Below are 447,803 nucleotides of genomic sequence, written 5' to 3' on the forward strand. Positions count from 1 at the left end.
TCCGACCTCTCCCTGCGGGAGAGGTGACTCGAGTTCTTGGCGCGCATCGATTCATCCCAATCGCATCGCGCTTTAGCCGTCACGAACGTCTTGCGGCAGATCAGTTACAGACCTCGGCATTGGCATCATTGTGAGGGCCGCCGCCGCCGCGATAGACGAGATGGCAGCCGGGCCTGACCGGACGGCAGAGCAGATCGTTGCAAAAGATCTGACCGCCACCGCCCGTAGCGCGACCGGCGCCAGCCGCAGCGACGCCGCCGGCACCGCCGGACTGACGGCGCTGCCGTGCGGGACGATCATCGCTGTCGTCGCGCTTTGCGGTTGCAGGCTTGTCAGTTGCAGGCTTGCCGGGCTTGGCGGCGCGCTGCTTCTCGCATTGATTGTCGTCATTCAGCACATAGCCATCGTCGCAGACGATCTTGGTGCATTTCTCGCCATCGGCCTTGAAGCCGTGATCGCAGACCAGCGGGCAGACGCGCGACTGCTTTGACTTGACCGTATCGAGCGCATCGGTGCTCGCCACCTTCACGTCGAGCTTGGTGCCGGCATAGCGGTTGAACTGCGACAGCGACCGCTGCGAGGACGGATTCCAGACGCCGTCAGCCTGTCCGGAGAAACAGCCGACGCGGCCGAGCTCGGTCTGCACCGAGCGGCTGAGATCGGCAGGCGTCAGCGAAGCGACATTGGTCCCGGCAGGGCTTGCGGTGCTGGCCGGCGCAGCGCCCGGCGTCGCAGCGGCGAGATTGACGCGCTGCTGCTCGGCGGCCGCGGCCTGCTGCTGCGCCTGCTCCTTCGCCTTCTGCGCAACGAGCTGGGCCTGCTCGGCCGCCTTCGCGTCAGCCGCCGCCTTGGCTTGCGCGTCCGTCTGCGCGCCAATCGCGGCGAGACGGTCACGCTCGGCCTCGGCCTGCTTCGCCTTCTCGATTGCGGCAGCATGAACCTGCTCGGCCTGGATCTTGTCGATCTGAAGCTTGGCAAGGTTCGCGTAGAAGCCGTCCGGGTGCTGGGCCAGGAAGGCCTCCCATGCCGGCTTGTTACCGACCTGGAGCGCAAGCTCATAGTCGCGGCGCATGTCGGCCTGCGGATTGATCGCGGGCGCGGATGCGGCTGCCGGCGCGGCCTTGACCGGCACCAGCGGCACGTCCTCGCCGCCGAGCGAGCCGTAGACGAACGGCTCCTGCTTGTTGCCGGTCGCCTTGAGCACATCGTCGCGCACGAAGCCGAAGGCGCGGCGGACGTCGAGGCCCGGCGTCGTCAGATGCTTCGACAAGGCGATGGTGAAGGGGCTGTTGGCACCGTCGCCATCCTGTGCGGTGAAGCCGGCCTTGGCCGAATAGGCGATCAGCGTGTTGGTGCTGGCCGGCTCGACCTGGGCCAGACCTCGGCCGATGCCGCGCGAGGCCAGGGTGCGCTTCATGGTCTTGCCAAACGGATTGTCGCGGCAGGCATCGAGGATCACCAAACGAAGCTGCTTCGCCGGCTCGACCGCGACCAGCACGCGATCGAGCGACAGCGCCTCGTCATAGACGTCGGTGTCGCGCTCAAGCTTGGCATCGACAGGAATCAGATAGTTGGAGCCGTCGACCTCGATGCCATGGCCGGCATAGTAGACTACGGCGATGTCGGCATTGCGGGTCGCATCGGCGAAGTCGCGCAGCACGCGCCGCGTATCGAGCGCGGTCAGGTCGTGGCGGGAATCGACGACATCGAAGCCGGCATCCTTCAGCGTCTTGGCCATCACCGCACCGTCGTTGACGGGATTGGCGAGCGAGGGCGCGTTCTGATAGGCCGAGTTGGCCAGCACCAGCGCGACACGCTTTCCGGCAAAGGCAGGATCGGCGCCGAACAGCAGCACGGCGGCAAGGAGCAATGGGCAAAGCCTGAACAAATTGCGCATGACACCACTTCCAAAAAATTCGGGGTAGCTCACACCCCCGAGACAGACTTAGCAAGATCCGCCGCCTGCGCTTGTGATGGAGGTCACCAAGCCGGCGCGAGCAACCGGCCGAGGCGCCCCTTTCGTTAGTCGCGCCAGTGCGTTGGCGGTTCGCCGCCATATCCGCATAAGCCGGTATCCACTTCGCTCGAAAACGCTTTAGCCATCCCCGACGTGCCCCCGATACTGCGGCAGATTGTCCGTGATCTCGTGCCACGGCGCCTTGGAGCCCACGAAAATATGGGCACTCGGACGGATCGAGGGGGTATCGACCAGGGTTCCCATGGCGACATGGGCCCATTTTCCTTCGCGGACGCGAGAATAAAGCAACGAGCCGCAGCGGGCACAGTGCGCGTCATGGGTGGTGTCGTCGCCGTAGATGATCCTGAGGTCCTCGCCCCTGACCAGGCGGAGCTGGCCGTATTCGATGCCGGCGAACGGCTTGAAGGCGGAACCGGTGGTGCGGCGGCAGTTCGAGCAATGACAAATCAGCGCGTAGGAGAACGCATCCGCCACCTCGTAGCGCACCGCGCGGCAATAGCATTCGCCAGCAAGGATCCGAGCGTTCCGATATTGCGATCCCGTCACGATGGCGCCCTCGTGCAAATGGCAGAAGACAGCCATAGCGCAATTTGACGTGTACGACTAAATTCGTGCCCAACCATCATTCAAGGGGATGACCCATGAGCCCAAATCGGTCGAGCGTCGAAACGGTCGTGCAATCCTATTTCGACGCGCTTTACGAGGGGGATGCCGACAAGCTCGGCGATGTCTTCCACCCCTCAGCCGATCTGCGCTGGGTGGAAAAGGGCGAGCTGAAGATCCTGACCGTGCCTGACTGGCTCGCCCGGGTGCGCAAGCGCCCCTCCGCCAAGGCGGAAGGCAAGCCGCGCGAGGACTTCATCATCACCATCGACCGCTCGGACGACAAGACCGCCTTCATCAAGGTCAAATGCCAGCTGCCGCCACGGTTCTTCACGGACTATCTGGTGGCGATGAAGCTCGCCGACGGCTGGCAGATCGTATCGAAATCGTACAGGTATGATCTGAAGGAGTGAGGCGTTCGCCGGCCGTCGGATAGAAGCCGCCGTCATTACGAGCCCAACTCTCGCCACACGTCATTGCGAGCGTAGCGAAGCAATCCAGAATCCCTCCACGGAGACGCTCTGGATTGCTTCGCTACACTCGCAATGACGGCGCGGATAGCACATACGCTAAGTCGCTCCTCTCCCCACCTGCCCCGAAAGTCCCCCATGCTTCTCGATCGCCGTTCCCTGCTCGCCTCGCTGTGCTGGATGGCCGCTGCGCCCGCCTTTGCCGCCGACGCACCGCCTGAACTCGAATCCTATGAGCGCGAGAGCGGCGGAAAGATCGGGGTCTATGCGGAGAACCTTGCAACCGGCGCAAAGCTCGCCTGGCGGGCAGACGAGCGCTTCGTGATGTGCTCGACATTCAAGGCCTCGCTCGCCGCCTGCGTGCTGGCGCGGGTCGATCGCGGCGAGGAGAAGCTCGCCACCGTGATCCCTTACGGCAAGGCCGATCTCCTGGACTACGCGCCGGTCGCAAAACAGAATCTCTCGGCCGGCGCGATGTCGGTCGCCGACATGTGCAAGGCGGCCGTCGAGCTCAGCGACAACACCTGCGCCAATCTGCTGCTCGCGCGCATCGGCGGACCAGCCGCGCTCACGGCTTTCTGGCGCTCGATCGGCGACACCACTTCGCGGCTCGACCACAACGAACCCGAGCTCAACCGCTCCCCGCCCGGCGATCCCCATGACACCACGACGCCGGCGGCGATGGCGGGCAATCTCAAACGGCTGGTCACGGGCGAGGCACTTTCGCCCGCTTCACGCGCCCAGCTCACCGAGTGGCTGGTCGGTTGCAAGACCGGCGCGAACCGCCTGCGCGGCGGCCTGCCGGCAGCCTGGAAGATCGGCGACAAGACCGGCAACAATGGCAAGGACGCATCGGGCGATATCGCCGTCGCCTGGCCGAAAGGCGATGCGCCGATCCTGATCGCGGCCTACACCCAGGGCGGCACACCAAATGCGGCCCAGCTCGAGGCGGTGTTCGCCAGCATCGGGCGCAGAGTGGCCGAACGACTAGCGTAGACCACCCTGCATTGACCTGCTGGCCGCTTCCGGCCAAGACAGGTCATGATCGCAGCGAAATTCCAGACCTTTCTCATCCTGCTCGCGGTGCTGGCCGGCACCGCGCTGGTGGCACGGCGCTTCAACCTGGCGCCTGCCATCCTGTTGATGCTGTCGGGCGTCGGGCTTGCTTTCGTGCCGGGCATGCCGCCGGTGGAACTGCCGCCGGAACTGGTGCTGCTGATGGTGCTGCCGCCGCTGATCTACTCGGCGAGCGTGGCGATGAGCTGGCGCGAGTTCAGGACCAATCTGCGACCGATCGTGCTGCTCGCGGTCGGCGCCGTGATCTTCACCGCGGCGCTTGTTGCAGCCGCCACCCATTACGTGATCGGCCTGCCCTGGAGCATCGGCTTCCTGCTGGGCGCCATCGTTGCGCCGCCGGACGTGGTGGCGCCGCTCGCGATCGCCCGCCGCCTCAACATGCCGCGCCGGCTGCTTGTCATCCTCGAGGGCGAAGGGCTCGCCAACGACGCCACCGCGCTGATCCTGTACCGCTTCGCGCTCGCCGCGATCATGGTCGGGCAATTCTCGCTGCCGATGGCGGCGGGCGAATTCGTCCTGATCGTCGCCGGCGAGATTGCCTTCGGCATCGGCGTCGGCTGGCTTTCGCTGCGCTTCCGCAAATGGTCGTGCGAGCCGCGGGTCGAGCTGACGCTGTCGCTGATCACGCCTTACGTCTCCTATTGGCTGCCGGAGCATGTCGGCGGCTCCGGCGTGATCGCCACGGTGGCCTGCGGCCTTTATGTCAGTTGGAACGGACCGTTGCTGATTTCGGCGTCGACGCGCCTGCAGGGCATCTTCTTCTGGGACCTCATCATCTACCTGATCGAGGGCCTGCTGTTCCTGCTCACCGGCTTCCAGATGCGCGCGCTCTATGAAAAGTCGAAGGCGTTCCCGCTCGACGACATCATGATCGCGACCGCGGTGGTCATGGCCATCATCGTTCTGGCGCGCTTTGCCTGGCTCTACCCCGCGACCTATCTGCCGCGGATGCTGAGCAAGTCGCTGCGGGCGCGCGATCCGTCGCCGCCCTGGCAATGGCCGTTCGCGCTCGCCTTCACCGGCGTGCGCGGCGCGGTGTCGCTGGCCGCCGCGCTGGCGCTGCCGTTCACGCTGCCCGGCGGCGAGGCCTTCCCCTATCGCGACCTGATCCTGTTCGTCGCCTTCGGTGTCATCTTCATCACGCTGATCGGCGTCGGCCTGACGCTGCCGCCGGTGGTGCGCTGGCTCGGCATCGCCGAAGCCGGCCGCGTCGAGCATGTCGCCGAGCACGAGGCCGAGATCTCGGCGCGGCGCCAGGCGCTCGACGCCGCGCTGAAATCGCTGGATGCATTGACCGAGGAGAAAGAGGTGTCGGACGAGGTGATGCGGCTGTTGCGCGCCCGCCACGAGATCCGCGTCAACCAGCTGCCTGACTCGCTCGATCCCGCCCATCACGACGTCTCCGCCGCCGGCACAGCGCTCACGCGCGACCTGATCGAAGCCGAGCGCAAATTCATCCATGATCTCTTGCGCGACGGGCAGATCACCGACGAGACGCGGCGCAGGATCGAGCGCGATCTGGATCTGGAAGAGGCAAGCCTGGCGAACCGGGAATATCGGGGCGCGCCGCTGTAGATTCCCGCGCGCTACCGCTTCTCGCAATACGACCGCATCGCCCTCGTCACCGCCGCTGCAATCAGCTCCCGTCGCTCCGGCGAGTTCATCGCCATCTCCTCGTCGCGGTTGATGATGGAACCGGCCTCCAGCAAGACCGCGGCGCTTCGGGTCTGCGACAGCACGACGAGCCCGTCATAGCGATAGACGCCGACATCCTTGTCGAGCAACGGATGCCGGTAATGCCCCATCAGCGGCAGGGTGTATTGGGTGGCGTATTGCAGGCCTTTCTCCTTCAACTCCCGTCCCAGCAGCTTGGCGAAGGCGAGGCTGGCGGAGAAATGCGGGTTGCGCTCCGACACGAACAGCGAATGGCCGCTGAAACGGTCGCTGAAATAGCTCTTGGCGCCGTCGAATTCCCATTCCTCGAGCATCTTGTCCGGCACGGAATCGTGGTGGACCGACAGGAAAAAATCCGCATGCGCGTCGTTCGCCGTGCCGACGCGCTTGAGCAGGCTGGCCCGCGCCTTGCCGTCGGTCACGAGCACGCGGGTTGCAGCGAAACCCGCCGACTTCAATCTCTCGCCGATCAGCTTCGTTAGCTGCAGGTTGAAGCCGAATTCGACGTCGTTGCGCGCGCTGGTCGCGCCTTGCGATTCGGAGGTGTGTCCGACATCGAGAATGAGCCGGAATTTGTGGGGATCGCATGTCTCGGGCGTTGCAGGCTTGATCTTCGCTCGCGCGGCCGCCTCGCCATGATCAGCCGGCACGGCCACAAGCGGGATCAGCGCAACAGCAATAGCGGCGGTGATGCGCCACGAGATTTTCACACCGGCCGCTCCCCCTTCACCGTCACGCGCGTGCCCGAGCGCGTATGCGGCCAGTAGTCCCACATGGCGCGATGCTGGGTGCAGCGATTGTCCCAGAAGGCGATGGCGTTCTCGGTCCAGCGGAAGCGGCACTGGAACAGGGGGTTCTCGGCGTGCTGGTAGAGATAGGCGAGCATCGCATCGCTCTCGTCGCGCGGAATGCCGTTGATGTGCCTGGTGAAGCCGCGATTGACGTAAAGCGCCTTCCTGCCCGTCACCGGATGCGTGCGCACCACCGGATGCTCGGCGTTTGGATAGGACGGGCGATCGGCGACGCCGTAGTTCGCATAGAGGCCGCGATAGATCGGCTCGCCGTCATGCAGCGCGGTGAGGCCGTCGAGATAGGCCTTCATGCGATCGGACAGGGCTTCATAGGCGGCATACATGTTGGCGAACAGCGTGTCGCCGCCGAGCGGCGGGCACTGCTTGATGTAGAGGATCGAGCCCATCGGCGGCTCGAGGTCGCAGGACACGTCGGAGTGCCAGCCCTCGCCGTTGGCGCGGGGCGAGTTCTTGTCGGCGTAGATCTTCATCAGCGCCGGGTCTTCATCCTCGTGTGGGGCTGCGGGATGAAAATGCAGCTCGCCGAACTTGCGGCCGAAGGCGAGATGCTGTTTCGGCGTGATGGTCTGGTCGCGGAAGAAGATGACGAGGTTTTCGGCAAGCGCGCGATGGATCTCGTCCATCTGCTGGTTGGAGCCGCTGTCGCCTTCGACCAGCTTGCCGATATCGACGCCGGAGATTTCCGCACCGATGATGGGGGTGAGCTTTTCGACCGCGATGGTCTCGTACGGCGCGCCGTCGTCAGCCGTGTGGCGGTAACGCGGACCTTGCTTGCCGGCGAGTGAGCTCATGGGTGTTGCTCCCAATCATTGTTGATTGGGAGGCATCGTAGCCCGGATGGAGCGAAGCGCAATCCGGGCTAAACGCGGGTCACATCTAGCGGAGTGGAATCACTCCGCCGCCGGCGCCTTGGCGCCCTGGCCGTAGCGCTGGTCGATATAGTCGATCACCAGCGCCTTGAAGTCGGCGGAGATGGTCGGACCGCGCAGCGTGCGGAACTTCTTGCCGTCGACGAAGACCGGCGCGGCCGGCGCTTCGCCGGTGCCGGGCAAGGAGATGCCGATATTGGCGTGCTTGGATTCGCCGGGGCCGTTGACGATGCAGCCCATCACCGCGACGTTGAGCTCCTCGACGCCGGGATATTTGCTCTTCCAGCTCGGCATCTCGTCGCGGATGAAGTCCTGGATCGAGCGTGCCAGCTCCTGGAACGTGGTCGAGGTGGTGCGGCCGCAGCCGGGGCACGCGGCGACCAGCGGCACGAAGGTGCGGAAGCCCATGGTCTGGAGCAGCTCCTGGCCCACCTGCACCTCGCGGGTGCGGTCGCCGCCGGGCTCCGGCGTCAGCGAGATGCGGATGGTGTCGCCGATGCCCTGCTGCAAGAGGATGCCGAGCGCGGCGGACGAGGCCACGATGCCCTTCGAGCCCATACCGGCTTCGGTGAGGCCGAGATGGATGGCGTAGTCGGACCGGCTGGCGAGATCCTGATAGACCGCGATCAGGTCCTGCACCGCCGAAACCTTGGCGGAGAGGATGATGCGATCCTTGGGCATGCCGAGCTCTTCGGCGCGCGCGGCCGAGAGCAGCGCCGACTGCACCATCGCCTCGCGCGTCACCGCGCGCACGTCGCGCGGATTGGCGGAGGCGGCGTTCTCGTCCATCAGCTTGGTCAAGAGCTCCTGGTCGAGCGAGCCCCAATTGGCGCCGATGCGGACCGGCTTGTTGTTCTTGTTCGCGATCTCGATGATGTCGGCGAACTGCGTGTCGCGCTTGTCCTTGAAGCCGACATTGCCGGGATTGATGCGATACTTCGCCAGCGCCTCGGCGCAGGCCGGATAGGCCGCGAGCAGCTTGTGGCCGATATAATGGAAGTCGCCGATCAGCGGCGTGGTGATGCCGCGCTTGGCGAGACCATCGCGGATGTGCGGGACGGCGGCAGCGGCCTCCTCGCGGTCCACGGTGATGCGGACCATTTCGGAGCCGGCGCGCGCGAGCGCTGCGACCTGGGCGATGGTGCCGTCGATGTCGGCGGTGTCGGTGTTGGTCATCGACTGCACGACGATCGGCGCGCCGCCGCCGACGGCGACGTTGCCCACCTTCACCTGGGTGGTCTTGTGCCGGGGCGCGGGGCCCGCGAGGTCGGAATCGAGGGGGTTTTCGAGCTTGTTCATGGGGTCCAAATATCAGGTTTTGGTGACATTCAGCAATGCATCAGCTGGCGCCGCAGCGGATTGGCTGGGACGGTTAACCAGGAAAAGTCCAGCGATTACAAGGACGGCTGCCGCCCCAAAGGCCAGACTCAGGGTGTCGTGCATGATGAAATAGCTACCCACCACGCCAAACAAAGGGGTGATGAAGGTAAAAGCCGACAATTTGCTGGCCGAATAGGTCTTCACCAGCGCGAACCAAAGCGTGAACGTGGTTCCCACCACCCAGACCGCCTGGAACACCATCAGCCCGATCGAGAGCGGGCTCGGGGTGTGGGGGATGGTCTCCCCGAACAGATAGGCGGCGAGCCCCAGAATCGGGATCGACATCGCGACCTGGTAGCCGAGCGCCTTCTCCGGCGGGGCAAAGCGCAGCCGCGTCGCCTTGGCGACCAGCGTGGTCGCGGCCCAAAGCGCGCCACCGCCGACGATCATGAGATCGCCGAGCAGCACTTTGGCGTCGACATCCGGCTGCGGCACGCCGATCGCGAGCGCGACGCCGGCAAAGCTCAAGGCCAGCCCCAACCATTGCGAGCCCATCAGCCGCTCCCCCAGCACCTGATACGAACCGAGCGCGACAAAGAACGGCGCGGTGTAGAGGAACACGACCGCGCGCGACGCCGGCGTGAAGCGCAGACCTTCATAGATCAGCACGAATTCGACGCCGAACATCAAGCCGGCAAACAGACCTGCCGCGAGCGTGCCGTCGCGCTCGAAGAACCTTACCCCGCGCAAGCTGCCGATGATGAACAGCACCGGCAGCGCCCCCATCGAGCGGATGGTCGCCTGCAACATCGGCGGGATGTCGGGGATGACGAGCTTCACCGCGATCTGGTTGAAACCCCAGGTCAGGCACAGCATCAGCATCAGGGCGATGGCGCCGGCACTGAGAGGGCGGCCGGCGGACGGGATGGCTTGAGGTGAGGACATGTCTTCCTGGAATCCGGCTTTGCGCCGTTGTTGCTTTAGGACGTTTTCTGACAATGGGTGCAGACGCCCGCGATCTCCACCACAGACAGTTTTGGTGCAAAGCCTGACGCGCGCGCCGCGGCGTTGAGCTCCCTGGCGAACGACCCTGACGGGATCTCGCCGACCAGACCGCAGCGCTCGCAGATCAGGAACGCCACCGCCGAGGTCGCGTCATGATCGTGCGCGGCGCAGGCGAGATAGGCGTTGCGGCTCTCGATGCGGTGCACGAGGCCGTTCGCCATCAGGAAATCGAGAGCGCGGTAGACCGTGATCGGCGCCGGCCGCGGCATCGATTTGGCGAGCTCGTCGATCACTTCATAGGCGCCGAGCGGGCGATGGCTGGAGAGCAAGGCCCCCAGCACCTGGCGGCGGATCGGCGTGAATTTCTGCGCGCGCTGCTCGCAAACCGCTTCCGCATGCGCCAGCGCATCCGCGGTGCAGCGTCCGTGATCATGGTCGGGCGTCGGAAAGGTGGGCTTTGCGAGGGTCATTCGGCCCGCTTCTAGCATTTCGGCCGGGGAACCCAAAGCACGACCGGCGCAGCGGCGGTCAGCCATGCTTTTGCTGCGGGACAGCACCGCGTTAACCCGCCATGAAATAATCATAAGCTTGCTTATTATATCCAAGCTTATTGGAGACCAAGCTCATGACCCGCGGGTCGTCTGTCGACCAGAATTTCCTGTTCACGCTCGGCGAGCTGTACCGGCTGTTGCGCGTCTATGCCGACAAGGAGGCCTCGCGCTTCGGCATCACCCGCGCGCAATGGGCTGTCTTGGCCAAGGTCGAGCGCAGCGAGGGCATGAAGCAGTCGGAACTCGCCGAGCTGCTGGAGATGCAGCCGATCACGCTGACGCGGCTGATCGACAAGCTCTGCGACAGCGACTGGATCGAGCGCCGCAGCGACGCCAGCGACCGCCGCGTCAAGCGCCTCTATCTCAAGAAGGCCGGCCGTGCACTGCTCGGCAAGATGAGCGGCCTGAAATCGGAGCTCACGGCGAACGCGCTCGACGGCATCAGCCCGGCGGACGCCCACCGCCTCCTCACCCAACTCGAAACCATCAAAGAAAACGTGCGAACTGCGATTCAGACGTCTGGCGCGGAACAAGCACGTAAGGAGCAGCGCTATGGCTGATCAGGTTCTCAAATTCCAGCCGGAGCAAAAGATCGACAGCGGCAAGCCGACCAAGAAGGCCGGCACCGACCCGCGCCGCCGCTTCGTCGCGGGCTTGCGCCGCTATCGCCGCTTCCTGCTGATGGTGGTGCTGCCGATCGTGGCCGTCATCGCCGGCCTGACCTTCTATCTCAATGGCGGCCGCTACGTCGGCACCGACGACGCCTATGTCGGCGCCCAGAAAGTGCTGGTGACGCCCGACATCTCCGGCAAGATCCAGAAGGTCGTCGTGAAGGAGGGACAGTCGGTCAAGAAGGGCGACGAGCTGTTCGAGATCGATCCCGTGCCGTTCCGCCTCGCAGCTGAAGAAGCCAAGGCGCAACTCGCCCAGGCGCAGACGACCTATGACAATCTCATCGCCAACATCAAGATCTACGGCGACATGCTCGATCTCGCCCAGCAGGGCGTCGACCTGAAAAAGCGCGATGTCGAACGCAAGCAGGCGCTGGTGAAGAACAGCTTCGGCTCCCAGCTCGACCTCGACAACGCCTCGAACGCGATGGTCACCGCAGGCGCGCAGGCGCAGTTCATCAAGCAGCAGCTCTCCAACGCCAAGACGCAATTGCTCGGCAATCCCAAACTGCCGCTGGAAGAATTCCCGCCTTACGTCCAGGCCAAGGCCAAGCTCGAAGACGCCCAGCGCAATCTCGATCACACCGTGCTGCGCGCGCCGATGGATGGCATCGCGACCCAGGTCGAGCAGATCCAGCTTGGCCGCTATGTCGCCGCCGGAACGGCGGTGTTCTCCATCGTCGACATCGCCCATCCCTGGGTCGATGCCAACCCGAAGGAGAGCGACCTCACCTACGTCACCGAGGGACAGCCCGTCACGCTCGAGGTCGACGCGTTCCCGAACCACGTCTTCAAGGGCAAGATCGGCTCGCTGTCGCCCGGCACCGGCGCGCAATTCGCGATCCTGCCGCCGCAGAACGCCACCGGCAATTTCGTCAAGGTGGTGCAGCGCGTGCCTGTCAGGATCTATTTCGACGAGAGCGACAAATACGTGAAGAAGCTGAAGGCCGGCATGAGCGTCTATGCCACCATCGACACCGGTCATCAGCGCTCGCTCGCCGGCCTGCTTGGTCTGTCGGCGACCGCAAGCCAAGATAAAGACCAGGACAAGGACTGATCCGATGGCGGAGTCCAATCCCGCCCTGATGGTCCCCGGCCTGCGCCGGAACATGGTGACGATCTGCGCCATGACGGCGACCATCATGCAGGCGCTGGACACCACCATTGCCAACGTCGCCCTGCCCTACATGCAGGGCACGCTGTCGGCCTCGCAGGACCAGATCAACTGGGTGCTGACCTCCTACATCGTCGCCGCCGCGATCATGACGGCACCGGTGGGCTGGATCTCGAACCGCTTCGGCCGCAAGCGCATCTTCATCATCTGCGCGGCTGGCTTCACCTTTGCTTCCGTGCTCTGCGGCCTTGCACAGGACATCAACCAGATGGTGCTGTTCCGCCTGCTGCAGGGCGTGTTTGGCGCCGCACTGGTGCCGCTGTCGCAGTCGGTCATGCTCGACTATTACACGCTCCAGGAACGCGCCAAGGCGATGTCGATCTGGGGCATGGGCGTGATGATGGGGCCGATCATGGGCCCGTCGCTCGGTGCCTGGTTGACCGAAACCTATTCCTGGCACTGGGTGTTCTTCGTCAATCTGCCGTTCGGTGCAATCACCGTGTTCGGACTGATGGTCTTCATGGATGAGACCAAGAAGGACCTCGGCCTTAAATTCGACTGGTTCGGCTTCGGCGCGCTGGCGATCGCGATCGGCGCGCTTCAGCTCGCGCTCGACCGCGGCGAACAGCTCGACTGGTTCGAATCGGTCGAGATCGTGACCGAGTTCGTCATCTCGGGCGTCGCGTTCTATTACTTCTTCGCCCACTCCTTCACGACCTCGCGTCCGTTCATCCAGTTCGCGCTGTTCAAGGACCGCAACTTCCTCACTGGCTGCATCTTCATGACGGTGATGGGCCTGGTGCTGTATTCGACCATGGCGCTGGCCTCGCCGTACCTCCAAAACGTCATCGGCTATCCCATCATGACCGCCGGCGGTCTCTTGGCGAGCCGCGGCTTCGGCACCTTCTTCGCCATGATGATGGTCGGCCGCATCATGAAGTACATCGAGGCGCGCACGCTGATCATCTGCGGCCTGACGCTGACGGCGGCCTCGCTGTTCCAGATGACCGGCTGGACCGACCAGACCCAGGTGCCGGAGATCGTCATCGTCAGCGTGATGCAGGGCTTCGGCTTCGGCCTCGTCTTCGTGCCGCTCTCGACGGTGTCGTTCCTGACGCTGCCGAACCATTTGCGCACCGACGGCACCTCGATGCTGACGCTCTTGCGCAACGTCGCAAGCTCGGTCGGCATCTCCATCGTCATCGCGCAGCTGACGCAGGGCACGCGCAGGACCTATGCGATCCTCTCGGAGCATATCAACCCGTTCAACCACGCGCTCCAGATGCCCGACGTGCGCGGCCTGATCAACCTCTCCACCGACGCCGGCCGCGCCATGGCCGACCGCATGGTCAGCGTGCAGGCGCAGATCATCGCCTTTTCGCACGACTATATGCTGGTGATGGTCTTCATCCTCTGCACCATCCCGCTGGCGCTGATGATCGGCTCAACCAAGGCCACGCTGCGCAAGCAGGCGGCCGGGCCGGAACATGCGGTGATGGAGTAGGAGCATCTGTCATGCCCCGGCCTGCCGCCTTCGCTGAAGCTTCGGCGTGCCGAGCGCCCGTGTGGGCCTCGGCGTAGCCTTGGCGGAGACGGAACCGGGGCATCCGGTACGCCGCGGCTTTTCCGCATCCCACAGACGTCTCTGGAATACTGGGTCGCCCGGTCAAGCCGGGCGACGACAGCGAGTGCGTAGCGCGCTCCCTACAACAACTCCTCACACCCCAGATCCTCGACCGCCATCATGATCCGCTCCAGATGATGCCACCAGATCCCTGGCGGGATGTTGATGGCCCATTGCCAGACCGGCTTGGTGATGTGCCAGAGCACCGACAGGCGGTAGTCACGATCGAGCGCGCCGCGCGTGTAGCCGGTGATGCCGCTTGCGAGCAGTGTCTCGTGATAGAGATTGAGGAGCGGACGCTCCAGGGCCTGCCGGCGCTCCGGAAACCAATGCAGCGCCATCATGTAGGCAAGGTCGTTGGTCGGGACATTGACGCCCCACAGGTCGAAATCGAAGATGCGCACGGTGTCAGCGACGCCGGCGCGCGGCAGGAAGAAATTCCAGGTGTGGGCGTCGCCGTGGGTGATGCTGAGGTTACGACGCGAATGGTAACGGTCGGATAGCCGGGCCGACTGATCGATCAGGCGACGATAAAGGAGCCGGCGCTCCTCACTGAGGCGATCGCCGAGCATATCGGCGAAACGGTCGTAATGACCGGCAAAGGTCTCCAAATGCTGCGCGCTGTCGTCCGGGCTCGCCCAGGTGCCGATGGAGTGGCCGAGATCGGGATGGTCCCACCAGGCCGCATGCCAGCGTGCAAGCGTAGCGACGATCGCGAATGTCTGCTCGCGCGACGGTGGCAGCGGCCATTGGGTCACGATCTCGTGGCTGTCGGTGAGATCTTCGAGCAGGAGATGCCAGGTCTCGCCCAGCTCGTCGAAACGTCCGTCGAAGCAGCGCGGCACCAGCCCTCGCGGCATGTTCGGTGCGAGCTTGGTGTAGAAGGCCACCTCATGCCGGCCGCCATCGGCGAGCGTCTTGGCAAAATCGGCATGTGGCGTCTTCAGGATCAGGGATTGCGGCGCGCCGGCTGATTCGCCGACATAGCGCAGGTCGATCCGGGCGATGTGCGACACCACGGTGTCGCGCTCATGCAGCACCGTCACCTCGCGCACGGCGCCGGCGTCCAGCGCGCCGGCCTTGCGCAATGCGGCCGTGAGGTAACCGGGTTCAGCGACCGCCGGCAGTTGTGGAGGTGTCATAGCCCTGATGCCCCTGCCCCGTGCCATACTGCACGATCACGCCCCCACGCGCCAGCGGCCGAGTTGGTGTCGGACGTTAAGCCGCTGCGGTCGAGTCTCGCACGGTGCGGACCACAACCGATCGCAGCGATTCCAGATTGGCCGCCATGCCCGCGATGGCCTGCCTGACCTCCGTGGCGCGGTCGTTCACGGACGCGGCGTCGCGGCTGACATTGGCGATCTTGGCAGAGACCTCCTTCGCGGCAGACGCCGATTCGGAGATCGAACGGGCGATCTCTCGCGTCGCGGCATCCTGCTCTTCCATCGCGGCGGCGACCGAGGTCGCCACGCCGTCGATCTCGACGATGTGGCCACCCATGGTCTCGACGGCATCGACCGCGGCCTGCGTCGAGGTCTGGATCTCCGCGATCAGGCGCCCGATCTCCTCGGTGGATTTCGCAGTCTGGTCGGACAGGGATTTCACTTCGGCCGCGACGACCGCAAAACCGCGGCCTGCCTCGCCGGCACGCGCCGCCTCGATCGTGGCGTTGAGCGCGAGCAGATTGGTCTGGCCGGCGATGCCGCCGATCAGGTCGGAGACCTCGGCGATCTTTTTCACTGCGCCCGCCAGCGCCTGGATGGTCGAGCGCGCCTGCTCGCGGCCTGCGACCGCCGACTTGGTGACAGTCGAGGTGCGTCCGACCTGCGTTGCGATCTCCCGGATCGAGGCACTCAGCTCTTCGGCGGCGGCCGAAACGGTCTGCGAACTGCCGAGGGCCTGGGTGGAGGCGGCGGCGACCGCCTGCGATTCCGAAGACAGGGATCGCGCGATCTCGGAAAGGCTCACGGCAGCCCGCTCCACGCCCTGCGTCGCAGAGCTCGCGGTATCGACGGAACGGCCGGTCTCGCGCTCGACGGTCTCGGCCATCTGGTGCAGGGCACTGCGCTTGGCCAGCGCCGCTTCCTGTTCCTTCTGCAATTGCTCCTCGCGCAGGCGCGAATTCTCGATCGCTCCCTGCTTGAACACCTGGAGTGCGCCGGCCATCGAGCCGACCTCGTCCTGACGTTGCGCGAAAGGGATGTCGGCGGCGAGATCTCCGGTCGCAAGCTTCTGCATCGTGTCCGTCATGCGCACGATCGGACGCACCACGCCGAACGCGACGCCGAGCAGACCGGCGGCAATGAAGGCGAGCACGGCCGCGGAGACGCCAAGCAGAATATAGAGCATCGCGCTGTCGCGCTCGGCGGCCAGCTTCTCCATGTCGGCGTTCTGCTTGTTGGCGCTGTCGACGATGCTGTCGATGACGGCGCGATGCGCGGTGTAGGCGGCCTTGAGCTGCGCATAGGCGCGTTCGGACGCAGCCGCGTCCTTGGCCTTGAGCGCCGGCAGGAGCTGATCGGACAACAGCTTCCAGAATTTCTGCACCTCGGCGTCGGACTTGGACACCAGGGCCGTCTTCAGGTCAGCCGCGAGGCTGGACGCGGTCCAATAGGCCTTGCGCTCGTCATAATCCTTGCGGAGCTGGACCAGACGTTCGCCATGGGCTGCCAGTTGGTCCGGCTCACGCATGGCGAGCGTGGCTTCGAGATAGGCCTCGATGACATATTCCGGCGGCGGCAGGATGTCGGCGATCAAATCGTTGCCGAGCTTGATGTCGGAGTAGAGCGGACCACCGACCTTGAGCTCGCGTAGCGCATAGAGGCTGGTGGAGACGACCGCCGTGAAGCCGATGGCCAGAACAATGCCAAATGCAATGATTGCTGAAGACAGCGAAAGACGAATTTTCATGAAACAATCCGATAGCCAGCGCCAAATCAACGCGAAGCCTAAAGGATTGCGGTAAACACGGACTTTCTTCGCGCGGAAATTGCGTCGCGATCACCCCGGGAAAATACGGGGAATGCGATACGGCAATCGATCCTTTGACGTCTGCCGGCGACCTGATGTCGCCGGCATGCGCTTGGCTTCACACGTCGAAGAACACCGTCTCGTTGTCGCCCTGCAGGCGCAGGTCGAGCTTGTAGACCGCCTTGCCCGCGTCACGCACCGCAATCAGCGTGGCGCGGCGGTCGGCTGGAACCAGCGCCAGCACGGGATCGGCTGTATTACCGGCCTCGTCGCCGAAATAGATGCGGGTATAGAGATGCCGCAGCATGCCGCGCGCGAACACCGCCAGGACGAGATGTGGTGCCTGCGGCTTGCCGTCGGCATCGGGCACCGTGCCCGGCCTGATGGTGTCGAAGGAATAATTGCCGTCCTTGTCGGTGCCGCAGCGGGCGAAGCCGCGGAAGCTGGCGTTCGGCAGCGCGCGCTTGTCCTGCGGATCGGCGTAGCGCCCCTGCGCATCCGCCTGCCAGATCTCCAGCATGGCGTCGGGCACGGTGGCGCCGTCGCCGTCGAGCACCCGGCCCTCGATGCGGACGCGATCGCCGGAGACGTCAGGCGTCAGCGTCGAATTGGTGAAGGCGTCGTTCCAGGCGTAATCGCCTGTCGGCGTCAGGCCGTATTTGAAGAACGGGCCGACGGTCTGCGACGGCGTGATCCCATCGGGCTTCACAGAATCCTGCACGTTAGTGGTTCTCCATGGGGGTGGCGTTCTTGCCGCGCAGCACGATGTCGAAGCGGTAGCACAGCGCCCATTCGGGCTTGGTATTCTCGAGGTCAAACGACGAGACCATGCGCATCCGCGCCTTCTCATCCGGCACCGAATTGAAGATCGGATCGAACGGGAACAGCGGATCTCCCGGAAAATACATCTGCGTCACCAGGCGGCTGACGAAGGAATGACCGAACACCGAAAGATGAATGTGCGCGGGGCGCCAGGCATTGTGATGATTGCCCCAGGGGTAAGCGCCGGGCTTGATGCTGACGAAGCGATAATAGCCGGCGGCATCGCTCACGGTGCGGCCCGCGCCGGTGAAATTGGGATCGAGCGGCGCCGGATGCTGATCGCGGACATGGACGTAGCGGCCGCAGGCGTTGGCCTGCCAGATCTCGACCAGCGTGTTGGGCACGCCGCGGCCATCCTCGTCGCGGACATGACCATGCACGATGATGCGCTCGCCGAGCGGCTCGCCCTTGTGCTGGGTGGTGAGATCGTTGTCGCCCTCGCGCACGGTCTCGTGGCCATAGACCGGGCCGGTCAGCTCCGACAGCGTGTGGCGCATCGGGATCAAGGGCTTGTTCGGTGCGCGCTTGATCGAGCTCTTGTACTCGGGCGACAGCGGCAGCGGATGCGCCGTGTTGCTGCCTGTGGGATAGATGAATGTCATTGGCGAACTCCTCCCCGGCCATTTCGGCTCGGCCGGACCACATTTGCGCCAATCATTATAGAATATAACTAATCTAGGGAAGCAGCTTTCGCACCCCTTTCGCGCCCGGCATTCGGCACGAGCGCCCTATTTGATCGGCGCACGCGGCAGCACGGCCTCCCCGGCCTCGAGCCGGTAGGTGTGATCGAGCGAATACCAAGGGGTCGAAACGCCACGCGCGGTCGGATGCGACGTCTCGTGGCGCACGAACTTGCCGATCAGCGCTTGTGTCACGCCGAACTGCACGTCGCTGTCGATATGGGGATCGTTGGGATCGTAGACCTGCGAGATCAGCACCTTGAACCCGGGCTTGAGAATCAGGGCGTGCAGATGCGCCGGACGATAGGGGTGCCGGCTCTGTGCTTCCAGGAGGCGACCGACCACGCCATTGGTCGGAATGGGATAGCCTGTCATCATCACCGAGCGAAAGGCGAAGCGCCCGTCTGCATCTGTCGTGAACTTGCCGCGCAGGTTCATGTCGGCTTGCTCGGGGTCCTGGTTCTCGTACAGCCCAACCGGCGAGGCGTGCCAGACATCGACTTCCGCGCCGGCGACGGGGCGACCGTCCTTGTCGACGACACGGCCATTGACGAACAGCGGCGCGCCCGGAGTCTCGGAGCGGACGATCGATCCGCCATTCTCCACCCGTGGCGAGTTCAGCCGCCAGAACGGCCCGAGCAGCGACTGATCGGTTTCCGTATTGCCTTGATCGCCATTATTGAGCAGGCAGACCAGCGGCGAGACCCCGAGCGAGCCCGCCATCAGCACGACTTCGTTATGCGTGTCGGTGGTCAGCTTGCCGAGTTCGGCGATGATTGCGGTCGCGTCGCGAAATTCCTTCTCGGTCAAGCGCACGTCACGGACAAAGCCGTGCAGATGCTTGACCAGCGAGACCATGATCTGCCGCATCCGCGGATCGGACGTTCGCTCCATCACCGCCAGTGCGGCGGCCGTGACGTCCTGCTCGCGCTCGATGATCATGGAACGATCCTCTCATCTCCCGAGGACTCTTCGCCTCTCCCCGCTTGCGGGGAGAGGGAGAGGACAGAGTCTTAGTTCACCTTCTCGATCGCGACGGCCACGCCCTGGCCGACGCCGACGCACATGGTGGCGAGCGCGAGCTTGCCGCCGCGCTTTTCCATGCCGTGCACGGCGGTGAGCGCGAGGCGCGCGCCGCTCATGCCGAGGGGATGGCCGAGCGCGATGGCGCCGCCATGCGGATTGACGTAGTCGGCATCGTCGGCGACGCCGAGCTGGCGCATGCAGGCGATGCCCTGCGAGGCGAAAGCCTCGTTCAGCTCGATCAGGTCGAAATCGGTGATCTTCTTGCCGAGCCGCTCCATCAGCTTGCGGGTCGCCGGCACCGGGCCGATGCCCATGATGCGCGGCGGCACGCCGGCCGAGGCAAGGCCGAGGATGCGCGCGCGGGGCGTCAGGCCGTGCTTCTTCACAGCGGCTTCGGACGCAAGGATCATCGCGGCGGCGCCGTCATTGACGCCGGAGGCATTGCCGGCGGTCACCGTGCCGGGGTTGCGCACGATCGGCTTCAGTTTTGCCAAACCTTCCAGCGTGGTCTCGGGCCGCGGATGCTCGTCCTTGTCGACCGTGATCGGACCGGCTTTGCCGCCAGGAATGGTGATGGGCGTGATTTCTTCCGCAAAATAGCCGGCGGCGATCGCTTTGCCGGCGCGCTGCTGCGAGCGGATGGCGAAGGCATCCTGGTCGGCGCGCGAGACCTGGAATTCCTCGGCGACGTTCTCGCCGGTCTCCGGCATCGCATCGACGCCATACTGCGCCTTGAGCAGCGGGTTGATGAAGCGCCAGCCGATGGTGGTGTCGAAGATCTCGGCCGAACGCGAGAACGCTTCCTGCGCCTTGCCCATCACGAAGGGCGCGCGGGTCATGGATTCGACGCCGCCGGCAATGGCAAGCTCGATCTCACCGGAGCGGATGGCACGGCCGGCCGCACCGACCGCATCGAGGCCGGAGGCGCAGAGCCGGTTCAGGGTCTGGCCGGGAACCGAGTCGGGGAGCCCCGCCAGCAGCAGCGCCATGCGCGCGACGTTGCGGTTGTCCTCGCCGGCCTGGTTGGCGCAGCCAAAGAAGACTTCGTCCACCTGCGCCCAGTCGAGATTGGGGTGCTTGGCCATCAGCGCCTTGATGGGAGCGGCGGCGAGGTCGTCAGTACGCACCTTGGCCAGCGAGCCGCCGAAACGGCCGATCGGGGTCCGCACGGCATCGCAGATAAAGACGTCACGCATCGTTGTTCTCCCTGAATGCCGCGGTTCGGCGGAAATTCTTCAATGTCGGCGGAGTTTTAGGAGGGCGCCCGCGGCAGGTCAATTGACGGTTGCTTGCGTGTTCCGAGGGACCAGCACGCCGCCGGCGCATGCCGCGGTGCGGACAACGTGGAAAACCCCCGCTGTCGGGCCAAAGCGATAGGAGCAGGAGGCGAAATTTTGTAGGTTGCGCCGCCCATGACAATGCAACAGCCCATACAAGCGCCAGAGCCTGAAACGACCCCCGCACCGCCGGCGGAAGCCGCCGCGCGCGTCACGCCGATGATGGAACAGTATCTGGAGATCAAGGCGGCGCATCAGGGCTTGCTGCTGTTCTACCGGATGGGCGATTTCTACGAGCTGTTCTTCGAGGACGCCGAGATCGCCTCCAGGACGCTCGGCATCGTGTTGACCAAGCGCGGCAAGCATCAGGGCAACGATATCCCGATGTGCGGCGTGCCGGTCGAGCGCTCCGAGGATTATCTGCACCGCCTGATCAGCGCCGGCCACCGGGTCGCCGTGTGCGAGCAGACCGAGGATCCCGCGGCGGCGAAAGCGCGCGGCAACAAGAGCGTCGTGCGCCGCGGCGTGGTGCGGCTGGTGACGCCGGGCACGCTGACGGAAGACACGCTGCTCGATGCGCGCGCGAACAATTATTTGCTGGCGATCGCGCGGGCGCGCTCGTCCGCCGGCGGCGACCGTTTCGGGCTTGCCTGGATCGACATCTCGACCGCCGAATTCACGGTGACGGAAGTCTCGGGCGGCGAGCTCGCCGCGACGCTGGCGCGCATCAACCCGAACGAGGCCATCGTCACCGACGCGCTTTATGGCGATAACGAACTCGGGCAGACCTTGCGCGAGCTGCCGGCGGTGACGCCGGTGACCCGCGATGTCTTCGACGGCGCCACCGCCGAGAAACGCCTTTGCGACTACTTTGCCGTCGCGACCATGGACGGGCTGGCGCAGCTGTCGCGGCTGGAAGCCACCGCTGCTGCCGCCGCCGTCACCTATGTCGACCGCACCCAGGTCGGCAAGCATCCGCCGCTGTCGCCGCCCGCGCGCGAAGCCTCCGGCGCGACCATGGCGATCGATCCCGCCACCCGCGCCAATCTCGAGCTGACGCGGACGCTCGCCGGCGAACGCCGCGGCTCGCTGCTCGATGCCATCGACTGCACGGTCACCTCGGCCGGCTCGCGCCTGCTGGCGCAGCGGCTGGCCGCGCCCTTGACCGACGCGCCGGCGATCGCGCGGCGGCTCGATGCCGTCAGTGCCTTCGTCGCGGATTCGGCGACGCGCGAGGACATCCGCAGCATCTTGCGCGGCGCGCCCGACATGTCGCGCGCGCTGGCCCGCCTCTCCGTCGGCCGCGGCGGACCGCGCGACCTTGCGGGCTTGCGCGACGGCATCATCGCCGCAGACCAGGTTTTGGCGCGGCTTGGCGAGCTCGACCAGCCGCCGCAGGAGATCACGGCAGTGATGGCGGCGCTGAAGCGTCCCTCGCGCGAGCTCGCCGCCGAATTCGCGCGCGCGCTCGACGAGCAATTGCCGCTGATCAAGCGCGATGGCGGCTTCGTTCGTGCCGGCTATGAGCCGGCGCTCGACGAAGCGCGAAACCTACGCGACGCTTCGCGCCTGGTCGTGGCCTCGATGCAGGCGCGCTACGCCGACGTGACCTCCGTCAAGGCGCTCAAGATCCGCCACAACAATGTGCTCGGCTATTTCGTCGAGGTCACCGCGCAGCACGGCGACAAGCTGATGTCGGCGCCGCTGAATGCGACCTTCATCCATCGCCAGACGCTGGCGGGCCAGGTGCGGTTCACGACGTCGGAGCTCGGCGAGATCGAAGCAAAGATCGCCAATGCCGGCGACCGCGCGCTCGGCCTCGAGCTCGAGATCTTCGAGCGGCTCTGCGCCAGGGCGATCGAGATCAGCGACGATCTGCGTGCGGCCGCGCAAGGCTTTGCGCTGCTCGATGTCGCGACGTCGCTGGCCAAGCTCGCGGTCGACGAGAACTATGTGCGACCCGAGGTCGATGGCTCGCTCGGCTTTGCGATCGAAGCCGGCCGCCATCCGGTGGTCGAGCAGGCCTTGAAGCGCAACGGCGAGCCGTTCATTGCGAACGCCTGCGATCTCTCGCCGAGCCCGGCGCAAAAATCCGGCCAGCTCTGGCTGCTGACCGGCCCGAACATGGCGGGTAAGTCGACCTTCCTGCGCCAGAACGCGCTGATTGCGCTTCTTGCTCAAATCGGCAGTTTCGTGCCGGCGACGCGCGCGCGGATCGGCATCGTCGACCGTCTGTTCTCGCGCGTCGGCGCCGCCGACGATCTCGCCCGCGGCCGCTCGACCTTCATGGTGGAGATGGTGGAGACGGCGGCGATCCTCAACCAGGCCGGCGAGCGCGCGCTTGTGATCCTCGATGAGATCGGCCGCGGCACCGCGACCTTCGATGGTCTGTCGATCGCCTGGGCCGCGATCGAGCATCTGCACGAGAGCAACCGCTGCCGCACGCTGTTCGCGACGCATTATCACGAGCTGACCGCGCTCTCGGCCAAGCTGCCGCGCATGTTCAATGCGACGGTGCGGGTGAAGGAATGGCAGGGCAATGTCGTGTTCCTGCACGAGGTGCTGCCGGGCTCGGCCGATCGCTCCTACGGCATCCAGGTCGCCAAGCTCGCCGGCCTGCCGCCCGCTGTGATCACGCGCGCCAAATCGGTGCTGGCAAAGCTCGAAGCGCAGGATCGCGGCCAGACCGCCCGTGCGCTCGCCGACGATCTGCCGTTGTTCGCCGTCCCCTCGCGCGCCGCCGCGGAAGCCGCACCGCCGACCGAGGCTGAACTGCTGATGGACGCCGTGAAGGCGCTCCATCCCGACGAGATGTCGCCGCGCGAGGCGTTGGATGCGCTGTATGCGCTGAAGGCCAAGCTGCCGAAGCAGTGACGATGCCGTTTAAGCCCTCGCCGCGATCGCCGCAGCTTCCGCGGCGGCGCGTTGCATGCTGGTCGACATTTCGTTCGTGACCGTGCTCTGCTCCTCGATTGCGGCGGCCGTCGACGTGACATATTCGCTGACGTTGTTGATGGCCGTCTTGATCGAAGCCAGAGCGGTGACGACGTCACCGGAGATGCCGTTGAGGCTGCCGATCTCCGCGCCAATCTTGTCCGTGGCCTGCTTGGCCTGGTTGGCGAGGCTCTTGACCTCCGAGGCGACCACGGCGAAGCCGCGACCGGCTTCGCCAGCGCGCGCCGATTCGATCGTGGCGTTGAGCGCGAGCAGGTTGATCTGCCCGGTGATGTTGTTGATGAGCTCGACGATGCCGCTCATTGCCTGCGCGGCTTCGGTGAGGCGCTGGGCCTGCGCGTCGGCGGTAGCGACCTGATCCACCGCGCTCATCGCCGTCTCGCGCGACTTTGTCATGGCCTCCGAGATCTCCCGCACCGAGGCATTCAGCTCCTCTGATCCGGCGGCGACCGATTCCATCATGCCGCGAACGCGTTCGTTGCCCATGCGTACCAGCACCTGCTTCGTGACATCGGTGGCGTATTTCACGACCTTGTAGGGCCTGCCGTTGAGATCGAAGATCGGGTTGTAGGAGGCCTGGATGTAGACTTCCTTGCCGCCCTTGCCGATGCGCTTGTATTCCCCTGCCTGGTACTGACCGCGGTTGAGCGCGGCCCAGAATTCGCGATAGGCGGCGCCGTCGCGCTCACCGGGCTCGACGAACATGCTGTGATGCTTGCCCTTGATCTCGGCCAGCGAATAGCCGAGGGCTGCGAGGAAGTTCGAGTTCGCTGTGATGATCGTGCCGTCCATGTTGAACTCGATCACGGCCTGCGCCTTGTCGATGGCTTCGAGCTGGCCGGCGCGGTCGGCGTTCTTCAGCTTTTCCGCGGTGACGTCTGTTGCGTATTTGACTACGCCGAACGGCTTGCCGCTCTCGTCGAGCAGCGGGTTGTAAGAGGCGAGAATCCAGACCTCTCGGCCACCCTTGCCGATACGCTTGAACTCGCCGGCCTGGTACTCACCGCGATTGAGCTTCGCCCAGAATTCGCGATAGGCCGCGCCATCGCGCTCGGCGGGCGCCACGAACATGCTGTGATGCTTGCCCTGGATCTCGGCCAGCGAATAGCCGAGCGCATTGCAGAAATTCTCGTTGGCGGCGACAATGGTGCCGTCGAGCTTGAACTCGATCACCGCCTGGGCACGACTGCTGGCGGCGATCTTCGAAGCGTCCGTCATGCTCCGGATCTTCTTCTCGGTGATGTCGGTCGCAATCTTGGCGACCATCACCGCCTTGCCGTTGCCGTCGAGCACCGGATTGTAGGATGCTTCGATCCAGATCTCGTGGCCGTCCTTCGCGATTCGCTTGAACTCGCGCGCCTGATACTCGCCACGATTCAGTGCGGCCCAGAACGCCTTGTACTCAGCGGTTTCGCGCTGGTCGGCCGGCACGAACATGGAATGATGCTTGCCCTGGATATCGTCGAGCCTATAACCGAGGGCATCGAGAAAATTCTTGTTGGCCGTGATGATCGTCCCATCAAGATTGAATTCGATCATCGCCTGGGAACGGCCGATGGCATCGAGCCGCGCCTGGGCGTCAGAATGGGACTTGCGACCGAACATTAAAGCATCTCCTCGATGAGAAATCGTTTGCATGACGCAGGCAGCATCGCCCGCGCGCTCGAAAATTTTCGGCTCGCTCGTCACTCGGGTGTAGTGGAACTGCAGGCCCGCACTTAACGTCGGTCGCCTCAACAACTGACGAGTACATTTACGGGCAAGGCACAAAGATTAAATTAACGACGCTATCGAAATCGGGCGGCCGAATACCGGAGAAATACGAGGAGGATCACCGCAAAATATCCGTACGCAACGCTTACGTTCCAATGCGTCGCGCTCTACGCCCATTCCACCACAGCGTCAGGTTCCACGTCACGCAGGTTGCAAGCGCGAGGCAAAGGCCAACCGCTGATCCAAGTTTCTCCACCGCAACGTGCATGACGGCGATCGCCATGCCGAAACCGAGCAGGCCCCACGCGGAATTGGCGAGCACGGCGGCGGTCGGCGGGCCGCCAATGCGGGGATGCAGGATCACCATCATGCTGGAGAACACCACGGGGAACAGCGCAATGATGCCGCTGATGCGAGGGCCGACCCAATTCGACGTCGAGACGACGATGGCGACGAGAGTCGCGACCAGCGCGGCCCGCATCGGGATGTCGTACCAGCGGCGCGTCACCAGCGGCATCTTCACGTGGCGATAGCCTGAGAGCAGCGGAATGCAGATGCCGAACGCGATGAAGTTCGCGGTGAGGCCCGCGGTGAGTGTCCAGTCGAACATGCGGATGACCGATGCGATCGCGATCCAGACCGCGAACGCGCTGCCGCAGCTCACCGCCATGCTGTGCCGCTGCGCCAGCACGACATAGGTGAGGCCCATGAAGATCGTTGCGGCGTTGACCGGCAAGCTCGACAACGCGCCCTGCGCGATGAAGGCGGCGTCATGGTCGATCGCGAGGAAGACGTAGGAGGGGCCGGCGGAAACCGGCAGCGTCGCAACCAGCGCTCCGATCGCCGGCCCCGAGCGCTCGGTGATCACAGACGCCGACACGACGAACGCCGCCGCGATCGCCATGCGCAGGAGGAGGAAGACGATGAAATGGAGGTCGGGGGACATTTTGTCTGTCATTCCGGGGCGCGCGAAGCGCGAGCCCCGGGACGACACCAATTGCTGCGGTTACGACCTGCGCCTCACACCCGCTGCATCGACACCGAAACCTTCGGGCCGTTCTTGATGGTCTGATAGACCACGCAATAGCGCTCGGTGAGCTTGAGCAGGAGATCGAGCTTGTCTTGCGGTGCCGGCGTGTCGACCTCGAAGCGGAGGCGTATCTCGGCGAAGCCGACCGGGGTCTCCTTGTCGATGCCGAGTGTGCCGCGGAAATCGAGATCGCCCTCGGCGTAGACATTGCCGCTTCTGAGCGGCACTTCGATCGCGGTCGCAACCGACTTCAGTGTGACACCGGCGCAGGCAACGAGCGCTTCCAGCAGCATGTCACCGGAGCAGAGCTCGAGCCCTGAACCGCCGGTGGCCGGATGCAGGCCAGCCGTCGCGATGGCGCGGCCGGTCTCAACCTTGCAGGCGATGCCTTCGCTCTCGGTCGAGCCCTTGGCCTTCAGCGTGATCATCGCGGTCTTGGGATCGGACTTGTAGCGTTCCTTGATAGGGGCCTGCATCTGGCGCAGCTCTGCGGCATCCATCTTGTTCTCTCCCGGGAAAATTGTCTCTCGATGTACCGGCTCGGGGCGAAAATGTCACCACCACATGGCCTGACCGGGACCCTGGGTTGCGTCACGGTCGGGCACGTTGCGGTCGAGCGAACGGTCGAGTGACGTCAGCACACTTCGCTTGAAATTCTCGAACAGCGGCGAATTGCGGTCGCGCGGACGGGTCAGATTGATCTCGATCTGGTCGAACAGCCGACCGGGCCGCGGCCGCATCACCAGCACGCGATCGGCCAGCACGACGGCCTCGTCGACGTCATGTGTGACGAGGATCAAGGTCGGCCGCGTGTCGGCCCAGAGGTCGAGCAGATGATCCTGCAGGTCCCGACGGGTGAAGGCATCGAGCGCGGAGAACGGCTCGTCGAGCAGGAGCACTTCGGGTTGCGGCACCAGCGCACGCGCAATCGCGACCCGCTGCGCCTGTCCGCCCGAGAGCTCGCGCGGCCAGGCCTGCGCCTTGTCGGCGAGGCCAACGCGTGCCAGCGCTCGCGCCACCTTGTCGCGCCGCTCGGCCGCCGGCAACTCGGCGATACCGAAGCCGATATTGTCGGCAACGCTGAGCCAGGGCAGCAGCCGCGGCTCCTGAAAGATGATGCCGATCTTGGCGTGCGGCGAGGCGATCGCCTCGCTGTCGAGCGTCACCGTGCCGGAACTGGCGCGGTCAAGACCCGCGATGGCGCGGAGCAATGTGGATTTGCCGCAGCCGGAACCCCCGATGATTGCGATGATCTCGCCCTGCCTGATCTCGGCGGAAAAGCGCGCCAGCGCCTCGACGCCGTTGGGATAGGTCTTGCTGACCCGGTCGAGCGCCAGCATCGCCTCAAGCTCCCTTCGCGCGGCCGAAGGCGTCCTGCCAGCGCAGGAACGGTGCCGCGGCGACCTCGATCAGCCAGTCCGTCAGCTTGCCGAGAATGGCGAAGATCACGATGGCGGCGAGGATTTGCGCCGGCTTGCCGAGTTGCTGGCCGTCGAGCAGGAGATAGCCGAGGCCTTCGGAGGCGCCGATCAATTCGGCGGCGACCACGAACATCCAGCCGAGACCAAGGCCAACGCGCAAGGATACGACATAGGCCGGCAGCACGGCGGGCAGCAGGATGCGGCGGATCATCGCGAAGCCTGAGAGGCGGAAGGTGCGGCCGACCTCGACGATCTTGCGATCGACCGAGAGGATCGCGCCCATCACGCCGAGATAGACCGGGAAGAACACGCCGACCGCGATCAGCGCGATCTTCGATGTCTCGAAAATGCCGAGCCAGAGGATGAACAGGGGCACCCAGGCGAGCGACGGGATCGCGCGCAACGCTTGTACAGTGGGATCAAGAAGCCGCCGCGCCAGCGACCAATAGCCCGAAATGGCGCCAAGCACCGTGCCAGCGACGACGCCGAAGGCGAAGCCGAGCCCGACCCGCCACAACGTCGCGGCGATGTGGCGGAGCAGCTCGCCGGAGCGGGCGAGATCAGCGATGGTGGCGAAGACGCGCGAGGGCGGCGGCACCAGGCGGCCATTGGACCAGCCGGACCAGACCACCAGCTCCCAGCCGAGCGCGAGGATCACCGGCAGCAGCAGCCCCAGCACCGGCCGCGCATGGCGCGACAACCGCGAGGCCGCGCCGGCGCTCTCGGCTGGTTCCGATGATTGTTGCAGCACTGGTGCGTCGGAGATCATGGCCGGTAGGAAACGCGTCTGGCGAGGGATTGCAACATGACTCTTGCCGCGCTCTCCGCTGTCGTTCCCGGGGCGCGCGCGGCGCGAGCCCGGGACGACGCAGTGTGTGTGGCGCCGCTCTGCCTCTTACTAATTCGCCGGCAGCGGGACCTGGTCGTCGATCAGCGCATCCAGCGTCGCCTTCACGTCGACCTTGGCATCGACGACGCCGGCCTGTTGCAGCGCGAGGCCGGCAGCGAGGATCGACTCGCGCTGGGGCGCGCCGATACGGCTGTGGGTGAGCTCGGTGCGCTCCTTGAGCTGCTTGTCGACGACGGCCTCGGGCAGTTTTGTCACCGCAATGAAGGTCTTCTTCAGATCATCGTAGTTGGCGAGCGAATATTTCCGCGCCTCTTCGTAGGTTGCGAGCACGCGGCGGGCGGCGTCCGGATAGTCCTTCAAGAACTGCTCGCGCACATTGAGGATGCCCCAGGTGTTGGCGTCGGCCTTGCGATAGAACAGCTTCGCGCCCTCCTCGATCTCGGCCTGCGCCATCATCGGATCGAGACCGGCCCAGGCATCGACGTCGCCACGGATCAGCGCGGTCTTGCCGTCGGCATGCTGCAGCAGCACCGACGTGATGTCCTTCTCGGTGAGCCCCGCGCCCAGCAGCGCACGCACCAGGAAGATGTGCGGATCGGTGCCGCGCGTCACCGCGACGCGCCTACCCTTGAGATCAGCGACATCAGCGATCTTGGAATCCTTGCCCGTGACAAGCGCGGTCCACTCAGGGCGTGAGTAGACGTAAATCGACTTGATCGGATTGCCGTTGATGCGCGCGACCAGCGCCGCCGAGCCGGCGGTCGAGCCGAAATCGATCGAGCCGGCGTTGAGGAATTCGAGCGCCTTGTTGGAGCCCGCCGACTGCACCCAGGTGATGGTGATGCCGTCCTTGGCGAACTCCTTCTCCAGGAGCCCCTTCTGCTTCAGGACCAGCGACACCGGATTGTAAGTCGCCCAGTCGATGCGGATTTCCTTCAGCGGATCGGCCGCCCGCGCCGCGGGAGCCATGGCGAGCGCAACGGCTCCCGCCAGCAGAATACGTCGTGTGATGTCAGCCATGCCCAGCCTCCTCAAAAACTTCATTGTTTTTCAATGAGTTATGCCTAGAGCTCAACGAGAAAATCCCGCCCTTGAAAGCGCGTGGCCTGAGAACAATTTTGCTTCCAGCCGGCGATTTCCAGCATGGAACGACTATTGCTGGCGAATGGCTGATGACAGCGCCTGCCGCCTCTTATATCCGGTGAGACATGGATAGCGTTGCGACCGAGCATAAGCCACAGGTGGATGATCGTTTCGACACTGCGCGGATCACCGCCGCGGTCGATGCGCTTGCCGAGAAGCATCAGGGGCGTGAGGACACGTTCCGCACCGCAGTTGCTCAATTGCTCAAGGCGGAACTCATCGCCGCGCGGGCCGCCGCGCAGGCGATCCTGCTGAAGGACCGCCACGGCCGCCGCTGCGCCGAGCGCTTGTGCCACGTGCAGGACGAGATCATCCGCATTCTCTACTCGGCCGCGACCCGCCATCTCTATCGTTCACCGATCCCGAGCGGCGCCGAACGCATGGCGGTGGTTGCGACCGGCGGCTACGGCCGCGGCCTGATGGCGCCCGAGTCCGACATCGATCTCTTGTTCATCCTCCCCTACAAGCAGACCGCCTGGGGCGAGCAGGTGGCTGAGGCCATTCTCTATTGCCTCTGGGATATGGGTCTGAAGGTCGGTCACGCCACGCGCTCGGTCGACGAGTCGATCCGGCAGGCGCGTGGCGACATGACCATCCGCACCGCCATTCTGGAGACGCGCTTCCTCACCGGCGACCAGCCGCTCTATGACGAGCTTGTCGCGCGCTTCGACAAGGAAGTGGTGCAGGGCACTGCCTCCGAATTCGTCACCGCCAAGCTCGCCGAGCGCGAAGAGCGCCATCGCCGCGGCGGCCAGTCGCGCTATCTGGTCGAGCCCAACGTCAAGGACGGCAAGGGCGCCTTGCGCGACCTGCACACGCTGTTCTGGATCGCCAAATACGTCTATCGCGTCCGCGACACCGACGAGCTGGTCGAACGCGGCGTGTTCGACGCGCAGGAATATCGCAGCTTCCGCCGTTGCGCCGACTTCCTCTGGTCGGTGCGCTGCAATCTGCATTTCTACTGCGGGCGGCCGGAGGAGCGCCTGTCCTTCGACCTCCAGCGCGAGATCGCTGTCAGGCTCGGCTACACCTCGCATCCCGGCATGCAGGACGTCGAGCGCTTCATGAAGCACTACTTCCTGGTCGCCAAGGAAGTCGGCAATCTCACCGCCATCCTCTGCGCCAAGCTCGAGGACCAGCAGGCCAAGCCCGCCCCGGTGCTGAGCCGGATGATGGCGCGGCTGCGCCCGACGCCAGCGAAGCGGCGCGTGCCCGAGAGCGACGATTTCATTGTCGACAACAACCGCATCAACGTCGCCGCGCCCGACGTTTTCAAGCACGATCCGGTCAATTTGATCCGCATCTTCCGCCTGGCGCAGAAGAACAACCTTGCCTTCCATCCGGACGCGATGCGCGACGTGACGCGCTCGCTCGGCCTGATCAACGCGCAGATGCGCGAGAATCCCGAGGCCAACCGGCTGTTCATGGAGATTCTCACCTCCGACAACGCCGAGATCGTGCTGCGGCGGATGAACGAAACAGGCGTGCTCGGCCACTTCATCCGCGCCTTCGGCAAGATCGTCTCGATGATGCAGTTCAACATGTATCATCACTACACCGTGGACGAGCACCTGATCCGCTGCGTCGGCTTCCTCCAGGACATCGAGCGCGGCGGCATCGAGGAATTCACTCTCGCCAGCGATTTGATGCGCAAAATCCGTCCCGAGCACCGTGCGGTGATCTACATCACGACGCTGTTGCACGACATCGCCAAGGGTCGGCCGGAAGACCACTCCATCGCAGGGGCCAAGGTGGCGCGGCGGCTGTGCCCGCGGCTCGGCTTCAGCGCGTCCGACACCGAGCTCGTGGCCTGGTTGATCGAGGAACATCTGACGATGTCGACGGTCGCGCAGTCGCGCGATCTCTCCGACCGCAAGACCATCGAGAACTTCGCCGCCGTCGTGCAATCGGTCGAGCAGATGAAGCTCTTGACCATCCTGACCACTGCCGACATTCGCGGCGTCGGTCCGGGCGTGTGGAACGGCTGGAAGGCGCAGCTATTGCGCTCGCTGTATTACGAGACCGAGCCGGTGCTGACCGGCGGCTTCTCGGAGGTCGACCGCGGCAAGCGCCTCACGGCCGCCTACGCCGAATTCCGTCACGCCTTCGCCGAATGGCCGGCCGACGAGCTGGACGCCTATGTCGGCCGGCACTATCCGGCCTACTGGCTCAAGGTCGAGCTGCCGCGAAAAATTCGCCACGCACGCTTCGTGCGATCGAGCGAACAGGCCGGCCACAAGCTCGCGATCAATGTCGGCTTCGACGAGGTGCGCGGCGTCACCGAACTCACGATCTTCGCCGCCGACCATCCCTGGCTGCTCTCGATCATCGCGGGCGCCTGTGCTTCGGCCGGCGCCAACATCGTCGACGCCCAGATCTACACCACGACCGACGGCCGCGCGCTCGACACCATCTCGATCTCGCGTGAATACGATCGTGACGAGGACGAAGGCCGCAGAGCCACCCGCATCGGCGAGATGATCGAGGACGTGCTGGAAGGCAAGCTGCGCCTGCCCGAGGTGGTGGCGCGGCGCACCGTGCGCAGCAAGGCAAGGCCGTTCGTGATCGAGCCGGAAGTGACCATCAACAACCAATGGTCCGACCGCTACACCGTGATCGAGGTCTCCGGCCTCGACCGCCCCGGCCTGCTCTACGAGCTGACCACCGCGATCTCGAAGCTCAACCTCAACATCGCCTCGGCCCATGTCGCAACCTTCGGCGAGCGCGCCCGCGACGTGTTCTACGTCACCGATCTCCTCGGCGCGCAGATCAACGCGCCGACGCGGCAGTCCGCGATCAAGAGCGCGCTGACCCATGTGATGGCCGGCGACAAGGCGGTTCAGCCGGCGGCGTGATCTTCTTCCGTCATTCCGGGGCGATGCGCAGCATCGAACTATGGTGCGCAATTGCGCACCTGAGAATCTCGAAGTTCCGGGTTCGCCCTATGGGCGCCCCGGAACGACCGAGGCTTCAAACCTCCACGCCCTCATGCCTGAGCAGCCACTTCTTCCGCTCCAGCCCGCCGCCGTATTTCACCAGCGAACCGTCCGCGCCGATCAGGCGGTGGCACGGCAGCACCACGCTGATCGGGTTGGAGCCGTTGGCATGGCCGACGGCGCGGATGGCCCTGGGCATGTCGATCCTTGCGGCCATCGCGCCATAGCTCATCGTCGTGCCTGCCGGGATTTGCGCCAGCGCGGTCCAGACCTTTTGCTGGAACGGCGTGCCGGCGATGCGCCATGCGACACGCGAGAGCTGATCGAGATCGCCCTCGAAATATGCCGACAGCGCGGTCTTCATCGCCGTCGGCGCTAACTGATCGCAGAGCTCCACCGCGCCGTAATGCAGGCGCAACAACTCGCGCATCCGATGCTCGTAGTCGTCCCAATCGAGCGCGCGCAAATGGCCTTCGGCGTCGGTGACGAGCAGCGCGGTCCCGATCGGCGTCGCCAGCCGATCGAGGCCGAAGCGTTCAGGTATCCTGCTTGATCGCTCGGGCATGGCAGCACCATTGCATCGAAACACGGCATCGCACTTGCCATGCCGGCCGTGCTAACGTCCACCCGAAAGCTGACGCTTTTGGGGGAGCTCAACTTGATTCTTGTCGCCAATGTCCTGGTGGCGCTGGTCGCCGCACTGCACGCCTATTTCCTGATCCTGGAAATGTTTCTCTGGGACAAGCCGCTCGGCTTGAAGACATTCCGCAACACGCCTGAGAAGGCCGAGATCACGAAAGTGCTGGCGGCCAATCAGGGGCTCTACAACGGCTTCCTCGTCGCCGGCCTGATCTGGGGGCTGCTGCATGGCAATCCGGCCTTCGCGTTCGAGATCAAGGTGTTCTTCCTGCTCTGCGTGATCGTGGCCGGCGCTTATGGCGCGGCCACCGTCAGCACGCGCATCCTGATCGTGCAGGCGCTGCCGGCCGCGATCGCGCTGGTTGCGTTGTTCCTGGCGTAAGACGCTGCCGGCGAAAGACTCTGGCCTAGCCTGAGACGCTTCAGCGCGACGCCGCGATCCTTGCGCGGCGTCCGCCGTTCCTCCACACTCGCCAGCAGCGATGGCGACCGTTGCAAGCAACGGGAAAAGACCGTCGGCCGGAAAATTCCGTCAGGAGGAACAACCCAACATGAGCACTCGCAGAGCCTTGATAGCTGCCACGGCGGCGCTCGCCTTCGCGTTGTCCGCCAACCAGGCCCTCGCCCAGAAAAAATACGACACCGGCGCGAGCGACACCGAGATCAAGATCGGCCAGACCGTGCCGTTCTCCGGCGCCTACTCCGTCTACGCCAATATCGGCAAGACCCAGGCGGCCTACTTCAAGATGATCAACGACCAGGGCGGCATCAACGGCCGCAAGATCAACCTGATCCAGTATGACGATGCCTATTCGCCACCGAAGACCGTCGAGCAGGTGCGCAAGCTCGTCGAAGGCGACGAAGTGCTGTTCACCTTCCAGATCATCGGCACGGCCGCCAACGCCGCCGTGCAAAAATATCTCAACGGCAAGAAGGTCCCGCAGCTGCTCGCCTCCACCGGGGCGGCGCGCTTCAACGATCCGCAGAACTATCCCTGGACCATCGCCTATAATCCCAACTACATCTCCGAAGGGCGGATCTACGCGAAATACATTCTCAAGGAACACCCGAACGCCAAGATCGGCGTGCTCTACCAGAACGACGACATGGGCCGCGACTATCTCGCCGGCCTCAAGAGCGGGCTCGGCGACAAGGCCGCCGGCATGATCGTCGGCGAGGTCTCCTACGAGGTCACCGACCCGACGGTGGACTCGCAGGTGGTGAAGCTGAAGTCGATGGGCGCCGATCTGTTCTATGACGCGTCCACGCCAAAGTTCGCGGCGCAGGCGATCAAGAAGCTTGCCGACCTCGGCTGGACGCCGGTGCACATCCTCGACATCAATGCGAGCCCGATCTCGGCGACATTGAAGCCGGCCGGCCTCGATATCTCCAAGGGCATCATCTCGACGCAGTACGGCAAGGAGCCCGGCGATCCCCAGTGGAAGGACGATCCCGGCGTGAAGGCCTTCTTCGCCTTCATGGACAAGTATTTTCCGGAGGGTGACAAGCTCAACACGGTCAATACCTACGGGTATTCGGTGGCCGAGCTGCTGGTGCAGGTCTTGAAGCAATGCGGTGACGACCTGACGCGCGAGAACGTCATGAAGCAGGTCGCCAACATCAAGGATTTCACCCCGAGCTTCGCGCTACCCGGCATCAAGATCAACACCGGGCCGAACGACTACCGGGTCAACAAGCAGATGCAGATGATGAAGTTCAACGGCGAACGCTGGGAGCTGTTCGGACCCATCATCGAGGACTCGGGTCCGGCAGGTTAGTTAACGGCGTAGGGTGGTTTACGCCCCGCATGGCTAACCCACCCTACGAACTGCCAGCGCCCCCCGCCTTGCGTTGCAACAACGGTTCCTTCACACTCGCGCCTAGCGATGGCGTCGGGTGCGCGGCAGTGCCGTCCGGCAAGACCATCTGCAAATAACAAACCGAGGAAATTGCGAATGAGGAACGGACTTTTGCATCTGGTCACGGCGACGGCGCTCACCCTTGCGCTCTCGGCCTCTGCGGCCAATGCCCAGAAGAAATATGATCCCGGCGCCAGCGACACCGAAATCAAGATCGGCCAGACCAATCCGTTCAGCGGACCGGCCTCGGCCTATGCCACGATCGGCAAGACGCAGGCCGCCTATATGAAGATGATAAATGATCAGGGCGGCGTGAACGGCCGCAAGATCAACCTGATCCAGTACGACGACGCCTATTCGCCGCCGAAGGCGGTCGAGCAGGTGCGCAAGCTCGTCGAGAGCGACGAGGTGCTGCTCACGTTCCAGCTTCTCGGCACCCCCTCGAACGCGGCGGTGCAGAAATATCTCAACTCCAAGAAGGTGCCACAACTTTTCGCGGCCACCGGCGCCTCCAAGTTCACCGACCCGAAGAACTTCCCGTGGACGATGGGCTTCAATCCGAACTACTTCGTCGAGGGCCGCATCTACGGCCAATACATCATCAAGAACCATCCGAACGCCAAGATCGGCATCCTCTATCAGAACGACGATCTCGGTAAGGACTATCTGAACGGCATCAAGGCCGGCCTCGGCGACAAGGCGGCTGGCATGATCGTCGCGGAAACGTCCTACGAGGTTTCCGATCCCACGGTCGATTCGCAGATCCTCAAGATCAAGGACGCCGGTGCCGACCTGTTCTTCAGCGCGACGACGCCGAAACAGGCCGCGCAGGCGATCAAGAAGATCGCCGAGCTCGGCTGGCACCCGGTGCAGATCCTCGACATCAACGCCACTTCGGTCGGTGCGGTGATGAAGCCCGCAGGGCTCGAGGCGTCCAAGGGGGTGATCAGCGTCAACTACGGCAAGGATCCGCTGGACCCGACCTGGAAGGACGACCCCGGCATGAAGAAGTATTTCGAGTTCATGGCGAAGTACTATCCCGAAGGCGACAAGGACTCGAGCTTCAACAGCTACGGATACTCAACCTCGCAATTGATGATCTACGTGCTTCAGAAGTGCGGTGACAACCTGACCCGCGAGAACGTCATGAAGGTTGCCACCAGCCTGAAGGACGTGCAGCTCGACCTCTCGCTGCCGGGCATCGTTGCCAACACATCGCCGACCGACTATCGCGTCAACAAGCAGCTTCAGATGATGAAGTTCAACGGCGAGCGTTGGGAGCTGTTTGGCCCGATCCTCGAGGACGCGGGCCCGGCGGGCTAGTGATCGAACTTTGGAATGCGATCGGCGGCCCAAGGGCCGCCGATTTTCTTTGCGAGCGTCTATTCCGGTATCTCGCCAAAATTCTTCCCCACCGGCAGCACCGCGTGGCGGATCAGGCGCGAATCCTCCACCGCCGCCTGCCGGTGCTTCACCGCTTCGCGATAGACGGGGTCCCGGATCATCTCGACGAAGGCGGCGACGCTCGGGTATTCGGCGATGAAGCAATGGTCCCAGCGTTCGTCCTGCGGGCCGATCAGCATCAGCTCGAACCGGCCTTGCCAGACGATGCGGCCGCCGAGGCGCTCGAACACCGGGCCGCTCTCGCGGCCATAGGCCGCATAGGCCTCGGCGCCGCTGGCCTTGCGGCCGTCGGGATAGGCGGCTTCTTTGCGTAAGCGCACCAGATTGAGCATGTGGATCGGGCCGGGGCGGTCGTTGTCCCGGAATTGCGCGAAGATCTCCTTGGTCGGATCGATGTGGCCCATAGCCGTTTCCTCTTCTTATGCGTTCGATCCTACTGCCCGCGCGCCGGAAGCGGAACTGCGGCGGGCGAATGCCGCACCTCCTAATCACGCGTTAACCTCAGGGTAACCGGGCCTTAAACAGCGACCGCTAGCGTGCGGCGGGGCGGGGTGACCGGGCGTTTTGCGTATGGGGTCGGCAAAGAAAAAGGGTGGGCGGAAGGAGCCGTTGTTCGGCTTGCCCGCGGCGCTCGCCGATCTGCGCCTGACGGCGGCGGATCGCATTCCCGGCGGCGGCGACCACAAGCCGAAGAAATCGGCCAGCAAGCGCAAGGCCGAACCCTCCGACGACGAGCCCCCGCGCGAGCGCAAGGCCCCGGCCAAGAGCAGCGGCGCCAAGCGCCGGTCGCGATCATCCGTCAGCGTCGGCCTCGGCCGCCTCGTCTATTGGGGCGCCGTACTCAGCCTGTGGGGCGTCATCGCCGTGATCGGCGTCGTGATCTGGGTCGGCGCCCATCTGCCACCGATCCAGTCGCTGGAGATTCCAAAACGCCCGCCAACGATCCAGATCGTGGGCATCGACGGCACCCTGCTGGCGCAGCGCGGCGAGATGGCCGGCGCCAACGTGTCGCTGAAGGATCTGCCGCCGTACTTGCCGAAGGCGTTCATCGCGATCGAGGACCGCCGCTTCTATTCGCATTTCGGCATCGATCCCGTCGGCATCCTGCGCGCGCTCGTCACCAATGTGCTTCATCACGGCGTGTCGCAGGGCGGCTCGACGCTGACGCAGCAGCTCGCCAAAAACCTGTTCCTGACCCAGGAACGCACCATGGCGCGCAAGCTGCAGGAGGCGGAGCTCGCGATCTGGCTGGAGCGCAAGCATTCCAAGAACGAGATCCTGGAGCTCTATCTCAACCGGGTCTATTTCGGCTCCGGCGCCTACGGCGTCGAGGCCGCCGCGCAAAAGTATTTCGGCAAGCCGGCCAAGAACGTGACGATCGCGGAAGCCGCGATGCTGGCGGGCCTGGTCAAATCGCCCTCGCGGCTTGCGCCCAACCGCAATCCGGAAGGCGCGGAAGCGCGCGCGCAGGTCGTGCTCGCGGCGATGGCGGATGCCAAGTTCATCACCGAAGCCCAGGCGCAGGCCTCGATCGGCCACCCCTCCTACAATGTGAAGCCGGTCGGCGCCGGCACCGTGAACTACGTCGCCGACTGGATCGGCGAGGTGCTGGATGATCTCGTCGGCCAGATCGACGACAGCATCAAGGTCGAGACCACGATCGATCCGAAGCTCCAGGCGCTGGCGGAAGCCGCCATCATCGACGAGCTCGCGGCCAAAAGCGTGAAATTCAATGTCAGCCAGGGCGCGCTGGTGGCGATGACGCCTGACGGCGCCGTGCGCGCCATGGTCGGCGGGCGGAACTATTCCGAGAGCCAGTACAATCGCGCGGTGACCGCAAAACGCCAGCCGGGCTCATCCTTCAAGCCGTTCGTCTATCTGACGGCGATGGAGCAGGGGCTGACGCCCGACACCATCCGCCAGGACGCGCCGATCGAGGTCAAGGGCTGGAAGCCCGAGAACTACACCCATGAGTACTTCGGCCCGGTGACGCTGACGCAGGCGCTGGCGATGTCGCTCAACACCGTCGCCATCCGCCTCGGCCTCGAGGTCGGACCGAAGAACGTGGTGCGCACCGCGCACCGGCTCGGCATCTCCTCCAAACTCGAGCCCAACGCCTCGATCGCGCTTGGCACCTCGGAAGTCTCCGTCGTCGAGCTGGTCGGCGCCTATGCGCCGTTCGCCAATGGCGGTTTCGCGGCCACGCCGCATGTGGTGACGCGGATCAAGACGCTCGACGGCAAGCTGCTCTACATGCGCCAGCCCGACGAGCACAACCAGGTGGTCGAGCCGCGCTATGTCGGCATGATGAACAGCATGATGCGGGAGACGTTGATCTCGGGCACCGCGAAGAAGGCCGATATCCCCGGCTGGCAGGCGGCCGGCAAGACCGGCACCAGCCAGGATTATCGCGACGCCTGGTTCATCGGCTACACGTCGAACCTCGTCACCGGCGTCTGGCTCGGCAACGACGACAACTCGCCGACCAAGAAGGCGACCGGCGGCGGCCTGCCGGTGGAGGTCTGGACCCGCTTCATGCGCGCGGCGCACGAGGGCGTGCAGGTCGCGGCCCTGCCGAACCTGCAAGGCAATTGGGGGCCGTCGAACCTGGTGCAGATCTCATCGCAGATATCGCCGCCGACCCAGGCGGCACCCGGAGCTTCACCTGCGCCGGTCAGCAATGGCGGCTATCGCGCCCCGCCGCCGACGCGCACCAATGTGCGGCCGGAGCCGGCTGCAGGGCTTGATGGCTGGCTGATGGACCGGCTGTTTGGCGGAAATCGGTAGCGACCAAGCAAGATCGCGAAAACAACCCCATGCACAGTAGACCGCATGTCGCGGCGTGATGTGCGGTGGGAGTGGCGACATCGTTGATATGGCTCGCAGATCAACGACTATGGCGCGAGGCACGCTATGTTCGCCCCAAACATCACTGGATTCCCCGCGAAGGCGGGGAATCCAGTACGCCGCAGCCTCTCGGTTCAACAATGACCGCCTCTGGAATACTGGATCGCCCGCCTTCGCGGGCGATGACAGCGTCAGTTGAGGCAACAGCGCGGCCTAATCCTCGACCCCGTACCGGTGCAGGTCGTTGCCACAGGTGTCGAGCCACTTCTTGGCGCGCTCCATGGACGGGCAGATCTTGCCGCAGACGCGCCAGAACCTCGCCGAGTGGTTCATCTCGACGAGATGGGCCACCTCATGCGCGGCGAGATAGTCCAGCACATAGGGCGGCGCGAGGATCAGGCGCCAGGAGAATGACAGCGAGCCGGCCGAGGTGCAGGAGCCCCAGCGGCTGGACTGATCGCGGATCGACAGCCGCTTCACCTTGACGCCGAGCTCGGCGGCGTGGATCTCCGCCGAACGCTGCAGATCCTTGCGCGCCTCGCGCTTGAGGAAGTCGTTGACGCGGCGATCGACATGCTCGTGGCCACCGGCGACACAGAGAATGCGTTCACCGCTGTCGCGAGTTTCCGCCCACACCGTGCCGCGGCTGCCTGCGCGATGCACGATGCGATGGGGAACGCCGCGGAGCGGTATCACTGTGCCAGGCTGGAACGGCGCAGCCTTCGGCAGACGACCGAGACGTGCCGCGATCCACGCGCCATGACGCTGCGCGAAGTCCTTGGCTTCGGCGAGCGTGCCGCGCGGCGGCATCGTGAGGATGGCTTCACGATCACTCGGATGGATTCGCAGCGTGTAACGACGCGCCCGCCGGTGTCTGCGCAGCCGGATCGCAAAGAATTGCGATCCATGGCTGATGACAAGGGTCTTCGGTTCGTGGGGCCGCCGATAAAGGAGTGCGCGTGTGGCCATGTCTGTCAGTCCGGGGAGCAGGAGATCGCCCGGATTCTGCCATAACCGCCGCCAGGGAAAGCGCTCGGCGCAAAAACAAATCATTTGCCCAATATACAGGGGTCTGGCTTCCGGGAGACCCTACAGACTGGGGTTGGAACCCGCTTTTTTCGCCCCCGCTGGACGCATGCGGCACCCCCAAGGGGTGAGGGGTGACTCACTCCTAGAAGACTACCTAAATACCCCGAATCTGATGGGAACCAGACCCTCCCGGAAGGTCTGGGAGAGCCCGAAATTTCGACGGGAAAGCCGAAATTCGGGATTATTCGGCTGCAAGCGCCTGCAACGAGCTCGGATTCGCAGCCGAGACCATGAAATCGTGGATACGCGGCACGATTTCCGACTTGAAGCGCGAGCCATTGAACACGCCGTAATGTCCAACGCCCTTCTGGACGTAATGAACGCGGCGATGATCCGGGATCGAGCTGCACAATGCGTGTGTTGCTTCGGTCTGGCCGAGACCCGAGATGTCGTCGTTCTCGCCTTCGACCGTCATCAACGCAACGCGCGTCACCTTGGAGGGATCGACGCGCGTTCCACGATGGGTCATCTCGCCCTTCGGCAGCGAATGTTTCACGAACACGGTGTCGACCGTTTGCAGGTAATACTCGGCCGAGAGGTCCATCACCGCGAGATATTCGTCATAGAACTCGCGATGCTTGTCGACGAGGTCGCCGTCGCCCTTCACCAGATGGGCGAAGAGCTGCTTGTGGGCGTCCATGTGGCGGTCGAGGTTCATGCTGATGAACCCGTTGAGCTGGAGAAAGCCCGGATAGACGTCGCGCATCATGCCCGGATGCGGGAATGGCACCTTGGTGATGACGTGGTTGCGGAACCAGTCGATGCCGCGCTCCTGTGCCAGATTATTCACGGCGGTCGGATTGCGGCGCGTGTCGATCGGACCGCCCATCAGCGTCATCGAAGTCGGCACGAATGGATCGCGCCGCGCTTCCATGATCGAGACCGCGGCGACGACAGGCACGGAAGGCTGGCACACCGCCATCACATGGGTGTTGCCACCCAGCACATGCAGCATCTCGATGACGTAGTCGATGTAATCGTCGAGGTCGAAGCGGCCTTCGCTGAGCGGCACCATGCGCGCGTCGGCCCAATCGGTGATGTAGACCTCATGCGCCGGCAGCAAGGCCTCGACCGTGCCGCGCAGCAGCGTCGCGTAGTGGCCGGACATCGGCGCCACGATCAGCACACGCGGCTGCGGGCTGCGCAGCGGGCGCGCGAATTTGCGATCGAAGTAAAGCAGGCTGCAGAACGGCTTTTCCCAGACCGAGCGGACCTCGACAGGGACGCGGATGCCGTTGACCTCGGTGTCGTTGAGGCCCCATTCCGGCTTGCCGTAGCGGCGCGTGGTGCGCTCGAACAATTCGCAGGCCGCGGCGACCGACTTGCCGACTTCGGTGCGCGCCCAGGGATTCAGCGGATTCTGAAACAGCAGCTTGGTCGCATCGGTGACTGCGCGCGCCGGATTGAGAGAGGCGTGGGCCATCTCATACATCCAGTACATCGGCGTGGTCAGGACCGGGCTGCCTTCTGCCGCCAGCGGCGGCGCGCCGCCAAACTCACCAATAGGCATGATCAAATTCCTCTTCGCATCGCAGCATACTGCCGAATGCGTAATATTGCGTCAATGCATGGTTCCGTACATCTACGTGGCCAGACCGGCCAAACCAGCCTGAATCCACGATAAAGTGACGTTATTCGCCGCCCGAGAGCAGCGAGCCGTGCTTCCGGGCGCTGCGCAAAAGGGCAAGGAATGCCCCAAATGAAGCCAGCAGAAGCCCAGCGTTGATGGCTAACGCGTCCAGCATCAAATCGGTTCGGAAGGTGTTCTCGATCAGGAGCGCGCGCATCCCCTCGAACACGTAAGTCGGCGGCAGCGACCAGGCGATGGCTTGCAGCCAGTGCGGCAAGACACTGACCGGATAATAGACGCAGGCGAGCGGCATGATCCCGAACATCAAGGTCCAGACGATGCTCTCGGCGCCAAGGCCGTTCCGCAGCACCAGCCCCGACACGAAGATGCCGACCGACCAGCTGGTGAAGATCAGATTGCAGAAGAAGGCGATCAGCGGCAGGCCAAGGCTGTAGACATTGAAGTGAAAGAACGCGATCGCGAGCAGCGTCATCGGGATCACGCCAATCGCGAGCCGGATCAGGCTCATCGCCATCAACGAGAGCAGAAACTCGATCGGCCTCAAGGGGCTCATCATGAGGTTGCCGAGGTTGCGCGCCCACATCTCTTCCAGAAAGGAGATGGAGAAACCGAGCTGGCCGCGGAACAGGATGTCCCAGAGAATGACAGCGCCGATCAGCGTGCCGCCGGCGCGCGCAAAGAAATTGGCGTTCTGGGCGATGTAGAGCTGAAGAAAGCCCCAGGTGATGATCTGGAGCGCCGGCCAGTACAACAGCTCGAGCAGCCGCGGCCAGGACGACATCAGCAGATACCAATAGCGCAGGATCATCGCGCCGATGCGTTGCACGGAGATGCCGCGGTGGAGGGCGAGCTCGCTCATCGCGTCCCCTCCTTCGCACCATTCACCCGTCCGCGCGCGACGTCCAAAAACACCTCTTCCAGCGTGCTGCGGTTGTAGCGGGCCATGATGGCATCGGGCGTGTCGTCGTCCTCGACGCGGCCGCGCTTCATGATGATGACGCGGTCGCAGAGCCGCTCGACCTCGAGCATGTTGTGCGACGCAAGCAGGATGGTGGCGTTGTTGTCCTTCCGATAGCGCTCCAGATGGCTCCGCACCCAGTCGGCCGTATCAGGGTCGAGCGAGGCGGTCGGCTCGTCCAGCAGCAACAGCTCGGGCTGGTTGATCAGCGCTTTCGCCAGCGCAACACGGGTCTTCTGCCCGGCCGAGAGCTTGCCGTTGGCGCGGTCGATGAAATCGTTGAGATCGAGGTCGTCAGCCAGCTTTGCGATGCGGTCCGCGAGATGCCTGACTGCATAGAGCTTGCCGAAAATCGTGAGGTTCTGCCGCACCGTCAGCCGCATCGGCATGTCGACATAGGGGCTTTCGAAATTCATCCGCCCCAGCACCTCGGCACTCTCCTCCGGCATTCGATGACCGAGCACGCGGACACGGCCGGAGGTCGGCAGCACCAGCCCCATGATCATGGCGATGGTGGTGGTCTTGCCGGCGCCGTTGCCGCCGAGCAGCCCGGTGATGCTGCCGCGGGGAAGCGAAAAGGAGATGCCGTCGACCGCGCGGGTCTGCTTGTAGACCTTGACGAGACGATCGACCTCGATGGCCGCGGACGAAATGCCCTCCGCGACAGTCGGCCAGCTTGAAGCCTTGGAGTTCTCAGTCATGCTGGAGGCGTTCTTCCGCCATTGCGCGGTGGAGTGCAAGACTTGTAACTCGTTGGAATCGTGGGCCAGCGTGTTTGTGATAGGACACGCGCACCGCTAGATTGGCCTGTCATGACCGAGACCGCCGCTTCCGACTTCCGCCCGTCGCAACGACATATCCGCCTGGACACCATCCTGCGGCTGCGCTGGCTTGCGGTGCTGGGCCAGTTAGCTGCGATCTTCATCGTGGCGCAGGGGCTCGAGTTCGATGTCGCCATTGTTCCCTGCGTCAGCATCATCGGCCTGTCGGCCATGCTCAATCTGGTGCTCCAGACTGCGGTCAATCCGATGCAGCGGCTGGAGCCGATCCACGCAGCCGCGCTGCTGGCGCTCAACATCGTGGAACTGGCCGGGCTGTTGTTCTTCACCGGCGGATTGCAGAACCCGTTCTCGTTCCTGTTTCTCGCGCCTGTCCTGATTTCGGCCACCGCCTTGCCGGCCCGGCTGACCTTTGGCCTGGGCATTCTGGCGGTCGCCTGCGCCTCGATCCTGTTCTTCGTTCATTTCCCGCTGCCATGGGACTCGGAAGATCCGGTGGTGCTGCCGCCGATCTATCTCGTCGGCGTCTGGCTTTCGATCGTGCTCGCGATCGGCGTCACCAGCCTCTACTCGTTTCAGGTGACCGAGGAGGCGCGCAAGCTGGCGGACGCGCTCGCCGCGACCGAGCTGGTGCTGACGCGCGAGCAGCATCTGACCCAGCTCGACGGCCTCGCCGCCGCGGCCGCGCACGAGCTCGGCACGCCGCTGGCGACCATCTTCCTGATCTCGCGCGAGCTGGAGAAGACGGTGAAGGATCCGGTGTTTGCCGCCGACCTGAAGACCCTGCGCGAGCAGACGCAGCGTTGCCGCGACATCCTGAGCAAGATCACCCAGCTCTCCTCCACCGGCGCGCCGTTCGACCGCATGAAACTGTCCGAGCTGATCGAGGAAGTGGTGGCGCCGCATCGCGATTTCGGAGTCGACATCAAGGTGCGGATTGCCGTGGCCGCGACAGCCGAGCCGGTCGGATCGCGCAATCCGGCGGTGCTCTACGGCGTCGGCAACATCATCGAGAACGCGGTCGATTTCGCCAACTCCGCGGTGGAAGTGAACGCCTGGTGGAACAACGACACGATCGAGATCGTGATCTCCGACGACGGCCCGGGCATTCCGCCCGATCTCATGAACCGGATCGGCGAACCCTATCTGTCGCGGCGGCGCAGCCACGATGCCGGCGGCGGCCTCGGGCTTGGCGTGTTCATCGCCCGCACGCTGCTCGAACGCACCGGCGCCAAGGTCTCGTTTACCAACCGGACCTTTCCGGAACACGGCGCGGTGGTGCAGATTGCGTGGCCGCGCGAGCGTTTTGAGGCTATCGAGAGCTTCGAGGAAACAATAGGATAGGCCGCGACCTTGCGTCGCACATGAGGCCGGATCGACTATTGGCGGCCTTGGCACCGCCTGATTGCGACGCCATATGTAGATGTGCAGAGAGAGGACAAAACCTTGAACGCCATCGCCGAACTGAATGAACAGGCCGACCGCTCGCTTCTCATCGTTGAGGACGACAAGCCGTTCCTGGAGCGTCTGTCGCGCGCCATGGAGACACGCGGCTTTGCGGTGACGTCATGTGACACGGTCTCGGATGGTCTTGCACAAATCGGCAAGTCCGCCCCGGCCTTCGCTGTGGTTGATCTGCGTCTCGGTGACGGCAACGGTCTCGACGTCGTCTCCGCGCTGAAGAAGAAGCGCCCCGAAGCCCGCGCCATCGTATTGACCGGCTATGGCAACATCGCCACCGCCGTCACCGCGGTGAAGATGGGCGCGATCGATTATCTCTCGAAGCCCGCGGATGCCGACGACGTCGTCGCCGCGCTGCTCTCGACCAGCGCTGAAAAATCCGAGCTGCCGGCGAACCCGATGTCGGCAGACCGCGTGCGCTGGGAGCACATCCAGCGCATCTACGAGATGTGCAATCGCAACGTCTCTGAAACGGCGCGAAGGCTCAACATGCACCGGCGCACCTTGCAGCGGATCCTGGCGAAGCGCGCGCCGAGATAGTTCCGGCAATCGATACTCTACCACCGTCACCCTGAGGTGGCCGCTTCTTCAGCGGCCCTCGAAGGGCGACGGCCCGGCTGCATCTCGGCCGTACATCCTTCGAGGCTCGCTGCGCTCGCACCTCCAGCGACAACGGCTTCGCCGTTGCGCGGGGATGGCGGGAAAATAGGTCTCGTAGGGTGGGCAAAGGCGCGAAGCGCCGTGCCCACGACTTCTTTCCGAATTTCATCGATAGGTTTGGTGGGCACGCTTTCGCTTTGCCCACCCTACGGCACCTTTATTGGGGCGCCGCTACTCCCAAAAATCTGCGTGGCCCTGCGGATCGACCAGGCGGTTGATCCGCAACGCGGCGGCCATGCCAAACCGCACCGTCATCTGCTTGCGCGTGGCCGCGGCGATTCTGTGCTCGGGCGCTTCGCAATGCATGTGCGCGCCATAGGCATCGGCGATGATCAGGCCGGTGTCCTGCGGAAAGATATCGCAAGGCAAATCCTGCGTGAAGGCAAAGAACAGCCGGTCGCAATGGGCGCGGTATTCGTGCCATTTCTGATCGGCGCGCAAATCCTCGACTGACGACTTGATTTCGACAATCCAGATCTCGCCGCGCTCGTTCAGCGCCACCAGATCGGCGCGCCGGCCCGACGGCAGCGGCAATTCGCTGATGCAGGAAAAGCCGAGCGAACGCAGCAGCCGCGCGGTGCCGCGCGCGATCGCGAGCGCTGTCTCCGACTGACGGCGGTCAGGCGGTGGAACAAGCGCGATGTTGCGGGCGGGGTTGTCCATGGTGGGAGAGTAGCCGATTCCACTCTGCCCGTCATTCCGGGGCGCGCCACTTGGCGCGCCCCGGGACGGCAGCGAGCGTGACGCGAGAGCAGGAACCTCCCCCTCCCTACGCACTTATCACGCAGCCGCCGACGGTTGCGGGCGGAGCGAACGAGGCTGCGCGCGCATGATCGACGATCTCTGGTACAAAAACGGCGTGATCTATTGCCTCTCGGTCGGCACCTATATGGATGCCAACGGCGACGGCATCGGCGACTTCAAGGGCCTCTTGCGCCGGCTCGATTATCTGCACGGGCTCGGCATCACCACGATCTGGCTGATGCCGTTCCAGACCTCGCCCGGCCGCGACGATGGTTACGATGTCGCCGACTATTACAGCGTCGATTCCCGTTACGGCACGCTCGGCGATTTCGTCGAGTTCACCCATGGCTGCAAGCAGCGCGGCATCCGAGTCATCATCGACCTCGTCGTCAACCACACCTCGGACCAGCATCAATGGTTCAAGGAAGCGCGGCGCGACAAGAACTCGCCCTACCGAGACTGGTATGTGTGGTCCGACAAGAAGCCGGCCAACGCCAACACCGGTATGGTGTTTCCCGGTGTCCAGAAGTCGACATGGACCCGCGACAAGGAAGCCGGCGCCTGGTTCTTCCACCGCTTCTACGATTTCCAGCCCGATCTCAACACCTCGAATCCGCATGTGCAGGCCGAGATTTTGAAGATCATGGGCTTCTGGATCCAGCTCGGCGTCTCCGGCTTCCGCATGGACGCCGTGCCCTTCGTGATCGCCACCAAGGGCGCGAAGGTCAGGAAGCCCGTCGAGCAATACGACATGCTGCGCACCTTCCGCGAATTCCTGCAATGGCGGCAGGGCGACGCCATCATCCTCGCCGAAGCCAACGTGAAGCCGGAAACCGACATGGACTATTTCGGCCGCGATGGCGACCGCATGCACATGATGTTCAACTTCCAGGCCAACCAGAACTTGTTCTATGCGCTAGCGTCCGGCGATTCGCGTCCGCTGGCGAAGGCGCTGAAGGCGACCAAGCCGCGGCCGGCCGCGGCGCAATGGGGCCTGTTCCTGCGCAATCACGACGAGCTCGATCTCGGCCGGTTGACCAAGGCGCAACGCGACCTGGTCTTCAAGCGCTTTGGTCCGGACAAGGACATGCAGCTCTACGACCGTGGCATCCGCCGCCGGCTCGCGCCGATGCTGGGCGGCGACCGACGGCGGCTCGAGCTCGCCTACAGCCTGATGTGCACACTGCCGGGAACGCCTGTGATCCGCTACGGCGACGAGATCGCCATGGGCGACGATCTCTCGCTGCCGGAGCGCAATTGCGCGCGCACACCGATGCAATGGTCGACCGAGCCGCAGGGCGGCTTCACCAAGAGCAGCAAGCCGGCGAGCCCCGTCATCGATAAGGGGCCCTACGGCTTCGAGCACCTCAATGTCGCAAAACAGCGGCGCGATCCGAATTCGATGCTGAACTGGACCGAGCGTATCGTGCGCATGCGCAAGGAAGTGCCGGAGATCGGCTGGGGCGATTTCGCCATCATCGCGACGCGCGATCCCGCCGTCTTCATCATGCGTTACGACTGGCGCAACAATTCCGTGCTGTTCGTGCACAATCTGGATGAGAAGCCGCGGGAGACCACGTTCTCGGCGGGACTGCCCGGCGATGCCGGTGAGCACCTGATCAATTTGCTGGCGGAAGACCACAGCCACGCCGACAAGCGCGGCCAGCACCGCGTCGTGCTGGAGCCGTATGGCTATCGCTGGTATCGCGTTGGCGGGCTGGACTATCTGTTGAAACGGAGCGATATCGACGAGAGCAACGCTGGGAACAAGCATCCGGGGTAGTGTCACAGCGTCGTCCTGGCGAAAGCCAGGACCCATCACCCCAAGGGTTCGTCGTCGCCCGAGCTAGTAACCACCGGCCTTCGCCAAACTCATCCCTGGGGTAATGGATCCTGGATCTGCGCTTCGCTGTTCCAGGACGACGGCTAGGTATGAGGCGGCGCCACCACGACGCCCTCATTGCCACGCAGATCCAGCACGCCCTCAAGCCTCTCCCCCTCGCGATCCAGGAACGTCGACAGCAATATCTCGCTGCCAAAGCGGATCGAACTGGTGGTCACCGCAATCGGCTCGGGGCCGAGATTGAGCACCACGATGAGCGCCCTGCCCTCGGCCTCACGGCGATAGATCAGCAGGTCGCCTTGCGCGGCGATCGGATGATAGTCGCCGGCGACAAGCGCGGGCGAACTCTTCCGCAGCGCGATCAGACGCTTGTACAGGCTGAGGATCGAGCGCGCGTCGGCTTCGAGATTGACGACGTTCTCATGGATATGGTCGTCGGGCAGCGGCAACCATGGTCTGACGTCCGAGAAGCCGCCGAACTGCGACGAATCCCATTGCATCGGCGTACGGCAGCCGTCGCGTCCGACGCCGATGCCGGGCACGTTCTTCTCGAAGGGATCGCGAACGTCCTCCGGCGCGATCGCGAGCTGATGCATGCCGATCTCGTCGCCGTAATAGAGCGTCGGCGTGCCGCGCAGTGTCAGCAGCAGCATGGCGGCGATGCGGGCCTGCTCGGGACCGACACGGCTCGCAACGCGCGGGCGATCGTGATTGCCGAGCACCCAGTTCGGCCAGGCGCCTGTGGGCAGCGCCTTCTCGTAATCCTCGATGATCTTCTCGATCGAGCGCGCGCTCCAGAAGGTCGAGAGCAGCGCGAAATTAAACGGCATTTGCGCGCCGGTGAGATCGTTGCCGTAATAGGCCATCAGGCGGTGCAGCGGCAGATAGACCTCGCCGATCAAGACGCGCGCGGAATAGGCATCTGTGACGCGCCGCATCTCGGCGATGACGTCGAACACCTCCGGCTGGTCGGTGGAGTATTGCGTCAGGATCTTCTCGTTCGGCGGCCGGCCCTCGACATAGCGCGGGTTCGGCGGGTTGTCGCGAAACGCCGCATCCTTGATCAGGTGCCAGATCACGTCGACACGGAAGCCGTCGACGCCTTTCTCGAGCCAGAACCGCATCACGTCGTACATCGCCGCGCGGACATCGGGGTTGCGCCAGTTGAGGTCCGGCTGCTGGGCGAGGAAGGCGTGGTAGTAATATTGGCCGGTGGCCTCGTCGAATTGCCACGCGCTGCCGCCGAACTCGGACAGCCAGTTGTTCGGGACGCCGCCATCGGGCGCCGGATCGCGCCAGATGTACCAGTCGCGCCTGGGGTTATCGCGCGAGGCGCGGCTCTCGACGAACCAGGGATGCTGGTCGGAGGTGTGGTTCGGGACGAGATCGAGGATCAGCTTCAATCCGTTGTCGTGCGCGGCGGCGAGCAGCGCGTCGAAATCCGTCATGGTGCCGAACAGCGGATCAATACCGGTATAGTCGGAGATGTCGTAGCCGAAATCGGCCATCGGCGAGGGGAAGATCGGCGACAGCCAGATCGCATCGACGCCGAGCGATTTCACATAAGGCAGTCGTCGCAAAATGCCGGCGAGATCGCCGACGCCGTCACCGTCCGAGTCCTGAAAGGAGCGCGGATAGATCTGATAGAAGATGCCGTCGCGCCACCAAAAGTCGCCGCCCTGTGCCATCTCGGACATCCGCCTGGAAATCTGCTTCGCGCGAGAGAACGCGGAAGCAACGCCCCCGGTTCAAACAGCCACACCAATTGGGACGACCGTGTGACATCAGCCTGTTCCGCAGGCCGACCACGACTATTTTGCTTGGCGGCGCAGCAAAAATCGGCATTGTGAGGCCATGAGCGAGCAAACCGACACCCAACAAGCCAAAGCCGGCGCGATCATCGTGCCCGTGACGCTGTTCGAGCAGAACTGCACCATCATCTGGGACGAGCCTTCCAAGAAGGCCGTGGTGATCGATCCCGGCGGGGACGTGCCGAAGATCCTGGACGCGATCAAGCAGACCGGCGTCACCGTGGAGAAGATCTGGCTGACCCACGGCCATATCGACCATGTCGGCGGCGCGGCCGACTTGCGCGATGCACTGAAAGTGCCGATCGAGGGCCCGCATGTCGCGGACAAATATCTGCTCGACAACGTGGTCGAGAGCGGCGCGCGCTTCGGCATGACTGATGTGCGCAATTTCGAGCCGGACCGCTGGCTCGACGAAGGCGACAGCGTATCGATCGGCGACTTGACGTTCGACATCCTGCACTGCCCCGGTCACTCACCGGGCAGCGTGGTGTTCTTCAACGGGGATTTGCGCTTTGCCCATGTCGGCGACGTCTTGTTCGCCGGCTCGGTCGGCCGTACCGATTTGCCTGGCGGCAGCCACGCCACGCTGATCAACTCGATCATGACGAAGCTGCTGCCGCTCGGCGACGACGTCGGCTTCATCTGCGGCCACGGCGCCGGCTCGAGCATCGGCCAGGAGCGGATGACCAATCCGTTCATCACCGGCGAGATGTGAGCGCGCCGCGCGCTACTTCATCAATCCCGCCGCCGTCAGGGCGCGGGTGATGATCTGGCCGAGATCGAAGCGGCTAGCCTGCTCGCGCTTCGGCTCGGCCTTCTCCTCGGCCACCTTCACACGGATCGTGCGGGCGAGATGCGGCGCCGGCGAACGCACGGGGGCTGCCTTTGCCGGAGCGACGGGCTTCGCCTCATCCTTCTTCGCCTCCTGAATCCAGCCGGTGAGGCCGAAGAATTTTGCGATGTGATAAGACGAGGAAATGCCGGCCTCGATCAGGAACGCGCCTTCGACGCCGTAGCGCTGATCGTTGTCGGCAAGCCCGAGCGGCGTGCCGTGCGCCATGCCTGTGATGGCGTAGGACTCGACCAGCGTTTCGCCGTCCCTGTTCCACCAGGCCTGACGCGGATAGCCGTCGACGACGGTCTCGGCCATCGGGATCATCGGCAGGTCGTGCAGATCGAGCCACTGCTTGACGATTTCGTTGGCATTGCCGGGATTGACGGTGCGGTCGGCGCTGCCGTGCCACACCGACACTTTCGGCCAGGATCCGCGATGGTTGGACGCCCGCCGCACGAAATCGCCGAGCTCGCGCTCGGGCCGCTCAGGCGAGTGAAACATGCCGTCGAGCGCTTCGCGCAAGTTCGACGCGATGCCGTAGGGAAGACCCGCGATGATCGCGCCGGCCGCGAACACCTCCGGATAGGTCGCAAGCATCACCGAGGTCATGCCGCCGCCGGCGGAAAGACCGGTGATGTAGATGCGCCTGGGATCGACGCGATGCGCCCCGACCATATGCGCGATCATCTCGCGGATCGAACGCGCCTCGCCAGAGTCGCGCGCGGTGTCGTCAGGGTTGAACCAGTTGAAGCAGGTGTTGCCATTGTTGATGCGCTGCTGCTCGGGCATGACGAGCGCAAAGCCATAGTGACGCGCGAGCGTCGACCAGCCCGCACCGAGGTCGTAAGCCGCGGCCGTCTGGCCGCAGCCGTGCAGCACGACGACGAGCGCGCGCGGCTTCTGCAACTGCGCCGGCACGAAGGCGAACATGCGCAAGGCGCCGGGATTGTCGCCAAAGCCGGTGACCTCCTGCAGCGGGCTGGACGAGTCAGCGCTTGCGCCGAAGTCGGGCAGGCGCAGACCGTCCATCCTTGGCAAACGTCTCAACAGATCGACATTTCGGGCTAACGACACGGCAAGTTCCTGGTGGGCGACTCTCAACGTTTACCCAGACCAGATAGTTGCTGCAGTGCAAAATGAAAAGGCCGTGTGCTGCCGATCCCTGCGGAATCACGCCAAATCCCGGGAAAAACCGCATGTATTAACCGCAATGCCTCAACTTCGTGCAGATGCGCGGCGCATCCACGTCAGGAATGCGGCTGACATCATGATTAATGTCACAAACAGCGCGAGCGAGACGAGAAAACCTGCGCGCGCTGATTGCAACGATTCGATTGCGAAGAACACCGCGCCGATCGCGGCCACTCCGGCCGCATTTCCGATCTGCGCTGTCGTGCCGTACATGCCCGACGCCGAGCCCGCCGCGACAGGCTTGACGGTCGAGAGCACGGCGCCCGACAGCGGCGCCATGACCAGGCCCTGGCCGTAGCCGAAGATGAGCATGACGAGCGCGAGCGCGACCGGCGTCGGCGCGTCGAGCGCGTCTACGACAAGCGCGAGCGCGGCGAGGCCGGCGATCTGCAACGCGCAGCCTTCGAGCAAAACCCTGGTCCCCCGATGCCTTGCCCGCGCGCCGCTATGGCGCGAGGCGACGACGAAGGCCAGCGCGAGCGGAATAAAGGCGAGGCCGGCCGCGAGCGGCGGGATCTTCAGGCCGCGCTGCATGAACAGCGTCATCACCAGATAGAACGAGAGATTGGCGGCAAAGAAAAAGAAGGCGGCGCCAAGCCCGCGCAGGAACGCGGCATCCGCCAGCAGCGCCAGATCGATCAGCGGCATGCCGGCGCGCGCGACCGCGTGTTCGAGCTTGACGAATGCAAAGAGGATCATGCCGCCGCCTGCCATCACCGCCCACAACCACGGCGCCCAGCCGACATCGTGGCCGAACAGCAACGGGCCGATCAGGCACAACAGCCCAGCGAACAACACCACGCTGCCCTTGATGTCGAGCCTTGTGCCCGCTCGCCGCGGCACCGTCGGCATGATCAGCCAGGCAGCAGCGGCGATGACGAGGCCGCAAGGCACGTTGACGAAGAACACCGAGCGCCAGCCGGTATGGGCAATGTCGATCGTGACCAGCAGACCACCAAGCAGAAAGCCGGCGGCACCCGCGAGCCCAAGCACGATGCCATAGATGCCGAATGCGCGGCTGCGCGACTCGTCCGTGAACAGCAGATGCAGGGTCGCCAGCACCTGCGGCACCATCAGTGCTGCGGTGGCACCCTGCGCCAGCCGGGCGATGATCAGCTCCATGCCTGAATGTGCGAGCCCGCACCACAGCGACGTCGCGGTGAAGCCGAGCACGCCGACGAGAAACACATTCCTGGTGCCGTGGATATCGCCGAGCCGGCCGCCGGTGACGACCAGCGTCGCATAGGCGATCAGATAGATCGCGATGACGGATTCGATCTGCGCCGGGCTCGCGTGCAGATCGACCGCGATGGTGGGGATGGCGACGTTCACGATGAAGGCGTCGACGCCGAACATGAATTGCGCGGCGACGACGATCGCCAGCACCCACCAGCGCCGGGTCGAATCGACGGGCTTTGTGACGGTTTGATGCATCGGCGCGGGCCCCTTCGAACTGCCGGACTGATGATTTCAGCCCTCAGGTCTCTCCGCCATTACCTCGGAGGTCAGATTTGCGGGCCCCTTGCCTTCTCCCCGCAAGCGGGGAGAGGGAGATGATGAGCGCATGCCTGCATTCCGCGGCGCGGGACATCGCGTGATTGCGTTCGTGCCGTCGGACACGTAGCCTCTCGCCACCAACAAACAAAAAACTCAGCCGGAGAGAACGCCATGGCGCGCTTGAAGTTTGGAGCCTTTCTTGCCCCGCATCACCCGATCGGGGAGCATCCGATGCTCCAGTTTCGGCGCGATCTCGATCTGGTCGAGCAGCTCGACGCGCTCGGCTATGACGAGTTCTGGTGCGGCGAGCACCACTCCTCCGGCTGGGAGATGATCGCCTCGCCCGAGATGTTCCTGGCCGCGGCCGGCGAGCGCACCAAGCGGATCAGGCTCGGCACCGGCGTGATCTCGCTGCCCTATCACCACCCCTTCAACGTCGCCCAGCGCATGGTGCAGCTCGACCACATGACCGGCGGCCGCGCCATCTTCGGCTCCGGCCCCGGCGCGCTGGCCTCGGACGCACATACGCTCGGCATCGACCCGATGACGCAGCGCGATCGCCAGGATGAGGCGATCGACGTGATCCGTCGCCTCTTCAATGGCGAGCGTGTCACCGCCAAGACCGAGTGATTCACCATGAACGACGCCGCGCTCCAGCTTCTGCCGTTGCAGGAGGAGATGCCGTTTGTCGTCGCCTCGCAGATCTCGCCGTCGGGCATGACCCTCGCCGGCAAATATGGCATCGGCATCATCTCGCTGGGCTCGATGACGACGCAGGGGCTGATGTCGCTGCAACAGCAATGGCAATTCGCCGAGGATGCCGCCAAGAAGCACGGCACGAAGGTCGACCGCGCCGACTGGCGCGTGCTGCTGACCTTCCACATCGCCGAAAGCCGCGAACAGGCCCGCAAGGAGGCCGGCGCCGGGCTGATGCGCTGGCACAACGAATATAATGTCGGCACGCTGCAGCGGCCGGGCCTCACCGCCTTCTCCTCGCCTGACGAGGCCGTGGACAAGACCGCCTTCGTCGAAGGTGCCGCGTCCACCATCGGCACGCCCGACGATCTCGTCAAAACCATCAAGAACGTGATGGAGGTATCAGGCGGCGTCGGTGCCATCATCGGCTTCGTGCACGATTGGGCCAATCCGGAAGCCACGCGCCGGAGCTGGGACATGGTGGCGCGCTATGTCGTGCCGGAAATCAACGGCTATATCGACGGCCTGCGCAGGTCGCAAAAATTCGTGATCGAGAACCGCGCGATTTTCGAGCGCGCCGGTCAGGCCGTGATGGCCAAGATCATGCAGAACGAGAAGGCCGCCGAGGCATTGAAGGTCACCGGCCCCGGCCGGGTCGCGATTCCCGCCGTCAACGCGCCGGATTTGCAGAAGGAAGCGGCGAAGCGGTAGGGGACATTCGTCGTCCCGGCGAAGGTGTGTGTTGACTTGCGCGCCAAACAACCCTCGCGTCACCGTGCCGGTTTTGTGCTATGTCGTCGGGGTCAGCCATCCGGAGCAATCGTCATGTCGATGCAGAATGTGGCCACATCCGCGCTTCAGTACACCGCGCCGAAACGCAATGAGCTGACGCACATCCCCGGCGACGAAGGCTGGCCGGTCATCGGCAAGACGTTTCAGGTGCTCGCCGATCCCAAGGGGCATATCGAGCGAAACGGCGCGAAATACGGCCCGGTCTACCGCACCCATATTTTCGGCGAGACCAACATCGTGCTGCTCGGCCCCGAGGCCAACGAGCTCGTGCTGTTCGACCAGCAAAAGCTGTTCTCGTCGACCCATGGCTGGAACAACGTGCTTGGCCTGTTGTTTCCGCGCGGGCTGATGCTGCTCGATTTCGACGAGCACAGGCTGCATCGCAAGGCGTTGTCGGTCGCGTTCAAGTCCGGGCCGATGAAGTCCTATCTCAGCGATCTCGACCGCGGCATCTCCGCGCGCGTCGCGCAATGGAAGGCCAAGCCGGGCGAGATGCGGCTTTATCCGGCGATGAAGCAGCTCACGCTCGATCTCGCCGCGACGTCCTTTCTCGGCGCCGACATCGGACCGGAGGTCGACGAGATCAACCGCGCCTTCGTCGACATGGTGGCGGCTGCGGTCGCCCCGATCCGCCGTCCCCTTCCCGGCACGCAGATGGCGGCAGGCGTGAGGGGGCGCAAGCGCATCATCGCCTATTTCCGCGAGCAGATTCCGCTGCGACGTGGCAATCACGGCGGCGATGATCTGTTCTCGCATCTCTGCCGCGCCACCCATGAGGATGGCGCGCTGCTGTCCGACCAGGACATCATCGACCATATGAGCTTCCTGATGATGGCCGCGCACGACACGCTGACCTCGTCGCTGACGTCTTTCATCGGTGAGCTCGCCGCCAATCCCGACTGGCAGAGCCGGCTGCGCAGCGAAGTTCTCGCGCTGGGGCTCGCGCCGCATGCAGCCAGCAGCTTCGATGATCTCGAAAAAATGGCGCTGTCGGAAATGGCCTTCAAGGAAGCGCTGCGGATCAAGCCGCCGGTGCCCTCGATGCCGCGGCGCGCGATGCGCGATTTCACCTTCAAGGGCTATGCGATTCCCGCCGGAACCGCTGTCGGCGTCAATCCACTCTACACGCACCACATGAAGGATATCTGGCCGGAGCCTGATCGCTTCGATCCCTTGCGCTTTACCGAGGAAGCCCAGCGCAATCGCCATCGCTTCGCCTGGATTCCGTTCGGCGGCGGCGCCCATATGTGCCTCGGCCTGCACTTCGCCTACATGCAGGCGAAATGCTTCGCGCGGCACTTCCTGCAGAACATCGAGGTGTCGCTGGAGCCTGGCTACAAGCCGGAGTGGCAGATGTGGCCGATTCCGAAGCCGCGGGATGGATTGAGGGTGAGGATGAAGGCGGTGTAGCCGCCGCTCTCGTAGCGTGGGCAAAGGCACAGAGCGCCGAGCCCACCATTTCTCAATGAGAGGAAGTTGGTGGGCACGGCGCGCGAGGGGCGCGCCTTTGCCCACCCGACGGCACCTCGCGCGCCGCTACACTCCCCGATCAAACGCCTTACGCACAGCACCGCCTCGCTCTCCGGTAGACGCCGGCCCGCGATCACAATTTTGGCACCTTCGGCAACCAAGACTTGCGCGGTACTTAATCCGATCCCGCTCGTCGCACCCGTGATCACCGTAACCACGCCGTCAAGCCAGGCCCTGGAATGGGCCTGTTTTCGAATGATTTGATGCCAAATGGCGGACACCGATCGATGACATCGCTGCGACATCAAGCGCCGCAACCATCGCTGTTCCAGCCTGATAGCGACAAGGCAAGCTTTGCTTGCGCATCCGAGATGCGTAACATCGTGGCCCGCCTCTCGATTTTCGGACGGAGATCGCAACCGGGCCGCGCATGGGGAAGCTAATCGACGAATTCCGCAAGGGCTGGCGGGGCGTGGCAACGCCGTCGCTGGGCCTGAGCCTTGCGTTCGCGCTGGCCTGCCTGCTGCTTTCGACTTTGGCGCGCTGGGGACTCGCGCATGTGCGCCCCGACGTCTATTTCACGCCGTACTTCCCCGCCGTGTTCTTTGCAGCGGCCTTCGGAGGATTTCGGGTCGGTATCGTGACCGCGCTGGTCGGCGGCGTGCTCGGTGTCGTCCTGAATTTCGACGATGTGTCTGCCGATCGTGCGCGCTTCGCGCTGTTGACGCTCTATTGGGGCGTCTGCGCCCTGACCATCTGGGGCGTCGAGCACTATCGAACGATGCTTGCCGAGCAGCGCCGGATCTCCAGGCGGCTGATCGAAGAGGAAGAGTATCGCAAGCTGCTGGTCGACGAGCTGCAGCACCGGCTGAAGAACAAGCTGTCGACCGTGCACGCCGTGCTGCATCAGGTGCTGCACGACCAGCCGCAGGTCTGGGCCCGGATCGACCCGCGGCTGCGTTCGCTGGCCGCGACCGACGATCTGATCTCGCGGATCGACAAGGGCGGTTGCGACATCCGCGATCTCCTGATCTCCGAGCTCGGCCCGTACGGCCATGTCCGCTTCACCCTCAACGGAGAGCGGCTGTTCCTGCCGCCGAAGCTCGCGGTGACACTGTCATTGATGTTTCACGAGCTTGCCACCAACGCCGGCAAATACGGCGCGTTCTCCGCACCGCGCGGATTGTTGCAGGTGTCATGGACCCTCAATGACGATCGTCTGACCATCACGTGGGACGAAACCGAGGGGCCGACCGTTGGCGAAATCTCCACGCCGGGCTTCGGTACCAAGCTCTTGAAGTCCGCGCTGTCAGCCTTCGACGGCAAGACCGAGATCTCATATTTGAAGACTGGGCTGCACTGCATCATGCAGTGTCGCATTCCCAAGAGCGAATAGAGCTTGGTCACCTCTCCCCGGCGGGGAGAGGTGGACCGCCCCCGGAGCTCACATCGGATTCAATCAGCGCTCGTGACGCCTCTCACCTCGCCGCAAACGAAAGACAAGCGCGCGCTTCGCCCGCGCTTTCGCAAGTGCCGTTGACGTTCTGTTAATGACGATCGACGGCGCGCCTCGCGGCACGACCTTTCTCCCCGGAACACCCCCGTATTTCAGCGGACTCCTTAACCAAACCTAAGAGGGAACTGCGCATGATCGCGCTCATTGCAAAGGCGCTGAAACAACAAGATTCATGACTTCTATGAACGACAATACACATAACGGCGCCAACGAAGCCGAACTCGGATTTCTCAAGGAAATCGTTAGAATGCTGCCTGCCGGCCTCACCGTGCAGGACGCGCAAGGCAAGCTTCTCCTGGTTAACGATGTCGCCGCCGCCCAGCTCGGCATGGACGGCAGCCGTCCGTCGCCGGATCTCGCGCAGCGTCGCGAGGCCTGTGAGCGCGCGCTCCGGGCCGGGCAGCCTGTCGTCTCCGAAGAAGCGCTTCAGGACGGTCCTGCGCGCCAGGTGTTGTTGACCACCCACCGACCGGTGCAGCTCGCCGGCCGCGAACTCTTGATCTCGGCGTCCGCCGACATCACCGAGCAGAAAAATTTCGAGGACCAGCTGTTTCGCTCGGCCTATTTCGACGAGTTGACCGGACTGCCCTCGCGGCGCGTCATCGAGCATCGCGCCAACAGCCTGCTCGGCCGCGATCGCAGCGGCGAGCGCTTCGCGCTGGCCTTTCTCGACGTCGACAATTTCAAGCACATCAACGACTATTACGGCCACGCCGTCGGCGACGCGCTGCTGGTCGAGCTTTCGAAACGGCTCGGGCGCGACTTGCGCGAGTCCGATATGCTGTCGCGCATCTCCGGCGACGAATTCCTGCTGCTGCTCTCGCCTATCCGGAGCCAGGAGGAAGTCGCCGAATTCATGACCTCGACATTGGAGCGGCTGACGGCTCCCTTCTTCATCGACAATTCGGAAGTGTTCGCCTCGACCTCGGTCGGTATCAGCCTGTATCCCGACCATGGAAGCAGCTTCGAGACGCTGCGCCAGAACGCCGACATCGCGATGTACCGCATCAAGAACAACGGCAAGGGATCCGCCGCCTTCTTCGATACCGGCATGGAGCGCGAGGCGCTGGCGCGGATGAAGATCGAGCAGTCGCTGCGGATGGCCATCCTCGAGAAGCGCTTCTGCTGCGCCTTCCAGTCCAAGGTCGACATCCGCACGCAAGCCGTGAAAGGCATCGAAGCGCTGGTGCGCCTGCGCGACGACGAGGGCGTCATCCAGGCACCGGGCTCCTTCATCAATCTCGCCGGCGAGCTCGGTCTGATCGACGAGCTCACTCATCTCGTGCTCGCCGAGATCGTCAAGTCGATCGACCTGATCAACGAGACCTTTGGCGCGGAAGCGACCATCAGCATCAATGTCGCCGCCAAGCAGGCCGGCAACCCCGAATTCATGCGCAATTTCGCCCAGGCGCTCGATGACACCGGCTTTCCCCGGCGATTCATGATCGAGGTGACGGAAGATGCCTTCGTCGCCAAGAACCACTTCCAGGCCGAGATCCTGCCGATGTTCCGCAAGCTCGGCGTCGGCATCTCCATCGACGATTTCGGCACCGGCTATTCGTCGCTGTCGGCGCTCGCCGACATCACCGCCGACGAGATCAAGATCGACCGCTCCTTCATCACCGACATCCATAAGCGGCCGCGCAGCCAGGGCATTTTGCGCGCGATCGAATCCTTGAGCGAAGCGCTCGGCATGACGGTCATTGCCGAAGGCATCGAATCCTATGAGGAGCTCGCCTATCTCCAGGCCGCGACCAAGATCCGCTACGCGCAGGGCTATTATTTCGCGCGGCCCATCTTCCTGGAGGAGCTGAAGCTCGCCACCCCCGCGTCCAGCGAATCGCGCGGCAGCGTCTCCGCCCGCCCGATGCAGCAGAACCGCCAGGGCTATTCGCGGGCGAGCGGGTATCGGCGGTAGGGGCGCAAGACTGATCCGTCATCCTGAGGTGCGAGCCGTGCGGCGCAACGCGGCGCATGGGGAGCCTCGAAGGATGTACGGCCGAACTGCCAGCCGGGCCGTCGCCCTTCGAGGCCGCTGAAGAAGCGGCCACCTCAGGGTGACGGTGGACAGACTTTGCGAGCTGGCTAGACCCCGTTTTCGCTCTTTGAAATTACAGCCTTTTTGGTAATACACAGGCAGACCTCCCCGAGGTACGCCATGTCTGGTCCCTCTTCCGTCGTCAGTGACCCCGCCTATATCCGCGCCCGCGCGATGGAGACGCTGTTCGAGCGGCTGGAGCATCTGTGCGAGGGCGCCATCGCGATCGATCGCAGCGGGCGCGTGGTCTATGTCAACGAGAAATACGTGACCGCGATCGGCCTCTCGCATGAATCCGAGGCGCTTGGCCGTCCGATCGAGGAGGTCATCCCCAACAGCCTGATGCGCAGGGTCGTGGAGACGGGCGAGCCGATCATCCTCGACATCATGGAGCTTGGGGGAGAGCAGCTCGTCGTCACCCGCATGCCGATCGAGGACGAGAAGGGCAACATCATCGGTGCGATCGGCTTCGTGCTCTACGATCGCCTCGAAGGCCTGAAGCCGCTGCTCGGTCGCGTCGCCCAGCTCGAGAACGACCTGCGGCTGGCGCGACGACAATTGTCGCACGCGCGCGCTGCACGCTTCACCTTCGAGGACTACGTCGGCAGCACCGCAGGCATCGCGCAGGCCAAGAAGCTCGCAGGCCGTGCAGCGCGCCAAAGCGTCACCGTCCTGCTCACGGGCGAGACCGGCACCGGCAAGGAAATGCTGGCGCAGGCAATCCACAATGCGTCCGCGCGCGCCGAAAAGCCTTTCGTGAGCGTCAACGTCGCGGCGATCCCGGATACGCTGATCGAATCGGAGTTCTTCGGGGCGGCGCCGGGCGCCTACACCGGTGCGGACCGCAAGGGCCGCGACGGCAAATTCCGGGTCGCCCACGGCGGTACGCTGTTTCTCGACGAGATCGGCGAGATGCCGCTGCAATTGCAGGCCAAGCTGCTGCGCGTTCTGCAGGAGCGGGAGATCGAACCGCTCGGCTCCGACAAGGTCACCAAGGTCGATGTGCGCGTAATTGCTGCCACCAATGTCGACCTGCACAAGCGGGTCAGCGAGGGGACATTCCGGGCCGATCTCTACTACCGGCTCAACGTGCTCTCGATCGTGCTGCCGCCGCTGCGTCATTGCCTGGACGACTTGCCAGAGATCTGCGGCCGGCTGCTGGAAGACATCAGCGCATCCGGCGACTATCTCAATGCCAGGATCACGCCGAGCGGTCTGACTGCGCTGGCGCGGTACGGCTGGCCCGGCAATGTCCGCGAGCTGCGCAACATCCTGGAACGCGCGTTGATCCTGAGCGATTCGGGACGCCTCACCAGCGACGATTTCGATCGCATTCTCCCCGTGAGCGCGGAGATGATACAAGCGGCACCAATGCGGCCGACCGGTCTCGTCCTGCCCTATGCGGAAGCCGAAGCCGAGTTCGAGAAGCACACGCTGGAACAGGCGCTTGCCGCCAGCAACGGCCAGATCTCGGAAGCGGCCAAGATGCTCCAGATCTCGCGCGCGACCTTCTACAAGAAGCTCGCGAAGTTCGGCCTCGCATCGGGCGCCGCCTCGATCTGAGATTCGAGACAGCGCGTGTCCGGAGTCTCGGATTCCGGACACGGCGCGTTGCGCCTCTTTCCCGACGCTTGCACTGAATCTGCTGGATTTTCCGCCATTTTGCGTAAAGCGACAGCATCTGGCGCGGACCTTGCTCTTCGCTTTGCACAATGACGCATGCTGCACATGCGCATTTGCAACCAGGGAGGACGCCAGATGAGTGAAGCGATCTCAGTCCGTCAGCTTCAGACCAGACAGCCGTCGCACGTCACGGTCGCCACTGCGAGCCTGATCGGCACGGCCATCGAATGGTACGACTTCTTCCTCTACGGCACCGCCGCGGCGCTGATCTTCAACAAGCTGTTCTTTCCGACCTTCGATCCGATGATCGGCACGCTGCTGGCGTTCGCGACCTATGCGCTCGGCTTCATCGCGCGTCCGCTCGGCGGGGTCGTGTTCGGTCACTACGGCGACAAGATCGGCCGCAAAACCATGCTCTATCTCACCCTGCTGATCATGGGTGCGGCCACCGCCGCGATTGGATTCCTTCCGACCTACGAGACCGCCGGCGTCTGGGCCGCGGTGCTGCTCGTCACCTGCCGTCTGGTTCAGGGTTTTGGTCTTGGCGGCGAATGGGGCGGCGCGGTGCTGATGGCGGTCGAGCATGCGCCTGCGGACAAGAAGGGCTTTTACGGCAGCTGGCCACAACTCGGCGCGCCGCTCGGCCTCGTGCTCGGCACGCTGGTGTTCACGGTGGTGTCCTCGACGCTATCAGACGCGCAGCTCTATGCCTGGGGCTGGCGCATCCCGTTCCTGTTCTCGATCGCGCTGGTGCTGGTCGGCCTCTGGATCCGCTTCACCATCGCGGAATCGCCGGAGTTCCAGAAGGTAAAGGACACCAAGCAGGAAGTGAAGATGCCGATCCTCGAGGCGATCAGGATGTATCCCAAGAACATCCTGCTGGCGATGGGCGCGCGCTTCGCGGAGAACGGCTTCTTTTACATCTACGCCACTTTCGTGCTCGCCTATGCGACGCAATCGCTCGGCATGAACAAGCAGGACATGCTGAACGGCGTGCTGATCGCGGCCGCCATCGAGACCTTCACCATTCCGGCCTTCGGTGCGCTCTCCGACAAGGTTGGGCGCCGGCCGATCTATATTTTCGGCGCGGTGTTCTCCGCACTGATGTCGTTCCCGCTGTTCATGCTGCTGGCGACCAAGAACCCGCACCTTGCCTGGATCGCGATCGCGCTCGGCCTCGCGATCGGGCATGCCGCAATGTACGGGCCGCAGGCTAGCTTCCTGTCGGAGCTATTCGGCACCAAGGTGCGCTACAGCGGCGTCTCGCTCGGCTACAACCTCGCCTCGATCTTCGCTGGCGCGCTGTCGCCGCTGATCGCGACCGGGCTGATGACGGCTTACGCGCCGGCGACCTGGCCGATCTCGCTCTACATGGTCGCGCTCGCGATCATCACGGTGGTCTCGGTCTATTTCGCCACTGAAACGCGCAAGGTCGGCTAGCCCTGAATGCTTACGGCACGGGAGCGGCGCGCCGCTCCCGTGATGCAGATCAAACAAAGCAAGAAGAGCGGACCATAGGATCCGCAAAAACATGGGAGGGAATGCGATGAGCCAGCATCCTGCCTTGGCTTACCTGCCCAATTCCGAGAAGGGCAAGATCGTCACGGCCGCTGAAGCCGTCATGCTGATCCGTGACGGCGACACGGTCGCCACCGGCGGCTTCGTCGGCATCGGCTTTGCCGAGGAGATCGCGATCGCGCTGGAGGAGCTTTATCTGGCGAACGAGGACGATGCACCCTACACGCAAGGCAAGCCGCGCAACCTCACGCTGGTCTATGCCGCGGGCCAGGGCGACGGCAAGCATCGCGGCCTCAACCACTTCGCGCATGAGGGCCTGGTCCGCCGCGTCATCGGCGGGCACTGGGGCCTTGCGCCAAAGCTCCAGCAGCTCGCGATCGCAAACCAGATCGAGGCTTATAATCTGCCGCAGGGCGTGATCACGCACCTGTTTCGCGACATCGCCGCCCATCGCCCGGCTCACATCACCCGCGTCGGCATCGGCACTTTCGTCGACCCCAGGCATGGCGGCGGCAAGCTGAATGCGCGCACCACCGAGGACATGGTGGAGCTGATCACGCTGCGCGGCGAGGAATGCCTGCTGTATCGGACGTTCCCGATCAATATCGGGATCATCCGCGCCACCACCGGCGATCCCGACGGCAACCTCACCATGGAGAAGGAGGCGCTGACACTGGAAGCGCTGGCGATTGCCATGGCCGCGCACAATTCCGGCGGCATCGTCATCGCCCAAGTGGAACGCGTCGCCGAGAGCGGCAGCCTCAATCCGCGTCAGGTCAAGATCCCCGGCGTGCTGGTTGATTGCGTGGTCGTGGCCAAGCCCGAACATCACTGGCAGACGTTTGGCACGCAATACAATCCCGCCTTCTCGAGCGAGATCAAGGTGCGCACGACCTCGCTGCCCGAGATGCCGATGAGCGAGCGCAAGATCATCGCCCGCCGCGCGGCCTTCGAGCTGAAGGCCAACAGCGTCGTCAATCTCGGCATCGGCATGCCCGAGGGCATAGCCTCCGTCGCCAATGAAGAGCGCATCATCGACTTGATCACGTTGACTGCGGAGCCCGGCGTGATCGGCGGCATCCCCGCAAGCGGCATCGATTTCGGCGCGGCGATCAATACCCAGGCGGTGATCGACCAGCCCTATCAGTTCGACTTCTATGATGGCGGCGGGCTGGACGCCGCCTTCCTCGGGCTTGCGCAGGTCGATCGCACCGGCAATCTCAACGTCAGCAAGTTCGGGCCGAAGCTGGCCGGCGCCGGCGGCTTCATCAACATCAGCCAGAATGCCAAGGAGGTCGTGTTCGTCGGCACTTTTGCCGCCGGCAGGCAACGCATCGCGGTCAACGACGGCAAGCTCGCCGTCGTCGAGGAAGCGAAATCCCGCAAATTCGTCGATCACGTCGAGCACGTGACGTTCAGCGGCCCCTTCGCCGCGACGCGCGGGCAACGCGTGCTCTATGTCACCGAGCGCTGCGTCTTCGCGCTGAGGCCCGACGGACTTGAGCTCACCGAGGTCGCACCCGGCATTGACATCGAACGCGACATCCTGCGCCTGATGGACTTCAAGCCGCTGATCCCGCGCGAGCCAACCCTGATGGATGCGCGCATCTTCCGCGACGGTCCCATGGATCTGCGCGAGCGGCTGCTCACCATTCCGCTCGACCAGCGCTTTGCGCTGGACGAGCAGCAGAACCTGTTCTTCATCAACCTGGAGCGCTATCCGCTACGCAGCAAGGCCGATATCGACGCGATCGCGCGCATCGTCGAAGCCAGGCTCGCGCCGCTCGGCCGCAAGGTCTACGCCATCGTCAATTATGACAACTTCTCGATTCTGCCGGAGCTGCTGGACGATTACTCGGCCATGGTGCGCAGCCTGGTCGATCGCTTCTATACCGGCGTGTCGCGCTACACGACTTCGGGCTTCCTGCGCATCAAGCTCGGCGAAGCGCTCGAAAAGCGCGGCGTCGCGCCGCACATCTTCGAGAGTGCCGAAGAGGCGCGGACGAACTGGCAGATCGAGGCCGGCGGCGCGAATGGCGGCACGCGGCTCGCGGCACGACAAGGCTAAAAACAATGCAGAGCAGCCTCAGCCGTAACGTCGAATTGCAATGTCCATCAGGCTATGCAAATCGCTATTGCCCAACACATTAAGTCAGGAGGGACCATCGTGCGTCGATCACTCATCATAACAACAACTATTCTCAGTCTCGCCGCGGTCGCCTCCGCGCACGCCGACGACCTCAAGGTCGCGCTGATCTACGGCAAGACCGGCCCGCTCGAAGCCTATGCCAAGCAGACCGAGACCGGCCTGCAGATGGGCTTCGAATACGCCACCAAGGGCACCATGACGCTCGACGGCCGCAAGATCGTCATCATCACCAAGGACGACCAGGGCAAGCCGGACCTCTCGAAGGCCGCGCTCGCCGAAGCCTATCAGGACGACAAGGCGGATATCGCAATCGGCACCACCTCCTCGGCCGCCGCGCTCGCCATTCTCCCCGTTGCGGAAGAGAACAAGAAGATTCTGATCGTCGAGCCCGCGGTCGCGGATCAGATTACCGGCGAGAAATGGAACCGCTACATCTTCCGCACCGCGCGCAATTCGTCGCAGGACGCGATCTCGAACGCGGTCGCGATCGGCAAGCAAGGCGTCACTGTCGCGACGCTGGCGCAGGACTACGCCTTCGGCCGCGACGGCGTCGCCGCCTTCAAGGAAGCGCTGGCCAAGACCGGCGCGACGCTCGGAGCTGAAGAATATGCTCCGACCAGCACCACCGACTTCACCGCCGTCGGCCAGCGCCTGTTCGATGCGCTGAAGGATAAGCCTGGCCGCAAGGTGATCTGGGTGATCTGGGCCGGCGCCGGCAATCCGCTGGCAAAGCTCCAGGACATGGATCCGAAGCGCTACGGCATCGAGCTCTCCACCGGCGGCAACATCCTGCCAGCGCTCGCCGCCTATAAGAGCCTGCCCGGCATGGAAGGCGCGACCTATTATTACTACGACATCCCGAAGAACCCGGTGAACGACTGGCTGGTCGCCGAGCACCAGAAGCGCTTCAACTCGCCGCCGGATTTCTTCACCGCGGGCGGCTTTGCCGCTGCGATGTCGGTCGTGACTGCCGTCACCAAGGCGAAGTCGACCGACACCGAGAAGCTGATCACGGCGATGGAAGGCATGGAGTTCGACACGCCGAAGGGCAAGATGGTGTTCCGCAAGGAAGACCATCAGGCGCTGCAGAGCATGTATCACTTCAAGGTCAAGGTTGATCCGAACGTCGCCTGGGCCGTACTCGAGCCGGTGCGCGAGCTGAAGATCGAGGACATGGACGTTCCGATCAGGAACAAGCGCTGAGCTTTCTTGCTTCACCTCTCCCGCTTGCGGGAGAGGTCTCACAACCGGCGACGAATTTGGCTTCAATGTCCCTCTCTCTCGAAACCCGCGACCTCACCATCCGCTTCGGCGGGCATGTCGCCGTCAACAACGTCAGCTGCACGTTCCGCCCGGGCGAGCTCACCGCCATCGTCGGGCCGAACGGTGCCGGCAAGACCACCTATTTCAACCTCATCTCGGGCCAGCTGCGCGCCTCCAGCGGCAGCATCCTGTTCGACGGTGCCGACATCACCCATCACTCCGCACCGCTGCGGACCCGTGCGGGACTGGGGCGCGCCTTCCAGCTCACCAATCTTTTTCCGAACCTGACGGTCGAAGAGAACGTCCGCCTCGCGGTGCAGGCAACCAACGGCACCCATTACGACATGCTGCGGCCCTGGATGGTCCGCCGCGATCTGATCGCGCGCGCTGACGCCATCCTCGACCAGGTCGCGCTCGGCAATCGCCGCAGCGTCGCCGCAACCGTGCTGTCGCATGGCGACCAGCGCAAGCTCGAAGTCGCGCTGATGATTGCACTGGAGCCAAAGGTGTTCATGTTCGATGAGCCGACGGCCGGCATGAGCATCGATGAGGTGCCGGTCGTGCTGAACCTGATCGCGCAGCTCAAGCAGGACAAGAGCAAGATCATCCTGCTGGTCGAGCACAAGATGGACGTGGTGCGTTCGCTCGCCGACCGCATCATCGTGCTGCATAACGGCCAGCTCGTCGCCGACGGCCTACCGGCCGAAGTGATCGCCTCGCCAATCGTGCAGGAAGCCTATCTCGGCGTTGCTCCCAAGAACGCTGCAGGGAGTGCCGCATGACCGACCTCCTGAAACTCTCCGGCGTGCACACCCATATCAGCCGCTACCACATCCTCCAGGGCATCGACCTCGCCGTCCCGCAAGGGCAGGTCACGATGCTGCTCGGCCGCAATGGCGCCGGCAAGACCACGACGCTGCGCACTATCATGGGCCTGTGGCAGGCCTCCTCCGGCGAGATTACGCTCAGTGGCGAACGCATCGAGCGCCTCGCCACGCCCGACATCGCGCGGCTCGGCGTCGGCTATGTGCCCGAGAGCATGGCGGTGTTCTCCGATCTCACGGTGAAGGACAATCTCGTTCTGGCGGCTCGCGATGCGGCGATGGACGACAGACAGCTGGAGTGGATATTCGGCTTCTTCCCGGCGCTGCGCCGGTTCTGGCTGTCGCGCGCCGGGAGCCTCTCGGGCGGACAGAAGCAGATGTTGTCGATCGCGCGCGCCATCATCGAGCCGCGCAAGCTGCTCTTGATCGACGAGCCCACCAAGGGTCTGGCGCCCGCCATCGTGATGGCGCTGATCGAATGCCTGAAGGAGATCAAGCGCAAGGGCGCGACCATTCTCCTCGTCGAGCAGAATTTCTTTGCAGCCCGCGAACTCGGCGACAGCGTGCTGGTGATGGACAACGGCACCATCGTCCATCGCGGTGAGATGGCGGCGCTGGCCGCCGACGTGCCGCTGCAGGAACGGTTGCTCGGCCTGAGCCTGGAGGCACATCAGTGACAGACCTTGCCGCGTCAGATCCGCTGCCGAAGCCGAAGCGCGACCTTGCGCCGATCCTGCTGCCGATCGCGCTCGCGCTGATCATGATTCCGCTGGTCGGCTCGCCCTCGACCTGGCTGACGCTGACCGCGGCAAGCCTCGCCATGGGCATGATGATCTTCATCATGGCCTCGGGCCTGACGCTGGTGTTCGGCCTGATGGACGTGCTCAATTTCGGCCATGGCGCCTTCATCGCGGTCGGCGCCTATGTCGCAACCCTTGTGTTCGCGCCGTTCGCGGCCTCCGTGCAGGCGGATTCGCTCTGGGTCAACCTCGCAGTGCTGGCCCCGGCGGCGCTGCTGTCGATGGCGGTATCAGGTGCGCTCGGCCTGGTCGTCGAGCGCGTGTTGATCCTTCCTGTGTACGGTCAGCATCTGAAGCAGATCCTGATGACGACGGGCGGCCTCATCGTTGCCGAGCAGACGCTTTATGCGCTGTGGGGACCGCAGATCATTCCGATGCCGCTGCCGGCCTCTTTACGCGGCTCCTTCATCCTCGGCGACGTTGCGATCGCCAAATACCGCGTGCTGGCGATGCTGATTGGCCTGGCCGTCTTCATCGCGATCCAGCTCGTGCTCAACCGCACCAAGCTCGGGCTCCTGATCCGCGCCGGCGTCGAGAACCGCGAGATGGTCGAGGCGCTCGGCTATCGCATCCGCCGCCTGTTCCTCGGCGTGTTTATGACGGGATCGGCGCTCGCCGGCCTCGGCGGCGTGATGTGGGCGCTCTATCGCGAGCAGGTCCATGCCTCGATGAGCGACGAGCTCACCGTCCTGATTTTCGTCGTCGTCATCATCGGCGGCCTCGGCTCGATCGGCGGCTGCTTCATCGGCGCGCTCCTGGTGGCGATGGTCGCCAACTACGGCGGCTTCCTGGTGCCAAAACTCGCCCTCGTCTCCAACATCCTGCTGATGGTCGCCGTTCTGATGTGGCGGCCGCGCGGCCTCTATGCGGTGACCAGCCGATGATGCTTCTCTCGGGCGATCCGCCGCGGAGCCGCGTGCTCACGCTCATTCTCGTCGTCATCATCCTGGCGCTGGCGGCGACGCCGTTCCTGTTTCCGGGAGCAAAGGCGCTGAACGTCGCGGCCAAGATCTGCGTCTTTGCCGCCTTGGTGGCGTCCTACGATTTGCTGCTCGGCTACACCGGCACGGTGTCGTTCGCGCACACCATGTTCTACGGCATCGGCAGCTACGCGATCGCGATCGCGCTGTATGGCATAGGTCCGAACTGGGCTGCGGTTGCAACCGGCATAGTCGTCGGACTGCCGCTGGCCGCGCTGCTTGCGCTTGCGATCGGCCTGTTCTCGTTGCGGGTGGCCGCGATTTTCTTTGCGATGATCACACTCGCTGTCGCCTCCGCCTTCCAGGTCCTGGCCTCGCAATTGTCATGGCTCACGGGCGGTGAGGACGGGCGCAGCTTCCAGCTGCCGGAGCTGCTGCGCCCCGGCACGGTGCTGATCTCCAAAAACCTGTTCGGCTTCGAGGTCAACGGCCGCATCCTGACCTTCTATCTGGTGTTCGCGATCTCGGCCCTGATGATCCTCGCTTTGCTGCGCGTGGTGAACTCCCCGTTCGGCCGCGTGCTGCAGGCGATCCGCGAGAACCGATTCCGCGCCGAGGCGCTGGGCTTCCGCACCGTGTTCCATCTGACCTACGCCAACTGCCTTGCGGCCCTCGTCGCCGCCAGCGCCGGCATCCTGAACGCGCTATGGCTGCGCTATGCCGGCCCGGACACCTCGCTCAGTTTCTCCATCATGCTGGACATTCTCCTGATGGTGGTGATCGGCGGCATGGGCACGATCTACGGCGCGATCATCGGCGCCACGATCTTCATCCTCGCCCAGAATTATCTGCAATCCCTCATGGGCGTCGCCTCCAAGGCCGCGGGCGAAGCCGGCCTGCCACTGCTGCCGGGGCTGCTGCACCCGGACCGCTGGCTGCTCTGGCTCGGGCTGCTCTTCATTGCCAGCGTGTATTTCTTCCCGACCGGCGTGGTCGGACGGCTGCGTAACGGCCGTGGCGAGAAGAATGCGGGCGCCTCGCATTAGGCTTCCGGTAACGATGCGGCGCAGCGTCCTTCGCAGACGCGGCGCAACCGGGGCAACGCTAAGCGGTTCGCCTCTGCTGGATATCCGTAGAAATCCGCAACCGGTTTAAGCCATGGGTAACCGGCTTTCCTAAGCATTGCGCCATCTGTCGATGGTATTTCTGCTCCTCCAGGGGAGAGGGATGCGCCAGTTTTTGTCAGGGATGGCAGCTGCAATGTTCCGGGCCGCGAAAGGCGGCTGGGACGCCGCCATGCGGCGCGGCCCCGTGCTGTGGTTGACACTCTCAGGCATGCTGCTGGTCGCCGGCATCTTCGCCGTGACCGCGATGGCCGTCGGCGAGTTTCGCGAGCGCACGCTGGCCAACCGCGAGCGCGAGCTGGAAAACACCGTGCAGCTGATTGCGCGGCACTTCGATCAGCAGTTTGAAGATTCCGACGTCGTCGCAGCCGATTTGATCGGGCAGATGCATCTACCTGAGATCACTTCGCCGCAGACGTTCCGCGAGCGCATGTCCGGACCCGAAGCGAACAGGATGCTGCGGAGCAAGATTGGCGCCGTCTCCTATCTCGGCGACATCGCGATCTACGACGCTGACGGAGAGATCATCTCCTGGTCACGTGCGCAGCCGCTGCCCAAGATCAACATCTCCTCGCGCGCCTACTTCCAGACCTTCAAGACCAATCCGATGTCGGAGCCGGTGCTGCTGGAATCCGTGCGCAGCTTTCTGATCGGCAAATGGACGACGGTCGTGGCGCGGCGGCTGAGCCTGCCGGACGGCACTTTCGTCGGCGCGCTGGTGAGGCGGATCGATCCCGACAGCTATCAACGCTATTTCGCCTCGGTCGCGCTGGCCGAGGGCGCCGCCATCTCGCTGTTCGACCGCGAAGGCGTGATGCTGGCGCGCTACCCCAACGTCGAATCGATGATCGGCAGAAGCTACAAGAGCGCGCCTCTGATGCAGAAGGTGCTGACCTTCGGCGGTCAGCACACACTTCGCGTCAAGAGCCCGGTCGACGGCACCGATAAACTCGGTTCCGCGGCATCGCTGACCCATTTTCCGCTTGTCATCGTCGCCACCAACACGATGTCGTCCGCGCTGGCCGACTGGCGACAGCAGACCGGCTTCATGGTCACCACCGCGACGCTGTCGGCGGCGGTGATCGCGCTGATCCTGTTCATGATCATCCGCCAGATCATCAGGCAGAACCGCGAGGCTCAGAAGCGGCTGGAAGCGGAACGGCTGCGGCTCGACACCGCCCTCAACAACATGTCGCAAGGGCTGATCCTGTACGACGCTGACGGCTATATCGTCACCTGCAATCGCCGCTATGCCGACATGTTCGGTCTCTCCCACGACGTCATCAAGCCCGGCTGCCACATCCACCAGGCGATGTACCACCGCAAGGAGCGCAACGCGTTCAGCGGCAACGTCGAAGAGTTCTGCGCCGAGGTCTTCAGGGGCGTCGCCGAAGGCAAGGTCGCCACCAAACAGCATCAATTGCCCAACGGGCGCGCTTTCCAGGTCATCAACACGCCGCTCGCGCAAGGCGGATGGGTTGCCACGATCGAGGAGATCACCGAGCGTCGCAATCTGGAGCAGGAGCGCGACCGCAACTACACCTTTCTCCGCGAGATCATCGACCACATTCCCTCGCAGATCACGGTGAAAGACGCCCACACGCGGCGCTACCTCCTGGTCAACCGGATAGCCGAGGACATTTTCGGGGAAGGCGGCAAGACGATCGTCGGCAAGACGGCGGCCGATATTTTGCCCGAAGCGGACGCCGACGTCGTCACGCGCGACGATGACGCCGTGCTGCAATCACCGGAACGGCTGCTGCAAAGAGAGCAGAGCTGGAAAACTCCGACCGACGGCCAGCGCCATACCATTTCGAAGCGCATCGGCATCTGCGACAAGGCCGGTGACCCGCGCTACATCATCAACGTCATCGAGGATGTCACCGAACAGCGCAACGCCGCCGAGAAGATCGCGCATATGGCGCATTATGACGCGCTGACCGGCCTGCCCAACCGCGCGCTGTTCCGCGAGCAGATCGAGCGCGAGCTGGAGAAGGTCGCCGGCGGCGCCCAGTTCGCGCTGCTCTATATCGACGTCGACGAATTCAAGGGCATCAACGATTCGCTCGGCCACCATGTCGGCGACGAGCTGTTGATGGCGATCGCGGGCCGCATCCGCGCCTGTCTGAGGCCAGGCGATCTGATCGCGCGGCTCGGGGGCGACGAGTTCGCCGTGATCCAGACGGGTATCGAATCCTCTACCGACGTACTGGCCTTCGTGACTGAGATCCACGAAGCGATCCGCCGCCCCTATCATTGCCTCGGCCACCAGCTCTCCACGGACGCCAGCATCGGCATCGCGCTGGCACCGCAGGACGGTGCCGATCTCGACCAGCTCATCAAGAACGCGGACCTTGCGATGTATGGCGCCAAGGCGGAAGGGCGGCGCACTTACCGCTTCTTCGTGCCGGAGATGGATGCGAGCGCCAAGGCCCGCCTCTCGCTGGAGCAGGATCTGCGGCAGGCGCTGGTCAATGGCGGCTTCGAGATCCACTACCAGCCGCTGGTCAATCTGCACTCGGGCAAGGTCTCCGGCTGCGAGGCGCTGCTGCGTTGGCGCCATCCCGAACGCGGCATGGTCTCGCCCGCCGAATTCATTCCGATCGCCGAGGATACCGGCCTGATCAACGAGCTGGGCGACTGGGTGCTGCGCACGGCCTGCAACGAGGCCGCGACCTGGCCCGCCCATATCCGCCTCGCCGTCAACGTCTCGCCCGTGCAGCTCAAATGCGATACGCTGGCGCTGCGGATTGCCGGCGCACTTGCCGCCTCCGGGCTGGAGCCGCGCCGGCTGGAGCTCGAGATCACCGAGGCTGTGCTGATCCGCGACGACGAGGCGGCGCTCTCGATCCTTCATCAGCTCCGCTCGATCGGCGTGCGCATCGCGCTCGACGATTTCGGCACGGGCTATTCCTCGCTGAGCTATCTGAAGCGATTCCCGTTCGACAAGATCAAGATCGACCGCTGCTTCGTCGCCGACATCGCCGACGCCGGCGGCGCGCCTGTTATCGTGCAGGCGGTGGTGAACATCGCCTCCGCCAGCGACATGACCACGGTCGCCGAAGGCGTCGAGACCGAGGCCCAGCGTGAGATGCTGCGTGCCCTCGGCTGCACGGAGATGCAGGGCTATTTGTTCAGCAGACCGAAGCCGGCGGCCGAGGTCCGCGAGCTGTTCGGCCCTGGCGATGCCATTCCTGTAGCGGCGGTGGCCTGAGATGGCAAAGCTCGGCAATACTCCCGCGAAGACCGTCGATGTCGCCGATTCCTACGCAGTGCGGCTGATGCAGCATCTGGTGGTGCCGACCTTCGTGATCGATCCGAAACGACGTGTCGTGATCTGGAACAAGGCCTGCGAACGGCTGACCGGCGTTGCCGCCTCCGAGGTGATCGGCACCAACAAGCATTGGCAGGCCTTCTACGAGGCCAAGCGCCCTTGCCTTGCCGATCTGGTTGCGCTCGACCAGCCCGAGCAGCTGCCGGAGTTCTATTCGGAATATGCCGCGCGCGGCCATAACGGGCTTGGCTTTTCCGCGGAAAACTGGTGCGTGATGCCGAAGCTCGGTAGCCAGCTCTATCTCGCGATCGACGCCGGTCCGATCCATGACGAGGCGGGCAATCTGATCGCCGTGGTGGAGACGCTGCGCGACCTCACCGACCAGAAGCGCGCCGAAATGGCGCTGAAGGAGCTCGCCACCAAGGACGGGCTGACGGGCCTGTCGAACCGTCGCTCGTTCGACCAGATGCTGATGAGCGAATGGGCGCGCGCGCAGCGGACGCAGAAGCCGCTGGCGCTACTGTTCGTCGACGTCGATCATTTCAAGCTGTTCAATGACGAGCACGGCCACCAGACCGGCGACGAGTGCCTGCGCGCGATCGCGCGCGTGGTCAGCCGCCACGCGGTGCGTCCGCTCGACCTCGCCGGCCGGTACGGTGGCGAGGAATTTGCGCTGATCCTGCCGGAAATGAGCCGCGACGATGCCTGCGCCATCGCCGAGGAGATTCGCCGGGCCGTGATGGCCTTGCAGATCGCCCATGGCGCCCATGGCGCCGGCGACCATGTGACCCTCAGTGTCGGCGTCGCCTGCCATATCCCCGGCGAGGCCGATGACGCCCCCAACGGCCTGCTCGGTGCGGCCGATCAAGCCCTCTATGCCGCCAAGCGACTCGGCCGCAACCGTGTGGTCTGCTCCGAGCGGGTGCTGGCCGAATTTGCGGCTCTCGGCAGCGATAATGGGCCAGTTAGCGGTCAAGTTCCTGCCGCCGCTCCACGCAAATCGGCCTAAAGCGCTGATATTGCCGCGGTGGACCGGTTGCCCGCCCCTCGCCATTAGGCTAAATGAGGCCTCGCTGCACCCGTAGCTCAGCTGGATAGAGCGTTGCCCTCCGAAGGCAAAGGTCACACGTTCGAATCGTGTCGGGTGCGCCATCTCGGTGGAAGACCGTCTACTCCAGAACCCGCCGCCTTGCGCCAGATGCGGTAGCCAGAATGCGCGCGAACGGGGCTACTGCCGCCCGGCGGGCGCCTACAGCTTGTCCCGTTGTCCGATGTAGCGCACGAACTCGACGTGGCCATAGGGATAGCCCGGCTGATCGGGTGGCGTCAGACGCGTCAGCTTGAAACGATCGATTTGCGCAAGGATCTGAAAATGCTCGGCAGCTCTCACGCGTTTGAGATTCTCGACCGCGTAGGCCCCGCCCAATTGCAGCGCAGGAAAGAAGCCGTAGACCTCGCCCGGTTCGAGGGCGCCGTACCGGGCTGCGGCAGCAGCAAGAAGTTCGAGGTCGTCCCGATCAGATTCCGATTTCCTGGTACTCGCAAAAGCGGACACGCTGTAGTCCTCGGAGAACGGCTGACCTGTGACACGGTCGTGCCACGAACTCGCTGGCGGGTTGAACACCGAGGAGAGCAGGAGTGAAACACTCATCTGGCGCCGACGCCGGTGCCATACTTTCAGATAACCAAATGCCGTATAGGCAATCACCGTCATATCCGACGGGTTGAACTCGTCATCATCCCTGAAGATGAGGTCGAGCACGGCGTCGAACGGCGCGGGATCGCAGAGCCAGTACAATCCGTCAAAATAGGCCCCACGCCCATGCTCGAGCCAGAAGCGGATCAAGGCCTGCGGCACGCGGTCCGCATAGCGCGCGGCCTCCTCGGGGCTGATCCTGCTTGCGTGCTCCGGCTCTCCAAGCTTCTGGACCATCGACGCCAGTAGATCCACCTCCCCCGGAGCTTTCGGCGGATCCTGAGCCAATACCGGCCGCGAGAATGTCAGCATAGCGGCGGATGCCGCCCAGCCAAGCACGGCGCGACGTGAGGCAAAATGCCTCGTGCCTTCGATCTCGCCGGCTGAGCCGCTAAAGGTCATCCCGTGCCGTTCTGGCTGACGCCAACTCAGTCAAAACATCGCGGCGGCGCATTTATTCCGACTGCAACACCCGCGCGGGACTTGATCTCACGACGTTCCGTTCCGCTGATTTCAGCGTCTGGCCTTTCGGCCGTGATACGCCAATGGCCGACAAGGCCGCAGGCATCCGCGGCCCCCGGCCTTCATTACCGCCGTTTTGCGGTGACGTCTTTACGGCCGGTTAATTGCGTCGCTTCAATCTGACATTGGCGACATCGGGCACTCCATGTTCGCGCGGTGCAAGTAAGTATTACTTAAACAGCCAGCCTTCAAAGTTCCCCCTGCCGAGAGACAGGCGGAGGCTTTTCGATCCGCCCGCTTCCGGCAAGCGATACCTGAACTGACGGGGAATTGCCTGTGCCGTGGTTAACGGCGATTAGGATGAAGGTCATGCTGCGCGCCTCGCTTTGTCGTTTTATCAGGGATCGCAAGGCCAACGTTGCCGTCATATTCGCGATCCTGCTGTTCCCGACCGTCTATCTACTGGGCATGACGCTCGATTACACGCAGGCCCAGCGCCGGCAATCGCAGCTGGACGCCGCAGCCGATGCCGCCGCGATCGCGGCGGTGACGCCGTCGATGATGGCGCAGAGCACGACGGTCGCGCAGACGACCGCCACGAACATCTTCAATGCGACGGCAAACGCGATCGCCGGCGGCCTGTCAGGGAGTCCCGCGCTGACGGTCAATGTCGGCAATACCGGCCTGGTGCGCACCGCGACCGTCACTTACACCGCAAACTCCAGCAACGCCTTCCCGACCCTGCTCGGCGCCCCCGTGTGGCCGATCAAGGGCTCAGCGACGGCCAGCGCTTCGGGCGCGCCCAACATCAACTTCTATCTTCTGCTGGACGACTCGCCGTCGATGGGCATCGCAGCGACGTCGACCGATATTACCAACATGATCACCGCGACCGCTAGCCAGCCCTCCGGCTCGAGGAACTGCGCGTTCGCCTGTCACGAGTCGCATCCCGAGAAGGACTCCGGCGCGAACGCGTCGACCAAGGACAACCTCAGCATCGCACGCACCAAGAACATCACGCTGCGTATCGACCTCGTGGCCCAGGCGACCGCAAGCCTGATGACCACGGCGCAACAGACCGAGGCGACGCAGAACAACACCTACAAGGCCGCGATCTACACGTTCGACTACGGCTTCAACACGATCTATGCGCCGTCGGGGCTGCCATCCTCCGACCTGTCGACGGCCGCGACCCAGGCCGCCAACAATATTTCGCTTGTCACCGTCGACCATCAGAACTGCGTGGTCTCGGGATGCGCCATCAGCACCGACTATGGCACCGACATCGAGAACGCGCTCTCAAGCGTCAATGCGATCATGCCCGCACCCGGCGGGGGATCCAACCAGACCGGAGACACGCCTCAGGAAGTGGTGTTCCTCGTGACCGACGGCGTTGACGACAAGATCGTATCGATGAGCTCGTCCTGTAGCGGAACGCCGATTGCCACCGGCTCCAATTTTCGGTGTCAGCAACCGGTCAACACCACGAACTGCACGACGATCAAGAACCGGGGAATTCGTATCGCGGTGCTCTATACCGAGTACCTGCCGCTCACGAGCAATGGCTGGTACAATTCCTATATCGCGACATTCAATAATCCTTCCTCGTCAGCCGGACAGATCGCGCAGAACCTGAAATCCTGCGCATCGCCCGGCTTGTTCTACGACGTACAGTCGGGCGGCGACATTTCCGCGGCGCTCAGGCAATTGTTCCTGTTGGTCGTGGAAACGGCCCCTCACCTGACCAACTGAGCGAGCGTCATGCCCGAGCTGCGAGCGGTATCCGGAAAGCGACGCCTTCACAGGACGCTCGCGGCGTTCCGCAACGACGAGAACGGCGCGAACGCCGTCGAGTTCGCCTTGGTCGCGCCGATATTCATCGCGTTGCTGGTCGGAATTATCCAGATCTTCCTGGTTTTCTTCGGCCAGCAATTGCTTCAGCAGGTCGTGCAGCAGTCCGCCCGGCAGGTCATGACCGGACAAGTGCAGACGGCCGGGATGACGCAGACGCAGTTTTCGACCCTGGTCTGCTCGCAGGTCCGCATCATCTTCAACTGCAGCAATCTGATGATCAGCCTCCAGTCCGGGAGCAGCTGGTCGGCGATGAGCGCGGCTTCACCGACATTGACGTTCAATGCCGACGGCACTGTCTCCAACAACTGGCCCTACAGTCCGGGCGGTCCTTCAGACAAGGTCGTCCTGGAGGTAATCTACCAATGGCCGGTCTTCGGGGGGCCGCTCGGCTTCACCCTGGCAAACCTGCCGAACGGCAATCGTCAGATCACGGCGACCGCCGCTTTCCAGAATGAGCCCTATCAATGACCCGCTTGCCCGTGCGCCTGAGGCGGTTTCGAGCCAACGAAGATGCCGTGGCAGCCATCGAGTTTGCCATCGTGCTGCCGTTCATGCTGCTGCTGTGCATGGGCGGCGTCGAACTCGGCAACGCCCTCTCGATCAACGTCAAGGTCACGGCCACAGTACACACCATTGCCGACATCCTGTCGCAGAATAAGTGCGTGACCACCAGCGATGTCACCGGCATTCTCAGCGCCTCGTCGAAAGTCCTCTCCCCGTACGACATCACCAAGGCGGTCGTGACCCTCACGGAGGTGCAGCCGACCGGCGACCACGTTACGGCCAAAGTGATCTGGAGCCAGTCGCTTAACGGCACCGCAAGAACCGCCGGGACCACCGTCAACCTGCCGACATCCCTGACCGGAGTGCCGACCAACAGCGGGCTCATCCTCGGTGAGGCAACTTATGCCTACACGCCGAATCTCGGCTACACGATCAGCGGCACCGTCATGCTCAGCGACAGCTACTATCTGTACCCGCGCCAGACGAACTTCGTCCCGACCATCACGAGCGGGTCGACGCCGCCCGTCCCGGCAGCGTCCTGTCCGACGTCGTGATGACGGCGACCGGATCTATCAGCGATAAATCATACGCCTGATCCAACCACCCGTCTCCAACCACCCTTCGGCACCGCGAAGGGTGGCTGCTTGTGTGTCCCGTGTCAGTGCCTCACATGCTCGAACACGACGATCACGCCGGTCGGCTCGGGCTCGTGCGCCATCAGCCGCGTCAGATCGGCATCGCTCCAGTCGGCGAGGCTGACGACTTCACCTGTCTGTCGTTCCGCATTGAGCGACGGCGTCGGCTCGAGGACCTTCAAGCCCATCTCGTCGACGAAGAACGTGTGTTCGCCGAACATGCTGTTGAGCTGGGGCATGGCGGGATGCTCGTCGGGCAGCACCTGGGCGCCGAGCTGGTTGATGGTCTGCTTCACCTGTTCGGACGTGAGCTTCATGAGCTGCTCCGTTCTATCGTTCGAGTTTCGTGGCTTGAACCAGGTTTTGGCCGGAGCGCGTGTTCCCGTGTATCGCCTGGCTCAAGCTTCCGAACGGGTGCTGCGCACAAATGTTCCTGCACGATGCATTTCGTGATCGCGCGTTGCATCTGCCGCACCAATGGCGCGGGATCGCCACACGGTGTCCACGGTTCGAGGCGGCAGGACGCCAACCGCCTGCTACTCGCTTCTATTCTCGCCGACCGAAAGCGCGCAGATGCGCGACAGATGGGTGTAGGGCAGGCCCGTCTCCTCCGCCCAGGCATTGAACTGCGCCTGCACCTTGGCGAGATCGCCCTTGGACTTGACCTCTTCGGCGATGTCGAGGCCGGCATCGCGCAGGCAGGCGACCACGTCCTTCGATGTGACGAAACCGTCCCAGCCGACGAAGCGCAGCAGCATCTGGCCGGTGTTGCCGCCTAACCGGCTGCCGCGCTTGGCCAGGAGATCGAGCAAGCCGATCTCGTTGGACGGCGGCCATTTCGCCAGAAACTTGCCGAAGCTGCCGTGCTCCTTGGCAATCTCCTGGACGAAAGCGGCATTGTCGCGCACCGACATGATCTTGGCGCCGTTGCGCACGATCCGCGCATCACGCAGCAGGCCTTCCCAAAAATCTTCCGGCTGAAAGCTGAGCTTGGCCGGCTGGAAGCGCAGAAAGGCGTCTTCAAAGCCGTCCCATTTCGCGTCGATCACGCTCCAGGCAAAGCCGGCGCAAAACACTCGCTTCGTCATCTCGGCAAGGATGCGGTCGTCGCCGAGTTTTGCCAGACGCTTCAAGTCCGGCTTGTCGGGCATCAGCTTTTCGAGCGCCTTGGGCCCACCTTTGCGCTTCTCGGCGCGGGCGCGAATGGACTTGAAGGAGGGCATGCGATCACCCGGGGTTGAAGGCACGCCACGACAGCAGAATTCCGCGATCCGGTCCAGACCCGCAAACCGGACCTGCGCTTGCGCGCCGCCGGCCGCCGCAGCATGCTTCCTGCTTGCCTGGATCGGCGACAGCGATGCTGGTCTACTTCTTGCTTCACAAGATTTTGGAATTCGCGGATATTTTCATTCTCTTACCGACGGACTCTCAATGCGCTGCCTGGTCGTGGCCGATCTGCACTACTCGCTGCCGCAGCTCGACTGGCTGGTCAGCGCCGCGCCGCAATTCGATCTGGTGATCTTCGCGGGCGATGCGCTGGACATCGGCTCGATGGTGGATTTCCGCGCGCAGATCGTGGTGGTGAAGAAGTACCTCGCACTGATCGCGGCGCAGACTCGCGTGATCCTTTGCTCCGGCAATCACGATCTCGACGAGCGCAATGCGGAGGGCGAGAAGATCTCGCGCTGGATCTCTGAGGTGCGCGAACTTGGCATCGCTTGCGACGGCGACAATCTGACCATCGGCGACACGCTCTTCACGGTGTGCCCATGGTGGGACGGGCCGCTGGTCAAGCAGCGCATCGCCGACCAGCTGCGCGACGCCTCGCTCAACCATCCACGACGCTGGATCTGGGCGCATCACGCGCCGCCGGCCAATTCGCCGACAAGCTGGGGCGGCAAGCGCTTCTTCGGTGATGTCGAGTTGGTGCAGTGGGTCATGCAGTATCAGCCATCGATGGTCATTTCCGGCCATGTGCATCAATCGCCCTTCATCAGGGACGGCTCCTGGTTCGATCGGCTGGGCCAGACCTGGGTGTTCAACGCAGGAAAACAACCGGGACGACCGCCGACGCATATCGTGCTGGATCTCGATGCCGACAAGGCGTTCTGGCTGGCGGCAGGTGAGACGCAATGGATCGATCTCGACGCGCCGCTGAAACGGCCCGCGTCTTACATCGAGGAGCCGCCGGACTGGCTCACATCCTTGGGTCGGATTGCCGATCCGAGCCTGGCGAGACCTCGAGCGGCGGCAGGTTGATCATGCTCTGGAGCACCTCACCGACCATGGCGAGATGGGTGCCGTGGCCGGCATATTGCCGCTTGAGATCGGCGAGATAAGTGTTGGCGACGTTGAGCCGCTGCGCCAGCGTGCGCGCGAGCATCAGCGCCACCTCCGGCCGCTGGACGAGGAACGACGCTGCATCTTCGAACTCGTAAATCACCGAATCCGAGCTGGCGCGCACCGTTGCCGTATGTGGCAACCCGAGCAGCACGGACATCTCGCCGAACACCGCGCCGGGCTCGGCGATGGTGGCGACCACCATGTCGCTCTTGAGCACATCGAGCCTGCCCTGCATCAAGACGTAAAGGTGACCGCTGCTGGCGCCGCCCTCGCTGATGACAGTCGTGCCGGCCGGAACCTGCCGCTCGGTGCCGCCGGTGCAATGATCCAGAACTGCGCGCATCGCCAAAAGCTCCCATTGCTGGGGATGTCAGGCGATACTAGAGCACGATCCGTGCCACCCGGCAACGCGCGGAAGGCTATCGCGCCAGGCGCTTGGCGAGGTGGACCGACTGCCAGTCGCCGCGCCCGGTATCCTCGAAGCCGGCCTTTTTTGCGAGGCCGCGCATCTCGGCGTTCGCCCGCGCAGTCTCCGCCGCGATCATCTCGTGACCTCGATCGCTCGCATGCCGTTCCATCGCATTCATCATTTGCAGGCCGACGCCTTTGCGCTGAAACACGTCGGCAACGGAGATGGCGAAATCACCGTACCGCGCAGCCGCATCGTAGGCGTATCGCGTTTCGCCGATGATCGTGCTCTGGCCCTCCTCCTGCCTGAGTTCGGCGAGCAGGGTGAAGTGATCGGGATGGCTGACCTTGGCGACGCATTCAGCCGCAAGCAATGCGACGTCTGCTCGCGCGCCCATGAAGCGCTTGTTACGGCTTGTCGCGGAAAGACCCGTGAAATAGATCGAGAGACTTTCCACGTCACACGCATTGGCGGCTCTGATGCAGACAGTGCCCTTCGTTTGGTTCGACCCGACAACGGTATCTGAAAATAGCTGTGACATGCGCGAGGCCTCGGCAGGTTGCAATGACCGAACACTTAACCGAGGCCGCGCTCCTGCCGCTTGGACACGACCGCCAATCTTGCGGTCGGAAACGAACTGCCGTTGCCCTGTGCCAGGCGTCACACACGGGCCGCTGTCATGCGACCTAGCCAGCCTTACGCCCGCGAGAGCGACGGCACCTCCTCGGGCATGATGGCCTGGAGGCCACCGAAGCGGCGTTCGCGGCCGTGGAAGGAGGCCAACGCCGCGGCGAGATCGCCCGCGTCGAATTCGGGCCACATCCGCTCTGTGAAATGCAGCTCGGCATAGGCGCCCTCCCAGAGCAGGAAGTCCGACAACCGCTTTTCGCCAGAGGTGCGGATGATGAGATCGACGTCGCGCAAGCCGGCCTCGCCGGTGACGAGTTGCGAGAAGGCTTCGCGGGTGAGGCTGGTCAGCGCGGCCGCCTTGGCCGCGGCGTTGAGGATGGCCTCGCGCGCCGAATAGTCGACCGCGATCCGCAGATGCAGCGTGCTGCCGTTTGCGGTGGCGTCCTCAGCGCGCGCGATGGCGCTGGCGATACCATCAGGCAGGCGATCGCGACGGCCGATCACGTTGAGCCGCACGCCGTTTTTCACCAGGCTCTGCACTTCATTGGCGAGATAGAAGCGCAGCAGCGTCATCAGTGCTGCGACCTCGGCCTTGGGCCGGCGCCAATTGTCGGTCGAGAACGCATAGAGCGTCAGCGTGCCGATGCCCTGCTTGGGCGCGGCCTCGACGATGCGGCGGATCGTCTCGACGCCGGCCTCGTGGCCGCGGACGCGCGACAGGCCGCGCCGGGTCGCCCATCGCCCGTTGCCGTCCATGATGATGCCGACATGAAGCTTCTCGTTGTGGGACGTGACGTCACTTTGCATCGCAAAGTCTCCAGTCAAAAAAGGGGGACGATCAGGTCGGGAGAATGCCGAGACGGCCGAGCGGCGGCGCCTCGCGGCCGGCGGCCTTGGCGGCGTCGCGCACGAGGCGTTCGAGCACGGCGAGATAATCGAGGAAGCGCCGGCGGCCGCTCTTGGTCAGACGGCAGGTCGTGTGCGGGCGATTGCCTTCATAACCCTTGGTCACCTCGACGAGGCCGGCGTCCTGGAGCACGGCGAGGTGCCGGCTGAGATTGCCGTCGGTGAGACCGCAGAGCTGCTTCAGATCGGCGAACGCAAGTCCCTTCGGGTGAGCCATCAGCGACGTCAGCAGCCCGAGTCTCGCCTTCTCGTGGATCACACGGTCGAGGCCTTCGTAAGAAAAAGGCGCGCTGTCAGTCTTCGACATCATTGTCTCCGGACGCGAAATACAGAATGGCCGCCATCACCGACTGGCCGATCACGAAAGGCAGCCCCATCGTCCAGGGCGACAACATGTGAGTCCGGCTCGCCAGCACGACCACGGCGAAGCCGGACATGAAGTACCAGGCTCCGGCGAACGCCACGCTGCGCGGCAGCGAGCGAACGGAGGCGAAAATGCCGAGCGACACCAGGATCTGCCACAGCCCCGGCAGCAGCCACAGCGCCTCGGAAGCGAACTTCCACATCACGACCGCAAGCAGGACGCCGGCGACGCCCGCGGGCAGGAACTGCTCGATCGCCTGATGAATCATCGCGTCGGCGAGGCCGGAATGATGACGACGCGAACGCGCACGCATCTCGGTCCAGATCATCAGGCCGGACAGCGTCGCCGCCGCGAACCAGCCGAGAAAGAAGCCGAGCGGCTCGCTCGTGGGATCGCCGATCAACCAGAATTGCAGGATGGCGGTGACAAGCGCGACGGCGCCGGTCGCAGCCATCGTCGCCGGGCCGTAACCGCGGAACGCCGTACCGGCCGCAATCTGGCTGCGGATCGCCACGATGTCGGCCAGTGCCTTGTCGAGATCGCGCATCGGCAATGCCAAAACTCCGCTCCACCCACGCTCACGGACCGGCTTGCCCAGTCACTTTGTATTGCAAAGTATACCGCGTTACAAAGTAAAGGCAAGCCGGAAGTCGACCGCCCGGGGCGTGGCGCCCGCGGACAACTGCCGGTTGCGTCTCGGCCGTCGGCCCAGCTAAGATGCCGCCAAGGTGCCCTGGGGGAAGTCATGAGGTTAAGGTCGTTCGTCGCTGCAGCTCTGCTGCAGGTGTGTCTTGTTGGGACAGCGCACGCGAAGGGACCATTTGGCACCGCCAATGTCGGCGGCTGGGTCGGCGGCGCCTTCAGCAACGACGAGACGGGCGCCTTCTCCCATTGCGCGGCGACGGCGCCTTATGCGAACGGCGTCATCCTCGTCGTGAGCCAGAATGCCGCCGGCATATGGTCGCTCGCCTTTGCAAGTCCCAGCTATCACTTCAACAAGGGCGAGAACGCCGCAATCGACGTGACCTTTGACGGTAAGGACCAAGCCAGGCTGTTCGCCACGGCGTACCGGCCCGACATGCTCACGGCCGTCATGCCGCTCAACGTCGTGCGTACATTTCAGAAGGCGAGCTTGATGGTAGCGACAGCCGGCCACGCTGTCCTGAACTTTGACCTAAGGTCGACCGGGCCGGTGATCGCCGCATTGGCCAATTGCGTGACCAGGGTGAAAGCCGATGGGCTCGACAAGGCCGGTGACTTCACCAAAGGCGCGGCGAAGCCGGCAGCCACGGCAGAGAAGCAAGGTCAGCCGCCAGCCAGCAAATCGGGCAAAGGGACCAGGACTAGCGGCGGCTTTGGCACCGGCTTTGTGGTGAGCGCCAGCGGGCACATCGTCACCAACAACCACGTGATCGACGGTTGCACAGAGCTCAAGGGCAATCTCACCGGTGAAGCCGCGATGGTGTTGCGCGTCGTGTCTGCCGATGCGAACAACGATCTGGCTTTGTTGCAGCCCACGTCGACGGCGACATTCAAGGACTTTGCCCGGATTCGCGATCGCTCCTTCCACTCCGGCGATTCCGTCGTGGCCATCGGCTTTCCCTATCATGGCCTGCTGACGTCGGACTTCACCGTGACGACCGGGATCGTGGGCTCGCTCAGCGGCATGCGCAACGACACGCGTTTCCTGCAAATCAGCGCTCCGGTGCAGCCCGGCAACAGCGGCGGCCCGTTGTTCGACACCAGCGGCCAGATCGTGGGCGTTGTCACCGGAAAGATCCCCGGATTGCGCATTGCAGCGCTGACCGGCGATATTCCTGAGAACATCAACTTCGCCATCAAGACCGGCGCGCTGCGCGACTTCCTCGATAATTCGGTGGTGCCGTACCAGACGGCCGAACCGAAGAGCGAGCTCAAGACCCCCGAGATCGCCGGCAACGCGCGGGCTTACACGATGTTGATCTCGTGCAAAGGTGCGGAAGAGGCCGACGCGAAGAAGTAGCTAGGACGGATTGAAGCACACCGCCACGCCGCCCTTCGCTGTCATTCCCCGCGAAAGCGGGGAATCCAGTACGCCGCGGCTTCTCGTTTTCAGTCACTCCCGTCTCGGTGTACTGGATCGCCCGGTCGAGCCGGGCGATGACACCTTTGGTGTAGACCGAATAGCCCCCTCACCCGTGACAGCACGCGCCTTTCGCCTGCGGCTCATACTGGTCGCGCAAACGCACCCAGTCCATCGGATAGGGCAGGCCTTCCTCGTGACGCCCGAGCGGAGTGAGGTCGAGATATTGGTAAGCCGCGTTCATCATGTCGAGGCCGCGGGCAAAGCAGGAATAGGTGTGAAAGATCTCGCCGGCCTCGTTGCGAAAGAACACGCTGATGCCGGGCAGCTCCGGGCCATAGAACGGCGTGGTGCCGAAATTGTATTTCGGCACGCCCTGGTCGATCTGCTCGCGCGTGAACGAGACCTCGTAATCGTAATTGAAGTCGCTGTTGCCTGATGAGACCCAGTCGAAGGTCCAGCCCATGCGCTTCTTGAAGGCCTCGAGTTTTGCGCTAGGTGCCAGCGAGATAGCGACCATGGTGGTGTCGCGCGCCACCAAATGCGGCACCATGCGCTCGAAGCCATCCACCCAGAACGAACAGCTCTTGCAAGCGGCCTCCCAATCCGGCGCAAACATCACGTGCTGGACCACGAGCTGCGGACGCCCCTTGAAGAGATCGCCAAGCGTCACCTTGCCGTTCGGCCCGTCGAATACATAACTCTTGTCGACCTTCACCCAGGGCAAGGCCCGGCGCTCCTCGGCCAGACGTTCGCGGGCCTGCGAAAATTCCTTCTCATGCGTCAGATGGGCTTTGCGGGCTGCGACCCATTGCTCGCGCGAGACGATCTGATGTTGCTGCATAATATCCTCCTCTGACAGGGATCAGGCGACGAAGCTATCGAGCTTATTAAAGAATGAACTCCAGCCGCGCTGGTGGTTGTCGCGCGCGGCCTCGTCGAAGAACTGGGCATGATGGAAGATCATCAACGTGCCGATGTTGTCGGGCTTCAACGTGATCGTCACCAGCGATTCGCGCTCCGGCGTCGAGTGCCAGGCCCAGGTGAAAACCAGCCGCTCATGCGGCACGACCTCGCGATAGATCCCCCCGGCTTCGAAATATTCACCGTCGTCGCGGGTGAACGAGATGCGGTAGCGACCGCCGGCGCGAACGTCGAGCTCGGCGTTCAGCGTCGCCGGCTTCATGTTCGGCGGCCCGAACCATTGAACTAGTTGTTCGGCTTGCGTCCAGGCGGCGAAGACTTTTTCCGGCCGCGCGCGGAGCCGGCGCGTGAGCGTGAGGCTTGGACCTTCATCTGCCCGTTCGGCTGCATTGGCGACTGCGTTGACCATGGTTTGTCCTCCACAAAGGCGGCAAGTCGGTCGAAGCTCTCGGACCAGAACTGTGCGTAGCGATTGAGCCAGTTCATCGCCTGCTCCATCGGCTGCGCGGTGAGCCGGCAGGACACGGTGCGCCCGGTCTTTTCGCGCACGATCAGGCCCGCGTCGGTGAGCACGTCGAGATGCTTCATGATCGCCGGCAGCGAGACCGGAAACGGCGCCGCCAGCTCGCTTACCGACAGATTTTCGTTCTCGACAAGCCGCGCCAGCAACGCCCGCCGCGTCGGATCGGACAGCGCCGCAAAGGTGCGATCGAGTGCCTCGTCTTTATACTTAACCATAAGGTTTAGTATAGGCGCGGAGGCCCTCCTGTCAATCGGGAACCACGCAAGAAAAAAGCCCCGCCTTTCGGCGGGGCTTCATTCGTGGTGTCGATCACGAGACTGCTACTCGACCTTGAGGCCGGCGAACTCGACGACCTTTTTCCACTTGGCGGTCTCGGCCTCGATGTCCTTGCCGAACGCCTCTGGCGCCTCCACCAGCGGATCGCCGCCGAGCTCGACCAGGCGCTTGGTCATCTCGGGCTCCTTCATGAGCGTGTTGACCTCGTTGTTGAGCTTGGCGATCAGGTCCTTGGGCATGTTCTTCGGTGCGCCCATGCCGAACAGCGCGCTCGCCTCGTAGTCCTTCACGGTCTCGCCGATCGCAGGCACATCAGGCAGTTGCGGCGAGCGCTGCGCCGTGGTCACGCCGAGCGCCCGCAGCGAGCCGGAGCGGATATGCTGGATGATCGAGGGCATGTTGTCGAAGATCACCTGCACCTGGCCGCCGAGCATGTCGGTGATCGCGGGCGCGGCGCCGCGATAGGGCACGTGCTGCATCTTGCAGCCGGTCATCGCCATGAACATCTCGCCCGACAGATGCACCGAGGTGCCATTGCCTGACGAAGCCATGTTCACCTTGCCGGGATTAGCCTTCACATACTCGATGAACTCGGCAACGGTTTTGGCCGGCACATCCTTGTTGACGGTCATCACGTTCGGCACGCGCTGGAACGCGGCGATCGGCGCGATGTCACGAATGAAGTTGAATTTGAGATTGGCGTAGAGCGTCGCGTTGATGTAATTCGCCGGATTGACCAGCAGCACCGTGTAGCCGTCGGGTTCGGCGTTCACGACGGATTCGGTTCCGATATTGTTGCCGGCACCCGGCTTGTTCTCGACCACGAATTGCTGGCCGAGCCGCTCCGACAGGCGCTGGCCGATCAGCCGCGCCAAAATGTCGGTGGCGCCGCCGGGCGGATAACCCACCACGAACTTCACCGGTCGGGACGGATAATCCGCTGCAAGAGCCTTCGACAGCGGGCTGGCCGCAAGCGGAGTCGCGGCGAGCAGGCCCAACGCGGTACGGCGAGTGATCATCTCAAGGGTTCTCCCAGTGTTGTTCTTGAAGCCTGATATCTTGAAAGCTGCGTCGGCGGCGTTGTAACAAAGCCCATCTGCTGCGGAAAGTCCGCAAGGTCCTCGGTGACGAAAGGATAAGGCATGCCGGTGAAGGTTCAGGCCCTCGATCACCTCGTCATCAACGTTGTCGACGTCGCTGCGACCGCCGAGTGGTATCGCAAGATCCTCGGGATGGAAGTCAAGGTATTCGACCCCGGTGGCGGCAAAGCGCCGCGGACCTCGCTTCAATTTGGCCAGCAGAAGATCAACGTGCGGCCGCGTGACGCCGACAAGGTGGAGTGGTTCACGGCCGACCACCAGACTGCCGGCAGCGAGGACCTATGCTTTCTCACCTCCTCAACGCCCGACGAGGTGGTGGCGCATCTAAAGGCCCACGGCGTCGCAATCGAGGAAGGCCCCGTTCCAAGGCAGGGCGCCCGCGGCACGCTGCGCTCGGTCTATTGCCGGGATCCGGATGGCAGCCTGATCGAAATTTCGTCGTACGAGGATTGACGCCTCCATTTGCGCCCCGCGCCGTCCAATGGCAGGAAGACGCAATAATCCATAAGCGGCCGCCATCAGGATGCAGGCTGCACGGGAGGACACATGGCTATCCAACAAACCGCAGCCGGTATCGTGGGCCCGTTCGACGGGCTCGACGTACCCTGGCTGCTGAGGATGCGCGCCGAAGTGCGGCGTGACCACCCGTTCCTGATCTGGGCGCCGTTCGATGCGCCGGCGCGACACTGGAGCTATGGCGAGTTTCACGAGCGGGTCGGCGCACTCGCCGCGGGGCTCGCGAGGCGGGGCGTAAAGCCGGGCGAGTACGTGCTCATTCACCTGGACAATTGCATCGAAGCGCTGCTGGCCTGGTTTGCCTGCGTTGAACTCGGGGCCATCGCCGTTACCACCAACACGCGTTCGGCGCCGGCGGAGATGGAGTATTTCTCCGATCATTGCGGCGCGGTCGCCGCGATCACGCAGCCGGCCTATGCGGAAGTCGTCGCGCAGAACTGCCGCAACCTCAGCTGGATGGCGGTGATTTCGCACGATGCGGGCGCCGCGCCGGCACAGGTCGTCTCGCGCGGCGACAGTTTCAAGTCACTTTTCGCGGACAGCGCCGATCGGCCGAAGCGCGAGACCGATCCGCTCGCGCCATGCAGCGTGCAGTACACCTCCGGCACGACGTCGCGGCCGAAGGCCGTGCTGTGGACCCACGCCAACGCGCTGTGGGGCGCCAAGATCAATGCTGCGCATGAGGACCTTCACGCAAGCGACGTGCACCAGACCTATCTGCCGCTGTTCCACACCAACGCGCTGGCCTATTCCATGCTGGCGACGCTGTGGGTCGGGGCGACCTGCGTGATCCAGCCGCGCTTCTCCGCAAGCCGGTTCTGGAACGTTGCGCGCGAGCACGGCTCGACCTGGACCTCGACCATTCCGTTCTGCATGAAGGCGCTGCTCGAGCAGGAGATCCCGCGGGATCACAAATTCCGCCTGTGGGGCACGGCGGTGAACGAGCCCCCGCCGTTTGCCGCGTTCGGCGTCAAGATCATCGGCTGGTGGGGCATGACCGAGACCATCACCCACGGCATCATCGGCGAGGTCGATCAGCCCAACATCCCGATGTCGATCGGCCGTGCCGCGCCCGAGTATCAGATCCGCGTCACCGACGATGACGGCCGGCGGACCGCGGTCGGCGACACCGGCAATCTCGCGATCAAGGGAATCCCGGGCCTGTCGCTGTTCGCCGAATATCTTCACAACGAGAAGGCGACGCGCGAGAGCTTTGACGAGCACGGCTTCTTCCTCACCGGCGATCGCGTCACGCGGCTGGACAACGGCTTCATCAAGTTCGGCGACCGCGCCAAGGACATGCTGAAGGTCGGCGGCGAGAACGTCGCGGCCTCCGAGATCGAGCAGGTCATCGCAATTGTATCGGGCGTGCGCGAGGCCGCGGTGGTGGCGAAGAAGCATCCGATGCTGGATGAGGTGCCCGTCGTCTTCATCATCCCGCATGGCGGCGTCGCGGGTGCGCCGCCTGATCTGCAGGACCGCGTGATGGCGGCCTGCCGCAAGGGCCTTGCCGACTTCAAGGTGCCGCGCGAGATCAGGCTCGTCGACGACATGCCGCGCTCGACCCTGGAGAAGGTGGCGAAGGCGGAGCTGCGGAAGATGGTGGAGTGACGCGGCGGACCGCCGCCTCAGAACGATCCCAGCGCCACCGGGCGGAACGCCTGCAGCAGTTGCTGGTCGAGCTTGCCGCCCATGCCTTCCATCATCGTGAAGGCGCGGGAGTGGGTGAACGGCATGCGGTAGGCGCGCTTCTCGACGAGCGCTGCATAGATGTCGACGATCGTCGTCAGGCGCACGATATCGCTGATCTGGTTCGACGACAGGCCATTCGGATATCCGCTTCCGTCGAGGAATTCGTGGTGATGCAGCACGACGTCAAGCATCTCCGGTGGGAAGCCGCCTTGCGCCGCGAGCGCGTCATAGCCGCGGCGGGGATGCTGGCGGACTTCGGCCATTTCCTCGTCGGTGAGCTTGCCCGCCTTGTCGAGCAGCGCGGACGGAACGAAGGCCTTGCCGACATCGTGCAGCAGCGCCGCGCGTGTCAGGCGACGCTGGTCGTCCTCGCGCATGCCGAGATGCTGGGCGAAGGACACCGCAAAGCCGGTGACGAACAGGCAGTGCCTGTAGCTGCCGACATGGTGGCAGCCGACGGTGGTGAGCCACTCGCGCAGCGAGGAATGCTTGATCGCCTTCAGGATCTTGTTCTCGGCGGCGATGATGTCGTCGAAGGTCAAGGGAATGCCGAGCGGCAGCTTCTCGAACATCTTCTTCAGCACCGCGTGCGCCGCCTCGACGCCGCGGTTGAGCGTCTTGCCGCGATCGGTCGCGTCATAGACGGCTGTGTCCGGGAAGGCGGCGCGGATGCGCTGCAGGATCGCCTCGGCCTGCAGCGGCCGCGAGATGGTGTCGGTGGCGCCGAGCGCCCAGGCCTGCATGGTGCCGTGATGCAGCGCATCGGCCAGCACGAACAGCCGCGGCATCGAACGGTAGGCCTCGCCGCGCAGCTTGTTGCGCACGCGCTGCACGCTTTCGGGCGAACGGAGGTTGATGTCGACGACGAGGCCGCAGAGATCGCGCGAGGGCTGCTCGGGAATCTCCTGCGTGGTCACCGTCGAGACCTCACCAACCGCCTTCAGGATGCTGGCGAGCTCGGTGCTCGCATCGCTCCGGTCGGAGGCAAGCAGAAGCCGGCGTTTGTTGGCGGATTTGGCTGGCGCGTTCATGGCTTCCCCAAAAGCACGGGAGTGTATTTGGCATCAGCCTAAGCCGGATCAGGTTCTCCGGCTCTTAAGAGGCGTGCTCAACGGAACCTGCCAAAATTGCACGCAATTTTACGGATCGGGTTCCCACGAGGGCGAAAACAACCCCATGCACCGTAGAACGGCCATTGAAAACACTGGCTTTTTGGCAAAGAAAAATCCGCCGGAGGTGGCCCTCCGGCGGATCATCTCAGCTCACAACTGCAAGCAGCAGCCTACGCCTTCATCGCCCCCTTCACGGCTTCCGCCGTGATCGGCAGCGCCCGGACGCGGGCGCCGGAGGCGTTGAAGATGGCGTTGCCGATGGCAGGCGCCACGACCGTCACCGCGGGCTCGCCGACACCAGTGGCCTTCTCGCCATTGGCGATCACGGCGACCGCGACCTCCGGCATCTGGCTCATGCGCAAGGGCCTGTAGCTATCGAAATTGGTCTGCTCGATGCCACCGTCCTTCAGCGTCGCCTTCTCGTGCATCGCAAGTGACAGGCCCCACAGTGCCGCGCCCTCGACCTGGGCGCGGATGTTGTCGGGATGCACCTGCGTGCCGACGTCGGTTGCGACCGTGAGCTTCTTCACGGTCACCTCACCCGAGGGGGCCACCGCAACATGCGCGACGCAAGCGGTCCAGCTTGCGGTCGCACGTTCCTGCGACGACACGCAGGCGACGCCCATGCCTTCACCCTTCGGCAGCTTCTTGGTGCCGTAGCCGGCGAGGCCCATCGCGGCGAGCAGCGTGTTGCGCAGCCGCTGCGCGCCGCCGTCGTTCTTGCCGGCGCCGTCGAGCAGCGAGATGCGGAATTGCGCCGGATCCTTGCCGGTCGCCGCCGCGATCTCGTCGATCATGCTTTCGACCGCCCAGAAGGTCCAACCCGGCGCCACCGAGCGGAGCTGGCCCGACGGGGTGGCGTTGTGCGCCATCTCGTTCTTGATCGCGCGCACGTTATGGTTCGGCACCGTGTAGAAGAAGTCCGAACCGTTCACCGTGAACGCGTCGAGCGGGCCCTTCTTGTCGACCGAGGGCGACAGGAAGTCGGGGATGCCCCAGCGCTGGGTCGGCCAGGCCGAGACCACGTCGTGGCTGAGCGCGACGAGCTTGCCGTCGCCGTCCACGCCGGCCTTTACTTTTTGGTAGGTGAGCGGACGCGAGAAATCCATCGTCATGTCGTTCTCGCGCGTGTAGATCACCTTCACCGGCTTGCCCACGGCCTTCGCCGCCTGCACTGCCGGCACCATCATGTCGGCGTCGAGCCTGCGGCCGAAACCGCCGCCGAGCCACATCTGGTGCATCACCACGAACTTCGGATCGATCCCGGCGGCGCCCGCCGCAATCGCGCCGGAGCGCGTCGCGAACTGGTTTCCGGAATAGATGTGCAGGATGTCGCCCTTGAACTCCGCGGTGGCGTTCATCGGCTCCATCGGCGCGTGGATGTTGATGCTGGTGGTGTATTCCGCCTCCAGCACCTTGGCCGCCGAGCCCAGCGCGGCTGACACGTCGCCGTCCTTGACGAAGAACTGACCGGAATCGTCGAGCCCCTGAAGCCGCTTGGCTTCGTCAAGCAACGACTGGCTCGACAGCTTCGCATTCGGCCCGCCGTCGTAGGCGATCTTCAGCGCCGCCGCGGCCTTCTTGGCGTTGGCGTAGGTGCTCGCGACCGCGACCACCCAGCCCGTTGTCGTCTGGGTCTTGTCGTCGAGGGTGACGGCCTTGATGAAGCCCGGCACCTTCTTTGCGTCGCTGTCGTCGACCGATTTCACCGTGGCGCCGTAGCGCACCGGCGGGGTGACCACCGCGCCATAGGCCATACCCGGAATCATCACGTCGATGCCGTATTTGGCCGTGCCGTTGGTCTTGGAGGGGATGTCGATCTGCGGCACCGACACGCCGATCATGGTGTATTGATCAGGCGTCTTCAGCTTGATCGCCTTCAGCTCGTCGGGCGTGAAGGTCTTCGTTGCCTTGCCGCTCTTGACGATGTCGGCGAAGCTCATCGACTTCTTGGACTTCGGATGCGTGACCATGGAGTCGCGCACGACCAGCTCGTCCTTGAAGTAGGGCGGCAGGCCCATGGCGGCGGCAGCGCCTTCTGTCAGCGCCATGCGCCCGGCGGCACCCGCCCGGCTCATCGCTTCGAAGTTCATCATGGTCGACCAGCTGCCGCCGGTGATCTGCGCACCGAGGACCGGATCGTTGAACTTCGGATCGTTGGAGGCGAGGTTGACCCGCATGTCGCTCCATTTCGCGCCCAGCTCTTCGCAGACGATCTGCGCCATGGTGGAGGCGATGTGTTGGCCCATGTCGGCCTTGCCGCAGGTCACGGTGACGAGACCCTCCGGCGAGATCGAGTACCAGACGCTCGGCTCGAAATTAGCAGGCGCGGCAGCAAGCGCCTCGCCAACACCGGGCACGCCGGCGTAGCCGAGCACGAGGCCGGTTGCGGCCGTGCCGACCAGGAAGGAGCGGCGGCTGAAATCAGTGGTCTCAGGTGTGACGTTCTTCACGTGCTTGTTCATGTGGGCCTCCGCTCGTTGCCGGCGGCGGATGCAGTACGCATCTCGGTGGCGGCGCGCATGATCGCCTTCTGGATCCGCGAATAGGTCATGCAACGGCAGAGATTGCCGTCCATATGCGCCACGACCTCTTCCTTGGTCGGATTGGAATTCTTCGCCAGCAGCGAAGCCGCCTGCATGATCTGCCCCGACTGGCAGTAACCGCATTGCGGCACCTGCTCGGCGATCCATGCCTTCTGCAAGGGATGATCGCCCTTGGCGGAAAGACCTTCGATGGTGGTGATCTTCTTGCCGGCGACATCGCCGACCATGGTCTGGCACGAGCGTACGGCTTCGCCGTTGACGTGCACGGTGCAGGCACCGCACAGGCCGGCACCGCAGCCGAATTTCGTGCCGGTCATCTGCAATTGTTCGCGGATGGCCCAAAGGAGCGGCGTGTCGTTTGCCGCATCCACGGACATACTCCGCCCGTTGATCGTGAGCGTTGGCATAGGCGTCTTCCCCTGCCGGTGCATGAAGCCGCTTACGGCGGCGACTTGAGTGACGGACGCCCACCGGGCTGGCCTCCGCCTTGTGCGCAAGAATGATCGTGTTCGCGCACAGAGGCAAATGCAATTTGGAACCGATCGAGACAAACTCGGAAATCACGTGTTGTGCGTTGCGACAACGGCGCTGACGTTAGCGACTGGACACAACAAGATGGCGCGGCGAGGAATGCATCCATCGCAATCGCGACGGTTTCCTCCGAGTAACCGCACAGGCTAGGATGTGAGGTCAGCCAACGCTGACCTCGCGGCGACAGTTCTCGACAATAGAAAGAAGAGGCGGAAGCAATGCCAAGGATCGATCGGGACGGCGTCGGCATCTACTACGAGATTCATGGCGATGGGCCGCCGCTGTTGCTCACCCATGGCTATTCCTCGACCTCGGCGATGTGGAATGGGCAGATCGACGCGCTGGCGAAAGACCACAAGCTCGTGCTGTGGGACATGCGCGGTCACGGCCAGTCCGACTATCCCGATGATCCCAAAGCCTACAGCGAAGCGCTCACGGTCGGCGACATGGCGGCGATCCTCGATGCCGTCGGCGCCGAGCGCGCCATCATCGGCGGGCTGTCGCTCGGCGGCTACATGTCGCTCGCGTTCTATCGCGCCCATCCCGCACGCACGCGCGCATTGCTGATCATCGACACTGGTCCGGGCTTCAAGAAGGACGACGCACGCGAGGCCTGGAATGCGCGGGCGCTCGCCACCGCCGACAAGCTCGACCAGGAAGGTCTCGCTGTGCTGAAGGCGGCGACCCGCGAGCGCGCCACCGCCAGCCACCGCAACGCCAAGGGGCTGGCGCTCGCCGCGCGCGGTATGCTGACCCAGCGCGATGCCGCGGTGATGGAGCTGCTGCCTGATATAAAGGTGCCGTCGCTGATCGTGGTCGGCGCCGACGACACGCCGTTCCTGGCGGCGTCGGATTACATGGCGGCCAAGATCCCCGGCGCACAAAAGGTCGTGATCCCCGCGGCCGGACACGCCGTCAACATCGACCAGCCCAAGGCTTTTGTTGACGCCGTGGTGCCTTTCCTGAAGAACTTGCCGGCATAGGCGGCGAGACGAGGATTCACGACCATGAAGCGGGCAATCTTGGCTGCGGGCGCGGCGCTTCTCTCAATGGCGGCGTCGGCGCAGGCGGAGCCGTTCGGCACGGTGCCGTTGCGCCGTCCCTTCGTCGACACCTTGTCGAACAACATGCCCCTGGCGTTCGGGATGGACGCGGACCAAACCGCGCATGCGCTCGGCCAGCCCCTGCAATACGTCAAGGGACGGCCCGGCAACGAGATCTATCTCGCTCTTCGCGACCTCGGTGGCAGCGGACTGGTGCCGTCCCGTCACCGCCTGTTCCTGCAATTCCGTCATGGACGGCTGGCAGGATGGAAAGAGGACTACGGCGACAACTGGATGTGGGAGTGACTGATAACTGCGAACCCCGCATCAACGATCAACCAAGAAGGACAACCCGCGTGGGACAAGACATCAAACTGACGGCGTCGGACAATTTCCAGCTTGGCGCCTATCGCGCCGATCCGACCAGCGCGCCGAAGGGCGCGGTGGTGGTGATCCAGGAGATTTTTGGCGTCAATCATCACATCCGCTCGGTCTGCGACCGCCTCGCAGGCGAGGGCTATGTCGCGATCGCGCCGTCGATCTTCGACCGGACGTCGCCAGGCTTCCAGTCGGGCTACACGCCCGATGAGATCGCGGAAGCTCGCAAGTTCGTCGCCAATCCGGATTGGGCGGCGATGCTGCGAGACACGCAAGCCGCGATCGATGCGGTAAAGGGTGTCGGCCCGGTCGGCATCATCGGCTTTTGCCTCGGCGGCAGCGTCGCCTTTGTCGCGGCGACGCGACTGACGGGCCTGAAGGCCGCGATCGGCTATTATGGCGGCGCCGTCGTGCGCTTTGCCGACGAGACGCCGAAGGTGCCGACGCAATTGCATTTCGGCGAGAAGGATGCCGGCATTCCTCTCACCGACGTCGAGACCGTCAAGGCAAAGCGGCCTGACGTCGAGGTCTTCATCTATCCCGGCGCCCAGCACGGCTTCCATTGCGACGAGCGGCCGAGCTACGACAAGGCCAGCTCCGAGATCGCCTGGCCGCGCAGCATGGCCTTTTTCGCGAAGCATCTGACGAAGTAGCGCGCGTAACTCTCTCCTCCGTCATTCCGGGATGCGCCGCGAAGCGGTGCAGGCCCGGAATCCATCAGGCCTCGGAGTCGGTGGCGCGATGGATTCCGGGCCCGCGACTTCGTCGCGCCCCGGAATGACGAGAGGAGAGAGCGGAAATCGGGTGGCTGCACCACGCCGCCCGGCGATAGAGCTGGCTGATCAAGCCAGGTCACGCCGGGAGAGCGTCATGCAACAGGCCAACACCAATATCGTCATTCGCAACCCGTTCGGCACCATGGATGTGCCTGCGCCCGGCGACGCTGAAGTCATGCACTACGCGATATCAGTTGCGCTTGCCGGCGATGCCGCGGACGTCAACGCGGCGCAATGGGCCTCCATTCCCGCACCTTCCGATCCACTCGAAGGCGCCTGGGCGAGCCGCTGGAACGGCGGTGCTGACCCGACCATATCGGGCGATACACCGGAGCTTTGGAAACAGGGGCGCGCAGAGGTGCGCATCGTGCGCGAGCGGATCTATCTGCGGTTCGATTGGGACAATGGCCGACGGCACGGGCTGATCGATGCTATCAGCGAGAGCGGCAATGGGCTGATCGGGAAATACATCAACCTGACCAATCCCGCGATCGTCAGGCCATGGATCGGGCTGGTGGTTGACACCAACAGGATCGACGGATGCTTTCCGAACGGGCGGCTTAATTTCAGGCGGTGAACGACGCGAGGCGCGCGACTAGAACCAGCGCTCGCCGACGAACACGGTGTCGCCGGGGCTGACGGGCGTGCCGAGCGGCACGACGGCGCGCATGGCGCCGCCGGCTTCGGTGTGGGTCACGGTGACCATGTCGCGCTTGGCGCGCGGCGAGAAGCCGCCGGCGATCGCGACCGCGCTCTCGACCGTCATGTTGGGCACGTAAGGATATTGGCCGGGGGCTGCGACTTCGCCGAGGATGAAGAACGGGCGGTAGGACTCGATCTCCACGGCGACAGACGGTTCGCGGATAAAGCCGTTGCGCAGGCGCGCAGCGATCTCTCCGGCAAGGCCCGCCGGGGTGCGGCCACGCGCCGGCACCGATCCGATCAGCGGCATGGTGATGGAGCCACCGGCATCGATGGCGTAACTGTTGGTGAGACCTTCCTGGCCGTAGACCACGACACGCAGCTTGTCGCCGGCATCGAGATGATACGAAGCGTCGTAGCGGACGGGGGCGGCCACCATCGGCGCGGCATAGGCGACCGGAACGGGCGCGGGACCCGAGGCAAAGGAATTGGTGAGCGCATCGATGGCGCCACCGCCATTGGCGACGACGACCGGCGGCGGCGCGCTGTAGGGCTGGCCATAGGCCATGGTGTCGAGATCGGGGCGGGGCTGCACATAAGCGACGGGGCCTGTGGTCTGCATGCAGCCGCCCAGGGTCAGCGCGGCGGACGCTGCCATGATCGACCATCGAAACGCGCGCAGAACCCGCACCGGACCATCCCTACAACCGAGACAGCTCCAGTCTTGCACCCGTTATGGTTAACAAAGGGTTGAGGGGGGCCTCGGCGCCAGCCGCTTGGTGTCATTCCGGGGCGACGCGTCAGCGTCGAACCCGGAATCTCGCGCTGCAATTTCTGGATTCCGGGTTCGCGCTGGCGCGCGCCCCCGGAATGACGGGTGGATGCCTTACGCGCTCACACCAACACCGATCGGGCACGACACGCCGGTGCCGCCCAGGCCGCAATAGCCGGCGGGGTTCTTCGCCAGATATTGCTGATGATAGTCCTCGGCAAAATAGAACGCGCCGGCAGGCCCGATCTCGGTGGTGATGGCGCCGAGACCCTTGGCCTTGAGCGCCTTCTGATAGAGCGCCTTCGACTCGTCTGCGGCCTGCTTCTGCGCATCGGAGGAGGTATAGATCGCACTCCGATATTGTGTGCCGACATCGTTGCCCTGGCGCATGCCCTGCGTCGGGTTGTGGTTCTCCCAGAACGTCTTCAGCAGCTTCTCGTAGGAGATCTTCTCGGGATCGAACACGACCAGCACCACTTCGGTGTGGCCGGTGCGGCCAGAGCAGGTCTCTTCATAAGTCGGGTTCGGCGTGTGACCGCCTGCATAGCCGACGGCAGTGGTGTAGATGCCCTCGCCAAGCTCCCAGAATTTCCGCTCGGCGCCCCAGAAGCAGCCGAGCCCGAATAAGGCTTGCTCGAGGCCCGCAGGATAGGGCGGCTTCAACTTGCTGCCGTTGACGAAATGGATGCTCGCGGTGGGGATCGGTTGCGCACGACCGGGCAGCGCGTCAGCTGCGCTCGGCAATGCGGTGGACTTGCGCATGAACAGCATGATGGATCTCCGAGAAACGAGCTGGCGCGCGCCTGAACTCGTTGCTCTGGCGGCGGGCTCGCGATCAGGTGGGAATATAGGTCTCTACGCAGGAAGCGGCAGTCTTGTTACGCCGCCCGCTCGCTGCTCAGTCCCGGCGGGAATTGAAGCTCAATCCCGGCGGGAATTGAAAGATCAATCCCGGCGGGAATTGAAAGATCAATCCCGGGTATAGCCGATCAGCGGCTTGCGCGGGCGGAACAGGATCATCAGCAAAATGCCGAGCAGGCCGAGGACGGCGAAAACCGGCTGGTCCAGCACCAGGCGGATCACCGAGGTCCACAGCCAGGGCGCCTTGGCCTCGATCCAGGCCCGGAAGGCGGACTGGCTGGCCTGGTTGATGTCATTCCAGAACTGGCCGAACCGGGTGAAACGGAGGGTCTGGTCGGCCACCCAGCGGGCACCGTCATAGACCATGAAGAAGAATCCGCCGGCCAGCAGCAGCAAGCCAATCAGTCGGAAAAAGCCGCGGATCATGCCCCACCCAATATGGTCACCCGATCGGACGACCCCTATAAACGCCGTCAGCCAATAGCCAAGAGACGGCAGAAATTCAACCTCATCAGGGCGTTACGGCCCTCCTTGGCGGCACCTCGGGCCCGCTTTTCCAGCCCCTAAAGCGTTGACGGTGCCAAAGACCCCCTCTATAAGGGCGCCAACTGGCGGCGGGCGCAATCCTGCCGCCGCTGTTCTTTGAGCAGTTGCAGGCTCTTTTGGGGCCTCAGAGATGGCCGCAAGGCTCATCGCTCATGTTCCGGGAACGGCCCAGCAACCGAACACCCTAAATCCGAGCGTCGATTCCGCGGTCAAGCTGCCGGCGCTACCCGACCAAGACGCGACCGGTACCCGCAAAGGACATTGAGACCATGGCCAACACTACCTCCGCCAAGAAAGCGACGCGCAAGATCGCCCGCCGCACCGCCGTCAACAAGTCGCGCCGCACCCAGATGCGCGGCGCCGTGCGTAACGTCGAAGAAGCCATCAAGACCGGCGACCGCGCCGCCGCCGCCAAGGCGCTGGCCGCCGCCGAGCCCGCGCTGATGCGCGCCGCCCAGCGCAACATCATTCACAAGAACAACGCCAGCCGCAAAGTCTCGCGCCTCACCGCGCAGATCGCCAAGCTCGCCAAGTAAGTTCGAGACGCTAGCTCGCGACGTCGGTTTGTCGCGCGAAGCCGATCGCTTCGTTCGATCTGTTGAAGCCAACATCGCAAGCCTCAATCAGCCCGGCTTTCACGCCGGGCTTTTTGTTGGCCGCCACAATTCACGCTTGCGGTCTCTTCACGCTTGCAGTCTTTGACGCGCGCCATCTTCCGTTGGAAGAGTCTCGTCGTCTTCGCTATGCTGTGTCCGTAGTTTTACCTGCCGTTGTTTTTGCAACAGCTGAAACCTTGGTTTGCGCTGCGGTGCGGTGCGAAAAACCACTGCGGCGCGGGCCTAAGTTGAATTCGCGCGAAGCAAAGTTCTGCACACCGTAGTTTCACCGGAACCTGTTTTCTGCTCGGGTTACCCTGTGAAACGAGACTCAAAAAACGGTGTCTCGCTAATCACTTATCGACATAGCGGCGACAAGCATTTGGAAAATTCGCTCGCACGTCGCGTGCGTGACGATTTTGTAAAAATTTTTTGGCGGTGGCGGAGTCGTTGTCACATGACACGCGCGATTTTCGAATCTGTGCACGAATCCAAAAACTTGGTCTCAAGGCTGTGAACAACTCGTGCGCGGCGTTAACGCTGGTCAAGTTTTTTGATGCCTCAAGTGTGAATCAATTTCGTTGCGAGTCTTTCCGCTTAGTGTATTCCTTAAGTCGTTCGCGGCGCCCACGATCTTGAGACCAGCGCGGTTTAAGAAACGGGGCGAGCGTGCAAATCGGCGGCGGTGTGCACGTAGGCGACGCTTCAACAAGCGATAGTCGGATCAAAACCCATAGCAATATGGGAACGGTAGCTCTTTGTCTTGACGTCTCCAAGCGAGATCTTCGCGATCACGCTCGCACCAAGCGCATGTGCAAGATACATGTGAGAGACATCTTGAGACTACCCCGATACGCATGATGGCGTGGCCGAGCGGACGACACGAGCAGACGGGCAGGACATCCGCGACTTGAGTACAGCGCGGAGGTTCTTTTACGCAGGACCTTGCCGTGAGCAATCACGGCAGGACGGGGAGGTATCATGTCCTACGGATTCAACGCGGTATTGACTTTAGCTTCATCCTCCAACGATGCCGTTTCCAATCCGTCCTGTGCGCAGCCCCCCTGTGACGGGGCGTCGAGTACGCGCTGACCTCGCGAACCCTCCATCTCCGACATCGCTGATCTGACCGCGGCGCTATCCGCCGAACGGTCGAGCTGTGCCCAAAAGATGGACTCGCTCGAGGTCGCGCCGTGCATGGCAGGAACTCTGCATGGCGCCCACCACGCAACCTTATCTCTCAAGAAAAGTTTTCAAATGATGACGACATCGGAACAGGATCGCTGGTCACGCGTGAAGAGCAGGTTGCGCTCGAACGTCGGCGAGGACATCTATACAAGCTGGTTTGCGCGCATGGATCTCGAAGGCGTGCAGGACGAGAGCGTGCGGCTCTCGGTCCCGACGCGCTTCCTGAAGAGCTGGATCCAGGCCCATTATGCCGAGCGCGTGCTGTCGTGCTGGCAGGCGGAGATGCCGGAAGTGCATCGCATCGATCTCACCGTCCGTTCCGCTGTGCGCCCCGTGGTGCAGCCGAAGGAAGCGCCTGCGCCGGTCGAAGCCCGCCGCACCCCTGCGCCGGAGCTGCGCTCGACCGCGACCGCGCCGGTTTCCGCCAACCATGACGCGCTCGGCGGCTCGCCGCTCGATCCGCGCCTGACCTTTGCGAGCTTCGTCGTCGGCCGCTCCAACACGCTGGCCCATGCCGCCGCGCGTCAGGTCGCAGAAGGCCGCCGCGGCGACCCTGTGATGTTCAACCCGCTCTACATCCATGCCGGCGTCGGCCTCGGCAAGACGCATCTGCTCCAGGCTGTGACCTGGGCGGGCAATTCGGGCAATGAGCGCAAGGTGCTCTATCTCACCGCCGAGAAATTCATGTACGGCTTCGTCGCCGCGCTGAAGACGCAGACGGCGCTGGCCTTCAAGGAAGCGCTGCGCGGCATCGACGTGCTCGTCATCGACGATCTCCAGTTCCTGCAGGGCAAGTCGACGCAGGCCGAGTTCTGTCACACGCTGAACGCGCTGATCGATGCCGGCCGTCAGGTCGTGATCGCGGCCGACCGTCCGCCGTCCGATCTGGAAAGCCTGGACGATCGCGTCCGCTCGCGCCTCGCCGGCGGTCTCGTGGTCGAAATGGGCTCGCTCGGTGAGGAGCTGCGGCATGGCATTCTCAAGTCGCGCGTCGCAGCTGCCCGCACCCATCATGCGACTTTCGACGTACCGGAAGAGGTGCTGCATTATCTGGCGCGCGCCATCACCCACAACGGCCGCGACCTCGAGGGCGCGATCAACCGGCTTCTTGCTCACTCGAAACTCAATAACCAGCCGGTGACGCTGGAGATGGCCGAGCGCGAGGTGCGCGACCTGATCCGCCCCTCGGAGCCGAAGCGGATCAAGATCGAGGACATCCAGCGCGTGGTGGCACGGCAGTATAATGTCAGCCGCTCCGACCTGCTGTCTTCGCGCCGGACCGCCAATGTGGTGCGTCCGCGCCAGGTGGCGATGTACCTCGCCAAGACGCTGACCCTGCGCTCCCTGCCCGAGATCGGACGCCGCTTCGGTGGCCGCGACCACACCACGGTGCTGCACGCCGTGCGCAAGATCGAGGCTCTGGTGTCCAAGGACAATGCGCTGTCCGAGGAGGTCGAGTCGCTCAAGCGCCAGCTGCAGGAATAAACGCCCAAGGAATAAACGCCTAAAGCTTTCCTCCCCCCACCTCCCGCCGACCCGGGCATGCCCGGGCGGCGGGTTTCGTTTGCCCGGACGGCCGCCTTCATTTCTGCCTGTAAATGTCGGGGAACTGCTCCCCAATCCCTTGAAACGGATGGCTTTCCGCGCCACCTTGCGCGACCCTGACGGCTTTGGTCATATCGGCTGAACGATCCGGCTTTCAGGGATCTTCGGTGCCGTGGTGCGCGTCCTGCCGCCCGGCTTCTCCAACGCTTTAGTTTTCTCGGGGATCGGGCGAGTAGTGCAATGAAGGTTACGGTCGAACGCGCGCAACTCCTGAAATCGCTGGGCCATGTCCACCGCGTGGTCGAGCGCCGCAACACGATTCCGATCCTGGGCAACGTGCTGGTGCGCGCCGAGAACGCGAAATTGTCGCTGAAGGCGACCGACCTCGACCTCGAGGTGACCGAGACGCTGCCGGCGGAAACCGCAACCGCCGGCTCGACCACCGTGCCGGCGCACATGTTCTACGACATCGTGCGCAAGCTGCCCGACGGCTCGCAGATCGTGCTGGAGGCCGACGGCGACCGCGCGGTGCTGGCGATCCGCGCCGGCCGCTCGCGCTTCACGCTGCAAACCCTCCCCGAGAATGACTTCCCGGACCTTGCCGCCGGCGACCTCTCGCATTCGTTCAATCTCGCCGCCAAGGACGTCAAGCGGCTGATCGACCGCACACAGTTCGCGATCTCGACCGAGGAGACGCGCTATTATCTCAACGGCATCTATCTGCATGCCGCCGGCACCGCGAAGGCCGCCACCTTGCGCGGCGTTGCCACTGACGGCCACCGCCTCGCCCAGCTCGACTTGGTGCAGCCCAAGGGCGCCGAGGGCATGCCGGGCGTGATTGTGCCGCGCAAGACCGTCGGCGAGGTGCAGCGCCTGATCGAGGACACCGAGGCCGAGATGACGATCGAGCTGTCGCAGGCCAAGATCCGCTTCACCATCGGCAACGTCGTGCTGACCTCGAAACTGATCGACGGCACCTTCCCCGACTACGGCCGCGTCATCCCGCAGGGCAACGACAAGGAGCTCGTGGTCGACAAGAAGGACTTTGAGAACGCGGTCGACCGTGTCTCGACGATCTCCAGCGAGCGCGGCCGCGCGGTGAAATTGTCGCTCTCGCCCGGCAAGCTGGTGCTGTCGGTGACCAATCCGGATTCGGGGAGCGCCACCGAAGAGCTCGAGGTCGAATATGCCTCCGACGCGCTCGATATCGGCTTCAACTCCCGCTACCTGCTCGACATCGCCGCCCAGATCGAAGGCGACGTCGCAGTGCTCCGCCTCGCCGACCCCGGCTCGCCGACGCTGGTGCAGGACAAGGACGACAAGAGCGCGCTGTACGTCCTGATGCCGATGCGGGTGTGAGGCCTACCTTCACGCCACACATTGACTACATTCGTCATGGCCGGGCCAAAGCGCGAAGCGCGTCTTCGCGAGATGTCCCGGCCATCCACGTCTTGAGAGCCTGAGAACGTGGGTGACGGCAATGACGAGCTAACATGACCCCCTCCCGCATCCATCGCCTGACGCTGACGCATTTTCGGAACTATCGGGCGGCGGGGCTCGAGACGGCGGCTGACATGGTGGCGCTGGTCGGGCCAAACGGAGCGGGCAAGACCAATTGCATCGAGGCGATCTCATTCCTGTCGCCCGGACGCGGCCTGCGACGCGCCACGCTGGAGGATGTCGCCGACAACCAGGGCGACGGCTCCTGGGCGGTGTCCGCGCAGGTCGAGGGTGCATTGGGGCTGGCTACGCTCGGCACCGGTATTGACCCGCCGCGTGCAGATGCCGCGGTGAACCGGCGCGTCCGCATCGACCGCGAGCCGGTGAATTCGGCGACCGCCTTCGGCGATCATATCCGCATGGTCTGGCTCACGCCGGCGATGGACGGGCTGTTCATGGGCGCGGCGTCCGAGCGGCGGCGCTTCTTCGACCGCCTGGTGCTGGCGATCGACAGCGAGCATTCCAGCCGCATCAACGCGCTGGAACGCTCGCTGCGTTCGCGCAACCGCCTGCTCGAGACGCGCAATTACGACGACCATTGGTGTGACGCGATCGAGCGCGAGACCGCCGAGCTTGCGGTCGCGGTCGCCGCAACGCGCGGCCAGACCGCGGCACGCCTCACCGGCATGCTGAACACGCGCGCACGGCAATCGGCGTTTCCCTCCGCTCAAATCGCGCTCGACGGCTGGATGGAGAACGCGCTGCTGACCGAAACGGCGACCTCGGTCGAGGACCGCTACCGCCAGATCCTGCGCGACAACCGCCCGCGCGACGCCATCGCCGGCCGCACCACCGACGGCCCGCATTTGACCGATCTGCAGGTCATCTACGCACCGAAGAGCATGCCGGCGCGCGATGCCTCCACCGGCGAACAGAAGGCGCTGCTGATCGGCCTCGTGCTGGCGCATGCGACGCTGGTGGCCGAGATGACCGCCATCGTGCCGCTGCTGCTGCTCGACGAGGTCGTCGCCCATCTCGATCCCAACAGGCGCGCCGCGCTGTTCGACGAGCTGCGCAAGCTCGGCGCGCAGGTCTGGCTGACCGGCGCGGACCCGGCCGCGTTTGCCGAGATCGGCGCGGGCGGCGAAGTCTTTGACGTCGAGAGCGGACGCGTTTCCGCCCGGCGCTAGCCCGTTTTGTTGAACCCGGCTTATTCGGATCGCGACTAGGACTGTGAGGCCGCGCAGGCGGTGTCGCAGCCGTTGCAATCGCGCGATCGACACGCGCGATATCCCTGGAGAGAAAGACCATGACGACGGTAAGGCGCGGGACGAAAGTCCCGGCACGATGGCGGCTGTTCGTGTGCGGCCTCGCTCTGCTCGCAAGCGGCGTGGCCGCGGCAAGCGCGAGCGGATGGACGCCGCATCTGTTCTCGTCCGCGCTCACGCCGGATCCCGACGCCGTGCTGCCCGCGCCGACCCGGGCCAGCTATCGCGAGATCGGCACCACGAAAATGCTTGGCATCGACGCGCCGCTGCGGACCAGGCTCACGGCACGCATTCCCGCCGAGCTCGGCGACGTGCTCGCCTTCTACCGCACCGAGCTCGGCAAGCTGGGCTGGAAGGAGCAGCACGATGGCGCGGTCATCGCCAGCGATCACGTCCGGCTCACCTACACGACGGCGCTGGGGCCGGCGGCGCTGGCGCTCGACCGCAAGGGCGCGAGCACCTCGGTCAACCTGGTGCAGCGAAACAAGGAGGCCGCGACCATGGCGCATGTGATGCCGAGGCCCGGCCGCGCGGCGCTGATGTTCACCAATCTCGGCGACAAGGAAGCCGTGGTGACGCTCGACAACCACATCGTCATGCTTCCTGCCCGCGCCGGCAAGGAACGTCCCGAGGCGCCGTTGTTCAACATGCCGCCGGGCAAATACGCCTACGCCTTGAAGATCGACGGCGGAGCGGACCGCGACACGACGATCGAGCTCGCGGCCGGCGATGCCTGGGAGGTCACGGTCGGCCCAGAAGGCGACCTGTGGTCGCCGCTCCAGCTCTATTGAGCTCGGCGCCGCCGGATACCGCTGTTGAACCTGTCAGGTTCCCGCCGCGACTAGCTGACTGGGCCGCGCCAATTCTCGCGAAATCCAGGAGCTTTGCCGATGTCGATGATCAAACGCGGGACGCGAGCCCCGGCACGTGGGCTGCTGCTGGCCTGCAGCCTTCTGCTGATGGCGAGCGCCGCACGCGCCGCGCAATTCGACGCCGGCTATATCGACCCTCACACGGTGCCGATGCTGCCCGGCGCAATCGAGGACACCTCGCGTCCCGACCCTTCCCGGGTGCAATATGTCGTGCCGACCGTGGTCGCGGTGACATCGGCTGCCGTGAAGAAGATGCTCATCACCGAGGGCTGGGTGCCCTATGTCCGCCCGCTCGACAAGACCAACACCAGCCTCGCTTTCAAGAAGGGAGGCCAGGGACTGTCCGTTTCCTTCACGCAGGGGCTCGGCCGACCCGACCAATCCGCAGTCACCTACTCCCCGAACCGCATCTATTCGAACGTCCCCTTCCCCGAGGGCGCTGTCGATCTCGTGTTCGACGAGACCCGACCCTATCTCGGCTGCATCGCGCCGGCCACGCTCGAGGCCGCACAGGCTTTCTACGCGAAGGAAATGGCTGCGATCGGCTGGCGCAAGCTGACGCCCGAGACGGCTGGAAGCTGGCCGAATGCGGACCTGAGCGCATCAGTCCCGAACGGCGTGCGCGCGTACTACGACCATCCCGATGGCGACTCGACGCAGTTCTACAAGCAGAAGCCGGTGATGCTGACCCTGACCCGCCGTGACGACGGACGCACCAATGTCGACATCAGGATCGCACCGTTCGCGCTGCCCACCGATCTCGAGGCCGGCGATACGGCCGGCCTACCGGAGCCGAAGCCATACAAATCGTCCTCGGGCCGAGGCAACGCCCGAACATCAACGCGCGAACTGATCGTTGCAGCCCTTGCCGACCTGCCCGCCGTAGAAGCCTTCTACCATCGCGAATTTGCAGCGCGGGGCTGGACGGAAGAGGGAAATGCACCTCTTGCGCCAGGCGACGAGGTCGCGCTGAAATTCTCCTCGCCGGAGGAAAACGGCGTGCTGCATCTCGGCCGCAAATACGATTTCACGATGGTTCATCTGACCGCGCAGGTGAAGGAGAGCGTGCTCGCCGCCCGCGCCAAGGCGAAGAAGGACGCAGACGACCAATTCATGAGGGATGCCGAGGCGATGACGAAGCAGGTCCTCGCCGACGACGCTATCAGGCGCAAGGCGCAGGCCGCCACGCTGTCGGATGCGCCGTTGCAGGCGCTCGCAGGCAGCAACACGCCGCTGCCGGTGCCCGAGAACGCGCAGGAGGTGGAGTTCGGCGACGGCCGGCTCGAATTCAACTCGACCTCGAGTGTGAAGGCGCTGGCCGCGTTCTACCGCGCCTCAATGAAGCCCGCTGGCTGGAAGGAGCAGCCCTCCGTCATCAACCAGCCCAACATGGCGGTGCTGGAATTTTCCAAGGCCGGCAAGTCGATCTCAATGACCTTGATGCAGATGGGCCCGAAGGTGAATGTCAGCGCCAACGGATCCGGCCTGAGAATGGCTGCCGCCAAGCCTGCCGCCACCAGCCAAGCGGCGAGCAACGATTCCGCAGGCGCGCCAGCCAAAGCCTCCGCCCCGCTGGAAGCAGATCCGGACTCTGCGCTGCCGGTGCCGAAGCAGCACACATCGACCTCGCTTGGCACGGCAAAACTGCCGGGCATCGAGGTGCCGTTCCGCCGCGAGCTCGAGGCCAGCGTTCCGGCAGAGCTCGGCGATGTGCTCGTCTTCTATCGCAGCGAGCTGAAAAAGCTCGGCTGGCAGGAGAAGCCGGAAGGCGCGATCACGACCGCCGATCGTGTCCAGCTCGCCTTCGCCTCGCCGCAGGGGCCGGCGACGTTGAAGCTCGGCCGCGCCAACGGCGAGACCTCGGTCAACCTCGTGCAGAAGAACCCGGATGCCGCGACCAAGGCGGACATCATGCCGAGGCCAGGTCAGGCCAAGCTGCTGCTTGGCAATATGGGTAACCAGGAAGCCGTGCTCACCATCAACAAGCAGACCGTCAAGGTCGCGGCCGGCGCCGGTGGCCCTCAATCGCCGAAAGGGCCGATGCTCGATCTGCCGCCGGGCAAGTATCAATACGCGCTGAAGGTCGCAGGGCAGCCCGGCTGGAACGCCACGATCGAACTCGTCGCCGGCGATGCCTGGGGCCTGATGGTGGGCCCGACCGGCGAGGTGCTGCCGCTGCAGATGTATTGATCCCGCCGCCTTCGCCTGTAACGGCCGGGTTGAACCCGTCAGGTTCGTGGGGCGACTAGTTGTCTGGAGACGGCGGCGACTATGTCGCAGCCGCGCCGGCGCGAAAATCACAACCGCAACGTCCCTGGAGAGTGGGCATGACGAGGTTGAGGCGCGGGACGAAGGTCCCGGCACCATGGCGGCTGTTGCTGTGCGGCCTTATTCTGCTTGCCAGCTGCTCGCGGGAGCCGCTGACCGCAGCAGATGCGCACGCCGACATGCCCGTGCCGACGCGAGCCAGTCACTCAAGTTTCAGCACCACGCACGCGTCCGGCATCGAAGTCCCGCTCCGGATCGAGCTCAAAGCCCAGGTGCCCGCGGAGCTCAGCGACGTGCTCGCCTTCTACCGCGCAGAGCTCGGAAAGCGCGGCTGGCAGGAAAAACCTGGTGGCACGATGGTCGCCGCCGATCGCGCCCTGCTCGTCTTCGCCTCCCCGAAGGGGCCGGGCATGCTGACGCTCGACCGCGCCAAGGGCGAAACCACGGTTGACCTGGTGCAGCGGAATACAGAGACCGCGGCCAAGGCCAACTTCCTGCCGATATCTGGACAAGCGCGGCTGATATTCGGCTATCTCAGGCCAAACGTGGCTTCGCTTGTCATCAACGATCAAACCATTGAGATCGCTGGTGGCGAAAATCATCCACAAGCGCTGGATCTGCCGCCAGGCAGCTATCCCTACGAGCTGCGCGCGTTTGGCCTTCTGCTGCGCGCCGATACCGTCACCCTGGCGGCAGGCGAGACCTGGGACCTCAGCGACGACAAGAAGCCGTCCCAGATCTACTGAACCCCTGGCCTGTTCCAGGGCACCACGACACCGCGGAACGAGCGTCTGCACCCCCGCAAAATCCACGCCTTTGAGGCTCGAAAACAGCCCCTCGAATCGGGCTTTTCGAGCCCCCCGGAATCGGCCTTCGTACGCCTTGAAATCAGGCCCAAAAATCCTATCTGATCAAAGGGTTGCCGGGAGATACTTTGCGCTAGGCGCAAACCCTCTTTCATGGCACAAATAGCTCCTTAATCAGCGCCTTTTGCGCGGCTGATTCGGGCGACATCTCGAAGGCCTCTCATGACAGAACCTGCTCGGCAGCAAGCTGCCGAAAACGAGCCCTCCACCGCGAGCGAATACGGCGCGGAATCGATCCGCGTGCTCAAGGGGCTCGATGCCGTTCGCAAGCGCCCCGGCATGTATATCGGCGACACCGATGACGGCTCGGGCCTGCACCACATGGTCTACGAAGTCGTCGACAACGCGATCGACGAAGCGCTGGCGGGCCACGCCACGCGCGTCGACGTCGTGCTCAATGCCGACAATTCCGTCACCGTGCGCGACGACGGCCGCGGCATTCCCGTCGACATCCACAAGGGTGAAGGCATCTCGGCGGCCGAGGTCATCATGACCCAGCTGCACGCCGGCGGTAAGTTCGACCAGAATTCCTACAAGGTCTCCGGCGGTCTGCACGGCGTCGGCGTCTCCGTCGTCAACGCGCTGTCGAGCAAGCTGGGCTTGCGCATCTGGCGCGACGACAAGGAACACTACATCGAGTTCGCCCATGGCGATGCGGTCGCACCGCTCAAGGTGGTCGGCGATGCGCCGGGCAAGCGCGGCACCGAGGTCACGTTCCTGGCCTCGGGCGAGACCTTCAAGAACATCGAGTATGATTTCGCGACGCTCGAGCACCGCCTGCGCGAGCTCGCCTTCCTCAATTCCGGCGTCAACATCGCACTGTCAGACATGCGTCACGCAGTCGAGAAGCGCGAGGAGATGTACTATTCCGGCGGTGTCGAGGAGTTCGTCAAATATCTCGACCGCAACAAGAAGGCCCTGGTGCCGGCACCGATCATGGTGCGTGCAGAAGCCAACGGCATCGGCGTCGAGGCCGCTTTGTGGTGGAACGACAGCTACCATGAGAACGTGCTGTGCTTCACCAACAACATCCCGCAGCGTGACGGCGGCACCCATCTGGCCGGTTTCCGCGGCGCGCTGACGCGTCAGGTCAACGGCTATGCCGAGGCCAATGCGAAGAAGGAAAAGATCGCGCTGACCGGCGACGACTGCCGCGAAGGCCTCACCGCCGTGCTGTCGGTGAAGGTGCCGGACCCGAAGTTTTCGTCGCAGACCAAGGACAAGCTGGTGTCCTCGGAAGTGCGCCCCGTGGTCGAGAACGTCCTCAACGAGGCGCTCCAGGCCTGGTTCGAGGAGCACCCGTCCGAGGCCAAGATGATCGTCGGCAAGGTGATCCAGGCCGCCGCCGCCCGCGAAGCCGCGCGCAAGGCGCGCGAGCTGACGCGCAAGAGCCCGCTCTCGGTGTCCTCGCTGCCCGGCAAGCTCGCCGACTGCCAGGAAAAGGATCCGGCCAAATCAGAACTCTTCATCGTCGAGGGTGACTCGGCAGGCGGCAGCGCCAAGCAGGGCCGCAACCGCGAATTCCAGGCCGTGCTGCCGCTGCGCGGCAAGATCCTCAACGTCGAGCGCGTCCGTCCCGACAAGATGCTGGGCAGCGAGCAGATCGGCACGCTGATCACCGCGCTCGGAACGAGCATCGGCGACGAGTTCTCGGTCGAGAAGCTGCGCTATCACAAGATCATCGTGATGACGGACGCCGACGTCGACGGCGCTCACATCCGTACGCTGCTACTGACCTTCTTCTATCGCCAGATGCGCGACATCATCGACGGCGGCTATCTCTACATCGCCCAGCCGCCGCTCTATAAGGTTTCACGCGGCAAGTCCGAGCAGTACCTGAAGGACGAGCGGGCGCTGGAAGACTATCTGATCGACACAGGTCTCGATGATTGCGTGTTCGTCCCCGGTGCCGGCGGCGACCGCACCGGCCGCGACCTGCGTTCGCTGGTCGATGACGCCCGCGTGGTTCGCAGCATTCTGCGCAACCTGCACAGCCGCTACAACCGCAAGGTGATCGAGCAGGCCGCGATCACCGGCGTGCTGAACAAGGCGATTTACGGCGATCCCGAGAAGGCTGCCGCGGCGGCGCAATACATCGCCGGCCGCCTCGACAATCAGTCCGAAGAGGTCGAACGCGGCTGGCTCGGCCAATACGTGGAAGGCCATGGTTTCCAGTTCGAGCGCACGGTGCGCGGCGTCAAGGAAGCCGCCTTCATCGACGACGCTTTCTTGGGGTCGGCCGAGGCCCGCAAGCTCGACGAATACACCGTGAAGCTCCAGGACGTTTATGCCCGCCCCGGCAGGCTGCGGCGCAAGGACATCGAGCACATGGTCTACGGTCCGGTCGACCTGTTCGAAGCGGTCACCGACGCCGGCCGCAAGGGCGTCACGCTGCAGCGCTACAAAGGTCTGGGCGAGATGAACCCAGAGCAGCTCTGGGAAACGACGCTGGATGTCAATGCGCGCTCGCTGCTGCAGGTGAAGGTCAAGGAGGTCGACGAGGCCGACGACATCTTCACCAAGCTGATGGGCGACGTGGTCGAGCCGCGCCGCGACTTCATCCAGGAACATTCGCTCAGCGCGACGATCGATATCTGAGGCTTTGTCGCCTGTGACGCTCGGTGTGAGCTCCGGGCACAGATCACCTCTCCCGTAGGGAAAGGAGCGCATCGACAGATGCGATCCGGGTGAGGGATTCTGGCGTCACTGGATGCCGCGCTCCGTCACCCGGATTCTCAGGCGCGCAATTACGCGCCAAAGCAATCCGACCTCTCCCCGCTGGGGAGAGGTGAAGCAAGCCCCCGCCCCCTGAACCTCACCCCCGCCAATCGCGACAAAATGGCGTAGGTCCATCGGACGACTGCGGCGTTGCCGACGCGAATTTCACTCAGCACGCGGGACGAGAGCGCCGGAGCCGCAGTGAGAGCCGGCGCGATGGCTTGAAGGCAAATCCTGGAAGAGGTTCGAACGAATGTTGCCGACGTTAGCTGGACAGAGCCGAATGTACGTGCAGCAGGTCTTCGAAATGGCCGAACTCTTCGGTTTCGAAACCCGCAACAAGTACCGCATTCGCGATGAAAATGGCCGCGATCTGCTCTATGCGGCTGAACAGCAAAAGGGACTTCTCGGCTTCCTGGGGCGGCAGGCATTCGGGCATTGGCGCTCCTTCGAGGTGCATTTTTTCGACAGCGCGCGACAGCCAGTCATGCGCGGGATCCATCCTTTCCGCTGGTTCTTTCAGTGCCTGGAGCTGCGTTCGCGCGACGGCCGCCTCATGGGAACCATCGAGCGTCAGTTTTCGATTCTCACCAAGAGCTTCCACGTGCACGATGCGCAGGGCAGAGTGGTGCTCGAAGTCAGCTCGCCATTCTGGCGCGTCTGGACCTTTCCATTCATGCGCGGCGGGCAGGAGCGAGCGCGGGTTGCGAAAAAATGGTCTGGCCTCGGCTCGGAACTGTTCACCGATCGCGACAATTTCCTGGTGGAATATCTGGAACGCAGTCTGACAGAAGATGAGCGAGCGCTGGTTCTCGCAGCTGCGATCTACATCGATCTCATGTATTTCGAAGTCAAAGGCGAGGGCGGCGTGATCAATTTGCTCCGCAGTTGACGCGGCCGCCTCAAGCTCAGGTCCTCATCCTGAGGAGCCCGCGACGGGCGTCTCGAAGGATGGCCGCGGGGAAAGCCGGGCCTTTCATGGTCCGAGACGCGCGTTCCGCGCTCCTCACCATGAGGGGCGAATAACGAATTCGGAGCTGGCCTGCACAATTGCTACCGCGCTCAATTCCCTATAGTTTCCGCCTCCAAAGCAGCCCGCCCCACCGCAACAGGACGGAGAGATCCACGTGGCGCCCATTCAGTATATCGTCGAGGGCGGTCACCGGCTCTCAGGCTCGATCGAGCCGGCCGGCAACAAGAATTCGGCGCTGCCGATCATCGCCGCCGCCCTGCTCACCGAGCATCCGGTGACGCTGGAGAACGTGCCGCGGATCCGCGACACCGAGACGCTGGTCGAGCTGGTCCGCTCGGTCGGCGCATCCGCGGAATGGACCGAGCGCAACACGCTTCACATCCATGCCAAGAGCATCCGCGCCGCCGATCTCGATCCCGAGCTCTGCGTCCGCATCCGCGCCTCGATCCTGCTGGCAGGCCCCCTGCTCGCGCGCTGCGGCGAGGTGATGCTGCCGCCGCCGGGCGGCGACGTCATCGGCCGGCGGCGGCTCGACACCCATGTGCTGGCGCTGGAGCAGCTCGGGGCCAAAGTCACCGCGACCGACCGGCTGGAATTCCGCTGCCCCAAGCTCACCGGCGCCGACGTGTTCCTGGACGAGCCGAGCGTGACCGCGACCGAGAACGCGCTGGTTGCCGCCGTCTCGGCTGACGGCGTCACCTATTTGCGCAACGCGGCCTCCGAACCGCATGTGCAGGATCTCGCCAATTTCCTGGTCGCGCTCGGTGCGAAGATCGAGGGCATCGGCACCAACACCATGGTGATCCATGGTCCGGCGACGCTGGGTTCTGCGACTTATCGGATCCAGCCGGACCATATCGAGGTCGGCTCGCTGATCGGGCTTGCCGCCGTGACGCGCTCGCCGCTGCGGATCGTGCGTGCGGGTGTCGAGCATCTGCGCTCGATCCGCATGGGCTTTGAGCGGCTCGGCATCGTCTGTCGCGTCGAGGGCGACGACCTGATCGTGCCGTCGAACCAGACGCTGAAGATCCAGGACGATTTCGGCGGCCACGTGCCGAAGCTGGAAGACCAGCCCTGGCCGGCCTTCCCGGCCGATTTGATGTCGATCGCGATCGTCACCGCCACGCAATGCGAAGGCGTGATCCTGATGTTCGAGAAGATGTTCGAGTCCAGGATGTTCTTCGTCGACAAGCTGATCGGGATGGGTGCGCGCATCGTGCTGTGCGATCCGCATCGCGCGATCATCGCCGGCCCCAGCCGGCTGCACGGCGCGACGCTGAGCTCGCCCGACATCCGCGCCGGCATGGCGATGCTGCTCGCCGCCATCTGTGGCGAGGGTACCTCCACCATCAACAACGCCGACCAGATCGAGCGCGGCTATGAGCGCATCGACGAGCGGCTGAACGCGCTGGGCGCGAAGATCCGGCGCGTGCCGGAGCGGAAGGGGTGAGTCTTCACCTGGGTGTGGGAGAGCTCTCCCCGACAACAGTATCGTAGGGTGGGCAAAGCGCAGCGTGCCCACCATCTCTTTTGAAGTCATTGATAGGTCGTGGGCACGGCGCAAGTGCGCCTTTGCCCACCCTACGATTCCGAGCTAGCGGATCGAGTCCCTCACCGGAGCCATGTTTTCGACGTGCGGCTGTGCTATTGACGCGGCCATGCTCGACACCGTCCAACCACAACAGCCGCCGCAAACAGGCGTGCAAAGCCATCTCACGCAGGAATTCGTCGAGACGCTGCGGCTCGCTGTGCCGATGATGCTGACACAGCTCGGGCAGATCGCGATGATCACGAGCGATCTCGCGCTGATCGGGCGGCTCGGCGAAGATTCGGTCGCGGCTGCGGCACTTGCGCACACCGTCTATTTCGTCAGCTTCACCTTCGGGCTCGGCCTGATGGCCGCGGTGTCGCCGCTGGCAGCCCAGGCGTTCGGGGCCGGCGACGTCAGGCGCGTCCGCCTCTCCCTGCGCGTCGGCCTGTGGGTCGCGCTGCTGATCTCGCTGCCGATGATGGCTTCGCCGCTGTATGGCGAGCACATCCTGATCGCGCTCGGACAGGCGCCGCATTCGGCCGCGCTTGCGCAGCGCTATCTGAATGGCCTTGCCTGGGGCATCGCGCCCGCGCTCGGCTTCATCGCGATCCGCAGCATGATGAGCGCGGTGAACCGGCCGCAGCCGCCGCTATGGATTACGCTGGCGGCGATCCCTGCGAATTTCGCGCTGGTCTATTGCCTGATCCATGGCCTGTTCGGCTTGCCGGAGCTCGGCCTGTTCGGCGCGGGGCTTGGGACCACGCTGGTCAATCTCGGCACCTTTATCGCCGCGCTTGCCGTTGCGGCATGGCGCAAGCCGTTCGCCGACTACCATCCGCTCACGCGTCTCTGGCGGATCGACTGGCCGTTGATGCGCCAGCTGATCGCGATCGGCGCGCCGATCTCGTTCTCGCTGTTGCTGGAATACGGTCTGTTCTCTTCGGCTGCGCTGTTGATGGGCCTGATCTCGACCACCGCGCTCGCCGCGCACCAGATCGCGCTCCAGGTCACCGCCGTGCTGTTCATGGTCCCGCTCGGCATCGGCATGGCCGCGACGGTGCGGGTCGGTCACGCCTTCGGCCGCGACGACCCGGCCGGCGTGCGGCGCGCGGGCCTCGTCGCCGCGGTGCTCGGGATTGCATTTGTCTCGGCCCTGACCGTCGCCATTATCCTTGGGCGCTATGAGCTGGGGCGGCTGTTCTTCGGCAGCGACGCGGCCAGCGCGCCGACGATCGAGCTCACTGCGAGACTTCTCCTGGTCGGCGCGACCTTCTTCATCGCCGATGCGCTCCAGACCATCATGGGCGGCGCCCTGCGCGGCATCAATGACACCAGGATGACGCTGGTGTTCGCAGCCATTGGCTATTGGTGCGTCGGCTTTCCGATCGCCTGGATGCTCGCCTTCCACGCCGATCTCGGCGCGGTCGGGGTCTGGACCGGGCTGTCGGTCGGATCGTTCGTCTATGCCGGACTCTTGATCTTGCGATTCCGGATGCTGACGCGCAAAATCGCGGGATGACAGGATCCGTTCGCGAAATCACCCCCGAGGTCGATGCCGGCGCCTTGCTCTCAGGCGCCCAGTTCATCGATGCCTTTCGTGTCGAGGTCGGCGCGAGGCCATTGAGCGCCCGCGAGGCCTGCACAAGAATGGTGGTGCACGGGCCGCGCTGGGTCGATGTGCTGACCCGCTTGCGCAACATCCTGGTGAAACCCCTTGGACTGAAGACGTCGGGCGAGGGCTCTCCGGCTCCGCACGGCATGATCGGCCTGTTTCCCGTGCTGAGCGAAACGCCGGAGCGTCTGATCGCCGGCTTTGACGACTACCATCTCGATTTCCGCGTCGTGGTCGACGTCGCCGGCGATGCGGCGGACCGGCAGGTGACGTTGACCACCCTGGTGCGGACCAACAACCTGCTCGGGCGCACCTACCTCGCGCTGATCGTACCGTTCCACAAGCTCGTGGCCCGCGGCATGATGGGAGACATCGCGGAGCCGGCGCGATGACGCTGTCCGTCGATCTGTTCTTTTCCTTTCGCAGCCCGTTCAGCTATCTGGCGCTGCCGAAGACGCTAAAGCTGGTCGAAGAGTACGACCTCGCGGTGAACCTGCGGCCGGTCTATCCGATCGCGGTGCGCATACCCGGCTTCTTCAAGAAGGCCAGCCCGAACTTCATCCGCTATGTGGTGCTGGACAGCACGCGCGTGGCGCAGCACGAGGGCATTCCGTTTCGCTTTCCGCGGCCCGACCCGGTCGTGCAGGACAAGACGACGTTCGATGTCGCGGCCGAGCAGCCCTACATCCACCGGCTGACCCGGTTAGGTGCGATGGCGCAGCTCGAAGGCCGGGCACTCGCGTTCACGGATGCGATCGCGCGCGTGCTGTGGGATGGCTCGGTCGCGGGCTGGAACGAGGGCGATCACCTCGCGCGCGCCGCGGAGAAGGCCGGGTTCGATCTCGCCGCGATGGATGCGGCGATCAGCGCCGATCCCGATCGCTACGAGCAGGTGATCACGGAGAATGAAAAGGATCACGCGGCGTCAGGCCATTGGGGCGTGCCGACCTTCGTGTTCGAGAACGAGCCGTTCTTCGGGCAGGACCGCATCGACCTGCTGCTCTGGCGCTTGCAGAGCAAGGGGCTCGCGAAGAGGTAACTCACTCCGCGACCTTCACCGGCCCATCGACTGCCGCCTCCGACCATTCGCCGACGACGCGGTCGAGGTCGCAGAGATTCTGGTGCATCTGCTCCAGCGAGAAGCCGAGCGCAAAGAAGCGCTCGGCGGTGTCGCTCGCATGGCCGCGGATCAATCCGTCCTGGCGCACCGCCGCCACCGCCTCGGAATAATGCGCAAGCGCGACGTGAACCGGGTGGATCGGCGGCGCGCCGGCACCCTCGCGCAGGGCTTCGGCTGCCGACTTCAGGAAGCGCAGGATCGCCGTGCTCACCTCTGCCAGGGGACCTGCAAGCCTCACCTGCACCTCGGCCGGCAGCGGCACCACGGTGGCGCGGCCGATCATCACGACGTCGTGGCGCAGCCGCAGGATCGTGCGCAACAAGGGGCCGGTGTCCGGACCGCTCGACAGCCGCGCCGAACGCTCGCGCTCGGCCTCGGCGCCGATGGTGTTCATACCGACCATGGCGGTGCCGATGCCGTCCTGAATCCGATGCAGCGCATCGTTGTCGCGGCCGCGCGTGAGGCCGGCGAGCAGTTCGTTGAAGGCCTCCGCAATCAGCTCCAGCAGTTTCGCCGCACTGGCGCGAATCTGCCGCACCGCGCGCGAGGGCAGCACCAGGAAGGAGACGAGCAGTCCCGTCACCGCGCCGACCGAAACCTCGCAGACGCGGTCGATCGCCGAAGCCATGGGATCGGCATGATGCATCGACGGCAGCACCAGCACGATCACCGCCGTCACCGTCGCGGAGCTCAGATTCGGATAGAGCGCTGCGAGAAAGGAAAGCGGCGCCACGGCCAGCATCAGCAAGCCCAGCAGGCCGAGTTCACTGGAATACGGAATCAGGATGGCGATCGCGCCGCCATAGATCGCGCCGCCGATGGTGCCGAGCATGTAGTCGCGCGTCGCCTTCAGCGAGCGGCCGACGCTCATCTGGGTCACGATGATCGACGTCAGCACGGCCCAGAGCGGCAACAACAGATGCAGCGCGGTGGCGAGCGCATAGGCGCCGGTGGCCGCGACGGTGACCCGGACCGCCAGCCCCAATTGCGTCCTGCGCGACCAGACGCGGTCGAACAGCTCTCTTGCTGAAATCATCATCTGAAGTCCCGGTCCGATCCCATCGCGCCAACCAAAAGCATAGCTGATGCCCGCGGCCCCAAGGCCGCTTGAAAGGCAAAATCAGCCCGCCTAACTTGCCGGCCAAAACGAGGAAACACGATGGCCCACGAAACCGCAACGCTCGCCGCCTATGTCGCCAAGCTGAAATTCGCCGATATTCCGGCGGAGGTGCTGGATCGCGCCAAGGTGCTGACGCTGGACTTTCTGGGCAGCGCCATCCGGGCGCGGCGCGAGGCCGAATCCACCCCGTCGCTGCTGAAGATGCTGGAAGCGCTGTCGCTCGACACCAAGGGCGATTCCACCGTGTTCGGCGACAGCAAGACCTGGACCCCGGCCGTGGCGGCGCTGCTGAACGGCGCCCTCGGTCATTCCCTCGATTTCGACGATACGCATGCGGATTCCTCGCTGCATCCGAGCGCGCCGGTGGTTCCGGCCGCCTTTGCCGTCGGTGAGATGGTCGGTGCCTCGGGGCGCGACGTGCTGACCGCGATCGTCGCGGGCTATGAGGTCTGCTGCCGGCTCGGCAATGCGCTCGACCCGACCTCGCATTATGCGCGCGGCTTCCACCCGACCGCGACCGCCGGTACCTATGGCGCGGCAGCTGCGGCGGCGAAGCTGTTCGGGCTCTCCGAGCAACAGATCATCGCCGCCTTCGGCGTCGCCGGCAGCCAGGCCGCGGGCTCGCTGCAATTTTTGATGAACGGCGCCTGGAACAAGCGCTACCAGGTCGGCGCCGCCGCGATGAACGGCGTGATCGCCGCGACGCTGGCGCGCAACGATTTCGTCGGCGCGACGGAATCGGTCGAAGGCAAGCACGGCCTGCTCGCCGGCTACACCGACGATGCGCATCCCGACAAGGCGGTCGCCGGGCTCGGCAGGACCTACGAGACCATGAAGATCGGCGTGAAACCCTATCCGAGCTGCCGCTACACTCATGCCGCGATCGACGCGCTGATCGCGATGCGGCGCGAGCACAATCTGACGCCCGACCAGGTCAAGCGCGTCGAGATCGGCCTGCATCGCAACGGCATCACACTGACCGGCGATGCCGCCACCAAACGGCATCCGACCTCGATCGTCGGCGGCCAATTCTCGATGTTCTTCACCGGCGCGCTCGCGCTTGATCAAGGCTCGTTCGGCTGGGACGACTACGCCAGGCTGGGCGATGCCGCGATCGACGCACTCGCCGACAAGTTCGACGTGGTGCAGGATGACCGGTTAGAGGTCGGCCGCACCCATCCCTTCGGCGCCCGCGTCAGCATCACGACTGAAGATGGCGTGCATGAGCGGCTCTATGCCGATCCGTCCGGCGAGCCGAATTCATTCCCGGATGCACAGGCGATGCAGCAGAAGTTTCTGACGCTGGCGCGGCCCGTGCTCAATGCACGGGCCGACAAGTTCGCCGATGCGATCATGACGCTGGAGCGGTTCGATCGCGTGGCGACGGCGACGGAGCTGGGACGGCAGTAGCGGCCTAATTCGCACCCGCCAACTTCCCCTGCTCGCGCGTGACAGCCACGACATCGCGCACGAGATCGAACACGCCATCCACTTCGGGCGGCCAATTCTGCGAGCGGCCCATTCGCACGATCACCAGACGTTCCGATGGAATGATGATCGCGTACTGCCCGATCGTGCCCTTGGCGAAGAAGGCATCGCGCGGCCAGCCGTGCTTGATGCGAAAATTTGCGCCAAAGCTGTCGCCCTGGTTGGTCCAGAAGCCCGCGCCGATGCCGACCCAGGCATTTGGCGTGGCGGACGCCGAGTAGTTCACCCAGCCCTCCGGCAGGATACGCTTGCCGCCGACGACGCCGTCATCGAGATAAAGCTGGCCGAACCGCGCCCAGTCGCGCGCGGACGCCATCATCTCGCCGGAGCCCTCGATCGTGCCCGAAGCGTCGAGCTGCAGCGTGACGTGATGCATGCCGAGCGGCGCGAACAACTCGTGGCGCGCGAAGGCGAGCGCATCGGCGGGCTTGCCGCCGGCGGCGTTGCGGATCAACTGCGCGAGGATGAGGTAGTTGCCGTCGTGATAGTTCCACGCCGTCCCCGGCGCTGTCGCGAGCGGCGCGCGCTCGGCAAAGCTCGCCATATCGTCCTCGGCATATTTCATGGTGTTGACCGGTTCGAGCACGGAGCCAAGCTTGGCCTCCAACGAGCTTCCGAGCGCAATGCCGGCGGTGTGACGCAACAACTGATCGACGGTGATGGCATGGCGCGGATCGTCAGGACTTTGCCAGGCGGCGACAGGCGCGGGCCCGGCGAGCTTCAGCTTGCCCTGGCGCACGAGGATGCCCGTCAGCGCCGACATCACCGACTTCGTCATGGAGAAGCCGAGCAGTTGCGTCTCCGGCCCGACGCCGTCGGCGTAGCGCTCGGCGATGATGCGGCCGGCCTTCATGACGACGATCGCGCGGGTGCGGCGATAAGGCGGCTGCGCGGGCTCAGTGAAGGCGCGGTCGAGCGCGGCTGCCAGGCCCTCGCTTTGCGGGGCGACAAGTCCCGGACCAGCGATCTCGGGCAACAAGGCAGGCTGCTTGTCGTCGGACGGCAATGCGACATTGGCAATCCCCTGCCCGTGCTCGAGTGTGCAGCCGAGCCCCTCGCGATAGACAGCATGGCTGCGGCCGATGCCGAACAGGGACACCGTGACATCCTTGCGCGTGCGATCGACCTGAAGATCCATCGCCCAGGTCAGCAGATCCGTGCCCGGCATCGCGCCGGTGGTGTCCGTGAGGTCGCGCCTGACATCGAGGCCGGAGACGAAAAATTCCGAGCAGAGCGTGTGGGCGATGAAGCCGGTGGCAACCTTCGGCACATCGCGGGCCCGCGCCGCGCCGAGCGCGAGGCCAGCACAGGCAATGGCGCTGGTGAGGAGGAGTATCTTGCGGCGGCGGGTCACGGGCTTTCTCCGGCTATGGGGCGAATGCGAAGAGCAGGCCGGATGCGGGCGAACCACGCTCGCCGGATTTGGAAATCGGCCTCGCCGAAACTGATCGGGGCTGATTGATTTCGGAATTCTTATGTAATTTCAAAGGCCTGAAATCTAGGCCGCGTCGGCCTTGAGCCGCCGGTACTCCGTCGGCGTCACGCCGGTCACCGACTTGAAGGCGCGGTTGAACGGGCCGAGGGACTGGAAGCCGGCGTCCATCGCGATGGTGATGACGGGAACCTCGGCCTGGGTGGGATCGGCCAGCGCCGCCTTGGCTTCCTCGATGCGGTGGTTGTTCAGGAACACATTGAAGTTGCGATAGCCGAGCCGTTGGTTGATCAGCCGGCGCAGCCGGTATTCCGGGATCTTCAGCCGGCCCGCCAGCACGCCGATGGTGATGTTCTCCTGGCGATAGATCCGCTCGTCCGCCATCAGCCGCATCAGGGCGTCGATGAGCTTTTGATCGGCGGCGTCATCGGCCGCAGGCTGACTGAAAACAATTGGCGGCGCCGCCTCCACTGCTGCCGGAAACAGATCCGCCCCGTCAACGCGCATCATGGCATAGACGATCGCAGCGACGGTGCAGGTCAGCGCGCCGGCATTGATGGTTTCGGCGACAGCACCGACGTGGTCGCCGGCGGCGGCAATCTGGAGCACCGCGTTCAGCCCGCCATAGAGCGCGATCGCGCAGACGATGAAGACGCGAACGCGGCGGCGGCGTTCGACCAGGTCGGCCGGCCAGGAGGCGATCATCTGCCCGACCGCAAGCGCGATGAAACCGAGCACGATCAGATTGACCATCGTCACCGAGAACCGCACATGGCCGCTGGGTGCAATCCAGACGCAGCCCGCGAAGCTGTAGGCCATCACCAGCGCCCAGATCAAACCGTGCCACCAGCGCAGGCGAAACTCGTCGTCGAACAGGGCACGCGTGAACAACCAGAACACCACGATGGTGCCGGTCGACAACGCGATCAGCGGTGCGTGCCAGAGCGGAACCCGCGACGTGACGTCCAGCGAATAGCTCACCGCATGCGCGACCGAGCCGAGCACAAAGGCCGCACCAAGGCGGGCAGCCAGCACATTGCGATAATCATGCAGCAGCGACGCCGCCAGCATCAGCAGCAGCGCGACGCTGGCGGCGCGAAAGGCGAGGTCGAGGGTGGCAAGGGTCATTGGACGCTGCGATCAGTCGCGGTTGCGGTCGGTCGAACATCGTTTGTTGGGCGCCTTTTTTCAAGGACCATCCGCGCACCACTGCTGGAGCGGCATCCACCGCTGTCATCGCCCGGCTCAAGCCGGGGCATGACAGCAGAGGATGTGGAGCTATTGCCCGCGAAGTCCGACGCAGGCTTTGTCGCGACGGCTATACGAAATTCTGCTACGATTAAGCGCAAGAAAGTCAAAAGGAGCCCGTCATGAGCTGGATGCCTGATAACGATCCCGTGCTCGGCGATCCCAAAACATGCGATGCGCTCGATCTCGTCATCGTGCCGCGCACCCGCGATCTCGGCGACGGATTCGAGGTGCGGCGGGCGCTGCCGCATGGCAAGCGGCAGATGGTCGGGCCCTTCATCTTCTTCGATCATTTCGGCCCCGTGCAGTTCGTCTCCGGCAAGGGCATGGACGTGCGGCCGCATCCGCATATCGGCCTTGCCACCGTGACCTATCTGTTCGACGGCTCCATCATGCATCGCGACAGCGAAGGCAATGTGCAGGAGATCGCGCCCGGCGCAATGAATCTCATGACCGCCGGGCGCGGCATCGCCCATTCCGAGCGCACGCCGGATGTGCAGCGCGCCTCGGGGCAGAAGATGCTCGGCCTGCAAAGCTGGATCGCGCTGCCTGAAGGCTCCGAGGAGATCGAGCCCTCGTTCCAGCATTATGCGGCGGGCGATCTGCCGATGATCTCCGAGCGCGATTTTACCGCGCGGGTGATCGCCGGATCCGCCTTCGGCATCGCCTCGCCGGTGAAGATGGTCTCGCCCTGGTTCTACACCGAGGTCACGGCCACCGCCGGCGCGACAGTACCGCTCGACCCCGATCACGAGGAGCGCGCGATCTATGTCGTCGACGGCGAGGTCGAGATCGCCAATGAGCGCTATGAAGGGCCCCGGCTGCTGATCTTCCGCCCCGGCGACCGCATCACAGTGAAGGCGCTCAAGGCGACGCGAATGATGTTTCTCGGCGGCGATGCATTGGAAGGCCCGCGCCACATCTGGTGGAATTTCGTCTCGTCCAGCAAGGAGCGGATCGAGCAGGCCAAGCAGGACTGGAAAACCGGTCGCTTCGCCGCAGTTCCGCAGGAACATGAGTTCATTCCGCTACCGGAATAGGCTAATCCGGTGCCCGGCCGCACCATCAGGCGCGGCCGGACTTATTTCCTGAAGGCCAAATCTACGAAAGCCTTGCGATGACCACCATGCTCTCCAGCGACCTGCCCCTGACCAAGATCGGCCGTGGCAAGGTGCGCGATATCTACGCCGTCGACGACGACCGCCTGCTGCTCCTCACCACCGACCGCATCAGCGCCTTCGACGTCGTGATGGGCGAGACCATCCCGATGAAGGGCGCGGTGCTGACCCAGATCAGCGCGTACTGGTTCAACAAGCTCGAAGGCATCGTGCCGCATCATATGATCAGCGCCGACACCGACGAGATCATCGCGGCCGTACCGGCGTTAAAGCCGCATCGTGCCGAGATCCTCGGCCGCGCCATGCTGTCCCGCCGCACTACCGTGTTTCCGATCGAATGCGTGATCCGCGGCTATCTCTCCGGCTCGGCCTGGAAGGAATATGCGGCGAGCGGCACGCTGGCGGGCGAGAAGCTGAAACCCGGCCTCGTCGAGAGCGAGAAGCTCGAGCCTTCAATCTTCAGCCCCGCGACCAAGGCCGAGACCGGTCATGACGAGAACATCACCATCGCGAAGATGCGCGAGGTCGTCGGCGACGAGGTGGCCTACACGCTCGAAAGCATGACGCGCGCGATCTACACGCTCGGCGAGGAGCTGGCGCGCGAGCAGGGCATCATCATCGCCGATACCAAGTTCGAGTTCGGCCGCGACAAGAACGGCCGCATCATCCTGATCGACGAAGTCATGACGCCGGACTCATCGCGCTTCTGGGCGGTCGATGCCTACAAGCCCGGCCAGTCGCAGGCGAGTTTCGACAAGCAGCCCTTGCGCGATTATCTCGACGCCGAGCGCCGCGCCGGCCGCTGGAACGGCGACGCCCCGCCGCCACCACTGCCGGCGAGTGTGGTGGATGCAACGAGCAAGCGGTACCTGGAAGCATATCGGCGGGTGACGGGCGAAGAGCTGAAGATTTAGCTCGGCTATATACTCTCGCTCCGTCATTGCGAGGAGCTCTTGCGGCGAAGCAATCCAGACTGTCTCAGTGGAAAGTTTCTGGATTGCTTCGCTTCCGCCTACGCTCTTCGAGCTACAGCGGACAAGTCGCTCGCAATGACGTGGAGGGACTCATGCGAGGCCTCACACCCCCGCCATCATCACGTATTTGATCTCGACATATTCCTCCATGCCGTGACGTGAGCCTTCGCGGCCGAGGCCGCTTTCCTTGACGCCGCCGAAGGGCGCGACCTCTGTCGTGATCAGGCCGGTGTTGACGCCCACCATGCCCGACTCCAGCGCTTCGGCGACGCGCCAAACGCGACCGATATCGCGGGAGTAGAAGTACGAGGCGAGGCCGAACGGCGAGGCGTTGCACATCGCGATGACGTCGGCTTCGTCCTTGAAGCGGATCACCGGCGCGAGCGGACCAAAAGTCTCCTCCTGGGAGACCAGCGAGTCCGGCTTCACATCAGCGAGCACCGTCGGCTCGAAGAAGGAGCGTCCGAGCTCGCTGCGCTTGCCGCCGGTGACGATTTTGGCGCCGCGCTTGACGGCATCCGCGATGTGACGCTCGACCTTGTCGACCGCCTTCATGTTGATCAGCGGGCCTTGCGTGACTCCACTCTCGGTGCCGTCGCCGATCTTCATCGCCGCGACCTTCGCCGACAGCTTCTTGACGAACTCGTCGTAGATCTTGTCCTGGGCGTAGAGGCGATTGGCGCAGACGCAGGTCTGGCCCATGTTGCGGTATTTCGAGACGATCGCGCCTTCAACCGCCGCGTCGATGTCGGCGTCGTCGAACACCACGAACGGCGCGTTGCCGCCGAGCTCGAGGCCGAGCCGCTTCACGCCGACCGAGGCCTGCTGGTAGAGGATCTTGCCGACGGCGGTCGAGCCGGTGAAGCCGACGAAGCGCACCGCCGGATGCTCGCACAACACCTTGCCGATCGGCGGCGCATCACCAGTGATGATGTTGAGCACGCCCTTGGGGATGCCGGCCTTCTCGGCGAGCACGGCCAGCGCGAGGGCCGAAAGCGGCGTCTCGTTGGCGGGCTTGAGGACCACGGTACAGCCCGCGGCCAGCGCCGGCGAGACCTTTCGCGTGATCATCGAGTTGGGGAAGTTCCACGGGGTGATGGCACCGCAGACGCCGATCGGCTGCTTGATCGCGAGCAGCCGCGCATCCGGCCGCTGCGTCGGAATGGTCTCGCCATAGACGCGGCGGGCTTCTTCCGCAAAGAACTCGATATAGGCGGCGCCGATATCGACCTCGCCAAGCGCTTCCGACAGCGGCTTGCCCTGTTCGGAGGTCAGGATCAGCGCGAGGTCCTCGCGGTTGGCGATGATCAGCTCGAACCATTTGCGCAAAATGTTGGAGCGCTGCTTGGCGGTGTGCTTGGCCCAGGCTGGAAACGCGCGCTGCGCGGCTTCGACCGCTTTAGTGGTATCATCAGCGCCGAGCTGCGGGACCTTTGCAATCTCGACACCGGTCGCGGGATTGTTCACGGCAAAAACCGGCGTGCCGACCCAGGCGCCGTCGATGTAGCAGGCCTCCTTCAGCAGCGACGGGTCCTTCAACCGGTCACGCAGGGTGGCGGTGGCGAGCTGGGCGCGTGCAGCGGCGGTCGGGGTCATGGCGTTACTCCTCGGACGATCATTTGGGGCGATCGGATCGGCCGGAATATAGGGACATCAGGCGCACAATGCACCGTCCCGCAACGCACATCTGCCGGGAGCTAAACTCGGAGCGGGATGTTACGCCGCGCCGCTCATATAGGTCTCGCGCCGGCCGATCATGCGTTCGGCCGCGGCCTTGGCGCTGGCCTTCGAGGAGGTCGCGCAGGTCCGGTATTCGAGATCGGGCGCATCCGAGGTATCGCGGCGGCCGAACCAGGACTTTGAGCCGACCGGCAGCAGCGCCAGCGCCTGGGCCAGATTGTCGACCGCGCCGAACGAATAGAGCGCGCCCGATCCGGCGATCCGCACCTCGTAAATGCCGGGCGAGATCGGCGCTTCCAGATTGTCGCCGCGTCCGGGACGGGGATAGCGCTTCCATTCGCTCCAGGTCGAAATCATTTTAAAGTCCCCTCGCGACCGATGGCGGTCGCCAATTTGTATCAAGTACCAACGTCAGCCGCCGATCGGGCCACGAGCTGAACGCCGCAACGCACAAAATGTTTCAAGTGCTTCAAACACCGGAAACATACTGCCTGAGCCTATCCAAGGTCACGGCCGGTTGCGGCCATCCACCGCAGATTGCGAAGAAGTGTTGCAGATCAGTCGTCCCGCGCGGAGCGCAGAGCGTCAAGTCACGACATCGCGACCACAGGGTGCATATCGCCACGCTTGCCGCGCGCGCCTTGCGGGAGGACAATCCGAACACTTCCAACAATAATCAAACCGGAGGAAACGCTGATGCAAAGCAAAGCCCAGATCGACGAGATTCTGCGCAAGATGAGCGATGCCAAGGACATTCCCGGCGTTGTTGCGATCGCCGCCAGCGGCAGCGACATTCTTTATCACGGCGCGTTCGGCAAGCGCGACCTGTCCAAGCCCGATGCGATGACAGCAGATAGCGTGTTCTGGATCGCCTCGATGACGAAGGCGGTGACATCAGCGGGCGCGATGCAGCTGGTCGAGCAAGGCAAGCTGTCGCTCGATGCGCCGATGGGATCGCTGCTGCCCGACCTCGCCAACCCGCAAGTGCTGGAAGGCTTTGACACCAAGGGCGAGCCAAAACTGCGGCCGGCGAAGCGTGCGATCACGCTGCGCCAGCTCATGACCCACACCGCAGGCTTCTGCTACGATATGTGGAACGGCGAATTCGCGCGCTATATGGAAAAGACCGGCACGCCGGGAATCATCACCTGTCAGAACGCCGCGCTGAAGACACCTGTGATGACCGATCCCGGCACACGCTGGGAATACGGCACCAACATCGATTTCGTCGGCAAGGCGGTGGAAGCCGTCAGCGGCAAGCGGCTCGATGCTTATCTGCGCGACAATCTGTTTGCGCCGCTCGGCATGAGCGACACCGGCTTCAAGATCAGCGACGGCATGCGCAAGCGCCTCGTCGGCATGCACGCCCGCGGCGAGGACGGCCAGCTTGCCGCGATGCCGTTCGAGCTCGAGCAGAATCCGGAATTCCACATGGGTGGCGGCGGCCTCTATTCGACCGCGGCCGACTACATCAAGTTCACCCAGATGATCCTGAACAAGGGCCGCGGCAACGGCAATCAGGTGCTGAAACCCGAGACGGTCGCCATGATGGGACAGAACCAGATGGGCGATCTCAACATGACCAAGATGACGACGGCAGCACCGCCCTACACCAACGACGTCGATCTCTATCCGGATCAGGCGAAGAAATGGGGCCTCAGCTTCATGATCAACACCGCCAAGACCGCTGAGGGACGCAGCGCCGGCAGCCTCGCCTGGGCGGGCCTCGCCAACACCTATTACTGGATCGACCCGGCGCGCGACGTCACCGGCGTGATCCTGATGCAGCTGCTGCCGTTCGCGGATGCGAAATGCCTGCAGGCCTTCGCCGGCTTCGAGCGCGGCGTCTATGCCGGGCTCGATGCCGGAAGCGGGCAAAAGGCCGCGTAACCCCTTAGTATGAGGCGCGCGGCGTCGCGCGCCTCATCAGCAACGGATAACCTCGTGCCCAAACGCCAACGGCTTCAGGGCACGAGGCAATGATTTCGAGGAGACGACCTTGGCGAACGATCTTGCAGGCAAAGCCGACAGTTATGTGTGCGGCATCTCGGACGCGCCGCTGCTCGGCGACACCATCGGCCGCAGCCTCGACCACGCGGTGCGGCGCTGGGGCGGCCGCGAGGCGCTGGTCTCACCGAGCCACGGCGTGCGATGGACCTGGAAGGATTTCGCCGAACGGGTCGATGCGCTCGCCGCGGGCTTTCTCGCGCTTGGCCTCGAGCGCGGTGAGCGGATCGGCATCTGGTCGCTGAACCGGCCGGAATGGACGCTGACCCAGTTCGCCGCCGCCAAGGCCGGCTTGATCCTGGTGACGATCAATCCCGCCTATCGATTGAGCGAACTTGAATTCGCCCTGAAGAAGGTCGGCTGCGCTGCGATCGTCACCGCGACGGCGTTCAAGACCAGCCAATACATGGAGATGCTCAACACGCTGCTGCCGGAGCTGGCGAGCGCCGCGCCGGGGAAGCTCCAGGCAGCGCGGCTGCCGGCGCTGCGGATCGTGATCCAGATTGGCGGCCCTTCAGCATCGGGGACCATCCCGTTCGAGGACGTCGCCCGCATGGGCGGGCCTGCGCATCGCGAGCAGCTTGCTGCTCTCGGCGCCGCGCTTCAGTTCGACGATCCCGTCAATATCCAGTTCACCAGCGGCACCACGGGCTCGCCCAAGGGCGTGACGTTGACCCACCACAATATTCTCAACAACGGCTATTTCACGGGGCGCGCGATGCGGCTGACGGAAGCGGATCGCATCTGCATTCCCGTCCCGCTCTACCACTGCTTCGGCATGGTGATGGGCAACCTCGCCTCCGTCACACTGGGTGCGACCATGGTCTATCCCGGCGAGGGGTTTGATCCGCTGGCGACGTTGCGCGCGATCGAGCAGGAGAAATGCACGACGCTCTACGGCGTGCCGACCATGTTCATCGCGGAGCTCGATCATCCTGAATTCAAGAATTTCAATCTGAAATCGTTGCGCACCGGCATCATGGCCGGCGCGCCCTGCCCGATTGAGGTGATGAAGCGCGTCAACACCGAGATGAACATGCGCGAGGTCACAATCGCCTATGGCATGACCGAGACCAGTCCGGTCAGCTTCCAGAGCGCGACGGACGACCCGCTGGAGCGGCGCGTTTCCACCGTCGGGCGGATTCATCCGCATGTCGAGGTGAAGGTCGTCGATCTCGAAGGCAAGATCGTCAAGCGCGGCGAGCGTGGCGAGCTCTGCACTCGCGGCTACAGCGTCATGCTGGGCTATTGGGAGGAGAAGGAAAAGACCGGCGACGTGCTCGACGCCGCCGGCTGGATGCACACCGGCGACCTCGCCACCATCGACGACGAGGGCTATTGCAACATCGTCGGACGCATCAAGGATCTGGTGATCCGCGGCGGCGAGAACCTGTATCCGCGCGAGATCGAGGAATTCTTGTACCGTCATCCCAAGATCCAGGACGTGCAGATCTTTGGCGTCGCCGATACGCGCTATGGCGAGGAGCTCTGCGCCTGGATCCGCGTGAGATCAGGCGAAACGCTGACCGCCGAAGAAGTCCGCGGCTTCTGCGACGGCCAGATCGCCCACAACAAGATCCCGCGCTACGTCGAGTTCGTTGACGAATTCCCGATGACCGTGACCGGCAAGATCCAGAAATTCGTGATGCGGGATGCCGTGGAGCAGCGGCTGGGGCTAAAGGCGACGAAGACGGCGTGAGGCGACGGCGTCATTGCGAGCGCAGCGAAGCAATCCAGAATCTCTCCGCGGTGGCAGTCTGGATTGCTTCGTCGCTACGCTCCTCGCAATGAGGGGGAGAGAACGGAGCTAAACCGTCAGCCCGCGCTGCTGGGCCAGCTCCTTCAGCGACACTTGCGGACGCGCGCCGATGTGCTGGATCACTTCGGCGGCCGCAAGCGCGCCGAGCTCACCGCACTGCTTGTGCGACAGATCGCGCGAGAGACCATAGAGGAAACCGGCGGCGAACAGATCGCCGGCGCCGGTGGTATCGACCAGTTGCGTGATCGGCGAGGCAGGCGCGGCGACAGCGTCCGTCGGCGTCACCACCACGCAGCCCTTCTCGCTGCGGGTGACCACGCCGAGCTTGACGTCGCTGCGCAGCAGCTTCAGCGCGGTGTCGAAATCGGAGGTCTCATAGAGCGAGTGCAATTCGGACTCGTTGGCGAACACGATGTCGGCGGTGCCGTTACGCATCAGCCCCAGAAATTCGTCGCGATAGCGGCCGACGCAGAAGGAGTCCGACAGCGTCAGCGCCACCTTACGGCCGGCCTCGTGGGCGATCTTGGAGGCCTTGAGGAAGGCCTCCTTGGCGCCCGGCGGGTCCCAGAGATAGCCTTCGAGATAGACGATCTTGGCAGCGGCGATCTCGGCCGGATCGATGTCGGCCGGCGACAGATCCTGCGCCGCGCCGAGATAGGTGTTCATGGTGCGCTCGCCGTCGCCCGTCACCAGGATGTAGGAGCAGCCGGTGGCGGGACCGTCCTTCGCGGGCGGTGTGTTGAAAGCAACGCCGGCGGCGCGGATGTCGTGGACGTAGAGCTTGCCGATCTGGTCGTCCTTGACCTTGCCGACATAAGCGGCGCGCGCGCCCAGGCTGCCGATGCCGACAATGGTGTTGGCGGCAGACCCCCCCGAGACTTCCGTCGCCGGGCCCATGTCATTGTAAATGGCGGCGGCCCGTGCCTCGTCAATCAGCGACATGCTGCCCTTGGTCATGCCGTGCTTCGCGAGAAAACCCTCATCGGTTCGGACCAGCACGTCGAACAACGCATTGCCGATGCCGAGAACGTCATATTTCACGTCAGCCATTCACTTTGATCCTGTTTGCCGGATTGCGGAGTTGCGGAAAATCCGCTTCCTGTCGGTCTGAAAATGTAGCTGGCGGCCTATCACGTTCGGCCGGGCCCGAGCAAGCAACGGTATTATAACAACCGATGATCCGCTCCTTCCTGACCGTCTCCACGGGAACATTGGCCTCGCGGCTGCTGGGCTTTGCGCGCGATTCCCTGATCGCGGCGCTGCTCGGCACCGGCACTGTCGCGGATGCGTTTCTGGCCGCCTTCCAGCTCGTCAACGTGGTGCGGCGGCTGCTCAGCGAAGGGGCACTCAATGCCGCCCTGATCCCGGCCTGGCTGCGCGTCCGTGAGCGCGATGGCGAGGAAGCGGCGTCGGCCTTTGCGGGGCGGGTGCTCGGCACGGTGAGCGCATCCCTGATCGTGATCTCGATCGGCATTGCGCTCATGATGCCGCTGATCATCATGATCATCGCACCGGGTTTCGTCGGCAGCGCCACGCTCGACCTCGCCGTCGAGAATGCGCGGCTGATGCTGCCTTATCTCGCCTTTGCGGGCCCGGTTACAGTGCTGATGGGTCTATTGAACGCGCAGGGGCGATTTGCACTCACGGCGTTCTCGCCCCTGCTGTTCAACATCGCGCTGATTGCCGCCATCGCCGTGCTGCTGCTTTGGCACGCCGATGCGGCTCTTTCTGCATGGATGCTGGCTGCTACCGTCGGCATCGCCGGCCTGCTGCAACTTGTGATGCTGGGCTCGCAGCGAAGCGCGCGCCTGGCGACGCCGTTGCGTGCAAGCTTCGACAAGGAGATGCGCGGATTCTTCGCCAAGGCCATTCCCGGCATGATCGCAAGCTCTGGCCCGCAATGGCTGATGGTATCAGGCGCGATCATCGCCTCCACGACGCCATCGGCCGTGTCCTGGCTCTATTTCGCCAACCGCCTGATCGAGCTGCCGCTCGGCATTGTCGGCGTCGCCATGGGCACGGTGCTGGTGCCGGAATTGACCCGTGCGGTCGGCAGCGGCGATCGCGACGCGGTGGCGCATGCCGAATCGCGCGCGCTGGAGCTGGCGACCGGGCTCGCGCTGCCGGCCACGCTGGGCCTTGCCATTCTGGCAGAACCAATCGTGCGGCTGCTGTTCGAACATGGCGCCTTCGGCGCGGAGGACAGCACCGCAACGGCACACGCGTTGATGTGGCTGGCGCTGGGCCTGCCGGCGCATGTGCTGATCAAGGCGCTGTCGCCGGCCTTTTTCGCACGCAGCGACACGATGACGCCGCTGCTGGCGACGGCCAAGGGCCTTGTGGTCGCAATGGCCCTCGCCGTCCTGCTCGGGCATTTCTTCGGCGCAAGCGGAATCGCCGCCAGCATCGCGGCCGGCGCCTGGAGCAGCGCCGTCTCGCTGCTCCGGAAAGGCACCAGCGAATTCGGCTTCTCGGTGGACACATCAGCCCGCAAGCGGCTGCCGCGGATCGTGCTTGCCGCGACCGCCATGGGCGCCCTGCTCTGGCTGACCACAAGTCTGATGCCGGCTGAGGCCCATGGCCTCATTCGCTTTATTGTGCTGGGCCTTCAGATTGCGGCCGGGATCGCCGTCTACGGCCTGCTCCTGCAAATCCTCGGCGCGGCCTCCTGGCGCGAGGCGGCGGCCGCCCTGAAGCGGCCCGGCTGAATAGGTCCCGCTGCGAAATGCCCTTGACGGGGCAGCCCCGCTGTTGGAAACGACGGCCGACCACCTAAGAGAAGGCGTGCCATGCCATTCGTTGAACGGGTTTTTTCGGGCGTCCAGCCGACGGGCAATCTGCACCTCGGCAACTACCTCGGCGCGATCGTCAACTTCGTGAAGATGCAGGAAACCCACAACTGCATCTATTGCGTCGTCGACATGCACGCGATCACCCAAGGCCTGGATGTCTGGGGCGGACCGGTCGAGCTCGCGCGCAACACCCGCGAGGTGACCGCGGCGTTCATCGCCGCCGGCATCGATCCGAAGAAGCACATCGTGTTCAACCAGAGCCAGGTCTCCGGCCATGCCGAGCTTGCCTGGATCTTCAACTGCGTCGCGCGCATGGGCTGGCTCGGCCGCATGACCCAGTTCAAGGAGAAGGCCGGCAAGGACCGCGAGAACGCCTCGGTCGGGCTGTTCGATTATCCCGTGTTGATGGCCGCCGACATCCTGCTCTACCGCGCCACCCATGTTCCCGTGGGCGAGGACCAAAAGCAGCATCTCGAGCTCTCGCGCGACATCGCGCAGAAGTTCAACAATGATTTCGGCGATTCCATTCGCGCCCAGGGCACCAATGACGGCCTGTTCTTCCCGCTGCCGGAACCCTTCATCACCGGCCCGGCGACGCGCGTGATGAGCTTGCGCGACGGTACCAAGAAGATGTCGAAGTCGGATGCGTCGGACAATTCGCGCATCAACCTGACCGACGACGCCGACACTATCGCGCAGAAGATCCGCAAGGCGAAGACCGACCCGGAGCCGTTGCCGAGTGAAGAGAAGGGCCTGGAAGCGCGCCCCGAGGCGGACAATCTCGTCGGCATTTTCGCGGCCCTCTCCGATCGCTCCAAGGCCGACGTGCTCCGCGAGTTCGGCGGCGGGCAGTTCTCCAGCTTCAAGAACGCGCTGGCCGAGCTGTGCGTCAGCAAGCTCGCACCGATCGCCGGCGAGATGAAGCGCCTGGTTGCGGACCCCGGCCACATCGACGCCATCCTGAACGATGGTTCCGACCGGGCTCGCGCCATCGCCGAGGAGACCATGAAGCTCTCCAAGGACATCGTCGGCTTCATCCGCCGGCGCTGACCCTGGCTTACCCTCCCCCTCCAGGCCCCTTGTGGGGGAGGGTAAGCTGGCACCTAACCCGTTGATATGGCGGCGGAACTCCCTCACCGCCCCTTGATCGTGCGTTCTCCGTCGCCATCTGCTAGGGAAGAGGCCACGCGCCGGCCTTGAACCGGCGACGTCTGGAGAAAACCATGTTCATTCAAACCGAAGCCACCCCCAATCCCGCCACGCTGAAGTTCATTCCCGGCCGCGTCGTTTCCGACGGCAACCCGATGGAGTTTGCGAGCCGCGAAGCCGCAACCCGTTCGCCGCTCGCGGAAAAGTTGTTCGAAGTGCCCGGCGTTACCGGCGTGTTCTACGGATCGGATTTCATCACCGTCACCAAGGCGAACGGTGAATGGCAGCAGCTCAAGCCCGCGATCCTGGGTGCCATCATGGAGCACTACATGTCCGGCGCGCCGCTGCTCGCCGACGGCGCGGCTGCGAGCGATGTCGATCTCGACGACGAGGACGAGTTCTTCGACGAGGCCGATGCCGAGACGGTCGACATGATCAAGGATTTGATCGAGACGCGGGTGCGGCCGGCGGTCGCCAATGACGGCGGCGACATCACCTTCCGCGGTTTCAAGGACGGGATCGTCTATCTCAACATGAAGGGCGCCTGCTCGGGCTGCCCGTCATCAACCGCAACGCTCCAGCACGGCATCCAGAATTTGCTGAAGCACTTCGTGCCTGACGTGGTCGAAGTCCGGCCGATGTGACGACGTCGTCGTCATTTCGGGGCGGTCCGTAGGACCGAACCCGGAATCTCGAGTTTCCGGGTCTGGTGCTAACGCACCATCCCGGAATGACGGCTCTTGTAACCGGTGGGCGGATGGTGAGTAGCGAATGGCGAATGGCATTCCGATCGGATAGACTGCCCACCATTCGCCACCTACCATTCGCTTTTTCATGCTGATCCTTGCCATCGATACCGCGCTGGAGGCGTGCGCGGCCGCCGTGCTCGATACCGACGCCGGCGAGCTCCTTGCGCAGGAGCAATCGCTCATGAAGCGCGGCCACGCCGAGGCGCTGATGCCGATGATCGCGCGCGTCATGCAATCGGCCGGTCTCGCGTTCACGGCGCTCGACCGCATCGCTGTGACGGTCGGTCCCGGGAGCTTCACCGGCTTGCGCGTCGGCATTTCAGCAGCACGCGGTCTTGCGCTCGCAGCCAAGCGGCCGGCGGTGGGCCTCACGACACTCTCCGCGTATGCGGCCCCCATCGTTGGCCGGAGCGGTTCGGCGCCGGTGATCTCGGCGATCGATGCGCGGCACGACCACGTCTATTTCCAGATCGTCGCCGGCGACGGCAGTCAGCTGGTGCAGCCAGGCATCGCCCCCATCGACGAGGCGATCGCAGCTTCGCAGTTCGGCGCGCCGCATCTGGTCGGCAATGCCGCCAGGATTCTTGCCGAGCGCTGGCCGAAGGATGTGCCACAACCTGTTACTTTCGACGCACTGCCCGCACCCGACATCAGCTGGGTCGCATGGCTCGGCGCCGCGGCCAATCCCGACACCAATCCGGCGCGGCCATTCTATTTAAAGGCGCCCGATGCAAAGCCGGCCGCATTGCCGCCGCTCGCACACGCCGCAAGCTCATCATGAGCTGGTTTTCGGATTGGTGGCGCGGCGGCACGGCCGCCGTCGAGCCGGTGTCGGCGCGCGACGCGGCACGGCTGGCGCAGCTTCACGGCACTTCTTTCGCGCATGGCTGGGGCGAGAGCGAGTTCGAGACCATGCTCAGCGAGCGCAACACGCTCGTCCACCGCTTGCGCCTCGGCCGCAAAATCATCGGCTTCGCGGTGTCGCGGATCGGCGCGGACGAGGCCGAGATCCTCTCGGTCGCGGTCGATCTGTCCTACCGCGGCCGCGGCCTCTCCCGCGCGCTGCTGATGACCCATCTCGGTCACCTCGCAGGGCGTGGCGTGCGCACAATCTTTCTGGAGGTCGAGGAGAACAACCAGCCCGCACGACGGCTCTATGACCGGGCCGGATTCGTGGTGGTCGGACGCCGCGAACGCTACTATAAGCAGGCCAACGGGGAACAATTGAACGCACTTCTGATGCGACGTGACTTGTCGTAACATTGATGGCAGAAAGCGCCCCGTCAGGCGGATACGATATGACCGGACTCAAACCTTCTTCGGCATCCAAGACAACCGGCATCGAGGCGCGCTGTGCCGCCACCGGCATGCGCATGACCGAGCAGCGCCGCGTGATCGCGCGCGTCCTTGCGGAAGCGGTCGATCACCCCGACGTCGAGGAATTGTACCGGCGCTGTGTCGCCGTCGACGACAAGATTTCGATCTCGACCGTCTATCGCACCGTCAAGCTGTTCGAGGATGCCGGCATCATCGAGCGCCACGATTTCCGCGAGGGCCGCGCGCGCTACGAGACGATGCGCGACAGCCATCACGACCATCTCATCAACCTGCGCGACGGCAAAGTGATCGAGTTCACCTCCGAAGAGATCGAGAAGCTGCAGGCGGAGATCGCCCGCAAGCTCGGCTACAAGCTGGTCGATCACAGGCTCGAGCTCTATTGCGTCCCGCTCGACGACGACAAACCGACGTCCTAGGTCTCGTGCCAATAGATCTCATCATTTTCGATTGCGACGGCGTCCTCGTGGACAGCGAGTTGATCTCCTGTCGCGCGCATGCGGATGTGCTGACCCGGCACGGCTATCCGATCACGTCGGAGCAGGTGTCCGCACGCTTCCTCGGCCGCTCGACAAAACAGGCCAATCTCGAGATCGAAAGTGAGCTCGGCCGCAAGCTGCCCGAGGCCTATCACGGCGATCTCCAGGACGAGCTGTTTCGCGCCTTCGAAGCCGACCTCGAAGCGATCCGCGGCATCCACGACGTCCTCGATGTCGTGACGCAACGTGTCTGCGTTGCCTCGAGCGGTACGCATCCGCGCATGCAAGTGAGTCTCGGAAGCACGGGACTCTATGAACGCTTCGCGCCGAATATCTTCTCGTCCTCGCAGGTGGCGAACGGCAAGCCGGCACCGGACCTGTTCCTGTTCGCAGCCAAGCAGATGGGCGTGCCGCCGGAGCGCTGCATCGTGATCGAGGACAGCCTTGCCGGCATTGCCGGCGCGCGAGCGGCCGGGATGAAAGTGTTCGGCTTTTACGGTGGCAGCCATTGCGCCGACGGCCATGCCGAGACCCTGCGCCAGGCCGGCGCCGACCTGACCTTTGCCGACATGCATCAATTACCGGAGCTGGTCCGGCGGGTCGCGGCTGACGCCCTGGCGGGCTAAATCCGGCGCCAAAACTCGCGATTCCGCACGTCACCGCCCGGAATGGCTCCTTTCGTCCCTCAATCGCTGGATTTTCGGCCCCTCAGCCTATATCTGAGGGCCGTCCTCCACCGCCATTTTCGGGTTCCATGACGCCGCCGCGCAAGCTGCACATCAAATCATATGGCTGCCAGATGAACGTCTACGATGCCCAGCGCATGGTGGACACGCTGGCTCCGGAAGGATTCGTGGAGACTGAGAGCGCCGAGGACGCGGACCTCGTCATCCTCAACACCTGCCACATCCGCGAGAAGGCCTCTGAAAAGGTCTATTCCGAGCTCGGCCGACTGCGCGTCGCCAAGGACGAGGCCGCGCGCGAGGGTCGCGCCATGCAGATCGCCGTTGCAGGCTGCGTCGCGCAGGCCGAAGGCGAGGAGATCGTGCGCCGCGCGCCAACGGTCGACGTCGTGGTGGGACCGCAGAGCTATCATCATCTGCCCGAGTTGTTGAAGCGCGCCGGCAACGAAGGCCGCGCGATCGAGACCGAGTTTCCCGCCGCCGACAAGTTCGGCTTCCTGGCCCAGCCCAAGCCCGACGCGATCCGCGCACGCGGCATTTCGGCCTTTGTCACGGTGCAGGAAGGCTGCGACAAGTTCTGCACCTTCTGCGTCGTGCCCTATACGCGCGGCTCGGAAGTCTCGCGCCCCGTGGCGAAGATTGTCGACGACGTGAAGCGGCTCGCCGACAATGGCGTGCGCGAGCTGACGCTGATCGGACAGAACGTCAACGCCTATCATGGCGAGGGACCGGACGGGAAAACCTGGGGTCTTGGCCGATTGCTCGAACATTTGGCGACCGTTCCAGGCATCGCCCGGCTGCGCTATTCGACCAGCCATCCCCGCGATGTCGATGACAGTTTGATTGCAGCCCATCGCGATCTCGATGCCTTGATGCCGTTCGTGCATCTGCCGGTGCAGTCGGGCTCGGACCGGATTCTCGCCGCCATGAACCGGAAACATACCGCCGATGATTATCGACGAGTCATCGACCGTTTCCGCGCCGCGCGCCAAGACATTGCTTTTTCATCAGATTTTATCGTCGGCTTCCCCGGCGAGAGCGAGCAAGATTTTCTCGCCACCCTCGCGCTTGTCACGCAAATCGGCTACGCTGCGGCGTATTCGTTCAAATACTCCGCCCGGCCGGGAACGCCGGCCGCGGATATGCAGGAGACGGTGTCCCCCGCCGAGATGGACCAGCGATTGGAGCGGCTCCAGGAATTGATCGACAGCCAGCAATCGGCCTTCAACAAGGCTGCGGTTGGCTCAACGGTCGACGTGCTGTTCGAACGTCCGGCGCGCAAGGACGGCCAGATCGTCGGCCGCACCGCCTTCCTCCAGCCCGCGCATGTGATGGCCTCGCCTGACATCATCGGACAAATCCTGCCGGTCAGGATCGACAGCCTCGAGCGCTACAGCTTCCTCGGCGAGCTCACCACGCCACGCAATGTGCGCGCGCCCGCTTTATCATCCATCGCCAGTGGAGCCTGAACCCTTGCCAAAAAGCGCATCGGATTCGTCTTCTATCGCTCCCAGCCGCAAATTTGACCGCGACATGCAAGTTCCGCCCGAGACCCAGGTCGTCATCGACTTCGACGACAACCGCGCCGCATCCGCGCTCGTCGGCCCCTACGGCCAGAACCTGGCGCAGATCGAGCGCCGGCTCGGCGTCGTCGTGGACTCCAAGGGCAACCACATCACCATTGGCGGCACGCGCGACGGCTGCGATGCGGCGCGCCGCGTACTGGAGACGCTCTATGCCCACGCGGTGAAGGGGCAGGACGTCGACCAGGGCGAAGTCGAAGGCGCAATCCGTGCGGTCATCGCGCAAGGCTCCCTGTTCGAGTTCGACGCCAAGTCGGCCAAGTCGACCTTCGACAGCATCAATTTGCGCAAGCGCCCGGTGCGCGCGCGCACGGCTGCGCAGGACTCCTACATCCGCGCGCTGAAGCGCCATGAACTGGTGTTCGGCATCGGCCCCGCCGGCACGGGCAAGACCTGGCTCGCGGTCGCGCATGCCGCGCAATTGTTCGAGCGCAAGGAGGTCGACAAGATCATCCTGTCGCGTCCGGCGGTCGAAGCCGGCGAGCGGCTCGGGTTCTTGCCCGGCGATCTCCGCGAGAAGGTCGATCCGTATCTGCGTCCGATCTACGACGCGCTCTATGACCTCATGGACGCGCGCATCGTCGAGCGCGCGCTGCAAACCGGTGAGATCGAGATCGCGCCGCTCGCCTTCATGCGCGGCCGCACGCTGACCAACGCCGCGATCATCCTGGACGAGGCGCAGAACACTACATCGATGCAGATGAAGATGTTCCTCACGCGTTTGGGCGAGAACAGCCGCATGATCGTCACGGGCGATCCCTCGCAGATCGATTTGCCGAACGGCCAGACCTCGGGTCTTGCCGAGGCGACGCGTCTGCTTGATGGCGTCGAAGGCATCGCGCAAGTTCATTTCAAGGCCGAGGACGTGATCCGCCACGAGCTCGTGGCACGAATCGTCGCTGCCTATGAAGGCTCGCCGCAGCGGCCGCCCGCCGGCAACAAATCCTGACGAGACAACAGCGGGACCAAGCGGGCGCGCTGACGCAGCGCCTTATCGTTCCGAACAAAGCCATGTCACATCCCAACCTTCCCATTACCGAGGTCCTCGTCGTCGCCGATTGCTGGCAGAGCGAGCCTGACGCCGAAGCGGTGATTCAGCGTGCCGTTGCGGCTGCCGCCGAATCCGTCGACGAAGACGTCGCGGACGCAGAAGTCGCCGTGATGCTGACCGATGATGCCGGCATCCGCACGCTCAACAGCAACTGGCGCGGCATGGACAAGCCGACCAATGTGCTGTCGTTTCCCGCGCTCCAGCCCGAAGGCGAGTGGAAACGGGGCGATGCGCCGCGCATGCTCGGCGACATCGCGATCGCCTTTGAGACCATGCGGCGCGAGGCGGACGAGGAACACAAGCCGTTCGAACATCATTTGAGCCATCTCGCCGTGCATGGATTCCTGCACCTGATCGGCTACGATCACGAGAACGACGGCGACGCGGAAGAAATGGAAGCGCTCGAAACCGAGATCCTGGCTCATCTCGGCATCCCCGACCCCTATGCAGACCGCGCGGGGACGCATTGAGATGCCTGATTCAGAGCCTATTCACGACAATCCGCGCAACACGACCAATCTGCCGGCCGTGGTGACGCCGGGCGAGGTCATGCGCCCGACGGCGGAAGGCTGGCTGCTGCGTGCCATTCGCACGCTGTTCGGCTGGAAGGCCGGATCGGTGCGCGACGATCTCCAGGTCGTGCTCAATGCAACGACACCCGACGACACCGGCTTCTCCGCGGTCGAGCGCACCATGCTGCGCAACATCCTCGGCCTGCACGAGCGCCGCATCGCAGACGTCATGGTGCATCGTGCCGACATCATCGCGGTGAAGCGCGACATCCCGCTTGGCGAATTGATGGACCGGTTCGAGCGCGCCGGCCATTCGCGTCTCGTCGTCTACAACGAGACGCTCGACGACCCCGTCGGCATCGTCCATATCCGCGATCTGCTCGCCTTCATGACCGCGCGGGCGCGCGTGTCGGAGGCCACCAAGACCAAGCGCAAAAAGCCGCTGCCGGCCGGGCTCGATCTGAAGGCCGTGGATCTGGCGCTGCCGCTGCAGGATGCGCGCATCATCCGCAAGCTGCTCTACGTGCCACCGTCGATGCGCGCGATCGATCTGCTGGCGCAGATGCAGGCGACGCGCATTCATCTGGCCCTCGTCGTCGACGAATATGGCGGCAGCGACGGGCTGGTTTCGCTCGAGGACATCGTCGAGCAGATCGTCGGCGAGATCGACGACGAGCACGACAGCGACGAGCCGCCGTCGATCGTACGGCTGCCCGACAACGCCTTCATCGCCGACGCCCGCGCCAGCCTCGACGACGTGCGCACCGTCATCGGCGAGGACTTCGTCACCGGCGAGGCCGGCGAGGAAGTGGAGACGCTGGGCGGCTATCTCGTCAGCTTCGTCGGGCGCCTGCCGGTGCGCGGCGAGGTGATCTCGGGTCCCGGCAATTACGAGGTCGAGGTGCTCGACGCCGATCCGCGCCGCGTCAAGCGGCTGCGCATCTCGACCCGGAAAGAACGCCCCGCACCGCGTACCCAGCGCGAGAGAAGCCGCCGCGAGGCCGCACCCGAGAGCGGCCAGCCGCCTTCCGGCGACACCCCGACCCCGCCGCCTGCCGACGGGACCGGCCCGCAGTGACCGCGTTCCAGCGCTTCAGACAGATTGCACTTGCCATCATCCTGACTTGGGGATGGAAGCGCGCACTCCTTGCCATGGCATGCGGCGCGCTCTCCGTGCTTGCGCTTGCGCCGTTTAACTTCTTTCCGGTGCTGTTCATCACCTTCCCCGTGATGGTCTGGCTGATCGACGGCGCCGGTGCCGGACGCTATGGCGGCGTCCCCGCGGCAGCACTGACCGGCTACTGGTTCGGGCTCGGCTATTTCGTCCCCGGTCTCTACTGGATCGGCATCGCCTTCTTTGTCGACGCCGACGTGTTCGCCTGGCTGACGCCGTTCGCCGTGCTGGGATTGCCGGCCTATCTCTCCATCTTCACGGCGATCGGCTTCGCGCTGGCCCGTTTGCTCTGGACCAAGGATGCCACCCGCATTCTCGCGCTCGCCGCAAGCCTCACGATCGGCGAATGGCTGCGCGGGCACGCGCTCACGGGCTTTCCCTGGAACGCGTTCGGCTATGCGCTGTCAGAGCCGCTGGCGCTGGCGCAGACGTCATCCCTGATCGGCCAGTGGGGCATGACGTTCCTCGCGGTTGCGATCTTCGCAAGCCCCGCAGTGCTGATCGACCGCACGCGCGACCGCAGCCTGGCGTGGCGCGTGCCGGCCGCGGCGCTCGCGCTGCTGATCGTCATGGGCATGTTCGGCGCGATCCGCATGTCGCTGCATCCGACCACGATGGTTGCGGGTGCCAAGCTGCGCCTGATGCAGCCGAACCTGCAGCAGGACCTGAAATTCAACTACTCCGCCAAGGCGGAGGTGATGAAGAAATACCTGGCGTTGTCGGACCGCGCATCCGGACCACGATCGACCGGCGTGAGCGCTGCGACCATCCTGATCTGGCCGGAATCAGCCTTTCCGTTCTTCCTGACCCGCGAAGCCGATGTGATGGCGCAAATCGCCGAGCTGCTGCCCAAGGGCACGGTGCTGATCACCGGCTCGGTCCGCGCGCCCGATCTGCCGCCGGGCACGCCGATCACGCGGGCCTACAATTCGATCTATGTGATCGACCACGACGGCAGCGTGCTCGCGGTCTATGACAAGCTGCATCTGGTTCCGTTCGGCGAATATCTTCCGTACCAGAACATCATGGAGAAGCTCGGCTTCGAGCAACTGACGCGCATGCGCGGCGGCTTCATTCCCGGCACGGTGCGGCACGTACTGCCGGTGCCGAGTGCCCCGCCCGCGTTGCCGCTGATCTGCTATGAGGCGATCTTCCCCGGCGAAATCGGCACGCACGACGAGCGCCCGGGCTGGATGGTGAACCTCACCAATGACGGCTGGTTCGGCATTTCGACCGGTCCGTACCAGCATCTGGAGCAGGCGCGGATGCGCGCCATCGAGCTTGGACTGCCGCTGGTCCGCTCGGCCAATACCGGCATCTCGGCCGTGATCGATCCGGTGGGACGCACGGTGGCCAGCCTCGGCCTCGGGATCGAAGGAATTTTGGATGCAAGTCTGCCGACCGCGATCCCGCCCACGATCTATGCGAGAGTCGGTGACATCCCCGCAGCCATGCTCGTCGCACTGGCTGTGATTTTGGCGGTGCGGCGGCGCGTTGCCAAACGGCGCCCCTGATTGCCGCCGTTAGCGATTTCCGGCAGAGCGGCCGGAATCCTTTGACAACCGCAGTCCCACGGTTGACAGACTGCACGCGGGCTCCCCATTCTGCACCCGGCTGCAAAAGACAGCGGTGCATTGCTAAATTTCTCCGCAATGTTTCCCCAATCAGAGTGAAGTTTTGACGTCGCTGTCACCTGAGGCAATGGCTCATTGCGCCGACGGTGGTGTTTGGAGGGCTGAGGAAATGTCGAAAGCGCCCAACCCTGTTGACAAGTATGTCGGCAGTCGCGTGCGCATGCGCCGCATCATGTTGGGCATGAGTCAGGAAAAGCTCGGTGAAGCTTTGGGCCTGACTTTCCAGCAGATCCAGAAATACGAGAAGGGCACGAACCGGGTCGGCGCCAGCCGCATCCAGCAAATTGCAGAGATTCTGCAGGTGCCGGTGTCGTTCCTGTTCGAAGGCGGACCGAGCGGCGTAGCCGGCCCCAACGGCTTCGCCGAAGGCGCATCGCCCTCTTATGTCTCGGACTTCCTCGCGACATCAGAAGGGCTCGCCCTGACCAGGGCGTTCACCCGAATCACCGATTCGAAGCTGCGCCGTTCGATCGTCGATCTCGTCGAGCAGATCGCCGCCCGCGAAGGCCCGGACAAGCGCTGAGGCGCTTTTCATTCCGATTTGAGACTGCGCCAAATCTGGCCTATGTCGTCATTTGCGGACCGCACCTAGCGCTGCCTCCGCTCAAATGATGCGATTCGAAGGCACAGATACGTCCATGGCGAACTCCAATTCGTTCGATTCCCAAACTATCCTCGCTGGTATCCGCCGCTGGGTAGAAATCGAGACGCCGACGGAAGTACCTGAGCAGGTCAACAAGCTGACCTCGATGGTTGCCGATCATTATGGCGATCTGCCCGTCACGCTCGAGCGTGTCGCCGGCGTCGATGGCTGCGGTGATCATCTCGCGGTGCGTTCGACCTGGGGCCAGGACCGGCCCGGTATCCTGGTGCTCAGTCATCTCGACACCGTTCATCCCATGGGCTTCATCGCGCGGCTGCCGTTCAAGGTCGAAGGCGACAGCGCGTTCGGTCCTGGCATCTACGACATGAAGGGCGGCGCCTACATCGCCTATCACGCCTTTCGCGAGCTTTGCGCTGCACCCACCCGTCCGCCGCTCGGCATCACCCATCTGTTCACCTCCGACGAGGAGATCGGCAGCCCGACCTCGCGCGCCCTCATCGAGCAGGAAGGACGCAAGGCCAAATACGTGCTGGTGACGGAACCGGCGCGCGACGGCGGCAAGATCGTCACGGGACGCAAGGGCGTCGGACGCTTCCAGGTGTTCATCAAGGGCGTGCCCGCGCATGCCGGCTCGCGGCCCGAAGACGGTCGCAGCGCGGTGCGCGAGCTCGCCAACGTCATCCAGACGCTGGAGGGGATGACCGATCTGCAGCGCGGCGTCACCGTCAATGTCGGCGTGGTGCGCGGCGGCACGCGTCCCAACGTCACGCCGGAAGAGGCGTATGCCGAAGTTGATCTGCGCGTGCCGAGCGCCAACGACGCAGACGAATTCGTCGGCAAGATCCTCGGACTGACCTCGAAGACGGAAGGCGTGACCGTGACCGTCACCGGCGAGCTCAACCGTCCGCCCTACGAGAAAGGCAATGCCGGCGCCTCGCTGTACGAGCATGCCAAGACGCTCGCTGCCGAACTTGGCTTCGAGCTGATCGATACCCACACCGGCGGCGGCTCGGATGGCAATTTCACGGCGCCACACACCGGCACGCTCGACGGGCTCGGCGTCGACGGCAAGGGTGCGCACACCCATTATGAGCAGCTCTACGTCTCCTCGCTCGAGCCGCGCGCGCGCCTGCTCTATCGCCTGTACCAGACGCTGCGATGAGCGAACGCAAATCAGATCCCAATCACGCGGATGGCGAGCGCGCCTTCTTCGGACGGCGCAAGGGTCACAAGCTCAGGCAGCACCAGGCCGATCTCGTCGATCATCTGCTGCCGCATCTGTCGCTCGACATCACCGCGGAGAGACCGGCGAACGCTCACGAGATCTTCGATCCCGCGGCGGAGGATGTGCGGCTCGAGATCGGCTTCGGCGGCGGCGAGCATCTCGCCGCGGAAGCGCAGAACTTTCCGACGACCGGCTTCATCGGCTGCGAGCCTTACGTCAATGGCATGGCCAAGATCCTCGCGCAGATCGAAGCCGCCAACATCGGCAACATCCGCCTTTTCGCAGGCGATGCCGCCGAGCTGCTTGCCTGGCTGCCTGATGCCTCGCTGTCGCGGATCGATCTGATCCATCCCGATCCCTGGCCGAAGCGAAGGCACTGGAAGCGGCGCTTCGTGCAGGACAGGACCATCGCTGCAATGGCGCGCGTTCTCAAGGCAGGCGGTGAATTCCGCTTCGTCTGCGACATCGACGATTACTGCGCCTGGACGCTGTCGCATCTGTCGCGCGCGCCGGATTTCAAATGGCTCGCCGAGCGCGCCGATGACTTCCGTCAGCCCTGGGCCGGCTACACCATGACGCGCTATGGACGAAAAGCCGCGCGCGAGGGACGCAAGGCGGCGTATTTGCGATTTCGCAGAAACTAGATCGTCTGTCGGTTGCGCCAGAAATTCACGACGCGCTCGGCGGTCGACGGCATCAGGCGGGTGAAATTCATCCGCGCCTGCTCGAGATCGGCATCACCAGGCGTGCGATGCGGACCGTACCACATCAGGATCAGCGCGCGCACCGTCGGCCAGCCCAAATTCAGCACGCGGCCGACGACCAGAATCGGATCGTAACGGTCGCCCGAGATCAAGCGATCGAGCACCGACAGCCTGACGCCTGACATGGCCGAGAGCGTGGCGACCGATTCCTCGTATTTATGTGCCTTGGCGAAACCGAGCAGCGCGCTCTCGCCGAGATGGCCGCCGCGATGCAGACCGAGCACGGTGCGTTGCGCGGCGGAGAAGTCGCGCCGCGGCCCCGGCGGCAGCGAGGCTTCCTCGATCGCGGCTATCGCGCGCTTGATCTCGACCTGACGCGCCGGATTGACCACAGTGGACAGGCGGCGCCTGATGACATCGAGCGTGCCGTCCAGAAGCTCCTTGAGATGCTCGCCCGAGAGATCCTCGCGCTGGCCGATCTTGAGCGTCAGCACGCCGTCCTGGCTCGCGCGCTTGATCAGCTCCGAATAGCCGCCCGGCGAGAAATGCGCGCCGGCATTGCCCGCGGCGCGGCGCACCACGTCGCGATCGCCGCGCTCGACCATCACGTCGGTGATCTCGGTCGACAAAGTCGGCCGCTCCGTCATCGCCAGCAGATGGCCCTGGCCTTTCAGCCGCGCGATCTCGAGGAGAGCGGCTTCATCGAGCACGGGCGAGCGACGCAGCACAGGGGCCGCGACCATGATCTCGTTTTCGCGGGCAAGCTGGCCGACCAGATGAGGCGGCGCATTGTCCAACCGCGAGAAGCGCTCGGCGAGATCGACCCGCGCGGCAAGCTCGGCATGCGGGACGAGATCGATCAGGAGATTGTCGAAGAGGTCGACGAGCTCGGGACGAAGATTTGAAGCGTCCTGGAAAAAGAGCGCGGCAATGGCGCTCGCGATCTCGCCACGACGCCGGGGATCGCCGCGTTTGACGATATCGTCCAGTCCGGGAATGAGCGACGTGGCAACGGTCATGAAACGCAACTCGAATCTGGCACGCCGTGGGCGCGCCATGGCTCAAGCCGCTCCACAATCGGGGAATTTAGACCCCCTTCGTGAAAGAAGCGTTGCTCCCCGGGGCGCCTGTCGGCGCTCCCGGGGGGGCGCCGGCCAGAGGCGCAAAAAGCCCGCATCCGCCTGCGATGGGCCTTGTCCGGGCCGGAGGAAAGGGCTATATCACCGCCAATTCATCTTCTCATACGATCCGCGTAGTGAGAGTGGGCCCGAAAGGACCCGCTCTTTTTTATTACCTGAACGCGGCTCGGCGGAAGATTGCGGCCCGACGCTGTCGGGAAAGTTCCGAAGCGGGCTTTGACCTCTTAGCCAAGCGTTAACCATCGAGCGCCTTGACCCCTGATATGACCGAACCGACCACTGGTTCCACCGACGCCGAGTTGCTGGCCGAGCCGAGGCTCGTGGTCGAGCCGGGCGTGGCAGCACGAGTGTCCGCGGTCGCAGGTCCCGTGCTCGAGGGCATGGGCTACCGCTTGGTGCGGATCCGCATTTCGGGCGACGCCGGCTGCACCGTGCAGATCATGGCCGAGCGGCCCGATGGTTCGATGCAGCTCGAGGATTGCGAGGCGATCTCGCGGGCGCTATCGCCCGTGCTCGATGTCGCCGATCCCATCGACCGCGCCTATCGGCTGGAGATTTCCTCGCCGGGGATCGACCGTCCGCTGGTGCGCCGCTCCGATTTCGAGCGCTATTCCGGCCACCTGGTGAAGGTCGAGATGGCCGTCGCCCATGAAGGCCGCAAGCGGTTCCGTGGCACGCTCGGTGCCGTCGAAGGCGACCGCGTACACCTGCATCGCGACGACGCCAAGACCAGCGACGATGCCGACGTGCTGCTGACGATGGAAGATATCGGCGAGGCGCGGCTGGTGCTGACCGATGAGCTGATCGCCGAATCGATGCGCCGCGGCAAGGCCGAGGAGCGCCAGATGCGCAGGAATCTCGGCATCGAGCCGCCGCAGGCGCCGCACGCTGAGATCAGCGCGAAAACCACCAAGAACACCAAGCCGCAAAAGCAAAAGAAGCCGGCACCGACCAATACGAAGAAACATCGCCTTGCCGCCGAACGTGCGCGGCGTGGCGAGATCGAGCCTGACGAAGGAGACTAGCCATGGCAGTCAGCGCCAATCGACTTGAATTGCTCCAGATCGCAGACGCCGTCGCCCGTGAGAAATCGATCGACCGCGGCATCGTCATCGCGGCGATGGAAGATGCCATCGCCAAGGCCGCGCGCGCCCGTTACGGCAGCGAGACTGACGTTCACGCCGAGATCGACCCGAAGAAGGGCGAGCTGCGGCTGTCGCGCCACATGCTGGTGGTCGACAAGGTCGAAAACCATTCCAACCAGATTTCGCTGATCGACGCGCAGCGCGCCAATCCGGGCGCCCAGGTCGGCGACACCATCGCAGACACGCTGCCGCCGCTGGAATATGGCCGCATCGCCGCGCAGTCAGCCAAGCAGGTGATCGTGCAGAAGGTGCGCGAAGCCGAGCGCGACCGGCAATATCAGGAATTCAAGGACCGCATCGGCGACATCGTCAACGGCGTCGTCAAGCGCGTCGAATATGGCAGCGTGATCGTCGATCTCGGCCGCGGCGAAGCCATCATCCGCCGCGACGAGATGCTGCCGCGTGAAGTGTTCCGCAACGGCGACCGCGTCCGCGCCTACATCTTCGACGTCCGTCGCGAAACCCGCGGTCCGCAGATCTTCCTGTCCCGCACCCATCCGCAGTTCATGGCGAAGCTGTTCGCGCAGGAAGTGCCGGAAATCTATGACGGCATCGTCGAGATCAAGGCGGTGGCCCGCGATCCGGGCTCGCGCGCGAAAATCGGCGTGATTTCCCGCGATTCCTCGGTCGATCCGGTCGGCGCCTGCGTCGGTATGCGCGGCTCGCGCGTGCAGGCGGTGGTGAACGAATTGCAGGGCGAGAAGATCGACATCATTCCGTGGTCGCCCGACATCGCGACCTTCGTAGTCAACGCGCTGGCGCCGGCCGAAGTGTCCAAGGTCGTCATCGACGAAGACCGCGAGCGCATCGAGGTCGTGGTCCCCGACACCAACAACCAGCTCTCGCTGGCGATCGGCCGCCGCGGCCAGAACGTGCGCCTCGCCTCGCAGCTCACCGGCTGGGACATCGACATCCTGACCGAGCAGGAGGAATCGGAGCGCCGCCAGGCCGACTTCGAGAACTCCACCCGCGTCTTCATGGAATCGCTCAATGTCGACGAGGTGGTCGGCCAGCTGCTGGCGTCCGAAGGCTTCACCTCGGTCGAGGAACTCGCGATGGTGGACCTCAAGGAACTCGCCGGCATCGAGGGTTTCGACGAGGAGACCGCGCAGGAGCTCCAGAGCCGCGCCCGCGAATATCTCGATCAGCAGGAAGCCGAGATCGAAGCCCGCCGCAAGGAACTGGGCGTCGAGGACGCCGTGAAGGACGTGCCCGGCGTGACCTCGAAGATGCTGGTGAAGTTCGGCGAGAACGACATCAAGACGGTCGAGGACCTCGCCGGCTGCGCCACCGACGATCTGGTCGGCTGGACCGAGCGCAAGGAAGGCGGCGAGCAGACCAAGTTCGCCGGTGCGCTCGACGGCCTCGGTATCTCCCGCGACGATGCGGAAGCCATGATCATGCAGGCCCGCGTCAAGGCCGGCTGGATCACCGAGGCCGATCTCGCCAAGCCGGCCGAAGAGGCTGACGCGGCCGAAGATCAGCCGGCTTAAGGGCGAAGGAGAATGTCGCCCGGATGCTTGCCAGCACTGACAGCGAACTTGACCATGGACCGCGGGCCGAAAGGTCCGCGACCATGCGCATGTGCGCGGTCAGCCGCGAGGTCCGGCCGATCGACGAGCTGATCCGCTTCGTCGTGTCGCCCACCGGCGATATAGTTCCCGATCTCAAGCGCAAGCTGCCCGGGCGCGGCATGTGGGTGACCGCTTCGCGCGAGGTGGTTGCGGAAGCCGTGCGGCGTCACCAATTTAGCAAAGCCTTCAAGCGCGAGCTGCGCACTCCCCCGACGCTTCCCGCCGACATCGAGGCGCTCCTGGTCCGGAGCGTGGCCGAAGCCCTTGGAATTGCCGCCAAGGCGGGCCAGATCGTCGCCGGCTTCGGCAAGGTCGAGAGCGCCCTTAGGGAGGGCACGGTCGAGGTCCTGATCCACGCCAGCGACGGGGCCGCGGACGGAATCCGCAAATTGGACGTGCTGGCACGGCAAAATGCCGGAAATCGCGGTAACAGGCCGCAGATTCCCGTCATCAGCGCCCTGAAATCGGTAGAATTGGATTTGGCACTTACCCGGTCAAATGTGATACATGCTGCCCTGCTCGCGGGCCCGGCGAGCAAGTCATTCCTGTCACGTAGCCAGATGCTGGTCCGATACCGGATGGCGGACGCTGACAAGACTGCCGAAAAGCCCGGCCAGGATTTCTGAGAGACACGACGACCCGATAGGATGGTGCGGAAACGCACAACACTGAATAAATCAGGATTAGGACTGCTGAATGGTTGATACCAAGACCCCTGACGACAAGAAGCTGAGCGTTCCGAGCAAGACGCTATCGCTCAAGCCGCGCGTCGAAACGGGCACTGTGCGCCAGAGCTTCAGCCATGGCCGCAGCAAGCAGGTCGTGGTCGAGAAGCGCGGCAAGCGCCGTATCGACGGCACCCCTGAGCCGCAGGCCCCGACGGTTGTTGCAAAGCCGGCGCCGGCTGCGCCCACGCCCGCCCCGTCACGCCCGGCGCCGCCGCGCAACTCTGGCTCCGGCGTCGTGCTCCGCACGTTGACCGAGGACGAACGCTCCGCTCGCGCCAGCGCGCTCGCCGACGCCAAGGTTCGCGAAGTCGAAGAGCGCCGCCAGGCCGAGGAAGAGGCCCAGCGCCGCGCCGTCCGCGAGGCCGCCGAGCGCGCCGAGCGCGAAGCCGCCGAATCCCGCCGCAAGGCCGAGGAAGAGCGTCATCGTCACGAGGACGAAGCCAAGCGCAAGGCCGAGACCGAAGCCAAGAAGCGTTTTGGCGAAGGCGAGCAGCCGGCAGCCGGCGCGCGTCCCGCCGCAGCAACTTCAGCCCCGGCGACCAGCGCGCCGCGCCCCGCGCCGACCGTGACGCGACCGGGAGCGACGACCACCGCTCGCCCGGCCGCCACCACAACCTCGCGGCCGGGCGGCCCCGTGGGTCGCGCTCCCGCCGTTGCTGCCGGACCGGACGAGGACGATGGTCCGCGTCAGATCCGTCGCGGCCCCGGTGGCGCCGCGCGTCCTGTGGTCGCGCCCAAACCCACCCATAAGCCTGGCCCGCAGAAAGAGCGCGGCCGCCTGACCGTCGTCACCGCGCTCAATGCCGACGAAGTGCGCGAGCGTTCGATCGCCTCGTTCCGCCGCCGCACCCAGCGCCTGAAGGGCCACGTCTCGAATGAGCCGAAGGAAAAGCTGATCCGCGAAGTGATCATTCCGGAAGCGATCACCATCCAGGAGCTCGCCAACCGCATGGCCGAGCGCGCGGTCGACGTCATTCGCATGCTTATGAAGCAGGGCGCGATGCACAAGATCACCGACGTGATCGACGCCGACACCGCGCAGCTGATCGCGGAAGAGCTCGGCCACACCGTCAAGCGCGTTGCCGCGTCGGACGTTGAAGAGGGCCTGTTCGACCAGGTCGACGATTCCACCGACACCGAGACGCGCTCGCCTGTGGTGACCGTGATGGGTCACGTCGACCACGGCAAGACCTCGCTGCTCGACGCGCTTCGTCATGCCAACGTGGTCTCCGGCGAAGCCGGCGGCATCACCCAGCATATCGGCGCCTACCAGGTTCTCTCGCCCGAGAGCGGCAAGAAGATCACCTTCATCGACACGCCGGGCCACGCCGCGTTCACCGCGATGCGCGCCCGCGGTGCCAAGGTCACCGACATCGTCGTTCTGGTGGTCGCGGCCGATGACGGCGTGATGCCGCAGACGGTCGAAGCCATCAATCACGCCAAGGCGGCACGCGTGCCGATCATCGTTGCCATCAACAAGATCGACAAGCCCGACGCCAAGCCGGAGCGCGTCCGCACCGAGCTGCTTCAGCACGAGGTGCAGGTGGAATCGTTCGGCGGTGAAGTCGTCGACGTCGAAGTGTCCGCCAAGAACAAGACCAATCTCGACAAGCTGCTCGAGATGATCGCGCTCCAGGCCGACATCCTCGACCTCAAGACCAATTCGGAGCGTCCGGCCGAAGGCACCGTGATCGAAGCCAAGCTCGATCGCGGCCGAGGTCCGGTCGCGACCGTGCTGGTCCAGCGCGGCACGCTGCGTGTCGGTGACATCATCGTTGCCGGCGCCGAAATGGGCCGTGTCCGCGCGCTGATCTCGGATCAGGGCGAGACGGTGCAGGAAGCCGGTCCGTCGGTACCGGTCGAGGTGCTCGGCTTCAATGGTCCGCCGGAAGCCGGCGATCGTCTCGCGGTGGTCGAGAACGAAGCCCGCGCCCGTCAGGTCACCAGCTACCGCGCGCACCAGAAGCGTGAGAACGCGGCTGCCTCGATCTCAGGCATGCGCGGCTCGCTCGAGCAGATGATGTCGCAGTTGAAGACGGCGGGCCGCAAGGAATTCCCGCTGATCATCAAGGCCGACGTGCAGGGCTCGCTGGAAGCGATCCTCGGCTCGCTGGAGAAGCTCGGCACCGACGAAGTCGCCGCTCGCATCCTGCATGCCGGCGTCGGCGGCATCTCTGAATCCGACGTGACGCTCGCGGAAGGTTTTAACGCCGCGATCATCGGCTTCTCGGTTCGTGCGAACAAGGAAGCTGCTGCCGCCGCCAAGCGCAACGGCATCGAGATCCGCTACTACAACATCATCTACGACCTCGTGGACGACGTGAAGAAGGCGATGAGCGGCCTGCTCGCGCCGACCTTGCGCGAAACCATGCTGGGCAATGCCTCGATCCTGGAGATCTTCAACATCTCCAAGGTCGGCAAGGTTGCCGGCTGCCGCGTCACCGACGGCACCGTGGAACGCGGCGCCAATGTGCGCCTGATCCGCGACAACGTCGTCGTGCACGAAGGCAAGCTGTCGACGCTGAAGCGCTTCAAGGACGAAGTGAAGGAAGTCCAGGCCGGTCAGGAATGCGGCATGGCCTTCGAGAACTATCACGACATGCGTGCGGGTGACGTGATCGAGTGTTACCGCGTGGAGACGATCCAGCGCTCCCTGTAAGTCCAAATCTTACCGAAGCGCCCGGATCTTTTTGAGCTGAAATTGCGGGAGTGCGATGGCCGGATTTTTTCCGGCCATCCACGCTCCATTCGTTTCAACAGGACAAATGACAATGCTCGTGTCCCAAACGCGGGCACGATGAGGTGATTTTCGACCATGCCGCGCCATCATCAGAAAAAGAGTTCCGCGCCCGGCGGCTCGCAGCGCCAGCTGCGCGTCGGCGAGCAGGTTCGCCACGCGATAGCCGATATTCTGGCGCAAGGCAGTGTGCATGATGCGGATCTCGAAGGTCACATCATCACCGTGCCGGAGGTGCGGATGTCTCCCGATCTGAAGCTCGCGACAATCTACGTGATGCCGCTTGGTGGACGCGATACCGAGCTCGTCATCACTGCGCTCGATCGCAACAAGAAATTCCTGCGCGGCGAAGTCGCGCGGCGCGTTAACCTGAAATTTGCACCTGACCTTCGCTTTCGCGTCGACGAACGATTCGACGAAGCGGAACGGATCGAGAAGCTTTTGCGAACACCTGCGGTGCAGAAGGACTTGGACAAGGATCTGGACAAGGATCTGGAACAGAATCCGGATTCGGATCGGGAAGAAGAACAATGATCATGGACCCCGCACACGGCACGATCGCCAGCGAAGAGCCCGATACGCGCGACGTGCAGAATAATTTTGCTGATGTCGGCGGCAACGCCCAACCGCATCAGGAGGCGCGTCGCGTCAACAACGATCCGCGCGCGAACAAGCAGAAGGGCAATCAGGTGCGCCGCGATCGGCGCGACGTGCACGGCTGGGTCGTGCTCGACAAGCCGATCGGCATGACCTCGACGCAAGCTGTTGCCGTGCTCAAGCGCCTATTCAATGCCAAGCGCGCCGGCCACGCCGGCACGCTCGATCCGCTCGCCTCCGGCGGCCTGCCCATTGCACTTGGAGAGGCCACCAAGACGGTTCCCTTCGTCATGGACGGCCGCAAGCGCTACCGCTTCACCGTGTGCTGGGGTGAGGAGCGCGACACCGACGACATCGAGGGACAGGTCACTGCAACGTCGGACCAGCGCCCGACCCGTGAGGCCATCCTGGCCCTGCTGCCGCGATTCACCGGGGTGATCGAGCAGGTTCCGCCGCGCTATTCCGCGATCAAGGTCCAGGGCGAGCGCGCCTATGACCTCGCCCGCGACGGCGAGGTCGTGGAACTGGCGCCCCGCCCGGTCGAGATTCATCATTTAACCCTTGTAGATCAACCGGATAACGACCGGGCTGTGTTCGAGGCCGAGTGCGGCAAGGGAACCTATGTCCGGGCGCTCGCCCGCGATATGGGCCGGATTCTCGGCACTTACGGCCATATTTGCGCGCTTCGGCGGACCCTGGTCGGCCCATTCAGCGAAAATGACATGATTCCGCTGGATCAGCTGGAGGCTTTGTGCGATAGAGCCGCGTCCGGCGAGGGAAGCCTCGCCGACGCGCTGATGCCCGTTGAGACCGCGCTGGACGACATCCCGGCACTGGCCGTCACTCGGGCTGATGCGGCAAGGCTCCATCGGGGCCAAGCCGTTTTGTTGCGCGGACGGGATGCGCCCACAAGTAGCGGCACAGTCTATGTCACGGTGGCAGGCCGTCTTTTGGCGCTTGCTGAAGTTGGCAATGGCGAAGTCATCCCCAAGCGTGTGTTCAACCTGACCGGCTTGACTGCCTCAACCGGTCGCAACGAGAGAAATTGACGATGTCGATTGCCGCAGAACGCAAAGCGGAAGTCATCAAGACGAATGCCACCAAGGCCGGTGATACCGGTTCGCCCGAGGTTCAGGTCGCGATCCTGTCGGAACGCATCAACAACCTGACCAGCCATTTCAAGACCCACGTGAAGGACAACCATTCGCGTCGTGGCCTCTTGAAGCTGGTTTCGACCCGCCGCTCGCTCCTCGACTATCTGAAGAAGAAGGACGAGGCGCGGTACAAGGCGCTGCTCGAGAAGCACAACATTCGTCGCTAAGAGTTCTTGCGCGCGCCACTGGCGCGCGTTTTAGCGTGGTTTCGAGCGAAAGCGCTTATTTCAGGGTTTTTGATCGAGGCTCACGCGTACCGTCCGGTGCGGGCCAATGGTGCTTCGCATCCGGGAGCACGATCAGCGAAGACCGCGATTCGGTGTTCGCAGTCGTGCCGACTGACAGTCCAGCAGCAATCCGGCGGCTGGGCGCAACGGGCAAGGTGCCCGTATGACCCGAAAGGATGGACGCCATCCGACATCCAAAGACCATGGCAGGATCGCAGGACGCTGATCACCCGCTCCGATCAGCGTCCTGCAATCTTGACATGGTTTTTGTTTTTCGAGCCGTCCCTTCTTTCGAGAACCCATGAAAGAAGACCTCTATGTTCAATAAGCATTCAGTCGAAATCGACTGGGGCGGACGCCCTCTCAAGCTCGAAACCGGCAAGATCGCACGCCAGGCCGACGGCGCTGTGCTCGCCACCTATGGCGAGACCGTGGTGCTCGCCACCGTCGTCGCGGCGAAGGCGCCGCGTGAAGGCGTCGACTTCCTGCCGCTGACCGTCGACTACCAGGAAAAGACCTACGCAGCTGGCCGCATTCCCGGCGGCTATTTCAAGCGCGAAGGTCGTCCGACCGAGAAGGAGACGCTGGTCTCCCGCCTGATCGACCGTCCGATCCGTCCGCTGTTCGTCGACGGCTGGCGCAACGAAACCCAGGTGATCGCCACCGTGCTGTCGCACGACATGGAGAACGATCCTGACATCGTCGCGCTCGTGGCCTCCTCCGCCGCGCTGACCCTGTCCGGCGCGCCCTTCAAGGGCCCGATCGGCGCCGCCCGCGTCGGCTTCGCCAATGACGAATTCATCCTCAACCCGACGCTCGACGAGATGGTCGACACCCAGCTCGACCTCGTCGTTGCCGGTACCGCCGACGCCGTGCTGATGGTGGAATCGGAGGCCAAGGAGCTGAACGAAGACATCATGCTCGGCGCCGTGATGTTCGGTCACCGCCACTTTCAGCCGGTCATCAACGCGATCATCGAACTCGCCGAGAAGGCCGCCAAGGAGCCGCGCGAAGTCACCGTCATCGACAACGCCGCGCTCGAGAAGGAAATGCTCGGCCTCGTCGAGGCGGAGCTGCGCACCGCCTACGCCATCCCGGTCAAGCAGGATCGCTACGCCGCGGTCGGCAAGGTCAAGGAAAAGGTGATCGCCCACTATTTCCCCGAAGGGCAGGAGCCAAAGTACGACAAGCTGCGCATCAGCGCCGTGTTCAAGGAGCTCGAAGCGAAGATCGTTCGCTGGAACATCCTCGACACCGGCAAGCGCATCGACGGCCGTGACAGCAAGACCGTGCGCAACATCATCGCCGAAGTCGGCGTGCTTCCGCGCGCGCACGGCTCGGCGCTGTTCACCCGCGGTGAGACCCAGGGCCTGGTCGTGACCACGCTCGGCACCGGCGAGGACGAGCAGTACATCGACGCGTTGTCGGGAACGTACAAAGAGACGTTCCTGCTGCACTACAACTTCCCTCCCTACTCGGTCGGTGAGACCGGTCGCCTCGGCGGCACCAAGCGCCGCGAGATCGGCCACGGCAAGCTGGCCTGGCGCGCGATCCACCCGGTGCTGCCGCCGCATCACGAGTTCCCGTACACGATCCGCGTGGTCTCCGAGATCACCGAGTCCAACGGCTCCTCGTCGATGGCTTCGGTCTGCGGCGCCTCGCTCGCGCTGATGGACGCTGGCGTGCCGTTGAAGCGGCCGACCGCGGGCATCGCGATGGGCCTGATCCTCGAAGACAAGCGCTATGCGGTTCTCTCCGACATCCTCGGCGACGAGGATCATCTCGGCGACATGGACTTCAAGGTGGCGGGTACCGAACAGGGTATCACCTCGCTCCAGATGGACATCAAGATCGAGGGCATCACCGAGGAGATCATGAAGGTCGCCCTCGGCCAGGCCAAGGAAGGTCGTATCCACATCCTCGGCGAGATGGCGAAGGCGCTCACCAACGCGCGCGCCGAACTCGGCGAATACGCGCCGCGCATCGAGACCTTCAAGATCGCCACCGACAAGATCCGCGAAGTGATCGGCACCGGCGGCAAGGTGATCCGCGAGATCGTCGAGAAGACCGGCGCCAAGGTCAACATCGAGGACGACGGCACCGTGAAGGTCGCCTCCTCCGATGGCGAAGCGATGAAGGCCGCGATCAAGTGGATCAAGTCGATCGCATCCGATCCGGAAGTTGGCCAGATCTATGACGGCACCGTCGTCAAGGTGATGGAGTTCGGCGCCTTCGTGAACTTCTTCGGTTCGAAGGACGGTCTCGTTCACATCAGCCAGCTCGCGGCCAACCGCGTGCAGAAGACCTCCGACGTCGTCAAGGAAGGCGACAAGGTCAAGGTCAAGCTGCTCGGCTTCGACGATCGCGGCAAGACCCGCCTCTCGATGAAGGTCGTCGACCAGACCACCGGCGAAGACCTCGAAGGCAAGGGCGGCGAGGGCGAGAAGGCCCCGCGCGAAGCGGCCGGCGAGTAATCGCTCCAAGTCAACGTCAGAAACACGAAGGGCGGCCTTTCGGCCGCCCTTTTTGTTTGTCGCTTGCTGTGTTGTTGGCGTCACGCCGCGATGTCGAACCGGTCGAGGTTCATCACCTTGGTCCAGGCCTTGGCGAAATCCTTCACGAACTGCTCCTTGGAGTCGGACGTGGCATAGACCTCGGCGTAGGCGCGGAGTTGCGAGTGCGCGCCGAAGATGAGATCGACGCGCGTGCCGCTCCACTTCACCGCATTGGTCTTGCGGTCGCGCCCTTCGTAGGTGCCGTCGGCCGCCGGCGTCCATTGCGTGCTCATGTCGAGCAGGTTGACGAAGAAGTCGTTCGTCAGCGTTCCCACCTTGGAGGTGAAGACGCCGTTCTTCGACCCGTTCGCATTGGCGCCGAGCACGCGCAGACCGCCGACGAGCGCCGTCATTTCAGGTCCAGTGAGCCGCAGAAGCTGCGCGCGGTCGACGAGCGCCTCCTCCTGTTGCATGAACTGCTGACGCTTGCCGATGAAGTTGCGGAAACCGTCGGCCCGCGGCTCCAGCGGAGCAAACGAAGCTACATCAGTCTGCTCCTGCGACGCGTCCATGCGGCCCGGCGTGAAACCGACCTTGACGTCAACGCCGGCATCCTTGGCGGCCTTCTCGACCGCAGCAGTGCCGCCGAGAACGATCAGGTCGGCAAGCGAGACCTTCTTCGCACCAACGCTGAACTCCTTCTGGATCGCTTCGAGCTTGCCGAGCACCTTGGAAAGCTGGGCCGGCTGGTTGACCTCCCAGTCCTTCTGCGGAGCAAGACGGATGCGCGCGCCATTGGCGCCGCCGCGCTTGTCCGAGCCGCGGAACGTCGAGGCCGAGGCCCAGGCAGTTGAGACCAGCTCGGAGACCGACAGACCCGAAGCCAGGATCTTGGACTTCAGCGCCGCGATGTCCTGATCAGACACCAGCTCGTGGTTCACGGCCGGGATCGGATCCTGCCAGATCAGCGTCTCCTTCGGCACCAGCGGGCCGAGGTAGCGCTGGATCGGCCCCATGTCGCGATGAGTCAGCTTGAACCAGGCGCGGGCGAAGGCGTCGGCGAACTGATCGGGATGCTCGAGGAAGCGCCGCGAGATCTTCTCATAGGCCGGATCCATGCGCAGCGAGAGGTCGGTCGTCAGCATTGTCGGCCGATGCTTCTTCGACTTGTCGAAGGCATCAGGAATGATCGCGTCAGCACCCTTGGCCGTCCACTGGTTCGCACCACCAGGGCTCTTCGTCAGCTCCCATTCGTACTTGAACAGGTTCTCGAAGAAGTTGTTGCTCCACTTCGTCGGCGTCGTGGTCCAGGTCACTTCGAGGCCGCTGGTGATGGAATCACCGGCGAGGCCCGAGGCGTGCTTGCTCTTCCAGCCGAGGCCCTGATCTTCCAGCGCGCCCGCTTCCGGCTCGGGACCAACCAGCGACGGATCGCCCGCGCCATGGGTCTTGCCGAAGGTGTGGCCGCCGGCGATCAGCGCGACGGTCTCTTCGTCGTTCATCGCCATCCGGAAGAAGGTCTCGCGGATGTCCTTGGCCGCGGCGACCGGATCCGGCTTGCCGTTCGGGCCTTCCGGATTGACGTAGATGAGACCCATCTGCACCGCGCCGAGCGGCTCGGCGAGCTGGCGTTCGCCGCTGTAACGCTCATCGCCCAGCCAGGTGCCTTCCGGACCCCAATAGAGCTCTTCCGGCTCCCAGACGTCGGCGCGACCACCGGCAAACCCGAACGTCTTGAAGCCCATCGACTCCAGCGCGACGTTGCCGGCGAGCACCATCAGATCGGCCCAGGAAATCTTGCGGCCGTATTTCTGCTTGATCGGCCAGAGCAGCCGGCGCGCCTTGTCGAGGTTGGCGTTGTCAGGCCAGGAGTTGAGCGGAGCGAAACGCTGCTGACCGGCACCGGCGCCGCCACGGCCATCGGTGATGCGATAGGTACCCGCGCTGTGCCAGGCCATGCGGATCATGAGACCGCCATAGTGGCCGAAATCGGCGGGCCACCATTCCTGCGAATCCGTCATCAAAACGGTGAGGTCCTTGATCACCGCGTTCAGGTCGAGCGTCTTGAATTCCTTGGCGTAGTCGAACGCCTCGCCCATCGGATCGGACAGGCTGGAATTCTTGTGCAGCATGTCGATGCTGAGATTGGTGGGCCACCAGTCGCGGTTCGCTGGCACGCGTTTGCCGCCCGAAAACGGGCACTTCGAAGTGTCGTCCATGAATACCTCCTCTGGTGGCGTCCGACTGCGCCATTGACCAGGTCAGACCACTGTAAGCGTCGCGAACGATCAGGGGAAGTTGACTTTAATGATCGCTGCGATAGGATTTTCTGATGATCAACCTGACGCTGCGCCAGCTGCGATATTTCGACGCATTGGCGCGCCACGGTCATTTCGGCCGCGCCGCGGAGTCCTGTTCCATCTCGCAGCCGGCGCTGTCGATGCAGATCAAGGAACTCGAGGAGGCGCTCGGCGGGCTGCTGCTGGAGCGCAGCGCCCGGCAGGTCGCGCTGACCCGGTTCGGCGAGGAGCTCGCACAGCGCGTTCGCGACATCCTGCGCTCGGTCGATGAGCTCGGCGATTTCGCCCGCGCCTCGCAGGACCGTTTTGCGGGTCGGTTGCGGATCGGCATGATCCCGACGATCGCGCCGTATCTCCTGCCCAAGATCACCAAGAACCTGACGCGCATGCATCCGGAACTCGACATCCGTGTGCGCGAGACGATGACGCCGCGGCTGATCCAGGAGCTGGTCGAAGGCCGGCTCGACACCGCGATCGTGGCCCTGCCGGTCTCCGAGCCCTCGCTCACCGAGGTCGCGCTGTTCGAGGAAAAATTCCTGCTGGTGCGGCCGGGCACGGATGCGGGCACTCCAGCGCCGTCGCGAGAGATGATGCGCGAGATGCGGCTGTTGCTGCTCGAGGAGGGCCATTGCTTCCGCGACCAGGCGCTGTCGTTCTGCAACATGCAGTCGGCGCCGCCGCGCGAGATGCTGGATGCGAATTCGCTGTCGACGCTGGTGCAGATGGTCAGCGCCGGCATCGGCGTCACCCTGATTCCGGAGATGGCGGTGTCAGTGGAGACGCGATCGGCGTCGGTCTCGCTGTCGCGCTTCCGCGACCCCGAGCCCTCACGCACCATCGGCATGGTCTGGCGTAAAACGAGCCCGCTGGCGCGGCAACTGCTGCAAATCTCCGAAGTGGTGTGCCTGTCCGCCGGCAAGGCACGCCCGCGGCAGGCCGCGCGCAGCCAGAAGGCCTGAGACCGGAATATTCCGAGACAGCCCATATCATTGTAATGACGTCCCCCGCGGCGGAGAGATCGAACCGAGAGCGCCAATGCCTGATCTAATCATCCGCCCCGCCCGTGCCGAGGAATATGACGAGATCGGCCGCGTCTGGATGGAGAGCTGGGTCTCGACCGGACTTGGCGAAGCGAGCGAATTCCTGCTGGCTAATTTGCGGGCGCGCATCCGGCGCGAGATCGAGAACGGCTGGAGCCTGTTCGTTGCCGACGACCATGGCACGATCGCCGCGATGCTCGCACTGCATCTGGCAAAGCTCTATCTCGACATGCTGTTCGTCGGACCCGCCTATCAGGGGCAATCGCTCGGCCGAAAGCTGCTCGCCTTCACGCGCACGCAAATGCCGGACGAGATGTATCTGCGTTGCGTCCGCGAGAACGAAAAGGCCTGGCGCTGGTACGAGCGCGAAGGCTTTGTGTTCGAGAAGGAGGAGATCGAGCCATCGAATGGGTTTATGATGAAGTATTATCGATGGAAGAAAACCGGAGGCCCGCCATGATCAGGCTCTATTGGTCGCCCCGCTCGCGTTCGTTCTCGACGCTCTGGCTGATGGAAGAGAGCGGGCTGCCCTATGAGCGCGTGCTGACCGACATTTCGACGGGCGCGCAGAAAGCGCCGGACTATCTGAAGATCAATCCGATGGGCAAGGTGCCGGCACTCAGCGACGGCGATGCCGCGCTCGGCGAAGCAGCTGCGATTTGCGCCTATATTGCCGACCGCTATCCGGAAACGAAGCTGGCGCCCGCGACCACCGACCCACGCCGCGCGCGCTATCTGCAATGGCTGTTCTTCTCGCCCAGCTGCATCGAGCCGGCGATCATCCAGATCTTCACCAAGATCGAGGTGCCGACCTCGACCGCCGCCTGGGGCAGCGCGACGCAGGTCTTCGACGTACTGGAAGCGGCGCTCGAAAAGGGGCCGTGGATTCTCGGCGAGGAATTTTCCGCCGCCGACATCACGATCGGCGCGGGGCTGAATTTCGCGGTGCGCCTGTTCAAGATGGTGCCGTCGCGCCCGGCCTTCGACGCCTACATCGCGCGCTGCATGGCGCGTCCGGCGTTTCAGCGCGCGGAGAAGATCGCGGCGGGTTAGCCTTCGGCCTTCAAATCATCCGGCCGCGGCATCAGCACGATGTTGTAGCCGGAATCGACATAGTGGATCTCGCCGGTCACACCGCCCGAGAGATCAGACAGCAGATACAGCGCCGAGCCGCCGAGCTCGTCGAGCGTGACGCCGCGGCGGAGCGGCGAATGCTTCTGCATGAAGGCGAACATCGCGCGCGCCTCGCCGATGCCGGAGCCGGCCAGCGTGCGGATGGGGCCGGCCGAGATCGCATTGACGCGGATACCGCGCGGCCCGAAGTCGGAGGCGAGATAGCGCACCGAGGCTTCCAGCGCCGCCTTGGCCACGCCCATCACATTGTAATTGGGCATCGAGCGCTCCGAGGCGCCGAAGGTCAGCGTGATCATGCTGCCGCCGTCCGTCATCAGCTCGGCCGCACGTTTTGCAACCTCCGTGAACGAGAAGCAGGAGATCACCATGGTGCGCGAAAAATTCTCGCGGCTGGTGTCGGCGTAGCGGCCCTTCAGCTCGTTCTTGTCGGCGAAGCCGATCGCGTGGATGACGAAATCGAGCTTGCCCCATTTTTCGCGAAGCACGGCGAAGGTCGCATCGACGCTGGCGATGTCCTCGACGTCGCAAGGCAGCACCAATTCCACGCCGAGCGATTCCGCCAGCGGCTTGACGCGTTTGCCGAGGGCTTCGCCCTGGAAGGTGAAGGCAAGCTCGGCGCCGTGGGCATGCAACGTCTTCGCCATGCCCCAGGCGATCGAATGATCATTGGCGATGCCCATGATCAGACCGCGCTTGCCTTTCATCAAACCTTCCATGGCCCGGCGGCTCCTTATCATTCCGACGTCATCGTCCGCGCAGGCGGGCGATCCAATATTCCAGAGACAGCAATTATGGGCCGAAATGCCGCGGCGTACTGGCTGCCCCGCTTTCGCGGGGCATGACAGTGTGCTGGCCTCACACGTCCATCCGGCTGAACACCAGCGTGGCGTTGGTGCCGCCGAAGCCGAACGAGTTCGACAGCACGGTGCCGATCTTGACGTTGTCGATGCGCTTGCGCACGATCGGCATGTCGGCGAAGACAGGATCGAGCTCCTGGATGTGCGCGCTCTCGCAGATGAAGCCGTTGTTCATCATCAGCAGCGAGTAGATCGCCTCCTGCACGCCGGTCGCGCCGAGCGAGTGGCCGGTCAGCGCCTTGGTCGCCGAGATCGGCGGGCACTTTTCGCCGGCGCCGAACACGCGACGAAGCGCATCGATTTCCGGCGGGTCGCCGGCCGGCGTCGAAGTGGCGTGCGGGTTGATGTAGTCGACCTTGGTCTTCACCGTCGACATCGCCATGCGCATGCAGCGCTCGGCACCTTCACCTGACGGCGCGACCATGTCGTAGCCGTCGGAGGTCGCGCCATAGCCGACGATCTCGCCGTAGATCCGCGCGCCGCGCGCCCTGGCATGCTCAAGCTCTTCCAGCACCAGCACACCGGCGCCGCCGGCGATGACAAAGCCGTCGCGGTTGACGTCGTAGGGGCGCGAGGCGGTGGCGGGCGTGTCGTTATATTTGGAGGACATCGCGCCCATGGCGTCGAACAGCACCGACAGCGACCAGTCGAGCTCCTCGCAGCCGCCGGCGAAGATGACGTCCTGCTTGCCGATCTGGATCGTCTCATAGGCATTGCCGACGCAGTGGTTCGACGTCGCGCAGGCCGAGGAGATCGAATAGTTCACGCCCTTGATCTTGAACCAGGTCGCAAGCGTCGCCGACGCCGTGGACGACATCGCCTTCGGCACCGCAAACGGACCGACGCGCTTCGGTCCCTTGGTGCGGGTGATGTCGGCGGCTTCGACGATGGTGCGAGCGGACGGACCACCGGAGCCCATGATGATACCGGTGCGAATGTTGGAGACTTCGTCAGGCGACAGACCGGAGTCCTGGATCGCCTGTTCCATCGCGATGTGATTCCACGCAGCGCCCTGTCCGAGGAAACGCATCGCCCGGCGGTCGACCACTGTCGAAGGATCGAGCGTCGGTGCACCTTGCACCTGCGAACGGAAGCCGAGCTCGGCATATTTCTCCGCCCGCGAAATGCCCGACTTCGCCTCGTGAAGGCTCGCAAGCACTTCCTGGGTGTTGTTTCCGATCGACGAGACGATACCCATCCCGGTGACCACAACCCGCCTCATGACAGCCTCGCCTAAATCGTTGTCTTCTTGGTAATGCGCGTTAGCCCAGGTTCACGCCCTGCTTGAACAGGCCGACTTTCAGATCCTTGGCGCGATAAATAATCTGGTCATCGACCGAAAGCCATCCATCGGCAATGCCGAGCACGAGCTTTGAACGCATCACGCGCTTGATATCGACGTTGTACACAACCTTGCGGGCCTCGGGCAGCACCTGGCCGCTGAACTTCAATTCGTTCAAGCCAAGTGCACGGCCACGACCTTCGCCGCCGGTCCAGCCCAGATAAAAGCCGACCATTTGCCACAGCGCGTCGAGGCCTAGGCAACCCGGCATCACGGGATCGTTCTTGAAGTGGCAGCCGAAGAACCAGAGGTCAGGCTTCACGTCGAGCTCGGCGCGCACCAGGCCCTTGCCGAACTCGCCACCATTGTCGTTAATTTCCGTGATGCGGTCGAACATCAGCATCGGCGGCAGCGGCAATTGTGCATTGCCGGGGCCGAACATCTCACCGCGGGCACATGCCAGCAAATCTTCGTACTCGTAACCGTTACGCCTGTTCAGCATGCGGAAGCCTCTGTTTGAACCCCGATTGAGCGGCGTTTCTGGCAAAAATGGGCCCCATCCTGCTCGGAAGGCAACACCAATTGCCGTCCTCAGGCGCCAATACCGAGAGCCGGATCGGCCGCGGGCCGGGCCCCAATGCCTGGCCGCGCCAAAAATCGGTTGGACGGAACCGCGCGCTCTCTAACACAGGCCTTTTCGGGTAGCAAAGCCGTCCCATGAAGGTAAATGACGGAGCTCCAGGCCGGTTCCTCAGCTGATTAGAACCAGTCTAGTTGCGAGAAACTTGCATCTGCATCTATCTGTCCATATATTGCAGATAGAGAGTGTTCACGCGTGCCCGAATTCTGGAAATGAACGAAAACAACGCGATCCGTCACGACGAAGATGCCCATGCGGCCCTTCTGTCCGGCCGCCAGCCGGCCCTCACCGGCTGCCCCTGGCACGACGTCAACGAGATGCTCCAATCTGCCGGTCTGCGGCCGACGCGCCAGCGTATGGCGCTCGGCTGGCTGCTGTTCGGCAAGGGCGCGCGCCACCTCACGGCTGAAATGCTCTATGAGGAAGCGACGCTGGCCAAGGTCCCGGTCTCGCTCGCGACCGTCTACAACACGCTGAACCAGCTGACCGATGCCGGCCTGCTGCGCCAGGTCAGCGTCGACGGCACCAAGACCTATTTCGACACCAACGTCACCACCCACCACCATTACTATCTCGAGAACAGCCACGAGCTGGTCGATATCGAGGATCCGCATCTGGCGCTGTCCAAGATGCCGGAGGTGCCGGAGGGGTACGAGATCGCGCGCATCGACATGGTCGTGCGGCTGCGTAAGAAGCGCTGAGACTCACGCTCTGGCGTCGTCCCGGCGAAGCCAGCGCGTCAATTCACCTGCTCGTCCGCGTAGACGCCCCAGAGGCGCTCCTGCTGGATCCAGCCGTCAAAGCCGTTGCCGGTGACGTGGCACCAGCTGGTGGTGCATTTTTTCACTGTCGTCACGACACCGGCCTGGAGCTTTGCGGCCACCGCGCTGTCGGGATCGGCGTGGTCATAGATCGGCGCGAGGTCGTCCTTGTTTTTCATGGTGACGACCGCAGTGCGGCGGCCCGACAGCAGCGAGTGATAGACCCACCCCTCGGCGCCTTCGGAATCGCGCACCCGGCGCCAGTTCTCGAACTCGGCGGTGATTTCGACCGGCAGGCCGGCGCGGGTGTAGACCCAGGCCACGTCATTGTCCTTGGTCGGGCCGGCGCGGACGTTCACGTGATCCGATTTGAGGCTGACATAGCGCGGCACCGGCAGGCCGCTGGCGGTCTGAGGCGTGGTGTCCTTGGCCGAGTGCGAGGGGCCGACAGAGGCGCTCCACCAGGTGCAAACGAGCGCCATCACCGAACAAAAACGCCCCAACGCCATCAACCCGTCTCCTGTCGAAGACCCGGCTCAACCGGGCCCTCACCCCAAAATTCCAAACCCTGCCGCGCAACGCCCCTCTCCCGCCCCACGCGGGTGTTCCCGAAGCGCCAGCCCTGGTTCTTGTCTTGGCCCGGCCTTCTGCTAGAGAGGACGGACATCTGAACAACCAGTTTGCCCCGATTTTCCGGTCGGAAAGCGGGGCGATAGCTTGAAGGAAACGCCGGGGACGACACGGCAAAGGCAGTGTCGAACAACCGGGTTAATGAGGCCTCAACAGCCGGCCCTTGGCGACAAAGGCCGCCTGCAACGCCTCATGAGGGCAGGACATGTCGGTGAAGAAAAAGCCCCTCGTCGTCGTGACGCGCAAGCTGCCGGACTCGATCGAGACCCGGATGCGCGAGCTGTTCGACGCACGCATCAATCTCGACGACACGCCGATGTCGGCCGAACAGCTCGCCGAAGCCGCACGCACCGCCGACATCCTGGTTCCGACGGTCACCGACCACATCAGCGCCGACATCGTCAATCAGCCCGACTGCAAGCTGAAGCTGATCGCCAATTTCGGCAACGGCGTCGACAATATCGATGTCGAGGCCGCACATGCCCGCGGCATCACCGTCACCAACACGCCGAAAGTCCTCACCGAAGACACCGCCGACATGACCATGGCGCTGATCCTGGCCGTGCCGCGCCGGATGATCGAAGGCGCCTCGGTGCTGACGGAAGGAAAACCCTGGGCCGGCTGGTCGCCGACCTGGATGCTGGGCCACCGCATCGGCGGCAAGCGCCTCGGCATCATCGGCATGGGCCGCATCGGCCAGGCGGTCGCGCGCCGTGCCCGCGCCTTCGGCCTGCAGATCCACTATCATAACCGCCGTCCCGTCGCCCCGAAGATCGCCGAAGAGCTTGGCGCGACCTATTGGGAAAGCCTCGACCAGATGCTGGCGCGGATGGACATCATCTCGGTGAACTGTCCGCATACGCCGGCGACCTACCATCTGCTGTCCGCGCGGCGACTGAAGCTGATCCGGAAAGACGCCTACATCGTCAACACCGCGCGTGGCGAAGTGACTGACGAGGACACGCTGATCAAGCTGATCGAAGGCGGCGAGATCGGCGGCGCCGCCCTCGACGTTTATGAGCACGAGCCGGCGGTCAATCCGAAGCTGGTGCGGCTTGCGAAGGCCGGCAAGGTGATCTTGATGCCGCATATGGGCTCGGCCACGATCGAGGGCCGCGTCGAGATGGGCGAGAAGGTCATCATCAACATCCGCACCTTCCTCGACGCCCACAAGCCGCCGGATCGCGTGCTGCCGAGCATGCTCTGAGGGCGCCGCGGTCCTCCCGTTGAAGAAGGGTTGCCGCATGGGCGCAGGGGACACGGAGCTGTCATCGCGCGTGACCCCTTCGCCGCAGCGAGACCATGTCCTCACCGTGTTGGCCGCCGGGCTTCTGGCGGCAACTCTTGCGGCGATCTGTCATGAAACGGTTGGGCACGGCCTGGGCTGCATTGCCGCAGGCGGTGACATCCAGTTGCTGACATCCATCTGGTTCCGCTGTCACGGAGCGACGTCGCTGACCGATGCAGGCGGCGCCATATCCGGCTTGGTGCTTGGCGGGCTGGTCCTCGCGCTGCCGATACGCGGCGTCCGCAACTCCGCGCTGAGGATGACGCTGTTCATGTTCGGCGCAATCAGCTTGCTGTGGGTAGCGGCCCAGCTCATCGCTCATCCTGCTCTTGATCGGGATGATTGGCACTTCATCGCAATGCGCTGGCACTGGCCCTTGGTCTGGCGTCCGTTGCTCGCCACTGTTGGCGTACTCTCCTACGTGGCAATCATGCGCTGGATCTCCTTGCTTCTTCGTGATCCAGCGGCGCCGAGCGCGCGTGCGATCTTTCTGGCCTATGTTGCGGCGACGATCTCAGCCGTGCTGGCCGGATGGATGTGGGCGCCCCTGCCCGCCCGCAGCGCCCTGGAAGGTCTTCTGACACTGGGCGTGGCGCCCATCGGCCTGCTAGTCGCGGCGGCACGCATCAACACAGACCATTCCGGTGGCGCCCCCATCGCAAAGTCGTGGCTCTTCATCGCCACGAGTTTGTTGGTGTTCGCAGCGTTCGCCCTGGTCCAGGGAAGGGGACTGGGGCCGCTCGCCGATTGTTCCGGGAGCCGGTCCGCACCGACGGAGAGGTGCGTGCTCTGAGTGTCACCCTCCGACGCGGTGGGCGCTGAGATCTGACATCACAGGCCCATCGCCATTGAGCGGATTGGCGGGATCGCGCCCATAGCGCAGCGTTTCGAAGCGCATCGCACGCGCATCGATCATCAGGAGGCGGCCGACCAGGCCCTCGCCGAACCCGACGATCTCGCGGATCGCCTCCAGCGCCATCATCGAGCCCATCACGCCCGCGAGCGCGCCCATGACGCCGGCCTCCGCGCAGGCCGGCACGGTACCCGGCGGCGGCGCTTCCGGAAACAGGCAGCGATAGGTCGGATTGAATTCGCCCTGCTCGTTGGTCTCATGCGCGCGGATGGTGGTGAGCGAGCCGTCGAAGGTGCCGAGCGCCGCAGTGATCAGCGGCCGCTTCGCGAAGAAGCAGGCATCCGACGCCAGATAGCGCGTTGAGAAATTGTCGGAACCATCGAGCACGAGATCGTAATCGCTGATCAGTGCGAGCGCGTTGTCGGCATTGAGCCAGGTGGCATGGCCGACGAAGGAGACATGCGGATTGAGTGCTGCGATCCGCTCGGCCGCGCTCTCGACCTTGTGCCGGCCGATATCGGGCGTGGTGTGGATCACCTGGCGCTGCAGGTTCGACAGCGACACCACGTCGTCATCGACCACGCCGAGCGTGCCGACGCCGGCGGCCGCCAGATACATCAGAGCGGGCGCGCCCAGTCCGCCGGCGCCGATCACCAGCACCGAGGCTCGCTTCAGCGCAGCCTGGCCCGGTCCGCCGACGTCGCGCAGCACGATATGGCGGGCATAGCGTTCGAGTTCGTCCGGGCTGAGCAAGCTTTGACTCCTGAACCAGCGCAACATTGTTCGCGACCAACGAGATGTGCTTCAATGGCAGCGCGTTCAATGGGCTGGCTGGATTTGTCATGAGATCGATGCTTGCGGCAACACTGATGTTGGCGTCCGCCACAGGCGCCAGCGCCCAGATGACGACGCCACCGCTGCCCGGCGCCAAGCCGAAAGTGGTCCAGACTGTTCCGATCAAGCCGCCCGCGCTGCAAACCCCGTCGGAAACGGCCGACGCAATGGCGCAAGCCGAGCGGCTGTCGCTCCAGTCCGATCTCGCCTGGGTCGGCGAATATAACGGCGCTATCACCGGTGACGTCAGTTCGCGCATGGTCGATGCCATCAAGGAATACCAGAAGGCCAAGGGCGGCAAGCCGACCGGCGTGCTCAATCCGCAGGAACGCGCCGCGCTCGCCGAGACCGCACGGCGCAAGCAGGACAGCGTCGGCTGGAAAATCGTGACGGAAATGACCAGCGGCGCGCGGCTTGGCATTCCCGCAAAGCTGGTGCCGCAGCAGGCGACCGACGCCAACGGCTCCAAATGGACTTCGCCGACCGGAACCGTGCAGGTGCTGCTGAGCCGCCGCAAGGAGGCGAACCCGACCACAGCAAAACTCGCTGAAGCCGAGAAGAAGGAGCCTGCGGGGCGCAAGGTCGACTATACCGTGGTGAAGCCCGATTTCTTCGTGCTTTCAGGGCTCCAGGGCCTGAAGAAGTTTTACGTGCGCGGCACCTTCAAGGGCGACGAAGTCCGCATCATGACGATCCTGTATGACCAGGCCATGGAGAACACGGTCGAACCGGTCGTGATCGCGATGTCGAGCGCGTTCAGTGCGTTTCCGTCGGGACCACAAGCCGGACCGCCGCCGCGCAAGACCGTCGAATACGGCACCGGCATCGTCGTCAGCGACGACGGCGCGATTCTGGCGGATCGTCTCGTCACCGATTCCTGCCTTGCCATCACCATCGGCGGCTACGGCAGCGCCGACCGCCTCGCCGAGGACAAGGAGCACGACCTCGCGCTGCTGCACATCTATGGCGCGCGCGGCCTGAAGCCGCTCAGCCTCGCTGGCGGTGCGGCGAAGACGAGCGTCGATGTCGTCGGCATCGCCGATCCGCAGAACCAGGGCGGCGCAGCCGGCGTGTCGAGCGTCAAGGGCGCGCTGGCGCCGGCCACATCAAGCGATTCCGCGTTGTCGCCGCCTCCTGCCGTCGGCTTCTCCGGTGGCCCGGCGATCGACGGCGACGGCAAGTTCGCGGGTATCGCGCTGCTGAAGCCAGCGGTGGTCGCAGGGCCTGCGGCATCCATGCCAGCGTCACAGGCGGTGATGGTATCCGCGGAAGCGGTGCGCGACTTCCTGAAGGCGCACGCCATCACGGCGAACGGCACGTCGACGGACGCCAAAGCCGCCGTCGTTCGCGTGATCTGCGTGCGGAAGTAGCATGTTGTGGCGTCCAGTCCTCCTCTGCGCTGCAGTTTCGACCGGGCTGCTGAGCTTTCCGGCCTGGGCGCAGTCGCCGGCACTGCCGACGCCGAAGGTGGAGGAGGTGATGGTGAAGGTGGCGCTGCTGACGCTCAACGACGCCAATCTCACCGGCAACTACAACGTCCTCTACGCGAAAATGGCAGAACCGTTTCGGGAACGCTTCTCCGCTGACACGTTGAAGCGGGCGTTCAAGGCTTTCGCCGGACATCATATCGACGCCATCGCCGGCATGCCGATCGTGGCGACGGAAGATCCCCGGATCGCCGATAGCGGCGCGCTGTTGCTGCGTGGTTATTTCGATACGACGCCTTCGCGACTGAGCTACGAGCTGGACTACGCCATGTCGGAAGGCGAATGGAAGTTGATCACGATCGACGTCAAGGTGCGCTCGACACAGACCAATGCGAGCGCAACCGATCTGATTGCGCGCGCCGCCGCCGACCTCGAAGGTAGCGGCACACAAAAATAGCGACCGTCAGGCGAGCCTGAACCGCACCCCGCCTCGCGCAAGCCCGCCCGATATCCCGATCGGCGTGCCGTCCGCGCGCCAGCAGGCGGCGCCGGTCATGGTGCCGTCGTCGTGGAAGGCGATGCCGTTCATGCCGCCGGCGACGGTCGCAACAGGCTGGACCTTGTGGCCGAGCGCCGTAAGTTTTGCGCACACAGCCTCCGGCACCTGCTGCTCGACCTCGAGCGCATTGCCTTCGGTCCAGACGCGGGGTGCCTCGACGGCTTCCTGCAAGGTCATGCCGTGATCGATCAGGTTGACGAGCGCCTGCATCGCGCTCGGGAAGATGCGTTTTCCACCGGGCAGGCCCAGCGCATAGCGCAGTTTTCCATCACGCAAAGCCATCATCGGTGACATCGAGGTTGTCACGCGCTTGCCTGGCGCCAGTGACAACGCGTGACCGGGCCGCGGATCGAACAGGTTCATGTAATTGTTGGCGATCGCGCCCAGACCCGGGATCATGATCTTGGCGCCGAACAGATTGTTGATGGTCTGCGTGGTCGCGACCACATTGCCGAAGCTATCCGCTGCCGTCATATGCGTGGTGTGCGCGCTTTCGAGTTGCGTCACACCGGCGCCAAAAGCCTGCGCACGCGACGGATCGATCATGCGGCGGCGCTCCTCGGCATAGGCCTTCGAGGTCAGCTTCTCCACGGGCACGCCGACATAATCAGGATCGCCGCTGGCCGCGGCGCGATCGGCGAAGGCGATCTTCAGGACCTCGGCAAGATAGTGGATGGTCTCTGACGTACCGAAGCCGAGGCCGCCGATGTCGTAACCCTCGAGAATGTTCAGCATCTGCGCGATGTGCACGCCGGAGGCCGCGGGCGGCGGCGGGCCGAAAATGCTCCAGCCGCGATAATCGGCGCGGATCGGCTGCCGCTCGACCGTTTTGTAATTGGTCAGATCATTGCGGCGGATGAAGCCGCCTGATTTCTCCATGTAGTCGACCAGGATGTCGCCGAGCGGCCCCTCGTAGAGAGCCTTCTCGCCGTGATCGGCGATAGTGCGCAGGGTCTCGGCATATTCTGATTGCACCACGCGCGCGCCGACCTTGAGCGGCTCGCCACCAAGCAGGAAGACCGCCGCGATCGGCTTGTCCTTGCGCATCGTGGCGGCGCTCTCGCTGATGCATTCGTGCAAATAGGGCGTTACCGCATAGCCGCGCGCGGCGTGCTTGATCGCGGGCTGCATGACGTCGGCAAGCGACATGGTGCCGAATCTTTGTAGCGTCTCACACCAGGCTTTCAGTGAGCCCGGCGTCGCGACCGCTTTCGGCCCGTTCAAATTCTCGTTGCCGACGGTGTCGAACACGTCGTGAGCCGAACCCGGCTTCGACGTGTAGGTGGTGTCGCGCACCGAAGCGGGCACGGTGCTCTGGCCGTCGATGACGCGATGGCTGCCGTCGGCGAGGCGGATATGCGCCATGCCGCCGCCGATGATGCCGACCATCATCGGCTCGACAACGGTCAGCGTGAACAGTGTGGCGATCGCAGCATCGACAGCGTTGCCGCCGGCCGCCAGCATCTCGGCGCCGGCGCTGGACGCCAGCGGGTGGTTGCTCACCACCATGCCGCGGCTCGAGACCGCCGGCATCTTCTGACATTCAAAGATCGTTGCCGTCCGGTCGCGCCAGTTTCCGCCCATGCCTGATGTCCTTCTTGTTCACGATAGCGAGCACATCACACGCAGGATTACGGGTCCAGTAATGGTACGGATTAGCTGGCATTCCTGATTCTGCCATCATCATTACCGTTGATTCGGACATCCGCGGTCCCCTTTGGATCGGGCAGGGCACGTCCTGAGCGAGAAGAGCTCAGCATCGAAAATGCGATGCACGTTCGCGTGGCGTTATCCCGAGACCCAAGCACTCCAAAGGATTCAACTCTCCATGCACACGATCGTACTCGCCACCCAAAAGGGCGGCAGTGGCAAGAGCACTCTCGCCATCGGCCTGGCGCTGGCTGCCAAGCAGGCCGGCTTCACCGTTCGCCTGATCGAGACCGACCCGCAGGGCACCCTGTCCAACTGGGCGCGCCGCCGCAACAACGACGATGTCGTCGTCGAGCCGATCTATCACGCCGCCGATTTCGCGCCGCGGCTGAAGATGCTGGCCGACAGCGGTCTCCAGCTCGCGATCGTCGACACCGCGGCCGGCCTGTCCGCCGCGACCACCGCCGCGATCCGCCACTCCGACCTCTGCCTGATCCCGGCCCGCCCAAGCGTCGCCGACATCGAGGCGACGGTCTCCACCGTCAGCGTCGCGCGCGCCTGGAAGCGCCCCTACAGCTTCGTGCTGAACCAGACGCCGATCCGCGGCCAGCGCATCGACAACGCCGCCAACACCCTCGCCGAGGAAGCCGCGCTCGATCTCGCCGAAGTGCTCGCCCGCCCGCTGATCGTGATGCGCAACGACCACCAGGACTCGCTCGCCTCGGGCCTCGCCGTCAGCGAGTTCGCGCCGAACGGCAAGTCGACCGAGGAGGTCCGCGGCCTCTGGCGCTGGATCGAGACCCGTCTCGAGCTCTCCGCCGGCAATCTCCTGATCGATCAGGTCCTGTCGGCAGCAGACGGAGTGCTGCATGCCGCCACCGAGCTGTCGACGGACGAAACCCCAGTTCTGGCGTCCTGAGCGGGGCGATCGCTCAAGGCCCAGACGGGCTCTTCGCCATCCGGTGAATGAGCCCAAGCGACGAAGCAATCCGGCCACCAGCCCGGCCGGATTGCTTCGCTTCGCGTTTTCAGGCGAGGGCGAACGCGTCCCCGGCCGAGTTTTCGAAAACAACCCCATGCACAGTAGAACCGGTCGCGACCCAAGCGAGCCGGTGGCGGCACGCAGCCGCCTGACCTGTCAGGCAAATTGCCGCTGCGCCAGCTTTCAGAGTGGTTGCAGCGTCACTTCTGACACTTCGGACACCAGAAGGTCGACCGGCCGTTCTGGGTGAAGCGCTTCACGGTGCCGCCGCAGCGCGGCGTGGTGCATGTCTCGCCTTCGCGGTCATAGACCTTGAAGGAATGCTGGAAATAGCCGAGCTCGCCTGAGGTCTGGCGATGGTCGCGCAATGACGAGCCGCCGGCCTTGATGGCATCGTTCAGCACGGTGTGGATGGCGCCGACCAGGCGCTTGGCATGATCCGTGGGCTCACCCTTCTTGCTCGCGAGCGTCGCGGCGATGCGGCGCGGCGACAAATGCGAGCGGTGCAGGGCTTCGCAGACATAGATATTGCCGAGGCCCGCGACGACGCGCTGGTCGAGCAGCGCGGCCTTCAGATTCGTCTTCTTGCCTTCGCAGGCGCGCGCCAGCATCGCCGCGTCGAATTCATTGCCGAGCGGCTCTGGGCCGAGACCACGCAGCAGCGGCTCGTCCTCGAGCGCATTGCGCGCGATCACTTTCATGTAACCGAAGCGGCGTGGATCGTTGAAGACGATGTCCGCGCCGGAGGACATCCGAAACAGCACGTGGTCGTGCGCGGAGTCGTTGCCCTTGGGATAGTGAAACTCGCCTGATACGGCCACGTTGTCCGGCTTGATGACGCGAAACGAGCCCGACATGCCCAGATGCATCAAAAGCACGTCGCCGGAGGCGAGATCGGCCATGAGATATTTTGCACGGCGGCCGAGCCCCGTGACGATCTGTCCCTGCAGCCGGGCCACAAAATCGGGCTGGAACGGAAAGCGCAAATCGGGCCTGCGGGCCTCCGCAACGACGATTTTCGCACCCTCCATGACGGGCTGAAGGCCGCGGCGGACGGTCTCGACTTCGGGCAATTCAGGCATGGTCAGGCATTCACCTTATGAGGGCGGTGTGATAGCGCCATTGCGGCGGGCGGGCTATGGTCCGCCCAGTGGAGTAGAGTAATGGATCGGCCGGGCGAAACCACGCATTTTGGCTTCAAAGACGTTCCCCTGGGGGACAAACAGACGCTGGTGAACGATGTGTTTCACAGCGTGGCGTCGCGCTATGACCTGATGAACGATTTGATGTCCGGTGGCCTGCACCGGGTCTGGAAGGACATCATGATCAACACGCTCGACCCGCCCCGCAGCGACCGGCCGTTCGCGCTGCTCGACGTGGCCGGCGGCACCGGCGATATCTCGTTCCGGGCCGCCAAGGCGGCGGGCCCCGGCTTCCACGCCACCGTCTGCGACATCAATTCCGACATGCTCGCCGTGGGCCGCGAGCGTGCCGCCAAGCGCCATCTCGAGAGCCAGGTCGATTTCGTCGAGGGCAATGCCGAAGCGCTTGGCTTCGCCGACCGCAGCTTTGACGCTTATACGATCGCTTTCGGCATTCGCAACGTGCCGCAGATCGACAAGGCGCTGCGCGAGGCCTATCGGGTGCTCAAGCCCGGCAGCCGCTTTCTCTGCCTGGAATTCTCGACGGTCGAGGTGCCCGGGCTCGACAAGCTCTATGACCTGTTCTCGTTCAAGGTGATTCCGCCGCTCGGCCGCATGGTCACCGGCGACGCGGAATCCTATCAATATCTCGTCGAATCGATCCGCAAGTTTCCGAAGCCCAACGCCTTTGCCGACATGATCCGCGAGGCCGGCTTCTCCCGCGTGAGCTGGCAGACCTTGACCGGCGGCATCGTCGCACTGCATTCGGGCTGGCGTTTGTGATCTCTGCCATCACCCACATCACGCGCCTGATCCGCGCCGCGTTCGTGTTTGCGCGCGAGGGCGTGTTCGGCGCCGTCGATCCGAGCCTGGTGCCGCCGCCCGGACAGCTTGCGCTGAAGCTGGCGCGCCTCGTCGAACGCCGCGGCGACAAGCACGGCCCGCGAATCTCGCGCGCGCTGACGCGGATGGGCCCGGCCTATCTCAAGCTCGGCCAATTCCTGGCGACGCGCCCTGATGTCGTCGGCTTCAACATGGCGCGCGACCTCGAAAGCCTTCAGGATCGCCTGCCGCCGTTTTCGCAAGCCGAAGCTGAAGCCGCGATCGCGACGTCGCTGGAACGGCCGTTGAAGGATATTTTCGTCACGTTCGGCCCGTCAGTGGCGGCCGCCTCGATCGCGCAGGTGCATCGCGGCGAGGTGATGCGCGACGGCATCCGCAAGTCAGTCGCGGTCAAGGTGCTCAGGCCCAACGTAGCCTCGCGCTTCCGCCGCGACCTCTCCGATTTCTTTTTCGTCGCGCACAAGGCCGAAGCCTATTCGGCCGAGGCGCGCCGGTTGCGCCTGATCGAAGTCATCAACACCATGTCGCGTTCGGTCGCGATGGAGATGGATCTGCGGCTGGAAGCTGCCGCGCTGTCGGAGATGGCGGAGAACACGGAAGGCGATCCTGATTTCCGCGTGCCCACCGTCGACTGGGATCGCACCACGCACAACGTATTGACGATGGAGTGGATCGACGGCATCGCGCTGAACGATCACAAGCGCCTGGAGGAGGCGCAGGTCGATTTGCCCGATCTCGGCCGCAAGGTGATCCAGAGTTTTCTGCGCCATGCGCTGCGCGACGGCTTCTTCCACGCCGACATGCATCCGGGCAATCTGTTCCTCGATGACGCCGGCCGCCTCGTCGCCGTCGATTTCGGCATCATGGGCCGGCTCGGGATGAAGGAGCGGCGGTTCCTCGCCGAGATCCTGCTCGGCTTCATCACCCGCGACTATCGCCGCGTCGCCGAAGTGCATTTCGAGGCGGGCTACGTGCCCTCGCATCACTCGGTCGAGAATTTCGCGCAAGCCATCCGCGCCATCGGCGAGCCGATTCACAACCGCACCGCCGAGGAAATCTCAATGGCGCGGCTGCTGACGCTGCTGCTCGAGGTCACCGGCCTGTTCGACATGACGACGCGGCCCGAGCTGATCTTGCTGCAGAAGACCATGGTGGTGGTCGAGGGCGTGGCGCGCGGCTTCGATCCCAAGCTCGACATCTGGAAGGTCGCCGATCCGGTGGTGCGCGAGTGGATCGAGCGCAATCTCGGACCGATCGGCCGGGTGCAGGGCGCGCTCGCCGGCGGCGGCGACCTCGCCAAGGTGCTGATGCGCCTGCCCGACATCGCCCAGCGCTCGGTCGCAGTGCTGGAGCAGCTCGAGACCTTGACGCGGGAAGGCATCCGGCTGTCGCCCGAGAGCATCGCTGCGATGGGGCGCAGCGAGGGCCGCAAGAACCGCTGGCGCACCGTGGCAGTCTGGATCATCGCCGTGACCTTTATCGGCATCCTGATCGCCGTCCGGAATCTGTGATCGCCAAGAGCTTGATTGCATTGCAATCAAACGGATGATAGCATCGCTATCATTCCGTGCTGGAGGGCGTCATGGCAAGCCTGACCATCCGTAAGCTCGACGATACCGTCAAAGCCTATTTGCGGCTGCGCTCGGCCAGGAATCATAGATCGGTCGAGGAGGAGGTCCGGGTCATCCTGCGGGAGCTGATCGAGGGCCGCGAGGAGCCGCTGACGCCGTTTTCTGCGCCGCCTGAAGCTTCCCCCGCGCCGGCGTCCCAGCGCTCCAGTGCCCTCCCTGAGGCCAGCGTCACCCTGATCATCGGTGGCGGGATCGCGGCCTTCAAGTCGCTCGACCTGATCCGCAGGCTGAAGGAGCGGCGCATCGAGGTGCGCTGCGTGCTGACCAAGGCCGCCGAGCAATTCGTCACGCCGCTCTCGGTCAGCGCCCTCTCCCATGAGCGGGTCTACAATGATCTGTTCGATCCCCAGAGCGAATTCGACGCCGGCCATATCCGCCTCGCCCGCGACTGCGATCTGATCGTGGTGGCACCTGCCACCGCCGATCTTATGGCGAAGATGGCCAACGGCCATGCCGACGATCTCGCCAGCGCGATCCTGCTCGCGACCAGCCGAAAAATCCTGCTGGCGCCGGCGATGAATCCGCTGATGTGGAACAATCCGGCGACCCGCCGCAACGTCGCGCAGCTGCAGCGCGACGGCGTGCTGCTGATCGGCCCCAATTCCGGCGAGATGGCGGAAGCGGGCGAAGCCGGCGTCGGCCGCATGTCGGAAGCGATCGAGATCGCTACCGCTGCCGAAAAACTGCTGCGGCCGCCGGTGCCGCGGCCGCTCGCCGGCAAGCGGGTGCTGATCACCGCGGGACCAACGCACGAGCCGATCGATCCGGTGCGCTACATCGCCAATCGCTCCTCGGGCAAGCAGGGCTTTGCCATCGCTGCCGCAGCGCGGGCCGCGGGCGCCGAGGTGATTTTGGTGAGCGGCCCTGTGGATCTCGATGATCCTCAGGGCGTCACCGTCAAGCACGTGGAATCCGCGCGGCAGATGCTGGAGCAGGTGCAATCAGCACTTCCCGCCGACATCGCGATCTTCGCCGCCGCCGTCGCCGACTGGCGCGTTGCCAATGAGGGCGAGCAGAAGCTGAAGAAGACATCGGCCGGCATGCCGCCATTGCAGCTCGTCGAGAACCCCGACATCCTCGCCACGATCTCAAAACTCGCCGACAAGCGCCCGCCGCTGGTGATTGGCTTCGCCGCCGAGACCGAGCATCTGATCGACAACGCCAAATCAAAACTCGCGCGCAAGGGCTGCGACTGGATCGTCGCCAACGACGTCTCGCCCTCATCAGGCGTGATGGGCGGCGACCGCAACACCGTGCATCTCATCGGCAAGAATGCTGCTGATAACGGCGAGATCACGGTTGATTCCTGGCCTGTGATGACCAAGGAACAGGTCGCCATCGAACTGGTCGCGCATATCGTGAAGAGCGTGGCCGACAAATCCGTCGACAAGTCCTTGGAGCCGGCCTCTTGAGCAGCAAAGTCACGGTCGAACTGCAACGCCTGCCTCACGCGGAAGGCCTGCCGCTGCCGGCCTATCAGACCGCGGAAGCCGCCGGCCTCGATCTGATGGCGGCGGTGCCGGAGGGCGAGCCGATCACGCTCGCATCTGGGCAATATGCGCTGGTGCCGACAGGCCTTGCGATCGCCTTGCCGCCCGGCTTTGAGGCGCAGGTGCGGCCGCGCTCGGGTCTCGCGGCCAAGCACGGCGTCACCGTGCTGAACTCGCCCGGCACTGTTGATGCCGACTATCGCGGTGAGATCAAGGTGATCCTGATCAACCACGGAGAGGCGCCGTTCGTGATCAAGCGCGGCGAGCGCATCGCGCAGATGGTGCTCGCGCCGGTGCTGCAGGCCGTGCTCGACCCGGTCGCGACGCTGTCCTCGACCGATCGCGGCACCGGCGGCTTTGGGTCGACTGGCCGCTAACCCCCGCTTCTCCCATTAGAACCCCGGCCTTCACGGACTCGCGAACGCACGCCGATTGACTCTACCTACTAATAGGTAGATAAACGGCAAGTTCCTGAACCGGAGGAGAAGCCGTGACCATCGAGCTCTATTGGCTGACATTGACTGCACTCATGACGGCATTGTTCTGGGTGCCCTATGTCCTCAATCGCATCCTTGCCGTCGGTCTCGGCGGGGCGCTCGCCGGAGGCGCACCCGACAGCGGCAAGCTCGCGGACTGGGCGCAGCGCGCCATGCGCGCGCATGGCAACGCCATCGAGAATCTCGCCATCTTCGCGCCGATTGTGCTGATCGCGCATGTGCTCGGCATTTCGAGCGCGGCGACCAGGGCTGCCGTCGTGGTCTACTTCTTCGCCCGGCTCGCGCATTACGTCGTCTATGCGGCCGGCATTCCCGCCGCGCGCACATTGACGTTCACCGCGGGCTGGCTGGCGCAGATCGCGATCATCGCCAGCATCTTGCGCTGGATCTGAACGATGTCAGTCGTCAAGCGGCGCACATTGCTCGTCACCGGCATGGCCGAAGGCCTCGGCGCTGATATCGCCACGACTTTCGCGCAAGGTGGCTACGACGTGCTCGGCCTGTCACGGACCGGAAGCGGGTCGGAGCAGATCGGCGCGTCGGTCGCGCGGGCCGGCGGCAGCTATACCCACCTGGCCTGCGATCTGACCAATGCGACCGACGTTCAACGCGCGCTGCAGCCCATTGGCGGAACCATCGACGTTCTCATTCACAATGCACAAGTCCTGATGATCCGGCCGTTCGGCGAAATTTCGCCGCAGGCATTCGAGGAGGTCTGGCGCGTTGCCTGCTTCGGCGCGATGCTGTCGGCGCAAGCCGTGCTTCCACACGTGGCTGCGCGTCGGAGCGGCACCATGATTTTCTCGGGCGCCACGGCAGGCCTGCGCGGGGGCGCCAACTTCGCCGCTTTCGCGTCAGCCAAATTTGCGCTGCGCGGACTTGCCCAGGCGCTGGCCCGCGAATTCGGCCCGATGGGCGTTCACGTCGCCCATGTCGTGATCGACGGCTTGATCGACGCGCCCAAAACCGATCAGCGCTTCGGAGCTGCGACGACCGGCCGGATGGATGCGAACGCGATCGCGCAGGCCTACCTCCAGCTCACGGCGCAGCCGCCGTCGGCATGGACCCAGGAGATGGACCTGCGTCCCTTCGCGGAAAAATTCTAGGAGACCGTCACTTCAGGAGAGTGTCATGGCGAATGATCGCATCAATGCCGACTTCACGCAGCGCGTCGTCATCCCGACCGAGACGATGCCCTGGATTCCCTCCCCGCAGGCGGGTGTCGAGCGCCGGATGCTCGACCGGATCGGCGGCGAAGTCGCGCGCGCGACCTCGCTCGTTCGCTACGCCGCCGCCAGCTCGTTTCCAGCGCATGAGCACGCGCTCGGCGAGGAGTTTCTGGTGCTGGACGGCGTGTTTTCCGATGAGCATGGCGACTATCCGGCCGGAACCTATGTCCGCAATCCACCGCACAGCCGTCACACGCCGCGGACCGCGCCGGGCTGCACGATCCTCGTCAAACTCCGGCAGATGGAGCCGAGCGAGAAGGACCGGCTGGTCGTCGACACCGCGCGCGCAAATTGGCGGGATGGCGGCCAGTCGGGCCTGGCTACGCTTCCGCTCTGCGTCATTCCCGGCAGGGAAGAGGTGGCACTGGAGCGCCTGCAGCCCGGCACGGCGCTGGAAGAGGTGGACTGCGCGGCCGGCGAAGAGATATTCATTTTGTCGGGCGACCTCCGTGACGCCCACGGCCAGTACGGCAAGGGGACGTGGATCCGGAATCCACCCATGTTCCGGCGTGCACTTGGCTCAAGTGGCGGCGCGATCTATTGGATCAAGCGAGGTCATCTGCGCCGGATGCCATCATGATGGGGACTGCATGACGACGACGGCGCCGAAGCCGAGATCCGAGACCGCCGAACAGATCCTCGATCTCGCCGAGACGCTGATCCAGACGCGCGGCTACAGCGCCTTCAGCTACCAGGACATCGCCGACGGTCTCGGTATCCGCAAGGCGAGCATCCACTATCATTTCCCTTCAAAGACCGATCTCGGCGTGGCCGTGATCGACCGATACGTGGCGCGCTTCGGCGATGCGCTGGCAGCAATCGGCGCCGATCAGGCGCAATCTTCGCTGGCGATGCTGGAGTTTTATCTCGAGCCTTATATCGGCTTCGCCAAAACGCCCGACCGAATCTGCCTGTGCGGGGCCCTGGCCGGCGAAATCCTGGCGCTGCCCCCGCAGTTGCGCTCTCGCGTCGACGGCTTCTTCCAGACCCATCAGGACTGGTTGACCGACATCCTCAAGCGCGGAACCCGCGGCGGCGAATTTGCGCTGGCGGCGCCACCGGCCAAGCTGGCGCGCTTCATCTTCAGTGCCCTGCAGGGCGCGCTTCTGGTGAAACGTGCCACGGGCGATGCGACGCAACTGCGTGACGTGATCACCGTGATGAAACTCCAGCTCACCGCCGGTTCCTGACCGACGCGAATCCGCCGAAATACGGGCCCATGGCGGCCCGACAGAGTTCGGCATCTGCTTTTTTCCCCCGTGAGATTCCTGTTCACGGTCTGGACTCTTACCGGTGGAGTCGCGGTGGGGGTATTGTCGTTTGATTCGCGCGCGACGGGGGTCGCCGCGAGGTCAATTCGTGCGGTCTTGGGGCAACTATGTCAGGCGTGATCGTGTCGATGCGTCGGACGCTGCTGTCGTGCACTTCGCTGGTGCGCAACAGCCTATTCGGAGGCGCTCTCGCAGCGCTGCTGCCGGCTGAGCCGGCTGATGCCGCCGACCTCGTCGACACACTTTCGATATTGCTGGATTTCAACCGGCAGGAGCTCGCGGTGCTGGCCACCGCGCTGGCTTTGCTTGGGTTCACGGTCGTGGCCGCGATCCTGTTGATGCGGACCCGTGTGCGCACCGCCAAGAACGAGGCGGCACTGCTGGGGCGGATCCGGGAACTCCAGCTGCAGACCGACCGCTTCGGCGCGCTTCTGTTCGCCGAGCCGCAGATCCTGATCTCCTGGCCGGCCGGCGACGATCGCGCGCAGATCTCGGGCGACATCGCCATGGTGCTGCCACGCGATTCGTCGCCGCAGCGCGTGCTCGCCTTCGGAACCTGGCTGCCGCCGGAACCGGCGCTGCAGATGGATCACGCCGTCGATGGCTTGCGCGAACGCGGCGATGGCTTCCAGCTCACGCTGACCACCGCCAACGGCCATACGCTGGAAGCGATCGGCCGCGCCATCGGCGGCCAGGCCATTGTCCGGATTCGCGAATTGTCCGGCCTACGGCGCGATCTGGCCGAGACCAATTTGCGCTACAAGGCGCTCTCCGACGAGACCGAGATGTTGCGCGGCTTCGCTGCCGCGGCGCCATGGCCGATCTGGGCCAAGGGCGAGAACGGCGCATTGACCTTCGCCAATCCGGCCTATGTCCGCGCGACGGACGCGACCAGCATCGCGGACGCCCAGGAGCGCAAGCTCGAGCTGCTCGACAGCTCCGACCGCACCGCCATGGAGCGCGGTCTGAAGGAGGCGGCTCACTTCACCTCGCGGCTGCCGATCGTGATCGGCGGCGAGCGACGCATGTACGACGTGCGTTCCGTCAATGTCGGCCATGGCAGTGTCGGTGTCGCGATCGACGCATCCGAAGCCAATGCCTTGAGCGCCGCGCTGGTGCGGATGGCAGAGGCGCATCGCCGCACGCTCGACCAGCTCTCGTCAGGCGTTGCCGTGTTCGACGGCCAGCGCCGGCTCGCCTTCTACAACGATTCCTACCGCCGGCTGTGGGATCTCGACCGCAATTTCCTCGACACCAATCCTGACGATTCCAGCGTGCTCGACCAGCTTCGCGCCGCGCGCAAATTGCCGGAGCAGCCTGATTTCCGCGCCTGGAAGGCCAAGCTGCACGAGGCCTATCGCGCGGTCGAGGCCGCGAAGGACACCTGGTACCTGCCCGACGGCCGCGCGCTCTCCGTCGTCACCACGCCGAACCCCGAAGGCGGCGTCACCTATCTGTTCGACGACGTCACCGAGAGCCTCGAGCTGGCCCGCCGCTTCGACGGCATGATCCGGGTCCAGCGCGAGACGCTGGACAGCCTCGCCGAGGGCGTCGCCGTGTTCGGCAGCAACGGCAAGGCGCAGCTGTTCAATCCGGCCTTCGTCCGGATGTGGAAGCTCTCGAACGATGCCATGCGCGAGGAGCCGCATATCCAGACCGTCGAGGGCTGGTGCCAACAGCTGTTCGACGATCCCGTGGTGTGGCGCCAGATCCGCGAGGCCATCACCTCGATCGAGAGCCGCGCCGACGTGCCGATCAAGCTCGAGCGCAAGGACGGCAGCGTGCTCGACGGCATGATCCGGCCGCTGCATGACGGCGCGACCATGCTGACCTTCCTCGACATTACCGACACCGAGAATGTCGAGCGCGCGCTGCGCGAGCGCAACGAGGCGCTGGAAGCAGCCGACCAGATGAAGGTGGATTTCGTCCACCACGTCTCCTACGAGCTGCGCTCGCCGCTCACCACCATCATCGGCTTCGCGCATTTCCTCAGCGACCCCTCGACCGGGCCGCTGACGCCGAAGCAGGCCGAATATCTCGACTACGTCACCAAATCGACCAATGCGCTGCTGGCGCTGACCAACAACATCCTCGATCTCGCCACCATCGATGCCGGCGCCATGAAGCTGGAGCTCGGCCCGGTCGACGTCAGCAAGACCATCGAGCTCGCCGCCGAAGGTATCCAGGACCGGCTCGCCACCGACCGCATCCGCCTCAAGGTCGAGATCGCGCCCGATGTCGGCAGCTTCATCGGCGACGAGAAGCGCGTCGTGCAGGTGCTCTATAACCTCCTCGCCAATGCGGTCGGCTTCTCGCCGCAGGATTCCACCGTCGGGATCAGCGCGCGCCGCACCGACCACAGCGTGGTCTTCATTGTGACAGATTCCGGACCTGGAATACCCGCCGACATGAAGGACAAGGTATTCAACTGGTTCGAAAGCCGCTCGCAGGGCTCGCGTCATCGCGGCGCCGGGCTCGGGCTGTCGCTGGTGCGCTCCTTCGTCGAACTGCATGGCGGCAAGATTCAGGTGGATTCGGTCGTCGGCAAAGGCACGGTCGTGATCTGCGACTTCCCGACCGACCAGGCGGCGCATCGCGACGCCGCCGAATGAGCGAACCCACCAAACTCTCCGTCGCGCTCCACAACGAGACGGCCACCGCGCAATTGATGGCCGACCTGGCGCTGCTGGTCGGCCCCGGCGACACCATCACGCTGACGGGCGATCTCGGCGCCGGCAAGACCGCCGCGGCGCGCAGCCTGATCCGCTATCTCGCCGGCGACGACGCGCTGGAAGTGCCGAGCCCGACCTTCACGCTGGTGCAGAGCTACGAGCTGCCGGCCTTTGCCGTGATGCATGCCGACCTCTACCGCGTCGAGGACGAGAGCGAGCTCGAGGAGATCGGATTGTCGCCGCTCCCGGATGCAACGCTGGTGCTGATCGAATGGCCCGAGCGGGCGCCATCGGCGATGCCTGCAGACCGCATCGACATCGCGCTGACGCACCGCCCGGCGCTGGGCTCGAATGCGCGCGCTGCCGATATCACCGGCTACGGCAAGAGTGCGCCCACCGTTGCGCGGCTGAAGGCGTTGCGCGAATTCCTCGACGCGTCAGGTCATCTCGACGCGACGCGCAAGCATATGCCGGGCGACGCCTCGACGCGCTCCTATGCGCGCCTGATCCGCGACGACGGCGGCGTCATCCTCATGAACTCGCCGCAGCGCCCCGATGGTGCAGCTATCTACAATGGAAAGTCCTACAGCGCCGCGGTGCATCTCGCTGAGAACATCAAGCCTTTCGTCGCCATCGACGAAGGTTTGCGCGCGGCAGGTATCTCGGCGCCGAAAATCCACCGTTGCGATCTCGACCACGGCTTTCTCATCTCGGAAGATTTCGGCAGCGAAGGCGTGATCGAAGGCGATCCGCCGCGGCCGATTCCCGAACGCTATGAGGCCGCGACCGACGTGCTGGCCGTGCTCCACGGCAAGACGCTGCCGGAGACGCTGCCGCTGGACGGGCAGACTTACACCATTCCCGCCTGGCACACCGATGCGCTGCTGATCGAGATCGGCCTGATGCCGGAATGGTATCTGCCCGATCGCAACGCGCCGCTGAGCAACGAGAAGCGCGCGGAATTCTTTGCGATGTGGCGCGAGCTCCTGAAGAAACCGCTGGCCGCGCCAAAGACCTGGGTCATCCGCGACTACCACTCGCCCAACCTGATCTGGCTCGCGGACCGCGCCGGCATGGCGCGCGTCGGCGTGATCGACTTCCAGGACACCGTGCTGGGGCCGCACGCCTATGACGTGGTGTCGCTGCTTCAGGACGCCCGCATCGATGTGCCCGAGAGCCTCGAGCTGACGTTGCTGTCGCGCTACATCAAGGCGCGCCGCAAGGATGATGCGAGCTTCGATGCGGCCGGATTCGCCGAGCTCTATGCCATCATGTCGGCGCAGCGCAACACGCGCCTGCTCGGCACCTTCGCTCGCCTCAACCGCCGCGACGGCAAGCCGCATTATCTGCGCCACCAGCCGCGGATCTGGACCTATCTGCAGCGCTCGCTCGCGCATCCCGCCCTCGCGCATCTGCGCGACTGGTATCTCGCCAACGTGCCGCCGCCGCAAAAGCCGCCTGACCGCTGAGCCGGAACCGGTTTACCGGCTGTTAGCCATCACGCCGGTATCATCGCCCGCGGGCCGCCGGACAAAGACGGGGCTGGAGCTTGAGGCAGATGGCGGTCAAGACGGATCATCGCGGGAATAGCAGGGTTGTTTTCGAACGCGGGATTTCGGCCCAGATGATGGGCATTGACGGCACCTGGCGTCGCGAATGCACCATGGAGGACGTCTCCGAGAGCGGCGCCAAGCTGACCATCGACGGCTCGGTCGAAGGCCTGCATCTGAAGGAATTTTTTCTGCTGCTGTCGTCGACAGGACTTGCGTACCGGCGCTGCGAACTGGCCTGGGTGAATGGCGACCAGATCGGCGTCAATTTCCTGAAAGTCGGCGACAAGAAGAAAAAGGCGCGGTCCACAGCCGTCGGGGCGTGACGGCAACACACGTCGCACAACCGTCACGGCGGGTGGCTAAGGCCGTTTGAGATGCGGTGCGGCCTATCCTGGTCCGTGTTAGGATTGCTGCAAACGCGAATGATCGAGGTTCGAGAAGGCTAGGCATGTCCGTCAAACCGACCAAAGCCATGGTGCTCGCCGCGGGGTTCGGCCTGCGCATGCGTCCGCTGACGGACAAGATGCCGAAGCCGATGGTGCCGGTGGCCGGCCAGCCGCTGCTCGACCACGTGCTCGACAAGCTCGCCCAGGCCGGCGTCACCGACGCGGTCGTCAACGTGCACTATCTGCCCGACCAGATCATCGAGCACACCGCAACGCGCCAGCATCCGCGCGTGACCATCTCGGACGAGCGCGACCAGGTGCTCGGCACCGGCGGCGGCGTGGTCAAGGCGCTGCCGCTGCTCGGCGACGCGCCGTTCTTCCACGTCAATTCCGACACGCTGTGGATCGACGGCGTCCGCTCCAATCTGACGCGGCTCGCGGAAAATTTCGACCCCGCAAGCATGGACATCCTGCTGCTGATGGCGCCGACCGCAACCAGCATCGGCTATAGCGGCCGCGGCGATTACGGCATGCTGCCCGACGGCGCCTTGCGCAAGCGCAAGGAGAAAGAGATCGTCCCGTTCGTCTATGCGGGCGCTGCGATCCTGTCGCCGAGGATCTTTGAAGGCGCGCCGCAAGGCGAATTCTCGCTGACCAAAATGTTCGACCGCGCCAATGAGCAGGAGCGCCTGTTCGGCCTCCGCCTCGACGGCGTCTGGATGCATGTCGGCACGCCAGATGCGGTGCACGCCGCGGAAGAGGCGTTTCTGGAGAGCGTGGCGTAGGGCGCGAACAGCGGGGACGATTTCGGCCCACCCATATCCATTTGAAGCCGCCTCCCTATATTGGCGCCTGATCCCCGAATCAGGCAGCTCATGCGCGTATTCAGCGTTCCCCTCTCAGTTCCGTTCCTGCGCACGATCGTCGCGAGCCTGCTCGACGGCCGGCTGGTCGAGGGATTCGAGGCGCGCAAGGAACCGGCGCGGCTGGCGGACGCCACGCTGTACTTGCCGACACGGCGTGCCATGCGCGTGGTGCGCGAGATCTTCCTTGAGGAAATGAGGACGGATGCCGTGGTGCTGCCGCGCATCGTTGCGCTCGGCGACATCGACGAGGACGAGCTCGCTTTCGCCGAGGAAGGCGAGCAGTTTTCCGGCGCGACGCCGCTCGAGATTCCGCCGCGGCTCGGCGAGCTGGAACGGCGGCTGACCCTGGCACAGCTGGTCGCGGCCTGGGCCAAGGGCCCGGTGCTGGCGCCGCTGGTGGTCGGCGGCCCCGCCTCGACGCTGGCGCTCGCCGGCGACCTCGCACGCCTGATCGACGACATGGTGACGCGCGGCGTCGACTGGGGCAAGCTCGACGGCCTCGTGCCTGACATGCTCGACCGTTACTGGCAGCACTCGCTTGATTTTCTGCGCATCGCGCGCATCGCCTGGCCCGCTCATCTCGCCGAGATCAACCGGATCGAGCCGGCCGCACGGCGCGATCTGCTGATCGCGGCGGAAGCCAAGCGGCTGACCGCGCATCCGCATGGCCCCGTGATTGCGGCGGGCTCGACCGGCTCGATGCCGGCCACCGCAAAATTTTTGCACGCGGTCGCCGCGCTGCCGCATGGTGCGGTTGTGCTGCCGGGGCTCGACACTGACCTGGACGACGATGCCTGGCGGATCATCGGCGGCAGCAGGGACCTGCTGGGCATCACCGAGAATCCCACCTCGAACCATCCGCAATATGCGATGCACGGGCTGCTCGAGCGCTTCGGCATCAAGCGCGGCGACGTCGAGATCCTGGAGCCGGCTGCACCGCATGGGCGCGATCTCCTTGCTTCCGAATCGATGCGGCCGTCCAGCGCAACCGAGAAATGGCATGACCGGCTGAAGCAGCCCGATGTGGCCGCGAGGATATCAGGCGGCATGAAGAACCTCGCCGTGGTCGAGGCGCCCAATCCGGAGATGGAGGCGCTCGCGATAGCCATTGCGATGCGCGAGGCGCGGCATCTGGACAAATCGGCGGCGCTGGTGACGCCCGATCGTGCGCTGGCGCGGCGGGTGATGGCCGCGCTGACGCGATGGGATCTCGCCTTCGATGATTCCGGCGGCGACGTGCTGATGGAAACCGCAGCCGGCGTGTTCGCGCGCCTTGTGGCTGAGGCCGCGACCAGGGGCTTGGAGCCGCCGACGCTGCTGGCGATGCTGAAACACCCGCTCTGTCGCCTTGGCCGCGCGAGCGGCGCATGGAAGGCTGAGATCGAGGACCTCGAGCTTGCGGTGTTGCGCGGCACGCGCCCACCGGCGAGCACGGGCGGCCTGCTGCGCGAATTCAACCGCTTTCGCGAGGAGCTGGCAAAGCTCTGGCGCCATGAAATCTCTGCGCTGCACGCCGCCGAGCCGCGGGCGCGTCTCAAGGCGGAAGATCTCGATCGCGTCCAGGCGCTGATCGAGGCGTTGCAGAGAGCCCTGGCCCCGATCGAAAGCCTGGCCTCGTCAAAACCGTTCGACTTTGCCGAGCTTGCGCATCGCCATCGCGAGATCATCATCGAGCTGTCGCGCGACGAGCAGGGCATTCCGCTTGCCTTCGAGGAGCGCGAAGGCCTCGCGCTCGCCGGCGCCTTCGACGATCTCCTGCGCGGCGGCACCACCAGCGGGCTGATGGTGCCGCTGCCTGACTATGCCGACGTGTTCCAGACGGCGTTCAGCGATCGCGCCGTGCGACGGCGTGACAAGCCCGGCGCACGCCTGCAGATCTACGGCCCGCTGGAATCGCGGCTGATGCAGGCCGACCGCGTCATCATCGGCGGACTCATTGAGGGCGTGTGGCCGCCGGCGCCGCGGATCGATCCCTGGCTTAGCCGGCCGATGCGGCACGAGCTCGGTCTCGATCTGCCGGAGCGGCGTATCGGCCTCTCCGCGCACGATTTTGCGCAACTGCTCGGCGGCGATGAGGTCATCCTCACCCATTCCGCCAAGGCCGGCGGCGCGCCGGCCGTCGCCTCGCGCTTCCTGCACCGGCTGGAAGCGGTTGCGGGCGCCGAGCTCTGGAAGGCGGCTGTCCGCGCCGGCGAGAAATACGTGCAGTTTGCAGGCGCGCTCGACCGGCCCGCCGAGGTCAAGCCGATCAAGCAGCCCGAGCCGCGCCCGCCGCGCGCGACGCGGCCGCTGAAAATGTCCGTCACCGCGATCGAGGACTGGCTGCGCGATCCCTACACGATCTACGCCAAATATATCTTACGGCTCGATGCGCTCGATCCGGTCGACATGCCGCTGTCGGCAGCCGATCGGGGCTCGGCCATCCACGATGCGATCGGCGAGTTCACCGAGACCTATGCTGCACATCTGCCCGACGATCCCGCCCGCGTGTTGCGCGCGATCGGCGAAAGACATTTCGCGCTGCTGATGGAGCGGCCCGAGGCGCGCGCGCTGTGGTGGCCACGCTTCCAGCGCATCGCACGCTGGTTCGGCGAATGGGAGACGGCACGGCGCGATGCGATCGAGGCGATCACAGCGGAGACGCGCGGCGAGATCTCGATCCGGCTCGACAATGAGCGCAGCTTCCGCCTTTCCGCCCGCGCCGACCGCATCGAGCGGCGCCAGGGCGGCGGCTACGCCATCCTCGATTACAAGACCGGCCAGCCGCCAAGCGACAAGCAGGTCCGCTTAGGGCTGTCACCGCAACTGACACTGGAAGCCGCGATCCTGCGCGAGGGCGGTTTCCCCGATATCGATGCCGGTTCGTCGGTGAGTCAGCTCGTCTATGTGCGCCTGAGCGGCAACAATCCTGCCGGAGAAGAGCGCATCGTCCAGCTCAAGATAAACAAAGGTGACGAGCCGATTCCACCGGACACTGCTGCCGCCGACGCAAGAGCCAAACTGGAGGCGCTGATCCGCGCCTTCGACGACGACAACCAGCCCTACACCTCGCTGAACCTGCCGATGTGGACCAACCGCTACGGCGCCTATGACGACCTCGCCCGGATCAAGGAATGGTCCGCGGCCGGCGGCCTGGGGATCGAGGAATGGTGAAGCTTCCGCGCCCCATCCCCGACGAAGTGCGCGCACGACAGGCGCGTGCGTCCGACCCGACCGCGTCGGCCTTCGTGTCGGCCAATGCCGGCTCGGGCAAGACGCATGTGCTGGTGCAGCGCGTGATCCGCCTCTTGCTGTCAGGCGTGCCGCCGGAAAAGATCCTCTGCATCACCTTCACCAAGGCCGCGGCCGCCAACATGGCCGAGCGCGTGTTCACCACGCTTGGACATTGGGTGACGCTTGACGATACCGGGCTCGATGCCGCGATCCGCGCCGTCGGCATCCCGCATCCCAGCGCAAAGCTGCGGCGGGAGGCGCGAAAGCTGTTCGCCTGTGCGCTGGAGACGCCGGGCGGGCTGAAGGTGCAGACCATCCACGCGCTCTGCACCCGCCTGCTCCAGCAATTCCCGTTCGAGGCCAACGTGCCGGCGCGCTTTGCTGTGATGGACGACCGCGACCAGACCGATATGATGGAGCGCGCCAATCTGAAGGTGTTTCTGGAGGCCGCGCGCGATCCTGACAGCGTCACCGGCCGCGCGCTGCTGACTGCGATGGCAAACGCCGCCGACGTCACCTTCAAGGAGGTCGTGCGCGAGGCGTGCCTGAGCCGCGATCACTTCATGGCCTGGACCGATGAGGCCGGCAATGCCGGGGCTGCCGCCGAACAGATGGCCGCTGTGCTGGGCGTGGATGCGAGCGACGGCATCGAGGACGTCGAGACCGAGATCCTCGACGGCCCGTTCCTGCCGCGGGTGCGCTGGGACGACATCGCCTTCGCGCTCGAGGACGGCAGCAAATCCGACAACGATCAGGCGAGCCGGCTCCGCGAGGCCAAGGCGTTTTCCGGCGCCGCGCAGGTCGATGCTTATCTGTCCGTCTTCCTCACCGACGACAAGCTGCCGCGCAAGGCGGTGCTGACCAAGAAATTCGGCGAGCACAATCCCTCCGTCGCGCGCCTGTTCGAGAACGAGGCGTCCCGCCTGTTTGGATTGATCGAGAAGCGCCGCGCGGTGACCATGCGCGACCGCACCGCGGCTCTGCTGCATATCGCGACCGCAGCCGCTGCGAACTACCGCCGCGAGAAGCAGGAGCGCGGCCTGCTCGACTATGACGATCTCATCGACAAGACTCTGGCGATGCTCGACCGCATCTCCTCGGGCTGGGTGCACTACAAGCTCGACCGCGGCGTCGATCACGTGCTGATCGACGAGGCCCAGGACACCAGCCCGCGGCAATGGGACATTGTCGCGCATATCATCTCCGAGTTCACGGCCGGCGAGGGCGCGCGCGAAGGCTTGAACCGCACGGTGTTCGCCGTCGGCGACGAGAAGCAGTCGATCTTCTCGTTCCAGGGCGCGGCGCCCCACGAGTTCGACGCGCGACGGCGCGAGCTGCACCGCAAGTTCACCGCGGCCGGGTTGAAATTCGATCCCGTGGCTTTCACTTATTCGTTCCGCTCGGGCGCCGCGATCCTGCACTCGGTCGACCACGTCTTCCGCGATCCCGCGATCTACAAGAGCATCCATTCCGTCGAGATCGGTCATCCCCTGCACAACGCGCTGGCCGATGCCGGCCCGAGCGTGATCGAGCTGTGGGATCTTGCCGAGGCGGACGACCGACAGGAGATCGAGGGCTGGCGCGCGCCGTTCGACGGCGTCGCCGTGACCAGCCCCGAGGTCAAGCTCGCACGGCGCATTCAGGCCGAGATCAAGCGGCTGGTCGAGAGCGGCACGCTGACAGGCCACGAGAACGAGCGACGCCCCTTGCGCTATGGTGACATGCTGATTCTTGTACGCCGGCGCGGCAATGCGTTCGACGCGGTGATCCAGGCACTGAAGCACGCCGGCGTTCCCGTCGCCGGTGCCGACCGACTGAAGCTGACCGAGCACATCGCGATCATCGATCTGATGAACCTTGCGGATGCGCTGCTGCTGCCGCAGGACGATCTGGCGCTGGCTGTGGCGCTGAAGAGTCCGCTGTTCGGCCTCGACGACGACGACCTGTTTCAGTTGGCCCATGACCGCAAGGGATCGCTGCGCCGCGCACTGGGCGAGCATGCGGCTGGAAACGAGAAATTCGCGACCGTGCTGCGGCGCCTGGAGGCCTGCGAGATGCGCGCGCGCGAGGAGACGCCGTTCGCCTTCTACGCCTGGCTGCTCGGCGGCGACGGCGGCCGCGCGCGCATCCTGCGCCGGCTCGGGCATGAAGCGAATGACGCGCTCGACGAATTTCTGGAGCTGGCGCTGAATTGCGAGCGCAAGGCACCTGCCTCGCTGCAAGGTTTTATGGCCTGGCTGCGCTCCGCCGATACCGAAGTGAAGCGCGACATGGAGATCACGCGCGACGAGGTGCGGGTGATGACCGTGCACGGCGCCAAGGGCCTCGAGGCCTCGGTCGTGTTCATGGTCGATACCACGTCATCGCCCGCGGACTCGCAGCGGGTCCGGCTGATCAACGTGCCGCGCGGCAATGGCGGCGAGGTGGTGGTGTGGGCCGGGCGCAAGGCCGACGACCCAAAACCCGTCGCCGAGGCGCGCAAGGCAATGCTGGAGGAGACCGAGGACGAATATCGCCGCCTGCTCTATGTCGCGATGACGCGCGCGGCCGACCGGCTGATCGTCGGCGGCTGCATGCCCGGCAATATGCGGACGGTCCGCAAGCTGAGCTGGTACGACCTGATCGACACCGGTCTATCCTCCTCGGGTCTCGACAAGCAGACGATCGAGACACCGCTCGGCAAGGTGACCCGATTCGCTCGTGCCGAGGATGTTGCGGCGCTGGGCACACCGGCCGCAGCCGTGGACCAGACCATCACGCTGCCGGACTGGCTGCGCACGCCAGCGCCGCGCGAGACACCCGACGACGATCCGGTTCGCCCGTCCGGCCAGCCGGCCGAGGAAGGCCGCGCGGTCCGGTCAGGCGAATCAGTCCAGTCCCGCGCCCTGGCGCTGCAGCGCGGCACGCTGGTGCACCGGTTGCTGCAATCGCTGCCCGACATCGCCGCCGAGCGCCGGCGCGAGGCCGCGCTCGGCTTCATGGCGCGCAATGCGGCCGACTGGACCGAGGCTGACCGCATCGTTTTGGCCGACAAGGTGCTCGCCTTGATCGCCGAGCCGCGATTCGCGCCGGTCTTTGCCGCGGGCAGCCGCGCGGAGGCCGCCATCGTCGGCAAGCTCGACCGACCGGGACGGCGGCCGGCGCTGGTGTCTGGGCAGATCGACCGGCTGGTGGTGACCCCATCAGAGGTTCTGATCGTCGATTTCAAGACCAACCAGACGGCGCCCAGGAGCGCCGCTGATGCGCCCGCCGCCTATGTCAGGCAGCTCGCGCTCTACCGGGCGGTGCTATCGCGGCTTTATCCCCAAAAGCCCATCCGCGCGGTCCTGCTCTGGACCGAGGCCCTTGAATATATGGAGATTTCGGCCCCCGCGCTGGACGCGGCGCTGGCATCCCTTCATCTCAGTGTGAGCGTCCTTGACCCGGCAAGGGGCCGTTCATAGGTTGGCACCATGATCCCGGGCGCGATTCCATGTCGCGCCGATTCTCTTTCAACCGAGTGAGGTACTCCAATGGCCGTTGGCAAGGTTTCCGATACCGATTTCGAAGCCGAAGTGCTCAAGGCGAACGGCCCCGTCGTCGTCGATTTCTGGGCCGAGTGGTGCGGCCCCTGCCGCATGATCGCACCCGCCCTCGACGAGATCGCCGGCGCGATGGGTGACAAGGTCAAGATCGTGAAGCTCAACGTCGACGAAAGCCCGAAGACCGCGTCGAAGTATGGCGTGATGTCGATCCCGACCCTGATGATCTTCAAGGGCGGCGAGATGGCCTCCCGCCAGGTCGGCGCTGCGCCGAAGGCGAAGCTGCAGCAGTGGATCACCTCCGCGGTCTGATCCACGTCGCAGCGCGATGATTTTCCACAACGGCCGGCGCTTCGTCGGCCGTTTTATTTGCTATCTGCCTCAGTGCGCTCATTGCCTTCGATGAGCGCCTGAAACATCGCAACCAGCCGCTTGGTATCGGAGCCCAGTGGCGCAAAGAACGCAGCGTCGGCCTCCTCGACCGCCACGACCGCCTTGCGGGCAAGATCACGACCCGCCTTGGTGACCGAAATGGCCTTGGCGCGCGGATCCTCGGGATGATCGACCCGCTGGATCAGCTGCGCCGCTTCCAGCGCCCGCAGCACCTGCGACGTGGTCATTGGATCGACGCCGCAAAGTTGTGCGAGCCGCGCCTGGGTCAGCGTCTCGGACGTGGCGAACCACGTCGCCGTTGCCAGCAGCACGAATTGCGAATGGGTGAGCTCGTAGGGCTGAAGCGCCGCTCGCTGCCGCCGCTGCCACGCGTTCGAGATCTTCCAGAGCAGGAAGCCCGGGCTTTCGGCGGGGCCTGACAGACGTGTCGGAAGCGGCGGCTTCGTCATTGCGCTCCTCCGGCCAGTTTGGACAGGCTCGCGAGCACCTCGGGGAAATCGGCGGAAACGGCCGGGCCGATCTCGGCGGCCTGCGGCCCGCGGGCGTCGACCGCGTAAACGATACGCGTCCGCGCCGGGCCAAGCGGCTCGATGCGATGGGCGACGAGGATGGTGAGATCGCCCACCCGCGTTTCATCGACAAAGCAGACATTCTCGCGCACGTCGATCAGTTGCGAGCGCAGCGCCTCCTCGCCGGGCGGCTTCATGGTGAACCAGGTGCCTGATGCAAACGGCCCGTCGATGTCGATCTGCTCGATGCCTGCATTCCAGTTTTTCCAGCCGGAGACATTGCGAAAGATGCTCCAGATCGCCTCAGGAGAGGCCGTCGTCTCGATCGCGTATTCCGTCTGCCAGGTTGCTTCGTCGCTCATGGAATGACCTCCCTCAGTATGCACGCTTATAATAAGCGCGCATACTATCTGAGTCAACCCCATGACCCGATGAAGCCGTCTACTTGATCCACCCCGTCGCCAGTGCGTTCGCCAACTCCGGCTGATTGTTGCGGCGGGCGAGTGCGGCCATCGCTTCATGGTCGTAGGCGATCTGGCGAAAGGTCACCTGCCAGGCACCATCAATGAGTTCGAGGATCGCGTAACGCGCGTGCGGCGTGCCGGCTTCGACGACGTGCGGGAACGGATGCTTGTCGCGATAGCCGGGGCTGCCGACGCTGCCGGGATTGACGATCAGCCTGTTGTCGCGAAGCCGTACGGCGCGGGCGAGATGGGTGTGGGCGCAGAGGATCAGCGACTGCGTGATGCCTTGCGCGAACTGCTCGATGCGATCGAGCGGCGACAGTGCCACGGCGCCATCAGGGTGCACGGTGTCGAGCCAATAGACCTCGTCATCCTCGGGCGTCGCGTGGCAGAGGAAGACCTGATCCCGAAACACGCGCGTCATCGGCTGCGCTTGGAGCCAATCAAGCTGCGCCGTGTTGAGCTGCGCGTGCGCAGGACGGTCCCACGAGCCCATCTTTTCCGGGGGACGGTCGAGCAGATAGCGGTCGTGATTGCCGAGCACATGCACGGCGTCGAGTGGCATCAGGATCTCGATGGTACGGCGCGCATCGAGCGGGCCGCTCAGCATGTCGCCGAGATTGACGATGTCGGTGATCCCAAACGCGCGGATGTCAGCGAGCACCGCTTCCAGCGCGAGGTAGTTTCCGTGGACGTCGGCAATCGCGGCAAAACGCATCGCGCTCCCAATCTCTTATCGAAGACAAGACATCTATGCAGGAGGCGTGCCGTTGAGGCCGAGCACGTGACCGGCGAGATAGAGCGAGCCCGTGATCAGGATGCGCGGCGGCACCTCGTAGGCGAGCTTCGACAGCGAACGCAGCGCGGCCTGCGTGCCGGGCGCGATCTCGACACGCATGCCGAGGCTGCGGACGGCGTCCGCGAGGCGATCGACCGGCATCGCATTCTCGGTGTCGGGAATCGGCACCGCGATGATGTGACGGGTGAGGCCGGCGAAATTGGCCAGAAACGCCTTCGCGTCCTTGTTGGCCATCATGCCCGCGATGACGACCAGCGGCCGCGACACACGTTCCTCGAGATCGCCGAGCGCGGCGGCGGCGACGCGACCGCCCTCGGCATTGTGCCCGCCATCGAGCCAGATCTCGCTGCCCTGCGGTCCGAGAGCGAGCAGCTCGCCCGAGGTGAGGCGCTGCATCCGCGCCGGCCATTCGGCACCGACGATGCCGGCCTCGAATGCCGCCTGGTTGACCCTGAAGGTCTGGATCGCACGCAGCGTCGCAATGGCAAGGCCGGCATTGTCGAACTGATGGCGGCCGAACAGGCGCGGCGCGGCGAGATCCATCAGGCCGCGCTCGTCGGAATAGACCAGGCGGCCATGCTCCACATTGACGTGCCAGCTCTCGTTCGCGGCGAACAGCGGCGCCCGCATCTGCTTGGCCTGCGCCTCGATCACGGCCATCGCCTCGCCCGCCTGCTCGGCGCAAATCACCGGCACGCCGCGCTTGATGATCGCGGCCTTCTCGGCGGCAATCGAGCCCAGCGTGTTGCCGAGGAAATCCATGTGGTCCATGCTGACAGGCGTGATCACGCAGGCCGCGGGCGTATCGACCACATTGGTCGAATCGAGCCGGCCGCCGAGGCCGACTTCGAGCAGCACCGCATCGGCAGGATTTTGCGCGAACAACAGGAATGCGGCCGCGGTCTTCAGCTCGAAGACCGTCGCGGGCTCGCCCGCATTGACGAGCTCGACCTGTTCCAGCGCTGCGCGCAATTCATCGTCGGAGACGAGCACGCCGCCGCCGACGCGACCAAGGCGGAAGCATTCGTTGATGCGGACGAGATAGGGCGAGGTATAGGCGTGGACCCGCAGGCCCGCTGCCTCCAGCGTGGCGCGCAGATATGCCACCGTCGAGCCCTTGCCGTTGGTGCCGGCGACATGGATCACCGGCGGCAGCTTGCGTTCGGGGTGGCCAAGCCGCTCGAGCAGGCGATGCATCCGCTCGAGCCCGAGATCGATGCGCTTCTGATGCAGGGCCGACAGCCGCCCGATCAACGCATCGAGCGACGCCTTCGCGCTGTCGGGGGACGCGTTCACGCGTGGGGCGCAGCCGGCGCTGTCTCGGCGGCCGATACGATCTGCGCCGGGCTGACGACGGGCTGCGTCGGCTTGGACGCGTTCTCCTGCGCCGGCGCCTTGGTCAGCAGGCGGCACAGCCGCGCCAGCGTCGGTCGCAGCTCGTGGCGATGCACGACCATGTCGACCATGCCGTGCTCCTTCAGATATTCGGCGCGCTGGAAACCTTCCGGCAGCTTTTCGCGGATAGTCTGCTCGATCACGCGCGCGCCGGCAAAGCCGATCAGTGCGCCGGGCTCGGCGATCTGCACGTCGCCGAGCATCGCATAAGATGCGGTGACGCCGCCGGTGGTCGGATTGGTCAGCACGACGATATAGGGCAGCTTGGCTTCGCGCAGCATCTGCACCGCAACCGTGGTGCGCGGCATCTGCATCAGCGACAAGATGCCTTCCTGCATGCGCGCGCCGCCGGATGCGGCGAACACGATGAAGGGCGACTTCTTCTCGACCGCGAGCTCGAGCCCGCGCACGATGGCTTCGCCCGCGGCCATGCCGAGCGAGCCGCCCATGAAATCGAAATCCTGCACGGCGACGACGACGCCGGCGCCTTCGAGCTTGCCGTAGCCGACCTTGATCGCGTCGTTCAGATTGGTGCGCGCCCGCGCATCCTTGATGCGGTCGACGTACTTCTTCTCATCGCGAAACTTGAGCGGATCCGGCGTGACGTCAGGCAGAGCGACGTCGAACCAGGTCTCGTTGTCGAAGATCGACTTCAGCCGCGCCACCGCGCCCATGCGCATGTGGTAGTTCGAGCCGGGAATGACGAACTGGTTGGCCTCGACGTCCTTGTAGAACACGAGCTGTCCGGAATCCGGGCACTTGATCCAGAGATTCTCCGGCGTCTCGCGCCGCAGCATGTTGCGGATCTTCGGCCGGACCACATTGGTAAGCCAGTTCATGGTTTGCTCCGATGTGCGAGCCCGCAGGGGATCGCCTGACGAGATATATGGCGGCCGGGCCTTTGCCCGGCAAGCTGCCGTGTCGCCCGCTTGGAAAGCGGAATTAAGGCCTATTCAGCCGCCTGCTTGGCGCCCTTGACGCCCTGGGCCAGGGCGGCGGCGAGCTCAGCCACGGCGTTAACGGTTTTGGCGGTCGCGCGGCCCTCGGAATCGAGACTGTTCTTGAGCGCGTCGACCAGCGCGGTGCCGACCACCGAACCATCGGCCTTCTCGGCAATGGCGCGCGCCGCCTCCGGCGTGCGGATGCCGAAGCCGACGCAGATCGGCAGCGCGGTATGCCGCTTGATGCGCGCGACTGCTTGGCCGACGGCATTCGCGTCCGCCGCCGCCGCACCGGTGATGCCGGCGATGGAGACGTAATAGACAAAGCCCGACGTGTTCGTGAGTACCGCAGGCAGGCGCTTGTCGTCGGTGGTCGGCGTCGCCAGGCGAATGAAGTTCAGGCCCGCCTTCAGCGCGGGAATGCAGAGCTCGTCGTCTTCCTCCGGCGGCAGATCGACGATGATCAGGCCGTCGACGCCTGACGTCTTGGCATCAGCCAGAAACTTGTCGACGCCGTAGATGTAGATCGGATTGTAATAGCCCATCAGCACCAAAGGCGTGATGTTGTCGTCCTTGCGGAAGCCGCGCACCAGCTCCAGCGTCTTCTTCAAGGTCGTGCCACCCTTGAGCGCGCGCAGACCGGCCGCCTGAATCGAGGGACCATCCGCCATCGGATCGGTGAAGGGAATGCCGAGCTCGATGACGTCGGCGCCTGCCTTCGGCAGCGCCTTGACGATCTCGAGCGACGTCGTGAGATCGGGATCGCCGGCCATCACATAGGTGACGAAGGCCGAGCGGCCCTGCTTCTTCAGCTCGGCGAAACGGGTGTCGATACGCGTGGTCATGATTCGGCGGCCGCTGTGCTATACCTCTCCCCTCCGGGGAGAGGTCGGCTGCGAAGCAGCCGGGTGAGGGGGATGGAGAGGTTCAAGTCGAGAGCACGAAGGCTCCGCGAGTCGCAGACAAGTGCCGAAGCAAAGCTTTGGCAGGCGCTGCGCAACCGGCAGCTTGCCCGTTGGAAGTTTCGCCGCCAGCATCCTGTTGATCGATACGTCGTCGACTTCGTGACGCTGGATGGAAAGCTCATCATCGAAGTTGACGGCGTCACGCATTCCAGCCCGACCGAGATCGAACGAGACAAGGCCAGAACCGAAGTCCTTGAAGCCTGCGGTTTCCTCGTCCTCCGAGTCTCGAACACGGACGTGTACGAGAATATTGAGGGCGTGCTTGAACTGATCGAAACCTCATTGAGGTTCGAGTGAGTGGAGAGACTCCTCACCCGGCTGCTTCGCAGCCGACCTCTCCCCGACGGGGAGAGGTGAAGAGAGTGCGACACGCGCCTCACTTGCTCTTGCCCTTCAGGATGTCGCCGACCTGCGGGACGTCCTTGTCGCCGCGGCCGGAGAGATTGACGACCATCAGGTGGTCTTTGGGCCGCTTCGGCGCGAGCTCCATCACCTTGGCGATGGCGTGCGCGGGCTCGAGCGCGGGAATGATGCCTTCGAGCTTGGAGAGCAGCTGGAACGCGGCGAGCGCCTCGTCATCGGTCGCGGAGAGATAATTGACGCGGCCGATCTCGTGCAGCCAGGAATGCTCGGGGCCGATGCCGGGATAGTCGAGGCCGGCCGAGATCGAATGCGCGTCCTGGATCTGGCCGTCGGCATCCATCAGCAAATAAGTGCGATTGCCATGGAGCACGCCGGGACGGCCGCCCGCGATCGAGGCCGCATGCAATTGCGTGAGCCCGTGGCCCGCGGCTTCGACGCCGAAGATTTCGACAGAGGGATCGTCGAGGAAGGGATGGAACAGGCCCATCGCGTTCGAGCCGCCGCCGATGCAGGCGACCAGCGAATCCGGCAGGCGTCCTTCGACCTCCTGCATTTGCGCTTTCGTCTCGTTGCCGATGATCGACTGGAAGTCGCGCACCAGCATCGGATAGGGATGCGGGCCCGCGACCGTGCCGATGCAATAGAAGGTGTTGTGCACGTTGGTGACCCAGTCGCGCAGCGCCTCGTTCATCGCATCCTTCAGCGTGCGCGTTCCGGACTGGACCGGCATCACCTTTGCGCCCAGCATCTCCATGCGGATCACGTTGGGCTGTTGCCGCTCGACGTCGACGGCGCCCATATAGACCACGCATTCCAGGCCAAAGCGCGCGCACAGCGTTGCGGTGGCAACGCCGTGCTGGCCGGCGCCGGTCTCGGCGATGATGCGCTTCTTGCCCATGCGCCGCGCCAGCATGATCTGGCCGAGCACATTGTTCACCTTGTGCGAGCCGGTGTGGTTGAGCTCTTCGCGCTTGAGGTAGATCTTGGCACCGCCGAGATGTTCGGTGAGGCGCTCGGCGAAATACAGCGGCGAGGGCCGGCCGACATAGTTCTTGAGGTAGCCGTTCATCTCGGCCTGGAAGGCCGGATCGGCTTTGGCCGCGGTGTAGGCCTTCTCCAGGTCGAGGATCAGCGGCATCAGGGTTTCGGCGACGAAGCGACCGCCGAAAATGCCGAAATGACCGCGCTCGTCGGGCCCGCTGCGATAGGAATTTGGTTTGGCGATATTCATCGAACGCTCAACTCTTGAGTGGCGCGCGCGGCGCGAATGAAGGCCTTGATCAGCTCCGGGTCTTTCACACCGGGAGTGCTCTCGACACCGGAGGACACGTCGACGCCGCCGGCGCGGGTGACGCGGAGGGCTTCCGCGAGGTTTTGAGTATGGAGGCCGCCCGAAACCATATACGGCAGATCAAGCTCCAGGTTTTCCAGCAAGTGCCAGTCGAAGGGGGCACCGAGGCCGCCGGGCCGGGTCGCATCCTTCGGGGCACGGGCGTCGAACAGGATGCGGTCGGCGACTGCGGCATAGCCGGGCAGCACGGCGAGATCGGCTGCGGTCGCGACCGGCACCGCCTTCATCACCGGGCGGCCGAACTTCTGCTTGATGTCACGCAAGCGCGCCACGCTCTCATGGCCGTGGAGCTGGAAGATATCAGGCGACAGCGCATCCATGATGTTGTCGAGCGTGGCGTCGTCGGCATCGACCGTGAGCGCCACTTTGAGCGCGCGGCTATTCACCTGTCGGCCGAGCTCGCGCCCCGTCTCCAGCGAAACGTGCCGCGGCGAGGGCGGAAAGAACACGAACCCCACCATGTCGGCGCCCGCGTCGAGCGCCGTTTGAAGCGTCTCGCGCGTGGACAGGCCGCAGATTTTGACGAGCAGGGACATGGTCTCAAAGCAAATTGAGGCCGCAAGTGGCGGCCGGGAAACGGGCTTTTCAGTTGGGGCCGCTTCTACAACGTCGCGCGCTGCTTGTCTCGCCCGATGGCCCCGTAAAGGCCTACCCCAGAGGGAACGGGGAGGCGCTGGGCTCCCGGCTTCGACGCGGCCGCCTGGGCCTGCAGCCCGGCCAATTCGCCCCTCGCGGCCCGGGCATCCGCCTCATGCCGGCGTGCGGCGCGGCGCCAGTGCCGCTGGCCGAACCAGACCGCGCAGCCGCCGACCACGACACCCAGCGCGGCCGTCAGGATCAGCAGCAGGAACAACGGAATGTCGCGCGACAGCGCCGGATCCTTCGCCATGAATGGATCGAAGGAGACGGTGACGTCATGCCGGTTGGCAGCCGCAAAGGTCACCAAGATCAGGACCAGCGGAGTCACGAACAGCCAGGTCAGAAACTTTCGCATCGGGTGTCGCTCGCCTTGAATCACCTGCCGCCGCATCGAACGGCGGTTCGGCTAAGCCCGGACGACAAACTTAATCGGGCGCGCCCGGATCCGGATGGTCGCGGTTGAGCCGCTCACGCATTTCCTTGCCGGTCTTGAAGAACGGAACGCTCTTCTGATCGACGGGGACATGGGCGCCGGTGCGCGGATTGCGGCCGGCGCGGGCGGGGCGATGCTTGACCGAGAAAGCGCCGAAGCCGCGCAGCTCGACGCGGTCACCGCGTGCGAGTGCCGCTACGATCTCTTCGAGAATCGCATTCACAATGTTCTCGACATCCCGCTGGTACAGATGCGGGTTGTGCTCGGCGATACGCTGAACAAGTTCGGATTTGATCATCGAGAGATAGGACCCGGAAGCGTGCGGATGACCATTTCCGTGAAAATGCCTTGATCTGTCAAGACGCTAAATGAAGGTTGAGCGTCGTGAAAATGCGTGACATTTGCCGAAAAAGCGGGCTGCAAGGCTACCCGCCTGACGGGAAAAAGGTCCGGAACTCGCGTTGTTCCTTCAGTTTCAGGTCAATTCGACGCAGCCGGTTGCCACAGGGCCAGCATTCCATCCAATCCGGCACGGTCGACCGCCTGCGCCAGGCCAGTTTGCTCGATCTGATGCGCAATCGCGCTGAATCCAAGCGCTTCCAGCGTTACTGAGGCCGCCGTCTTGAGGAACGTCAGGTCGCCGAAGCGGGGCTCGAGCTTGTAATCGCGCACCGAAAGACCCTTCTTGACGCCCTTCTGCTCCTCGAGCCAGGCGACCGCAGTCTTCTCGTCGCCGAGCTGATCGATCAGCTTGAGATCGATCGCCTGGCGGCCGGTGAAGACGCGGCCATCGACGACTTTTTCGAGCTGCGTGTCATCCATGCCACGGCGCTGCTTCACCAGATCCTTGAACCAGGCATAGGAATCCTTCACCAGCGCATCCAGCGCGGCGCGCGCTTCCGGGCTGGTCGGCTCAAAACCGTTGGGCGCAGCCTTGAGAGGCGTGGACTTGACCTCCTCGACCTTGACGCCGACGGTCTTCAGCAGCTCCGAGAAGTTCGGAAACTGGAACAGCACGCCGATCGAGCCGACCAGCGAGCTCTGCTGGGCGATGATGTGATCGCTTGCGATCGCGGTGATGTAGCCGCCGGAGGCCGCAAGGCCTTCGACCACGACGACCAGCGGCTTCTTCGCCTTCAGACGCGTCAAGGAATCATAGAGCTGCTCGGAGCCGGCGGTGGTGCCGCCGGGCGAATTGATGTGAACGATCACGGCGGCGGCCTGCGAATTCTCCAGCCGCTCCAGCGCGTGCGTGCGCTCGGAATCGCTGCGGATCAGGCCATCGATCTCCACACGTGCGATTGAGCCTGCGGAGACGAAGCTGCCGCGCGCGCCGGGCGTTGCGATCAGCGCAAAGCCCGCGATCGCAGCGATCGCGATCAAAGCGGCCATCACGCGCCAGAACGTCAGCTTGCGGCGGATCCTGCGGCGATCGACGATGATGTCCGAATCGAGCGACATCGAGATATCTCCAAATGAAAGGCCGCTGACGTTGTGCCGTCACGACGTGACCATCAGCTTGCCTGGATACATCAATTGCGGCGCAATTTGAAGAAAACAAGGCCTCTGGCTGCGTAGCCCGGATGGAGCGGGCAACAAAAAAGCCCCGGCTTACGCCGGGGCTTCGATATCAGCGAAATCAGCGTTTCGCTTACTTGCTGTCGCGGTTCTTGAGCGCGGTGCCCAGGATGTCGCCGAGCGTCGCACCCGAATCCGAGGAGCCGTACTGCGCGATGGCTTCCTTCTCTTCGGCGACTTCGAGCGCCTTGATCGACACCTGGACTTTGCGGGCCTTCTTGTCGAACTGGATCACGCGGGCATCGACCTTCTCGCCGACGGCGAAGCGTTCGGCACGCTGGTCGTTGCGGTCACGCGCGAGCTCCGAGCGCTTGATGAAGGTCGAGAAGTCGGTACCGGCGATCTTCACCTCGATACCGCTTTCCTTCACTTCGAGCACTTCGCAGGTCACGACCGCGCCCTTCTTGACATCGCCCGGCTCGGCGAAGGGGTCGCCTTCGAGCTGCTTGATGCCGAGCGAGATACGCTCCTTCTCGACGTCCACATCGAGCACCACGGCCTTGACCATGTCGCCCTTCTTGTAGTTGTCGATCACCTGCTCGCCTGGAAGCTTCCAGTCGAGGTCGGAGAGATGGACCATGCCGTCGACGTCGCCCTCGAGGCCCAGGAACAGACCGAACTCGGTCTTGTTCTTGACCTCGCCCTCGACCACCGAACCGGTCGGGTGACCTTCGACGAAGACCTCCCAGGGGTTGCGCATGGTCTGCTTGAGGCCGAGCGAGATACGGCGCTTGACGGAATCGACTTCCAGCACCTGCACGTCGACTTCCTGCGAGGTCGACACGATCTTGCCGGGGTGCATGTTCTTCTTGGTCCACGACATCTCGGAGACGTGGATCAGGCCTTCGATGCCCGGCTCGAGCTCGACGAACGCACCGTAGTCGGTGATGTTGGTGACGCGGCCGGTGAAGCGGGCACCCAGCGGGTACTTGGCTTCGATGCCCTGCCACGGATCGTCGAGCAGCTGCTTCATGCCCAGCGAGATGCGGTGCGTCTCGTGGTTGATCTTGATGATCTTGACCTTCACGGTCTGGCCGATCGAGAGCACCTCGGTCGGGTGGTTGACGCGGCGCCACGCAATATCGGTGACGTGCAGCAGGCCGTCGATACCGCCGAGGTCAACGAACGCACCGTAATCGGTGATGTTCTTGACGACGCCGTCGATGACCTGACCCTCTTCGAGGTTCTGCACCAGCTCCTGACGCTGCTCGGCACGGGTCTCTTCGAGAACCGTGCGGCGGGACACGACGATGTTGCCGCGGCGGCGATCCATCTTGAGGATCTGGAACGGCTGCGCGTTGTTCATCAGCGGCGCAACGTCGCGGATCGGACGGATGTCGACCTGCGAACGCGGCAGGAAGGCAACGGCACCGTCGAGGTCGACGGTGAAGCCACCCTTGACCTGGTTGAAGATGACGCCCGTGACCTTCTCGTTGTTCTGGAACGCCTTCTCGAGCTTGCCCCAGCTCTCTTCGCGGCGCGCCTTGTCGCGCGACAGCACGGCCTCGCCGAGGGCGTTCTCGATGCGATCGAGGAACACTTCCACCTCGTCGCCAACCTTGATCTCGCTGTCACGGCCGGGACCGGAAAATTCGCGCAGCGCAACGCGGCCTTCGGTCTTCAGGCCGACGTCGATGACGGCCATGTCCTTTTCAATTGCAACCACCTTGCCCTTGACGACCGAGCTCTCCTGCAGGTTGCCACCAGCGAAGGACTCGTCGAGCATCGCGGCGAAATCGTCACGCGACGGGCTATAGGTATCAGCGGAAGTCGAAGCCATTTGTTCTCCAGTTGCGGAAATCTTGCCGGCCGTTGGGTTCATGGGCGTATCGCGCACGCAGTGTCGGAAGGCCCGCAAGACCTTCGAGCGACCGCTCGTTGCCCCGGCTTGGCGCCGAAACAGCGGAAGCGGGCCGGCAGAGGCCCGCGCGTTCGATACGTGGAAATCGTTGTGTCCGGAGCCTGGATCGCGTCGGTCCCTAAACAGGGACCGAGAGTATCGACCTCAAAGAGCGGGAGCGGGCACTTCCTCCAATGACGGCTGCGGCTTAACCCCGCGACCGGCCCGCTCGGACGGCCTCGATAATGTCGATGGCGGCCCGGACGCCGCCTTCTATATCCAGTTGGGAGTTATCTAGCAAGTAAGCATCCGCAGCTGGTTTTAAGGGCGCAATCGGCCGGTTCTTGTCCCGTTCGTCGCGCTGGATGATGTCGGCCAGCACGGCCGCCTCGTCTGCCTCCTCGCCCCGCGCCCGCGCCTCCATGGTGCGGCGGCGGGCCCGGACCCTGGGGTCGGCCACGACGAAGATCTTCACGTCGGCATCGGGGCAGATCACGGTTCCGATGTCCCGTCCGTCCAGCACCGCGCCGGGCGGATCGGCGGCGAATTGCCGCTGGAAATTGACCAGGACCTCGCGAACCCTCGGGATGGCCGAGACGATGGACGCGCCCTCGCCCGCCTTCTGGGTCTTCAGGGCGGGATTGCCGAACCTTTCCGGATCGAGTTCCAGGGCGGCCTGCACCGCCGCGGTCTCGTCCCTGAGATCATGGCCGGACTCCATCAGGGCGTAGGCGACGGCGCGATAGATCACGCCGGTATCGAGATGACGGTAGCCATAGTGATGGGCGAGGCGCTTGCCCAGCGTGCCCTTGCCCGAGGCCGCGGGTCCGTCGATGGCGATAATCATGAAAACTCGGCCCCAAGGGAACGCATCATCGGAATGAAGTCAGGGAAACTTGTGGCAATGAAGGCGGTGTCGTCGACAGTCACCGGCTGGTCGGAAGCGCAGCCCATCACCAGCGCGGACATCGCGATGCGGTGGTCCATATGGGTGGCAACAGTACCGCCGCCGGGGACGTGGCCGCGACCCTCGACGATCAGATCGTCGCCGGAGATGGTGACCTTCACGCCGTTGACGCGGAGCATCGCCGCCGTGGCCTCGAGCCGGTCGGATTCCTTGACGCGCAGCTCCTGCAGGCCCCGCATGATCGTGGTGCCTTCGGCAAACGACGCTGCCACTGCCAGCACCAGATATTCATCGATCATCGAAGGCGCGCGCTCCGGCGGCACCTCGACGCCGCGCAGCTTTGAGGCACGCACGCGCAAGCGCGCCATCGGCTCGCCGGCATCGCCGCGCACTTCGCTTTCCTCGATGGAGGCGCCCATTTCGCGCAGCGTCGTGAACAGGCCGGTGCGCAGCGGATTGGTCATGACATCGGAAAGAACGATGTCCGAGCCTTCGACAATCAATGCCGCGACGATCGGAAAGGCCGCTGACGAGGGATCAGCGGGCACGATGACGGTCGCGCCATGCAGTTCGGGCTGTCCAACCAGCGTGATGCGGCGGCCGTGAGCCCCCTCGGCGACCGAGGTGATGTCGGCGCCGAAATGCTTCAGCATCAGCTCGGTGTGGTCGCGGCTGGCCTCGCTCTCGATCACGGTGGTGATGCCCGGCGCGGCGAGGCCCGCCAGCAGCACCGCCGATTTGATCTGGGCCGAGGCGACCGGGGTCTTGTAGGTGATCGGCAGCGGATCGCGCGCGCCCTGGATGGTCAGCGGCAGGCGGCCGCCCTCGCCGCCAGAGACGACCTTGGCGCCCATCTTTTCGAGCGGATCGAGGATCCGACGCATCGGGCGACTGCGCAGCGAGGCATCGCCGTCGAAAATCGCCGAAATCGGGCAGCCGGCGACGGCGCCCATGACCAGCCGGCAGCCGGTACCGGAATTGCCGAAATCCAGCGGCGCCTTGGGCTGGGCGAAGCCGCCGACACCCACTCCGTTCACCTTCCAGGCGAAATCGCCGGTGCGCTCGACCTTGGCGCCGAGGGCCTGCATCGACTTGGCGGTGTTGAGGACGTCCTCGCCCTCGAGCAGGCCCGTAATGCGGGTCTCGCCGACCGCCAGCGCGCCCAGGATGAGGGCGCGGTGGGAGATCGACTTGTCCCCGGGCACCCGTACTTTTCCGGTCAGGGGACCGCTTGAGCTCGACTTCAGGGGTGTCGGCTTGTCGGAATGGGTCAAGATTGTGTCCTTGGATGCGCCTCGGAGGCTGGCGGGCACCTACCACATGGTCTCCCCGCCGTCACGAGCATGTCTTTCTCTCGTAATGCGCTATTGACAGCGGGCCGCCAACTAGCCAAGTGAAGCACCGCTTTTCAGACATTCCCAGGATTCCTCTGCCGTGGCCAAGTCCGAACTCGGAACCAAACGTATTTGCCCGACCACGGGCAAGAAGTTCTACGACCTCAACAAGAATCCGGTGATCTCGCCCTATACCGGCGAAGTTGTGCCGATCGCGCCTGTGGCGCCGGCCCGGATGCCTCGCGGCGCCGAAGCCCGTCACGCAGCAGCCGCCGATGCCGCGCCGGAGCCGGCGGAGGTCGAGGAGGTCTCGCTGGAGGAGGCTGATGCCGAGGAGAACACCGGCAAGGTCAAGGCCGTCGTTCCCGAATCCGAGGACGATATCGAGGTCGACGAGACCCTCGACGACGACGATGACGATGATTCGACCTTCATTGCCGACGAAGAAGAGGGCGATGAGGACGTGACCGACATCATTGGCGATGTCGGAGGTGATGAAGAGACTTGAGATCAGTCCTGATCTGTGAAAAAGGGTGCACCGCGCGAGTCGAAAGGCTCGCCGGTCGGGAGTGATCCCCCAGGATCATCCCAAGGTTAAGGGGCCATAGCTCAGCTGGGAGAGCGCTTGCATGGCATGCAAGAGGTCGGCGGTTCGATCCCGCCTGGCTCCACCACGCTTCGCCCTTCGGGCTACGCGTGGCGCAGCCACGACGGAGCCTGAAGGGCGAAGCGTGGTGTCGGGCGAAGACGGACTGCCCCATGTTCTGATTTCCTCTACTTACCGTCCGGCTGCGCAGGCGCGAGACATCGATGTGGTATGTCTACATCATCCGCAGCATCAAGTTCCCTGATCAGGAATACATCGGCGCCACGGAAGATCTGAAGCGACGGCTCCCGGAGCACAATGCCGGCAAGTCCGCTCACACCGCCAAATTCAAACCGTGGAAGCTGGTCTGGTACTGTGCTTTCCCTGACAAGCTAAAGGCGTTGGCATTCGAGAAATATCTCAAGTCACATTCGGGCCGCGCCTTCTCGAAAAAACGGCTCTGTTGAACCCCCTACTCCCCAATCACCGCATTCAACCGATCCCTCAGCGCGACGATCTCGTCCTTCATCGCGACCAGCTCCGACACCGAGCAGTCCGAGGCCGCCAGGATCGACTGCGGCACGCTGCGCGCCTTGTCCTTCAACGCATGGCCCTGCGGGGTCAGCGCGATCAGCACCTGACGCTCGTCCTCACTGCTTCGCGTGCGCTTGACCAGATGGGCGGCCTCCAGCCGCTTCAGCAGCGGCGTCAGCGTGCCTGAATCGAGAAACAGCTTCTCACCGATGTCCTTCACCGGCACATCGTCGCGCTCCCACAGCACCAGCATCACCAGATATTGCGGATAGGTCAGGCCGAGCCGGTCGAGCAGCGGCTTGTAGACGCGATTGAAGGCGTGCGCGGCCGAATAGACCGCGAAGCAGATCTGGTTGTCGAGGCGTTGCGGATCGAGGGTCGCTGATTTCCGGGCCATAGAGAATCTCTCGAGACTGACCCGCATTGTGGGACCGGGCGGGCCCACATTCAATTGCGAACAATTAAATGTGAGGCACGCCAATTTCAATTGCATGCAATCTAATTGTTTGCAATACAGATCGCACCCCAACCCGAAGTCCCCCTGAGGAGACGAAAATGTCCGTGAACGTCCTCTACAAGACCAGCGCAAAAGCCACCGGCGGCCGCGACGGCCATGCTGCGACCCTCGACGGCGCACTCGACGTCAAGCTCACCACGCCGAAGGAGCTCGGCGGTGGCGGCGGCGCCGGCAACAACCCCGAGCAGCTGTTTGCGGCCGGCTATGCCGCCTGCTTCATCGGCGCGATGAAGTTCGTGGCCTCGCAGGGCGGCCCGAAGGTTCCCGCTGATGCCTCCGTGACCTCGACTGTCGGCATCGGCCCACGCGCGGCCGGCGGCTTCGGTCTCGACATCGACCTGGCCGTCTCGCTGCCGGGCCTGTCCCGCGCGGACGCCGAGGCGCTGGTCGAGAAGGCGCACCAGGTGTGCCCGTACTCCAACGCGACGCGCGGCAATGTCGACGTTCGCCTGACGGTCGTCTGACCCGACGGTGAATTGGCTGGCCCGGGATCCCCCTCGGGCCGGCCGTTACCGCGAGATTTCCCACGCCGCGGGATTGCGCCGCGACGCATACGCCCCCACGCGACAAGCCATTGCTGGCGCGTTCGAACCTCGCTAGGCCTGTGATCAATATCGACACAGGGAAGCGAAGGCATGACTGAAGCCGTTTTGGGCGCAATGAGCGGGCTGCGCGTCATCGATCTCACGCGCGTACTCGGCGGTCCCTACTGCACCCAGATCCTCGCCGACCACGGCGCCGACGTGATCAAGGTCGAGCCGCCCGCCGGCGACGAGGTGCGCGACTGGGGTCCTCCCTTCCACGACGACGACGCGGCCTATTTCATCGGCATCAACAGAAACAAGCGCTCGATCGGACTCGACCTCGCGTCCGAAGGCGGCCGCGTCGTGCTGCTCAAGATGTTGGAGACGGCCGACGTCCTGATCGAGAATTTCAAGCCGGGCACGCTGGAGAAATGGGGCATCGGCAACGATGTGCTTGCCCAAAAATTTCCGCGCCTCGTGCATTGCCGGATCTGCGGCTTCGGCGCCGACGGCCCGCGCGGCGGCAATCCCGGCTATGACGCCATCATCCAGGCCATGACCGGCATGATCGCGGCGACGGGGTCGCCCGAGAGCGGCCCGATGCGGATCGGCGTGCCGCTGGTCGATATCACCACCGGCCTTTACGCCGCGATCGGCATCCTGATGGCGCTCTCCGAACGGCAACGCTCAGGCAAGGGCCAGTTCCTGGAGACGACGCTGTACGAAACCGGCCTCGCCATCATGCATCCGCACACCGCGAATTATTTCATGCATGGCAAGCCGCCCGGTCTCACCGGCAACGAGCACCCGAACCTCGTGCCGTACGCGATCTTCCCGACCAAGACCGACGACATCTTCATCGGCGTCGGCAATGACGGCACCTTCCGCAAGCTCGCCAAGGAAATCGGCAAGCCCGAGCTCGGAACCGATCCGCGCTTTGCCCGCAACAAGGACCGCATCGCCAACCGCGAGGCGCTGCGCGCCGAGCTCGCCGCGGTATTCAGCCAGCACGAGGCCGAGCCGCTGTGCAATCGCCTGCTCGCCGCGGGCCTGCCCGCGGGCCCCGTGCAGAAGATCGACCAGGCGCTGACCAATCCGCACACCATCGCGCGCGGCGATGTCATCGAGAAGGACTGGTACAAGGGCGTGGCCTCGCCGATCCGGCTCGACCGCAGCAAGCCGAGCCTGCGCCGGCTGCCGCCGAAGTTCAGCCAGCACTCCCAGGAGGTGCTGGGCGAGTTCGGCTACTCAAAGTCGGAGATCGACGCGATGGTCGAGAGCGGCGTGGTCTGCGGGCCCGAGCGCAAGCGCTAGGGCCCCTGACCTCCTCTGGCGCTATGATGCCGCAGTGCGGCGCGGGCATCGGTGTGCACCGCGAACAGCTGTGGCTGCGCGCGGCGCGTTCGCCTATTTGATGGCTTCCCTTTTCCAGCGCTTGCCGCTTTCGTTTCGGCCGCTTACACAGTCATGTGAACGTCATATGGCGCTGCTAGCGCAAGCGCTTCTTTATTGACGGCTGAGGGAGGTTTCTTGATGGCTCTTCGATTTTTTGGGGCGGCTGCCACTGTTGCAGTCGCTGTCGGCATGACGGCTTCGCCGGCGCTGGCCGTGACTGAAATCCAGTGGTGGCACGCGATGACCGGCCCCAACAACGACGTCGTGGTCAAGCTGGCCAACGATTTCAACGCATCGCAGAGCGACTACAAGATCGTTCCCACCTTCAAGGGCAGCTATGCCGACACACTGAATGCCGGCATCGCAGCGTTCCGCGCCGGCAACGCACCGGGCATTATGCAGGTGTTCGAGGTCGGTACTGCGACCATGATGGCCGCCAAGGGCGCCATCAAGCCGGTCTCCGACCTCATGAAGGAGCAAGGCGAGAAGTTCGACCCGCAGTCCTATCTGCCGGCCATCACAGGTTACTACTCGACCGCAAAGGGCGAGATGCTCTCGTTCCCGTTCAACTCGTCGAGCATGGTGATGTGGGCCAATCTCGACGCACTGAAGAAGGCCGGCATCGACGCGCCGCCGAAGACCTGGCCCGAGGTGTTCGCCGACGCCAAGAAGCTGCACGCAACGAGCCCGACCTGCGGCTTCTCCTCGAGCTGGATCACATGGGGCCTGATCGAGCAGTTCTCGGCCTGGCACAACATTCCGATCGGCACCAAGGCCAACGGCCTTGACGGCTTCGATACCGTGCTGGACTTCAACAACCCGCTCGAGACCAAGCTGCTCGAAAATCTCGTCGAGCTTCAGAAAGACAAGAGCTACGACTATTCCGGTCGCACCAATACCGGCGAAGGCCGCTTCACTTCAGGCGAATGCGCGCTCTACATGACGTCGTCGGCCTTCTATCCGAACGTCAAGGCGAACGCGAAGTTCAACTATACGGCCGTTCCGATGCCGTATTTCCCGGACGCCAAGGATGCGCCCCAGAACTCCATTATCGGTGGCGCCTCGCTGTGGGTGATGGGCGGCAAATCCAGCGAAGAGTACAAGGGCATCGCGAAGTTCTTCACTTTCCTGTCCGACACAGATCGTCAGGTTTATCTGCACGAGGTCTCCGGCTATCTGCCGATCACCAAGGCGGCCTACGACAAGACCAAGGCGTCGGGCTTCTATGAGAAGAACCCGATCCTGGAAGTGCCGTTGAAGGAGCTCACCAACAAGCCGCCGACCGAGAACTCGCGCGGCCTGCGTTTCGGCGGAATGGTGCAGATGCGCGACGTCTGGTCCGAGGAGATCGAGGCGGCACTCGCCGGCAAGAAGTCGGCCAAGGATGCACTCGACGCTGCCGTCTCGCGCGGCAACCAGATGCTGCGTCAGTTCGAGCGGACCGCGACCAAGTAGGACCTCATCAGTCGTGGCTGTGGATGGTCCGCAGCCACGACTCTCAGCGAGTGAGGCGGGGGCTTCATGGAGAACCGGGCGATCTTTCCAGGCAGGCTGCTCGCCTGCCTCCTGGTATTTCCGCAGCTTGCGGTGTCCCTGATCTTCTTCTATTGGCCGGCTGCGCAGGCGCTCTGGCAATCGTTCCTGGTGCAGGATGCCTTCGGGCTCTCGACCGAGTTCGTCTGGTTCGAGAACTACGTCAACCTGCTGAAGACTCCCGAATACTATCACGCGATCGGCACGACCTTCTTTTTCTCGCTGCTCGTCGTGTTCTTCTCGCTTGCGATCGGCCTGCTGCTCGCTGTCATGGCGAACCGCAACATCGCTGGCGTGCAGATCTATCGCACCTTCCTGATCATTCCCTACGCGGTCGCGCCTGCGGTGGCGAGCGTGCTATTCATCTTCATGTTCCAGCCCGGGCTCGGCATGATCGCGCGCGCTTTGCAGCGTAACGGCATCGATTGGAATCCAGTGCTCAACGGCAATCATGCCATGATCCTGATTGTCATCGTCGCCGTCTGGAACCAGATCAGCTACAATTTCCTGTTCTTTCTCGCCGGCCTGCAGTCAATCCCGAAGAGTGTGATCGAGGCCGCTGCGATCGACGGCGCGAGGCCAATGCGGCGGTTCTGGACCATCGTCTTTCCGCTGCTGTCGCCGACGACGTTCTTCCTGATCGTCGTCAATATCACTTACGCCTTCTTCAACACGCTCGGCATCATCGACACCGCAACCGAAGGCGGCCCGAACGGCTCCACCTCAACGCTCGTCTACAAGGTTTTCCTGGACGGCAAGGCCGGCTCGGACCTCGGCGGCTCGGCCGCGCAATCCGTGATCCTGATGATCATCGTCGTCGCGTTGACCGCGGTCCAATTCCGCTACGTCGAAAAGAAGGTCCATTACTGACAATGGTCGAGCATCGACGATTTGGAAATCTGTTGCCGCACCTGGTGCTGATCGCCGGCGTGATCGTGGTCGCTTTCCCGGTCTATCTCGCGATCATCGCCTCCACCCACGACAATTCCGTCATCGCCAACGGCCAGATGCCGCTCTATCCGGGCGGCCACGCGCTGGAGACCTACTGGAACACGATCATGTCCGGCACCGGCAAGACGACGCGCGAGCCGGTGGGCAGCATGTTGCTGTCGAGCTTGATCATGGCGGTTGGTATTGCGCTCGGAAAGATCGCGATCTCGATCATTTCGGCCTACGCCATCGTGTTCTTCAACTTTCCCTTCAGGATGGCGACGTTCTGGACCATCTTCATCACGCTCATGCTGCCGGTCGAAGTGCGAATCTTTCCGACCTACAAGATCACGTCCGACCTGCACATGCTGGATTCCTATTCCGGCCTGATCCTGCCTCTGATCGCGTCGGCAACCGCGACGCTGCTGTTCCGGCAGTTCTTCATGACGGTGCCGAAGGAACTGGTCGAGGCCTCGAAGATGGATGGAGCAGGTCCGATCCGCTTCTTCTTCGATACGCTGCTGCCGCTCTCGGTGACCAACATCGCCGCGCTGTTCGTGATCCTCTTCATTTACGGCTGGAATCAGTATCTCTGGCCGCTGCTGATCACGACGCGCGACGATATGCAGACCATCGTGATCGGCATCAAGAAGATCATCGATGTGAAGGACGCACTCACCGAATGGTCGGTCGCGATGGCCACCGCGGTGCTCGCGATGCTGCCGCCGGTGGCGGTCGTCGTGCTGCTGCAACGCCTGTTCGTCAAGGGCCTGATCGAGACGGAGAAATAGGCCCATGGCCAATGTTACGCTGCGCAACGTCCGCAAGGCCTATCCCAACGGCTTCGAGGCCATCAAAGGCGTCGATGTCGATGTGGCCGACGGGCAGTTCTGCGTGCTGGTCGGCCCTTCGGGCTGCGGCAAGTCGACCCTGCTCAGAATGGTAGCGGGGCTCGAAACCATAACCTCGGGCGAGATCAACATCGGCGGCCGTGTCGTAAACCAGGTCGAGCCGGCCGACCGCGACATCGCGATGGTGTTCCAGAACTACGCGCTCTATCCGCATATGAGCGTGTTCAACAACATGGCCTACGGCCTGCGCAACCGTGGCATGAAGGAAGCCGAGATCAAGACCCGCGTCGAGGAGGCCGCACGCATCCTCGAACTGGGGACGATGCTCACCCGCAAGCCAGGGCAGCTCTCCGGCGGCCAGCGCCAGCGCGTCGCCATGGGCCGCGCCATCGTGCGCCAGCCGAAGGTGTTCCTGTTCGACGAGCCGCTGTCCAACCTCGACGCCAAGCTGCGCATCTCGATGCGCGTCGAGATTCGCAAATTGCAGCGCCGGCTCAACGTCACCTCGATCTATGTCACCCACGACCAGCTCGAAGCGATGACGCTCGCCGACATTCTCGTGGTGATGAATGGCGGCCAGGTCGAGCAGGTCGGCAATCCGCTCGCGATCTACGAGAAGCCGGCGACGACTTTCGTCGCCTCCTTCATCGGTGCGCCGCCGATGAATCTGATGTCGACACGCCAGGACGAGATCAAACCGCAGCTCGGCGGCAGCGCCGTCGAAGCCGGCATCCTCGGCATCCGGCCGGAAGATCTCGCCATCACCGACCAGACGCCATCGGGCGGTGTTGCACTGTCGCTGACGATCGACGCGATCGAGCGCGTCGGTGCAGAAACCTTCGTTTACGGATCGCGTGCGCAGGATCAGCAGGGCGTCGCGACAAATCCGGGCGAGTTGCCGCCCGGCGAGGTGATCGTGCGCATCCCCGGAACCGAAGCGCCGGCCATCGGCCAGAAGATCCGTGTCGCCGCAGTCCGCAACAAGCTGCATTTGTTCAGCGGCGACGGACGGAAGCGGATCGAAATCTGATCGGTTCCAGCCCCGATCGGCGAAAACAACCCCATGCACAGTAGAAGGCGGTCTGTTTTCATTGGGATAAATCGCCCGAAAAATTCACATCGCGCCCCGACGTCGCAAGCAGTGAATCCACACCCCCTGCTACGTGCTTGAACCCACACGGGGATATGCCCATATTGCTGACCAAGGGGTGCCTTGATCGGGCCCCGAAACACCAAAGTCGCTTCGAGAGGACTTTGTAAACTATGTCTCGTGTTCCCACGCTTTCCAGTCCGTTCCTTCTGGGCTTCGACGAGATCGAGCGCGTGCTCGATCGCGTCGTCAAAGGCGCCGACGGTTATCCTCCCTACAATATCGAGAGGTGCGGCGGCGCGGACAACCAGCCCGAGCGTCTGCGCATCACGCTGGCGGTCGCCGGCTTCACCCGCGACCAACTCGATGTAACCATTGAGGAAAACCAGCTTGTCATTCGCGGGCGGCAGCAGGACGACAAGACCCGGCAATACATCCATCGCGGCATCGCCGCGCGCCACTTCCAGCGCACCTTCGTGCTGGCGGAGGGGATGCTGGTGCTGGGTGCGGATCTGAAGAACGGGTTGTTGTCGATCGACCTGGCCCGGCCTGAACCGGAGAGGATCGTTAAGACAATCGCTATCAATGAGCACGAATAATGGAACGAGTAGCGGACTCGACCGCTTAGTTTCGAGAGAGGAGTCGAGACCATGAGTGAAGGTCACGTTGCGTTCGAATACGAAGCCAAGAACGTCTCACCCGAGACGCTGGCAAACCTCGGCGAAGGCCATATCGCCTATGTGAAGCAGATCCGCTCCGAGGATGTGCCCGGCCTGTTCCCCGAAGCCCCGAAGATCGCGCCCGGCCTCAAGCTGTTCGCGCTCCACGCCGCCGACGGCACGCCGATCATGCTGACCGACAGCCGCGAAGCCGCGGTCGCCAACGCCTGGAGCAACGAGCTGCAAGCCGTCAGCGTGCACTGACACGCGCTTCGCGCGACTAGAGTTTTAGCGGGCATGCCTTCGCAGGAAGGCATGCCCGTTTTCATTTCGAGGTGATGTTTTCGCATCGCTATCGCGAGCCAACGGGAATTCGGCGATGTCCCTGCCCGCATGTGGGGGCGGCCTCGGCTGACCCACGCACGAAACCGTCATCAATCCGTGATTTGACATTTCATTCACATTTGTCAAATCTGACAAAATGCAGGCCAAGGCCCCTCCGCAGGACCGCATCCTCGACGCCGCCATGCGCGTGTTCGGCCGCCACGGTTTCCGGCGCTCGTCGATCGAGCAGGCGGCCGAGGAAGCCGGGCTGACGCGTCAGGCGCTCTACCATCACTTCGCCTCCAAGGAGGCTCTGTTCCGCGCCGTGATCGAGCGGCTTTATGAGCAAGGGCTTGCCGCCGAGATCGAGGCAGCAAAGGCGGCCGAGGAGGAAGGCCTCGAACTGGCGGAGATCCTTGTCGCCGAGATCGGTGCGCGGATGCAGACCATGGTCGCTTCGCTCAAGGATTCGCCACATAGCGAGGAGCTGTTTTCCGAACATCTCGCGCAGGCGCGCGACCTCTACCAAGGCTACTCCGTCCGTTTCGCCGACGAGATCGCAACGACCATCGCGCGGGTCTGCCGCAAGCAGAAGCTCACGCTCGCAAGCGGCGTCTCCGTGCGCGAGCTCGCGCGCTGCGTCGAGATGGCGGTCCACGGCACCAAATCCGCTTTTCCGTCCATGCAGCCGGTCGACGCGTTCCTGAAACAGCTCGAGACCATGCTGCGCATGCTGATCGCCGGCGCGATGACGCCGTCCGCGAAGAAGTCCCCACGCAAAACGGGAGTTCGAAAATGACCACCACGACCATCAATGGAAGGCCTCTGGCGTTACCCGACGATCCGGATGCGCTCCTGGTCGACGTGATCCGCGATGGCGGCCTCACCGGCACCAAACTCGTCTGCGGCTCCGGCGTCTGCGGCGCCTGCACCGTGCTGCTCGACGGAACGCCGGTCGTGAGCTGCCTGTTGCCGGCGCAGGCGGCCGCCGACAAATCGCTGACGACCATCGAGGGCATAGGTAGCACCGGATTGCATCCGGTGCAGAAGGCGTTCATGGCGCACGACGCCCTGCAATGCGGCTTCTGCACGCCCGGCTTTGTCGTCGAAGCCACCGCCTTCCATGACAGCTGGCGCGCGACCAGGGGCACGGCGACACCCTCGCGCGAGGAGATCGCCGCCGCGCTCTCGGGGCATCTCTGCCGCTGCGGCGCCTATGAAGGCATCTATCGCGCCGTCGCCGAAGCATGCTCGGGCCGCTTCGACGGCAACGATCCCATCGCGCCGCGGCTGGAAGCCCGCGACAAGGTGACGGGACTGGCCCGCTACACCGTCGACATCCACCATGACGGCCAGCTCGAAGGCGTCATCCTGCGCGCGCACGTCGCGCATGCGAGGATCACCCGGCTTGATCTGGCGCCGGCGCGCGCCATTGCCGGTGTTGCCGCGGTCGTTCCGCTGCTCGACGATGACAACATGATCCGCTTCGTCGGCGCGCCGATTGCAGCCGTCGCGGCCAAGGATCGCCGCACCGCACTGAAGGCAATCGCCGCGATCACCTTCAGGCCCGAGCCTTTTCCCGCGGTGATCGGGCTCGATGCAGCGCGACGCGACGATGCGCCCGTCGTGTTCGAAAAGAAGGACCGCAAGCGTGCCGGCAACGTGTCCGAGGGCGCCGGCGGCGCTCCGGTGTCGTGGAAGGGCAACGTGCGCGGGCCTTCGGCGCCGTTCTCGCAGAAAGCCAAGCAGGCCAAGAGCTGGCTTGACGAGGCGCGGGCGCAACGCAATCCGTTGCTAGTCGAGGAAACCTTCCGCGTCTCGACGCAACAGCACGCAAGTCTCGAACCACATGCCGCCGTGGCCAGGTTCGATGGCGATCAGCTTACCGTGCACATCTCGACCCAGGCCATTCACGAGAGCATGGAGAAGATCGCCAAGCGCTACGGCCTTCCGCACGACAGGGTGCGTGTGATCGCCGATCATGTCGGCGGCGGGTTCGGCTCCAAGGGCAGCGTTGGGCTGGAGACCATCGCCGCGATCGAGCTCGCGCGCGCCGCGAAGGCGCCGGTGCGGGTCGCCTTCGATCGCGAAGAGGAGCTTTCCGTCGCCGGCTATCGTCCGGCCGCCGAGCTGAAGCTGTCCTTGCTGCCTTCGACGGAAGGCCGCCTCAAGGCGCTGTCGCTCACCGCGCATGCCGACACCGGCGCCGCCGTGAACTCGCTGATCGCCGGCCTGGCGCGGCTGATCTATCCGGCCGAAGCAAAAGAGCTCGTCGACTTCGACGTGCTCAGCAATTTGCCGCCCGGCGCGCCGTTCCGCGGCCCCGGCGGTCCGCCGATGTCGTTTGCGCTGGAGCAGGCGATCGACGAGGCGGCGCTGCGCATGAAGGTCGATCCGATTCAGCTGCGCAAGCTCTGGGACCCCGATCCCAACCGCCAGCGATTGTACGACTGGGCCGCCGGCCTCGACGTCTGGAAGAGCCGCAAGCCGGCCGCCTCGCAGTCCGGCCGCTACCGGCGCGGCGTCGGCGTCGCAACCGGCTACTGGCTCTATCTCTGGCAGACCGGCTCCTCGGTCGAGCTCGCGGTCAAGGGCGGCCGCCTCGTCGCAAGCTGCGCGGTACAGGATATCGGCACAGGCACGCGTAGCGTGATCGCGAACACCGTCGCGAAAGCGTTCGATCTCGAGCCGCAGGATGTGGAAGTTCGTATCGGCCGCTCCAACCTGCCGCCCGGACCGGGGTCCGGCGGCAGCCGCGTCACCGCCTCGGTGGTGCCGCCGACGTTGCTCGCCATCGACAAGCTGAAAGCGGAAATCAAGCGCACCGCGTCTCGCACACCGGCTCCGGGCTCGAACGCGCCGTGGCGCGAGATGATCGCGGCTTCTCCCGACATCGCCGTGTCGGCGAAACGCCAGGAGGACGGCAAGCCGCCGCCCGGCGTGAGGCCCGCGCTGCACGAGGCCGGCCTCATGGGCCGGGTGTTCGGTTGGGTGCTGCGCCTGATGAACCACATGGTGGTCGGCGCCGGCGTGCCGAGCTCGGTGCAGGTGATGGAAGTCGAGGTCGATACCTGGCTCGGCCATGTGCGCGTCCTCAACGCCTATACGGGCCTCGCGATCGGCAAGCTCGCCGCGCCGACGCTGGCGCGAAGCCAGGCCGCAGGCGCGGTGATCCAGGGCATCGGCTACGCACTCTATGAGACGCGGGAGACCGATCCTTCGAGCGGCCACATCCTGAGCGGCAGCATGGAGGATTACCGCATTCCGGGGATTGCCGACATGCCGAAACTGGACGTGCATTTCGACGAGGCCGGTTTCGAGCATGTGCCGGGCGGCAGCGTCGGCATCGGCGAAGTCGCCACCGTGCCGACCTCGCCCGCGATCGCCAACGCCATCCGCGATGCGATCGGCGTGAGACTGACCGAAATTCCGTTCCGGCCGGATCGCCTGGTGGCCGCGCTGAAAGGGAGGGATGCAGCATGAGCGTCGCCGTCATGACTGCCGAGCCGACTGCCAAGCCCACGCCCGAATTCCGCGCCGGAGGCACCGACTTCAGCGAACGCCGCCGCAGCGGCGTGTCGCAGGGACTACTGATCGACATCTCGGCCACCGGCGACAAGGCGATCACCTGGGACGCCGACGGAGCAGCCCAGATCGGTGCGTTGACCACCATCGCCACGATCGCGACGGACGCACGCATCGCCGCTGCCTATCCCGGTATTGCGGCGAGCGCGCAAGGCCTCGCCACGCCACAGGTGCGCCAGGTTGCAACGCTCGGCGGCAATCTCGCGCAGCGTTCGCGCTGCTGGTATTTCCGCCGGGCCGACATCGATTGCCTGAAGAAAGGCGGCAGTACCTGCCCTGCCCGGTCTGGCAATCATCTCTATGGCGTTGCCTTCGATCTCGGGCCTTGCGTCGCGCCGCATCCCTCGACCATGGCGGCGGCTCTGCTCGCTTATGATGCGACCATCACCACGGACCGGCGCAGCGGATTGACGATTGCCGGCCTGCTCGGCGACGGCTCGGTCTCGCACGCCGATCATACGCTCGCGGCAGGCGAGATGATCAAGAGCATTGCGCTTCCTGCTCCGCTCGAGGGCGAGCGCGCTTCCTACAAGCGCGCGATCAGCCGGACCTATGCGGAATGGCCGCTGGTGGAGCTCTGCACCCGCGTCGTGATCGCCGACGGCAAGTTCCAGCTCGTGCGTCTCGCTGCCGGCGGCGTCGCGCCCGTGCCGCTTCGCCTCGCCGCCGCGGAAGTCGCGCTTCATGGCAAGATTGCCAATGCGGCATCGATCGCAGATGCAGCGAAAGCGGCGACCTCGGGCGCCAAACCATTGCCGATGACGGGCTACAAGCTCGATCTTCTGCAAGGGCTGATGCGCGATGTGCTGGAGCGGCTTTTGGATTAGCTGGTCGCGCAGGCGGCACCCCATCACGCTCTAGCCGCCTGAGCGACCCGCAAGCCGCGCGCGGATGTCAGGCTTCAGCACCTTGCCGACCTTGGAGCGCGGCAGATCGTCCCAGACTTCGATCTGCTTCGGTGTCTTGACGCTGCCGATCTGCTGCTTGACGAAGGCCGCCAGCGCCGTCGCATCGACGCTCTGGCCGGCGCGAGGCTGCACCACGGCGACGATCCGCTCGCCCCATTTCTCGTCCGGAAGGCCAATCACGGCGCAATCCTGCACGGCCTCATGCGCCCGCAGCGCGTTCTCGACCTCGATCGAGTAGACGTTGAACCCGCCTGATATGATCATGTCCTTGGCGCGATCGACGATATAGAGGTAGCCGTCGTCGTCGATGTAGCCGATGTCGCCGGTGTGGTGCCAGCCATGCGCGGAGGCCTCCGCCGTGGCCTCCGGATTCTTGTAGTAACCCTCCATCACCAGCGAGCCGCGGACCACGATCTCGCCGCGCGCGCCCGATGGCAGCAGATTGCCGTCGCCATCCATGATCCCGGCCTGCACCAGCGGGCTGATCCGCCCGGCCGAAGCGAGACGCTGCATCGCGATGGTGCCGTCGGCGTTGTAATGCTCACTAGGCGCCATCATCGAGATCATCATCGGCGCCTCGGTCTGGCCGAACAGTTGCGCCATCGGCCCGATGCGCTGGAGCGCTTCCGCGAGCCGGGCGGCCGAGATCGGCGCCGCGCCGTACCAGAAGCATTGCAGCGATTCGAGGTTGGCGGAGTCGAGCTTGGGATGATCGAGCAGCATGTAGATCACGGTCGGCGGCAGGAAGGTGTGCGTGACACGGTAGCGCGCGATCAGATCGAGGAATTCGGCGATATCGGGGTGATGCATGATCACGATGCGACCACCGAGCGTCATGATCGGGAAACACAGCACACCGGCCGCGTGGGTCAGCGGCGCCAGCGCGAGATAGACCGGACGTCCCCTGAAGGGATAGCCCATCAGCGTCAGCGCCGTCATGGTCTCGATGTTGCGGCCCGACAACATGACCCCCTTCGGCTTGCCTGTGGTGCCGCCGGTACCGGGAATCATCGCGAGATCGTCGACCGTCTCGCGTTGATAGGGATCCTCGGTGAGGCCGGCGAGCCAGCTCGCGAACGAGGGCGCGAAGGGCAGCTCGGCATCGAGGCAGACGAGGACGCGCAGCTTCGGCAGCGCTGCTCGCATCGCCTCAACCATCGGCGTGAAGCTCGAATGAAACAGCAGCAGGCTGCAGTCGAACTGATCGAGGATGATGCGGTTTTCGGCCGCCTCGTTGCGGGGATTGATCGGGCACCAGACCGCGCCGGCGCGGGAAATCCCGAACACGCACGCAAACGCGACCGGATCGTTGCCAGAGAGGATCGCGACCTTCTCGCCGGGCGCGATGCCCGATCGATCGAGCCCGCGCGCGACGCGATAGCTCAGCTGCTGCACCTCGCGATAGCTGAGGTCGCGCCCGTCCATGGTCAGGCACGGCGCATCGGCGCCGAGCGAGGCGCCCTTGTCGAGATAGTCGATGAAGCGCATGGTCGCCCCCGAAGCATGTAGAGGTCAGGTTAGAGTCGCGCCGCGTCGTAGATCCACCTCTCCCTTGGGAGAGGTCGGCGCGCAGCGCCGGGTGAGGGGTTACGGTCTCGCGTTGAGCCGCGGCCCCTCACCCGATTTGCTGCGCAAATCGACCTCTCCCCGATGGGGAGAGGTAAAGAAGGATCGCCGTCGCCGCCATGTCCCCTAATCGTGCACGGTCAGAACAGGCTTGCTGACCAGACCGAAACTGCGCAACTGCCCGAGCAGCTCGTGATGGCCGAAGGCCTGGCAGCCGGAGGCGAAGCCGACGCGCTTGGGCGGCTGCTGCAGCAGGTGGGCGGCGGCATAGGCCTGCAGCATTCCAGTCTGCTTGTAGTTGCTGTTGCCGTTGATGACGCAGTGCGCGCGCCCCAGCGGGCCAGAGGCATACACCGAATCCAGCGACTTGTTGACGCGCGGGTTCTCGCGCGGCGGCATGGTGTTCATCACGCCGGCGGCGGTCTGCGCCAACGCGGCGTAGCGGTCGTCGGGGTTCATGTCCTTGGTCGCGTCCAGCGCTGCGGCGACGATCTGCGGCACGCCCAGCATCAGTCCACGATTGAACACGCCGCCGAGCACCTTCACATTGGCCACGCGCGGATCGCGCTTGAACCAGACGGGATGCGAGGTGCCGCCCCAGGGCAACGCCAGCGCCAGCTCGTGCTGGCCGGGGATGGCGAGGTTGTAGAGGCCGGCATCGGGTTGATGCTCGACATATTTGTTCTGCTCCAGATAGTAGGCCTTGGCCATCGCGGCGTTGACCAGAATGGTCTGGGTCGAGGCGATGGTCGGGCTGCCGCCCCAGAACACGGCGATATCAAGCGTGTCGAGGCCAGGCGTCTCCAGGCACAGTTGGGCTGCGATCTCACCGGTGGTGTACATCTGCGCGATGCCCGGCGCCAACAGGAGGCCGGCATTGGCGAATTTGGTGCCCCATTCCTGCTCGAGCGTGATCAGCCAATCCTGCTCGCCTGTGGTGTCGGTGTAGTGGCATCGGGACGCCCAACAGGCCTGCACCACCTCGCCGCCGAACTTGGCGAAGGGGCCCACGGTATTGAGCACCACCGAGGCGCCGTTGAACAATTCCGTCAGCGCGCTCACGGTGTGCGGCACTTCCACCACCTCGTAGTCGGCGGTCTCGATGCCGGCCACGTTCGCCTTCATCGCGGCGTTGAGCTTCTCGGCGCTGCGACCGGCCGCAACGAAGGGGATGTTGTATTCGCGCAAATATTCGCAGACCAGCCGGCCGGTGTAGCCGGACGCGCCATAGACGATGACGGGCTTCTTCGCACTCATAGCGTTCCTCCGAAATGTTTGTTGTCAGGTTTGCAGTTCACATGCCCATGCCGCCATCGACCGGCAGTCCGATGCCGGTGATGAAGCGCGCCTCGTTCGAGCACAGGAACACCGCGGCATTGGCGATGTCGCCGACCTCCGCGAGCTTGCCGAGTGGCGTCTGCTCCACCACCGAGCCGACCGCGGCGTTGACGTCGGGCGCGAGTCCGATCTTGACGATGTCGTTGGCGAGCTGCATGCCCATGTCGGTCGGAATCAGGCCGGGATAGATGCAGTTGACGCGCACGCCGAAGCCGAGCTTGCCGGCTTCCATCGCGCCGACCCGCGTCATGCGGTCGACCGCGGACTTCGTGCCGGAATAGACCGCGATGCTCGGGAAGGCGATCGTCGCCGCGACGGAGGCGATGTTGACGACAGCGCCACCCTTGCCGGCCGGCCCGCCAGGCCGCATCGCGCGGAAGGCGTGCTTCATGCCGAGCACGGTGCCGACGATGTTGACGTCGCACATCCGCCGCGCGTCCTCGGCCCTGACCTCCGAGATCAGCGACGTGATCTCGATGCCGGCGTTGTTGATCAGGATGTCATAGCCGCCGAGGGTGGCGACAGTCTTGGCCACCGCCCGCTCCCATTGCGCGTCATCGGTGACGTCGAGCTGGGCGAAGCCCGTCGCGACATCTTCCTTGGCGATTGCGGCTGCGCTGGCGCGGCCGGCCTCCTCCAGAATGTCTGCGATCATGATCGAGGCGCCGGCTTGGGCCAGTGCCTGCGCGATCGCCGCGCCGATTCCCCTCGCACCGCCGGTGACCAGGGCTTTCCTGCCCGCAAGGCTCTTCCCACTCATGACGCACTCCTCCGTTGCTGGTGATTGATCGTGGGGCGCTATGCGCGCACCAGGTCGTTGGGCGCTGGCCATTTGGCCGCGCCCAGCGAAGCGTTCCTCCATGGTCGGACGTCTTGACGACTGTCCAAATTCTTGGTGCGAACCTCCGCCAGAATCTTGACACTTGTCAAGAACCAATTTGACAGTTGTCAAGGGAAGTGGTTGTGAGGGGGATGGAGCGATTCCGCTGATAACGCGGTATAAGTCGTTGAAAGAACGGGGTCTGAGGAAGGGACGCGATGGCGCGGCAGGTGACGGGAGCGGCCCGGCGTGTGGCTGATGCGGCCGAGGTGCTGCGCGACGAGAAGTTCAACGCGCGGCGCATCGAGCTTGCCGAGGCCGCGCTCGAAACCCTGGGCGAGCTCGGCTTCGCGCGCACCAGCCTGCGCGAGATCGCGCAGAACTCGGCCTTCACGCACGGCGTGTTCCACTATTATTTCAGCGACAAGCTCGACCTGATCTGCTGCTGCGTGCGCCACTACAAGGCGAAGTGCGTGACGCGGTATGACGAGGTCGTCGCGACGGCAACGAGCCGTGACGAATTGACGGAAGGTTTTCTCGCCAAGCTCGCAGCCACGCTGCAAAACGAAGCCCGCATGCACCGGCTCTGGTACGATTTGCGCTCGCAGGCGATGTTCGAGGCGGCGTTCCGCAAGGACGTGCTCGAGATCGACAAGAGCCTGGAAGCGATGATCTGGCGCATCGCCTCGCGCTACGCCGAATTCGGCCGCAAGCGGCCGGCGTCGTCGCCAGCCGCGCTCTATGCGCTGTTCGACGGTCTGTTTCAGAGTGCGCTGCTCAAGCACCTCGCGGGTGACAAGGCGGCTGTCCCCGAACTGCTCGACGAAGTCCGGCGCCTGCTGCCGACGGTGTGCTGAGGCGAATGCGAGGCGTTACGCCGCGGTCGCCGGCGGCAGGGCCAGCACCGAATAGATCGCCTGGGCGTCGCGCGAGGCGCGCAGCTTCTTGGCGATGTCCTGATCACGCAGCAGGCGGGCGATGCGGGCGAGCGCCTTCAGATGATCGGCGCCGGCGCCTTCGGGTGCGAGCAGCAGGAACACGAGATCGACCGGCTGGCCGTCCATTGCCTCGAAATCGATCGGACGATCGAGCCGGGCGAACAGGCCAAAGATCTTCTCGAGCTTGGGCAGCTTGCCGTGAGGAATGGCGACGCCGTAGCCGACCGCGGTGGTGCCGAGCTTCTCGCGCTGGAGCAGCACCTCGAACACCGAGCGTTCGTTTTGTCCGGTCAGTTCCGCAGCCTTGGCCGCGAGCTCCTGGAGCGCCTGCTTCTTGCTGTTGACCTTCAATGCCGGGAGAATCGCCTCGGGAGCGACCAGATCGGTAATCGGCATGGAAGTGTTCCGGAGTGAATTAAACCGTCAGGTTCCGAATTGGCCGTCTCGATCAGATCGAGCCCGACCGGCGTCAAGAAGGTCAAGCAGGAGGAGGACTTAGCCCCGGTCCTGATGTGGGGCGCTTCTACTCCAACGCAATCCCGGTGCCAACTCCCGCGTGCGGCTTTGCAACGGTCATTGTTAAGACCTGTGGTTGATACGGGGTTGCCCCGGACACCGGTCTAACCCCCCGATTTGGTGCCTGGCGGGTCGATCCAGCCGACATTGCCGTCGGCCCGGCGGTAGATGATGTTCACCCGGCCGGAGGACCCATGCTGGAATACCAGGCAGGGTGCCCCGCTGAGGTCGAGTTCCATGACAGCTTCGCTGACCGACATCTGCTTCAGCGACGTCGTGGCCTCGGCGATGATCACGGGGCTATAGCCGGTGACCTCGTCCTCGTCGTCGCCCTCGCCGGGGGCCTCGAGCACGTAGGCGGTGGCGTCCATCGCGGCCAGCGCCGCGGAGGCGACATGGGCCTTGCGGGCCGAACGGTCCTTGAGCCGGCTCTTGTAACGCTTGAGGCGCTTCTCGATCATGATCAGCGCCTGGTCGGCGCTGGCATAGGCGTCCTGCGCGTTCGAATCGGCTTCCAGCGTAATCCCGGAATCGAGATGCAGCGCACAGTCGGTGCGGAAGCCGAGGCCGTCCTTGCTGAGCGTGATGTGGCCGGAATAATTGCCGTCGAAATATTTACGCAGGACCTCTTCGGTCCGGTCGGTGACGCGGCCGCGAAGGGCCTCACCGACGCTAACGCTCTTGCCCGAGATCCGAAGAGTCATGTGATGCCTCGCTTGGTTCAATTGGCCTAGCTTGGATCGGTCGCGATGGGGGGAAGAGAGTAGCGCGATTTCGCGCCAGCGCAATCAGGCCGGTTCGGTGTTGCGGGAACGATCGGACATTGCGGTGGAAAGGACGTTACCAAGAGCGCTCTGCTTGTCGCGACGGCGTTGCACCGAGGACGGAATGCGCATGGCTTCGCGGTACTTCGCGACCGTGCGGCGGGCAATATCAATGCCCGAGGCGCGCAAGCGTTCCACGATGGTATCATCCGACAGGATCGCGGCCGGCACTTCCGAATCAATCAGCTGCTTGATGTGGTGACGCACGGCTTCGGCCGAATGCGCCTCACCGCCGTCAGCCGAGGCGATCGAGGCCGTGAAGAAATATTTCAATTCGAATGTGCCGCGATTTGTCGCCATGTATTTGTTGGCGGTGACGCGCGACACCGTGGATTCGTGCATCTGGATGGCGTCGGCCACCGCCTTCAGATTCAGCGGCCGCAGATGCGCGACGCCATGGGTGAAGAAGCCGTCCTGCTGGCGCACGATCTCGGTGGCGACTTTCAGGATGGTGCGGGCGCGCTGGTCGAGAGCGCGCACCAGCCACGTCGCGTTCTGCAGTGCATCCGTGAAATACGACTTGTCGCCATCCTTGCCGATCTTCTTCGACAGCTCGGAGTAATAGGTCTGGTTGACCAGCACGCGCGGCAGGGTGTCGCTGTTGAGCTCGACATGCCAGCCGCCGTCAGGACCCGGGCGGACATAGACATCAGGCACCATGGCCTGAAGCCGCGCCGAGCCGAACTTCATGCCGGGCTTGGGATTGAGCCGCCTGATCTCGCCGATCATGTCGGCGATGTCCTCGTCGTCGACGCCGCAAAGCTTGCGCAAGGACACGATGTCGCGCTTTGCGAGGAGATCGAGATGCTCGACGAGCGCCTGCATCGCCGGATCGTAGCGGTCGAGCTCGCGGAGCTGGATCGCAAGGCACTCGCTCAGGGATCGCGCACAGACGCCGGGCGGATCGAATTTTTGCAGCACGGCAAGAACGCCCTCGACGTCTTCTTGCGTTGCGCCAAGCCGCTCGGCCGCGCCGCCAAGATCGGGCGGCAGATAGCCGGCTTCGTCGACGAGGTCGATCAAATACTGCCCGATCATGCGCTGGGCCGCGCCAGTGAAGGCCACCGACAGCTGCTCGGCGAGATGGTCGGACAGCGTCATCTCTGCCGCGACGAAGGCTTCAAGATTGTAGTCCTCGTCGCCCGAGGCGCCGCCGCCCCATTCGGTGTAGGTGGTCGGCGCAGCGTCCTGGGCGTTGCGTGCGGCCGCCTCGGCGGGCTCCTCGGAGAAGACGTTGTCCAGGCCCGTATCCAGGGTCTGCTCGATCTCGGCGCGGGAGCCGAGATCCTTGCTCATCCATTCTTCCTGGCCAGGCTCGAAGGCCTCGCCACTGCCGCCAAAGCCGTCGTCGGCGCCCTGATTGCCTGAATCGTCGCCATCATGGTCACTGAACTGGCCGGGTTCAGTCGGAGCTTCGCCGCCGCCCTCGTCGTTGGCCCGCTCCAGCAGAGGGTTACGCTCGAGTTCCTCCTCCACGAAGGTGGTGAGATCGAGATTCGACAGTTGCAGCAGCTTGATCGCCTGCATCAGCTGCGGCGTCATGACCAGCGACTGCGATTGCCGGAACTCTAATCTCTGCGAAAGCGCCATCTAACAAGAACCGTTCCCGAAAATTGGTCCGATTCTTGCTTATCTTAGTCCCGACCCGATGTACACGGCTTGACTAGACGGAAAAAAGGGCTAGAGGCGGAATTCCTCGCCAAGGTAAAGGCGACGGACATCCGGATCCGCGACGATCTCGTCCGGGCTTCCCTCCGTCAGGATTTCGCCGGCATAGACGATATAGGCGCGATCGGTGAGGCCGAGCGTCTCGCGGACATTGTGGTCGGTGATCAGGACGCCGATGCCGCGATTGGTGAGGTGGCGGACGAGGTCCTGAATGTCGCCCACCGCAATCGGATCGATGCCCGCGAAGGGCTCGTCGAGCAGCATGTAGTTCGGACGCGTTGCGAGCGCGCGCGCGATCTCGACGCGGCGGCGCTCACCGCCCGACAGCGCGATCGACGGTGATTTTCGCAGGCGCGTGATGTTGAATTCGTCGAGCAGCGAGTCGAGCTGCTGCTCGCGCTTCTTGCGCGAAGGCTCGACGACCTCGAGCACGGCGCGGATGTTCTGCTCGACGGTGAGGCCGCGGAAGATCGAGGCTTCCTGCGGCAGATAGCCGATGCCGAGCCGCGCGCGCTGATACATCGGCAGCTTCGTGACATCGTGGCCATCGAGCTCGATCGCGCCGCGATCGGCCTTGATCAGGCCGGTGATCATGTAGAACACGGTGGTCTTGCCGGCGCCGTTCGGACCGAGCAGCCCGACGGCTTCGCCGCGGCGCACATAGATGCTGACGCCGCGCACGACCTGGCGGCTGCCAAAACTCTTTTCCACGCTATGCACAGCCAGGAAGCCGGGTCGCCGCAACAGTTGCGGCCCGCCCGTGCCGTTGGTCCTGGCATTGGACTTCGCACTGGATCTGGCCTGGGGAGGCGGGGCCGCCGCCGGCCTTGGCCGCGGCGGGGCCTCGACGCCATAGGGATCCGAGGCGTGCATGGGCTGCTCACGCGCGATCGGCGGCGCATCCCTGACAGGGCTCGGCATGAGCCCGCCGACGCTGTCGCCGAGCGCGGTGATGTCCTGACGGGCAAATCCTGGCCGGCCGCGCTTGGCGGGGCGCCGTCGGAACATGCTGAAAAGATCGACCATCCCCGCCTTCTAGCCTTTCACGACAATCTTGCACGACGATCGTGCGTGATCTCGCGATCTGCTGCACCGGCCCCAGCGATTCGCCGGCACAGCACAGCATGAGTGAAGGGATGTCTCATGCCCAGTGAAACACGCCCGAAAAGCGGCGAACCCCGCTTCGAAAGCCCGTGGGGTAGATACAATCTTGTCGGGCCGGCTTCAACCTGGCGGCCGCAAATTATTATATAAGCTATTGATTTACTTTGGTTTACCGGGGATCAGCGACGGCATCGCCGGGCCCGAGCCAGGCGTTGCGGGCGTCCCGCATTTCCCGTCCGAGCCGCCCTGGGACTGGATGAACAGACCCTGCACCTTGCCGCTGTCGGATTCCACCCGGGAGACGCCGGTGGTCATGTCGACCTTGAGGCGGTCGCCGCGCAGCACATTCTGGCACTGGGTCAGCACCACCTGGCCACCAGACCCACCTAGCATGGTGATCAGGTTGGTCTTGGTGTCGAACACGGCGGTCTCGCCTGTCACCACCTGGTCCTTCTGGGTGACGACGACATTGCCACGCGCTTCCAGCCGCTTGATCGAGGAGGCGCCGCCGGGCCCCGGCGTCGCCGACTGTATCGGCGGCGCCGCCTTCGCGCCCTTGACGGGCGCGGCCTGCGGCGCTGGCTGCTTGTCGCTGCTGGATTCGTAGAACACCACCAGCGTCTTCGAGGTCATGGTGGTGTCGCCCTGCACGACCTTCACATTGCCGGAGAAGGTTGCTTCCTTCTTTTTGTCGCGCATTTCGAGCGCGGCGGCCTCGATCTGGATCGGCTGATCGCGATTCTGCGAAAAGCCCTGCATCGCGTTGGGCACACCTTGCATCGTGCTCTGCGCAACGGCTGCGCCTGTCGCGATGATCAGCGCAGAAGCTGCAATGATGGCGCGACGCTTGATGTCGTTGCGCGGGAAAACATCAATCATGAAAATCACTTTGAGTTCGCAGATTTGTTCTTCGACTTCGCCGGCGGTGGTGGTGGCGGCGCCGGCTGCTCGACGGGCGCATCGCCCGTGCTGATCTTGTCCAGATGCATCACCACATTGCCTTCGAAGCGGATGACATCGCCGCCTTCCGTGATGCGCAGCTTGTCGGCGGTCAGCGTGCCATTGGTCAATTTGACGTCGACATGCTCGTCCGAGGAGACCGTGCCCTTGTTCATGTCGACGAAGGCCGAGTTCAGCCGCGCCTCGTAGCCGGTCGAGGTGCGCACGAAGACATCCTTGTGCAAATCGAGCTGCTGCTGCTTGTTGTCGAAGCGGCCGGTGCGGGCATCCAGGAACACGGTCGACTGGTCTTCCATCAGCACCTTCGAGCGCAGATCGGCGAGATCGACATGGTCTGGATCGGTGATGTCCTGCGTCGCCGTCTTGGCCCAGAGCTCATACGGCCGCTGGTCCGTCGTGAAGCCGGACATGTGCGGCGACTCCATCGTGATCTTGGTGCCTGTCACCACGAGGTTTCCGGAATCGACCTTGATGGGGATCATGCTGAAGGGGTTGAGGAAGGTCGAGACCGCGACGATCGAGGCCATGGCCAGAACCACCGTCACCGGCACGGCGATGCGCAGAATCCGCACGAGGCGACTGTGGCGCGCCGCGCTGGCAAACTTCGCCGCAAGCGCGGCGTCGTAGGTGGGAAACTGGGCCGAATTCACCGCTGCTCCGGAGGCATCGCTTGCCTGGTCAGAAGGCTCCAATCGAGGGCGCCCCATTGTACCCGCGACCGCTGGAATATGCAGCCCGCGACAAACCGGTACGAAAGTGTCCGAAACGGGGCGGCAACCGTAACCTAGCGGCCGCTAAGATGTTCAGGAATGGGCGAAAATGTCCTCTTCCTCCCAGCCCTGGAGGTCGAGCAGGGCCCGGGTCGGCAGGAAGTCGAAACAGGCTTTTGCCAGTGCAGTGCGGCCCTCCCGGACCAGCATGGCATCCAGCCGCTCGCGCAGGGCGTGCAGGTGCAGCACGTCGGAGGCAGCGTAAGCCAGCTGCGGCTCGGTCAGGCTGTCGGAACCCCAGTCGCTGGATTGCTGCTGCTTGGAGAGATCGACATTGAGCACCTCGCGGACGAGGTCCTTGAGGCCATGGCGGTCGGTATAGGTGCGGGTCAGGCGGGAGGCGATCTTGGTGCAGTAGATCGGCCCGGTCATCACGCCGAAGGTCTGGTACAGCACCGCGACGTCGAACCGGGCGAAATGGAAGATCTTCGTGATCGCAGGATTGGCCAGCAGGGCCTTCAAATTCGGCGCGTCGGTGTGCCCCTTGGGTATTTGCACCACGTCGGCGCTGCCGTCGCCCGGCGAGAGCTGAACCACGCAGAGCCGGTCGCGATGCGGGTTGAGGCCCATGGTCTCGGTGTCGATCGCCACCGCCGAGGTGTAGCGGGAGAGGTCCGGCAGGTCACCGCGATGCAGGCGTACGGTCATGGCGTTTCAAACCCTCAATCGAATCGTCGGTCGGCAGCATAGGCTAATCGGATGGTCCGCGATTTAGCCATTAGGGACAGGCCGCGCAAGCAGCAACGGCTCAGATCGCCGCCAGCATGATGCAGACCATCGCCGCGACCGTGGCGCGGCTGGCGCCGTCACGGAAAGCGTAGATGATGGGATCATCAGGCATCTCGCGGCGATGCGCGATCATCAGGGCCCGGCCGAACCAGTAGAGCAGCAGCGGGGCGAGCAGCCACAGCATCCAGGGGCGGCTATAGAGCGGCGTCACCGCCGAGGACGAGACGTAGAGCGCAAACACCGTCACCGCATTCATCGCGCTCGCCGCTGCCATCGCGGCGATGATGTGCAGATCGCTGATGCGATAGTCGCGGTTGGAGGGATCGGCAAGGCCCTCGCCCTGGCGCATGCTGAGCTCGCTGAAACGCTTGATCAGCGCCAGCGAGGTGAACACGAACAGCGAGAACACCATCAGCCATTCCGACAGCACGACGCCGGCGGCGACGGCGCCGGCGACGATGCGCAGGCAATAGAGGCCGGCGAGCGTGACGACGTCGACCAGCATCTTGCGCTTGAGCACCAGCGAATAGGCGATGGTGGTGACGAGATAGGCGACGAGCACGCCGAGGAAGGTCAAGGAGATGCAAAGGCTCGCACCGAAGGCGAACAGCCACAGCACGGGAATCGCCGACAGCGCCGACGAGATCTGGAGGTCACCCGCAGCCAGCGCACGGTGGCGCTTGGTCGGATGCTGGCGATCGGCGGCGAGGTCGAGCAGATCGTTCATCAGATAGGCGCCCGACGCACAGGCCGAGAATGCCAGGAATGCCAGCAGCGTGGTGCCGAGCGTTGCGACGTTCACCTGATGCGCGGTGAGAACGGGCACGAACACCAACGTGTTCTTGGCGTATTGATAGAGGCGCAGCGCCTTCGCCCAGGTTCGGAGGCTGGCGCGATCGCTGGTGACGTGGTCGATGCGCTCGATCGCGGCGCGGTCGAATGGCAGATTGTCACCGGCCGCGAGAGCAGCCGGGGTCACGACACCGTCGAACCCGAGATGCGCCGAAATGCCGGCCGCCTGGTCGGCAAAGCGGCCCGCGACCAGAAAGACCTTCGCGCCCCGCGCCCGCGCCGCCAGCGCCCGGTTCAGCACATCGGCATCATAGGGAAGGTGGGCGTAGTCGAGCTCGGCGCGTGCCAAAACCTCCGTGAGTGCCGCCATGCCCGGACGTCCGCGCGCGCCGAAACGGGCCAGCATGCGGGCGGGGCTGGAGAACAGCGCCTCCATCAGCAATTCCGAGCGTAGCAGGGCGCCTTCGAGATCGATGACGAGGGTACGAGCCGGTGCCGCCGTCGCCTGCGGCGCGGCCTCACTCCGATCGTACTGCCAGGCAGGTTGCTCCATCCGAAAACGCTCTGACTTACCGCGACACGACCGACCCAAGGGCTGGCGGGGAGCGGGAAAAGGACGGCCGCGAGCCTAGGCGGCATTGGCTAAGGGCGGCTTAACCCTGCCGGCAAAGGGGCCGGGCTGCCGGCTGTTGCAGGGATCCCACAATCCGGCGCACGCTGGATATACCAGCGGAACCTGAGGCCTGCGCCCGTGGAAATCGGCGGCGCCCACCCTATCTGAGCCCGGTTTCTCACACGCATCAGGTGCCATGACAGACCAGACGCTCGCCGCGCCGATCGACGATCAGCATGAACGCCAGCGCGGCTTCTCGCGCTACCAGTCGCTTCTGGTGGCGCTGCTCGCCTTTGCGCAGTTCACGATCATTCTCGACTTCATCATCATGTCGCCGCTCGGCGCCATCATGATGCCCTCGCTCAACATCACGGCCGGGCAATTCGGCGTCGCAGTGTCGGCCTACGCGTTCAGCGCCGGATTGTCGGGCATCCTCGCCGCCGGCTTTGCCGATCGCTTCGACCGCAAGCGCCTGCTGCTGTTCTTCTATGCCGGCTTCACGCTCGGGACTCTGCTGTGCGCGCTGGCGCAGAATTATCATGTGCTGCTGCTCGGCCGCATCGTGACCGGCTTGTTCGGCGGCGTGATCGGCTCGATCGTGCTCGCCATCGTCACCGATTTGTTTCCTCTGCAGTTGCGCGGCCGCGTGATGGGATTTGTCCAGACCGCGTTCGCCGCGAGCCAGGTGCTCGGCGTTCCCGCCGGCCTGTTCCTCGCCAATCACTGGAGCTGGCATGTCTGCTTCTTTGCGATCGTCGGCCTGTCGATCCTCTCGATCGCCGTCATCGCCTTCGCGATGGAGCCGGTCGATGCGCATCTGAAGCTGAAGCAGGACCGCAACCCGTTCCACCATCTGGTGGCGACGGTCAGCGAGCCGCGCTACACGCTGGCCTTCGCGGTCACGACGTTGCTGGCGACGGGCGGCTACATGCTGATGCCCTATTCCAGCGCCTTCACCGTGAACAATATCGGCATCGACATCGTGCATCTGCCGACGATCTACCTGGTCTCCGGCCTGTTCAGCATCGTCACCGGACCGCTGGTCGGTCGCGCGGCCGACAATTTCGGCAAATACCCGACCTTCGTGTTCGGCTGCGCGATGACCGTGCTGATGGTGCTGATCTACACCCATCTCGGCCACGTCTCGCTGGTGACCGCGATCACCGTCAATGTGCTGATGTTCGTCGGCATCTTCTCGCGCATGATCCCGTCGCAAGCGATCATATCGGCGATCCCCGATCCCACCCAGCGCGGCTCGTTCAGCGCGATCAGCGCCTCGCTGCAGCAGCTCTCCGGCGGCCTCGGCTCGGTGCTCGCGGCGGCGATCATCTCACAGCAAGCAGATGGCTCGCTGCTGCATTTCGAGCGGATCGGCTACGTCGTCGTCACGACCACGATCATCACTCTGGTGGCGATGTATTTTGTGCAGAAGGGGGTGGCGAAGCGGGCGGGAAGGAGTGTGGTGTGAGGGGCAAGGCTCCGATGGAGAAGCAGCATGACGATAGATGAGGATTCTGGTGAAGCTTCTGAAAGCATTGCTACAAAACTGGCTCCGCTAGACGCGGCAATCACGCGCGGGCTCGATGACGCCGAGGCGGGTCGAACAAAGCCGAGTTCCGAAGTATCTGACCGGCTGGAAGCGAACCTGGCCGACAGGGCCAACCGCGTACGATCTTCGCTAAACAGCCCGCAGGACTAGGGGTGTCCGCACGGATGGCGCCCGCAGAATAACGGTCGCACCAACCTGAAATGATGCCCAGGAAAGGAATGCAGATTCTCGAGCCGATAGCAGTGATTAGACAGTATAATTTTTGTTGCCAGCAGTTAGCTTTATTCTAGGCCGTCGCGGTTCCAAAGGTTTGAACATGACGGTCGGCAAATTGATGGCCAGCGCAGCATTCGAGCAAAGTTAAAGGAACCCGAATCGATGTCGCGCTCGTCGATCTAGCTTGTTGCCCGAGCTTGGCCGTCTTATTCGAAGCGGAGATAAGCCGTTGGGCGCAATCGTATAGGGTTCGTATCAACCGCGCCAAAGGGAGGACGCGAAGCGTGAAAGCCAAGGCAGTAACGATATGCTCCGCGAACACTACGGAATTCGGGAGCGCGAGCACCGATGGCTGAACGTTACTACCTGGGACAGATGATACTTGGTACCGGCGAACCTCTCGAAATCACAAAGGAGGAGTACGAAGGTGCCCTCAAAGCTGTGCAGACCCTGCTTCATGCGCTTGACGCGGAGGAGAAATACGACGGCGTAATAGAAAACTATCGCGAACTTGAAGAGTTCATGCTGGGTCAAGCATTTCAATCTCTTCTTTCCATCCGAACGGGAGATGACGTTCAGTTTCAAGTGCCCCGCAATACCACAGCACGAAAACTATCGAACTTCCTTTCTTCGGTGCGGCTTTATCTGGATTCTGCTGAGCGCCACGCCACTGCAATAACCGGCGACGCTGAGACGGGCCCTCAGTTGCATCGAGAGAAAAGTCGACAGTTCGACACCTTTGCGAGCTATCGAGCGCTGGAAGCGATAAGGAACCATGCGCAGCACTTTGCTTTGCCGGTCCACGGCTTCACGGTTGGACTTCGTCGAAGCCCCGATTTCAAACATTCCGAGCACAGCTTCAATCCTTCGATCAGTGTTTCCGAGTTGGCGCAGAACCCACGATTCCATCCTCCGAAGACACTCCAAGAGCTGCAACAAGGGCCCGACACGCTAGAGTTAAAACCGATGGTCCGCGAATATGTGGAGTCCCTATCCACTATTCATCGATGCTTCCGCGAATTGACTCAGGAGACGGTTGACAAGCAGCTCGAGTTTTTTCGCGAATTGAAGTCAAGACTGTTCTTCAGAGACCCTGACATAGACGATATCGCGATAGCAGTATTTCCAAGCGACGACGAAGGCATCGCGGTTGCGCCGCAAACGAATCTGTCCTCAACTCTCCACAACTACTTGGATTACCTGCGAGCGAAGAACCCTTATTTGGTCACCTTCGCGGCTCGACGCGTCACATATTAGGGCGTGAACTTATAGACGTCAGCGAGACAAGTAACCGCGGTCCGATGAAAATCGGTTCTACTTTCATCATTTTGGGGGTATGCAAACTTGGCAGTATTGCCGTGAGCTCCCATATTGCGGGGGTGTTCACGAGATTGCCGATACGGAGCGGCAGAAAAATGAAATGCTCTCGCGGCGAAGCTAATCCCAGCCCGGCAACTCGAATACGATTATTCGCCGACTCCGCCGGCTATTGCCAGAACCCATCTTGCGCCCAGCCTCTGTTCGTCGAGACAAATAAGGGTGAGCCGATCCATTTCGCTGAGATGGCACATATTTTTGCAGCAAGCGATGACGGTCCTAGGTCGAATGTGAACCTGACCGGTGCCGAGCGAGGGTCTTACGACAACCTAATATTGCTATGCGCTAACTGCCACACAACGATTGACAAGGCGCCTGAGGACTATCCTGATACGACGATCAAGCAGTGGAAACGTGACCGCTCAGAGCGGCTGGCAGACCTGTTTGGCGCTAGAGCTTTTTCGTCCCGCGGCGAAGTTCGTGCGGCAATCGAACCCTTGCTGACGGCGAACAAGGTGACGTTCGAGACTTACGGTCCGGCTTCTGACGCAAGGTTCGACCCTGAGAGTGACATCGCGGCGGCATGGCGTCGCAAGATGCTTGGCAGCATCATCCCCAACAACAAGCGGGTGTTGGCCATCCTCGATAAGAACCGAGGGCTCATGTCTGGCCAGGAGCACTCGACCCTTGAAGCATTTCGGCAGCACACCGAAGACTTGATTGCCCGCCACTTAGAGAGCGCCGACGGAGGCCAGCGGTTCCCCGAGGCCATGAACCAGATGATGGTGGGTGATGGCCAAGCATAATGCAGATTGGTTGATCGGCGTCCTACCTCAGCACACGGAGGTTACGCGCGTCGAACGCTTGGGGGCTGACCTTGTGCGCGTTGACCGCAAAAAGGCTCCGCCAGCAATCATCGGTGTGATTTGGGCAAATCCTGTTGAGATTGCCAACTTTGAGGCCCTACTAGCTGGCGATCCGCGTCCACAATTTATCCTTAACATTCCGAAGGCGGCACTTTGGGCGGGCGAGGCGATCGACAATCTGGAATCCGAGGGAGTAGCATGGGGCAAGATGTACGATTTGTACCGGGCGCTGAACTTCGAAGCCGATCTCTCAGCCTACCGAAATCCCAGCTTGTCGTTCATAGAGCGGCTGTTCCGCCAACACAGGAATGTTGTTCAGGTCGAGCGAGTGTTTGACCAACTTTATCGGCTGCATCGCGGCAAGGGGGAGCCGGTGACTGTGGCGCTAACAGATGCCTACGAAGTGACCGCGGACGCGGTTCGCACGGCTTACGAGATCCTCGCGCCCTTTAATGTGTTGCTCAAGAACACTCCCTACGGGAGCATTTCGTCTAAGGGAAAGACAGCCGCTGCGGAGCTCGGCATTGAAGTCTGTGATCAATCCAGCATTTTTTCCCGGTTGGCGGCGTGACGGCGACACTGATCGTTCAAAGGTTGATCGCAGTGATCGATAGCCTAGAGACTGCGGGACGGCTCGACGCCTTTCTCTTTGGTTCTACGCTTGATCAGAAGGCCACTTGGTCGGACGTTGATGTTCTGCTGGTCTGTACGTCCGAGAACGATGGGCCCTTGGCGCGAACCGCTCTGGCCGAGCTCTGCGAGCAATTTCCCATCGATCTGACGATCATGACAGCCGATGAGGAAGCGGAACTCGACTTCATTCAGTCAGAACGATGCCGTTGGTTGACGTCGATCCGCGTAGCAATGTCGGAGACGGTCCGCAGATAGTCATCATCTCAAATGTCAGCTCGCTTACTGGATGACCTTGCTCGTTCCGAAAGCATGGTCAGCTAGTGGTGGCATATGCGAGATCGACTTCCGAAAACCTTGCAATAGTGCTTGCCTCGCCTTGATCGTCTCGTCTCCGCAACCTTCCGACACACTGCGCGGCGCGTGTCGCTGTATGGCTTCCAGCACACGCATCTCAACGCCCCGTGAATCTCGACTGTCTTGAAGCGATGCCGCCAACCGTGACTAGGATCAACGTTCTTATCCTTAACCACCTCTCGCTCGAATTCGTTGACTTTGTTGCGCGTCATCTTCACTGCGTTGCGCACGCCTAATTCGCCCGTCTTGGGATCGATGAACAGATAGCCGCCCTTGGACTGTTCATAGAACTCCAAAAGCCTTGCTCAATGATCTGCCGATGGAGCACGACATCCCGCGCTTCATCCGTCTTCACCGGACTCGCCTCGGAGGCCAGCGGAAACTGCTTTGGATTGTCCGCGACTCGGATCAGCGCCGCGCGCAAGGCACCCCCAATTGCGGCACAACATGCGGAGCGTGGGTATCGTACCAGCGGACGGCATCCGCAAGGCCGGCTCGTGCCGCCTTCGTAAAGAGGATCTTGGCCACTTATCGCGACCGGCGATCAAGCTCCGCTTCAATATCTTCCCAGGGAATCGCTTCGCCACGGTCCGCTTCAAAAGTCGCAAGTCGACGATCGAGTTCGGCCTCCTGCGCCGGGGTCAGCCGCACGTCAGTCGCGGAGAGACTGTCCCAGAACTCGCTAATGAGGTCGAGCTGTTCCTTCGGCGTCAGGCGACTAATGTCGAGCGCTGCCATCGTCCCGAGTCCCTTTGACCTTTTACTAGCGAAATCACAATCCGCGGACCCGCCGCTACCCAATATCGTTATCGTCGCGACCAGCGGGAAAGGACAGGTCTGACGAGCATAAATCGATTCTGGATCGATGCCGGTCCTCAACGAGGATTAGATACGACGCAGAAACCCCGGAGGCGGGCGCGGGGCAGGCGGGGTCGGCGTAGAGTCGCCCCCTGTTTCCGCTGACCCTTCTTTCGGGGGCGTCGGACCTCTTATGAAAGCGGCGGCATCTGGCAATGCCGTCAATTTGCCAACAAGGTCCGCGATCTCATCGCCGTGGGTTAAGCGGAACATGTGGGCAATTTCGTCTTTGCTGAACGAAATCACGACGCCATGGTCACCACTGCTCACCTGCTGGTCCGTGAAAGTATGCAGCGAGAGCCCATTGATGCGTCCCCAAGTCGAACGGTCTACAACCACTTGGTGATCCCAAGGATAGCGTCCGCCTGTCGAGGCCTCCTTGAGTTCTGCCTTTTCCACGTCGAAATTAAGGAACGTGTTGGTGCCGTGACGTCGGCGCCAGCCCCGAACTGTAATATCCATTGCTCCCTCCTTGGCTGAGGAGACAGATATGTTAAGCCTCTTAAAAATTATAACAAGTTCCTATATTTTTTTAAGGGCAGGGAACTTTTCCGGGTACCGATAGTCGTCCCAACAAATTGCCCCCCCACGGCCGACGTCCAATGGCGGCCCATCATAGCACCGCGACCACCGCCTCGAAGGATCAGCGATGATTTGCATGTGGCTCAAGCGGCGGGGACAGTCCCGAAGCGACCACCACATGCGCCGCCGAAGCACTAAGCCCGCCGTCTTGTCGGTCAGGTCAGCGGGGGCGCGCTTTCGGTGGTAATGAAAAAGGAGCCGTCGCGGCGGATAGGGGAGACCATTCGCAGAAACACTTGTTTCGTCTCTGTGCACCGGTTGAGACGGTCGGGACTTCAGCGAAGTCAACAACATCGCGGGACGATGGTGCCCAGGAAAGGACTCGAACCTTCACGGCCGTTAAGCCACTGGCACCTGAAGCCAGCGCGTCTACCAATTCCACCACCTGGGCATGCCGTTTGGGGCACGGAGGCGGTTACTACGGTTCGGTGACGCCGTTGTCAATTCATGGTTCTGGATGCCGATTGCGCATCGCACACCGCCCCGATACAAGCCTGATATCTCGCACTCTTCCGCAGGAATGGACCCCATGGCATCGAATCTGGAAACTCTCGTCACGGTTTTCGGCGGATCGGGGTTTTTGGGCCGGAATGTCGTCCGCGCGCTGTGCCGGCGCGATTACCGGATCCGGGTGGCGGTGCGACGGCCGGAACTAGCCGGCTACCTCCAGCCCTCCGGCAAGGTCGGCCAGGTCCACACCATCCAGGCCAATTTGCGCTACCCCGGATCGGTCGAGGCGGCGGTGCGTGATTCGCATGTCGTGATCAATCTGGTCGGTATCCTCACCGAAGGCGGTGCCCAGACCTTTGACGCCGTTCAGGCCAAGGGCGCCGAGACCGTCGCCAAGGCGGCGGCCGCAGCGGGCGCCAGCCTGGTGCATGTCTCGGCGATCGGCGCCGACGCTGATTCGCCCTCGCACTACGCCAGGGCCAAGGCCGCCGGCGAGGCCGCAGTCAGCGCTGCCGTGCCGTCGGCCACGATCTTCCGTCCCTCCGTGATGTTCGGCCCCGAGGACCAGTTCACCAACCGCTTCGCGGCGTTGGCGCGGATGTCGCCGGTGCTGCCGCTGATCGGCGGCGCGACCAGGATGCAGCCTGTTTATGTCGGCGACGTCGCCACCGCGATCGCGGACGCCGTCGACGGCAAGGCCAAGGCGGGCGCGACCTACGAGCTCGGCGGGCCTGAGGTGCTGACCATGCGCGAGATCATCGAGGCGATCCTCGCAATCACCGATCGTGAGCGCACCCTGGTGCCGCTGTCGTTCGGGCTTGCCCGGCTCAAGGCCGCCTTCCTGCAATTCGCGCCGGGCGCGTTCAAGCTGACGCCGGACCAGGTCACGCTGCTCGAGCGCGACAATGTCGTGTCGGATGCGGCGAAGGCCGCAGGCCTGACGCTGGAAGGTCTCGGCATCACCCCGGATTCGCTGGAAGCGATCGCCCCGCAATATCTCTGGCGCTTCCGCCCGCAGGGGCAGTTCCAGCGCATGGGCGTGTAGGGATCTTTTAGGGAGCAGACCTCCGTCGCGGCGGCAACGTCGTCAAAACTTCAGCTTCTTGAACACTGCCTCCGGCAGCATCTTGATGATGAGCATCACGAGGCGCCAGATGCCGCTGACGTAAACGACGTCGGTCTTCTTCTCGACGGCATTGAAGATCGCATCGCCAACCACCGGCGCTTCGACGGTGAGCGGGCCGATCAGCTTCATGCCTTCAGTCATCTTGGTGCGGACGAAGCCCGGCTTGACGGTGACGACATGCACGCCGCCGCGGCTGGCGCGGGCGCGCAGGCCCGACAGGAAGGCGGAGAAGCCCGCTTTCGCCGAGCCGTAGACATAGTTCGAGGCGCGGCCGCGATCGCCCGCCACCGACGAGACGCCGACAACGGTGCCATTGCCGCGGCTCAGGAATTTTTCGGCGAACAGGCCGAGGATCAGCGACGGTCCCTCATAGTTGGAGCGCATGATCGTGGTGGCGTGGGCGAGGTCGCTCTCGGCCTTTTGCTGCACACCCAGCAATCCGACGATCGAGATCACGACGTCAGGCAAGACAGGAAGACCGGCGACGAAGCCGTCGAAAGACGCGGTGTCGAGCACGTCGAAGGTCCGTGTGCTCGCTTCGATGTTGTAGCGCGCGCGCAGGTCTGCGGCGTCAGGCTCGAGCGCGGCGGCATCGCGGCCTGCGAGACCGACATCGTAGCCGGCCTTGGCAAAGGCGCGCGCGGCGGCGCGGCCGATATCGGAGGAGCCACCGAGCACCAGAACTGACATGCGTGACGTCACGGCTTAAACCTCATCGAACAGGCGTTGTGACAATTTTGAGCGGATGCTGCAGGCAGGATCGAGCGATTTGCGGATCGCCTTGAAGCGCGGCAGCGCCGGATAGCCGGCCTCGAACGTCGCGCGCGACTGGCGCGCATCCTTCGCCAGATAGAGCCTGCCGCCGGCGGCGACGACCACGCGGTCGATCTCGTCGAGGAAATTCAGGATGTCGCCCTTCACGGGGAAATCCAGCGCAAGCGTGTAGCCAGGCAGCGGAAACGACAGCAGGCCCTCGCCATGACCGAGCTTCTTCAGCACCGCGAGGAACGATGCATCGCCGCGCCTTGCGACGCGATCGAGGATGTCGCCGAGCACCTCGCGCGCGCCAGCTTCGGGGATCACGCATTGATGCTGGAGGAAGCCGCGCCGCCCATAGATGCGATTCCAGTCGCTGAGACTGTCGAGCGGAAAGAAATACGGATAGAGCGAGACCACATCGTCGCCGCCGGCGCGCCGCGCCCCCATGCGGTAATAAAGCTCGTTGAAGGCGCCGATGCTGTAGCGATTGAGCGTGATCGACGGCAGGTCGAGGGGCACCGCGAGCCCGGGAGTCTTGCCGACGGGAAACACCGCGGCGCCTTCGGCAAGCTCGTCCCTGCCGGCGTGCTCCCCGAGATAGATCAACGAGCGGCCAAGGTTACGCCCACGCGCCACGCAATCGATCCACGCCACCGAATAGGTCGCGGAATCGCCGGCCTCGAGCGCACGCATGGCGGCATCAAGATCGGACGCGGAGATCACCCGCTCGCGGATCCAGCCGGTCTCGACAGAGCGCAGCCGCATCGTCGCTTCGAGAATCACGCCAGTGAGGCCCATGCCGCCGACGGTCGCAAAGAAGGCGTCGGAATTCTGCTCGCGCGAGACTTCGATGGTCTCGCCTTGCCCGGTGCGCAGCAGAATGCTGTCGACATAGCGACCGAAACCGCCTTCGCAATGGTGATTCTTGCCGTGCACGTCGGCAGCGATGGCACCGCCGACCGAGACGAAGCGCGTGCCCGGCACCACGAAGGGCAGGAAGCCGCGCGGGCCAAAGGTATCGATCAAGTCGGACAGCAGCACGCCGGCTTCGAGCCGAATGCGGCCCGTCGTCGGATCAAACGACCTCACCCGGTCGAACGCTGTCATCCCGATGGTTCTGGCAGCACCGATCGCGGCATCGCCATAGGCGCGGCCATTGCCCCGCGCCACGGAGCCGGCAACGACAGCCTCTCCCACGGCCTCGAACGACCGCGGCAGCAGCATTTCGGTATCGACGACCGGGAAGCGCCCCCAGCCGCTGACGAGGGTCATCATACAGCTCCGCTGCAGGGCGCGCGCCGCCCCGCTCCGGAAACTGCCTAGCGGTCAAAAGCTGATATTGCGTTGAGGCCCGTCAGCAAAGGTTAATGGCCGAGCGCCAGCGCGATCAGGCCGAGCGTACCGACGATGACGCGCCACCAGGCGAAGACCACGAAGCCGTGGCGGGTGACGTATTCCAGGAAACTCTTCACCACGATGATCGCGGTGATGAACGACACCACGAAACCGATCGCGACGATACCCATGTGGTCCATCGTCATCTCGGCGCGGCTCTTGTAGAAATCATAGGCGAACGCGCCGATCATGGTGGGGATGGCGAGAAAGAACGAGAACTCCGCCGCCGCCCGCTTGTCCGCGCCTAGAAGCATCGCGGCGACGATGCTGGCGCCGGAGCGCGACACGCCCGGGATCATCGCCACGCACTGCGCGATGCCGATATAGAGATACGTCAGCAGCGGAAACTTGGTGGCGTCATGCTCGCGCGGCTTGAGATCGAGCCTGTCGACCCAGAGCAGGATGGCGCCGCCGACGATCAGAGAGAAGCACACCACCCACGGATTGAACAACATGCTCTTGATATATTTGCCGGCGATGAGGCCGACGACAACGGCGGGCAGGAACGCCACCAGCACGCCGATCACGAAGCGGCGCGCATAGGCATCGCCCGTAAACATGCCGATTGCGACGTCCCACAGCTTCTTGAAGTAGAGGCCGACGATCGCGAGGATCGCACCTAGCTGGATCAGAACCGTAAACGAATCCCAGAACGCACCCTCGCCGAGGCCGAAGAAGCGCTCGGCCAGCAGCAGGTGGCCGGTCGAGGACACGGGAAGGAACTCGGTCACACCCTCGATGATGCCGAGGATCACTGCCCGTATTGCATCTGACATATTTACGGTCCATTTCCGCTGGAAAAGCGGGGCTCTTCTCGCCTATTCGCCCCTCGCTCGCAATCGCAAAATGCGCTAACGCGCCCTTGCCTCGCTGATTTGAAGGACTAGTGTGGCGCCGCACAAACATTGATGGATTCTTAAGCACCATCAAATAGTCAAAGGATTCATGTTTACGCTGTTTCATCATCCGTTCTGCCCGCATTCGCGCTTCATCCGCCTGATCGCGGGCGAATACGGGCTCGAACTGAAGCTCGCCGAGGAGCGCAGTTGGGAACGGCGCGAGGCATTTCTGCTGCTCAACGCGGCGGGCACGACGCCTGTCCTGGTGGACGACGAGCAGCCGCCGATCCCGGGTGCGGCCATCATCGCGGAGTATCTCGACGAGGCCTATGGCGCCGAGATGGGATCCAAGCGCCTGATGCCTGAGACGATCGCCGAGCGCGTCGAGGTGCGCCGGCTGATGGCGTGGTTCAACGAAAAGTTCTTCGAGGAAGTCTCGCACCCGCTCGTCACCGAGCGGATCTACAAGCGCTTCATGAGCGAGGACAATGGCGGCGGCCCGCCTTCGGCCGACGTGATGCGCGCAGCCAAGGCCAATGTGCGCTATCATCTGGCCTATATCGGCTGGCTTGCGCAGACGCGTAACTTCCTCGCGGGCGACCGGCTCACTTACGCGGATCTCGCCGCCGCGGCGCACCTCTCGGCGATCGACTATCTCGGCGACGTGCCATGGAGCGAGGACGACGCAGCAAAGGCGTGGTACGCGCGGGTGAAATCCCGCCCGTCGTTCCGCCCGCTGCTGAGCGAATGGCTGGCCGGCGTGCCGGCGTCGCGGACCTACGTGGACCTGGATTTCTGACGACCGATCCGACTGAACTGAAGGCGGCGCTGACGCGCGAGGCGCGCGCGCTCGGCTTCGACTGTATCGGCATCACCGAGCCAGGCACGATCGAGAAGGCCGGCGCGCATTTTCTCGAATTCATCGCTGCCGGCGGCCATGGCGACATGGACTGGCTCGCGAACCAGCCGGAGCGGCGCGTCGATCCGCGCGGGCTGTGGGCCGACGTGCGCAGCGTGATCATGCTCGGCGTCAATTACGGCCCCGACCAGGATCCGCTCGCGATCCTGAAGCAGCGCACGCACGCCGCGATCTCGGTCTATGCGCAGGGCGACGATTATCACGACCTCATCAAAAAGCGGCTGAAGGCGCTGGCGCGCTGGCTGGTCGCGACTGCGCCGAGCGAGGTCAAGGTGTTCGTCGACACCGCCGCGGTGATGGAGAAGCCACTGGCGCAAGCTGCGCATCTGGGCTGGCAGGGCAAGCACACCAATCTCGTCTCACGCGAATTCGGCTCATGGCTGTTTCTCGGCGCGATCTACACCACGCTCGAACTGCCGCGCGATTCCGCCGAGATCGATCATTGCGGCTCGTGCCAGGCGTGCCTCGACATCTGCCCGACCGCCGCGTTTCCCGCGCCTTACAAGCTCGATGCGCGGCGCTGCATCTCGTATCTGACCATCGAGAACAAGGGGCCCATCCCGCAGGAGTTTCGCGAGGCCATCGGCAATCGCATCTATGGCTGTGATGATTGCCTTGCGGCGTGTCCCTGGAACAAGTTCGCGCAAGAGGGGCGCGAAGCAAGACTCGCCGCGCGGGATGAGTTGCGTGCGCCCGGTCTTGCTGAACTTTCACGGCTCGACGACGTGGCGTTTCGGGCGCTGTTCACGAAGTCACCGGTGAAGCGGATTGGGCGCGATCGCTTCTTGCGCAATGTGCTGATCGCGATTGGCAACTCCGGGGAAGTTGCGTTGGCGGCGGAAGCGCGGCGATTGCTTGGCGATGCGAGCCCGTTGGTGCGTGGCGCTGCGGTATGGGCGTCGGGGCAGTTGCTGCCACCGAATGATTTCGCGGAAGCAAGGGCAACTGCTCTCGCGAATGAGCGCGACGAGAGCGTCTGCGAGGAATGGCGAGCTGCTTCCCAGACTTGATTTCCCTGCGCGTTCCCGCAAAGTCGCGCGCCATGACAACAAACATGCCTTTCTTCACCCGCGACGGCGATACATTCCATCCGACGGAAGTGGCCAACGGCCCCTGGGACCCGAAATCGCTGCACGGACGCGTCATTATCGGTCTGCTCGGCTTTGCCATCGAGGAGCGCCATTCCGGCCCTGAATTCGTGCCGGCGCGCTTGACTGTGGACATGTTTCGGCTGCCGACCATCGACAAGCCGATTGAAGTGACGACGCGGCTCGTCCGTGATGGGCTGCGCATCCGCGTGGTCGAGGCGGAGTTCATTTCCGGCGGCGTCAGCATGGCGCGCGCCTCGTGCCAGCTGCTGCGAAAGACGCAGAATCCGGACGGCAATGTCTGGTCGCCGCCGAACTGGGACGTGCCGAAGCCGTCGGACATTCCAAAGCCCACCGATCCCAGGCTCGGCATGAACGGCAAATGGACGACGCGGCCCATTGTCGGCCATATGGGCTCGCTGGGAGCGCGCCGGCTCTGGATGAGCGAGGTGCGCGAGCTGGTTGCTGGCGTGCCGATGACACCATTCGTGCATGTTGCCACGGGCGCTGATTTCGCGAGCCCCTTTGCCAATGCCGGCGACAAGGGGCTCGGCTACATCAACAGCGACGTCACGATCTATCTGCACCGCCTGCCGGTGACGAACTGGATCGGCTTCGAGGTGGTGAACCACCAGGCGACTGATGGCGTCGCGATCGGCGAATGCTGGCTCTATGACGAGCAAGGCCCGATCGGCACCGCGACGGTCGCTGCACTGGCGCAGCGCAAGCCGATGGCGAAGGTGCCGCCGCCCTAGCCATCATTCCAAATGCCTTTGCATCTCCGGCCGCGCCTTCAGCTCCGCGCCCTGCTTGCCGACGATCTTCGCAATGCGCTCGGGTGCAAACTTCAGATCGACGAAGGCGGGCGCGGTGTTGGCGACCTCGTGATAGCTCACGATCTTGCCGCCCTTCAGCGTCATGATCGCGACGCCCTCGAACATTGCCCGCGCGCCGTTCGCGTCCGGCAGAGTCGATTTGTAGCTGAAAGTGTAGCGCGCATAGAGCGTGGTGCCGTCCGACACGGGGTCGTGCATGTCCCAGCGAAAATCCGTCGCCGTGCGATAGAACCAGTCGTCGATCATCGCCGCGATTTTTTCGCGCCCTGCAAAGGCACCGTAGAACACGTCGTGATAGATGCCGTCTTCGGTGAAGAGGTTAGCGAAGGCATCACCGTTGCGCTGTTCGACGGCGTCGCAGAAGGCGCGCAGCATGGCGGTGGTGGTCATTGGCGATTCTCCTTCCCCATTCTCGGTCATGCCCGGCTTCGCGGGCGATGACACCGAGTGCTGCGCAACACCTCACCCGATCTCCGCCACCGCGGCAAGAATGCGCGCGATGTCTTGCGGGCGGGACAGGCGGTGATCGCCATCCTGGATCAGGGTCAGCACGACGTCGTCGGCCGGCAGGCGGTGGGTCAAAGCAAACGCGTGCTGCCACGGCACATCAGGATCCTTCGCCCCCTGCAGGATGCGGACCGGACAGCCGAGATCGATGGCGCTGCCGAGCACGAGATGGTTGCGTCCCTCCTCGATCAGCTTGCGCGTGATCGGATAGGGCGTGCCGTCGCCATATTCGGACGGCCTGAGCCAAAAGCCCTTGGTCTCGATTTCCTGCTTCACCTCGGGCGAGAAATTCTTCCACATCAGTTCCTCGGTGAAGTCGGGCGCCGGTGCGATCAGCACCAGGCCCGCCAGCGAGGCCTTGCCGGAACGCTTCTTGATCTCGCGCGCGAGCAGCAGCGCCATCCAGCCGCCCATGGAAGAGCCGATCAGGATTTGCGGGCCGGTGCAGAAGCGCTCGAACACCGCGACGCTGTCCTCGAGCCAACTGCCGATGGTTCCATCGGCGAAATCACCGCTGGATTCGCCATGACCGGAATAGTCGAACCTCACGGCGGCGCGGCCATGCTCGCCGGCCCAGCCGTCCAGCGCCACCGCCTTGCCGCCCTGCATGTCCGACTTGAAGCCGCCGAGCCAGACGACGCCGGGCCCTTGACCAGCCCCTTGGCCGGCGCGATGGCGAACCGCGATCCGGCGCGCTGAGGGACCCTCGCCAACATCGATGAAGTCGAGCACGGCATCGGGAATTGCTGGGGTCATGGAACGTTTACTCTTGTTGTGAGGTTTGAGGTCCTGAGGCGCATTCCGCGAGGCAACCCTATCTTGGTATTGTCCCTTTGGGACGCTTGCGGAACAGGGGCAAGGTGTCTATGTCGTGCACCGTGCCGATGGGCGTGACCAAAATGCCTCGCATTTGAGGGTTTTTCGCTCTCACACGGGCGACTTGCTTGCCGGCAAACGCATCTTCCTGCAAAATAGGCGCTTCCTTTCACAGCTTTGGAGAACCACCCATTCGCCGTCCCAATAGAGCCCCAGCCCCTGCCGCCAAAGACGGGCCGCGCATCAATGATGATATTCGCAATGCGCAGATCCAGCTGATCGATCAGACCGGTGACAACAAAGGCACCGTCGAGACGATGCTTGCCATCAAGATGGCCCAGGAAGCCGGCATGGATCTGGTCGAGATCTCGCCAAATGTCAGCCCTCCCGTCTGCAAGATCATGGACTACGGGAAGTATAAGTATTCCGCCCAGAAGAAAGCCGCCGAAGCCCGCAAACGTCAGAAGACCGTCGAGATCAAGGAGATCAAGCTCCGCCCGATGATCGACGATCACGATTACGACGTGAAGATGCGCGCGATGCTGCGGTTCTTCGAAGAGGGCGACAAGGTCAAGATCACCCTGCGTTATCGCGGCCGCGAAATGGCGCACCAGGAGATCGGCACCAAGCTGCTGGACAAGATCAAGACCGACGTCGCCGAGCTCGCCAAGGTCGAGCAGGACGCCCGGTTCGAAGGCCGTCAGGTTGTCATGGTGCTGGCGCCTCGCTGACGCCGGCGCGCAAGAGCCGAAATTTCAACGGCCCGTCCGGATCTCCGGCGGGCCGTTTTTTCAGGTTCGCGAAGCCTGCCATGTGCCGCTGCACTGGTCGCCGGAAATGACACCCTTCCACGAGCCAGCCCCGGCTGCGCCGCCGAGCCGGCCGCCGCCGCTGGCGTGGGAGGCGCCGACCGACACCTGGACCGCGACGGCGCCGCCGCGATTGACAGTGCCGGAGACCCGGCCGCCGCCGGCCGACGACACCCGATTGCCTGTGACGGTGAAGGGGACGCTGTAGCCCGAGCTGCAGGCGCCCCGGGTGGTGGCGAAGGTGACATTCCAGACGCCGTCATAGCCACCGATGCGGGCATCGGCAGCCGACGGAACGGCGGCCGTGGCAAAAGTGGCGAAGAGCACAAGACTGCGCGGACGAGTGACAACAGACAAAATCGACTGGGAAAAATAGGCCATTTTGGTCCTGCTCCGGGCGATGCGGCTAGGAAATGAGAGTATCAATCCCGAATAGTCGGCGGCCAGGCTGCAACGGTTCATCGTTGCCAATTCGCCCGTTCTCTGTCATAAGCCCGGCCTTCATCGCCCGGCTGATTTAGGGCTGCCGTGGCGGTGTTTCGTGCGGGTTTCGCGCTTTGTCGCAAAAACCTGAGCACACTCAACGCTCTAACGAGCATTTTTGACGGCCAAGCCGCCTTCGCGGGCGGATTTCCTTGGCCATTAGGAGAGCCAAATGCCCAAGCTGAAGACCAAATCGGGCGCTAAAAAGCGCTTCAAGGTGACTGCCACCGGCAAAGTGATGTTCGCCCACCGCGGCAAGCGTCACGGCATGATCAAGCGGACGAAGAAGCAGATCCGTCAGCTTCGCGGCACCAGCGTGCTGTTCAAGACCGACGGCGATAACGTCAAGAAGTACTTCTTGCCGAACGCCTGATCGCGTCCAAGGACGTCGAAGATCATTGCCATCTCCGCCGCGTCGTTCGCGGCGATCCGAAAACAAAGTCATCTCTGAAGGATTTTTGTCATGTCTCGCGTCAAACGCGGTGTGACCGCCCACGCCAAGCACAAGAAAGTCTACAAGGCCGCCAAGGGCTTCTATGGCCGCCGCAAGAACACCATCCGCGCCGCCAAGCCGGCCGTGGAGAAGGCCCAGCAGTACGCCTTCCGTGACCGCAAGCGCAAGAAGCGCACCTTCCGCGCGCTCTGGATCCAGCGCATCAATGCTGCGGTTCGTCCGTTCGGTCTGACCTACAGCCGATTTATCGACGGTATGGCCAAGTCCGGGATCACCGTGGACCGCAAGGTACTGTCGGATCTCGCGATCAGCGAGCCCGCGGCGTTCCAGGCGATCGCCGAGAAGGCCAAGGCTGCGCTCGCGGCCTGATAAGGCCTGCGCTAGCGGGTCTTCTGGCCCGCAGCCTTCAGCGCGCGCTCAGAGTAACGCTGGGCGACCTCCGCCCGGCAGAATGCCGTGAACGAGAGATACATGGTGCCGGACTTGTTCCGGTACTTGATGTCGCACGCGTGCATCTCGCGCTTGTAGGCCTGTGTCTGCGCGGCACTGAGGCCGGGCTTGAAGTCCGCCTCACACTTCTTTTCGACGGCAGCGCCGAGTTGGACGTCGCCGCTCGCGGTCAGCTCGCAATCCTTGAAGACCTTCATCGCGCTTTCGCAGCCCTTCTGGCTGCCGATGGTGTCGACGACCTCGTCCAGCGTCATGGATGTGTCCATGCAGACCATGGCGCGCGCAGGCGTGGCGGCGACCGACAGAACGACGGCCAAGACGGCCAAAGAGCATTTCGAAAGCATCGCAAGGGTCTCCTCGTATCCTGTCTTGGTGCCGGGTCCCCGCGCGAGGTTCAACCCAGCCGCTCAGAGCACGAAATGACCGGCTTTTTGCTTGACGTTACGCCCTTCGGGCGGCGACAACCCAGCCGAATTTGGCAGCAAGGATTTGACTGTGTCCGACCTCGCAACGCTTGAAACATCCATCCTCGACCAGATCGCCGCCGCCGGCGATGAAGCCGCGCTCGAAGCGGTGCGCGTCGCAGCCCTCGGCAAGAAGGGCTCGATTTCGGCGCTGCTGGCCACGCTCGGCAAGATGTCGCCCGACGAGCGCAAGACGCAAGGCGCGGCGATCAACCAGGCCAAGGACAAGGTCACCGAGGCGCTCGCCGCACGGCGCGACGTGCTGAAGTCCGCGGCGCTCGATGCGCGGCTCGCATCCGAGACCGTCGACGTCACGCAGCCGCTGCGCGATGCTCAGGCTGAGGCCGGCCGCATCCATCCGCTCAGCCAGGTCTGGGACGAGCTGACCACGATCTTCGCCGACATGGGTTTCTCGGTCGCCGAAGGTCCAGACATCGAGACCGATGACTACAACTTCACCAAGCTGAATTTCCCGGAAGGCCATCCGGCGCGCGAGATGCACGACACGTTCTTCTTCCATCCGAAGGAGGACGGCTCACGCATGCTGCTTAGAACCCACACCTCGCCGGTGCAGGTGCGCACGATGCTGAGCCAGAAGCCGCCGATCCGCGTGATCTGCCCGGGCCGCACGTATCGCATCGATTCGGATGCGACCCACACGCCGCAATTCCACCAGGTCGAAGGCCTCGTCATCGACAAGCATTCGCATCTCGGCCACCTCAAATGGATCCTGCACGAGTTCTGCAAGGCGTTCTTCGAGGTCGACCACATCAACATGCGCTTTCGTCCCTCGTTCTTCCCGTTCACCGAGCCGTCGCTGGAAGTCGACATCCAGTGCCGCCGCGACAAGGGCGAGATCCGCTTCGGCGAGGGCGAGGACTGGCTCGAGATTCTCGGCTGCGGCATGGTGCATCCGAACGTGCTGCGCGCCTGCGGCATCGATCCCGACGAGTACCAGGGCTTTGCCTGGGGCATGGGCATCGACCGCATCGCCATGCTGAAATACGGCATCGCCGATCTCCGCCAGCTGTTCGACAGCGACGTCCGCTGGCTGAGCCATTACGGCTTCAAGCCGCTCGAAGTGCCGACACTCGCGGGAGGGCTGAGCTCGTGAAATTCACCCTCTCCTGGCTGAAGGATCATCTCGACACCGACGAGTCGCTGGATAAGCTCGCCGACAAGCTCACCATGATCGGGCTCGAGGTCGAGAACATCGAGGACAAGGCGAAGGCGCTCAAGCCGTTCACCATCGCGAAGGTGATCTCGGCCGAGCAGCATCCCAATGCCGATCGCCTACGCGTCTGCATGGTCGACACCGGGGACGGTGGCGCGCCGGTGCAGGTGGTGTGCGGTGCGCCGAATGCGCGCGCCGGGCTTGTCAGCGTGTTCTCACCGCCCGGCACCTACATTCCCGGCAAGGACATCACGCTTGGTGTCGGCACGATCCGCGGCGTCGAGAGTCGCGGCATGCTGTGCTCGGCGGCCGAGCTGCAGATCTCCAACGATCATGACGGCATCATGGAGCTGCCGGCCGACGCGCCTGTCGGCGCTGGTTACGCCGAATGGGCCGCGCTCGGCGATCCCGTGATCGAGATCAACCTGACGCCGAATCGGCAGGACTGCACCGGCGTGCACGGCATCGCGCGGGATCTCGCGGCTGCCGATATGGGCAAATTCAAGGACCCCGGCATAAAGCCGATCAAGGGCGAATTCCCTTGTCCCGTGAAGGTCACGGTCGAGGACGCCAATCTATGCCCGGGTTTTGCGCTCCGTCTCGTGCGCGGCGTGAAGAACGGGCCGTCGCCGGAATGGCTGCAGAAGCGGCTGACCGCGATCGGTCTGCGCCCGATCAATGCGCTGGTCGACATCACCAACTTCATGACCTACGACCGCGCGCGCCCGCTGCACGTGTTCGACGCCAAGAAAGTGAAGGGCAACCTCGTCGTGCGGCACGCCCGCGACGGCGAAACGCTGCTCGCGCTCGACGGCCGCACCTACAATCTCGATCCCTCGATCTGCGTGATCGCGGACGAGCACGGCGTCGAATCGCTCGCCGGCATCATGGGCGGCGAGGCCTCGGGCTGCGACGAGACCACCACTGACGTGCTGATCGAGTCGGCGCTCTGGAACGAGATCAATATCGCTCAGACCGGCCGCAAGCTCGGGATCAACTCCGATGCGCGCTACCGTTTCGAGCGCGGTGTCGATCCGGCCTTCATGGTGCCCGGGCTCGAGCTTGCCACCAAGCTGGTGATGGAGATGTGCGGCGGCACGCCGTCGGAGAACGTCGTGGTCGGCAAGACCTTCGGCGATGACCGCATCATCGATTTCCCTGTCACCGAGGTGAAGCGGCTCTCCGGCATCGAGGTGCCGATGCCGGAGATGAAGCGCATCCTGACCCATCTCGGCTTCATGATGGCGGGGCCCGGCCCGGTCGTGAAGGTCGCGGTGCCCTCATGGCGCTCCGACGTGCATGGCAAGGCCGATATTGTCGAGGAAGTCGTCCGCATCTACGGCGTCGACAAGGTGCCCATGACGCCGTTCGAGCGCGGTGAGGACGCGCGCAAATCGGTGCTGACGCCGCTGCAGCTGCGCACCCGCCGCGCCCGGCGCGCACTGGCGAGCCGCGGCATGACCGAGGCGGTGACGTGGTCGTTCATCACGAAGACTGCGGCACAATTGTTCGGCGGCGGCCAGCGCGAGCTGGAAGTGGCGAACCCGATCGCCGCTGACCTCTCCGACATGCGGCCGAGCCTGCTGCCGGGTCTGGTCGCGGCCGCACAAGCCAATGCCGACCGCGGCTATGGCGACGTCGTGCTGTTCGAGGTCGGGCAATTGTTCAGGGGCGATCGCCCGCAGGATCAGTTCATGGCGGCGAGCGGCGTGCGCCGCGGCCTTGCGTCATCGGAAGGGCTGGGACGGCACTGGTCGGGCTCGGCGCAGGCTGACGTGTTCGACGCCAAGGCCGATGCGCTCGCCGTGCTGGCTGCGGCCGGCGCGCCGATGCAGGCACTGCAGATCGTCGCCGGCGGTCCCGCCTGGCTGCATCCGGGCCGCTCCGGCACGATCCAGATCGGGCCGCAGAACGTGCTCGGATATTTCGGCGAGATGCATCCGCGTGCGCTGGAAGCGCTCGGCGCCGACGGCCCGCTCGTGGTGTTCGAGGTGATCCTCGACCGCATCCCGGAAGCCAAGAAGAAACCGACCCGCGCCAAGCCGCTGATCGAGCTCTCGGCATTCCAGCCCGTGTCGCGCGACTTCGCTTTCATCGTCGACCGCACCGTCAAGGCTGGCGACATCGTCCGCACCGCGCAAGGCGTCGACAAGAAGCTGATCACCGGCGTGAACGTCTTCGACGTCTACGAGGGCAAGGGCATGGACGACGGCAAGAAGTCCGTTGGCATCGCGGTGACCATCCAGCCGCGCGAGAAGACGCTGACCGATCAGGAGATCGAAGCCGTTGCCGCGAAGATCGTGGCGGAGGTCACGAAGAAGACCGGCGGTACGTTGAGGGCGTGACGCCCTGGAATGACAGGGCATGAGTATCACCGACTTCCTCCCGAAGGACGTCAGTCTCACCATCGCGATGGCGCTTTGCGCCGTCGCTTTCGTTTCGGGCACCGCGCGCGGCTTCTCGGGTTTCGGCTCGGCGCTGATCTTCATGCCGCTCGCGAGCAGCATCGCAGCCCCGCGGCTTGTGGCGGCACTTCTTCTCGTCATCGACTTCGTTGCCGCCGCGCCGCTGCTGCCTGACGCCTGGCGGAAGGCGGATCGCAAGGCGACCGCCGTGATCGTGCTCGGCGCGCTGGTCGGCGTACCCATCGGCACCTATTTCCTCAGCGTGCTCGAGCCCGTCACCACGCGCTGGATCATCTCCTGCTTCGTCACCGCGCTGCTGCTTCTGTTGCTGTCGGGCTGGCGCTACCGCGGCAAGGACCACGCCTGGCTCTCGGTCGGCATCGGCGGTCTCTCCGGCTTCTGTAGCGGCCTGGCGCAGACCGGCGGCCCGCCGATCGTCGGCTACTGGCTCGGCCGGCCCATTCCCTCGATCGTGGCACGCGCCAACATCCTGCTGTTCTTCGGCGCCTCGGATTTCTTCTCGATGGTCAGCTATGCCACATCAGGCCTGATCTCGCGCGAATCGCTCGTGCTTTCGCTGATCGTCGGCCCGGTCTATGCCATCGGCGTCGCTTTCGGCGCCTCGCTGTTCGGCCGCGCGAGTGAGATTGTGTTTCGCAGAATCTGCTACGCCTTGATCGCGATCGCGGTAATCACGGGGCTGCCGGTGCTGGACAAGGTGTTGCGCTAATCGCCTACCGCCGCGGCGCGCGCCGCCGCTTCGTCGATTGCGTCGGCACATCGGCCGGCTCGTCCTTCAGCGCGCCGATCTTGCGGAGCGCGGCGTCCGCGGCGCGCTCGCCGCTGTCCCAGGCGCCGTCGACGGTGCCCCACAACGTCTCATGCGTGGCTTCGCCGGCGAGGAACACATTGCCGATCGGCTCGGTCAAGATCTTTCGCGAGAGCTGGCCGCCGGGCGAGGCCGCCGACATCGCGCCCATGACGTAGGGCGAAGCGTTCCAACGCGTCGCGACGGTCTTCTGCACGGCGGCCGCCGCTTCGCTGCCGAACAGTTTTGAGATCCATTCCTTCGCAAACGCCGTCATCGCGCTCTCGCCCTGCGCCGAGAGATCGCGGCCGAACGAGCCGCCGACGTCGATCGAGCACAGCGAAGAGCCGCCGATATTGGCATACATCAGTGCGGTGCGCGTGGAGTTGCTTTGCTCGATCAGGATGTCGTCGCGCGACAGCCCGAGCGGATTGCCCGGCAATTGCACCACGATGTGATCGTAGCTGCCGAGCGTGAGCTTGGACGCCGCATCCAGCGTGCGCTTGGGGATATCAGGCGCGAACTTGAACGCACCCGACATGAGCACGTTGGTCGAAACCGTGACGATGGCGGCGCGCGCGGCGATCTTGCCGGCTTGCGTCTCCACGCTGACATCGCGATTGCTCCAGACGATCCGGCTGGCCGGCGTCGAAAGCACTGTGGGCACCTGCTCACCGAGCTTGGCGATCAGGGTGCCCAGGCCCTGACGACAGGCGATCGGGGCGTTGCGGTCCTGCGCGCGCGCCTTGTCGATCGCCGACAGCTCCTTCAAATCCTTGCCGGCAAAGCCCGCGCCGAGCAAGAACTCCGCCGCGCCTGCCCAGTCGCCGAGATCCTTCGGCAGTACCGACGCACAGGACGTATCGAGCTTGCCGCGCGCGGCCTCGTCGATGGCCCTGTTGGCGCGCACCAGCGCCGCCAGAAACTCCTCGGTCTCGCCCGCGCGCGCATTGCGGCGGCCGATGCGCATCTTCTGGCCCGACGGCGCGGGAGAAACATCGAGCCCGGCGCTGCGCGCGAGCCGAATCATCGGATTGGTGTCGGGATTGTGCATCCAGCGCGCGCCGCGATCGAACGGCACGTCGAAGGTGGCGCTGTCCGTGATGCAGCGCCCACCGACCTGCGACGCCGCTTCCACCACCACGACTTTGCGATTGGCGGCCATGATGCGCCGCGCTGCAGCGATGCCGGCCGCACCCGCGCCGATCACGACAATGTCAGCCTCACGTGGCAAGGGCGCGGCCGTTGCGCGCAGGACCGGCGCTGCGGCAAAGGCCACCGACGCCGATAGGAAGCTGCGGCGCGTGATTGTCATGTCATGGTTTCCGGAGACTTGCGACGAACGGGAACAGCCCGCGAACCTTGCCGCATCTGATGTTGCGCAGCAACCATCATGGTGAATCAATCGTGCTTGACCTCACAGAGCCATGAACCGAATTGCAACAGGTTTCGACCATGATACAGATGTAAAGAAAAAGACGGCCAGAAAGGCCCGGGGGAGTTCATGGGGACGGTCCTAGATTCAGTCGGAAAGGTGATAGCCGCGTACCTCTCGAAAGAGGTGCCCGGCTATGAGCCGTTCACGCCCAGCGACCCTGAGCATCTGCGCGGCGTGATCCAGCCCGGCGACGTCATGCTGGTCGAGGGCAACAATCGCATCTCCGGCATCATCAAATATCTGACGCAGTCGACCTGGTCGCACGCCGCGCTCTATGTCGGCCCGGTCGAAGGTGCGGTCGAGCCCGACGGCGAACCGCATGTGCTGATCGAGGCCAATATCGGTGAGGGCGTCACCTCGGCGCCGCTGTCGAAATATTTCCCCTATCATACCCGCCTCTGCCGTCCCGTCGGGCTGTCCTACGAGGACCGCAACACGGTCTGCCGCTATGCGATCAACCGCATCGGCTTCGGCTACGACACCAAGAACATCCTGGACCTGATGCGTTTCCTGTTCCCGCTGCCGGTGCCACAGCGCTGGCGACGGCGCATGATCGCGCTCGGCTCGGGCGATCCGACCAAGATCATCTGCTCGGCGCTGATCGCGCAGGCTTTCGACGCCGTGCGCTATCCGATCCTGCCGAAGATCACCAAGGCCGGCAGCCGCGCCGCCCGCCGCGAGATCCTGCACATCCGCGATTCCTCGCTCTACATGCCCCGCGACTTCGACATCTCGCCCTATTTCGAAGTGGTCAAACCCACCATCGTGCACGGCTTCGACTACACAGCCCTGCACTGGGCCGACAAGCAAAAGCCGCTCGAGGAGGTAGCGGGCTCATTCGGTGTGTTTCCAGAAGCGCTCCGTGCGCCGCCGCTCGTTCCTGAAGCGGTTGACGAAGAAGCGCAGGTTGAAGTTTCGACTGAGCAAGTGAGCGCCGATCCAGTCCCCGCGCGGTTTCCGCTGCTACAGAGGATCGCTGCGTATCGGCCTAGACGCCGTGGTCGCACGAGAGAGCGGGCGGCATAATCCGTTGTCGTCCCGTCACCACCGTCGAGACAGCCTCCCCTACCGCTCCGCCCGCCCGATCACCGCCATCAGCTCCGCGATCTTCTCGCGCTGATCCGCCTTGTCGCCGCTCGCAATCGCGTGCTCGACGCAATGCGCGACGTGATCCTTCAAGACCTCTTCCTCGACCCGGCGCAGCGCGGCGCGCACCGCCGAGATCTGCGTGACGATGTCGATGCAGTAGCGGTCTTCCTCTACCATTTTCGAGAGGCCGCGAACCTGGCCTTCGATCCGGCCGAGGCGTTTTCCAACAGATGCCTTGATGTCCTTGCGCATGGGGCCTATATACCCCTACCGGGTATAGGTTTCAACGCCGGAGTGCAGGAATGAGCGACGCGGATCACAGGCATCATCACGACCGGAACACACAATCCGGCTGCGGCTGTTCCGCAAAGGCGACCGGGCCTGCTCCCCAGCCCGCGGCTTCGTCCTGCTGCGGCGGGCACGGCGATCACGCCGACCATGCCCATCATCATGATCACGGCGGCGCTTCCGCCAAGGTCCTCGATCCCGTCTGTGGCATGAGCGTCGATCCCGCGACCTCCAAGCACCGCTTCGAGCACAACGGCGAGACCTTCCATTTCTGCTCGGCCGGCTGTCGCACCAAATTCGCTGCCGATCCCGCAAAATATCTTGCGAAGGAGAAAGCGCCCGAGACGGAGATGCCTGAAGGGACCATCTACACCTGCCCGATGCATCCGGAGATTCGCCAGGTCGGACCGGGCAGCTGCCCGATCTGCGGCATGGCGCTGGAGCCGGAGGTCGCGAGTCTGGAGACCGGACCCAATCCTGAGCTGGCCGACATGACGCGGCGCTTCTGGATCGGCGGCGCGCTCGCGCTGCCGCCCGTGGTGCTGGAGATGGGCGGCCATCTCGCCGGTCCGCACAACTGGATCGACCCGACGATATCGAACTGGATCCAGCTCGTCTTCGCCACCCCCGTTGTGGTTTGGGCCGGCTGGCCGTTCTTCGTCCGCGGCTGGCAGTCGCTGCTCACGCGCAATCTCAACATGTTCACGCTGATCGCGATGGGCACCGGCGTTGCTTATGTCTACAGCCTGCTCGGCACCATCGCGCCGCAGATTTTCCCCGACACCTTCCGCGGCCATGGGGGCGCCGTCGCTGTCTATTTCGAAGCAGCCGCCGTCATCACCGTCCTTGTGCTGCTCGGCCAGGTGCTGGAGCTGCGCGCCCGCGACGCGACATCTGGCGCGATCAAGGCGCTGCTGCAGCTCGCACCCAGGACCGCGCGGCGCGTCGATGCTGACGGCAGCGAGCATGAGGTCGAGATCGACACGCTGCATGCCGGCGATCGCCTGCGTGTTCGTCCCGGCGAGAAAGTGCCGGTCGACGGCATCATCCTGGAAGGACGCTCGTCGCTCGATGAATCCCTCGTAACAGGCGAATCCATGCCCGTCACCAAGGAGGTCGACGCCAAGGTCATCGCCGGCACGCTCAATCAATCGGGCAGCTTCATCATGCGCGCCGACAAGGTCGGCCGCGAAACGCTGCTGTCGCAGATCGTGCAGATGGTCGCGGATGCGCAGCGCTCGCGCGCGCCGATCCAGCGCTTGGCCGACCAAGTCGCCGGCTGGTTCGTGCCGACGGTGATCGCCGTCGCCATCGCTGCCTTCGTGGCGTGGGCCTGGTTCGGGCCGGAGCCGCGACTGGCCTTTGGTCTCGTTGCTGCCGTGAGCGTGCTGATCATCGCCTGCCCCTGCGCGCTGGGCCTCGCGACCCCGATGTCGATCATGGTCGGCGTCGGCCGCGGCGCGCAGGCCGGCGTCCTGATCAAGAACGCCGAGGCGCTGGAGCGGATGGAGAAGATCGACACGCTGGTAGTCGACAAGACGGGCACGCTGACCGAGGGGAAGCCCAAGGTGGTGGCGATCGTGCCGGCATCAGGTCTTGCCGAGAATGACATCCTTCGACTTGCGGCGAGCGTCGAACGCGCCAGCGAGCATCCGCTCGCCGACGCCATCATGCGCGCGGCGAAGGAGAAGCAGCTCGCGCTCGGTCAGGTCGAAGAGTTCGATTCGCCGACGGGCAAGGGTGCGACGGGCAAGATCGATGGCAAGAGCATCGTGCTCGGCAACGCAAAGTACCTGACCTCGATCGGCATCGACACCAAGGCGCTCGACAGTGAAGCCGAACGCCTGCGCGGTGACGGCGCCACCGTCATCAACATGGCTGTCGACGGCAAGCTTGCCGGCCTGTTCGCGATCGCGGATCCCGTCAAGGCTTCGACCCCTGACGCGCTGAAGGCGCTCGCCGACGAAGGCATCAAGGTGATCATGCTGACCGGCGACAACCGCACCACGGCGGAAGCGGTCGCACGGCGGCTCGGCATTGCCGATGTCGAGGCCGAAGTGCTGCCGGACCAGAAGAGCGCGGTGGTGGCCAGGCTGCGAAAGGCCGGACGCAGCGTCGCCATGGCCGGCGACGGCGTCAACGATGCGCCGGCGCTGGCCGCCGCCGAAGTCGGCATCGCCATGGGCACTGGCACAGATGTGGCGATGGAAAGCGCCGGCGTCACGCTGCTCAAGGGCGACCTCACCGGCATCGTGCGGGCGCGAAAACTGTCGCAGGCGACGATGAGCAATATCAGGCAAAACCTGTTCTTCGCCTTCATCTACAACGCCGCCGGCATCCCGATTGCCGCCGGCATTCTCTATCCCACCTTCGGCGTGCTGCTCTCGCCGATCATCGCGGCGGCTGCGATGGCGCTGTCCTCGGTCAGCGTGGTCGGGAATGCGCTGCGGCTGCGCGCGACGCGGCTGTGATAGTGACTGCTCTCCCTCTCCCGTTCTTGCGGGGAGAGGGCCGGGGTGAGGGGCTATCTCCACGGTTTCACTGCGAGTGAGACTCGCGGAGAGTCCCCCTCACCCGGAATTCAAGCTACGCTCGAATTCCGACCTCTCCCCGCAAGCGGGGCGAGGTAAGAAGCCCGCGGAGAGGATCTGATGCAGCGGATTACGATCACGATCGAGGACGATCTTTTGGCGGAGATCGATGCCGCGGCCGAGGCGCGCGGCTACCAGAACCGCAGCGAGATCATCCGCGACCTCGCTCGCGCCGGGCTTCAGCAATCAAGCGAGGACACCGCGCAGGGCGGCCCCTGCGTCGCTGGCCTCGTCTATGTCTACGATCACGCCGCGCGCGACCTCTCGAAGCGCCTGGTGCAGGAATTCCACGGCCATCACGATCTCGCGCTCGCAACCCTGCATGTCCATCTCGACGACTCCAATTGCATGGAGATGACGGCGCTGAGGGGCGATGCGACAGAAGTCAGGCATTTCGCCGATCACATCATCGCAGAGCGTGGCGTACGCTATGGCCGCGTGGTGATGATTCCGACGGGGGACGGGAAGCCGAAGGTGCGGAAGCACGGGCATGGCCATCGGCATGAGTGAGTTTGCCGCGAAGACGGTTGGGTGAGACGTATCTCACAACTCGTCCGGAATCGTAGGGTGGGCAAAGGCGTACTTGCGCCGTGCCCACGATCTCTCAATGATGGATAGAAGACGTGGGCACGCTTCGCTTTGCCCACCCTACGATACGCCACCGTCGAGAAAGAACCTCACGCCGCCTTCGCTCTCCCACCGGGCAAACCTGCCCGCGCCAAGCCTCCGTAAAGCTGTTCGTCCGGCATTTCCTCGCGCAGGATCTTACGAACGGCGATCAGCCGGTCGAGATCGATCCCGGTCGCAAATCCCTTGCTCTCGCACAGGAACACCAGGTCCTCGAACACGACGTTCCCGGTCGCGCCGGGCGCGAAGGGGCAGCCGCCGAGGCCACCGAGCGAGCCGTCGAGGATGCGGACGCCTTCGTCCAGCGCGGCGGCAGCGTTGGCGATGCCCATGCCACGGGTGTCGTGGAGATGGATGCAGATCGGCTTTGAACCTGCGAGCCTCACAGCGGCGCGCGACAGCTCACCGACCTGCTTCGGCCCGGCGTAGCCGACGGTGTCGGCGATCGCGACGAAATCGACGCCGGCCTCCAGGCATTTGTCGACCAGGCGCAGCACCTCCTTCGGATCGACCGCGCCGGTGATCGAGCAGCCCAGCGCCATCGAGATCGCTGCGTTCACCAGCGGCTTGTGGGCACTGGCATCGCGCAACTCGCAGAGCCGCTTGATGTTGGCGATCGCGGAGTCGCGCGACCGATGCGCATTGGCCTGGCTGTGCTCCTCGGTCGCCGACACTACCGAAGCGATCTCGCCAACGCCTGAAGCCAGCGCCTCGTTGACCCCGCGCTCGTTGAGCGCAAGCGCAATGCCGTGGGCCCCGCGCAGGCTCGCCACCGTTCCGATCACATCGCGGACATCGACGAATTGCGGAAAGGTCTTTGCCGGCAGGAACGAGCCGACCTCGAAATGCCTGACGCCGGCGGCATATTCCTCGCGCACCCAGCGCTGCTTGGCGTCGGTCGACGGAAACTTTTTCACGAGCTGGAGCCCGTCGCGCAGACCGACCTCGCGCAAGCTCACACGATCCGCGGGATAAATCGTCTCAATCCGGCTCATGCGCGCCTCCCAGCGGCTTTTGACGTGACGTCGTTGTCGTCGATCTCGGCACGCACGGCGGGGGTGTCGGCGCCGAGCGGCGCGACCTTCAGGCCCTCGCCAAAATAACTGCCGTTCCATTCGAGGGGCAGTGTCGGCACATGGAACGGCTTGCCGTCGGCGGTGATGTTGGTGACGAGCCCGCCGGGCCGCAGCACGTGCGGGTCGGTGAGCAGATCCTCGGGCCGGTTGATCGGCGAGAAACAGATGTTGAGGGCGTCGAGCTTTTGCGACAGCTCCGCCACGTCCTGCTGCCGGATGATCTCGGCCACGCGCGGAAGGATCCGTGGCCGCGCCAGGATGCGATCGGTGGTGGTGCGCAAGCTCGGGTCATCGAGAAACTCGCTCAGGCCGAACTCGCGGCAGAACGCCTGCCAATGGCCCTCGGTGACGACGCCGATGAAAATGCGGCCGTCACCGGCGGCATCGAAAATGTCGTAGATCGGCCAGGCATGCTCGCGCTCCGGCATCGAGCGCGGCTTGTTGCCGGTCATCTCGTATTCGACCATGTGCTGGGCGACCAGGAACAGGCAGTTCTCGAACAGGCCGATGCGGATGTCTGCGCCATCGCGCTTTCCCCCGCGCTTCTGATAGAGCGCGGCCAGGATCGCGATCACGCCGAACATGCCGCCCATGATGTCGTTGGCGGAGGAGCCGACGCGCTGCGGCTTCTCCTTCGTGCCGGTCATGGCGGCGAGACCCGACATCATCTGCACGACCTCGTCGAGCGCGGGACGATGCTCATAAGGGCCGGACAGGAAGCCCTTGTGGCCGGCGACGATCAGATGCGGATGCCGGCGGCGCAACTCTTCGGCGCCAAGCCCCTGCTTCTCGAGCAAGCCATCGCGAAAATTCTCCAGGAACACATCGGCCGTCGCGAGCAGCCGGTGCATGGTGTCGCGGTCCTTAGCCTTCTCGAAGTCGAGGACGACGCTGCGTTTGCCGCGGTTGAACAGCGGGAAGAACGCCGTGCCCATCCCGCCGAGGGAGCGGGTCTTGTCACCGGCCGGCGGCTCGACCTTGATGACCTCGGCCCCCAACTGCGCGAGGATCATGCCGCAGGTCGGGCCCATCACCATGTGGGTCATCTCGACAACCCGCACGCCTTCGAGCGGCAATCCGGTTTCGGCCATGCGGCACTCCTGTTCGTTGGTCTAAGAGACTAAGTCTTCACAAGCCTTCTTAAAAATATAATCTGTCGAAGAATGCCTTCGCAGTTCTAGAACGCTGGACCCCCATGGATTCGCGCCAGCTCCGCTACTTCATCGCCGTCTACGAGCAGCGGAACCTGTCGCGCGCGGCGGACCAGGTGAATGTCGCGCAATCCGCGCTCAGCCATCATATCTCGAATCTGGAGGCCGAGTTCGCAACGCCTTTGTTCGAGCGCAAGTCGCGCGGCATGGACCCGACCGCGGCCGGCGAGCGGCTCTACGAGCATGCCCGCATCATCCTGCGCGCGATGGCGGAAGCCGAGACCGAGGTGCGCGAGGGCGCGCGCGTCATCGCCGGCGAGATCTCCATCGGCATGGCCAATTCCGGCGTCAAGGCGATCGGCGTCGAGCTGATGCGCACGGTGCTGACCAAATATCCCAAGCTGAAGCTATCGCTCACCGAGAGCCTGTCGGGCGCGACGCTGATGCATCTGATGATCTCCAACGTCGATCTGGCGCTGGTCTACAATCCGCCCTCGGAGAAGGAGTTGATCACGGAGGCCGTGCTGGAAGAGGAGATGTTCCTGGTCGGCATTCCCAAGCTGGTCGGCAAGACCAAAACTCCGATCCGCTTCGAGGAGCTGAGCCGGCTGCCGCTGATCCTGTTGCGCTACGGCCTCGGCCTGTCCTCGCGCGCGCTGCTTGACGATCCCGTTCTGCTCAAGCGGTTGGAGGGCGGCGCCATCCTGCACGCCAACTCGATCACCGGCATGACCGGCGCGCTGGTGGAGGGGCTCGGCTGCACCATCGCGACAAAGCTGTTCGCGCGGGAGGAGCTCGCCGCAGGGCGCCTGGTCGCGCGCCGGGTGATCGACCCGAAACTGACCCGCACGCTCTATCTCTGCCGCCTGCGCAACCGCCCGATGACCTACGCGATGGAGGAGATGCGGCGGCTGATGCTGGCGCTGATCGCGGAACAGGTGCGCAGCGGCGGCTGGCAGGCGGAGCTGGTGGGGTAGCTACCTCCGCGACGGTAGTGCGCTCCCTCGCCTTCGAAAATCTCGAACGCTCCCATCGATATGTTCTTCTGGATTTCCACTCCTGACCCGCCAACATGGCGCGGTCCGGCAGAGCTTACCGAAAAACCTCAGAGATGAGCCGCCGGGAACCGCGCGCATCGCGCGCGCCACGGGAGGACGTCATGAGCGTTGTCGGCATCGACACAGGCTTCGAGCTCGGCGCAGCATCTTCAGGACCGGACGAGATCTCGCGGCGGCTCGAGGCGATGCCGGCGACGGGCCATGTCTGGAAGCTCGTCATCCTGCTCTCGCTCGGCGGCTGTTTCGAAATCTACGATCTGTTCCTCACCGGCTACATCGCCCCGGGCCTGGCCCGCAGCGGATTGCTGAGCACGACGACTCAAGCCTTCTTCGGCTTCTCCGGCATCGGCGCCTTCGTCGCCGCAACCTTTGCCGGCCTGTTCGTCGGCACCTTCTTCCTCGGTTTCCTCGCCGACCGTTTCGGCCGCCGCGCGATCTTCACCTATGCGCTGCTTGGCTATAGCGCGGCGTCGGTGATCATGGCCTGCCAGACCTCCTCGAGCGGCCTGTTGCTCTGGCGCTTCCTTGCCGGCATCGGCATCGGCGTCGAGGTCATCACCATCGACGCCTATATCACCGAATTGGTGCCGAGCCGGATGCGCGGACGCGCCTTCGCGGTGAACCAGGCGATCATGTTCATCGCCGTGCCCGTTGTCGCCTTCCTCGCCTGGTGGCTGGTGCCGCTCGCGCCCTATGGCGTCGATGGCTGGCGTTGGGTGGTGCTGATTGGTGCTGCCGCCAGCATGATCGTCTGGGTGCTGCGCTTGTTCCTGCCCGAGAGCCCGCTTTGGCTGGCGCGCCACGGCCGCACCGAAGAGGCGCTCCGGATTCTTGCAACGCTCGAAGCCAGAGGCGGCGGCACGGCGCCAGGCCCTTCAGCTTCGCTCGCCCGACCGGCCTCGCAGACGGCCGTGCACGTCGCCTTCGCCGATTTGTTCCGGCCGCCCTATCTCTCGCTCGTGGTCCTGTTCATGGTGTTCAACCTCTGCCAGGCCTTCGGCTTCTACGGCTTTGCCAATTGGGTGCCGACACTGCTGGTGGAGAAGGGCATCACCGTCACCAAGAGCCTGCAATATTCCTTCATCGTCGCCTTCGCCTATCCGATCGCGCCGCTGCTCGCCGCAAGCTTCGCCGACAAATTCGAACGCCGCTGGATCATCGCCGGCGCCTGCGTCGCCATTATCGTGTTCGGCATGGCGTTCGCGCAACTGACCCTGCCGGCACTGCTGATCGTCTGCGGCGTGCTGCTGACGGCCTGCAACACAACGATGTCCTACGCCTATCACGCCTACCAGACCGAGGTGTTCCCGACCCAGATCCGGGCGCGGGCGTCCGGCCTCGTCTATTCCATGAGCCGCCTCTCCGCGACCTTCTCGGGCTTCATCGTCGCCTACATGCTGAAGGAGGCCGGCGTCATCGGCGTGTTCGGCCTGATCACTGTGGCGATGCTGATCGTGGTGATCGCGATGGCGCTGTTCGGCCCTGATGTCCGCGGCAAGGCGCTGGACACGGTGTAGGCCCGGCTGCGCCGATAGCCGGTTTGTGACCGAAAGAGAGATTGTCGTCATTCAACTATAGGTGTAATCTCACCTGAGAATTACTTCGGATACTGAACTATTATTTTAGAACGACTCTGTTTTGGCAGGTGATTGCTCTGCGCGTCTCACATCGGCCCCGAATCGGTCAATAGCCCAGACCATTCTGTGATCAAGTTTTCGATCTAAGATTGCAACCGTCGGCCTGTTTGGCCGACCAATGAAAGACGTTTGTCAAAATCAATTGGCGGAGACGAACACATGCCGGCTGACCGCAAATGGGTTGAGAGAAATCTCGGGTTCGATCCGATCACCACACCGCCGCCGCGCGAGACCTTCACAGTCAAGCGCATCGCGGATGCCGCCGTGAAGAAGACCGCGAAGGTCGCCCCCGAAGACTTCCAGCGCGAGATCATCGATTTCGACTCCGAAGGCCCCGAAGGCCGCGAGTTCATGGCCTTTTCGACTTCGACGGGGCTGTCGCGCTTCACCGACATTCCCTGGCCCAGGGGGCTTGCGCCGCAGACGGGGCCGAAGCCGGGCAATGGCAAGGGGCCGCTGCCGCGCGCCGACGTGCTGGTCGTGACCTGGACCGTCGACGAAGGTCACGCAACCAGCCGCGTGCTGACGCCGGGCAAGGATTCGCACAACGACTACGTGCCCTACACGCACAATTACGCGGCTATCTCGAAGAAGATGCGCAACGGCTGCCCTGCCAAGGAGCTGAAGCGGCTGGGCGCCTTCTGGACCACGACGATCGGCAAGAAGAAGGTCGTGGTGTTCAAATCCGACTCGCACATGTCGCAGGACGGCCCGCAGCTGCCGAACATCGACGTCTGGCGCCAGATCATCACCGAGGTGCAGCCGACGCTCGTGATCACCACGGGCACGGCCGGCGGCATCGGCAAACAGGTCGAGGTCGGCGACGTCATCGTCAGCCCAATCGTGCGTTTCGACTGCCTCTCGAAGTTCAAGAAGCAGCCGTTTGCGCAGGCGCACTACTCCAGCAAGCCGGCCAAGACGTCGAAATTTGCGAGCGCCAAGACGCTGTTCAAGGCCAATGCAGGGCAATTGCCGAAGGACAATGCGCGGCCGCCGAAGATCTTCGTGGTCAAGCCGAGCGAGCTGTCATCGTCCGTGGTGACCACCGATTTCTTCGGCTTCGACACCTCGGACAATCACTTCAAGCTCCAGGGCCTCGGCGACGTCTCCGAGATGGGCGATGCCGTCCTCGGCCTCGTCGCGCAGGAGATGGGCGACAAGGCGCCGCGCTGGCTCGCGATCCGCAACGTCTCCGACCCGCAGATCAAGGCCGAGGGCACGCTGAAGCAGCAGGAGCAGGTCGCCGCCCAGATCTACAAAGGGTTCGGCCGCTGGAGCACGGTCTGTAGCGCCATCGCCTGCTGGGCGAGTATCGTGGCGGAGCCATAGGGTATGATCCGGACCCGCAGGGCCGCGTTAGCGCAAAGTGTGACGCGGTTTTCCCTCGCGACAGACGCGGAACGCGTCTGCGCGGAGATCATGCCCAAAATATAAAGCCGCGGAAGCTGGCAGGTCAGCCTCCCTTGCCGAAGTGGCCGGGGGTGTCTACCTCTCGCTGAGTGTTTCGTGAGAGGTTCCCATGCTGGATGCCGCCGTCAAGGCGCTGTCGCAAATGATGTCGCCGCCGATGCGTTCGATCCTGTGGCGGTCGATCGGGCTCGCGCTGGTGCTGATCGTGGTGCTTGCGATCGGGTTGCAGCGGCTGCTGACCTGGTTTGCGACCTATGGCGAGGTCTGGCTCGAGGGGCTGCTTGGGCCGAGCTGGCACTCGTCACTGGAGGTGCTGGCTTGGATCATCTCGATTGCGGCCGGTTTCGGCGTCGTGTTCGGCAGCGTGTTCCTGATGCCCGCGATCACCTCGCTGGTGGCAAGCTTCTTCGTCGATGACGTCGCCGACATCGTCGAGCGTGAATATTATCCGGCCGAGCGGCCGGGCACGGCATTGCCGTTCAAGCAGGCGATCCTCGAAGGCATCAAGACCGCGCTGCTCACCATCCTGGTCTATCTCGCCGCTTTACCGCTGGTGTTTCTGGCCGGCGCCGGTTTCCTGGTCTTCTTCCTCGCTGCCGCCTGGCTATTGGGCCGCGAATATTTCGAGCTCGCTGCGATGCGCTTCCGCTCGCCGGAGGATGCGAAAGCGATGCGGCGCGATAATGCCGCGACGATCTTCACCGCCGGCCTCTTCATCGCCGCCTTCGTCTCGATTCCGGTCGTGAACCTGGCGACGCCTATTTTCGGCATGGCCTTCATGGTGCACATGCACAAGCGCCTGTCAGGCCCGCGGCCCGAGCTGATCGAGCCGGCGCGGCAGATGCGGTGAGCCCGATCAGCTCACCTGCACGCCGCATTTGCGCAGCACCCTCTTGGCGAAACCGAACGGCGCCGGCGTAAACGGACCCGGCGGGGCTCGGGTGATCAATGCGATGAAGCCGAGCCCGGCCACTGCCAGCCAGAAGCACAGCCAGAAACCATCGATATAGGCGAGCACATTGGCTTCGCGCGCGACGAAGCTTGCTAGCGTACCGACCGCGCGCGCCTGCGCTGAGCCGGCGCCGTGGGCGGCAAAGTGATCGGCGAGCTGCTTCAGCGCGCGCACCACATTGACGTCGCCGACTTCCAGGTTCTGGCCGATATAGAAGGAATGCACCTGCTCGCGGACGCGCAGCCAGGTTCCCATCAGCGCCACGCCGATCTCGGCGCCGCCGAGCCGCATGATCTGGATATAGGCTGCAAAGGCCGTGGCACGGCTGGGGTCGGAATTCGACAACAACGTGATGATGAGCGGCAGCAGCGTCAGCGACTGCGCGACCGCTTGAAGCAGAACGATGCCGATGAAATCCTCGCGCGCCCAATCGTGGGTGAGCTGAGTCCCCCAGAGATTGGCCGCAGCAAAGCAGGTAAATCCAACGACCACCACCGTCCGCGTGTCGAAATGCCGGAGCAGCCAGATCGAGATCGGCACCAGTACGGACATCGGCAACGCGCCAAAGGTGAGCAGCAGCCAGCCGCTCTGCTCCGGCCTGAGCTGACCGACGGCGCCGAGGAAATTCGGTACCAGCGACGCGTTGGATAGGCTGGTCAGCGTGTAGAGCAGGATCAGGATCAACGCCAAGCCTACATTGCGCGAGAACAGCACGTTCACATGCGCCCAGGGCTGCGCGACCCACGACTCGTTGACAAGGAAGGCCACGAACAGCACGCCGCCTCCGACCAGCAGCGCCATCACCGTGCCGGAGCCGAGCCAATCCAGGCGATTGCCCTGATCGAGCCCGGCATAGATCATTCCGACGGAGGCTCCTAGCAGCAACATGCCACCCCAATCGGCCGCCCGCAGCAGCGCGCGATTGACCGGCTCGCTCGGTGTTCCCAGATAGACCATCAGGCCCATCAGCGGCGCGATCACGACGCCCTGCCAATACAGCCATTGCCAGCCGAGATGCTCGACATAGAAGCCGACCAATGAGGACGATGAGTCCAATGCAAATCCGACGCGGATCGAATAGAGCGCAATCGCCGGCAGCCACCAGCGGATCGGCAGATTGCGGAACACGATCATCAGCGTCGCCGGCACGAAGGTGCCGAGCAAGAGGCCATGCACGACGCTGAGCGCGATCAGCGTCGGATAATCGCGCACGAAAGGAATGGTCAGCGAGACGAGCGCGTAGACGAGACTGGGAATGCCGAGCACGCGGCGCAAGCCGAACACGGTGGCAAGCCACGCCACCGCCGGGGCGATGAAGATCTGCGAGCCGATGCCGGCGGTGGAAAGCCACGCACCTTCGTCGAACGAGAGCCCGAACGCGCCGCGCAGGTCTGGCAGGCCGACGGTGGTCAGCCGGCTGTCGAAATTGGCGAGGAACGAGCCGAGCAGCACGGCCGCGACGGCAAACAAAGGCTGTCGCGCGACACCGCCGCGCGAGATCGGTCCGCGGCCGGCATCGTCATTTGCCGCCATTCGCATCCTTCGTGTCGATTCTGGTGACAACCGACATCCCCGGCACAAGGCGCGTCAGCAGCGGCTGATTGTCGTCGAACTGGATGCGGACGGGAATGCGCTGTACCACCTTGGTGAAATTGCCGGTGGCATTGTCAGGCGGCAGCAGCGCGACCTGCGCGCCCGTCGCGGGCGCGATGCGCTCGACCTTGCCGCGCAGCTTTTCGCGCGGAAAACTGTCGACGGTGATCTCGACCGGCTGCCCGGGCTGGACATGCGTCAGCTGGGTCTCCTTGTAATTTGCGATCACATAGACCTTCGGCAGCGGTACGACGTTGATGAGGTTGGTTCCGATATTGACGTAATCGCCCGGCTGCACCTGGCGCTCGCCGACCACGCCGTCGAACGGCGCCGTGATCCTGGTGTAGCCGAGCTTGAGCCTGGCGCTTGCCAGTGTCGCCTTGGTGGCATCGAGATCGGCAGCGCGCTGCTTCTTGGTGCCTTGCAGGACCTCGAGCTGGTGCTGCTGGGCGGCGATCACGGCGCGGCTGGCGCGCACATCGGCCTGCGCCTTGGCAAGCCCCGCAACCGCCTGCTCGAGCCGCTGCCGCGTGCCGGATTCGGTCTGCGACAGCGATTGCTGGCGCTCCTGCTCCTGCTTGGCCTCGACCTCCAGGGCTTCCGCCGACAGGCGCGCGGCCTCGGCCTGCGCGATGGTCGCATATTGCAACTCGATCTGGTTGGCGAGATTGTCGAGCACGGCCTGCGCAGCGGCCACCGCGGCCTCGGATTGCGCGACCTGGGCCTCATAATCGGCGGGATCGATCTGGATCAGGAGATCGCCTGATTTGACGCGCTGGAAATCATCCACGGCGACGGTCAGCACCTCGCCGGAGACGCGGCTGGAGAGACGGGTCAGGTCGGCGCGGACATAGGCGTCATTGGTGGTCTGGATCACTTCATTGCCAACCCATTCGTCGAAGCGCAGCGTCGCCAGCGCGACAAAGGCGAGCGCGACGATCACGGCAAACAGCGGGATTGCGAGCCGGCTCCAGAGCGAAGTTGCAGGCCGCTGCGTTGGCTTGGATGCGACAGGCGGTGTCGGCGACGAAACTTGTTCCTGTTGACTCACGATAACCTCAAAGCCGGCTTCGCTCTTACGATCGTCATTTCGGGGCGATGCGCAGCATCGAACCCGGAATCTCGAGATCCCGGGTTCGCCTCTTCGAGGCGCCCCGGGATGACTTGGCTGTCGCTCACACCGTCTTCTCCGGCCACCGGCAGAGATCGTTGATCAGGCATACCTCGCAGCGCGGCTTGCGCGCGAGGCAGGTATAGCGGCCGTGCAGGATCAGCCAATGATGGGCATGTAGCATGAACTCGGCCGGGATCACCTTTTCGAGCCCGAGCTCGACCTCGAGCGGCGTCTTGCCCGGCGCGAGGGCGGTGCGGTTGCCGACGCGGAAGACATGCGTGTCGACCGCCATGGTGTGCTCGCCGAAGGCCATGTTGAGCACGACATTGGCGGTCTTGCGTCCCGCGCCCGGCAGCGACTCGATCTCGGCACGCGTGCGCGGCACCTCGCCGCCGAAATCGCTGAGCACTTTGGCCGACAGCGCGATCACGTTCTTGGCCTTGGTGCGGTAGAGGCCGATGGTCTTGATGTAGTCACGCAGACGCTCTTCGCCGAGGTCGAGCATTTTTTGCGGCGTATCGGCGACCTCGAACAAGGCGCGCGTCGCCTTGTTGACGCCGGCGTCCGTCGCCTGTGCCGACAGCACCACGGCCACCAGCAGCGTGAACGGGTTGACGTGCTCGAGCTCGCCTTTCGGCTCGGGATTGGCCGCGCGGAATCGGCTGAAGACCTCGCGAACCTCTGCCGGCGCCCAGGGTTTTGTAGCCTTGAGCGACCTCTTCGCAGGCTTGGGCCTCGCGCCGGCTGCCTTTGCCTTTTTCTTCGGCACCGCCGCTTTGCGCAGGGCCGGCTTGCGGGTGATTTTCGCCATGATCGGGATATACTGAGGGACGATGAGCACAGGCAACGAAATTGAGCGGGCAGAATCTGAAGGTCATGCCGAGCAGCAGATCTTCTCGGCGCTGCTGACGCCGCACCGCTCGCTGAACCGCACCGGCTTCCTCGCCGTGATGCTGTTCCTGAGCGTCGTCAGCTTCGTCACCGGAATTGTCTTCCTGATGAAGGGCGCATGGCCGGTGCTCGGCTTTTTCGGCCTCGACGTGCTCGTGGTGTGGTGGGCGTTCAAGGTCAATTTCCGCACGGGGCGGGCCCGCGAGGAAATCACGGTCACGACATCTGAACTGCGCGTGCGGCGCGTCAGCCATCACGGGCAGGTCGCCGAATGGACCTTCAATCCGCTCTGGGTCCGCCTCGACATGGAGGTCGACGAGGATTTTGGCATCGAGCATCTCTACCTGATCTCGCGCGGCCACCAGATCCGGATCGCGCGTTTTTTGGGACCGGATGAAAAGGCAAGCTTTTACAAAGGGTTGATTGAAGCCTTAAACGCCGCCAAGCGGGGCCCGACCTACAATCCGGTGACCTGACGCGCGGTCGGAAATCGGGTGGTTTCGACGCCTCCCCGCGCCTACATTTCCGGTCATGATGACACTCGCCATACATGACCAGCGCCTGGCCAAGCCGGGCCCCCAGAACGCCGCGCTGCGCGACTACGATTCCGTGCGCCGGGCCATCGCGTTCATCTCGGAGAACTGGCGCGCGCAGCCGACCATCGAGGCGATGGCCGATGCGGCCGGCGTCACACCGGATGAGCTGCACCATCTGTTCCGCCGCTGGGCCTCGATCACGCCGAAGGCCTTCATGCAGGCGCTGACTCTCGACCACGCCAAGGGGTTGTTGCGGGACTCCGCAAGCATCCTCGATGCGGCGCTCGACTCAGGACTTTCAGGGCCGGGCCGTCTGCACGATCTCTTCGTCACCCACGAAGCGATGTCGCCGGGCGAATGGAAGAACGGCGGCGCGGGGCTGACCTTGCGCTATGGCTTCCATCCGTCTCCCTTTGGGACGGCGATCGTAATCGCGACCGAGCGTGGCCTGTCGGGTCTCGCCTTCGCCGATCACGGCGAGGAGAAGGCCGCGCTCGCCGACATGACGCGGCGCTGGGCCAACGCGACCTATGTGGAGGATCACGAAGGCACTGCGCCGCTCGCAGCACGCATCTTCGACACGAAACTGTGGCGGCCGGATCAGCCGCTGCGCGTGGTGATGATCGGCACCGATTTCGAGGTGCGGGTCTGGGAGACGCTGCTGAAGATCCCGATGGGCCGCGCGGTGTCCTATTCGGACATCGCCTGCAACATCAACAGCCCGAAGGCCTCGCGCGCCGTCGGCGCTGCCGTCGGCAAGAACCCGGTGTCCTTCGTCGTGCCCTGCCACCGCGCGCTCGGCAAGAGCGGCACGCTGACGGGCTATCATTGGGGTATCACCCGCAAGCAGGCGATGCTGGGCTGGGAAGCCGGGCAGCTGGGGATGCAATAGGAGCTACGAACGCCACTATCGTAGGGTGGGCAAAGGCGCAACGCGCCGTGCCCACGATCTCTCTGAAATGGCGACAGGCGGTGGGCACGCTTCGCTTTGCGCACCCTACGAGACCTTCGTCAACCCGCCAGATCCAGCTTCGACGCGACCGTCGAATCCGCGTTGAGCCGGTAGATGATCGGCACGCCGGTCGCGAGCTCGCGCTTCAAAATGCCTTCGGGCGACAGCTTCTCCAGCACCATGATCAAGGCACGCAGCGAATTGCCGTGGGCCGCAACCAGCGTGCGCTTCCCGTTGAGCACGCCGGGCAGGATTTCCTGCACGTAATAGGGCAGTGCACGCGCCAGCGTGTCCTTGAGGCTTTCGCCGCCGGGCGGCGGCACGTCGTAGGAGCGGCGCCAGACATGCACCTGCTCCTCGCCCCACTTCTTGCGGGCGTCGTCCTTGTTGAGCCCGGAGAGGTCGCCATAGTCGCGCTCGTTCAGCGCGAGATCCTTTGACGTGGGCAAACCGGTCTGGCCGAGCTCGGTGAGAATGAGATCGAGCGTGTGCTGTGCGCGCGTCAGCACTGAGGTGAAGGCGACGTCGAACACCAGGCCCTGGGCCTTCAACTTGCGGCCGGCCTCCTTGGCTTCCGCGACACCCTGCTCGGTGAGATCGGGATCCTTCCAGCCCGTGAACAGGTTCTTCAGATTCCATTCGCTCTGGCCGTGGCGCACGAGCACGAGAAGACGTTCGCTCATTGAGTGCTTTCCGTTTGGTTCTTCTAGATGTCTGCGAGGCCGAGCACGTCGGCCATGGAGTAATGCCCCGGCTTCTTGCCATGCGCCCAGAGCGCCGCCTTCAGCGCGCCGTGCGCGAACAGCATGCGGTCTTCGGCGAGATGCGACAATGTCAGACGCTCGAACGGGCCGAGAAAGGTGACGCTGTGCTCGCCGGCGACGGTGCCGCCGCGCAAGGACGCAAAGCCGATCGCGCCCGGCTTGCGCGCGCCGGTGATGCCGTCGCGGCCACGTTCCGCGTTCTCCTCGAGCGAAATGCCGCGACCGGCGGCTGCGGCCTGGCCCAGCATCAGCGCGGTGCCGGAGGGCGCATCGACCTTCATGCGGTGATGGGTCTCGACGATCTCGATGTCAAAACTTTCGTCGAGCGCCTTGGCGACGCGCTTGACCACGGCGGCGAGCAAATTGACGCCCAGGCTCATATTGCCCGACTGCACCACGACCGCGCGATTGGTGACGCTCTTGATCACGGCGTTGTCGGACGCCGACAGCCCGGTGGTGCCGATGACATGGACCAGCCCACGCTCAGCCGCGATCGCGACATTGGCGATGGTCGCGGCCGGCACGGTGAAATCCAGAATGCCATCGGCATCTTTCGACATCGCCCAGAGGTCGGCGGACAACTTGATACCGTTGGCCGGGAGCCCTGCGAGCACGCCGGCATCCTTGCCTAAGAGCTCCGAGCCCGGCGCCTCCAGCGCGCCAGCCAATACCGCGCCTTTGCTGTCGGCAATCGCCCGCGTCAGGGCGCGGCCCATCCGGCCGCCGGCTCCCGCAACAATCAAGCGCATGTCTGACATGGTGTGATCCTCTCAGGCGCCGTTGTAGCGGCGGGATGCAGTTCCGGCAACCGAGGGGGATCAAAGGCCGTCATTCCGGGGCGCCCGAAGGCGAACTCTGGTGCGCAATTGCGCACCTGAGAATCTCGAGATTCCGGGCTCGATGCTGCGCATCGCCCCTGAATGACAGAGCGTCTCAACCGTCCGCCGGCTGCGGACCGTCATAGCCCTCGATGATGATGAGGTCGGCAATCGAGTGCGGCTGGCGCACCTTGATGTTGGCCTGGTATTCCGGCGAATTGTAACAGGCGATCGCGGTTTGATAATCAGGGAATTCGATCACGACGTTGCGGGTACGGCTGGCGCCTTCGACTGTTGTGAACTTGCCGCCGCGGATGACGAAACGGCCACCCCACTTCTTGAAGATCGGACCGTTGGCGACGGCATAGGGCTTGTAGCCCTCGTCATTGTTCACGTCGACGCGTCCGATCCAGTAGCCTTTTGCCATTGTTCTTCTCCTTTTTTGATTTGTTTGATCAGCCGAGTGCCTGCGCGATCTCGGCCTGGATCGCTTCAGCGATCGCCTTGGGATCGGAGGCTTCCACCACCGGCCGCCCGACGACGAGATAATCGGCGCCCGCGGCAATTGCGCGGCCGGGCGTCATGATGCGCTTCTGATCGCCTGACGCCGCTCCCGCCGGACGGATGCCTGGTGTGACGAGGTTCGTCTGCTGGCCGACGATCTTGCGCAAGGCGCCGGCCTCCTCGGGCGAGGACACGAGACCGTCGATGCCGAGCGCCTGCGCCTGCCGTGCGCGCGCCTCGACCAGCTCGGAGACACCGAGCCGGAAGCCTGCCGCATGCAGATCGTCGTCATTGTAGGAGGTCAGTACCGTCACCGCGAGAAGCTTCAGCTTCGAAGAGCCGCGACCCTCGACGGCGCCCTTCATCGTCTGCGGATAGGCATGTACGGTGAGGAAGGTCGCGCCCAGCCTGGTGATGCTCTCGACGCCTTGTGAGACCGTGTTGCCGATGTCGTGCAGCTTGAGATCGAGAAAGACCTTCTTGCCGCTGTCAGCAAGCTTGGTAACCAGCGGCAGGCCGCCGGCATAAGCAAGGCGATAGCCGATCTTGTAGAATGTGACGCTGTTGCCGAGCCTGGTGACCATCGCCTCCGCGGCATCGACGCTGGGCAAATCGAGCGCAACGATCAGGCGGTCTTTCGGGGCAATTTCGGCTGGCCTCATGTCACCTCACATCATGCGTTGGGAAATGTCGATCAACTGCCGCACCATCTGCTTCAGCCCGTCGCTATCGGCCTGGCTCTTGAGCCTGTCCATATCGTCATAGGCCTGGTCGGCAAAGGCGAGCGTGAACTGGCTGGCGATCACATTGGCGTGGCACGACGTCAAAATCAGCCGCAATGCCTGCAGCGCGCGGGCGGCGCCAAGGCGGCTCTGCGAAGCACCGGCGAGCGCGAAGGCGCGGTTGCGGAAGACGTCTCCGCGTGCCTCGTGCGGATCCTGCACGCGGCTGACCCAGTCGATCGCGTTCTTCAGCAGCGGTGGCACGGAGGCGTTGTATTCGGGCGAGACGAACAGCACGCCGTGATGCGCGCCGATCATGCGCTTGAGGTTGATGGCGTGCTTGGGCACGCCTGACTTGGCCTGGAGATCGCCGTCGTAGATCGGCAGCGGAAAATCGGCGAGCGAGATGCGGGTGATTTCGACGCCGGCCTGCGCGAATTCATAAGCGGCGACCGCCGCCAGCTTCACATTGTGCGAGCCGGTGCGCAGCGAGCCGGGAATGACCAGGATCTTCGGGGCTGACATCCTCTTCCATACGTTCGGCGAAACGAGCCCGCCGCGTAAAGGAAGACGCCAGCGGAATTAGTACTTGCGATACACCCAGACGCGGGCCGGCGGAAGGTTCATCCAGATCCGTTCCGAAGCCTCTGTGGACACGCCGGGCAGCGATTTCGGGATCGGCGGCACTACCGCATAGGTGAACTGAACGAAGGGGGCGCCGGGCGCGAGCGCCGTGAAGGCATCGCGAATCAGCCGCAGGCGCGTCAGCATCGGTTTTGTGACCAGCGGCAGGCCGGAGACCACCGCGCTGGCCGGCGCGCTCAGCACATTCCAGAGCGTGTCGCGCAGGCGATAGGCATCGCCCTGCACCACCTTGGCCTGCGGATAGCGGTCGCGCAAAAGCGCGCAGAAGCCGGGATTGTATTCGACGAGGACGAGGCGCTTTTGATCGACGCCGCGCTCGACCAGCGCCGAGGTGATGGCGCCCGTGCCGGGTCCGAGCTCGACCACCGGGGCATCCGAATTGACGTCGACGTAATGCGCCATGGTCCGCGCGAGCAGCTTGCCCGACGGCATCACCGCGCCCATGTGGAGGGGCTTTTCGATCCACGATCTGAGGAAGCGCACCTCGTCATCGAGACGGGGCTTCTTCAACGCACGCGCGGACGACGGCAATGGCATGTCTGGACCGGACGGGACGAGACCGCGCGAGCGCGGCGTGTCAGAAAATGGTCATAAAGACGTATAGGCCGAAGTCGATACGGTCAAGCCGCGTCAGTTCGCCCGATTACCGAAGAAATCCTTGACCTTGGCGAAGAAGCCCTCGGATTCCGGCTGGGTGTTGCCGGAGGAGAGTTTTTCGAACTCGGCCAGCAATTCCTGCTGCTTCTTGGTGAGATTCTGCGGGGTCTCGACCACGACCTGGACATACATGTCACCCATCTGGCGCGAGCGCAGCACCGGCATACCCTTTGATGCGATGCGGAATCGGCGGGCGGACTGGGTTCCGGCGGGCACCTTCACCTTGGCCTTGCCCTTGTCGATGGTGGGCACCTCGAATTCGCCGCCGAGCGCGGCCGTGACCATCGAGATCGGCACGCGGCAATGCAGATCGGCGCCGTCGCGCTGGAAGAACTGGTGCTGGGCCAGCGACAGGAAGATGTAGAGGTCGCCGGGCGGACCGCCGCGGACGCCGGCCTCGCCCTCGCCGGCGAGCCGGATCCGGGTGCCGTCCTCGACGCCCTGTGGAATGTTGACCGACAGCGTTCGCTCGCGCGTGACGCGGCCCTGTCCCGAGCAGGACGGGCAGGCATCCTCGATCATCTGGCCGCGGCCCTGACAGCCGGGGCAGGTGCGCTCGAGGGTGAAGAAGCCCTGCGACTGCCGCACGCGGCCGGCGCCGCCGCAGGTCGAGCAGGTCTTCGGCTTGGTGCCGGCCTTGGCGCCGATACCCGAGCAGGCCTCGCAGGTGACCGAGACCGGAATCTCGATCTGCGCGGTCTTGCCGCCAAAGGCTTCCTCGAGGGTGATTTCCATGTTGTAGCGCAGATCGGCGCCGCGCTCGCGGCCGCCGCGGCCGCGCTGCCCGGCCATGCCGAACAGATCTTCGAAAATGTCGGAGAAGGAGGATGCGAAGCCCGCGCCGAAACCGGCGCCGCCGCCGGGACCGCCCTGCTCGAACGCAGCATGGCCGAAACGGTCATAGGCCGCGCGCTTATCCTTGTCCTTCAGGACTTCGTAGGCCTCGTTGATTTCCTTGAACTTGACCTCGCTGGTCTCATCCCCGGGATTGCGGTCGGGATGGAATTTCATCGCCAGCTTGCGAAACGACGATTTCAGCTTGCCCTCGTCGGCCGTGCGTTCGACTTCGAGGGTTTCGTAGTAGCAGCGCTTGGTGGACGTGGACATGTCTGACTCAGGTCTATCCGATCGCGATTCAAGTCGGAGCGAAACAACGTCGCCACACGACGACATAGGCAGCCTTCCGCATCACTGCAGCGGGCTGCATGGCAGCGTTGAGCATAACGGCTGGGAATTGATTGATCGTAACGGGACTGACTCCAAAAGAGTTGCCGCCCGTCGAGCCCGACACGAAAGCCTCCCCCATGAAGGGGGAGGCCTTGAGAGCGTGTGGGGTCCAAGCCGTCCGCATCATGACCCTCTTGGGGCTTATGCGGACTTCTTGTTGTTCTTATCGTCGTCGACCTCGGTGAATTCCGCGTCGACGACGTCGTCCTTCGCAGCGTCCTTGGCCGCATCGGCCTCGGCCTGCTGCTTGTACATGGCCTCGCCGAGCTTCATCGACGCCTGAGCCAGCGTGTTGGTCTTGGCCTTGATCGCCTCGGCATCGCTGCCCTTCAGCGCTTCCTTGAGGTCGCTGACGGCGTCCTCGATGGCGCGGCGCTCGGTCTCGGAGACCTTCGAACCGTGCTCGGCCAGCGCCTTCTCGGTGGAGTGCACCAGCGCGTCGGCATGGTTCTTGGCATCGACCGCCTCGCGGCGCTGCTTGTCGGCCGCGGCATTGGCCTCGGCGTCCTTGACCATCTTGTCGATGTCGGCTTCCGACAGACCGCCTGAGGCCTGGATGCGGATCTGCTGCTCCTTGCCGGTAGCCTTGTCCTTGGCCGAGACGTTGACGATGCCGTTGGCGTCGATGTCGAAGGTCACCTCGATCTGCGGCATGCCGCGCGGAGCCGGCGGAATGCCCATCAGGTCGAACTGGCCGAGCATCTTGTTGTCGGCCGCCATTTCACGCTCGCCCTGGAAGACGCGGATGGTGACCGCGTTCTGATTGTCCTCGGCGGTCGAGAACACCTGGCTCTTCTTGGTCGGGATCGTGGTGTTGCGGTCGATGATGCGGGTGAACACGCCGCCCAGCGTCTCGATGCCCAGCGACAGCGGGGTCACGTCGAGCAGCAGCACGTCCTTGACGTCGCCCTGGAGCACGCCGGCCTGGATCGCGGCACCGATCGCCACGACTTCGTCCGGGTTGACGCCCTTGTGCGGCTCCTTGCCGAACAGCTGCTTCACGACTTCCTGGACCTTCGGCATGCGCGACATGCCGCCGACCAGAACGACTTCACCGATCTCACCGGCAGTGACGCCGGCGTCCTTCAGCGCCTTGCGGCACGGCTCGACGGTCTTCTGGACGAGGTCGTCGACCAGCGCTTCGAACTTGGCGCGGGTAAGCTTCATCGTCAGATGCTTCGGGCCGGTCTGGTCCGCGGTGATGAAGGGCAGGTTGATCTCGGTCTGCGTCGTCGACGACAGCTCGATCTTGGCCTTTTCAGCGGCTTCCTTCAGGCGCTGCAACGCGAGCTTGTCGTTGCGCAGGTTGATGCCCTGCTCCTTCTGGAACTCGTCCGCGAGGTAGCCCACGAGGCGCATGTCGAAGTCTTCGCCGCCGAGGAAGGTGTCGCCGTTGGTCGACTTCACCTCGAACACGCCGTCGCCGATTTCGAGAATGGAAATATCGAACGTGCCGCCGCCGAGGTCGTACACGGCGATCGTGCCGGCCTTGGTCTTGTCGAGGCCATAGGCGAGCGCGGCCGCGGTCGGCTCATTGATGATGCGCAGCACTTCAAGGCCCGCGATCTTGCCGGCGTCCTTGGTGGCCTGGCGCTGGGCGTCGTTGAAGTAAGCGGGAACGGTGATGACCGCCTGGTCGACCTTCTGGCCGAGATGGGCTTCCGCGGTCTCCTTCATCTTCTGCAAGATGAACGCCGAGACCTGCGAGGGCGAGTAGGTCTGGCCGTCGGCCTCGACCCAGGCATCGCCGTTGGAAGCCTTCACGATCTTGTACGGAACGAGCTTCTTGTCCTTCTCCACCATGGGGTCGTCGTAGCGGCGGCCGATGAGGCGCTTCACTGCGAAGAACGTACGCTCTGGATTGGTCACGGCCTGACGCTTGGCAGGCTGGCCGACGAGGCGCTCACCGTCGTCAGTCACGGCGACGATCGAAGGCGTCGTGCGCATGCCTTCGGAATTCTCGATGACTTTGGCGTTCTTGCCATCCATTACGGCGACGCACGAATTCGTGGTGCCGAGGTCGATCCCAATGACCTTTCCCATGGTCCTGATATCCTTCTTTTTGCGGCAGGTTGGCTGGGCCCAGAAGGCACCCGAACCGAAACCCCCTAAGATCAAACATTCGCGATATTGCGATGGTTGAGGCTCATATAGGAGGGGGGGAGGGGCCCGCAAGGACCGAACGCAACTTTGGGCCGTGAAAACATTGGGTTTTGGAAGATCGTATCCGGGCTCAACCGCACTTGCGGGTGAGGAAATATTAACAGGTTCGGCGATCGAGCGGCCGCCCGCCGCGATCCGCGGCCCGGCCCTGTTACCGCCGCGCCAAACCCGCTAAAAGGCGGCCGGCCGGACGGTCTCGCCATGGGGCTGCTTCGCGCGACAAAGCGCCCGAGGGCCGACCATCGTACGGCCTCAATGTGAACCAATCAGAGTGCCCATGAAGCTGATCCGCCCCCTCGCCGCACTCGTCCTCCTCGTCGCTTCGGCGCTTCCGGCGCTTGCCGCCGACGCCGTTTACCCGCCGGGACTGCGCCTCGGCATGGTGCCTCTGGTCGGCCTCAGCAAGGCCAAGACCTTCCCGGGCTTCGAGAACGAGGACGGCAGCGTCAAGGTGCTGATCACCGAGCTGCCGCCGGCGGCCTATAACGAGGTCGTCAGTGCGTTCAACGCCAATCCGGCCGGCACCAACGGCGTCAAGCCGGACAAGATCGAGACGTCGGCAGGCCTTGCGTATTTTACCACCGAAGGCGCCAAGGTTGGCGACACGCTGGTGAAGCGCTATTCGATGATCGTGCCGGGCACCGGCTTCTCCGGCTATGTCGCGGTGCAAATTCCCGAGAACGCTGCGAAGATCTACACAGACGAAGCGGTGCGGCAGATGTTTGCGACCGCCACTATCCGCAAGGAGGTGTCGGTCGACGAGCAGATCGGGCTGCTGCCGTTCAAGATCACCGATCTCGCCGGCTTCAAGGACGTCCGTACGCTGGTGCCGGGCTCGAGCATCATCCTGGCCGACGGCAGCGAGAGCTCGGGCTATGAATCCAAGCCATTCATCATCCTCGGCCTGATCGGCGCCACCCCGCAAGCCGCCGACGACCGCGCCCGCTTCGCCCAGGAGGCGGCCCTTCAGATTCCGGGTTTGCGCGAAACCAAAATCACCATGTCGGAGCCGATCCGCATCAACAGCCAGCCCGGCTTCGAGACCCGGATCGACGGCGTCAGCGGCAAGGACAAGACCCCGGTCACGGTGGTGCAGTGGATCCGCTTCGGCGGCGGCACCTCGCTGCGCATCATCGCCAGCGCCCCGCGCGACCAGTGGTCCGATGCCTTCACCCGTTTCCGCGCCGTGCGCGACGGCATCCAGCCGAAGGGTTAGAGGCCCTGGGGCTGGCAGCCCAAGCGTTCACCAGAGCCGGCTGCATTTTCGGGCTTTCGTTCGTACACGAACGGAACTAGGCTTCCCTCCATTGGATCAGCTTGAGATCATCCTGGAGGGGAGGCGGACGATGCTTAATCGACGACAGATCTTGGCCGCGATGGGAACGACGGCGCTTGCGAGCCTCGCTCCATCGGCACTGTTCGCAGCAGCTGCGATCAAGCCGGACGACAGCTCCGCGCTGCTCGTGATCGACGTGCAGAATTGCTTCCTGCCCGGCGGCAGCCTCGCGGTGAAGGAAGGCGAGCAGGTCGTGCCCGTCATCAACAAGATGGCGAAAGCGTTCTCGAACGTGGTGATGACGCAGGACTGGCACACGCCCGGCCACGTCTCGTTCGCATCAGTGCATTCGGGCAAGAAGCCGTTCGAGACCATCGACCTGCCCTATGGCAAGCAGGTGCTGTGGCCCGACCATTGCGTGCAGGGCACCGACGGCGCCTCGCTGTCGAAGGATCTCTCGATCCCGCAGGCCGAGCTCATCATCCGCAAGGGTTTTCACAAGGACGTCGACAGCTATTCGGCCTTCCTCGAAGCCGACGGCAAGACGACGACTGGCCTTGCTGCGTATCTGAAGTCGCGCAAGATCAAGCGCGTCTTCGTTGCGGGTCTCGCGACGGATTTCTGTGTCGCCTGGACCGCGCTCGATGCGCGCAAGGCAGGCTTTGAAGTCTATGTCGTGGAAGACGCCTGCCGCGGCATCGATACGCAGGGCTCGCTGGCAAAGGCCTGGGCCGACATGGCCAAGGCCGGCGTGAAGCGGATTCAGTCTGCGGATATCGCGGTCAGCGCGTAAGGCGCACACGCCGGACCTTGAGGAGACGCGCGCAAGCGCGCTCCTCAAAATCGCTCAGTTCGATTCGTTGCTGTTCGCCGCAGGCGCAGCCTTCGCGCCGCCCTTGGCGACGCCGACCAGCGCCGGGCGCAGCACGCGCTCGCCGATGGTGTAGCCGGCCTGCATGACCTGCACGACGGTGCCCGCGGGCACCGATGCGTCGGGCACTTCGTACATCGCCTGCTGGAAGTTCGGATCGAACTTCTGGCCCAAGGGATCGAACTTCTTCACGCCGTGCTTTTCCAGCGCACTGAGCAGCGATCGCTCGGTGAGTTCGACGCCTTCGATCAGCGCGGTCAGGCCGGGATCGGCGGTGGCACGCGCTTCAGCCGGAACGGCGTCGAGCGCGCGCTGGAGGTTGTCGGCGATGTCGAGCACGTCGCGGGCAAAGCCGGTGACACCGTAGAGCTTGGAATCGGCGACTTCCTTGGCGGTACGCTTGCGCAAATTCTCCATCTCGGCGAGCGTCCGCAGCATGCGGTCGCGCGCCTCGGCGGCTTCCTTCTGCAACAGCTCGACCGAACCCGGCTCGGGATCGTCGGGCATGATGTAGGGCTTCGACACCACGGGCTCGCCGGTCGGCGCGGCCGTGTCTTCGGGTTGCCGGGTTGGATCGGTCATCGGCTGCTTCTCGAACTCGCTCAGGGGGAGGTTTTCTGGCCCGGATATCGTGCTTCGGGCGCCGAAAATCAAGCGCCCGTGATCGGCTCAAATACCGGTCAGCCCCCTACTAGCCTCCCAGCAGGCGACTGACGATGCGGGCGGCGTAGTCCACAGTCGGGATCACGCGGGCATAATTCAGCCGCGTCGGCCCGATCACGCCCAAAACGCCGACGATGCGGCCGGCGGCATCCCGATAGGGCGAGATGATGGTGGAGGAGCCCGATAGCGAAAACAGCTTGTTCTCGCTGCCGATGAAGATCCTGACACCTTCAGCGGTTTCGGCGCGCCCGAGCAGGTCGATCACGCCACGCTTGGTCTCGAGATCGTCGAACAGCAGCCTGACACGCTCGAGATCCTCCAGCGCATGCAGATCTTCCAGCAGATTGGCGTGGCCGCGGACGATGAGCTGGCGGTCCTCATTCTCGCCGCCCGACCAGCTCGCGATGCCGGCCGAAATGACCTTTTGCGTCAGCTGATCGAGCTCGGCGCGGGCCTCGCCAAGCGCGGTTTCGAGCTCCAGCCGCGCCTCTGCCAGCGTCCGGCCGCGGATCCGGGCGTTGAGGAAATTGCCGGCCTCCGTGAGCGCAGAGGATGGAACTCCGGGCGGCAGGGTCAACACGCGGTTTTCGACCTGACCATCCTCGCCGACCAGGATCACCAACGCCTTTTCGGGTTCCAGCCTAACGAATTCGATGTGTTTCAGCCGCGCATTTGATTTTGGCGTCAGCACGACGGCGGCGGCGCGCGTGAGACCGGACAGCCGCGTCAGCGCTTCCGACAGCGCCGCCTCGACGGATTGGGCGTGGCCGACGGTCGCGAGCTGGCTCTGGATCGACTGCCGCTCGGCCTCGTTGAGGTCGCCGACCTGCATCAGGGCGTCGACAAAGAAGCGCAGGCCGAGTTCCGTCGGCAACCTTCCGGCCGAGGTGTGCGGCGCATAGATCAGGCCGAGCTGTTCCAGATCGGCCATGACATTGCGGACCGAGGCCGGCGACAGCGGCATCGCGATCAGGCGCGAGATGTTGCGCGAGCCGACCGGCTCACCGGTCGCGAGATAGCTTTCGACAATTTGTCGAAAGATGTCGCGGGAACGCTCGTTGAGCTGGGCGAGGCCTGCGCGCGGCGCGATCAGATGGATCGGATCGTGATGGGCCACAGACGGCAACTCCTCTCAGATGCTTGTAATTTGGCCATCCAGGACGGTTCTGACAAGCGCGGCGTTTGCGGGGTCGATATCAGGGGGTGAAAAAGCCTTGCTGCCCACCCTGACCCCACCTACAAGCACCGCGAACAGCCCTACCCCATGAGTTCTGGAGGATTTCCCATGCGGCCAAGCCGCCGTGCGCCCGACGAATTGCGCCCCGTGACGCTGGAGCGCGGCGTGGTCAAATATGCGGAAGGCTCCTGCCTCGTGAAATTCGGCGACACCCATGTGCTGGTCACCGCCACGCTGGAAGATCGCCTGCCGCCATGGCTGAAGGGCCAGGGCCGCGGCTGGGTCACCGCCGAGTATGGCATGCTGCCGCGCGCGACCTCCGAACGCACCCGCCGCGAAGCCGCCGCCGGCAAGCAGAGCGGCCGCACCGTCGAGATCCAGCGCCTGATCGGCCGCTCGTTGCGCACCATCGTCGACCTCGAAGCGCTCGGCGAACGCCAGATCACGGTCGATTGCGACGTGCTCCAGGCCGACGGCGGCACCCGCACGGCGTCGATCACCGGCGCCTGGGTCGCGCTGGCCGACTGCATCGCTTGGATGAAGGCGCGCAACATGGTCAAGGCCAACGTGATGCGCGACAACGTCGCCGCGATCTCCTGCGGCATCTACAACGGCACGCCGGTGCTCGATCTCGACTACGCCGAGGATTCGGAAGCCGAGACCGACGCCAATTTCGTCATGACCGGCGATGGCCGCATCGTCGAGGTGCAGGGCACCGCAGAACGCGAGCCGTTCACGCAGGACGAGTTCCTGAAGCTGATCGCGCTGGCGCAGAAGGGCATCGCGCGTCTGGTGGACTTGCAGAAACTGGCTGTCGCGTAGTCAATAGACCCATGCACCGCCGAATCACCGGAAAGCTCGTCATCGCGACCCACAATCCCGGCAAGCTCGCCGAGATGAAGGAGCTGCTCGCGCCTCACGGCATCGAGGTGGTGTCGGCCGGTGAACTCGGCCTGGGCGAGCCCGACGAGACCGGCAACGACTTCCGCAGCAATGCCGCGATCAAGGCGATCGCGGCGGCGCAGGCGACCGGGCTGCCGTCCTTCGCCGACGATTCCGGCATCGTGGTCGACGCGCTCGACGGCGCGCCTGGCATCTACAGCGCGCGCTGGGCCGGTCCAAACAAAGACTTCGCCGCCGCGATGGCGCAGATCGAGCGTCTGTTGCAGGAGCGCGGTGCCATCAAGCCGGACAAGCGCAAAGCCCATTTCGTCTCCGCGCTCTGCGTCGCCTGGCCGGACAATCATCTCGAAGAGGTCGAGGCGCGCGTCGACGGCACGCTGGTATGGCCGCCGCGCGGCACTGCCGGCTTCGGTTACGATCCGATGTTCCTGCCCGACGGTCACATCAGAACCTTCGGCGAGATGGAAAGCATCGAGAAGCACGGCCTGCCGCCACTCGGCCTCGGCCTGTCGCACCGCGCCCGTGCCTTCGTGAAACTGGCGGAGATCTGCCTTGAGCCGCGCTAACAAGGATGCCTTCGGCGTCTACGTGCACTGGCCGTTCTGCCTGTCGAAGTGCCCCTATTGCGACTTCAACAGCCATGTCCGCCACGCCGCGATCGACGAGGCGCGCTTTGCTTCGGCCTTCGCCCGCGAGATCGCGACGACCGCCGCGCGCGCACCCGGACGCGAGGTCACCTCGATCTTCCTTGGCGGCGGCACGCCGTCGCTGATGCAGCCTTCAACCGTCGGTGCCGTGCTCGATGCCATCGGCAAGCACTGGACCGTCGCCAAGGACGTCGAAGTGACGCTGGAAGCGAACCCGACCAGTGTCGAAGCTACGCGCTTTGCCGGCTATCGCTCAGCCGGCGTCAACCGCGTCTCGCTCGGCGTGCAGGCGCTCGACGATGCCTCGCTGAAAGCGCTGGGCCGCATGCACAGCGCGCGAGAGGCGCTCGATGCCGTCGCGATCGCGCGCCGCTCGTTCGACCGTTACTCGTTCGATTTGATCTATGCCCGGCCCGACCAGACACCGGCGATGTGGGCGGACGAACTGCGCCTCGCGATCGATGAAGCCGCCGAACATCTGTCGCTCTACCAATTGACGATCGAGGAAGGCACGCCGTTCTTCGGCCTGCACCAGGCCGGCAAGCTGAAGACGCCGGATGAAGCCGTGGCGCGCGCGCTCTACGACGTCACGCAGGAAACCTGCGACAAGCTCGGGCTGCCCGCCTACGAGATTTCCAACCACGCACGGCGCGGCGCCGAGTGCCGACACAATCTGGTGTACTGGCGCGGCGAGGAATATGCCGGCATCGGTCCCGGCGCCCATGGCCGCCTCGACATCGACGGTATCAGGCACGCCACCGCCACCGAGAAGCGCCCGGAAGCCTGGCTGATGCGCGTCGAGACCAACGGCGACGGAATCGTCACCGACGATCTCCTCAACAGCGAAGAGCGCGCCGACGAATTCCTGCTGATGGGATTGCGCTTGGCCGAGGGTATCGATCCCGAGCGCTACAAGGCGCTCGCCGGCCGCCCGCTCGACCCCAAACGTATCGCGCTGCTGCGTGAAGAGGGCGCGATCACGGTCGATGCGACGGGCCGCCTGCGCGTGACCAGCAGCGGATTCCCGGTGCTCGATGCGGTGGTCGCCGATCTCGCGGCGTAGCGAGATCTCGTAGGGTGGGGCAAAGGCGCACTTGCGCCGTGCCCACGATCTCTCTCGATCACGGAAACTGCGTGGGCACGCTACGCTTTGCCCGCCCCACGGCACCGTCGTCCTGAGCTACGCCCCAAAACTCTTCGGCGAGCCCGCGACCGCGACACCGCCACCTGTCGTCACCTTCATCACCGCAAGTCCGCGCTCATTGGTGCCGTCGGCGCGGAAGCGGAACAGGCCGTCGATGCCGGCAAAGCCTGAGGGGTTGGTGAGCACATCGGACGAGAAGCGCGTGGTGCCTTGCGTGCGCGCGAGCGCAGCAACGAGCGCGACCGCGTCATAAGCGAGCGTCGCGGTGCGGATCGGATCGGCGCCGTATTTGGTGCGATAGCGGCCGGAGAACGCGCGAAAACCCGCCGGATCGGGCGCGGCGTAGAGGCCGCCTTGCAAGTTTGGGCTGGCATAGACACGCGGACTGTCCCACAGGCCGGTGCCGAGCAGCTGGATGTTGCGCAAATTGGCGCCGGCCGCGGTCATCGCATCGGCGACCGCAACGACGGAATCGCCGTCATCGGCAATGAACAGCGCATCCGCACTGCCGAGCTGCTGCGCCACCGATCGCGCCGGCGTCGCACGATCGGCGCCGTATTTCTCGAACGCGACGACGCGGCCGCCACGCCGCGGCACGGCTGCCTTCACCGCGGCTTCGACGACATTGCCATAGGCATTATCAGGCACCAGCACGGCGACGGAGCGTTTGCCGATGCTGGCTGAGTATTCGATGATGCGATTGACGTCGGACTCCGGCAGGAAGCTCAGCAGATAGACGCCGCGGCCGGCAATGCTCGAATCGGTCGAGAACGCGATCACCGAAATGCCGCGCGTGCGCGCGACCTGCGCCACCGCCGGCACCGACTGCGCGAACAGCGGCCCCAGAATGATCTCGGCGCCTTCATCCACCGCCTGCTGCGCGCCGGCTTGCGCGCCCTGCGGGCTGCCATTGTCGTCCTTGATCAGGAGCTGGATGTTCGGGTTCTGGAACTCGGCCAGCGCCATCTCGGCGGCATTGCGCATGGATTGCGCGGCAAGCCCGGCATTGCCGGCGGCCGAGAGCGGCAGAATCACGGCAACCTTCACGCCGCCGGTGCCGGCGGTGGTCGCCTGCTGCGGCGGACCAGCCGGCTGGGCCGGCGGCGGCGAGGAGCTGGAGAACTGGCTGAGGCTCTGCTGCACACCGGCGCAGGCGGACAGCAGGGGCGTGCCGAGCAGCAGGCCAAGCGCACTCCGCCGGGTCGCCCCTGACATCAGGCGCCCCTTGACGGGAGACTTCAGATCACGCGGGCCCACCATCTCAGCTTCTCTTCTGACCGGCCGCATCTGCGCCAGTCACAACATTCTTTCCGCGACACAAGCCGCGGATTCAGGCATATTGTCGGCAAATAGTTAACCAAAACAAAAGGATAATGACCGCTTAACGCGACCGTCGTCCTGTCCTGGCTTGCTGTCCGCCGTCCGTCACGAAAGCATCAAGGCGCCGTTTCCGCCGTGAATATGGCGCTGACGCTCCACTCCCTCTGGAATGTGATGCCGGATGGATCACATTCCAGTCCTTCCTCGCCCCGCTTCAATATCCTGGCCAGGCATGATCTTTTTCGAGGGGCCGGTTCCCAGCCCCTGACATCATGCCTAAGTTCATCTCATTATGCGCGCAAAGCCGGCCCCGATAAATACGACTGAAGCCACGGACGCCGCCTCGCGCGGGTTCTCCATCGATGCCCACCGGCTCGTGGCGCCGAAACTCGCGGCCGGCCTCTATCTGGTCGCGACCCCCATCGGCAATCTCGGTGACATCACGCTGCGCGCCCTGCAGACGCTGGCCGCCGTCGAAATCATCGCCTGCGAGGACACAAGGATCACGCGGCGCCTGACCGAGCGCTACGACATCGCGGCGCAGCTCAAGCCGTATCACGAGCACAATGCGGAGGCCGCGCGGCCCAAAATCCTGGAGGCGCTCGCGGCCGGCGGCTCGGTCGCGCTGGTGTCGGACGCCGGCACCCCGCTGATTTCCGATCCTGGCTACAAGCTGGTGCGCGAGGTCTGCGCCGCGGGCCATGCGGTCTATGCCCTGCCCGGCCCGTCCTCGGTGCTGGCGGCGCTGTCCGTCGCCGCGCTGCCGACCGATCGCTTCTTCTTCGAAGGTTTTCTGCCGTCCAAGTCCGCCGCGCGAAAATCGCGCCTGGCCGAGCTCGCCCGCATCGATGCGACGCTGGTGATGTTCGAATCCGGCAATCGTGTGCAGGATACGCTCGCCGAGCTCGCCGAGATCATGGGCACGCGCGAGGCCGCGATCTGCCGCGAGCTGACCAAACTGCACGAGGAGATTTCACGCGCGACGCTGAGCGAGCTCGCGCGCGAGGCGGACACGCTGGAGACGCGCGGCGAATTCGTGCTGGTGATCGCTCCGCCCGCCGCCGATGCCGATGTGCTGACAGCGGATGCGCTGGACGATCTCCTGCGCACGCAGCTTTCCACGCACAGCGTCAAGGACGCGGTCGCGCATGCCGTCGCACTCTCGGGCCGGCCGCGCCGCGAGGTCTATGCCCGCGCACTCGAACTCGCCAAAGATTTGCGGGGCGGCGATGGCGAAAACTAAAGCGCCGGCCGAACCGAAGATCGCCTCGCCCGAGCGCGTCGCCGCGTTTCGCACCGGCATCTCCGCCGAGAGCCGCGCCGCTGCCTATCTGATGGCGAAAGGCTACCGCATCCTCGCCAAACGCTACCGCACGGCGCATGGCGAGATCGACCTCGTTGCGCGCCGCCGCAACCTGATCGCCTTCGTCGAGGTCAAGGCGCGCGCCAGCCTCGACGAGGCCGCCTATGCGGTGACGCCGCGCCAGCAGCAACGCATCATCGATGCCGCGCAGGGCTGGCTGATAGCGCATCCCGAGCATGCGGAATTCGAATTGCGATTCGACGCCGTGCTGATTGCGCCGCGCTCACTTCCACGCCATGTGTTGGCGGCATTCGACGCCTCGACCTGAAAGGCAGACCATGAAACTGAACATCGCCGTCCAGATGGACCCCATCGCCCGCATCAACATCAAGGGCGACTCCACCTTTGCGCTGCTTCTGGAGGCGCAGAAGCGCGGCCACGGCCTGTCCTATTACACCCCCGACAAGCTCTCGATGGTCGGCGAGGAGATCGTGGCGCCGGTCCAGCTGCTGACGGTGCGCGACGAGCCCGGTGATCACTTCACCCTCGGCGAGCCAAGGCGCGAGGCACTGAACGGCTTTGACGTGGTGCTGCTGCGCCAGGACCCGCCGTTCGATCTCGCCTACATCACCTCGACGCATCTGCTCGAGCGCATCCATCCGAAGACGCTGGTCGTCAACGATCCCGCCTCGGTGCGCAACGCGCCGGAAAAACTGTTCGTGATGAACTTTCCGCAGCTGATGCCGCCGACCCTGATCTCGCGCGATCTCGACGAGATCAACGCGTTCCGCGACAAGCATGGGGCCGTGGTGATGAAGCCGCTGCACGGCCATGGCGGCGCCGCGGTATTCCGCGTGATGCCGCAGGACATGAATTTCGGCTCGCTCTACGACATGTTCTCGGTGACGTTCAAAGAGGCCTGGGTGATCCAGCAGTTCATCCCCGAGGTGAAGCACGGCGACAAGCGCATCATCCTGGTCGATGGCGAGTTCGCCGGCGCCGTGAACCGCGTGCCTGCGGCCGACGACCTCCGCTCCAACATGGTGCGCGGCGGCGCGGCCAAGGAGACCGAGCTGACGCCGCGCGAGCGCGAGATTTGCGCCACCGTTGGACCTGCGCTGCGCGAACGCGGCCTGCTCTTCGTTGGGATCGACGTCATCAACGGCAACCTCACCGAGATCAACGTCACCTCGCCCACCGGCATCCGCGCCATTGCACGACTTGGCGGGCCTGACGTCGCGGCCAAGATCTGGGACGTGATCGAGCGGAAGCGGGCGAAGTAGGGGTTGCGTCACGCGCTCTGCCAAGAGAGCGCGCGATCTCTCCCAATGTCCCGGCGCACCGCGCGCAATTGCGCGCTAGGCCGGGACGACACTGATGATGTGGTGCGCTGCGTCTTATCTCACTACCAAGATCAGGCGCCTCCCGGCCACCCCTCCACTAACCACCCGTTCACCATGACGCCCCGCGTTATCATCCGGACGCGGGAGCGCACCCGCGTGTTTCTACGGGGCCAACGGCCGAGCGACTAACGCGGCATTCACCATCTGCCCAAAACTCGCTTCGTCACTGCCCATCACACTCGGCCTCGCAACACCCCTTATACTTTTACTCCCTACTCATCGATGCGGGGGAACCCGCCACGTGCGGTTCGAGTGCCCCGCGTAAGAGTAGAAGCGTATGAACACCGCACGCATTGTCGTTCTCGTCATTGCGCTCGGCGCCGGCGGCGTCGCTGCGTATCTCGCCAGCGGTTACGACAACAAGCCCGCACCCGTCGCCCAGGTGGTCGAGAAGCTGCCGACGGTCGAGGTGCTCGTCGCCAAATCCGACATCCAGCTCGGCCAGGCCGTGAAGGCCGAGGATCTGCTATGGCAGACCTGGCCGCAAGCGACCGCCAGCAGCGCCTTCATTCGCCGCGACAGCCGGCCCGACGCACAGACCCAGATCGCCGGCTCGATCGCGCGCGTGCCGTTGATGCAGGGCGAGCCGATCCGCGAGCAGAAGCTCGTCAAGGCCGACGGCTCCGGCTTCATGGCCGCGATCCTGCCGTCCGGCATGCGGGCCGTTTCCACCGAAATCTCGGCCGAGACCGGCGCCGGCGGCTTCATCCTGCCGAACGACCGCGTCGACATCGTCCTGACGCGTCGCCTGAAGAATCCCGATGGCCCCAACGGCCAGACCGGCGGCAATGACCTGATCCTGTCGGAAGTCGTCCTGACCAACATCCGCGTGCTCGCGATTGATCAGGCGCCGAAGGAAAAGGACGGCCAGAACGCCGTGCTCGGCAAGACCGTCACGCTCGAGCTCCGGCCCGACCAGGTCGCGACGCTCTCGGCCTCGCGCCAGGGTGGCACGCTGACACTCGCACTGCGCAGCATTGCCGATGCCAGCGCCTCCGACGGTGGACCGGAAGAGCAGGCACTCAAGCAGCGCCAGACCGGCGTGAACGTGATTCGCTACGGCGTACAGGCGCGACAGCTGACGTCACAGAAGTGATGGGGACATGATGAACTACGGGGATGATCGGACGGGCGTGCGCATTCGGGGGAAGCGCGCAAGCTCGTTCTGGGCAGGGGCCATGTTGCTGCTGGGGCTGGTCGCAGCTCCCGATCTCGTCCGCGCTGCGGATGCACCGGTCGGAGACCAGGCGCCGATGCAGGCGCCGGACCTCGGCGTGGCGCCTGTTGCAACCATTGCGCCGGCCAGGATGCGCTCGCTGTCGCTTGGCGTCGGCAAGTCGGTCGTGATCGACCTGCCGCGCGAGGTGAAGGACGTGCTGGTGGCCGATCCCAAGATCGCCAATGCGGTGATCCGCTCGTCGCAGCGCGCCTATATCATCGGCGCCCAGGTCGGCCAGACCAACGTGGTGTTCTTCACCGCCGACGGCCAGCAGGTCGCCTCCTACGACATCGCGGTGAAGCGCGATCTCAACGGCATGCGCACGGCGCTGCGCCAGTCCCTGCCCGGCGTGCAGATCGAAGGCATCGGCGACAGCGTGATGCTGACCGGCTCGGTGTCGAGCCCGGTCGAGGCCCAGCAGGCCGGCGACGTCGCCGCCAAGCTCGTCGGAGGCCCCGACAAGGTGGTCAACAACATCATCGTGCGCGGCCGTGACCAGGTGATGCTGAAAGTCGTGGTCGGCGAAGTTCGCCGCGACATCGTCAAGCAATTGGGCGTCGACCTCAGCGCCAGCCTCAATGCCGGCACCGCGGTCGTGAACTTCAACAATTCGAACCCGTTCTCGGTCTCCGGCGGCCCGCTGGTCAGCAGCAACGGGCTCGGCGTCACCGGCCTCGCCAAGGGCGTTGCCACCGTCAACGCCACCATGCGCGCGATGGAAACCGCGGGTGTGATGCGCACGCTGGCCGAGCCGAGCCTGACCGCCATCTCGGGTGAATCCGCGACCTTCGTCGCCGGCGGCGAATTCCCGATCCCCGGGGGCTATGCCTGCGATCCGGTCACCCATGTCTGTACCACCCAGGTCACCTACAAGAAGTTCGGCATCTCCCTGAACTTCACCCCGGTCGTGCTGAGCGAAGGACGCATCAGCCTGCGCGTGATGACCGAGGTCTCGGAGCTGTCGAATACGAACTCGATCACATTGACCCAGGCGGTGTCCGCGACCTCCAACAACTCGATCACCATCCCCTCGCTCCAAACCCGCCGCGCCGAGACCACGCTGGAAATCCCGTCGGGCGGCTCGATGGCGATGGCCGGCCTGATCCAGCAGCAGACAAAGCAGGCGATCAACGGCCTGCCCGGCCTCGACCAGGTGCCGATCCTCGGCGCGCTGTTCCGCAGCCAGGACTTCGTCAACAACGAGACCGAGCTGATGGTCATCGTGACGCCCTATGTGGTGCGCGCGGTCGCCCAGAAGGAATTGTCGCGGCCCGACGACGGTTTTGCGCCCTCCTCGGATGCGCAATCGGCGCTGCTCGGGCGCATGAACCGGCTCTACGGCATCGCGCGCCGCGTCGATCCGATCGACGGCGACAGGGGCGATTTCGGCTTCATCATCGACTGACACCAACGGTTTTGGGGACCGGGGCGAGAAACGGGCAAGAGGGGACCAGGCGATGACGAGGACAGCAGATCGACGTCGCAATTTGCGCATCGCGCTCGCGCTGACGGGGCTCTCCGTCATGCTCGGGGCCTGCAACACCACAGGCGACGTCGTCACCACCCAGACGGTGCCGACCGACTACCGCATGCGTCATCCGATCGCGGTGCAGGAAGGCAAGCGCTCGATCGTGATCTTCGTCGGCAAGTCGCGCGGTGGTCTGTCGGCCGCGCAGCACGCCGACGTGATGGGGATTGCCCAGGACTGGGTCCGCGAAGGTACCGGCTCGGTCGTCGTCGACGTGCCGATCGACACTGCAAATTCGCGCGCGGCCGCTGCGACCTATCACGAGATCCGCGGCGTTCTGGGCAGCGGCGGCGTGCCGTCGCGCGCCATCGTGCAGCATCCCTATCGCCCCGAGGATCCCGGCCTGCTGCCGACCATCCGCCTGAGCTATTCCAAGATCACTGCGGTCGCCGGCCCCTGCGGGCTGTGGCCCGAAGATGTGGGGCCGTCGATCCTCGATCCCGGCTACAACGAGAACCGGCCCTACTTCAATCTCGGCTGTGCCAGCCAGCGCAACCTCGCGGCCATGATCGACAACCCCGCCGATCTCGAGCAGCCGCGCGCGGAGACGCCGGTCTATACGGCACGGCGCGACATCGCTTTCGACCGCTACCGCAAGGGCAATCCAACCGCGACCACCTATCCCGAGGCTGACAAGGCCAAACTCAGCGAAATAGGCAAATGACGGGCATCGACGACGAAGAAGCGGGCGATCCGCAGCACCCCGACGAACACATTGCGCCGGTTCCCCGCATCTCGGTGCAGGCCTTTTGCGAGACCGAGAGGACGCTCGCCGCGGTGACCGCGGCCGGCCAGGATCGCCGTCTCGCCAAGGCGCATCTCACCGCCAAGAGCGGCGGACTTGCCGCGGCCATCGAAGTCTATGACACGATGCCGACGCCGAACGTCATCGTGCTCGAATCCGACGGCACGCGCGATATCCTCGAAGGTCTCGACGACCTCGCCGGCGTCTGCGATCCCGGCACGCGCGTGGTCGTGATCGGCAATCCCGGCGATACCGCGCCCTATCGTGAGCTGGTGCGGCGCGGCGTCAACGACTACGTGGTCGGCCCGGTCGAGACCATCGACGTGGTGCGCTCGATCTGCAGCCTGTTCTCGGCCTCGGAAGCCATCATCACCGGCCGCATCATCGCGGTGGTCGGCGCCAAGGGCGGCGTCGGCGCGTCCACGGTCGCGCACAACGTGGCCTGGACCATCGCGCGCGACCTCGCGCTCGATTCCGTCGTGATCGATCTCGACCTCGCCTTCGGCACCGCCGGCCTCGACTACAACCAGGATCCGGCGCAGGGCATCGCCAATGCGGTGCTGTCCCAGGACCGGCCGGACACGGCGCTGATGGAGCGCCTGCTCGCCAAATGCACCGAGCACCTCAGCCTGCTTGCGGCACCCGCGACGCTGGATCGCGTCTATGATTTCGGCGCGGAAGCGTTCGATGCGATCTTCGACACGCTGCGCATGACCACGCCCTGCATCGTGCTCGACGTGCCGCATCAATGGTCGGCCTGGACCAAGCGCGCGCTGGTCAACGCCGACGACATCGTCATCGTGGCCGAGCCTGATCTCGCCAATCTGCGCAACACCAAGAACATGCTGACGGTGCTGAAAACGGCGCGGCCGAACGACCGGCCGCCGCTCTACTGCATCAACCAGGTCGGCATGCACAAGCGGGCCGAGATCGAGGTCAAGGCGTTCGCCAAGACCATGGAAAGCCAGCCGCTCGCGGTGATTCCGTTCGACTCGAAACTGTTCTCGACCGCGGCCAACAACGGCCAGATGATCGCGGAGGTCTCCAAGAGCCACCGCACCACCGAGCTGTTCCAGAACATGGCCAACCGGCTCGCCGGGCGCGGCGAGGTGAAGAAACCGAAGCGCTCGCTGCTCGGACCGCTGCTGAAGAGGCTGAAGGGCAAGACGGGGCGCGGATCCGCGCCGCATCGCAAGGCGTCGTAAACACCCGGCAACGGCGGTGGATTACTTCTCCGCCCGCTGCTGCTGCTTCTTCGCCAGCAGCTGCCGCAGCGCCGTGATCTTGGCCGCGGCCTGGTCGGGAGGCAAATCTGCCTTCACGAGGATTTCAGCCTCGGTCTCGCGGCCCTGCAATCCCAGCACCAGCGCGAGATTGGCACGGATCCGCGCATTGCTCTGATTGCGTTGATAGGCGCGGCCGAGCACCTGTTCGGCCTTCGGCAGGTTGTTCTGCAGCATGTATGACAGGCCGAGATTGGACAGCACCGTCGGCTCCTCGGGCACGATCTTCAGCGCCGTAGCGTAATATTGCTGCGCTTCCTCGTTGCGGCCGAGCTGGTCGAGCGCCGCGCCCTGCGCCGACAGGATGCGCCAATCGGGATCCTCGGGCGTATGCGCGCGGCCCAGCACGTCAAAAGCCTGCTGGAAATTTCCATTGTCGGCGAGCGCACGGCCGTAACCGGCGAGCAGCGCCTTGTTGCTGGGATGGGCGAGCACGGCCTGCTCGAACACGGCGACCGCCTGGGCGTGCTGGCCGCCGTCACGCAGCGCCTTGCCATATTCGAGGACGATATTGGGATCGTTCGGCTTGGCACGATAGCGCTCGCGCAAGGCGCCCATATCCGGCTTGCCATCGGCCGCGGCGACAGGCTCGGACCGGCCGCCGAGCGCGCCGGTCACGTCGTCCAGGCTCGTGGTCTGGCAGCCGCCGAGGGCAAGCACCGCGAGCGCGGGAAGCAGGAATCTCGCCGGGGACGAGGCAAGGGACGAACGCTTGGACATACTCTGATCACCGCCGGCGGACTGATCAGAGATGCTTTGCCGATTAACGCTAAAGTCCGGTTAAGGACGCGTCCTTATGTGACCTAGTCGGTAAATTCCGCACCGAATTCGCAGCCGATGCGCCAGCGCAGGCGGCATTGGCGGGAGTAATCCGGCGCGAAGATGATGGTGAACTGCGGCGGCACTTCCAGGAATTCCGCCACCACTTTCACGCCCCCGTCCGAGATATCGGTGATCGTGCAGTCCCGCGGCAGCGAGCCCGCGCCAAGATGAATCTTGGCCAGCCGGCTGCACACCCGTCGTTCGCTTCTGCGGCGATTTGCAAGCATTTGAATTGTTCACCCGTTAGATCACGGCCCATCCCGCACCTCTAGGAGTAGCGGACATTCGTTGGGATGTGCTGAGGAGAGCCGTTCGCATTCGAGGCGTAGTCGAAGCTTAGTGTCCTGGTCCCGTTTACCTGATGTTAGGAACCGCCGGGGCCCTCATCCATGTTCCCGTATTGTTCTTGTCAAATCAGTCCCGCTCTGCTACCCCTAATTGTGCAAGGGGGGCAGCATGGTCCAGCGGGTTTCGACAGTCGCCTTTGAGGGAATCGAGGCCCGCGCGGTCGATGTGCAGGTGCAGGTCGCGCCGGGTCTGCCGGCCTTTGCCATCGTCGGCCTGCCGGACAAGGCGGTGTCGGAGGCGCGCGAGCGCGTCCGATCGGCGCTGATCGCTTCGGGGCTGGCGCTGCCGGCGCGTCGGATCACCGTCAATCTCGCACCCGCCGACGTCCCGAAGGAAGGCAGCCATTACGACCTGCCGATCGCGCTCGGACTGATGGCGGCGATCGGTGCGATTCCGCCGGATGCGCTGACCGGCTTTACCGTGCTCGGTGAGCTCGGCCTCGACGGCTCGATCGCACCAGTCGCCGGCGTATTGCCCGCCGCGATCGGCGCCAACACGCGCGAGGAAGGCTTGATCTGCCCCGCCGCCTGCGGCTCTGAGGCAGCTTGGGCGAGCCCCGACATCGAGATCGTCGCCGCGCACTCGCTGATTCAGATCGCCAACCATTTCAAGGGCTCGCAGGTGCTGTCGCGGCCCGTGCCGAAAGTGCATGAAGCCGCAAGCTCGCTGCTCGATTTGCGCGACATCAAGGGCCAGGAAAGCGCCAAGCGCGCGCTGGAGATCGCAGCCGCGGGCGGACATCACCTCTTGATGATCGGCGCGCCCGGTGCCGGCAAATCAATGCTGGCCGCGCGCCTGCCCTCGATCCTGCCGCCGCTGTCGCCCGGCGAACTGCTCGAGGTCTCGATGATCGCCTCCGTCGCCGGCGAGATCGAGGGCGGCGCGCTGACATCGCGGCGGCCGTTCCGCTCGCCGCATCATTCCGCCAGCATGGCCGCACTCACCGGCGGCGGCGCGCGCGCAAAGCCCGGCGAGATCTCGCTGGCGCATCAGGGCGTGCTGTTCCTCGACGAGCTGCCCGAGTTCGATCCGCGCGTGCTGGATTCGCTGCGCCAGCCCTTGGAGAATGGCGAGGTGTCGGTGTCGCGCGCCAATCACCGCGTCACCTACCCTGCCCGCTTCATGCTGGTCGCCGCGATGAATCCCTGCCGCTGCGGCAATGCGTTCGAGCCCGGCTATGCCTGCAAGCGCGGCCGCATCGACCGCTGCACCGGCGATTATCAGGCGCGCATTTCCGGCCCGCTGATGGATCGCATCGACCTGCGCATCGAAGTCCCTGCTGTCACCGCAGCCGATCTGATCCTGCCGCCAGCGACCGAAGGCTCCGCTGAGGTCGCCGCGCGCGTGGCGGCGGCGCGCGATATCCAGCTCGCGCGTTACGCGGAGGCGGGCCTGCCGCAGGTCCGCACCAATGCCGAAGCGCCGGCCGCGGTACTTGAGGACATCGCCAAGCCCGACGCGCAGGGGCAGAAACTGCTGCGCGATGCTGCCGAGACCATGCGGCTGTCGGCGCGCGGCTATCACCGGGTGCTGCGGGTGGCACGCACGCTCGCCGACCTCGATGGCGCGGACAGGATCGGCCGGCTGCATCTCGCCGAAGCGCTGTCGTACCGCGCACTCGCGGAGGATGTGCGCCAGCTCGCCTGATCATCCCGCGCATCAACCCGGTGGTAACGAGTTTCCTTTACGCTCTGCAAACCATAAGGCCCATCAGTTCCATCAGGGCCTGGCGAGTAGCGTGTCATGTTGCGTTTCAAGATCCTGGCCTCAGTGGTTCCCCTGTTGGCGGCTGCGGTGTTCGCCCGCAGCGAGATCGGATCGGTCTCGCAACCCTGCATCGCCCTCGGCGACACCTCGGTCGAGCTGACCTCCCTGTTCTGGACCGCCGGCGTCCATGTCGCCTTCACCGACGATCTGTCGCGCGCCACGGTCCGGGTTCAGATCACCGATGACCCAGATACTGCGGACTTCGCGGTCGTGGACGATGGTCTCGGTTCTGAGCCCGATTCCTGCCAGGCCAATCCAGCGAACCGCCTCATCACCATCGCAGCGCAACCTGTCGATGGTGGCCCGGTGATCTATCTTTCCACTGACGGCCCGGCCGATTACCGCATCTTTGTCCGCTCGAAGACGTTCTCGCCGCGCGAGGCCGCAGCCCTGATCGTCGGTGCTCATGGCGACCACAAGCGGCCCCTCCAGGCCGCCTCGCTCTGACGCATTAATACCTCGTCAACCCTGTTTCGAGGCCACCTCGAAGCCTCAAGCTGTTCGCAAGGTCGGCAGGACATCGTCGCGCACGGCGGTGGCAGGTTTCGGGTGAGAGTCGGGGTCGGTGGCGATGGATCGGACGTTCCGGATCAAGGTGCGCATGCGCCGCTTCAGGCGCCGCCACCCGAAGGTCGCCTTTGCCATCCGCTCCTTCATGATCTTCTCGGCCACGTTCGGCGGCGCCTATGGCTTCGTCACCGGCAGCCGCGCGCCGAATTCCGGCTACGATCCCAACGCGTTTGCGATCGGTGCGAGCTTCCTCTTCGCGCTGGCTTGCCTTGGGCTTGCCACGCTGAGCATGCGGCTGCGTTTCGTTGCCAGGCGGATGCGCAAGCTCGCCGCTCACAACGAGGCGCTGATCGACCGCAATTGGGAGCTGAAGGAAGCCGAAGAGCGCGCCCGCAGCCTGTTCGAATCGCAGGGCGACCTCATCGTGCTGCGCGATCATCAGGGCCGTATCACCTTCGCCAACGACGCCTATTGCGCGCTGGCCGGGCAGGCGCGCAGCGCACTGGTCGGCACGCGGTTCGATTTCGACGTGCTGGAGCAGGGCGACAGCGCGCGCGAAGCGAGCGGCACGCGCATCCATGACCAGAAGATATCAACTCCGCTCGGCGCGCGCTGGATCGCCTGGCGCGAGGGCCTTGTCCGGCACGATGCCGGCCGGCCCGCCGAGCTGCAAAGCGTCGGACGCGACGTCACCGACCGCACCGAGACCGAGCGTGCGCTGTCGGATGCGCGCGACCACGCCGATGCCGCCAATCGCGCCAAGTCGCGCTTCCTCGCGATGGCCTCGCACGAGATCCGCACACCGCTCAACGGCATCATCGGCATGGGCGGACTCCTGCTCGACACCAATTTGACGCCGGAGCAGACGACCTACGCCAGGGCGGTGAAAACATCGGGCGAAGCGCTGATGGCGCTGATCGAAGAGCTGCTCGACTATTCCAAGATCGAGGCCGGCAAGCTCGATCTCGAGCAGCGTCCCTTTGCACTCTCGACCCTGATCGAGGAAGTTACCGAACTGCTGGCGCCGCGCGCGCAGGCCAAGAAACTCGAGATCGCGGCTTATGTTGACGAGCGGCTGCCGCTTGAAGTCAGCGGCGATGCCGCACGGCTGCGCCAGGTGCTGCTTAATCTTGCCGGCAATGCCATCAAGTTCACCGTATCAGGCGGCGTAGCGCTGATCGTCGAGCCCGGCATCTGGCCGAACGAGATCAGCTTCCTGGTCCGCGACACCGGCATCGGCATTGCGCCCGAGGCGCAATCGCGCATCTTCCGCGAATTCGAGCAGGCCGACGACCGCGTTGCCCGCACCTACGGCGGCACCGGGCTTGGCCTTGCCATCAGCGAGCGCATCGTCAAGCGCATGGGCGGCCGTATCACGCTGGAGAGCGCGCCCGGCAAGGGCTCGACCTTCGAGGTCGCCATTCCGCTCGCGCCCTCGCAAGGTGAGGCCGGACAAACGGCATTCCCGAGCCCTGATCTATCAGGCAAATCCATCCTGCTGGTCGCCGACGGCATCGAAGCGTCCCTGATCGCGCGGCGGCTGGAGCGCTGGGGCGGCCAGACCTGCCTGGTCGCCGACGCAGCGGTGGCCGAAGCGCTGCTGCCTGAGCGCTCCTGGCATGCGGTGCTGGTCGACCATGCGCTCGGCGCGACCATTGCCGATCGCGTGGGCGAAGCCGCCCGCGCCCATGCGACGCAGCGCCTCGTGCTGCTGACACCGAGCTCGCGTCGCGAAGGACTCTCGCCTGCTTTCACCGGCTTCCTGGTCAAGCCATTGCGCGCAGCCTCGCTCGCCGCGCGCCTCGCGCTGACGCCGGAGGTCGCATCACCCGATCTCGCGCCGGAGCCTGTCGAGACGACGGCAGTCAGAGCGCCCACGCACGGCCTCTCGATCCTTGTCGCCGAGGACAATGAGATCAACGCGCTGCTGATGCGGTCGCTGCTGACCAAGCTCGGCCACCGTGTCGTCATCGCGGTTCATGGCGAAGCGGCCTTGGAATCCTGGCTTGCGGCCAGCTCTGCCGGCACGCCTTATGACCTGGTGTTGATGGACATCCAGATGCCGCAGCTCGACGGCATCGAGGCAACCAAACGCATCCGTGCCCATGAGGCCGTGAGCGGCGGCCATCACACGCCGATCCTCGCTCTCACCGCGAACACGCTGGTGGAAGATCGCTACGCCTGCTTCGAGGCAGGCATGAACGGATTTCTGATCAAGCCGCTCGATCGCGAGAAGCTGGACGAGGCGCTCGCGGGCTTGCCGGCGGCACGGCAGCTGGCGGTGTAGCCCGCGCTCTCTCCCCGTGGTGACGGGCGCGCCTTGCCCGGCCGACAATCTGCAATTGAAATCGAACCTGCTGTGCGTCATCATCCTGCGGGGGCTCGGTTTCCGTAGAGGATATCGCGCATGAATGTGCTTTGCCGCCTCTTCGTCATTGTCCTTCTCGCCGCTAGCGCCCAGGCTGCCGTCGCAGCGGATACGACGGAGCTCATCGCCTCGCTAAAGCAGGGCGGCTACGTTCTGGTGTTTCGGCACACCGCGACCGACGACAGCCAGAAGGACGTCTATCCCTTCAAGTTCGACGACATGAGTGCCCAGCGCCAGCTGAGTGAAAAGGGCAGGGATATGGCGCGTCAGATCGGGGTGGCAATCCGGGAACGCGCGATTCCGATCGGGAATGTCTACACAAGCCGCCTGAACCGCGCGATCGAAGCCGGCAAGCTGATCACCGGCAAGGAAGGCCAGGCAGTCGACGCATTGACGGACAGCAGCAACGCCAGCGCATCGGGAATGGCAAACCCCAGTGCCGCGAACACAAAGGCTGGAGCGGCCGTGCGCCAGCTCGTCGATCAATCGCCGGCACCAGGCACGAACACCGTCCTCGTCACGCACAAGACGAACCTTGCCGATGCCTTCGGCAAGGACGCCGGAGACGTTCAGGAAGGCGAAGCCTTTGTCTACAAGGCCAGCGGCTCCGGCCCCGCGACTTTCGTGGCCCGCATCAAAGCCGCGGATTGGACGGCGAAGGCCGGCCAATGATGGGCGGCGAAGCTACAGCCTTCTGAGCGCCACGCTCTCCACCGCGTGATCCGCGGCCTTCTTCAGGATCAGCGTCGCCCGCGGGCGCGTCGGCAAGATGTTGTCCTCGAGATTGGCGAGGTTGGTCCGCTCCCAGATCGCGGTGGCGGTGGCGATCGCCTCCTCGTCCGACAACAGCGCATAGCGGTTGAAGTAGGACTTTGGATTGGTGAACGCGGTGTCGCGCAGTGCCAGGAAGCGCTTGATGTACCAGTGCCGCAGCGCCTCTTCGTCGGCGTCGATATAGACCGAGAAGTCGAAGAAGTCGGAGACGACGGGCACCGCCTTGCCGTCACGCGGCAGCTTGCCGGTCTGCAAGACATTGACGCCCTCGACGATCAAAATGTCGGGCTGGTCGATCTCGGCCCATTCATTCGGCACGATATCGTAGGTCAGATGCGAATAAACCGGCGAGCGCACGTGCCGGCGGCCCGACTTGATGTCGGACAGAAAGTTGAGCAGCAGCTGCAGGTCGTAGCTCTCCGGAAAACCCTTCTTCTGCAAAATGCCTTGCTGCTCGAGCAGCGCCTTCGGGTAGAGGAATCCGTCGGTGGTGATCAGATCGACTTTCGGACGCGGCGACCAGCGCGCCAGCAGCGCCTGCAGCACGCGGGCTGTGGTCGACTTCCCGACCGCGACGGAACCGGCAACGCCGATGATGTAGGGCACCTTGCGGTCGCGGATATTGAGGAACTGCCGCTCGGCGTAATACAGGCGCTGCATCGCATCGACATAGATCGAGAGCAGGCGCGACAGCGGCAGATAGATGTCCTCGACTTCCTTGAGATCGAGACGGTCGTGCAGCGAACGCAGCCGGTCGAACTCGCCCGGCTCCAGCGTCATCGGCGTATCGTCGCGCAACCGCGCCCATTCTTCGCGCGTATAGACGCGGTACGGATTATATAGCTGCTCGGGTGCGCGGATATCCATGACGCGACCTTTCCGTTGGGACTCTTTAGTTGAGCATGATCTTTTCGGAAAACCGCTTCACACTTTTCCGGATCATGCTCCTAACCCTTACGCGACGCTTTCTCTTCCAACCCAGACATGTTCGTACGCTTGTCGAGGGCGGCTTCCACCTCTTCCAACTTTACGCCGCGCGCCTTGAGCAGCACAAGGAAGTGATAGAGCAGGTCGGCACTCTCGGCGATCAGATGCGCGCGATCGTTTTCGACTGCTGCGATTACGGTTTCGACTGCTTCCTCACCGAACTTCTTGGCGCAATGTTCGGCACCCTTGTCGAGAAGCTTGCGGGTATAGGAGGCCTCTCCACCGGAGGCCGCGCGGGCGTCGATGGTCTCGGCGAGGTCATGGATCGTGAAACGCGGCATCGGAATTACTCAGAAACATATCCGGCCAGACAGGCCTTTTCCCACCGGCCTGTGTAGCATTTTTACGAACGGGAGTCGTCAGGCATCCATGCGCATGGGCAAGCCCCGCCGCGTCATGTGCTCCTTGGCTTCACGGATGGTGAATTCCCCGAAATGGAAGATGGAGGCGGCCAGCACGGCCGTGGCGTGCCCGTCGCGAATACCCTCGACGAGGTGATCGAGATTGCCGACGCCGCCCGAGGCGATCACGGGAACGGGAACGCTGTCGGCAATCGCCCGGGTCAGCGGGATGTCAAAACCCTGCCTGGTGCCGTCGCGATCCATCGAGGTGAGCAGGATCTCACCAGCGCCGAGCGAAACCACTTCCTGGGCGTATTCGACGGCGTCGATGCCGGTCGAGTTGCGGCCGCCATGGGTAAAGATCTCCCAGCGGTCGCCGCCCGGGCGCTTGACCCGCTTGGCGTCGATCGCGACCACAACGCACTGCTCGCCGAATTTTTCGGCGGCTTCCTTGACGAACTCGCGCCGCGACACCGCGGCACTGTTGATCGAGACCTTGTCCGCGCCGGCGCGCAGCAGCGTCTTGATGTCGTTGACCTCACGCACACCGCCGCCGACGGTGACAGGCATGAAGCAGGCTTCCGCCGTGCGCCGGACGACATCCAGCATGATGCCGCGATTCTCATGGGTCGCGGTGATGTCGAGGAAGGTCAGCTCGTCGGCGCCGGCGGCGTCGTAGGCAATCGCGGCCTCGACGGGATCGCCGGCATCGCGCAGATCGACGAAATTGACGCCCTTGACGACGCGGCCGTCCTTGACGTCGAGACAGGGAATCACGCGCACCTTGAACATGTGTCAGCTCCTGGGCGCGTTGCGGATCAAGGCGAGGGCGGCGGCGGGATCGAGCCGGCCGTCATAGAGCGCGCGGCCGGCGATCGCGCCGGCGAGCTTTTTCGCACGCGGCGTCAGCATCGCCTTGACGTCCTCGATCGAGGCGAGACCGCCCGAGGCGATCACGGGAATCGAGATCGCATCCGCCAACGCGATGGTCGCGTCCAGGTTCAGGCCTTTGAGCAGGCCGTCGCGCGCGATGTCGGTGAAGATGATGGCGGCGACGCCGGCATCCTCGAACCGCTGCGCGATTTCCAGCACCGTCACCTGCGAAGTCTCGGCCCAGCCTTCGACCGCGACCTTGCCGTCGCGGGCGTCGAGCCCAACGGCGACGCGGCCGGGGAATTTCTTCGCGGCCGCCTTCACCAGCTCCGGATCGCGCACCGCAGCGGTGCCGATGATGACGCGGGTAATGCCTTTTTCCAGCCAGGCTTCGACGGTTTTGAGATCACGAATGCCGCCGCCGAGCTGCACCGGGATCTTGATCGTCTTCAGCATCGCTTCGACGGCCTGCGCATTGACAGGCTTGCCGGCAAAGGCGCCGTCGAGATCGACGACGTGGAGATATTCAAAACCCTGCGCAACGAAGCTCTGCGCCTGGGCGGCGGGATCGAGATTGAAGACAGTGGCGCGCGCCATGTCGCCTTGCTCGAGGCGCACGCACTGGCCGTTCTTGAGGTCGATGGCAGGAAAGAGGATCATGATTGAGCCAGGATTTTTCCACGCACGCGGTGCGCTCCCTCCCCCCTTGTGGGGGAGGGTTGGGGAGAGGGGTAAGCCACGGGCACCGCCGTTGGGGCTACCCCCCTCCCGAACGCTGCGCGTTCGACCTCCCCCACAAGGGGGGAGGTAAAAAGAGAGAGCGAAGCGCCCATCACGGTTTCCATCGCAAAAAGTTCGAGATCAGGGCCAGCCCAAAACGCTGGCTCTTCTCGGGGTGAAACTGCGTGCCGATGGCGGTGTCCCTGCCGACGATTGCGGTGACGGGCCCGCCGTAATCGGCGCGCGCGAGGACATCAGCTTCATTGGCCGCGTTGAGGTGGTAGGAGTGCACGAAATAAGCGTGCTCGCCCTTGGGGCCGAGCGGCAGCTTGTTCAGCACCGGGTGCTCCTGCAGCAGCTCGAGCGTATTCCAGCCCATGTGGGGGATCTTCAGGCTCTCGTCACGCGGCTTGATCTTCTCGACGTCGCCGCCGATCCAGTTCAGGCCCTCGGTGATGACATGCTCCTTGCCGCGGCTCGCCATCAGCTGCATGCCGACGCAGATGCCGAAGAACGGCCGCGCCTTGACGCGCACCGCTTCCGTGATCGCCTCGACCATGCCGTTGACCGCATCGAGCCCGCGCCGGCAATCGGCGAAGGCGCCGACACCCGGCAGCACCAGGCGATCGGCTTCATAGGCCTGATCGGGATCGCTGGTGACGAAGACCTTCTGACCGTTCTCCAGGCTGCGCGCGGCGCGCTCAAAGGCCTTGGCGGCGGAATGCAGATTCCCGGAACCGTAATCGATGATGGCGACGCTCATCTTGACCCTCCCGGTTCTGGAAACAATCCAATGATGCCGCCGGCCGGAATCGGCGGCGGGTTCGAAAATGGCTGACCCGGCACGTTGCGGGTCGGCGGCGGGCCGCCGCGATCGACGGCCCATTGATCGTTGACGATGCCGCGCTGTGACTTGCTCCAGCGCTCGAAGAAGCGGCGCTCCGCGGTGTCCTCGTCATCGGCGACGACGACGTCGAGCTGCCGCCACTTGCCGCGCGACAGCGTCCAGCGACGCAGGCTGGAGGCCTCAATGCCCATCAGCAGCGCGACGATGCAGTTGGCGAGGAAGATCGAGCGGCGACCGACACCGAGGCTGTGCAGCCCCCCATCGAACGCGGCGAGGAAGACGATCCAGCCGATCAGCGCCAGCCACAGCCTGTTCCAGGCCAGCCAGAACGGACCAAGGATCATCGCCCAGAAATGGAAGCCGTCGCGCACGAACACGAACTTGTCGGTCGCGCGCAGATCGGCGCCGCCGGGGAAGGGAGCATGAACTGTGTAGACAGGCATTTTCGATGCCCCGCTCTCGAGAATGAAGTCGATGCCGCCGGCGGCGCTTGGCCACCGAGACGGAGAGGTCAGCCGCCAAGCGAGCCCTTGGTGGAGGGGATTTCGCCCGCCGCCTTGGGATCGATCGCAACCGCGGTGCGCAGCGCCCGCGCCAGGCCCTTGAAGCAGGACTCGGCGATATGGTGGCTGTTATCGCCATATAGGGTCTCAACGTGGAGAGTCACGCCGGCGTTGATGGCGAAGGCCTGGAACCACTCGCGCACCAGCTCGGTGTCAAACTCACCGATCTTGTGGCGGGGAAATTCGGCCTTGAACACCAGGAACGGGCGGCCCGAGATGTCGATGACCACGCGCGTCAGCGTCTCGTCCATGGGCATGTGCACGCCGGCATAGCGGGTGATGCCCGCCATGTTGCCGAGCGCCTGCTTGACCGCCTGGCCAAGCGCGATGCCGGTGTCTTCGGTGGTATGGTGATAATCAATGTGCAGGTCACCCACCGCCTTGACCGTGAGGTCGATGCGGGAATGGCGGGCGAGGAGATCGAGCATATGGTCGAAAAAGCCGATGCCGGTCGCGATATTGGCCACGCCGGTGCCATCGAGGTTCACGGAGACCTCGATGTCGGTTTCCTTGGTCTTGCGCTTGATCGTCGCGGTGCGCATTGAGAGCTTTCGCTATGGTTCGGTCCGAAAACGCCTGTCTCTTAACAGCCAAATGACGCCTTCGCTACTGCGGGAACGGCTGGCCGGGCCTCTACTTCTGCCTATGGTGAGCGAAATTCGGCCCGGAACGGCCCGTTGTGCCGTTAGCTCCGACCGCCTAAATCAGGCGGGACAATGAGGGTTACGATGCAGGATTCCCAGAACAGCTCGCCGGTCTGGCACGGCACCACGATTTTGACGGTCCGCAAGGGCGGCAAGGTGGTGATCGGCGGTGACGGCCAGGTCTCGATCGGCCAGACCGTGATCAAGTCCAATGCCAAAAAGGTCCGGAAACTCGGCAAGGGCGACGTGATTGGTGGCTTTGCCGGTGCCACTGCGGATGCTTTTACCCTGTTTGAGCGGCTGGAGAGCAAGCTCGAGCAATATCCGGGGCAATTGACCCGGGCCGCGGTGGAGCTTGCCAAGGACTGGCGCACCGACCGTTACCTCCGCCGGCTGGAGGCCATGATGATCGTGGCCGACAAGGACGTCTCCCTGGTCCTGACAGGCACCGGCGACGTGCTCGAGCCCGAGTCGGGCGTGATGGCGATCGGCTCCGGCGGCAATTACGCGCTGGCCGCGGCCCGCGCCCTTGTTGACACCGACAAGGACGCCGAGACCATCGTCCGCCGCTCCCTCGACATCGCCGCCGACATCTGCGTCTACACCAACCGCAACATCACCATTGAAGCGCTGACGGCCGGCTAAGGGATGAGTTCGGCTCACAGCGCCAGCCCGCCCCGAACCGCAATACCACCGCTCGCCTTCCTCGGCATCGCGCTGCTGCTGCTGGCGTTGCAGGCCTCGATCCTGTTCGCGATGGGGCGGGTGCCGATCTGCACCTGCGGCTACGTCAAGCTGTGGCACGGCGTGGTGAACAGCTCGGAGAACTCCCAGCACATCGCCGACTGGTACAGTTTCTCGCACGTGCTGCACGGCTTCCTGTTCTACGGATTGACGTGGCTGTTGTTCGCGCGCCTGCCGTTCCTGTCTCTCTCCTGGCCGGCACGGCTGATCATCGCGATGCTGATCGAGGGCGCCTGGGAGATCGTCGAGAACTCGCCTTTCATCATCGAGCGCTACCGCGCCGGCACGATCTCGCTGGATTATTACGGCGACAGCATCGTCAATTCGGTCTCGGACACGCTGTTCATGGTGCTGGGGTTCCTCACCGCGCGCGTGCTGCCTGTAAGCGCAACCGTCGCGCTCGGTCTCGCCTTCGAGATCATGCTGGCGCTGCACATTCGCGACAATCTGACGCTGAATATCCTGATGCTGATCCATCCGATCGAGGCCGTGAAGCAGTGGCAATCCGGTCCGCCGATCATCTGATGACCTAAAAAGCGGCTTGTCCCCGCCGGTTTCCAATCCTAGCTAAGGTGCCATGACAGACTTCTCTCCCCGCGAAATCGTATCCGAACTCGACCGTTTCATCGTCGGCCAGGGTGACGCCAAGCGCGCCGTCTCGATCGCGCTGCGCAACCGCTGGCGCCGGCAGCAGCTCACGGGCTCGCTGCGCGAAGAGGTGCTGCCCAAGAACATCCTGATGATCGGACCCACCGGCGTCGGCAAAACGGAAATCGCGCGGCGATTGGCAAAACTAGCCAACGCGCCGTTCCTGAAGGTGGAAGCCACGAAATTCACCGAGGTCGGCTATGTCGGCCGCGACGTCGAGCAGATCGTGCGCGACCTCGTCGAGGTCGCGATCGCCCAGGTGCGCGAACGCAAGCGCAAGGACGTGCAGGCGCGGGCCCAACTCGCTGCCGAGGAGCGCGTGCTCGATGCGCTGGTCGGCGCCAATGCGAGCTCGGCAACGCGCGAATCCTTCCGCAAGAAGCTGCGCGCCGGCGAACTGAACGACAAGGAAATCGAGATCGAGACCCAGTCCTCAGGCTCCGGCATGCCGATGTTCGAGATTCCGGGCATGCCGGGCGCACAGATGGGCGCCATCTCGATCGGCGACATCTTCGGCAAGCTGGGCGGCCGCAGCAAGACGCGGCGGCTGACTGTCGAGGGCTCGCACGAGATCCTCGTCAACGAGGAATCGGACAAGCTGCTGGACACCGATCAGCTGACGTTGGAGGCGATCAGCGCGGTCGAGAACAATGGCATCGTCTTCCTCGACGAGATCGACAAGATCTGCGCCCGCGAAGGCCGCGCCGCCGGCGACGTCTCGCGCGAGGGCGTGCAGCGCGACCTGTTGCCGCTGATCGAGGGCACTACGGTCTCGACCAAGCATGGCGCGGTCAAGACCGACCACATCCTGTTCATAGCCTCGGGCGCCTTCCATGTCGCAAAGCCGTCCGACCTGCTGCCGGAATTGCAGGGCCGCCTGCCAATCCGCGTCGAATTGCAGGCGCTGACCCGCGACGACATGCGCCGCATCCTGACCGAACCCGAGGCCTCGCTGATCAAGCAATATGTCGCCTTGATGCAGACCGAGGGCGTGACCCTCGACATCACCGACAGCGCCATCGACGCGCTTGCCGACGTCGCGGTCGCCGTCAACTCGACGGTCGAGAATATCGGCGCGCGCAGGCTCCAGACCGTCATGGAGCGGGTGCTGGACGAGATCTCCTTCACCGCCCCCGACCGCAACGGCGAGACCGTCCGGGTCGATGCCGATTTCGTGCAGAAACACGTCGGCGACCTCGCCAAGAACGCCGATCTGAGCCGGTTCATTTTGTAATTCCGGCAAGCCCGCGCTATTCATTCCGGCGTTGTCCCGGCCTGGTGCGCAATTGCGCACGGGGGCCGGGACCCATACTCACCGGCAGTCCTTGTTGGAAATGATAGCGGCCCTAGCGTTGGCTCAACACGACCTTTCGTGGTTATGGGTCCCGGCCTTCGCCGGGACGACGGCGGAGCTTTGTGCGCATCGAGTGCCACATGCTCGCTGACATCAAGAAAAACCCCTGGCGCATCCTGCTCGCGATCAACGCGGCTGTCATCGTCGGCGTCTTCATTCACAAGGTGAAGCTGCCGCCTTACGTCCCCTACATCCACCTCCTCGTCGACTACCATTTCGGCTTCATCAAGCGCGCCCTGATCGGGGCGATCGTTGCGCTGTTCACCGACAAGGTGCCGGTGTGGCTGGTGTTCGCGATATCAGGAACGGCGTGGCTGGTGACGCTGGCACTGTTCGTGCGGCTGTTTCAGAAAACCTTCGGCTTCAGCGCGAAGACGCTGCCGCTGTTCGTCTTCATCGCGGGCTCGCCGTATTTCCTGAAGAATTTCATGCACACGCTCGGCCATTTCGACATCTATGGCTGCCTCTTCGCGCTGATCCTGCTGCTGATGCCGGCGGGCTCATTGCTGTTCGTGGCGACGGCCGCGCTGTTCTCGATCCTTCTCGTGCTGATCCACCACATTCATCTCTTGATGTATGTGCCGACGATCATCACCATCGTCGTCATCAGGCATTATCTGACGCACGGCATCACCAGAACCAATGTCGCCTTTGGCCTCGTGGCATTGCTCTGCGTCAGCGCGCTGTTCTTCGCCGCGCAATTCCTCGGGACCATGCCGATCCCGCAGGCTGATTTCTTCGCCTATCTCAAAACCCGGATGGCCGATCCGTCACGCGAGGACCTGCTACAATTCGCCTACATCTGGTATCAGCCGCTCTCGAAGGAAATCTCCGACACCTGGGCCTGGCTGCCGCACAACAGCCTCGGCCTTCCCGTGTTCGCACTGCTGCTCTGGCTGCACACGCCGGTGTGGCGCTATTTCGCCGACCTGATCCGCGCACTCGCGAGCGACCTCCACCGCCAGCTCGTGATCGCGGCCCTGATCGGCGTCAGCCTCGCCTATCTCGTGATGTTCGCGATGGTGTTCGACTATTCGCGCTGGATGTCGAGCTGGGCGGTCTGCATGTTCCTGATCCTGCACGCCGTGAAGATGCTGCCGGCGAAGCACGAGACGCCGCTGATTCCGGCGGAGGACAAGAAGACAAACATCTTCGGCCTGATCATCACGCTGATCCCGCGCGTCGGGATCGTCCGGCCCTTCTAATATCTCGCCCGCCTGATCCGCACATACAGCGCGCCCTCGCCGCCATGGCCGATGCCGGCTTCCTCAAATCCGACCACAAAGGCGCGGAATTCCGGCAGGCTCAGCCATTCCGGCACCTGGCGGCGAAGCACGCCGCTCTCGCCGCCGCTGCGGCCCTTGCCGGTGATGACGAGCACGAAAGTCAGGCCATCGTGATGGGCGCGATGCAGGAAGCCGCTCAGCGCGCGGTGGGCGCGCATCTGGGTCATGCCATGCAGATCAAGCCGCGCCTCGATCTCGCTGCGACCGCGCGACAGTTTTGTGCGTTCGCGCTTGCCGAGCGGGGCGAGCGGCGGCATCGATGGTTTCGGCGGCCGCGGGGCCGGGGCCGCAGCCAGGGGTCGCGGCGACGACGCTTGCCTGGCGACGGGCGCTGCCGGCGAGAGCTCGGCACGCGGCGCGGCGTGCGGCTTGGTCGCACGGTGCTTCCGCAGCGGCTTGACCTGCTTTGCAACGAGATCCCACAGCTCGCGATCTTCTTCGCTTAAGCCACGACGGCGCGGCGAAGGACGCGGATCCAGCACGGGCGGACGGGACGATCGCTTCATTGCTGGTGGGAACGGTTTTTCATGTGCCTGCGCGGTTCGCGGACCGGTTCTATCACAGGACGCGGCGCCGGAAGCGGCACCGGGTTCGCAACGGCAACAGTCTCGTCCTTGCCTGACGTTGCGGCTGATGCGACCGGCTTCGCTGCCGGCGGCTGCGGAAACAGCCTTGCGATCTTCTCCGACGGCCGCGGATCCGGCACCGGCAGCCTGGCCGCGCGCATGGCGGGATCGAGGCTCTTCGGCACCAGCATCACGAAATGCATGGGGTGGCGCAGCCGGCCCGAGACACGGCCGGCATCAGCCCCCGCACCAAAATAAAGATCCGCGCGGGCCGGCCCGATGATGGCGGAGCCGGTATCCTGCGCAATCATCAAACGATGGAACGGCGTCTTGGCGCGATCGGACTCGATCGGCAGCTCGCCTTCGATGAAGAACGGCGTGCCGTAGACATGCAGCGATTTGTCGACCGCGATCGAGCGGCCGGCGGTCAGCGGGATGCCTTGCGCACCGACAGCCTCGTCCTTGTCGGACAGATTGACCTCGTGGAAGAAGATGTAGGAGCGGTTCTGCCGCCGCAGTTCCTTGGCGCCGTCAGGGTTTTGCGCCATCCACTCCCTGATCTTCTGCATCGACATCTCCTCCTTTGGAATGATGCCGCGCTCGATCAGGATGCGCCCGACCGCCGTGTAGGGATAGCCGTTATAGGAATCGTAATTGAGCCTGATGGTCGCGCCGTCGTCGAACTTGATCCGCGCCGAACCCTGGATCTGGGCGAACAAGAGATCCGTCGGATCCTTCAGCCAGGCGATCTCCAGCCCGCGGCCGGCGATCTTGCCGTCCTCGATCTCGCCGCGATCATAGTAGGGCACGAGCTTGCGGCGGCCGATCTTGCGGTAAACCGGCCCCTTGTTGGGCAGGCTGACGGAGGCCTGATTGAAGCCGCGCACGAACAGGTTCGAGGGGCGGCGATAGACCGGCACGTTGTAGATTTCGGTCTGCGTGCGCGATCCGTCCAACACCGGCTCGTAATAGCCGGTGACGAAGCCATCGGGCTCGCCGAGGCGTGAGATGCGCAGCGGCGAAAAGTTTTCTTCGAAGAAAGTCTTTGCACTGGCATCGTCGGTCGGCTCGCGCGACTTGGCGGCGCGGCAAGGTTCGCTCAGCGAGCTGCCCAAGGCCTTTTGTTCAAGAGCCTTGGGTTCAGAAGCGCCGGTCTGCGCATTGATCGAGCGGCAGCTGGCACGAAACGTCTTGTAGGCGGCAAGATGATCGTCGTCGCTCCAGCCCTTCACGTCGACCCACGCCAGCGGCAGATATTGCGCGCCTGGAATTTCGAACGGAAGCGGGAGCTGGGGATAGGGCAGCGCACGCGGCGGGACCGCGGCGACTTCGGGGGCGTGATGATGATGGCTGCGGTAGTGACGCCGGGCAGCCTCGGCGCCAAGCGAAAACGAAGCCAGCACGACGAGACCTGCGCAAATCGCCGTCGCGCTGTTCTTCAGAAAGATCTTAATTCGCGCTTCCGGTGCCAACCAACTTCCAGTTCGGATCGCGAGAGGTGGTGTCGCGGGCGAAAGTCCAGATGTCAGTGATGTCGGCGACCTTGTCAGCGTTGCCGTCGACGATATTGCCGGCCTTGTCGCGGGTGACCGAGATCATTTGCGAGACGAAACGCACGGTGAGCTGCGCCGTACGGTCGCGCAATTCGGCGCCGACGAGTTCGGCCTTGTCGATCGAGACGAAGCGCGTCTCGGTCTTCTGATCGTTCTTCTCGCGGTCCTTGATCGCGGTGTCGAAGCTTTCATAGACCTCCGACGAGAGAAGGTCGCGCAGCGAGCGGCGATCGCCGTTGGCAAAGGCGAGCACGATCATCTCATAAGCGCCGCGTGCGCCGGAGAGGAAATGGCGCGGGTCGAAGGTGGAATCCCGCTCGACGATGGCGTCGAGACCCTGGGCCAGTGCGGTGCCCGGCTCGGTCAGACCCTTCCAGCGGTCAGACGGCGGAGTCGGCTCGGCGGTCGGCGCCAGCGGAGCTTGATCGATCACCTTGCCCGGCATGGTCACGACGTTCTTGTCCGGGGCACCACCCAGCGCATTGCGGGCGGTGCGATCGAACGGCGGGCGCTCGTTGCCCGTCCGCTGCCCCAGCACGCTACGCAGCCGCAGGAAAATAAAGACCGCCAGCGCAAGGAAGATGATGGTGTAGATGTCCACGTCGTATCGCTTTCTGGTCTTTACCCGGCTCTTCTTTGGGATCGCTGCCGGGAAAATCAATCCGGCCAGTAGACCGTTCCATACCGGAACGGCAAGATGACATCACCATTTTTGGCCCGCGCGTCTCGTCCGCGGGATGTAGGCACGAAATCTGGCCCGGCCAATGGCGCCTTTTGGCACAGTGGCAAGTGTAGCGCGTTTTATGCTTAAGGGGAAACCCGATCGTGGGCGGAAATCGCGCATCTTCAAGCGTTTAACGTGCGATTTGGTGTCCGGACCGGGTCAAACGTCACAGTTGTGAGCGGAGCCATGATCGGCGCTCCGGGGCCGTTCGTCCTTGTGGAATGAGGCGGCCCTATGTTAGCCAACCGCCGCGAAATTCAGCCCCAATCGGGTAAGGAGAGACTTTGATGACCAACGGTAACGGCACCCCTCCCGAGGCGGCCCAGGCTCCCCAGCTCAATGTGCTGGCGCAATATACCAAGGACCTGTCGTTCGAAAATCCGAACGCGCCGAGCTCGCTCCAGCAGCAGAGCCAGCCGCCCCAGATCAACATCCAGATCAATGTCAGCGCCAACAACCTCAGCGAGACCGAGTTCGAGGTGACGCTGTCGGTCGAAGGCAAGGCCGAGACCTCCGGCAAGGTGATGTTCTCGTTCGAGCTGGCCTATGCCGGCGTGTTCCGCATCGCCAATGTGCCGAAGGAGAATTTGCACCCGCTGGTCATGATCGAATGCCCGCGGCTGCTGTTCCCGTTCGCCCGCGAGATCATCGCAACCGCCGTGCGCGACGGCGGGTTCCCGCCGCTGATGCTGGACCCGGTCGACTTCGTCGGTCTCTATCGCCAGAACATGGAGCGGCAGATGGCCGCCCAGGGCCAGGCCGGTCAGGCCTGATCTGCTAGAGCATGATCCGGAAAAGTGTGAAGCGGTTTTCCGAAAAGACCATGCTCAAACGTAGAGCTTAAGCGCGATGACGATTCAACCAAATCTCGTCGCGCTTTAGCCAGCCGGAGAGGCGACTGGAGCGGCGAGATATTCGTTCCAGATCGCCTTTTCGCCCATCGTTGCGATGAAGGCCCGATGGGCCTCCCGTTCGGCATCCGACAGCCGCGGAGCAAGGGCTACCTGCCGCTGCCGCCGCGGCGCATCGCCGGCGGAATTGACGCGAATTTCCTGGGTCTCCGACGCGAGAAGCAGCTGCGACTGCCGCGCCCCGACCAGATCGACATAAACCTCAGCCAGAAGTTCGGAGTCGAGCAACGCGCCGTGCTTGGTGCGGTGTGAATTGTCGATCGAATAGCGCGAGCAGAGATCGTCGAGCCGGTTCGACACGCCAGGATGTTTGCGCCGCGCCAGCAGCAGCGTATCGACCAGCCGCTCACGCGGAATCGGCTCGCGCTTAATCCGATCAAGCTCGGCATTGATAAAGCTGATGTCGAACGAGGCGTTGTGGATCACCAGCGGTGCATCGCCGATGAATTCCAGAAACTCCTCCGCCACCTCGTGGAACAACGGCTTGGTCGAGAGAAACTCGGCCGACAGCCCGTGCACAGCGAAGGCTTCCGCCGGCATGTCCCGCTCGGGGTTGATATAGACGTGATAGGTCTGACCCGTCGGCATGCGATTGAAGATCTCGACGCAGCCGATTTCGACCAGACGATCGCCCCGCAGGGGATCGAGGCCAGTGGTTTCGGTATCGAGAACGATTTCGCGCATGATTTCGAGGTGCCGTGCAGGAAGCCGTGGAAGTCGGCGAATCAGGCCCGCCGCTGCGGCATCTTAACGACCTCGGCCAGGATGTGGGTGATTTGCGCGCGCACAGGCTCGAGTCCGTGCGAGGTATCCACGACGAAATCCGCCCGCTTGCGCTTTTCGGCATCGGGCATCTGCTTGGCAATGATGGCCTCTAACTTGGCCTCGTCCATGGTTCCCCGCGCCAGCACGCGCTCGCGCTGTATCTCGGGCGAGGTCGAGACCACGACGACGGCGTCGACCCGCTTCTCGCCACCAGTTTCGAACAGCAGCGGGATATCGAGAACCACGACCGGCGCCTTGGCGGCTTCCGCGTCCGCAAAGAACTTTTGCCTGGAAGCACCGAGCATCGGATGGACGATCTGCTCGAGCTGATTGATCGCGGCGGGATCATGCACCACACGGGCCGACAGTTTGGGCCGGTCGACCTTGCCATTGGCGGTGGTGCCGGGGAAGGCGGCCTCGATCGCCGGCGCTGCCTCGCCTTCGTAGAGCTGATGGACGGCCGCATCGGCGTCGTAGACGGGCACACCCGCCTCTGCGAACAATTTCGCAGTGGTGGATTTGCCCATCCCGATCGAGCCGGTCAATCCGAGGATTCGCATCAGCGCGCAGTCATCCTTGCCCGTCACATCGCAACTAGCCGCTCGCGCCGCAGGAACGCAAACAGCGGCAACAGCGGCAGGCCGAGAATGGTGAAATGGTCGCCCTCGATACGCTCGAACAGGTGGATGCCGAGCCCTTCGAGCTGATAGGCGCCGACGCTGGTTGTTACCGCATCGCCGGCCGCGTCGAGATAGGCCAACAGCTCGGCCTCGGTCATCGGCCGCATGGTCATGCGGGCAACCGAGACATCCTCGAAGACAATCTTGCCATCATGGGCCACAGCCACGGCCGAATTCAGCTCGTGCGTGCTGCCCGCAAGATCTTGCAATTGTGCCAAAGCCTGGGCACGGCCTGCGGGCTTGTTGAAGAGACGATGGCCGAGCGCCAGCGTCTGGTCGGCACCAATCACGTAGCTTCCGGGACGATTGACTGAGACTGCTTTCGCCTTCTCGCGTGCCAGCAGCAGACCGATCTCGCGCGGGTTCGAAAGCTTTGACGCCGCCTGAATGCTGCGTTCGTCGATATCGGCGGTGACAGCTTCGAAGTCGAGCCCGGCGTTCGCGAGCAACATTTTACGCGCGCTGCTTTGAGACGCCAGGATCAACGGAGTTTTGCCGCGCCAAAGACCCATGTCGAAAGTTATTCCGAGGGCCGGTTGCGCTGGCGATCGCTGTAGAGCTTCATGATCGCGGCCGCGGTTTCCTCGATCGAGCGCCGCGTCACGTCGAGCAGCGGCCAATCATGCTTGGCGCTCAGCTTGCGCGCAAACGCGACCTCCTCGGTGACCGACTGCCTGTCGGTATAGGTGTCGCTGCCGGATCCGGATTCGGCGCCCATCGAGAGCAGGCGGTTCTGCCGGATTTGGATCAGGCGTTCCGGCGTTGCATGCAGGCTCACCACCAGCGGCCTTGTCAATGTCTCCAGCTGGGACGGCACGGGAATGCCCGGAACCAGCGGCACATTGGCGGTGCGGATGCCGCGATTGGCAAGATAGATCGAGGTCGGCGTCTTCGAGGTGCGGGACACGCCGACGAGCACGACGTCGGCATCGTCGAGCCCTTCGACGTGCTGGCCGTCGTCATGGATCATCGTGTAGTTCAGCGCATCGATGCGCTTGAAATATTCCGCATTGAGCACGTGCTGCGCGCCGACGCGCCCCGTGGTCGCAGCCCCGAGATAGGCTTCGAACAGCTGCATCACCGGACCGATGATCGACAGGCTCGGTACATTGATTCCCTTGCACTTTTCCTCGAGCCGCGAAACCAGATCCTTTTCAAGCAGCGTGAACAGCACGATTCCGGGCGCTTCCTCGATCTCGTCGAGCACGCGGTCGAGCTGCTTCTGGCTGCGCACCAGCGGGTAGACATGCTCGACCGGCGTGACATTCGCGTACTGCGCGGCGACGGCGCGCGCGACCGTAATCAGGGTCTCACCGGTGGAGTCCGAGACGAGGTGCAGATGGAAATAATTGCTCGAGGTCGGCACAAAAACTCTTTGTATGGGGGCGGTGTGATTTGTGGATTTCTGTGGAGCTTAACCGCTCGGAAAGGGTTGCGCGACACCAGGGGCGGGACAAGTGCCAATTTTCTTCACACCACTGCCCGTCAGAACAAGTCCGGCCGCCTGTCGAGATGGAAGCGGGATTGCGCGGACAACTCCCTTGATAGGTTGCGGATCAAAATGCGCAAGCCTCTGAGCTCGGAGCATTTATCCGGCCAGACGGGAACCGGCCCGGACATGTTGATGGATGTGAACAAGCACAGGTGAACGCGCGGACGGCGTTGTGTGAGTCCAATCCACGGTCACTCAGACTCAAACCTTTAAGAATCTAAGATTCTTTATTGGAGAAGGGCGCTCCAGAGAGATATGTGTGCAGGTGAGACCTTAACGAGTTCTTACTATCCCCAGATCGCCAAGCCGCTGGCCGTAAAGTTGGACGCCTGACATGTTTGAAGACGTCTATCTCTGGATCAAAGCGCTCCACGTGATCGCGGTCATCTCCTGGATGGCCGGCATGCTCTATCTGCCCAGGCTGTTCGTCTATCACTGCGAGGCCGAGATCGGCTCGAAACAGTCGGAAACCTTCAAGGTGATGGAGCGCCGCCTGCTCAAGGCGATCATCAACCCTGCCATGATCGTCACCTGGCTTGCCGGGCTTTATCTCGCCTGGGCCGGCCATTGGTTCACGTTCGGCTGGCTGCACGTAAAACTGGCTATGGTGCTGGCGATGTCCGCGGTCCACGGCTTTTTTTCCCGCTGGCTCAAGGACTTCGCCGCCGACCGGCGTCCGCACAGTCAGAAATTCTTCCGGATTATCAATGAGGTGCCGACCGTCCTGATGATCATCATTGTCATCATGGTGATCGTGAAGCCGTTCTAGGCAAGATTTGAGGCAGGAAACGTGAATGATCGCTCAGAGCTTCGGCTTGCGGAGTGGAAAGCGATTTTCTATATTGTCGACATCCCACCCAACGCAGGCGGATGTGGTTGTGTCCGAGCTTTTTGAAGGCCGGACACCGCATCAGGTTTGAAGCCCCCACCGGCACTTAACCTTGCCAGACCTGCGGACCTTACCTTCTCGCGTCCGCATTTCAGAGCCTCCTCGCACCCCCTCCCAAGGTTACCCCACAGGACCACCCCAATGCGGGAAATCAAACTCGAAGACCTCAAATCCAAGACGCCGGCCGAGCTCGTCTCGTTCGCGGAGGAGAATGGGGTCGAGAATGCCAGCACCATGCGCAAGCAGGAGCTGTTGTTCGCTATCCTCAAGCAGCTCGCGCTCGCCGAGACCGATATTGTCGGACAGGGCGTCGTCGAAGTGCTCTCCGACGGCTTCGGCTTCCTCCGCTCGCCCGATGCCAATTATCTTCCGGGCCCGGATGATATCTACGTCTCGCCCTCGCAGATCCGCCGTTTCGGCCTGCGTACCGGCGACACCATCGAAGGCCATATTCGCAGCCCGAAAGAGGGCGAGCGCTATTTCGCGCTGCTGAAGGTCAACACGCTCAATTTCGAGGACCCGGAAAAGGCCAAGCACAAGGTCAATTTCGACAACCTCACGCCGCTGTTTCCGAATCAGCGTTTCCGCATGGAAATCGACGATCCGACGCGGAAAGACCTGTCTGCACGCGTGATCGACATCGTAGCCCCGATCGGCAAGGGTCAGCGCGCTTTGATCGTCGCGCCGCCGCGTACGGGTAAGACCGTGCTGATGCAGAACATCGCGCATTCGATCACGCACAACCATCCCGAATGCTATCTGATCGTCTTGCTGATCGATGAGCGTCCGGAAGAAGTCACTGACATGCAGCGCTCGGTGAAGGGCGAGGTCGTGTCATCGACCTTCGACGAGCCGGCGGTGCGTCACGTCCAGGTCGCCGAGATGGTGATCGAAAAGGCCAAGCGCCTCGTCGAGCACGGCCGCGACGTCGTCATCCTGCTCGATTCGATCACGCGCTTGGGGCGCGCCTACAACACCGTGGTGCCGTCTTCCGGCAAGGTGCTGACCGGTGGTGTCGACGCCAACGCGCTGCAGCGCCCGAAGCGCTTCTTCGGTGCCGCCCGCAATATCGAGGAGGGCGGCTCGCTCACCATCATCGCGACCGCGCTGGTCGATACCGGCAGCCGCATGGACGAAGTCATTTTCGAAGAGTTCAAGGGCACCGGTAACTCGGAACTGATCCTGGACCGCAAGGTCTCGGACAAGCGCACCTTCCCGGCGATCGACATCTCGCGCTCCGGCACCCGCAAGGAGGAGCTCATCACCGATCCGCAGGTGCTCAAGAAGATGTACGTGCTCCGCCGTATCCTCAACCCGATGGGCACGATGGACGCGATCGACTTCCTGCTCGACAAGTTGCGCTCGACCAAGAGCAATTCGGAGTTCTTCGACTCCATGAACACCTGATTGCAATGCAGCATGATCTCAAGGGGCGCCTTCGGGCGCCCTTTTTGTTTTGCGGCTTTGCTGCAGGAAAATCGCAACATCGGGAGTGGCCTCTGGTCGGCCCTCTAATATTCTATAAGCTGTTGGTAATTATTGAAAATACTGGATTTTTAGTTTGCGGCCTGAAGCCGCGAGGAACTTTTTTGCAGCAAACAAGCAGTTTATATTGCGATGCAATATCCGAGATTGCTGCAGAATTTTGTGCAGCAAAACAGGGTCGGATGTAGCCAAAAACAGGTGTTTGCCTTTTCCCCGCCAGCCGGACAAATAGGCCATGCACCCGAGAGACCAGACCATCTTCGCGCTGTCGTCCGGCCGTCCACCCAGCGCGATCGCTCTGGTGCGCGTCTCGGGCCCGCAAGCCAGGCGCGTGCTGACGTCGCTTGCAGGCAAGCTGCCGGCGCCACGGCAAGCGAGCCGCCGGCTGCTTCATGACGCCGCGGGTCAACCGATCGACGATGCGGTCGTGCTCTGGTTTCCAGGCCCTGCCAGCGCCACCGGGGAGGACGTCGCCGAATTCCACGTCCATGGCGGCCGCGCGGTGCTCGCCACGCTCTTCAATACAATTTCGATAATTCCGAATACACGCGCGGCCGAGCCCGGCGAGTTCACGCGGCGCGCGTTCGAGAACGGCAAGCTGGATCTCACCGAAGCCGAGGGCCTCGACGATCTCATCCATGCCGACACCGACCGTCAGCGTCGCCAGGCGCTGCGCCAGTTGCAGGGCTTGCTGGGTCACCGCGCGCGTGACTGGCGCGAGCGTATCATCGAAGCGTCGGCACTGATCGAGGCCGGAATCGATTTTTCCGATGAAGGCGATGTGCCCGCGGAATTGCTGGCGCCGGCGGTCGACGCGATCAAAACGCTGCACGACGAAATTACAAAAGTCCTCGCGGCACAGGGACATTCTGAACGACTGCGCGACGGACTGGTGGTCGCGATCGCAGGCGAGCCGAATGTCGGCAAGTCGACGCTGATGAACCAGCTCGCCCGCCGCGAGGTCGCAATCGTCTCGCCGCACGCCGGCACCACGCGCGACGTGATCGAGGTGCAGCTCGATCTCGACGGCTACCCCGTCACGATGATCGACACCGCCGGCATTCGTGAGACCGATGATCCCGTCGAGCAGGAAGGCGTGCGCCGCGCGCGGGCCCGGGCCGACGACGCTGACCTGGTGCTGTGGCTGGTTGAGGGAGAGCGCGCCGCCGATCCCGACGCGGTGCGGTTGCTTCGGAAGTCCGGAGAGGGCGATCGTCCGGAAGGACCGGTCTGGATTGTCCGCAACAAGATCGATCTCGGCGCCGCCGGGCCGCGCGGCGAATTCGCAATCTCGGCAAGCCGCGGCGATGGCATTGCCGAGTTGGTCGATGCCCTCGTTAAATTCGCCTCCGATTTCTTTGAGACCACCGAGGGTGCGTTGGTGACCCGCGCCCGCCAGCGGGATCTGTTGAGCCAGGCCTTGAACAGCTTGCGCCGGAGTCTGGAGCTTGTAGAAGAGGGCGAGGAGCTGGCCGCCGAAGAGTTGCGTGCGGCCGCCCATGCCTTGGGCCGGCTGCTCGGCCGAGTGGACGTCGAGGACGTGCTCGGGGCCATCTTCCAGAAATTCTGTATCGGAAAGTAGTGCTAGTTCTTCAATGTAGAACTAGCGATTGTTCCATTGCTTGTGTTTCACGTGAAACGAGGAGTGGGCTGGTTCCGGATTGTTTCACGTGAAACGTCCCCCGTTATTGCGAGGAGTTCTCGGGATGAAGCAATCCAGGATCTCTCCGCGGGGCAGTCTGGATTGCTTCGCTTCGCTCGCAATGACGGAGCGCAGAGCGGCCACTTGGAACTCTTCTCCGTCCCCCACGAGGTGGCCCATTTGTTTCACGTGAAACAGCGGCTGCGACGTTGCATGTCTTACTGTGCATGGGGTTGTTTTCGCGAAATTGCTCGGGCCTTCGGACGCACCTGTTTCACGTGAAACACCCCGCCTCGCCCAGTTTCCACTTCCGGCTTTTCCCCCGCTGAGCTAGAAGTCCGCCCATGCGACAGGAGCGAGAGAGTTTCGACGTCATCGTCATTGGCGGCGGCCACGCCGGCTGTGAGGCCGCGGCTGCGGCTGCCCGGATCGGTGCGGTGACCGCTCTGGTGACGCATCGTTTCTCGACGATCGGCGCGATGTCCTGCAATCCCGCCATCGGTGGTCTCGGCAAGGGCCATCTGGTCCGCGAAGTCGATGCCCTCGATGGTCTGATGGGTCGGGTCGGCGATGCCGGTGGCATCCAGTTTCGGGTGCTGAACCGCCGCAAGGGTCCTGCCGTCCGGGGTCCACGGGCCCAGGCCGACCGAAAACTCTATGCCGCAGCGATGCAGGCCGCCATCCGGGCGACCGCAGGCCTGTCCGTCGTCGAGGGCGAGGCCGACGAGCTGATCGTGGTTGATGGCCGCGTCACGGGACTGCGTCTGGCTGACGGCCGGGAGCTCCGGGCAGGGGCCGTCGTGGTCACGACAGGCACCTTTCTGCGCGGTCTGATCCATCTCGGTGAGAAGAATTGGCCGGCAGGCCGGGTCGGTGAGGCGCCGGCGATGGGTCTTTCGACATCCTTTGAGCGCGCCGGTTTCACTCTCGGACGTCTCAAGACCGGGACTCCGCCTCGTCTGGACGGTTCGACAATCGACTGGTCCGGCGTCGAGATGCAGCCCGGAGACGAACCGCCGGAGCCGTTCTCGGTGATGACCGAGCGGATCACGACGCCGCAGATTCAATGCGGTATCACCCGGACGACCTCGGCCACCCATGAGGTGATCCGAGCCAATGTCCATCGCTCCCCGATGTACTCCGGCCAGATCAAAAGCTCCGGTCCGCGCTATTGCCCGTCGATCGAGGACAAGATCGTCCGCTTCGGTGACCGCGATGGTCATCAAATCTTCCTGGAGCCGGAGGGGCTCGACGATACGACGGTCTACCCCAACGGCATCTCGACCTCGCTGCCAGAGGAGGTCCAGCTCGCGATCCTCGCAAGCATCCCCGGCCTTGAGCGGGTGAAGATGGTCCGTCCAGGCTACGCTATCGAATACGATCACATCGATCCCCGCGAGCTGGATCCGACCCTGCAGACCAAGCGCCTGCGTGGTCTGTTCCTGGCCGGGCAGATCAACGGCACCACGGGATACGAGGAAGCCGCAGGCCAGGGCATCGTCGCCGGTCTCAATGCGGCACTCGCCGCCAGCGGCGCCGCGCTGACCGTGTTCGACCGTGCAGACGGCTATCTCGGCGTGATGATCGACGACCTCGTTACCCGAGGGATCACCGAGCCCTATCGCATGTTCACCTCGCGGGCCGAGTACCGGCTGACCTTGCGGGCCGACAATGCCGATCAACGTCTGACCGAGAAGGGGATCGCGCTGGGCTGTGTCGGCAGTGCCCGGATCCGGCATCATCGGGCCAAGATGGACGCCCTGAACGCCGCCAAGATTCTCTCGAAGTCCCTGACCATCACCCCGAACGAGGCGATCAAGCACGGGCTGTCCCTCAACCGGGACGGTCAGCGCCGCTCGGCGTTTGAGCTGATGGCCTATCCCGAGATCGGCTGGAGCCAGGTCCGTGCGATCTGGCCGGAGCTGTCCGCCATCGATCCCGTTATCGCCACCCACCTCGAGATCGACGCCAAGTACGATGTCTATCTGGAGCGCCAAAGCGCCGACGTCGAAGCCTTCCGGCGCGACGAGGGCATGGTGCTATCGGACGTCGACTACAGCCAGGTCCCCGGTCTCTCCAATGAAGTGCGCGCCAAGCTGGAGAAGGCGCGACCGTTCACGGTGGGCCAGGCCGGCCGGATCGACGGCATGACGCCGGCGGCACTCGGCATCCTCGCGGCCTATCTTCGCCGCGAAGCGCGCAAGACATCCAAGGCAATCGCATAGGCGTTTCACGTGAAACAGCGCGGACCGGGCGGCGACAGACCGCTAACGCGACGAACCGGAGCAGGTGAGGGCACCGCCCGTCGATCCGACCCAGCACCAGCCAAACCGAAGATCGACAAGGCCAGCGCCAATGATCAGGCGCTCGACTCCATTATCGCCGCAGACAAGCGCGCGGCGCTGAAGCTCGCGCCCGTTTCACATGAAACGGAAGCGCGGCTCGACCGCTACATCGCGCTGCTTCGGGAGTGGCAGGCCAAGACCAATCTGGTCGCGCCCTCGACCTTGCCGCATCTCTGGACCCGGCACATCGCCGATTCTCTTCAGCTCGTCGATCTCGCGCGATCAGCAAAACGCTGGGCCGACCTCGGCAGCGGCGGTGGATTTCCTGGTGTCGTCCTGGCCTGCGCCATGGCCGGGACGCCGGACGCGAAGGTCCATCTCGTCGAGCGAATCGCCAAGAAGGCCGCCTTTTTGCGCGAAGCTGTTCGCGTCACTACATCTCCGGGAGTCGTACATCTCGCTGAGATCGGGGATAATGTGGATAGAATCACTGGCCCCGTCGATTGCGTCACCGCACGCGCGCTGGCTCCGCTACATCAACTCATCGGCTTTGCGGAGCCGCTGATGCGCCAGGGCGCAAAGGCGTTATTTCTCAAGGGTCAAGATGTAGAGGCTGAATTGACCGAAGCCGCTAAATATTGGAATATTCAGCCGCAACTCCACCGAAGCCGGACGGGTAACGGTTGGATCGTCGAGCTGACTTCAGTTGAACGGCGCGGGTGAGGCGCTGAGGGGTTGAGTTGGGGAATTTCGATGACCGTGATTGACGAGCCGCAGCAAGACCAGGGCGCCCAAGAAGCTGACCAAGAAGCTGACCGAGAAAAAGCTGAAGTGCCCCATGGTCACCCGCGCATCCTGGCGCTAGCGAATCAAAAGGGTGGCGTGGGAAAAACAACCACAGCGATCAACCTTGGCACCGCGCTCGCTGCGATTGGCGAGCGCGTCCTGATCGTCGACCTCGATCCGCAGGGCAACGCCTCGACCGGGCTCGGCATCGACCGCCGCAACCGCTCCTGCTCGACCTACGACGTGCTGATCGGCGAGGCTCCTTTGCGTGAGGCCGTTGTCTCGACTGCGGTGCCGCGGCTGCACATCGCGCCCTCGACCATGGATCTCTCCGGCCTCGAGCTCGAGCTTGGCACCACGGCCGGCCGTGCCTTCAAGCTGCGCGATGCGATCGCCTCGCTCAACAACAACGTCTCGCCGGATGCCGACTACACCTATGTGCTGATTGACTGCCCGCCTTCGCTCAACCTGCTCACGGTGAATGCGATGGCCGCATCGGACGCGATCCTGGTGCCGCTGCAGTGCGAGTTCTTCGCGCTCGAAGGTCTGTCGCAATTGCTGCAGACGGTGGAGCAGGTGCGCTCGACGCTCAATCCGAACCTGTCGATCCACGGCATCGTGCTGACCATGTTCGACTCGCGCAACAACCTCTCGAACCAGGTCGTCGCCGACGTCCGCCAGTTCATGGGCGAGAAGGTCTACAAGACCATGATCCCGCGTAACGTGCGCATCTCGGAAGCACCGTCCTACGGCAAGCCGGTGCTGGTCTACGATCTCAAATGCGTCGGCAGTGAAGCTTACTTGCGGCTCGCCACCGAAGTGATCCAGCGCGAGCGCGAGCTGCGCGTCACGCATTAGCGGTGCCGTAGCTTGGGTTAGCCGAAGGCGTAACCCACCAATGTCTACCTCCGCGGAAAACAGAAGAGGTGGGTTACGCCTTCGGCTAACCCACCCTACGATTCGAAAATTCAGTTCTGGAGTGCTGCAGCGTGAATCCAAGGGAGCTGGCGATGGCTGACGAAGCGCGTTCGCGACTGGGCCGGGGTCTTGCAAGTCTGATCGGTGACGTCGGCGGCGAGGCCCAGCACGTCGACCGTCCGCGCGCGCAGCGCAAGGTGCCGATCGAATTCATCAAGGCCAATCCGCGCAACCCGCGCCGTACGTTTTCGGACACCGAGCTCAAGGAGCTCTCGGAGTCGATCAAGCAGCACGGCGTGATCCAGCCGATCGTGGTCCGTCCCGTCAAGGGCGCGCAGGATCGCTTCGAGATCATCGCTGGCGAGCGGCGCTGGCGCGCGTCGCAGATGGCGGGTCTGCACGAAGTGCCGATCGTGCCGGTCGACATCAGCGACAGCGATGCGCTGGAATTCGCGATCGTCGAGAACGTACAGCGCGAAGACCTCAATCCGATGGAAGAGGCGCAGGGCTATCACGCGCTCGCCAACGAGTTCAAACGCAGCCAGGAGGACATCGCCAAGGTCGTCGGCAAGAGCCGCAGCCACGTCGCCAACATGATGCGGCTGACCAAGCTGCCGGCCGAAGTGCAAGCCTTCATCGCAACCGGTGAGCTGACCGCCGGTCACGCCCGCGCGCTGATCGGCGTGCCCGATCCGCTCGCTGCCGCCAAGCGGATCGTTGCGGAAGGTCTCAACGTCCGCCAGGCCGAAGCGCTCGCGCACGAAGAGGGCGTACCGGAGCGCAAGCCGCAAAAGCCGCGTGTCACCGGGGCCAAGGAAAAGGACCCTGATACGATCGATCTCGAAAAACGCGTCAGCGACGCGCTCGGCCTCAAGGTCACCGTCAATCACCGCGACCCCGGCGGCTCGGTCCAGATCAACTACCGCAACCTCGATCAGCTCGACGAGGTGATGAAGCGGCTCGCGAAGGGCGGGCTGTAGGCGTCGGTGTCGTCCTGGTGAAAGCCAGCTCTATCCGCTTGTCATTGCGAGCGAAGCGAAGCAATCCAGGATCTTTCCGCGGAAAGACTCTGGATTGCTTCGTCGCGCGAGCTCCTCGCAATGCCTGGTGAGAGTGGAAGCCTATCCCCGCCGCCTTGCATTCACGGCGATCGCCATTAGCGTGCGCTGAGCAATCGCGGCGGCGAGCGTGGATTGCTTGCGGGTGTCGAGCGCGGCCGTTGCAAGCTGTTCGATGATAGCGGCGAGCCGTGCCACGCTGAAATTGCGCAGCGCCGTTTCGACCATGGGCTTTCGTGAAAAATGTAGGCGCGGAAAGCCGCCGTCGAGCACCGCGGAGGCCGGTTGGCCGTCGGCGATGGCGAGCGCGGATTTGTGCAGCCACGCGGCCTGGCGCTGCGCGGCCGAGAGGATCACGCCGGGATAGGTGCCGGCGATCATGGCCTTTGCGAATTCGGTCTCGACGATGTCGGGCCGGCCGGCAAAAGCGCCGTCGACGATCGGATCGAGCTTGAGCTCGGACGCATCCGCGACGACGGACATCACGTCGTCCAGCGTGATCTCGCCCTTGCCGTGGGCGTAGAGCGTGAGCTTGCGCAGCTCGTTGCGTGAGGCCTGCCGGTCACCGCCGAGAAACGACATCAATGCGGCACGGGCATCCTGCGTGATGCGCAAGTTGGCGATGCGGAGCTCGTCGTCCATCAATTTCGCGAGGTCGCGCTCGGTGTCGGGATAGCAACCGATCGCAACGGCGGTCTTGGCTTTTTCGCAGGCCTTGCGCAGCGGCGATTCCGGGCGCAGCTCGCCGGCTTCAATCACGATGCGGCAATCTTTCACCGACATTTCGGCCAGGGTATCGACACCGGCGGCAAAGCTGCGCGAGCCGGCGCGGATGCGAATGGCGCGGCGGCCCCCGAACAAGGGCACGGTCATGGCCTCGTCGACCAGGCGCGACGGCTCGGCGGAGAGCTCGTCACCGTCGAGCTTCACCAGCGAGAAGGGATCATTGGGATCGTCGACGGCGGACGCAATCAGCGCGTCGGCGCGCTCACGCACGAGGCCGGCATCGGGACCATGAAGCAGGATGATCGGGCGACCCGCATCTGGACGTGCGAGGAAGGCATCGACCTCTTTTCCGCGCAACGCGACCATCGGGCCCTCAAGCGGGAAACGAACTACGAGCCTGCGGTGAAAAACGCGGCGAGCCTCGTGTTGATATTCTCGGCAATCTCGTTGGCAGCACGATCCTCTGCGTCGCGTATCGCGCGGTTGCGGGCGAAGCGCTGATACGAGCCGGGCATGTCGTAGGACACGCGCGAGAAGGTCGAGCCGGTCATCACCGACTTGCCGCTCACCACCTCGATCAAATTGTACTGGCAGTCGATGCCGTAATTCTCACTGGTCGGCAGGCCGGTCAGGGCAGAGACGATCAGCGACGATTTGCTGGTGGTGAAGCGGATATCGAGCCGGTGTGTCGGCGGCATGCCGGTCGCCGAGCCGTAGAGCTTGAAGGCGAGGGCGTTGCGGATCTCGACGCCGACGCGGGCCTCGCGCGAGGCGTTCGCCTTCGAGATCGGCGGCAGATCGACCCCCATCAGCTTCTCACGCAAGCCGGGGGTGCCGTCGGTATGCTCGGCATACATCGGCTGGAAGCAGCCGGCCGTCAGCCCCGCCAGTGTGGCAACCGCCAGCAAGCGGGCTGCGATACGGATCCTAGCCGACAACATTCACGATCCTCTTGGGAACGATGATCACCTTGCGGACGGGTTTGCCGTCCAGCGCCAATTTTACAGCATCAAGCGCCAAAGCGGCAGCCTCGATTTCCGGATTCTGGGCCGCTGTTGCAACCGTGACCTCACCCCGCTTCTTGCCGTTGACCTGGACCACCAGCGTCACGCTGTCTTCAACCAGCAAATCGCGTTCGATTTGCGGCCAATTGGCCTCGGAAACCAGCCCGGATTGGCCCAAAACCTGCCAGCACTCCTCGGCCAGATGCGGCATCATCGGAGAGAACAGCTGGACCAGGATCTGGCTGGCCTCCCGGATCGCCCAGGCCAAATCGGCCGCGGGCTGGCCGGGACGCTGGAGCACCTCCGAGAACGTATTGGTGAATTCGCGGATATGGGCGAGGCAGACGTTGAAATGCAGCCGCTCGACGCCTGATGTGACCTTGTCCAGCGCGCCATGGGCGGCCTTGCGCAGCAGGAGCGCGTCGTCGCCGAAGGACGCCGGGCGGGTTGCCGGAGCAGCCTTGCCGGCCTCCACGGCATCGTTCACCAGCCGCCACAACCGCTGCACGAAGCGCGAAGCGCCCTGGACGCGCTCATCGCTCCAGATCACGTCGCGGTCGGGCGGGGAGTCCGACAGCATGAACCAACGGGCGACGTCGGCGCCATAGGTCGCGATGATGTCGTCGGGGTCGACCGTGTTCTTCTTCGACTTCGACATCTTTTCGATCGGGCCGATCGCGACGTCTTCGCCGGTCGCGAGCAGCGTCGCACGGCGTCCGTTGCCGCCGACCTCGATCTTCACCTCGGCCGGCTGCACCCAGCTGCCGTCGGCCTTCTGGTAGGTCTCGTGCACCACCATGCCCTGCGTGAACATGCCGGCAAACGGCTCATCCAGCGCGAGGTGCCCGGTCGCCTTCATGGCGCGGGTGAAGAAGCGGCTGTAGAGCAGATGCAGGATCGCGTGCTCGACGCCGCCGATATACTGGTCGACCGGCAGCATGCGGTTGGCGACGGTCGGCGTCGTCGGTGCGTTTGCGTTCCAGGGATCGGTGAAGCGCGCGAAATACCAGGACGAATCCACGAAGGTGTCCATGGTGTCGGTCTCGCGCTGCGCCTTGCCGCCGCATGTGGGGCAGGTGACGTGCTTCCAGGTCGGATGATGGTCGAGCGCGTTGCCCGGCTTGTCGAAGCTGACATCCTCCGGCAGCACCACCGGCAACTGGTCGTCCGGCACCGGCACCACGTCGCACTTCGGACAATGGATCACCGGAATCGGGCAGCCCCAATAGCGCTGGCGTGAAATGCCCCAGTCGCGCAGGCGGAAATTGACCTGACGCTCGCCGACAGGCGCATTACCGCGCAGCTCGTTTTCCAGCCGCTTGGCAACCTCTTCCTTGGCTTGCTCGATGGTCATGCCGTCGAGGAAACGCGAATTGATCACGCGGCCGTCACCGTCATAGGCGGTGTCGGTGATGACGAAGGATTTGGGATCCTGGCCCTCGGGACAGACGACCGGCGTATTGCCGAGCGCGTATTTGTTGACGAAGTCGAGGTCGCGCTGGTCATGCGCGGGGCAGCCGAAGATCGCGCCCGTGCCGTATTCCATCAGCACGAAGTTGGCGACATAGACCGGCAGCTTCCAGCTGGGATCGAACGGATGCACCGCGCGGATGCCGGTGTCGAAACCCTGCTTTTCCGCGGTGTCGATGATCGACTGCGCGGTGCCGATCTTCTTGATGTCGGAGATGAACTCCGCAAGAGCAGGGTTCTTGGCCGCGGCCGCCTGCGCCAGCGGATGATCCGCAGAGATCGCCATGAACTTCGCGCCGAACAGCGTGTCGGGGCGCGTGGTGAAAATCTTCAGCTCGCTTTCGCCGGCAGGCGTGGTCGCCGCATCAAGCGCGAAACGGATCAACAGGCCCTCGGACCGGCCGATCCAGTTGCGCTGCATCAGCCTGACCTTGTCGGGCCAGCGGTCGAGCCCATCCAGTGCCGACAGCAATTCCTGCGAGTACTTCGTGATCTTGAAGACCCACTGGCTCATTTCCCGTTGTTCAACAACGGCGCCCGAGCGCCAGCCACGGCCGTCGATCACCTGCTCGTTGGCGAGCACGGTCATGTCGACGGGATCCCAGTTCAGCTTGCGCTTCTCGCGCTCGGCAAGGCCGGCGGCGAGCATGTCCAAAAACATCTTCTGCTGATGCTTGTAGTAGCTGGGGTCGCAGGTCGCGAATTCGCGGCTCCAGTCCAGCGATAGCCCGATCGAGCGGAGCTGCTTCTTCATCGCGGCGATGTTGTCGTAGGTCCAGGCCTTGGGCGCGACCTTGCGCTCGATGGCGGCGTTCTCGGCCGGCAGGCCGAACGCATCCCAGCCCATCGGGTGCAGCACGTTGAACCCCTTGGCGCGCATGAAGCGGGCCAGCACATCGCCGAGCGTGTAGTTGCGGACATGGCCGATATGGATGCGCCCGGAGGGGTAGGGGAACATCTCCAGCACGTAATATTTCGGCCGCGAATCGTCGTTCTTCGAGACGAAGATCGCCTGTTCGTCCCATTTGCGTTGCCAGCGCGGTTCGGCGTCGCGGGCGTTGTAGCGTTCGGAGGTCATGGAATCGTTGCGTTTTCGTGGTTTCGGCGGCCTGAAGAGGCCGGACTAGGCCATAGAAGTCCTCGGGGGGTCAATGGGTTGCCGTGACGAGCGGCCCCTCGCAATGCTGCTCCGCAAAAGTACGGACAAGGGTATTGGGATCGGATTAAGGGGTCGGGTGCGAGGTTGGGCCAACAGCACCCCGCGTCAGGCCATGGCCTCATATTTCGACGATCCCGACTACGACTATGCCGCGTCCATCGCCGGGCGGGCGGTGCGGAGCATGGCAGAGCAGCGGATTCCGCCGACACCGACCAATTTTGCGATCTGGTTCCAGTATTACGCCGGCAGCCATAACGACCTGCGCAACGCCATTGACCTCCTGATCGACCACAACCGTCCCTTCGACAGCAGGACCAACCAAGACCTGTTCGAGACCTATATCGCGCCCCAGGTGAGCGCCGTCGTGGTCGAGACGTCCGAGCGGCTGCAGGCCCTGATGGGTGCGGCAAAGGAATTTCTGGCGACCGCGATCGCCGACAACCATTCCCAGATGCAGGCGATCAATGAGGTTGCCGACCAGGGCAAGGCCGGCGTGGATCCGAAGGCGCTGGTCGCCCAGCTCATGAACGAGCTGGCGCGGGCCGCCACCCGTGCGACGCGGCTCGAAGCCGGCTTTGAGGAAAAGACCCGCGAGCTCGACGTTATCAGGGATTCGCTGACCAAATCCGAACAGCGCGCTTTGACCGATACGCTGACCGGACTGCCCAACCGGCGGGCGCTCGACGAATTCCTGCGCAAGGCGCAAACAATGGCGGATTGGGGCGAGCCGCTCAGCGTGCTGCTGCTCGACATCGACCACTTCAAGACCTTCAACGACAATTTCGGTCACGGCGTCGGCGACCAGGTGCTGCGCCTGATGGCGAAGGTGTTGCGCGAAAAGGTCCGCCCGCAGGATCTGCCGGCGCGGTACGGCGGCGAGGAGCTGATCGCAGTGCTGCCGGATGCCGATCTTGCGGCGTGCACTGATATCGCCGAGCGCATCAGGCGCGCGATCGGCGAGTGCACCATCACGCGCCGTTCGACCGGCGAGGTTCTGCCGACCATCACGGTTTCAATCGGCGTTGCGCAGTATCGGCCCGGCGAACCCACCGCGGATTTGATCGAGCGCTGCGATCGCGCGCTCTATCTCGCCAAGGGCGGCGGCCGCAATCGCGTGGTGACGGAAAACGAGCTCGATCGCGCCGAGGCTGCCGGCTAGCGTTTTCGAGCGAAGCGAACGCCGGTTCGCGCAAGAAAGCGTCAAAACCAGAATCTAGGCGCTCGCCGCAATCATCATGCCCGCTTTGCCTTTCTCGATCGCCTGCACGCCGTGCTCGACGACATTGTTGCGGCCGCGATGTTTGGCGGCGTAGAGCGCAGCGTCAGCGGCTTCGATCAGATCGCCGGGACGCAGGGCCTCGTTCGGCCGCGTCGCCGCAACGCCGATTGAAACGGTGACGATCATGTGGGCCGAGGTAATGTGCGGCAGGCAAAGCTTCAGCACGGCCGCGCGCACCTGTTCGCCGATCGCGACGGCGCGCATCACGTCGGTGTTCGGCAGCAAGAGACAGAATTCCTCGCCGCCATAGCGCGCGGCAAAGCCCATCGTATCGGCCGCGATGCCGGACAGCGACTCGCCGAGGCGCGTCAGGCAGGAATCGCCTTCGAGATGGCCGTAGGTGTCGTTGAACAGCTTGAAATGGTCGACGTCGATCATCAGCAGCGCGAGCTCGCTGCCATATTGCTGCGCGCGCATCCATTCGAAATCGAGCCGGCTCTGGAAGCCGCGGCGGTTGGCGAGCCCCGACAGCATGTCGATCGACGCCATCACCGTGAGGCGATCATTGGTCGCGATCAGCTCGCGTTCGCGCTGGCTGAGCTGCGCCGCCATCGCGTTGAAGGCGCGCGCCAGCGGCACGAATTCGGAGGGCAGGCTCTTGCGCGCGGCGCGGGCCGACAGATCGCCCTCGCCGAGACGCTTGGCCATGTCGGCGAGCATTTCGATCGGCTTGATCACGAGCTTCTCGGCGGCGATCAGCGCACCGAGCAGCACGAACACCACGACGAAAGCGAGCTGGAGATAGGCGGTGCGGATGTCGCGGCTCACTGCGGCGGACACCTTGTCTTCGTCGATGCTGGCGATCAGGCGGGCATTGGTGCCGGCGATGCGGATGAAGCTGACCGCGCGCTGCGAGCCGTCAGCAGCGAGGAAGGACAACGAGCCTTCGTCCTGGTCGGAGCGCAAGGCAAGATCGGCGATCGCCGACATCAGCGGCATGTCGTCGAGGGGCCGTCCGACCACGCTGTGCTGGTCGGCGGGTGCGGCCAGCACGGTGCCGGTGCTGTCGACCAGCACCGCGGTGATGCCGACGCGGCCACCAAGATTGTTCATCACCTTCGACATCCAGTCGAGATTGACGGTTGCCAGCACGACGGCGTCGGCGACGCCGCTGAACGCGGAGACCGGATAGACCGCCATGACGGTCGGTGCCTGCACGGGACGCGACAGGATGAAGTCGGACAGCACGAACCGGCCGGTCTCCTGCGCCTGCTGGAAATAAGGTCGGTCGGAGAGGTCGAGACCGACATACATGTTGTTGGTCGCACACTGGATGCGGCCATCCCGGCCGGCGATCAGGAGTGTGCGAATCCAGGGCAGGCTCGTCGGCAGGCTCGCGCGCAGCACATCGCAACTCTTGCTGACGCCGCCGGCGGAGGCGCGGATGAAGGCTTCCGATTTCAGGATGGTCTCGACCGACGAGATCACCTCGCGCTGCGCATCGGCGCTGTGCCGTGCGACGGTGGTGAATTCGGCGGTGGCCTGGGCGATCTGCTTGGTGCGGGTATCTTCCAGCGAGCGGATCCGCTCGAGCATCAGGGGCGCGACCAGAATCACCGCGAGCAATGCAAGCCGGGCCCTGATGCCGAGGACCTGCTTGAGTTTTGCGCGCTTGCGGTTGAAACTGACGTTTGCCATCTTCGTTACCCACCCCGCGCGCAAGGTAAAGCGAAGGGTTCAAAAACCCTTGCTTGAACTCGGTAAAATTGGAACTACCTCCGTTAAGGTCACGGCCCAACCGACATCATGACAGACAACGACGCCGCGCCGGTAACCGGCGATTCATCAAATGCGCTGGCCGCGGTCGAGGCGGAGATTGTGCGCGCCTGCAAGGATGCGCGGCGCGATCGCGCCTCCGTGACGCTGATCGCGGTGTCGAAGACGTTCTCGGCGGATGCGATCATGCCTGTTATCGGCGCCGGACAGCGCGTGTTCGGAGAGAATCGCGTGCAGGAGGCCAAGGGCAAGTGGCCGGCGTTAACGTCTGCTTACCCTGATATCGCGCTGCATCTCATCGGACCGCTGCAATCCAACAAGGCGAAAGAGGCGGTCGCGCTGTTCGATGCGATCCATTCGGTCGACCGTCCGAGCATTTGCCAAGCGTTAGCCAAAGAAATCGAATCCCAGAACAAGCACCCGCAACTCTTCGTCCAGATCAATGTCGGCGAGGAGCCGCAGAAGGCCGGCGTCGCGCCCGGCGAGGCCGACGCCTTCCTCAAGAGCTGCCGCGACACCTATGGCCTGACGATATCAGGCCTGATGTGCATTCCGCCGGTGGATGAGCCGCCCGCGGCGCATTTCGCGCTGACCGCCAAGATCGCCGCGCGCAATGGACTTACGAACCTGTCGATGGGCATGAGCGCGGATTATGCGACCGCCATCATGCTGGGCGCCACGCATGTGCGCGTGGGGAGTGCGATCTTCGGGCATCGGTGATTTGCCGTTTGCAACGGCCGTGCCCGGCAAAGGCTCTCGATTTCGTCGTTGCGAGCGTAGCGAAGCAATCCAGGATCTTTCCACGGAGAGACTCTGGATTGCTTCGCTACGCTCGCAATGACGCGTGGAGAGAGTTTCGCTCGCCACGACGACGGTGATTACACGAACCTCACCGACACCTTCCCCAGTGCACCAAAGTCCGCCGCAAAGAGATCGCCGGCCTGAATCGGCAGCGGCGGATGGCAGGTGCCTGTCGTCACCACCTGCCCTGCCCGCAAGGTGATGCCGAGCTCGCGCAGCTCATTCGCGAGCCAGGTCAGCGCCATCAGGGGATCGCCGAGCACATTCTTGCCGTGACCGATATAGCGCTCGCCGCGCACCGTGATCACGGGCCGCTCCTCGATGAGATCGATCGCGCGCCAATTCGCAGTCGTTGCCGGCCCCAGCACGAACAGATGCGCGCAGGCATTGTCGGCGATCAGCTGCGCTTCGCCGGCGCTGGTGAAATCGGTGAAGCGTGAATCCGGAATCTCGATGGCGGGGTGCAAGGTGTCGACGGCGGCAAGGACTTCATCGACGCCAAAGGGCGAAGACCGCGGTGCCAGGTTGCGTCCCATGCGGAAGCAGAATTCCGGCTCGCCGACGCGCATCGCGTTACCTTTCATCGAGGCGGTGCCGCCGTCGGCGATGACGGTGTCGCTCATGATGCGACCGGCCAGCGGTCCTGAGACATTGATGTGCTTCTGCCCGGCTTCGCTCGTGGCCGCGATCTTCCAGCCGAACAAATTTCCGAGCGATTGATTTTCGAGAGCGGCCTGCACCACGTAACCGTCAGCGCGGCTCCGCGGTCGTAACTGCGCCTCAAGTGCGTCGAATTTGCTGCCGTCGCGCCAATGTTGAACGAGAACTCGCGAAGCCGCGACGATCTGATCCTTGTCGAGCATGCGTCCTCACCCGATGATGATTCTTGTTCTTGGTCCTATCCGCCGCAGCAGCTGTAGCATCGCGGCCTTGGTCATGGAGACGCAGCCTGCAGTCGGGCCGAAATTGTCGCGCGCCAGGTGCAGGAACACCGCACTGCCGCGGCCGGCAATGCGCGGGCGCGTGTTGTGATCGATCTCGATGATGAAGTCATAGAGATGGTCCGCGCGCTTCAGCCGGTCGCCGCCCTCGCCCTGCCCGCGCCGAATCCGCTGGTTGTAATGGCGGTCGCCGGGATCCTCGCACCAGGCGTCCGTGTCGGTGATGATGCGCGCCGGCAGAAACGTCCTGGGGCGGCGGTGCCGGTCGCCCCGCCACCACAATTGCCGGGGCCGAAAGCTGCCCTTGGGGGTGCCGCCATCGCCCTCGCGCTTGTTGGCCAGAATGCCGCCGCGCCCCAGCGCCACTGGAATGGTCAGGTGGCCTGCCGTCAGCCAGCCCCGGCGCGGATTCCCGGCGGCAGGCTTAACGCGGATCGCGGATAGCGGTCCGTTGCCTCGATTCCCGGTGTAACTGACTGACACGGCTTTGTTTTTCATGTGAAATCGCGATGTCGAATTCATTACAGGACATTCATCAAACCGTCCTGCTATTCTAGGTTAGAGTGCTTCCGGCTTGTGAATCGGTAACAGCCCACTACTTCAACACGAACAACAATAAGAATGACGACCCCTAAACTTTCCCATCACGGCTGGGTGCGGCATGCATGCGCGCCTCGCCGGACTCCAAAAGGATGATCCCCTATGGCCAATGCCCGCAAGATCCTGATCGTGGATGACGATACCGATCTGCGCGATACGTTGGTGGAGCAATTATCGCTACACGAAGAATTTGAAGCCTCCGCCGTCGATACCGGCGCCAAGGGCGCCAGCGCCGCAAAGGCCAATGCCCCCGATCTTGTCCTGATGGATGTCGGCCTCCCCGACACTGATGGCCGCGAAGTGGTCCGCTCCCTGCGTAAAGGCGGCTTCAAGGCGCCGATCATCATGCTGACGGGGCACGACACCGATTCCGACACGATTTTGGGCCTGGAATCCGGGGCCAACGACTATGTCGCAAAGCCCTTCCGCTTCGCCGTGCTGCTCGCCCGCATCCGCGCCCAGCTGCGCCAGCACGAGGCCAGCGAGGACGCGGTGTTCTCGGTCGGCCCCTACTCCTTCCGTCCCGGCTCCAAGATGCTGACCGCGGCCAATGCCCGCAAGGTCCGCCTCACCGAGAAGGAAACGGCCATCCTGCGCTTCCTCTACCGGGCCGGCCAGATGCCGGTGTCGCGCGAGACCCTGCTCCAGGAGGTCTGGGGCTACAATTCCGGCGTCACCACCCACACGCTGGAAACCCACATCTACCGCCTCCGCCAGAAGATCGAGAAGGATGCCGCCAACCCGGAAATCCTGGTGACGGAAGCCGGTGGCTACAAGCTGGTGCCGTGATACGTTCCAGGAACGCGCGATTCGTCGTAAATTAGCGCGTTCCTCGAGCCTCGGACCGGAATGTCAATCGACGATGACGTAGCGCTGCTTGAGTGTGTCCCGACACTGCGCTTGTTGGGAGACGCCTCGTTGCGCATGTTGGCGATCGGCTCCGAGCAACGTGACTTCGTCCGCGGCGACATCCTGTTCAATCTCGGTGACGACGCCGACGCCGGCTTCGTGGTCCAGCGCGGCGCCTTTCGCGTCGATGACGGCGCCGGCGCCGAGATGATCGCCGGTCCCGGCACGCTGATTGGCGAGCTTGCGCTGGTGGTGCCGATGAAGCGGCCGTCCGGCGCGGTGGCGCTGGAGCATTCCTCCGTCATCCGTGTCGCGCGCAGCCTGTTTCAGCGCGTGCTCGAGAGCGATCCTGCCGCCGCGGTCCGCCTGCGTGACGAATTCGCCATCCGCTCCAGCCAGATCGCCAGCGATATCCTGATGGCGGGTTCGAAGCTCAGCACCTAAGTCCCCTTTCTGGCGAAAGGGCGACGTCAGATCTCCAGCGTCACCGTCACGGGCACGTGGTCCGACGGCCGCTCCCAGCTGCGGGCATCGCGCAAAATCTTGAAATCCTGCACCGCGTCCTTCAGCGCGCGCGAGACCCAGATGTGGTCGAGCCGCCGGCCGCGGTCGCCGACGGTCCAGTCGGCGGAGCGATAGCTCCACCAGGTGTAGACCTTTTCCGACATCGGAATGCGGTCGCGTGCGACGTCGACCCATTCGCCGGCTTCCAGCGCGGCCTTCAGCTTCTCGGTTTCGACAGGTGTGTGCGAGACGACCTTGAGAAGCTGCTTGTGCGACCACACGTCGTTCTCGTGCGGCGCGACGTTGAGGTCGCCGACCAGGATGTGGCGATCTTCGCCGCGCGGGTGCAGCGGCTCGCAGGCTTTCATCTCGTCGAGGAAGCGCAGCTTGTGGTCGAACTTTTCGTTCAGCGCGGGATCGGGAATGTCGCCGCCGGCGGGCACGTAGAAATTATGCAGCACCAGCGGCTTTGCGATTGCAGCCTTCTCGCCGAACGACACCGAGATATGGCGCGAATCCACCTTGTCGCAGAAGGTGCGGATGTCAGTGGACTCGAACGGAATCTTCGAGACGATGGCGACGCCGTGGTAGCCCTTCTGTCCGTTCAACGCGACATGCTCATAGCCGAGCCGCTTGAAACGCTTCAGCGGAAAGGCATCGTCGATGCATTTGGTCTCCTGGAGACACAGCACGTCCGGCCGCGCGCTCTTGAGGAATTTCGCGACCAGGTCGATGCGCAGCCGCACCGAGTTGATGTTCCAGGTTGTCAGGGAAAGACGCATGGGAGTTGCGTCTTAGCATGGATTGGCGTGGGCGAAATGCCTGTCCACAGGGTCGCTGCCGTGGGGTGGGGTTAGCCGAAGGCTAACCCACCCTACGGCACCGTCAGCCCGGCGATGGCACGTTGTAATTGGTGAAGTCGATCTTGAACATGTTTGGATCGAGCTTCTTGGTCGTGTCCAGATTATAAACCGCGAATGTGGTGTCGTAACCTTGCGGATCGGTCACCGTCCATTGCTTCAACTGGCCGTCCTTGGCGCCGAGCATCAGCAGGAGCCGGCTGGTGCCGACCAGCGCCTGCTTCTCCTCGATGGTGACGCTGATGAAGAGGTCGTCGGCGGAGACGTTGACGACATTGGTGTCCTTCATCAGATCGATGCGATCGGACAGCAGGAAGCGGAGCGGCGTCTGCGACAGCGGATAGACGTCCTGCGTGGCCAGCTTGCGATCGCGCACCACGACGGAGGATCCGTCGGCGACGATATCGATCGGGCTCGGCGGATCATATTCGACGCGCATCTTGCCCGGCTTCTGGATGTAGAAATCGCCTTGCGTCTTGCTGCCGTCGGGGCCGACCTGGACGAAGTTTCCGACCAGCGTCGACAGCGACGACAGATAGGCGCTGACCTTGGCCGCCTGCGCCTTCTGCTTGTCGTCGAAGGTCTGGAAGATGCTGCTCGGAACGTTACGGCGCGGATCGGGAATGATCGGATTGGGCGGCGCTTGCGTTGCCCCCGTGATGGCCGGTCCGCCCGACGGCGGAGCAGCGTCGCGCGCTTTCGGTGCCGGCTTCGGCACGGGGACCGTCTGCGCGACTGACGCTACGGTCATCGTTACGGCGGTGACGAGAAGCACGCCTGCCACGAGCGCGCTGCGCGCGGCGAAAGAGGCTGCGAATCCAAGGTCCGGATGTCTGGTCAACGCGTCGTCCTGTGTGGCTGGGCGCCGTTTTAGCGTGATTTCGGGCAAAAGCGGAGATCGAATTGCGTGAGAATAGCATTCCGAGGCGGGTCAGTAGCTCCTTGCCTCACATATGACTGTCTTCTTCCTCGACCAAAATCTCGCGCTTGCCGGCATGATTGGCGGGTCCGACAATGCCTTCCAGTTCCATGCGCTCCATCAAGGATGCCGCACGATTGTAGCCGATTTGCAGGCGGCGCTGGATGTAGCTGGTCGAGGCCTTGCGGTCGCGCTTGACGATCGCAACGGCCTGCTGGAACAGATCGCCGCCACCATCCGCGCCCATTCCGCTGGCGTCGAACACGGCGCCGCCATCTTCGTCCTCGGTCGGCTCTTCCGCCGTGACCGCTTCCAGATATTCCGGTTGGCCCTGCGTCTTGAGATGGCGCACCACCTTCTCGACTTCCTCATCCGAGGCAAACGGTCCGTGCACGCGGCTGATGCGGCCGCCGCCGGCCATATAGAGCATGTCCCCCTGGCCGAGCAGCTGCTCGGCGCCCATCTCGCCGAGGATGGTGCGGCTGTCGATCTTGGAGGTGACCTGGAAGGCGATGCGGGTCGGGAAGTTCGCCTTGATGGTACCGGTGATGACGTCCACCGACGGACGCTGTGTCGCCAGAATCACATGCAGACCGGCGGCGCGCGCCATCTGCGCGAGGCGCTGCACCGCGCCTTCGATGTCCTTGCCGGCGACCATCATCAAGTCGGCCATTTCGTCGACGATGATGACGATGTAGGGCAGCGGATCGAGCGAGAGCTTCTCTTCCTCGTAGATCGCCTTGCCGGTTTCCTTGTCGAAGCCGGTGTGCACCGTGCGCGTGGGCTCTTCGCCCTTGGCTTTCAGCTCCAGCAGGCGCGTGTTGTAGCCGTCGATGTTGCGCACACCGAGCTTGGCCATGTTCTTGTAGCGCTCTTCCATCTCGCGCACGGCCCATTTCAGCGCGACCACCGCCTTCTTCGGATCGGTCACGACAGGCGTGAGCAGATGGGGAATGCCGTCATAGACGGAGAGCTCGAGCATCTTCGGATCGACCATGATCAGCCGGCACTGGTCCGGGCGCAGCCGGTAGACCAGGCTGAGGATCATGGTGTTGATCGCAACCGATTTGCCCGAGCCGGTGGTGCCGGCGATCAGCATGTGCGGCGTGCGGGCGAGATCGATGATGACGGGATCGCCGCCGATGGTCTTGCCGAGGCAGAGCGGCAGTTTCGCGACCGTGTCGACGGTTTCCTTGGCGACCAGCAGCTCGCGCAGATAGACCTTTTCACGATGCGCGTTCGGCAGCTCGATGCCGATGGCATTGCGGCCGGGAACGACGGCGACGCGCGCCGACAGCGCACTCATCGAACGCGCGATGTCGTCGGCAAGCCCGATCACGCGCGACGACTTGATGCCGGGAGCTGGTTCGAGTTCGTACAGCGTGACGACAGGGCCCGGATTGGCCTTCACGATCTCGCCGCGCACGCCGAAATCCTGGAGGACGCCTTCGAGCGAACGCGAATTGGCTTCCAGCTCGGCCTTGCTGAGCGGCTGGCGATCGCCGGCCTTGGGCGCAGCCAGCACGGACACGGATGGAAGCTCGAACTTGTCGGAGGATTTCTTGGAAGCGGCTTTCGGTGCGGCCTTCTTGCGTGGAGCACGCGCGGCCGGCTGCTCTTCCTCCTCTTCGTCTTCCTCTTCTTCCTCGTGCTCGTCCTCGTAATCCTCGTCCTCGGACTGCGGCGAGATCGAAGGGGCGGCGCGGCCGCCGAGATTGGGCTCTTGCCGGCTGAACGAAACTGCCTTGGTCTTCGATCCGCTCGAGACCAGCGAGCGGTAGGCCGCGCCGAACAGCCAAATCAACCGCGCCTTGGTGCTCATCAGCGCGTGGAATAGCCAGCCCAGCGACACCGAACCACGATCGCTGTCCTCGTCGTCATCGAGGGGCTTGTCATCATCCTCGATTTCCGCGAGCTCATCGTCATGCTCGCGTGCGCCGAGGCCGCAGGCAATCAGGAAGGTTGCGGCCAGCGCGACGAACAGGATGGCGCCGAGCACGATGCGATAGATCGCGCCGGGCGGCCCGAAGATCACCGCAGGCGCGCGCACTAGCGCATCGCCAACCACGCCGCCGAGCCCCGTCGGCAGCGGCCAGGCGCCGCCATGCGGCCAGCAACTGACGAAGCCAGCCGCGATGACCGTGCAGAGTATCCAGGAGCCGAGCCGCAGCGCCTCGCGATCGAACGGGCGGTGGGTCATCATGCGCCAGCCCCACACCGCAACCGTCAGGATCAGCATGATGGCGCCGAGCCCGAGGATCTGCATCGCGAGGTCAGCGCCGATGGCGCCGGCATAACCGAGGACATTGTGGATCGGCCGCGAGGTCGCGTGGCTGAGGCTCGGGTCCTGGACGGACCAGGTCATCAGCGCGGCGGAGGCGACGCCCGAGAGTGTGACGAGGCCAAAGCCTGTCAACTCGCGCAGGCGGCGGCTCAGCGCATCGCGGATCGAGGGCGGCAGATGGCCGACCAGGGGAATGACACGTTCGATTGCCGACATGCTCATGGGCCCCGCCTAACCCAGAGTTTCAACCAGCCGGTGCAGCGCCTGCGCCGTGGTCTCACTATCCTGCACCAGCGCCAGGCGGATGTAGCCGGCACCGGGATTGAAGCCATCGGGCTGAAGCCGCGCCAGATAGGAGCCGGGCACCACGCGTACGCCGGCTTCCTTGAAGAGCTTCAGAGTCACCGAGACGTCGTCGCCGATCTCTGACGTGTTGAGCCAGACGCAGAAGCCGGCATCGGGCCGGCGGTAGCCGTAACGATTGCCGATGATCTGGTCGGCGAGATCGAACTTGATCCGGTAGAGCCTGCGGTTCTCCTCGACATGCGCCTCGTCGCCATAGGCAACGGTCGCGACATGCTGGAGCGGCACCGGCACCTGCGGTGCGGCGATGTTGCGCAGCTCCAGGAACTTGCCGATGAACGTCTTGTCGCCGGCGGCGAAGCCGACACGCAGGCCCGGCAGGTTGGAGCGCTTGGACAACGACTGGAACGCAGCCACGCGGGTGAAATCGGGCCCTGCGCATTCGAGCGCGCTGCCCGGTGCTTCGCGCGTGTAGATCTCCGAATAGCACTCGTCGCTGAGGATCATGAAGTTGTGGCGATCGGCGAGGCTTTTCAGGCGGGTGAAATAAGCGCGCGAGGCGACCGAGCCCTGCGGATTGGCGGGCGAGGCCAGATAGAATGCAACGGTGCGCGCAAGCGTTGCCTCGTCTATGGCATCGAGATCGGGCAGGAAGCCGTTTTCGACCGTGGTCGGCAGATAAACCGGTTCGCAAGCCGCTGCGCCGGCGCCGGCCCCATAGACCGGATAGAACGGGTTCGGCATCAGGATCGCGGGCTTGCCGGGCTTCGGCCCGACATAGCGAGCCGCTGCGATCGCGGCGAGGAACAGCCCCTCGCGGCTGCCATTGAGCACGAGAATCTCGCTCTTGGGGTCGAGCGCGCGCGGCAGCTTGAAACGCGACGACAGCCAGGCGCTCGCAGCGTTGCGGAACGGCTCGGTGCCCTGGTTCATCGGGTAACGGCCGAAATCGGCGATGTGCTTGGCCAGCACCGGGCCGACGAAGTCAGGTACCGGATGTTGCGGTTCGCCGACAGCCAGCGAAATCAAGGGTTTGCCGGGCTGATGCGGCGCCAGCAGCTCGTTCAGCCGGACGAAGGGCGAGCGGTGGTTGTCGGAGCTTCCACTGGCCTGCGGCGCACGGGATGAAGCGGTCATGACCATTCTGGGCGCCAGTACTCTCGGAACGGCCGGTCGCGCGCGGGCGCCGGCGGGAAAGCGGTTCAGTTCACCATAGATAGGGCGAGGTTAAGACGCGATTAACCATCGGCCGGCCGGTCCGTCCAGAGCCGGAAAAATGAGGCCGGATAACAACGGGATGGCGGGGTGAAGTCGAAATTGAGTTCGGTCGAGAGCAGCGCTCTCTCCGTTCCCTCCCCCACAAGGGAGGAGGGAACGCACCTCTAGCCGAGTTCCATCCTTTAGTGTCCCGGCAGCTTCTCGAATGTCGGCATGCCCGCAGGGATCGTGTGGAACTCCTGCTTGTCGCAAGTGTAGATCGCCAACTGGGGATGGAATTGCTCGGGCTCGTCCAGCGTGCCGACCTTGACCACGACGGCAGGCAGGCCGGGTATTTTCGTGACGAGATGGGTGCCGCATTCGGCGCAGAATTCGCGGGTAACGGCGCGTTCGAGATCCTTGCGGGTGAACTGCTTGGGGTGGCCGATGATGTAGGTGAAGCCGTCTGCCGGCATCGCGATGAAGGCGTTGGGTGCGCCGCCCGAGATGTACTGGCACTCGCGGCAGTGACATTGGCCCTGCATCATCGGATCGCCCTCGGCCACGTAGCGCACCTCGCCGCAATAGCATCCGCCTTCCAAACGCATGACGACCTCCATTGTTGTTGTTCGTTGTGGTCGATATCTCTGCGCCGGCAATCAGGAATGGCAATCCTTTTTTCGGTCCCACACCAAAAAGGAATCTTGCAAAAAGAAAGGGGCTCCAACTTGCGCTGGAGCCCCTCAACGGTCGGGGCATTGCCGGGTATGTGCCCAAACCGTAGGAGTGGCCGCGATCTCCGGAGAAGATCGCGGCCGGGAGGAGAGGTTTACATGTTGTAGGCGCGCTCGGTGTGCTCGGTGATGTCGAGGCCTTCACGCTCGGTCTCGACATTGGCGCGGAGGCCAACGATCACATCGACGACCTTGTAGAGGATCGCCGAACCGATGCCCGACCACACCAGCGTGGTGCAGACGGCTTCGATCTGCGAGATCATCTGCGCGGCGAAGTCGTAATCGGCAACCTTCGGCGGGATCGCGGTGTAGTCGATGATGCCGGCGCCACCGAGGGCCGGGTTCACCAGGATGCCGGTGCCGAGGGCGCCGACGATGCCACCGATGCAGTGCACGCCGAACACGTCGAGCGAGTCATCGTAGCCGAGCGCGTTCTTCACCACGGTGCAGAAGAACAGGCAGACCACGCCGACCACGAGACCGAGGACGATCGCACCCATTACGCCGGAGAAGCCGGCGGCGGGCGTGACGGCCACGAGGCCCGCGACAGCGCCGGAGATGACGCCGAGCACCGACGGATGGCCCTTCACGATCCACTCCGCGAACATCCACGACAGCGCGGCGGCTGCGGTGGCGACGAAGGAGTTGGTCATGGCGAGCGCAGCGCCGCCGTTGGCTTCGAGGTTGGAGCCGGCGTTGAAGCCGAACCAGCCGACCCAGAGCAGCGAGGCGCCGATCATCGACATGGTCAGCGAGTGCGGAGCCATCAGCTCCTTGCCGTAGCCGACGCGCTTGCCGATCAGCAGAGCGCCGACGAGGCCTGCGATGCCGGCATTGATGTGCACCACCGTGCCGCCAGCGAAGTCGATCGCGCCCTTCTTGAAGATCCAGCCGGCGTCGGCGTTGATCTCGTCGAGCTTGGCCTGCGCCGCGGTCTTCGCAGCACCGTCAGCAGCCGCGGCAAGCGCCTTGGCAGCGTCCTGGATCGCGTCCGGGCCGGGCCAGTACCAAACCATGTGCGCGATCGGGAAGTAGATCAGCGTGACCCAGAGCGGGATGAAGAGCGCGATGGCCGCGAACTTCATGCGCTCGGCGAAGGCGCCGACGATGAGGGCGGGCGTGATCGCCGCGAAGGTCATCTGGAAGCACACATAGACGAGCTCCGAGATGTTGGCGTCGACCGAGAAGGTCGCGGCCTTCGAGTCGGTGGTGACGCCCATCATGAAGGCCTTGGAGAAGCCGCCGATGAAGTCGGAACCGCCGGTGAAGGCGAGGCTGTAGCCGTACACGGCCCAGATCACGGTGACGACGCAGACGGTGTAGAACACCTGCATCAGGACCGAGAGCATGTTCTTGGAACGAACGAGGCCGCCGTAGAACAGCGCGAGACCCGGGATCGTCATCAACAGCACGAGGACTGTCGATGTCAGCATCCAGGCGTTATCTCCCTTGTTGACCGTTGGCTCGGCATAGGCTGCGGTCGCAGCGAAAAGGCCGACTGCGAGAGCCGCCAATCCCGCGCCATAGGGACGCTTAAACGTCATTTCATTTACTCCTGATTGAATTTTGGTTGAGCGCGAAATCAAAGGGCCGCGGCGTCGGCCTCGCCGGTGCGGATGCGGACCGCATGGTCGAGGTTGATGACGAAGATCTTGCCGTCGCCGATCTGTCCGGTTTTCGCAGCCGACGTGATGGCGTCGATGGTCTTGTCGACCTGCTCGGAGGCGACGGCGACTTCGATCTTGATCTTGGGCAGGAAGCTCACGGCATATTCGGCGCCGCGATAGATTTCCGTATGGCCCTTCTGACGGCCATATCCCTTGACTTCCGTCACCGTGAGACCGTGAACGCCAATGGCGGTCAGGGCGTCACGGACTTCTTCCAGCTTGAATGGCTTGATAATCGCCATAACAATTTTCATGGGTCCTATCCCCGCTTGGGCCCGGTCCGGACGTGGCCGGGCGTTTCTCGACTGGTTCGCCACGAGGGAGAAGTTTCACTACGCGGGCACAGCCACGCCCCCTAGAATCAAATGCCGTGCCAGATCGGGCGGGTTGCCTAACGGACTATGAAAACGGGTGTTTTCGCGTTTGACGGGTATTGTGGTGCAGTGCGCTATTACGTCGCGCTCAATACGTGGTCATGCCTGATTAAAATGAGGGCACGACAGGCTGCCGACACAATGTTGCTCACGCGTCGGGCAGCCAAAAGGTATTTTGATACGGGCTTGGCTTGGAGAATGTCAGGCCGTCGCGCCCGCTGCTCACGGGATGCGCGCGAGGCGGCGGCCGGGGTTGCGCTGACCGGCCTCGCCGAAGGTATCCGACTGGGGACCGCTATGCGGCCGTCAGGCCGCGTCGCGCTGCGCAAAGACCCGATCGACCAGCCCCCATTCGACCCCCTGCTGCGCAGTCATGAAGTGGTCGCGGTCGAGTGTCCGCTCGACCTCCTCTACAGTCCGCCCGCAATGCTGCGCATAGAGGCGGATGAGGCGCCGCTTGGTTTCCTGCATTTCGTTGGCGTGGATCAGGACGTCGGACGCCTGGCCCTGGTAGCCGCCGAGCGGCTGGTGCACGTGAAGGCTCGCATTGGGCAGCGCGGCGCGGTGGCCGGGCTCGCCGGCCATCAGCAGGAACGAGCCCATCGAGCGCGCGGTGCCCATGCACAGCGTATGAACCGGCGCCTTGATGAACTGCATGGTGTCGTACATCGCGAGACCAGAGGTGACCACGCCGCCATAGGAGTTGATGTAGAGATTGATCGGCCGGTTGGGGTTCTCTGCTTCCAGGAACAGGAGCTGCGCGCAGACGAGGCCCGACATCGAATCATTGACCTCGCCATTGAGGAAGATGATGCGCTCGCGCAGCAGGCGCGAATAGATGTCGAAGGATCGCTCTCCGCGCGCGGATTGTTCGACGACCATAGGGACGAGCTGAAGCATGTCGCGCATCGGCGACCTCCATGTCTGCAGGTGATGAAGTCGTGTGGGTGCTCTTACGTGAGCATGATCTCCGCGCAAACGCGTTCCGCGTTTGTCGCGAGGGAATACCGCTTCACACTTTTCCGGATCATGCTCTAGGCCGCCGCGCGCATCACGCGGCAATTGCTGTTGGCGGGCTGCGGCAGCTTCACGCAGGCTTGCTGGATGATGCGAAAGCGCGTGCCGCCCGACACGTTCGGCTCGATCTTGAAGATCACCTGGCTCTCGCGGAAAGGTGGTTCGGAATCGCGCATCCGGTAGCGCACCTCTTCGCCGGGGATCGATGTCTCAGGCTCGGCGCCGGCCAGGTCGCAATCCGGCAACCAGCGCTCGCGCAATTCAGGAATGGTCACTGCGCGCCAGACTTTTGCAGGCGGCGCATCGAATTCAAATTCGAGCACCAAAGGTTCTTCGACCATTAAGGGTTCATTGGAGGGATCAGGCTTCGCGGCGTCGTTCATTAATCCATCTCCTTCAGGAGGTCGGCGAGTGCGTCCATGCGCTTCGGCCAATAGGCGCGGTAGCGCGCAAGCCAGGTCCCGATGGCAACGATTCCTTCGGGATCGACTTCGTAATTCACAAAGCGGCCCTGCCGCTGCTCGCGAACGAGACCTGCCTCGCGCAGCACCGACAGATGCTGCGACATCGCCGGCTGGCTGATCTCCAATCCGTCGCGCAAGGCGCTTGCATTCAGGCTGCCGCCGGCAAGCTTTTCAAAGACCTTGCGGCGGGTCGGGTCGGCGAGCGCCTTGAAGATGTCGGCTTCGATCATGGCAACACATAAGCATGTACTTATGTGTTGCGCAAGCCCCTTCCGACAAGCCCCGATTACTGAAGCGCCTCGCCATGCTGCGAGATATCGAGGCCCTCGAGCTCGTGCTCCCGCGAGACGCGCAACGGCACGAACAGGCCGACCAGCTTGAGCAGGATGAAGCTCACCCCCGCCGACCAGACGAAGGTGACGGCGACGCCGTAAAGCTGGATCAGCAATTGCCGCGGATGGCCCTCGAGCAGGCCGGCAGTGCCGCCGATCGCGCTGGTTGCGAACACGCCCGCGAGCAGCGTGCCGGTCAGTCCGCCGATGCCGTGGACGCCGAACACGTCGAGCGAGTCGTCGTAGTTGAAGCGGTGCTTCAGCCAAGTGCAGGCCCAGTAGCAGATTGCGCCGGCGGCGATGCCGATAACGATGCCGTGCCACGGTGCGACGAAGCCCGAGGCCGGCGTGATGGTGCCAAGGCCAGCCACTGCGCCCGAGATCATGCCGAGCACGGAGGGCTTGCGCCGCGCATACCATTCGATCGCGCCCCAGGTCAGCGCGCCGGAGCAGGCTGCCAGATGCGTTGCGATGATCGCCATCACCGCGCGCGAATTGGCCGCGCCTGCCGAGCCACCGTTGAAGCCGAACCAGCCGACCCACAACAGTCCGGTGCCCATCACCGCGAGCGACAGATCGAACGGCGAGAGATTTTCGGTGCCGTAGCCATGACGGCGCCCCATCACCTTTGCGGCGACGAGGCCGCCGGTGCCGGCCGAGAGGTGCACGACGAGGCCGCCGGCGAAATCCAGCACGCCCATGCTGTTGAGGAAGCCGCCGCCCCACACCCAATGCGCCAGCGGAATGTAGACGAAAATGAACCACGCGACGGAGAACAGGAGATAAGCGGAGAACCGCATTCGGTCCGCGACCGAGCCCGCGACCAGCGCCACCGTGATGATCGCAAACGTCATCTGGTACAGCATGAACAGCGCTTCGGGGATCGTCTTCGCCGCCGGGTTGACGCTGTCCATGGTCATGCCGCCGAGGAACCAGCGGTCGAGCGTGCCGAGCCACGGGCCGTCGCCGACGAAACACAGCGAATACCCGAACGCGACCCAGAGAATGGAGATCAGCGTCACCGCGGCAAGGCTCTGCGCCATGGTCGCGAGCACATTCTTCTTGCGCACCATGCCGGAGTAGAACAGCGCCAGTCCCGGGATCGTCATCATCAGCACCAGCGCGGTGGCGACGATCATCCAGGCGGTATCGGCGGTGTTGATCTCGCTCGTCGCGGCATGCGCCGGCGCAGTCACGCCCAACGCAACTCCAATCGGCGCAGCCATAGCGGCTACGCGGCGCAACAATCCCGCCATGTCATTTCCCCCCGGCATAGTGATGGCGTCGCACGCGATGGCGTCGTTGCCCGGTGCGATCTACGAAGTGGAGTTTAGAGAGCGTCGCTGTCGGTTTCGCCGGTGCGGATGCGTAGCGCGTGGTCGATCGGCGTGACGAAGATCTTGCCGTCGCCGATCTGGCCGGTGCGGGCGGTCGCGGTGATCACGCTGACCGCCTTGTCGGCGACGTCGGAGGCCACCGCGATCTCGATCCGCAGCTTGGGCAGGAAATTCACGACATATTCCGCACCGCGATAGATCTCGGTGTGACCCTTCTGGCGGCCGTAGCCCTTCACCTCGGTCACGGTCATGCCGTGGACACCGATCGCCGTCAGGGCCTGACGGACTTCATCGAGCTTGAAGGGTTTGATGATGGCGACGACGAGTTTCATGATTAGGCCTGTTCCCCGGGGATGCGCCCGCCGTGTGTCCCCGGCGCTGCGTCAATCTGGCATCTTTCCGGGCAAATGGCACAAAAAACTTGCACATTGAAGCGGAAAAACGTTTGGCCAAGGGCGATCATGTGAACGGCCGCCTCTGTACAGGGCATCCGTTCATCCCTCACAATGCATTTTTGGCATGGATGCGGTGAACCCGCGACGGCCGAGCGGTACATAAGTATTTTGGGGGACGCGTCATGGCGAGTTGGTTCTACGCAGCCGAGGGCAAGCAGCAGGGGCCTTATCCGGACGGGCAATTCCGCGACCTGATCGCGCAAGGTGTCGTGCGCGGGGACACGCTGGTGTGGTCCGAGGGCATGGCCGGCTGGCAGAAGGCCGCCGAAATTCCCGGACTGATCTCGGGCGGCGGCGCGCCGCCGATCATTCCGGCCGGGAGCCCGCCGATGATGGGCGGTGGCGCCTATACCGGCGCCGGCAGCGCGGCCGGCGGATCGCTGTCGGTCGATTTCGGCATTCTCGACTTCACCTGGCGCACGCTGGTGATGCTGATCCTCTCGGTCCTCGTCATCCCGGTGCCGTGGGTGTTCGTCTGGTACACGAAATGGATCGTGTCCTGTGTCAAGGTCCCCGGGCGGCCGAACCTGTCCTTCACCGGCAATGCGATGACGATGGTGCCCTGGTTCTTCGGCTTCATCGTTCTGGCCGTCGTCGTCGGTTACTCCGGCGTCCAGGTGCTGAACCTTGCGCTCTTCATTGTCGAGATCGTCCTCTACTGGATGCTGATCAAGTGGATGATTGCCAACCTCGCCTCCAACGGGCAGCCGCTCGGCCTCAGCTTCAACGGCTCGATCGTGGGCTATATCGGCTGGAACCTGTTGTTCGCGGTCTCCATGATCACCATCATCGGATGGGCCTGGGTTGCCGCCGCCCAGTTGCGCTGGATCTATCGCAACATCGAGGGCACGCGCCGCGAGATCATCTTCAGAGGCACCGGGCTCGGAATCCTCTGGCGCGGAATCGTGGCGGCGATCCTGTGCAGTTTCCTGATCCCGATCCCGTGGGTCTATCGCTGGATCATGAACTGGTTCGCTTCGCAGACCGAGCTCGCGCCGCGCCGCGCGATGTAAGCACGATCAGAACATCTCAAGCGCGATGAACTCGCGCTTGGGATATCAGCTCCTCCGCTCGCGCACGGAGCCTTCCTGTGCGACGGAGGCGATCAGCGTCCCGTCCGGCTTGAAGATCGAGCCGCGGGTCAGGCCGCGGCCGCCCTGCGCGCTCGGCGAATCCTGCGAATAGAGCAGCCATTCGTCGGCCCGGAACGGGCGGTGAAACCACATTGCGTGGTCGAGGCTCGCCGGCATCATGCGCTTGTCGAACAGCGTGCGGCCATAGCGCGCCATGATCGCATCCAGCAGCGAGAAGTCCGAGGCATAGGCCAGCGCGCACATGTGCAGTGCCGGATCATCGGGCAGCTTCGCCGCGGTCCTGATCCAGACGTGAATGCGGCCGTCCTCGATCTTCTGGCCGAAATAGCGGCCGAGCTCGACCGGGCGCAGCTCGATCGGCCGATCGGATTCGTAGTAGCGGCGGATGAACTCAGGCATCTCGCGGAACATCGGCTGCTTCGCCACCTCCTCCGCGGTCAGCTTGTCCGGCGGCGGCACGTCAGGCATCTTGTCCTGGTGGTCGAAGGCGCTCTCTTCCTCGGCATGGAACGACACCATGATCGAGAAGATTGCATTGCCATGCTGGATCGCGGTGACCCGGCGCGTCGAATAGCTCTTGCCGTCGCGCAAGCGTTCGACCTGGTAGATGATCGGGATCTGCGGATCGCCGGGCAGGATGAAATAGCAATGCAGCGAATGCGGCAGCCGGCCCTCGACGGTGCGGCAGGCCGCGACCATCGCTTGCCCGATCACCTGCCCGCCGAACACCCGTTGCCAGCTCGTCTTCGGGCTGTTGCCGCGGAACAAATTCACCTCGAGCTGCTCGAGATCGAGGATCGAAATCAGGTCGATCAGGCTTTTGGACATGGTGGTGCTTTCTTGCCGTCACGTCGGCGCGAACAATCGCCCCGGAATGACACATCAGGCAGTTTTTTGCGGGCCGTTCCGCCCTTGTTTCACCGCACTGTTTCGCCCAGCTCAAGTCTGCTAGCAAGACCCAGAGTTAGACGGGAATTTTGGTATGTCGGTACAGGGTCACATTGTCATCGGTGGCGGCGCGTTTGCGGGCCTGGCGCTCGCGCTGGCGCTGCGCCAGGGGCTCGGCCCCGAGATTCCCGTCATCGTCGCCGATCCCGCGCTCAGCTCGCGGCCGAGCCGCGATCCCCGTGCGACCGCGATCGTAGCCGCCTGCCGACGCCTGTTCGAGGCGCTCGGCGCCTGGGACGATGTCAGGGCCGAGGCGCAGCCGATCCTCGACATGGTCGTCACGGATTCCAAGCTCGAGGACGCCACGCGTCCGACGTTCCTGAATTTCGCCGGCGATGTCGCACCGGGCGAGCCCTTCGCGCATATGATCGAGAACCGCCGCCTGATCGATGCGCTGGTCGTCCGTGCCGAGGCTGCCGGCATCGAGCTGCGTGCCACCACCGTGTCGTCTTACGACGCGCGTGCCGAGGGGATCGATGTGACGCTCGGCGATGGCAGCGTCATTGCGGCGAGCCTGCTGGTCGCTGCCGATGGCGCGCGGTCGAAGTTGCGCGAGCGCGCCGGCATCGCCACCCATGGCTGGGAATACGATCAGTCCGGCATCGTCGTCACCGTCGGCCACGAGCGTGATCACGAAGGCCGCGCCGAAGAGCACTTCTTGCCCGCGGGGCCGTTCGCGATTTTGCCGCTGACCGGAAAGCGCTCGTCGCTGGTGTGGACCGAGCGCCGCACTGAAGCCGCGCGCATCATTGCGCTCAGCGACGAGGACTTTCACGCCGAGCTCGAGCAGCGCTTTGGTTTGCATCTCGGCGAGATCAAGGCGCTCGACAAGCCGCGCGCGTTTCCGCTGTCGTATTTCGTGGCGCGCTCCTTCGTCGCCGAGCGCCTCGCGCTGGTCGGCGATTCCGCGCACGTCATTCACCCGATCGCGGGGCAAGGCCTCAACATGGGGCTGAAGGATGTCGCCGCCTTGGCCGAGGTCGTGGTCGATGCCGCGCGGCTCGGCATGGATCTCGGCGGCGCCGACGTGCTCGAGCGCTACCAGCGCTGGCGCCGCTTCGACACCATGGCGATGGGCGTTGCCACCAATTCGCTGAACTTCCTGTTCTCGAACCAGTCGAGCCTGCTGCGCACCGTCCGCGACATCGGCCTCGGCATCGTCGACCGCACCCCGCCGCTGAAGAACCTCTTCATCCGCCAGGCGGCCGGCCTCACCGGCGAGATCCCGCGGCTGCTAAAGGGCGAGGCGTTGTAGGGAAAGGCGCTGCTGCAAACTCCGTTCGCCGGGACGACACGGGGTGTGTCGCACGGTCATCGCGCAACAACAGCCACCCTCAATCGATCTTCCTCGCCTCTTCCGGCAGCATGATCGGAATGCCGTCCCGGATCGGATAAGCGAGTTTTGCAGACCGCGAGATCAGCTCCTGCTTGGCCGAGTCGAACTCCAGCGGTCCCTTGGTCAGCGGGCAGACCAGGATCTCCAGCAGTTTCGGATCGACGCTGTTTTCGGGGCGTTCGGTGGGCGCGTTCATAGGAGTCTCCGGCATTCGTTTGCCTCTATCATAGAAATTCGCGGTCGCCCATCAACTCTAGCCCGAGACCATCTGCTGGATCTCGTCGAGCAGGCCCTGGAGCCGTGCGGTCGGCACCGGTGCGGCCGATAGCGCAAAGCCGAGAAACGTCCAGTACAGGATCTGCGCGCGCGCCTGTGCCGTTGCGGCGTCGAGCCCCCGCTTCTCCAGCAGTGCCTCGATATAATCGAGCCTGCGGCGGTCGATGGCGCGGACCGCCGCCTGCGCCGCCGGATCGAATGCGGCCCAGTTGCGCACCGCGCGCTCCAGATCGAGCCGGGCGCCAAAGGTCCTGCGCAGCAGCGCTCTGACCGGCTCGTCGCTGTCGGCCTCGACGCGCGCGATGATCTCCTCGGCCGCGATCTCGCGCCAGCGCCTCAGCACGGCGGCGTGGAACGCGCCGAGATCGGCAAAATGCCAATAGAAGCTGCCGCGCGAGACGCCCATGGCCCTTGCCAAAGGATCGGCCTTCAGGGCGGTAAAGCCGCTTTTGGTCAGCGCCTTGATGCCCTGGCTGATCCAGTCGTCGGCGGTGAGCTGTTCGGTCATGTCGGGTTCCGCTCTCGGACCATACACTAGTGTATTGACAGCCGGCAGGCCAGCCTCTATTTCACCATACACAGATGTATGGAGGCCTTGATGCGTGACCTGTTGCTCCAGTGTGCCGGTGTTGGCGCCATCGTCGTGGCGCTCATCCACGGCCTGCTCGGCGAGACCAAGGTTTTCCCTCGCGCCACCATCGAGCCGCCGCGGCTCCGCACCCTGATCCGCCTGGTCTGGCAGGCTTCGACCGTGGCCTGGATCGGCTGCGGTGTGCTGCTGGTTGCAACGCCCTGGATGGACTCGGCCTCGGCGCGCCGCTGGATCGTGCTTACCATGATCGGCGTGTTCGGATTGTCCGCCTGCGCCAATGCATGGGCGACGCGTGGTCGCCACTTTGGCTGGATGGCGCTCACTGCAGTCGTGGTCATGGCAGCGGCCGGTTACTGATCGTCGAAACGACAGGCCACGCATTCAAGCGGAGTGACGCGATGGAAGATCGTGTTCGGTTGACCATCGCAGACGGCGTAGCCCATGTCCGTCTCAATCGCCCCGACAAGATGAATGCCCTCGACCCCGCCATGTTCGAGGCGCTCATCGCCGCCGGCACAAAACTCGGTGCGCGCAGGGATGTTCGCGCCGTCATCCTCTCCGGCGAAGGACGGGCGTTCTGCGCCGGCCTCGATCTGGATCGCCTTCTCGCGACGACCCGAGGCGAATCGCTGATTCCGTCGGTCGACCTCATGCAGCGAAGCCATGACATGGCAAACTATGCGCAGCACCTGGTCTGGCTCTGGCGCGAGTTGCCGGTGCCCGTCATCGCCGCAGTCCATGGCGTCGCCTTCGGTGGAGGCTTCCAGCTCGCGCTTGGCGCGGACCTTCGCTATCTGGCGCCGGCGACGAAGCTTGGCGTCATCGAGGCCAAATGGGGTTTGGTGCCCGACATGGCCGGCACGTTATTGATGCGCCATCTTGCACGCGAGGACGTCGTGCGCGAGCTGACCTATACCGGCCGCGTGTTCTCGGCCAGCGAAGCGCTGGCCTATGGCTTCGCGACGGGATTGGCCGACGATCCACTGGCGGCGGCGCAATCGATCGCCCACCAGATCGCCACCCGCAGCCCGGATGCAGTTCGTGCCGGCAAGCGTCTGCTCAATCTCGCCGCGACCTCTGACGTCGCCACGGGTCTTGCCGCCGAGACCGCCGAGCAGGCCGCACTGCTTGGCACCCCCAATCATATCGAGGCCGTGAGCAGCAATCTCGAAAACCGCACACCGCGATGGAGCCAGGCATGAGCGCCCAAAGCTACAGCGTCCAAGGCTTCAGCGTCCAAGGCTTCGGCGTCCAAGGCTTTGATCTCCAGGCTCTCCGGGCAGTCAATTCGTCTGCCGCCTTCAATCGCATGGCGGAGTTTGATGTCGCTGCGGCCGGTCATGGCGAGGTAACGATCCGAATGACATGGCGCGACGATTTCGCCCAATATTCCGGACACCTCCACGCCGGCATCATCGCAGCCCTTCTCGACACCGCCTGCGGCTTTGCCGCCGCGACGCTGGTCGGCTCGGTTACTGCATCGCATTTTGCGATGAACTGTCTCAGGCCGGCGATCGGCCGTCATTTCATCGCCAAGGGGACAACAGTGCGCGCCGGGCGCCGGCAGGTGTTCGCACGTGCCGAGTTGTTGGCCGCCGATGAGCAGGACCAACTGTCCCTCGTCGCAACCGGAGAAACCGTGCTCGTTCCTACCGGCGGACCATCGAGCAAGGCCGACGGGAGCTGAAGCATGGCGTTGACGCTCGTCACCGGAGGCACCGGCCATCTCGGCCGCGACATCGTCGATCGTCTCGTCGGCGACGGCCATCACGTCCGGTTGCTTGCGAGATCTCGGGGCACGCGCGCGGATGTCGAATGGGCCGTCGGCGATCTCGCCACAGGCGCCGGCTTGCAGGAGGCCTTGCACGATGTCGACACGGTCATCAACGCGGCGACATATTCGCCGATCGCGCGGCGCGGCGGCGTTCGGCCGGTCGATTTCCTCAGGTCGCCTTCGGCGGTGGACGTCGAGGGAACGGAACGTCTGCTGTCGCTCTGCGAGCAGGAATCCGTCCGGCACTTTCTGCATGTGTCGATCGTCGGTCTCGATGACGCGACATTGCCTTATGCGCGGGTCAAGCTCGCCGGGGAAAGGCTGGTTCGCGCCTCCGCACTGTCCTGGTCCGTCGTTCGCGCGATGCCGTTCTATTATCTGCTCGACAAGATCCTTGCGGGCTTGGCCTGGCTTCCGCTGTGGCCGATGCCGACGACGTCCTTCAATCCCGTCGATACCAGCGATGTCGCCGATCACATCGTGGCCTGCGCCTTTGACGGGATCTTTGGCGAGCGCGCCGAGATTGGCGGTCCCCAAGACATCAGCATTGCCGCGCTTGCCGGCCAGTATCGGGATGCGCGAGGGCTGCATCGAAAGATCCTTCCGATAGCGATGTCGGAGGCCAAGGCGCGCGGCATGGGCTTTGTCGTCAGCCGCGGCGTGCGTGGACGTCTAGCCTGGGCGGATTGGCTGCAACGCCGGTATTCCGTCACACGCCAGGTGGCGTAGCATTCGCGACGCTCGTGGACGAATCCGGCCGTGAGGCTTAAGGCCGCAGCGCGCCGCCAAACATGCGTTGCGCACGGAGCGCGCTGATGTTTTGGCGGCGGCTAGAATATCTCTAACGCCACGCTGATCCGAACCACGATTGACTTCACCTCGCCCTTGGCTTCCTTCGGCCCGCGCTTCGCGCGCACGACAGAGGAGAGATATCAGTGAGAGTGATTCGTGTTCTTGCCATCGCAATGACGGTCGGGATCGGCATGGGGTCGACGGCAATGGCCGATGGTTTCAAGGATTGCACCAAGCTCGACAAGGCCTCGTGGAAGCCGGCGGGCGATGCCGAAGCCAAGGCCAAGGCGGCAGGCTATGAGGTGCGCCGCTCCAAGATCGAAGGCTCGTGCTATGAGGTTTACGGCGTCAAGGAAGGCAAGCTCTACGAGCTGTTCTACAGCCCGGAAGATCTCAGCCTGAAGCACACGATCGCCAAATAAATTTGCCAAGTAGGGCTTTTGCCTTGAAAGTGGTCCCGGCTTGAGCGGCAACGCGGTATCAGACGCGCGCGGGGTATCCGTCGGACGCCCCGTTGATCGGACGGTCGCGGTCTGGGATCTTCCGCTGCGGCTCTGGCACTGGGTCCTCGCGGCGTGCGTCCTGGCCGCGTGGTTCACCCCCACCGTTTACGACAGGCTTCACCGCATCGTCGGCTATGCGGTGATCGCGCTTCTTGTCTTCCGCCTGGTCTGGGGCTTCCGGGGCAGCCGCTATTCGCGCTTTCGCATGATCGGCGTCAGGCTGCGTGTGGCGCCCTCCTACCTCTGGAATCTCCGCCGCGGCATCACCGGCCGCTATATCGGGCTCAATCCTGCCGGCACGTTGATGCTGGTGGCGCTGCTGCTGTCGCTCGCCGTCTCGGCGATCACGGGTGCGCTGTCGGTAACCGTCACCTTCTTCGGTGTGTGGTGGATCGAGGATACGCATGCCGTCGCATCGGACGCTGTCATGATCCTGGTCGTGCTGCACGTCGCGGGTGTGATCGGAATGGGCTGGCTTCAGCGCGAGAACCTGATCCGCGCCATGATCACCGGCCGCAAGCGCATCCGGTCTCACACCTCTCCCGAAGGGAGAGGTGAACAACGCGGCGATGGCTCGGGCTTTTACCTGACGTCGACCGACTGATCGGAGGGCTTCGCGCCCCCTCACTGCAACGGCGGATCGCCGCTGGTGCGCTTCTTGGCGAGGTCCATCTCGGTGACCGCGATCAGGATCTCGGCGCGGGTCTTCAGGTCGGGCGCTTCCAGCATCGCCTGCTTCTCGGCGGGGCCATAGGGCGACATCATCGCCAGCGCATTGACCAGCGCCTCGTTGGGCGCGCTCTCGACGCCTTCCCAGTCGACCTTGAGATTGTTGGCCTTCAGAAAATCCGCCAGCGCCACCAGCAGCGCCTCGCGGTTGACCGCCTCCTCCCCGAGGCGCGCCTTGAAATCGTCGGCGAAGGCGAAGAAATCGACCTTGCACTGCCGGTAGGCGGTCAGCACATCGAGCTCCTCGAGCACCCTGAAGCGGGCAACGCCGGTCAGCTCGAGGATGTAGCGGCCGTCGCCGGATTCGGCGAGCTGGGTGATGCGGCCGACGCAGCCGACACGGAACAGCGCCGGCTTGTCGGAATTTTTCGGCGAATGCGCCACGTCAGGCTGGATCATGCCGATCAGGCGATGGCCATCGCGAAAACTGTCGTCGACCATCGCCAGATAGCGCGGCTCGAAGATGTTGAGCGGCATCTGGCCGCGCGGCAGCAGCAGCGCACCCGGCAGCGGAAACACCGGAATGATTTCGGGGAGGTCCGCTGGGCCGCGATATTCGATGTTGATCGGCATCTGCTCCCCGCGGCGATTTTGCGACCTGCGCTTACGAAAACAGGATCGTCGACAAGCGCTTGCGTCCCTCGACGGTTGCATCGTCCGCACCGCCCCAGGCTTCGAAGAACTGCACCAGCTGCTTGCGGGCGCCGTCGTCGTTCCATTTGCGATCGCGCCTGACGATCGCGAGCAGCTGCTCGGTCGCGGCTGCCCGGTCGCCCTTCGCATTCAGCGCGGTGGCAAGGTCGAAGCGGGCCTGATGATCGAGCGGGTTTGCGGCGACTTTCTGTTCCAATTCAGCGATCGGCCCGAGCTGCTCTGCCTGCTCGGCGAGATCGATCGCGGTCTGCACCGCCTTCACGGCCGGGTCGTTGCGCTTGGACTCCGGCACCATGGCCAGCGTCTGCTTGGCCTGCTCCATCGCACCCGACGCGGCGTAGCACTTGGCGAGGCCGGCAAGTGCGGGGATATTGGTCGAATCATACTGCAGCACTTCGGCATAGATCTGCGCGGCCGCAGCAGTGTCGCCCTCGGCGAGCACGGCCTCGGCCTCCTGCAGGATCTCGGCGATGTTGGGCTCGCCCGGCGCAGTCACGCCCTTGGTCAGCTTCTCGATGAAGGCGTTGACCTGGCTCTCGGGCACCGCGCCCATGAAGCCGTCGGCGGGCTGGCCGTTGATGAAGGCGATCACGGCCGGGATCGACTGGATGCCCATCTGGCCGGGGATCGCCGGATGCTGGTCGATGTTCATCTTGACCAGCTTGACCTTGCCCTTGGCCGCCTTGACGGCCTTTTCCAGCACGGGGGTGAGCTGCTTGCAGGGACCGCACCACTCCGCCCAGAAGTCGATCAGCACCGGCTGGCGCTTCGATTCCTCGATGACGTCCTTCACGAAGGTCTGGGTGGTGGTGTCCTTGATCAGATCGGCCGCAGCCGGGCCCGCTCCGTTACCCTGGTCGATGATCGTCACGGGATCCCCTCGTCAGATGTCTGGAATGGCGGCTCTTTAGCACGTCGCCGCCACATGTGCTTCGTTTCAGGCCCTAAAATTGGGCCGGGGCGGCCGAATTTCAATCCGTCGCAGCCGATTCGTCAGTTCCGGGCCATTTTCGGTCGATTCGGCGGTTTGAGGGCTCATATTGGGGCTCTGAATGCGCATCTATGCTGCCGGTAGCTGTTGCATTCGCCTCCCGCTTTTGGCATACGACAGCCGTTGCCGGCGCGTCACGCGACCGACACAGGATGCGGGTGTAGCTCAGTGGTAGAGCACGACCTTGCCAAGGTCGGGGTCGAGGGTTCGAGCCCCTTCGCCCGCTCCAATTTTTCCCAGAGCATCCAGCCAGATCAGGTCGAGCCGTGGATTTCCACACCGCTGACGGCTGGCTTGGGGCTCAAATGACGATCCTTGTCAGCGGCAGTGCCGGCCACCTCGGCGAAGCCATTCTCCGGACGCTCCGGCGTCGCGGGTCGCCTGCGCGCGGGCTCGATCTGAAGCCGTCGCCCTTCACCGATGCCGTGGGCTCGATCGTTGATCCCACCTTCGTCCGGGCGCAGATGGACGGTGTCACGGCCGTGATCCACACCGCGACGCTGCACAAGCCGCATGTGGCGACCCACAGCAAGCAGGCGTTTGTCGACACCAACGTCACCGGGACGCTCAATCTGCTCGAGGCGGCGCTGGCTGCCGGCGTGAACAGTTTTGTCTTCACCAGCACCACCAGCGCGTTCGGCGCGCAGCTCCGGCCCGAGGCGGGACAGGCGGCAGTGTGGGTGACCGAAGAGCTGGCGTCGGTGCCCAAGAACATCTACGGCACCACAAAGCTGATGGCGGAGAATCTGTGCGAGCTGTTCTTTCGCGAGCGGGGCGTGCCGGTCGTCATCTTGCGGACCTCGCGGTTCTTTCCGGAGGATGATGACGATCCCGCCATGCGGTCGGCCTACGCGCTGGACAACGCGCAAGCCAACGAGCTGCTCCATCGACGGCTTGATATAGCGGACGCGGTCAGCGCCCATCTGCTCGCCGTCGCGCGCGCGCCCGAGATTGGCTTCGGCCGTTACATCGTATCCGCGACCAGCCCGTTCGCGCAGCATCACCTCGCCGCGCTCGCCCGCAATGCTGCCGGTATCGTGCGCGAGCTCTACCCTGAATGCGCCGACCTCTATGCCGCGCGCGGTTGGCGGCTCTTCCCCGAGATCGACCGCGTCTATGTCAACGAGCGCGCACGGCGCGAGCTCGGATGGCATCCCGAGTTCGATTTCGCCCATGTGCTGCGCAGCCTTGGCGCTGGCTCGGATTTCCGCAGTGCCCTGGCGCGCGAGGTGGGGTCGAAGGGCTATCACGACACACCGTTTGACGACGGGCCGTACCCGGTCACCCCTTAGTTACCCCTTTTGTCAAATTGCACGATCTTTCAAACGTGTGGCCGGTGCCGCCGCGCGCGATCCGCACCTCGCCGTTCTACTGTGCATGGGGTTGTTTTCACGCTCTTGTATCGGCCGGCTTCCTCCTGCTGCTCGTAAATGAGGCGGCGCCATCCCGATTCCGCGTTGCAGCGAGAACGTTGTCGTCGCCGCTTGCGACGATGTGAGATGATCCGTCTCAATTTTGATTGAGCGCAACTGCCGCGCACGCGACGCGCTTCTCACCGCCCGCAGATGTGCTAACCTTTTTGCGTCTGCCTCTCGGGCAGACTTCGAACTTCGCCTACTCACACAGCAAAACAAAGAACGTGCAGCCCCGACGGCTGCCTTAGGGGAGTGACGCGATGAAATCGATCATCCATCGATCCGTGTTGGCGCTTGCAGCGGTTGCCCTTCTTGCCGGGACCAGCGTTGTCAGTGCACAACAACAGCAGGACAAGAACCGTGCGTTGAAGAAGTACGAATCCGGCACCAAGGAATTCTGGACACATCCGCCGGATGACTGGTTCCTTGGCGATGAGACCGAAGCGCAGAAGGGCCTCGCGCCGCCCTCGGGTCCGCCGACCGGCGCCTCCGATGCCGAGCTCGCCAACATCATCAAGAAGGTGAAGCTGCCGCCGGGCTTCAAGATGGAGGTCTACGCCTCAGGCGTGCTGGCCGCGCGGCAGATGGCCTGGGGTGACAAGGGTACGCTGTTCGTCGGCTCGTTCGGCCTCGGCAACGTCTATGCCATCAAGGACAATGGCGGGAAGAAAGAGGTCAAGACCATTCTCAAGGGGCTGAACATGCCCACGGGTCTGGCTGTGAAGGATGGCGCGCTCTACGTCATCGCGGTCGACAAGCTGATCCGCTACGACGACATCGAAAACAAGCTCGACAATCCCGGTGAGGGCAAGGTCGTCTATGACGACATGCCGTCCTACGCCGCGCATGGTTGGAAATATCTCGCCGCCGACAAGGACGGCTGGTTCTACATTCCGTTCGGACCGCCCTTCAACGTCGGCATTCCCCCGACCAGCGTTTCGCAGATCCGGCGCGTCGATCCCAAGACCGGCAACGCCGAAGTCTATGCGCTCGGCGTTCGCAACTCGGTCGGTGGCGACGTCGATCCGCGCACCGGCAAGTACTGGTTCACCGAGAACGCTCGCGATTGGGTCAGCGATGACCTGCCCTCAGACAAGCTGAACATGATCAGCAAGCTCGGCGAGCATTTCGGCTATCCCTACTGCCACCAGGGCGATCTTCCCGATCCGAAGTTCGCAATGGGCCACAAATGCTCCGAGTTCACGCCGCCCGTGCTGAACCTCGGCGCGCATGTCGCTCCGCTCGGCATGAAGTTCTATACCGGCGACCAGTTCCCCGCCGAGTACAAGAACAACATCCTGATCGCCGAGCACGGCTCCTGGAATCGTCACAAGTACCAGGGCGGCCGCATCATGCGCGTGATCGTCGGGCCCGACGGCAAGAACCCCAAGCAGGAGGTGTTCGCCTCCGGCTGGATCGAGGGTGACCAGGGCTATCTCGGCCGTCCCGATGACATCGTTCTCGCCAAGGACGGCTCGATCCTCGTCGCCGACGACTGGGCCGGCGCGATCTACCGCATCAGCTACAGCAAGAAGTAGCGCGATCTGACCAGGAGGCTGCGGTGGCCGAGAGGCACCGCAGCCTCTTTCATTTGCAAGCGTCAATGTCGTTCCGGATTGTGCGCCTCTTGCGCGCAAGTCCGGAACCCATCACCCCGACCCGTGGTTATGGATTCTCAGATGCGCAATTGCGCATCATAGCTCGTGCTCCGCACGCCCCCGAATGACGAGTTCGATAGATCGGAATTCCCACCATGCGCCGGCAGTTCATCTCGCACGCAATCAGCGCGGCTGCGCTCCTCGCGCTCGGCGCGCTCTCCGCCAGCGCCGCCGACAACGCCGCCGTCCAGGAGAAGGCTGCCGTCTGCTCCGGCTGTCACGGCGAGAACGGCATCTCGCAGACCGAGAACATCCCCTCGCTGGCCGGCCAGCCCGATCAGTTCCTGCAATGGCAGCTCGTGTTCTTCCGCGCCGGCTCGCGCAAGAACGAGCAGATGCAGCCGATCGCCGAAGAGATCACCAATGAGGACGTCCGCAGTCTCGGCGCCTATTTCGCGGCGATGACGCCGCCGAAGCCCGCCGAGGACGGGGATCCGGATCTGTCGAAGAAAGGCGCGCAGGTTGCCGTCGGCCGCCGCTGCGCCTCATGTCACACCGATAGCTTTACCGGCACCAAGGCCGTCGCGCGGCTCGCAGGTCAGCGCGAGGAATATCTGGTCAAGGCGCTGCACGACTACAAAGCGGGCCAGCGCGTCGGCGGCGGCGTCGCCGCGATGGCTGACGTCGCCTATCACATGAGCGATGAGGAAATCACGGCGGTGGCGCACTATCTGGCGTATTTCAAATAGCGCTACCTACCCCGCCCGCTGCTTCTCATACGCCTTCAGATGCGTATACGCGATGCGCAGCTTCGGCACCGGCACCTTGGCCGCGTCGGCGCGCGCGATGAGGTCGCCGATCACGTGATCGGCTTCGACAGGCAAACCCGCGTTGATGTCGCGGAACATCGAGGCCGTCATCGGCGAGCCCTCGGTGGTCAGGTTGCCCTTCACGCGATCGAAGAACGGACCGCCCGGCGGATAGCCGGATGCAGTCGCGATCGCGCTGGTCTCGTCGAGCATGCCGAGCAGAAAGTCGCGGCCGCCGGGCGCGGCGAGAATGTTGCCGACGGACGTGCGCATCAGGCTGGTGGAAGCCGCGAGCGAAGACAGGAACACCCACTTCTCCCACATGTCCTGCATGATGTTCTGGCTGGCCGTGGCACCCTTGATGCCGCTCTTGAAGGCTTCGTCGATCGCCTTGACGCGATCCGACATCGTGCCGTCTCGCTCACCGTAATTGATCGACTGCATTGGCTGGAGCTGCACCACTTCGCGCTTCTCGTTCAAGGTTGCGGCGATGGCACAGAGACCGCCGAGCACGCGCTCCTTGCCGAAGACGGCATCGAGCGTGTCGAGATGTTTCATGCCGTTGAGCATCGGGATGATCGCGGTGTCAGGCCCGACCGCCGGTGCAAACGACTTGATGGCATCGTCGAGATCGAACGCCTTGCAGCTGAGCAGCACGACATCGAACTTGTCCCTGATGGCGTCGGCCTGAACGGTCGGCGGATTCTTCAATGTCACATCGCCATTCGGACTCCTGATGACGAGGCCCGCGCTCGCAAGCTCGCTGGCGCGCTTGGCGCGGACCAGGAAGGTGACGTCGCGGCCGGCCTGCAACAGCCTGCCACCAAAATAGCCTCCGATGGCGCCGGCGCCGACCACGAGGATACGCATGGGAAAGTCCTTATTGTTGTTTCTTCCGTTGTCCCGGAGCATGCCAGAACGACCTCAAGGAGACCACCCGGTTTCTGGAGGATGCCGGATCACATCCCAAGCACCATCTCCTCGACCTCGCGCAGCTGTTCCTTGCCGAAGAACATCTCATTGCCGACGAAAAAGGTCGGCGAGCCGAAGGCGCCGCGGGCAACCGCCTCCTCCGTGTTCTTGATCAGCTTGCCCTTCACCTCGGGCTCCTGGGCGCGTGCGAACAGCTTTTGGGCATCAAGGCCTGAAGACGCCAGCGCCTTCGCCGCGGTTTCGGGGTCATCCATCTTCTTCGGCTCGCGCCACATGTGGTGGAAGGCGGCATCGACATATTTTTCGAACACGCCCTCGAGCTGCGCCGCGATCGCAGTGCGCATCAGGTTCAGCGTGTTGACGGGAAAGTGTGGATTCCAGACATAGGGCTGAATCTTGAAGCGCTTGAGGAAGCGTTCGGTCTCGACCTGCTGGAATTCGCGCTTGTTCTTGATGCCGGCCAGCGTCTCGGCAGGCGACTTGTTGTTGGTCGACTTGAAGATGCCGCCGAGCAGGATCGGCACATATTCGAATTTGACGCCGATCCGCTGTTCGATCGCCGGGATCGCGAGATGGCTGAGATAGGCGTTCGGGCTGCCGAAATCGAACAGGAATTGCGGAGCTGTGCGGGTCAAATTCGTTCTCCCTGACGTCACTTTTGGCCCATTGTGGCGCAGGGTGCGCCACAGGTCCACCGTTTAATGATGGTCATAATATCTTGATGATCAGACCATGCGTCGGATCGCCTGCTTGCGCCACACCAGGATGTAATAGCCCATCTGCAAGAGGAACATGGTGCAGAACACGATCGGATAGGCGGCCCATACGCCTTGGAGGCCGATCGCGCGGCTGAGGATCACCGCCGACGGCAGCTCGATCGCGACGATGGCAAAGATCGACAGCAGCATCGGCGTCAGCGCCACACCGGCAGCACGCATCGCGCCGGAGAACGTGGTCGCAAGGCCGAACGGCACCGAGCTCCACAAGGCGACGAAGAGCAGCCCCTTCGCCAAATCGAGCACGGTGCCGTCGGTGATGAAAATGCCGAGCACGGCGCGCGGCACCATATAGATCAACGCCACCAGCCCGCCGGTCAGAACGAGATTGAACGCAAGACCGGTGCGGACGATGCCGTCGAGCCGCGCCCGGTCGCCGCCGCCGACGGCCTGCGCGCCGAGGATCGAGACCGCGATCGAAATCGACATCGCCGTGAACTGCGTGTAGCCCATCACTTGATTGACGGCACCATAAGCAGCTGTCGCATCAGATCCAAAGCTGTTGACGAGGCCGAGCAAGACCAGCTCGGCGATCGCCATCACGACCATACCGACCGCACTGGGCAATCCAATGCCGAGGATTTGCCCGATCACGGCGCGGTTGAGCCTGATATGGCGCAGCAGTGCGGCATCAGGCGCGAGCGCGTGCTTCCTCCGCAGCAGGTAGGCGCCGAGCGCGAGCAGCGTCACGGCATTGCAGATCGCACCCGCCCAGGCCGGGCTGGTGATGCCGAGCGCCGGCAGGCCGAAGGCGCCGTGGATCAGCATCGGTGTCAGGATCAAGCCGATCGTGGTCGACAACGCCAGCGCCAGCAGCGGTGTCACGGCATCACCGACGCCGCGGATCATCGCCGTCATCAGCAGGAAGGTGAAGCCGAGCGGCATCGTCAGCAGCATGATGCGCGCATAAGCGCTGGCAGGAGCGAGAATATCCGCAGGCGTTGCGAGCGCCAGCATCAATTGCCGGCTGAAGAGGCCGCCGATCAGCGCCACCGAAATCGAGAGCAGCAGGCCGACCGCGAGCGTCGTGCCTGCGACAATCTTGATCCTGTCGTGCTTGCCCGCGCCGAAGGCCTGGCCGATCAGCACGGTGGCGCCCGTGCTCAGGCCCATGACGAAGGCGAACAGGAAGAAGAACACCGGAAAGAACGTCGAGACCGCTGCGAGTGCGTCAACGCCCATCATCTGGCCGAGATAGACGTTGCTGACGGTGCCGAACAGCGATTGCAACGCGTTCCCCAGCATCAACGGCGCGAGGAAGCGCAGGAAGTTTTTCCAGAGAGGCGCTGGGACGGACATGAGTTTGCCTTTCATCATGGCGAGCAAAGCCGTTGCCGCGCATGGCGCGGCTCGGCCGTTGATGGGGTGGTTGGAGAACGGTGCGCGGCTTAGGCGCGGTCGCCGTAGGCGAGCTTGACGATGTGGTCGCGGATGTCGGCCGGCCAGTCGGCAATCAGTTCGGTGAAGCGCCGCCGGTCATCTGCGAACAGTGCGCGCGACGCTTCCTCGAACTGTGCGAGATTGCCGGCCATGGTCGACATGAAGTGATAGGCGGCATCGCGCGCCTGCCGCTCGCGGTCCTTGTCGCCGCTCGCGCGCCTGGCTTCCTCGACGAGTTTTCGCAACGCGACCGATGCGCCGCCGGGCTGTGCATTGAGCCATTCCCAATGTCGCGGCAGCAGCGTCACCTCGCGCGCGACCACGCCGAGCTTCGGCCGGCCGCGCCCGCGCGGCTCGGCCGGTGCGGAGGCTTCCTCGATCGGCGGCGGGATCTGCTTGGCCAGCCGCGCCAACACCTCGCGATCCCCGCCGCGCAGATCGAAGTCGATCGATCGCCCCGTGGCGTCCGAGAAGATGATGATGGCCTCGTCCGGCCGCGGCGCGACCCGCTTGACGACCAGCGCGACCTCTCCAGCCAGCCCGGACACCAGGCGACGCTGCCCCTGGAAGGCGGTGAAAATCTTCTGCATTGAAATCATTGCCATATTGACCATGTTGGCGCCTTAATACCCGGGTAAATAGCTGTCGTCAATATACCCGGGTGAAAATATCGGACCAGTCGGCTCGACATTGTCTTCCCGGGCTGGCAGGTACACGGCCGACCGATCACCCGCTCCTTAAGGATTTCGCGATGCTGACCGTCCACCACCTCAACAATTCGCGCTCGCAGCGGGTGCTGTGGCTGCTCGAAGAGTTGGACGTGCCCTACGAGATCGTGCGCTATCAACGTCAGCCTGACATGCGCGCGCCGAAGGAGTTGCGTGCGATCCATCCGCTCGGCAAGTCGCCCGTCATCACCGACAACGGCAACACCATCGCCGAGTCAGGTGCGATCATCGAATATCTCGTCGCGACCTACGGCAATGGCCGGCTGATCCCCCCGCCAAACACGCCGGAGCGGCTGCGCTTTACCTACTGGCTGCATTACGCGGAAGGCTCTGCGATGACGCCGCTGCTGCTCAAACTGCTGTTCACGCTGATGCCGAAGCGCGCACCCGCGCTGCTGCGTCCGCTGGTACGCAAAGTCTCGAACCAGGCGCTGACCGCGCTGGTCAATCCGCAGCTCAAGCAGCACATGGATTATTGGGAAGGCGAGCTTGCGAAGAGCGAATGGTTCGCCGGCAACGAATTCACTGCCGCCGACATTCAAATGAGCTTTCCGCTGGAAGCCGCGCAAGCGCGCGGCGGGCTCGAACAGGGCCATCCCAAGGCGATGGCGTTCCTCGAGCGCATCCACGCGCGGCCGGCCTATGCGCGAGCCCTCGAGAAGGGCGGGCCGTATCAGGTGGGGCGGTAAATTTCCTCACCGCCCCGCCATGATCTGTCAGTTCGCGTGCAGCACGCGCCCGCGTGTCTCCGGCAATGCGAACGCCGCGATGAAGAACAGCGCGTAAGCCACCACCGCGAAGATCGCGATCGCATTGGCCAGCGATGTTGACGCCGACAGCGCGCCGACGAGGAACGGAAACAGCGCGCCGATACCGCGGCCGAAATTGTAGCAAAAGCCCTGGCCCGAGCCGCGCAGCCGCGTCGGATAAAGCTCGGTCAGGAACGCGCCGACACCGGAGAAATAGCCCGAGGCGAAGAAGCCGAGCGGAAAGCCGAGCACCCACAGGATCTCGTTGGTGAGCGGCAGCTGCGTGTAGAGCAGCACCACGGCCATCGCGCCGATCGAGAAGATCAGGAACAGATTGCGCCGTCCGATTCGGTCGGCAAGCCAGGCTCCGGTGAGATAGCCGATGAACGAGCCAATGATCAGCGTCGAGAGATAGCCGGTCGAACCGACAACCGACAGATGCCGCTCCTTGGTCAGGAACTGCGGCACCCAGAAGGTGATGGCGTAATAACCGCCCTGGCAGCCTGTTGCCATCAGGGATGCCAGCACCGTCGTCTTGACGATCGGGAACGTGAAGATTTCCCAGAGTTTCGGATGACTGCCCGTCTCAGCGTGCCTGGCACGCGCCTCTGCCGCGATTTCCGGCTCCGTAACGGAGCGGCGGATGTAGAACACCAGCAAAGCCGGCAAGGCGCCGATCACGAACATCCAGCGCCACGCTGTCTCCGCCGGCATCAACGAAAACAGGATCGCCTGGGACAGCACCGCAAGACCCCAGCCGACGGCCCAGCCCGATTGCACCGAGCCGACCGCGCGGCCGCGATATTGCGGACGGATCGCTTCGCCCATCAGCACGGCGCCCGCGGCCCATTCGCCGCCGAAGCCGAGGCCGAGCACGGCGCGTGCGATCAGGAGCTGCTCGAAATTCTGCACGACTGCGCAAACCAGCGAGAACACCGAGAACCAGATGATGGTGATCTGGAGCGTCTTGACCCGGCCGATATGGTCGGAGAGATAGCCGCCGAGCCAGCCGCCGATAGCGGAGGCGAGCAGCGTCACCGTGCCGGCAAGACCGGCCGAGGCTGCATCAACCTTCCACAGCGCGATGATCGTGCCGATCACCAGCGGGTAGATCATGAAGTCCATGCCGTCGAGCGCCCAGCCGGCCGCGCAGGCCCAGAAGGTTCGGCGCTCGGCGACGTTCATGTCGCGATAGAAAGCGAGAAGGCTGGTGTCCTCGATCTCAGCACGTTCGATGCGCTGGAGCGGATCGGCTGTCGTCATGTGCGTTCCCCGGCAAATTCTTGTGGCTCGCCGGTGGTAGCACGCGCGGCGGTCGGCGCAAGCCGGCGCGCGCCCTCTTGCCCTGCAGCGTCAGGGTTACTGTCCAGCCGCCTCCGCCCCACGCGTTCGCGGATCGGGCGCTCCGAGGGGGCCGTTCGGCGTCACGGCAATCGAATTGGCCGACGTCTGTCCCATCGGCTCGACGATCAGATGGTCCATTGCCTTCAGCTCGAACAGCACGTCGTCGGGAAAGCCGCGCTCGACGCGCACTTCATCCGGGAGCCATTGATGATGCAGTCGCGGCGCAGCCACGGCGGCCGCGACATCCATCTTGTAGTCGAGCACATCAACGATCACCTGGAGCACGGTCGAGATGATGCGGCTGCCGCCGGGCGAGCCCGTCACCAACACCGGCTTGCCGTCCTTCAGGACGATGGTCGGCGACATCGAGGACAGCGGCCGCTTGCCGGGCCCGGGTAGATTGGCCTCATAGCCGACGAGACCGTAGGCATTGGAGGCGCCGACGGCAGCCGTGAAATCGTCGAGCTCGTTGTTGAGCAGCACGCCGGTGCCGTCGGCAACGAGGCCGACGCCGTAGCTGAAGTTCAGCGTGTAGGTGTTGCTGACGGCGTTGCCGCGGCTGTCGACGACAGAGTAGTGAGTGGTGTTGCTGCCTTCGCGCGGCGCGGGCAGAGCGGAAACGATCTGCTTCGACGGCGTGGCGCGATCAGCGGATATGCTTGCGCGCAGCTTGGCGGCGTAGTCTTTCGCAATGAGCGTATCGATCGGTGCGTTGACAAAGGCCGGATCGCCGAGATAGCGCGCACGGTCCGCGTAGGCGCGCTTCATGGCCTCGATCAGGAGATGCAGCGATGCCGGCGAACCCTGCTTCAGATCAGCCAGCTGGAAGCCTTCGAGAATGTTGAGCGTCTCGACCAGTACCACTCCGCCGGAGGACGGCAGTGGCATCGAAACGATGTCGTAGCCTCGGTAAGTGCCGTGCACCGGAGTGCGGATCACCGGTTGATAGGCCTTCAAATCGGCCGGCGTCATGATGCCGCCGGCATCGGAGACGGCCTTGGCGATCTTCTCCGCCACCGGGCCTTCATAGAATCCGCGTGGGCCTTGCGCCGCGACACTCGCCAGCGTGTCGGCGAGGTCGCGCTGCACCAGCCTGTCGCCTTCGCCAAGCGGCGTGCCATCAGCCTTTGCGAAAATCCTGGCTGAAGATGGAAAGCGTGCCAATCGCGGATACCAACCCGGCAGCGTATCGGCGATGTCGTCGGTGACGATGAATCCATCGCGGGCGAGTGCGATCGCGGGTTCGAGCAATTGTGCGAGCGTGAATTGTCCGGAGCCGTATTTTTCGAGTGCAAGCGCCAGGCCTGCGACGGTGCCTGGCACGCCGGTGCCGAGTCCGGAATCGCGCGACTTGGCGGCATCGGGCTTGCCGTCGGGGCCGAGGAAAACTTGCGCCGTCGTCGCCGCAGGTGCGGTCTCGCGATAGTCGATTGCGACGTCCTCATTGCGTTCGGCGGAATGGATCACCATGAAGCCGCCACCGCCGATATTGCCGGCGCGCGGATAGGTTACCGCCATCGCAAAGCCGGTTGCGACGGCTGCGTCGACGGCATTGCCGCCGCGCCGCAAGATGTCGGCGCCGACTTGCGCCGATATCTTCTCTTGCGCCACCACCATGCCATGCTCGGCGGGGACGGCGTGAACGGTGTCGAGCGCGGGCGGCACATAAGCCCGCCGCGCATCCTGAGCGGTTGCCGACGCGAGGCCAAACGCCAGAGTGGCGATCAGTGCGAAAAAAGCACGCCGTGTCGAAAATGACGCCATCATCAAATTTCCGCCAAGCCTTCAGGCCAATTCAAACGCGTCGCAACAATGCTATAGGGTTTGCGCCAAGACAGGCAAAACTGTTTGTGATGAGGATTGCGTGATGACGACGATCGCCCCGGCTGCGCGCTTGGCCGGCGCCCCGCGGACTTATCCGCCGCGCGCCGCCGTCATCAGCTGGATCTTCTTCGATTGGGCCGCGCAGCCCTATTTCACGCTGATCACGACCTTCGTGTTCGCGCCCTATTTTGCCACCAGCATCGCACCGGATCCCGCCACAGGGCAGTCGTTGTGGGGGTTTGCGATGGCAGCAGCTGGCATGGCGATTGCGCTGTTGTCCCCGGTACTTGGCGCCATCGCCGATGCTTCGGGCCGCCGCAAGCCGTGGATCGCTGCGTTCGGCGCAGTGCTGGTGGTGGCTTCGTGTACGCTGTGGATCGGCAAGCCCGGCGATCATGCCATCATTCCGCCGTTGCTGATTGCGGTTGCGCTCGCCAGCGTCGGTGCCGAGTTCGCGACCGTCTTCAACAATGCGATGATGCCGACGCTGGTGCCGCCCGAGCGCATCGGCCGGCTCTCTGGCACCGGTTGGGCCACGGGTTACATCGGCGGCATCGTCAGCCTGATCATCGTGCTCGGCTTCTTCGCCGCCAATCCCGAGACCGGTCGCACGCTGCTTGGCTTCACGCCGCTGTTCGGGCTCGATCCCGTCACCCACGAAGGCGATCGCGCTGCGGGACCATTGACCGGACTTTGGTTCATCGTCTTCGTGACGCCGATGTTCCTGTTCACGCCGGATTATCCGGCAAAGCGTCCGGTCCGCGAGGCGCTGCACGAAGGACTGGCTGATCTGAAGCAATCGCTGAAGGATCTGCCGCAGCAGAAATCGCTTGCCGCGTTTCTGCTGGCCAACATGATCTACACGGATGGGCTTGTTTCGCTGTTCGCCTTCGGCGGCATCTATGCGGCCGGCACCTTCGGCTGGCACACAATCCAGATCGGCACGTTCGGCATCATCCTCGCCATCGCCGGCACCTTTGGCGCCTGGCTTGGCGGCAAGCTCGATGATTACCTCGGTCCGAAGCGCGTTATCGCGGGGAGCATGCTGATCCTGCTGCTATCGGTGGCGGCGATCCTGCTGGTCGACAAGGACAGCGTGTTGTTCGTCAAGGTCGCGCCGCCGGTGCCGGGCGGGCCACTGTTCGGCGCTGCCGCGGAGCGTGCCTATATCGTGCTCGGCTGCCTGATTGGCGCCGCCGGCGGTCCGCTTCAGGCGGCGTCACGCACGCTGCTCATCCGCCTCGCGCCAAAGGATTGCATCGCGCAGTATTTTGGCCTGTTCGCGCTGACCGGGAAGGTGACGTCCTTCATCGGCCCGCTGCTGATCGGCGTGATCACCGCGGTCACCGCGAGCCAGAAGGCCGGCATGGCCGTGCTCGTCGTGTTTTTCGTGACGGGGTTTGCGCTGTTGATGCGGGTGCGGGAATAGCATCTCCACCGTCATTCCGGGACATCGCGGAGCGATGAACCCGGAATCTAGAGGTTGTCGAGCGAGATTCCGGGTTCGCGCTGTGCGCGCCCCGGAATGACGGCAAACTCAGTGCCTGAAGTGCCTTGTCCCCGTGAACACCATGGCGATGCCGTGCTCGTCGGCAGCCCTGATCACCTCGTCGTCGCGCATCGAGCCGCCGGGCTGCACCACGGCGGTGGCGCCGGCTTCGATGCAGGCGAGCATGCCGTCCGCGAACGGGAAGAACGCATCCGACGCCACGACAGAACCCTTGGTCAGCGGCTCCGCGAGCCTCAGCTCGTTTGCCGCGTCCTGTGCCTTGCGCGCCGCGATCCGCGCTGAATCCACGCGGCTCATCTGGCCCGCGCCGATGCCGACGGTGGCGAGATCCTTGGCGTAGATGATGGTGTTGGACTTGACGTGCTTTGCCACGCGGAACGCGAATTTCAGGTCGCGCATTTCAGCATCATCAGGCGCGCGCTTGGTGACGACCTTGAATGTCATGTCGTCGACCACGGCATTGTCGCGGCTCTGCACCAGAAGGCCGCCCGCCACCGTCTTTGCGGTCAGGCCCGGCGCACGCGGATCGGGCAGGCTGCCGGCGAGCAGCAGGCGGAGATTCTTGCGGGCGCCGATGATGGAGATCGCTTCCTCGCTCGCGTCGGGTGCGATGATCACCTCGGTGAAGATCTTCGTGATCTCACGTGCGGTATCGGCATCGAGCGGCCGGTTCATCGCGATGATACCGCCGAAGGCGGAGGTGGAATCGCAGGCCAGCGCCTTGCGATAGGCCTCGACCAGATTCGTGCCTTCGGCGACGCCGCAAGGGTTCGCGTGCTTGACGATCACACAGGCGGCGGTGCGCCTCGCATCGAACTCGCCGATGCATTCGTAGGCCGCATCGGTGTCGTTGATGTTGTTATAGGAGAGCTCCTTGCCCTGGAGCTGCCGTGCGGTCGAAACGCCCGGACGCTTGTCGGGCGTGGCGTAGAACGCCGCGGTCTGGTGCGGGTTCTCGCCATAGCGCAGCGACTGGATCAGTCTGCCGCCGAAGGCGCGGAAGTCGGGTGCGTCGATCTCGAGCTGCCGGTTGAACCAGTTCGAGATCGCGGCGTCATAGGCTGCGGTGCGTGCATAGGCCTTGGCGGCAAGCCGCCGGCGCAGCTTCAGCGTGGTCGCGCCGTTGTTGGCGGCGAGCTCGTCGAGCACGGCCTTGTAGTCGTCGGCCTCAACCACGACAGCAACGTCGTCATGGTTCTTCGCCGCGGCGCGGATCATCGCGGGGCCGCCGATGTCGATATTCTCGATGCAGTCCTCAAAGCCCGCGCCTTTGTCGACGGTCGCTTCGAACGGATAAAGATTGACGACGAGGAGGTCGATCGGCGCGATGCCGTGCGCCCTCATCGCCTCCGTGTGCTCCTTGTTATCGCGGATCGCGAGCAGGCCGCCATGCACCTTCGGGTGCAGCGTCTTGACGCGGCCGTCCATCATCTCAGGGAAGCCGGTCAGCTCCGAAACGTCCTTCACCTTGAGGCCGGCCGCGGCGATCGCCTTCGCGGTGCCGCCGGTGGAGACCAGCTCGACATCATGCGCGGCAAGCGCCTTGGCGAACTCGATCAGGCCTGATTTGTCGGAGACGGAGAGAAGCGCGCGGGTAACGCGGCGGGGATGGTCAGTCATGAGCAAGATCCTCTGTTCAGGGAGTGTCTATGCCCAGGCGCGCGGCGGATATGTGTCGCGCTTCCCGATGGTGCTCCATCCAAGGTCGCCAGTCGCGCGAACGAGCGCTCGATAGCAGCTTTCAGCCGATTTCACAACGACGAGATAGGGCCGGATCACGCCTGTTTACAGCGGAAGTTCCGGCTCGCGCCGCGCATTGCGGCGGGCGTTGGTGACCGCCGGCGAGGCGGTGGAACGCACAAAGCTCCAGCGGATCGAGGGTGCCTGGCGCGCATCCTGGCGGATCACGATCTGGGCGGTGCGGCGGGGGCCGTCATTGCCGGCCAGGAACACGCTGTCCTCGAGGTCGACCTTGTCATCGAGGGCCTCGAAGGTCCAGACGTCGCGGTTCGGCAGCACCAGCATCACGCCGCGCGCATCCGACAGCCGGCTCGCCTTCACTGCCGGATGCAGATGGAAGCGCAGCGCGAAATCGGCATCGGTGCCCTTGAGCCGCGCCCCTTGCGGCGGCGACAGCGAGTCCTCGCCGTCGATCCGTGCGCCGTCATTGGCGACCATCAGCACGCGGCGATGGATCACGCCGAACTTGGCGAGATAGCCGTCATGTGAGGTCGTCAGCAGCGTGCCGCCCTCGACCACCTCGCGATAGCTCTCGACCTCATGAGGACCGCTGATGATCGGTGCACCGTGCAGCAGCCGCTTCATCGCCGACATCTCGACGAACTGGCAGGACGAGGTGTCGTCATAGGTCAGCGTCGAATGCGCCGCGGTGCTGCGCGCGAACGGCCGCCAATTGTCGCGGCCCGTGGTCGGCATGCCGCAATTGGTGACGATACGGCTGATCCCGGAGGACAGCTCGAACGACAGGCAGCCGGCATGCGCGTCATGGCTGACGCCGGGCGGCGGCGGCGGGCCGGTGTCGATGATCACGGTGGTCGGCCCGGCGTCGAGGCGCTGGAAGCCGGTATGCGGCATGTTCGCCATCGGCGCGCCATGTGCATCGTCATAGGCAAGCAGCGTCGCGAGCAGGTCCGATGACGTCGCGCTCATGCCGTTGAACAAAGCGAAATTGCCGTCGCCGTGGCGGAAGAAGCGCAGCATCGGCATCATGCGGTCGATCGCATTGAGCAGCGCGGGCGGCGGCGCGATGTTGCGCGCGGCAAAGGTCTGCCGCAGCGGCAACAGGTCGATCAAGAGCTCGATCAGCGCACCGGGATTGCGCGAGATGTGGCCGCCGTCGGGGAGAATCTGCCGCTGCAATTCCTCGGAGAGCTTTTTCGAGGCGCTGCGGATATGGCGCGCCTGGTTGGCGAGGCAGAGCGTGGTGTAGCACAGCGCGATCTGCACCTGGAGCTTCGGCACCCCGTCGGGGATGTTGACCATGGTGAAGCGCAGGAAGCGGATTTCGCGCGCGAGTGCGCGCAGGTAACGGCGGTAGAATTTGTTGTCGGTGTCGTTGAGCACCAGCGGTGCTTGCGACAGCAGCGAGATCACGCGTCGCGCCAGCACGTCGGCGCGGCGCGCCAAGGGGCGGCGCTTGTTGGCGGGGTTGCTGATCCAGTCCTCGACCAGCGCGCGCGCATTCGCCCGGGTCAGCGCGGTGTCGGCGGCGCGCAGGTGCCGCAGCCAGCCGAAGCCGAGCAGCGCGACCTCCCAATCCTCCGACGGCGGATCGAGATCGAAGATCGAGCGGCCATGGCAGTTGACGATCTTGCCGGCGAAGACGAAGCGGCCGGCATAGATCTCGGCGGCGCGCGTCGCATCCGCGGTGCGCAAATCATGCGGCGCGATGATCAACCGATCGGTCCGGCCCGGCCAGACCCTCGACAGCGCAACGGAACCGCCGCTCGCGCGCGCGAGCATGTTCCGCGCGAAGCGGTTCATGACCAGCGTCGAGATACGTCTGCGTTGAGCGACCGACACGCCTTGCCTTGAAGGGGGAGAGGATTCCGACGAATCCTTATTAATCCCAAAATCGGACGACCGACACCACCTTGAAAGGCCTCGAATCAGGGTGGCGGTAGCAAAATCCGGTGCAAAATCAGGATTTAACGAGCCGAGCCGCAAAAAATCCGTCGAGCCCGCCGAGCTTCGGGTCGGCATGCGGCAAGTGGCTCGGCAGGGTCCGGAGATCGCCGTCGGCCGTGATGATCTCGCTGAGCCCGGAGACCTCGCTGGCGTCGATCGGAACACGGCGCAATGCAGGCTCCGCGGCCAGCAACGTGGCCACGGCTTGCTCGCCTTCTTCGGGTTCCAGCGAACAGGTGCAATAGACCAGCGTTCCGCCCGGCTTGAGCAGCGAGACGGATTTCTGCAGCAGCCGCTGCTGGAGAATGGTCATCGCGGCGACGTCGGACTCCTGCCGCAGCCAGGCGACGTCAGGATGCCGGCGGATCGTCCCTGTCGAGGTGCAGGGCGCATCGACCAGGATTCCGTCGAAGCCGTCCGCCGGCCCCGTCCATTCCACGGCGTCAGCAACGACAGTCTCGGCCTGAAGCGACAGGCGGTTCAGATTTTCGCGCAGGCGCGCCACCCGGGCGGGCGAGCGGTCGAGCGCGGTGACGCGAGCGCCCGATAGCGCCAGCTGTGCGGTCTTGCCGCCGGGCGCCGCACAGAGGTCGGCGACGGATTTGCCCTTGATATCGCCGAACAGCCGGACCGGCAGCGCGGCGGCTGCGTCCTGTACCCACCATTGTCCTTCGGCGAAACCCGGCAGCATGGTCACCGAGCCGTGCAGCAACGTGCGCACTGAGCCGGTCGGCAGCACTTCACCATGCAGACGGCTCGCCCATTGCGCGGCGTCGGACTTCACCGTCAGGTCGAGCGACGGTTCGTGGCCGAGCGCGAGCGCCATGTCCCGCGCGGTCGCCTCGCCGTAATGTGCACTCCAGCGCGCCAGCAACCAGGGCGGCAGGTCGAGCGATTGCGATGCGACCTCCTCGACCAGCGCCTGGCCCTCGCGCGCGCAGCGGCGCAGCACCGCGTTGACGAGGCCGGCATAACGCGCGGCGCGCCGGTCGGATTGCACCAGGCGAACCGAGAGATCGACCGCGGCGTGATCGGGCACGTCCATCCAGAGAATCTGGGCGGCGCCAATCAGCAGAGCGCTTTGCGCGCGCGGTGCGTCGGAGGGAATGCCCTTGTCGAGCAGGCGCGAGAGCACGTGGCCGAGCGTGCCGAGACGGCGCAAAATGGTTGCGACCAGACGCCGCATCAGTGCGCGGTCGCGGTCAGCGAGCGTCTTCAGTCCGGGATGGGCACCAGAGCCGTCGAGCTGGTCATCGAGCGTGCGGTGCTTGTGCAGGACGCCGTCGACGATATCGGCAGCGATCCGCCGCGCCGCAAGACCGGGCACTTCGGACGGAGGGGCAAAACGTTGAGATGGCATGCGGACGTAAGGTTCTGAGCGAGGCGGCAGTTCCGCCGTTATGGGCGCATGCCTTGAGAACACATTCTTTGGCATGCGAATATGCCAAATGTAAGAATGCCTCTGGCGATTTCAGCCCTTAGCTGCCATTTCAGCAATGCGCTATTGGACGTCGCGCGCGTGACGATCCTGCGCTAGGACCCCGAACGATGAACGACCAACCTCCCGCCCCCGATCGCAAGCCGTTGCCACCGGCGGCCCAGCGCGCGCTGGCCGAAGCCGAGGCACGCCGGCGGGCCGCGGCCGCGCATGCTGAAGCGGCGCCGAAGGAGTTACAGGGACCGAAAGGACCTGAGCCCACGCGCTTTGGTGATTGGGAGCGCAAAGGTATCGCCTCGGACTTTTGACGCTCTCTTGCGGGCTCCGCCGACTCAGCCCTAGCCTGCGCGGATGTCGCGCTTCGACCCCGGTCATCCATATCGTCCATCCTACAGTGGCTCGCCATTTGGCCGCCGCTTCGCCGGCGTCTTGCCGTGGATGTTCGTGATCGGCGTCGCCGTCGTTGTCGTGCTCACCTTCCGGCACGGGAAGAACTGGCCGGTTCCGCATCCGGCCGATGAGCGCGCGCAGGACGCCGAGATCATCCTGCAGCACTCAGGCAATCCCGATGATCGCCTGCAAGTCGATGTCGTCCGCACCATCGATGGCGACACTTTCCTGGCGCGTGTGCGTCAGCGCGACGGACGCGATCTCGTCGCGCGGATTCGCCTGCGCGGCATCGAAGCACCCGAGATGAAGGCATCCTGCCAGGACGAGCTGAACAAGGCCGAAGCGGCCACCGATGCACTGCGCAACTTGCTCGGCCAGGGCGGTGTCACGATCTACAATCTCGGCTCGGAAAAATACGGGCGCGTCCTCGCCGATGTCGGGACCAGGCGCACAGCCAATGTGTCAGCCGCGATGCTCGCGGGTGGCTATGCGCGCAGCTACAATGGCGGCCATCGCGATGGCTGGTGCACGCGCGGCTGGCGCTTCTGGTAACAAAAAAGCCGCGTCTGACGGCGCGGCTTTTTCAATCTCTGTTTTGATCTGTTCGATCAGCGCGTCACGACCACCGTCGTGCCGACCGAGACGCGGCTATAGAGATCGGTGATGTCGTCGTTGAGCATGCGGATGCAGCCATAGGAAACGAAGCCGCCGACCGAGCCCGGCACATTGGTGCCGTGGATGGCATATTCGCCACCGGCCAGCGTCATCGCCGCCACGCCCATCGGGTTGCGCGGCGAGCCGCCCGGGATCACGTCGGGAAGCTGCGGCTTGTCGCGCTTCACTTCGGCGGGCGGCGACCAGGCCGGGTTGCGATACTTGCCATCGATGCGGGTGGTGCCGGCCCACTGCTTGCCTGATTTGCCGACCCCGACGGGGTACCGCACGGCGTGGCCGTCATCGAGGATCAGATAGAGCCGACGCTCGTTGGTTTTGACCACGATGGTGCCGGGCGAATAATTGGCGACGTGCGTTCCAACCATCTCCGGCCGCGCCTCGGCCGCCGTCGACATCAGGGCCCCTGCCCCGACGGTGGCGGCCAGCGCCAGTGCAATCTTCATCGACATCGATTTTCCCCTCAGCCCAAAACGGATCGTCCAAATTCACGCAAAACCGGCAATCGCTGCCTGCCCAGACATTCTTAACCGCGCTTGTTAACCGGACAGTTTCCACGCGCGACCGCAAAAGGCGAGCCAGCAGGGGGAAGAAAGGAAATGTTCGAAATAAAGTAAATGACCTGAAAACAACACTTGGCGGGAAAGATGCGGGCACGGCCGCTCGCCCGCTGACAAGCGCGTGAGGGTGTGAACAGGGGTTGTTTTAGGCAACGTTGGCGCAGAAGCCGGTCTTGTGTCCCCGACGCGCTGCAGCGTGCAACGCTGCTGCGCAGAGCCGGGACCCAGAAAGCCGGAGGGTGCGTTGCGGATGGGTAGGCCCCGGCTCTGCAGCGCACCGCCAACAGAGGCGCTGCGCTGCGTCCGGGGCACGAGAGCTCAGGCCGACTTCTTGTTCTGCCGGTTCTTGACGAGATCGTCGACGACGGCGGGATCGGCCAAGGTCGAGGTGTCGCCGAGACTACCCGGCTCGTCCTCGGCGATCTTGCGCAGGATGCGGCGCATGATCTTGCCGGAGCGGGTCTTGGGCAGGCCGGGTGCGAACTGGATCTGGTCGGGCGATGCGATCGGTCCGATCTCCTTGCGCACCCAGGTGACGAGTTCCTTGCGCAGATCCTCGGTCGGCTCGATGCCGGCCATCAGGGTCACATAGGCATAGATGCCCTGGCCCTTGATGTCGTGCGGGAAGCCGACGACGGCGGCTTCCGACACCTTCTCATGTGCGACCAGCGCGCTCTCGACTTCGGCGGTGCCCATGCGGTGGCCGGAGACGTTGATGACGTCGTCGACGCGCCCGGTGATCCAGTAATAGCCGTCGGCGTCGCGGCGGCAGCCGTCGCCGGTGAAGTACTTGCCCTTGTAGGTCGAGAAGTAGGTCTGCTCGAAGCGGGCGTGATCGCCATAGACGGTACGCATCTGACCGGGCCAGGAGCGCGTCAGACAGAGATTGCCAGATGTCTCACCCTCCAACACCTTGCCGTCGGCATCGACGATCTCGGGCGCCACGCCGAAGAACGGCTGTGTCGCCGAGCCCGGCTTGAGCTTGGTCGCGCCCGGCAGCGGCGTGATCAAAATGCCGCCGGTCTCGGTCTGCCACCAGGTGTCGACGATCGGGCAGCGGTCGTCGCCGACGACGCGGTGATACCATTCCCAGGCTTCCGGATTGATGGGCTCGCCGACCGAGCCGAGCAGACGAAGCGAGGCCCGCGAGGTCTTCTTCACCGGCTCGTCGCCGCCCTGCATCAGCGCGCGGATTGCGGTCGGCGCGGTGTAGAAGATGTTGACCTTGTGCTTGTCGATGACGCTCCAGAAGCGCGAATTGTCAGGGTAGTTCGGCACGCCTTCGAACATCAGCGTGGTCGCGCCATTGGCGAGCGGTCCGTAGAGAATGTAGCTGTGGCCGGTCACCCAGCCGACGTCGGCGGTGCACCAGTAGATGTCGCCGTCGTGATAGTCGAACACGAGTTGATGCGTCATCGACGCGAACACGAGATAGCCCCCCGAGGTGTGCAGCACGCCCTTGGGCTGGCCGGTCGAGCCCGACGTATAGAGGATGAACAGCGGATCCTCGGCATGCATGTGCTCGACCGGGCATTCCGTCGTCACCATCGCCGCGGCCTCGTGGTACCAGAGGTCGCGCGTCGGGTTCATGTCGATCTTGCCGCCGGTGCGCTTGACCACGACGACCCAGTCGACGCCGTCGGCCTTGGCGAGGGCCGCGTCGACATTGGCCTTCAGCGGCACCTTCTTGCCGCCGCGCAGGCCTTCATCCGCGGTGATGATGACCTTGGACTGGCAGTCGTTGATACGTTGCGCAAGTGAATCCGGCGAGAAGCCCGCGAACACCACGGAATGGATCGCGCCGATCCGCGCGCAGGCCAGCATCGCATAGGCCGCTTCCGGAATCATCGGCAGATAGATGGTGACGCGATCGCCCTTCTTGACGTTGCGGGTGCGCAGGATGTTGGCCATCCGGCAGACCTCGTCGTGCAACTCCTTGTAGGTGATGTGCTTGGACTGCGAGGGATCGTCGCCTTCCCAGATGATCGCGGTCTGGTTGCCGCGCTTGGCGAGATGGCGGTCGATGCAGTTATGGGCGACGTTGAGGATTCCATCCTCGAACCATTTGATCGAGATATTGCCGGGCGCGAAGGAGACGTTCTCGATCTTGGTCGGCGCGTGCATCCAGTCGATGCGCTTGGCCTGCTCGGCCCAGAAGGCGTTCGGGTCCGCGATCGAGCGGGCGTACATGTCCTTGTACTTGGCCTGGTCGACCCAGGCGCGCTTGGCCCATTCCGCGGGGACGTCGTAGATCTTCTCGGACATGCTTCCCTTCCCTCCACATCCGGCAAGCCGAGCACAGCTGACTGGCGAGCCGACTTCATCATTGAACGATTATGCGTCGGGCTAACCGCCCGCGACAAGGATCACAAGCTGGACCTTCGGTGAGCGGCCGGCCATGCGGAAGATCAAGCTGCAAAGGCCTGATGTCGCAAATCTGAAACAGGCCGGGGCAGCGGTGTTTGGCTCTTTACCCAAATCCCGGGAAGAGGCTCGTGCAGGGCGCCCATGCGCCGCAGGAGGTATTTAGCAACCTCTTGTCACTGATTCGGGACTCGCAATGCTGTTCGGAACACCCTAAGTGGCTAACCCGGGTCCCAAGAGACCCTCCAGGCGACGCTTGGAACAAAAATCAGAACAGCGGCATTGAACGGTAACAGACAGGGCCAAGGCATAAGACTATGATGGATCAGCAGAATCTCGGGACGATGCGGCCTGCCGCGGCGGATCCTGCTGCCATTGCGCTGGCCAAAGCCCTCGGACAATGGCCGAAACCGGCAGGTTCCACCCGTCCCAGCCCCAAGAAAGTGTTCGATCAGGCGTCCCTGGCGACGGTCGAGGCCCTTGCGAAGGAGCTGGGCCTGCGGCTCGGCGATCAGAACGAGCTGACCATCCGCCGTATCCGCCGCGGCAAGGGCTATTCATTCGTCCGCCCCAACGGCGCCCATATCCGCGACGCCCGCACCATCCGCCGGCTGCACGCCATGGCGGTGCCGCCCGCCTATCGTGAGGTGCGCTACTCGGCCGATCCGAGCTCGCATCTTCAGGCCGTGGGCCGCGATGCCGCCGGCCGGCTGCAATATCGCTATCACGCCGATTGGGAGAAGGTCCGCGAGCACCGCAAGGCGCATCGCCTGGAAAAGCTCGTCGGTGCGCTGCCAAAGATCCGGCGGAAGGTCTCGGCGTTCCTGTCGGGCGAGGAGCCGACGCGCGAATTCGCGCTCTCGGCCGTGATCGAGTTGATCGCGCGCACGGCGATCCGTCCCGGCAATGAATCCTATGCACGTCTCAACGGCACGCGCGGTGCCACCACGCTGCTGAAGTCCAATGTCACGCTGGAAGACGACTGCTTCGTGCTGACCTTCAAGGCGAAGGGCGGCAAGGCCGTGCGCAAGGAGTGCGATGCGGCCAAGCTGGTGCGCGCTATCGGCATTTTGCAGGGTGTTCCCGGCAAGCGCATGTTCCAGTATCGCGACGCCTACGGCATCGTGCGCGCCGTCAGCACGACCCAGGTGAACGCGTTCCTCCGCGAGATTGCCGGCATCAAGATCTCGCTGAAGGATTTCCGCACGCTGATGGCGTCCGCCGTCGTGGTGGAATCGCTGTCGCGGATCACGCCGGCGACCAGCCAGCGCGGCCGCAAGAAGCAGGTGCTGGACGCGATCCGCGCCGCGGCCGACAAGCTCTCCAACACGCCGGCGATCTGCCGTAAGAGCTACGTCCACGATACCATCGTCACTGCGTTCGAGGACGGCATTTTGGAGCGCTTCGCGGCGACCATGAAGGGCCAGCGCTCGCAGGCAAGGCGCGAGCAGCTGCTGGCGCAGGTGGTGGCGACCGCGGCGGTGTAACCCGCCGCATCGCTACATATTGTCTGAAAGACCCCTGTCCGGACCAGGATCGCGGCCTGCGGCGGCGCTCGTGAGCCGGCTCAGATAATGCGCCCAGCCTTTGGCGTGCGCGGCCATCTGTTCCTCCGTCGGCAGTCCGCTATGCGTCATGCGCATCAACGTGCCTCCGTCGCGTTCGATCAGGTCGATCTCGATCAGGCTCGAGCCGGGCGGCACTTCCTGACCGCCCTCCCAGCCGAACGTATAAGCCAGGCGATGCACCGGCACGACCTCACGGAAAGCGCCGCGGGCGACACTGCCGCGTGGACCGATACCCTTGAGCAAATAGAGCCCGCCGGGATGCGGCTCGGTGGTCGCATCCGATCCCATCCAGCTCAGGATTTTCTCAGGGTCGGTCAAATAGGCGAACACGGTGGCGCGCGGGGCGGCGATCTGGGTCTCGCGACGCAATACGAATGGCTCGGTCATCGGCGATCATCCCTGGGGTTCATGGGCAGATGGCGGCACCAAAGCGGCTCGTCAAGGATTGCCCGTGACAAAGGCGGCTCTCCTTCGCCATCATCGGATCATGCAACTCTCCCCGACCCTCGCCTGGCTTGTCGATGCCGCCTCAGACAGTGCCGGCGCCGATCGCCTGCTTGCGGAACTCGGTGCGCATCTGCTCGCCGATGGCGTGCCGCTTGCGGCAGGCGCGCTAACCCTGGAGGTGCCCCACCCGCTGATCGCAAAGCGGACATGGCTGTGGCGTGCGGACAATGGCCGGGTGATCGAGGCGCTCGGCTTTGCGCCAGGCGGGCTGGCGCCCGATTTGCCTGACGATAGCGGTCGCCGCTGGTTGCGCGGCTTCGCTGATGGCAACGTGCACGAGGATGTAGTCGGGCGCGATGGGCCGCTGCTCGGCTGGATCGGGCCGCGTCCGTTCACACCAGACGACATCGAGCAACTGCGCCAGGCCGCACGCTTTGCAGCGACACCGCTCGCCGCGCTCGCGGCGCGCGCCACGTTGCGGGCGACACTGGAGGCCTATCTCGGCAAGCGCAGCGCCGAGCGAGTGCTGGCGGCACCCCTGCGGCGCGACCTCGGTGAGACCATTCAGGCAGCGCTGCTCTATGCCGACCTGCGCGGCTTCACCACCTTGTCGGAAACCAGTCCGCCGGCTGACATCATCGCAGCACTCGACGCCTGGTTCGATCGCATCGCCGGTGCTGTTCATGCCTTCGGCGGTGAGGTGCTGAAATTCATCGGCGACGGCGTGCTGGCGATCTTTCCGGTGGTCGAGGGGTCGCCGCGTCGTGCTTGCGAGGCAGCTCTCCGCGCCGCAGGCGCAGCTGAAGCCGGGATGGCGTATCTAAACGCCGAGCGCGCTGCACAAGGATTGCCGCCGCTGGCGTTCGGTGCCGCGCTCCATCTCGGCGAGATGCTCTGGGGCAATATCGGCGCCGCTAATCGGCTCGACTTCACCGCGATCGGCCCCGCCGTCAATCTCGCCAGCCGGCTCGAAGGCCTATGCAAGCCCCTCGGCAGGACCGTGCTGGTGTCCGGCGCGCTCGCGGCAGAGACAGACATGCCCCTGGTCGCACTCGGACTGCACAAGCTGCGCGGCATTGCCTCGCCCTGCGAGGTCCTCACGCTGCCGGAGGCGCCGGGACCAGCGTCTTAGCGCCTAGATCCCGCCCATCTTGCAGACGAGCTTCCACTCCTCCGCGGTCACCGGCTGAACCGACAGGCGTGAATATTTCACCAGTGCCATGTCGGCGAGCTTCTTCTCGGCCTTGATGGCCACCATCGTCACTGGCGTCTTCAAGGGCTTATCGGCCTTGATGTCGACGCAGACGAACTTTTCAGTCTTGTCGGTCGGATCCGGATAGGCCTCCTTGATAACCTCCGCGATGCCGACGATCTCCTTGCCTTCGTTGGAATGGTAGAAGAACGCCTTGTCTCCCTTCTTCATGGCGACGAGGTTTTGGCGCGCGGTGTAGTTACGCACGCCGGTCCAGGCTTCGCCCTTGGCGCCCTTTGCGACCTGCTGGTCCCAGGACCACACCGACGGTTCGGATTTCACCAGCCAGTACGCCATGTTCATTCCTCTGCCTTGAAGGGGCGGGTCAAGAGCCCGGAGATCGCTGCGTCGATCGTGCTTCGGCCGGCCAGGATCGAAGCGACCGCTTCTGATACCGGCATCTCGATGCCTTGCGAGGCTGCGAGTTCGATCAGCACCGGCGCGGTGAACTCGCCCTCGGCCAGCTTGCCGGCAGGTGGCTGCTCGCCACGGCCGAGCGCGAGCCCGAGCGCGAAATTGCGCGATTGCGGGCTCGAGCAGGTCAAGATCAGATCGCCGAGACCGGACAGGCCGGTGAGCGTCTCGCTGCGCGCGCCGAGCGCGCGGCCGAGGCGTGTCAGCTCGGCGAAGCCGCGGGTGGTGAGCGCAGCCTGCGCGGAAGCACCGAGCTTCCGCCCGACCGCAATTCCGACCGCAATCGCCAGCACGTTCTTGGCCGCGCCGCCGATCTCGACGCCGCGGATGTCGGTGGAGTGATAGGGACGGAATGTCGGGGAGCCCAGCGCCTGCACAAGTCCGCTCGCGAGCGCATCATCTCTGGCCGCGAGTGTCACGGCCGTCGGCAATCCGCGTGCGACGTCGTCGGCAAAGCTCGGACCCGACAGGATCGCAGGCTGCGCGCGGGGCGCGGCTTCTGCGATCACATCGGTCATGAATCTGTGAGTGCCGTGCTCGATGCCCTTGGCGCAGGCGATGATGGGCACGGGCGTCGTGAGGTGCGAGGCCAGCATGTTGACCACGCCGCGCAGATGCTGCGCCGGCGTCGCGATCAGCAGCATCTTCGCGCGCGACGCCGCCGCAAGATCGCTTGTCACCACGATGTCAGATGCCAGACGCACGCCCGGCAGCCGCGGATTGTCGCGGGTCGATTGGATGCGCGCGGCGTGCTCGGCGTTGCGCGCCCACAGCGTCACGTTCCGTCCGGCGCGCGCGGCCACCGTCGCCAGCGCCGTGCCCCAGGCCCCGGCACCGATCACCGCGACGGAGCGGAACGCAGTCATGGTCAGTACCCCGCCCGCGTCTTGCCGTAGCCATCAGGCGCCGTGGCGTTGGCATCGAGCAGCCATCGCGCGCGCGGCTGCGCCTCCAGCGTATCGGTGATACCGAGGGCGAGGCGTTCGGCGCCGGCCCATGCGATCATCGCGCCATTGTCGGTGCAGAGCGCGGGCGGCGGCATGATCAGCCGCGTTCCAGCTTGCCGCGCGACATCAAACAGCGCGCCGCGGATCGCCTGATTGGCGGCGACACCGCCGGCCGCGACCAGTGCGCGCGGCGCGCCGAACTGTTCGCGGAATAGTTTCAAGCCAACGTTCAAACGATCGGCCGTCGAGTCCAGCACCGCAGCCTGAAAGCTCGCGCAGAGATCGCTGATATCCTGCGGCGTGATCTCGGTGAGCCGGCTCGCCTCGGTGCGCACGGCCGTCTTCAATCCCGATAGCGAGAAATTGGCATCGGGACGATTCTGCATCGGTCGCGGGAAAGCGAAGCGCGTGGCATCGCCATTCGCGGCGGCGCGCTCGACCTCGGGGCCGCCGGGATAGGGCAGGCCCAGCATCTTCGCGACCTTGTCAAAGGCCTCGCCGATCGCGTCGTCGACCGTGGTGCCGAGCCGCACATATTGGCCGACGCCGGTGACCGCGACGATCTGGGTGTGGCCGCCGGAGGCGAGGAACAGGCAATAAGGAAATTCGACGCCGTCGGTCAGGCGCGGCGTCAGCGCGTGCGCCTCGAGATGATTGACCGCGATCAGCGGCGTGTCGTGCACCATCGCAATCGCCTTTGCGGTGGTGAGCCCGACGATGACGCCGCCGATCAGGCCCGGCCCTGCAGCGGCCGCGACACCGTCGAGCTGGGCGAAGCCGATGCCGGCATCGGTCATGGCGCGATCGATGATGCCGTCGAGCAGGTCGACATGGGCACGCGCCGCGATCTCCGGCACGACGCCGCCGAAGCGGGCATGTTCCTCGACTTGCGATCGCACGACATTGGACAGGATCCTGCCGCTGCCGTCAGGCGCGCGCTCGATCACGGCCGCCGCGGTCTCGTCGCAGGTGGTCTCGATACCCAGTACCAGCATTGGCGAATTGTTATCCAATTTGCGCCCTTGCGCTCATCCGCAAAGCAGAGTTCTGCTAACGCGGTAGCATTCCGGGGTTGGCTTATGCAATCGTCACGCGCTGCCATCCCGCGCGAATGCATCACCGCCAAATGGTTCGGGAACAGCAGCGATGTCCATTCTTGTCACACGGCCGCATCCCGACAATGTGGCGACGGCGGAGAATCTGCGCGCGCGGGGACATGTGGTGCTGCTCGCGCCGTCGCTCAAGTTCGAGCCGGTCGCTTTCCATGACGAGAGCGAGGCCGGCTACGGCGCCATCATCGTCACATCGGCCAATGCGATCCGTGCCGTCGCGCCGCAATTGCGCGACCTTGGACTCGTCGAGCTGCCGCTATTCGCGGTCGGCGAGCACACGGCTGCCGTGGCGAGCGAATTCGGCTTCACGGATGTGATCGTCGCCGGCGGCGATGCCGCATCCTTGCGCGACAAGGTGATGCAGGGTGTGCGTGACAAGGTGCTGAAGAAGAAGAGCACGCTGCTCTATCTTGCGGGAGCGGATCTGTCGCGAGATCTCGGCGGCGAGCTCGGCGCAGAAGGGTTTAACGTGGTCACGCTGACGACCTATCGCATGGCTCCGGTCAAGATTCTGCCGCGCGAGGTCTGCGAAGGTTTCGCCGCACATGGCATCGAGGCGGTGCTGCATTACTCCAGGCGCAGCGCACGGGCCTTCCTGGACGCGGCCCGGGACGAGGGTGTCGAAATTTCGGCGCTGGCGGTCCCGCAATGCTGCCTGTCCGAGACGGTCGCAAGCGTGCTGCGCGATGCCGGTGCGTCGCGGGTCCTGGTCGCCGCGACCCCGGACGAAAATGCCCTATTCGACGCCTTGGAGCGTGCTTTGCGGACCCGTTTGGCGTAAGAGGACGGGCCGAATCCGACGCAATCGGGCTCGGCCCAAGGATTTGCGCAAGGTATGCAAGTGTGAGGAACCGTCACGATGGCCGACGACAAGCCTGAAGACGCAGGCAAGCCTGAAGACGGAGGAATGCCTCCCGAGTCCGGCCGTGCCAAGCGCACCCCACCGACCATCGACCTCGAGGCGACCGAAGTCTCCACGCAGCCCCAGGATGTGGCGGTCGAGCCGGAGGCGGCGCCATCGGTCGAGCAGACCAACGCCGGGCAGGCCAGTGCCGAGGACGCCAAGGTCGAAACCACCAAGGCGGAGCCGGAGCGCGATGAGGCTCAGCCCGCGGCTGCGTCGGCCGCCATTTCTCCCTGGGTCATCGCGCCATTTTCCGGCGCCGTTGCAGCCGCGGTCGTGATTGCGGTCGGCTGGGTGCTGGGCTGGCCCGCGGTGCAGGCGCCACCGGCCGCGCCGCAGGTGACGAGTGCGACGGTCGATGCGCTGAGCGGACGTGTCGCCGCGGTCGAAGCCAAGGCGGGCAAGCCCGCTGCCGATCCGGCTGTTGTCGCGCGGCTCGATGCGCTGGAAAAATCCGTCGGCACCTTGCGCGGCGACATCGCCAATTTGCGCGCGCAGTCCGACAAGACCGCGAGCGCATTGAACGATGCCAAATCCACGCCGCGCGATACGACAGCTTCGTCCGGCCTCGCCGCTCTCGACGCGCGCATTTCCCAGCTCGAGCGCGCCAGCACGACTGCCCGCGCCGAGCTCGCGCAGCAGGGCGAAAAGATCGCCGACGCGAAGGTGATGGACGACCAGCCTTTGCGCCATGTGGTTGCCGCCACGCTGCTCGACGTCGCCGTTCGACATAACGATCCCTATGAGGCGCAGCTCAAGGCTGCTCGGTCGTTTGCGGCGAAGCCTGACGTGCTGAAGCCCCTCGATGCTTTTGCCGCGTCGGGCATTCCGACGCCGGTCGCGCTGACCCGCGAGCTCCTCAACATCGTGCCGAAGCTGTCGCCGCCGCCTGAGGCGCCAGCCGCTGGTGCCGGCATCGTCGAGCGTCTTCAGGCGGGCGCGTCGAAGCTCGTTCGCATCGAGCGCACCGACGGGGTCGGCAACGACCGCGGCGCTGTCGTTGCGCGGGTCACGGCGGCCGCGCTGCGCAATGATTTCGCCGAGGCGCGCCGCGAATTGAAGGCACTGCCCGAAGCCGATCGCGCGCCGGCGCAGGCCTGGCTCGACAAGGCCGACGCCCGCGACGCCGCGCTCGCGGCCTCCCGCAAATTCGCCGACGACGCTCTGGCTGGTCTCACCAAGCCTGCTCAATAAGACTCGCGCAACACTCCGCGCGTATAGGGATAGAAATGCTTCGCATCGTCCTCTTCCTCGTTCTGATTGCGCTTGCAGGTGCCGGCGCGGCCTGGGTCGCCGATCAGCCCGGCAATGTCGTGCTGACCTGGGGCAGCTGGCGAGCCTCGCCGAGCATTCCGGTGTTCGTGCTCTGCCTCGGCATCTTCGCGGTCCTGATCGTGTTCCTCTGGAGCATCCTGACCATGCTCTGGCGTATGCCGGGACGGGTGCGCCGCCGAAGGCATGAGAAGCGTCAGGCGCGGGGGCGCCACGCCATCACCCATGGCCTGCTCGCGATCGGCCATGGCGACACTGCGCTGGCTCGCCGTCATGCCGAAGCGGCGCGCCGGCATGCGCCCAATGATCCGCTCGCTCTGCTGCTGCACGCGCAGTCGGCCCAGCTCGACGGCAATCGCGACGAGGCGCAGCGCGCTTTCCGCGCCATGGCCGAGCGCGAGGATACCCGGCTGCTCGGCCTACGCGGCCTGTTCATCGAGGCGCAGCGCGCCGACGATGCGGTCGGTGCTGTCATGATCGCGGAGGAAGCGATCAAGCTGTCGCCGTCCTCGACCTGGGCCTCGCATGCGGTGCTCGGCTTCCGCTGCGCGCGCGGCGACTGGAGCGGCGCGCTCGCGATCCTCGATTCCAATCTGTCGGCGGGCCTGATCGACAAGCAGGCCTATCGCCGCCAGCGCGGCGTGCTGCTCACGGCGCGCGCGCTGGAACTGGAGACCATGGACCGCGACGTCGCGCGCGAAAGCGTGATGGAAGCGGTCAAGCTGGCGCCGACGCTGGTGCCGGCCGCCGTGCTCGCCGCGAAATTCGAGAGCGAGGCGCATCAGGTGCGCCGTGCCATGAAGCTGGTTGAGGCCGCCTGGCTCGCCAATCCGCATCCGGATCTCGCCGATGCCTACGCGCATGTGAAGCTCGGCGATGCCGCGCGGCAGCGCCTGCAGCGGGTCGAGACGCTCGCGGCCAAGACGCCCGCCGACAAGGCCGGCCATGTCGAGGGCCAGCTTGCGATCGCGCGCGCCGCGATCGATGCCTCCGAATTCGCCCGTGCGCGCGAGGTGCTGTCGCCTTACGTCAACGATCCGACCCAACGCGTGGCGCTGCTGATGGCCGAGCTCGAGCGCGCCGAGCACGGCGACAGCGGCCGTGCCCGCGCCTGGACCTTGCGTGCGGTGCGTGCCCGCCACGATCCGGTCTGGACCGCGGATGGCTATGTCAGCGACCGCTGGCGTCCGGTCTCGCCGGTCACCGGCCGCCTCGACGCTTTCCAATGGCAGACACCGGTGGCGAGCCTGCCTTCGGACAAGGGCACGACGATCGAATCCTCGGCCTTCGAGGAAGCCATGCTCGCTGCCCCGCCGCCAAAGCGGGTGACGGTAGCCAATGAGGCGCCTGGGGAATCGGTCGTGATCGCGCCGGCCTCAACCCCGGCCTCTGCTCCGGCCGCGCAGGACAACGCACCGCCGGTGGCCAAGGAAGAGCCGGCAGTGGCGCCTGCGGAGCCGGTCAAACCGGCCCCGGAAGCTGCCGAATCATCGCCAGTGGCGGAAACCCCGGTGTTCCGCACCCGCGCCGATCTCGGCAAGCCCGCGCAGGCGCCGATCCAGACCGTCATCCCGATCGTTCGTGCGCCCGATGATCCCGGCATCGATGACGAGGGTCCGAGCGATGAATTTACGGAACAAATCGGCACGCCAAAGGCCCAGGCCGGCGGCTGGCGGGGATTCTGGTCCCGCTGGGGGGCTTGAGCCGCATTTCGCCCGCCGCTTGTCCTTGCCAATTCGGGCCATGCCCGATATCAGGAGCGCGTGTATCGGGGCCGGCTTTGTCCTGGCTCCGGCAGGGTTCGCCGCAATAGCTCAGTCGGTAGAGCACGTCATTCGTAATGACGGGGTCGGGGGTTCGAATCCCTCTTGCGGCACCAGCCTTCGCAGGCTGCGCCTGCTTCGGCTCGGCAAGCCGCTTCGTAGTGAAGGCCGCCACGCCATAGCCCGAAGGGCGACGGCGGGCTCCCCCGTTTTGCTCGATTGGTACAGGCCAGCTTCAAGGCCGTGCTTAAGCTCCGCGTGATTCTCCTCACATAATCTCGCGCGTCTCTCCCCTAGTGTCCCCTCACGCAAACACGGGGAGATTTCACATGCGCAAGATCATTCTGGTTGCGGCCATGGTTCTGGTCTCTGCATCGGCCCAGGCGGGCGGCGCACGCAGCCTCTCGCTGGCCTCGGCCAACGATCAGGCCCCGGCACCGCAAGGCACTGTCGCGCCGCCGGCCAACACCACGCAGGTGAGCGAAGTCGCTCCGGTGGCTACGGCTCCGACCTATGTCGATCGTCCGACGGCGGTTTCGACCACCGCGCCAGCTGCGACCACAACCACATCGACATCATCGCCTGCTGCGGCCCAGCCTGCGCCGAAGACGACGAAGGTGGACAAGCCCAGGCATCACAAGACCTGGACCGAAGGCCGGATCATCAGCGAACTGCATCGCCACGGCATCTACTGGTAAGCGACGGCGCTCCTCCCAAAACAAAATGGCCGGGCTGAGCCCGGCCATCGCATTCTCGTCGAACCTCAAACGCCTAGCGTTGCGAGACGGTCTGCACCACGCTCGACACCGGGCGCGCATTGGTCGCACTGCTGGACCCCGGCACCTTCAGCTCCTTGAGGATGGCTTCGTCATACTCAGGAAGCGATTCGAACGTCGTCTTCGCCTTGATCTGCACGACCTTGTAGCCACCGGCCTTGAGGCGCGCGAGCAGCGTCGGCAGTGCTTCGCCGGTGCGCTTCTGGAAATCGTGCATCAGGATGATGCCCTTGCCGAGCTTGTCGAGCTTGGTCATCACGTTGCTGATGATCTTGTCCGGCGTGCTCTCCTTGCGGAAGTCGAAGGAGTCGAGGTCGGTCGAGAAGATCCCGACATTGCGGGTGCCGAGATAGCTCACCAGCGCCGGATTTTGCGACAGCTGCGGGAAGCGGAAGAACGGCGACGGATTGGTGCCGAGCGCCCATTTCACGGCGCTGAAGCCCTTCTCGATCTCATCCTTGGCCTGCTGCTCCGTCATCTTCTTGCCGGCGAGATTGACGTGCGACCAGGTGTGCGTGCCGACCGTGTGGCCCTGGGCCAGAACCTGGCGCAGGATTTCCGGATGCCAGCTGGCGTGCTTGCCGACCGAGAAGAACAGGCCCTTGGTGCATTCATCGGCCAGAGCCTTCAGCACCGCCGGCGTGTTGTGCGGCCAGGGGCTGTCGTCGAAGGTCAGCACGACCTCCTTGTCGGCGAGGAAATCAAACTGCTTGTACTGTTCGAAGCCGAAACCCGGGCCGCCGGTGGTGTCGATCTCGACCACGCGCGAGACGCCGAGTGCATTGGGATTGGTGCAAGTCGTGTCCTGAACTGGTGCCACCGCCGGTGCCGGCGCGGGAGCAGGCGCTGCGGCAGGAACGGCAGGCTTGCCCGCGATCGCCGCGGTGGTCTCGACATCATCCTTGGCGGCAAGCTTGACCGGCGCCGGCAGAGGATCGGCGGCACGGGCGGCTGTTGTTTTGGGGGCGCCCTGGTCGGCGCGCGCGGAATAAAAGTACCAACCTCCGGCGATCACGATCGCCGCAACCACACTGGCCAGCATCAGGCCCAACGCATTACGCATCGCTACTCTTTCCAATTACGCAACCAAACCAGCGGAATTTCCCGCGTCGCGAGCCATTAATGCGAAGGAACAGTTAACGTGACACCAACACGACAGCGGTTGCAGAGGAATTTCAGGCGGGTGCGCCAAAGTGACCGAGGTCACAGTGGGTGGGCCGCCCGTGACCGTCATCACAGTGGAAACTGTTTTGCTGGAGCATCGTAGTTCCCATCGACAACGGGCCCGCTGCGGCGGCGCCAATGGGAGCTGCAAATGACCAAGTCGTTCACTGCCAAGATCACTGCAAAGATCCGCGACACCAGCCTGGCTCTGGGCTTTGCCGCCATCGTCTCGATCGTCTCGACGACCTCGAGCTTCGCCTTCTCGGCCGAGGCGCAGCAGATGTGCACCGGCGACGCCTTCCGCCTGTGCTCGTCAGAGATCCCCAACATTCCGAAGATCACGGCGTGCATGATGAAGCATCGCACGGACCTGAGCGCCGGCTGCCGCGCGGTGATGGACAAGGACCTCGCCAAGGGCGCGTCACGCAAGGTTGCTGACGCTCAGGACGGTCAGTAAGCGCGCAGCGATCGCGACGTTTGCGTCGTTAGCTCCCTGCCGATGTGCCCCGGCGCCATGCCGGGGCCACGCGGTGGTGCCAGTCGACCTGCGCCATCCGTCTCCCAATAAATCCGTTGCGGCCTTGGGATCGTCGCACTAGCTTCGCCCGCACATCTTGAGGGTATGAGGCATTCCGCGATGGCCAGATTTCTTTTCATCATTCCTTTGGTCCTGTGCGCTTCCGGCGCCTCGGCGCAGCAGCAGCCCGGTCACGATGCCTGCGCGCGCGACGTCACGCGCCATTGCCGCGCCGTGATGAGCAATGGCGATAGCGCCGTGCTCGCCTGCCTGAAAGAGCACCGCGCGCGCCTCAGCAAGGCCTGCGACAAGATGCTGACGGATCACGGTCAGTAGCGATCGGGGCTACGAAGCGTCTAGCGACTGATGCTGCTCCCCGCAGCGGTCGCGACAACGGGCAGCACTTCGCTTGCCGCGCGATCCGGCGTCTCTTCCTTCCAGCGTACCGAGCCGAATGGCCGCTCCAGCATGCGGCGGATCCGCACCGGATCAGAGCCGATGTGGAAATCGATCGCCTGCTGATGCAGCGCGCGTTCGGACTGGGTCGAGCGGTTGCGCTGGCGCAGATAATCGAACCAGGTCGGGCAGTGATAGCGCTCGGTCCACAATTCGGGATCGGCAATGTCGCGCGCGATCGACCAGCCATAGGCGCCGTTGCGCTGCCGGGAGAGCTGCACGTCCTGCATCACATTGTGGAAGGCGCGCGCGTTTTCCTGGGCGACGCGATATTCGATCTCGACCACCAGCGGGCCGCTGCGCCCGGTGAGCGACAGCTTGACTTCAGGATCGGCCAGCACGTCGGCATCCTCGTTGCGGGCGCCGACGCGCGGCATTGCAAGCCAGATCCCCAGGAGCGGCGAGACCAGCATCAGGCTGGCGGCCGTGAGCAGCGCGACCTCGACGCCGGCATAGTCGGTGAGATGGCCCCAGCCCCAGGCGCCGATCGCGATGCCACCGGAAATCGAGGCCTGAAACGCGGCGAGCGATCGACCGGCGACCCAGCGCGGCGCCGAGAGCTGCACACCGATGTTGAACAGCGCCACCGCCGCCATCCAGACCGCGCCGGCCAGCACCAGCGCGGCCGCGGTCAGCACCGGCTCGGTGCTCAAGGCAATCGCAGCCATCGCAAAGGCCATGGAGATCGTGCAGGCGCGGATCGCAGCCTCGCCGCTCATGCGCTTGCGCAGCTCGTGGATGTTGAGCGCGCCGACCACCGCGCCCATGCCGAATGCGCCCAGCATGATGCCGTAGGTTTGCGCGCCACCATGCAACAGATCGCGCGCGACCAGTGGCATCAACGCCATGATCGCGCCGCCGATCAGTCCCATCACCAGCGTGCGCAACAGCACGATCTTGATCGGCGGCGAGTTGGTGATGTAGCGGAAGCCCGAAACCATCGCGCGGTTGAGCTTCTCCCGCGGCAGCCGCGACGGTTCGACCACGCGCCGCCAGAGCACGAGCACGATCAGAAGCGGAAGATAGAGGATCGCGTTGCAGGCGAATGCCGCGACCGCGCCGGCTGCGGCGACGATGACGCCGCCGACCGCGGGGCCGAAGCTGCGCGCGATGTTGTAGCTGATGCCGTTCAGCGCCACCGCCGACGGCAATGCATCCGGCGGCACCTGCTCGCTGACCGAGGATTGCCAGGCCGGGCCGAACAGCGCATTGCCGCTGCCGACCACGAAGCAGAAGGCGAGCAGCGATTCCGGGGCGATGAGCTTGAGCCCGGCCAGGATCGTGAGGGCGGACGCGCCCGTCAGCGCGATCATGAGGGCCACCAGCGTCACGATGCGGCGGTCATACATGTCGGCGATGGCGCCGGCCGGCATCGAGATCAGCATGATCGGCAGCATCAAGGCGGTCTGGACCAATGCCACCTTGTCGGCGGAGGCCGCCATCTGCGTCATCGCCCAGGCCGCGCCCACGCCCTGGATCAGGAGGCCGAGATTGGAGAGCAGGCTGGCGAGCCAGATGCGCCGGAATACGGTGTACCGCAGGGGGGCGGTGATGCCGTCGGCGGAACGTCTCTGACGGTTCGTCTGCTCGGTCATATACCCTTCCAAGTCGTCTGGCAGAAATGGCTTGAATAATTCCGGCAGGCCCAGTGATGCCTGCGAAAGTCCTTCGCTGTCCAGTGGTTAGGCCGCTATAAGCAGTGCAAAGACATGGTTTTATCGGGGAGGATCGGATGAGGCTGTCACGACGGACAATTCTGCAAGGTGCGGCTAGCGTGCCTTTCGCGGTTGCGAGCTTGCGGATGGGGGCACTGGCGCAAACATCGTCCACGACCAGCAGTTCCGAAGTGCCGCCGATCCTGTTCGTCCATGGCAATGGCGATTACGACGCGCTCTGGATCACGACGTTGTGGCGGATGGAATCCAACGGCATCGCGCGCGACCGCATGATGGCGATCAATTTCAACAGCCCCAGTGCGCGTGCCGATGACACGGTCGAGCAGGCCAACCGGTCCTCGACCGAGGACCAGCGCCGGGAGCTTGCCGCTGCCATCGCTGAACTGAAACGCCGCACCGGTGCGGCGCGCGTGGCGCTGGTCGGCAATTCGCGCGGCGGCAATTCGATCCGCAACGTCATCAAGAATGGCGGCGCCGGCGATGTCAGTCACGCGGTGCTGTGCGGCACGCCCAATCACGGCGTGTTTGCGCTCGACGCGCTGCTCGGCAGCGAGTTCAACGGACGAGGGGCCTTCCTGCGCGGCTTGAACGAGGGCGAGAGCGAGGTGACGCCGGGTGTCGCCTTCCTGACCTTGCGCAGCGACGGCATGGACAAATATGCGCAGCCCGACGGCCGCTTCATGGGCAAGCCGGGCGTGCCGACCAATGTCACCGCCGAGGGGCCGGAGCTGAAGGGCGCGACCAATCTCGTGCTCGGCACGATCGATCATCGCGAGACGGCGTATCATCCGCGGGCGTTCCGCGAGATCTACAAATTCATCGCCGGTCGCGAGCCCGCGCGCATCGCGATCACACCGGAGCGGACGGTCCATATCGGTGGACTGGTCACGGGCGCCGCGGATGGCGCGCCGACCAATCGCCCGGTGGCCGGCGCAACTGTCGAGATCTACCATGTCGACCGCGAGAGCGGGGAGCGCAAAGGCGAATTGTTGTATCGCTTGATCACGGCGGCCGACGGCCGCTGGGGGCCGGCCGAGGTCGATCCCGCCTCTCCGCTCGAGATCGTCCTGACCTCGCCGGACGCCCCGACCACGCACTTCTACCGCTCGCCCTTCCCGCGTTCCTCCAATGTCGTGCATTTGCGCGCCGCGCGGCCCTTCCTTCCGGCAGAGAAGGATGCCGGCGCGGTCGTGATCATGTCGCGCCCGCGCGGCTATTTCGGGCTGCCGCGCGACACCGTCCTGCTTGATGGCCGCGAGCCTGCCGATGTCACGCCGGGCGTGCCCACGGATGCGACAGCAACCCTGCGCCTTTCGGCCAGCGAGGTTGGACGTAACATCGTGGCCCAGTTCAACGAAGAACGAATCGTGGCGCGCGCCTGGCCGGCCTCCGAGAACAGGATTGCGGTTGCCGAGCTGACTTACTAGCTATTTGCTTGCGTCAGGTCTGCGGGAGAGAGCCATGAACATCGCCAGCGTGCGCCGGCCCATCATCCCGCCGACCCCGCCGCGCGCGCCCGACAACATGTCGTTGTTCGGCCGTATCGCGGTGATCAAGCAGAACATGATCGCGACCTGGGGGCAGCGTGCCTATGAGGAAGAAGTCATCCAGGGCCGCTTCTTCCTGCACAAGAGTTTCATCCTGAACCAGCCGGACGCAATCCGGCACGTCCTGCTCAGCAACTACCAGAATTACACGCGAACCCCGGCGGGCATCCGCATGCTGCGTCCGGTGCTCGGCGAGGGTCTCCTGCTCGCCGAAGGCCACGCCTGGACATTTCAACGGCGTACGCTGTCGCCGGCCTTCACGCCGCGTGCTACCGCCAATCTCGTGCCACACATGACGGCGGTGCTCGACGAGACCATCGCGAAGCTCGAGACCCGAACCGGGGAGCCGGTCGATCTGCGCGAAATCATGCAGCGCATGACGCTCGAGATTGCCGGCCGCACGATGTTCTCGTTCGGGATGGACCAGCACGGTCCGACCTTGCGCAACTTCGTCATGGAATATGGCGAGCGGCTCGGGCGGGCCCACTTCCTCGACATGGTTCTGCCGGTGTCATGGCCGACGCCGATGGATCGGGCCCGCGCCCGCTTCCGCAAGCGCTGGGTCGAATTCGTCGCGATGCTGATCGCCGAACGGCGTGCGGTGGGCAAGAAGGACGGCGCGCCGCCGCGCGATCTGTTCGATCTCATGGACGAGGCGCGCGATCCTGAAACGAGCAAGGGCTTTTCCGACGGGCAACTGGTCGACGAGGTCGCGACCATGATCCTGGCGGGCCATGAGACGACCGCGACTGCGCTGTTCTGGGCGCTCTATCTGCTGGCGCTCGACCCCGACACGCAGGAGGAGGTCGCGTCCGAGACGCGCGGCGAGCATCTCGTCAGCATGGCCGATATCGACCGGCAGAAATTCACCCGCGCGGTGATCGACGAGACCATGCGGCTCTATCCGCCGGCCTTCCTCGTTGCGCGCGCCGCGCGCGACAAGGACATCGTGGCCGGGGCCGAGGTCAGCAAGGGCGACATCATCATGATCGCCCCCTGGCTGCTGCACCGGCACGAGAAGCTGTGGGATCAGCCCAACGCGTTCATCCCGAAGCGCTTTATGTCGAAAGAGCCGCCCGATCGCTTTGCCTATCTGCCATTCGGTGCCGGCCCGCGCGTCTGCATCGGTGCGCCGTTCGCGCAGGCCGAATCCGTGCTGGCGCTGGCGCGGTTGATCGGGGCGTTCCGCATCGAGCTGGCGGACGCAACGCCGGTCATTCCATTCGGCGTCGTCACGACCCAGCCGGACCACTCACCCATGTTCCGCATCACGCGCCGGTGACAGGCCCGCGTCTGGCCGCCGGCGTGATCCACCCCACATAGAGTTGCACCATGAGCAACATCCAGGCCCAGATTTCCGTTCTGAAGCAGACCGCAGATCCTGCCGTCGTCGAGGCCATCGCGCAGCTGATCGCGAGTGGTCCCGATCGCGACCTCAACCGCATCAACGCATTGGATTTTGCCGATCGTACCGGGCTCGATCAGGAAAAGGTCATTTCCGGATTCCTGCATGCCTCGCGGCTCGGCCTGTTCGACATCGGCTGGAACGTGCTGTGTCCGGGCTGCGGAGGTGTTCTGGGTGCACACACGACTCTGAAATCACTGAAGCACGAAGACTACAATTGTGCGCTTTGCGCGGCCGGATACGAGGCGTCGGTCGACGAGATGGTCGAGGTCGCTTTCACCGTCAGCCCGCAAGTCCGCCGCATCGGCGCTCACGATCCCGACACATTGCCGATCTGGGAATATACGCGACAGATGTTCTGGAGTTCCGGCGTCGACATCAACGAAGAGGCTTTTTCGCGCCTGATCAACGAAGTGACGTTGGAAGCGTTGGAATTGCCTGCCGGCGAAAAGGCGATCCTCTCGCTCAATCTGCCGAGCCAGTTCATCATCGTCTTCGAGCCGGTCACCCATTCCGCCCATTTCCTGGATGTCCAGGGCGAGCCGACCAGCGAACGCCAGCAGTTCTCGATCATGTTCAACAATCTGGAAGCGCCGACGGGGACCACAGTGATGCGCCCCGGGCCGTTGCGACTGACACTCGAAAATCAATCGAGCAATCGCGTGTTGCCCTCGGTCTGGATTGCCGCCGACGCGCTGCACGAGATAATCGGTAAGCGCAAGCCGATCCTGACCGCCAAGAGAATGTTGTCGAACCAGACGTTCCGCGACGTCTTCAAGGCCGACAATCTCAATGTCGACCAACGATTGAAGATCACGTCGCTGACGTTCCTGTTCACCGACCTGAAGGGTTCGACGGCGTTGTACGAGCGGGTCGGCGACCTCAGCGCGTTTGATCTCGTGCGCGCGCACTTTCGGGCGATACTGGAGATCATCGCCGCCGAGAAAGGCGCCGTCGTGAAGACGATCGGCGATGCCGTCATGGCGACCTTCGTCAGGCCCGAGCACGCGATCGCTGCGGGTCTGCGCATGCGCGCGGCCATGGATGATCTGAACAAGCAGCGCGGCGCCAACGATCTCATTCTCAAGATCGGCATCCATGAAGGCCCGTGCCTTGCCGTGATGCTCAACGAGCGGCAGGATTATTTCGGCCAGACCGTCAACATCGCCGCCCGCGTGCAGAGCCTGTCGACCGCGCAGGAGATCCACATCACCGGTCCGGTGCTGGATGCGCCGGCGGTTGCCGAGATCCTTCAGCGGCGCGAGATCAAGCCGATCCAGAAGCAGGCGGCTCTGCGCGGCATCGCCGACAAGATGGTGGTGTATGAGATACCGTGAGGCAACCGCGCGTTAACGCCGCCCACATTGCTGAAACGTAATGCAGCGCGCGGAACTGACGCACGTTGCGCCGGTTGAGTTTCCCGCTCATATAATGCTGGTAGCGGCCCCGCTTCCCCGCGACGTCATCGATTTCGGTAGGACCTTATGCTCGACGGCTTGCGTCAATTCATCGCCGACATTATTGCCCCTCATGCCGGGGATCGCGCCTTTGGCGACAGCGATTACCGGCTGGCGGCAACCGCACTGCTCGTTCACGTGGTTTCGCTGGACGGCCAGCCGACGCAGACCGAGCAGCGCAAGCTGCACAGCCTGATCGAAAGCCATTTCGGGCTTGACCGTGGCACGGCTGACCGGTTGATCGCGGATGCGACGGAGGTCGAGGGCGAAGCGGTCGATCTCTACCACTTCACCAGCGTGATCATGCGCTCGCTCAACGAAGACGCCCGCAGGCGCATCGTCCAGATGATGTGGGAGCTGGTCTATGCCGACGGCCAGGTCACCGAGTTCGAGGACAACGTCGTCTGGCGCGCCTCCGACCTGCTCGGGATATCCCAGCGCGACCGGATCGATCTCAAGCACGCCGTCGCGGAGCGTGCCGGCGGTCAAGTCAAGGACGGTGTGCTCGGCGGCTGAGGGGTCGCCGGCGCGGCGTGATTGCTGGTTGTATCGATCACATGACGAAACTTTAATGTAGCCGCCGGAGCGTCCCGGTTCCGGATGTCCCTGTAAATTCGGGGTTTTCTCGCCCTCCCTGTTAGCTGCTCAGGCAGCCATGCTACGAGCGCCGCTTGCTTGTCGCGCGTAGCCTATGCTCCAGTTCCGCTGTTTCGGGGCCAAAAAACTTCAATTCAAGAGACTGCGATCGTGACTGAGCGGGTAACGTTGATCACCGGTGCGTCGGCGGGCATCGGCACCGAGCTGGCGCGTGTGTTTGCCGCGAACGGACATCGTCTCGCGCTGACGGCGCGACGCGCGGACCGGCTCGAGGCGCTCGCGAACGAGCTCGCTACGACATGCGGCAAGAAGCCGATCGTGATCGCCTGCGATCTCCAGCAAGCCGATGCCGGCGAGCGGATCGCCGCCGCGCTTGCCGCGGAAGAGGTCGAGCTCGACAACCTCGTCAACAATGCCGGTTTCGGTGTATTCGGTGATGCGATCGAACGCGACCGCGACGAGCAGGTCGGCATTGTCGACGTTAACGTCCGCGCGCTGACCGATCTGTCGCTGCGCTTTGCCGACCAGCTCGTCAGGAACAAGGGCGGCCTGCTCAATGTCGGCTCGGTCGCGGGCTTCCTGCCCGGTCCCGGCATGGCCGTCTATTACGCGTCGAAGGCCTATGTGATTTCGCTCACCGAGGCATTGCGGGCAGAGCTCGCGCCGCGCGGCGTGCGCGTGACCGTGCTGTGCCCGGGTCCGGTGCAGACTGAATTCCAGGGGCGCGCCGGCGTCGGCTCCGGGCACGACACGGCGATGCTCAACGTCCCTGCCGCCGACGTTGCGCGGCAGGCTTATCGTGGGCTGATGGCGAACAAACGGGCAGTGCTGCCGGGTCTCGGCATCAAGATTGTGCCGTTCGCGCTACGCTTCTTCCCGCGCGGCTTCATCCTGTCCGCTACCAGCCGGTTCCAGCGGCAGCGGCACTGAAGCAAGCCCGAAGCACCCGTGGTGGCCCGGAGCTTGCTTAGTAGGGCTGCGTGTGTGCGCAAACTCACACGATGTTAACCTACGCTTAGCTATGCTGGCGGCTTGAACCGATAGCACTCGTAAAAGGCCATGTCGTTTCGGACGGACAGGTTTGGTGGCGCAGAAGTGGTGCCCTTCCCCGGAAGGACGCCAGGCGCGGCCGCCTCCGAGCCGCTCCGGCCGGTTCTGATCGTGCTGCACCAGGAATCCTCGACACCCGGCCGAATCGGCAATGCGCTGCGCGCGCTCGGCCATCGCCTCGATATCCGCCGTCCGCGATTCGGCGATCCCCTGCCCGACACACTCGACCAGCATGCCGGTGCAGTCGTGTTCGGCGGTCCGATGAGCGCAAATGATTCGGAAGATTACGTCAGGCGCGAAATCGACTGGATCGAAGTTCCGCTTCGCGAGCAGCGGCCGTTCCTCGGCATTTGCCTGGGCGCGCAGATGCTGGCGAAGCAGCTTGGCGCGCGGGTCGCACCGCATGCGCAGGCGCTGACCCAGATCGGCTATTACCCGATCCGCCCGACCGCGGCAGGTCGCGCGCTCTGTCCTGACTGGCCGGCGCAGGTCTATCATTGGCATCGCGAAGGCTTCGAGCTGCCTGACGGCACCGAGCTGCTTGCCGAGGGCGATGACTTTCCCAACCAGGCATTCCGTGCCGGCAACGCCTTCGGCGTGCAGTTTCATCCTGACGTGACCTACGCCATGATGCATTGCTGGACCACGCGTGGCTATGACGGTCTCAGCGCGCCGGGCGCCCGCGAGCGGCATCATCACTTCGCGGACCGTGCCGTTTACGATGCCGCGGAACGCGCCTGGCTCGATCATTTCGTCGACGGCTGGCTGGCGCGCCGGCCGCTTCTGGCGCAAGCCGCCGAGTAATCGCGCCTCCACGCAAGCCCTCGCCTCATCCCTGACTATGCTAGGCTCGCTGCCGTTGAGCGCGCGCCAACGCGTGCCGGCCAATACAGGGAGAGCGCGATGGCCTATGAGCACATTCTCTATGAGGTGAGCGATAGAATCGCGACCATCACGCTCAATCGCCCCGACCGCATGAATGCGTGGACGCCTGTCATGGAGCGCGACGTGCGCCATGCGATGGAAACCTCAAACGCCGATGACAATGTCCGCGTCATCGTGCTGACAGGTGCAGGCCGGGCCTTCTGCGCCGGCGCCGACATGGATGCGCTGAAAGGGCTCGATCCCAACGATGTCAGGCGCGCTTCGAATCTGCCGCCCTTCGACATGAACCGCCGGCCGGACTGGCAGACGCGCTACGGCTTCTATCCGTCGATCGGCAAGCCTGTCATCGCCATGCTCAACGGCGCCACCGCCGGCATCGGCCTCGTCCATGCGCTCTATTGCGACCTGCGCTTTGCCGCCGACAACACCGTGTTCACCACGGCCTTCGCGCGGCGCGGCCTGATTGCCGAGCACGGCATCAGCTGGATGCTGCCGCGCATCGTCGGTCACGCCAACGCGATGGACCTCTTGCTCTCGGCACGGCGCGTGGGAAGCGACGAGGCGCTGCGAATCGGGCTGGTCAACCGGCTCTGCTCGCCGGACAAGCTGCTCGAGGAAACCTACGCCTATGCGCGCGATCTCGCCGATTTCGTCTCGCCGAGCGCGATGGCCGTGATCAAGCGCCAGCTCTACGAGGTGCCGTTCCAGACGCTGGCCGAGGCGACGATCGAGGCCAACAGGGAGATGATGGTGGCGCTCAACGGCAGCGATTTCCGCGAGGGGGTCGCGAGCTTCATGGAGAAGCGGCCGCCGAGGTTTACGGGGAAGTAGGGGAAATGGTCCGCCGTCGCCCTTCGGGCTATGGCGGGACAGCCTTCGCTCACTTCGCTACGAGAGAGCACGGCTGGCTTGCCTAGCCGAAGCTCGCGAAGCGGGCGAAGGCTGGTGGAGCCAGGCGGGATCGAACCGCCGACCTCGTCATTGCGAACGACGCGCTCTCCCAGCTGAGCTATGGCCCCTTTGCTGGCCGCTCTGGTCAAACGCGGCCGACAACCGGGCGCCATTTAAGTCCCCGCCAAGGTCAAGTCAAGGACGGGTGTAAGGGGGTTTTAGCGCCGACTTCCCTTGTTTGGGCCGGGGGGAACCGATATCTAGCCAAGAGAACCGCAACACCACCCCAAACACTGCCCAACGACACTGGCCCGGAGAGTGTTTCGCTGATGCGCCCGATAGTCTTCATTCTGATCCAGATCATCAATCTCTACATCTATCTGCTGATCGCATCGGCAATCCTGTCCTGGTTGATCGCGTTCAACGTCGTGAATACCCGCAACCAGTTCGTTGGCGCGATCGCGGAGTTTCTCTATCGGATTACCGAACCGGTCCTGGGGCCCATCAGGCGCCGGCTGCCCAGCATGGGCGGGCTCGACATCTCCCCGATCGTCGCCTTTTTCATACTCTGGTTGATCCAGCTTTATCTCGCCGAATACGTTTACCCGAACGTACCTTAAGGTCGGTGGAACCGTGATGGAGCTTTGACGGCGCCTTGACCGAACCATGGCGCATCTCCACCACGGGGGTCAGCATCGCGCTGCGGGTGACGCCGCGCGGCGGGCGTGACGGCATCGACGGGATCGAGCAGCTTTCCGACGGCCGCAGCGTGCTGAAGGTGCGTGTGCGGGCCGTCGCCGATGGCGGCGAGGCCAATCGTGCGGTGCTGGCGCTGCTGGCGAAATCGCTCGGCGTGCCCAAGGCCAGCGTCAGTCTCCTGTCGGGAGCGACGTCGCGGTTGAAGCAGGTCGCCGTCGAAGGGGATCCGGCGAGGCTTGCCCAGGCGTTGCGCGAGCTCGCGCCAGTCAAATCGACAGACGAGGGGAACTGACATGACGGCCAAGATCATCGACGGAAAAGTCATCGCAGCCGACCTTCGCGCCCGCGTCGCCGACGAGGTCGCCCGCGTCAAGCGCGAGCACAATCTGGTGCCTGGCCTTGCCGTGGTCCTGGTCGGCAACGATCCCGCCAGCGAAGTCTATGTCCGCTCCAAGCATACGCAGACCCAGGCTGCGGGCATGGCCTCGTTCGAGCACAAGCTGCCCGCGGACGTCTCGCAAGCCGAACTGATGGCGGTCGTTGCCAAGCTCAACCGCGATCCCGCCGTTCACGGCATTCTCGTGCAATTGCCGCTTCCCAAGGGGCTGAACACCGAGGCCGTGATCAACGCGATCGATCCCGCCAAGGATGTCGACGGCCTGCATCCGAACAATGCCGGCCGGCTCGCCGGCGGCTTCGAGGCGTTGTCGCCCTGTACGCCGCTCGGCTGCATCATCCTGACCAAGAGCGTGCACCCGTCCCTCGAAGGCATGAACGCCGTCGTGATCGGCCGCTCCAATCTGGTCGGCCGCCCGCTGGTGCAGTTGCTTCTGAACGAGAACGCGACGGTGACGATCGCGCATTCGCGCTCGCGCGATTTGCCTGGAATCGTGAAGCAGGCCGACCTCGTGTATGCCGCGGTCGGCAGGCCCGAGATGGTGCGCGGCGATTGGCTGAAGCCGGGTGCGACCGTGATCGACATCGGCATCAACCGTATTCCGAAGGAAGACGGCAAGACCCGTCTCGTCGGGGACGTCGCCTATCAGGAAGCGCTTGGTGTTGCCGGTGCGGTCACGCCGGTGCCCGGCGGCGTCGGCCAGATGACGGTCGCCTGCCTGCTGGTGAATACGCTACGCGCGGCTTGCGCGATCGCAGGTTTGCCGAAGCCGGCGGTGTAGTTGTCATTCCGGGGCGATGCGCAGCATCGAACCCGGAATCTCGCGCCATAACTTCCGAATTCCGGGTTCGCGCCCAGGCCCGCCCCGGAATGACGATCACGCCTTCTTTTTCTTCTCGCGCTCGATGCCTTCGAGGATCAGCTTCTGCGCGTCCTCCGGGCCGCCCCAGCGCAGGATCTTCACCCACTTGCCCTTCTCGAGATCCTTGTAGTGCTCGAAGAAGTGCTGGATCTGCTGCAGCGTGATGTCCGGCAGGTCGGCATAGGACTTCACCTTGTCGTAGCGCTGCGTCAGCTTCGACGACGGCACCGCCAGAATCTTCTCGTCGCCGCCGGCCTCGTCTTCCATGAAGAGCACGCCGACCGGGCGCACGCTCATGACGGCGCCGGGAATGATGGCGCGGGTGTTGACGATCAGCACGTCACAGGGATCGCCGTCGTCGGACAAAGTGTGCGGGATGAAGCCGTAGTTACCAGGGTAACGCATCGGCGTGTACAGGAAGCGATCGACCACCAGCGTGCCGGCTTCCTTGTCCATCTCGTACTTGATCGGTTCGCCGCCCACGGGGACTTCGATGACGACATTGACGTCGTGGGGTACGTTTTTTCCGATCGAGATAGCATCGATACGCATTAGGCAGGCTCCGTTGTCGCCGAGGTTAAATCGCGCCCGGCAGCGATTTTGGCGCTGTCATACGCGGGCTTGGCCCCCCGATCCATCGTGTTTTTGCGAAATAATGAATCCCGCGATCACCGGCTCAAACGCTGGCGGTATCGACGGGTGGAAAGGCTGCCGGCTAAGATTTCAGCAGCTTAATTGGTCCAAACCTTGATTGGTCCAAATCTTAATTGGTCCAAGTCTTAATTGGTCCAGGCGAAGGCAACCTTGTCGAGCGCCTTGGGCCCGAACCGCTCCGAGGAGCGCGCCACCATGCGGCCGCCCAGGGCCCGGTAGAACTCGGTCGCCGGATCGTTGTCCGACAGCGCCCACACCACCATGCTCTTCAAATTGCTCTGCATGAGGTCGCGGCGGGCGGCGGCGAACAGGCGGCGGCCAAAGCCGAGGCCCTGAAATTCGGGGCGCAGGTAAAGCTCGTAGATCTCGCCGTCGAAATGCAGGCTGCGGGCGCGGTTGCGGCCATAGTTCGCATAACCCGCGATCTTGTCGCCGAACACGAGCACGCTGACGCGGCTGCCCTTGCGGATCGCACTATCCCACCACTGCGGACCGCGGCGATTGATCAGCTTCTCCAGCTCGGCGCCGGGGATGATGCCCTGATAGGCGGAACGCCAGGCTTCGTCATGGGTGGACGCCACCGCAGTTGCATCTGCAGCTTTGGCCGGCCGAACCTCGATCAGGGTTGTGCTCATGAACGCGATCAAACCAAGTCGCCGCGTCGGCGGCAAGACCTATCGTTAATTATCAGTTAACCTGTGGACTTTCTGCATCAGTATTTTAACCATGTTGTGCCGAAAAAAGACAAGACGCCACTTCGAACGGCACCGGCGTGCCATGCGTCGGTGCAAAACTGCTTCGCGGCAACGAATGAACGGGAATGGCAGCGCAGAAAGTCCGCCCCGAATGATTCGTTCCTACTAGTGTGGCCCCCACTGTCCGAGCTCGCTCCCGGCAACTCATGCGACTGTTCGAACGCCTTGCACGCTTGCCTCTGCTGGTTCTGCTGACTGCATCGCCTGTGTGCGCGCAGGTCACGTTCGGGGCATTCGGACCGGAAGGCGAGCCGTTTCGCCGACAAGAGTGGCGCGTGCCGTCGCCGGATACCGATATTGCTGCGCGCGCGCTCTTGTTTCGCCCCTCGGGCGCCGGTCCGTTCCGGCTTGCGGTGATCGCACATGCCTCGACGCAAAACGTGCTACGTCGCGCACAAATGCCGCAGCCGGAATATCGCGCACTCGCAGCCTTTCTCGTCGCGCGTGGCTTTGCCGTGCTGGTGCCGGAGCGGCTCGGCCATGGCTCGACCGGTGGTCGCTATGTCGAAGACCAGGGCGGCTGCGACGAAGCGGATTACGCGCGCGCCGGTCGTGCCACTGCAGAGGAAATTTCGCTCGCGCTGGACTATCTGCAGAAGCAGGATTTCATTCGCAGGGATGCCGCGGTCGTGATCGGGCATTCCGCGGGCGGCTGGGGTGCGCTGGCGCTTGCGAATGCCGATCCGAAAGCGATTGCCGCGATTGTCGCTTTTGCACCGGGGCGCGGCGGTCACGCCAATGACGAATCGAACAAGGTCTGCGCACCGCACACGCTTGTCGCCGCTGCCGCTGAGTTCGGTAAGGCCGCGCGCGTTCCGGTCACATGGATCGTCGCCGCGAACGATAGTTATTTCACCCCGACGTTCTCTCGTCAGTTGACGGATGCATTTCACGGCGCTGGCGGCAGAGTCGAGTTTCGCGCGTTGCCCGCCGTGGGCAGCGAGGGCCACTGGATGATCGAGACCGAGGCCGGCGTCCAGGCCGCAAGCAGTGAGCTCGCGCGTGCGCTGAACCTGCCAAAGCCGGTGGCGACCAAGAAGCCATGACATTGTATTTCCTGATCAAGTATCTGCACGTGCTTGGCGCCATCACTATCCTCGGCACCGGAACCGGCATCGCCTTCTTCATGCTGATGGCGCATCGCACTGACAACGCTGAATTCATCGCGCGCACGGCGTCGGTGGTGGTGATCGCGGATGCGATCTTCACTCTGTCGGCTGTCATCCTGCAACCGGTCACGGGCGGCCTGCTGATGATGCTCTCGTCCACGTCGATCATGGAGCGCTGGATCCTCGCCTCGCTCGTGCTCTATGCGATCGCAGGCCTGTTCTGGGTCCCTGTCGTCTTCATGCAGATCGAGATGCGCGATCTCGCGCGCAAGGCGGCCGAGCAGCACGCCGCGCTCCCGGAACGTTACTTCGTTCTGTTTCGCCGCTGGTTCGCGTTTGGCTTTCCCGGCTTCGGTGCGACGATGGCAATCCTCTGGCTCATGATCGCAAAGCCGTTCTGAGGAATCCGATGAACCAGCGAACCATTTTGGTGCTCGGCGCCTCCGGCCTGATCGGCCGCTTCGTGACAGACGATCTGCGCACACGAGGCTTTCGCGTGGTCGGTCTCGCGCGAAGCCTGTCGCCGGCGCAGACGATGAGCGCGCTCGATCTTGAGCTGCCGATCATGTCGCTCGATGTGGCAGCGCTGACACGTCTGCTGAGCGAGCACGAAGTAGATGTTGTCGTGAACTGCCTCGGCGTGCTCCAGGATGGTCCGGGCAGCGACACCAATGCCGTGCATCGCGATTTTGTCGCGCGCTTGCTTCAGGCCATTGCCGATAGCGGTCGTGCGATCCGTCTCGTCCACATCTCGATTCCCGGCACCGCTGAAGCCGATCGCACCGCCTTCGCCACGACCAAGCGCGAGGCCGAGCGGCTGATCGAAGCCTCCGGCATTCCCCACGCCATCCTGCGGCCCGGCTTCGTGGTCGCGCCGTCAGCCTATGGCGGCAGCGCCATGCTGCGTGCGCTCGCTGCCTTCCCGATCAATCTCCCTGTCAAGGTGATGGCAACGCCGTTCCAGCCGGTTGCGGTCGAGGATATCGCCGCTACCATCGCCTGGCTCGCGGCGCGCGAGATCGACGATGCCTCGGTGAAGGCGGTGAGCTGGGACCTCATGCAATCCGAGCCTGTTACGATGGCCGGCGTCATCAAGCAGTTCCGGCTCGCATTCGGCACGGCCGGATGGCCTGGTATCGCGATGCCGTCCTTCATGCTCGATCTCGGCGCAAGACTTGGCGATCTCGCCAACACGCTCGGCTGGATGCCGCCGATGCGCTCCACGGCCATCGCCGAGCTTCGGCGCGGCGTGCGAGGTGATCCCTCCGCATGGATCGCCGCGACCGGCATCGCGCCGAAGACGCTAATGGATACGATCGGGCGCCATCCCGCCACCATCCAGGACGTCTGGTTCGCGCGGTTGTTCCTGATCAAGGCGCTGATCTTTGCGAGCCTGGTGGTGTTCTGGCTCGTCTCCGGCTTCATCGCCTTGTTCGTGTCCTACCGCGCCGCCGCCGGCATTTTGACGGCGCACAATTTTCCGCCGGCGCTGGTCGATCCGGTCACCATCGGCACCAGCCTGATGGATATGAGCATCGGTGTGCTAATCGCCTTCCGCCGCACCGCTGCGTTTGGCCTGGTGGCAGGCATCATCGCCTCGCTCGGCTACATGTTCGGCGCGGCGATCCTGACGCCTGATCTCTGGATCGAGCCGCTCGGCGCGCTGGTCAAGACAGGGCCGGCGATCGTGCTGATGCTGGTTGCGCTTCTGATACTGGATAACCGCTAATGCCCAAATGGCCTGACGATGATGTGATCCTGTTCGACGGCGTCTGCATCTTCTGTTCGCGCTGGGTGAGGTTCGTCGCAGAGCGCGACACCGCGAAGCGGTTTCGCTTCACGCCAATCCAGTCGGACTATGGCGCGAAACTTGCGCGCACGTTCGGCATCGATCCTGACGATCCTGATACAAATGCCGTCGTCCATGGCGGCGAAGCATTTCTCAAGTCAGATGCCGCACTGACGGTGTTGTCGCATCTCCCCGGCTGGGGCTGGGTGCGCGTTCTGCTCGCCGTGCCGAAGCCGCTGCGCGATCCGGTTTACAGCTTGGTCGCGAAAAATCGCTATCGCATCTTTGGGAAGTACGATGCGTGCTTCGTGCCGGATGCCGATTTGCGGGCGCGGGTGATTGAGTGACTCGTCATTGCGAGCGCAGCGAAGCAATCCAGAATCTTTCTGCAGCGGCAGTCTGGATTGCTTCGCTGCGCTCGCAATGACGGAGTGTGCGGTTACGGCTCTCCAATTGCCGCAAGCACTTCCTTCGCCGCCCGCTCCCCACTATCCCGAGCCCCATGCGCCGTCGTGAAGAAATTCGGCGACGTCGCTTCTCCCGCGAAGAACAGCCGCCCATCCACCGGTGCGGCCAGCACGGCGCGATCGCCGGCATGCCCCGGCAGCGCGTGCGAATAGGAGCCTCGCGCAAACGAATCGTGCCCCCAGCGCGACTCGTATAACGGCTTCAGCTTGCGGCGGATGTCGTTGCCGAGGAAGCCTGATATCTCGTCGATGCTGTGTGCGGCGATGGCGCCTTCGCCGGCCTCTTCCAGCGTGCGGGCGAAGCTGCCGCCGAAAAAACCTTCGATGCAGGGCTGGCCGAACGGGCGGATGTGATAGGTGCCCATCTCGGTGCGCATGGTGGCGCCGCGCAGATTTCCTTCCCTAGGGAAGGCCTCGGCGCCGTCGAGCGCGAGCGTCACCTTGTCGTCGACGCCGAGCGGAAGGCCGGCTGCGGCATCGACCTTGGTTGGCAACGCTGGCGAGAAGCGGATCGCCTCATCCGCGATCAGATTGGTCGGTACGGTGACGATCACCTTGTCTGCGGTCAGCGTGCCCAGCGATGTCTCGATGAGGACACGCTTGCCGGAATGATCGATCAGCGTGACGTTGCAGTTCAGCGCCACAGGGCAGGGCGCGCCATAGGCCGCGATCAGCGCACCATAGCCGCGGCGGACGCGCCAGTTGAGCTCGCTGTCCTCATAGGCGTCCCAGTCGAGCGTCGACATGTCCTTGAGCTCGCAGCCGTTGATGTAGGTCGAGATCGCGTCGATCATCGGGTTCCAGCGATTGCCGGGCTCGAGGCTCAGGCTCGCGGGCTCGTCCTTGCCCTTCTGCGCGGCCTGCCACAGCCGGTCATAGAAGGCGTCCATCGCGCGCATGAAATCGTCGCGCTCGGCTTGCGGAAAGGCATTGCCATAGGCGCGCTCGCGCCAGGGCGGCAGGTCCTTGTTGAGCTCGAAGTTGAGTTGCCGCGCGATCGGCACGAAGGAATTCTTGTCGGCAGAATGCAGCCAGCCGCACCCGACGTCGAAGGTCACCTCAGGTGAGGCCTGCACCGTCCAGGCGCGGCCGCCGAGCCGGTTGCGCGCCTCCAGCACGATCACCGAGAGGCCAGAGTCTCCCAGCGCATGCGCCGCGCCGAGGCCGGCGGCACCGGCCCCGATGATCGCGACGTCGACGGAGGAGGGGAGGGACATGAGCGCGAATAGTGAGTGGCGAATGGCGTGTAGGGTACAGTAAACCGTCGTCAGGGCCAAAGGCCCCTATTCGCTACTCGCCATTCCCTATTCGCCGGCTTACGCCACCGCTTCCTTGGCCTTTTCCGCGCGCTTGCGCTCGTTGGGGTCGAGGTGCTTCTTGCGCAGGCGGATCGACTTCGGGGTGACCTCGACGAGCTCGTCGTCCTCGATATAGGCGAGCGCCTTTTCGAGAGTCATACGGATCGGCGGGGTCAGGCGCACGGCTTCGTCCTTCGAGGTCGTGCGGATGTTGGTGAGCTGCTTGCCCTTGAGCACGTTGATCTCGAGATCGTTGTCGCGGGTGTGCTCGCCGACGATCATGCCCTTGTAGACCTTCCAGCCGGGCTCGATCATCATCGGGCCGCGGTCTTCCAGCTTGAACATGGCGTAGGCCACCGCTTCGCCCTGGTCGTTGGAGATCAGGACGCCGTTGCGGCGGCCCTGGATCTCGCCCTTGTACGGGGCATAGCCGTGGAACAGGCGGTTCATGATCGCGGTGCCGCGGGTGTCGGTGAGCAGTTCGCCCTGGTAGCCGATCAGGCCGCGGGTCGGCGCGTAGAACACCAGCCGCAGGCGGTTGCCGCCCGAGGGCTTCATCTCGACCAGCTCGGACTTGCGCTCGCTCATCTTCTGCACGACGACGCCGGAATGCTCCTCGTCGACGTCGATCACGACCTCCTCGATCGGCTCCAAGGCGCCGCCGGTGGCTTCGTCCTTCTGGAACACGACGCGCGGGCGCGACACCGAGAGCTCAAAACCCTCGCGGCGCATGGTCTCGATCAGGATCGCCAGCTGCAATTCGCCGCGGCCGGAGACTTCCATCGCATCCTTGTCGGCGGCCTCGACGACGCGCAGCGCAACGTTGCCCTCGGCTTCGCGGAGCAGACGATCGCGGATCATGCGGCTCGTCACCTTGTCGCCTTCGGTGCCGGCGAGTGGCGAGTTGTTGACGATGAACGACATCGACACGGTCGGCGGATCGATCGGCTGGGCCGGCAGCGGCACCTCGACGGTCGGATCGCAGAAGGTGTCGGCGACGGTGCCCTTGGTGAGGCCCGCAATCGCGACGATGTCGCCGGCTTCGGCTTCCTCGAGCGGCGTGCGCTCGAGGCCGCGGAAGGCAAGGATCTTGGTGATGCGCCCGGTTTCGACCAGCTTGCCGTCGGCATGCAGCACCTTCACCTGCTGGTTCGGCTTGAGCACGCCCGACGAGATGCGGCCGGTGATGATGCGGCCGAGATAGGGGTTGGCCTCGAGGATGGTGCCGATCATGCGGAACGGACCTTCCTCGACCTTGGGCGGCGCGACGTGGCGCAGCACCAGGTCGAACAGCGGCTCCATGCCCTTGTCCTGCGGACCCTCGGGGCTCTCGGCCATCCAGCCCTGCTTGGCTGATCCATAAAGAATGGGGAAGTCGAGCTGCTCCTCGCTGGCGTCGAGCGCCGCGAACAGGTCGAACACCTCGTTGATGACTTCGGTCGGACGTGCGTCGGGACGGTCGACCTTGTTGATGACGACGATCGGCTTGAGGCCGACCTTGAGCGCCTTGGAGACCACGAACTTGGTCTGCGGCAGCGGGCCTTCGGCGGCGTCGACCAGCACCAGGGCGCCGTCCACCATGTTCAGGATGCGCTCGACCTCACCGCCGAAATCGGCGTGGCCTGGCGTGTCGACGATGTTGATGCGGGTGTCTTTCCACTGCACCGAGGCCGCCTTGGCCAGAATGGTGATGCCGCGCTCGCGCTCCAGATCGTTGGAGTCCATGGCGCGATCCGTCACCTTCTGGTTCTCGCGGAACGTGCCGGACTGCTGGAGGAGCTTGTCGACGAGGGTCGTCTTGCCGTGGTCGACGTGGGCGATGATGGCGACGTTGCGGAGATTCATGAGTGAGCTTCTTTGCGGTCGGACAATGGGTTAAGCGCGATCTCGCCGGTCAAGCCGGGACCTGTTCACGGACAACGCTGGAAACGTGGAAAACGGGGCCTGCTACGCCCAAAAAGGAAACCCGGCCATATCGACCGGGTAGCCTATGCGTTTGCGCCGCAATATAGGCAAAAAACGCCAAAAAACAATGCGTTCTTTCAGGGTTGGTTGATTGAATTTTGCCCGGGAATCCCCGGGGCTTAGGGGTATCCCGGGCCAAACCGGCCCTTGTCCGCGAGCCGGCCGTCCCGATCAGCTTGCGCGGCTCTCCGGCTCCTCGGTCGGATAGACGCCGCGCAGCACCTCCTCGAAGTGCAGCTTCACGGCATCGTTGCAGAGGCAGGCGCGCAGGCGCAGGCCATCATGATTGCGGACCAGGATCGCGCCGCGCCGCGTGTCGAGCACGCCTTCGGCCTTGAACGATTGCAGCACGCGGCTGGCATAGCTTCGGCCGACGCCGAGCAATGTGGCGAGCTGCTCATGTGTCAACGGCACGCTGTGCTCGTCGCCGGTTCGCTCCATCGCCGCCACGATCCATTTCGCCGTGCGCTGCTCGATCGAGTGGATCGCGTTGCAGGCGGTCGACTGGAAGATCTGTGCCAGCATGCAGTCGGCGTAGCGGGCAAAGATGTTGCGCAGCGACGGCGAGCGCGCCTTGGCCGCCTCGATCTTGCCGACGTGAACACGTGCGAATGGTCCGCCGAATTTCACGCAGATGCGGGTATAGGCCGGCAGAAATCCTTCGCTGACGATGCCGCCGACGGCGCCTTCGCGGCCGACCAAAATGGTCTCGACGTCGCGGCCGTCCTCGTTCGGAACGAGGAACGTCGCGAGCGATGGTCCGCACGGAAAGTGCACGACCTGGACATCGTCGCCCGGGCTGTAGAGCAGATGGTTCGGGCCGACCTCGTCAACGGTGACATGTGGTGCGAGCAGCGCATAGTCCGCCGCATTCAAGCGCCGCAGCAGATTGTTGGCTGGGCGGCTGTCGATCTCGCTCGTCTTGCTGATGCGTGCATCCATCGTGAAATCCCCCGTCCTCCTCTCCACACTAGCGATCTCCGTCCACGGCCTGTGTGCACATGTGGACAGACGTCAAAACTGTTCTGTGGTGAGTTTCGTTCCGGGAACCCTCCGATGCGCTGGGCGCAGGCGTCGGCCAGAGGCTGTCCAGATCGGTAGAAAAATGCAGCCCTCGATAGCCAGGATCATGATACCTGTTACCCCGGCCGGCGCGGCCGACACCCCCGCTGATGTGCTGATCGTCGAGGACGATCCGATCATCGCGATCGATTTCGAGGATCGCCTGCTCGGATTCGGCGTGACAAGCGTGCGCACCGTGGGCTCGGTCGCGCAGGCGCTCGATGCAATCGCAAGGCGCGCGCCCGATTTCGCACTGCTTGATGTCGAGCTGATCCGCGAGAAGAGCTTTGCGATCGCCGAGCGGCTCGCCGCGCTGGACATTCCATTCGTCTTCGTCACCGGCTACGGCGCCGAGACAAGCATTCCCGCGCAGTTCGCTGCGCGTCCGCGACTGCAAAAGCCGTGCTCCAGCGATGCGCTGGAGGCGGCGTTACAGGCCCGCGGCAGCTAAATCAGCTTCAGGCGAGCTTCGGATCGAGCGTGGTCGACCACAGCGCGACGTCGGCGCGGTCGCGCAACGTGACTGTCATCTGGCCGGAGGCGCCGTCGATCTTGACGTGACCGAAGAACTGCATGCCGGCGGATGGCGGCAGGTTCTGCCTGTCGAGACCGGGCGCCTTGACGAAGCGCACCTCGGGTCCAAACGTGTTGTCCATCTCGCCAGGCCCGAACGTTCCCGCATGTAGCGGACCCGACACGAATTCCCAGAACGGCTCGAACTCCTGGAACTGCGCCTTGTCCGGATTGTAATAGTGCGCGGCGGCGTAATGCACGTCGGCGGTCAGCCAGACCGTATTTTTGATCGGCGCCATCTTGATGAAGCGCAGGATGTCGGCGATCTCGAACTCTCTCCCGCGCACCGGGCCGTCGCCCTGCGCGAAAGCTTCCGACCCCTTCTTGTTCGCCGCATCGTCGTAAACGAGGATGCTGAGCGGCATGTCGGAGGCGATCACCTTCCATGTCGCGCGCGAGTTGAGCAGGCCGCGCTTCAGCCAAGCCATTTGCTCCGGCCCGAGGAAATAGCTGGCCGGACCGTACTCGGTCTCGAGATTGGCGCCGTTCGGGCCGCGATAGCTGCGCTCGTCGAGCACGAACACGTCGAGATGCGGACCGTAGGAGATCTTGCGATAGACCCGGCCCGGCTCAACGATGCTCTCGCGCATCGGATACATTTCGTGGAAGGCGCGGCCGGCGCGCGCGGCGAGCAGCGAGATGTCACGCACCTTGTAAGTCGACGGCAAGTCCTTCGACAGCGACCAGTTGTTGGTCACTTCGTGATCGTCCCACTGCACGAAGATCGGGACTGCGGCATTGAAGGCGCGGACATTGTCGTCGGTGAAATTGTATTTGTGCGCGGCACGGAACTCGTCCAGCGTCTCCGCGACCTTGGCCTTCTCGGGGATGGTGACGTTCTTCCAGGTCTTGCCGTCGGCAAGCTTGACCTCGGAGGGGATCACGCCGTCGGCATAGATCGTATCGCCGGAATGCAGGAAGAAGTCCGGGCGGTGCTTGTGCATCGCCGAGAAGGTGAGCATGCCGCCGTCATCGGGATTGATGCCCCAGCCCTGGCCGGCAACGTCGCCACCCCAGACGAAGCTGACGTCGCGGCGGTCGGCCGGCGCGGTGCGGAAGCGGCCGACCACCGGCTCGCCCTCGATCGCAGTGTGGGAGAGGTCGCGGAAACGGACGCGGTAGAAGATGTCCTGTCCGCCGGGTAGATTGTCCACCAGCATCTTCGCGGTGAAGTCGCTCTCGGGCAGCGCCGCGATCGGCGGCAGCGCGCGGGCGTCCTTGAAGGTATCAGTCGTCGCCACCTCGACCAGCATCTGCGAGGGCCGATCGGACCGTGCCCAGATCACGCCGCCGTCGAGGGTGACGTCGCCGGACTGCACGCCATGGGTGACCGCGGGCCGGTCGGCCGCGCGCGACAGATGCGGCATCGCGATCGCGCCAAGCGCACCGGCGCTGGTGGTGAGAAATTTGCGACGGGAGAATTTGATCTTCATGGCGATGCTCTCGATATCGCGCGGCGCCCGCCGAGGCGGCGGTCACGTGGATGAAGTCAGAGGCTATATTGAGACAATGTGACGCGACAATTACGCGCGCAAGCCGCTTATGCGTTGCCGGCGGCCCGGAATTGCGCACCCGCGCGTTGCAGGTTCTGCGGCAGGCTGGACAACACGGCTTTGCGATCGGCGACCGCGGCGTGGAATTGGTCGAGCGCGATATTGAAGGCGGCGAGTGCGCCCTCCTCGATGGCGCCGTGATCGTAGCAGCGCAAGGTGTCGCGCAGGATCCCGTCGGCCTCGGCCTGCATCTGGTCAAGTTCGTCGATCGTCTCGCTCTTGCGGGCCGCGGTGAGCATGTCGAGCAGACGTTCGCGTAAGTGACTGTTGTTGTCGCGCTCGTCCTTCTTCAGATAGCCCGCGAACCAGGCGCCGAGCGAGCCCGTCGCCGAAAGCGCCATCAGGCTCCACCAGATGTAATCGCTGTATTTGTCGAGGAAGGTCTTCTCCTCGCCGTCGACGAAGGCGGCGGCGCCCGGATGCACGGGGATCACCGCGTCCTTGTCGGTGTCGGGCGTCTCGATCTTCGCGGCCTGCGGGAAGTCGGTCAGCAATTGCTGGCGCACGGCGAAGAGCTGCCGGGTGAAGGCCGCAACCGTGGTTTCGGACAGGCCTTTGCGCGCCACCACGTGGTGCGAGAAGCTGATGGTCTTGACCTCGTCCTCGGGGCGATCGGGTGAGCCGCCATAGGTGCCGGCGGGAATTTCCGAGGCTTCATAGACCGGATGGTTCTGCGCGATGGCGTCCGCCGAATCGATCGCGAGGAAGGTCGGCGAGCCGCCGTCCTTGGCGGAGGCGGCGATCGCATCCGCTGTGATCTTGCTGTTGACGGGGCCGGCCGCGAGATAGACGTCCGCCTTCTGCGCCTTGATCGCCTCGGCGACTTCGCTCGCCGGGAATTGCACGATCTCGACCTTGGCAGGATCGACGCCGTATTGCTGCAGGATCACCTTGAGCAGATTGACGTTGGCCGCCGTGCGGCCGACCACGCCGACGCGGTGACCGGCGAGCTGCGAGATCTTGGTGATCTTCGCGCCCTTCTTCTTGCCCTTGCCGGGCACCGACCACAGCACCACGACGTTCTTGCGCAGCGTTGCGACGGCTTGCGCGTTCTTGGGCACATCGAGATCGCCGCGCACGATGGCAAGATCGACCTTGCTTTCGGCGAGCTGGTCCGCACTGGCGGTGGCGCCGTCGGTCTGGACCGGGCGCAGCCGCACAAAACCTTTGCTCTGCGCGAAGGCCTGCGTCAGCGCCTGCACCACCTTGACGTCGTCGCTGTTGGCGGGACCGACCGCGATCTTCAAGGTCACCGGTCGCATTGCGAAATAATAGCCGCCGGCGAGCGCACCGACGATGGCGAGCACCAGCGCCAGAGACACGAGCGCTGTCTTCCGCGCCGCGGATCGCGGCGAAGGCGGAGGGGGCGCTTCGGCCAGGTTTGAATCCCCGGTCATCGATCTCCCAAACAGGCGCTTCAGGCTCAGCTTCATCTTGGCCAGCGATTTACGCCCGCAATTGTAGCAAATTTCTTGTCCGCCGGGGTTACATCTCCGTCATGGTTAGCGGATCGGCCAAACCCGAGGGTGAACCCCGACGTAAGCACGGTGTTAGGGTAAAGTTCCCCTGAAATGGAGGTCATCATGGCAGAACGTCTATCGGCGGACGCACGCAAGCAGGCGCTGGGCACCCTCCCCGGCTGGGCCGAGGTCCAGGACGGCAAAGGGATCGGGAAGACCTTTGTCTTCAGGGATTTCAACGAGGCCTTCGGCTTCATGACCCGGGCGGCGCTGGTCGCCGAGAAAATGGATCACCACCCGGAATGGCGCAATGTCTACAAGACGGTGGAGGTGGTGCTGTCGACCCATGATGCCGGCGGTGTCACCAAGCTCGACATCGAGCTTGCCACCACGATGAACGCAATTGCCAAGCTGACGCAGGGCTGACGTCTTGCGGGTCCGGGCCGCATCCCCATCTTGTGATCGTCACCGGATGCGGCCTTCGGTCGCGCCGCCCTAAGCGGGAGTTTTGAGAGATGGCTGCCGAACACAGCGTCGGCTTCGAGCCGGCCGATCGGCTCGCGGAAGATCGTGAAAGCGTGCGCCGCCGCTTCTGGCGCAAGCTGAAGCGCGTCGCTGCGCATCTGCCGTTCACGGAAGATCTGCTCGCCGCCTATTACTGCGCGTTCGACCGCCAGACCCCGCGCCATGTCCAGGCGTCGCTGCTGGGCGCGATCGCCTATTTCATCCTGCCGTTCGACTTCATTCCGGACGTGATGCCGGTGCTCGGCTTCACCGATGACGCCGCCATTCTGGCCACCGCCATCCGCATGGTCGCCAGCCACATCACATCAGAGCATCGCGAAGCCGCGCGTGCGGCGCTGAAGCGCGGCGTGGATGAGGCGGAGGAGAAGGCGGAAGCGGCGTAACGGCTATTGCCATTTGTCCCGCTGTCATTCCCCGCGAAGGCGGGGAATCCAGTACGCCGCGGTTTCTCGATTCAATCACTGGCGTCTCGGAGTACTGGGTCGCCCGGTCAAGCCGGGCGACGACAATTGTGGGTGTGGCGCGCATCGCGCCAAACGCGCCTCCGCCTCACATCCTCACGGATGCAGGATCACCTTGCCCATGGCCTGCCGTCCCGCCAGCACCTTCAGTGCGTCGGCGGTCTGGGCCAGCGGGAAGGTGCGGTCGACATGCGATGAGATCTTGCCTTCCGCCGTCCACTTCACCAGCTTCTCGAGATTGGCGCGGTTCTTTTCCGGATTCTGCCGGGTCCATGCGCCCCAGAACACGCCGCGGATATCGCAGCCCTTCAGCAGCGCGAGGTTCAGCGGCATCTTCGGAATGTCGCCGGCCGCAAAGCCGATGACGAGGAAGCGTCCTTCCCAGGCGATCGAGCGCAATGCCTGTTCGGCATACGCGCCGCCCACCGGATCGAAGATGATGTCGACGCCCTTGCCGCCGGTGAGCTTGCGCAAACCTTCCTTGAGATCTTCCTTGGCGTAGTTCAGCGTCAGCTCGGCACCGTGCGCTTTGGCGAATTCGAGCTTCTCCTCGGACGAGGCGCAGGCGATCACCTTCAGGCCCATCAGCTTGCCGAGCTCGCATGCGGCAAGACCGGTGCCGCCGGCCGCGCCCAACACTGCGAGGGTCTCACCCGGCTTCGGGCTCGCGCGGTCTTCCAGCGCATGCAGCGCCGTGCCGTAGATGATGATGATGCCGGCCGCGCGGTCGTAATCGAGATTGTCGGGAATCTTCACGATCCCTGCCGCCGGCAGCGCGATCTTTTCGCGCGCGCCGTTATGACCGCAGGAGGCGACCACGCGATCGCCGACCTTCAGATCGGTGACGCCGGGGCCGATGCTCTCGATCACGCCGGCAACTTCGGCGGCCGGCGAGAACGGGAACGGCGGCTTGATCTGGTACTTGCCCTGGATCATCAGGATGTCGAAGAAGTTAAGCGCCGCTGCCTTGATCGCGATCACGGCTTCGCCGGGACCAGCCACCGGATCCGGCACATCGGCGAGCACGAGATCGTCGGGCTGGCAATATTGCGAGCAGAGGATGGCTTTCATGGCGACACCTTGGGGCGTTCGGGGTGGAATGAATGTTGGGCCGTTTCTGCCGGATTTAATGCAACCGGACAATCCGGATTCTTTGTCTCGGATGGCGCGACGTCCTATCCTCGCGTCATTGCGAGCGCAGCGAAGCAATCCGGAGTCCGTGCCGCGGAAATAGTCTTGATTGCTTCGCTGCGCTCGCAATGACGAAACCCGCGGAGAAAGGGATTCAAACGATGTTTGAAACAGGTCTGCTTAGGGGCAAGCGCATCCTCGTCACTGGCGGCGGCTCGGGCCTTGGCGCTGCGATGGGACGCCGCTTCCTCGCGCTCGGCGCCGAACTCGTGATCTGCGGCCGCAAGCTCGACCGTCTCGAAACGACCGCAGCTGAGATGCGCAAGGAGACTGGCGGGAAGGTTACGACATCAGCATGCGATGTTCGCGATGGTGCCGCGGTCGATGCGATGATGGATGCGATCTGGCGCGAAGCGCCACTCGATATTCTCGTCAACAACGCTGCCGCGACCTTCATCGCGCAAAGTGAGCATCTGTCGTTCCGCGCCGCCGATGCGATCCTGGCGCCGACGCTGCATGGCGCGATGTACTGCACGCTCGCTGCCGGCAAGCGCTGGATCGAGGGCAGGCACAAGGGTGTCGTGCTATCGATCCTCTCGACCTCGACCATCACCGGCCGCGCCTTCACGGTTCCCTCGGCCATGGCGAAATCGGCGGTGCTGGCGATGACCAGGAGTCTCGCGGTGGAGTGGGGCCCGAAGGGCATCCGCACCGTCGCGATCGCGCCGGGGCCGTTCCCCACCGCCGGCGCATCGGGGCAACTGCGACCCGAGGGCCGGGACGAAGGCTGGACCACCCGCAACCCGTTGGGACGCGTCGGCGAGCACAGCGAGCTTGCCGACCTCGCCAGCTTCCTGGTCTCGGACCGTGCCGGATATATCAACGGCGAGATGGTGGTGATCGACGGCGGCGCGCATTTGCGCAGTTCCGGCGCCGAGGATCTGTTGCGATTGACTGATGCGCAATGGGCGGAACAGCGCGCCGCGCGGTCGAAAAGCTAACCGTGATTGCCCGCTAACTGCCTTCCCAAACTGGACTTTCCCGGTTATCCCTGCACGGGGACAAATCGCCGCCGGGCCATCTTCCAGTCACAATATTGAGGGAACCACTCCAGCATGTGGCGGGCGCTCTTTTTGGCTTTGATGACTGGCGTGGCGGCGTGGGGATTGAGTGAGTCCGCGCGCGCCCAGACGACGCAACCGGCGCCGAAGGCGGCGGCAAAGCCGGCCGCGACGGCCGCCAAGACGGCAACCAAAACGGCAGCCAAGCCCGAGAGCAAGCCGGCGACCCCCGCCGCGGCCGTTGCGGGTGGCGCGGAGCCGACGCTGATCGGCCAGTTCGGCACCTGGGGCGCCTATGCGGCGACACCCAATGGCAAGAAGGTCTGCTTTGCGCTGGCAAAGCCCTCCTCGTCGAAGACAAATCCGCCGAACCGGCCGCGCGATCCCGCCTATGCCTTTGTCTCGACCCGGCCGGCCGAGAAGGTGAACAACGAAGTGTCTGTCATGATCGGCTACGCGCTGAAGCCGGGCTCGGAATCGACGGTCGAGGTCGGCGGCGCCTCCTTCGCGATGTACACGCAGGGCGACGGCCTCTGGATCAAGAATGCGGCCGAAGAGGAGCGGATGGTGGAAGCCATGCGCAAATCCGCCGATCTCGTGGTCAAGGGCACCTCGGCCAAGGGCACGGAGACGACCGATACGTTCTCGCTGAAGGGTCTCGCCCAGGCCCTGGACAAGATTGCGCAGGATTGCCGGCATTAAGGCTGCGGGCGGGAAGGTCGCAATCGGCGGACCCGGTTGCTATATAAGGCCGGTTCCAGATTTTCTTTCGTCATTCCGGGACGATGCGCAGCATCGAGCTCGGAATCTCGAGGTTCCGGGTTCGACGCTTCGCGCCGCCCCGGAACGACAACATCATCAGGCCTATTCAATGCAACCGACGACCGAGCCGCGCGACGCAATCCTGGTGGAGAAGACTCCGCTCGAAACCTATGTGCCGCCGGCCAAGCCGTCGCTGATCGGGCTGTCGCGCGCCGAGCTTGCCGATCGCCTCGGCGAGATCGGCGTCGCACCGGCGCAGCGCAAGATGCGCGTGCAGCAGCTCTGGCACTGGCTCTATTTCCGCGGCGCCCAGAGCTTCGACGACATGACCTCGATCTCGAAGGGCATTCGCGCCGAACTCGCCCAGCATTTCACCGTCGATCGACCCGAAGTCGTGGCCGAGCAGATCTCCAACGACGGCACCCGCAAATGGCTGCTGCGGCTGCCGAGCGGCGACAATGTCGAGAAGGCGCATGAAGTCGAGTGCGTCTACATCCCCGAGACCGATCGCGGCACGCTCTGCGTCTCCTCGCAGGTCGGCTGCACGCTGAACTGCTCGTTCTGCCATACCGGCACGCAGCGCCTGGTGCGCAACCTCACCGCCGGCGAGATCGTCGGCCAGATCATGGTCGCGCGCGATCGCCTGAACGATTGGGCTGACCGCGAGGACGGCACGCGCCGCGTCACCAACATCGTGATGATGGGGATGGGCGAGCCGCTCTACAATTTCGACGCGGTGCGCGATGCGCTTTTGATCGTCGGCGACAACGAGGGCATCGGCATTTCCCGCCGCCGCATCACGCTGTCGACCTCCGGCGTGGTCCCGAACATCGTGCGTGCCGGCGAGGAGATCGGCGTCATGCTCGCGATCTCGCTGCATGCGGTGCGCGACGAGCTACGCAACGAGCTCGTGCCGCTCAACCGCAAATATCCGATCAAGGAATTGCTGCAGGCCTGCCGCGACTATCCCGGTGCCTCGAACGCCCGCCGCATCACCTTCGAATACGTGATGCTCAAGGGCGTCAACGATTCGCTCGACGATGCAAAGCTGCTGGTGAAGCTGCTCAAGGGCATTCACGCCAAGATCAATCTGATCCCGTTCAATCCCTGGCCCGGCACGGCCTATGAATGCTCGGACTGGGACCAGATCGAAAAATTCTCCGAATACATCTTCAACGCCGGCTATTCCTCGCCGGTGCGCACCCCGCGCGGCCGCGATATCCTCGCCGCCTGCGGCCAGCTCAAGTCGGAGACGGAAAAGCTCTCGGCACGCGAGCGCCAGGCGCTACGCGCCATGGCGATGACGGATTGAGGATGACCGTCCGCGCTCTCGCATCCCTGTCATTGCGAGCGCAGCGAAGCAATCCAGAGTCTTTCCGCGGCGGCAGTCTGGATTGCTTCGCTGCGCTCGCAATGACGACTACGGTGGCTTTCCCCGCATGTCCCTGATCGGCCGCCTCATCGTGATCTTCTTCGGCTTTCTCGCCGCCTGCTTCGTCGGCGGCATGATCGTCGTCGGTGCGCTGCTGTTTCCGGAGTTTTCCGATCTCGGTGCGGGTCCGGTCGATCAGGGCGCGATCGACATCCTGCTCGGCTTCGGCTTCATCTTCGTCTCGGGTTTCGCGCTGGTGCCGGCGGCGGTGATCGTTGCGATCACCGAGGCGCTCTACATCCGCAGTGCGCTTGCCTATGCGGTCGGCGGTGGCCTTGTCGGGCTCGCCTGCTATCTCGGCCTCATCCCGTTCCATCCTGATACGTTTCAGTTCGAAGGCATCGTGCGCCGGCATCTGGAGATCATGACCGGCGCGGGCATCGTCGCCGGTGTCGTTTACTGGCTGATCGCCGGCCGCAATGCCGGCGCCTGGCGCATCCCGCCGGCCCCGCTCCGGCCGCCTCCGCCGCTGCCGTCGAATTCGCGGCCGGATGTGCGGTGAAAGGGTTTCCATCCCCACCCCACTCCGCTAAACCGCGCGTCATGAACCGGACTGGACTCTTCATCGCCCTGGCGCTGTGGCTCGTGATCGGCGTCGTCTTCGGCCTCTATCCCGAGCTCGATCTCAAGCTCGCCGCGTTGTTCTTCGATCCCGCGACAAAGACCTTTCCGCTCAAGCTGAACGACTGGGCCGGGATCGCGCGAGATGCGGCGGTGTGGGTGTCCTGGGCGTTCGTGCTGCCGTCGCTGATCGCGCTGGTGGTCAAGATGATCAGGCCCGACCGTCCCCTGATGGTGTCGGGACGCGCGATCGTATTCCTGCTGGTCACGATCATCATGTCGGCGGGCATTCTCACCAACCTCACCTTCAAGTCCTATTGGGGCCGGCCGCGGCCGGTGGTGGTGACCGAGTTTGCCGGCGATCAGCAGTTCGTGGCGTGGTGGGATCCGCGCGGCGATTGCGAACGCAATTGCTCGTTCTTCTCCGGCGAAGGCGCGACCGCGTTCTGGACGCTGGCGCCCGCTGCCCTGGCACCGCCGGCGTGGCGGCCGCTCGCCTATGCGGGCGCGGTGGTGTTCGGTCTCACGACCAGCGGGCTCCGCATGGCCTTCGGCGGCCACTTCTTCACCGATGTCGCAACCGCCGGCCTCGTCACCTTCGTCGTGATCTGGTTCGGTTTCGCGCTGATCTACCGCTGGCCGCGGACCCGGTTTTCGGACGAGGCGGTCGATGCGGCCCTGACCCGGCTGAACATGCCCGCCTACCGGCTCCGCAAGCGCCTGTTCGGCCGCAAGACCGGTCCCGCACCCTCGATTTGAGCCATTAAATGGGTGCCGAGGCGTGCGAAATTTGATATTCGCGCGGTCACGCCACCCCAGCCAATAGCCCCCTGAGACCCGATTGGAAGCCCCATGACCACGATCCTGAAAAGCCTGCCCAAGGGCGAGAAAGTCGGCATCGCTTTTTCGGGCGGCCTCGACACGTCGGCGGCGCTGCTCTGGATGAAGCAGAAGGGCGCGCGCTGCTACGCCTATACCGCCAATCTCGGCCAGCCCGATGAGGCCGACTACAACGAGATCCCGCGCAAGGCCGAAGCGTTCGGCGCCGAGAACGCCGTGCTGGTCGATTGCCGCACGCAGCTGGTGCACGAAGGCATCGCCGCGATTCAGTCCGGCGCCTTCCACATCTCGACCGGCGGCATCACCTATTTCAACACCACGCCGCTGGGACGCGCGGTGACCGGCACGATGCTGGTCGCGGCGATGAAGGAAGACGGCGTCAACATCTGGGGCGACGGTTCGACCTTCAAGGGTAACGACATCGAGCGCTTCTATCGCTACGGCCTGCTGACCAATCCAAGCTTGCGCATCTACAAGCCCTGGCTCGACCAGCAGTTCATCGACGAGCTCGGCGGCCGCGCCGAGATGTCGGCGTTCATGACCGCGCAGGGCTTCGCCTACAAGATGAGCGCCGAGAAGGCGTATTCGACCGACAGCAATCTGCTTGGCGCCACGCACGAGGCCAAGGATCTCGAAAGCCTCGACAGCGGCATCAAGATCGTCAACCCGATCATGGGCGTGCCGTTCTGGCGCGACGATTGCGTCGTCAAGGCCGAGAAGGTCGTCGTGCGCTTCGAGGAAGGCCAGCCCACCGCGCTGAACGGCAAGACCTTCAGCGATCCCGTTGCGCTGTTCCTCGAAGCCAATGCCATCGGCGGCCGCCACGGCCTCGGCATGAGCGACCAGATCGAGAACCGCATCATCGAAGCCAAGAGCCGCGGCATCTACGAGGCGCCCGGCATGGCGCTGCTGCACATCGCCTATGAGCGTCTCGTCACCGGCATCCACAACGAGGACACGATCGAGCAGTATCGCATCAGCGGCATGCGCCTCGGCCGCCTGCTCTATCAGGGCCGCTGGTTCGACTCGCAGGCTTTGATGCTGCGCGAGACCGCGCAGCGCTGGGTCGCGCGCGCCGTTACCGGCGAGGTCACGCTGGAGCTGCGCCGCGGCAACGACTACTCCATCCTCAACACCGAGAGCCCCAACCTCACCTATGCGCCTGAAAGGCTCAGCATGGAGAAGGTCGAGGACGCCGCCTTCACGCCGGCCGATCGCATCGGTCAGCTCACCATGCGCAATCTCGACATCGCGGATACCCGCACCAAGCTCGGCCTCTATTCGAAGACCGGCCTGCTGTCGGGCAGCGAAGGCTCGCAGATCTTCAAGCTCGAGAGCGACAAGGGCTGAGGCCCACGCCACGAATGCACGACGTGTCGCGCCATCGCGGGTAACAACCAAAACAAAAATGGCCGGGATCGATCCCGGCCATTTTCTTTTTTCGATGTTCTTATTGGCGCGGCGGAGGCGGCGGCGCTGCGTTGGCCTGGCCGCCATTGAGCAGCGGCGTGATGCGGCGGACGGTGACGCGCCGGTTGATCAGGCTCGGGCCGTCGGTCTGCTCCTTCAGGTACTGCTTGCCGTAGCCCTGCGAGGTCAGGTTTTCCGCGGGCACATTGAACTGCTGCGTCAGCAATTCGGCCGCCGCCTGCGCCCGGCGATCCGACAGCGACAGATTGTCGACGTCGTTGCCGACCGCGTCGGTGTGGCCCTCGATCAGGAACACCTCCTGCGGGTTGGCCTGGATCGCCTGGTTGATACCGTCGGCGATCACCTGCAACCGCGCCGCCTGGTCCGGCGGAATGGTCCACGATCCCGTCGCGAAGTTGATCGTGTTGACGTCGATGCTCGGCATCTGCATGCGAACGTTCGGCGAGTAGCGGATCTCGTCGAGCGAGTAGCGGCGATCGATCCGCTGCACCGGCGGGGCCCGCATGGTCTCGTAGATCACGTCCGGCGAGGCTTCCTGGGCGTCGACGATGTAGCGATCATAGGGGATGCTGACCACCGGCGGCGGCACGTCGACATAGAAGCCGCCGACCGCCCGCGGATCGCGGTAGGTGTTGTCGATGATCACGATCTCACGCCCGCGCTGATCCCTGCGGATACGGCGCATCAGACTGCCGTCCGGACCGACCACCGTGATGATTTCGGTGCCATCAGGACGGATCACGACGGTGCGGGTTTCGCCGCCGATCGTCTCGGTGCGGATATCGCGGGCGCCGTAGCGGAAGCGATAGAGATCGTTGCCACGGACATATTCCTGCCCGCCCGGGTCGCGGATGATGATGCGATCCGGCTCGGTGTAGATGGTGCGGCCGCCTTCGACGACCTCCTGCCGCTGGTTGCGGTAGTCGGCGATGGTGGCGCCGATCACGGCACCGGCCACGACGCCCGCACCGATGGCCAGCGGCGTCAGGTCACGCTGCGGCGGACGCGGCGGCGGCGGCAGTGGCGTGGTGGTCGTCGGTGCCGCGCGGAAGGCCGAACTGACTGTCGGCGGAGCGTTCTGCGCCTTGTTGGGCGGGACCGTGGCGGCCGCCGAACCAGGGACGACAGACGGCGCTGCTGCGCCAGCGGGTGGCGCGGGTGGTCGGGGCGGGACGCCTGCCTGCGGCGATGCAGGCGTTGTGCCGGCAGCAGGCGCGCCTGCGGGCGGCGCTCCACCCTGACGTCCGGGAAGCGGCGTCGCGCCGCCGGGCGCCGGCGTTGCTGTTGGAGTCGGGGTTGGAGCCGTTCCTGCGGCCGGCGGAGCGCCGGGACGTCCGGGCGGCGTTTTGCCAGGCGCTGGCGTTGCTGATGGCGTGGGTGTGGCTGTCGGGGTCGGAGACGGCCGGGCCGCCGGCACTGCAGGTGTCGGCGTCGGCGCAGGCGTGGCTGTCGGGGCCGGAGACATCGGCCGAGCCGCGGGCGTTGCGGGCGTCGGCGTTGGGGCAGGCGTAGCCGTCGGCGCAGGCGTTGCCATGGGCCGGGCCGCGGACGGCGGTGTGGTTGGGGGTGGCGGAGGTGTTGGTGTTGCGGCCGGACGAGCCGGGGTCGCGGTCGGCGCCGGGAGCGGTGCAACGGGAGCGTGCTGCTGCGGAGGCGGCGGCGGCGGCGGCGTCGGGGCGTGCTGCTGCGGCGGTGGAGGCGGGGGCGGTGTCGGCGCATGCTGCTGCGGAGCCGCAGCCGGAGGCGGCGTCGGCGGCTTGGGTGCAGCAGGCGGCGGCGGGGGCGGTGGCGGTGCCTGATGGGTCGCGGGCGGCGGAGGAGGCGGCGTCGGGCGCGCGGGTGCGGCAGCCGGCGGAGGCGCGGCGGGCGGATGCGGCGGTGCAGCCGCCGGGGGCGGTGCGGCCGGGGGCTTGGGCGCAGCAGGCGGCGGTGGGGGAGGCGGCGTTGCCGGGCGCGCGGCGGGCGGCGGTCCCTTTGGCGCTTCCTTCGGAGGCTGCTTCGGTTTTCCGTCAGGGCCCGTCTCCGGTTGGGCCTGTGCGACTACGAGCGGCGGCGCGCTTTGCGCATGAGCTGCGGAGCCTGCAAATTGCATCGCGGTCAGGGCCGTCGTGGCGAGCAGCACGAAACGAAGGTTGGTCATGTGGTTGAACTTCCCCGGAAGGTTCTTTGACGATGTGAAGTGGGGTGATGAACAGCTACGCGTTAGGCCGGATTGTGGCGGGCGAAGATATTGCGTCGCGATTTATTTCTGCATGCAAATCATGTCACGAGAACAACGTTCATTACGCATTCAGGCGTGAGTCGCAATCGCCTCACATGTGATTGCTCTCGTATCATATGTAACGCCTGCGACGAATTAGCATCCGTCGCGGGATTCGGTGCGAGCGGACCGTTCGGTCCGCGCGACGGAATCTCTTCTGGGATGCGGCCGGGCAATTCATCGGGCCGCGGTGATTCGCCGGGCTCGTGTACCGGCGGCGCGATTTCAGGCTGCGGATTGCCCGGCGGAATGCCGGGCGGCGGCTCGGTCGGCGTGCCGGGTGTCGATGGCGGTATCTCGGGCGGTTCAATCGGCATCGGCATCATCGAGATCAGTTGTCGGGAGAACGACAACGATGATGCCGCGCCGATGTTCCGGGAGCATGATCCGGAAAAGTGCCTGGCGGTTTCCCCTCGCAACAAACGCGGAACGCGTTTGCGCGGAGATCATGCTCAAATAACACCGTCGTCCTATTCCGGCGCGTGGCAGACGGCCTCGATGTTGTGCCCGTCGAGGTCCAGCACAAAGGCGCCGTAATAGTTCGCGTGATAATGCGGACGGATGCCGGGCGGCCCGTTGTCGCGGCCGCCTGCTGCCATCGCAGCCTTGTAGAACGCGTCGACCGTGGCGCGGTCTTTCGCCGATATCGCGACATGCACCGGCTTGTTCATCGCGCCTTTGCCGTCGATCCAGAAATCCGGCTTGCCGCCGGCGCCAAAGCCCGCGGCCGCGGCGTGACCCGTCTGCGCTTCCGTCACTTCCATGATCAGGCTGTAATCGAGCGGCGCCAGCGCCTTGCTGTAAAACGTTTTCGCAGCCTCATAGTCGGAGACGGAGAGGCCAAGGTGATCGATCATTGTATCCTCCGTGGTTTAGCGTGACAGGAATGTATTGCTGCGCGTCTTGCGCGCGACGGTAAAGCCGCGCGCGACCATGTCAGCGATACAATCCTGCTGCCATTCGTTTTGTGACAGATGCTCGATCACGACCGCGCGCGGCCACAGCGTTGGCGGCGCGTCGCGAAAGAAGCCGATCAGCACGCGGTCCTCAAAGCCCTCGACGTCGATCTTGAGCGAATCGACCTGGGTCACGCCGGCCTCGTCCAGAATACGCGTGAGCCGCAGCGCCGGCACCTTGATGGCTTCCGTGCTCGCCGCGCCGGTCGCGACATGCGTGGCGCCAAGATTGCCGCCGCCGCTCTCGATCATCAGCTCGCCGTCGGCGTCGCCCGCGGCGGCTTGCACAAGGCGAACCTGCGTCGCTTTCGATGCGGCATGGTTGAACGAGAGACGGCCGAAGGTGAGGGGATGCGGCTCGATCGCGACAACCTTGCCTGATGGCCCGACCTGCCGCGCCATCACCAAAGCAAACGTGCCGACATTGGCGCCAACGTCGACGAACGTGCCGCCACCAGGCGTATGCCGACGCAGGAAGTCGAGCTCGTCGATATTATAGTCGGGGTTGAACAGCGCGCCGCGCTCGGTGGCGCTGCCCTGGTGGTAGAGGCGGAACGAAGCGCCCTGGTATTGCACGTCGATCGGTCCGCTGCGCAGCAGATTGACCAGTCGCGACATCCAGGGCCGGAACGCGCCGCGCTTCAGCCCTGACCCCTGCACGAGGCTGATGATCGCGGCCTGCGCTGCGTTCGGCGCAAACGCGCCGAATGGCGCGGTCGAAAGGGTGGTGTCGGGCGTCAAGCAGGCGGTCCTCGTTGCAGGCGGCGCATGCATAGCCGGTTTTGCCGGGGACTCCAACGGCGCTTACGCCGCCTTCTTCGCCGGTTTCCGTTGCCGCAAGAACCGCCCGAGCAGCTTGCGCTTGCCCTTGCGCGGGATCAGGTCGATGTCGCTGACGAGCTTGGCGCCGCCCTTGTGGCGCTCCAGCACGATCTTGCGGCTGTGGAAGGCCTCCAGCTCGACACGATGCGCGACGCTGACGATGGTTGCCTTCGGCAGCTCGTCGGTGACCATCTGCATCATCTTGTCCTGGCTCTTCTCGTCGAGCGCCGAGGTCGCTTCATCCAGCACGACGATGTCGGGGTCGTGCAGCAAGAGCCGCGCGAAGGCGAGGCGCTGTTTCTCGCCGCCTGACAGCGTCTGGTCCCAAGGTCCTTCCTCCGCGATCTTCTCGTTGAGATGGTCGAGGCCGACCTTGTGCAGGGCCTCGCCGATCTCCTCGACAGTCCAGTCCTCCTCGGCGCCGGGATAGGCGACCGCGCGGCGCAGACTGCCTGAGGGCACATAGGGCCGCTGCGGCAGCATGAACAGCCGCCGGTCGGGATGGAAATTGACGCTGCCGCCGCCCCATGGCCACAGGCCTGCGATGGCACGCACCAGCGTGCTCTTGCCGGTGCCGGATTCGCCGGCGACCAAGAGCCGCTCACCGGGCTCGACGACCACCTCGGTCTCGCCGACCACGGCGGTGCCGTCGTCGAGCGTGACGGAGAGGTCGTGCAGCTCCAGCATCGCATCGTTGCTGGTTTCGCCGCGCTTGATGCGGCCGAGGCCGTCGCCCTGCTCGGCGCGCTCGAGGCCGTCGAGCGACATCATCAGCGAGGCGATGCGGCGCGCGCAGGCGTTCCAATCGGCGAGCCGCGGATAATTGTCGACCAGCCAGCCGAACGCGCTCTGCACGATGGTGAAGGCCGAGGCCGCCTGCATCACCTGCCCGAGGCTCATGCTGCCGTCGAGGAATTTTGGCGCGCAGAGCAACAGCGGTACCACAGGTGCAACGAGGCTCGAGCCCTGCGACACCAGCGTGGTCCGCATGTGTTGCCCTGCGAGCCGCGCCCATTGCCTGAGCACGCTGGTGAAATGGCGGTCGATGCCGCCGCGTTCTTCCTCCTCGCCGCCGAGCAGCGCGATGCTCTCGCCATTCTCGCGCACGCGCGTCAGCGTGTAGCGGAAATCCGCCTCGGCCTGGTTCTTGTCCTCGGAGACCTGCACGAATTGGCGGCCGATCACCAGGATCGAGCCCGAGGCGATGGCCGCGTACAGCATCGCGGCGATCACGAGGAAGCCGGGAATGGTGATCGTGGAGCCGCCGAGCGTGACGGTGAGCGCGCCGCCGATGGTCCAGAGCACGACGATGAAGGTTGCGGCCGACAGCAGCGCCGAGGTCACGCCGGCGAGAAAATCGACCGGCGAGTCGGTCGCGATGCGCAGATCCTCCGCGATCCGGTATTCAGGGTTCTTGTGGTCGCCATCGACGAGGTTGAGCTGGTAGTAGCGGCCGTTGGCGAGCCAGCGTGTCAGTACGCTGCTGGTGAGCCAGGCGCGCCAGCGCCGCTGGATGCCCATCCGCGCAAACACCTGGACGACACCGAGCACGATGCTGCCGATGGCAAGCGGGAAGAACACGGCGGTCAGGTGGAAGACGGTGGTCGCATCGCGCTTCTCGATGGCGTCGAAGATCGCTCTGTTCCAGACATTGATGCCGTATTGGAAGCCGACGGTCAGGACGATCAGCACGACGAGGCCGATCGAAAAGGGCCAGGCGAGGCGGTCGCCCTTGCGGCTCCAGAAGCCCCGCGCGCTGATCCAGAAGCGGGTGAGGAGATAATCCTTGCGCGCCTGCTCGACCTCTTCGGGTGAAAGTTCGGGATCGGGCTCGAGCACTTCGGGCGGCGGCGGCGCGATCTCATCGCCGTTCTCGCCCTTGATGTCGACGATGGGCGGCTTCTTGGCCCCTTCACGCTTTCCGGCTGGTTTCTCCATGGCCGGGGTAACGCGAGTCAAATCAGCCGGTTCCCTCGGGTTCCGCGGCGCAGTCTACTCGGCGGCGCCGTCGCGCACCCGTTTCAGCCGCGCCGCGCGGTGCAGCACCCGCGACAGCTCCTCGATCGAATAGGGCTTTTGCACCAGCTCGAAGCCGGCGACGCCGTCCTGGGACAAAGCGTGGCTATAGCCCGTGGTCAGCACGATGGGGACGCTGATGCAGCGATCGCACATCGCCTGCGCCAGATCGAGCCCGGTCATCCCCGGCATCACGACATCGGAGAACACGACGTCGAAGCGATCCGCATCGCCGACCAGTTCAGTGAGCGCGTCGGTGGCGTTGTCGACCAGCGTGATGCTGTAGCCGAGCTCGGTCAGCCCGTCGGCGGCGAAATTGCCGAGTTCGATATTGTCTTCGACGACCAGCACCGACATGCCGCTGCCGGCGACGGCCGGGGCCGTGGTCGGCGCCTGGCTCCGGGGCAACAGATCGGCCGGCACGCGCGGCAGATAGAGCGAGAAGGTGCTGCCCTGGCCGACTTCGCTGAAGACGGTCACTTCGCCGCCGGATTGCCGGGCAAAGCCGAACACCTGCGACAGGCCGAGGCCCGTGCCCTGGCCGACCTGCTTGGTGGTGAAGAATGGCTCGAAGATGCGGCCCAATTGGGCCGCGGGGATGCCAATGCCGCTATCGCTGACGGTGACGCAGATGAATCCGGGATTTTTCAAGGTCTGGCTGCCGGAGAGATGCGCGAGCGTATCAGGCACGGATGTCACCGCGTGGACCGTGAAGACGATCCGGCCCTTGCCCTGCATGGCGTCGCGCGCGTTGGTCGCCATGTTGATGATGGCCGTCTCGAACTGGCCGGCATCGGCGCTGACAAGGCAGGGCTCGGTCGGCAGCTGCGTGACGATCTCGATCGCAGGTCCAAGCAGCGTGGCGAGCATGTCGCGCAGCGAGCGCATCCGGTCGCCGACATCGAACACTTCGGGCTTCAAGGTCTGGCGCCGCGCAAAGGCCAGCAATTGCGAGGTCAGCTTGGCCGCGCGCGCGACGGCCTCCCCGATCGCCGTGATGTAGCGCTGCCGCCGTTCCTCGCTCAGTTGCGGGCGGTTCAACAGATCGACCGAGGCGCGGATCACGGTCAGCAGGTTGTTGAAATCATGCGCGACGCCGCCGGTGAGCTGGCCCAGCGCCTCCAGCCGCTGGCTGTGCTTGAGTGCCTCCTCGGCCTCGTGCCGCTTGGCCGCTTCGAATTGGAGATGCTGCGTGCGGCGGAAGGCGAAGGCCAGCAGGATGAACAGCAGCGCGGTGGCGGGCACGCCGAACACCAGATGCTGGCTGATGGTCGCGAGCCAGCGCGCGCGGATCGCCGAGGTCTCGAGGCCGGCGCTGACATAGATCGGATATTCGGCGACCCGCCGGTAGCCGATGCGGCGCTCGATTCCGTCCGTCGGCCAGGCGATGGTCATCAGCCCATGATCGGGATGGGTTGCGATGCTGTGGCCGACCGGGCCGTTCGGATCGAGCCGGAAATCGCCGTCGAGCCGCGGCAGGTGCGCCAGCAGCACGCCGTCGGCGCGGCCCATCGCAAAGAAGGAGCCCGGATCGGTGCCGATCCTGGCGTAAAAGCTCTCGAAATATTCGGGCAGCACCGATGCCTGGATCACGCCGACGAAGCTGCCGTCGTCGGACGAGCGGCGGCGGCTGACGCCGAAGAAGCGCGCGCCCTGGTAGGGCAGGCGCGGCGTCAAGGTGGCGCCGATATAGGTGCCGATGCTCTGGTCGACATGGGCATAGAAATAGTCGCGGTCGGCAAAGCTCTGATCCGGTGGTGGCGAGGCCAGGCTGTTGACCAGCGCCTTTCCGTTGGCATCGAAGATCCAGGCTGATTTGAGCTGCGGCAGCGAGTCGGTGAGCTGCTTCAGGCGCTTGTGCAGCGCGCCTTCCCGCGACCGGATCGCGTCGTCCGGCAGGTCGCGCACGACCTCGTTCAGCTCGGCCAGGCTCCGGTCGATGGTCTCGAATACCTTGAGCGCGTGCTCATGTGCGACATCGAGCGTCCGCTCGATCTCGCGATCGGCGATATCAAGTGTCGAATTGTAGGAAATCGCGGAAGCGATGGCGAACAGCGCAATGGGCAGCGCCAGGGATGCCGCCATCATCCACTGCAGCAGTCTCAGCGAGTTGCGTTGTGCGCCCTGCACGGTCGCTCCGGTCCCCCGACCAGAGAGCTTACTTGAATCTCACGGGCGGAAGGAAGCGGCTTCTGGCGGAACCGGAGGTTGTAGTTCATTGACTCGCCCGTCCCGCGGGATGAGTCAATTTTGCGCAAAATCGTACCCCGGCTGCTCGGGCCGGGGTCGTCGCATCAAAAAGGCGCTAGATCTGGCGCTCGACCATCTTGAGCTTGAGCTCGGCGATGGCCTCGGCCGGGTTCAGGCCCTTCGGACAGGCCTTGGCGCAGTTCATGATGGTGTGGCAGCGGTACAGGCGGAACGGGTCCTCGAGATTGTCGAGCCGCTCGCCGGTGGCCTCGTCGCGCGAATCGGACACCCAGCGGTTGGCCTGGAGCAGGGCGGCGGGGCCGAGATAGCGGTCGCTGTTCCACCAATAGCTCGGGCAGGAGGTCGAGCAGCAGGCGCACAGGATGCACTCGTAGAGGCCGTCGAGCTTCTCGCGGTCCTCGTGGCTCTGGCGCCATTCCTTCTGCGGCGTCGGCGAGGTCGTCTTCAGCCACGGCTCGACGGAAGCGTATTGCGCGTAGAAATTGGTCAGGTCCGGGACCAGGTCCTTCACCACGGGCTGGTGCGGCAGCGGATTGATCTTCACCGCGCCGTCCTTCACGTCGTGCATGGAGCGGGTGCAGGCCAGCGTGTTCTGGCCGTCGATGTTCATGGCGCAGGAGCCGCAGACGCCCTCGCGGCAGGAGCGGCGGAAGGTCAGCGACGGGTCGATGTGGTTCTTGATCCAGATCAGGCCGTCCAGCACCATCGGACCGCAATCATTGACGTCGACATAATAGGTGTCGACGCTCGGATTCTTGCCGTCGTCGGGATTCCAGCGATAGACGCGAAACTCGCGCGTTTCGGTCGCGCCGGCGGGCTTCGGCCAGGTCTTGCCGCCAGTGATCTTGGAGTTCTTCGGAAGTGCGAATTCAACCATTTCGATAAAGCTTTCGCTGTTCGCTCAGTACACGCGCGCCGTTTAGTAAACGCGAGCTTTGGGCGGGATGTACTGCACGTCGTTGGTCATGGTGTAGTCGTGAACCGGGCGGTACTCGATCTTGACCTTGCCCTTGTTGTCGAGCCAGGCCAGCGTGTGCTTCATCCAGTTCTGGTCGTCGCGCGCGGAGAAGTCCTCGCGGGCATGCGCGCCGCGGCTCTCGGTGCGGTTCGCGGCCGAGTTCATCGTCACCACCGCCTGCGAGATCAGATTGTCGAATTCCAGGGTCTCGACGAGATCCGAATTCCACACCAGCGAGCGGTCGGACACGGCGATGTCGGTGATGCCGCTGTGGACCTTCTCGATCAGGTTCTGGCCTTCGCTCAGCACTTCGCCGGTGCGGAACACGGCGCAGTTGTTCTGCATCACGTGCTGCATACCTTCGCGCAGCTTTGCGGTCGGCGTGCCGCCGGAGGCGTAGCGATAATGGTCGAGGCGGCCGAGCGCGAGATCGGCCGAGTTCGCCGGCAGCTCGGGCTGCTTGGCGTTCGGCGTCAGCTTTTCGGCCAGACGCAGCGCCGCGGCGCGGCCGAACACGACGAGGTCGATCAGCGAGTTCGAGCCGAGGCGGTTGGCGCCGTGCACGGAGACGCAGGCTGCTTCGCCGATCGCCATCAGGCCGGGGATGACGGCGTTGTCGTCGCCATCCCGCTTGGTCAGTACTTCGCCATGATAGTTCGTGGGGATGCCGCCCATGTTGTAGTGCACGGTCGGCACGATCGGGATCGGCTCGCGCGTCACGTCGACATTGGCGAAGATCTTTGCGGATTCGGAGATGCCCGGCAGGCGCTCGGCGAGCACGGCGGGATCGAGATGGTCGAGATGAAGGAAGATGTGGTCCTTCTTCTTGCCGACGCCGCGCCCTTCGCGGATCTCGATGGTCATCGCGCGCGAGACGACGTCGCGCGAAGCGAGATCCTTTGCCGACGGCGCGTAGCGCTCCATGAAGCGCTCGCCTTCGGAGTTGACGAGATAGCCGCCTTCGCCGCGGGCGCCCTCGGTGACGAGACAGCCCGAGCCGTAGATGCCGGTCGGGTGGAACTGCACGAACTCCATGTCCTGCATCGGCAGGCCGGCGCGCAGCACCATGCCGCCGCCGTCACCGGTGCAGGTGTGCGCCGAGGTGCAGGAGGCATAGGCGCGGCCGTAGCCACCGGTGGCGAGGATCACGGTCTGGGCGCGGAAGCGATGCAGTGTGCCGTCGTCGAGCTTGAGCGCGATGACGCCGCGGCAGGTGCCCTGGTCGTCCATGATCAAATCGATGGCGAAGAACTCGATGAAGAACTCGGCCGCATGGCGCAGCGACTGGCCATACATCGTGTGCAGCATGGCGTGGCCGGTACGGTCGGCGGCGGCGCAGGTGCGCTGCGCCTGGCCCTTGCCGTAGTCCATGGTCATGCCGCCGAACGGGCGCTGGTAGATCTTGCCGTCTTCCGTGCGCGAGAACGGAACGCCCCAATGCTCGAGCTCGTAGACCGCGTCTGGCGCGTTGCGCACCATGTATTCGATCGCGTCCTGGTCGCCGAGCCAGTCCGACCCCTTCACGGTGTCGTACATGTGCCAGCGCCAGTCGTCCTTGTGCATGTTGCCGAGCGAAGCCGAGATGCCGCCCTGCGCCGCAACCGTGTGCGAGCGGGTCGGGAACACCTTGGTGATACAGGCCGTCTTCAGGCCGGCCTCGCTGCAGCCGACCACGGCGCGCAGGCCCGCGCCGCCGGCGCCGACCACGACGACGTCATAGGTGTGGTCTTCGATCGGATAGGCTTTGCCGTTGGTGCCGGGAGCGCCGTTGCCCTTGCCATTCGTCTCTGTGGCCATGGGTTACACTCCGGATGACAGTTTGAGGATCGCGTAGGTCGAGGCGAGCGCCACGGCGATCGAGAAGAAATTGTTGAGCATGATCGAGACGAGCTTCAGCTTCTCGTTATGAACGTAGTCCTCGATCACGACCTGCATGCCGATCTTCATGTGCCAGGCGCTGGCGAAGATGAAGAGCAGCAGGATCACGGCGATCGGCAGCGAGCCGAGGATCTGCGCGGCGCCGGCCTGGTTGCGGCCGAGCAGCATCATGATGATCACGATGACAGGGATCATCAGCAGCGTCATGGCGACGGCGGTGATGCGCTGGCGCCAGAAATCGGACGTGCCGGAATGCGCGGCACCGAGATTGCGGACGCGTCCGAGCGGGGTGCGCATGCTGCGCTTCGGCGTATCTGACACGCTCATCGTCCACCTCCGATCGCGTAGGCGATGATCCAGATCAGCACCGTCAGCGCGATGCCGCCGATCGCGGCGCCCCAGGTCAGCGCTTCGCGCTCATTGGCCTTGAAGCCGTAGCCGAGATCCCACACGAAGTGCCGGATGCCGCTGAGCATATGGTGCATCAGCGCCCAGGTGTAGCCGAACACGATCAGCCGGCCGATGATGCTGCCGGTGAAGGCCTGCACATTGGCGTAGGCGGCAGGGCCCGAGGCCGCCGCAACCAGCCACCAAACCAGCAGCAGCGTTCCGACATAGAGAGCGATACCAGTGGCGCGATGAACGATGGACAGCGCCATCGTCAACGTCCAGCGGTAGATTTGCATGTGTGGTGAAAGCGGTCGTTCGATCCGTGCGGTCATGGGCTTTTGATGTTTATGGCGGCCCAGCGGGGCGCGCGCGGGGATCGCGAAAGGTCGGCTCTATTTACGGAGTCGATTTCGCCTGCGCAATCACCAAATCGCCATAAATCGAACCGGCATTCAGCTCTACGACGTTGATGCAACAAGCCAATCAGTGGCTTGGTATACCAGAACGATGGTGCACCGACGAAGAAAAGAACATTAATTCATCTTTTGCGGTGACGGTCGAGGCGCATTGAAATTGCTATTGGAACGGCTCTAAGCCGCTGACTGGCGGTCATGGTTCGAACCAGTCAGTTCATGGCGCGTAGAGCGCGTGGACAAGCTCGCGTGCCACCGCCTATTTCCGCGAGACGCATCGATTTTCCACGAGGCGGCGGATATGCGCCGTCTGCAATCCACCCAAGACGGCCGGCGCAGCGTGTCGACCGCACAAACCGGATCGCCTACAGCTTCGCGCGCAGCTCGCCTCGTCGTGGGGATCGAACAAGTTGCGACAAGCTGCGGGGCAGGTCCTGATGATCGCAGGTCTTGATATCAAGGAGCTCGTCGAGCTCGCGCTGCTGCTGATTGCAGTCGGCGCGCTCTCCGGCTTTCTCGCCGGCGTGTTCGGCATCGGCGGCGGCGCGATTCTCGTGCCGGTGTTCTACGAATGCTTCCGCATCGCCGGCGTGCCGCTCGACGTGCGCATGCCGCTCTGCGTCGGCACCTCGCTCGCGGTGATCATCCCGACATCGATCCGCTCGTTCCAGGCGCATTACAAACGCGGCGCGGTCGACATGTCGATCCTGCGCGTGTGGTGGCTGCCGATCGTCATCGGCGTCGTCGCGGGAAGCGTCGTCGCGCGCTACGCGCCGGAGCGCTTGTTCAAGATCGTGTTCGTCGCCGTCGCCTATTCCGCTTCAGCGCGCCTTATCTTCGGACGCGAGACCTGGAAGCTCGGCGATGATTTGCCGAAGGGACCGTTGATGCGCGTCTACGGTTTCTGCGTCGGAATCCTGTCGACCCTGATGGGTATCGGCGGCGGCCTGTTCTCGAATCTCTTGATGACGTTCTACGGCCGCCCGATCCATCAGGCGGTCGCGACCTCGTCGGCGCTCGCCGTGCTGATCTCGATCCCCGGCGCGCTCGGCTACGTCTCTGCGGGATGGCCGGCCGCTGCGACGTATCCCAGCGTTGCTGCCCTGCAGATCCCCTTTGCGCTCGGCTACGTCTCGCTGATCGGCGCCGTGCTGGTGATGCCGATGAGCCTCGTGACGGCGCCGCTCGGCGTGCGCGCCGCGCATGCGATGTCGAAGCGCACGCTGGAAGTCGCGTTCGGGTGCTATCTGTTTATCGTCGGCAGCAGGTTTGTAATGAGTCTGGTGGGTGGCCAATAGCCGTTCGGCCGAAGCGCTTACCACACCCTCGGTGTCATTCCCCGCGAAGGCGGGGAATCCAGTATTCCAGAGACAGTAGTAATTGAGTCGAGGGGCCGCTGCGTACTGGATGCCCCGCCTTCGCGGGGCATGACAGTGCGTTGGGTAGTGGCGAGCTCTCATTATCGGAACAACATCGCAGTGGTCCGGAGAGCGCCTCCTCACTTCTTCGCGTAAATATCCTTGTAGTTATCCCGCAGCACGTTCTTCTGCACCTTGCCCATCGTATTCCGCGGCAGCTCGTCGACGACGAACACCCGCTTGGGCATCTTGAATTTGGCTAGCCGTCCGTCGAGCGCCTTCAGCACGGTGGCTTCGGTCACATCGGCGCCCTTGTTGCAAACCAGCACCGCCGTCACGCCCTCGCCGAAATCGGCATGCGGCACGCCGATCACGGCGGATTCGATCACGCCGGGCATGGCGTCGATCTCGGTCTCGATTTCCTTGGGGTAGACGTTGAAGCCGCCTGATATGACGAGATCCTTGCCCCGTCCGAGAATGTGGACGTAGCCCTTGTCGTCGATCTTGCCGAGGTCGCCGGTGATGAAGAAGCCGTCGGGGCGGAACTCCGACTTGGTTTTCTCCGGCATACGCCAGTAGCCTTTGAAAACGTTCGGGCCCCTGACCTCGATCATGCCGATTTCCTCACGCGGCAACTCCTTGCCGGTCTCGGGCTCGGTCACGCGCACGGAGACACCGGGCAGCGGGAAGCCGACCGCGCCGGGGATGCGCTCGCCGTCATAGGGATTCGACGTGTTCATGTTGGTTTCGGTCATGCCGTAACGCTCGAGCACGGCATGGCCGGTGCGCGCCGACCATTCGCGGTGGGTTTCGGCCAGAAGCGGCGCCGAGCCCGAGATGAACAGGCGCATGTGCTTGGTCGTCTCCTTCGAGAGGGAAGGATTCTGCAGCAAGCGCGTGTAAAAGGTCGGCACGCCCATCAGAACAGTTGAGCGGGCCATCAGCTTGATGATGAGATCAGGATCGAGCTTGGGCAGGAAGATCATCGACGCCCGCGCAAACAGCGTCACGTTGGTCGCCACGAACAGGCCATGGGTGTGATAGATCGGCAGCGCGTGGATCAGCACGTCCTTGTCGGTGAAGCGCCAATAGTCGACGAGCGAGAGCGAGTTCGACGCGAGATTGTCGTGGCTGAGCATCGCGCCCTTGGAGCGGCCTGTCGTGCCCGAGGTGTAGAGGATCGCGGCGAGGTCGTCGTTGGCCCGCGAGATCGTCGCGAATTCGTCGCTGGCCTTGGCGGCCGCGTCCGTCAGCGAGCCCTTGCCGTCAGCTCCGAGCGTCTCGACCTTGGCCTTCACCTTGGCGGCAATCGGGGCCAGCCCTTCGGCCTTGGAGGGATCGCAGACCACCAGCGACGGCTCGGCATCGCCGATGAAGTAGTCGAGCTCGTTGAGCGTGTAGGCGGTGTTCAGCGGCAGATAGACCGCGCCGGCTCTGACAGTGCCGAGATACAGCACGATATTGGCGACCGACTTATCGACCTGCACCGCGACACGGTCGCCGGGCTTCACGCCGCGCGCCACCAGCACATTCGCCATTTGGCCGGCCCGCGCGATCAGGTCGCCATAGCTGATCCGGTCGCCGTCCTGTGTCTCGATCGCGAGGCGCTTGGGATCGTCGAGGCCGTCAAACAGGCGGGAAAACAGGTTGGCGTTGGCTGCGTGGTTCATGCAAGATTTCCTCGACCGCAAGACTGACAAGGCCGGTCAAAACCGAGGGCTGGATTAGCAAAAACCGCCCCGAAGAAGCAACGGAGACAGTTTGCATGACCAAAAATGGGAAACGCGTGGCCTGGGTCACCGGCGGCGGCAGCGGGATCGGGGAGGCCGGCGCCGAGGCGTTGGCTGCCGACGGCTGGACGGTGGTGGTTTCGGGCAGGCGCAAAGACGCCCTGGATACCGTGGTTGCGAAGATCACCAAGGCGGGCGGGGTGGCTGAAGCCATCGCGCTGGACGTGTCTAACGCCGCCGAGGCCCAGAAGGCGGCCGATCAGATCGTCGCGAAGCACGGCCGCATCGACCTGCTCGTGAACAATGCCGGCATCAATGTCCCCAAGCGCAGCTGGAAAGACATGGAACTGGACGGCTGGGACAAGCTGGTCCAGGTCAATCTCAATGGCGTGCTCTATTGCATGCGCGCGGTGCTGCCGACGATGCGCAAGCAGCAGGACGGCTCGATCATCAACGTCTCGTCCTGGGCCGGCCGTCACGTCTCGAAGATGCCGGGCCCGGCCTACACCACGACCAAGCATGCGGTGCTGGCGCTGACCCATTCCTTCAACATGGACGAATGCGTCAACGGCCTGCGCGCCTGCTGCCTGATGCCGGGCGAGGTCGCGACCCCAATCCTGAAGCTGCGTCCGGTGGTGCCGAGCGAGGAAGAGCAGGCCAAGATGCTGCAGTCCGAAGATCTCGGCCGCACCATCGCGTTCATCGCCTCGATGCCGCCGCGCGTGTGCATCAACGAGCTCCTGATCAGCCCGACGCATAATCGCGGGTTCATCCAGACGCCGAACAACAGGGATTAGTCGTTCGTAGCCCGGATGGAGCGAAGCGCAATCCGGGACAAGTCGACCCGTATGCGACAGCCCCGGATTATGCTTCGCTCCATCCGGGCTACATCTTCACCCCCCACACGAACACGCCGCCCCATAGTTTCACCCATCACAATAAATTATTCCTCGAAACCCCCAAGCGAACCCTCCCGTAGTTCGGCCAACGACGCGCTGCTGCTTCACGTCAAACTGTCGCGGACGCCGTTGTTGCCCCAACGCAAAGGCCGGCCATCGCCGGTCATCATCGAAATCGGGAGTTTCTCCATGTCGAAGCGCATTGCCTATATCACCGCTGCTGCCTTCAGCGCCCTGGCTATCACCGCGACCGTCATCGCACCCGCCCGTGCCGAGGAAAAGACCGTCATGGTCGGCGGCGCCGCGATGTTCCCCTCGAAGAACATCGTCCAGAACGCCGTCAATTCGAAGGATCACACCACGCTGGTGGCGGCAGTGAAGGCGGCCGGCCTGGTGCCGACCCTGGAAGGAAAGGGCCCGTTCACGGTGTTCGCGCCGACCAATGCCGCCTTCGGCAAGCTGCCCGCTGGCACCGTCGACAATCTGGTCAAGCCCGAGAACAAGGCGACCCTGACCAAGATCCTCACCTACCATGTCGTGCCCGGCAAGCTCGAGGCCTCCGACCTCACCGATGGCAAGAAGCTGAAGACGGCCGAAGGCGAGGAACTCACCGTCAAGAAGCAGGACGGCAAGGTCTGGATCGTCGACGCCAAGGGCGGCACCTCGATGGTGACAATCTCCAACGTCAACCAGTCGAACGGCGTGATCCATGTGGTCGACACCGTGCTGATGCCGGCGACGTAACACCTGATACCCCGTTTCATCCCCGGAGGATGCGGCGAAACAGCGAGCCGGGGAGCCCCGGCTCGCTTTATTGTGACCACCATAGCCGGCAGGCATCGATTCGATGGCCGCCTGGTGTAACGAAAGCGGCCGGACCGGCGTATAATCGCTGACACACGACGTTCAGGACGGAACCACCATGTCGAGCCTTTCAGTGACCGACGAGGAGATCAGCGCCAAGCCCGCCAAGGCGATCCAGCCGGCCTGGGTCCGGGTCATGCACTGGACCAACGCGTTCGCCATGATCCTGATGATCATGTCGGGCTGGCAGATCTACAACGCCTCGCCGCTGTTCGACTTCCGTTTCTCCCACGACATCACGCTGGGCGGCTGGCTCGGCGGCGCGCTGCTCTGGCACTTTGCGGCGATGTGGCTGCTGATGGTGAACGGTCTCGCCTATCTCATCACCGGCTTCGCGTCCGGCCGCTTCCGCAAAAAATTGCTGCCGATCACGCCGTCAGGCGTGCTCCACGACGTCAGGGCGGCGCTGACGTTCAAGCTCGCCCATGACGATCTCACCGTCTACAATTACGTGCAGCGCGTGCTCTATGCCGGCATCATCGTCGTCGGCGTGCTGATCGTGCTCTCGGGCCTGTCGATGTGGAAGCCGGTGCAGCTGTACTACCTGGTCAAGCTGTTCGGCGATTATCCGACCGCGCGCTACGTCCATTTCTTCTGCATGGCGGCGATCTGCGCCTTCCTCGTCATTCACGTGCTGCTTGCGCTCTTGGTGCCGAAGAGCCTGCGCGCGATGATCATCGGTCGCTGATTAGGAGATCCACCATGGCCAAGCGTTCATTCCTGATCCCCGGCGTCGACAAGCGGCTGCTGATCAAGGACTCCCTCAAGGTGATGCCCGATCTCACCCGCCGCCGCTTCATCGCGGGTGGCGCCAGCATCGGTGCGCTGACGCTGCTCACCGGCTGCGACGTGGTCGATTCCTCATCCGCCGATGCGCTGCTCGCGAAGGTCTCGAAGTTCAACGACGCCGTGCAGGATTTCATCTTCAATCCTGATGCGCTGGCGCCGACCTTCCCCGAGAGCGCGATTACAAAGCCGTTCCCCTTCAACGCCTATTACGATCTCGACGACGCGCCCGATGTCTCGGCGGCGGATTGGAAGCTCGAGGTGCGCGGCCTCGTTGATAACAAGAAGTCGTGGACATTGGATGAGCTCTACAAGCTGCCGCAGTTCACGCAAATCACCCGTCACATTTGCGTCGAAGGCTGGAGCGCGATCGGCAGCTGGACCGGCACGCCCTTGCGCGATTTCCTGAAACTTGTCGGTGCCGACACGCGCGCCAAATATGTCTGGTTCCAGTGCGCCGACAAGGATGGCTACAACTCGCCCCTGGACATGCGCACCGCGCTGCATCCGCAGACGCAGATGACGTTCAAATATGCCAACGAGATTTTGCCGCGCGCCTACGGTTTTCCGATGAAGATCCGCGTGCCGACAAAGCTCGGCTTCAAGAACCCGAAATACGTGGTCTCGATGGAAGTCACCAACGACTACAAGGGCGGGTACTGGGAAGACCAGGGGTACAATTCGTTTAGCGGAAGCTGAGGCTTGCTCCGCTGCTGTAGGGTGGGCAAAGGCGCGCAGCGCCGTGCCCGCCATCTCTCTCGATCGCGAAAAATGCGTGGGCACGCTTCGCTTTGCCCACCCTTGTCTTAGCGCACCGGGCTAGAATGGCCTCGTTCCGTGAGGAATGGCCCAGCCCGGGTGGCCGC

416 protein-coding genes, 6 tRNA genes, 4 pseudogenes and 1 riboswitch are annotated in these 447,803 nt (G+C 64.3%); of the genes and pseudogenes, 233 read left to right on the top strand and 193 right to left on the bottom strand.

The annotated features are described in order from the left end of the window. Nucleotides 1-100: 100 nt before the first annotated feature. Together L6637_RS19405 and L6637_RS19410 are read right to left on the bottom strand one after the other, a co-directional pair. Nucleotides 101-1,897, bottom strand: a complete 1,797-nt coding sequence (locus tag L6637_RS19405; protein ID WP_237871699.1) for a caspase family protein — start codon at nt 1,895-1,897, stop codon at nt 101-103. 198 nt (nt 1,898-2,095) lie between these two features. After that, nucleotides 2,096-2,524 (bottom strand): GFA family protein, encoded by a 429-nt coding sequence (locus tag L6637_RS19410; RefSeq protein WP_237871953.1) that lies wholly within the window; start codon nt 2,522-2,524, stop codon nt 2,096-2,098. 95 nt (nt 2,525-2,619) lie between these two features. Here L6637_RS19410 and L6637_RS19415 point away from each other — a divergent pair, with 95 nt between their 5' ends. The 3 genes from L6637_RS19415 to L6637_RS19425 all read left to right on the top strand — a co-directional run bounded on the left by L6637_RS19415 (nt 2,620) and on the right by L6637_RS19425 (nt 5,703). Next, a complete protein-coding gene (locus L6637_RS19415) occupies nt 2,620-2,994 on the top strand; it encodes a nuclear transport factor 2 family protein (RefSeq protein ID WP_237871701.1) in 375 nt (124 codons plus the stop codon). A 195-nt stretch (nt 2,995-3,189) separates the two neighbouring features. Beyond that, nucleotides 3,190-4,047 carry a class A beta-lactamase gene (gene bla / locus L6637_RS19420; RefSeq protein ID WP_237871703.1) on the top strand — a complete coding sequence of 286 codons (858 nt, stop codon included), beginning with the start codon at nt 3,190-3,192 and terminating at the stop codon, nt 4,045-4,047. A gap of 45 nt (nt 4,048-4,092) precedes the next feature. Further along, nucleotides 4,093-5,703 carry a Na+/H+ antiporter gene (locus tag L6637_RS19425; protein ID WP_237860390.1) on the top strand — a complete coding sequence of 537 codons (1,611 nt, stop codon included), beginning with the start codon at nt 4,093-4,095 and terminating at the stop codon, nt 5,701-5,703. Between the two features lie 11 nt (nt 5,704-5,714). On the opposite strand, the gene L6637_RS19430 is transcribed toward L6637_RS19425, so the two are convergent. From L6637_RS19430 to L6637_RS19450, 5 genes are all read right to left on the bottom strand, one after another. Further along, nucleotides 5,715-6,512, bottom strand: a complete 798-nt coding sequence (locus L6637_RS19430; RefSeq protein ID WP_237860392.1) for an N-acetylmuramoyl-L-alanine amidase family protein — start codon at nt 6,510-6,512, stop codon at nt 5,715-5,717. Next, the gene (locus L6637_RS19435; protein WP_237871705.1) at nt 6,509-7,405 is read right to left on the bottom strand and encodes a TauD/TfdA dioxygenase family protein; all 897 of its coding nucleotides are present in this window, start codon (nt 7,403-7,405) and stop codon (nt 6,509-6,511) included. Before L6637_RS19435 ends, L6637_RS19430 begins: the two co-directional genes overlap by 4 nt. A gap of 99 nt (nt 7,406-7,504) precedes the next feature. Beyond that, nucleotides 7,505-8,782, bottom strand: coding sequence for a flavodoxin-dependent (E)-4-hydroxy-3-methylbut-2-enyl-diphosphate synthase (ispG, locus tag L6637_RS19440; protein WP_237860397.1), 1,278 nt, complete (start codon nt 8,780-8,782; stop codon nt 7,505-7,507). Nucleotides 8,783-8,794: 12 nt separating this feature from the next. Next, nucleotides 8,795-9,748, bottom strand: coding sequence for a DMT family transporter (locus tag L6637_RS19445; protein ID WP_237871707.1), 954 nt, complete (start codon nt 9,746-9,748; stop codon nt 8,795-8,797). 35 nt (nt 9,749-9,783) lie between these two features. Then, on the bottom strand, nt 9,784-10,278 hold the full coding sequence (locus tag L6637_RS19450) for a Fur family transcriptional regulator (RefSeq protein WP_237871709.1): 495 nt from the start codon (nt 10,276-10,278) through the stop codon (nt 9,784-9,786). Nucleotides 10,279-10,433: 155 nt separating this feature from the next. On the opposite strand from L6637_RS19450, the gene L6637_RS19455 reads away from it, so the two are divergent. Genes L6637_RS19455 through L6637_RS19465 form a run of 3 tightly spaced genes read left to right on the top strand, consistent with a single transcriptional unit; the run spans nt 10,434 to nt 13,648 of the window. Next, entirely contained in the window at nt 10,434-10,919 is a 486-nt protein-coding gene (locus L6637_RS19455; protein WP_237860402.1) for a MarR family winged helix-turn-helix transcriptional regulator, read from the top strand. Beyond that, nucleotides 10,912-12,087: an HlyD family secretion protein gene (locus L6637_RS19460; RefSeq protein ID WP_237860404.1), complete on the top strand. Its 1,176-nt coding sequence runs from the start codon at nt 10,912-10,914 to the stop codon at nt 12,085-12,087. The genes L6637_RS19455 and L6637_RS19460 overlap by 8 nt, the downstream gene beginning before the upstream one ends. Nucleotides 12,088-12,091: 4 nt before the next feature. Further along, nucleotides 12,092-13,648, top strand: coding sequence for an MDR family MFS transporter (locus tag L6637_RS19465; protein WP_237860406.1), 1,557 nt, complete (start codon nt 12,092-12,094; stop codon nt 13,646-13,648). 200 nt (nt 13,649-13,848) lie between these two features. Here L6637_RS19465 and L6637_RS19470 read toward each other — a convergent pair whose 3' ends face one another. The 6 genes from L6637_RS19470 to pcaF all read right to left on the bottom strand — a co-directional run bounded on the left by L6637_RS19470 (nt 13,849) and on the right by pcaF (nt 20,462). Beyond that, complete coding sequence (locus tag L6637_RS19470) at nt 13,849-14,937, bottom strand: ecdysteroid 22-kinase family protein (protein ID WP_237871711.1); 1,089 nt, start codon at nt 14,935-14,937, stop codon at nt 13,849-13,851. 49 nt (nt 14,938-14,986) lie between these two features. Further along, nucleotides 14,987-16,678, bottom strand: coding sequence for a methyl-accepting chemotaxis protein (locus tag L6637_RS19475; RefSeq protein WP_237860410.1), 1,692 nt, complete (start codon nt 16,676-16,678; stop codon nt 14,987-14,989). Nucleotides 16,679-16,856: 178 nt separating this feature from the next. Then, nucleotides 16,857-17,459 (bottom strand): protocatechuate 3,4-dioxygenase subunit alpha, encoded by a 603-nt coding sequence (gene pcaG / locus L6637_RS19480; protein WP_237871713.1) that lies wholly within the window; start codon nt 17,457-17,459, stop codon nt 16,857-16,859. Nucleotide 17,460: 1 nt separating this feature from the next. After that, nucleotides 17,461-18,162, bottom strand: a complete 702-nt coding sequence (pcaH, locus tag L6637_RS19485; protein WP_237871715.1) for a protocatechuate 3,4-dioxygenase subunit beta — start codon at nt 18,160-18,162, stop codon at nt 17,461-17,463. A gap of 126 nt (nt 18,163-18,288) precedes the next feature. After that, nucleotides 18,289-19,182 carry a dioxygenase family protein gene (locus L6637_RS19490; protein WP_237871717.1) on the bottom strand — a complete coding sequence of 298 codons (894 nt, stop codon included), beginning with the start codon at nt 19,180-19,182 and terminating at the stop codon, nt 18,289-18,291. 71 nt (nt 19,183-19,253) lie between these two features. Continuing rightward, nucleotides 19,254-20,462 (bottom strand): 3-oxoadipyl-CoA thiolase, encoded by a 1,209-nt coding sequence (pcaF, locus tag L6637_RS19495; RefSeq protein ID WP_237871719.1) that lies wholly within the window; start codon nt 20,460-20,462, stop codon nt 19,254-19,256. 216 nt (nt 20,463-20,678) lie between these two features. Between pcaF and mutS the strand changes: the two genes are divergently transcribed. Next, nucleotides 20,679-23,417 (top strand): DNA mismatch repair protein MutS, encoded by a 2,739-nt coding sequence (mutS, locus tag L6637_RS19500; protein WP_237871721.1) that lies wholly within the window; start codon nt 20,679-20,681, stop codon nt 23,415-23,417. A gap of 9 nt (nt 23,418-23,426) precedes the next feature. Here mutS and L6637_RS19505 read toward each other — a convergent pair whose 3' ends face one another. The 6 genes from L6637_RS19505 to L6637_RS19530 all read right to left on the bottom strand — a co-directional run bounded on the left by L6637_RS19505 (nt 23,427) and on the right by L6637_RS19530 (nt 29,532). Next, on the bottom strand, nt 23,427-25,103 hold the full coding sequence (locus L6637_RS19505; protein WP_237871723.1) for a methyl-accepting chemotaxis protein: 1,677 nt from the start codon (nt 25,101-25,103) through the stop codon (nt 23,427-23,429). A gap of 253 nt (nt 25,104-25,356) precedes the next feature. Further along, a complete protein-coding gene (locus L6637_RS19510; protein WP_237871725.1) occupies nt 25,357-26,157 on the bottom strand; it encodes a hypothetical protein in 801 nt (266 codons plus the stop codon). 74 nt (nt 26,158-26,231) lie between these two features. Further along, a complete protein-coding gene (locus L6637_RS19515; RefSeq protein ID WP_237860428.1) occupies nt 26,232-26,741 on the bottom strand; it encodes an OsmC family protein in 510 nt (169 codons plus the stop codon). Nucleotides 26,742-26,795: 54 nt separating this feature from the next. Then, complete coding sequence (locus tag L6637_RS19520; protein WP_237860430.1) at nt 26,796-27,581, bottom strand: ABC transporter ATP-binding protein; 786 nt, start codon at nt 27,579-27,581, stop codon at nt 26,796-26,798. A 4-nt stretch (nt 27,582-27,585) separates the two neighbouring features. Further along, complete coding sequence (locus L6637_RS19525) at nt 27,586-28,431, bottom strand: ABC transporter permease (protein WP_237871727.1); 846 nt, start codon at nt 28,429-28,431, stop codon at nt 27,586-27,588. Nucleotides 28,432-28,560: 129 nt separating this feature from the next. Next, complete coding sequence (locus L6637_RS19530; protein WP_237871729.1) at nt 28,561-29,532, bottom strand: aliphatic sulfonate ABC transporter substrate-binding protein; 972 nt, start codon at nt 29,530-29,532, stop codon at nt 28,561-28,563. A gap of 188 nt (nt 29,533-29,720) precedes the next feature. Between L6637_RS19530 and L6637_RS19535 the strand changes: the two genes are divergently transcribed. Next, a complete protein-coding gene (locus L6637_RS19535) occupies nt 29,721-32,510 on the top strand; it encodes a [protein-PII] uridylyltransferase (RefSeq protein ID WP_237860437.1) in 2,790 nt (929 codons plus the stop codon). Nucleotides 32,511-32,625: 115 nt separating this feature from the next. Here L6637_RS19535 and L6637_RS19540 read toward each other — a convergent pair whose 3' ends face one another. Beyond that, complete coding sequence (locus L6637_RS19540) at nt 32,626-33,156, bottom strand: methylated-DNA--[protein]-cysteine S-methyltransferase (protein WP_237871731.1); 531 nt, start codon at nt 33,154-33,156, stop codon at nt 32,626-32,628. Between the two features lie 39 nt (nt 33,157-33,195). Between L6637_RS19540 and L6637_RS19545 the strand changes: the two genes are divergently transcribed. From L6637_RS19545 to L6637_RS19555, 3 genes are all read left to right on the top strand, one after another. Next, nucleotides 33,196-33,612: a DUF1304 domain-containing protein gene (locus L6637_RS19545; protein ID WP_237871733.1), complete on the top strand. Its 417-nt coding sequence runs from the start codon at nt 33,196-33,198 to the stop codon at nt 33,610-33,612. A 169-nt stretch (nt 33,613-33,781) separates the two neighbouring features. Next, on the top strand, nt 33,782-35,008 hold the full coding sequence (locus L6637_RS19550; RefSeq protein ID WP_237871734.1) for an ABC transporter substrate-binding protein: 1,227 nt from the start codon (nt 33,782-33,784) through the stop codon (nt 35,006-35,008). Between the two features lie 177 nt (nt 35,009-35,185). Continuing rightward, the gene (locus L6637_RS19555; RefSeq protein WP_237860445.1) at nt 35,186-36,412 is read left to right on the top strand and encodes an ABC transporter substrate-binding protein; all 1,227 of its coding nucleotides are present in this window, start codon (nt 35,186-35,188) and stop codon (nt 36,410-36,412) included. Nucleotides 36,413-36,471: 59 nt separating this feature from the next. Here the strand turns inward: L6637_RS19555 and L6637_RS19560 are convergent, their stop codons facing one another. After that, nucleotides 36,472-36,897 (bottom strand): DUF1330 domain-containing protein, encoded by a 426-nt coding sequence (locus L6637_RS19560; RefSeq protein ID WP_060737395.1) that lies wholly within the window; start codon nt 36,895-36,897, stop codon nt 36,472-36,474. 166 nt (nt 36,898-37,063) lie between these two features. Between L6637_RS19560 and L6637_RS19565 the strand changes: the two genes are divergently transcribed. Then, the gene (locus tag L6637_RS19565) at nt 37,064-39,280 is read left to right on the top strand and encodes a transglycosylase domain-containing protein (protein WP_237871736.1); all 2,217 of its coding nucleotides are present in this window, start codon (nt 37,064-37,066) and stop codon (nt 39,278-39,280) included. A gap of 273 nt (nt 39,281-39,553) precedes the next feature. Here the strand turns inward: L6637_RS19565 and L6637_RS19570 are convergent, their stop codons facing one another. The 4 genes from L6637_RS19570 to L6637_RS19585 form a co-directional block, all read right to left on the bottom strand. Next, on the bottom strand, nt 39,554-40,393 hold the full coding sequence (locus L6637_RS19570) for a M48 family metallopeptidase (protein WP_237871737.1): 840 nt from the start codon (nt 40,391-40,393) through the stop codon (nt 39,554-39,556). A gap of 217 nt (nt 40,394-40,610) precedes the next feature. After that, entirely contained in the window at nt 40,611-41,939 is a 1,329-nt protein-coding gene (locus L6637_RS19575) for a polyhydroxyalkanoate depolymerase (protein ID WP_237860452.1), read from the bottom strand. Between the two features lie 121 nt (nt 41,940-42,060). Continuing rightward, nucleotides 42,061-42,879 carry an ABC transporter permease gene (locus tag L6637_RS19580; RefSeq protein ID WP_237871739.1) on the bottom strand — a complete coding sequence of 273 codons (819 nt, stop codon included), beginning with the start codon at nt 42,877-42,879 and terminating at the stop codon, nt 42,061-42,063. After that, the gene (locus tag L6637_RS19585; RefSeq protein WP_237871741.1) at nt 42,876-43,679 is read right to left on the bottom strand and encodes an ABC transporter ATP-binding protein; all 804 of its coding nucleotides are present in this window, start codon (nt 43,677-43,679) and stop codon (nt 42,876-42,878) included. The genes L6637_RS19580 and L6637_RS19585 overlap by 4 nt, the downstream gene beginning before the upstream one ends. A 111-nt stretch (nt 43,680-43,790) precedes the next feature. On the opposite strand from L6637_RS19585, the gene L6637_RS19590 reads away from it, so the two are divergent. Further along, entirely contained in the window at nt 43,791-45,101 is a 1,311-nt protein-coding gene (locus tag L6637_RS19590) for an ActS/PrrB/RegB family redox-sensitive histidine kinase (RefSeq protein ID WP_237871743.1), read from the top strand. 102 nt (nt 45,102-45,203) lie between these two features. Continuing rightward, nucleotides 45,204-45,758, top strand: a complete 555-nt coding sequence (locus L6637_RS19595; protein ID WP_237871745.1) for an ActR/PrrA/RegA family redox response regulator transcription factor — start codon at nt 45,204-45,206, stop codon at nt 45,756-45,758. 291 nt (nt 45,759-46,049) lie between these two features. Here L6637_RS19595 and L6637_RS19600 read toward each other — a convergent pair whose 3' ends face one another. Continuing rightward, nucleotides 46,050-46,541, bottom strand: a complete 492-nt coding sequence (locus L6637_RS19600) for an MmcB family DNA repair protein (protein ID WP_237871747.1) — start codon at nt 46,539-46,541, stop codon at nt 46,050-46,052. Between the two features lie 166 nt (nt 46,542-46,707). Here L6637_RS19600 and L6637_RS19605 point away from each other — a divergent pair, with 166 nt between their 5' ends. Continuing rightward, nucleotides 46,708-48,405, top strand: a complete 1,698-nt coding sequence (locus L6637_RS19605; protein ID WP_237871749.1) for an alpha-amylase family protein — start codon at nt 46,708-46,710, stop codon at nt 48,403-48,405. A gap of 143 nt (nt 48,406-48,548) precedes the next feature. Here the strand turns inward: L6637_RS19605 and L6637_RS19610 are convergent, their stop codons facing one another. Further along, nucleotides 48,549-50,153, bottom strand: a complete 1,605-nt coding sequence (locus L6637_RS19610) for an alpha-amylase family glycosyl hydrolase (RefSeq protein ID WP_237871955.1) — start codon at nt 50,151-50,153, stop codon at nt 48,549-48,551. A gap of 166 nt (nt 50,154-50,319) precedes the next feature. Here L6637_RS19610 and L6637_RS19615 point away from each other — a divergent pair, with 166 nt between their 5' ends. After that, nucleotides 50,320-50,991 (top strand): MBL fold metallo-hydrolase, encoded by a 672-nt coding sequence (locus tag L6637_RS19615; protein ID WP_237860466.1) that lies wholly within the window; start codon nt 50,320-50,322, stop codon nt 50,989-50,991. 12 nt (nt 50,992-51,003) lie between these two features. On the opposite strand, the gene L6637_RS19620 is transcribed toward L6637_RS19615, so the two are convergent. After that, nucleotides 51,004-52,185 (bottom strand): extracellular catalytic domain type 1 short-chain-length polyhydroxyalkanoate depolymerase, encoded by a 1,182-nt coding sequence (locus L6637_RS19620; protein ID WP_237871751.1) that lies wholly within the window; start codon nt 52,183-52,185, stop codon nt 51,004-51,006. 141 nt (nt 52,186-52,326) lie between these two features. Then, on the bottom strand, nt 52,327-53,736 hold the full coding sequence (locus L6637_RS19625; protein ID WP_237871753.1) for an MFS transporter: 1,410 nt from the start codon (nt 53,734-53,736) through the stop codon (nt 52,327-52,329). A gap of 234 nt (nt 53,737-53,970) precedes the next feature. Here L6637_RS19625 and L6637_RS19630 point away from each other — a divergent pair. Further along, nucleotides 53,971-55,206, top strand: a pseudogene (locus L6637_RS19630) (LLM class flavin-dependent oxidoreductase). Nucleotides 55,207-55,320: 114 nt separating this feature from the next. Further along, nucleotides 55,321-56,697 carry a cytochrome P450 gene (locus L6637_RS19635; protein WP_237871755.1) on the top strand — a complete coding sequence of 459 codons (1,377 nt, stop codon included), beginning with the start codon at nt 55,321-55,323 and terminating at the stop codon, nt 56,695-56,697. A 131-nt stretch (nt 56,698-56,828) separates the two neighbouring features. Here L6637_RS19635 and L6637_RS19640 read toward each other — a convergent pair. Next, a pseudogene (locus tag L6637_RS19640) lies at nt 56,829-57,014 on the bottom strand (SDR family NAD(P)-dependent oxidoreductase); the annotation flags it as partial. Nucleotides 57,015-57,187: 173 nt separating this feature from the next. Here L6637_RS19640 and L6637_RS19645 point away from each other — a divergent pair. The 13 genes from L6637_RS19645 (at nt 57,188) to L6637_RS19705 (ending at nt 74,958) form a co-directional block, all read left to right on the top strand. After that, nucleotides 57,188-58,153, top strand: coding sequence for a sensor histidine kinase (locus tag L6637_RS19645; protein WP_237871757.1), 966 nt, complete (start codon nt 57,188-57,190; stop codon nt 58,151-58,153). Between the two features lie 301 nt (nt 58,154-58,454). Next, nucleotides 58,455-60,191 carry a putative bifunctional diguanylate cyclase/phosphodiesterase gene (locus tag L6637_RS19650; RefSeq protein ID WP_237871759.1) on the top strand — a complete coding sequence of 579 codons (1,737 nt, stop codon included), beginning with the start codon at nt 58,455-58,457 and terminating at the stop codon, nt 60,189-60,191. 240 nt (nt 60,192-60,431) lie between these two features. Beyond that, complete coding sequence (locus tag L6637_RS19655) at nt 60,432-61,874, top strand: sigma-54 interaction domain-containing protein (protein WP_237871761.1); 1,443 nt, start codon at nt 60,432-60,434, stop codon at nt 61,872-61,874. 195 nt (nt 61,875-62,069) lie between these two features. Then, on the top strand, nt 62,070-63,374 hold the full coding sequence (locus tag L6637_RS19660) for an MFS transporter (RefSeq protein WP_237860484.1): 1,305 nt from the start codon (nt 62,070-62,072) through the stop codon (nt 63,372-63,374). Nucleotides 63,375-63,480: 106 nt separating this feature from the next. Continuing rightward, nucleotides 63,481-65,520 (top strand): acyl CoA:acetate/3-ketoacid CoA transferase, encoded by a 2,040-nt coding sequence (locus tag L6637_RS19665; protein ID WP_237871763.1) that lies wholly within the window; start codon nt 63,481-63,483, stop codon nt 65,518-65,520. Between the two features lie 99 nt (nt 65,521-65,619). Beyond that, nucleotides 65,620-66,804, top strand: coding sequence for a substrate-binding domain-containing protein (locus L6637_RS19670; RefSeq protein WP_237871765.1), 1,185 nt, complete (start codon nt 65,620-65,622; stop codon nt 66,802-66,804). A gap of 65 nt (nt 66,805-66,869) precedes the next feature. Further along, on the top strand, nt 66,870-67,646 hold the full coding sequence (locus L6637_RS19675) for an ABC transporter ATP-binding protein (RefSeq protein ID WP_237871767.1): 777 nt from the start codon (nt 66,870-66,872) through the stop codon (nt 67,644-67,646). After that, nucleotides 67,643-68,365 (top strand): ABC transporter ATP-binding protein, encoded by a 723-nt coding sequence (locus L6637_RS19680; protein ID WP_237860494.1) that lies wholly within the window; start codon nt 67,643-67,645, stop codon nt 68,363-68,365. The genes L6637_RS19675 and L6637_RS19680 overlap by 4 nt, the downstream gene beginning before the upstream one ends. Beyond that, complete coding sequence (locus tag L6637_RS19685) at nt 68,362-69,372, top strand: branched-chain amino acid ABC transporter permease (protein WP_237860496.1); 1,011 nt, start codon at nt 68,362-68,364, stop codon at nt 69,370-69,372. Before L6637_RS19680 ends, L6637_RS19685 begins: the two co-directional genes overlap by 4 nt. Further along, nucleotides 69,369-70,454: a branched-chain amino acid ABC transporter permease gene (locus L6637_RS19690; RefSeq protein ID WP_237871769.1), complete on the top strand. Its 1,086-nt coding sequence runs from the start codon at nt 69,369-69,371 to the stop codon at nt 70,452-70,454. Before L6637_RS19685 ends, L6637_RS19690 begins: the two co-directional genes overlap by 4 nt. A gap of 214 nt (nt 70,455-70,668) precedes the next feature. Beyond that, nucleotides 70,669-73,746, top strand: coding sequence for a bifunctional diguanylate cyclase/phosphodiesterase (locus L6637_RS19695; protein WP_237871957.1), 3,078 nt, complete (start codon nt 70,669-70,671; stop codon nt 73,744-73,746). A gap of 1 nt (nt 73,747) precedes the next feature. Next, the gene (locus L6637_RS19700; protein ID WP_237860500.1) at nt 73,748-74,815 is read left to right on the top strand and encodes a sensor domain-containing diguanylate cyclase; all 1,068 of its coding nucleotides are present in this window, start codon (nt 73,748-73,750) and stop codon (nt 74,813-74,815) included. Nucleotides 74,816-74,881: 66 nt separating this feature from the next. Next, nucleotides 74,882-74,958: transfer RNA gene (locus L6637_RS19705), tRNA-Arg, on the top strand. Nucleotides 74,959-75,055: 97 nt separating this feature from the next. Here the strand turns inward: L6637_RS19705 and L6637_RS19710 are convergent. Then, a complete protein-coding gene (locus L6637_RS19710) occupies nt 75,056-75,841 on the bottom strand; it encodes a GAD-like domain-containing protein (RefSeq protein ID WP_237871771.1) in 786 nt (261 codons plus the stop codon). 492 nt (nt 75,842-76,333) lie between these two features. On the opposite strand from L6637_RS19710, the gene L6637_RS19715 reads away from it, so the two are divergent. From L6637_RS19715 to L6637_RS19725, 3 genes are read left to right on the top strand one after another with little or no spacing between them, the layout of a single operon-like run. Continuing rightward, nucleotides 76,334-77,716 carry a TadE/TadG family type IV pilus assembly protein gene (locus tag L6637_RS19715; protein ID WP_237871959.1) on the top strand — a complete coding sequence of 461 codons (1,383 nt, stop codon included), beginning with the start codon at nt 76,334-76,336 and terminating at the stop codon, nt 77,714-77,716. A gap of 9 nt (nt 77,717-77,725) precedes the next feature. After that, on the top strand, nt 77,726-78,286 hold the full coding sequence (locus L6637_RS19720; RefSeq protein WP_237871773.1) for a TadE/TadG family type IV pilus assembly protein: 561 nt from the start codon (nt 77,726-77,728) through the stop codon (nt 78,284-78,286). Then, nucleotides 78,283-78,876: a TadE/TadG family type IV pilus assembly protein gene (locus L6637_RS19725; protein ID WP_237860505.1), complete on the top strand. Its 594-nt coding sequence runs from the start codon at nt 78,283-78,285 to the stop codon at nt 78,874-78,876. Before L6637_RS19720 ends, L6637_RS19725 begins: the two co-directional genes overlap by 4 nt. Nucleotides 78,877-78,980: 104 nt before the next feature. Here L6637_RS19725 and L6637_RS19730 read toward each other — a convergent pair whose 3' ends face one another. Further along, the gene (locus L6637_RS19730; protein WP_237860509.1) at nt 78,981-79,274 is read right to left on the bottom strand and encodes a hypothetical protein; all 294 of its coding nucleotides are present in this window, start codon (nt 79,272-79,274) and stop codon (nt 78,981-78,983) included. A 219-nt stretch (nt 79,275-79,493) separates the two neighbouring features. After that, entirely contained in the window at nt 79,494-80,180 is a 687-nt protein-coding gene (locus L6637_RS19735; RefSeq protein ID WP_237860510.1) for a DNA-3-methyladenine glycosylase I, read from the bottom strand. 208 nt (nt 80,181-80,388) lie between these two features. Here L6637_RS19735 and L6637_RS19740 point away from each other — a divergent pair, with 208 nt between their 5' ends. After that, a complete protein-coding gene (locus tag L6637_RS19740; RefSeq protein ID WP_237860511.1) occupies nt 80,389-81,216 on the top strand; it encodes a metallophosphoesterase family protein in 828 nt (275 codons plus the stop codon). Here L6637_RS19740 and L6637_RS19745 read toward each other — a convergent pair. The 5 genes from L6637_RS19745 to L6637_RS19765 form a co-directional block, all read right to left on the bottom strand. Further along, nucleotides 81,155-81,643, bottom strand: a complete 489-nt coding sequence (locus tag L6637_RS19745; protein ID WP_237860513.1) for a Crp/Fnr family transcriptional regulator — start codon at nt 81,641-81,643, stop codon at nt 81,155-81,157. The two genes, L6637_RS19740 and L6637_RS19745, sit on opposite strands and share 62 nt — an antisense overlap. Nucleotides 81,644-81,719: 76 nt before the next feature. After that, nucleotides 81,720-82,250 (bottom strand): GNAT family N-acetyltransferase, encoded by a 531-nt coding sequence (locus L6637_RS19750; protein WP_237871775.1) that lies wholly within the window; start codon nt 82,248-82,250, stop codon nt 81,720-81,722. A gap of 155 nt (nt 82,251-82,405) precedes the next feature. After that, nucleotides 82,406-83,146: a di-trans,poly-cis-decaprenylcistransferase gene (locus L6637_RS19755; RefSeq protein ID WP_237871777.1), complete on the bottom strand. Its 741-nt coding sequence runs from the start codon at nt 83,144-83,146 to the stop codon at nt 82,406-82,408. A 31-nt stretch (nt 83,147-83,177) separates the two neighbouring features. Continuing rightward, on the bottom strand, nt 83,178-83,552 hold the full coding sequence (locus L6637_RS19760; RefSeq protein ID WP_237860520.1) for a transcriptional regulator: 375 nt from the start codon (nt 83,550-83,552) through the stop codon (nt 83,178-83,180). Then, on the bottom strand, nt 83,539-84,156 hold the full coding sequence (locus L6637_RS19765) for a hypothetical protein (RefSeq protein ID WP_237861307.1): 618 nt from the start codon (nt 84,154-84,156) through the stop codon (nt 83,539-83,541). Before L6637_RS19765 ends, L6637_RS19760 begins: the two co-directional genes overlap by 14 nt. A gap of 198 nt (nt 84,157-84,354) precedes the next feature. Here L6637_RS19765 and L6637_RS19770 point away from each other — a divergent pair, with 198 nt between their 5' ends. Continuing rightward, entirely contained in the window at nt 84,355-85,611 is a 1,257-nt protein-coding gene (locus L6637_RS19770; protein WP_237871779.1) for a S1C family serine protease, read from the top strand. Between the two features lie 169 nt (nt 85,612-85,780). Here L6637_RS19770 and L6637_RS19775 read toward each other — a convergent pair whose 3' ends face one another. The 4 genes and pseudogenes from L6637_RS19775 to L6637_RS19790 form a co-directional block, all read right to left on the bottom strand. After that, nucleotides 85,781-86,515, bottom strand: coding sequence for a DUF899 domain-containing protein (locus L6637_RS19775; RefSeq protein WP_237860525.1), 735 nt, complete (start codon nt 86,513-86,515; stop codon nt 85,781-85,783). Nucleotides 86,516-86,536: 21 nt separating this feature from the next. Further along, a pseudogene (locus L6637_RS19780) lies at nt 86,537-86,869 on the bottom strand (SRPBCC family protein); the annotation flags it as partial. Between the two features lie 11 nt (nt 86,870-86,880). Next, entirely contained in the window at nt 86,881-87,333 is a 453-nt protein-coding gene (locus L6637_RS19785) for an ArsR/SmtB family transcription factor (RefSeq protein ID WP_237860527.1), read from the bottom strand. A 105-nt stretch (nt 87,334-87,438) separates the two neighbouring features. After that, nucleotides 87,439-88,413, bottom strand: a complete 975-nt coding sequence (locus L6637_RS19790) for a Bug family tripartite tricarboxylate transporter substrate binding protein (RefSeq protein WP_237871781.1) — start codon at nt 88,411-88,413, stop codon at nt 87,439-87,441. A 123-nt stretch (nt 88,414-88,536) separates the two neighbouring features. Here L6637_RS19790 and L6637_RS19795 point away from each other — a divergent pair, with 123 nt between their 5' ends. Both L6637_RS19795 and L6637_RS19800 read left to right on the top strand, forming a co-directional pair. After that, the gene (locus L6637_RS19795; protein ID WP_237860532.1) at nt 88,537-88,947 is read left to right on the top strand and encodes a VOC family protein; all 411 of its coding nucleotides are present in this window, start codon (nt 88,537-88,539) and stop codon (nt 88,945-88,947) included. Between the two features lie 93 nt (nt 88,948-89,040). Then, nucleotides 89,041-90,621, top strand: a complete 1,581-nt coding sequence (locus L6637_RS19800) for an AMP-binding protein (protein ID WP_237871783.1) — start codon at nt 89,041-89,043, stop codon at nt 90,619-90,621. A 17-nt stretch (nt 90,622-90,638) separates the two neighbouring features. Here L6637_RS19800 and L6637_RS19805 read toward each other — a convergent pair whose 3' ends face one another. The 3 genes from L6637_RS19805 to L6637_RS19815 form a co-directional block, all read right to left on the bottom strand. Continuing rightward, nucleotides 90,639-91,733, bottom strand: coding sequence for an HD-GYP domain-containing protein (locus L6637_RS19805; protein WP_237871785.1), 1,095 nt, complete (start codon nt 91,731-91,733; stop codon nt 90,639-90,641). A 251-nt stretch (nt 91,734-91,984) separates the two neighbouring features. Further along, entirely contained in the window at nt 91,985-94,279 is a 2,295-nt protein-coding gene (locus tag L6637_RS19810; protein ID WP_237860539.1) for a xanthine dehydrogenase family protein molybdopterin-binding subunit, read from the bottom strand. After that, the gene (locus L6637_RS19815; RefSeq protein WP_057754010.1) at nt 94,276-94,767 is read right to left on the bottom strand and encodes a (2Fe-2S)-binding protein; all 492 of its coding nucleotides are present in this window, start codon (nt 94,765-94,767) and stop codon (nt 94,276-94,278) included. Before L6637_RS19815 ends, L6637_RS19810 begins: the two co-directional genes overlap by 4 nt. 342 nt (nt 94,768-95,109) lie before the next feature. Here L6637_RS19815 and L6637_RS19820 point away from each other — a divergent pair, with 342 nt between their 5' ends. The 4 genes from L6637_RS19820 (at nt 95,110) to L6637_RS19835 (ending at nt 97,665) form a co-directional block, all read left to right on the top strand. Further along, complete coding sequence (locus L6637_RS19820; RefSeq protein ID WP_237871787.1) at nt 95,110-95,874, top strand: alpha/beta fold hydrolase; 765 nt, start codon at nt 95,110-95,112, stop codon at nt 95,872-95,874. A gap of 24 nt (nt 95,875-95,898) precedes the next feature. After that, a complete protein-coding gene (locus L6637_RS19825; protein ID WP_237860543.1) occupies nt 95,899-96,240 on the top strand; it encodes a hypothetical protein in 342 nt (113 codons plus the stop codon). Nucleotides 96,241-96,290: 50 nt separating this feature from the next. Beyond that, entirely contained in the window at nt 96,291-96,965 is a 675-nt protein-coding gene (locus tag L6637_RS19830; protein WP_237860545.1) for a dienelactone hydrolase family protein, read from the top strand. Nucleotides 96,966-97,182: 217 nt separating this feature from the next. Next, nucleotides 97,183-97,665 carry a hypothetical protein gene (locus tag L6637_RS19835; RefSeq protein ID WP_237871789.1) on the top strand — a complete coding sequence of 161 codons (483 nt, stop codon included), beginning with the start codon at nt 97,183-97,185 and terminating at the stop codon, nt 97,663-97,665. A gap of 18 nt (nt 97,666-97,683) precedes the next feature. Here the strand turns inward: L6637_RS19835 and L6637_RS19840 are convergent, their stop codons facing one another. The 3 genes from L6637_RS19840 to L6637_RS19850 form a co-directional block, all read right to left on the bottom strand. Next, nucleotides 97,684-98,388, bottom strand: coding sequence for a polysaccharide biosynthesis/export family protein (locus L6637_RS19840; RefSeq protein WP_237860549.1), 705 nt, complete (start codon nt 98,386-98,388; stop codon nt 97,684-97,686). 228 nt (nt 98,389-98,616) lie between these two features. Continuing rightward, the gene (gene msrA, locus L6637_RS19845) at nt 98,617-99,273 is read right to left on the bottom strand and encodes a peptide-methionine (S)-S-oxide reductase MsrA (protein ID WP_237860551.1); all 657 of its coding nucleotides are present in this window, start codon (nt 99,271-99,273) and stop codon (nt 98,617-98,619) included. Nucleotides 99,274-99,471: 198 nt separating this feature from the next. Further along, nucleotides 99,472-99,789, bottom strand: coding sequence for a hypothetical protein (locus tag L6637_RS19850; protein WP_237871791.1), 318 nt, complete (start codon nt 99,787-99,789; stop codon nt 99,472-99,474). 389 nt (nt 99,790-100,178) lie between these two features. Between L6637_RS19850 and rpsT the strand changes: the two genes are divergently transcribed. The 13 genes from rpsT (at nt 100,179) to L6637_RS19915 (ending at nt 117,825) form a co-directional block, all read left to right on the top strand. Continuing rightward, a complete protein-coding gene (gene rpsT / locus L6637_RS19855; RefSeq protein ID WP_092289289.1) occupies nt 100,179-100,445 on the top strand; it encodes a 30S ribosomal protein S20 in 267 nt (88 codons plus the stop codon). Nucleotides 100,446-101,765: 1,320 nt separating this feature from the next. Further along, nucleotides 101,766-103,178 (top strand): chromosomal replication initiator protein DnaA, encoded by a 1,413-nt coding sequence (gene dnaA, locus L6637_RS19860; RefSeq protein WP_237861308.1) that lies wholly within the window; start codon nt 101,766-101,768, stop codon nt 103,176-103,178. A 300-nt stretch (nt 103,179-103,478) separates the two neighbouring features. Then, nucleotides 103,479-104,597: a DNA polymerase III subunit beta gene (gene dnaN, locus L6637_RS19865; protein ID WP_128963055.1), complete on the top strand. Its 1,119-nt coding sequence runs from the start codon at nt 103,479-103,481 to the stop codon at nt 104,595-104,597. Between the two features lie 134 nt (nt 104,598-104,731). Continuing rightward, nucleotides 104,732-105,868, top strand: coding sequence for a DNA replication/repair protein RecF (gene recF / locus L6637_RS19870; protein ID WP_237860554.1), 1,137 nt, complete (start codon nt 104,732-104,734; stop codon nt 105,866-105,868). Between the two features lie 119 nt (nt 105,869-105,987). Continuing rightward, the gene (locus L6637_RS19875; protein ID WP_237860556.1) at nt 105,988-106,737 is read left to right on the top strand and encodes a hypothetical protein; all 750 of its coding nucleotides are present in this window, start codon (nt 105,988-105,990) and stop codon (nt 106,735-106,737) included. 99 nt (nt 106,738-106,836) lie between these two features. Continuing rightward, the gene (locus L6637_RS19880) at nt 106,837-109,008 is read left to right on the top strand and encodes a hypothetical protein (RefSeq protein WP_237871793.1); all 2,172 of its coding nucleotides are present in this window, start codon (nt 106,837-106,839) and stop codon (nt 109,006-109,008) included. A gap of 137 nt (nt 109,009-109,145) precedes the next feature. Beyond that, entirely contained in the window at nt 109,146-109,832 is a 687-nt protein-coding gene (locus L6637_RS19885) for a hypothetical protein (protein WP_237860559.1), read from the top strand. A gap of 282 nt (nt 109,833-110,114) precedes the next feature. After that, nucleotides 110,115-112,550, top strand: coding sequence for a DNA topoisomerase (ATP-hydrolyzing) subunit B (gene gyrB, locus L6637_RS19890; protein ID WP_237860560.1), 2,436 nt, complete (start codon nt 110,115-110,117; stop codon nt 112,548-112,550). A gap of 373 nt (nt 112,551-112,923) precedes the next feature. Further along, entirely contained in the window at nt 112,924-113,562 is a 639-nt protein-coding gene (locus L6637_RS19895; RefSeq protein WP_271607731.1) for an LURP-one-related family protein, read from the top strand. Between the two features lie 235 nt (nt 113,563-113,797). Further along, nucleotides 113,798-115,093, top strand: a complete 1,296-nt coding sequence (gene murA / locus L6637_RS19900; protein WP_237871796.1) for a UDP-N-acetylglucosamine 1-carboxyvinyltransferase — start codon at nt 113,798-113,800, stop codon at nt 115,091-115,093. A 208-nt stretch (nt 115,094-115,301) separates the two neighbouring features. After that, entirely contained in the window at nt 115,302-116,693 is a 1,392-nt protein-coding gene (locus tag L6637_RS19905) for an MATE family efflux transporter (RefSeq protein WP_237860567.1), read from the top strand. Further along, the gene (locus tag L6637_RS19910) at nt 116,690-117,178 is read left to right on the top strand and encodes a DUF2867 domain-containing protein (protein ID WP_237871797.1); all 489 of its coding nucleotides are present in this window, start codon (nt 116,690-116,692) and stop codon (nt 117,176-117,178) included. The genes L6637_RS19905 and L6637_RS19910 overlap by 4 nt, the downstream gene beginning before the upstream one ends. Beyond that, the gene (locus L6637_RS19915; RefSeq protein ID WP_237871799.1) at nt 117,175-117,825 is read left to right on the top strand and encodes a 2-hydroxychromene-2-carboxylate isomerase; all 651 of its coding nucleotides are present in this window, start codon (nt 117,175-117,177) and stop codon (nt 117,823-117,825) included. Before L6637_RS19910 ends, L6637_RS19915 begins: the two co-directional genes overlap by 4 nt. A gap of 1 nt (nt 117,826) precedes the next feature. On the opposite strand, the gene L6637_RS19920 is transcribed toward L6637_RS19915, so the two are convergent. Continuing rightward, nucleotides 117,827-118,942 carry an FUSC family protein gene (locus tag L6637_RS19920; protein ID WP_237871961.1) on the bottom strand — a complete coding sequence of 372 codons (1,116 nt, stop codon included), beginning with the start codon at nt 118,940-118,942 and terminating at the stop codon, nt 117,827-117,829. Nucleotides 118,943-119,065: 123 nt separating this feature from the next. Here L6637_RS19920 and L6637_RS19925 point away from each other — a divergent pair, with 123 nt between their 5' ends. Beyond that, nucleotides 119,066-120,436, top strand: a complete 1,371-nt coding sequence (locus L6637_RS19925) for an MmgE/PrpD family protein (RefSeq protein ID WP_237860574.1) — start codon at nt 119,066-119,068, stop codon at nt 120,434-120,436. A gap of 4 nt (nt 120,437-120,440) precedes the next feature. Here the strand turns inward: L6637_RS19925 and L6637_RS19930 are convergent, their stop codons facing one another. Beyond that, nucleotides 120,441-121,868, bottom strand: a complete 1,428-nt coding sequence (locus L6637_RS19930; RefSeq protein ID WP_237871801.1) for a serine hydrolase domain-containing protein — start codon at nt 121,866-121,868, stop codon at nt 120,441-120,443. Nucleotides 121,869-122,012: 144 nt separating this feature from the next. Continuing rightward, nucleotides 122,013-123,074 (bottom strand): AraC family transcriptional regulator, encoded by a 1,062-nt coding sequence (locus L6637_RS19935; protein ID WP_237860579.1) that lies wholly within the window; start codon nt 123,072-123,074, stop codon nt 122,013-122,015. A 242-nt stretch (nt 123,075-123,316) separates the two neighbouring features. On the opposite strand from L6637_RS19935, the gene L6637_RS19940 reads away from it, so the two are divergent. Then, nucleotides 123,317-124,234 carry a pirin family protein gene (locus L6637_RS19940; RefSeq protein WP_237860582.1) on the top strand — a complete coding sequence of 306 codons (918 nt, stop codon included), beginning with the start codon at nt 123,317-123,319 and terminating at the stop codon, nt 124,232-124,234. A 77-nt stretch (nt 124,235-124,311) separates the two neighbouring features. Beyond that, nucleotides 124,312-125,226 (top strand): phosphoribosylaminoimidazolesuccinocarboxamide synthase, encoded by a 915-nt coding sequence (locus tag L6637_RS19945; RefSeq protein ID WP_237860585.1) that lies wholly within the window; start codon nt 124,312-124,314, stop codon nt 125,224-125,226. 162 nt (nt 125,227-125,388) lie between these two features. Here the strand turns inward: L6637_RS19945 and L6637_RS19950 are convergent, their stop codons facing one another. Together L6637_RS19950 and L6637_RS19955 are read right to left on the bottom strand one after the other, a co-directional pair. After that, the gene (locus L6637_RS19950; RefSeq protein ID WP_237860587.1) at nt 125,389-126,882 is read right to left on the bottom strand and encodes an NAD-dependent succinate-semialdehyde dehydrogenase; all 1,494 of its coding nucleotides are present in this window, start codon (nt 126,880-126,882) and stop codon (nt 125,389-125,391) included. A 120-nt stretch (nt 126,883-127,002) separates the two neighbouring features. Next, nucleotides 127,003-127,323 carry a hypothetical protein gene (locus tag L6637_RS19955; RefSeq protein ID WP_128948714.1) on the bottom strand — a complete coding sequence of 107 codons (321 nt, stop codon included), beginning with the start codon at nt 127,321-127,323 and terminating at the stop codon, nt 127,003-127,005. A gap of 339 nt (nt 127,324-127,662) precedes the next feature. On the opposite strand from L6637_RS19955, the gene L6637_RS19960 reads away from it, so the two are divergent. Together L6637_RS19960 and L6637_RS19965 are read left to right on the top strand one after the other, a co-directional pair. Next, complete coding sequence (locus L6637_RS19960) at nt 127,663-128,856, top strand: serine hydrolase domain-containing protein (RefSeq protein ID WP_237860588.1); 1,194 nt, start codon at nt 127,663-127,665, stop codon at nt 128,854-128,856. Nucleotides 128,857-128,965: 109 nt separating this feature from the next. Next, nucleotides 128,966-130,672, top strand: coding sequence for an AMP-binding protein (locus L6637_RS19965; protein ID WP_237871803.1), 1,707 nt, complete (start codon nt 128,966-128,968; stop codon nt 130,670-130,672). Nucleotides 130,673-130,780: 108 nt separating this feature from the next. Here L6637_RS19965 and L6637_RS19970 read toward each other — a convergent pair whose 3' ends face one another. Then, complete coding sequence (locus tag L6637_RS19970) at nt 130,781-131,782, bottom strand: adenosine kinase (RefSeq protein WP_237860592.1); 1,002 nt, start codon at nt 131,780-131,782, stop codon at nt 130,781-130,783. Nucleotides 131,783-131,907: 125 nt separating this feature from the next. Here L6637_RS19970 and murJ point away from each other — a divergent pair, with 125 nt between their 5' ends. The 15 genes from murJ to trmB all read left to right on the top strand — a co-directional run bounded on the left by murJ (nt 131,908) and on the right by trmB (nt 146,346). After that, nucleotides 131,908-133,440 carry a murein biosynthesis integral membrane protein MurJ gene (gene murJ / locus L6637_RS19975; RefSeq protein ID WP_237871805.1) on the top strand — a complete coding sequence of 511 codons (1,533 nt, stop codon included), beginning with the start codon at nt 131,908-131,910 and terminating at the stop codon, nt 133,438-133,440. An 81-nt stretch (nt 133,441-133,521) separates the two neighbouring features. Beyond that, nucleotides 133,522-134,574 carry a tryptophan--tRNA ligase gene (gene trpS, locus L6637_RS19980; protein WP_237860597.1) on the top strand — a complete coding sequence of 351 codons (1,053 nt, stop codon included), beginning with the start codon at nt 133,522-133,524 and terminating at the stop codon, nt 134,572-134,574. Between the two features lie 173 nt (nt 134,575-134,747). Beyond that, nucleotides 134,748-135,317 (top strand): NifU family protein, encoded by a 570-nt coding sequence (locus L6637_RS19985; RefSeq protein ID WP_237860598.1) that lies wholly within the window; start codon nt 134,748-134,750, stop codon nt 135,315-135,317. 190 nt (nt 135,318-135,507) lie between these two features. Continuing rightward, on the top strand, nt 135,508-136,203 hold the full coding sequence (gene tsaB, locus L6637_RS19990; protein ID WP_237871807.1) for a tRNA (adenosine(37)-N6)-threonylcarbamoyltransferase complex dimerization subunit type 1 TsaB: 696 nt from the start codon (nt 135,508-135,510) through the stop codon (nt 136,201-136,203). Further along, the gene (gene rimI, locus L6637_RS19995; RefSeq protein ID WP_249802076.1) at nt 136,200-136,682 is read left to right on the top strand and encodes a ribosomal protein S18-alanine N-acetyltransferase; all 483 of its coding nucleotides are present in this window, start codon (nt 136,200-136,202) and stop codon (nt 136,680-136,682) included. The genes tsaB and rimI overlap by 4 nt, the downstream gene beginning before the upstream one ends. Nucleotides 136,683-136,720: 38 nt before the next feature. Further along, complete coding sequence (locus tag L6637_RS20000; protein ID WP_237860604.1) at nt 136,721-137,176, top strand: Fur family transcriptional regulator; 456 nt, start codon at nt 136,721-136,723, stop codon at nt 137,174-137,176. A 5-nt stretch (nt 137,177-137,181) separates the two neighbouring features. Beyond that, complete coding sequence (locus L6637_RS20005) at nt 137,182-137,862, top strand: HAD family hydrolase (RefSeq protein WP_237860605.1); 681 nt, start codon at nt 137,182-137,184, stop codon at nt 137,860-137,862. A 128-nt stretch (nt 137,863-137,990) separates the two neighbouring features. Beyond that, on the top strand, nt 137,991-139,388 hold the full coding sequence (gene miaB / locus L6637_RS20010; protein WP_237871809.1) for a tRNA (N6-isopentenyl adenosine(37)-C2)-methylthiotransferase MiaB: 1,398 nt from the start codon (nt 137,991-137,993) through the stop codon (nt 139,386-139,388). Nucleotides 139,389-139,452: 64 nt separating this feature from the next. After that, nucleotides 139,453-140,451, top strand: a complete 999-nt coding sequence (locus L6637_RS20015; RefSeq protein ID WP_092289320.1) for a PhoH family protein — start codon at nt 139,453-139,455, stop codon at nt 140,449-140,451. A 62-nt stretch (nt 140,452-140,513) separates the two neighbouring features. Further along, nucleotides 140,514-141,023, top strand: coding sequence for an rRNA maturation RNase YbeY (gene ybeY, locus L6637_RS20020; protein WP_237871811.1), 510 nt, complete (start codon nt 140,514-140,516; stop codon nt 141,021-141,023). Between the two features lies 1 nt (nt 141,024). Continuing rightward, nucleotides 141,025-142,143, top strand: a complete 1,119-nt coding sequence (locus tag L6637_RS20025; RefSeq protein WP_237860611.1) for a hemolysin family protein — start codon at nt 141,025-141,027, stop codon at nt 142,141-142,143. Further along, nucleotides 142,140-143,753, top strand: a complete 1,614-nt coding sequence (gene lnt / locus L6637_RS20030) for an apolipoprotein N-acyltransferase (RefSeq protein WP_237871813.1) — start codon at nt 142,140-142,142, stop codon at nt 143,751-143,753. The genes L6637_RS20025 and lnt overlap by 4 nt, the downstream gene beginning before the upstream one ends. Before the next feature lie 229 nt (nt 143,754-143,982). Then, a complete protein-coding gene (locus tag L6637_RS20035) occupies nt 143,983-144,396 on the top strand; it encodes a helix-turn-helix domain-containing protein (RefSeq protein ID WP_148773487.1) in 414 nt (137 codons plus the stop codon). Nucleotides 144,397-144,481: 85 nt separating this feature from the next. Further along, a complete protein-coding gene (locus L6637_RS20040) occupies nt 144,482-145,639 on the top strand; it encodes a M20 family metallopeptidase (RefSeq protein ID WP_237860617.1) in 1,158 nt (385 codons plus the stop codon). Then, nucleotides 145,636-146,346, top strand: a complete 711-nt coding sequence (trmB, locus tag L6637_RS20045; protein ID WP_237860620.1) for a tRNA (guanosine(46)-N7)-methyltransferase TrmB — start codon at nt 145,636-145,638, stop codon at nt 146,344-146,346. The genes L6637_RS20040 and trmB overlap by 4 nt, the downstream gene beginning before the upstream one ends. Here the strand turns inward: trmB and L6637_RS20050 are convergent. Continuing rightward, a complete protein-coding gene (locus L6637_RS20050; protein ID WP_237860623.1) occupies nt 146,343-147,425 on the bottom strand; it encodes a DUF2336 domain-containing protein in 1,083 nt (360 codons plus the stop codon). The two genes, trmB and L6637_RS20050, sit on opposite strands and share 4 nt — an antisense overlap. Nucleotides 147,426-147,808: 383 nt before the next feature. Here L6637_RS20050 and rimP point away from each other — a divergent pair, with 383 nt between their 5' ends. The 8 genes from rimP to pnp all read left to right on the top strand — a co-directional run bounded on the left by rimP (nt 147,809) and on the right by pnp (nt 158,181). Next, nucleotides 147,809-148,570 carry a ribosome maturation factor RimP gene (gene rimP / locus L6637_RS20055; RefSeq protein ID WP_237871814.1) on the top strand — a complete coding sequence of 254 codons (762 nt, stop codon included), beginning with the start codon at nt 147,809-147,811 and terminating at the stop codon, nt 148,568-148,570. Nucleotides 148,571-148,572: 2 nt separating this feature from the next. Next, a complete protein-coding gene (gene nusA / locus L6637_RS20060) occupies nt 148,573-150,183 on the top strand; it encodes a transcription termination factor NusA (protein WP_128948735.1) in 1,611 nt (536 codons plus the stop codon). A gap of 23 nt (nt 150,184-150,206) precedes the next feature. Further along, a complete protein-coding gene (locus tag L6637_RS20065) occupies nt 150,207-150,890 on the top strand; it encodes an RNA-binding protein (protein ID WP_237860628.1) in 684 nt (227 codons plus the stop codon). Between the two features lie 70 nt (nt 150,891-150,960). Then, complete coding sequence (gene infB, locus L6637_RS20070; protein WP_237860630.1) at nt 150,961-153,651, top strand: translation initiation factor IF-2; 2,691 nt, start codon at nt 150,961-150,963, stop codon at nt 153,649-153,651. A 156-nt stretch (nt 153,652-153,807) separates the two neighbouring features. Next, complete coding sequence (gene rbfA / locus L6637_RS20075) at nt 153,808-154,263, top strand: 30S ribosome-binding factor RbfA (protein ID WP_237871816.1); 456 nt, start codon at nt 153,808-153,810, stop codon at nt 154,261-154,263. Further along, nucleotides 154,260-155,375, top strand: a complete 1,116-nt coding sequence (gene truB / locus L6637_RS20080) for a tRNA pseudouridine(55) synthase TruB (protein ID WP_237860635.1) — start codon at nt 154,260-154,262, stop codon at nt 155,373-155,375. Before rbfA ends, truB begins: the two co-directional genes overlap by 4 nt. A 2-nt stretch (nt 155,376-155,377) precedes the next feature. After that, a complete protein-coding gene (gene rpsO / locus L6637_RS20085; protein WP_028133641.1) occupies nt 155,378-155,647 on the top strand; it encodes a 30S ribosomal protein S15 in 270 nt (89 codons plus the stop codon). A gap of 377 nt (nt 155,648-156,024) precedes the next feature. Next, nucleotides 156,025-158,181, top strand: a complete 2,157-nt coding sequence (pnp, locus tag L6637_RS20090; RefSeq protein ID WP_237860637.1) for a polyribonucleotide nucleotidyltransferase — start codon at nt 156,025-156,027, stop codon at nt 158,179-158,181. An 80-nt stretch (nt 158,182-158,261) separates the two neighbouring features. Here pnp and katG read toward each other — a convergent pair whose 3' ends face one another. Continuing rightward, complete coding sequence (gene katG / locus L6637_RS20095; protein WP_237860639.1) at nt 158,262-160,421, bottom strand: catalase/peroxidase HPI; 2,160 nt, start codon at nt 160,419-160,421, stop codon at nt 158,262-158,264. A gap of 113 nt (nt 160,422-160,534) precedes the next feature. Here katG and L6637_RS20100 point away from each other — a divergent pair, with 113 nt between their 5' ends. From L6637_RS20100 to L6637_RS20110, 3 genes are all read left to right on the top strand, one after another. Next, a complete protein-coding gene (locus tag L6637_RS20100; RefSeq protein ID WP_237860641.1) occupies nt 160,535-161,461 on the top strand; it encodes a hydrogen peroxide-inducible genes activator in 927 nt (308 codons plus the stop codon). Between the two features lie 76 nt (nt 161,462-161,537). Continuing rightward, nucleotides 161,538-162,002: a GNAT family N-acetyltransferase gene (locus tag L6637_RS20105; RefSeq protein WP_237860643.1), complete on the top strand. Its 465-nt coding sequence runs from the start codon at nt 161,538-161,540 to the stop codon at nt 162,000-162,002. Then, nucleotides 161,999-162,595: a glutathione S-transferase family protein gene (locus L6637_RS20110; protein WP_237860645.1), complete on the top strand. Its 597-nt coding sequence runs from the start codon at nt 161,999-162,001 to the stop codon at nt 162,593-162,595. Before L6637_RS20105 ends, L6637_RS20110 begins: the two co-directional genes overlap by 4 nt. On the opposite strand, the gene fabI is transcribed toward L6637_RS20110, so the two are convergent. The 3 genes from fabI to fabA form a co-directional block, all read right to left on the bottom strand. Next, nucleotides 162,592-163,392 (bottom strand): enoyl-ACP reductase FabI, encoded by an 801-nt coding sequence (gene fabI / locus L6637_RS20115; protein WP_237860647.1) that lies wholly within the window; start codon nt 163,390-163,392, stop codon nt 162,592-162,594. The two genes, L6637_RS20110 and fabI, sit on opposite strands and share 4 nt — an antisense overlap. Nucleotides 163,393-163,531: 139 nt before the next feature. Beyond that, a complete protein-coding gene (gene fabB, locus L6637_RS20120; protein WP_128948745.1) occupies nt 163,532-164,755 on the bottom strand; it encodes a beta-ketoacyl-ACP synthase I in 1,224 nt (407 codons plus the stop codon). A 40-nt stretch (nt 164,756-164,795) separates the two neighbouring features. After that, the gene (gene fabA / locus L6637_RS20125; protein WP_237860649.1) at nt 164,796-165,317 is read right to left on the bottom strand and encodes a bifunctional 3-hydroxydecanoyl-ACP dehydratase/trans-2-decenoyl-ACP isomerase; all 522 of its coding nucleotides are present in this window, start codon (nt 165,315-165,317) and stop codon (nt 164,796-164,798) included. A gap of 350 nt (nt 165,318-165,667) precedes the next feature. On the opposite strand from fabA, the gene irrA reads away from it, so the two are divergent. Next, nucleotides 165,668-166,156, top strand: a complete 489-nt coding sequence (gene irrA / locus L6637_RS20130) for an iron response transcriptional regulator IrrA (RefSeq protein WP_237860651.1) — start codon at nt 165,668-165,670, stop codon at nt 166,154-166,156. Between the two features lie 38 nt (nt 166,157-166,194). Here irrA and L6637_RS20135 read toward each other — a convergent pair whose 3' ends face one another. Then, the gene (locus L6637_RS20135; RefSeq protein ID WP_237860653.1) at nt 166,195-166,725 is read right to left on the bottom strand and encodes an SH3 domain-containing protein; all 531 of its coding nucleotides are present in this window, start codon (nt 166,723-166,725) and stop codon (nt 166,195-166,197) included. Nucleotides 166,726-167,051: 326 nt separating this feature from the next. Between L6637_RS20135 and L6637_RS20140 the strand changes: the two genes are divergently transcribed. Together L6637_RS20140 and L6637_RS20145 are read left to right on the top strand one after the other, a co-directional pair. Continuing rightward, entirely contained in the window at nt 167,052-168,053 is a 1,002-nt protein-coding gene (locus tag L6637_RS20140; RefSeq protein ID WP_237871818.1) for a 2-hydroxyacid dehydrogenase, read from the top strand. 37 nt (nt 168,054-168,090) lie between these two features. Further along, nucleotides 168,091-168,927, top strand: a complete 837-nt coding sequence (locus L6637_RS20145) for a hypothetical protein (RefSeq protein WP_237860657.1) — start codon at nt 168,091-168,093, stop codon at nt 168,925-168,927. Between the two features lie 3 nt (nt 168,928-168,930). Here L6637_RS20145 and L6637_RS20150 read toward each other — a convergent pair whose 3' ends face one another. After that, the gene (locus L6637_RS20150) at nt 168,931-169,740 is read right to left on the bottom strand and encodes a HesA/MoeB/ThiF family protein (RefSeq protein WP_237860659.1); all 810 of its coding nucleotides are present in this window, start codon (nt 169,738-169,740) and stop codon (nt 168,931-168,933) included. 89 nt (nt 169,741-169,829) lie between these two features. Here L6637_RS20150 and L6637_RS20155 point away from each other — a divergent pair, with 89 nt between their 5' ends. Both L6637_RS20155 and L6637_RS20160 read left to right on the top strand, forming a co-directional pair. Then, nucleotides 169,830-171,191, top strand: coding sequence for a serine protease (locus tag L6637_RS20155; RefSeq protein WP_237871821.1), 1,362 nt, complete (start codon nt 169,830-169,832; stop codon nt 171,189-171,191). Nucleotide 171,192: 1 nt separating this feature from the next. Beyond that, nucleotides 171,193-171,705 carry a hypothetical protein gene (locus tag L6637_RS20160; RefSeq protein WP_237871823.1) on the top strand — a complete coding sequence of 171 codons (513 nt, stop codon included), beginning with the start codon at nt 171,193-171,195 and terminating at the stop codon, nt 171,703-171,705. Nucleotides 171,706-171,711: 6 nt separating this feature from the next. On the opposite strand, the gene ggt (L6637_RS20165) is transcribed toward L6637_RS20160, so the two are convergent. Continuing rightward, complete coding sequence (ggt, locus tag L6637_RS20165) at nt 171,712-173,391, bottom strand: gamma-glutamyltransferase (RefSeq protein ID WP_237871825.1); 1,680 nt, start codon at nt 173,389-173,391, stop codon at nt 171,712-171,714. Nucleotides 173,392-173,635: 244 nt separating this feature from the next. Between ggt (L6637_RS20165) and L6637_RS20170 the strand changes: the two genes are divergently transcribed. Further along, entirely contained in the window at nt 173,636-174,376 is a 741-nt protein-coding gene (locus L6637_RS20170) for a ParA family protein (RefSeq protein WP_237860667.1), read from the top strand. A gap of 263 nt (nt 174,377-174,639) precedes the next feature. On the opposite strand, the gene mutM is transcribed toward L6637_RS20170, so the two are convergent. After that, entirely contained in the window at nt 174,640-175,521 is an 882-nt protein-coding gene (gene mutM / locus L6637_RS20175) for a bifunctional DNA-formamidopyrimidine glycosylase/DNA-(apurinic or apyrimidinic site) lyase (protein WP_237871827.1), read from the bottom strand. 81 nt (nt 175,522-175,602) lie between these two features. On the opposite strand from mutM, the gene ubiE reads away from it, so the two are divergent. The 15 genes from ubiE to trxA (L6637_RS20250) all read left to right on the top strand — a co-directional run bounded on the left by ubiE (nt 175,603) and on the right by trxA (L6637_RS20250) (nt 195,065). After that, nucleotides 175,603-176,364 carry a bifunctional demethylmenaquinone methyltransferase/2-methoxy-6-polyprenyl-1,4-benzoquinol methylase UbiE gene (gene ubiE, locus L6637_RS20180; RefSeq protein ID WP_237871829.1) on the top strand — a complete coding sequence of 254 codons (762 nt, stop codon included), beginning with the start codon at nt 175,603-175,605 and terminating at the stop codon, nt 176,362-176,364. Next, nucleotides 176,361-177,935 carry a 2-polyprenylphenol 6-hydroxylase gene (gene ubiB / locus L6637_RS20185; RefSeq protein WP_237860673.1) on the top strand — a complete coding sequence of 525 codons (1,575 nt, stop codon included), beginning with the start codon at nt 176,361-176,363 and terminating at the stop codon, nt 177,933-177,935. The genes ubiE and ubiB overlap by 4 nt, the downstream gene beginning before the upstream one ends. Nucleotides 177,936-178,006: 71 nt before the next feature. Beyond that, complete coding sequence (coaBC, locus tag L6637_RS20190; RefSeq protein ID WP_237871831.1) at nt 178,007-179,467, top strand: bifunctional phosphopantothenoylcysteine decarboxylase/phosphopantothenate--cysteine ligase CoaBC; 1,461 nt, start codon at nt 178,007-178,009, stop codon at nt 179,465-179,467. Further along, nucleotides 179,464-179,922 carry a dUTP diphosphatase gene (gene dut, locus L6637_RS20195; protein ID WP_237871834.1) on the top strand — a complete coding sequence of 153 codons (459 nt, stop codon included), beginning with the start codon at nt 179,464-179,466 and terminating at the stop codon, nt 179,920-179,922. The genes coaBC and dut overlap by 4 nt, the downstream gene beginning before the upstream one ends. Nucleotides 179,923-180,035: 113 nt before the next feature. Further along, a complete protein-coding gene (locus tag L6637_RS20200) occupies nt 180,036-180,434 on the top strand; it encodes an MAPEG family protein (RefSeq protein WP_237871835.1) in 399 nt (132 codons plus the stop codon). Nucleotides 180,435-180,437: 3 nt separating this feature from the next. Further along, nucleotides 180,438-181,148, top strand: a complete 711-nt coding sequence (locus tag L6637_RS20205; protein WP_237871837.1) for an SDR family NAD(P)-dependent oxidoreductase — start codon at nt 180,438-180,440, stop codon at nt 181,146-181,148. Nucleotides 181,149-181,173: 25 nt separating this feature from the next. Further along, nucleotides 181,174-181,851 carry a cupin domain-containing protein gene (locus L6637_RS20210; protein ID WP_237860684.1) on the top strand — a complete coding sequence of 226 codons (678 nt, stop codon included), beginning with the start codon at nt 181,174-181,176 and terminating at the stop codon, nt 181,849-181,851. A 10-nt stretch (nt 181,852-181,861) separates the two neighbouring features. Next, nucleotides 181,862-182,461, top strand: a complete 600-nt coding sequence (locus L6637_RS20215; protein WP_237871839.1) for a TetR/AcrR family transcriptional regulator — start codon at nt 181,862-181,864, stop codon at nt 182,459-182,461. A gap of 188 nt (nt 182,462-182,649) precedes the next feature. Continuing rightward, nucleotides 182,650-185,154: a sensor histidine kinase gene (locus L6637_RS20220; protein WP_237871841.1), complete on the top strand. Its 2,505-nt coding sequence runs from the start codon at nt 182,650-182,652 to the stop codon at nt 185,152-185,154. Further along, nucleotides 185,151-186,683 (top strand): tRNA (adenosine(37)-N6)-threonylcarbamoyltransferase complex ATPase subunit type 1 TsaE, encoded by a 1,533-nt coding sequence (gene tsaE / locus L6637_RS20225; RefSeq protein ID WP_237871843.1) that lies wholly within the window; start codon nt 185,151-185,153, stop codon nt 186,681-186,683. The genes L6637_RS20220 and tsaE overlap by 4 nt, the downstream gene beginning before the upstream one ends. Nucleotides 186,684-186,772: 89 nt before the next feature. Next, a complete protein-coding gene (locus tag L6637_RS20230) occupies nt 186,773-187,090 on the top strand; it encodes a PilZ domain-containing protein (RefSeq protein WP_237860693.1) in 318 nt (105 codons plus the stop codon). Between the two features lie 125 nt (nt 187,091-187,215). Continuing rightward, nucleotides 187,216-187,938 carry a nucleotidyltransferase family protein gene (locus L6637_RS20235; protein WP_237860695.1) on the top strand — a complete coding sequence of 241 codons (723 nt, stop codon included), beginning with the start codon at nt 187,216-187,218 and terminating at the stop codon, nt 187,936-187,938. Between the two features lie 90 nt (nt 187,939-188,028). Beyond that, complete coding sequence (addB, locus tag L6637_RS20240) at nt 188,029-191,172, top strand: double-strand break repair protein AddB (RefSeq protein WP_237871845.1); 3,144 nt, start codon at nt 188,029-188,031, stop codon at nt 191,170-191,172. Further along, nucleotides 191,166-194,675 (top strand): double-strand break repair helicase AddA, encoded by a 3,510-nt coding sequence (addA, locus tag L6637_RS20245; RefSeq protein ID WP_237860699.1) that lies wholly within the window; start codon nt 191,166-191,168, stop codon nt 194,673-194,675. Before addB ends, addA begins: the two co-directional genes overlap by 7 nt. A 69-nt stretch (nt 194,676-194,744) precedes the next feature. Beyond that, a complete protein-coding gene (trxA, locus tag L6637_RS20250) occupies nt 194,745-195,065 on the top strand; it encodes a thioredoxin (protein WP_007598398.1) in 321 nt (106 codons plus the stop codon). 53 nt (nt 195,066-195,118) lie between these two features. On the opposite strand, the gene L6637_RS20255 is transcribed toward trxA (L6637_RS20250), so the two are convergent. The 6 genes from L6637_RS20255 to trpA form a co-directional block, all read right to left on the bottom strand. Then, on the bottom strand, nt 195,119-195,595 hold the full coding sequence (locus L6637_RS20255; protein WP_237860701.1) for a MarR family winged helix-turn-helix transcriptional regulator: 477 nt from the start codon (nt 195,593-195,595) through the stop codon (nt 195,119-195,121). Then, a complete protein-coding gene (locus L6637_RS20260; protein WP_237860703.1) occupies nt 195,592-196,017 on the bottom strand; it encodes an SRPBCC family protein in 426 nt (141 codons plus the stop codon). The genes L6637_RS20255 and L6637_RS20260 overlap by 4 nt, the downstream gene beginning before the upstream one ends. A gap of 79 nt (nt 196,018-196,096) precedes the next feature. After that, nucleotides 196,097-196,837 carry a metallophosphoesterase family protein gene (locus tag L6637_RS20265; RefSeq protein WP_237871847.1) on the bottom strand — a complete coding sequence of 247 codons (741 nt, stop codon included), beginning with the start codon at nt 196,835-196,837 and terminating at the stop codon, nt 196,097-196,099. A 33-nt stretch (nt 196,838-196,870) separates the two neighbouring features. Further along, complete coding sequence (locus L6637_RS20270) at nt 196,871-198,214, bottom strand: bifunctional folylpolyglutamate synthase/dihydrofolate synthase (RefSeq protein ID WP_237860706.1); 1,344 nt, start codon at nt 198,212-198,214, stop codon at nt 196,871-196,873. Further along, a complete protein-coding gene (accD, locus tag L6637_RS20275; protein ID WP_237860709.1) occupies nt 198,211-199,152 on the bottom strand; it encodes an acetyl-CoA carboxylase, carboxyltransferase subunit beta in 942 nt (313 codons plus the stop codon). The genes L6637_RS20270 and accD overlap by 4 nt, the downstream gene beginning before the upstream one ends. A 110-nt stretch (nt 199,153-199,262) precedes the next feature. Further along, a complete protein-coding gene (gene trpA / locus L6637_RS20280; protein WP_237860711.1) occupies nt 199,263-200,099 on the bottom strand; it encodes a tryptophan synthase subunit alpha in 837 nt (278 codons plus the stop codon). A gap of 72 nt (nt 200,100-200,171) precedes the next feature. On the opposite strand from trpA, the gene L6637_RS20285 reads away from it, so the two are divergent. Then, a complete protein-coding gene (locus L6637_RS20285; RefSeq protein WP_237860713.1) occupies nt 200,172-200,516 on the top strand; it encodes an endonuclease domain-containing protein in 345 nt (114 codons plus the stop codon). Nucleotides 200,517-200,595: 79 nt separating this feature from the next. Here L6637_RS20285 and trpB read toward each other — a convergent pair whose 3' ends face one another. From trpB to aroA, 8 genes are all read right to left on the bottom strand, one after another. Continuing rightward, on the bottom strand, nt 200,596-201,813 hold the full coding sequence (trpB, locus tag L6637_RS20290) for a tryptophan synthase subunit beta (protein WP_237860715.1): 1,218 nt from the start codon (nt 201,811-201,813) through the stop codon (nt 200,596-200,598). Beyond that, nucleotides 201,810-202,469 (bottom strand): phosphoribosylanthranilate isomerase, encoded by a 660-nt coding sequence (locus tag L6637_RS20295; RefSeq protein ID WP_237871849.1) that lies wholly within the window; start codon nt 202,467-202,469, stop codon nt 201,810-201,812. Before L6637_RS20295 ends, trpB begins: the two co-directional genes overlap by 4 nt. A 65-nt stretch (nt 202,470-202,534) precedes the next feature. Next, on the bottom strand, nt 202,535-202,927 hold the full coding sequence (locus tag L6637_RS20300) for a lipopolysaccharide assembly protein LapA domain-containing protein (RefSeq protein ID WP_237860718.1): 393 nt from the start codon (nt 202,925-202,927) through the stop codon (nt 202,535-202,537). A gap of 70 nt (nt 202,928-202,997) precedes the next feature. Next, nucleotides 202,998-203,303, bottom strand: coding sequence for an integration host factor subunit beta (locus L6637_RS20305; protein ID WP_007598410.1), 306 nt, complete (start codon nt 203,301-203,303; stop codon nt 202,998-203,000). Between the two features lie 182 nt (nt 203,304-203,485). After that, nucleotides 203,486-204,466 (bottom strand): signal peptide peptidase SppA, encoded by a 981-nt coding sequence (gene sppA, locus L6637_RS20310; protein WP_237871851.1) that lies wholly within the window; start codon nt 204,464-204,466, stop codon nt 203,486-203,488. A 190-nt stretch (nt 204,467-204,656) separates the two neighbouring features. Further along, on the bottom strand, nt 204,657-206,363 hold the full coding sequence (rpsA, locus tag L6637_RS20315) for a 30S ribosomal protein S1 (RefSeq protein WP_057752276.1): 1,707 nt from the start codon (nt 206,361-206,363) through the stop codon (nt 204,657-204,659). A gap of 268 nt (nt 206,364-206,631) precedes the next feature. Then, entirely contained in the window at nt 206,632-207,270 is a 639-nt protein-coding gene (gene cmk / locus L6637_RS20320; RefSeq protein ID WP_237860722.1) for a (d)CMP kinase, read from the bottom strand. Next, nucleotides 207,267-208,604 (bottom strand): 3-phosphoshikimate 1-carboxyvinyltransferase, encoded by a 1,338-nt coding sequence (gene aroA / locus L6637_RS20325; RefSeq protein ID WP_237871853.1) that lies wholly within the window; start codon nt 208,602-208,604, stop codon nt 207,267-207,269. The genes cmk and aroA overlap by 4 nt, the downstream gene beginning before the upstream one ends. A 160-nt stretch (nt 208,605-208,764) precedes the next feature. Here aroA and L6637_RS20330 point away from each other — a divergent pair, with 160 nt between their 5' ends. The 3 genes from L6637_RS20330 to L6637_RS20340 all read left to right on the top strand — a co-directional run bounded on the left by L6637_RS20330 (nt 208,765) and on the right by L6637_RS20340 (nt 209,717). Beyond that, nucleotides 208,765-209,172 (top strand): TIGR02300 family protein, encoded by a 408-nt coding sequence (locus L6637_RS20330; RefSeq protein ID WP_237871855.1) that lies wholly within the window; start codon nt 208,765-208,767, stop codon nt 209,170-209,172. Nucleotides 209,173-209,262: 90 nt separating this feature from the next. Further along, nucleotides 209,263-209,338, top strand: a tRNA-Ala gene (locus tag L6637_RS20335). A 136-nt stretch (nt 209,339-209,474) separates the two neighbouring features. Continuing rightward, entirely contained in the window at nt 209,475-209,717 is a 243-nt protein-coding gene (locus L6637_RS20340; RefSeq protein ID WP_237871857.1) for a GIY-YIG nuclease family protein, read from the top strand. A gap of 5 nt (nt 209,718-209,722) precedes the next feature. Here the strand turns inward: L6637_RS20340 and L6637_RS20345 are convergent, their stop codons facing one another. Beyond that, nucleotides 209,723-210,181 (bottom strand): MarR family winged helix-turn-helix transcriptional regulator, encoded by a 459-nt coding sequence (locus L6637_RS20345; protein WP_237871859.1) that lies wholly within the window; start codon nt 210,179-210,181, stop codon nt 209,723-209,725. A gap of 158 nt (nt 210,182-210,339) precedes the next feature. Between L6637_RS20345 and L6637_RS20350 the strand changes: the two genes are divergently transcribed. The 11 genes from L6637_RS20350 to L6637_RS20400 all read left to right on the top strand — a co-directional run bounded on the left by L6637_RS20350 (nt 210,340) and on the right by L6637_RS20400 (nt 222,019). Beyond that, entirely contained in the window at nt 210,340-210,765 is a 426-nt protein-coding gene (locus L6637_RS20350) for an organic hydroperoxide resistance protein (RefSeq protein WP_237860730.1), read from the top strand. A 171-nt stretch (nt 210,766-210,936) separates the two neighbouring features. Next, nucleotides 210,937-212,139 (top strand): CaiB/BaiF CoA transferase family protein, encoded by a 1,203-nt coding sequence (locus L6637_RS20355; protein WP_237871861.1) that lies wholly within the window; start codon nt 210,937-210,939, stop codon nt 212,137-212,139. Nucleotides 212,140-212,358: 219 nt separating this feature from the next. Then, nucleotides 212,359-213,675, top strand: a complete 1,317-nt coding sequence (gene ugpB, locus L6637_RS20360) for a sn-glycerol-3-phosphate ABC transporter substrate-binding protein UgpB (protein ID WP_237860735.1) — start codon at nt 212,359-212,361, stop codon at nt 213,673-213,675. Nucleotides 213,676-213,741: 66 nt separating this feature from the next. Next, nucleotides 213,742-214,623, top strand: a complete 882-nt coding sequence (ugpA, locus tag L6637_RS20365) for a sn-glycerol-3-phosphate ABC transporter permease UgpA (RefSeq protein ID WP_237860736.1) — start codon at nt 213,742-213,744, stop codon at nt 214,621-214,623. Nucleotides 214,624-214,625: 2 nt separating this feature from the next. After that, nucleotides 214,626-215,474, top strand: a complete 849-nt coding sequence (ugpE, locus tag L6637_RS20370) for a sn-glycerol-3-phosphate ABC transporter permease UgpE (protein WP_237860738.1) — start codon at nt 214,626-214,628, stop codon at nt 215,472-215,474. Between the two features lie 4 nt (nt 215,475-215,478). Beyond that, nucleotides 215,479-216,564 (top strand): sn-glycerol-3-phosphate import ATP-binding protein UgpC, encoded by a 1,086-nt coding sequence (locus L6637_RS20375; protein WP_237871863.1) that lies wholly within the window; start codon nt 215,479-215,481, stop codon nt 216,562-216,564. A gap of 233 nt (nt 216,565-216,797) precedes the next feature. Beyond that, a complete protein-coding gene (locus L6637_RS20380) occupies nt 216,798-217,223 on the top strand; it encodes an Hsp20 family protein (RefSeq protein WP_212235616.1) in 426 nt (141 codons plus the stop codon). Nucleotides 217,224-217,274: 51 nt separating this feature from the next. After that, nucleotides 217,275-217,547: a BQ00720 family protein gene (locus tag L6637_RS20385; RefSeq protein ID WP_128948788.1), complete on the top strand. Its 273-nt coding sequence runs from the start codon at nt 217,275-217,277 to the stop codon at nt 217,545-217,547. A gap of 217 nt (nt 217,548-217,764) precedes the next feature. Then, nucleotides 217,765-218,406, top strand: coding sequence for a TetR/AcrR family transcriptional regulator (locus L6637_RS20390; protein WP_237871865.1), 642 nt, complete (start codon nt 217,765-217,767; stop codon nt 218,404-218,406). Next, nucleotides 218,403-221,090 (top strand): molybdopterin-dependent oxidoreductase, encoded by a 2,688-nt coding sequence (locus tag L6637_RS20395; RefSeq protein WP_237871867.1) that lies wholly within the window; start codon nt 218,403-218,405, stop codon nt 221,088-221,090. Before L6637_RS20390 ends, L6637_RS20395 begins: the two co-directional genes overlap by 4 nt. Continuing rightward, a complete protein-coding gene (locus L6637_RS20400) occupies nt 221,087-222,019 on the top strand; it encodes an FAD binding domain-containing protein (RefSeq protein ID WP_237871869.1) in 933 nt (310 codons plus the stop codon). The genes L6637_RS20395 and L6637_RS20400 overlap by 4 nt, the downstream gene beginning before the upstream one ends. A gap of 30 nt (nt 222,020-222,049) precedes the next feature. On the opposite strand, the gene L6637_RS20405 is transcribed toward L6637_RS20400, so the two are convergent. The 3 genes from L6637_RS20405 to L6637_RS20415 form a co-directional block, all read right to left on the bottom strand. Then, nucleotides 222,050-223,588: an acyl-CoA synthetase gene (locus L6637_RS20405; protein WP_237871871.1), complete on the bottom strand. Its 1,539-nt coding sequence runs from the start codon at nt 223,586-223,588 to the stop codon at nt 222,050-222,052. 204 nt (nt 223,589-223,792) lie between these two features. Then, on the bottom strand, nt 223,793-224,923 hold the full coding sequence (locus L6637_RS20410) for a DUF5938 domain-containing protein (protein ID WP_237871873.1): 1,131 nt from the start codon (nt 224,921-224,923) through the stop codon (nt 223,793-223,795). Nucleotides 224,924-224,960: 37 nt separating this feature from the next. Then, on the bottom strand, nt 224,961-225,764 hold the full coding sequence (locus tag L6637_RS20415) for an SDR family NAD(P)-dependent oxidoreductase (protein WP_237871875.1): 804 nt from the start codon (nt 225,762-225,764) through the stop codon (nt 224,961-224,963). Nucleotides 225,765-226,042: 278 nt separating this feature from the next. On the opposite strand from L6637_RS20415, the gene L6637_RS20420 reads away from it, so the two are divergent. Then, complete coding sequence (locus L6637_RS20420; protein WP_237860753.1) at nt 226,043-226,681, top strand: TetR/AcrR family transcriptional regulator; 639 nt, start codon at nt 226,043-226,045, stop codon at nt 226,679-226,681. A gap of 15 nt (nt 226,682-226,696) precedes the next feature. Here L6637_RS20420 and ptsN read toward each other — a convergent pair whose 3' ends face one another. The 8 genes from ptsN to L6637_RS20460 all read right to left on the bottom strand — a co-directional run bounded on the left by ptsN (nt 226,697) and on the right by L6637_RS20460 (nt 234,678). Further along, the gene (ptsN, locus tag L6637_RS20425; protein WP_008141251.1) at nt 226,697-227,158 is read right to left on the bottom strand and encodes a PTS IIA-like nitrogen regulatory protein PtsN; all 462 of its coding nucleotides are present in this window, start codon (nt 227,156-227,158) and stop codon (nt 226,697-226,699) included. Nucleotides 227,159-227,382: 224 nt separating this feature from the next. After that, the gene (gene hpf, locus L6637_RS20430) at nt 227,383-227,982 is read right to left on the bottom strand and encodes a ribosome hibernation-promoting factor, HPF/YfiA family (RefSeq protein WP_237860755.1); all 600 of its coding nucleotides are present in this window, start codon (nt 227,980-227,982) and stop codon (nt 227,383-227,385) included. 84 nt (nt 227,983-228,066) lie between these two features. Continuing rightward, nucleotides 228,067-229,692 (bottom strand): RNA polymerase factor sigma-54, encoded by a 1,626-nt coding sequence (rpoN, locus tag L6637_RS20435; RefSeq protein WP_237860757.1) that lies wholly within the window; start codon nt 229,690-229,692, stop codon nt 228,067-228,069. Between the two features lie 90 nt (nt 229,693-229,782). Continuing rightward, entirely contained in the window at nt 229,783-230,796 is a 1,014-nt protein-coding gene (lptB, locus tag L6637_RS20440) for an LPS export ABC transporter ATP-binding protein (RefSeq protein ID WP_237860761.1), read from the bottom strand. A gap of 237 nt (nt 230,797-231,033) precedes the next feature. After that, nucleotides 231,034-231,753 carry an LptA/OstA family protein gene (locus L6637_RS20445; protein ID WP_237860763.1) on the bottom strand — a complete coding sequence of 240 codons (720 nt, stop codon included), beginning with the start codon at nt 231,751-231,753 and terminating at the stop codon, nt 231,034-231,036. 5 nt (nt 231,754-231,758) lie between these two features. After that, nucleotides 231,759-232,484, bottom strand: coding sequence for an LPS export ABC transporter periplasmic protein LptC (lptC, locus tag L6637_RS20450; protein ID WP_237871877.1), 726 nt, complete (start codon nt 232,482-232,484; stop codon nt 231,759-231,761). 153 nt (nt 232,485-232,637) lie between these two features. Continuing rightward, a complete protein-coding gene (locus L6637_RS20455) occupies nt 232,638-233,252 on the bottom strand; it encodes a ribonuclease D (protein ID WP_237860766.1) in 615 nt (204 codons plus the stop codon). 100 nt (nt 233,253-233,352) lie between these two features. Next, complete coding sequence (locus L6637_RS20460) at nt 233,353-234,678, bottom strand: UbiA family prenyltransferase (RefSeq protein ID WP_237871879.1); 1,326 nt, start codon at nt 234,676-234,678, stop codon at nt 233,353-233,355. A gap of 256 nt (nt 234,679-234,934) precedes the next feature. Here L6637_RS20460 and L6637_RS20465 point away from each other — a divergent pair, with 256 nt between their 5' ends. The 6 genes from L6637_RS20465 to L6637_RS20490 all read left to right on the top strand — a co-directional run bounded on the left by L6637_RS20465 (nt 234,935) and on the right by L6637_RS20490 (nt 239,574). Next, nucleotides 234,935-236,206 carry an MFS transporter gene (locus L6637_RS20465; RefSeq protein WP_237871881.1) on the top strand — a complete coding sequence of 424 codons (1,272 nt, stop codon included), beginning with the start codon at nt 234,935-234,937 and terminating at the stop codon, nt 236,204-236,206. Between the two features lie 27 nt (nt 236,207-236,233). Continuing rightward, the gene (locus L6637_RS20470) at nt 236,234-236,437 is read left to right on the top strand and encodes a hypothetical protein (protein WP_377803032.1); all 204 of its coding nucleotides are present in this window, start codon (nt 236,234-236,236) and stop codon (nt 236,435-236,437) included. Nucleotides 236,438-236,851: 414 nt separating this feature from the next. Next, nucleotides 236,852-237,760 (top strand): hypothetical protein, encoded by a 909-nt coding sequence (locus L6637_RS20475; RefSeq protein ID WP_237871882.1) that lies wholly within the window; start codon nt 236,852-236,854, stop codon nt 237,758-237,760. Between the two features lie 44 nt (nt 237,761-237,804). Then, nucleotides 237,805-238,626, top strand: coding sequence for an HNH endonuclease (locus tag L6637_RS20480; protein WP_237871884.1), 822 nt, complete (start codon nt 237,805-237,807; stop codon nt 238,624-238,626). Then, nucleotides 238,613-239,257: a hypothetical protein gene (locus tag L6637_RS20485; RefSeq protein WP_237871886.1), complete on the top strand. Its 645-nt coding sequence runs from the start codon at nt 238,613-238,615 to the stop codon at nt 239,255-239,257. Before L6637_RS20480 ends, L6637_RS20485 begins: the two co-directional genes overlap by 14 nt. Next, nucleotides 239,254-239,574 carry a nucleotidyltransferase domain-containing protein gene (locus L6637_RS20490; protein WP_237871888.1) on the top strand — a complete coding sequence of 107 codons (321 nt, stop codon included), beginning with the start codon at nt 239,254-239,256 and terminating at the stop codon, nt 239,572-239,574. The genes L6637_RS20485 and L6637_RS20490 overlap by 4 nt, the downstream gene beginning before the upstream one ends. A gap of 627 nt (nt 239,575-240,201) precedes the next feature. Here the strand turns inward: L6637_RS20490 and L6637_RS20495 are convergent. The 3 genes from L6637_RS20495 to L6637_RS20505 all read right to left on the bottom strand — a co-directional run bounded on the left by L6637_RS20495 (nt 240,202) and on the right by L6637_RS20505 (nt 241,504). After that, the gene (locus tag L6637_RS20495; RefSeq protein WP_237871890.1) at nt 240,202-240,411 is read right to left on the bottom strand and encodes an addiction module protein; all 210 of its coding nucleotides are present in this window, start codon (nt 240,409-240,411) and stop codon (nt 240,202-240,204) included. 147 nt (nt 240,412-240,558) lie between these two features. Beyond that, the gene (locus tag L6637_RS20500; RefSeq protein ID WP_237871892.1) at nt 240,559-240,993 is read right to left on the bottom strand and encodes a hypothetical protein; all 435 of its coding nucleotides are present in this window, start codon (nt 240,991-240,993) and stop codon (nt 240,559-240,561) included. 424 nt (nt 240,994-241,417) lie between these two features. After that, nucleotides 241,418-241,504, bottom strand: a tRNA-Leu gene (locus L6637_RS20505). A 138-nt stretch (nt 241,505-241,642) separates the two neighbouring features. On the opposite strand from L6637_RS20505, the gene L6637_RS20510 reads away from it, so the two are divergent. Continuing rightward, nucleotides 241,643-242,608 carry a complex I NDUFA9 subunit family protein gene (locus L6637_RS20510; RefSeq protein ID WP_237860776.1) on the top strand — a complete coding sequence of 322 codons (966 nt, stop codon included), beginning with the start codon at nt 241,643-241,645 and terminating at the stop codon, nt 242,606-242,608. Between the two features lie 42 nt (nt 242,609-242,650). Here the strand turns inward: L6637_RS20510 and L6637_RS20515 are convergent, their stop codons facing one another. The 3 genes from L6637_RS20515 to L6637_RS20525 all read right to left on the bottom strand — a co-directional run bounded on the left by L6637_RS20515 (nt 242,651) and on the right by L6637_RS20525 (nt 245,619). Beyond that, nucleotides 242,651-243,391 carry an SDR family oxidoreductase gene (locus L6637_RS20515; RefSeq protein ID WP_237860778.1) on the bottom strand — a complete coding sequence of 247 codons (741 nt, stop codon included), beginning with the start codon at nt 243,389-243,391 and terminating at the stop codon, nt 242,651-242,653. Between the two features lie 3 nt (nt 243,392-243,394). Beyond that, complete coding sequence (locus L6637_RS20520; RefSeq protein ID WP_237871894.1) at nt 243,395-244,720, bottom strand: FAD-binding oxidoreductase; 1,326 nt, start codon at nt 244,718-244,720, stop codon at nt 243,395-243,397. Nucleotides 244,721-244,812: 92 nt separating this feature from the next. Further along, a complete protein-coding gene (locus tag L6637_RS20525; RefSeq protein WP_237860782.1) occupies nt 244,813-245,619 on the bottom strand; it encodes an undecaprenyl-diphosphate phosphatase in 807 nt (268 codons plus the stop codon). A gap of 169 nt (nt 245,620-245,788) precedes the next feature. Between L6637_RS20525 and L6637_RS20530 the strand changes: the two genes are divergently transcribed. From L6637_RS20530 to L6637_RS20540, 3 genes are read left to right on the top strand one after another with little or no spacing between them, the layout of a single operon-like run. Beyond that, nucleotides 245,789-246,481, top strand: a complete 693-nt coding sequence (locus tag L6637_RS20530; protein WP_237871896.1) for a glutathione S-transferase family protein — start codon at nt 245,789-245,791, stop codon at nt 246,479-246,481. Next, nucleotides 246,430-247,611 (top strand): tRNA epoxyqueuosine(34) reductase QueG, encoded by a 1,182-nt coding sequence (gene queG / locus L6637_RS20535; RefSeq protein ID WP_237871897.1) that lies wholly within the window; start codon nt 246,430-246,432, stop codon nt 247,609-247,611. The genes L6637_RS20530 and queG overlap by 52 nt, the downstream gene beginning before the upstream one ends. A gap of 44 nt (nt 247,612-247,655) precedes the next feature. Continuing rightward, complete coding sequence (locus L6637_RS20540) at nt 247,656-248,444, top strand: acyl-CoA thioesterase domain-containing protein (protein ID WP_237871899.1); 789 nt, start codon at nt 247,656-247,658, stop codon at nt 248,442-248,444. A gap of 3 nt (nt 248,445-248,447) precedes the next feature. On the opposite strand, the gene L6637_RS20545 is transcribed toward L6637_RS20540, so the two are convergent. Further along, nucleotides 248,448-248,915 (bottom strand): nuclear transport factor 2 family protein, encoded by a 468-nt coding sequence (locus L6637_RS20545; protein ID WP_237871901.1) that lies wholly within the window; start codon nt 248,913-248,915, stop codon nt 248,448-248,450. A 72-nt stretch (nt 248,916-248,987) separates the two neighbouring features. Further along, complete coding sequence (locus L6637_RS20550; RefSeq protein WP_237871903.1) at nt 248,988-249,788, bottom strand: alpha/beta hydrolase; 801 nt, start codon at nt 249,786-249,788, stop codon at nt 248,988-248,990. A gap of 251 nt (nt 249,789-250,039) precedes the next feature. On the opposite strand from L6637_RS20550, the gene infC reads away from it, so the two are divergent. After that, nucleotides 250,040-250,579, top strand: coding sequence for a translation initiation factor IF-3 (gene infC / locus L6637_RS20555; RefSeq protein ID WP_148778009.1), 540 nt, complete (start codon nt 250,040-250,042; stop codon nt 250,577-250,579). 60 nt (nt 250,580-250,639) lie between these two features. Here the strand turns inward: infC and L6637_RS20560 are convergent, their stop codons facing one another. Further along, the gene (locus L6637_RS20560) at nt 250,640-251,038 is read right to left on the bottom strand and encodes a hypothetical protein (protein WP_237860795.1); all 399 of its coding nucleotides are present in this window, start codon (nt 251,036-251,038) and stop codon (nt 250,640-250,642) included. A 274-nt stretch (nt 251,039-251,312) separates the two neighbouring features. Between L6637_RS20560 and rpmI the strand changes: the two genes are divergently transcribed. Together rpmI and rplT are read left to right on the top strand one after the other, a co-directional pair. Then, nucleotides 251,313-251,513: a 50S ribosomal protein L35 gene (rpmI, locus tag L6637_RS20565; protein ID WP_027535561.1), complete on the top strand. Its 201-nt coding sequence runs from the start codon at nt 251,313-251,315 to the stop codon at nt 251,511-251,513. 90 nt (nt 251,514-251,603) lie between these two features. After that, the gene (gene rplT / locus L6637_RS20570) at nt 251,604-251,963 is read left to right on the top strand and encodes a 50S ribosomal protein L20 (protein WP_027561620.1); all 360 of its coding nucleotides are present in this window, start codon (nt 251,604-251,606) and stop codon (nt 251,961-251,963) included. Nucleotides 251,964-251,974: 11 nt separating this feature from the next. Here the strand turns inward: rplT and L6637_RS20575 are convergent, their stop codons facing one another. Next, nucleotides 251,975-252,388 carry a hypothetical protein gene (locus L6637_RS20575; protein WP_237871905.1) on the bottom strand — a complete coding sequence of 138 codons (414 nt, stop codon included), beginning with the start codon at nt 252,386-252,388 and terminating at the stop codon, nt 251,975-251,977. A gap of 151 nt (nt 252,389-252,539) precedes the next feature. Between L6637_RS20575 and pheS the strand changes: the two genes are divergently transcribed. The 3 genes from pheS to L6637_RS20590 are packed head-to-tail and all read left to right on the top strand — an operon-like array spanning nt 252,540 to nt 256,817. Further along, a complete protein-coding gene (gene pheS / locus L6637_RS20580) occupies nt 252,540-253,622 on the top strand; it encodes a phenylalanine--tRNA ligase subunit alpha (protein ID WP_237871907.1) in 1,083 nt (360 codons plus the stop codon). Next, entirely contained in the window at nt 253,619-256,027 is a 2,409-nt protein-coding gene (gene pheT / locus L6637_RS20585) for a phenylalanine--tRNA ligase subunit beta (RefSeq protein ID WP_237871909.1), read from the top strand. The genes pheS and pheT overlap by 4 nt, the downstream gene beginning before the upstream one ends. Before the next feature lie 19 nt (nt 256,028-256,046). Next, nucleotides 256,047-256,817 carry a sulfite exporter TauE/SafE family protein gene (locus tag L6637_RS20590; protein WP_237871911.1) on the top strand — a complete coding sequence of 257 codons (771 nt, stop codon included), beginning with the start codon at nt 256,047-256,049 and terminating at the stop codon, nt 256,815-256,817. Between the two features lie 4 nt (nt 256,818-256,821). Here the strand turns inward: L6637_RS20590 and L6637_RS20595 are convergent, their stop codons facing one another. Further along, nucleotides 256,822-258,210: a flavin monoamine oxidase family protein gene (locus L6637_RS20595; protein ID WP_237871913.1), complete on the bottom strand. Its 1,389-nt coding sequence runs from the start codon at nt 258,208-258,210 to the stop codon at nt 256,822-256,824. Nucleotides 258,211-258,399: 189 nt separating this feature from the next. On the opposite strand from L6637_RS20595, the gene L6637_RS20600 reads away from it, so the two are divergent. Continuing rightward, the gene (locus L6637_RS20600) at nt 258,400-259,359 is read left to right on the top strand and encodes a YiiX/YebB-like N1pC/P60 family cysteine hydrolase (protein WP_237860808.1); all 960 of its coding nucleotides are present in this window, start codon (nt 258,400-258,402) and stop codon (nt 259,357-259,359) included. Between the two features lie 39 nt (nt 259,360-259,398). Here the strand turns inward: L6637_RS20600 and L6637_RS20605 are convergent, their stop codons facing one another. Then, nucleotides 259,399-259,674 (bottom strand): metal-sensitive transcriptional regulator, encoded by a 276-nt coding sequence (locus L6637_RS20605; protein WP_007598521.1) that lies wholly within the window; start codon nt 259,672-259,674, stop codon nt 259,399-259,401. 50 nt (nt 259,675-259,724) lie between these two features. Between L6637_RS20605 and L6637_RS20610 the strand changes: the two genes are divergently transcribed. Together L6637_RS20610 and nikR are read left to right on the top strand one after the other, a co-directional pair. Continuing rightward, nucleotides 259,725-262,181 (top strand): heavy metal translocating P-type ATPase, encoded by a 2,457-nt coding sequence (locus tag L6637_RS20610; protein WP_237871915.1) that lies wholly within the window; start codon nt 259,725-259,727, stop codon nt 262,179-262,181. Nucleotides 262,182-262,361: 180 nt separating this feature from the next. After that, a complete protein-coding gene (nikR, locus tag L6637_RS20615) occupies nt 262,362-262,811 on the top strand; it encodes a nickel-responsive transcriptional regulator NikR (RefSeq protein WP_237871917.1) in 450 nt (149 codons plus the stop codon). Nucleotides 262,812-262,978: 167 nt separating this feature from the next. Here nikR and L6637_RS20620 read toward each other — a convergent pair whose 3' ends face one another. Both L6637_RS20620 and L6637_RS20625 read right to left on the bottom strand, forming a co-directional pair. Continuing rightward, on the bottom strand, nt 262,979-263,923 hold the full coding sequence (locus L6637_RS20620) for a hydroxymethylglutaryl-CoA lyase (RefSeq protein WP_237871919.1): 945 nt from the start codon (nt 263,921-263,923) through the stop codon (nt 262,979-262,981). After that, nucleotides 263,920-265,095, bottom strand: a complete 1,176-nt coding sequence (locus L6637_RS20625; RefSeq protein ID WP_237871921.1) for a CoA transferase — start codon at nt 265,093-265,095, stop codon at nt 263,920-263,922. The genes L6637_RS20620 and L6637_RS20625 overlap by 4 nt, the downstream gene beginning before the upstream one ends. A 104-nt stretch (nt 265,096-265,199) precedes the next feature. On the opposite strand from L6637_RS20625, the gene L6637_RS20630 reads away from it, so the two are divergent. From L6637_RS20630 to L6637_RS20645, 4 genes are all read left to right on the top strand, one after another. After that, entirely contained in the window at nt 265,200-266,132 is a 933-nt protein-coding gene (locus L6637_RS20630) for a LysR family transcriptional regulator (protein ID WP_237860821.1), read from the top strand. Between the two features lie 182 nt (nt 266,133-266,314). Further along, on the top strand, nt 266,315-267,730 hold the full coding sequence (locus L6637_RS20635) for an MFS transporter (protein ID WP_237860823.1): 1,416 nt from the start codon (nt 266,315-266,317) through the stop codon (nt 267,728-267,730). A gap of 279 nt (nt 267,731-268,009) precedes the next feature. Beyond that, the gene (locus L6637_RS20640) at nt 268,010-269,179 is read left to right on the top strand and encodes a phosphorylase family protein (protein WP_237860825.1); all 1,170 of its coding nucleotides are present in this window, start codon (nt 268,010-268,012) and stop codon (nt 269,177-269,179) included. Nucleotides 269,180-269,369: 190 nt separating this feature from the next. Then, nucleotides 269,370-270,110, top strand: coding sequence for a sulfate transporter family protein (locus L6637_RS20645; RefSeq protein WP_237860827.1), 741 nt, complete (start codon nt 269,370-269,372; stop codon nt 270,108-270,110). Nucleotides 270,111-270,116: 6 nt separating this feature from the next. On the opposite strand, the gene L6637_RS20650 is transcribed toward L6637_RS20645, so the two are convergent. The 3 genes from L6637_RS20650 to nth all read right to left on the bottom strand — a co-directional run bounded on the left by L6637_RS20650 (nt 270,117) and on the right by nth (nt 273,730). After that, nucleotides 270,117-271,745, bottom strand: a complete 1,629-nt coding sequence (locus L6637_RS20650; protein WP_237871923.1) for an MFS transporter — start codon at nt 271,743-271,745, stop codon at nt 270,117-270,119. Continuing rightward, complete coding sequence (locus tag L6637_RS20655; RefSeq protein WP_237871925.1) at nt 271,732-272,856, bottom strand: HlyD family secretion protein; 1,125 nt, start codon at nt 272,854-272,856, stop codon at nt 271,732-271,734. The genes L6637_RS20650 and L6637_RS20655 overlap by 14 nt, the downstream gene beginning before the upstream one ends. 124 nt (nt 272,857-272,980) lie before the next feature. Further along, entirely contained in the window at nt 272,981-273,730 is a 750-nt protein-coding gene (gene nth, locus L6637_RS20660; protein WP_237871927.1) for an endonuclease III, read from the bottom strand. 22 nt (nt 273,731-273,752) lie between these two features. On the opposite strand from nth, the gene L6637_RS20665 reads away from it, so the two are divergent. Further along, nucleotides 273,753-274,286 (top strand): DUF2244 domain-containing protein, encoded by a 534-nt coding sequence (locus L6637_RS20665; protein WP_237860837.1) that lies wholly within the window; start codon nt 273,753-273,755, stop codon nt 274,284-274,286. A gap of 55 nt (nt 274,287-274,341) precedes the next feature. Next, nucleotides 274,342-275,238, top strand: coding sequence for a methylated-DNA--[protein]-cysteine S-methyltransferase (locus tag L6637_RS20670; RefSeq protein ID WP_237871928.1), 897 nt, complete (start codon nt 274,342-274,344; stop codon nt 275,236-275,238). A gap of 119 nt (nt 275,239-275,357) precedes the next feature. Here L6637_RS20670 and L6637_RS20675 read toward each other — a convergent pair whose 3' ends face one another. The 8 genes from L6637_RS20675 to dnaK all read right to left on the bottom strand — a co-directional run bounded on the left by L6637_RS20675 (nt 275,358) and on the right by dnaK (nt 282,678). Further along, complete coding sequence (locus L6637_RS20675) at nt 275,358-275,981, bottom strand: 2,3-bisphosphoglycerate-dependent phosphoglycerate mutase (protein WP_237860841.1); 624 nt, start codon at nt 275,979-275,981, stop codon at nt 275,358-275,360. A 23-nt stretch (nt 275,982-276,004) separates the two neighbouring features. Then, on the bottom strand, nt 276,005-276,820 hold the full coding sequence (dapB, locus tag L6637_RS20680; protein ID WP_128948833.1) for a 4-hydroxy-tetrahydrodipicolinate reductase: 816 nt from the start codon (nt 276,818-276,820) through the stop codon (nt 276,005-276,007). Between the two features lie 175 nt (nt 276,821-276,995). Next, nucleotides 276,996-277,307, bottom strand: a complete 312-nt coding sequence (locus L6637_RS20685) for a DUF1330 domain-containing protein (RefSeq protein ID WP_237860843.1) — start codon at nt 277,305-277,307, stop codon at nt 276,996-276,998. Between the two features lie 28 nt (nt 277,308-277,335). Next, complete coding sequence (pyrF, locus tag L6637_RS20690) at nt 277,336-278,046, bottom strand: orotidine-5'-phosphate decarboxylase (RefSeq protein WP_237871930.1); 711 nt, start codon at nt 278,044-278,046, stop codon at nt 277,336-277,338. Nucleotides 278,047-278,052: 6 nt separating this feature from the next. Then, nucleotides 278,053-278,631: an NADPH-dependent FMN reductase gene (locus L6637_RS20695; RefSeq protein WP_237860847.1), complete on the bottom strand. Its 579-nt coding sequence runs from the start codon at nt 278,629-278,631 to the stop codon at nt 278,053-278,055. Nucleotides 278,632-278,688: 57 nt separating this feature from the next. Further along, a complete protein-coding gene (locus L6637_RS20700; protein ID WP_237860849.1) occupies nt 278,689-279,288 on the bottom strand; it encodes a class I SAM-dependent methyltransferase in 600 nt (199 codons plus the stop codon). Nucleotides 279,289-279,381: 93 nt separating this feature from the next. After that, a complete protein-coding gene (dnaJ, locus tag L6637_RS20705; RefSeq protein ID WP_237860851.1) occupies nt 279,382-280,515 on the bottom strand; it encodes a molecular chaperone DnaJ in 1,134 nt (377 codons plus the stop codon). Nucleotides 280,516-280,776: 261 nt separating this feature from the next. Further along, entirely contained in the window at nt 280,777-282,678 is a 1,902-nt protein-coding gene (gene dnaK / locus L6637_RS20710) for a molecular chaperone DnaK (RefSeq protein ID WP_237860853.1), read from the bottom strand. Nucleotides 282,679-283,075: 397 nt separating this feature from the next. Between dnaK and L6637_RS20715 the strand changes: the two genes are divergently transcribed. Together L6637_RS20715 and pncA are read left to right on the top strand one after the other, a co-directional pair. After that, entirely contained in the window at nt 283,076-284,014 is a 939-nt protein-coding gene (locus L6637_RS20715; protein WP_237860855.1) for a hypothetical protein, read from the top strand. A 130-nt stretch (nt 284,015-284,144) separates the two neighbouring features. Continuing rightward, nucleotides 284,145-284,867: a bifunctional nicotinamidase/pyrazinamidase gene (gene pncA / locus L6637_RS20720; RefSeq protein WP_237860857.1), complete on the top strand. Its 723-nt coding sequence runs from the start codon at nt 284,145-284,147 to the stop codon at nt 284,865-284,867. Between the two features lie 54 nt (nt 284,868-284,921). On the opposite strand, the gene grpE is transcribed toward pncA, so the two are convergent. Both grpE and hrcA read right to left on the bottom strand, forming a co-directional pair. After that, nucleotides 284,922-285,527: a nucleotide exchange factor GrpE gene (gene grpE, locus L6637_RS20725; RefSeq protein WP_237860859.1), complete on the bottom strand. Its 606-nt coding sequence runs from the start codon at nt 285,525-285,527 to the stop codon at nt 284,922-284,924. Between the two features lie 109 nt (nt 285,528-285,636). Further along, nucleotides 285,637-286,725, bottom strand: coding sequence for a heat-inducible transcriptional repressor HrcA (hrcA, locus tag L6637_RS20730; protein WP_237860861.1), 1,089 nt, complete (start codon nt 286,723-286,725; stop codon nt 285,637-285,639). 168 nt (nt 286,726-286,893) lie between these two features. Between hrcA and rph the strand changes: the two genes are divergently transcribed. From rph to hemW, 3 genes are read left to right on the top strand one after another with little or no spacing between them, the layout of a single operon-like run. Then, complete coding sequence (gene rph / locus L6637_RS20735) at nt 286,894-287,607, top strand: ribonuclease PH (protein WP_237860863.1); 714 nt, start codon at nt 286,894-286,896, stop codon at nt 287,605-287,607. An 11-nt stretch (nt 287,608-287,618) separates the two neighbouring features. Continuing rightward, nucleotides 287,619-288,254, top strand: a complete 636-nt coding sequence (gene rdgB, locus L6637_RS20740; RefSeq protein WP_237860865.1) for an RdgB/HAM1 family non-canonical purine NTP pyrophosphatase — start codon at nt 287,619-287,621, stop codon at nt 288,252-288,254. Further along, entirely contained in the window at nt 288,241-289,398 is a 1,158-nt protein-coding gene (hemW, locus tag L6637_RS20745) for a radical SAM family heme chaperone HemW (RefSeq protein ID WP_237871932.1), read from the top strand. The genes rdgB and hemW overlap by 14 nt, the downstream gene beginning before the upstream one ends. Nucleotides 289,399-289,515: 117 nt before the next feature. On the opposite strand, the gene L6637_RS20750 is transcribed toward hemW, so the two are convergent. Beyond that, nucleotides 289,516-290,739, bottom strand: a complete 1,224-nt coding sequence (locus L6637_RS20750) for a penicillin-binding protein activator (RefSeq protein WP_237871934.1) — start codon at nt 290,737-290,739, stop codon at nt 289,516-289,518. 352 nt (nt 290,740-291,091) lie between these two features. Between L6637_RS20750 and rsmI the strand changes: the two genes are divergently transcribed. The 7 genes from rsmI (at nt 291,092) to L6637_RS20785 (ending at nt 298,202) form a co-directional block, all read left to right on the top strand. Then, complete coding sequence (gene rsmI, locus L6637_RS20755; RefSeq protein ID WP_237871936.1) at nt 291,092-292,042, top strand: 16S rRNA (cytidine(1402)-2'-O)-methyltransferase; 951 nt, start codon at nt 291,092-291,094, stop codon at nt 292,040-292,042. Further along, on the top strand, nt 292,029-292,430 hold the full coding sequence (locus tag L6637_RS20760; RefSeq protein ID WP_237871938.1) for a YraN family protein: 402 nt from the start codon (nt 292,029-292,031) through the stop codon (nt 292,428-292,430). Before rsmI ends, L6637_RS20760 begins: the two co-directional genes overlap by 14 nt. 10 nt (nt 292,431-292,440) lie before the next feature. Continuing rightward, nucleotides 292,441-293,385 (top strand): glutathione synthase, encoded by a 945-nt coding sequence (gene gshB, locus L6637_RS20765; protein WP_237860875.1) that lies wholly within the window; start codon nt 292,441-292,443, stop codon nt 293,383-293,385. A 397-nt stretch (nt 293,386-293,782) separates the two neighbouring features. Continuing rightward, the gene (gene cpaB / locus L6637_RS20770) at nt 293,783-294,601 is read left to right on the top strand and encodes a Flp pilus assembly protein CpaB (protein ID WP_237860877.1); all 819 of its coding nucleotides are present in this window, start codon (nt 293,783-293,785) and stop codon (nt 294,599-294,601) included. A gap of 10 nt (nt 294,602-294,611) precedes the next feature. After that, nucleotides 294,612-296,129 carry a type II and III secretion system protein family protein gene (locus tag L6637_RS20775; RefSeq protein ID WP_237861310.1) on the top strand — a complete coding sequence of 506 codons (1,518 nt, stop codon included), beginning with the start codon at nt 294,612-294,614 and terminating at the stop codon, nt 296,127-296,129. Between the two features lie 52 nt (nt 296,130-296,181). Continuing rightward, on the top strand, nt 296,182-296,916 hold the full coding sequence (locus L6637_RS20780) for a CpaD family pilus assembly protein (RefSeq protein ID WP_237860879.1): 735 nt from the start codon (nt 296,182-296,184) through the stop codon (nt 296,914-296,916). After that, nucleotides 296,913-298,202, top strand: coding sequence for a CpaE/TadZ family protein (locus tag L6637_RS20785; RefSeq protein WP_237860881.1), 1,290 nt, complete (start codon nt 296,913-296,915; stop codon nt 298,200-298,202). Before L6637_RS20780 ends, L6637_RS20785 begins: the two co-directional genes overlap by 4 nt. A 21-nt stretch (nt 298,203-298,223) precedes the next feature. On the opposite strand, the gene L6637_RS20790 is transcribed toward L6637_RS20785, so the two are convergent. Beyond that, entirely contained in the window at nt 298,224-299,000 is a 777-nt protein-coding gene (locus L6637_RS20790) for a tetratricopeptide repeat protein (protein ID WP_237860883.1), read from the bottom strand. A gap of 83 nt (nt 299,001-299,083) precedes the next feature. Then, entirely contained in the window at nt 299,084-299,329 is a 246-nt protein-coding gene (locus tag L6637_RS20795; protein ID WP_237860885.1) for a PilZ domain-containing protein, read from the bottom strand. Between the two features lie 229 nt (nt 299,330-299,558). Here L6637_RS20795 and L6637_RS20800 point away from each other — a divergent pair, with 229 nt between their 5' ends. The 4 genes from L6637_RS20800 to L6637_RS20815 all read left to right on the top strand — a co-directional run bounded on the left by L6637_RS20800 (nt 299,559) and on the right by L6637_RS20815 (nt 304,767). Then, nucleotides 299,559-301,097: a YifB family Mg chelatase-like AAA ATPase gene (locus L6637_RS20800; RefSeq protein ID WP_237871941.1), complete on the top strand. Its 1,539-nt coding sequence runs from the start codon at nt 299,559-299,561 to the stop codon at nt 301,095-301,097. Nucleotides 301,098-301,193: 96 nt separating this feature from the next. Further along, nucleotides 301,194-301,664 (top strand): hypothetical protein, encoded by a 471-nt coding sequence (locus L6637_RS20805; protein ID WP_237860889.1) that lies wholly within the window; start codon nt 301,194-301,196, stop codon nt 301,662-301,664. Between the two features lie 124 nt (nt 301,665-301,788). After that, nucleotides 301,789-304,014 (top strand): ATP-binding protein, encoded by a 2,226-nt coding sequence (locus tag L6637_RS20810; RefSeq protein WP_237871943.1) that lies wholly within the window; start codon nt 301,789-301,791, stop codon nt 304,012-304,014. A gap of 120 nt (nt 304,015-304,134) precedes the next feature. Beyond that, nucleotides 304,135-304,767, top strand: a complete 633-nt coding sequence (locus L6637_RS20815) for a histidine phosphatase family protein (RefSeq protein WP_237871945.1) — start codon at nt 304,135-304,137, stop codon at nt 304,765-304,767. A 12-nt stretch (nt 304,768-304,779) separates the two neighbouring features. Here L6637_RS20815 and coaA read toward each other — a convergent pair whose 3' ends face one another. From coaA to hisB, 7 genes are all read right to left on the bottom strand, one after another. Next, nucleotides 304,780-305,736, bottom strand: coding sequence for a type I pantothenate kinase (coaA, locus tag L6637_RS20820; protein ID WP_237860894.1), 957 nt, complete (start codon nt 305,734-305,736; stop codon nt 304,780-304,782). An 80-nt stretch (nt 305,737-305,816) separates the two neighbouring features. Next, nucleotides 305,817-306,137, bottom strand: coding sequence for a phosphoribosyl-ATP diphosphatase (locus L6637_RS20825; protein WP_237860896.1), 321 nt, complete (start codon nt 306,135-306,137; stop codon nt 305,817-305,819). 78 nt (nt 306,138-306,215) lie between these two features. Continuing rightward, a complete protein-coding gene (gene hisF / locus L6637_RS20830; protein WP_237860898.1) occupies nt 306,216-306,989 on the bottom strand; it encodes an imidazole glycerol phosphate synthase subunit HisF in 774 nt (257 codons plus the stop codon). 3 nt (nt 306,990-306,992) lie between these two features. Further along, nucleotides 306,993-307,730: a 1-(5-phosphoribosyl)-5-[(5-phosphoribosylamino)methylideneamino]imidazole-4-carboxamide isomerase gene (gene hisA, locus L6637_RS20835; RefSeq protein WP_237860900.1), complete on the bottom strand. Its 738-nt coding sequence runs from the start codon at nt 307,728-307,730 to the stop codon at nt 306,993-306,995. A 172-nt stretch (nt 307,731-307,902) separates the two neighbouring features. Continuing rightward, a complete protein-coding gene (hisH, locus tag L6637_RS20840) occupies nt 307,903-308,553 on the bottom strand; it encodes an imidazole glycerol phosphate synthase subunit HisH (protein ID WP_237860902.1) in 651 nt (216 codons plus the stop codon). Next, a complete protein-coding gene (locus L6637_RS20845) occupies nt 308,550-309,080 on the bottom strand; it encodes a DUF2628 domain-containing protein (protein WP_237860904.1) in 531 nt (176 codons plus the stop codon). Before L6637_RS20845 ends, hisH begins: the two co-directional genes overlap by 4 nt. Before the next feature lie 68 nt (nt 309,081-309,148). Further along, nucleotides 309,149-309,742, bottom strand: a complete 594-nt coding sequence (gene hisB / locus L6637_RS20850) for an imidazoleglycerol-phosphate dehydratase HisB (protein WP_237860906.1) — start codon at nt 309,740-309,742, stop codon at nt 309,149-309,151. Nucleotides 309,743-309,928: 186 nt separating this feature from the next. Between hisB and hslV the strand changes: the two genes are divergently transcribed. From hslV to L6637_RS20870, 4 genes are all read left to right on the top strand, one after another. Further along, nucleotides 309,929-310,489: an ATP-dependent protease subunit HslV gene (hslV, locus tag L6637_RS20855; RefSeq protein WP_237860908.1), complete on the top strand. Its 561-nt coding sequence runs from the start codon at nt 309,929-309,931 to the stop codon at nt 310,487-310,489. Nucleotides 310,490-310,492: 3 nt separating this feature from the next. Continuing rightward, nucleotides 310,493-311,113 (top strand): DUF2585 domain-containing protein, encoded by a 621-nt coding sequence (locus L6637_RS20860; RefSeq protein ID WP_237860910.1) that lies wholly within the window; start codon nt 310,493-310,495, stop codon nt 311,111-311,113. A 52-nt stretch (nt 311,114-311,165) separates the two neighbouring features. Continuing rightward, nucleotides 311,166-312,470 (top strand): ATP-dependent protease ATPase subunit HslU, encoded by a 1,305-nt coding sequence (gene hslU / locus L6637_RS20865; RefSeq protein ID WP_237860912.1) that lies wholly within the window; start codon nt 311,166-311,168, stop codon nt 312,468-312,470. 200 nt (nt 312,471-312,670) lie between these two features. Continuing rightward, complete coding sequence (locus L6637_RS20870) at nt 312,671-313,795, top strand: hypothetical protein (RefSeq protein ID WP_237860914.1); 1,125 nt, start codon at nt 312,671-312,673, stop codon at nt 313,793-313,795. Here L6637_RS20870 and L6637_RS20875 read toward each other — a convergent pair. The 3 genes from L6637_RS20875 to L6637_RS20885 are packed head-to-tail and all read right to left on the bottom strand — an operon-like array spanning nt 313,792 to nt 316,596. Further along, nucleotides 313,792-314,382, bottom strand: a complete 591-nt coding sequence (locus L6637_RS20875; RefSeq protein ID WP_237860916.1) for a Smr/MutS family protein — start codon at nt 314,380-314,382, stop codon at nt 313,792-313,794. The genes L6637_RS20870 and L6637_RS20875 overlap by 4 nt on opposite strands. Further along, on the bottom strand, nt 314,379-315,914 hold the full coding sequence (gene mltA, locus L6637_RS20880; protein ID WP_237860918.1) for a murein transglycosylase A: 1,536 nt from the start codon (nt 315,912-315,914) through the stop codon (nt 314,379-314,381). Before mltA ends, L6637_RS20875 begins: the two co-directional genes overlap by 4 nt. Further along, nucleotides 315,892-316,596: a Tim44/TimA family putative adaptor protein gene (locus L6637_RS20885; RefSeq protein WP_237860920.1), complete on the bottom strand. Its 705-nt coding sequence runs from the start codon at nt 316,594-316,596 to the stop codon at nt 315,892-315,894. The genes mltA and L6637_RS20885 overlap by 23 nt, the downstream gene beginning before the upstream one ends. Before the next feature lie 410 nt (nt 316,597-317,006). Here L6637_RS20885 and secB point away from each other — a divergent pair, with 410 nt between their 5' ends. Then, on the top strand, nt 317,007-317,492 hold the full coding sequence (secB, locus tag L6637_RS20890) for a protein-export chaperone SecB (RefSeq protein ID WP_237860921.1): 486 nt from the start codon (nt 317,007-317,009) through the stop codon (nt 317,490-317,492). Nucleotides 317,493-317,597: 105 nt separating this feature from the next. Here the strand turns inward: secB and dnaQ are convergent, their stop codons facing one another. From dnaQ to L6637_RS20910, 4 genes are read right to left on the bottom strand one after another with little or no spacing between them, the layout of a single operon-like run. Further along, nucleotides 317,598-318,317, bottom strand: coding sequence for a DNA polymerase III subunit epsilon (dnaQ, locus tag L6637_RS20895; RefSeq protein WP_338076531.1), 720 nt, complete (start codon nt 318,315-318,317; stop codon nt 317,598-317,600). Between the two features lie 38 nt (nt 318,318-318,355). Beyond that, complete coding sequence (gene coaE, locus L6637_RS20900) at nt 318,356-318,955, bottom strand: dephospho-CoA kinase (RefSeq protein ID WP_237860925.1); 600 nt, start codon at nt 318,953-318,955, stop codon at nt 318,356-318,358. Between the two features lie 23 nt (nt 318,956-318,978). Further along, nucleotides 318,979-319,587 carry a Maf family nucleotide pyrophosphatase gene (locus L6637_RS20905; RefSeq protein ID WP_237860927.1) on the bottom strand — a complete coding sequence of 203 codons (609 nt, stop codon included), beginning with the start codon at nt 319,585-319,587 and terminating at the stop codon, nt 318,979-318,981. An 8-nt stretch (nt 319,588-319,595) separates the two neighbouring features. After that, nucleotides 319,596-320,441, bottom strand: a complete 846-nt coding sequence (locus L6637_RS20910) for a pyruvate, water dikinase regulatory protein (protein ID WP_237860929.1) — start codon at nt 320,439-320,441, stop codon at nt 319,596-319,598. Between the two features lie 460 nt (nt 320,442-320,901). Between L6637_RS20910 and hemJ the strand changes: the two genes are divergently transcribed. The 7 genes from hemJ (at nt 320,902) to L6637_RS20945 (ending at nt 329,552) form a co-directional block, all read left to right on the top strand. Continuing rightward, nucleotides 320,902-321,336 (top strand): protoporphyrinogen oxidase HemJ, encoded by a 435-nt coding sequence (gene hemJ, locus L6637_RS20915; protein WP_237860931.1) that lies wholly within the window; start codon nt 320,902-320,904, stop codon nt 321,334-321,336. A 261-nt stretch (nt 321,337-321,597) separates the two neighbouring features. Beyond that, nucleotides 321,598-322,863: a transcription termination factor Rho gene (gene rho, locus L6637_RS20920; RefSeq protein WP_008133567.1), complete on the top strand. Its 1,266-nt coding sequence runs from the start codon at nt 321,598-321,600 to the stop codon at nt 322,861-322,863. A gap of 313 nt (nt 322,864-323,176) precedes the next feature. Beyond that, the gene (gene mnmE, locus L6637_RS20925) at nt 323,177-324,523 is read left to right on the top strand and encodes a tRNA uridine-5-carboxymethylaminomethyl(34) synthesis GTPase MnmE (protein WP_237860933.1); all 1,347 of its coding nucleotides are present in this window, start codon (nt 323,177-323,179) and stop codon (nt 324,521-324,523) included. Between the two features lie 404 nt (nt 324,524-324,927). Beyond that, nucleotides 324,928-326,808, top strand: coding sequence for a tRNA uridine-5-carboxymethylaminomethyl(34) synthesis enzyme MnmG (mnmG, locus tag L6637_RS20930; RefSeq protein ID WP_237860936.1), 1,881 nt, complete (start codon nt 324,928-324,930; stop codon nt 326,806-326,808). A gap of 9 nt (nt 326,809-326,817) precedes the next feature. Continuing rightward, the gene (gene rsmG / locus L6637_RS20935; RefSeq protein ID WP_377803037.1) at nt 326,818-327,591 is read left to right on the top strand and encodes a 16S rRNA (guanine(527)-N(7))-methyltransferase RsmG; all 774 of its coding nucleotides are present in this window, start codon (nt 326,818-326,820) and stop codon (nt 327,589-327,591) included. A gap of 108 nt (nt 327,592-327,699) precedes the next feature. Then, a complete protein-coding gene (locus L6637_RS20940) occupies nt 327,700-328,512 on the top strand; it encodes a ParA family protein (protein WP_271607817.1) in 813 nt (270 codons plus the stop codon). A gap of 152 nt (nt 328,513-328,664) precedes the next feature. Then, entirely contained in the window at nt 328,665-329,552 is an 888-nt protein-coding gene (locus L6637_RS20945; RefSeq protein ID WP_237860940.1) for a ParB/RepB/Spo0J family partition protein, read from the top strand. A gap of 141 nt (nt 329,553-329,693) precedes the next feature. Here L6637_RS20945 and holA read toward each other — a convergent pair whose 3' ends face one another. The 3 genes from holA to leuS are packed head-to-tail and all read right to left on the bottom strand — an operon-like array spanning nt 329,694 to nt 333,908. Further along, entirely contained in the window at nt 329,694-330,722 is a 1,029-nt protein-coding gene (gene holA / locus L6637_RS20950; RefSeq protein WP_237860942.1) for a DNA polymerase III subunit delta, read from the bottom strand. 23 nt (nt 330,723-330,745) lie between these two features. Next, the gene (locus L6637_RS20955; RefSeq protein ID WP_237860944.1) at nt 330,746-331,297 is read right to left on the bottom strand and encodes an LPS assembly lipoprotein LptE; all 552 of its coding nucleotides are present in this window, start codon (nt 331,295-331,297) and stop codon (nt 330,746-330,748) included. Further along, complete coding sequence (gene leuS, locus L6637_RS20960) at nt 331,284-333,908, bottom strand: leucine--tRNA ligase (RefSeq protein WP_237860946.1); 2,625 nt, start codon at nt 333,906-333,908, stop codon at nt 331,284-331,286. Before leuS ends, L6637_RS20955 begins: the two co-directional genes overlap by 14 nt. Before the next feature lie 262 nt (nt 333,909-334,170). On the opposite strand from leuS, the gene L6637_RS20965 reads away from it, so the two are divergent. Next, nucleotides 334,171-335,148, top strand: a complete 978-nt coding sequence (locus L6637_RS20965; RefSeq protein WP_237861312.1) for a GGDEF domain-containing protein — start codon at nt 334,171-334,173, stop codon at nt 335,146-335,148. A gap of 54 nt (nt 335,149-335,202) precedes the next feature. On the opposite strand, the gene L6637_RS20970 is transcribed toward L6637_RS20965, so the two are convergent. Next, nucleotides 335,203-336,906, bottom strand: a complete 1,704-nt coding sequence (locus L6637_RS20970; protein WP_237860948.1) for a sensor domain-containing diguanylate cyclase — start codon at nt 336,904-336,906, stop codon at nt 335,203-335,205. A gap of 108 nt (nt 336,907-337,014) precedes the next feature. On the opposite strand from L6637_RS20970, the gene L6637_RS20975 reads away from it, so the two are divergent. Beyond that, the gene (locus L6637_RS20975) at nt 337,015-337,704 is read left to right on the top strand and encodes a YggS family pyridoxal phosphate-dependent enzyme (RefSeq protein ID WP_237860950.1); all 690 of its coding nucleotides are present in this window, start codon (nt 337,015-337,017) and stop codon (nt 337,702-337,704) included. A gap of 158 nt (nt 337,705-337,862) precedes the next feature. Here L6637_RS20975 and L6637_RS20980 read toward each other — a convergent pair whose 3' ends face one another. After that, nucleotides 337,863-338,648 carry a 2-keto-4-pentenoate hydratase gene (locus L6637_RS20980; RefSeq protein WP_237860953.1) on the bottom strand — a complete coding sequence of 262 codons (786 nt, stop codon included), beginning with the start codon at nt 338,646-338,648 and terminating at the stop codon, nt 337,863-337,865. Between the two features lie 6 nt (nt 338,649-338,654). After that, nucleotides 338,655-339,224 carry a L,D-transpeptidase family protein gene (locus L6637_RS20985; protein ID WP_237860955.1) on the bottom strand — a complete coding sequence of 190 codons (570 nt, stop codon included), beginning with the start codon at nt 339,222-339,224 and terminating at the stop codon, nt 338,655-338,657. Nucleotides 339,225-339,428: 204 nt separating this feature from the next. Here L6637_RS20985 and L6637_RS20990 point away from each other — a divergent pair, with 204 nt between their 5' ends. Together L6637_RS20990 and L6637_RS20995 are read left to right on the top strand one after the other, a co-directional pair. After that, nucleotides 339,429-340,115, top strand: coding sequence for a response regulator transcription factor (locus L6637_RS20990; RefSeq protein WP_007598630.1), 687 nt, complete (start codon nt 339,429-339,431; stop codon nt 340,113-340,115). A gap of 60 nt (nt 340,116-340,175) precedes the next feature. Continuing rightward, nucleotides 340,176-340,619, top strand: a complete 444-nt coding sequence (locus L6637_RS20995; RefSeq protein ID WP_237860957.1) for a Crp/Fnr family transcriptional regulator — start codon at nt 340,176-340,178, stop codon at nt 340,617-340,619. A gap of 26 nt (nt 340,620-340,645) precedes the next feature. Here the strand turns inward: L6637_RS20995 and xth are convergent, their stop codons facing one another. The 12 genes from xth to L6637_RS21055 all read right to left on the bottom strand — a co-directional run bounded on the left by xth (nt 340,646) and on the right by L6637_RS21055 (nt 352,499). Next, complete coding sequence (gene xth / locus L6637_RS21000) at nt 340,646-341,461, bottom strand: exodeoxyribonuclease III (protein ID WP_237860958.1); 816 nt, start codon at nt 341,459-341,461, stop codon at nt 340,646-340,648. A gap of 103 nt (nt 341,462-341,564) precedes the next feature. Further along, nucleotides 341,565-342,323 carry an outer-membrane lipoprotein carrier protein LolA gene (locus L6637_RS21005; protein ID WP_237861313.1) on the bottom strand — a complete coding sequence of 253 codons (759 nt, stop codon included), beginning with the start codon at nt 342,321-342,323 and terminating at the stop codon, nt 341,565-341,567. 163 nt (nt 342,324-342,486) lie between these two features. Then, entirely contained in the window at nt 342,487-344,964 is a 2,478-nt protein-coding gene (locus L6637_RS21010; RefSeq protein ID WP_237860960.1) for a DNA translocase FtsK, read from the bottom strand. 9 nt (nt 344,965-344,973) lie between these two features. Continuing rightward, the gene (locus L6637_RS21015) at nt 344,974-346,188 is read right to left on the bottom strand and encodes an aminotransferase class I/II-fold pyridoxal phosphate-dependent enzyme (RefSeq protein ID WP_237860962.1); all 1,215 of its coding nucleotides are present in this window, start codon (nt 346,186-346,188) and stop codon (nt 344,974-344,976) included. A 257-nt stretch (nt 346,189-346,445) separates the two neighbouring features. Then, entirely contained in the window at nt 346,446-346,850 is a 405-nt protein-coding gene (locus L6637_RS21020) for a GFA family protein (protein WP_237860964.1), read from the bottom strand. A gap of 221 nt (nt 346,851-347,071) precedes the next feature. Further along, the gene (locus L6637_RS21025; protein ID WP_237860967.1) at nt 347,072-348,520 is read right to left on the bottom strand and encodes an ammonium transporter; all 1,449 of its coding nucleotides are present in this window, start codon (nt 348,518-348,520) and stop codon (nt 347,072-347,074) included. Nucleotides 348,521-348,558: 38 nt separating this feature from the next. Continuing rightward, nucleotides 348,559-348,897: a P-II family nitrogen regulator gene (locus tag L6637_RS21030; RefSeq protein WP_027535364.1), complete on the bottom strand. Its 339-nt coding sequence runs from the start codon at nt 348,895-348,897 to the stop codon at nt 348,559-348,561. Nucleotides 348,898-349,323: 426 nt separating this feature from the next. After that, a complete protein-coding gene (locus L6637_RS21035; protein WP_237860969.1) occupies nt 349,324-349,926 on the bottom strand; it encodes an ATP-dependent Clp protease proteolytic subunit in 603 nt (200 codons plus the stop codon). 125 nt (nt 349,927-350,051) lie between these two features. Further along, nucleotides 350,052-350,417 (bottom strand): SRPBCC family protein, encoded by a 366-nt coding sequence (locus L6637_RS21040; protein ID WP_237860971.1) that lies wholly within the window; start codon nt 350,415-350,417, stop codon nt 350,052-350,054. Then, nucleotides 350,417-350,728 (bottom strand): ArsR/SmtB family transcription factor, encoded by a 312-nt coding sequence (locus L6637_RS21045; protein WP_237860973.1) that lies wholly within the window; start codon nt 350,726-350,728, stop codon nt 350,417-350,419. The genes L6637_RS21040 and L6637_RS21045 overlap by 1 nt, the downstream gene beginning before the upstream one ends. A gap of 56 nt (nt 350,729-350,784) precedes the next feature. Beyond that, a complete protein-coding gene (locus L6637_RS21050) occupies nt 350,785-352,086 on the bottom strand; it encodes an ammonium transporter (RefSeq protein ID WP_237860975.1) in 1,302 nt (433 codons plus the stop codon). Nucleotides 352,087-352,160: 74 nt separating this feature from the next. Then, complete coding sequence (locus L6637_RS21055; protein WP_028176997.1) at nt 352,161-352,499, bottom strand: P-II family nitrogen regulator; 339 nt, start codon at nt 352,497-352,499, stop codon at nt 352,161-352,163. 245 nt (nt 352,500-352,744) lie between these two features. Between L6637_RS21055 and L6637_RS21060 the strand changes: the two genes are divergently transcribed. Next, entirely contained in the window at nt 352,745-353,635 is an 891-nt protein-coding gene (locus L6637_RS21060; protein ID WP_237860978.1) for a DUF4339 domain-containing protein, read from the top strand. A gap of 45 nt (nt 353,636-353,680) precedes the next feature. Here the strand turns inward: L6637_RS21060 and tesB are convergent, their stop codons facing one another. Beyond that, nucleotides 353,681-354,544, bottom strand: a complete 864-nt coding sequence (tesB, locus tag L6637_RS21065) for an acyl-CoA thioesterase II (RefSeq protein WP_237860979.1) — start codon at nt 354,542-354,544, stop codon at nt 353,681-353,683. Between the two features lie 154 nt (nt 354,545-354,698). On the opposite strand from tesB, the gene L6637_RS21070 reads away from it, so the two are divergent. Continuing rightward, entirely contained in the window at nt 354,699-355,919 is a 1,221-nt protein-coding gene (locus tag L6637_RS21070; protein WP_237860981.1) for a ubiquinone biosynthesis hydroxylase, read from the top strand. 79 nt (nt 355,920-355,998) lie between these two features. Here the strand turns inward: L6637_RS21070 and L6637_RS21075 are convergent, their stop codons facing one another. After that, nucleotides 355,999-356,196: a Trm112 family protein gene (locus tag L6637_RS21075; protein WP_092232493.1), complete on the bottom strand. Its 198-nt coding sequence runs from the start codon at nt 356,194-356,196 to the stop codon at nt 355,999-356,001. Nucleotides 356,197-356,253: 57 nt separating this feature from the next. Beyond that, nucleotides 356,254-356,784, bottom strand: coding sequence for a TetR/AcrR family transcriptional regulator (locus L6637_RS21080; RefSeq protein WP_237860983.1), 531 nt, complete (start codon nt 356,782-356,784; stop codon nt 356,254-356,256). A 90-nt stretch (nt 356,785-356,874) separates the two neighbouring features. Here L6637_RS21080 and L6637_RS21085 point away from each other — a divergent pair, with 90 nt between their 5' ends. From L6637_RS21085 to L6637_RS21110, 6 genes are all read left to right on the top strand, one after another. Then, a complete protein-coding gene (locus tag L6637_RS21085) occupies nt 356,875-357,225 on the top strand; it encodes a hypothetical protein (RefSeq protein ID WP_237860985.1) in 351 nt (116 codons plus the stop codon). Between the two features lie 41 nt (nt 357,226-357,266). Beyond that, nucleotides 357,267-358,070 (top strand): crotonase/enoyl-CoA hydratase family protein, encoded by an 804-nt coding sequence (locus tag L6637_RS21090; protein ID WP_237860987.1) that lies wholly within the window; start codon nt 357,267-357,269, stop codon nt 358,068-358,070. Beyond that, nucleotides 358,067-358,555, top strand: coding sequence for a PaaI family thioesterase (locus tag L6637_RS21095; RefSeq protein WP_237860989.1), 489 nt, complete (start codon nt 358,067-358,069; stop codon nt 358,553-358,555). Before L6637_RS21090 ends, L6637_RS21095 begins: the two co-directional genes overlap by 4 nt. Before the next feature lie 3 nt (nt 358,556-358,558). Further along, entirely contained in the window at nt 358,559-359,371 is an 813-nt protein-coding gene (locus L6637_RS21100) for an SDR family oxidoreductase (protein WP_237860990.1), read from the top strand. Nucleotides 359,372-359,577: 206 nt separating this feature from the next. Continuing rightward, a complete protein-coding gene (locus L6637_RS21105) occupies nt 359,578-359,856 on the top strand; it encodes a PepSY domain-containing protein (protein ID WP_237860992.1) in 279 nt (92 codons plus the stop codon). Between the two features lie 40 nt (nt 359,857-359,896). Beyond that, nucleotides 359,897-360,541, top strand: a complete 645-nt coding sequence (locus L6637_RS21110; RefSeq protein ID WP_237860996.1) for a cytochrome b/b6 domain-containing protein — start codon at nt 359,897-359,899, stop codon at nt 360,539-360,541. A 20-nt stretch (nt 360,542-360,561) separates the two neighbouring features. Here the strand turns inward: L6637_RS21110 and L6637_RS21115 are convergent, their stop codons facing one another. Beyond that, the gene (locus L6637_RS21115) at nt 360,562-361,239 is read right to left on the bottom strand and encodes an LON peptidase substrate-binding domain-containing protein (protein ID WP_237861014.1); all 678 of its coding nucleotides are present in this window, start codon (nt 361,237-361,239) and stop codon (nt 360,562-360,564) included. A gap of 31 nt (nt 361,240-361,270) precedes the next feature. Further along, nucleotides 361,271-362,191 (bottom strand): thioredoxin, encoded by a 921-nt coding sequence (gene trxA, locus L6637_RS21120; protein WP_237861016.1) that lies wholly within the window; start codon nt 362,189-362,191, stop codon nt 361,271-361,273. 274 nt (nt 362,192-362,465) lie between these two features. Between trxA (L6637_RS21120) and L6637_RS21125 the strand changes: the two genes are divergently transcribed. The 4 genes from L6637_RS21125 (at nt 362,466) to L6637_RS21140 (ending at nt 366,073) form a co-directional block, all read left to right on the top strand. Continuing rightward, nucleotides 362,466-362,540: transfer RNA gene (locus L6637_RS21125), tRNA-Gly, on the top strand. Between the two features lie 76 nt (nt 362,541-362,616). After that, nucleotides 362,617-363,603 (top strand): NAD-dependent epimerase/dehydratase family protein, encoded by a 987-nt coding sequence (locus L6637_RS21130; RefSeq protein ID WP_237861018.1) that lies wholly within the window; start codon nt 362,617-362,619, stop codon nt 363,601-363,603. A 383-nt stretch (nt 363,604-363,986) separates the two neighbouring features. Beyond that, nucleotides 363,987-365,264 carry a PQQ-dependent sugar dehydrogenase gene (locus tag L6637_RS21135; RefSeq protein WP_237861021.1) on the top strand — a complete coding sequence of 426 codons (1,278 nt, stop codon included), beginning with the start codon at nt 363,987-363,989 and terminating at the stop codon, nt 365,262-365,264. Nucleotides 365,265-365,479: 215 nt separating this feature from the next. Beyond that, a complete protein-coding gene (locus L6637_RS21140) occupies nt 365,480-366,073 on the top strand; it encodes a c-type cytochrome (RefSeq protein ID WP_237861023.1) in 594 nt (197 codons plus the stop codon). A gap of 6 nt (nt 366,074-366,079) precedes the next feature. Here L6637_RS21140 and panE read toward each other — a convergent pair whose 3' ends face one another. The 4 genes from panE to L6637_RS21160 form a co-directional block, all read right to left on the bottom strand. Further along, entirely contained in the window at nt 366,080-367,003 is a 924-nt protein-coding gene (gene panE / locus L6637_RS21145; protein ID WP_237861024.1) for a 2-dehydropantoate 2-reductase, read from the bottom strand. Nucleotides 367,004-367,092: 89 nt separating this feature from the next. Further along, complete coding sequence (locus L6637_RS21150; RefSeq protein ID WP_237861026.1) at nt 367,093-367,701, bottom strand: 2-hydroxychromene-2-carboxylate isomerase; 609 nt, start codon at nt 367,699-367,701, stop codon at nt 367,093-367,095. Between the two features lie 90 nt (nt 367,702-367,791). Further along, on the bottom strand, nt 367,792-369,141 hold the full coding sequence (locus L6637_RS21155; RefSeq protein ID WP_237861028.1) for an MATE family efflux transporter: 1,350 nt from the start codon (nt 369,139-369,141) through the stop codon (nt 367,792-367,794). An 89-nt stretch (nt 369,142-369,230) separates the two neighbouring features. Further along, nucleotides 369,231-369,827, bottom strand: a complete 597-nt coding sequence (locus L6637_RS21160; protein ID WP_237861030.1) for a DUF2239 family protein — start codon at nt 369,825-369,827, stop codon at nt 369,231-369,233. Nucleotides 369,828-369,973: 146 nt separating this feature from the next. Between L6637_RS21160 and L6637_RS21165 the strand changes: the two genes are divergently transcribed. Continuing rightward, nucleotides 369,974-370,639: a glutathione S-transferase family protein gene (locus tag L6637_RS21165; protein WP_237861031.1), complete on the top strand. Its 666-nt coding sequence runs from the start codon at nt 369,974-369,976 to the stop codon at nt 370,637-370,639. A gap of 27 nt (nt 370,640-370,666) precedes the next feature. Here the strand turns inward: L6637_RS21165 and L6637_RS21170 are convergent, their stop codons facing one another. Together L6637_RS21170 and ggt (L6637_RS21175) are read right to left on the bottom strand one after the other, a co-directional pair. Beyond that, nucleotides 370,667-371,962 (bottom strand): MFS transporter, encoded by a 1,296-nt coding sequence (locus L6637_RS21170; RefSeq protein WP_237861034.1) that lies wholly within the window; start codon nt 371,960-371,962, stop codon nt 370,667-370,669. A 96-nt stretch (nt 371,963-372,058) separates the two neighbouring features. Beyond that, entirely contained in the window at nt 372,059-373,810 is a 1,752-nt protein-coding gene (ggt, locus tag L6637_RS21175; RefSeq protein ID WP_237861036.1) for a gamma-glutamyltransferase, read from the bottom strand. Nucleotides 373,811-373,910: 100 nt separating this feature from the next. Between ggt (L6637_RS21175) and L6637_RS21180 the strand changes: the two genes are divergently transcribed. Next, nucleotides 373,911-375,296, top strand: coding sequence for an MFS transporter (locus tag L6637_RS21180; RefSeq protein ID WP_237861038.1), 1,386 nt, complete (start codon nt 373,911-373,913; stop codon nt 375,294-375,296). A 108-nt stretch (nt 375,297-375,404) separates the two neighbouring features. Here the strand turns inward: L6637_RS21180 and purH are convergent, their stop codons facing one another. The 3 genes from purH to L6637_RS21195 form a co-directional block, all read right to left on the bottom strand. Continuing rightward, nucleotides 375,405-376,997, bottom strand: coding sequence for a bifunctional phosphoribosylaminoimidazolecarboxamide formyltransferase/IMP cyclohydrolase (gene purH, locus L6637_RS21185; RefSeq protein ID WP_237861040.1), 1,593 nt, complete (start codon nt 376,995-376,997; stop codon nt 375,405-375,407). Nucleotides 376,998-377,021: 24 nt separating this feature from the next. Next, a riboswitch (ZMP/ZTP riboswitch) is annotated at nt 377,022-377,103 on the bottom strand. Between the two features lie 59 nt (nt 377,104-377,162). Beyond that, a complete protein-coding gene (locus tag L6637_RS21190) occupies nt 377,163-378,881 on the bottom strand; it encodes a heparinase II/III family protein (RefSeq protein ID WP_237861042.1) in 1,719 nt (572 codons plus the stop codon). Nucleotides 378,882-379,038: 157 nt separating this feature from the next. Next, a complete protein-coding gene (locus tag L6637_RS21195; RefSeq protein ID WP_237861044.1) occupies nt 379,039-380,385 on the bottom strand; it encodes an RsmB/NOP family class I SAM-dependent RNA methyltransferase in 1,347 nt (448 codons plus the stop codon). 188 nt (nt 380,386-380,573) lie between these two features. Here L6637_RS21195 and L6637_RS21200 point away from each other — a divergent pair, with 188 nt between their 5' ends. Both L6637_RS21200 and L6637_RS21205 read left to right on the top strand, forming a co-directional pair. Next, nucleotides 380,574-380,771, top strand: coding sequence for a DUF1674 domain-containing protein (locus L6637_RS21200; RefSeq protein WP_237861046.1), 198 nt, complete (start codon nt 380,574-380,576; stop codon nt 380,769-380,771). Nucleotides 380,772-380,814: 43 nt separating this feature from the next. After that, nucleotides 380,815-381,405 (top strand): thermonuclease family protein, encoded by a 591-nt coding sequence (locus L6637_RS21205; protein ID WP_237871947.1) that lies wholly within the window; start codon nt 380,815-380,817, stop codon nt 381,403-381,405. Between the two features lie 56 nt (nt 381,406-381,461). Here the strand turns inward: L6637_RS21205 and L6637_RS21210 are convergent, their stop codons facing one another. Beyond that, a complete protein-coding gene (locus tag L6637_RS21210; protein ID WP_237861049.1) occupies nt 381,462-381,977 on the bottom strand; it encodes a L,D-transpeptidase in 516 nt (171 codons plus the stop codon). A gap of 426 nt (nt 381,978-382,403) precedes the next feature. Further along, nucleotides 382,404-384,350 carry an acetate--CoA ligase gene (gene acs, locus L6637_RS21215; protein ID WP_237861051.1) on the bottom strand — a complete coding sequence of 649 codons (1,947 nt, stop codon included), beginning with the start codon at nt 384,348-384,350 and terminating at the stop codon, nt 382,404-382,406. Between the two features lie 416 nt (nt 384,351-384,766). Here acs and L6637_RS21220 point away from each other — a divergent pair, with 416 nt between their 5' ends. Continuing rightward, a complete protein-coding gene (locus tag L6637_RS21220; protein ID WP_237861052.1) occupies nt 384,767-385,936 on the top strand; it encodes a DNA topoisomerase IB in 1,170 nt (389 codons plus the stop codon). Nucleotides 385,937-385,948: 12 nt separating this feature from the next. Here the strand turns inward: L6637_RS21220 and L6637_RS21225 are convergent, their stop codons facing one another. Further along, on the bottom strand, nt 385,949-386,404 hold the full coding sequence (locus L6637_RS21225) for an SRPBCC family protein (protein ID WP_237861054.1): 456 nt from the start codon (nt 386,402-386,404) through the stop codon (nt 385,949-385,951). Between the two features lie 100 nt (nt 386,405-386,504). Between L6637_RS21225 and L6637_RS21230 the strand changes: the two genes are divergently transcribed. After that, the gene (locus L6637_RS21230) at nt 386,505-387,596 is read left to right on the top strand and encodes an adenylate/guanylate cyclase domain-containing protein (RefSeq protein ID WP_237861314.1); all 1,092 of its coding nucleotides are present in this window, start codon (nt 386,505-386,507) and stop codon (nt 387,594-387,596) included. Between the two features lie 3 nt (nt 387,597-387,599). Here L6637_RS21230 and L6637_RS21235 read toward each other — a convergent pair whose 3' ends face one another. From L6637_RS21235 to tsaD, 3 genes are read right to left on the bottom strand one after another with little or no spacing between them, the layout of a single operon-like run. Continuing rightward, a complete protein-coding gene (locus L6637_RS21235) occupies nt 387,600-388,013 on the bottom strand; it encodes an EVE domain-containing protein (protein WP_237861056.1) in 414 nt (137 codons plus the stop codon). A gap of 2 nt (nt 388,014-388,015) precedes the next feature. Continuing rightward, a complete protein-coding gene (locus L6637_RS21240) occupies nt 388,016-388,996 on the bottom strand; it encodes an NAD(P)H-dependent glycerol-3-phosphate dehydrogenase (RefSeq protein WP_237861058.1) in 981 nt (326 codons plus the stop codon). Nucleotides 388,997-388,998: 2 nt separating this feature from the next. Further along, the gene (gene tsaD / locus L6637_RS21245) at nt 388,999-390,072 is read right to left on the bottom strand and encodes a tRNA (adenosine(37)-N6)-threonylcarbamoyltransferase complex transferase subunit TsaD (RefSeq protein ID WP_237861060.1); all 1,074 of its coding nucleotides are present in this window, start codon (nt 390,070-390,072) and stop codon (nt 388,999-389,001) included. Between the two features lie 151 nt (nt 390,073-390,223). On the opposite strand from tsaD, the gene L6637_RS21250 reads away from it, so the two are divergent. The 5 genes from L6637_RS21250 to L6637_RS21270 all read left to right on the top strand — a co-directional run bounded on the left by L6637_RS21250 (nt 390,224) and on the right by L6637_RS21270 (nt 394,826). Further along, nucleotides 390,224-390,970, top strand: coding sequence for a uroporphyrinogen-III synthase (locus L6637_RS21250; protein ID WP_237861062.1), 747 nt, complete (start codon nt 390,224-390,226; stop codon nt 390,968-390,970). 78 nt (nt 390,971-391,048) lie between these two features. Further along, nucleotides 391,049-392,287: a COG4223 family protein gene (locus tag L6637_RS21255; RefSeq protein WP_237861064.1), complete on the top strand. Its 1,239-nt coding sequence runs from the start codon at nt 391,049-391,051 to the stop codon at nt 392,285-392,287. A 35-nt stretch (nt 392,288-392,322) separates the two neighbouring features. After that, nucleotides 392,323-394,068: a heme biosynthesis protein HemY gene (locus L6637_RS21260; protein ID WP_237861066.1), complete on the top strand. Its 1,746-nt coding sequence runs from the start codon at nt 392,323-392,325 to the stop codon at nt 394,066-394,068. A 100-nt stretch (nt 394,069-394,168) separates the two neighbouring features. Beyond that, nucleotides 394,169-394,244 (top strand) — tRNA-Thr (locus L6637_RS21265). 213 nt (nt 394,245-394,457) lie between these two features. Then, nucleotides 394,458-394,826: a hypothetical protein gene (locus L6637_RS21270; RefSeq protein WP_237861112.1), complete on the top strand. Its 369-nt coding sequence runs from the start codon at nt 394,458-394,460 to the stop codon at nt 394,824-394,826. Nucleotides 394,827-394,899: 73 nt separating this feature from the next. On the opposite strand, the gene L6637_RS21275 is transcribed toward L6637_RS21270, so the two are convergent. Next, on the bottom strand, nt 394,900-395,967 hold the full coding sequence (locus L6637_RS21275; RefSeq protein ID WP_237861113.1) for a polysaccharide deacetylase family protein: 1,068 nt from the start codon (nt 395,965-395,967) through the stop codon (nt 394,900-394,902). A 252-nt stretch (nt 395,968-396,219) separates the two neighbouring features. On the opposite strand from L6637_RS21275, the gene L6637_RS21280 reads away from it, so the two are divergent. Both L6637_RS21280 and L6637_RS21285 read left to right on the top strand, forming a co-directional pair. Beyond that, nucleotides 396,220-396,525, top strand: coding sequence for a hypothetical protein (locus tag L6637_RS21280; protein WP_237861115.1), 306 nt, complete (start codon nt 396,220-396,222; stop codon nt 396,523-396,525). Between the two features lie 180 nt (nt 396,526-396,705). After that, nucleotides 396,706-396,921: a hypothetical protein gene (locus L6637_RS21285; RefSeq protein ID WP_237861117.1), complete on the top strand. Its 216-nt coding sequence runs from the start codon at nt 396,706-396,708 to the stop codon at nt 396,919-396,921. 20 nt (nt 396,922-396,941) lie between these two features. On the opposite strand, the gene L6637_RS21290 is transcribed toward L6637_RS21285, so the two are convergent. Further along, entirely contained in the window at nt 396,942-398,636 is a 1,695-nt protein-coding gene (locus tag L6637_RS21290; protein ID WP_237861118.1) for an MFS transporter, read from the bottom strand. Nucleotides 398,637-398,773: 137 nt separating this feature from the next. Between L6637_RS21290 and L6637_RS21295 the strand changes: the two genes are divergently transcribed. The 7 genes from L6637_RS21295 to L6637_RS21325 all read left to right on the top strand — a co-directional run bounded on the left by L6637_RS21295 (nt 398,774) and on the right by L6637_RS21325 (nt 406,489). Beyond that, entirely contained in the window at nt 398,774-400,144 is a 1,371-nt protein-coding gene (locus tag L6637_RS21295) for a hydrolase (RefSeq protein ID WP_237861119.1), read from the top strand. A 34-nt stretch (nt 400,145-400,178) separates the two neighbouring features. Next, nucleotides 400,179-401,546: a cytochrome P450 gene (locus tag L6637_RS21300; protein ID WP_237861121.1), complete on the top strand. Its 1,368-nt coding sequence runs from the start codon at nt 400,179-400,181 to the stop codon at nt 401,544-401,546. 50 nt (nt 401,547-401,596) lie between these two features. Next, nucleotides 401,597-403,006 (top strand): adenylate/guanylate cyclase domain-containing protein, encoded by a 1,410-nt coding sequence (locus L6637_RS21305; protein WP_237861123.1) that lies wholly within the window; start codon nt 401,597-401,599, stop codon nt 403,004-403,006. A 147-nt stretch (nt 403,007-403,153) separates the two neighbouring features. Continuing rightward, nucleotides 403,154-403,642 carry a tellurite resistance TerB family protein gene (locus L6637_RS21310; protein ID WP_237861125.1) on the top strand — a complete coding sequence of 163 codons (489 nt, stop codon included), beginning with the start codon at nt 403,154-403,156 and terminating at the stop codon, nt 403,640-403,642. Between the two features lie 231 nt (nt 403,643-403,873). Next, nucleotides 403,874-404,653, top strand: coding sequence for an SDR family NAD(P)-dependent oxidoreductase (locus L6637_RS21315; RefSeq protein WP_237861126.1), 780 nt, complete (start codon nt 403,874-403,876; stop codon nt 404,651-404,653). A 129-nt stretch (nt 404,654-404,782) separates the two neighbouring features. Beyond that, nucleotides 404,783-405,577 (top strand): glutamine amidotransferase, encoded by a 795-nt coding sequence (locus tag L6637_RS21320; RefSeq protein WP_237871949.1) that lies wholly within the window; start codon nt 404,783-404,785, stop codon nt 405,575-405,577. 99 nt (nt 405,578-405,676) lie between these two features. After that, nucleotides 405,677-406,489, top strand: coding sequence for an enoyl-CoA hydratase (locus L6637_RS21325; RefSeq protein ID WP_237861128.1), 813 nt, complete (start codon nt 405,677-405,679; stop codon nt 406,487-406,489). 112 nt (nt 406,490-406,601) lie between these two features. Here the strand turns inward: L6637_RS21325 and L6637_RS21330 are convergent. Beyond that, a tRNA-Ala gene (locus L6637_RS21330) sits at nt 406,602-406,677 on the bottom strand. A 201-nt stretch (nt 406,678-406,878) separates the two neighbouring features. Here L6637_RS21330 and L6637_RS21335 point away from each other — a divergent pair. The 3 genes from L6637_RS21335 to folD are packed head-to-tail and all read left to right on the top strand — an operon-like array spanning nt 406,879 to nt 408,426. Continuing rightward, nucleotides 406,879-407,169 carry a YggT family protein gene (locus L6637_RS21335; protein WP_057740594.1) on the top strand — a complete coding sequence of 97 codons (291 nt, stop codon included), beginning with the start codon at nt 406,879-406,881 and terminating at the stop codon, nt 407,167-407,169. Between the two features lie 35 nt (nt 407,170-407,204). After that, nucleotides 407,205-407,540, top strand: coding sequence for a DUF167 domain-containing protein (locus tag L6637_RS21340; RefSeq protein ID WP_237861129.1), 336 nt, complete (start codon nt 407,205-407,207; stop codon nt 407,538-407,540). A gap of 1 nt (nt 407,541) precedes the next feature. Continuing rightward, nucleotides 407,542-408,426: a bifunctional methylenetetrahydrofolate dehydrogenase/methenyltetrahydrofolate cyclohydrolase FolD gene (gene folD / locus L6637_RS21345; protein WP_237861130.1), complete on the top strand. Its 885-nt coding sequence runs from the start codon at nt 407,542-407,544 to the stop codon at nt 408,424-408,426. 96 nt (nt 408,427-408,522) lie between these two features. On the opposite strand, the gene ppa is transcribed toward folD, so the two are convergent. Then, entirely contained in the window at nt 408,523-409,059 is a 537-nt protein-coding gene (ppa, locus tag L6637_RS21350) for an inorganic diphosphatase (RefSeq protein WP_237861131.1), read from the bottom strand. Nucleotides 409,060-409,286: 227 nt separating this feature from the next. Then, nucleotides 409,287-409,796, bottom strand: coding sequence for a GNAT family N-acetyltransferase (locus L6637_RS21355; protein ID WP_128949012.1), 510 nt, complete (start codon nt 409,794-409,796; stop codon nt 409,287-409,289). Between the two features lie 266 nt (nt 409,797-410,062). On the opposite strand from L6637_RS21355, the gene L6637_RS21360 reads away from it, so the two are divergent. The 4 genes from L6637_RS21360 to L6637_RS21375 are packed head-to-tail and all read left to right on the top strand — an operon-like array spanning nt 410,063 to nt 413,161. Beyond that, nucleotides 410,063-410,962 carry a dienelactone hydrolase family protein gene (locus L6637_RS21360; protein WP_237861132.1) on the top strand — a complete coding sequence of 300 codons (900 nt, stop codon included), beginning with the start codon at nt 410,063-410,065 and terminating at the stop codon, nt 410,960-410,962. Further along, complete coding sequence (locus L6637_RS21365; protein ID WP_237861133.1) at nt 410,959-411,426, top strand: DUF2269 family protein; 468 nt, start codon at nt 410,959-410,961, stop codon at nt 411,424-411,426. The genes L6637_RS21360 and L6637_RS21365 overlap by 4 nt, the downstream gene beginning before the upstream one ends. 8 nt (nt 411,427-411,434) lie before the next feature. Next, nucleotides 411,435-412,754 carry an SDR family oxidoreductase gene (locus L6637_RS21370; protein WP_237861135.1) on the top strand — a complete coding sequence of 440 codons (1,320 nt, stop codon included), beginning with the start codon at nt 411,435-411,437 and terminating at the stop codon, nt 412,752-412,754. Next, on the top strand, nt 412,754-413,161 hold the full coding sequence (locus L6637_RS21375) for a thiol-disulfide oxidoreductase DCC family protein (protein ID WP_237861136.1): 408 nt from the start codon (nt 412,754-412,756) through the stop codon (nt 413,159-413,161). The genes L6637_RS21370 and L6637_RS21375 overlap by 1 nt, the downstream gene beginning before the upstream one ends. A 92-nt stretch (nt 413,162-413,253) precedes the next feature. Here the strand turns inward: L6637_RS21375 and L6637_RS21380 are convergent, their stop codons facing one another. The 3 genes from L6637_RS21380 to L6637_RS21390 form a co-directional block, all read right to left on the bottom strand. After that, complete coding sequence (locus L6637_RS21380) at nt 413,254-414,498, bottom strand: flavin monoamine oxidase family protein (RefSeq protein WP_237861137.1); 1,245 nt, start codon at nt 414,496-414,498, stop codon at nt 413,254-413,256. 99 nt (nt 414,499-414,597) lie between these two features. Beyond that, complete coding sequence (gene typA / locus L6637_RS21385) at nt 414,598-416,424, bottom strand: translational GTPase TypA (protein WP_128949018.1); 1,827 nt, start codon at nt 416,422-416,424, stop codon at nt 414,598-414,600. A 291-nt stretch (nt 416,425-416,715) separates the two neighbouring features. Beyond that, a complete protein-coding gene (locus L6637_RS21390) occupies nt 416,716-417,486 on the bottom strand; it encodes a Crp/Fnr family transcriptional regulator (RefSeq protein ID WP_237861138.1) in 771 nt (256 codons plus the stop codon). A gap of 187 nt (nt 417,487-417,673) precedes the next feature. Here L6637_RS21390 and L6637_RS21395 point away from each other — a divergent pair, with 187 nt between their 5' ends. Next, nucleotides 417,674-418,057: a response regulator gene (locus tag L6637_RS21395; RefSeq protein WP_237861139.1), complete on the top strand. Its 384-nt coding sequence runs from the start codon at nt 417,674-417,676 to the stop codon at nt 418,055-418,057. Between the two features lie 7 nt (nt 418,058-418,064). Here the strand turns inward: L6637_RS21395 and L6637_RS21400 are convergent, their stop codons facing one another. Both L6637_RS21400 and L6637_RS21405 read right to left on the bottom strand, forming a co-directional pair. Continuing rightward, complete coding sequence (locus L6637_RS21400; RefSeq protein WP_237861140.1) at nt 418,065-419,612, bottom strand: alkaline phosphatase D family protein; 1,548 nt, start codon at nt 419,610-419,612, stop codon at nt 418,065-418,067. A 107-nt stretch (nt 419,613-419,719) separates the two neighbouring features. After that, nucleotides 419,720-421,165: a TAXI family TRAP transporter solute-binding subunit gene (locus L6637_RS21405; RefSeq protein ID WP_237861141.1), complete on the bottom strand. Its 1,446-nt coding sequence runs from the start codon at nt 421,163-421,165 to the stop codon at nt 419,720-419,722. A 150-nt stretch (nt 421,166-421,315) separates the two neighbouring features. Here L6637_RS21405 and L6637_RS21410 point away from each other — a divergent pair, with 150 nt between their 5' ends. Continuing rightward, on the top strand, nt 421,316-421,618 hold the full coding sequence (locus tag L6637_RS21410) for a 4a-hydroxytetrahydrobiopterin dehydratase (protein WP_237861142.1): 303 nt from the start codon (nt 421,316-421,318) through the stop codon (nt 421,616-421,618). A gap of 89 nt (nt 421,619-421,707) precedes the next feature. Then, the gene (locus L6637_RS21415) at nt 421,708-422,100 is read left to right on the top strand and encodes a YkvA family protein (protein ID WP_237861143.1); all 393 of its coding nucleotides are present in this window, start codon (nt 421,708-421,710) and stop codon (nt 422,098-422,100) included. 174 nt (nt 422,101-422,274) lie between these two features. Here the strand turns inward: L6637_RS21415 and L6637_RS21420 are convergent, their stop codons facing one another. After that, complete coding sequence (locus L6637_RS21420; RefSeq protein WP_237861145.1) at nt 422,275-423,249, bottom strand: NADPH:quinone oxidoreductase family protein; 975 nt, start codon at nt 423,247-423,249, stop codon at nt 422,275-422,277. A gap of 221 nt (nt 423,250-423,470) precedes the next feature. On the opposite strand from L6637_RS21420, the gene L6637_RS21425 reads away from it, so the two are divergent. The 6 genes from L6637_RS21425 to argG all read left to right on the top strand — a co-directional run bounded on the left by L6637_RS21425 (nt 423,471) and on the right by argG (nt 429,315). Then, entirely contained in the window at nt 423,471-424,310 is an 840-nt protein-coding gene (locus L6637_RS21425; RefSeq protein ID WP_237861146.1) for an SDR family oxidoreductase, read from the top strand. Nucleotides 424,311-424,424: 114 nt separating this feature from the next. Beyond that, on the top strand, nt 424,425-425,072 hold the full coding sequence (locus L6637_RS21430) for an invasion associated locus B family protein (protein WP_237861147.1): 648 nt from the start codon (nt 424,425-424,427) through the stop codon (nt 425,070-425,072). Nucleotides 425,073-425,241: 169 nt separating this feature from the next. Next, a complete protein-coding gene (rlmN, locus tag L6637_RS21435) occupies nt 425,242-426,444 on the top strand; it encodes a dual-specificity RNA methyltransferase RlmN (protein WP_237861148.1) in 1,203 nt (400 codons plus the stop codon). Between the two features lie 127 nt (nt 426,445-426,571). Continuing rightward, complete coding sequence (locus L6637_RS21440) at nt 426,572-427,066, top strand: hypothetical protein (protein ID WP_237861149.1); 495 nt, start codon at nt 426,572-426,574, stop codon at nt 427,064-427,066. 41 nt (nt 427,067-427,107) lie between these two features. Beyond that, the gene (locus tag L6637_RS21445; protein ID WP_237871951.1) at nt 427,108-427,884 is read left to right on the top strand and encodes a phosphatase PAP2 family protein; all 777 of its coding nucleotides are present in this window, start codon (nt 427,108-427,110) and stop codon (nt 427,882-427,884) included. Between the two features lie 93 nt (nt 427,885-427,977). Then, complete coding sequence (argG, locus tag L6637_RS21450) at nt 427,978-429,315, top strand: argininosuccinate synthase (RefSeq protein ID WP_237861151.1); 1,338 nt, start codon at nt 427,978-427,980, stop codon at nt 429,313-429,315. Nucleotides 429,316-429,415: 100 nt separating this feature from the next. On the opposite strand, the gene L6637_RS21455 is transcribed toward argG, so the two are convergent. The 10 genes and pseudogenes from L6637_RS21455 to sdhC all read right to left on the bottom strand — a co-directional run bounded on the left by L6637_RS21455 (nt 429,416) and on the right by sdhC (nt 441,219). Further along, entirely contained in the window at nt 429,416-431,536 is a 2,121-nt protein-coding gene (locus L6637_RS21455) for an OmpA family protein (protein ID WP_237861152.1), read from the bottom strand. Nucleotides 431,537-431,754: 218 nt separating this feature from the next. Further along, a pseudogene (locus tag L6637_RS21460) lies at nt 431,755-431,973 on the bottom strand (hypothetical protein); the annotation flags it as partial. A 153-nt stretch (nt 431,974-432,126) separates the two neighbouring features. Further along, entirely contained in the window at nt 432,127-432,513 is a 387-nt protein-coding gene (locus L6637_RS21465) for a VOC family protein (RefSeq protein ID WP_237861153.1), read from the bottom strand. 15 nt (nt 432,514-432,528) lie between these two features. Next, on the bottom strand, nt 432,529-433,386 hold the full coding sequence (locus tag L6637_RS21470) for an FkbM family methyltransferase (RefSeq protein WP_237861154.1): 858 nt from the start codon (nt 433,384-433,386) through the stop codon (nt 432,529-432,531). Nucleotides 433,387-433,416: 30 nt separating this feature from the next. Then, nucleotides 433,417-435,372, bottom strand: coding sequence for an ABC transporter ATP-binding protein/permease (locus L6637_RS21475; protein WP_237861315.1), 1,956 nt, complete (start codon nt 435,370-435,372; stop codon nt 433,417-433,419). A gap of 54 nt (nt 435,373-435,426) precedes the next feature. Next, nucleotides 435,427-437,580 carry a hybrid sensor histidine kinase/response regulator gene (locus L6637_RS21480; protein ID WP_237861155.1) on the bottom strand — a complete coding sequence of 718 codons (2,154 nt, stop codon included), beginning with the start codon at nt 437,578-437,580 and terminating at the stop codon, nt 435,427-435,429. 175 nt (nt 437,581-437,755) lie between these two features. Beyond that, nucleotides 437,756-438,538, bottom strand: coding sequence for a succinate dehydrogenase iron-sulfur subunit (locus L6637_RS21485; protein ID WP_057752396.1), 783 nt, complete (start codon nt 438,536-438,538; stop codon nt 437,756-437,758). A 42-nt stretch (nt 438,539-438,580) separates the two neighbouring features. Beyond that, the gene (gene sdhA / locus L6637_RS21490) at nt 438,581-440,416 is read right to left on the bottom strand and encodes a succinate dehydrogenase flavoprotein subunit (protein ID WP_237861156.1); all 1,836 of its coding nucleotides are present in this window, start codon (nt 440,414-440,416) and stop codon (nt 438,581-438,583) included. Nucleotides 440,417-440,419: 3 nt separating this feature from the next. Further along, a complete protein-coding gene (gene sdhD, locus L6637_RS21495) occupies nt 440,420-440,824 on the bottom strand; it encodes a succinate dehydrogenase, hydrophobic membrane anchor protein (protein WP_237861157.1) in 405 nt (134 codons plus the stop codon). Beyond that, nucleotides 440,821-441,219 (bottom strand): succinate dehydrogenase, cytochrome b556 subunit, encoded by a 399-nt coding sequence (gene sdhC, locus L6637_RS21500; RefSeq protein ID WP_128949040.1) that lies wholly within the window; start codon nt 441,217-441,219, stop codon nt 440,821-440,823. The genes sdhD and sdhC overlap by 4 nt, the downstream gene beginning before the upstream one ends. A gap of 518 nt (nt 441,220-441,737) precedes the next feature. Here sdhC and L6637_RS21505 point away from each other — a divergent pair. Further along, the gene (locus L6637_RS21505; protein ID WP_237861159.1) at nt 441,738-442,598 is read left to right on the top strand and encodes a sulfite exporter TauE/SafE family protein; all 861 of its coding nucleotides are present in this window, start codon (nt 441,738-441,740) and stop codon (nt 442,596-442,598) included. 200 nt (nt 442,599-442,798) lie between these two features. Here L6637_RS21505 and L6637_RS21510 read toward each other — a convergent pair whose 3' ends face one another. After that, nucleotides 442,799-444,328: a malonate--CoA ligase gene (locus tag L6637_RS21510; RefSeq protein WP_237861160.1), complete on the bottom strand. Its 1,530-nt coding sequence runs from the start codon at nt 444,326-444,328 to the stop codon at nt 442,799-442,801. A 95-nt stretch (nt 444,329-444,423) separates the two neighbouring features. Between L6637_RS21510 and L6637_RS21515 the strand changes: the two genes are divergently transcribed. The 4 genes from L6637_RS21515 to L6637_RS21530 all read left to right on the top strand — a co-directional run bounded on the left by L6637_RS21515 (nt 444,424) and on the right by L6637_RS21530 (nt 447,636). After that, nucleotides 444,424-445,185, top strand: coding sequence for an SDR family oxidoreductase (locus tag L6637_RS21515; protein WP_237861161.1), 762 nt, complete (start codon nt 444,424-444,426; stop codon nt 445,183-445,185). A 291-nt stretch (nt 445,186-445,476) separates the two neighbouring features. Then, on the top strand, nt 445,477-446,031 hold the full coding sequence (locus L6637_RS21520) for a fasciclin domain-containing protein (protein ID WP_237861162.1): 555 nt from the start codon (nt 445,477-445,479) through the stop codon (nt 446,029-446,031). Nucleotides 446,032-446,209: 178 nt separating this feature from the next. Beyond that, the gene (locus L6637_RS21525) at nt 446,210-446,839 is read left to right on the top strand and encodes a cytochrome b/b6 domain-containing protein (protein WP_237861163.1); all 630 of its coding nucleotides are present in this window, start codon (nt 446,210-446,212) and stop codon (nt 446,837-446,839) included. 14 nt (nt 446,840-446,853) lie between these two features. Next, nucleotides 446,854-447,636, top strand: coding sequence for a molybdopterin-binding protein (locus tag L6637_RS21530; protein WP_237861164.1), 783 nt, complete (start codon nt 446,854-446,856; stop codon nt 447,634-447,636). Nucleotides 447,637-447,803 lie beyond the last annotated feature (167 nt).

This window comes from Bradyrhizobium zhengyangense (assembly GCF_022012435.1).
Classification (GTDB): Bacteria; Pseudomonadota; Alphaproteobacteria; order Rhizobiales; family Xanthobacteraceae; genus Bradyrhizobium; species Bradyrhizobium zhengyangense.

Coding starts and splice junctions, on each gene's coding strand:
- L6637_RS19840 (WP_237860549.1), bottom strand. CDS start 98,388: ATGGCAGCGTCCGCCGCGCTGACCCTGGGCGGCTGCATGCAGACCACA.
- rpsT (WP_092289289.1), top strand. CDS start 100,179: ATGGCCAACACTACCTCCGCCAAGAAAGCGACGCGCAAGATCGCCCGC.
- L6637_RS20670 (WP_237871928.1), top strand. CDS start 274,342: ATGATGACACTCGCCATACATGACCAGCGCCTGGCCAAGCCGGGCCCC.
- L6637_RS21250 (WP_237861062.1), top strand. CDS start 390,224: ATGTCCATTCTTGTCACACGGCCGCATCCCGACAATGTGGCGACGGCG.
- L6637_RS19850 (WP_237871791.1), bottom strand. CDS start 99,789: ATGATCCGCGGCTTTTTCCGACTGATTGGCTTGCTGCTGCTGGCCGGC.
- L6637_RS19970 (WP_237860592.1), bottom strand. CDS start 131,782: ATGGCTGACGTGAAATATGACGTTCTCGGCATCGGCAATGCGTTGTTC.
- addA (WP_237860699.1), top strand. CDS start 191,166: ATGGTGAAGCTTCCGCGCCCCATCCCCGACGAAGTGCGCGCACGACAG.
- nikR (WP_237871917.1), top strand. CDS start 262,362: ATGCAGCGGATTACGATCACGATCGAGGACGATCTTTTGGCGGAGATC.
- rpsA (WP_057752276.1), bottom strand. CDS start 206,363: ATGGCTTCGACTTCCGCTGATACCTATAGCCCGTCGCGTGACGATTTC.
- L6637_RS20285 (WP_237860713.1), top strand. CDS start 200,172: ATGGAGAGGTTCAAGTCGAGAGCACGAAGGCTCCGCGAGTCGCAGACA.
- L6637_RS19765 (WP_237861307.1), bottom strand. CDS start 84,156: ATGCGCGATCTCGACAAGGCACTGGCCGACATCGTGGCGATCCGCAGC.
- secB (WP_237860921.1), top strand. CDS start 317,007: ATGACCAACGGTAACGGCACCCCTCCCGAGGCGGCCCAGGCTCCCCAG.
- L6637_RS20605 (WP_007598521.1), bottom strand. CDS start 259,674: ATGCGCAAGGACATCAAGGCATCTGTTGGAAAACGCCTCGGCCGGATC.
- L6637_RS19740 (WP_237860511.1), top strand. CDS start 80,389: ATGCGCTGCCTGGTCGTGGCCGATCTGCACTACTCGCTGCCGCAGCTC.
- L6637_RS19815 (WP_057754010.1), bottom strand. CDS start 94,767: ATGCCAACGCTCACGATCAACGGGCGGAGTATGTCCGTGGATGCGGCA.
- pnp (WP_237860637.1), top strand. CDS start 156,025: ATGTTCAATAAGCATTCAGTCGAAATCGACTGGGGCGGACGCCCTCTC.
- L6637_RS20620 (WP_237871919.1), bottom strand. CDS start 263,923: ATGAGCCGGATTGAGACGATTTATCCCGCGGATCGTGTGAGCTTGCGC.
- mnmE (WP_237860933.1), top strand. CDS start 323,177: ATGCACCCGAGAGACCAGACCATCTTCGCGCTGTCGTCCGGCCGTCCA.
- dapB (WP_128948833.1), bottom strand. CDS start 276,820: ATGTCAGACATGCGCTTGATTGTTGCGGGAGCCGGCGGCCGGATGGGC.
- L6637_RS21410 (WP_237861142.1), top strand. CDS start 421,316: ATGGCAGAACGTCTATCGGCGGACGCACGCAAGCAGGCGCTGGGCACC.
- L6637_RS21375 (WP_237861136.1), top strand. CDS start 412,754: ATGCCCAAATGGCCTGACGATGATGTGATCCTGTTCGACGGCGTCTGC.
- ybeY (WP_237871811.1), top strand. CDS start 140,514: ATGTCACATCCCAACCTTCCCATTACCGAGGTCCTCGTCGTCGCCGAT.
- miaB (WP_237871809.1), top strand. CDS start 137,991: ATGACGCCGCCGCGCAAGCTGCACATCAAATCATATGGCTGCCAGATG.
- argG (WP_237861151.1), top strand. CDS start 427,978: ATGACCACGATCCTGAAAAGCCTGCCCAAGGGCGAGAAAGTCGGCATC.
- hisH (WP_237860902.1), bottom strand. CDS start 308,553: ATGAGCGTCGCCATCATCGATTACGGTTCCGGGAATCTGCATTCCGCC.
- L6637_RS20510 (WP_237860776.1), top strand. CDS start 241,643: ATGGCATCGAATCTGGAAACTCTCGTCACGGTTTTCGGCGGATCGGGG.
- L6637_RS21195 (WP_237861044.1), bottom strand. CDS start 380,385: ATGCCATCTCAACGTTTTGCCCCTCCGTCCGAAGTGCCCGGTCTTGCG.
- L6637_RS21465 (WP_237861153.1), bottom strand. CDS start 432,513: ATGATCGATCACCTTGGCCTCTCCGTCTCCGACTATGAGGCTGCGAAA.
- L6637_RS20455 (WP_237860766.1), bottom strand. CDS start 233,252: ATGACCGTACGCCTGCATCGCGGTGACCTGCCGGACCTCTCCCGCTAC.
- L6637_RS20025 (WP_237860611.1), top strand. CDS start 141,025: ATGCCTGATTCAGAGCCTATTCACGACAATCCGCGCAACACGACCAAT.
- L6637_RS19575 (WP_237860452.1), bottom strand. CDS start 41,939: ATGCCTATTGGTGAGTTTGGCGGCGCGCCGCCGCTGGCGGCAGAAGGC.
- rlmN (WP_237861148.1), top strand. CDS start 425,242: ATGCAACCGACGACCGAGCCGCGCGACGCAATCCTGGTGGAGAAGACT.
- ispG (WP_237860397.1), bottom strand. CDS start 8,782: ATGAACAAGCTCGAAAACCCCCTCGATTCCGACCTCGCGGGCCCCGCG.
- hpf (WP_237860755.1), bottom strand. CDS start 227,982: ATGACTCTTCGGATCTCGGGCAAGAGCGTTAGCGTCGGTGAGGCCCTT.
- L6637_RS21015 (WP_237860962.1), bottom strand. CDS start 346,188: ATGGTCATGACCGCTTCATCCCGTGCGCCGCAGGCCAGTGGAAGCTCC.
- L6637_RS20100 (WP_237860641.1), top strand. CDS start 160,535: ATGATCAACCTGACGCTGCGCCAGCTGCGATATTTCGACGCATTGGCG.
- L6637_RS19800 (WP_237871783.1), top strand. CDS start 89,041: ATGGCTATCCAACAAACCGCAGCCGGTATCGTGGGCCCGTTCGACGGG.
- L6637_RS19785 (WP_237860527.1), bottom strand. CDS start 87,333: ATGGTTAAGTATAAAGACGAGGCACTCGATCGCACCTTTGCGGCGCTG.
- L6637_RS20210 (WP_237860684.1), top strand. CDS start 181,174: ATGGCGAATGATCGCATCAATGCCGACTTCACGCAGCGCGTCGTCATC.
- infB (WP_237860630.1), top strand. CDS start 150,961: ATGGTTGATACCAAGACCCCTGACGACAAGAAGCTGAGCGTTCCGAGC.
- L6637_RS21225 (WP_237861054.1), bottom strand. CDS start 386,404: ATGACCGAGCCATTCGTATTGCGTCGCGAGACCCAGATCGCCGCCCCG.
- L6637_RS21155 (WP_237861028.1), bottom strand. CDS start 369,141: ATGTCCGTCCCAGCGCCTCTCTGGAAAAACTTCCTGCGCTTCCTCGCG.
- L6637_RS19610 (WP_237871955.1), bottom strand. CDS start 50,153: ATGGCACAGGGCGGCGACTTTTGGTGGCGCGACGGCATCTTCTATCAG.
- L6637_RS21240 (WP_237861058.1), bottom strand. CDS start 388,996: ATGACTGCGTTCCGCTCCGTCGCGGTGATCGGTGCCGGGGCCTGGGGC.
- sdhC (WP_128949040.1), bottom strand. CDS start 441,219: ATGACCGCACGGATCGAACGACCGCTTTCACCACACATGCAAATCTAC.
- L6637_RS21380 (WP_237861137.1), bottom strand. CDS start 414,498: ATGTCCCTCCCCTCCTCCGTCGACGTCGCGATCATCGGGGCCGGTGCC.
- truB (WP_237860635.1), top strand. CDS start 154,260: ATGATCATGGACCCCGCACACGGCACGATCGCCAGCGAAGAGCCCGAT.
- typA (WP_128949018.1), bottom strand. CDS start 416,424: ATGAATCTCCGCAACGTCGCCATCATCGCCCACGTCGACCACGGCAAG.
- L6637_RS20410 (WP_237871873.1), bottom strand. CDS start 224,923: ATGAGTGCGAAGAAGCCCGTCATCGTCTATGGCGCGTCCGGCTACACC.
- L6637_RS21255 (WP_237861064.1), top strand. CDS start 391,049: ATGGCCGACGACAAGCCTGAAGACGCAGGCAAGCCTGAAGACGGAGGA.
- ggt (WP_237871825.1), bottom strand. CDS start 173,391: ATGGGCGGAAACTGGCGCGACCGGACGGCAACGATCTTTGAATGTCAG.
- L6637_RS20465 (WP_237871881.1), top strand. CDS start 234,935: ATGACAGACCAGACGCTCGCCGCGCCGATCGACGATCAGCATGAACGC.
- L6637_RS19635 (WP_237871755.1), top strand. CDS start 55,321: ATGTCGATGCAGAATGTGGCCACATCCGCGCTTCAGTACACCGCGCCG.
- L6637_RS19700 (WP_237860500.1), top strand. CDS start 73,748: ATGGCAAAGCTCGGCAATACTCCCGCGAAGACCGTCGATGTCGCCGAT.
- holA (WP_237860942.1), bottom strand. CDS start 330,722: ATGGTCGCGTTGCGCGGAAAAGAGGTCGATGCCTTCCTCGCACGTCCA.
- L6637_RS19405 (WP_237871699.1), bottom strand. CDS start 1,897: ATGCGCAATTTGTTCAGGCTTTGCCCATTGCTCCTTGCCGCCGTGCTG.
- L6637_RS21210 (WP_237861049.1), bottom strand. CDS start 381,977: ATGTCGATGAAGATTGCACTGGCGCTGGCCGCCACCGTCGGGGCAGGG.
- L6637_RS21300 (WP_237861121.1), top strand. CDS start 400,179: ATGAACATCGCCAGCGTGCGCCGGCCCATCATCCCGCCGACCCCGCCG.
- L6637_RS20160 (WP_237871823.1), top strand. CDS start 171,193: ATGTTGTGGCGTCCAGTCCTCCTCTGCGCTGCAGTTTCGACCGGGCTG.
- L6637_RS20300 (WP_237860718.1), bottom strand. CDS start 202,927: ATGCGAAAGTTTCTGACCTGGCTGTTCGTGACTCCGCTGGTCCTGATC.
- L6637_RS20700 (WP_237860849.1), bottom strand. CDS start 279,288: ATGCCATTGCCGTCGTCCGCGCGTGCGTTGAAGAAGCCCCGTCTCGAT.
- L6637_RS21070 (WP_237860981.1), top strand. CDS start 354,699: ATGTCGGTACAGGGTCACATTGTCATCGGTGGCGGCGCGTTTGCGGGC.
- L6637_RS21010 (WP_237860960.1), bottom strand. CDS start 344,964: ATGAGCATGTCGGCAATCGAACGTGTCATTCCCCTGGTCGGCCATCTG.
- L6637_RS20560 (WP_237860795.1), bottom strand. CDS start 251,038: ATGGCCTATTTTTCCCAGTCGATTTTGTCTGTTGTCACTCGTCCGCGC.
- L6637_RS19760 (WP_237860520.1), bottom strand. CDS start 83,552: ATGTCGAAGACTGACAGCGCGCCTTTTTCTTACGAAGGCCTCGACCGT.
- lptB (WP_237860761.1), bottom strand. CDS start 230,796: ATGGTCGATCTTTTCAGCATGTTCCGACGGCGCCCCGCCAAGCGCGGC.
- L6637_RS19590 (WP_237871743.1), top strand. CDS start 43,791: ATGACCGAGACCGCCGCTTCCGACTTCCGCCCGTCGCAACGACATATC.
- sppA (WP_237871851.1), bottom strand. CDS start 204,466: ATGTCGCTCGATTCGGACATCATCGTCGATCGCCGCAGGATCCGCCGC.
- L6637_RS21445 (WP_237871951.1), top strand. CDS start 427,108: ATGAACCGGACTGGACTCTTCATCGCCCTGGCGCTGTGGCTCGTGATC.
- L6637_RS19910 (WP_237871797.1), top strand. CDS start 116,690: ATGACAGGATCCGTTCGCGAAATCACCCCCGAGGTCGATGCCGGCGCC.
- L6637_RS21190 (WP_237861042.1), bottom strand. CDS start 378,881: ATGAACCGCTTCGCGCGGAACATGCTCGCGCGCGCGAGCGGCGGTTCC.
- pyrF (WP_237871930.1), bottom strand. CDS start 278,046: ATGAGGCCAGCCGAAATTGCCCCGAAAGACCGCCTGATCGTTGCGCTC.
- trpB (WP_237860715.1), bottom strand. CDS start 201,813: ATGAATATCGCCAAACCAAATTCCTATCGCAGCGGGCCCGACGAGCGC.
- L6637_RS19615 (WP_237860466.1), top strand. CDS start 50,320: ATGAGCGAGCAAACCGACACCCAACAAGCCAAAGCCGGCGCGATCATC.
- L6637_RS19570 (WP_237871737.1), bottom strand. CDS start 40,393: ATGATTTGTTTTTGCGCCGAGCGCTTTCCCTGGCGGCGGTTATGGCAG.
- L6637_RS19750 (WP_237871775.1), bottom strand. CDS start 82,250: ATGTCACAGCTATTTTCAGATACCGTTGTCGGGTCGAACCAAACGAAG.
- L6637_RS21530 (WP_237861164.1), top strand. CDS start 446,854: ATGGCCAAGCGTTCATTCCTGATCCCCGGCGTCGACAAGCGGCTGCTG.
- L6637_RS21285 (WP_237861117.1), top strand. CDS start 396,706: ATGGCCAGATTTCTTTTCATCATTCCTTTGGTCCTGTGCGCTTCCGGC.
- L6637_RS21035 (WP_237860969.1), bottom strand. CDS start 349,926: ATGCGCGACATGCTTCAGCTCGTCCCTATGGTCGTCGAACAATCCGCG.
- L6637_RS20980 (WP_237860953.1), bottom strand. CDS start 338,648: ATGCTCGACAAGGATCAGATCGTCGCGGCTTCGCGAGTTCTCGTTCAA.
- L6637_RS20790 (WP_237860883.1), bottom strand. CDS start 299,000: ATGTCCAAGCGTTCGTCCCTTGCCTCGTCCCCGGCGAGATTCCTGCTT.
- L6637_RS20945 (WP_237860940.1), top strand. CDS start 328,665: ATGGCTGACGAAGCGCGTTCGCGACTGGGCCGGGGTCTTGCAAGTCTG.
- L6637_RS19835 (WP_237871789.1), top strand. CDS start 97,183: ATGCAACAGGCCAACACCAATATCGTCATTCGCAACCCGTTCGGCACC.
- L6637_RS20105 (WP_237860643.1), top strand. CDS start 161,538: ATGCCTGATCTAATCATCCGCCCCGCCCGTGCCGAGGAATATGACGAG.
- L6637_RS20415 (WP_237871875.1), bottom strand. CDS start 225,764: ATGAGTGGGAAGAGCCTTGCGGGCAGGAAAGCCCTGGTCACCGGCGGT.
- L6637_RS19790 (WP_237871781.1), bottom strand. CDS start 88,413: ATGATCACTCGCCGTACCGCGTTGGGCCTGCTCGCCGCGACTCCGCTT.
- L6637_RS21030 (WP_027535364.1), bottom strand. CDS start 348,897: ATGAAAATTGTTATGGCGATTATCAAGCCATTCAAGCTGGAAGAAGTC.
- nth (WP_237871927.1), bottom strand. CDS start 273,730: ATGGCGAAAATCACCCGCAAGCCGGCCCTGCGCAAAGCGGCGGTGCCG.
- L6637_RS19565 (WP_237871736.1), top strand. CDS start 37,064: ATGGGGTCGGCAAAGAAAAAGGGTGGGCGGAAGGAGCCGTTGTTCGGC.
- L6637_RS21020 (WP_237860964.1), bottom strand. CDS start 346,850: ATGCGTTTGGAAGGCGGATGCTATTGCGGCGAGGTGCGCTACGTGGCC.
- L6637_RS20380 (WP_212235616.1), top strand. CDS start 216,798: ATGTCTCGTGTTCCCACGCTTTCCAGTCCGTTCCTTCTGGGCTTCGAC.
- L6637_RS20575 (WP_237871905.1), bottom strand. CDS start 252,388: ATGCTTTCGAAATGCTCTTTGGCCGTCTTGGCCGTCGTTCTGTCGGTC.
- L6637_RS21505 (WP_237861159.1), top strand. CDS start 441,738: ATGATCGCAGGTCTTGATATCAAGGAGCTCGTCGAGCTCGCGCTGCTG.
- dnaN (WP_128963055.1), top strand. CDS start 103,479: ATGAAGGTTACGGTCGAACGCGCGCAACTCCTGAAATCGCTGGGCCAT.
- L6637_RS20495 (WP_237871890.1), bottom strand. CDS start 240,411: ATGGCAGCGCTCGACATTAGTCGCCTGACGCCGAAGGAACAGCTCGAC.
- L6637_RS19460 (WP_237860404.1), top strand. CDS start 10,912: ATGGCTGATCAGGTTCTCAAATTCCAGCCGGAGCAAAAGATCGACAGC.
- L6637_RS19580 (WP_237871739.1), bottom strand. CDS start 42,879: ATGAGCGAGCTCGCCCTCCACCGCGGCATCTCCGTGCAACGCATCGGC.
- L6637_RS20995 (WP_237860957.1), top strand. CDS start 340,176: ATGTCAATCGACGATGACGTAGCGCTGCTTGAGTGTGTCCCGACACTG.
- L6637_RS21060 (WP_237860978.1), top strand. CDS start 352,745: ATGGCGAGTTGGTTCTACGCAGCCGAGGGCAAGCAGCAGGGGCCTTAT.
- L6637_RS21140 (WP_237861023.1), top strand. CDS start 365,480: ATGCGCCGGCAGTTCATCTCGCACGCAATCAGCGCGGCTGCGCTCCTC.
- L6637_RS21440 (WP_237861149.1), top strand. CDS start 426,572: ATGTCCCTGATCGGCCGCCTCATCGTGATCTTCTTCGGCTTTCTCGCC.
- L6637_RS19955 (WP_128948714.1), bottom strand. CDS start 127,323: ATGATTTCGACCTGGAGCGAATGGAAGCGCTATCCCCGTCCCGGACGC.
- L6637_RS19895 (WP_271607731.1), top strand. CDS start 112,924: ATGTTGCCGACGTTAGCTGGACAGAGCCGAATGTACGTGCAGCAGGTC.
- L6637_RS19985 (WP_237860598.1), top strand. CDS start 134,748: ATGTTCATTCAAACCGAAGCCACCCCCAATCCCGCCACGCTGAAGTTC.
- L6637_RS21275 (WP_237861113.1), bottom strand. CDS start 395,967: ATGCGTAATGCGTTGGGCCTGATGCTGGCCAGTGTGGTTGCGGCGATC.
- dnaJ (WP_237860851.1), bottom strand. CDS start 280,515: ATGTCCACGTCCACCAAGCGCTGCTACTACGAAACCCTCGAAGTCGAA.
- L6637_RS20685 (WP_237860843.1), bottom strand. CDS start 277,307: ATGGCAAAAGGCTACTGGATCGGACGCGTCGACGTGAACAATGACGAG.
- L6637_RS19730 (WP_237860509.1), bottom strand. CDS start 79,274: ATGAAGCTCACGTCCGAACAGGTGAAGCAGACCATCAACCAGCTCGGC.
- L6637_RS20110 (WP_237860645.1), top strand. CDS start 161,999: ATGATCAGGCTCTATTGGTCGCCCCGCTCGCGTTCGTTCTCGACGCTC.
- L6637_RS20990 (WP_007598630.1), top strand. CDS start 339,429: ATGGCCAATGCCCGCAAGATCCTGATCGTGGATGACGATACCGATCTG.
- pncA (WP_237860857.1), top strand. CDS start 284,145: ATGCTTAATCGACGACAGATCTTGGCCGCGATGGGAACGACGGCGCTT.
- L6637_RS19520 (WP_237860430.1), bottom strand. CDS start 27,581: ATGCTGGCGCTCGACCGGGTCAGCAAGACCTATCCCAACGGCGTCGAG.
- L6637_RS20220 (WP_237871841.1), top strand. CDS start 182,650: ATGTCAGGCGTGATCGTGTCGATGCGTCGGACGCTGCTGTCGTGCACT.
- L6637_RS21365 (WP_237861133.1), top strand. CDS start 410,959: ATGACATTGTATTTCCTGATCAAGTATCTGCACGTGCTTGGCGCCATC.
- fabB (WP_128948745.1), bottom strand. CDS start 164,755: ATGAGGCGGGTTGTGGTCACCGGGATGGGTATCGTCTCGTCGATCGGA.
- L6637_RS19885 (WP_237860559.1), top strand. CDS start 109,146: ATGACGAGGTTGAGGCGCGGGACGAAGGTCCCGGCACCATGGCGGCTG.
- rdgB (WP_237860865.1), top strand. CDS start 287,619: ATGCACCGCCGAATCACCGGAAAGCTCGTCATCGCGACCCACAATCCC.
- panE (WP_237861024.1), bottom strand. CDS start 367,003: ATGCGTATCCTCGTGGTCGGCGCCGGCGCCATCGGAGGCTATTTTGGT.
- L6637_RS21475 (WP_237861315.1), bottom strand. CDS start 435,372: ATGGAGAAACCAGCCGGAAAGCGTGAAGGGGCCAAGAAGCCGCCCATC.
- L6637_RS20000 (WP_237860604.1), top strand. CDS start 136,721: ATGACCGGACTCAAACCTTCTTCGGCATCCAAGACAACCGGCATCGAG.
- gyrB (WP_237860560.1), top strand. CDS start 110,115: ATGACAGAACCTGCTCGGCAGCAAGCTGCCGAAAACGAGCCCTCCACC.
- L6637_RS20785 (WP_237860881.1), top strand. CDS start 296,913: ATGACGGGCATCGACGACGAAGAAGCGGGCGATCCGCAGCACCCCGAC.
- tesB (WP_237860979.1), bottom strand. CDS start 354,544: ATGTCCAAAAGCCTGATCGACCTGATTTCGATCCTCGATCTCGAGCAG.
- L6637_RS20760 (WP_237871938.1), top strand. CDS start 292,029: ATGGCGAAAACTAAAGCGCCGGCCGAACCGAAGATCGCCTCGCCCGAG.
- L6637_RS21400 (WP_237861140.1), bottom strand. CDS start 419,612: ATGAAGATCAAATTCTCCCGTCGCAAATTTCTCACCACCAGCGCCGGT.
- L6637_RS21390 (WP_237861138.1), bottom strand. CDS start 417,486: ATGGATGCACGCATCAGCAAGACGAGCGAGATCGACAGCCGCCCAGCC.
- L6637_RS21370 (WP_237861135.1), top strand. CDS start 411,435: ATGAACCAGCGAACCATTTTGGTGCTCGGCGCCTCCGGCCTGATCGGC.
- trpS (WP_237860597.1), top strand. CDS start 133,522: ATGCCATTCGTTGAACGGGTTTTTTCGGGCGTCCAGCCGACGGGCAAT.
- cpaB (WP_237860877.1), top strand. CDS start 293,783: ATGAACACCGCACGCATTGTCGTTCTCGTCATTGCGCTCGGCGCCGGC.
- L6637_RS20445 (WP_237860763.1), bottom strand. CDS start 231,753: ATGATTGATGTTTTCCCGCGCAACGACATCAAGCGTCGCGCCATCATT.
- hisF (WP_237860898.1), bottom strand. CDS start 306,989: ATGTTCAAGGTGCGCGTGATTCCCTGTCTCGACGTCAAGGACGGCCGC.
- L6637_RS20650 (WP_237871923.1), bottom strand. CDS start 271,745: ATGGCGGCAAATGACGATGCCGGCCGCGGACCGATCTCGCGCGGCGGT.
- acs (WP_237861051.1), bottom strand. CDS start 384,350: ATGTCCGAGAAGATCTACGACGTCCCCGCGGAATGGGCCAAGCGCGCC.
- L6637_RS19560 (WP_060737395.1), bottom strand. CDS start 36,897: ATGGGCCACATCGATCCGACCAAGGAGATCTTCGCGCAATTCCGGGAC.
- L6637_RS20695 (WP_237860847.1), bottom strand. CDS start 278,631: ATGTCAGCCCCGAAGATCCTGGTCATTCCCGGCTCGCTGCGCACCGGC.
- L6637_RS21115 (WP_237861014.1), bottom strand. CDS start 361,239: ATGCCGATCAACATCGAATATCGCGGCCCAGCGGACCTCCCCGAAATC.
- L6637_RS20590 (WP_237871911.1), top strand. CDS start 256,047: ATGAGTATCACCGACTTCCTCCCGAAGGACGTCAGTCTCACCATCGCG.
- rimI (WP_249802076.1), top strand. CDS start 136,200: ATGAGCTGGTTTTCGGATTGGTGGCGCGGCGGCACGGCCGCCGTCGAG.
- L6637_RS20035 (WP_148773487.1), top strand. CDS start 143,983: ATGTCGAAAGCGCCCAACCCTGTTGACAAGTATGTCGGCAGTCGCGTG.
- L6637_RS19715 (WP_237871959.1), top strand. CDS start 76,334: ATGCTGCGCGCCTCGCTTTGTCGTTTTATCAGGGATCGCAAGGCCAAC.
- L6637_RS19745 (WP_237860513.1), bottom strand. CDS start 81,643: ATGCGCGCAGTTCTGGATCATTGCACCGGCGGCACCGAGCGGCAGGTT.
- murJ (WP_237871805.1), top strand. CDS start 131,908: ATGATCCGCTCCTTCCTGACCGTCTCCACGGGAACATTGGCCTCGCGG.
- L6637_RS20805 (WP_237860889.1), top strand. CDS start 301,194: ATGTTGCGTTTCAAGATCCTGGCCTCAGTGGTTCCCCTGTTGGCGGCT.
- L6637_RS20905 (WP_237860927.1), bottom strand. CDS start 319,587: ATGGGTCTTTGGCGCGGCAAAACTCCGTTGATCCTGGCGTCTCAAAGC.
- L6637_RS19600 (WP_237871747.1), bottom strand. CDS start 46,541: ATGGACAACCCCGCCCGCAACATCGCGCTTGTTCCACCGCCTGACCGC.
- L6637_RS21135 (WP_237861021.1), top strand. CDS start 363,987: ATGAAATCGATCATCCATCGATCCGTGTTGGCGCTTGCAGCGGTTGCC.
- L6637_RS19475 (WP_237860410.1), bottom strand. CDS start 16,678: ATGAAAATTCGTCTTTCGCTGTCTTCAGCAATCATTGCATTTGGCATT.
- pcaH (WP_237871715.1), bottom strand. CDS start 18,162: ATGACATTCATCTATCCCACAGGCAGCAACACGGCGCATCCGCTGCCG.
- L6637_RS20460 (WP_237871879.1), bottom strand. CDS start 234,678: ATGGAGCAACCTGCCTGGCAGTACGATCGGAGTGAGGCCGCGCCGCAG.
- rpsO (WP_028133641.1), top strand. CDS start 155,378: ATGTCGATTGCCGCAGAACGCAAAGCGGAAGTCATCAAGACGAATGCC.
- L6637_RS21515 (WP_237861161.1), top strand. CDS start 444,424: ATGACCAAAAATGGGAAACGCGTGGCCTGGGTCACCGGCGGCGGCAGC.
- L6637_RS20625 (WP_237871921.1), bottom strand. CDS start 265,095: ATGGCCGAAACCGGATTGCCGCTCGAAGGCGTGCGGGTTGTCGAGATG.
- L6637_RS20255 (WP_237860701.1), bottom strand. CDS start 195,595: ATGACGAAGCCGCCGCTTCCGACACGTCTGTCAGGCCCCGCCGAAAGC.
- L6637_RS20340 (WP_237871857.1), top strand. CDS start 209,475: ATGTGGTATGTCTACATCATCCGCAGCATCAAGTTCCCTGATCAGGAA.
- L6637_RS21100 (WP_237860990.1), top strand. CDS start 358,559: ATGGCGTTGACGCTCGTCACCGGAGGCACCGGCCATCTCGGCCGCGAC.
- ppa (WP_237861131.1), bottom strand. CDS start 409,059: ATGCGTATCGATGCTATCTCGATCGGAAAAAACGTACCCCACGACGTC.
- L6637_RS19545 (WP_237871733.1), top strand. CDS start 33,196: ATGCCGGCCGTGCTAACGTCCACCCGAAAGCTGACGCTTTTGGGGGAG.
- coaE (WP_237860925.1), bottom strand. CDS start 318,955: ATGCGAATCCTCGGATTGACCGGCTCGATCGGGATGGGCAAATCCACC.
- sdhA (WP_237861156.1), bottom strand. CDS start 440,416: ATGGCCACAGAGACGAATGGCAAGGGCAACGGCGCTCCCGGCACCAAC.
- L6637_RS20295 (WP_237871849.1), bottom strand. CDS start 202,469: ATGTCCCTGCTCGTCAAAATCTGCGGCCTGTCCACGCGCGAGACGCTT.
- L6637_RS20235 (WP_237860695.1), top strand. CDS start 187,216: ATGTCCGTCAAACCGACCAAAGCCATGGTGCTCGCCGCGGGGTTCGGC.
- L6637_RS19950 (WP_237860587.1), bottom strand. CDS start 126,882: ATGACCCCGACCGCCGCTGCACGCGCCCAGCTCGCCACCGCCACCCTG.
- L6637_RS20965 (WP_237861312.1), top strand. CDS start 334,171: ATGGCAGAGCAGCGGATTCCGCCGACACCGACCAATTTTGCGATCTGG.
- bla (WP_237871703.1), top strand. CDS start 3,190: ATGCTTCTCGATCGCCGTTCCCTGCTCGCCTCGCTGTGCTGGATGGCC.
- tsaB (WP_237871807.1), top strand. CDS start 135,508: ATGCTGATCCTTGCCATCGATACCGCGCTGGAGGCGTGCGCGGCCGCC.
- L6637_RS20970 (WP_237860948.1), bottom strand. CDS start 336,906: ATGGCAAACGTCAGTTTCAACCGCAAGCGCGCAAAACTCAAGCAGGTC.
- L6637_RS19535 (WP_237860437.1), top strand. CDS start 29,721: ATGGATAGCGTTGCGACCGAGCATAAGCCACAGGTGGATGATCGTTTC.
- L6637_RS19825 (WP_237860543.1), top strand. CDS start 95,899: ATGAAGCGGGCAATCTTGGCTGCGGGCGCGGCGCTTCTCTCAATGGCG.
- trpA (WP_237860711.1), bottom strand. CDS start 200,099: ATGACCACGCGTATCGACACCCGTTTCGCCGAGCTGAAGAAGCAGGGC.
- L6637_RS20715 (WP_237860855.1), top strand. CDS start 283,076: ATGAAGCTGATCCGCCCCCTCGCCGCACTCGTCCTCCTCGTCGCTTCG.
- rbfA (WP_237871816.1), top strand. CDS start 153,808: ATGCCGCGCCATCATCAGAAAAAGAGTTCCGCGCCCGGCGGCTCGCAG.
- pcaF (WP_237871719.1), bottom strand. CDS start 20,462: ATGCGTGACGTCTTTATCTGCGATGCCGTGCGGACCCCGATCGGCCGT.
- ugpB (WP_237860735.1), top strand. CDS start 212,359: ATGGCTCTTCGATTTTTTGGGGCGGCTGCCACTGTTGCAGTCGCTGTC.
- L6637_RS19820 (WP_237871787.1), top strand. CDS start 95,110: ATGCCAAGGATCGATCGGGACGGCGTCGGCATCTACTACGAGATTCAT.
- L6637_RS19530 (WP_237871729.1), bottom strand. CDS start 29,532: ATGGCTGACATCACACGACGTATTCTGCTGGCGGGAGCCGTTGCGCTC.
- L6637_RS21310 (WP_237861125.1), top strand. CDS start 403,154: ATGCTCGACGGCTTGCGTCAATTCATCGCCGACATTATTGCCCCTCAT.
- fabA (WP_237860649.1), bottom strand. CDS start 165,317: ATGCTGAACAGGCGTAACGGTTACGAGTACGAAGATTTGCTGGCATGT.
- L6637_RS20780 (WP_237860879.1), top strand. CDS start 296,182: ATGACGAGGACAGCAGATCGACGTCGCAATTTGCGCATCGCGCTCGCG.
- sdhD (WP_237861157.1), bottom strand. CDS start 440,824: ATGAGCGTGTCAGATACGCCGAAGCGCAGCATGCGCACCCCGCTCGGA.
- L6637_RS20470 (WP_377803032.1), top strand. CDS start 236,234: ATGACGATAGATGAGGATTCTGGTGAAGCTTCTGAAAGCATTGCTACA.
- L6637_RS20600 (WP_237860808.1), top strand. CDS start 258,400: ATGGGGACGGTCCTAGATTCAGTCGGAAAGGTGATAGCCGCGTACCTC.
- fabI (WP_237860647.1), bottom strand. CDS start 163,392: ATGGAAGGTTTGATGAAAGGCAAGCGCGGTCTGATCATGGGCATCGCC.
- L6637_RS20825 (WP_237860896.1), bottom strand. CDS start 306,137: ATGCCGCGTTTCACGATCCATGACCTCGCCGAGACCATCGACGCCCGC.
- xth (WP_237860958.1), bottom strand. CDS start 341,461: ATGCGTCTTTCCCTGACAACCTGGAACATCAACTCGGTGCGGCTGCGC.
- L6637_RS19905 (WP_237860567.1), top strand. CDS start 115,302: ATGCTCGACACCGTCCAACCACAACAGCCGCCGCAAACAGGCGTGCAA.
- hslV (WP_237860908.1), top strand. CDS start 309,929: ATGCAGGATTCCCAGAACAGCTCGCCGGTCTGGCACGGCACCACGATT.
- L6637_RS19415 (WP_237871701.1), top strand. CDS start 2,620: ATGAGCCCAAATCGGTCGAGCGTCGAAACGGTCGTGCAATCCTATTTC.
- L6637_RS20815 (WP_237871945.1), top strand. CDS start 304,135: ATGAATGTGCTTTGCCGCCTCTTCGTCATTGTCCTTCTCGCCGCTAGC.
- L6637_RS20480 (WP_237871884.1), top strand. CDS start 237,805: ATGAAAATCGGTTCTACTTTCATCATTTTGGGGGTATGCAAACTTGGC.
- L6637_RS19660 (WP_237860484.1), top strand. CDS start 62,070: ATGAGTGAAGCGATCTCAGTCCGTCAGCTTCAGACCAGACAGCCGTCG.
- L6637_RS20640 (WP_237860825.1), top strand. CDS start 268,010: ATGCCGGCTGACCGCAAATGGGTTGAGAGAAATCTCGGGTTCGATCCG.
- hisB (WP_237860906.1), bottom strand. CDS start 309,742: ATGCGCACCGCGACGATCAAGCGCAAGACCAAGGAAACCGACATCGAG.
- L6637_RS19625 (WP_237871753.1), bottom strand. CDS start 53,736: ATGCATCAAACCGTCACAAAGCCCGTCGATTCGACCCGGCGCTGGTGG.
- L6637_RS20665 (WP_237860837.1), top strand. CDS start 273,753: ATGAGCACAGGCAACGAAATTGAGCGGGCAGAATCTGAAGGTCATGCC.
- L6637_RS20400 (WP_237871869.1), top strand. CDS start 221,087: ATGAGCGTCGCCGTCATGACTGCCGAGCCGACTGCCAAGCCCACGCCC.
- L6637_RS19505 (WP_237871723.1), bottom strand. CDS start 25,103: ATGTTCGGTCGCAAGTCCCATTCTGACGCCCAGGCGCGGCTCGATGCC.
- accD (WP_237860709.1), bottom strand. CDS start 199,152: ATGAACTGGCTTACCAATGTGGTCCGGCCGAAGATCCGCAACATGCTG.
- L6637_RS19810 (WP_237860539.1), bottom strand. CDS start 94,279: ATGAACAAGCACGTGAAGAACGTCACACCTGAGACCACTGATTTCAGC.
- L6637_RS21160 (WP_237861030.1), bottom strand. CDS start 369,827: ATGGCAATGATTTCAATGCAGAAGATTTTCACCGCCTTCCAGGGGCAG.
- L6637_RS21090 (WP_237860987.1), top strand. CDS start 357,267: ATGGAAGATCGTGTTCGGTTGACCATCGCAGACGGCGTAGCCCATGTC.
- L6637_RS19490 (WP_237871717.1), bottom strand. CDS start 19,182: ATGATCATCGAGCGCGAGCAGGACGTCACGGCCGCCGCACTGGCGGTG.
- L6637_RS20405 (WP_237871871.1), bottom strand. CDS start 223,588: ATGCGCTTCATCGACTATCTCGACAAGGGCGCCTCGCTCGGCGCCGAT.
- L6637_RS19650 (WP_237871759.1), top strand. CDS start 58,455: ATGAACGACAATACACATAACGGCGCCAACGAAGCCGAACTCGGATTT.
- L6637_RS20675 (WP_237860841.1), bottom strand. CDS start 275,981: ATGAGCGAACGTCTTCTCGTGCTCGTGCGCCACGGCCAGAGCGAATGG.
- L6637_RS20975 (WP_237860950.1), top strand. CDS start 337,015: ATGACAGACAACGACGCCGCGCCGGTAACCGGCGATTCATCAAATGCG.
- L6637_RS21220 (WP_237861052.1), top strand. CDS start 384,767: ATGATGGATCAGCAGAATCTCGGGACGATGCGGCCTGCCGCGGCGGAT.
- L6637_RS20350 (WP_237860730.1), top strand. CDS start 210,340: ATGTCCGTGAACGTCCTCTACAAGACCAGCGCAAAAGCCACCGGCGGC.
- dnaK (WP_237860853.1), bottom strand. CDS start 282,678: ATGGGAAAGGTCATTGGGATCGACCTCGGCACCACGAATTCGTGCGTC.
- leuS (WP_237860946.1), bottom strand. CDS start 333,908: ATGACCTCCGAACGCTACAACGCCCGCGACGCCGAACCGCGCTGGCAA.
- L6637_RS20810 (WP_237871943.1), top strand. CDS start 301,789: ATGGATCGGACGTTCCGGATCAAGGTGCGCATGCGCCGCTTCAGGCGC.
- L6637_RS20540 (WP_237871899.1), top strand. CDS start 247,656: ATGCCTTTCTTCACCCGCGACGGCGATACATTCCATCCGACGGAAGTG.
- cmk (WP_237860722.1), bottom strand. CDS start 207,270: ATGATTATCGCCATCGACGGACCCGCGGCCTCGGGCAAGGGCACGCTG.
- L6637_RS20215 (WP_237871839.1), top strand. CDS start 181,862: ATGACGACGACGGCGCCGAAGCCGAGATCCGAGACCGCCGAACAGATC.
- L6637_RS20485 (WP_237871886.1), top strand. CDS start 238,613: ATGGCCAAGCATAATGCAGATTGGTTGATCGGCGTCCTACCTCAGCAC.
- L6637_RS20645 (WP_237860827.1), top strand. CDS start 269,370: ATGCTGGATGCCGCCGTCAAGGCGCTGTCGCAAATGATGTCGCCGCCG.
- folD (WP_237861130.1), top strand. CDS start 407,542: ATGACGGCCAAGATCATCGACGGAAAAGTCATCGCAGCCGACCTTCGC.
- msrA (WP_237860551.1), bottom strand. CDS start 99,273: ATGCTGTTCATGCGCAAGTCCACCGCATTGCCGAGCGCAGCTGACGCG.
- L6637_RS19925 (WP_237860574.1), top strand. CDS start 119,066: ATGGCCCACGAAACCGCAACGCTCGCCGCCTATGTCGCCAAGCTGAAA.
- L6637_RS21165 (WP_237861031.1), top strand. CDS start 369,974: ATGCTGACCGTCCACCACCTCAACAATTCGCGCTCGCAGCGGGTGCTG.
- L6637_RS21270 (WP_237861112.1), top strand. CDS start 394,458: ATGCGCAAGATCATTCTGGTTGCGGCCATGGTTCTGGTCTCTGCATCG.
- L6637_RS19935 (WP_237860579.1), bottom strand. CDS start 123,074: ATGACCCTTGCCACCCTCGACCTCGCCTTTCGCGCCGCCAGCGTCGCG.
- L6637_RS21085 (WP_237860985.1), top strand. CDS start 356,875: ATGCGTGACCTGTTGCTCCAGTGTGCCGGTGTTGGCGCCATCGTCGTG.
- L6637_RS19720 (WP_237871773.1), top strand. CDS start 77,726: ATGCCCGAGCTGCGAGCGGTATCCGGAAAGCGACGCCTTCACAGGACG.
- L6637_RS20345 (WP_237871859.1), bottom strand. CDS start 210,181: ATGGCCCGGAAATCAGCGACCCTCGATCCGCAACGCCTCGACAACCAG.
- L6637_RS19920 (WP_237871961.1), bottom strand. CDS start 118,942: ATGATTTCAGCAAGAGAGCTGTTCGACCGCGTCTGGTCGCGCAGGACG.
- L6637_RS21080 (WP_237860983.1), bottom strand. CDS start 356,784: ATGACCGAACAGCTCACCGCCGACGACTGGATCAGCCAGGGCATCAAG.
- L6637_RS20525 (WP_237860782.1), bottom strand. CDS start 245,619: ATGTCAGATGCAATACGGGCAGTGATCCTCGGCATCATCGAGGGTGTG.
- L6637_RS21075 (WP_092232493.1), bottom strand. CDS start 356,196: ATGAACGCGCCCACCGAACGCCCCGAAAACAGCGTCGATCCGAAACTG.
- L6637_RS20775 (WP_237861310.1), top strand. CDS start 294,612: ATGAACTACGGGGATGATCGGACGGGCGTGCGCATTCGGGGGAAGCGC.
- ugpE (WP_237860738.1), top strand. CDS start 214,626: ATGGTCGAGCATCGACGATTTGGAAATCTGTTGCCGCACCTGGTGCTG.
- L6637_RS20530 (WP_237871896.1), top strand. CDS start 245,789: ATGTTTACGCTGTTTCATCATCCGTTCTGCCCGCATTCGCGCTTCATC.
- L6637_RS21050 (WP_237860975.1), bottom strand. CDS start 352,086: ATGGCGGGATTGTTGCGCCGCGTAGCCGCTATGGCTGCGCCGATTGGA.
- L6637_RS21355 (WP_128949012.1), bottom strand. CDS start 409,796: ATGAGCACAACCCTGATCGAGGTTCGGCCGGCCAAAGCTGCAGATGCA.
- katG (WP_237860639.1), bottom strand. CDS start 160,421: ATGGACGACACTTCGAAGTGCCCGTTTTCGGGCGGCAAACGCGTGCCA.
- hemJ (WP_237860931.1), top strand. CDS start 320,902: ATGTTTGAAGACGTCTATCTCTGGATCAAAGCGCTCCACGTGATCGCG.
- L6637_RS21025 (WP_237860967.1), bottom strand. CDS start 348,520: ATGACGTTTAAGCGTCCCTATGGCGCGGGATTGGCGGCTCTCGCAGTC.
- L6637_RS21510 (WP_237861160.1), bottom strand. CDS start 444,328: ATGAACCACGCAGCCAACGCCAACCTGTTTTCCCGCCTGTTTGACGGC.
- L6637_RS21425 (WP_237861146.1), top strand. CDS start 423,471: ATGTTTGAAACAGGTCTGCTTAGGGGCAAGCGCATCCTCGTCACTGGC.
- L6637_RS21455 (WP_237861152.1), bottom strand. CDS start 431,536: ATGACCAACCTTCGTTTCGTGCTGCTCGCCACGACGGCCCTGACCGCG.
- L6637_RS20385 (WP_128948788.1), top strand. CDS start 217,275: ATGAGTGAAGGTCACGTTGCGTTCGAATACGAAGCCAAGAACGTCTCA.
- L6637_RS20390 (WP_237871865.1), top strand. CDS start 217,765: ATGCAGGCCAAGGCCCCTCCGCAGGACCGCATCCTCGACGCCGCCATG.
- L6637_RS19915 (WP_237871799.1), top strand. CDS start 117,175: ATGACGCTGTCCGTCGATCTGTTCTTTTCCTTTCGCAGCCCGTTCAGC.
- L6637_RS21055 (WP_028176997.1), bottom strand. CDS start 352,499: ATGAAACTCGTCGTCGCCATCATCAAACCCTTCAAGCTCGATGAAGTC.
- L6637_RS20630 (WP_237860821.1), top strand. CDS start 265,200: ATGGATTCGCGCCAGCTCCGCTACTTCATCGCCGTCTACGAGCAGCGG.
- ptsN (WP_008141251.1), bottom strand. CDS start 227,158: ATGCCGATTACCGATCTGGTCGCTCCCGAGGCGATTCTCCCGGCATTG.
- coaA (WP_237860894.1), bottom strand. CDS start 305,736: ATGGATATCCGCGCACCCGAGCAGCTATATAATCCGTACCGCGTCTAT.
- L6637_RS20795 (WP_237860885.1), bottom strand. CDS start 299,329: ATGCTTGCAAATCGCCGCAGAAGCGAACGACGGGTGTGCAGCCGGCTG.
- L6637_RS21325 (WP_237861128.1), top strand. CDS start 405,677: ATGGCCTATGAGCACATTCTCTATGAGGTGAGCGATAGAATCGCGACC.
- L6637_RS19880 (WP_237871793.1), top strand. CDS start 106,837: ATGTCGATGATCAAACGCGGGACGCGAGCCCCGGCACGTGGGCTGCTG.
- L6637_RS19465 (WP_237860406.1), top strand. CDS start 12,092: ATGGCGGAGTCCAATCCCGCCCTGATGGTCCCCGGCCTGCGCCGGAAC.
- L6637_RS20205 (WP_237871837.1), top strand. CDS start 180,438: ATGTCAGTCGTCAAGCGGCGCACATTGCTCGTCACCGGCATGGCCGAA.
- L6637_RS21200 (WP_237861046.1), top strand. CDS start 380,574: ATGAACGACCAACCTCCCGCCCCCGATCGCAAGCCGTTGCCACCGGCG.
- L6637_RS20395 (WP_237871867.1), top strand. CDS start 218,403: ATGACCACCACGACCATCAATGGAAGGCCTCTGGCGTTACCCGACGAT.
- L6637_RS21205 (WP_237871947.1), top strand. CDS start 380,815: ATGTCGCGCTTCGACCCCGGTCATCCATATCGTCCATCCTACAGTGGC.
- L6637_RS20015 (WP_092289320.1), top strand. CDS start 139,453: ATGCAAGTTCCGCCCGAGACCCAGGTCGTCATCGACTTCGACGACAAC.
- L6637_RS21430 (WP_237861147.1), top strand. CDS start 424,425: ATGTGGCGGGCGCTCTTTTTGGCTTTGATGACTGGCGTGGCGGCGTGG.
- L6637_RS21320 (WP_237871949.1), top strand. CDS start 404,783: ATGTCGTTTCGGACGGACAGGTTTGGTGGCGCAGAAGTGGTGCCCTTC.
- tsaD (WP_237861060.1), bottom strand. CDS start 390,072: ATGCTGGTACTGGGTATCGAGACCACCTGCGACGAGACCGCGGCGGCC.
- L6637_RS19680 (WP_237860494.1), top strand. CDS start 67,643: ATGACCGACCTCCTGAAACTCTCCGGCGTGCACACCCATATCAGCCGC.
- L6637_RS21180 (WP_237861038.1), top strand. CDS start 373,911: ATGACGACGATCGCCCCGGCTGCGCGCTTGGCCGGCGCCCCGCGGACT.
- L6637_RS21045 (WP_237860973.1), bottom strand. CDS start 350,728: ATGATCGAAGCCGACATCTTCAAGGCGCTCGCCGACCCGACCCGCCGC.
- L6637_RS20520 (WP_237871894.1), bottom strand. CDS start 244,720: ATGACCCTCGTCAGCGGCTGGGGGCGCTTCCCGGTCGTCGATACCGAA.
- L6637_RS21235 (WP_237861056.1), bottom strand. CDS start 388,013: ATGGCGTACTGGCTGGTGAAATCCGAACCGTCGGTGTGGTCCTGGGAC.
- trxA (WP_007598398.1), top strand. CDS start 194,745: ATGGCCGTTGGCAAGGTTTCCGATACCGATTTCGAAGCCGAAGTGCTC.
- L6637_RS19645 (WP_237871757.1), top strand. CDS start 57,188: ATGGGGAAGCTAATCGACGAATTCCGCAAGGGCTGGCGGGGCGTGGCA.
- L6637_RS20305 (WP_007598410.1), bottom strand. CDS start 203,303: ATGATCAAATCCGAACTTGTTCAGCGTATCGCCGAGCACAACCCGCAT.
- L6637_RS19515 (WP_237860428.1), bottom strand. CDS start 26,741: ATGGATGCCGCAGAGCTGCGCCAGATGCAGGCCCCTATCAAGGAACGC.
- L6637_RS21280 (WP_237861115.1), top strand. CDS start 396,220: ATGACCAAGTCGTTCACTGCCAAGATCACTGCAAAGATCCGCGACACC.
- L6637_RS20750 (WP_237871934.1), bottom strand. CDS start 290,739: ATGGTGGGCCCGCGTGATCTGAAGTCTCCCGTCAAGGGGCGCCTGATG.
- L6637_RS19755 (WP_237871777.1), bottom strand. CDS start 83,146: ATGCAAAGTGACGTCACGTCCCACAACGAGAAGCTTCATGTCGGCATC.
- L6637_RS19470 (WP_237871711.1), bottom strand. CDS start 14,937: ATGGCACGGGGCAGGGGCATCAGGGCTATGACACCTCCACAACTGCCG.
- L6637_RS19445 (WP_237871707.1), bottom strand. CDS start 9,748: ATGTCCTCACCTCAAGCCATCCCGTCCGCCGGCCGCCCTCTCAGTGCC.
- L6637_RS21470 (WP_237861154.1), bottom strand. CDS start 433,386: ATGCATGCGCCGCCTGCAACGAGGACCGCCTGCTTGACGCCCGACACC.
- L6637_RS20845 (WP_237860904.1), bottom strand. CDS start 309,080: ATGCCTGTCTACACAGTTCATGCTCCCTTCCCCGGCGGCGCCGATCTG.
- L6637_RS19805 (WP_237871785.1), bottom strand. CDS start 91,733: ATGAACGCGCCAGCCAAATCCGCCAACAAACGCCGGCTTCTGCTTGCC.
- L6637_RS21485 (WP_057752396.1), bottom strand. CDS start 438,538: ATGGTTGAATTCGCACTTCCGAAGAACTCCAAGATCACTGGCGGCAAG.
- L6637_RS20355 (WP_237871861.1), top strand. CDS start 210,937: ATGACTGAAGCCGTTTTGGGCGCAATGAGCGGGCTGCGCGTCATCGAT.
- L6637_RS21520 (WP_237861162.1), top strand. CDS start 445,477: ATGTCGAAGCGCATTGCCTATATCACCGCTGCTGCCTTCAGCGCCCTG.
- L6637_RS19960 (WP_237860588.1), top strand. CDS start 127,663: ATGCAAAGCAAAGCCCAGATCGACGAGATTCTGCGCAAGATGAGCGAT.
- queG (WP_237871897.1), top strand. CDS start 246,430: ATGGCTGGCCGGCGTGCCGGCGTCGCGGACCTACGTGGACCTGGATTT.
- L6637_RS21170 (WP_237861034.1), bottom strand. CDS start 371,962: ATGACGACAGCCGATCCGCTCCAGCGCATCGAACGTGCTGAGATCGAG.
- gshB (WP_237860875.1), top strand. CDS start 292,441: ATGAAACTGAACATCGCCGTCCAGATGGACCCCATCGCCCGCATCAAC.
- L6637_RS19695 (WP_237871957.1), top strand. CDS start 70,669: ATGTTCCGGGCCGCGAAAGGCGGCTGGGACGCCGCCATGCGGCGCGGC.
- hisA (WP_237860900.1), bottom strand. CDS start 307,730: ATGATCCTCTTTCCTGCCATCGACCTCAAGAACGGCCAGTGCGTGCGC.
- L6637_RS19525 (WP_237871727.1), bottom strand. CDS start 28,431: ATGATCTCCGACGCACCAGTGCTGCAACAATCATCGGAACCAGCCGAG.
- rplT (WP_027561620.1), top strand. CDS start 251,604: ATGTCTCGCGTCAAACGCGGTGTGACCGCCCACGCCAAGCACAAGAAA.
- irrA (WP_237860651.1), top strand. CDS start 165,668: ATGAACGAAAACAACGCGATCCGTCACGACGAAGATGCCCATGCGGCC.
- L6637_RS21040 (WP_237860971.1), bottom strand. CDS start 350,417: ATGAACGACGCCGCGAAGCCTGATCCCTCCAATGAACCCTTAATGGTC.
- L6637_RS19450 (WP_237871709.1), bottom strand. CDS start 10,278: ATGACCCTCGCAAAGCCCACCTTTCCGACGCCCGACCATGATCACGGA.
- dnaA (WP_237861308.1), top strand. CDS start 101,766: ATGACGACATCGGAACAGGATCGCTGGTCACGCGTGAAGAGCAGGTTG.
- L6637_RS20800 (WP_237871941.1), top strand. CDS start 299,559: ATGGTCCAGCGGGTTTCGACAGTCGCCTTTGAGGGAATCGAGGCCCGC.
- L6637_RS20040 (WP_237860617.1), top strand. CDS start 144,482: ATGATGCGATTCGAAGGCACAGATACGTCCATGGCGAACTCCAATTCG.
- L6637_RS21290 (WP_237861118.1), bottom strand. CDS start 398,636: ATGACCGAGCAGACGAACCGTCAGAGACGTTCCGCCGACGGCATCACC.
- rpoN (WP_237860757.1), bottom strand. CDS start 229,692: ATGGCGCTTTCGCAGAGATTAGAGTTCCGGCAATCGCAGTCGCTGGTC.
- L6637_RS19540 (WP_237871731.1), bottom strand. CDS start 33,156: ATGCCCGAGCGATCAAGCAGGATACCTGAACGCTTCGGCCTCGATCGG.
- L6637_RS19770 (WP_237871779.1), top strand. CDS start 84,355: ATGAGGTTAAGGTCGTTCGTCGCTGCAGCTCTGCTGCAGGTGTGTCTT.
- L6637_RS19775 (WP_237860525.1), bottom strand. CDS start 86,515: ATGCAGCAACATCAGATCGTCTCGCGCGAGCAATGGGTCGCAGCCCGC.
- L6637_RS20860 (WP_237860910.1), top strand. CDS start 310,493: ATGAGTTCGGCTCACAGCGCCAGCCCGCCCCGAACCGCAATACCACCG.
- L6637_RS21130 (WP_237861018.1), top strand. CDS start 362,617: ATGACGATCCTTGTCAGCGGCAGTGCCGGCCACCTCGGCGAAGCCATT.
- L6637_RS20550 (WP_237871903.1), bottom strand. CDS start 249,788: ATGACCCCAGCAATTCCCGATGCCGTGCTCGACTTCATCGATGTTGGC.
- L6637_RS20145 (WP_237860657.1), top strand. CDS start 168,091: ATGGGCGCAGGGGACACGGAGCTGTCATCGCGCGTGACCCCTTCGCCG.
- L6637_RS19795 (WP_237860532.1), top strand. CDS start 88,537: ATGCCGGTGAAGGTTCAGGCCCTCGATCACCTCGTCATCAACGTTGTC.
- L6637_RS19655 (WP_237871761.1), top strand. CDS start 60,432: ATGTCTGGTCCCTCTTCCGTCGTCAGTGACCCCGCCTATATCCGCGCC.
- coaBC (WP_237871831.1), top strand. CDS start 178,007: ATGGCAAGCCTGACCATCCGTAAGCTCGACGATACCGTCAAAGCCTAT.
- L6637_RS21095 (WP_237860989.1), top strand. CDS start 358,067: ATGAGCGCCCAAAGCTACAGCGTCCAAGGCTTCAGCGTCCAAGGCTTC.
- L6637_RS21405 (WP_237861141.1), bottom strand. CDS start 421,165: ATGAAGCTGAGCCTGAAGCGCCTGTTTGGGAGATCGATGACCGGGGAT.
- L6637_RS20610 (WP_237871915.1), top strand. CDS start 259,725: ATGAGCGACGCGGATCACAGGCATCATCACGACCGGAACACACAATCC.
- L6637_RS21260 (WP_237861066.1), top strand. CDS start 392,323: ATGCTTCGCATCGTCCTCTTCCTCGTTCTGATTGCGCTTGCAGGTGCC.
- L6637_RS21415 (WP_237861143.1), top strand. CDS start 421,708: ATGGCTGCCGAACACAGCGTCGGCTTCGAGCCGGCCGATCGGCTCGCG.
- L6637_RS20635 (WP_237860823.1), top strand. CDS start 266,315: ATGAGCGTTGTCGGCATCGACACAGGCTTCGAGCTCGGCGCAGCATCT.
- L6637_RS20265 (WP_237871847.1), bottom strand. CDS start 196,837: ATGCGTTTTGCCGCGATTGCCGACGTCCACGGAAACTACCTCGCGCTG.
- L6637_RS21305 (WP_237861123.1), top strand. CDS start 401,597: ATGAGCAACATCCAGGCCCAGATTTCCGTTCTGAAGCAGACCGCAGAT.
- L6637_RS21335 (WP_057740594.1), top strand. CDS start 406,879: ATGCGCCCGATAGTCTTCATTCTGATCCAGATCATCAATCTCTACATC.
- L6637_RS19435 (WP_237871705.1), bottom strand. CDS start 7,405: ATGAGCTCACTCGCCGGCAAGCAAGGTCCGCGTTACCGCCACACGGCT.
- L6637_RS20545 (WP_237871901.1), bottom strand. CDS start 248,915: ATGACCACCACCGCCATGCTGCGCGCCTTCTGCGACGCCGTCGAACAG.
- L6637_RS19675 (WP_237871767.1), top strand. CDS start 66,870: ATGTCCCTCTCTCTCGAAACCCGCGACCTCACCATCCGCTTCGGCGGG.
- L6637_RS19875 (WP_237860556.1), top strand. CDS start 105,988: ATGACGACGGTAAGGCGCGGGACGAAAGTCCCGGCACGATGGCGGCTG.
- L6637_RS19945 (WP_237860585.1), top strand. CDS start 124,312: ATGACCACCATGCTCTCCAGCGACCTGCCCCTGACCAAGATCGGCCGT.
- L6637_RS20050 (WP_237860623.1), bottom strand. CDS start 147,425: ATGACCGTTGCCACGTCGCTCATTCCCGGACTGGACGATATCGTCAAA.
- rho (WP_008133567.1), top strand. CDS start 321,598: ATGCGGGAAATCAAACTCGAAGACCTCAAATCCAAGACGCCGGCCGAG.
- L6637_RS19425 (WP_237860390.1), top strand. CDS start 4,093: ATGATCGCAGCGAAATTCCAGACCTTTCTCATCCTGCTCGCGGTGCTG.
- L6637_RS19940 (WP_237860582.1), top strand. CDS start 123,317: ATGAGCTGGATGCCTGATAACGATCCCGTGCTCGGCGATCCCAAAACA.
- L6637_RS20500 (WP_237871892.1), bottom strand. CDS start 240,993: ATGGATATTACAGTTCGGGGCTGGCGCCGACGTCACGGCACCAACACG.
- nusA (WP_128948735.1), top strand. CDS start 148,573: ATGGCAGTCAGCGCCAATCGACTTGAATTGCTCCAGATCGCAGACGCC.
- L6637_RS20955 (WP_237860944.1), bottom strand. CDS start 331,297: ATGTTGTCGGCTAGGATCCGTATCGCAGCCCGCTTGCTGGCGGTTGCC.
- L6637_RS21295 (WP_237861119.1), top strand. CDS start 398,774: ATGAGGCTGTCACGACGGACAATTCTGCAAGGTGCGGCTAGCGTGCCT.
- grpE (WP_237860859.1), bottom strand. CDS start 285,527: ATGACCGATCCAACCCGGCAACCCGAAGACACGGCCGCGCCGACCGGC.
- ubiE (WP_237871829.1), top strand. CDS start 175,603: ATGGATCGGCCGGGCGAAACCACGCATTTTGGCTTCAAAGACGTTCCC.
- L6637_RS20375 (WP_237871863.1), top strand. CDS start 215,479: ATGGCCAATGTTACGCTGCGCAACGTCCGCAAGGCCTATCCCAACGGC.
- trmB (WP_237860620.1), top strand. CDS start 145,636: ATGAGCGAACGCAAATCAGATCCCAATCACGCGGATGGCGAGCGCGCC.
- mnmG (WP_237860936.1), top strand. CDS start 324,928: ATGCGACAGGAGCGAGAGAGTTTCGACGTCATCGTCATTGGCGGCGGC.
- ggt (WP_237861036.1), bottom strand. CDS start 373,810: ATGATGGCGTCATTTTCGACACGGCGTGCTTTTTTCGCACTGATCGCC.
- L6637_RS19605 (WP_237871749.1), top strand. CDS start 46,708: ATGATCGACGATCTCTGGTACAAAAACGGCGTGATCTATTGCCTCTCG.
- L6637_RS20260 (WP_237860703.1), bottom strand. CDS start 196,017: ATGAGCGACGAAGCAACCTGGCAGACGGAATACGCGATCGAGACGACG.
- L6637_RS20875 (WP_237860916.1), bottom strand. CDS start 314,382: ATGAAGCGATCGTCCCGTCCGCCCGTGCTGGATCCGCGTCCTTCGCCG.
- L6637_RS19690 (WP_237871769.1), top strand. CDS start 69,369: ATGATGCTTCTCTCGGGCGATCCGCCGCGGAGCCGCGTGCTCACGCTC.
- L6637_RS20140 (WP_237871818.1), top strand. CDS start 167,052: ATGTCGGTGAAGAAAAAGCCCCTCGTCGTCGTGACGCGCAAGCTGCCG.
- L6637_RS19585 (WP_237871741.1), bottom strand. CDS start 43,679: ATGACTGAGAACTCCAAGGCTTCAAGCTGGCCGACTGTCGCGGAGGGC.
- recF (WP_237860554.1), top strand. CDS start 104,732: ATGACCCCCTCCCGCATCCATCGCCTGACGCTGACGCATTTTCGGAAC.
- rph (WP_237860863.1), top strand. CDS start 286,894: ATGCGGCCAAGCCGCCGTGCGCCCGACGAATTGCGCCCCGTGACGCTG.
- addB (WP_237871845.1), top strand. CDS start 188,029: ATGCGCGTATTCAGCGTTCCCCTCTCAGTTCCGTTCCTGCGCACGATC.
- L6637_RS20475 (WP_237871882.1), top strand. CDS start 236,852: ATGGCTGAACGTTACTACCTGGGACAGATGATACTTGGTACCGGCGAA.
- L6637_RS20230 (WP_237860693.1), top strand. CDS start 186,773: ATGGCGGTCAAGACGGATCATCGCGGGAATAGCAGGGTTGTTTTCGAA.
- ugpA (WP_237860736.1), top strand. CDS start 213,742: ATGGAGAACCGGGCGATCTTTCCAGGCAGGCTGCTCGCCTGCCTCCTG.
- L6637_RS19725 (WP_237860505.1), top strand. CDS start 78,283: ATGACCCGCTTGCCCGTGCGCCTGAGGCGGTTTCGAGCCAACGAAGAT.
- L6637_RS21525 (WP_237861163.1), top strand. CDS start 446,210: ATGTCGAGCCTTTCAGTGACCGACGAGGAGATCAGCGCCAAGCCCGCC.
- purH (WP_237861040.1), bottom strand. CDS start 376,997: ATGACTGACCATCCCCGCCGCGTTACCCGCGCGCTTCTCTCCGTCTCC.
- L6637_RS20135 (WP_237860653.1), bottom strand. CDS start 166,725: ATGGCGTTGGGGCGTTTTTGTTCGGTGATGGCGCTCGTTTGCACCTGG.
- L6637_RS20870 (WP_237860914.1), top strand. CDS start 312,671: ATGCTCGCTGACATCAAGAAAAACCCCTGGCGCATCCTGCTCGCGATC.
- L6637_RS19455 (WP_237860402.1), top strand. CDS start 10,434: ATGACCCGCGGGTCGTCTGTCGACCAGAATTTCCTGTTCACGCTCGGC.
- tsaE (WP_237871843.1), top strand. CDS start 185,151: ATGAGCGAACCCACCAAACTCTCCGTCGCGCTCCACAACGAGACGGCC.
- L6637_RS20155 (WP_237871821.1), top strand. CDS start 169,830: ATGAGATCGATGCTTGCGGCAACACTGATGTTGGCGTCCGCCACAGGC.
- L6637_RS21420 (WP_237861145.1), bottom strand. CDS start 423,249: ATGAAAGCCATCCTCTGCTCGCAATATTGCCAGCCCGACGATCTCGTG.
- L6637_RS21360 (WP_237861132.1), top strand. CDS start 410,063: ATGCGACTGTTCGAACGCCTTGCACGCTTGCCTCTGCTGGTTCTGCTG.
- mutM (WP_237871827.1), bottom strand. CDS start 175,521: ATGCCTGAATTGCCCGAAGTCGAGACCGTCCGCCGCGGCCTTCAGCCC.
- L6637_RS20985 (WP_237860955.1), bottom strand. CDS start 339,224: ATGAAAAACAAAGCCGTGTCAGTCAGTTACACCGGGAATCGAGGCAAC.
- L6637_RS19735 (WP_237860510.1), bottom strand. CDS start 80,180: ATGCCCTCCTTCAAGTCCATTCGCGCCCGCGCCGAGAAGCGCAAAGGT.
- L6637_RS19550 (WP_237871734.1), top strand. CDS start 33,782: ATGAGCACTCGCAGAGCCTTGATAGCTGCCACGGCGGCGCTCGCCTTC.
- L6637_RS19510 (WP_237871725.1), bottom strand. CDS start 26,157: ATGTCCCCCGACCTCCATTTCATCGTCTTCCTCCTCCTGCGCATGGCG.
- rpmI (WP_027535561.1), top strand. CDS start 251,313: ATGCCCAAGCTGAAGACCAAATCGGGCGCTAAAAAGCGCTTCAAGGTG.
- L6637_RS21230 (WP_237861314.1), top strand. CDS start 386,505: ATGCAACTCTCCCCGACCCTCGCCTGGCTTGTCGATGCCGCCTCAGAC.
- hslU (WP_237860912.1), top strand. CDS start 311,166: ATGACAGACTTCTCTCCCCGCGAAATCGTATCCGAACTCGACCGTTTC.
- L6637_RS20420 (WP_237860753.1), top strand. CDS start 226,043: ATGGCGCGGCAGGTGACGGGAGCGGCCCGGCGTGTGGCTGATGCGGCC.
- L6637_RS20595 (WP_237871913.1), bottom strand. CDS start 258,210: ATGACAATCACGCGCCGCAGCTTCCTATCGGCGTCGGTGGCCTTTGCC.
- L6637_RS19665 (WP_237871763.1), top strand. CDS start 63,481: ATGAGCCAGCATCCTGCCTTGGCTTACCTGCCCAATTCCGAGAAGGGC.
- L6637_RS19555 (WP_237860445.1), top strand. CDS start 35,186: ATGAGGAACGGACTTTTGCATCTGGTCACGGCGACGGCGCTCACCCTT.
- rsmI (WP_237871936.1), top strand. CDS start 291,092: ATGCGCGCAAAGCCGGCCCCGATAAATACGACTGAAGCCACGGACGCC.
- L6637_RS20065 (WP_237860628.1), top strand. CDS start 150,207: ATGCTTGCCAGCACTGACAGCGAACTTGACCATGGACCGCGGGCCGAA.
- L6637_RS21395 (WP_237861139.1), top strand. CDS start 417,674: ATGATACCTGTTACCCCGGCCGGCGCGGCCGACACCCCCGCTGATGTG.
- mutS (WP_237871721.1), top strand. CDS start 20,679: ATGACAATGCAACAGCCCATACAAGCGCCAGAGCCTGAAACGACCCCC.
- rimP (WP_237871814.1), top strand. CDS start 147,809: ATGACCGAACCGACCACTGGTTCCACCGACGCCGAGTTGCTGGCCGAG.
- L6637_RS20170 (WP_237860667.1), top strand. CDS start 173,636: ATGCACACGATCGTACTCGCCACCCAAAAGGGCGGCAGTGGCAAGAGC.